The sequence below is a fragment of the Halomonas saccharevitans genome (assembly GCF_032333995.1).
GTDB lineage: Bacteria > Pseudomonadota > Gammaproteobacteria > Pseudomonadales > Halomonadaceae > Halomonas > Halomonas saccharevitans.
Window position 1 is genome coordinate 1 of record NZ_JAVXUR010000002.1, and the last position, 451959, is coordinate 451959.

General features: G+C 68.1%; 418 protein-coding genes, 3 tRNA genes, 2 other RNA genes and 3 pseudogenes (1 of these 426 only partly in view). 232 read left to right on the forward strand and 194 right to left on the reverse strand.

Features of this window, described 5'->3' with window-relative positions; genetic code table 11:
- Window positions 1-315: 315 nt before the first annotated feature.
- Window positions 316-1515: a tyrosine--tRNA ligase gene (gene tyrS / locus RSO68_RS05410; RefSeq protein WP_315585751.1), complete on the reverse strand. Its 1200-nt coding sequence runs from the start codon at window positions 1513-1515 to the stop codon at window positions 316-318.
- A gap of 113 nt (window positions 1516-1628) precedes the next feature.
- On the opposite strand from tyrS, the gene RSO68_RS05415 reads away from it, so the two are divergent.
- On the forward strand, window positions 1629-2759 hold the full coding sequence (locus RSO68_RS05415; protein ID WP_315585752.1) for an anhydro-N-acetylmuramic acid kinase: 1131 nt from the start codon (window positions 1629-1631) through the stop codon (window positions 2757-2759).
- A gap of 27 nt (window positions 2760-2786) precedes the next feature.
- Here the strand turns inward: RSO68_RS05415 and RSO68_RS05420 are convergent, their stop codons facing one another.
- Both RSO68_RS05420 and RSO68_RS05425 read right to left on the reverse strand, forming a co-directional pair.
- Window positions 2787-3929, reverse strand: a complete 1143-nt coding sequence (locus tag RSO68_RS05420; RefSeq protein WP_315585753.1) for a PilT/PilU family type 4a pilus ATPase — start codon at window positions 3927-3929, stop codon at window positions 2787-2789.
- Between the two features lie 25 nt (window positions 3930-3954).
- A complete protein-coding gene (locus RSO68_RS05425) occupies window positions 3955-4986 on the reverse strand; it encodes a type IV pilus twitching motility protein PilT (protein WP_089852345.1) in 1032 nt (343 codons plus the stop codon).
- A 63-nt stretch (window positions 4987-5049) separates the two neighbouring features.
- Between RSO68_RS05425 and RSO68_RS05430 the strand changes: the two genes are divergently transcribed.
- The 7 genes from RSO68_RS05430 to RSO68_RS05460 all read left to right on the forward strand — a co-directional run bounded on the left by RSO68_RS05430 (window position 5050) and on the right by RSO68_RS05460 (window position 9985).
- Window positions 5050-5754 (forward strand): YggS family pyridoxal phosphate-dependent enzyme, encoded by a 705-nt coding sequence (locus RSO68_RS05430; protein ID WP_315585754.1) that lies wholly within the window; start codon window positions 5050-5052, stop codon window positions 5752-5754.
- A gap of 54 nt (window positions 5755-5808) precedes the next feature.
- Window positions 5809-6633 carry a pyrroline-5-carboxylate reductase gene (gene proC / locus RSO68_RS05435; RefSeq protein ID WP_315585755.1) on the forward strand — a complete coding sequence of 275 codons (825 nt, stop codon included), beginning with the start codon at window positions 5809-5811 and terminating at the stop codon, window positions 6631-6633.
- 49 nt (window positions 6634-6682) lie between these two features.
- Complete coding sequence (locus RSO68_RS05440) at window positions 6683-7276, forward strand: YggT family protein (RefSeq protein ID WP_315585756.1); 594 nt, start codon at window positions 6683-6685, stop codon at window positions 7274-7276.
- A gap of 36 nt (window positions 7277-7312) precedes the next feature.
- Window positions 7313-8470, forward strand: coding sequence for a homoserine O-succinyltransferase MetX (metX, locus tag RSO68_RS05445; protein ID WP_315585757.1), 1158 nt, complete (start codon window positions 7313-7315; stop codon window positions 8468-8470).
- A complete protein-coding gene (gene metW, locus RSO68_RS05450) occupies window positions 8470-9066 on the forward strand; it encodes a methionine biosynthesis protein MetW (protein WP_089852352.1) in 597 nt (198 codons plus the stop codon). The genes metX and metW overlap by 1 nt, the downstream gene beginning before the upstream one ends.
- 101 nt (window positions 9067-9167) lie before the next feature.
- Complete coding sequence (locus RSO68_RS05455) at window positions 9168-9620, forward strand: DUF4426 domain-containing protein (RefSeq protein WP_089852055.1); 453 nt, start codon at window positions 9168-9170, stop codon at window positions 9618-9620.
- Window positions 9617-9985, forward strand: a complete 369-nt coding sequence (locus RSO68_RS05460) for a Rieske (2Fe-2S) protein (protein ID WP_315585758.1) — start codon at window positions 9617-9619, stop codon at window positions 9983-9985. The genes RSO68_RS05455 and RSO68_RS05460 overlap by 4 nt, the downstream gene beginning before the upstream one ends.
- Here RSO68_RS05460 and sfsA read toward each other — a convergent pair.
- Window positions 9944-10741, reverse strand: coding sequence for a DNA/RNA nuclease SfsA (gene sfsA / locus RSO68_RS05465; RefSeq protein ID WP_315585759.1), 798 nt, complete (start codon window positions 10739-10741; stop codon window positions 9944-9946). The two genes, RSO68_RS05460 and sfsA, sit on opposite strands and share 42 nt — an antisense overlap.
- Window positions 10741-11901 (reverse strand): aminotransferase class I/II-fold pyridoxal phosphate-dependent enzyme, encoded by a 1161-nt coding sequence (locus tag RSO68_RS05470; RefSeq protein ID WP_315585760.1) that lies wholly within the window; start codon window positions 11899-11901, stop codon window positions 10741-10743. Before RSO68_RS05470 ends, sfsA begins: the two co-directional genes overlap by 1 nt.
- Window positions 11902-12119: 218 nt before the next feature.
- Here RSO68_RS05470 and dksA point away from each other — a divergent pair, with 218 nt between their 5' ends.
- From dksA to RSO68_RS05525, 11 genes are all read left to right on the forward strand, one after another.
- Window positions 12120-12557 carry an RNA polymerase-binding protein DksA gene (gene dksA / locus RSO68_RS05475; protein ID WP_089852064.1) on the forward strand — a complete coding sequence of 146 codons (438 nt, stop codon included), beginning with the start codon at window positions 12120-12122 and terminating at the stop codon, window positions 12555-12557.
- An 88-nt stretch (window positions 12558-12645) separates the two neighbouring features.
- Window positions 12646-13539, forward strand: a complete 894-nt coding sequence (gene gluQRS / locus RSO68_RS05480) for a tRNA glutamyl-Q(34) synthetase GluQRS (protein ID WP_315585761.1) — start codon at window positions 12646-12648, stop codon at window positions 13537-13539.
- 12 nt (window positions 13540-13551) lie between these two features.
- Entirely contained in the window at window positions 13552-13728 is a 177-nt protein-coding gene (locus RSO68_RS05485) for a hypothetical protein (protein WP_166462108.1), read from the forward strand.
- Window positions 13718-16678, forward strand: coding sequence for an ATP-binding protein (locus RSO68_RS05490; protein ID WP_315585762.1), 2961 nt, complete (start codon window positions 13718-13720; stop codon window positions 16676-16678). Before RSO68_RS05485 ends, RSO68_RS05490 begins: the two co-directional genes overlap by 11 nt.
- Complete coding sequence (locus tag RSO68_RS05495; RefSeq protein WP_315585763.1) at window positions 16656-18044, forward strand: sigma-54-dependent transcriptional regulator; 1389 nt, start codon at window positions 16656-16658, stop codon at window positions 18042-18044. The genes RSO68_RS05490 and RSO68_RS05495 overlap by 23 nt, the downstream gene beginning before the upstream one ends.
- 929 nt (window positions 18045-18973) lie before the next feature.
- On the forward strand, window positions 18974-20371 hold the full coding sequence (gene pcnB, locus RSO68_RS05500) for a polynucleotide adenylyltransferase PcnB (protein WP_089852072.1): 1398 nt from the start codon (window positions 18974-18976) through the stop codon (window positions 20369-20371).
- Window position 20372: 1 nt separating this feature from the next.
- The gene (folK, locus tag RSO68_RS05505) at window positions 20373-20882 is read left to right on the forward strand and encodes a 2-amino-4-hydroxy-6-hydroxymethyldihydropteridine diphosphokinase (RefSeq protein WP_315585764.1); all 510 of its coding nucleotides are present in this window, start codon (window positions 20373-20375) and stop codon (window positions 20880-20882) included.
- 113 nt (window positions 20883-20995) lie between these two features.
- On the forward strand, window positions 20996-21787 hold the full coding sequence (panB, locus tag RSO68_RS05510; protein ID WP_315585765.1) for a 3-methyl-2-oxobutanoate hydroxymethyltransferase: 792 nt from the start codon (window positions 20996-20998) through the stop codon (window positions 21785-21787).
- A gap of 25 nt (window positions 21788-21812) precedes the next feature.
- Entirely contained in the window at window positions 21813-22661 is an 849-nt protein-coding gene (gene panC, locus RSO68_RS05515; protein ID WP_315585766.1) for a pantoate--beta-alanine ligase, read from the forward strand.
- Window positions 22662-22696: 35 nt separating this feature from the next.
- On the forward strand, window positions 22697-23077 hold the full coding sequence (panD, locus tag RSO68_RS05520) for an aspartate 1-decarboxylase (RefSeq protein WP_089852080.1): 381 nt from the start codon (window positions 22697-22699) through the stop codon (window positions 23075-23077).
- A gap of 298 nt (window positions 23078-23375) precedes the next feature.
- Window positions 23376-24551: an acetyl-CoA C-acetyltransferase gene (locus tag RSO68_RS05525; RefSeq protein WP_089852082.1), complete on the forward strand. Its 1176-nt coding sequence runs from the start codon at window positions 23376-23378 to the stop codon at window positions 24549-24551.
- Window positions 24552-24795: 244 nt separating this feature from the next.
- Here the strand turns inward: RSO68_RS05525 and pnp are convergent, their stop codons facing one another.
- The 15 genes from pnp to rlmE all read right to left on the reverse strand — a co-directional run bounded on the left by pnp (window position 24796) and on the right by rlmE (window position 40439).
- Window positions 24796-26931, reverse strand: coding sequence for a polyribonucleotide nucleotidyltransferase (gene pnp / locus RSO68_RS05530; RefSeq protein ID WP_175535030.1), 2136 nt, complete (start codon window positions 26929-26931; stop codon window positions 24796-24798).
- Window positions 26932-27299: 368 nt separating this feature from the next.
- Entirely contained in the window at window positions 27300-27569 is a 270-nt protein-coding gene (gene rpsO, locus RSO68_RS05535) for a 30S ribosomal protein S15 (RefSeq protein ID WP_089847536.1), read from the reverse strand.
- Between the two features lie 78 nt (window positions 27570-27647).
- The gene (truB, locus tag RSO68_RS05540; RefSeq protein ID WP_315585767.1) at window positions 27648-28565 is read right to left on the reverse strand and encodes a tRNA pseudouridine(55) synthase TruB; all 918 of its coding nucleotides are present in this window, start codon (window positions 28563-28565) and stop codon (window positions 27648-27650) included.
- Window positions 28565-28993 carry a 30S ribosome-binding factor RbfA gene (rbfA, locus tag RSO68_RS05545; protein WP_089847540.1) on the reverse strand — a complete coding sequence of 143 codons (429 nt, stop codon included), beginning with the start codon at window positions 28991-28993 and terminating at the stop codon, window positions 28565-28567. Before rbfA ends, truB begins: the two co-directional genes overlap by 1 nt.
- An 18-nt stretch (window positions 28994-29011) precedes the next feature.
- On the reverse strand, window positions 29012-31543 hold the full coding sequence (gene infB, locus RSO68_RS05550) for a translation initiation factor IF-2 (protein WP_089847542.1): 2532 nt from the start codon (window positions 31541-31543) through the stop codon (window positions 29012-29014).
- 27 nt (window positions 31544-31570) lie between these two features.
- The gene (nusA, locus tag RSO68_RS05555) at window positions 31571-33064 is read right to left on the reverse strand and encodes a transcription termination factor NusA (protein ID WP_089847544.1); all 1494 of its coding nucleotides are present in this window, start codon (window positions 33062-33064) and stop codon (window positions 31571-31573) included.
- Between the two features lie 43 nt (window positions 33065-33107).
- Window positions 33108-33566 (reverse strand): ribosome maturation factor RimP, encoded by a 459-nt coding sequence (gene rimP, locus RSO68_RS05560; protein ID WP_089847546.1) that lies wholly within the window; start codon window positions 33564-33566, stop codon window positions 33108-33110.
- 218 nt (window positions 33567-33784) lie between these two features.
- Window positions 33785-33861, reverse strand: a tRNA-Met gene (locus tag RSO68_RS05565).
- Window positions 33862-33968: 107 nt separating this feature from the next.
- Window positions 33969-34055, reverse strand: a tRNA-Leu gene (locus RSO68_RS05570).
- 23 nt (window positions 34056-34078) lie between these two features.
- Window positions 34079-34438 carry a preprotein translocase subunit SecG gene (gene secG / locus RSO68_RS05575; RefSeq protein ID WP_315585768.1) on the reverse strand — a complete coding sequence of 120 codons (360 nt, stop codon included), beginning with the start codon at window positions 34436-34438 and terminating at the stop codon, window positions 34079-34081.
- A gap of 4 nt (window positions 34439-34442) precedes the next feature.
- Complete coding sequence (tpiA, locus tag RSO68_RS05580; protein ID WP_315585769.1) at window positions 34443-35192, reverse strand: triose-phosphate isomerase; 750 nt, start codon at window positions 35190-35192, stop codon at window positions 34443-34445.
- Window positions 35193-35301: 109 nt separating this feature from the next.
- The gene (gene glmM, locus RSO68_RS05585) at window positions 35302-36651 is read right to left on the reverse strand and encodes a phosphoglucosamine mutase (protein WP_315585770.1); all 1350 of its coding nucleotides are present in this window, start codon (window positions 36649-36651) and stop codon (window positions 35302-35304) included.
- A complete protein-coding gene (folP, locus tag RSO68_RS05590; protein WP_089847553.1) occupies window positions 36644-37507 on the reverse strand; it encodes a dihydropteroate synthase in 864 nt (287 codons plus the stop codon). The genes glmM and folP overlap by 8 nt, the downstream gene beginning before the upstream one ends.
- A 78-nt stretch (window positions 37508-37585) precedes the next feature.
- Complete coding sequence (ftsH, locus tag RSO68_RS05595) at window positions 37586-39550, reverse strand: ATP-dependent zinc metalloprotease FtsH (RefSeq protein WP_089847555.1); 1965 nt, start codon at window positions 39548-39550, stop codon at window positions 37586-37588.
- Between the two features lie 199 nt (window positions 39551-39749).
- Window positions 39750-40439: a 23S rRNA (uridine(2552)-2'-O)-methyltransferase RlmE gene (gene rlmE, locus RSO68_RS05600; protein ID WP_315585771.1), complete on the reverse strand. Its 690-nt coding sequence runs from the start codon at window positions 40437-40439 to the stop codon at window positions 39750-39752.
- Between the two features lie 191 nt (window positions 40440-40630).
- Between rlmE and RSO68_RS05605 the strand changes: the two genes are divergently transcribed.
- The gene (locus RSO68_RS05605; protein ID WP_089847559.1) at window positions 40631-40957 is read left to right on the forward strand and encodes a YhbY family RNA-binding protein; all 327 of its coding nucleotides are present in this window, start codon (window positions 40631-40633) and stop codon (window positions 40955-40957) included.
- A 159-nt stretch (window positions 40958-41116) separates the two neighbouring features.
- Here the strand turns inward: RSO68_RS05605 and greA are convergent, their stop codons facing one another.
- The 7 genes from greA to RSO68_RS05640 all read right to left on the reverse strand — a co-directional run bounded on the left by greA (window position 41117) and on the right by RSO68_RS05640 (window position 48977).
- Entirely contained in the window at window positions 41117-41593 is a 477-nt protein-coding gene (gene greA, locus RSO68_RS05610) for a transcription elongation factor GreA (protein ID WP_089847561.1), read from the reverse strand.
- A complete protein-coding gene (carB, locus tag RSO68_RS05615) occupies window positions 41590-44835 on the reverse strand; it encodes a carbamoyl-phosphate synthase large subunit (RefSeq protein WP_315585772.1) in 3246 nt (1081 codons plus the stop codon). Before carB ends, greA begins: the two co-directional genes overlap by 4 nt.
- A gap of 54 nt (window positions 44836-44889) precedes the next feature.
- On the reverse strand, window positions 44890-46035 hold the full coding sequence (carA, locus tag RSO68_RS05620; protein WP_315585773.1) for a glutamine-hydrolyzing carbamoyl-phosphate synthase small subunit: 1146 nt from the start codon (window positions 46033-46035) through the stop codon (window positions 44890-44892).
- A gap of 405 nt (window positions 46036-46440) precedes the next feature.
- Window positions 46441-47247 (reverse strand): 4-hydroxy-tetrahydrodipicolinate reductase, encoded by an 807-nt coding sequence (gene dapB / locus RSO68_RS05625; protein WP_089847568.1) that lies wholly within the window; start codon window positions 47245-47247, stop codon window positions 46441-46443.
- A gap of 101 nt (window positions 47248-47348) precedes the next feature.
- Complete coding sequence (locus RSO68_RS05630) at window positions 47349-47726, reverse strand: cupin domain-containing protein (protein ID WP_315585774.1); 378 nt, start codon at window positions 47724-47726, stop codon at window positions 47349-47351.
- Window positions 47727-47796: 70 nt separating this feature from the next.
- Entirely contained in the window at window positions 47797-48702 is a 906-nt protein-coding gene (locus tag RSO68_RS05635; protein ID WP_315585775.1) for a DMT family transporter, read from the reverse strand.
- Window positions 48699-48977: a DUF2218 domain-containing protein gene (locus tag RSO68_RS05640; protein ID WP_315585776.1), complete on the reverse strand. Its 279-nt coding sequence runs from the start codon at window positions 48975-48977 to the stop codon at window positions 48699-48701. The genes RSO68_RS05635 and RSO68_RS05640 overlap by 4 nt, the downstream gene beginning before the upstream one ends.
- A 209-nt stretch (window positions 48978-49186) precedes the next feature.
- Here RSO68_RS05640 and corA point away from each other — a divergent pair, with 209 nt between their 5' ends.
- Window positions 49187-50152 carry a magnesium/cobalt transporter CorA gene (gene corA, locus RSO68_RS05645; RefSeq protein ID WP_315585777.1) on the forward strand — a complete coding sequence of 322 codons (966 nt, stop codon included), beginning with the start codon at window positions 49187-49189 and terminating at the stop codon, window positions 50150-50152.
- 95 nt (window positions 50153-50247) lie between these two features.
- Here corA and dnaJ read toward each other — a convergent pair whose 3' ends face one another.
- From dnaJ to grpE, 3 genes are all read right to left on the reverse strand, one after another.
- Entirely contained in the window at window positions 50248-51396 is a 1149-nt protein-coding gene (gene dnaJ / locus RSO68_RS05650; protein WP_089847578.1) for a molecular chaperone DnaJ, read from the reverse strand.
- A 92-nt stretch (window positions 51397-51488) separates the two neighbouring features.
- On the reverse strand, window positions 51489-53417 hold the full coding sequence (gene dnaK / locus RSO68_RS05655) for a molecular chaperone DnaK (RefSeq protein WP_089847580.1): 1929 nt from the start codon (window positions 53415-53417) through the stop codon (window positions 51489-51491).
- 120 nt (window positions 53418-53537) lie between these two features.
- A complete protein-coding gene (gene grpE / locus RSO68_RS05660) occupies window positions 53538-54161 on the reverse strand; it encodes a nucleotide exchange factor GrpE (RefSeq protein WP_315585778.1) in 624 nt (207 codons plus the stop codon).
- A gap of 305 nt (window positions 54162-54466) precedes the next feature.
- On the opposite strand from grpE, the gene recN reads away from it, so the two are divergent.
- Window positions 54467-56140, forward strand: coding sequence for a DNA repair protein RecN (recN, locus tag RSO68_RS05665; protein ID WP_315585779.1), 1674 nt, complete (start codon window positions 54467-54469; stop codon window positions 56138-56140).
- A gap of 114 nt (window positions 56141-56254) precedes the next feature.
- Here recN and fur read toward each other — a convergent pair whose 3' ends face one another.
- A complete protein-coding gene (fur, locus tag RSO68_RS05670; protein ID WP_089847586.1) occupies window positions 56255-56701 on the reverse strand; it encodes a ferric iron uptake transcriptional regulator in 447 nt (148 codons plus the stop codon).
- Between the two features lie 72 nt (window positions 56702-56773).
- On the opposite strand from fur, the gene RSO68_RS05675 reads away from it, so the two are divergent.
- Window positions 56774-57202 carry an outer membrane protein assembly factor BamE gene (locus RSO68_RS05675; protein ID WP_089847588.1) on the forward strand — a complete coding sequence of 143 codons (429 nt, stop codon included), beginning with the start codon at window positions 56774-56776 and terminating at the stop codon, window positions 57200-57202.
- A gap of 58 nt (window positions 57203-57260) precedes the next feature.
- On the opposite strand, the gene RSO68_RS05680 is transcribed toward RSO68_RS05675, so the two are convergent.
- Together RSO68_RS05680 and RSO68_RS05685 are read right to left on the reverse strand one after the other, a co-directional pair.
- Window positions 57261-57575, reverse strand: a complete 315-nt coding sequence (locus RSO68_RS05680; protein WP_315585780.1) for an RnfH family protein — start codon at window positions 57573-57575, stop codon at window positions 57261-57263.
- Window positions 57565-57999, reverse strand: a complete 435-nt coding sequence (locus RSO68_RS05685; protein ID WP_089847592.1) for a type II toxin-antitoxin system RatA family toxin — start codon at window positions 57997-57999, stop codon at window positions 57565-57567. Before RSO68_RS05685 ends, RSO68_RS05680 begins: the two co-directional genes overlap by 11 nt.
- Before the next feature lie 128 nt (window positions 58000-58127).
- On the opposite strand from RSO68_RS05685, the gene smpB reads away from it, so the two are divergent.
- Window positions 58128-58619 (forward strand): SsrA-binding protein SmpB, encoded by a 492-nt coding sequence (smpB, locus tag RSO68_RS05690; protein WP_089847594.1) that lies wholly within the window; start codon window positions 58128-58130, stop codon window positions 58617-58619.
- Window positions 58620-58660: 41 nt separating this feature from the next.
- Window positions 58661-59041: a transfer-messenger RNA gene (gene ssrA / locus RSO68_RS05695) on the forward strand.
- Between the two features lie 108 nt (window positions 59042-59149).
- On the opposite strand, the gene RSO68_RS05700 is transcribed toward ssrA, so the two are convergent.
- Window positions 59150-60169, reverse strand: coding sequence for a GlxA family transcriptional regulator (locus RSO68_RS05700; protein WP_089847596.1), 1020 nt, complete (start codon window positions 60167-60169; stop codon window positions 59150-59152).
- Window positions 60170-60271: 102 nt separating this feature from the next.
- Here RSO68_RS05700 and tmpA point away from each other — a divergent pair, with 102 nt between their 5' ends.
- From tmpA to RSO68_RS05770, 14 genes are all read left to right on the forward strand, one after another.
- Window positions 60272-61390, forward strand: coding sequence for a 2-trimethylaminoethylphosphonate dioxygenase (gene tmpA, locus RSO68_RS05705; RefSeq protein WP_315585781.1), 1119 nt, complete (start codon window positions 60272-60274; stop codon window positions 61388-61390).
- The gene (locus RSO68_RS05710) at window positions 61387-62010 is read left to right on the forward strand and encodes an HD domain-containing protein (protein ID WP_315585782.1); all 624 of its coding nucleotides are present in this window, start codon (window positions 61387-61389) and stop codon (window positions 62008-62010) included. Before tmpA ends, RSO68_RS05710 begins: the two co-directional genes overlap by 4 nt.
- Complete coding sequence (locus RSO68_RS05715; protein WP_315585783.1) at window positions 62007-63608, forward strand: 5-guanidino-2-oxopentanoate decarboxylase; 1602 nt, start codon at window positions 62007-62009, stop codon at window positions 63606-63608. Before RSO68_RS05710 ends, RSO68_RS05715 begins: the two co-directional genes overlap by 4 nt.
- A 114-nt stretch (window positions 63609-63722) precedes the next feature.
- On the forward strand, window positions 63723-64679 hold the full coding sequence (locus RSO68_RS05720; protein WP_315585784.1) for an ABC transporter substrate-binding protein: 957 nt from the start codon (window positions 63723-63725) through the stop codon (window positions 64677-64679).
- Window positions 64676-65461, forward strand: a complete 786-nt coding sequence (locus RSO68_RS05725; protein WP_089847606.1) for a class II aldolase/adducin family protein — start codon at window positions 64676-64678, stop codon at window positions 65459-65461. The genes RSO68_RS05720 and RSO68_RS05725 overlap by 4 nt, the downstream gene beginning before the upstream one ends.
- Before the next feature lie 7 nt (window positions 65462-65468).
- Window positions 65469-66680, forward strand: a complete 1212-nt coding sequence (locus RSO68_RS05730) for a pyridoxal phosphate-dependent aminotransferase (protein ID WP_315585785.1) — start codon at window positions 65469-65471, stop codon at window positions 66678-66680.
- Window positions 66677-67471 (forward strand): ATP-binding cassette domain-containing protein, encoded by a 795-nt coding sequence (locus RSO68_RS05735; protein ID WP_089847611.1) that lies wholly within the window; start codon window positions 66677-66679, stop codon window positions 67469-67471. Before RSO68_RS05730 ends, RSO68_RS05735 begins: the two co-directional genes overlap by 4 nt.
- Before the next feature lie 33 nt (window positions 67472-67504).
- Window positions 67505-68278 carry a transporter substrate-binding domain-containing protein gene (locus RSO68_RS05740; RefSeq protein ID WP_315585786.1) on the forward strand — a complete coding sequence of 258 codons (774 nt, stop codon included), beginning with the start codon at window positions 67505-67507 and terminating at the stop codon, window positions 68276-68278.
- 75 nt (window positions 68279-68353) lie between these two features.
- Window positions 68354-69061, forward strand: a complete 708-nt coding sequence (locus RSO68_RS05745; RefSeq protein ID WP_315585787.1) for an ABC transporter permease — start codon at window positions 68354-68356, stop codon at window positions 69059-69061.
- Between the two features lies 1 nt (window position 69062).
- Window positions 69063-69788: an ABC transporter permease gene (locus RSO68_RS05750; protein WP_315585788.1), complete on the forward strand. Its 726-nt coding sequence runs from the start codon at window positions 69063-69065 to the stop codon at window positions 69786-69788.
- Between the two features lie 14 nt (window positions 69789-69802).
- Window positions 69803-71263, forward strand: coding sequence for an aldehyde dehydrogenase family protein (locus RSO68_RS05755; RefSeq protein WP_315585789.1), 1461 nt, complete (start codon window positions 69803-69805; stop codon window positions 71261-71263).
- A gap of 272 nt (window positions 71264-71535) precedes the next feature.
- A complete protein-coding gene (locus RSO68_RS05760) occupies window positions 71536-72735 on the forward strand; it encodes a saccharopine dehydrogenase family protein (RefSeq protein ID WP_315585790.1) in 1200 nt (399 codons plus the stop codon).
- A 6-nt stretch (window positions 72736-72741) separates the two neighbouring features.
- Window positions 72742-73896, forward strand: a complete 1155-nt coding sequence (gene nspC / locus RSO68_RS05765) for a carboxynorspermidine decarboxylase (protein WP_315585791.1) — start codon at window positions 72742-72744, stop codon at window positions 73894-73896.
- Window positions 73897-74053: 157 nt separating this feature from the next.
- Window positions 74054-75349 carry an aspartate kinase gene (locus RSO68_RS05770; protein WP_315585792.1) on the forward strand — a complete coding sequence of 432 codons (1296 nt, stop codon included), beginning with the start codon at window positions 74054-74056 and terminating at the stop codon, window positions 75347-75349.
- Window positions 75350-75399: 50 nt separating this feature from the next.
- Here the strand turns inward: RSO68_RS05770 and gap are convergent, their stop codons facing one another.
- A complete protein-coding gene (gene gap / locus RSO68_RS05775; RefSeq protein ID WP_315585793.1) occupies window positions 75400-76407 on the reverse strand; it encodes a type I glyceraldehyde-3-phosphate dehydrogenase in 1008 nt (335 codons plus the stop codon).
- Between the two features lie 393 nt (window positions 76408-76800).
- Here gap and RSO68_RS05780 point away from each other — a divergent pair, with 393 nt between their 5' ends.
- Window positions 76801-77274, forward strand: a complete 474-nt coding sequence (locus RSO68_RS05780) for a methylglyoxal synthase (RefSeq protein WP_315585794.1) — start codon at window positions 76801-76803, stop codon at window positions 77272-77274.
- A gap of 34 nt (window positions 77275-77308) precedes the next feature.
- Here RSO68_RS05780 and RSO68_RS05785 read toward each other — a convergent pair whose 3' ends face one another.
- Window positions 77309-77698, reverse strand: a complete 390-nt coding sequence (locus RSO68_RS05785) for a fluoride efflux transporter FluC (protein ID WP_315585795.1) — start codon at window positions 77696-77698, stop codon at window positions 77309-77311.
- Window positions 77695-78078, reverse strand: coding sequence for a fluoride efflux transporter CrcB (gene crcB / locus RSO68_RS05790; protein WP_089847632.1), 384 nt, complete (start codon window positions 78076-78078; stop codon window positions 77695-77697). The genes RSO68_RS05785 and crcB overlap by 4 nt, the downstream gene beginning before the upstream one ends.
- A gap of 265 nt (window positions 78079-78343) precedes the next feature.
- On the opposite strand from crcB, the gene ybiO reads away from it, so the two are divergent.
- On the forward strand, window positions 78344-80650 hold the full coding sequence (ybiO, locus tag RSO68_RS05795) for a mechanosensitive channel protein (RefSeq protein ID WP_390882390.1): 2307 nt from the start codon (window positions 78344-78346) through the stop codon (window positions 80648-80650).
- 337 nt (window positions 80651-80987) lie between these two features.
- Here the strand turns inward: ybiO and RSO68_RS05800 are convergent, their stop codons facing one another.
- The 4 genes from RSO68_RS05800 to hemC are packed head-to-tail and all read right to left on the reverse strand — an operon-like array spanning window position 80988 to window position 85533.
- Window positions 80988-82241, reverse strand: a complete 1254-nt coding sequence (locus RSO68_RS05800; protein WP_315585797.1) for a heme biosynthesis HemY N-terminal domain-containing protein — start codon at window positions 82239-82241, stop codon at window positions 80988-80990.
- The gene (locus tag RSO68_RS05805; RefSeq protein ID WP_315585798.1) at window positions 82238-83791 is read right to left on the reverse strand and encodes a uroporphyrinogen-III C-methyltransferase; all 1554 of its coding nucleotides are present in this window, start codon (window positions 83789-83791) and stop codon (window positions 82238-82240) included. The genes RSO68_RS05800 and RSO68_RS05805 overlap by 4 nt, the downstream gene beginning before the upstream one ends.
- A 6-nt stretch (window positions 83792-83797) precedes the next feature.
- Window positions 83798-84592 (reverse strand): uroporphyrinogen-III synthase, encoded by a 795-nt coding sequence (locus RSO68_RS05810; RefSeq protein WP_089847642.1) that lies wholly within the window; start codon window positions 84590-84592, stop codon window positions 83798-83800.
- The gene (gene hemC, locus RSO68_RS05815) at window positions 84592-85533 is read right to left on the reverse strand and encodes a hydroxymethylbilane synthase (protein WP_089847644.1); all 942 of its coding nucleotides are present in this window, start codon (window positions 85531-85533) and stop codon (window positions 84592-84594) included. Before hemC ends, RSO68_RS05810 begins: the two co-directional genes overlap by 1 nt.
- Before the next feature lie 233 nt (window positions 85534-85766).
- Here hemC and argH point away from each other — a divergent pair, with 233 nt between their 5' ends.
- The 7 genes and pseudogenes from argH to RSO68_RS05850 all read left to right on the forward strand — a co-directional run bounded on the left by argH (window position 85767) and on the right by RSO68_RS05850 (window position 91889).
- Window positions 85767-87176 carry an argininosuccinate lyase gene (gene argH, locus RSO68_RS05820; RefSeq protein WP_089847645.1) on the forward strand — a complete coding sequence of 470 codons (1410 nt, stop codon included), beginning with the start codon at window positions 85767-85769 and terminating at the stop codon, window positions 87174-87176.
- Window positions 87176-87289 (forward strand): annotated as a pseudogene (gene lptM, locus RSO68_RS15915) (LPS translocon maturation chaperone LptM); the annotation flags it as partial. The gene argH and the pseudogene lptM, both read left to right, overlap by 1 nt.
- Window positions 87290-87374: 85 nt before the next feature.
- Entirely contained in the window at window positions 87375-88655 is a 1281-nt protein-coding gene (gene lysA, locus RSO68_RS05830) for a diaminopimelate decarboxylase (RefSeq protein WP_315585800.1), read from the forward strand.
- Complete coding sequence (gene dapF / locus RSO68_RS05835; RefSeq protein ID WP_089847652.1) at window positions 88655-89503, forward strand: diaminopimelate epimerase; 849 nt, start codon at window positions 88655-88657, stop codon at window positions 89501-89503. The genes lysA and dapF overlap by 1 nt, the downstream gene beginning before the upstream one ends.
- A gap of 30 nt (window positions 89504-89533) precedes the next feature.
- Window positions 89534-90250, forward strand: a complete 717-nt coding sequence (locus tag RSO68_RS05840) for a DUF484 family protein (protein ID WP_089847654.1) — start codon at window positions 89534-89536, stop codon at window positions 90248-90250.
- On the forward strand, window positions 90247-91161 hold the full coding sequence (locus RSO68_RS05845; RefSeq protein ID WP_089847656.1) for a tyrosine recombinase XerC: 915 nt from the start codon (window positions 90247-90249) through the stop codon (window positions 91159-91161). The genes RSO68_RS05840 and RSO68_RS05845 overlap by 4 nt, the downstream gene beginning before the upstream one ends.
- Window positions 91158-91889, forward strand: coding sequence for an HAD family hydrolase (locus tag RSO68_RS05850; RefSeq protein WP_089847657.1), 732 nt, complete (start codon window positions 91158-91160; stop codon window positions 91887-91889). Before RSO68_RS05845 ends, RSO68_RS05850 begins: the two co-directional genes overlap by 4 nt.
- A 46-nt stretch (window positions 91890-91935) precedes the next feature.
- Here the strand turns inward: RSO68_RS05850 and yihA are convergent, their stop codons facing one another.
- Window positions 91936-92574 carry a ribosome biogenesis GTP-binding protein YihA/YsxC gene (yihA, locus tag RSO68_RS05855; RefSeq protein WP_089847658.1) on the reverse strand — a complete coding sequence of 213 codons (639 nt, stop codon included), beginning with the start codon at window positions 92572-92574 and terminating at the stop codon, window positions 91936-91938.
- A 238-nt stretch (window positions 92575-92812) separates the two neighbouring features.
- Between yihA and RSO68_RS05860 the strand changes: the two genes are divergently transcribed.
- From RSO68_RS05860 to RSO68_RS05885, 6 genes are all read left to right on the forward strand, one after another.
- Window positions 92813-93433, forward strand: coding sequence for a c-type cytochrome (locus RSO68_RS05860; protein ID WP_315585801.1), 621 nt, complete (start codon window positions 92813-92815; stop codon window positions 93431-93433).
- A gap of 166 nt (window positions 93434-93599) precedes the next feature.
- Window positions 93600-94232, forward strand: a complete 633-nt coding sequence (locus tag RSO68_RS05865; RefSeq protein ID WP_315585802.1) for a thiol:disulfide interchange protein DsbA/DsbL — start codon at window positions 93600-93602, stop codon at window positions 94230-94232.
- Between the two features lies 1 nt (window position 94233).
- A complete protein-coding gene (locus RSO68_RS05870) occupies window positions 94234-95070 on the forward strand; it encodes an endonuclease/exonuclease/phosphatase family protein (RefSeq protein ID WP_089847661.1) in 837 nt (278 codons plus the stop codon).
- Between the two features lie 115 nt (window positions 95071-95185).
- Window positions 95186-95743 (forward strand): TRAP transporter small permease subunit, encoded by a 558-nt coding sequence (locus tag RSO68_RS05875; RefSeq protein ID WP_315585804.1) that lies wholly within the window; start codon window positions 95186-95188, stop codon window positions 95741-95743.
- Window positions 95743-97146 (forward strand): TRAP transporter large permease, encoded by a 1404-nt coding sequence (locus RSO68_RS05880; protein ID WP_315585805.1) that lies wholly within the window; start codon window positions 95743-95745, stop codon window positions 97144-97146. Before RSO68_RS05875 ends, RSO68_RS05880 begins: the two co-directional genes overlap by 1 nt.
- Before the next feature lie 210 nt (window positions 97147-97356).
- On the forward strand, window positions 97357-98466 hold the full coding sequence (locus RSO68_RS05885; RefSeq protein WP_315585806.1) for a TRAP transporter substrate-binding protein: 1110 nt from the start codon (window positions 97357-97359) through the stop codon (window positions 98464-98466).
- An 84-nt stretch (window positions 98467-98550) separates the two neighbouring features.
- On the opposite strand, the gene RSO68_RS05890 is transcribed toward RSO68_RS05885, so the two are convergent.
- Window positions 98551-98982, reverse strand: a complete 432-nt coding sequence (locus RSO68_RS05890; protein WP_089847669.1) for a YqaA family protein — start codon at window positions 98980-98982, stop codon at window positions 98551-98553.
- A gap of 63 nt (window positions 98983-99045) precedes the next feature.
- Here RSO68_RS05890 and thiD (RSO68_RS05895) point away from each other — a divergent pair, with 63 nt between their 5' ends.
- The 4 genes from thiD (RSO68_RS05895) to dtd all read left to right on the forward strand — a co-directional run bounded on the left by thiD (RSO68_RS05895) (window position 99046) and on the right by dtd (window position 102000).
- Window positions 99046-99858, forward strand: a complete 813-nt coding sequence (thiD, locus tag RSO68_RS05895) for a bifunctional hydroxymethylpyrimidine kinase/phosphomethylpyrimidine kinase (protein ID WP_315585807.1) — start codon at window positions 99046-99048, stop codon at window positions 99856-99858.
- Between the two features lie 83 nt (window positions 99859-99941).
- A complete protein-coding gene (locus tag RSO68_RS05900) occupies window positions 99942-100787 on the forward strand; it encodes a universal stress protein (RefSeq protein ID WP_315585808.1) in 846 nt (281 codons plus the stop codon).
- Window positions 100788-100899: 112 nt separating this feature from the next.
- A complete protein-coding gene (locus RSO68_RS05905; protein ID WP_315585809.1) occupies window positions 100900-101493 on the forward strand; it encodes a chalcone isomerase family protein in 594 nt (197 codons plus the stop codon).
- 69 nt (window positions 101494-101562) lie between these two features.
- On the forward strand, window positions 101563-102000 hold the full coding sequence (dtd, locus tag RSO68_RS05910; RefSeq protein ID WP_315585810.1) for a D-aminoacyl-tRNA deacylase: 438 nt from the start codon (window positions 101563-101565) through the stop codon (window positions 101998-102000).
- Between the two features lie 21 nt (window positions 102001-102021).
- Here the strand turns inward: dtd and RSO68_RS05915 are convergent, their stop codons facing one another.
- Window positions 102022-103968 carry an ATP-binding cassette domain-containing protein gene (locus tag RSO68_RS05915; protein WP_315585811.1) on the reverse strand — a complete coding sequence of 649 codons (1947 nt, stop codon included), beginning with the start codon at window positions 103966-103968 and terminating at the stop codon, window positions 102022-102024.
- Between the two features lie 53 nt (window positions 103969-104021).
- Here RSO68_RS05915 and RSO68_RS05920 point away from each other — a divergent pair, with 53 nt between their 5' ends.
- The 7 genes from RSO68_RS05920 to RSO68_RS05950 all read left to right on the forward strand — a co-directional run bounded on the left by RSO68_RS05920 (window position 104022) and on the right by RSO68_RS05950 (window position 110133).
- Window positions 104022-104549, forward strand: coding sequence for a TIGR02444 family protein (locus RSO68_RS05920; protein WP_089847680.1), 528 nt, complete (start codon window positions 104022-104024; stop codon window positions 104547-104549).
- A 91-nt stretch (window positions 104550-104640) separates the two neighbouring features.
- Window positions 104641-105663, forward strand: coding sequence for a TRAP transporter substrate-binding protein (locus tag RSO68_RS05925; protein ID WP_089847682.1), 1023 nt, complete (start codon window positions 104641-104643; stop codon window positions 105661-105663).
- A 198-nt stretch (window positions 105664-105861) separates the two neighbouring features.
- Window positions 105862-106440, forward strand: a complete 579-nt coding sequence (locus RSO68_RS05930; RefSeq protein WP_089847684.1) for a TRAP transporter small permease — start codon at window positions 105862-105864, stop codon at window positions 106438-106440.
- 35 nt (window positions 106441-106475) lie between these two features.
- Entirely contained in the window at window positions 106476-107759 is a 1284-nt protein-coding gene (locus RSO68_RS05935) for a TRAP transporter large permease (protein WP_089847685.1), read from the forward strand.
- Between the two features lie 33 nt (window positions 107760-107792).
- Entirely contained in the window at window positions 107793-108236 is a 444-nt protein-coding gene (locus RSO68_RS05940) for a universal stress protein (RefSeq protein ID WP_089847687.1), read from the forward strand.
- A 144-nt stretch (window positions 108237-108380) separates the two neighbouring features.
- Window positions 108381-109067, forward strand: a complete 687-nt coding sequence (locus RSO68_RS05945; protein ID WP_089847689.1) for an FKBP-type peptidyl-prolyl cis-trans isomerase — start codon at window positions 108381-108383, stop codon at window positions 109065-109067.
- A complete protein-coding gene (locus tag RSO68_RS05950; RefSeq protein WP_315585812.1) occupies window positions 109060-110133 on the forward strand; it encodes a poly(3-hydroxybutyrate) depolymerase in 1074 nt (357 codons plus the stop codon). The genes RSO68_RS05945 and RSO68_RS05950 overlap by 8 nt, the downstream gene beginning before the upstream one ends.
- A 47-nt stretch (window positions 110134-110180) precedes the next feature.
- Here RSO68_RS05950 and RSO68_RS05955 read toward each other — a convergent pair whose 3' ends face one another.
- Both RSO68_RS05955 and RSO68_RS05960 read right to left on the reverse strand, forming a co-directional pair.
- A complete protein-coding gene (locus RSO68_RS05955; protein WP_089847695.1) occupies window positions 110181-110774 on the reverse strand; it encodes an SCO family protein in 594 nt (197 codons plus the stop codon).
- Window positions 110775-110776: 2 nt separating this feature from the next.
- Window positions 110777-111286 (reverse strand): hypothetical protein, encoded by a 510-nt coding sequence (locus RSO68_RS05960; protein WP_089847771.1) that lies wholly within the window; start codon window positions 111284-111286, stop codon window positions 110777-110779.
- A gap of 108 nt (window positions 111287-111394) precedes the next feature.
- Here RSO68_RS05960 and RSO68_RS05965 point away from each other — a divergent pair, with 108 nt between their 5' ends.
- A complete protein-coding gene (locus RSO68_RS05965; protein WP_315585813.1) occupies window positions 111395-112309 on the forward strand; it encodes an AEC family transporter in 915 nt (304 codons plus the stop codon).
- 349 nt (window positions 112310-112658) lie between these two features.
- Here RSO68_RS05965 and trmB read toward each other — a convergent pair whose 3' ends face one another.
- Window positions 112659-113399, reverse strand: a complete 741-nt coding sequence (gene trmB, locus RSO68_RS05970; RefSeq protein ID WP_089847699.1) for a tRNA (guanosine(46)-N7)-methyltransferase TrmB — start codon at window positions 113397-113399, stop codon at window positions 112659-112661.
- Between the two features lie 133 nt (window positions 113400-113532).
- On the opposite strand from trmB, the gene RSO68_RS05975 reads away from it, so the two are divergent.
- Entirely contained in the window at window positions 113533-113913 is a 381-nt protein-coding gene (locus RSO68_RS05975; RefSeq protein WP_089847701.1) for a DUF423 domain-containing protein, read from the forward strand.
- Here RSO68_RS05975 and RSO68_RS05980 read toward each other — a convergent pair whose 3' ends face one another.
- Together RSO68_RS05980 and RSO68_RS05985 are read right to left on the reverse strand one after the other, a co-directional pair.
- Window positions 113914-114327, reverse strand: coding sequence for a PaaI family thioesterase (locus RSO68_RS05980; protein WP_089847703.1), 414 nt, complete (start codon window positions 114325-114327; stop codon window positions 113914-113916).
- A gap of 184 nt (window positions 114328-114511) precedes the next feature.
- The gene (locus RSO68_RS05985) at window positions 114512-116698 is read right to left on the reverse strand and encodes a malate synthase G (RefSeq protein WP_315585814.1); all 2187 of its coding nucleotides are present in this window, start codon (window positions 116696-116698) and stop codon (window positions 114512-114514) included.
- Between the two features lie 246 nt (window positions 116699-116944).
- Between RSO68_RS05985 and RSO68_RS05990 the strand changes: the two genes are divergently transcribed.
- On the forward strand, window positions 116945-117919 hold the full coding sequence (locus RSO68_RS05990) for an alpha/beta hydrolase (protein WP_089847707.1): 975 nt from the start codon (window positions 116945-116947) through the stop codon (window positions 117917-117919).
- On the forward strand, window positions 117916-118407 hold the full coding sequence (locus RSO68_RS05995) for a hypothetical protein (protein ID WP_089847709.1): 492 nt from the start codon (window positions 117916-117918) through the stop codon (window positions 118405-118407). Before RSO68_RS05990 ends, RSO68_RS05995 begins: the two co-directional genes overlap by 4 nt.
- Window positions 118408-118434: 27 nt before the next feature.
- Here RSO68_RS05995 and RSO68_RS06000 read toward each other — a convergent pair whose 3' ends face one another.
- Together RSO68_RS06000 and RSO68_RS06005 are read right to left on the reverse strand one after the other, a co-directional pair.
- Window positions 118435-119937, reverse strand: a complete 1503-nt coding sequence (locus tag RSO68_RS06000) for a YifB family Mg chelatase-like AAA ATPase (protein WP_315585815.1) — start codon at window positions 119935-119937, stop codon at window positions 118435-118437.
- An 87-nt stretch (window positions 119938-120024) separates the two neighbouring features.
- Window positions 120025-120450, reverse strand: coding sequence for an accessory factor UbiK family protein (locus RSO68_RS06005; protein ID WP_089847713.1), 426 nt, complete (start codon window positions 120448-120450; stop codon window positions 120025-120027).
- A gap of 292 nt (window positions 120451-120742) precedes the next feature.
- Between RSO68_RS06005 and RSO68_RS06010 the strand changes: the two genes are divergently transcribed.
- The 3 genes from RSO68_RS06010 to glnK all read left to right on the forward strand — a co-directional run bounded on the left by RSO68_RS06010 (window position 120743) and on the right by glnK (window position 122861).
- Window positions 120743-121081, forward strand: a complete 339-nt coding sequence (locus RSO68_RS06010; protein WP_089847715.1) for a P-II family nitrogen regulator — start codon at window positions 120743-120745, stop codon at window positions 121079-121081.
- A 38-nt stretch (window positions 121082-121119) separates the two neighbouring features.
- A complete protein-coding gene (locus tag RSO68_RS06015; RefSeq protein WP_315585816.1) occupies window positions 121120-122370 on the forward strand; it encodes an ammonium transporter in 1251 nt (416 codons plus the stop codon).
- Window positions 122371-122522: 152 nt separating this feature from the next.
- Window positions 122523-122861, forward strand: coding sequence for a P-II family nitrogen regulator (gene glnK, locus RSO68_RS06020; protein ID WP_089847718.1), 339 nt, complete (start codon window positions 122523-122525; stop codon window positions 122859-122861).
- A gap of 139 nt (window positions 122862-123000) precedes the next feature.
- On the opposite strand, the gene RSO68_RS06025 is transcribed toward glnK, so the two are convergent.
- Complete coding sequence (locus RSO68_RS06025; protein ID WP_089847720.1) at window positions 123001-123777, reverse strand: ferredoxin--NADP reductase; 777 nt, start codon at window positions 123775-123777, stop codon at window positions 123001-123003.
- A 157-nt stretch (window positions 123778-123934) separates the two neighbouring features.
- Between RSO68_RS06025 and RSO68_RS06030 the strand changes: the two genes are divergently transcribed.
- Window positions 123935-124861 (forward strand): LysR family transcriptional regulator, encoded by a 927-nt coding sequence (locus tag RSO68_RS06030; protein ID WP_315585817.1) that lies wholly within the window; start codon window positions 123935-123937, stop codon window positions 124859-124861.
- A 119-nt stretch (window positions 124862-124980) separates the two neighbouring features.
- Here the strand turns inward: RSO68_RS06030 and RSO68_RS06035 are convergent, their stop codons facing one another.
- Window positions 124981-125409, reverse strand: a complete 429-nt coding sequence (locus RSO68_RS06035) for a host attachment protein (RefSeq protein ID WP_315585818.1) — start codon at window positions 125407-125409, stop codon at window positions 124981-124983.
- A gap of 221 nt (window positions 125410-125630) precedes the next feature.
- On the opposite strand from RSO68_RS06035, the gene RSO68_RS06040 reads away from it, so the two are divergent.
- A complete protein-coding gene (locus RSO68_RS06040) occupies window positions 125631-126137 on the forward strand; it encodes a hypothetical protein (protein ID WP_315585819.1) in 507 nt (168 codons plus the stop codon).
- Window positions 126138-126177: 40 nt separating this feature from the next.
- Here RSO68_RS06040 and RSO68_RS06045 read toward each other — a convergent pair whose 3' ends face one another.
- Together RSO68_RS06045 and hemE are read right to left on the reverse strand one after the other, a co-directional pair.
- On the reverse strand, window positions 126178-126561 hold the full coding sequence (locus tag RSO68_RS06045) for a VanZ family protein (protein ID WP_315585820.1): 384 nt from the start codon (window positions 126559-126561) through the stop codon (window positions 126178-126180).
- A gap of 7 nt (window positions 126562-126568) precedes the next feature.
- Entirely contained in the window at window positions 126569-127645 is a 1077-nt protein-coding gene (gene hemE, locus RSO68_RS06050; protein ID WP_315585821.1) for a uroporphyrinogen decarboxylase, read from the reverse strand.
- Window positions 127646-127800: 155 nt separating this feature from the next.
- Between hemE and ribA the strand changes: the two genes are divergently transcribed.
- Together ribA and trhA are read left to right on the forward strand one after the other, a co-directional pair.
- Window positions 127801-128436: a GTP cyclohydrolase II gene (ribA, locus tag RSO68_RS06055; RefSeq protein ID WP_315585822.1), complete on the forward strand. Its 636-nt coding sequence runs from the start codon at window positions 127801-127803 to the stop codon at window positions 128434-128436.
- A 70-nt stretch (window positions 128437-128506) separates the two neighbouring features.
- A complete protein-coding gene (gene trhA / locus RSO68_RS06060; RefSeq protein ID WP_089847734.1) occupies window positions 128507-129178 on the forward strand; it encodes a PAQR family membrane homeostasis protein TrhA in 672 nt (223 codons plus the stop codon).
- Between the two features lie 27 nt (window positions 129179-129205).
- Here the strand turns inward: trhA and RSO68_RS06065 are convergent, their stop codons facing one another.
- On the reverse strand, window positions 129206-129835 hold the full coding sequence (locus tag RSO68_RS06065; RefSeq protein WP_315585823.1) for a glutathione S-transferase family protein: 630 nt from the start codon (window positions 129833-129835) through the stop codon (window positions 129206-129208).
- A gap of 268 nt (window positions 129836-130103) precedes the next feature.
- Between RSO68_RS06065 and RSO68_RS06070 the strand changes: the two genes are divergently transcribed.
- The gene (locus RSO68_RS06070; protein ID WP_315585824.1) at window positions 130104-130385 is read left to right on the forward strand and encodes a hypothetical protein; all 282 of its coding nucleotides are present in this window, start codon (window positions 130104-130106) and stop codon (window positions 130383-130385) included.
- A 162-nt stretch (window positions 130386-130547) separates the two neighbouring features.
- Here the strand turns inward: RSO68_RS06070 and djlA are convergent, their stop codons facing one another.
- The 4 genes from djlA to RSO68_RS06090 are packed head-to-tail and all read right to left on the reverse strand — an operon-like array spanning window position 130548 to window position 134431.
- Window positions 130548-131309, reverse strand: a complete 762-nt coding sequence (djlA, locus tag RSO68_RS06075) for a co-chaperone DjlA (protein WP_089847741.1) — start codon at window positions 131307-131309, stop codon at window positions 130548-130550.
- A 28-nt stretch (window positions 131310-131337) separates the two neighbouring features.
- The gene (gene dxs, locus RSO68_RS06080) at window positions 131338-133251 is read right to left on the reverse strand and encodes a 1-deoxy-D-xylulose-5-phosphate synthase (protein ID WP_315585825.1); all 1914 of its coding nucleotides are present in this window, start codon (window positions 133249-133251) and stop codon (window positions 131338-131340) included.
- A 15-nt stretch (window positions 133252-133266) separates the two neighbouring features.
- Window positions 133267-134154 carry a farnesyl diphosphate synthase gene (locus RSO68_RS06085; RefSeq protein ID WP_089847745.1) on the reverse strand — a complete coding sequence of 296 codons (888 nt, stop codon included), beginning with the start codon at window positions 134152-134154 and terminating at the stop codon, window positions 133267-133269.
- Window positions 134141-134431 carry an exodeoxyribonuclease VII small subunit gene (locus RSO68_RS06090; RefSeq protein WP_089847747.1) on the reverse strand — a complete coding sequence of 97 codons (291 nt, stop codon included), beginning with the start codon at window positions 134429-134431 and terminating at the stop codon, window positions 134141-134143. The genes RSO68_RS06085 and RSO68_RS06090 overlap by 14 nt, the downstream gene beginning before the upstream one ends.
- A 271-nt stretch (window positions 134432-134702) precedes the next feature.
- On the opposite strand from RSO68_RS06090, the gene serA reads away from it, so the two are divergent.
- The 5 genes from serA (at window position 134703) to RSO68_RS06115 (ending at window position 140844) form a co-directional block, all read left to right on the forward strand.
- On the forward strand, window positions 134703-135953 hold the full coding sequence (serA, locus tag RSO68_RS06095) for a phosphoglycerate dehydrogenase (RefSeq protein WP_089847773.1): 1251 nt from the start codon (window positions 134703-134705) through the stop codon (window positions 135951-135953).
- Between the two features lie 297 nt (window positions 135954-136250).
- Window positions 136251-137606: an 8-oxoguanine deaminase gene (locus tag RSO68_RS06100; protein ID WP_315585826.1), complete on the forward strand. Its 1356-nt coding sequence runs from the start codon at window positions 136251-136253 to the stop codon at window positions 137604-137606.
- A gap of 42 nt (window positions 137607-137648) precedes the next feature.
- Complete coding sequence (locus RSO68_RS06105) at window positions 137649-138989, forward strand: uracil-xanthine permease family protein (RefSeq protein ID WP_089847751.1); 1341 nt, start codon at window positions 137649-137651, stop codon at window positions 138987-138989.
- Window positions 138990-139114: 125 nt separating this feature from the next.
- Window positions 139115-139903, forward strand: a complete 789-nt coding sequence (locus tag RSO68_RS06110; RefSeq protein WP_315585827.1) for an enoyl-CoA hydratase — start codon at window positions 139115-139117, stop codon at window positions 139901-139903.
- A gap of 113 nt (window positions 139904-140016) precedes the next feature.
- Complete coding sequence (locus RSO68_RS06115; RefSeq protein WP_315585828.1) at window positions 140017-140844, forward strand: IclR family transcriptional regulator domain-containing protein; 828 nt, start codon at window positions 140017-140019, stop codon at window positions 140842-140844.
- Between the two features lie 87 nt (window positions 140845-140931).
- Here the strand turns inward: RSO68_RS06115 and RSO68_RS06120 are convergent, their stop codons facing one another.
- Window positions 140932-141804 carry a PhzF family phenazine biosynthesis protein gene (locus tag RSO68_RS06120; RefSeq protein ID WP_315585829.1) on the reverse strand — a complete coding sequence of 291 codons (873 nt, stop codon included), beginning with the start codon at window positions 141802-141804 and terminating at the stop codon, window positions 140932-140934.
- 178 nt (window positions 141805-141982) lie between these two features.
- On the opposite strand from RSO68_RS06120, the gene pyrB reads away from it, so the two are divergent.
- Window positions 141983-143011, forward strand: coding sequence for an aspartate carbamoyltransferase (gene pyrB / locus RSO68_RS06125; protein ID WP_315585830.1), 1029 nt, complete (start codon window positions 141983-141985; stop codon window positions 143009-143011).
- A 102-nt stretch (window positions 143012-143113) separates the two neighbouring features.
- Here pyrB and ruvX read toward each other — a convergent pair whose 3' ends face one another.
- From ruvX to RSO68_RS06165, 8 genes are all read right to left on the reverse strand, one after another.
- Window positions 143114-143557: a Holliday junction resolvase RuvX gene (gene ruvX, locus RSO68_RS06130; protein WP_315585831.1), complete on the reverse strand. Its 444-nt coding sequence runs from the start codon at window positions 143555-143557 to the stop codon at window positions 143114-143116.
- On the reverse strand, window positions 143557-144129 hold the full coding sequence (locus RSO68_RS06135; RefSeq protein ID WP_315585832.1) for a YqgE/AlgH family protein: 573 nt from the start codon (window positions 144127-144129) through the stop codon (window positions 143557-143559). Before RSO68_RS06135 ends, ruvX begins: the two co-directional genes overlap by 1 nt.
- Before the next feature lie 17 nt (window positions 144130-144146).
- Complete coding sequence (locus RSO68_RS06140) at window positions 144147-145064, reverse strand: TonB family protein (RefSeq protein ID WP_315585833.1); 918 nt, start codon at window positions 145062-145064, stop codon at window positions 144147-144149.
- A gap of 18 nt (window positions 145065-145082) precedes the next feature.
- The gene (gene gshB / locus RSO68_RS06145; protein ID WP_315585834.1) at window positions 145083-146048 is read right to left on the reverse strand and encodes a glutathione synthase; all 966 of its coding nucleotides are present in this window, start codon (window positions 146046-146048) and stop codon (window positions 145083-145085) included.
- Window positions 146049-146385: 337 nt separating this feature from the next.
- The gene (locus tag RSO68_RS06150; protein WP_315585835.1) at window positions 146386-147105 is read right to left on the reverse strand and encodes a CvfB family protein; all 720 of its coding nucleotides are present in this window, start codon (window positions 147103-147105) and stop codon (window positions 146386-146388) included.
- A 74-nt stretch (window positions 147106-147179) separates the two neighbouring features.
- Complete coding sequence (locus tag RSO68_RS06155; protein WP_089849343.1) at window positions 147180-147905, reverse strand: 16S rRNA (uracil(1498)-N(3))-methyltransferase; 726 nt, start codon at window positions 147903-147905, stop codon at window positions 147180-147182.
- 34 nt (window positions 147906-147939) lie between these two features.
- Window positions 147940-148464, reverse strand: coding sequence for a protein-export chaperone SecB (gene secB, locus RSO68_RS06160; protein ID WP_089849342.1), 525 nt, complete (start codon window positions 148462-148464; stop codon window positions 147940-147942).
- Window positions 148465-148548: 84 nt separating this feature from the next.
- Complete coding sequence (locus RSO68_RS06165; protein ID WP_089849340.1) at window positions 148549-148971, reverse strand: rhodanese-like domain-containing protein; 423 nt, start codon at window positions 148969-148971, stop codon at window positions 148549-148551.
- A gap of 216 nt (window positions 148972-149187) precedes the next feature.
- On the opposite strand from RSO68_RS06165, the gene gpmI reads away from it, so the two are divergent.
- From gpmI to RSO68_RS06180, 3 genes are all read left to right on the forward strand, one after another.
- The gene (gene gpmI / locus RSO68_RS06170) at window positions 149188-150756 is read left to right on the forward strand and encodes a 2,3-bisphosphoglycerate-independent phosphoglycerate mutase (protein ID WP_315585836.1); all 1569 of its coding nucleotides are present in this window, start codon (window positions 149188-149190) and stop codon (window positions 150754-150756) included.
- A gap of 29 nt (window positions 150757-150785) precedes the next feature.
- A complete protein-coding gene (locus RSO68_RS06175) occupies window positions 150786-151973 on the forward strand; it encodes a murein hydrolase activator EnvC family protein (protein WP_315585837.1) in 1188 nt (395 codons plus the stop codon).
- 84 nt (window positions 151974-152057) lie between these two features.
- Window positions 152058-153365: a S41 family peptidase gene (locus RSO68_RS06180; protein ID WP_089849334.1), complete on the forward strand. Its 1308-nt coding sequence runs from the start codon at window positions 152058-152060 to the stop codon at window positions 153363-153365.
- Here RSO68_RS06180 and RSO68_RS06185 read toward each other — a convergent pair.
- The 4 genes from RSO68_RS06185 to RSO68_RS06200 all read right to left on the reverse strand — a co-directional run bounded on the left by RSO68_RS06185 (window position 153343) and on the right by RSO68_RS06200 (window position 157981).
- On the reverse strand, window positions 153343-154620 hold the full coding sequence (locus tag RSO68_RS06185) for a UbiH/UbiF/VisC/COQ6 family ubiquinone biosynthesis hydroxylase (RefSeq protein WP_315585838.1): 1278 nt from the start codon (window positions 154618-154620) through the stop codon (window positions 153343-153345). The two genes, RSO68_RS06180 and RSO68_RS06185, sit on opposite strands and share 23 nt — an antisense overlap.
- A gap of 100 nt (window positions 154621-154720) precedes the next feature.
- Window positions 154721-155965, reverse strand: coding sequence for a 2-octaprenyl-6-methoxyphenyl hydroxylase (gene ubiH, locus RSO68_RS06190; RefSeq protein WP_315585839.1), 1245 nt, complete (start codon window positions 155963-155965; stop codon window positions 154721-154723).
- Between the two features lie 65 nt (window positions 155966-156030).
- Window positions 156031-157368 carry a Xaa-Pro aminopeptidase gene (pepP, locus tag RSO68_RS06195; protein ID WP_315585840.1) on the reverse strand — a complete coding sequence of 446 codons (1338 nt, stop codon included), beginning with the start codon at window positions 157366-157368 and terminating at the stop codon, window positions 156031-156033.
- A 34-nt stretch (window positions 157369-157402) separates the two neighbouring features.
- Window positions 157403-157981 carry a YecA family protein gene (locus RSO68_RS06200; RefSeq protein ID WP_315585842.1) on the reverse strand — a complete coding sequence of 193 codons (579 nt, stop codon included), beginning with the start codon at window positions 157979-157981 and terminating at the stop codon, window positions 157403-157405.
- 160 nt (window positions 157982-158141) lie between these two features.
- On the opposite strand from RSO68_RS06200, the gene RSO68_RS06205 reads away from it, so the two are divergent.
- The 3 genes from RSO68_RS06205 (at window position 158142) to RSO68_RS06215 (ending at window position 159320) form a co-directional block, all read left to right on the forward strand.
- Window positions 158142-158441 (forward strand): cell division protein ZapA, encoded by a 300-nt coding sequence (locus RSO68_RS06205; protein ID WP_089849326.1) that lies wholly within the window; start codon window positions 158142-158144, stop codon window positions 158439-158441.
- 53 nt (window positions 158442-158494) lie between these two features.
- Window positions 158495-158678, forward strand: a non-coding RNA gene (gene ssrS, locus RSO68_RS06210) — 6S RNA.
- Between the two features lie 9 nt (window positions 158679-158687).
- Window positions 158688-159320, forward strand: a complete 633-nt coding sequence (locus RSO68_RS06215) for a 5-formyltetrahydrofolate cyclo-ligase (protein ID WP_089849324.1) — start codon at window positions 158688-158690, stop codon at window positions 159318-159320.
- Between the two features lie 494 nt (window positions 159321-159814).
- Here the strand turns inward: RSO68_RS06215 and ilvA are convergent, their stop codons facing one another.
- Complete coding sequence (gene ilvA, locus RSO68_RS06220; protein ID WP_089849322.1) at window positions 159815-161329, reverse strand: threonine ammonia-lyase, biosynthetic; 1515 nt, start codon at window positions 161327-161329, stop codon at window positions 159815-159817.
- A gap of 156 nt (window positions 161330-161485) precedes the next feature.
- Here ilvA and rpiA point away from each other — a divergent pair, with 156 nt between their 5' ends.
- Complete coding sequence (rpiA, locus tag RSO68_RS06225; RefSeq protein WP_315585843.1) at window positions 161486-162160, forward strand: ribose-5-phosphate isomerase RpiA; 675 nt, start codon at window positions 161486-161488, stop codon at window positions 162158-162160.
- 38 nt (window positions 162161-162198) lie between these two features.
- Here rpiA and waaA read toward each other — a convergent pair whose 3' ends face one another.
- The 3 genes from waaA to RSO68_RS06240 are packed head-to-tail and all read right to left on the reverse strand — an operon-like array spanning window position 162199 to window position 166017.
- On the reverse strand, window positions 162199-163500 hold the full coding sequence (waaA, locus tag RSO68_RS06230) for a lipid IV(A) 3-deoxy-D-manno-octulosonic acid transferase (RefSeq protein WP_315585844.1): 1302 nt from the start codon (window positions 163498-163500) through the stop codon (window positions 162199-162201).
- Window positions 163500-164930 (reverse strand): bifunctional D-glycero-beta-D-manno-heptose-7-phosphate kinase/D-glycero-beta-D-manno-heptose 1-phosphate adenylyltransferase HldE, encoded by a 1431-nt coding sequence (gene hldE / locus RSO68_RS06235; RefSeq protein ID WP_315585845.1) that lies wholly within the window; start codon window positions 164928-164930, stop codon window positions 163500-163502. The genes waaA and hldE overlap by 1 nt, the downstream gene beginning before the upstream one ends.
- Window positions 164920-166017, reverse strand: a complete 1098-nt coding sequence (locus RSO68_RS06240) for a glycosyltransferase family 9 protein (protein WP_315585846.1) — start codon at window positions 166015-166017, stop codon at window positions 164920-164922. Before RSO68_RS06240 ends, hldE begins: the two co-directional genes overlap by 11 nt.
- On the opposite strand from RSO68_RS06240, the gene RSO68_RS06245 reads away from it, so the two are divergent.
- Entirely contained in the window at window positions 166016-166741 is a 726-nt protein-coding gene (locus RSO68_RS06245) for a 3-deoxy-D-manno-octulosonic acid kinase (protein WP_315585847.1), read from the forward strand. The genes RSO68_RS06240 and RSO68_RS06245 overlap by 2 nt on opposite strands.
- Here RSO68_RS06245 and RSO68_RS06250 read toward each other — a convergent pair.
- Window positions 166723-167862 carry a glycosyltransferase family 4 protein gene (locus tag RSO68_RS06250; RefSeq protein WP_315585848.1) on the reverse strand — a complete coding sequence of 380 codons (1140 nt, stop codon included), beginning with the start codon at window positions 167860-167862 and terminating at the stop codon, window positions 166723-166725. The genes RSO68_RS06245 and RSO68_RS06250 overlap by 19 nt on opposite strands.
- A gap of 44 nt (window positions 167863-167906) precedes the next feature.
- On the opposite strand from RSO68_RS06250, the gene RSO68_RS06255 reads away from it, so the two are divergent.
- The 3 genes from RSO68_RS06255 to RSO68_RS06265 are packed head-to-tail and all read left to right on the forward strand — an operon-like array spanning window position 167907 to window position 171389.
- Window positions 167907-169004 carry a glycosyltransferase family 9 protein gene (locus tag RSO68_RS06255; protein WP_315585849.1) on the forward strand — a complete coding sequence of 366 codons (1098 nt, stop codon included), beginning with the start codon at window positions 167907-167909 and terminating at the stop codon, window positions 169002-169004.
- Entirely contained in the window at window positions 169001-169774 is a 774-nt protein-coding gene (locus RSO68_RS06260; protein WP_089849311.1) for a glycosyltransferase family 2 protein, read from the forward strand. The genes RSO68_RS06255 and RSO68_RS06260 overlap by 4 nt, the downstream gene beginning before the upstream one ends.
- A 1-nt stretch (window position 169775) precedes the next feature.
- A complete protein-coding gene (locus RSO68_RS06265; protein WP_315585850.1) occupies window positions 169776-171389 on the forward strand; it encodes a sulfatase-like hydrolase/transferase in 1614 nt (537 codons plus the stop codon).
- Window positions 171390-171418: 29 nt separating this feature from the next.
- Here RSO68_RS06265 and waaF read toward each other — a convergent pair whose 3' ends face one another.
- Together waaF and rfaD are read right to left on the reverse strand one after the other, a co-directional pair.
- The gene (gene waaF, locus RSO68_RS06270) at window positions 171419-172459 is read right to left on the reverse strand and encodes a lipopolysaccharide heptosyltransferase II (RefSeq protein ID WP_315585851.1); all 1041 of its coding nucleotides are present in this window, start codon (window positions 172457-172459) and stop codon (window positions 171419-171421) included.
- Window positions 172452-173408: an ADP-glyceromanno-heptose 6-epimerase gene (gene rfaD / locus RSO68_RS06275; RefSeq protein WP_089849306.1), complete on the reverse strand. Its 957-nt coding sequence runs from the start codon at window positions 173406-173408 to the stop codon at window positions 172452-172454. The genes waaF and rfaD overlap by 8 nt, the downstream gene beginning before the upstream one ends.
- A 92-nt stretch (window positions 173409-173500) precedes the next feature.
- Here rfaD and glyQ point away from each other — a divergent pair, with 92 nt between their 5' ends.
- From glyQ to gmhB, 3 genes are all read left to right on the forward strand, one after another.
- Complete coding sequence (gene glyQ / locus RSO68_RS06280; protein WP_089849304.1) at window positions 173501-174463, forward strand: glycine--tRNA ligase subunit alpha; 963 nt, start codon at window positions 173501-173503, stop codon at window positions 174461-174463.
- Window positions 174463-176529 carry a glycine--tRNA ligase subunit beta gene (glyS, locus tag RSO68_RS06285; protein WP_315585852.1) on the forward strand — a complete coding sequence of 689 codons (2067 nt, stop codon included), beginning with the start codon at window positions 174463-174465 and terminating at the stop codon, window positions 176527-176529. The genes glyQ and glyS overlap by 1 nt, the downstream gene beginning before the upstream one ends.
- Before the next feature lie 325 nt (window positions 176530-176854).
- On the forward strand, window positions 176855-177424 hold the full coding sequence (gene gmhB, locus RSO68_RS06290; RefSeq protein WP_315585853.1) for a D-glycero-beta-D-manno-heptose 1,7-bisphosphate 7-phosphatase: 570 nt from the start codon (window positions 176855-176857) through the stop codon (window positions 177422-177424).
- 125 nt (window positions 177425-177549) lie between these two features.
- Here gmhB and gyrB read toward each other — a convergent pair whose 3' ends face one another.
- The 4 genes from gyrB to dnaA all read right to left on the reverse strand — a co-directional run bounded on the left by gyrB (window position 177550) and on the right by dnaA (window position 183787).
- Window positions 177550-179970, reverse strand: a complete 2421-nt coding sequence (gene gyrB, locus RSO68_RS06295; RefSeq protein WP_089849299.1) for a DNA topoisomerase (ATP-hydrolyzing) subunit B — start codon at window positions 179968-179970, stop codon at window positions 177550-177552.
- A gap of 11 nt (window positions 179971-179981) precedes the next feature.
- Window positions 179982-181097: a DNA replication/repair protein RecF gene (gene recF / locus RSO68_RS06300; RefSeq protein ID WP_315585854.1), complete on the reverse strand. Its 1116-nt coding sequence runs from the start codon at window positions 181095-181097 to the stop codon at window positions 179982-179984.
- A 55-nt stretch (window positions 181098-181152) separates the two neighbouring features.
- Window positions 181153-182256 (reverse strand): DNA polymerase III subunit beta, encoded by a 1104-nt coding sequence (gene dnaN, locus RSO68_RS06305; protein WP_089849295.1) that lies wholly within the window; start codon window positions 182254-182256, stop codon window positions 181153-181155.
- 61 nt (window positions 182257-182317) lie between these two features.
- A complete protein-coding gene (dnaA, locus tag RSO68_RS06310) occupies window positions 182318-183787 on the reverse strand; it encodes a chromosomal replication initiator protein DnaA (RefSeq protein ID WP_089849293.1) in 1470 nt (489 codons plus the stop codon).
- A 573-nt stretch (window positions 183788-184360) separates the two neighbouring features.
- On the opposite strand from dnaA, the gene rpmH reads away from it, so the two are divergent.
- The 4 genes from rpmH (at window position 184361) to mnmE (ending at window position 188343) form a co-directional block, all read left to right on the forward strand.
- Window positions 184361-184495 (forward strand): 50S ribosomal protein L34, encoded by a 135-nt coding sequence (rpmH, locus tag RSO68_RS06315; protein WP_008959105.1) that lies wholly within the window; start codon window positions 184361-184363, stop codon window positions 184493-184495.
- 13 nt (window positions 184496-184508) lie between these two features.
- A complete protein-coding gene (rnpA, locus tag RSO68_RS06320) occupies window positions 184509-184916 on the forward strand; it encodes a ribonuclease P protein component (RefSeq protein WP_089849291.1) in 408 nt (135 codons plus the stop codon).
- A 207-nt stretch (window positions 184917-185123) separates the two neighbouring features.
- Window positions 185124-186815 carry a membrane protein insertase YidC gene (gene yidC / locus RSO68_RS06325; RefSeq protein WP_089849290.1) on the forward strand — a complete coding sequence of 564 codons (1692 nt, stop codon included), beginning with the start codon at window positions 185124-185126 and terminating at the stop codon, window positions 186813-186815.
- Between the two features lie 157 nt (window positions 186816-186972).
- Window positions 186973-188343 (forward strand): tRNA uridine-5-carboxymethylaminomethyl(34) synthesis GTPase MnmE, encoded by a 1371-nt coding sequence (gene mnmE, locus RSO68_RS06330; RefSeq protein ID WP_315585855.1) that lies wholly within the window; start codon window positions 186973-186975, stop codon window positions 188341-188343.
- A 168-nt stretch (window positions 188344-188511) separates the two neighbouring features.
- On the opposite strand, the gene RSO68_RS06335 is transcribed toward mnmE, so the two are convergent.
- The 4 genes from RSO68_RS06335 to rdgB form a co-directional block, all read right to left on the reverse strand.
- Entirely contained in the window at window positions 188512-189360 is an 849-nt protein-coding gene (locus RSO68_RS06335) for a 23S rRNA (adenine(2030)-N(6))-methyltransferase RlmJ (protein ID WP_315585856.1), read from the reverse strand.
- A gap of 85 nt (window positions 189361-189445) precedes the next feature.
- Complete coding sequence (locus RSO68_RS06340; protein WP_390882392.1) at window positions 189446-190114, reverse strand: OmpA family protein; 669 nt, start codon at window positions 190112-190114, stop codon at window positions 189446-189448.
- A 48-nt stretch (window positions 190115-190162) separates the two neighbouring features.
- Window positions 190163-191356 (reverse strand): radical SAM family heme chaperone HemW, encoded by a 1194-nt coding sequence (gene hemW / locus RSO68_RS06345; RefSeq protein ID WP_089849282.1) that lies wholly within the window; start codon window positions 191354-191356, stop codon window positions 190163-190165.
- Window positions 191353-191964: an RdgB/HAM1 family non-canonical purine NTP pyrophosphatase gene (gene rdgB / locus RSO68_RS06350; RefSeq protein ID WP_089849280.1), complete on the reverse strand. Its 612-nt coding sequence runs from the start codon at window positions 191962-191964 to the stop codon at window positions 191353-191355. The genes hemW and rdgB overlap by 4 nt, the downstream gene beginning before the upstream one ends.
- A gap of 405 nt (window positions 191965-192369) precedes the next feature.
- On the opposite strand from rdgB, the gene RSO68_RS06355 reads away from it, so the two are divergent.
- Complete coding sequence (locus RSO68_RS06355; protein ID WP_089849278.1) at window positions 192370-193071, forward strand: LuxR C-terminal-related transcriptional regulator; 702 nt, start codon at window positions 192370-192372, stop codon at window positions 193069-193071.
- A 67-nt stretch (window positions 193072-193138) separates the two neighbouring features.
- Here the strand turns inward: RSO68_RS06355 and RSO68_RS06360 are convergent, their stop codons facing one another.
- The 5 genes from RSO68_RS06360 to RSO68_RS06380 form a co-directional block, all read right to left on the reverse strand.
- Complete coding sequence (locus RSO68_RS06360) at window positions 193139-194386, reverse strand: AAA family ATPase (protein WP_315585857.1); 1248 nt, start codon at window positions 194384-194386, stop codon at window positions 193139-193141.
- A gap of 27 nt (window positions 194387-194413) precedes the next feature.
- Window positions 194414-195703: a glutamate-1-semialdehyde 2,1-aminomutase gene (hemL, locus tag RSO68_RS06365; protein ID WP_315585858.1), complete on the reverse strand. Its 1290-nt coding sequence runs from the start codon at window positions 195701-195703 to the stop codon at window positions 194414-194416.
- A 175-nt stretch (window positions 195704-195878) separates the two neighbouring features.
- Entirely contained in the window at window positions 195879-196736 is an 858-nt protein-coding gene (thiD, locus tag RSO68_RS06370; protein ID WP_315585859.1) for a bifunctional hydroxymethylpyrimidine kinase/phosphomethylpyrimidine kinase, read from the reverse strand.
- The gene (hemJ, locus tag RSO68_RS06375) at window positions 196736-197167 is read right to left on the reverse strand and encodes a protoporphyrinogen oxidase HemJ (protein WP_089849272.1); all 432 of its coding nucleotides are present in this window, start codon (window positions 197165-197167) and stop codon (window positions 196736-196738) included. Before hemJ ends, thiD (RSO68_RS06370) begins: the two co-directional genes overlap by 1 nt.
- A gap of 17 nt (window positions 197168-197184) precedes the next feature.
- Window positions 197185-198945: a chloride channel protein gene (locus RSO68_RS06380; protein ID WP_315586207.1), complete on the reverse strand. Its 1761-nt coding sequence runs from the start codon at window positions 198943-198945 to the stop codon at window positions 197185-197187.
- 128 nt (window positions 198946-199073) lie between these two features.
- Here RSO68_RS06380 and argC point away from each other — a divergent pair, with 128 nt between their 5' ends.
- From argC to RSO68_RS06505, 25 genes are all read left to right on the forward strand, one after another.
- A complete protein-coding gene (argC, locus tag RSO68_RS06385; protein WP_089849269.1) occupies window positions 199074-200108 on the forward strand; it encodes an N-acetyl-gamma-glutamyl-phosphate reductase in 1035 nt (344 codons plus the stop codon).
- 216 nt (window positions 200109-200324) lie between these two features.
- A complete protein-coding gene (gene erpA / locus RSO68_RS06390; protein ID WP_089849267.1) occupies window positions 200325-200678 on the forward strand; it encodes an iron-sulfur cluster insertion protein ErpA in 354 nt (117 codons plus the stop codon).
- 115 nt (window positions 200679-200793) lie between these two features.
- Window positions 200794-201561: a transporter substrate-binding domain-containing protein gene (locus RSO68_RS06395; protein WP_089849265.1), complete on the forward strand. Its 768-nt coding sequence runs from the start codon at window positions 200794-200796 to the stop codon at window positions 201559-201561.
- 110 nt (window positions 201562-201671) lie between these two features.
- Entirely contained in the window at window positions 201672-202343 is a 672-nt protein-coding gene (locus RSO68_RS06400) for an amino acid ABC transporter permease (RefSeq protein WP_089849263.1), read from the forward strand.
- Between the two features lie 12 nt (window positions 202344-202355).
- Window positions 202356-203129, forward strand: coding sequence for an amino acid ABC transporter ATP-binding protein (locus tag RSO68_RS06405; RefSeq protein ID WP_089849261.1), 774 nt, complete (start codon window positions 202356-202358; stop codon window positions 203127-203129).
- A gap of 575 nt (window positions 203130-203704) precedes the next feature.
- Window positions 203705-205609, forward strand: coding sequence for a tRNA uridine-5-carboxymethylaminomethyl(34) synthesis enzyme MnmG (gene mnmG / locus RSO68_RS06410; RefSeq protein ID WP_315585860.1), 1905 nt, complete (start codon window positions 203705-203707; stop codon window positions 205607-205609).
- Window positions 205606-206268: a 16S rRNA (guanine(527)-N(7))-methyltransferase RsmG gene (rsmG, locus tag RSO68_RS06415; protein WP_315585861.1), complete on the forward strand. Its 663-nt coding sequence runs from the start codon at window positions 205606-205608 to the stop codon at window positions 206266-206268. The genes mnmG and rsmG overlap by 4 nt, the downstream gene beginning before the upstream one ends.
- Window positions 206269-206299: 31 nt before the next feature.
- A complete protein-coding gene (locus RSO68_RS06420; protein ID WP_315585862.1) occupies window positions 206300-207070 on the forward strand; it encodes a ParA family protein in 771 nt (256 codons plus the stop codon).
- Window positions 207071-207111: 41 nt separating this feature from the next.
- Window positions 207112-208026, forward strand: a complete 915-nt coding sequence (locus RSO68_RS06425) for a ParB/RepB/Spo0J family partition protein (RefSeq protein ID WP_315585863.1) — start codon at window positions 207112-207114, stop codon at window positions 208024-208026.
- Between the two features lie 228 nt (window positions 208027-208254).
- On the forward strand, window positions 208255-208641 hold the full coding sequence (locus RSO68_RS06430; protein ID WP_315585864.1) for an ATP synthase subunit I: 387 nt from the start codon (window positions 208255-208257) through the stop codon (window positions 208639-208641).
- A gap of 14 nt (window positions 208642-208655) precedes the next feature.
- Window positions 208656-209483, forward strand: coding sequence for a F0F1 ATP synthase subunit A (atpB, locus tag RSO68_RS06435; RefSeq protein WP_089849250.1), 828 nt, complete (start codon window positions 208656-208658; stop codon window positions 209481-209483).
- 58 nt (window positions 209484-209541) lie between these two features.
- Window positions 209542-209769 carry a F0F1 ATP synthase subunit C gene (atpE, locus tag RSO68_RS06440; RefSeq protein WP_089849248.1) on the forward strand — a complete coding sequence of 76 codons (228 nt, stop codon included), beginning with the start codon at window positions 209542-209544 and terminating at the stop codon, window positions 209767-209769.
- Between the two features lie 75 nt (window positions 209770-209844).
- Window positions 209845-210315: a F0F1 ATP synthase subunit B gene (locus RSO68_RS06445; protein WP_089849246.1), complete on the forward strand. Its 471-nt coding sequence runs from the start codon at window positions 209845-209847 to the stop codon at window positions 210313-210315.
- Between the two features lie 11 nt (window positions 210316-210326).
- Window positions 210327-210866, forward strand: a complete 540-nt coding sequence (locus RSO68_RS06450; RefSeq protein ID WP_089849244.1) for a F0F1 ATP synthase subunit delta — start codon at window positions 210327-210329, stop codon at window positions 210864-210866.
- Window positions 210867-210882: 16 nt separating this feature from the next.
- Window positions 210883-212427, forward strand: a complete 1545-nt coding sequence (gene atpA, locus RSO68_RS06455) for a F0F1 ATP synthase subunit alpha (protein WP_089849242.1) — start codon at window positions 210883-210885, stop codon at window positions 212425-212427.
- Between the two features lie 71 nt (window positions 212428-212498).
- Window positions 212499-213380: a F0F1 ATP synthase subunit gamma gene (atpG, locus tag RSO68_RS06460; RefSeq protein WP_089849240.1), complete on the forward strand. Its 882-nt coding sequence runs from the start codon at window positions 212499-212501 to the stop codon at window positions 213378-213380.
- Between the two features lie 65 nt (window positions 213381-213445).
- Window positions 213446-214822, forward strand: a complete 1377-nt coding sequence (gene atpD / locus RSO68_RS06465) for a F0F1 ATP synthase subunit beta (protein WP_089849238.1) — start codon at window positions 213446-213448, stop codon at window positions 214820-214822.
- A gap of 24 nt (window positions 214823-214846) precedes the next feature.
- The gene (locus RSO68_RS06470; protein WP_089849236.1) at window positions 214847-215275 is read left to right on the forward strand and encodes a F0F1 ATP synthase subunit epsilon; all 429 of its coding nucleotides are present in this window, start codon (window positions 214847-214849) and stop codon (window positions 215273-215275) included.
- Between the two features lie 145 nt (window positions 215276-215420).
- Window positions 215421-216791 (forward strand): magnesium transporter, encoded by a 1371-nt coding sequence (gene mgtE / locus RSO68_RS06475; RefSeq protein ID WP_315585865.1) that lies wholly within the window; start codon window positions 215421-215423, stop codon window positions 216789-216791.
- A gap of 84 nt (window positions 216792-216875) precedes the next feature.
- Entirely contained in the window at window positions 216876-217679 is an 804-nt protein-coding gene (locus RSO68_RS06480) for an undecaprenyl-diphosphate phosphatase (protein WP_315585866.1), read from the forward strand.
- 1 nt (window position 217680) lies between these two features.
- Window positions 217681-218793, forward strand: a complete 1113-nt coding sequence (locus tag RSO68_RS06485; RefSeq protein ID WP_089849230.1) for an FAD:protein FMN transferase — start codon at window positions 217681-217683, stop codon at window positions 218791-218793.
- Window positions 218794-218826: 33 nt separating this feature from the next.
- Entirely contained in the window at window positions 218827-220206 is a 1380-nt protein-coding gene (gene glmU, locus RSO68_RS06490; RefSeq protein ID WP_315586208.1) for a bifunctional UDP-N-acetylglucosamine diphosphorylase/glucosamine-1-phosphate N-acetyltransferase GlmU, read from the forward strand.
- Between the two features lie 11 nt (window positions 220207-220217).
- Entirely contained in the window at window positions 220218-222053 is a 1836-nt protein-coding gene (gene glmS, locus RSO68_RS06495) for a glutamine--fructose-6-phosphate transaminase (isomerizing) (RefSeq protein WP_315585867.1), read from the forward strand.
- 35 nt (window positions 222054-222088) lie between these two features.
- Window positions 222089-222919 (forward strand): DUF72 domain-containing protein, encoded by an 831-nt coding sequence (locus RSO68_RS06500; RefSeq protein ID WP_390882399.1) that lies wholly within the window; start codon window positions 222089-222091, stop codon window positions 222917-222919.
- A gap of 344 nt (window positions 222920-223263) precedes the next feature.
- Window positions 223264-224604: a sodium-dependent transporter gene (locus RSO68_RS06505; RefSeq protein ID WP_089851191.1), complete on the forward strand. Its 1341-nt coding sequence runs from the start codon at window positions 223264-223266 to the stop codon at window positions 224602-224604.
- Window positions 224605-224699: 95 nt separating this feature from the next.
- Here the strand turns inward: RSO68_RS06505 and RSO68_RS06510 are convergent, their stop codons facing one another.
- Complete coding sequence (locus tag RSO68_RS06510) at window positions 224700-224915, reverse strand: PA3496 family putative envelope integrity protein (RefSeq protein ID WP_089851193.1); 216 nt, start codon at window positions 224913-224915, stop codon at window positions 224700-224702.
- A 249-nt stretch (window positions 224916-225164) separates the two neighbouring features.
- Here RSO68_RS06510 and hexR point away from each other — a divergent pair, with 249 nt between their 5' ends.
- The 3 genes from hexR (at window position 225165) to RSO68_RS06525 (ending at window position 229500) form a co-directional block, all read left to right on the forward strand.
- Window positions 225165-226028, forward strand: a complete 864-nt coding sequence (gene hexR, locus RSO68_RS06515; RefSeq protein WP_089851195.1) for a transcriptional regulator HexR — start codon at window positions 225165-225167, stop codon at window positions 226026-226028.
- Between the two features lie 58 nt (window positions 226029-226086).
- Window positions 226087-228285 carry a DNA helicase II gene (gene uvrD, locus RSO68_RS06520; protein WP_089851197.1) on the forward strand — a complete coding sequence of 733 codons (2199 nt, stop codon included), beginning with the start codon at window positions 226087-226089 and terminating at the stop codon, window positions 228283-228285.
- A gap of 126 nt (window positions 228286-228411) precedes the next feature.
- Window positions 228412-229500, forward strand: coding sequence for a TRAP transporter substrate-binding protein (locus RSO68_RS06525; protein ID WP_315585869.1), 1089 nt, complete (start codon window positions 228412-228414; stop codon window positions 229498-229500).
- A gap of 111 nt (window positions 229501-229611) precedes the next feature.
- Here RSO68_RS06525 and RSO68_RS06530 read toward each other — a convergent pair whose 3' ends face one another.
- A complete protein-coding gene (locus RSO68_RS06530) occupies window positions 229612-230019 on the reverse strand; it encodes an acyl-CoA thioesterase (RefSeq protein WP_089851200.1) in 408 nt (135 codons plus the stop codon).
- A 177-nt stretch (window positions 230020-230196) separates the two neighbouring features.
- On the opposite strand from RSO68_RS06530, the gene RSO68_RS06535 reads away from it, so the two are divergent.
- From RSO68_RS06535 to cysZ, 6 genes are all read left to right on the forward strand, one after another.
- The gene (locus RSO68_RS06535; protein WP_315585870.1) at window positions 230197-231198 is read left to right on the forward strand and encodes a phosphate ABC transporter substrate-binding protein; all 1002 of its coding nucleotides are present in this window, start codon (window positions 230197-230199) and stop codon (window positions 231196-231198) included.
- 68 nt (window positions 231199-231266) lie between these two features.
- A complete protein-coding gene (locus tag RSO68_RS06540) occupies window positions 231267-232502 on the forward strand; it encodes an ABC transporter permease subunit (RefSeq protein WP_315585871.1) in 1236 nt (411 codons plus the stop codon).
- A 10-nt stretch (window positions 232503-232512) separates the two neighbouring features.
- A complete protein-coding gene (pstA, locus tag RSO68_RS06545; RefSeq protein WP_315585872.1) occupies window positions 232513-234060 on the forward strand; it encodes a phosphate ABC transporter permease PstA in 1548 nt (515 codons plus the stop codon).
- A gap of 32 nt (window positions 234061-234092) precedes the next feature.
- Window positions 234093-234911 carry a phosphate ABC transporter ATP-binding protein PstB gene (pstB, locus tag RSO68_RS06550; protein WP_315585873.1) on the forward strand — a complete coding sequence of 273 codons (819 nt, stop codon included), beginning with the start codon at window positions 234093-234095 and terminating at the stop codon, window positions 234909-234911.
- A 24-nt stretch (window positions 234912-234935) separates the two neighbouring features.
- On the forward strand, window positions 234936-235664 hold the full coding sequence (phoU, locus tag RSO68_RS06555) for a phosphate signaling complex protein PhoU (protein ID WP_315585874.1): 729 nt from the start codon (window positions 234936-234938) through the stop codon (window positions 235662-235664).
- An 81-nt stretch (window positions 235665-235745) separates the two neighbouring features.
- Complete coding sequence (cysZ, locus tag RSO68_RS06560) at window positions 235746-236486, forward strand: sulfate transporter CysZ (protein ID WP_315585875.1); 741 nt, start codon at window positions 235746-235748, stop codon at window positions 236484-236486.
- Here the strand turns inward: cysZ and phoR are convergent.
- From phoR to RSO68_RS06580, 4 genes are all read right to left on the reverse strand, one after another.
- Window positions 236474-237784, reverse strand: coding sequence for a phosphate regulon sensor histidine kinase PhoR (phoR, locus tag RSO68_RS06565; protein ID WP_315585876.1), 1311 nt, complete (start codon window positions 237782-237784; stop codon window positions 236474-236476). The two genes, cysZ and phoR, sit on opposite strands and share 13 nt — an antisense overlap.
- A 1-nt stretch (window position 237785) precedes the next feature.
- Window positions 237786-238475: a phosphate regulon transcriptional regulator PhoB gene (gene phoB / locus RSO68_RS06570; protein ID WP_315585877.1), complete on the reverse strand. Its 690-nt coding sequence runs from the start codon at window positions 238473-238475 to the stop codon at window positions 237786-237788.
- Between the two features lie 100 nt (window positions 238476-238575).
- Window positions 238576-239472 carry a 4-hydroxybenzoate octaprenyltransferase gene (gene ubiA / locus RSO68_RS06575; RefSeq protein WP_089851217.1) on the reverse strand — a complete coding sequence of 299 codons (897 nt, stop codon included), beginning with the start codon at window positions 239470-239472 and terminating at the stop codon, window positions 238576-238578.
- Window positions 239473-239508: 36 nt separating this feature from the next.
- The gene (locus RSO68_RS06580; RefSeq protein WP_089851249.1) at window positions 239509-239985 is read right to left on the reverse strand and encodes a chorismate--pyruvate lyase family protein; all 477 of its coding nucleotides are present in this window, start codon (window positions 239983-239985) and stop codon (window positions 239509-239511) included.
- A 160-nt stretch (window positions 239986-240145) separates the two neighbouring features.
- Between RSO68_RS06580 and RSO68_RS06585 the strand changes: the two genes are divergently transcribed.
- The 3 genes from RSO68_RS06585 to RSO68_RS06595 all read left to right on the forward strand — a co-directional run bounded on the left by RSO68_RS06585 (window position 240146) and on the right by RSO68_RS06595 (window position 242160).
- Window positions 240146-241306, forward strand: coding sequence for an FAD-dependent oxidoreductase (locus tag RSO68_RS06585; protein WP_315585878.1), 1161 nt, complete (start codon window positions 240146-240148; stop codon window positions 241304-241306).
- Window positions 241307-241464: 158 nt separating this feature from the next.
- On the forward strand, window positions 241465-241740 hold the full coding sequence (locus RSO68_RS06590; RefSeq protein ID WP_089851221.1) for an HU family DNA-binding protein: 276 nt from the start codon (window positions 241465-241467) through the stop codon (window positions 241738-241740).
- 63 nt (window positions 241741-241803) lie between these two features.
- Window positions 241804-242160, forward strand: coding sequence for a hypothetical protein (locus RSO68_RS06595; RefSeq protein WP_315585879.1), 357 nt, complete (start codon window positions 241804-241806; stop codon window positions 242158-242160).
- 148 nt (window positions 242161-242308) lie between these two features.
- Here RSO68_RS06595 and recG read toward each other — a convergent pair whose 3' ends face one another.
- Both recG and RSO68_RS06605 read right to left on the reverse strand, forming a co-directional pair.
- Entirely contained in the window at window positions 242309-244390 is a 2082-nt protein-coding gene (gene recG, locus RSO68_RS06600) for an ATP-dependent DNA helicase RecG (protein ID WP_315585880.1), read from the reverse strand.
- Window positions 244387-245307 carry a hydrogen peroxide-inducible genes activator gene (locus tag RSO68_RS06605; protein ID WP_315585881.1) on the reverse strand — a complete coding sequence of 307 codons (921 nt, stop codon included), beginning with the start codon at window positions 245305-245307 and terminating at the stop codon, window positions 244387-244389. The genes recG and RSO68_RS06605 overlap by 4 nt, the downstream gene beginning before the upstream one ends.
- A gap of 114 nt (window positions 245308-245421) precedes the next feature.
- On the opposite strand from RSO68_RS06605, the gene RSO68_RS06610 reads away from it, so the two are divergent.
- A complete protein-coding gene (locus RSO68_RS06610; RefSeq protein ID WP_390882393.1) occupies window positions 245422-246297 on the forward strand; it encodes an SDR family oxidoreductase in 876 nt (291 codons plus the stop codon).
- A 29-nt stretch (window positions 246298-246326) separates the two neighbouring features.
- On the opposite strand, the gene thpR is transcribed toward RSO68_RS06610, so the two are convergent.
- The 5 genes from thpR to gmk form a co-directional block, all read right to left on the reverse strand.
- Window positions 246327-246842: an RNA 2',3'-cyclic phosphodiesterase gene (thpR, locus tag RSO68_RS06615; RefSeq protein ID WP_315585882.1), complete on the reverse strand. Its 516-nt coding sequence runs from the start codon at window positions 246840-246842 to the stop codon at window positions 246327-246329.
- A 23-nt stretch (window positions 246843-246865) separates the two neighbouring features.
- Window positions 246866-247255 (reverse strand): RidA family protein, encoded by a 390-nt coding sequence (locus RSO68_RS06620; RefSeq protein WP_089851234.1) that lies wholly within the window; start codon window positions 247253-247255, stop codon window positions 246866-246868.
- Window positions 247256-247348: 93 nt separating this feature from the next.
- Entirely contained in the window at window positions 247349-249493 is a 2145-nt protein-coding gene (locus RSO68_RS06625; protein WP_089851236.1) for a RelA/SpoT family protein, read from the reverse strand.
- Between the two features lie 72 nt (window positions 249494-249565).
- A complete protein-coding gene (rpoZ, locus tag RSO68_RS06630; RefSeq protein WP_089851239.1) occupies window positions 249566-249829 on the reverse strand; it encodes a DNA-directed RNA polymerase subunit omega in 264 nt (87 codons plus the stop codon).
- Window positions 249830-249997: 168 nt separating this feature from the next.
- Window positions 249998-250612 carry a guanylate kinase gene (gmk, locus tag RSO68_RS06635; protein ID WP_315585883.1) on the reverse strand — a complete coding sequence of 205 codons (615 nt, stop codon included), beginning with the start codon at window positions 250610-250612 and terminating at the stop codon, window positions 249998-250000.
- 208 nt (window positions 250613-250820) lie between these two features.
- On the opposite strand from gmk, the gene RSO68_RS06640 reads away from it, so the two are divergent.
- Window positions 250821-252008 (forward strand): MFS transporter, encoded by a 1188-nt coding sequence (locus tag RSO68_RS06640; protein ID WP_315585884.1) that lies wholly within the window; start codon window positions 250821-250823, stop codon window positions 252006-252008.
- Between the two features lie 50 nt (window positions 252009-252058).
- Complete coding sequence (locus RSO68_RS06645) at window positions 252059-253282, forward strand: MFS transporter (protein ID WP_315585885.1); 1224 nt, start codon at window positions 252059-252061, stop codon at window positions 253280-253282.
- A gap of 77 nt (window positions 253283-253359) precedes the next feature.
- Here the strand turns inward: RSO68_RS06645 and RSO68_RS06650 are convergent, their stop codons facing one another.
- Window positions 253360-254223: a YicC/YloC family endoribonuclease gene (locus RSO68_RS06650; protein WP_315585886.1), complete on the reverse strand. Its 864-nt coding sequence runs from the start codon at window positions 254221-254223 to the stop codon at window positions 253360-253362.
- Window positions 254224-254364: 141 nt separating this feature from the next.
- On the opposite strand from RSO68_RS06650, the gene rph reads away from it, so the two are divergent.
- The gene (rph, locus tag RSO68_RS06655) at window positions 254365-255102 is read left to right on the forward strand and encodes a ribonuclease PH (protein WP_089848096.1); all 738 of its coding nucleotides are present in this window, start codon (window positions 254365-254367) and stop codon (window positions 255100-255102) included.
- Window positions 255103-255321: 219 nt separating this feature from the next.
- Here rph and RSO68_RS06660 read toward each other — a convergent pair whose 3' ends face one another.
- A complete protein-coding gene (locus RSO68_RS06660; RefSeq protein WP_089848094.1) occupies window positions 255322-256089 on the reverse strand; it encodes an exodeoxyribonuclease III in 768 nt (255 codons plus the stop codon).
- Window positions 256090-256180: 91 nt separating this feature from the next.
- Between RSO68_RS06660 and pyrE the strand changes: the two genes are divergently transcribed.
- The 3 genes and pseudogenes from pyrE (at window position 256181) to rep (ending at window position 259613) form a co-directional block, all read left to right on the forward strand.
- Complete coding sequence (pyrE, locus tag RSO68_RS06665; protein WP_315585887.1) at window positions 256181-256873, forward strand: orotate phosphoribosyltransferase; 693 nt, start codon at window positions 256181-256183, stop codon at window positions 256871-256873.
- A 95-nt stretch (window positions 256874-256968) separates the two neighbouring features.
- A pseudogene (trmL, locus tag RSO68_RS06670) lies at window positions 256969-257442 on the forward strand (tRNA (uridine(34)/cytosine(34)/5-carboxymethylaminomethyluridine(34)-2'-O)-methyltransferase TrmL); the annotation flags it as partial.
- A gap of 104 nt (window positions 257443-257546) precedes the next feature.
- A complete protein-coding gene (gene rep, locus RSO68_RS06675) occupies window positions 257547-259613 on the forward strand; it encodes a DNA helicase Rep (RefSeq protein WP_315585888.1) in 2067 nt (688 codons plus the stop codon).
- A gap of 112 nt (window positions 259614-259725) precedes the next feature.
- On the opposite strand, the gene RSO68_RS06680 is transcribed toward rep, so the two are convergent.
- A complete protein-coding gene (locus RSO68_RS06680) occupies window positions 259726-260469 on the reverse strand; it encodes a c-type cytochrome (RefSeq protein ID WP_315585889.1) in 744 nt (247 codons plus the stop codon).
- Between the two features lie 282 nt (window positions 260470-260751).
- On the opposite strand from RSO68_RS06680, the gene RSO68_RS06685 reads away from it, so the two are divergent.
- Window positions 260752-260828 (forward strand) — tRNA-Arg (locus tag RSO68_RS06685).
- 122 nt (window positions 260829-260950) lie between these two features.
- On the opposite strand, the gene RSO68_RS06690 is transcribed toward RSO68_RS06685, so the two are convergent.
- The 3 genes from RSO68_RS06690 to RSO68_RS06700 are packed head-to-tail and all read right to left on the reverse strand — an operon-like array spanning window position 260951 to window position 263312.
- The gene (locus tag RSO68_RS06690) at window positions 260951-261751 is read right to left on the reverse strand and encodes an EAL domain-containing protein (protein WP_315585890.1); all 801 of its coding nucleotides are present in this window, start codon (window positions 261749-261751) and stop codon (window positions 260951-260953) included.
- 30 nt (window positions 261752-261781) lie between these two features.
- Window positions 261782-262468 (reverse strand): OmpA/MotB family protein, encoded by a 687-nt coding sequence (locus RSO68_RS06695; RefSeq protein ID WP_315585891.1) that lies wholly within the window; start codon window positions 262466-262468, stop codon window positions 261782-261784.
- Window positions 262461-263312: a motility protein A gene (locus RSO68_RS06700; RefSeq protein ID WP_089848084.1), complete on the reverse strand. Its 852-nt coding sequence runs from the start codon at window positions 263310-263312 to the stop codon at window positions 262461-262463. Before RSO68_RS06700 ends, RSO68_RS06695 begins: the two co-directional genes overlap by 8 nt.
- Window positions 263313-263502: 190 nt before the next feature.
- Here RSO68_RS06700 and RSO68_RS06705 point away from each other — a divergent pair, with 190 nt between their 5' ends.
- A complete protein-coding gene (locus RSO68_RS06705; protein WP_315585892.1) occupies window positions 263503-264702 on the forward strand; it encodes an EAL and HDOD domain-containing protein in 1200 nt (399 codons plus the stop codon).
- A gap of 55 nt (window positions 264703-264757) precedes the next feature.
- Here RSO68_RS06705 and RSO68_RS06710 read toward each other — a convergent pair whose 3' ends face one another.
- From RSO68_RS06710 to RSO68_RS06830, 25 genes are all read right to left on the reverse strand, one after another.
- Complete coding sequence (locus RSO68_RS06710) at window positions 264758-265462, reverse strand: RNA polymerase sigma factor FliA (protein ID WP_315585893.1); 705 nt, start codon at window positions 265460-265462, stop codon at window positions 264758-264760.
- Between the two features lie 63 nt (window positions 265463-265525).
- On the reverse strand, window positions 265526-265951 hold the full coding sequence (locus RSO68_RS06715) for a flagellar protein FlhE (RefSeq protein ID WP_315585894.1): 426 nt from the start codon (window positions 265949-265951) through the stop codon (window positions 265526-265528).
- Window positions 265948-266436, reverse strand: coding sequence for a hypothetical protein (locus RSO68_RS06720; protein ID WP_315585895.1), 489 nt, complete (start codon window positions 266434-266436; stop codon window positions 265948-265950). Before RSO68_RS06720 ends, RSO68_RS06715 begins: the two co-directional genes overlap by 4 nt.
- Entirely contained in the window at window positions 266433-268661 is a 2229-nt protein-coding gene (gene flhF, locus RSO68_RS06725) for a flagellar biosynthesis protein FlhF (protein WP_315585896.1), read from the reverse strand. Before flhF ends, RSO68_RS06720 begins: the two co-directional genes overlap by 4 nt.
- A gap of 3 nt (window positions 268662-268664) precedes the next feature.
- Window positions 268665-270737, reverse strand: coding sequence for a flagellar biosynthesis protein FlhA (flhA, locus tag RSO68_RS06730; protein ID WP_390882395.1), 2073 nt, complete (start codon window positions 270735-270737; stop codon window positions 268665-268667).
- Between the two features lie 8 nt (window positions 270738-270745).
- Window positions 270746-271912, reverse strand: a complete 1167-nt coding sequence (flhB, locus tag RSO68_RS06735) for a flagellar biosynthesis protein FlhB (protein ID WP_315585897.1) — start codon at window positions 271910-271912, stop codon at window positions 270746-270748.
- Between the two features lie 135 nt (window positions 271913-272047).
- The gene (gene cheZ / locus RSO68_RS06740; protein ID WP_315585898.1) at window positions 272048-272737 is read right to left on the reverse strand and encodes a protein phosphatase CheZ; all 690 of its coding nucleotides are present in this window, start codon (window positions 272735-272737) and stop codon (window positions 272048-272050) included.
- Window positions 272738-272773: 36 nt separating this feature from the next.
- Window positions 272774-273163, reverse strand: a complete 390-nt coding sequence (cheY, locus tag RSO68_RS06745; protein ID WP_315585899.1) for a chemotaxis response regulator CheY — start codon at window positions 273161-273163, stop codon at window positions 272774-272776.
- A 72-nt stretch (window positions 273164-273235) separates the two neighbouring features.
- Entirely contained in the window at window positions 273236-274942 is a 1707-nt protein-coding gene (locus RSO68_RS06750; RefSeq protein ID WP_315585900.1) for a methyl-accepting chemotaxis protein, read from the reverse strand.
- 61 nt (window positions 274943-275003) lie between these two features.
- On the reverse strand, window positions 275004-276065 hold the full coding sequence (locus tag RSO68_RS06755) for a protein-glutamate methylesterase/protein-glutamine glutaminase (RefSeq protein WP_315585901.1): 1062 nt from the start codon (window positions 276063-276065) through the stop codon (window positions 275004-275006).
- A gap of 93 nt (window positions 276066-276158) precedes the next feature.
- Window positions 276159-277013, reverse strand: a complete 855-nt coding sequence (locus RSO68_RS06760) for a CheR family methyltransferase (RefSeq protein ID WP_315586210.1) — start codon at window positions 277011-277013, stop codon at window positions 276159-276161.
- Between the two features lie 20 nt (window positions 277014-277033).
- On the reverse strand, window positions 277034-279232 hold the full coding sequence (locus tag RSO68_RS06765) for a methyl-accepting chemotaxis protein (RefSeq protein ID WP_315585902.1): 2199 nt from the start codon (window positions 279230-279232) through the stop codon (window positions 277034-277036).
- Between the two features lie 97 nt (window positions 279233-279329).
- The gene (locus RSO68_RS06770; protein WP_315585903.1) at window positions 279330-281063 is read right to left on the reverse strand and encodes a methyl-accepting chemotaxis protein; all 1734 of its coding nucleotides are present in this window, start codon (window positions 281061-281063) and stop codon (window positions 279330-279332) included.
- A gap of 53 nt (window positions 281064-281116) precedes the next feature.
- Window positions 281117-282736, reverse strand: coding sequence for a methyl-accepting chemotaxis protein (locus tag RSO68_RS06775; RefSeq protein WP_315585904.1), 1620 nt, complete (start codon window positions 282734-282736; stop codon window positions 281117-281119).
- Window positions 282737-282797: 61 nt separating this feature from the next.
- Complete coding sequence (gene cheW / locus RSO68_RS06780; RefSeq protein ID WP_089848057.1) at window positions 282798-283295, reverse strand: chemotaxis protein CheW; 498 nt, start codon at window positions 283293-283295, stop codon at window positions 282798-282800.
- Entirely contained in the window at window positions 283292-285466 is a 2175-nt protein-coding gene (gene cheA, locus RSO68_RS06785) for a chemotaxis protein CheA (protein WP_315585905.1), read from the reverse strand. The genes cheW and cheA overlap by 4 nt, the downstream gene beginning before the upstream one ends.
- 34 nt (window positions 285467-285500) lie before the next feature.
- Window positions 285501-286460: a flagellar motor protein MotB gene (gene motB / locus RSO68_RS06790; protein ID WP_315585906.1), complete on the reverse strand. Its 960-nt coding sequence runs from the start codon at window positions 286458-286460 to the stop codon at window positions 285501-285503.
- Complete coding sequence (gene motA / locus RSO68_RS06795) at window positions 286457-287329, reverse strand: flagellar motor stator protein MotA (RefSeq protein ID WP_315585907.1); 873 nt, start codon at window positions 287327-287329, stop codon at window positions 286457-286459. The genes motB and motA overlap by 4 nt, the downstream gene beginning before the upstream one ends.
- Before the next feature lie 147 nt (window positions 287330-287476).
- Window positions 287477-288061 carry a flagellar transcriptional regulator FlhC gene (flhC, locus tag RSO68_RS06800; RefSeq protein WP_315585908.1) on the reverse strand — a complete coding sequence of 195 codons (585 nt, stop codon included), beginning with the start codon at window positions 288059-288061 and terminating at the stop codon, window positions 287477-287479.
- Window positions 288062-288064: 3 nt separating this feature from the next.
- Window positions 288065-288391: a flagellar transcriptional regulator FlhD gene (flhD, locus tag RSO68_RS06805; protein ID WP_315585909.1), complete on the reverse strand. Its 327-nt coding sequence runs from the start codon at window positions 288389-288391 to the stop codon at window positions 288065-288067.
- A 317-nt stretch (window positions 288392-288708) separates the two neighbouring features.
- A complete protein-coding gene (locus RSO68_RS06810; RefSeq protein ID WP_315585910.1) occupies window positions 288709-288996 on the reverse strand; it encodes an EscU/YscU/HrcU family type III secretion system export apparatus switch protein in 288 nt (95 codons plus the stop codon).
- Window positions 288993-290225 (reverse strand): flagellar hook-length control protein FliK, encoded by a 1233-nt coding sequence (fliK, locus tag RSO68_RS06815; RefSeq protein ID WP_315585911.1) that lies wholly within the window; start codon window positions 290223-290225, stop codon window positions 288993-288995. Before fliK ends, RSO68_RS06810 begins: the two co-directional genes overlap by 4 nt.
- Complete coding sequence (locus tag RSO68_RS06820) at window positions 290222-290596, reverse strand: flagellar protein FliT (protein WP_315585912.1); 375 nt, start codon at window positions 290594-290596, stop codon at window positions 290222-290224. The genes fliK and RSO68_RS06820 overlap by 4 nt, the downstream gene beginning before the upstream one ends.
- A gap of 2 nt (window positions 290597-290598) precedes the next feature.
- Window positions 290599-291018: a flagellar export chaperone FliS gene (gene fliS / locus RSO68_RS06825; protein ID WP_315585913.1), complete on the reverse strand. Its 420-nt coding sequence runs from the start codon at window positions 291016-291018 to the stop codon at window positions 290599-290601.
- Between the two features lie 196 nt (window positions 291019-291214).
- Window positions 291215-292900, reverse strand: coding sequence for an HD domain-containing phosphohydrolase (locus tag RSO68_RS06830; protein WP_315585914.1), 1686 nt, complete (start codon window positions 292898-292900; stop codon window positions 291215-291217).
- Window positions 292901-293287: 387 nt separating this feature from the next.
- On the opposite strand from RSO68_RS06830, the gene RSO68_RS06835 reads away from it, so the two are divergent.
- On the forward strand, window positions 293288-294991 hold the full coding sequence (locus RSO68_RS06835; RefSeq protein WP_315585915.1) for a GGDEF domain-containing phosphodiesterase: 1704 nt from the start codon (window positions 293288-293290) through the stop codon (window positions 294989-294991).
- 71 nt (window positions 294992-295062) lie between these two features.
- Here RSO68_RS06835 and RSO68_RS06840 read toward each other — a convergent pair whose 3' ends face one another.
- The 3 genes from RSO68_RS06840 to flgA form a co-directional block, all read right to left on the reverse strand.
- Window positions 295063-295512 (reverse strand): flagella synthesis protein FlgN, encoded by a 450-nt coding sequence (locus RSO68_RS06840; RefSeq protein ID WP_315585916.1) that lies wholly within the window; start codon window positions 295510-295512, stop codon window positions 295063-295065.
- Entirely contained in the window at window positions 295512-295802 is a 291-nt protein-coding gene (gene flgM / locus RSO68_RS06845) for a flagellar biosynthesis anti-sigma factor FlgM (RefSeq protein ID WP_315585917.1), read from the reverse strand. The genes RSO68_RS06840 and flgM overlap by 1 nt, the downstream gene beginning before the upstream one ends.
- Before the next feature lie 116 nt (window positions 295803-295918).
- Entirely contained in the window at window positions 295919-296518 is a 600-nt protein-coding gene (gene flgA / locus RSO68_RS06850) for a flagellar basal body P-ring formation chaperone FlgA (RefSeq protein ID WP_315585918.1), read from the reverse strand.
- Between the two features lie 262 nt (window positions 296519-296780).
- Here flgA and flgB point away from each other — a divergent pair, with 262 nt between their 5' ends.
- The 11 genes from flgB to flgL all read left to right on the forward strand — a co-directional run bounded on the left by flgB (window position 296781) and on the right by flgL (window position 307428).
- A complete protein-coding gene (gene flgB, locus RSO68_RS06855; protein ID WP_315585919.1) occupies window positions 296781-297188 on the forward strand; it encodes a flagellar basal body rod protein FlgB in 408 nt (135 codons plus the stop codon).
- 15 nt (window positions 297189-297203) lie between these two features.
- Window positions 297204-297611, forward strand: coding sequence for a flagellar basal body rod protein FlgC (gene flgC, locus RSO68_RS06860; protein ID WP_315585920.1), 408 nt, complete (start codon window positions 297204-297206; stop codon window positions 297609-297611).
- Window positions 297612-297615: 4 nt separating this feature from the next.
- On the forward strand, window positions 297616-298329 hold the full coding sequence (locus RSO68_RS06865; RefSeq protein ID WP_315585921.1) for a flagellar hook assembly protein FlgD: 714 nt from the start codon (window positions 297616-297618) through the stop codon (window positions 298327-298329).
- A 63-nt stretch (window positions 298330-298392) separates the two neighbouring features.
- The gene (gene flgE, locus RSO68_RS06870) at window positions 298393-299661 is read left to right on the forward strand and encodes a flagellar hook protein FlgE (protein ID WP_315585922.1); all 1269 of its coding nucleotides are present in this window, start codon (window positions 298393-298395) and stop codon (window positions 299659-299661) included.
- 15 nt (window positions 299662-299676) lie between these two features.
- Entirely contained in the window at window positions 299677-300432 is a 756-nt protein-coding gene (locus RSO68_RS06875) for a flagellar basal body rod protein FlgF (protein WP_315585923.1), read from the forward strand.
- Between the two features lie 27 nt (window positions 300433-300459).
- A complete protein-coding gene (gene flgG / locus RSO68_RS06880; RefSeq protein ID WP_315585924.1) occupies window positions 300460-301242 on the forward strand; it encodes a flagellar basal-body rod protein FlgG in 783 nt (260 codons plus the stop codon).
- A gap of 39 nt (window positions 301243-301281) precedes the next feature.
- Window positions 301282-301977 carry a flagellar basal body L-ring protein FlgH gene (locus RSO68_RS06885; protein WP_315585925.1) on the forward strand — a complete coding sequence of 232 codons (696 nt, stop codon included), beginning with the start codon at window positions 301282-301284 and terminating at the stop codon, window positions 301975-301977.
- Window positions 301978-302032: 55 nt separating this feature from the next.
- Complete coding sequence (locus tag RSO68_RS06890; RefSeq protein ID WP_315586211.1) at window positions 302033-303127, forward strand: flagellar basal body P-ring protein FlgI; 1095 nt, start codon at window positions 302033-302035, stop codon at window positions 303125-303127.
- Window positions 303127-304152: a flagellar assembly peptidoglycan hydrolase FlgJ gene (flgJ, locus tag RSO68_RS06895; protein ID WP_315585926.1), complete on the forward strand. Its 1026-nt coding sequence runs from the start codon at window positions 303127-303129 to the stop codon at window positions 304150-304152. Before RSO68_RS06890 ends, flgJ begins: the two co-directional genes overlap by 1 nt.
- A gap of 64 nt (window positions 304153-304216) precedes the next feature.
- The gene (gene flgK / locus RSO68_RS06900; RefSeq protein ID WP_315585927.1) at window positions 304217-306187 is read left to right on the forward strand and encodes a flagellar hook-associated protein FlgK; all 1971 of its coding nucleotides are present in this window, start codon (window positions 304217-304219) and stop codon (window positions 306185-306187) included.
- Between the two features lie 17 nt (window positions 306188-306204).
- Window positions 306205-307428 (forward strand): flagellar hook-associated protein FlgL, encoded by a 1224-nt coding sequence (gene flgL, locus RSO68_RS06905; RefSeq protein WP_315585928.1) that lies wholly within the window; start codon window positions 306205-306207, stop codon window positions 307426-307428.
- A 137-nt stretch (window positions 307429-307565) separates the two neighbouring features.
- Here flgL and fliR read toward each other — a convergent pair whose 3' ends face one another.
- From fliR to fliF, 13 genes are all read right to left on the reverse strand, one after another.
- Window positions 307566-308366 (reverse strand): flagellar biosynthetic protein FliR, encoded by an 801-nt coding sequence (gene fliR / locus RSO68_RS06910; protein WP_315585929.1) that lies wholly within the window; start codon window positions 308364-308366, stop codon window positions 307566-307568.
- A 16-nt stretch (window positions 308367-308382) separates the two neighbouring features.
- Window positions 308383-308652 (reverse strand): flagellar biosynthesis protein FliQ, encoded by a 270-nt coding sequence (fliQ, locus tag RSO68_RS06915; protein WP_315585930.1) that lies wholly within the window; start codon window positions 308650-308652, stop codon window positions 308383-308385.
- 67 nt (window positions 308653-308719) lie between these two features.
- Window positions 308720-309409, reverse strand: coding sequence for a flagellar type III secretion system pore protein FliP (fliP, locus tag RSO68_RS06920; protein ID WP_315586212.1), 690 nt, complete (start codon window positions 309407-309409; stop codon window positions 308720-308722).
- Window positions 309410-309474: 65 nt separating this feature from the next.
- A complete protein-coding gene (gene fliO, locus RSO68_RS06925; protein WP_315585931.1) occupies window positions 309475-309915 on the reverse strand; it encodes a flagellar biosynthetic protein FliO in 441 nt (146 codons plus the stop codon).
- Window positions 309912-310412: a flagellar motor switch protein FliN gene (fliN, locus tag RSO68_RS06930; RefSeq protein ID WP_315585932.1), complete on the reverse strand. Its 501-nt coding sequence runs from the start codon at window positions 310410-310412 to the stop codon at window positions 309912-309914. The genes fliO and fliN overlap by 4 nt, the downstream gene beginning before the upstream one ends.
- The gene (gene fliM / locus RSO68_RS06935; protein WP_315585933.1) at window positions 310405-311448 is read right to left on the reverse strand and encodes a flagellar motor switch protein FliM; all 1044 of its coding nucleotides are present in this window, start codon (window positions 311446-311448) and stop codon (window positions 310405-310407) included. Before fliM ends, fliN begins: the two co-directional genes overlap by 8 nt.
- Before the next feature lie 21 nt (window positions 311449-311469).
- On the reverse strand, window positions 311470-311949 hold the full coding sequence (gene fliL, locus RSO68_RS06940; protein WP_315585934.1) for a flagellar basal body-associated protein FliL: 480 nt from the start codon (window positions 311947-311949) through the stop codon (window positions 311470-311472).
- Window positions 311950-312081: 132 nt separating this feature from the next.
- Complete coding sequence (locus RSO68_RS06945; protein WP_315585935.1) at window positions 312082-313509, reverse strand: flagellar hook-length control protein FliK; 1428 nt, start codon at window positions 313507-313509, stop codon at window positions 312082-312084.
- A gap of 19 nt (window positions 313510-313528) precedes the next feature.
- Entirely contained in the window at window positions 313529-313990 is a 462-nt protein-coding gene (fliJ, locus tag RSO68_RS06950) for a flagellar export protein FliJ (protein WP_315585936.1), read from the reverse strand.
- On the reverse strand, window positions 313987-315378 hold the full coding sequence (fliI, locus tag RSO68_RS06955; RefSeq protein WP_315585937.1) for a flagellar protein export ATPase FliI: 1392 nt from the start codon (window positions 315376-315378) through the stop codon (window positions 313987-313989). The genes fliJ and fliI overlap by 4 nt, the downstream gene beginning before the upstream one ends.
- Entirely contained in the window at window positions 315378-316130 is a 753-nt protein-coding gene (locus RSO68_RS06960; RefSeq protein WP_315585938.1) for a flagellar assembly protein FliH, read from the reverse strand. The genes fliI and RSO68_RS06960 overlap by 1 nt, the downstream gene beginning before the upstream one ends.
- Window positions 316123-317127, reverse strand: coding sequence for a flagellar motor switch protein FliG (gene fliG / locus RSO68_RS06965; protein ID WP_315585939.1), 1005 nt, complete (start codon window positions 317125-317127; stop codon window positions 316123-316125). The genes RSO68_RS06960 and fliG overlap by 8 nt, the downstream gene beginning before the upstream one ends.
- Window positions 317120-318838, reverse strand: coding sequence for a flagellar basal-body MS-ring/collar protein FliF (gene fliF / locus RSO68_RS06970; protein WP_315585940.1), 1719 nt, complete (start codon window positions 318836-318838; stop codon window positions 317120-317122). The genes fliG and fliF overlap by 8 nt, the downstream gene beginning before the upstream one ends.
- 252 nt (window positions 318839-319090) lie before the next feature.
- Here fliF and fliE point away from each other — a divergent pair, with 252 nt between their 5' ends.
- Window positions 319091-319420 carry a flagellar hook-basal body complex protein FliE gene (fliE, locus tag RSO68_RS06975; protein ID WP_315585941.1) on the forward strand — a complete coding sequence of 110 codons (330 nt, stop codon included), beginning with the start codon at window positions 319091-319093 and terminating at the stop codon, window positions 319418-319420.
- Here the strand turns inward: fliE and RSO68_RS06980 are convergent, their stop codons facing one another.
- Complete coding sequence (locus RSO68_RS06980) at window positions 319421-319786, reverse strand: flagellar protein FlaG (RefSeq protein WP_315585942.1); 366 nt, start codon at window positions 319784-319786, stop codon at window positions 319421-319423.
- Between the two features lie 131 nt (window positions 319787-319917).
- A complete protein-coding gene (locus tag RSO68_RS06985) occupies window positions 319918-321891 on the reverse strand; it encodes a methyl-accepting chemotaxis protein (protein ID WP_315585943.1) in 1974 nt (657 codons plus the stop codon).
- A 776-nt stretch (window positions 321892-322667) separates the two neighbouring features.
- On the opposite strand from RSO68_RS06985, the gene RSO68_RS06990 reads away from it, so the two are divergent.
- The 5 genes from RSO68_RS06990 (at window position 322668) to RSO68_RS07010 (ending at window position 332155) form a co-directional block, all read left to right on the forward strand.
- Window positions 322668-323984, forward strand: a complete 1317-nt coding sequence (locus RSO68_RS06990) for a sensor domain-containing diguanylate cyclase (protein ID WP_315585944.1) — start codon at window positions 322668-322670, stop codon at window positions 323982-323984.
- A gap of 147 nt (window positions 323985-324131) precedes the next feature.
- A complete protein-coding gene (locus tag RSO68_RS06995; RefSeq protein ID WP_315585945.1) occupies window positions 324132-325859 on the forward strand; it encodes a putative bifunctional diguanylate cyclase/phosphodiesterase in 1728 nt (575 codons plus the stop codon).
- 214 nt (window positions 325860-326073) lie between these two features.
- Window positions 326074-328551 (forward strand): EAL domain-containing protein, encoded by a 2478-nt coding sequence (locus tag RSO68_RS07000; protein WP_315585946.1) that lies wholly within the window; start codon window positions 326074-326076, stop codon window positions 328549-328551.
- Window positions 328552-328664: 113 nt separating this feature from the next.
- Window positions 328665-330359, forward strand: coding sequence for a methyl-accepting chemotaxis protein (locus RSO68_RS07005; protein WP_315585947.1), 1695 nt, complete (start codon window positions 328665-328667; stop codon window positions 330357-330359).
- Between the two features lie 14 nt (window positions 330360-330373).
- Window positions 330374-332155 carry a bifunctional diguanylate cyclase/phosphodiesterase gene (locus RSO68_RS07010; RefSeq protein WP_315585948.1) on the forward strand — a complete coding sequence of 594 codons (1782 nt, stop codon included), beginning with the start codon at window positions 330374-330376 and terminating at the stop codon, window positions 332153-332155.
- On the opposite strand, the gene RSO68_RS07015 is transcribed toward RSO68_RS07010, so the two are convergent.
- The gene (locus RSO68_RS07015; protein WP_315585949.1) at window positions 332145-334127 is read right to left on the reverse strand and encodes a sensor domain-containing diguanylate cyclase; all 1983 of its coding nucleotides are present in this window, start codon (window positions 334125-334127) and stop codon (window positions 332145-332147) included. The two genes, RSO68_RS07010 and RSO68_RS07015, sit on opposite strands and share 11 nt — an antisense overlap.
- Window positions 334128-334376: 249 nt before the next feature.
- Between RSO68_RS07015 and RSO68_RS07020 the strand changes: the two genes are divergently transcribed.
- A complete protein-coding gene (locus RSO68_RS07020; RefSeq protein WP_315585950.1) occupies window positions 334377-336239 on the forward strand; it encodes a methyl-accepting chemotaxis protein in 1863 nt (620 codons plus the stop codon).
- Window positions 336240-336322: 83 nt separating this feature from the next.
- Here the strand turns inward: RSO68_RS07020 and RSO68_RS07025 are convergent, their stop codons facing one another.
- From RSO68_RS07025 to RSO68_RS07050, 6 genes are all read right to left on the reverse strand, one after another.
- Window positions 336323-337594, reverse strand: coding sequence for a CsgG/HfaB family protein (locus tag RSO68_RS07025; protein ID WP_315585951.1), 1272 nt, complete (start codon window positions 337592-337594; stop codon window positions 336323-336325).
- Entirely contained in the window at window positions 337594-339003 is a 1410-nt protein-coding gene (locus RSO68_RS07030; RefSeq protein WP_315585952.1) for a DUF6844 domain-containing protein, read from the reverse strand. The genes RSO68_RS07025 and RSO68_RS07030 overlap by 1 nt, the downstream gene beginning before the upstream one ends.
- A 9-nt stretch (window positions 339004-339012) precedes the next feature.
- Window positions 339013-339621: a penicillin-binding protein activator LpoB gene (gene lpoB / locus RSO68_RS07035; protein ID WP_315585953.1), complete on the reverse strand. Its 609-nt coding sequence runs from the start codon at window positions 339619-339621 to the stop codon at window positions 339013-339015.
- A gap of 74 nt (window positions 339622-339695) precedes the next feature.
- A complete protein-coding gene (locus tag RSO68_RS07040; protein ID WP_315585954.1) occupies window positions 339696-341228 on the reverse strand; it encodes a COG3014 family protein in 1533 nt (510 codons plus the stop codon).
- Window positions 341229-341430: 202 nt separating this feature from the next.
- Window positions 341431-342519, reverse strand: coding sequence for a methyl-accepting chemotaxis protein (locus RSO68_RS07045; protein ID WP_315585955.1), 1089 nt, complete (start codon window positions 342517-342519; stop codon window positions 341431-341433).
- Window positions 342520-342679: 160 nt separating this feature from the next.
- Window positions 342680-343042 (reverse strand): hypothetical protein, encoded by a 363-nt coding sequence (locus RSO68_RS07050; protein ID WP_315585956.1) that lies wholly within the window; start codon window positions 343040-343042, stop codon window positions 342680-342682.
- A 203-nt stretch (window positions 343043-343245) separates the two neighbouring features.
- Here RSO68_RS07050 and fliD point away from each other — a divergent pair, with 203 nt between their 5' ends.
- The 10 genes from fliD (at window position 343246) to RSO68_RS07100 (ending at window position 354459) form a co-directional block, all read left to right on the forward strand.
- Window positions 343246-344625 carry a flagellar filament capping protein FliD gene (gene fliD / locus RSO68_RS07055; RefSeq protein WP_315585957.1) on the forward strand — a complete coding sequence of 460 codons (1380 nt, stop codon included), beginning with the start codon at window positions 343246-343248 and terminating at the stop codon, window positions 344623-344625.
- A 271-nt stretch (window positions 344626-344896) separates the two neighbouring features.
- Window positions 344897-346615: a flagellin N-terminal helical domain-containing protein gene (locus tag RSO68_RS07060; protein ID WP_315585958.1), complete on the forward strand. Its 1719-nt coding sequence runs from the start codon at window positions 344897-344899 to the stop codon at window positions 346613-346615.
- Between the two features lie 86 nt (window positions 346616-346701).
- Window positions 346702-347082 (forward strand): hypothetical protein, encoded by a 381-nt coding sequence (locus RSO68_RS07065; protein ID WP_315585959.1) that lies wholly within the window; start codon window positions 346702-346704, stop codon window positions 347080-347082.
- A gap of 242 nt (window positions 347083-347324) precedes the next feature.
- Window positions 347325-347609: a hypothetical protein gene (locus RSO68_RS07070; protein WP_315585960.1), complete on the forward strand. Its 285-nt coding sequence runs from the start codon at window positions 347325-347327 to the stop codon at window positions 347607-347609.
- Between the two features lie 53 nt (window positions 347610-347662).
- Window positions 347663-347857: a hypothetical protein gene (locus RSO68_RS07075; protein WP_315585961.1), complete on the forward strand. Its 195-nt coding sequence runs from the start codon at window positions 347663-347665 to the stop codon at window positions 347855-347857.
- A 175-nt stretch (window positions 347858-348032) separates the two neighbouring features.
- Window positions 348033-348998: an ABC transporter substrate-binding protein gene (locus RSO68_RS07080; RefSeq protein ID WP_315585962.1), complete on the forward strand. Its 966-nt coding sequence runs from the start codon at window positions 348033-348035 to the stop codon at window positions 348996-348998.
- Window positions 348995-350911, forward strand: coding sequence for a PhnD/SsuA/transferrin family substrate-binding protein (locus tag RSO68_RS07085; protein WP_315585963.1), 1917 nt, complete (start codon window positions 348995-348997; stop codon window positions 350909-350911). Before RSO68_RS07080 ends, RSO68_RS07085 begins: the two co-directional genes overlap by 4 nt.
- Window positions 350912-351176: 265 nt before the next feature.
- Window positions 351177-351674 carry a DUF3015 family protein gene (locus RSO68_RS07090; protein ID WP_315585964.1) on the forward strand — a complete coding sequence of 166 codons (498 nt, stop codon included), beginning with the start codon at window positions 351177-351179 and terminating at the stop codon, window positions 351672-351674.
- 80 nt (window positions 351675-351754) lie between these two features.
- A complete protein-coding gene (locus tag RSO68_RS07095) occupies window positions 351755-353608 on the forward strand; it encodes an Lnb N-terminal periplasmic domain-containing protein (RefSeq protein WP_315585965.1) in 1854 nt (617 codons plus the stop codon).
- A 197-nt stretch (window positions 353609-353805) separates the two neighbouring features.
- Window positions 353806-354459, forward strand: a complete 654-nt coding sequence (locus tag RSO68_RS07100; RefSeq protein WP_315585966.1) for a transglycosylase SLT domain-containing protein — start codon at window positions 353806-353808, stop codon at window positions 354457-354459.
- On the opposite strand, the gene RSO68_RS07105 is transcribed toward RSO68_RS07100, so the two are convergent.
- Window positions 354390-355916 carry a methyl-accepting chemotaxis protein gene (locus tag RSO68_RS07105; RefSeq protein WP_315585967.1) on the reverse strand — a complete coding sequence of 509 codons (1527 nt, stop codon included), beginning with the start codon at window positions 355914-355916 and terminating at the stop codon, window positions 354390-354392. The two genes, RSO68_RS07100 and RSO68_RS07105, sit on opposite strands and share 70 nt — an antisense overlap.
- 234 nt (window positions 355917-356150) lie before the next feature.
- Here RSO68_RS07105 and RSO68_RS07110 point away from each other — a divergent pair, with 234 nt between their 5' ends.
- The gene (locus tag RSO68_RS07110; RefSeq protein ID WP_315585968.1) at window positions 356151-357158 is read left to right on the forward strand and encodes an OmpA family protein; all 1008 of its coding nucleotides are present in this window, start codon (window positions 356151-356153) and stop codon (window positions 357156-357158) included.
- A gap of 68 nt (window positions 357159-357226) precedes the next feature.
- Here RSO68_RS07110 and RSO68_RS07115 read toward each other — a convergent pair whose 3' ends face one another.
- Window positions 357227-357769, reverse strand: a complete 543-nt coding sequence (locus tag RSO68_RS07115; protein WP_315585969.1) for a FlgO family outer membrane protein — start codon at window positions 357767-357769, stop codon at window positions 357227-357229.
- A gap of 121 nt (window positions 357770-357890) precedes the next feature.
- A complete protein-coding gene (locus RSO68_RS07120; RefSeq protein ID WP_315585970.1) occupies window positions 357891-358679 on the reverse strand; it encodes a putative metalloprotease CJM1_0395 family protein in 789 nt (262 codons plus the stop codon).
- A gap of 87 nt (window positions 358680-358766) precedes the next feature.
- Here RSO68_RS07120 and RSO68_RS07125 point away from each other — a divergent pair, with 87 nt between their 5' ends.
- From RSO68_RS07125 to putA, 3 genes are all read left to right on the forward strand, one after another.
- Window positions 358767-358994, forward strand: coding sequence for a DUF2835 domain-containing protein (locus RSO68_RS07125; RefSeq protein WP_315585971.1), 228 nt, complete (start codon window positions 358767-358769; stop codon window positions 358992-358994).
- 160 nt (window positions 358995-359154) lie between these two features.
- Window positions 359155-363135 (forward strand): EAL domain-containing protein, encoded by a 3981-nt coding sequence (locus tag RSO68_RS07130; RefSeq protein WP_315585972.1) that lies wholly within the window; start codon window positions 359155-359157, stop codon window positions 363133-363135.
- A 178-nt stretch (window positions 363136-363313) separates the two neighbouring features.
- Complete coding sequence (gene putA, locus RSO68_RS07135) at window positions 363314-366994, forward strand: bifunctional proline dehydrogenase/L-glutamate gamma-semialdehyde dehydrogenase PutA (protein WP_315585973.1); 3681 nt, start codon at window positions 363314-363316, stop codon at window positions 366992-366994.
- 119 nt (window positions 366995-367113) lie between these two features.
- Here the strand turns inward: putA and RSO68_RS07140 are convergent, their stop codons facing one another.
- On the reverse strand, window positions 367114-367938 hold the full coding sequence (locus RSO68_RS07140; RefSeq protein WP_315585974.1) for a ribonuclease H family protein: 825 nt from the start codon (window positions 367936-367938) through the stop codon (window positions 367114-367116).
- Window positions 367939-368250: 312 nt separating this feature from the next.
- Between RSO68_RS07140 and RSO68_RS07145 the strand changes: the two genes are divergently transcribed.
- The 6 genes from RSO68_RS07145 to RSO68_RS07170 all read left to right on the forward strand — a co-directional run bounded on the left by RSO68_RS07145 (window position 368251) and on the right by RSO68_RS07170 (window position 374792).
- Window positions 368251-369159 (forward strand): BKACE family enzyme, encoded by a 909-nt coding sequence (locus RSO68_RS07145; RefSeq protein ID WP_089850998.1) that lies wholly within the window; start codon window positions 368251-368253, stop codon window positions 369157-369159.
- Window positions 369156-370112: an L-carnitine dehydrogenase gene (locus RSO68_RS07150; RefSeq protein ID WP_315585975.1), complete on the forward strand. Its 957-nt coding sequence runs from the start codon at window positions 369156-369158 to the stop codon at window positions 370110-370112. The genes RSO68_RS07145 and RSO68_RS07150 overlap by 4 nt, the downstream gene beginning before the upstream one ends.
- Window positions 370112-370573, forward strand: a complete 462-nt coding sequence (locus tag RSO68_RS07155) for a thioesterase family protein (protein WP_089850994.1) — start codon at window positions 370112-370114, stop codon at window positions 370571-370573. Before RSO68_RS07150 ends, RSO68_RS07155 begins: the two co-directional genes overlap by 1 nt.
- Before the next feature lie 192 nt (window positions 370574-370765).
- Entirely contained in the window at window positions 370766-372373 is a 1608-nt protein-coding gene (locus tag RSO68_RS07160) for a BCCT family transporter (RefSeq protein ID WP_315585976.1), read from the forward strand.
- 134 nt (window positions 372374-372507) lie between these two features.
- A complete protein-coding gene (locus tag RSO68_RS07165; protein WP_315585977.1) occupies window positions 372508-373473 on the forward strand; it encodes a GlxA family transcriptional regulator in 966 nt (321 codons plus the stop codon).
- Window positions 373474-373571: 98 nt separating this feature from the next.
- Window positions 373572-374792, forward strand: coding sequence for a TauD/TfdA family dioxygenase (locus RSO68_RS07170; RefSeq protein ID WP_315585978.1), 1221 nt, complete (start codon window positions 373572-373574; stop codon window positions 374790-374792).
- A 103-nt stretch (window positions 374793-374895) separates the two neighbouring features.
- On the opposite strand, the gene RSO68_RS07175 is transcribed toward RSO68_RS07170, so the two are convergent.
- The 4 genes from RSO68_RS07175 to RSO68_RS07190 form a co-directional block, all read right to left on the reverse strand.
- Window positions 374896-375336, reverse strand: coding sequence for a DUF411 domain-containing protein (locus tag RSO68_RS07175; RefSeq protein ID WP_315585979.1), 441 nt, complete (start codon window positions 375334-375336; stop codon window positions 374896-374898).
- Complete coding sequence (locus RSO68_RS07180) at window positions 375333-375485, reverse strand: hypothetical protein (protein ID WP_315585980.1); 153 nt, start codon at window positions 375483-375485, stop codon at window positions 375333-375335. Before RSO68_RS07180 ends, RSO68_RS07175 begins: the two co-directional genes overlap by 4 nt.
- A gap of 75 nt (window positions 375486-375560) precedes the next feature.
- Window positions 375561-375863 carry a hypothetical protein gene (locus RSO68_RS07185; protein WP_315585981.1) on the reverse strand — a complete coding sequence of 101 codons (303 nt, stop codon included), beginning with the start codon at window positions 375861-375863 and terminating at the stop codon, window positions 375561-375563.
- A 102-nt stretch (window positions 375864-375965) separates the two neighbouring features.
- A complete protein-coding gene (locus tag RSO68_RS07190; protein ID WP_315585982.1) occupies window positions 375966-376559 on the reverse strand; it encodes a Spy/CpxP family protein refolding chaperone in 594 nt (197 codons plus the stop codon).
- Between the two features lie 208 nt (window positions 376560-376767).
- Here RSO68_RS07190 and RSO68_RS07195 point away from each other — a divergent pair, with 208 nt between their 5' ends.
- The 3 genes from RSO68_RS07195 (at window position 376768) to mntP (ending at window position 379107) form a co-directional block, all read left to right on the forward strand.
- Window positions 376768-377277: a cupredoxin domain-containing protein gene (locus RSO68_RS07195; RefSeq protein WP_315585984.1), complete on the forward strand. Its 510-nt coding sequence runs from the start codon at window positions 376768-376770 to the stop codon at window positions 377275-377277.
- A 185-nt stretch (window positions 377278-377462) separates the two neighbouring features.
- Window positions 377463-378236, forward strand: coding sequence for a glutaredoxin (locus RSO68_RS07200; protein WP_315585987.1), 774 nt, complete (start codon window positions 377463-377465; stop codon window positions 378234-378236).
- A gap of 295 nt (window positions 378237-378531) precedes the next feature.
- Window positions 378532-379107: a manganese efflux pump MntP gene (gene mntP, locus RSO68_RS07205; RefSeq protein WP_315585989.1), complete on the forward strand. Its 576-nt coding sequence runs from the start codon at window positions 378532-378534 to the stop codon at window positions 379105-379107.
- A 92-nt stretch (window positions 379108-379199) separates the two neighbouring features.
- On the opposite strand, the gene RSO68_RS07210 is transcribed toward mntP, so the two are convergent.
- From RSO68_RS07210 to RSO68_RS07220, 3 genes are all read right to left on the reverse strand, one after another.
- The gene (locus tag RSO68_RS07210; protein WP_315585991.1) at window positions 379200-379763 is read right to left on the reverse strand and encodes an invasion associated locus B family protein; all 564 of its coding nucleotides are present in this window, start codon (window positions 379761-379763) and stop codon (window positions 379200-379202) included.
- Window positions 379764-380016: 253 nt separating this feature from the next.
- Window positions 380017-381684 carry a BCCT family transporter gene (locus tag RSO68_RS07215; RefSeq protein ID WP_315585993.1) on the reverse strand — a complete coding sequence of 556 codons (1668 nt, stop codon included), beginning with the start codon at window positions 381682-381684 and terminating at the stop codon, window positions 380017-380019.
- 50 nt (window positions 381685-381734) lie between these two features.
- Window positions 381735-382157: a universal stress protein gene (locus RSO68_RS07220; RefSeq protein ID WP_315585995.1), complete on the reverse strand. Its 423-nt coding sequence runs from the start codon at window positions 382155-382157 to the stop codon at window positions 381735-381737.
- Between the two features lie 463 nt (window positions 382158-382620).
- Between RSO68_RS07220 and RSO68_RS07225 the strand changes: the two genes are divergently transcribed.
- The 3 genes from RSO68_RS07225 to ahpF all read left to right on the forward strand — a co-directional run bounded on the left by RSO68_RS07225 (window position 382621) and on the right by ahpF (window position 385440).
- Window positions 382621-383013, forward strand: coding sequence for a ribonucleotide reductase subunit alpha (locus tag RSO68_RS07225; protein ID WP_089846369.1), 393 nt, complete (start codon window positions 382621-382623; stop codon window positions 383011-383013).
- 137 nt (window positions 383014-383150) lie between these two features.
- A complete protein-coding gene (ahpC, locus tag RSO68_RS07230; RefSeq protein WP_089846371.1) occupies window positions 383151-383714 on the forward strand; it encodes an alkyl hydroperoxide reductase subunit C in 564 nt (187 codons plus the stop codon).
- 172 nt (window positions 383715-383886) lie between these two features.
- A complete protein-coding gene (ahpF, locus tag RSO68_RS07235; RefSeq protein ID WP_089846375.1) occupies window positions 383887-385440 on the forward strand; it encodes an alkyl hydroperoxide reductase subunit F in 1554 nt (517 codons plus the stop codon).
- A gap of 123 nt (window positions 385441-385563) precedes the next feature.
- Here the strand turns inward: ahpF and RSO68_RS07240 are convergent, their stop codons facing one another.
- The 4 genes from RSO68_RS07240 to RSO68_RS07255 form a co-directional block, all read right to left on the reverse strand.
- Window positions 385564-385929, reverse strand: coding sequence for a DUF6164 family protein (locus RSO68_RS07240; RefSeq protein WP_315586002.1), 366 nt, complete (start codon window positions 385927-385929; stop codon window positions 385564-385566).
- Between the two features lie 12 nt (window positions 385930-385941).
- Entirely contained in the window at window positions 385942-386544 is a 603-nt protein-coding gene (locus tag RSO68_RS07245; RefSeq protein ID WP_315586003.1) for a hypothetical protein, read from the reverse strand.
- 171 nt (window positions 386545-386715) lie between these two features.
- On the reverse strand, window positions 386716-387033 hold the full coding sequence (locus RSO68_RS07250) for a c-type cytochrome (RefSeq protein WP_315586005.1): 318 nt from the start codon (window positions 387031-387033) through the stop codon (window positions 386716-386718).
- Between the two features lie 183 nt (window positions 387034-387216).
- The gene (locus tag RSO68_RS07255) at window positions 387217-387669 is read right to left on the reverse strand and encodes an RrF2 family transcriptional regulator (RefSeq protein WP_315586007.1); all 453 of its coding nucleotides are present in this window, start codon (window positions 387667-387669) and stop codon (window positions 387217-387219) included.
- Window positions 387670-387979: 310 nt separating this feature from the next.
- On the opposite strand from RSO68_RS07255, the gene hemN reads away from it, so the two are divergent.
- On the forward strand, window positions 387980-389365 hold the full coding sequence (hemN, locus tag RSO68_RS07260; protein ID WP_315586009.1) for an oxygen-independent coproporphyrinogen III oxidase: 1386 nt from the start codon (window positions 387980-387982) through the stop codon (window positions 389363-389365).
- 124 nt (window positions 389366-389489) lie between these two features.
- Here the strand turns inward: hemN and gdhA are convergent, their stop codons facing one another.
- A complete protein-coding gene (gdhA, locus tag RSO68_RS07265) occupies window positions 389490-390842 on the reverse strand; it encodes an NADP-specific glutamate dehydrogenase (protein ID WP_315586010.1) in 1353 nt (450 codons plus the stop codon).
- 615 nt (window positions 390843-391457) lie between these two features.
- On the opposite strand from gdhA, the gene ubiT reads away from it, so the two are divergent.
- The 3 genes from ubiT (at window position 391458) to RSO68_RS07280 (ending at window position 395046) form a co-directional block, all read left to right on the forward strand.
- Entirely contained in the window at window positions 391458-391943 is a 486-nt protein-coding gene (gene ubiT / locus RSO68_RS07270) for a ubiquinone anaerobic biosynthesis accessory factor UbiT (RefSeq protein WP_089846401.1), read from the forward strand.
- Window positions 391944-392016: 73 nt separating this feature from the next.
- On the forward strand, window positions 392017-394128 hold the full coding sequence (locus RSO68_RS07275) for an adenosylcobalamin-dependent ribonucleoside-diphosphate reductase (protein ID WP_315586014.1): 2112 nt from the start codon (window positions 392017-392019) through the stop codon (window positions 394126-394128).
- A 174-nt stretch (window positions 394129-394302) separates the two neighbouring features.
- Window positions 394303-395046 carry a ribonucleoside-diphosphate reductase gene (locus tag RSO68_RS07280; RefSeq protein ID WP_089846405.1) on the forward strand — a complete coding sequence of 248 codons (744 nt, stop codon included), beginning with the start codon at window positions 394303-394305 and terminating at the stop codon, window positions 395044-395046.
- A gap of 153 nt (window positions 395047-395199) precedes the next feature.
- On the opposite strand, the gene RSO68_RS07285 is transcribed toward RSO68_RS07280, so the two are convergent.
- The 6 genes and pseudogenes from RSO68_RS07285 to ubiU form a co-directional block, all read right to left on the reverse strand.
- Entirely contained in the window at window positions 395200-395919 is a 720-nt protein-coding gene (locus tag RSO68_RS07285; RefSeq protein WP_315586017.1) for an anaerobic ribonucleoside-triphosphate reductase activating protein, read from the reverse strand.
- Window positions 395920-395998: 79 nt separating this feature from the next.
- Complete coding sequence (gene nrdD / locus RSO68_RS07290; protein ID WP_315586019.1) at window positions 395999-396169, reverse strand: anaerobic ribonucleoside-triphosphate reductase; 171 nt, start codon at window positions 396167-396169, stop codon at window positions 395999-396001.
- 190 nt (window positions 396170-396359) lie between these two features.
- Window positions 396360-398124: pseudogene (locus RSO68_RS07295) on the reverse strand (ribonucleoside triphosphate reductase).
- A gap of 200 nt (window positions 398125-398324) precedes the next feature.
- A complete protein-coding gene (locus RSO68_RS07300; RefSeq protein ID WP_315586020.1) occupies window positions 398325-399065 on the reverse strand; it encodes an anaerobic ribonucleoside-triphosphate reductase activating protein in 741 nt (246 codons plus the stop codon).
- A complete protein-coding gene (locus tag RSO68_RS07305) occupies window positions 399062-399982 on the reverse strand; it encodes a U32 family peptidase (RefSeq protein WP_315586022.1) in 921 nt (306 codons plus the stop codon). The genes RSO68_RS07300 and RSO68_RS07305 overlap by 4 nt, the downstream gene beginning before the upstream one ends.
- A gap of 8 nt (window positions 399983-399990) precedes the next feature.
- Complete coding sequence (gene ubiU / locus RSO68_RS07310; protein WP_315586024.1) at window positions 399991-400986, reverse strand: ubiquinone anaerobic biosynthesis protein UbiU; 996 nt, start codon at window positions 400984-400986, stop codon at window positions 399991-399993.
- A gap of 199 nt (window positions 400987-401185) precedes the next feature.
- Between ubiU and RSO68_RS07315 the strand changes: the two genes are divergently transcribed.
- The gene (locus RSO68_RS07315; protein WP_315586026.1) at window positions 401186-401617 is read left to right on the forward strand and encodes a globin; all 432 of its coding nucleotides are present in this window, start codon (window positions 401186-401188) and stop codon (window positions 401615-401617) included.
- Window positions 401618-401698: 81 nt separating this feature from the next.
- On the opposite strand, the gene RSO68_RS07320 is transcribed toward RSO68_RS07315, so the two are convergent.
- The 3 genes from RSO68_RS07320 to RSO68_RS07330 all read right to left on the reverse strand — a co-directional run bounded on the left by RSO68_RS07320 (window position 401699) and on the right by RSO68_RS07330 (window position 404595).
- Window positions 401699-402868 (reverse strand): globin domain-containing protein, encoded by a 1170-nt coding sequence (locus RSO68_RS07320; RefSeq protein WP_315586028.1) that lies wholly within the window; start codon window positions 402866-402868, stop codon window positions 401699-401701.
- Between the two features lie 136 nt (window positions 402869-403004).
- Complete coding sequence (locus tag RSO68_RS07325; RefSeq protein ID WP_315586030.1) at window positions 403005-404207, reverse strand: cytochrome D1 domain-containing protein; 1203 nt, start codon at window positions 404205-404207, stop codon at window positions 403005-403007.
- Window positions 404208-404259: 52 nt separating this feature from the next.
- Window positions 404260-404595 (reverse strand): c-type cytochrome, encoded by a 336-nt coding sequence (locus RSO68_RS07330; RefSeq protein WP_315586032.1) that lies wholly within the window; start codon window positions 404593-404595, stop codon window positions 404260-404262.
- Window positions 404596-404984: 389 nt separating this feature from the next.
- Between RSO68_RS07330 and RSO68_RS07335 the strand changes: the two genes are divergently transcribed.
- The 20 genes from RSO68_RS07335 (at window position 404985) to RSO68_RS07430 (ending at window position 424319) form a co-directional block, all read left to right on the forward strand.
- Window positions 404985-406715, forward strand: a complete 1731-nt coding sequence (locus RSO68_RS07335) for a cytochrome D1 domain-containing protein (protein WP_315586036.1) — start codon at window positions 404985-404987, stop codon at window positions 406713-406715.
- Window positions 406716-406785: 70 nt separating this feature from the next.
- On the forward strand, window positions 406786-407286 hold the full coding sequence (locus RSO68_RS07340; protein WP_315586038.1) for an Lrp/AsnC family transcriptional regulator: 501 nt from the start codon (window positions 406786-406788) through the stop codon (window positions 407284-407286).
- Window positions 407283-407816, forward strand: a complete 534-nt coding sequence (ahbB, locus tag RSO68_RS07345) for a siroheme decarboxylase subunit beta (protein ID WP_315586040.1) — start codon at window positions 407283-407285, stop codon at window positions 407814-407816. Before RSO68_RS07340 ends, ahbB (RSO68_RS07345) begins: the two co-directional genes overlap by 4 nt.
- Window positions 407813-408271, forward strand: a complete 459-nt coding sequence (locus RSO68_RS07350) for an Lrp/AsnC family transcriptional regulator (RefSeq protein ID WP_315586042.1) — start codon at window positions 407813-407815, stop codon at window positions 408269-408271. Before ahbB (RSO68_RS07345) ends, RSO68_RS07350 begins: the two co-directional genes overlap by 4 nt.
- A complete protein-coding gene (gene ahbB, locus RSO68_RS07355) occupies window positions 408246-408803 on the forward strand; it encodes a siroheme decarboxylase subunit beta (RefSeq protein ID WP_315586044.1) in 558 nt (185 codons plus the stop codon). The genes RSO68_RS07350 and ahbB (RSO68_RS07355) overlap by 26 nt, the downstream gene beginning before the upstream one ends.
- Before the next feature lie 18 nt (window positions 408804-408821).
- On the forward strand, window positions 408822-410039 hold the full coding sequence (gene nirJ / locus RSO68_RS07360) for a heme d1 biosynthesis radical SAM protein NirJ (RefSeq protein ID WP_315586046.1): 1218 nt from the start codon (window positions 408822-408824) through the stop codon (window positions 410037-410039).
- Window positions 410040-410054: 15 nt separating this feature from the next.
- On the forward strand, window positions 410055-410903 hold the full coding sequence (cobA, locus tag RSO68_RS07365; protein WP_315586048.1) for a uroporphyrinogen-III C-methyltransferase: 849 nt from the start codon (window positions 410055-410057) through the stop codon (window positions 410901-410903).
- Window positions 410903-412483, forward strand: a complete 1581-nt coding sequence (locus RSO68_RS07370; protein WP_315586050.1) for a cytochrome D1 domain-containing protein — start codon at window positions 410903-410905, stop codon at window positions 412481-412483. The genes cobA and RSO68_RS07370 overlap by 1 nt, the downstream gene beginning before the upstream one ends.
- Before the next feature lie 96 nt (window positions 412484-412579).
- Window positions 412580-413791 (forward strand): NnrS family protein, encoded by a 1212-nt coding sequence (locus RSO68_RS07375; RefSeq protein WP_315586052.1) that lies wholly within the window; start codon window positions 412580-412582, stop codon window positions 413789-413791.
- A 33-nt stretch (window positions 413792-413824) separates the two neighbouring features.
- Window positions 413825-414211, forward strand: a complete 387-nt coding sequence (locus tag RSO68_RS07380; protein WP_315586055.1) for a SirB2 family protein — start codon at window positions 413825-413827, stop codon at window positions 414209-414211.
- 105 nt (window positions 414212-414316) lie between these two features.
- Entirely contained in the window at window positions 414317-414634 is a 318-nt protein-coding gene (locus RSO68_RS07385; RefSeq protein WP_315586057.1) for a carboxymuconolactone decarboxylase family protein, read from the forward strand.
- Window positions 414635-414761: 127 nt separating this feature from the next.
- Window positions 414762-415790 carry an amino acid ABC transporter substrate-binding protein gene (locus RSO68_RS07390; RefSeq protein ID WP_315586060.1) on the forward strand — a complete coding sequence of 343 codons (1029 nt, stop codon included), beginning with the start codon at window positions 414762-414764 and terminating at the stop codon, window positions 415788-415790.
- Window positions 415791-415876: 86 nt separating this feature from the next.
- Window positions 415877-417055: an amino acid ABC transporter permease gene (locus RSO68_RS07395; protein ID WP_089846444.1), complete on the forward strand. Its 1179-nt coding sequence runs from the start codon at window positions 415877-415879 to the stop codon at window positions 417053-417055.
- Window positions 417056-417089: 34 nt separating this feature from the next.
- Entirely contained in the window at window positions 417090-418172 is a 1083-nt protein-coding gene (locus RSO68_RS07400; RefSeq protein ID WP_089846682.1) for an amino acid ABC transporter permease, read from the forward strand.
- A gap of 58 nt (window positions 418173-418230) precedes the next feature.
- Window positions 418231-418959 carry an amino acid ABC transporter ATP-binding protein gene (locus RSO68_RS07405; protein WP_089846684.1) on the forward strand — a complete coding sequence of 243 codons (729 nt, stop codon included), beginning with the start codon at window positions 418231-418233 and terminating at the stop codon, window positions 418957-418959.
- A 190-nt stretch (window positions 418960-419149) separates the two neighbouring features.
- A complete protein-coding gene (locus RSO68_RS07410) occupies window positions 419150-419602 on the forward strand; it encodes a c-type cytochrome (RefSeq protein ID WP_089846446.1) in 453 nt (150 codons plus the stop codon).
- A 61-nt stretch (window positions 419603-419663) separates the two neighbouring features.
- Window positions 419664-421019: a cbb3-type cytochrome c oxidase subunit I gene (locus RSO68_RS07415; protein WP_089846448.1), complete on the forward strand. Its 1356-nt coding sequence runs from the start codon at window positions 419664-419666 to the stop codon at window positions 421017-421019.
- A gap of 57 nt (window positions 421020-421076) precedes the next feature.
- Window positions 421077-421889, forward strand: a complete 813-nt coding sequence (locus RSO68_RS07420) for a CbbQ/NirQ/NorQ/GpvN family protein (protein ID WP_315586070.1) — start codon at window positions 421077-421079, stop codon at window positions 421887-421889.
- 199 nt (window positions 421890-422088) lie between these two features.
- Window positions 422089-424035, forward strand: coding sequence for a nitric oxide reductase activation protein NorD (locus RSO68_RS07425; RefSeq protein ID WP_315586071.1), 1947 nt, complete (start codon window positions 422089-422091; stop codon window positions 424033-424035).
- A 65-nt stretch (window positions 424036-424100) separates the two neighbouring features.
- Complete coding sequence (locus RSO68_RS07430) at window positions 424101-424319, forward strand: hypothetical protein (RefSeq protein WP_089846454.1); 219 nt, start codon at window positions 424101-424103, stop codon at window positions 424317-424319.
- Between the two features lie 78 nt (window positions 424320-424397).
- On the opposite strand, the gene RSO68_RS07435 is transcribed toward RSO68_RS07430, so the two are convergent.
- The 7 genes from RSO68_RS07435 to RSO68_RS07465 form a co-directional block, all read right to left on the reverse strand.
- A complete protein-coding gene (locus RSO68_RS07435) occupies window positions 424398-424688 on the reverse strand; it encodes a hypothetical protein (RefSeq protein WP_089846455.1) in 291 nt (96 codons plus the stop codon).
- 102 nt (window positions 424689-424790) lie between these two features.
- Window positions 424791-425372 (reverse strand): cytochrome c oxidase subunit 3 family protein, encoded by a 582-nt coding sequence (locus RSO68_RS07440; RefSeq protein WP_315586074.1) that lies wholly within the window; start codon window positions 425370-425372, stop codon window positions 424791-424793.
- Window positions 425369-425833 (reverse strand): DUF4870 family protein, encoded by a 465-nt coding sequence (locus RSO68_RS07445; protein ID WP_315586076.1) that lies wholly within the window; start codon window positions 425831-425833, stop codon window positions 425369-425371. Before RSO68_RS07445 ends, RSO68_RS07440 begins: the two co-directional genes overlap by 4 nt.
- 217 nt (window positions 425834-426050) lie before the next feature.
- The gene (locus RSO68_RS07450) at window positions 426051-427433 is read right to left on the reverse strand and encodes an MFS transporter (protein ID WP_315586078.1); all 1383 of its coding nucleotides are present in this window, start codon (window positions 427431-427433) and stop codon (window positions 426051-426053) included.
- A gap of 163 nt (window positions 427434-427596) precedes the next feature.
- On the reverse strand, window positions 427597-429249 hold the full coding sequence (locus tag RSO68_RS07455) for an MFS transporter (RefSeq protein ID WP_089846461.1): 1653 nt from the start codon (window positions 429247-429249) through the stop codon (window positions 427597-427599).
- 275 nt (window positions 429250-429524) lie between these two features.
- Complete coding sequence (narL, locus tag RSO68_RS07460; protein ID WP_315586081.1) at window positions 429525-430187, reverse strand: two-component system response regulator NarL; 663 nt, start codon at window positions 430185-430187, stop codon at window positions 429525-429527.
- A gap of 16 nt (window positions 430188-430203) precedes the next feature.
- Window positions 430204-432090 (reverse strand): histidine kinase, encoded by a 1887-nt coding sequence (locus RSO68_RS07465; RefSeq protein ID WP_315586083.1) that lies wholly within the window; start codon window positions 432088-432090, stop codon window positions 430204-430206.
- Between the two features lie 150 nt (window positions 432091-432240).
- On the opposite strand from RSO68_RS07465, the gene RSO68_RS07470 reads away from it, so the two are divergent.
- From RSO68_RS07470 to RSO68_RS07535, 14 genes are all read left to right on the forward strand, one after another.
- A complete protein-coding gene (locus RSO68_RS07470; protein WP_315586085.1) occupies window positions 432241-433575 on the forward strand; it encodes an MFS transporter in 1335 nt (444 codons plus the stop codon).
- Between the two features lie 204 nt (window positions 433576-433779).
- The gene (locus RSO68_RS07475; RefSeq protein ID WP_315586087.1) at window positions 433780-437562 is read left to right on the forward strand and encodes a nitrate reductase subunit alpha; all 3783 of its coding nucleotides are present in this window, start codon (window positions 433780-433782) and stop codon (window positions 437560-437562) included.
- Entirely contained in the window at window positions 437559-439133 is a 1575-nt protein-coding gene (narH, locus tag RSO68_RS07480; protein ID WP_315586089.1) for a nitrate reductase subunit beta, read from the forward strand. Before RSO68_RS07475 ends, narH begins: the two co-directional genes overlap by 4 nt.
- Window positions 439126-439911, forward strand: a complete 786-nt coding sequence (narJ, locus tag RSO68_RS07485; RefSeq protein WP_089846473.1) for a nitrate reductase molybdenum cofactor assembly chaperone — start codon at window positions 439126-439128, stop codon at window positions 439909-439911. Before narH ends, narJ begins: the two co-directional genes overlap by 8 nt.
- 12 nt (window positions 439912-439923) lie before the next feature.
- Entirely contained in the window at window positions 439924-440607 is a 684-nt protein-coding gene (narI, locus tag RSO68_RS07490; protein ID WP_089846474.1) for a respiratory nitrate reductase subunit gamma, read from the forward strand.
- A 193-nt stretch (window positions 440608-440800) separates the two neighbouring features.
- Complete coding sequence (locus RSO68_RS07495) at window positions 440801-441622, forward strand: peptidylprolyl isomerase (RefSeq protein WP_315586095.1); 822 nt, start codon at window positions 440801-440803, stop codon at window positions 441620-441622.
- A 115-nt stretch (window positions 441623-441737) separates the two neighbouring features.
- Window positions 441738-442331, forward strand: a complete 594-nt coding sequence (gene moaB, locus RSO68_RS07500) for a molybdenum cofactor biosynthesis protein B (RefSeq protein WP_315586097.1) — start codon at window positions 441738-441740, stop codon at window positions 442329-442331.
- On the forward strand, window positions 442328-443584 hold the full coding sequence (locus RSO68_RS07505) for a molybdopterin molybdotransferase MoeA (protein ID WP_315586099.1): 1257 nt from the start codon (window positions 442328-442330) through the stop codon (window positions 443582-443584). Before moaB ends, RSO68_RS07505 begins: the two co-directional genes overlap by 4 nt.
- Window positions 443550-444287 (forward strand): Crp/Fnr family transcriptional regulator, encoded by a 738-nt coding sequence (locus RSO68_RS07510; protein WP_089846479.1) that lies wholly within the window; start codon window positions 443550-443552, stop codon window positions 444285-444287. The genes RSO68_RS07505 and RSO68_RS07510 overlap by 35 nt, the downstream gene beginning before the upstream one ends.
- Window positions 444288-444315: 28 nt before the next feature.
- Window positions 444316-444699 (forward strand): putative zinc-binding protein, encoded by a 384-nt coding sequence (locus RSO68_RS07515; RefSeq protein WP_089846481.1) that lies wholly within the window; start codon window positions 444316-444318, stop codon window positions 444697-444699.
- A gap of 484 nt (window positions 444700-445183) precedes the next feature.
- A complete protein-coding gene (gene hglS / locus RSO68_RS07520; protein ID WP_315586104.1) occupies window positions 445184-446551 on the forward strand; it encodes a 2-oxoadipate dioxygenase/decarboxylase HglS in 1368 nt (455 codons plus the stop codon).
- Between the two features lie 101 nt (window positions 446552-446652).
- Window positions 446653-447423, forward strand: a complete 771-nt coding sequence (locus RSO68_RS07525) for a sulfite exporter TauE/SafE family protein (RefSeq protein WP_315586106.1) — start codon at window positions 446653-446655, stop codon at window positions 447421-447423.
- Between the two features lie 128 nt (window positions 447424-447551).
- On the forward strand, window positions 447552-450428 hold the full coding sequence (locus tag RSO68_RS07530; RefSeq protein ID WP_315586108.1) for an HD domain-containing phosphohydrolase: 2877 nt from the start codon (window positions 447552-447554) through the stop codon (window positions 450426-450428).
- A gap of 222 nt (window positions 450429-450650) precedes the next feature.
- A protein-coding gene (locus tag RSO68_RS07535) for a serine hydrolase (protein ID WP_315586110.1) crosses the window boundary here: on the forward strand, window positions 450651-451959 show its 5' portion. It continues 98 nt past the right edge of the window; 1309 of the gene's 1407 nt are visible here — the first part of the coding sequence; it begins with the start codon at window positions 450651-450653; its stop codon lies beyond the right edge, outside the window.

The window sequence follows — 451959 nt, forward strand, 5'->3', positions numbered from 1 at the left end:
CATTACCGCCTGCAACGTTTGCCCGTTGCCGGCAGCGGATGCGTACTTTACGGATTTCCCCGGCACCGCGCAAGGCCTCGATGAAGAAAAATGTCAGGCGCGTGTCGCGGCAGTGAAGAGGCGATGACAAGAGGGCCAGAAAACCACGCCCACCTCACGCCGCCTTGCCAAGCACAACGACTAACCACCACTCTTATCCACCGGCACTACCTGCACACCGGCTGTGGATAATTTGCCTTATAGAGACAGGAACGCCCGCGCAAGGCGGGCGTCGTGACCGGGCGAGCCGGTCAGCCACAGATAAAGAGGCATGCCTTAGCCAAGAGTCACGCGGGCATAGCGCTTCTTGCCCGCCTGGATCACGTAGCTCTTGCCGGTCTCGAGCATATGATCACGCTCAACCACCTCGCCATCCACCTTGACCCGACCATTGCCGAGCATGTCCTTGGCCTGGGCGCTGTTGTTGGCCAGCCCCGAGCGGTTGAGCACCGCGGCGATCGGTGCCTGGGCGCTGCCCTCGAAGTCGACCTCGACCTCGGGCAGGTCCTCCGGCAGCTCGCCCTCGGCGAGCTGGTTGCCGGCACTGCGGTGGGCGTTGGCGGCCGCCTCTTCGCCGTGATAGCGGCCGATCAGCTCGCGGGCGAGGACCATCTTGATGTCGCGCGGGTTGGCTCCGGCCTCGACATCGCGCTTGAGCGCCTCGAGTTCCTCGTTGGGCTTGAGCGAGAGCAGCTCGAAGTAGCGCCACATGAGGCTGTCGGGCATGGAGACCAGTTTGTTGAACATCGACCCCGGAGTCTCGTCGACGCCGACATAGTTGCCCAGTGACTTGGACATCTTCTGCACGCCGTCGAGCCCCTCGAGCAGCGGCATGGTCATCACCACCTGGGGCGACTGGCCGAAATGCTTCTGCACCTCGCGCCCCATCAGCAGGTTGAACTTCTGGTCGGTGCCGCCGAGTTCAACGTCGGCCTCCAGGGCCACGGAGTCGTAGCCCTGCACCAGCGGATAGAGGAACTCGTGGAGGGAGATCGGCTGACCCGCGCTGTAGCGCTTGTCGAAGTCGTCGCGTTCTAGCATCCGCGCCACGGTGCTCTGGCCGGCGAGCTCGATCATGTCGGCCGCGCTCATGGCCGAGAACCACTCGGCATTGAAGCGCACCTCGGTCTTGTCGGGATCGAGGATCTTGAACACCTGCTCCTTGTAGGTCTGAGCGTTGGCCTTGACCTCTTCCTCGGTGAGCGGCTTGCGCGTCACGTTCTTGCCGGTGGGATCCCCGATGCGCCCGGTGAAGTCACCGATCAGGAAGATTACCTTGTGACCCAGGTCCTGGAACTGGCGCATCTTGGTCAGCAGAACGCTGTGCCCGAGGTGCAGGTCCGGCGCCGTGGGGTCGAAGCCCGCCTTGATGCGCAGCGTGCGCCCGGAGGTCAGCTTCTTCTCCAGCTCGTCCTCGAGCAGGATCTCGTGGGTGCCGCGCTTGAGCAGCGCCAGCGCGCCAGCTACATCGGTCATTGTCTCCTCTCCACTCAGCAGGCGGCCCGCGACCCGGCGGGCACTCGGTGTTCGAATGGTCGAGGATGGTACCATGTCCGACCACCCACGGTTGAGCCCGCCCGGGAGTCCCTATGAGCCTCTTCATCGGCCTGATGTCAGGCACCAGTCTCGACGGCGTCGATGCCGCTCTCGTCGATGTCACCCCGGGGCAGCCGCCGAGCCTGGTCGCCACCCACGCCGAGACGATGCCAGAGCCGCTGCGCGACCTGCTGTGGCGACTCTGCCATGCCGATCGCGCGGCCTTCGCCGAGCTGGCGGCCGCCGAGGACGCCTTCTGCCGCCTGCAGGCCACCGCCGTCGAGGCGCTGATCGCCGGCAGCGGCGCGACGCGGGAGACCATTGCCGCCATCGGCAGCCACGGCCAGACCATCGAGCACGCCCCCTGGGGGCATGACGACGGCCCGGCCTATACCCTGCAGCTAGACAACCCCAGCCTGCTCGCCGAGCTCACCGGCTGCGCGGTGGTCGGCGACCTGCGCCGCCGCGACCTGGCCGCCGGCGGCCAGGCCGCCCCGCTGGCGCCGGCCTTCCACGAGGCGCTGTTCCGGGCACCCGGCGAGTGGCGCCTGGTGCTCAACCTCGGCGGCTTTGCCAACCTCACGCTGCTGCCGCCGAGCGAGGATCCGCGCCCACCGCTGGGCTTCGATACCGGCCCGGCCAACGCCCTGCTGGACGCCTGGCACGCCCGCCATCGCGGTGGGCGCTTCGACGCCGGCGGCGCCTGGGCGGCCTCGGGCCGCGTCGACGAGGCGCTGCTGACGCGCCTGCTGGCACAGCCCTTCTTTCACCGGCCACCGCCTCGCAGCACCGGCCGCGAGGTGTTCCATCTGGAGTGGCTGCAAAGGCATCTGGAGGAGGGTGAATCACCGGAGGACGTGCAGGCGACACTGGCCGAGCTAACCGCCGCCAGCGTGGCGCTGGGCGTGGAGATGGCCCGGGAGACCCTGTCGGCCCCGCCGCCCGCGCTGCTGATCCCCTGCGGCGGCGGGGCCCACAACCCGGACCTGCTGGCACGCCTGGCGCGCCGTCTGCCCGAGACCCCACTCACCACCGGCGACGACTGGGGCTGGCCCGCCGACTGGCTGGAGGCCGGGGCCTTCGCCTGGCTGGCCGACCGCCGGCTGGCCGGCCAGCCGGGCAACCTGCCCTCGGTGACCGGCGCCGCCGGCGGCCGGGTGCTCGGCGGGCTCTACGCCCCCTGAGCCCCTGCCGGCAGGCGGACCGTACCGCTAGAAGTCATCCTCGCCCCTCAGCGAGAGGTGGCTGGCCGCCTCCTTGGCCCCGACGACCCCGTCGCCGCTCTCGTCGGCGAACTTGATCATCATGCGCAGGTCGTTGGCCGAGTCGGCGTGCACTAGTGCCACCTCCTCGGTGATCTTGTCGGCCTTGAAGAGCTCATAGAGCGCCTGATCGAAGGTCTGCATGCCGAGATCCCGCGAGCGCGCCATGATCTTCTTGATCTCGCCGACTTCACCCTTGCGCACCAGGTCACCGATCAGCGGCGACTTGAGCATGATCTCGATCGCCGGGCAGCGCCCGCCGTCGACCGTGGGCAGCAGCTGCTGGGCGACGATGGCGTGCAGGTTGAGCGAGAGGTCGAGCCACACCTGGGCGTGACGCTCGATGGGGAAGAAGTTGATGATGCGATCCAGCGCCTGGTTGGCGTTGTTGGCGTGCAGCGTGGCCAGGCAGAGGTGGCCGGTCTCGGAGAAGGTCAGGGCGTGCTCCATGGTCTCCCGGGTGCGCACCTCGCCGATCAGGATCACATCCGGCGCCTGGCGCAGGGTGTTCTTCAGGGCCACCTCGAAGGACTCGGTGTCGATGCCCACCTCGCGCTGGTTGATGATCGCCTTGCGGTGCGGGTGCACGTACTCGATGGGATCCTCGACGCTGATGATGTGGCCGCCGACCGTCTCGTTGCGCTGCTGGATCATCGACGCCAGAGTGGTCGACTTGCCAGTCCCGGTGCCGCCAACCACGAACACCAGGCCGCGCTTGATGTTGGCCAGCTCGCCGAGGGTGGCGGGCAGCGAGAGCTCTTCCAGGTGAGGAATGTCGAAGCCGATACGCCGCACGACCATGGCCATCTGGTTGCGCTGCTGGAAGGCACTGACGCGAAAGCGCCCCATGCCCTTGAGGCTCAAGGCGAAGTTGGCCTCGTGCTCGGTCCTGAAGCGCTCCCGCTGCGCCTCGGGCAGCGAGACGCCGACCAGCTCGGTGACCTGGGCCACGCTGAGCCCCTGGTCGCCCAGGGGAATGAGCTGGCCGGCCATCTTCAGCGTGGGCGGCGCGTTCACCGAGATCAGCAGGTCCGACGCCTCCTTCTGCACCATGATATCCAGCAGCTGATGAAGCCACTCTTTCGCCGTCATGTCCCTGCCTCCTTGTTGTGCGTGCTCAGCCCAGCGCGCCCTTGGCCTGGGCCTGGGCCTCCTCGCGCGCCACGGCGTTATCGGTGACCAGCCGCGCCAGCGCGGCATCCATGGTCTGCATGCCGAGATTGCCGCCTGTCTGGATCGCCGAGTAGATCTGCGCCACCTTGTCCTCGCGGATCAGGTTGCGCACCGCCGCCGTGGCCACCAGCACCTCATGGGCCGCCACCCGGCCGCCGCCCTGGCGCTTGAGCAGGGCCTGGGAGACCACTGCCTGCAGCGACTCGGAGAGCATCGAGCGCACCATGGACTTCTCGTCTCCCGGGAAGACGTCGATGATGCGATCGATGGTCTTGGCCGCCGAGGTGGTGTGCAGGGTACCGAACACCAGGTGGCCCGTCTCGGCCGCGGTGAGGGCCAGGCGAATGGTCTCGAGGTCGCGCAGCTCGCCAACCAGGATGATGTCCGGGTCCTCGCGCAGGGCGCTGCGCAGGGCCGGGGCGAAGCCGTGGGTATCGCGGTGCACCTCGCGCTGGTTGATCAGGCAGCGCTTGCTGCGATGGACGAACTCCACCGGGTCCTCGATGGTGAGAATGTGCTCGAAGCGGTTATCGTTGATGTAGTCGATCATCGCCGCCAGCGTAGTGCTCTTGCCCGAGCCGGTGGGGCCGGTCACCAGCACCAGACCGCGGGGCAGCATCGAGAGCTGGCGAAAGACCTGGCCCATGCCCAGATCCTCCATGCTCAGCACCTCGGTGGGGATGGTGCGAAACACCGCCCCGGCGCCGCGGGCCTGGTTGAAGACGTTGACGCGAAAGCGGGAGACGCCCGGCACCTCGAAGGAGAAATCGGTCTCGAAGAATTCCTCGTAGTCGCGGCGCTGGCGGTCGGCCATGATGTCGTAGATCAGCTTGCGGACCTCGCGGTCCTCCATGGCCGGCACGTTGAGCCGGCGAATGTCGCCGTCGACGCGGATCATCGGCGGCAGGCCGGCCGAGAGATGGAGGTCCGAGGCGTTCTGCTTTGCCGAGAATGCCAGCAGTTCGGTAATATCCATGCGTTTCCCCTGCTTCCGGGATAAGGTTCCCTTCTGGATGACCAGTATGACAGACCATACGACATGACGGACCTGGTACTTTGCGAGTCGCTGGCCGCCGCTCGCGCCCGGCTCGACGCGGCGCTCGACGCCGCGGGCCGGCCCGCCGACGCCGCCCGGCTGCTCGCCGTGAGCAAGACCAAACCCGCCGCGCTGATCCGCCAGGCCTGGCACGAAGGGCAGCGTGAATTCGGCGAGAATTACGTCCAGGAGGCCCTGGACAAGCAGGTCGAGCTGGCGGACCTCGCGGGCATCGTCTGGCATTTCATCGGGCCGCTGCAATCCAACAAGACCCGCGACGTGGCCGAGCACTTCGCCTGGGTGCACAGCGTAGACCGGGAAAAGATCGCCCGGCGCCTGAGCGATCAACGCCCCGAGGGCCTGGAGCCGCTGGAGATCTGCCTGCAGGTCAACATCAGCGACGAGGCGAGCAAGTCCGGGGTCTCCCTAGACGCCCTACCGGCACTCGCCGAAGCCGTGCTGTCAATGCCACGCCTGCGACTGCGCGGCCTGATGGCGATCCCCGCTCCGGCCGAGACCGCGGCCGAGCAGCGCCTGCCCTTCGCCCGGCTGCGCCAGGCCCTGGAGGCGCTTGCCGAGCGCTTCCCCGAGGCACCGCTGGATACCCTCTCCATGGGCATGAGCGCCGACCTGGAGGCCGCGGTGGCCGAGGGCGCCACCCTGGTGCGCCTGGGCACCGCCATCTTCGGCGAGCGTCACACGCGCTAATCCCGCCCGCGCCGGCTGCCGGCCGAGGCTTTTCACCACACAAGGACAGATCCCATGGCCAGCACAATCACCTTCATCGGCGCCGGCAACATGGCCGGCGCCATCATCGGCGGGATGATCGAGAGCGGCTTCTCGCCCGACGACGTCATCGCCACCTCACCCAGCGACGACGTCCTCGCTCCGCTGCGCGAGCGGCTGGGCATCCGCACCGAGACCGACAACGCCGCGGCCGTCGCCGAGTCCGACGTGGTGGTGCTGGCGGTCAAGCCGCAGATCATGCGCCAGGTTTGCGAGCAGATGCGCGACGCCGTCCAGGCGCGCCGGCCGCTGATCGTCTCGGTGGCCGCGGGGCTGCCGGCCGAGACACTCGAGGCGTGGCTCGGCGGCGAGCTGCCACTGGTACGCTGCATGCCCAACACTCCCGCCCTGGTCGGCGCCGGGGCCGCAGGCCTCTACGCCAACGCACGGGTCGACGCGGATCAGCGCCGGCTCGCCACCGAGCTGATGGAGGCCGTGGGCCTGGTGGAGTGGGTCGAGGACGAGGCCCTGCTGGACGCGGTCACCGCCGTCTCGGGCAGCGCCCCGGCCTACTTCTTCCTGATGTTCGAGGCCATGGAGGAGGCCGGCGTGACGCTCGGTCTGCCCGCCGACACCGCCCGTCGCCTGGCCATGCAGACGGCGCTGGGGGCGGCGAAGATGGCGCTGGCAAGCGACAAGCCGCCGGCCGAGCTCAAGCGCAATGTGATGTCGCCGGGCGGCACCACCGAGCGCGCCATCGCGCACCTCGAGGATGCCGAGCTGCGCCGCATCATGGGCGAGGCGATGACCGCCTGCGCCGATCGCGCCGCCGAGATGGCCGACGAGCTTGGCCAGCGCTGAGCCCTCACGAGCCAACACGATCACGTTTCAAGGACATGGAGGAGCCCCGATGGGCAGTCAACTGGGAAGTGCCGGCCTGCTGCTGGTGAACACCCTGATCAATATCTACATCTTCCTGCTGATGCTGCGCTTCCTGCTGCAGGCGTCGCGGGCCGACTACTACAACCCCATCAGCCAGTCGGTGGTGAAGGTCACCCAGCCGGCGGTGCGCCCCTTCCAGAGCTTTCTGGGGCCGGTAATGGGCCGCTTCGACCTGGCGACCCTGGCCACGGCCTTCGTGATCAAGGCGGTCAGTATTTTCCTGATCCTGCAGATCGCCGGCTTCGGCATGGCGCCGATTGCCGGCGTGGCGATCGGTGCGGTGGCCGCCGTCGCCAACGCCCTGCTCAAGATCTACTTCTTCGCGATGATCGTGATGATCATCTTGAGCTGGGTGGCGCCCCAGGCCAGCCATCCCGGCGCCCTGCTGGTGATGCAGCTGGTGGAGCCGATCATGGCGCCGGTACGCAAGGTCATCCCGCCGCTGGGCATGATCGACCTGTCGCCCATCGTGGTGTTCATCGCCATCAGCTTGATCGATGGTATCGTGGTGGGCTCGCTGACCCGCGCCGCCGGCATCGCCGGGGCCCTGGTCGGCCTCTGAGACTGGCCCATAACAACGACTGGACACGACAGACCGATGCCCGAGTTTCCCCGCGATTCGGTCGGCCTGGTGACGCCCGAGACGGCGCACTTCGCCGAACCCCTGGCCCTGGCCTGCGGCAGGACGCTGCCGGCCTATGACCTGGTCTACGAGACCTACGGCACCCTCAATGCCGAGCGCTCCAACGCCATCCTGATCTGCCACGCCCTCTCCGGGCACCACCACGCCGCCGGCTTCCACTCGGCCGACGAGCGCAAGCCGGGCTGGTGGGACGCGCACATCGGCCCCGGCAAGTCGATCGACACCGATCGCTTCTTCGTGATCTCGGTGAACAACCTCGGCGGCTGCCATGGCAGCACCGGCCCTACCAGCGAGAACCCGGAGACGGGACGCCAGTGGGGACCGGACTTCCCAATCATCACCGTGGTCGACTGGGTGCACAGCCAGGCGCAGCTCGCCGATCGGCTGGGCATCGAGCGCTTCGCCGCGGTGATCGGCGGCAGCCTGGGCGGCATGCAGGTGCTGCAGTGGACGCTCTCCTATCCCGAGCGCATCGCGCATGCCGTGGTCATCGCGGCGACGCCGAAGCTGTCGGCCCAGAACATCGCCTTCAACGAGGTGGCGCGCCAGGCGATCCGCTCCGACCCCGACTTCTTCGAGGGCTGGTACGCGGACCACGACACGGCACCGCGGCGCGGCCTCAAGCTCGCCCGCATGGTGGGCCACATCACCTACCTGTCCGAAGACGCCATGGGCAGCAAGTTCGGCCGCGATCTGCGCAGCACCGACCTGAATTTCGGCTTCGACGTGGAGTTCCAGGTGGAGTCCTACCTGCGCTATCAGGGCGACACCTTCTCCACCTCCTTCGACGCCAACACCTACCTGCTGATGACCAAGGCGCTGGACTACTTCGATCCGGCGGCGGCCCACGACGGCGAACTGGCCCGAGCCCTGGCCCCGGCGGCCTGCCCCTTCCTGGTGGTCAGCTTCACCACCGACTGGCGCTTCCCGCCGTCGCGCTCCAAGGAGCTGGTCAACGCCCTGATCCGCGCCGACAAGTCGGTCAGCTACGTCAACATCGACTCGTCCCACGGCCACGACGCCTTCCTGATGCCCGAGCCCCGCTATCAGGCGGTGTTCGCCGCCTTCATGGATCGCGCGGCCCGGGACTTGGGCCTGGAGGAGCACTCATGATGCGCGCCGATCTCAAGCTGATTCACGCCTGGATCCCCGAAGGCGCCCGGGTGCTCGACCTGGGCTGCGGCGAGGGCACCCTGCTGGCGGCGCTGGCCCGCGACAAGGACGTCACCGGCTACGGCCTGGAGATCGACCCGGACGGCATCACCGCCTGCCTCGCCAAGGGCGTCAACGTCATCGAGCAGAACCTCGACGAGGGGCTCGCCAACTTCGACGACAACGCCTGCGACCTGGTGGTGATGACCCAGGCGCTGCAGGCGCTGCGCCGCCCCGACCTGATGCTCGACGAGATGCTGCGTGTCGCCGGGGAGTGCATCATCACCTTCCCCAACTTCGCCTACTGGCGCCACCGCGCCTACCTCGGCTTCAAGGGCTACATGCCGGTCTCGCGTTCGCTGCCCCACGCCTGGTACGACACGCCCAACATCCACCTGTCGACCTTCAACGACTTTGAACGCCTGTGCCGCGACAAGGGTCTGAGCATTGTCGACCGAGCGGTGGGTATTGGCGATCACGAGGGCCACTGGACCTCGCGCTGGTGGCCCAACCTGTTCGGCGAGATCGCCATCTTCCGGGTCGCCCGCCGGCCGTAAGCCCACGCGTCCCGAGACCGCTGCCCCACTGCCCAGAGCTTAGAACCAGAGCTTAGAACCAGAGCCTAGAAAGAGCCGAGAGCCCCAAGGGAGAACCGACGATGATGCGACACAGCCTGACGGCCCTGATGCTGGGCCTGATCCTGCTGGCGGCCCTGCCCGCCCAGGCCCAGCAGTTCGAACAGGTGGGGGACTACCAGATCCACTACAGCGCCGTGAACACCAGCTTCCTGCCGGAGGCGGTGGCCCGGGAGCACGGCATCCAGCGCAGCCAGGCCATGGCGCTGCTGAATGTCAGCGTGATGGAGCGCCTCGAGGACGGTTCGACCCGCCCCGTCATCGCCTCGGTCGAGGGTCGCAGCGGCACGCTCGACGGCAGCGAGGGCCGTCCGCTGGCCTTTCGCAGCCTGCGCATCAACGACACGCCCTCCCAGGTCGCGGTGTTTCGCATCCGCGAAGACGAGCCGATGCGCTTCGACCTGCGCGTGCGCTACGACCGCAATGCCGAGCCCGCCGAGGTGAGCTTCATCCAGCGCTTCTACATCGATCGATGAGCGCCTCGACCCAAGACGCAGCCGAGCCGGCCACGACCGCACCGCCCATCGCCCACGTCGCCGACCTCGCGGAGAGCGGCTCGCTCGGTGTGCGACTGCCCGACGGGCGCGATGCGCTGCTGGTACGGGTGCATGGCCTGGTCAGCGCCTTCGAGAACCGCTGCCCCCACCAGGACGTGCCCCTCGAGGCCGAACCGAACCGCTTCCTGGAGGCCGGCGGGGAGCTGATCCAGTGCGCCATGCACGGCGCGCTCTTCCTGCCCGAGGGCGGCGAGTGCGTGTTCGGCCCCTGCCAAGGCGAGCATCTGTGCCAGATTCCCGTCTCAGTCGACGACGACGGACGCATCCACCTGGCGGGTGAGTGAAACCGCAAGCCCCTTCCCCAGGCACACCGCCACCGGCACGCCGTCCTCGCGGACGAACTCGCAGCGCCGTGCCAGCACCTCCACGCCGCGCGCCGCCACCTCGCCAAGCGTCGAGGCATAGGCGGGGTCCAGGTGCGCCGCCGGCGCCACGTCCTCGATGCCCTCGTGAGCCACGCAGAACAGCAGCACCGCCCGGTGCCCCGCCTCGGCCAGCGCCGCCAGCGCCTCCAGGTGGCGGCGCCCCCGCGCGCTGACCGCGTCGGGGAAGTAGCCGTGGCCGTCGCTCTCCCTCAGCGTCACCTGCTTGACCTCGACGAAGGCCGTGCCGCGGTGCGCATCCTCGAGGCAGAAGTCGAGCCGGGTGCGTTCATGGCCGCTGCCCGCCGTCACTCCCTCACCCCACGCCGCCAGGCGCACCTCACGGCGGATTTCCGCGTAGCCCGCAAGCTCCTCTACGCTTCCTGCGTGCAGCGCCTCCTCGACGATGCGGTTGGCGCGCCCGGTGTGCACCGAGGCCGCCGCCACGCTGCCGTCGGATTGCGGCAGCTCGATCAGTTCCCAGGTCCAGGCCAGCTTGCGGGCCGGGTTGTCGCTGGCGGCGAGCCACACCCGGCAGCCCGGCACGTTCACCGCCCGCATCGAGCCGGTATTGGGACAGTGCGCCACCACCTCGCGGCCGTCATCGAGGCGCACGTCGGCCAGGAAGCGCTTGTAGCGACGCAGCAGGGTGCCGGGCACCAGAGTCGGATAGATCATCAGCGACGCGCCAGGAAGCGCTCGAGGCGGCTCACCGCCTCCTCGAGGCGCGCCTCGCCGGTGGTGAAGGCGATGCGCACGTGATGCTCGCCCCCCGCCAGGGCGAAGTCGGTGCCCGGGGTGATGGCGACGTTCTCCTCCTCGAGCAACGCCCGGCAGAACGCCTCGCTGTCGTCGCTGACGCGGGAGACGTCGAGCCACAGGTAGAAGGCCCCCTGGGGCGGCAGCGACGGCGCCAGCCCCAGCCGCGAGAGCCCCGCCAGCAGGGCATCGCGGCGCCGGCCGAGCTCGAGCCGCCGCGCCTCGAGGATCTCGCGGCATTCGGGCGTGAAGGCGGCCAGGGCGGCGTGCTGGGCCGGGGTGGAGGCGGCCAGGAAGACGTTCTGGGCCAGCCGAATGAGCGGCTCCACCGCCGCCTCGGGGGCCAGCAGCCAGCCCAGGCGCCAGCCGGTCATGCCGAAGTACTTCGAGAAGCTGTTGACCACGAAGGCATCCGGGGTGGTCGCGGCCACCGAGAGCGGCGGCAGGTCATAGCAGAGCCCCTGGTAGATCTCGTCGACCAGCAGCTCGCCGCCGCGCGCCTTCACGGTGTCGGCCACCGCCGCGAGCCGGCCCGCGTCGAGCATGTGGCCGGTCGGGTTGGAGGGCGTGGCCAGCATGGCGAGCCGAGTGTCAGCCTGCCAGTGGCGCGCCACCAGCTCGGCATCGAGCTGCCAGCCGCTCTCCGGCCCCACCGGCACGGCATCGACCTCGGCGCCGGCCAGGGCCATGAAGTGACGGTTGCAGGGGTAGTTGGGGTCGGCCATCAGCACCCGGTCGCCGCGGCCCGCCAGCAGCTGGCTGGCCAGCAGCAGCGCCCCGGAGGCCCCCGGCGTGATCAGGATGCGCGCCGGGTCGACCGCGGCGCCGAAGTGCTCGGCGTAGTGCCCGGCGATCGCCTCGCGCAGCGCCGGCAGGCCGGCCGCCGGCGTATAGCGGGTCTGGCCGGCATCCAGGGCGTCGCGGCCAGCCGTCACGACCGGCGCGGGGGTGGCGAAGTCGGGCTCGCCGATCTCCAGGTGGATGACGTCGTGACCGGCGGCCTCCCGGGCCTGGGCGATCTCCAGCAGGCTCATCACGCGAAAGGGGGCGATACGCGCCACCCGGGCATTCCAGCTCATCCATGGCTCCTCTGGTCGCGCCGGAGAGCGAAGGGCATCTTGCCGACGATCGGTGGTCAAAACTGACATGTTACGACTTTTGGCGCGATGCAGCAGTCCCGACGCCGCCGGAGGTTGCAACGCCGGTCTTTTTCCGATAAACAAGCATCCCTTTGGCGTGAAATACCCTGCCCGCAGCAGGTATTGATCAGCAGTCACTCAAGACACGAGGCGGACCCATGCCAGTAGCAGAAAAGAAGATGGATGCTCCCAAGAAATTCACCCCGTACGAGCCGGCGGCGGGTGAAGAGTACATGAACGAGAAGCAGCTGGAGCACTTCCGCAAGATCCTGCTGGGCTGGAAACAGGAGCTCATGGAAGAGGTCGACCGCACCGTTCGCCACCTGCAGGAAGAGGCGAACAACTACGCCGACCCGGCCGACCGAGCCACCCAGGAAGAGGGCTTCAACCTGGAGCTGCGCACGCGGGATCGCGAGCGCAAGCTGCTCAAGAAGATCAACGAGACCCTCGACAACATCGATGATGACGATTACGGCTTCTGCGAGGCCTGCGGCGTCGAGATCGGCATCCGCCGCCTCGAGGCGCGACCCACCGCCACCCTGTGCGTGGACTGCAAGACCCTGGCCGAGCTCAAGGAAAAGCAGCTGGGCGGCTGACGGCGATGCCGATGCCTCGGAACTCCCCCCGCGACGGGCACCTGAGGGTGCCCGTTTGCGTGTCGGCCCTTCACGCGGGAGTCGTGCGATGAGCGGCTATCGCGGCCGCTTCGCGCCTACCCCCTCGGGCCCGCTGCACTTCGGCTCCCTGGTGGCGGCCCTGGCGAGCTTCCTCGATGCCCGCCGCGCAGGCGGCGAGTGGCGGCTGCGCCTCGAGGACATCGACCCGCCGCGCTGCCCGCCCGGCGCCGCCGACACCATCCTGCGCCAGCTCGAGGCCTTCGGCCTTCACTGGGACGGCCCGGTGAGCTGGCAACACGAGCGCGACGACGCCTACGCCGCCGCGCTCGAGCGCCTCAAGGCCGCGGGCCTCGCCTACCCCTGCAGCTGCTCGCGCAAGCAGTGGCGCGATTACCCCGTCTATCCCGGCTGGTGCCGCCACGGCGTGTGCGACCCCGCCAAGCCGATGGCCTGGCGACTGCGCAGCGATCTGGGGCCGCGCCCGGTAGTCTGGCCGGATCGCCTGTTCGGCGAACAGCGCTTCGATCCGGCCGAGCTCGGCGACGTGGTGCTGAAGCGCAAGGACGGCCTCTGGGCCTATCAGCTCGCGGTGGTGGTGGATGATGCCGACCAGGGCATCAGCGACGTGGTGCGCGGTGTCGACCTGCTCGACAACACCCCCTGGCAGCGCCAGCTGCAGCAGGCGCTGGGCTATCCTGAGCCGCGCTACCTGCATCTGCCGCTGATCCTCGGTGACGACGGCCAGAAGCTCTCCAAGCAGAACCTGGCACCGCCCCTGCCGGAGGTCGATGACGCGGTGCGACCGCTGCTGCATGCGGCCCTGGCGGCGCTGGATCAGGCGCCCCCGCGGGAGCTTTCCACGGCCCCGGTGGCCGAGCAGCTCCAGTGGGGCATCAGGCACTGGGACGTCGCCCGGCTTCGCGCCGCGCCCCATCGCCAGACCGACGCCACCATCCCCTGAGAGGAGCCCGACGTGTACGTCTATCGCATCATGCTCTTCCTGGTCTTCGGCGGGTATCTACTCTCGCCGCTGCTGATGAGCGGCTGGGCGAGTCCCGAGATCGCCTGGTATCGCCCCTTCGTGGTGTGGGGCGTGCTGATCGCCCTGACCCTGTGGCTGGAACAGAAGAGAAAGCTCGATGAACGCTAGTCTCGGCGCCGTCCTGGCACTGGGCAGCGGCTACCTGCTGCTGCTGTTTCTCTGCGCCCTGGCGGTGGAGCGCGGCTGGATTCCCACGCGTATCGCCCGCCACCCGGTGGTCTACACCCTGGCGCTCGGCACCTATGCCAGCGCCTGGGCGATCTACGGCAGCCTGGAGCTGGCCGGCCGCGCCGGCTACGGCTACCTGGCCTACTACCTGGGGGTGGCCGGCGCCTTCCTGCTCGCCCCGGTGCTGCTGGTACCGATCCAGCGCATGACCCGCACCTACCAGCTCGCCTCGCTGGCCGACCTCTTCGCCTTCCGCTTCCGCTCGCGCTGGGTCGGCACCCTGATCACCCTGGTCAGCCTGCTCGCCGTGCTGCCACTGCTGGCCCTCCAGGTGCAGACCCTGGGCGACTCCATCCATCTGCTGACCGGCACCGCCTCGCCGTCGCTGCTGGCGCTTGCGTTCTGTGCGCTGATCGCGCTGTTCGCGATCCTCTTCGGCGCCCGACACACTCGGCTCCACGCCCGCCACGACACCCTGCTGGCGGCCATCGCCCTGGAATCGCTGGTCAAGCTGGTCGCCATGCTGGCGCTGGGCGGCTTCGCGCTGTTCGTGGTCTTCAACGGCCCCGGGGACCTGCAGGCCTGGCTCGACGGCCCGGGCCGCCTGGCCCAGGCGCGGGTGGAGCATCTGGACCCGGCCCAGTGGCGCACCCTGCTGCTGCTGTTCTTCGCCGCGGCCTTCCTGATGCCGCACATGTTCCACATCACCTTCGCCGAGACGCTCTCGCGGCGCACCCTACTGCAGGCCGCCTGGGCGCTGCCGCTGTTCCTGCTGCTGATGGCGCTGCCGGTGCCGCTGATCCTGTGGGCCGCCCAGCGCCTGGGCACCGATGCCGCGGGGCTCGGCAGCGCCTACCTGGCCTACGGGCTCTCGGAATCGCTGTGGTTGCAGGGCGTGGTCTTCATCGCCGGCCTCGCGGCCACCAGCGGCACCATGATCATCATCTCGCTGGCGCTGTCGGGGATGATCCTCAACCACCTGGTGCTAGTCGCCCATCCCCCGGTGGACCAGCCGGACCTCTACCACTGGCTGCGCTGGCTGCGGCGCGCGCTGATCGGCGCGGTGATCTTCGCCGGCTGGCTCTTCTATCGCCTGGTGGGGGTGAACCACGACCTCACCACCCTGGGGCTTGCCGCCTTCATCGGCATGGCCCAGTGCCTGCCGGGCATGCTGGCGCTGCTCTACTGGCCCGGCGCCAACCGCAAGGGCATGGTCAGCGGACTGACGGCCGGCGTGCTGGTGTGGCTCGCCGGCAGCTGGGTGCCGCTGCTCACCGACTTGCCGGCCCAGGTGCTGCTGCCGCCGGGCCTCGAGGCCCTGGCCGGCCAGCCGAACTGGTACGTGGTGACGATCGTCTCGCTGGCGGCCAACATCCTCACCTTCATCCTGGTCTCGCTGCTCACGCCCACCTCCGACGGCGAACGCGCCGCGGCGGAGGCCTGCTCGGTGGACGCGGTGATCCGCCCCAAGCGCCTGCCGCTGGTCGCCGGCAACGGCGAGGAGTTCAAGTATCACCTGGCCCGCGCCCTCGGCGAGGAGGTCGCCGGCCGCGAGGTCGACCGGGCGCTGATTGACCTGGGCCTGTCGCCGCTGGACGGGCGCCCCTATGCGCTGCGCCGCCTGCGCGATCGCATCCAGGCCAACCTCTCCGGGCTGATGGGCCCGTCGGTGGCCCAGGACATGGTTGACCGCCACCTGCCCTATCGCCGCGGCGGCCAGGAGCCCACCGATGACATCCACTTCGTCGAGAGCCGCCTGGAGGCCTACCGCACCCGGCTGACGGGCCTCGCCCGCGAACTCGACGGCCTGCGCCGCTATCATCGCCGCATCCTCACTCGCCTGCCGGTAGGCCTGTGCGCCTTCGGCGTCGACGACGAGCTGTTGATGTGGAATGACGCCCTCGCCGAGCTGACCGGCATCGACGGCGCCAGCGTGGTCGGCTCCCGTCGGGACAGCCTGCCGGCCCCCTGGAACGACCTGCTGGGACGCATGTTCCTCGAGCATCACGATCACCTCTACAAGCAGCCGGTGACGCTGGAGGGCACGCTCCGCCACCTGAGCCTGCACAAGGCCGAGCTCACCGCCGACGAGGATATCCGCGGCGGCACCGTGGTGCTGGTCGAGGATCACAGCGAGATGAAGTGGCTAGAGGACGAACTGGTGCACGCCGCGCGGCTCGCCTCGATCGGCCAGCTGGCGGCCGGGGTGGCACACGAGATCGGCAACCCCGTCACCGGCATCTCCTCGCTGGCGCAGAACCTGCGCTACGATACCGACGACCCGGAGGTGCTGGAGACCGCGACCCAGATCCAGCAGCTCACCGACCGCATCTCGCGCATCGTCGAGTCGCTGGTCGGCTTCGCCCACGGCGGTCGCCACGTGGCGGGGCAGACCTTCGCCGCGGTCTCGCTGGCCGAGGTGACCGATGAGGCCCTGCACTTGATCCACCTGGCCCGCTCGGGGGAGGATATCCACTACCGTAATCGCTGCCCCGAGGGCCTCCAGGTCGAGGGCGATGCCCAGCGGCTGCTGCAGGTGCTGGTCAACCTGATCGGCAACGCCCGGGATGCCAGCGTCCCCGGCGGCGAGGTGATCGTCGACGCCGGCCGCCAGGGCGAGTGGCTGCACGTCACCGTCACCGACCAGGGCCACGGCATCGCCGAGCACGTGCGCGATCACCTGTTCGAGCCCTTCACCACGACCAAGCCGCCCGGCGAGGGCACCGGGCTTGGCCTGCCGCTGGTCTACAGCATCATCGCCGAGCACGGCGGCCATATCGATATCGACTCCCCGCCCCCCGGGCAGGCCCAGGGCACCCGCATTAACCTGTGGCTGCCCCTCAACACAGAGCATGGTGACCCCACCGATGAGCCGGATCCTGATCGTTGAAGACGAAGCCATCATCCGCAGCGCCCTGAGGCGGCTGCTGGAACGGCACGACCACCGGGTCAGCGAGGCGGGGTCGGTGGCCGAGGCCCTGGCTCTCGAGCCCCAGGGATTCGACCTGGTGATCAGCGATCTGCGCCTGCCCGGCGAGCCCGGCACCGAGCTGATCGCCCGCGCCGCCCCCGTGCCGGTGCTGATCATGACCAGCTACGCGAGCATGCGCTCGGCAGTGGAGGCCTTGAAGCAGGGCGCCGTGGACTATGTCGCCAAGCCCTTCGATCACGACGAGCTGCTCGAGACCGTGGCCCGGGTCCTGCACCAGCAGGCCACCCAGCAGGGCGAGCCACCCGACATCACCGAGCCCAACGGCCAGCGTCAGACCATGATCGGCAACTGCCCCGCCATGCAGGTGGTCTACACCCGCATCCGCAAGGCGGCGCCCGCCGATGTCACGGTGCTGGTGCAGGGCGAATCGGGCACCGGCAAGGAGCTGGTGGCTCGGGCCCTGCACCAGCAGAGCCGGCGCGCCGGCGCACCGCTTATCTGCGTCAACTGTGCGGCCATTCCCGAGACGCTGATCGAGTCCGAGCTGTTCGGCCACGAGAAGGGCGCCTTCACCGGCGCCAGCGCCGCACGTACCGGGCTAGTCGAGGCCGCCGATGGCGGCACCCTGTTCCTCGACGAGATCGGCGAACTGCCCCTCGATGCCCAGGCGCGCCTGCTGCGCGTGCTGCAGGAGGGCGAGATCCGCAAGATCGGCTCGGTGGAGACCCGCCACGTGAACGTGCGCCTGATCGCCGCCACCCACCGCGACCTGCAGAGCCTGTCGAAGACCGGCGAGTTTCGCCTCGACCTCTACTATCGCCTCAACGTGATGCAGATCGACCTGCCCTCCCTGCGCGAGCGCGAGGATGACATCCTGCAGATCGCCGATGTCCTCCTGGAGAAGGCCTGTCGCCGCCACGAGCGGGAAGGCCTGCGGCTCTCCCGGGCCGCCCGCCGAACCATCCGCGACTACCCCTGGCCCGGCAACGTGCGCGAGCTGGAGAACGCCCTGGAGCGCGGCGTCATCCTCGCCGAGGGCCACCTGATCCATCCCGACGACCTGGGACTGGCCACTGCGCCCCGGCCTCTCGTGGCACCGGCAGGCCAGGTGCCGGCCTCGTCCGGCCCCGCGGAACCGGAGCCCGGTGAAGAGGACGACCTCTCCCTGGAGGACTATTTCCAGCACTTCGTGCTGGAGCACCAGGACCAGATGAGCGAGACCGAGCTCGCCCAGAAACTCGGCATCAGCCGCAAGTGCCTGTGGGAGCGGCGCCAGCGCCTGGGCATCCCGCGCAAGAAGAGCCCGCGCCGCAACACGGGATGACGCCGCCCGACCCTACGCACCCTGACCCTACGACCCCTGACCATACGACCATAGTGTAAGCGCCCGCGGCCGACGCCGCGGGCACCGTTTTTCCTCCTTCCCGACCACGTTCTGCACCATTTGTTACCTTCCCACACAGCCACTGCCCCAAGGCGGGGCCAGATGGGTAACACTCGGCCGCCGTGTCGCAACATGGCTCCAGCGACCCATACACACGCCCATGTTTTATAACGTTTTTCTCGACAGTGGCACGCCACCTGCTACTACTAGGGCAAGAAAAACAAATCCGGACGTCACCCCGTGCCAACAACAACAACAACAAGGCATCCAGGCGTGACAGGGCCCGTCCCGACAACAACAACAAGACACTCGGGCCCCTACGACTTCGGCGCTTGCCGACAACAAGAACAGCAGCGGCACGGCGCGAGGCCTTCGAGACTCAACAACAACAAGCTGCTCGAAGCACCGGAGCCATCAGGACGCGACGCACCCAAGTACGGCCAACAACAATGACAACGGCCAGCGAGGTGCACTCCCGGCAACAATGCCAACAATCCGGGAGGAGGCATACTTTCATGCCGTCGTGGTTGGACTATTGTTTTGAATACGAGACGGTCGCCGTCAGGAGCATCAACAACCATAACAACACCGCTTGCCTGAACACTCCTTGGTGACTGTGGTGCGTATTCAGGGCGATGCGCCATCACGAAGAAAAATCAGCTGCACGGACGCAGCATCCTGCTTTTCAGGGGAGGCCACCGGCCTCCCCTTTCTATGTCTGACCCATGCCTGCCACCCCCTGTCCGGCAACGCCTGGACGCCCCTCATGACCTGGCGATCGCCGGCTCATCGCCGCCCCGCGCTTTGCAAGGTGTCAGTGGTCGGCTACACTCAACGCTTTTCCGCGTCCCGCGAGTCGATATCGCCGCATGATCAAAGGTTTTACCCGCTTTCTGCAGAGCCCGGGCCAGCACTTCAAGTCGCTGTTCGGCCCTCAGGATGCGCCGGCCGGCAGCACCGGTCCTCGCATCATTCCCCGTCAGGAACACCCGGTCTCGCGTCAGCACTTCAGTGACGCCGCCATCAAGGTGCTCTACCGCCTGCACAATGCCGGTTTCCAGGCCTTCCTGGTCGGCGGGTGCATCCGCGACTCGCTGCTCGGCCATATGCCCAAGGATTTCGACGTCGCCACCGATGCGACGCCGGAACAGATCCGCGAGCTGTTTCGCAACTCGCGAATCATCGGCCGGCGCTTTCGCATCGTGCACGTGCGCTTCGGCCGCGAGGTGATCGAGGTCACCACCTTCCGCGGCAAGCCCAACGACGATCATGCCGATCATATCTCCCAGCAGTCGGATGATGGCCTGCTGCTGCGCGACAACGTCTGGGGCAACCTCGAGGAGGATGCCCTGCGTCGCGACTTCACGGTCAACGCCCTCTACTACAACATCGCCGACTTCTCGATCCACGACTTCGCCGATGGCGTCAAGGACATCGAGGCCCGCACCCTGCGGCTGATCGGCGACCCGGCGACGCGCTATCGCGAGGACCCGGTGAGGATGCTGCGCGCGGTGCGCTTCGCCGCGAAGCTCGACTTCCACCTCGATCCGGCCACCGAAGCGCCCATCGCCGAGGCCGCACCGCTGCTGCTGCAGATTCCGCCGGCCCGGCTGTTCGACGAGATCCTCAAGCTGTTCATGGCCGGCCACGGGGTCGTCACCTTCCAGCTGCTGCGCCGCTACGGTCTGTTCGCCATGCTCTTCCCCGAGGCCGACGAGGCCATGGAGGAGCAGCCCTGGGCCGAGCGCCTGGTCGAGCAGGCGCTTTCGAGCACCGATCGCCGCATCCGCGAGGAGCGCCCGGTAACGCCGGCCTTCCTGTTCGCCGCCCTGCTCTGGGCGCCCGTCCAGCAGCGTCAGGCGATCCTCGAGGCCGAGGGCATGCCGGCGATCCCCGCGCTCCAGACGGCCTCCCAGCAGGTGGTGTCGCGCCAGCTCCAGCACATCTCGATTCCCAAGCGCTTCAGCCTGCCGATGCGCGACATCTGGGATCTGCAGCAGCGGCTGCCGCTGCGCCGCGGCAAGCGCGTCTTCCAGACCCGCGAGCATCCGCGCTTCCGGGCCGCCTACGACTTCCTGCTGCTGCGCGAGGAGGCCGGCGAGCTCGACCCGGGCCTCGGCGACTGGTGGACCGCTTTCCAGCATGCCGACGAGCACGAGCAGCGCCGCCTGCTGAGCAAGGTCGGCGCCGACCCGGCCGGCAGCGGAGCGCCGCGCAAGCGCCGCCGGCGCCGCCGCAAGCCGCGGGGCCCCGCGAGCGACGCATGACATGAGTGGCGAGCCTAATACCGGGCATCACGCCTGGATCGGCCTGGGCAGCAATCTCGATGGCCCGCGCGAGCATGTCGCGCGCGCCCTCGATGAACTCGAGCGTCTGCCGCTGACGCGCCGCGTCGCCGCCTCGAGGCTCTACGCCAGCCGTCCGGTGGGGCCTGCCGACCAGCCCGACTACGTCAACGCCGTGGCGCATCTGGTGACGCGGCTCTCGCCGCTTGCCCTGCTCGATCAGCTGCAGGCCCTCGAACAGCGCCATGGCCGGGTGCGCGGTCGCCGCTGGGGACCCCGCACCCTGGACCTGGACCTACTTCTATATGATGACCGCCGGCTAACGCTGCCGCGCCTCACCCTGCCCCATCCGGAGATGGCCCGGCGCGCCTTCGTGCTGGTGCCACTGGTCGAGCTGGCCCCGAGCCTCGCGCTCGACGGCACGCCGCTGACCCGCCTCGCGGCCGAGCTCGAATCCCAGGACCTGGCGCCGGTGTTACCGACCGGCGGATGATGGCCCCACACTGTTACCTATCGACACCCCGGCATGATTCGGGTAACAATCGCGGGTTACACCGAGGACGGTCCGCCAGAGGCCTCCCCCCGACCAGACGATGAGAGCACGCCATGAAAACCGTCACCCTGAGCACGCTGTCGGCCCTCAAGCGCGCCGGTGAGCCCTTCAGCTGCCTGACTGCCTACGACGCCTCCTTCGCACGGGCGGCCGGCGAGGCCGGCATCGAGGTGCTGCTGGTGGGCGATTCGCTGGGCATGGTCCTGCAGGGGCATGCCAGCACCCTGCCGGTGACCCTCGACGAGGTCTGCTACCACACCCGCTGCGTGGCGCGCGGCAAGGGCAAGAGCCTGCTGATGGTCGACCTGCCCTTCATGAGCAACTCCAGCACCGAGCGCCTGCTCCAGGATGCCGGCGCCCTGATGCGCGCCGGCGCCGAGCTGGTCAAGGTCGAGGGCGAGGCCTGGATGGCCGAGGGCATTCGCGAGCTGACGCGCCGCGGCGTGCCGGTCTGCGCCCACCTCGGCCTGACCCCCCAGTCGGTCTACCAGCTGGGCGGCTACAAGGTGCAGGGCCGCGAGTCCGAGCAGGCGACGCGGATCCTCGAGGATGCCCGCACCCTGGTCGAGGCAGGCGCCTCGGTGATCCTGCTGGAGTGCGTGCCGGCGAGCCTGGGTCGGGCAGTGAGCGAAGCGCTGGAGGTGCCGGTGATCGGCATCGGCGCCGGCCCCGATACCGACGGCCAGATTCTCGTGATGCACGATGTGCTGGGCGTGACCCACGGCCGCACGCCGCGCTTCGTCAAGAACTTCATGGTGGATGCCGACGACATCCAGGGCGCCTTCCGTCACTACCACGAGGACGTCAAGGCCCGCCGCTTCCCCGCCGAAGCGCACTGCTTCTAAGTCTTTATTCCGGGAGCCCGAGACGATGCGCACCCTGCACGAGATTGCCCCCCTGCGCGAGACGCTCGACGAGGCCCGTCGCCGCGGCCAGCGCATCGCCCTGGTACCGACCATGGGCAACCTCCACGAGGGCCACCTGGCGCTGGTGGCGGAAGCCCGCCGCCGGGGCGACCTGGTGGTGGCGACCATCTTCGTCAATCCGCTGCAGTTCGGCCCCGGCGAGGATCTCGACGCCTACCCGCGCACCCTCGCCGAGGACCAGGCGAAGCTCCAGGCGGCCGGCTGCGACCTGCTGTTCGCCCCCGAGACCACCACCCTCTACCCCCGCGGGCTCAACGCCCAGACCCGGGTCTGCGTCCCCGAGGTCAGCGAGGGCCTGTGCGGCGGTGACCGCCCCGGCCACTTCGACGGGGTCGCCACCGTGGTCACCATGCTCTTCCAGCTGGCGCAGCCCGACGTGGCCTGCTTCGGCGAGAAGGACTACCAGCAGCTGGCGGTGATCCGCCGCCTGGTGGCCGATCTGCACCTGCCGGTGGAGATCATCGGCGTGCCGATCGTGCGCGCCGAGGACGGCCTCGCGCTCTCCTCGCGCAACGGCTACCTGGATGGCGCACAGCGCAGCGTCGCCCCGACCCTCTATGCGACCCTGGGCGCACTGCGCGAGGCGCTGGAGAACGGCGCCGCCCCGCACGAGACCCTGAACGATGGCCTCGCCAGGCTGAAGGACGCCGGCTTCGCGCCGGACTACCTGGAGCTGCGCGCCGCCGACCTGGGCCCGGTCGAGGCGACGACGCGCGAGGCCGTGCTGCTCGCCGCGGCCCGCCTGGGCCCGACCCGACTGATCGATAACCTGAGCCTGACCCTGCCGCGCTGACCGCGCGGCATCGCGACCAGAGGAACCCTTGTCCCATGCAGACCATCATGCTCAAGGCCAAGCTGCACATGGCCCGCGTCACCCATGCCGTGCTCAACTACGAAGGCTCCTGCGCCATCGACGGTGAGCTGCTGGACATGTCCGGCATCCGCGAGAACGAACAGATCCAGATCTACAACGTCGAGAACGGCCAGCGCTTCACCACCTACGCCATTCGCGCCGAGGAAGGCTCGCGGATCATCTCGGTGAACGGCGCAGCCGCCCACCTCGCCAGCGAAGGGCAGCGCGTGATCATCTGCAGCTACGCCCACTACAGCGAGACGGAGCTCGACGCCCACCAGCCAGCGCTGGTCTATCTCAAGGAAGGCAACGTCATCAGCCATACCAGCAACGCCATTCCCGTACAGCTGGCCTGACGCCCCGCGGGCACCCCATCCCCGGGGTGCCCCGCTTCCTCCCCGTGCCTTCCGCCCGAGCTTTTCCCCAGGCCCTCCACGCCGAGCTCTTCCCGTGCCGCCCTCCGCGTAACGCTCTCGCCCTCCGATCTCCTCGCGATGCAGGCGCCGCGACGCCCCCTACGGCCATGGAAGCATTGCCGCGACGCACAAGACTCCCCTATGCTGAGAGACCCGGCTCTGTCTGAGACGTCATCTCGTGCAGGGTGTCCCCCAGACACGGCCGCCAGTCCGCTACCTATCTTCAGGAGTATCCCGCATGCAAGACGTGGTGATCGTTGCCGCACGCCGTACCGCCGTCGGCACCTTCGGCGGCTCCCTGGCCGGCATTTCCGCCAGCGACCTGGGCGCGCATGTCATCAAGGACATCCTGGCCTCCACCGGCGTCGCCGGCGACCAGGTGGATGAGGTCCTGCTCGGTCAAGTGTTGACCGCTGGCGTCGGCCAGAACCCCGCCCGCCAGGCGAGCATCAAGGCCGGCCTTCCGGACGCGGTGCCCGCCATGACCATCAACAAGGTCTGCGGCTCCGGCCTCAAGGCCCTGCACCTGGCGACCCAGGCGATCCGCTGCGGCGATGCCGAGCTGATCATCGCCGGCGGCCAGGAGAACATGTCCGCCTCGCCGCACGTGCTGCCCAATTCGCGTACCGGCCAGCGCATGGGCGACTGGAAGGCCGTCGACAGCATGGTCCACGACGGCCTTTGGGACGCCTTCAACAACTACCACATGGGCATCACGGCCGAGAACCTGGCCGACAAGTACGGCATCACCCGCGAGGCGATGGACGAGTTCGCCGCCGCTTCCCAGCAGAAGGCAGCCGCGGCCATCCGCGAGGGCAAGTTCAAGGGCCAGATCGTCCCGGTCGAGATCCCCCAGCGCAAGGGCGACCCGGTGGTCTTCGACACCGACGAGGGCCCGCGCGACGTGACCGCCGAGAAGCTTTCCGGCATGCGCCCAGCCTTCAAGAAGGACGGCAGCGTCACCGCCGGCAACGCCTCCTCCATCAATGATGGCGCCGCCGTGGTCATGCTCTGCTCCGCCGAGAAGGCCAAGGCGCTGGGCCTCGAGCCGCTGGCGCGCATTGCCGCCTACTCCAACGCCGGCGTCGATCCGTCCATCATGGGCATCGGCCCGGCCCCGGCGACCCGCCGCTGCCTGGAGAAGGCCGGCTGGAGCATCGATGACCTGGATCTGGTCGAGGCCAACGAGGCCTTCGCCGCCCAGGCGCTCTCGGTCAACAAGGAGCTCGGCTGGGATACCGACAAGGTCAACGTCAACGGCGGCGCCATCGCCATCGGCCACCCCATCGGCGCCTCCGGCTGCCGCATCCTGGTGACCCTGGTGCACGAGATGATCGCCCGGGATGCCAAGAAGGGCCTGGCGACGCTATGCATTGGCGGCGGACAGGGCGTAGCGCTGGCGATCGAGCGCTGAGGAAACCCTGATTCATTGCTGCGCTCCGGCTCTTTGTGAAAAGCCCTGACCGCCGGCGGTGCTCGGAATCCTCATGTAGCGAGCTACACTCCGGTTCCTGCGCTCCGGCGGCGATCAGCCTCTCATCGCTCGCGACATGAATCAGCGCCTCCTCTAAGCCAGAACTAAAAGAACCGCCCCTGCAGCCAGGCTGCGGGGGCGGTTTCGTTACCGCGTCGGCGATCGGCTCGACGAGGGCGGTCGCTTACAGCTCGGGCTCGGCGGCCGCTTCGGCCTCGAAGGCGGCCTTCTCTTCCGGGGTGATCTCCTTGATGGTGAGCTTCACCCGGTTGCGGTTGTCGATGTCGAGCACCTTGACGATGGGCTCGTCGCCCTCGTTGAGGAAGTCGCGCACGTCGTTGACCCGCTCCGGCACGATCTGGGAGATGTGCACCAGCCCGTCGGTGCCCGGCATGATGTTGACGAAGGCGCCGAAGTCGGCGATGCGCACCACCTTGCCGCGGTAGAGCTTGCCGATCTCGGGCTCGGCGGTGATCGCGAGCACCGTGTCGATGGCCGCCTTGGCCGCCGTCTTATCCTCGGCGTAGATGCGCACGGTGCCGTCGTCGTCCAGGTCGATGGAGGCGCCGGTATCCTCGCAGATCTTGCGGATGGTGGCGCCGCCCTTGCCGATGACGTCGCGGATCTTCTCCGGGTCGATCTTGAGGGTCGCCATGGAGGGCGCGTTCTCGGAGACCTCGGTGCGGCTCTGGGCGATCACGGTGTTCATCTGCTCGAGGATCTGCTGGCGAGCCTCGTGGGCCTGCTGCAGCGCCTGCTCCATGATCTCTTCGTTGATGCCCTCGATCTTGATGTCCATCTGCAGGGCGGTGACGCCCTCGGAGGAACCGGCCACCTTGAAGTCCATGTCGCCCAGGTGATCCTCGTCGCCGAGGATGTCGGTGAGCACGGCGAAGCCGTCGTCATCCTTGACCAAGCCCATGGCGATGCCGGCCACCGGCGCCTTCATCGGCACGCCGGCATCCATCAGCGCGAGCGACGAGCCGCACACGGAGGCCATGGAGCTCGAGCCGTTGGACTCGGTAATCTCGGAGACCACGCGGATGGTGTAGGGGAAGTCCGCCTCGTTGGGCAGCATGGCCTGGACGCCGCGGCGCGCCAGACGGCCGTGGCCGATCTCGCGACGCTTGGGCCCGCCCATGAAGCCCGCCTCACCCACGCTGTAGGGAGGGAAGTTGTAGTGCAGCAGGAAGCGGTCCTTGCGCTCGCCCTCCAGCGACTCGATCAGCTGGGAGTCGCGCAGGGTGCCCAGCGTCGCCACCACGATGGCCTGAGTCTCGCCGCGAGTGAAGATTGCCGAGCCGTGGGTCTTGGGCAGGCCACCGACCTCGATGGAGAGCGGACGCACGGTCTTGTGATCGCGGCCGTCGATGCGCGGCTCGCCCTTGACCACCCGCGAGCGCACCACGCGCTTCTCGAGGCCGGCGAAGGCGCCCTTCACCTCGTCGGCGGCGAACTGGCCGTCTTCCTCACCGGCGAACTGCTCGACCGCCTGATCCTTGAGGGCGGACAGGGCGTCCTGGCGGGCCATCTTGTCGGTGACGCGGTAAGCCTCGCCGACCTTCGCCTCGAAGGCCTCGGCCATGGCGCCCTTGAGGGCAACGTTCTCGGCGGGGGCCTGCCACTCCCACTTCGCCTTGCCGGCCTCGGCGGTCAGCTCGTTGATGGCGGTGATCGCCACCTGCATCTCCTGGTGCGCATAGAGCACCGCGCCCAGCATCTCGTCCTCAAGCAGCTCCTTGGCCTCGGACTCGACCATCAGCACCGCCTTCTCGGTACCGGCGACCACCATGTTGAGCTCGGAGTCGCCCAGCTCTTCCACGGTCGGGTTGAGGAAGTAGCCGTTGTCCTCGGTGAAGCCCACCCGCGCGGCGCCGATCGGGCCCTTGAAGGGCACGCCGGAGATCGCCAGCGCCGCGGAGGTGCCGAGCATCGCCGCGATATCCGGATCGTGGTTGCGGTCGGTGGAGAGCACCGAGCAGACCACCTGCACCTCGTTCATGAAGCCCTTGGGGAAGAGCGGGCGGATCGGGCGGTCGATCAGCCGCGAGGTGAGGGTCTCCTTCTCGGTAGGACGCCCCTCGCGCTTGAAGAAGCCACCGGGAATCTTGCCGACGGCGTAGGTCTTCTCCTGATAGTGGACGGAGAGCGGGAAGAAGGGCTGGGCCGGGTTGGCCTCCTTCTTGGCCACCACGGTGCACAGCACCACGGTGTCGTCCATGGTGACCATCACGGCACCGGTGGCCTGGCGGGCGATGCGCCCGGTTTCCAGGGTGACGGTGCTGCGACCGTACTGAAATGTCTTCTTGACCGGATTCACGGCGACTTCCTTCAACGTTACTTTTCTGTGTTTGGGTCGTTTTGACTCGCCAACCATTTTAGGGCGTGACGCCCGCCGGGACCACCAGGCGGCGACATTTCCGCGCCCCCATTGGCGGGGCTGACCCGGCGACAGGCCTCCGGGGAGGCGCTGTGAATACGTCCCTGTACGCTACCTCGGCCCTGCGGCGCTCTCGCGTCCCGCTCCGCTTGCAGGTCCGGTGCTGGCCATCCATGGACAGCCCGTTCGGAGCAGTGCTCCTCACCCCTGGTACTCGGACCTCCCCGGCGCCCGCCGATATCGCCGCCGCCAACGCAAAACGGGCAGCCCGAAGGCTGCCCGTTTCGTTACCGCGTGGGGTGCGACGCTTAGCGACGCAGGCCCAGACGCTGGATCAGCGACTGATAGCGCTCGAAGTCCTTGCGCTTCAGGTAGTCCAGCAGCTTGCGGCGCTGGTTGACCATGCGGATCAGGCCACGACGAGAGTGGTGATCCTGCTTGTTGGTCTTGAAGTGATCCTGCAGGCCATCGATGTTGGCGCTCAGCAGGGCCACCTGAACTTCGGGGGAACCGGTGTCGTTGTCGCCACGACCGTACTCGCTGACGATTGTGGACTTCTGCTCGGCTGTCAGTGCCATCTGTCTCTCCAGTAAGCAATATGCTTGGGGTTGAATGTGTGAGACCACGCATATTTGCAGTCTCGGGCGTTTCTCCCTTCACTCGGCTGCGGTGCTCAGCAGCCGTTTCGGCGCCACCTCCTGTGGCCCCGTCACCGTACCGAGGCCCAGGAAGGCCTCGCCACGATAGAGTCTTGCCGTCTCGCCCTCGGCGAGCCCGCGGGCCTCGACCCGGGCCGACTGGCCGTGGGTCAGGCGTCCCGCCGCCTCGCCGTCAACGTCGAGGCGCGGCAGATGATCGATCAGTGCGTCGACCGGCAGAAGCACGGCCTCGCGCTCGGCCTGATCGGCCAGGGCCTCGAGCGCGGCAAAGTCCTGCATGCCGTCGCTCGTGAAGGGGCCGGTCGCCAGCCGCCGCAGCGCACTGATGTGGGCCCCGCATCCCAGGGCGCGGCCGATGTCCTCGGCCAGCGTGCGGACGTAGGTGCCCTTGCTGACGCGGACCTCCAGCTCGAAGGCCTCGGCCTCGCAGGCAAGAAGCCGGGCATCATACACCGTCACACGGCGGGCTGCACGCTCGATCGACTTGCCCTCGCGGGCGAGTTCGTAGAGCTTGCGGCCCTGGTGTTTGAGGGCCGAATACATCGGCGGAATCTGATCGATCTCGCCGCGAAAGCGCGCCAGCACGCCCTCTATATCGGCCTCGGTGAGCCGCGGCACCGCGTGACGCTCGATCACCTCACCCTCGGCATCGCCGCTGTCGGTGACCACCCCGAGCTCCACCCGAGTACGGTAGACCTTATCGGCCTCCAGCAGATGCGCGGAGAACTTGGTCGCCTCGCCGAAGCAGACCGGCAGCAGGCCGGTGGCCATGGGATCGAGCGTTCCGGTGTGGCCGGCCTTCTGGGCCTGAAACAGGCGCCGCGCCCGCTGCAGGGCGTGATTGCTGGATGCCCCCGCGGGCTTGTCCAGCAGCAGCACACCGTTCACCGGCAGTCCGCGACGTCGCCGTGCCATCAGTGGCGCTCGTCGCTTTCTGTCGGCCCCTGACCCGAGGCACCATCCTCCGGTGCCTCGTCATGCTGATCGCGATCGCTGGCCACGGCCTCGTCGATCAGCGACGACAGCCGCTGACCGCGTACCACGCTCTCATCGTAGTGAAAGCGCAGCTCCGGCACGTGGCGCAACTTGATGCGTCGGGCGATCTGGCTGCGCAGGAAACCGGCGGCGCGCTTGAGCACCGCCAGGTTTTCCTTGATGCGCTCGGGCTCCTGCTCACCCAGCAGGGTCACGTGGACATCGGCATAGCCGAGGTCGCGACTGACCTCGACGCCGCTGACGGTGACCATGCCCAGGCGCGGGTCCTTGACCTCGCGCTGGATGAGCACCGCCAGCTCCTTCTGGAGCTGGTCGGCGACCCGGTCGGTACGCTTGAATTCCCGCATGGTCGCCTCCTGGGGCCCTTAGAGCGTCCGCTCAACCTTGACCTGATCGAAGACCTCGATCTTGTCGCCGACCTGGACGTCGTTGTAGTTCTTCACGCCGATGCCGCACTCCATGCCGTTGCGCACTTCCTGGACGTCGTCCTTGAAGCGGCGCAGCGACTCGAGCTCGCCCTCGTAGATCACCACGTTGTCGCGCAGCACGCGGATCTTCTTGTTGCGATGCACGCTGCCCTCGACGACCATGCAGCCGGCCACGGCGCCGATCTTCGGTGCGCGGAAGACGTCACGGACCTCGGCCACGCCGACGATCTCTTCCTTCCACTCCGGTGCCAGCATGCCGCTCATGGCCTGCTTGACCTCGTCGATCAGCTGGTAGATCACGCTGTAATAGCGCAGATCCAGGCCTTCACGCTCGATGATCTCGCGGGCTGCAGCGTCGGCACGCACGTTGAAGCCGACCACGATGGCGTCACTGGCGAGCGCCAAGTTGGCGTCGGTGCCGGTGATGCCGCCCACGGCGGAGGAGACCACGGCCACCTCGACCTCGCCCGTGGAGAGCTCTTCCAGGGCGCCCTTGATCGCCTCCAGCGAGCCTTGCACGTCGGCCTTGAGCACGATGTTGAGCTTGGCGGCGACATCCTGGCCCATCTGGCTGAACATGTTCTCCAGCTTGGCCTTCTGCTGGCGAGCCAGACGCACCTCGCGGTACTTGCCCTGACGGAAGTTGGCGACCTCGCGGGCCTTCTTCTCGTCGGCCAGCACCATGAAGTCGTCACCGGCTTCGGGGGTGCCGCCCAGGCCCTGGATCTCCACCGGGGTGGAGGGACCAGCCTCGTCGACCTGCTTGCCAAGCTCGTTGGTCAGCGCACGCACGCGGCCGTAGTGCAGGCCGGCGAGCACGATGTCGCCCTTCTTCAGGGTGCCGTTCTGGACCAGCACGGTGGCTACCGGGCCACGTCCCTTGTCCAGGCGCGACTCGACCACCACGCCCTTGCCGGGTGCTTCGGGCACGGCCTTGAGCTCGAGCACCTCGGAGACCAGCTGGATCGACTCCAGCAGCGTCTCGATGCCCTCCCCGGTGTGCGCGGAGACGTGCACGAACTGAGTGTCGCCGCCCCACGCCTCGGAGATGACGCCGTGCTGGGACAGCTCGTTCTTGACCCGGTCCGGATCGGCGCCCGCCTTGTCGATCTTGTTGACCGCGACCACCATCGGAACCTCGGCGGCCTTCGAGTGCTCGATGGCCTCGATGGTCTGGGGCATGACGCCGTCATCGGCGGCCACCACCAGCACCACCACGTCGGTGGCCTTGGCACCGCGAGCACGCATGGCGGTGAACGCCGCGTGGCCCGGAGTATCCAGGAAGGTCACGCCGCCGTGATCGTCTTCCACATGGTAGGCGCCGATGTGCTGGGTGATGCCGCCAGCCTCACCGGTGGCCACCTTGGCCTTGCGGATGTAGTCGAGCAGCGAGGTCTTGCCGTGGTCGACGTGACCCATGACCGTGACCACCGGCGAGCGGGTGATCTCCTCGCCCTCGTAGGAGATGCCCTCGAGGACCTCGGTCTCCAGCGCATCGTCCTTGACCAGCTTGGGCGTGTGCCCCATCTCCTCGACCACGATGGCCGCGGTGTCCTGATCGATGGTCTGGTTGATGGTCACCGCCGCACCCATGGTGAACATGGCCTTGATGACCTCGTTCGCCTTGATCGACATCTTGTCGGCCAGGTCGGCGACGCTGATCGACTCGGGGATGGAGACCTCGCGGACGATCGGCTGAGTCGGCTTCTGGAAGCCGTGCTTGCCGCCGCTCTGGCCGGCGCCACCGCGGCGACCGCCGCGACGCTCGGCGCGCTTGGCCTTCTTGCCGCCCCGGCGACGCTCCTCGCGATCACCACGGTCGTCTTCACGATCGTCACGGCCCTTCTTGCCAGCCTTGCCGCTGGCTTTCTTGACCGCGGCACGACGCGGCTCGGCACGCCCCTCCTTGGGGGGAGCGGGCGGCTCGTCGGAGGACGGCTGCGTTTCCAGCTCCGGCACCGGGATCGCCGGCTCGCTGGCAGCCTTCTCAGCCTTCTCGGCCTCGAGCTTGGCGGCGGCCTCGCGCGCAGACTCCTCGGCGGCACGCACCTTGGCTTCCTCGGCCTCGCGAGCATCCTTGGCGGCCTGGGCCTGCTGGGAATCGGCCATGTCGCCGACCAGCTGGCGCGGGCCGGCATCGACCTCGGGCTGGCTCTTGTCGGTCTCTTCCTCGGCGCGCTTGACGTAGGTGCGCTTCTTGCGAACCTGCACCTCGATGCTCTTGCCGCGCTCGCCGGTATTGATGCGGCTGCGCGTCTTGCGCGTCAGGGTGATGCGATTCTTCGCTGGCCCGGCGCCGCTGCCGCCGTGACTCTTGGTGAGATAGTCGAGCAGCTGACGCTTGTCCTCTTCGGACACGGCGTCACTCTCGGCCTTCTGGCCAAGCCCTGCTTCTTTCATCTGCTCCAGCAGGCGAGGCACGTCGCGCCCCACCTTCGCTGCAAAATCCTTAACGGTCATTTCTGACATTACGACCCTCCTCAGCCCGTGACCCGTTTACTGTTCGTTCTCGAACCATGGCGCACGGGCAGTCATGATCAGTGCCGCGGCGCGCTCCTCGTCGATACCCTCGATGTCGGTCAGATCATCGACGGACTGCTCGGCCAGGTCCTCCATGGTGACAATGCCCCGACTGGCCAGAATGAAGGCCAGATGACGCTCCATGCCGTCCATCTCCAGCAGGTCGTCGGCCGGCTGGGCGCCGTCGAGTTCCTCCTCGGAGGCGATGGCGAGGTTCAGCAGTTCATCCTTGGCGCGAGCGCGCAGCTCTTCGATGAGATCCTCGTCGAACTCCTCGATCTCCAGCATCTCCTCGACCGGCACGTAGGCGACCTCCTCCAGGGAGGTGAAACCTTCGTCCACCAGCAGGCGCGCCACGTCCTCGTCGATGCTCAGATGCTGAATGAAATGCTCGACGAGGCTATCCACTTCCTGGTCGCGCTTGGCCTCGGCCTCTTCCTCGGTCATGACGTTGAGACGCCAGCCGGTGAGTTCGGAGGCCAGGCGCACGTTCTGGCCACTGCGGCCGATGGCCTGGGCCAGGTTGTCCTCGGCGACGGCGACGTCCATGGCGTGGGACTCCTCGTCGACGAGGATCGAGGCGACATCGGCCGGCGCCATGGCGTTGATCACCAGCTGGGCGGGATTGTCGTCCCACAGCACGATGTCCACGCGTTCGTTCTGCAGCTCCGAGGAGACGGCCTGCACGCGCGAGCCGCGCATGCCGACACAGGCGCCGACCGGATCGATGCGACGATCGTTGGTCTTGACCGCGATCTTGGCCCGGGAGCCCGGGTCGCGTGCCGCGCCCTTGATCTCGATGAGCTGCTCGGCGATCTCCGGCACCTCGATGCTGAACAGCTCGATGATCAGCTCCGGGCAGGTGCGCGAGAGAATCAGCTGGGCGCCGCGGGCCTCGGCATCGACCTTGACCAGCAGCGCGCGGACCCGCTCGTTCATGCGGTAGCGCTCGCCCGGAATCATCTCGCTGCGCGGCAGGAACGCCTCGGCGTTCTCGCCCAGATCGATGATCAGGCCATCGCGGGTGGTCTTCTTGACGATGCCGGCGACCAGCTCGCCCTCACGCTCGGCATACTGGCGCACCACTTCGGCGCGCTCAGCCTCGCGGACCTTCTGCACGATGACCTGCTTGGCGGTCTGCGCGGCGATACGGCCGAAGGCGGCGTTCTCGATGCGCTCCTCGACCACGTCACCCAGCCCCAGGGGCGGGTCGCGACGCTCGGCGAAGGTGAGTTTGATCTGGGCATCGGGCCCGTCGAAGTCATCGTCCTCGACCACCTCCCAGCGGCGGAAGGTCTCGTAATCGCCCGTGTAGCGATCGATGTGCACGCGCACGCTGGCTTCCTCGTCTTCGAAGCGCTTGCGCGATGCACTGGCTAGGGCCGCCTCGACGGCCTCGAAGATCACCTCGCGGGAGACCCCCTTCTCGTTGGAGATCGTGTCGACGACCGCCAGAATTTCTTTACTCATGCCTTAGCCTCGCCAGTGAACCTGTCCTTATACACCGAGCTCATCACGTGAACTGCGGGACGACCCGCGCCTGATCGATGCCCTCGATGGGAAAGCAATACTCCTCGCCGTCGACCTGCAGCAGCACCTCGTCGTTCTCGACCCCGGCTAGCAGCCCCTTGAACTTGCGCCGGCCGTCGAAGGGCGCGCGCAGCTTCACGGTGACCACATGGCCCGCGTACTGGGCGAACTGCTCGAGGGTGAAGAGCGGCCGATCCATGCCCGGCGAGGAGACTTCCAGTCGATACTCGCCCGGCACCGGGTCCTCGACATCGAACACCGCGCTGACCTGGCGACTGACGTCGGCGCAGTCGTCCACGCTTATCCCGTTCTCATGGTCGATGTAGATCACCAGGCGGGAATGTTTGCCCTGAGACAGATGATCGATGCCCCAGAGTTCGAACCCCATGGCCGAGACCACCGGTTCGATCAGCGCATGCAGCGCAGCGTCCTTGATTGCCACGGAAGAAAGCTCCTACAGCCGTTGCATCAGGCACCTGGCCGGGAGTTGAGAGAAGAGTCAGGTGGCTGATTGGCGTTGCCCGAGCAGCGCCGCCGGCGTTTCCGGCTGACATGCTGCTAACAAAAAGCCCCTTCACAGGAAGGGGCTTTTACAAGAAACCTGTATACCACTTCGGCACTCTGGCACGCTCCTGTTGCTGCGCATGCCTGCCAAGAAGATGGTAGCGGGGACCGGATTTGAACCGATGACCTTCGGGTTATGAGCCCGACGAGCTACCAGACTGCTCCACCCCGCATCAATCTAGGCCGGTGATTGTAAGCCCACATGACTCGATGGTCAAGTGGCAACACCGCTTTCTGCCAATCCTGCTTCGAAGGTGCGAACTGCTCGCTTGCTTCGATTTGGTGCCGAAGGCGGGACTTGAACCCGCACGACCGTAAGGTCACTACCCCCTCAAGATAGCGTGTCTACCAATTCCACCACTTCGGCATCGGGGGAGGCTGGATGACGACTCAGTCGCCGCTTTCCTCCAGCACTGGCGCAGTATTATCCACATCACGGCTGCCGCCGTCAAGGGTCGGCACGGCATTCTGTTGCTCGATCAGCTCGGCATCGGGAATGCCAGCCTCGGGCGCATCGCCGGCCTGAGAGGCGAAGTACGCCAGGGTCAGCGAGGTGGCGAAGAAGGCCGCGGCCAACAAACCGGTGAACTTCGCCAGGAAGTTACCGCTGCCCCGCGAGCCGAACACGGTCTGGGAGGCACCGCCACCGAAGGCGGCACCGGCTTCGGCGCCCTTGCCCTGCTGCAGCAGGATCAGGACGACCAGGGCGATGGCGATCGCCACGTGGGTCATGAGAATGGCAACTTGCATGGATTCAACCTGCTGACTGACAAATGGCTAGGAAATCGTCGACCTTGAGGGAGGCACCCCCCACCAGGCCGCCGTCGATGTCGGGTTGGGCGAGCAACTCGGCGGCATTATCCGCCTTCATGCTGCCGCCGTACAGCAGACGCATGCCGGCGGCGAGCGTCTTGTCATGGCGCGCCAGGCGCTCGCGCAGGGCAGCGTGAACCGCCTGCGCCTGCTCGGGCGTGGCGGTGCGGCCGGTGCCGATCGCCCAGACCGGCTCGTAGGCCACGATCAGGCGCGAGTGCTCGGCCGGGTCGAGGGCCTCGAACACCGCCTCGAGCTGGCCCAGCACCACCGCCTCGGTGCACCCGGTCTCACGCTCCTCGAGGGTCTCGCCGACGCAGAGCACCGGGGTGAGCCCCTCGTGAAGCGCCGCTTTGACGCGCGCCAGCACCGCCGCGTCGTCCTCGCCGAACAGGGCACGGCGCTCGGAGTGGCCGACCAGCACCAGGCGGGCGCCGCACTCGCGCAGCATGGCACCGCTGACCTCGCCGGTGAAGGCGCCGGAGGGCCGATCGCTGAGCGTCTGCGCGCCCACCGTCACGGCGGTCTCGCCAAGCGCCTGAGACGCGGCCCCCAGGAAGGGGAAGGGCACCATCAGCGCCACCTCGACGTTCACGGGCAGGGAGCCCCCGGCGAAGGCCCGGCCGAACTCCTCGACCAGGGACAGGGAGCCGTTCATCTTCCAGTTCCCGGCGATCAGCGGCATGCGCATGGAGCTTACTCTTTCAAGGTGGTGCGAAATGGTATATGAGGGGCCCAATCAAGACAACCAGAGTCAAGACAACCAGAGTCAGGACAACCGGGGCCGTCGCCCCCGACGCTCAGCAGAGCAGCGCCTCGACGTCATCGGCCAGGCGCCGCGCCAGGCCGTCGACGTCCAGGTGGGCCCGACCCTCGACCATCACGCGAATCAGCGGCTCGGTGCCCGAGGCGCGCAGCAGCACGCGCCCCTGATCGCCGAGCTCCTCCTCCAGGGCGCTCACCGCCTGCTTAAGCGCCGACTGATCGAGCAGCGCCTTGGCGTCACTGCCCGGCGTCAGGCGCACGTTGACCAGCGCCTGCGGCGCCTTCTCGAGCCCGGCGAGCAGGCGCTCCAGCGATTCGCCCGTGCGAACCATGATCGCCAGCACCTGGAGCGCCGAGACGATACCGTCGCCGGTGGTCTGCACATGGCCGCAGACGATGTGCCCCGAAGACTCGCCGCCCAGCTGCCAGCCGTTGGCCGCCAGGCGCTCCATGACGTAGCGGTCGCCGACCTTGGCGCGCTCGAAGGGGATCTCGAGCGCTTCCATGGCCGTAGCCAGGCCGAAGTTGGACATCAGAGTGCCCACCACGCCGCCGCCCAGATCACCCCGGGCATGCCGATCGCAGGCGATCAGGTAGAGGATGTCGTCGCCGTCGATCTCGCGGCCGTCGGCATCCACCAGCAGCACTCGGTCGCCGTCGCCGTCGAAGGCCACGCCGAGGTCGGCGCCCTGCTCGACCACCGCGGCGCTCAGGGCGTCGGGATGGGTCGAACCCACCGCCTGGTTGATGTTGAGGCCGTCGGGCGAGGCGCCGATCAGGCTGACCTCGGCCCCCATTTCGCGGAACACGCTGGGCGCGATGTGGTAGGTGGCACCGTGGGCGCAGTCGATCACCATCTTCAGCCCGTGCAGGCTGACCCGGTCGGGAATGGTCGATTTGCAGAACTCGATGTAGCGGCCGGGGGCATCATCGACCCGCATCGCCTTGCCCAGCTGAGACGGCCCCACGGTGGTCAACGGCTCCTCGAGCATCGCCTCGATGTCAGCCTCGACCGCATCGGCCAGCTTGGTCCCGGCGGCGGAGAAGAACTTGATGCCGTTGTCCTGGAAGGGATTGTGCGAGGCCGAGATGACGATGCCCGCGTCGGCGCGGAAGGTGCGCGTCAGATAGGCGATGGCCGGCGTCGGCATCGGCCCCAGCAGCATCACATCGACGCCGGCGGCGGAGAGCCCGGACTCCAGCGCCGACTCGAACATGTAGCCGGAGATCCGCGTGTCCTTGCCGATCATCACCCGGGCCCGCCCGGTCTCACGCGTCAGCACGCGACCGGTGGCCCAGCCCAGCTTGAGCATGAAATCGGCGGTGATGGGAGGCTCTCCCACGGTGCCACGAATGCCGTCGGTGCCGAAATAGCGTCTAGTCATGCGTACCGCCTTCCTCGAGTACGGCCCAGGTCATGTTCACCGCGTCCACGTGGGGCCCCACGTCGTGAACGCGCAGGATGCGTGCGCCGCGCTCCACCGCCATGGCGGTGAGCGCCAGGCCGCCGGAGAGACGCTCCTCTACCGGCCGCCCGAGCACCTTGCCGATCATGCTCTTGCGCGACATGCCGACGAGAAGGGGCAACCCCAGGGGCGCCAGCTGATCCATGTGCTTGAGCAGGCGCAGGTTGTGCTCCACGGTCTTGGCGAAGCCGAAACCGGGATCGAGCAACAGGCGCTCGCGACGCAGCCCGGCGGCCTCGCAGGCGGCCACCCGCTGCGCCAGGAAATCGGCCACGGCCTCTTCCACCGGCACATCGTAATGCGGCTCCTGCTGCATGTCGCCGGGCTCGCCGAGCATGTGCATGAGGCACACCGGCAGGCCGCTGGCGATCGCCGCCGACAGCGCGCCCTCGCGGCGCAGGTTGCGCACGTCGTTGATCATGCCGGCCCCGGCCTCGGCCGTCGCCTGCATCACCTCGGGGGTGCTGGTATCCACCGAGACCAGCGCATCGAACTCGCGCACCAGCGCCTCGACCACCGGCACCACTCGGTCCAGCTCCTGCTGGGGCGATACCGGCTCGGCCCCGGGGCGCGTGGACTCGCCGCCCACGTCGATGATCGCGGCGCCCTCGGCGAGCATCTGCTCGGCATGACGCAGGGCGTCGTCCGGCACCGCGTGGCGCCCGCCGTCGGAGAAGGAGTCGGGAGTGACGTTGAGGATCCCCATGACGCGGGGAAAGGAGAGGTCGAGGCGGTGCCGGCCGCACTGCAGGTGGGTCGCTGTGCTGGTATCCATCGTCTTCCTGTTGATCGAACGGCGTGATCGAACGGCAAAGGCGCCCCGCAGGGCGCCTGAGAGTACTGCCGGTGCGGCTCAGCTGCCGGCCGGGCCACCCAGCGGGTCGGAGGGTCGACGCGAGGGCGTGTCGTCGTCTTCGGCGTCGTCGCTCGCCGCCGGGCCGGTCTCGGCATGCGGCTCGCCGCCGGTGGGGGCACCGCCGCTCGGATCATCCCAGCCCTCGGGCGGACGCGGGTCGCGACCGGCCATGATGTCCTTGAGCTGAGTGGAGTCGATGGTCTCGTACTTCATCAGCGCATCGGCCATGGCGTCCAGCTTCTCGCGATTCTCGCTGAGGATCTGCTGAGCCTGCTCGTAGCAGCCGTCGATGATCTTGCGCACCTCCTTGTCGAGCTTGGAGGTCGTCTCGCCGGACTTGAGCTTGCCGCCCTGGCCGGGGCCGCCGAGGAACTGATGGGACTCGTCCTCGTCGTACATGATCGGCCCCATCTCCTCGGAGAGGCCCCATTTGGCGACCATGTTGTGCGCAAGCTCGGTGGCCCGCTTGATGTCGTTGGAGGCACCGGTGGTGACACCGTTCGGTCCCAGCGTCATCTCCTCGGCGATGCGGCCGCCGAACAGCGAGCAGATCTGGCTGATGATCTGCTGGCGCGACAAGCTGTAGCGATCCTCCTCGGGGAGGAACATCGTCACGCCCAGCGCCCGGCCGCGGGGGATGATGGTGACCTTGTAGACCGGGTCGTGCTCCGGCATCACCAGGCCGATAATGGCGTGGCCCGACTCGTGATAGGCGGTGTTGAGCTTCTCCTTGTCGGTCATGACCATGGACTTGCGCTCGGCGCCCATCATGATCTTGTCCTTGGCGAGCTCGAGCTCCTCCATGCCCACCAGGCGCTTGTTGCGACGCGCGGCGAACAGGGCGGACTCGTTAACCAGGTTGGCCAGATCGGCGCCGGAGAAGCCGGGCGTGCCGCGGGCGATCAGCGACGGCTTGACGTCGTCGGCCAGCGGCACCTTGCGCAAGTGCACGTTGAGGATGTGCTCACGGCCGCGGATGTCCGGCAGCGGCACCACCACCTGACGGTCGAAGCGGCCCGGGCGCAGCAGCGCCGGATCGAGCACGTCGGGACGGTTGGTGGCGGCGATGACGATGACGCCCTCGTTGGCCTCGAAGCCGTCCATCTCGACCAGCAGCTGGTTCAGCGTCTGCTCGCGCTCGTCGTTGCCACCGCCCATGCCGGCGCCGCGCGAGCGACCCACCGCATCGATCTCGTCGATGAAGATGATGCAGGGCGACTGCTTCTTGGCCTGCTCGAACATGTCACGCACGCGGGAGGCACCCACACCGACGAACATCTCGACGAAGTCGGAACCGGAGATCGAGAAGAACGGCACCTTGGCCTCGCCGGCGATGGACTTGGCGAGCAGCGTCTTGCCGGTACCGGGCGGGCCGACCATCAGCACGCCGCGCGGGATGGTACCGCCCAGGCGCTGGAACTTGGTCGGATCACGCAGGAAGTCGACTAGCTCCTCGACCTCTTCCTTGGCCTCGTCGCAGCCGGCGACGTCGGCAAAGGTGGTCTTGATCTGGTCCTGGGAGAGCAGCTTGGCCTTGGACTTGCCGAAGCTCATGGGCCCACCCTTGCCGGCCCCGCCGCCCTGCATCTGGCGCATGAAGAACATGAAGATGGCCAGGATGAGCAGGATCGGGAAGCTGGCGATCAGCAGGCGCATCCACAGGCTCTGCTGCTCGGGCTCCTTGCCCACCACGGTAACGTCATTGGCCAACAGATCGTCCATCAGCTTGGGATCCTCCGCCGCCGGGCGGATGGTCCGGAACTGCGAGCCATCGGTGCGCTCACCGGCGATGGTGTAGCCATCGATGGTCACGCTCTTGACCTGCTGGTTCTGCACCTGCTGGACGAACTGGGAATAGTTCATCGCCTGCGGTGAGCTGTCGACGCTGAAATTGTTGAACACCGTCAGCAGCACTGCCGCGATGACCAACCACAGAATCAGGTTCTTCGCCATGTCGTTCAAGGGACTACCCTCATTGCAAGAATCTGTCGGCCGAAAATGCCTGGTCCTTCGACACTACATGAGCGGCACATGTTCAGCCAGCCTACGGCCGGAGCGGGAATATCCGTCACTGTGACACAGTCCCGTCATCCTGTCCGACAATCGGCCCATTAGTCGCTGCCTATCGGGGCAGTGCCCCGTATTGCGACCGAGGCACGCCTCAGCCGCGAAATCCTTCCGCCAGCAGGTAAACCTCACGCGAGCGGGCCCGTGAGGCCTCCGGCTTGCGCGTCACCACGCGCTTGAAGCTGCCGCGCAGCTCCTTCAGGAACTCGTCGAACCCCTCGCCTTGGAAGACCTTGGCCAGGAAGGTGCCGCCGGGTGACAGCGTCTGGCGCGCCAGCTCCAGTGCCAGCTCCACCAGATACATCGCCTGGGGCTGGTCGATGGCGGCCATCCCACTCATATTGGGGGCCATGTCCGACATCACAAGGTCTACTGGACGATCGCCGAGGGTTTCGAGTATCGCCTCGAGCACGTGCTCTTCGGTGAAATCGCCCTGCACGATGTCGACATCGGCCAGGGCATCCATCTCGAGGATGTCCGAGGCGATCACCACACCGCTCGACCCGACCTTCTCGGCGGCCACCTGGCTCCACCCGCCCGGGGCGGCACCCAGATCGATCACGGTCATGCCGGGGCGTAACAGACGATCCTTCTCGTCCAGCGCCAGCAGCTTGTAGCTGGCCCGGCTGCGATAGCCGTCCTGCCAGCTCTGCTTCACGAACCGGTCGTCGAAGTGCTCCTTCATCCAGTCCTTGCTGGTCTTACTGGTCTTGCTGGCGGAGGCCTTGCTGGCCGGCTTCTTGCCGGCAGCGCCCTTGGCGCGGGAAGCATGGGGACGTGCCACGGCATCACCTGTGAATGGCCATGAATGACAGGTAGTCGAGCGAAATCCGGGAAGACCCGAGGGAGGTGCGACGGGGTGCTGACCTGCGGACCCGGTCGATGGAGAAGCAGGCAACGGGTAACGAGCTTTCGCCGCGGGACGATTCGCCGTACCATGTGCGCTGCGCGCCAACCGGGAAGAAGCAAGATACCATGAGCTTGTCACAGGCACAAAAGAAAGCATTTCGCAGCATCGGCCACCATCTCGACCCCGTGGTCACGGTCTCCGAGAACGGCGCCTCCGAAGGGGTGCTCGCCGAACTCGACCGCGCTCTGCGCGACCACGAGCTGGTCAAGGTCAAGCTCGCCCTGCCCGACCGCGACGACCGCGCGGCCATGCTCGACGAGCTGGTCACGGCGAGTGGCGCCGAGCCGGTGCAGAAGATCGGCAAGATGGCCCTGCTCTATCGCCACAACCCCAAGGTCAATCCGAAGCTCTCCAACATCACGCGCTTCGAGGAACACCACGGGCGGCGCTGAGGCGCCCGGCGGTCTATGATCGCCAGAGGCCACGACGCAAGACCGTAAAAAAGAAACCCCGCCGACTCCGGTCCGCGGGGTTTCTTCTTGTCTGACGGGCATGGCGCTCGCTGATGCTGCCCCACCAACCCCGCCGGCGAGCGGCGGGGCGGCAAGCGCCTACAGGTGCTCGACGCTGGCGATCTCGTACTCGACCTCGCCGCCGGGCGTCTTCACCACCACCACTTCGCCCTCTTCCTTGCCGATCAGGGCACGGGCGATGGGCGAGGTGACCGAGATGCGACGCGCCTTGATGTCGGCCTCGTCCTCGCCGACGATGCGATAGGTCACCTCCTCGTCGTTGTCGAGGTTGATCAACCCCACGGTGACGCCGAAGATCACCTTGCCGGTCTGGGGCAGCTTGGCGACGTCGATCACCTGGGCGTTGGAGAGCTTGCCCTCGATCTCCTGGATACGCCCCTCGATGAAGCCCTGCTGCTCACGAGCCGCATGGTACTCGGCGTTCTCCTTCAGGTCGCCGTGCTCACGAGCCTCGGCGATGGCGGCGATCACCCTAGGGCGCGCCTCGCCTTTCAGCTCCTCGAGCTCCTTGCGAAGCCGCTGCTCACCGGCGACGGTCATCGGGACCTTGTTCATTGCGTAGCTCCTGCATGCAGTTCCTGTAGCCGCCGCACGGTGATGGCGTTGCCATACTCGAGCGCCATGCACACGGCGTTGGCTCCTGCCAGGGTGGTGGCGTAGGGAACCTTGCGAGCGAGTGCGGTGCGGCGGATCACCGAGGAGTCATTGATGGCCTGGCGGCCCTCGGTGGTATTGACGATATAGGCGACCTCGTCGTTCTTGAGCAGATCGACGATGTGGGGACGGCCTTCATAGACCTTGTTGACGATCTGAACCGACAGCTCGGTGCCCTCGAGGGCCTTCGCCGTGCCGCGGGTCGCGCAGAGTGTGAACCCCAAGGTTACCAGAGAACGGGCCACCTCGATAATGCCTGCCTTGTCCGGGTCGCGCACCGAGAGGAACGCCTTGCGCTTACCCTCGAGCCGCGGGATCGCCTCGCCGGCACCCAGCTGCGCCTTGTAGAAGGCCTCGGCGAAGGTGTCGCCCGAGCCCATCACCTCGCCGGTGGACTTCATCTCCGGCGAGAGGATCGGATCGACCCCCGGGAACTTGTTGAACGGGAAGACCGCCTCCTTGACGCTGTAGAAGTGCGGCACGATTTCGGCCTCGAAGCCCTGCTCGGCCAGGGTCTGGCCGGCCATGCAGCGCGCGGCGACCTGGGCCAGGGAGGTGCCGATGCACTTGGAGACGAAGGGCACGGTGCGCGAGGCGCGCGGGTTGACCTCGATGACGTAGATCTCATCGTCCTGCCAGGCCAGCTGGACGTTCATCAGGCCCTTGACGCCGAGCTCCACGGCCATCTGCTTGACCTGCTCGCGCATCGCGTCCTGCACCTCGGCGGGCAGCGAATAGGGCGGCAGCGCACAGGCGGAGTCGCCGGAGTGCACGCCGGCCTGCTCGATATGCTGCATGATGCCGCCGATCACCACTTGGCTGCCGTCGCTGACCGCGTCGATGTCGATCTCGATGGCGGCATTGAGGAAGTGATCGAGCAGTACCGGCGAGTCGTTGGAGACCTTCACCGCGTGGGTCATGTAGTTCTCGAGCTCGGAGGCGTCGTAGACGATCTCCATGGCGCGGCCGCCGAGCACGTAGCTGGGGCGCACCACCAGCGGGTAGCCGATCGCCTCGGCCTTGGCGAAGGCCTCGTCGAAGCTGCGCGCGGTGGCGTTGGGCGGCTGCTTGAGGCCCAGCTTGTCGATCATCTGCTGGAAGCGCTCGCGATCCTCGGCGCGGTCGATGGCGTCCGGGGTGGTGCCGATGATCGGCACACCGGCGGCCTCGAGCTCGCGGGCGAGCTTGAGCGGGGTCTGGCCGCCGAACTGCACGATCACGCCGACCGGCTGCTCCTTGTCGGCGATCTCCAGCACGTCCTCCAGGGTCACCGGCTCGAAGTAGAGGCGATCCGAGGTGTCGTAGTCGGTGGAGACGGTTTCCGGGTTGCAGTTGACCATGATGGTCTCATAGCCGTCGTCGTGCATGGCGAAGGCGGCATGGACGCAGCAGTAGTCGAACTCGATGCCCTGGCCGATGCGGTTGGGTCCGCCGCCGAGCACCATGATCTTCTTCTTGTCGCTGACCTCGGCCTCGCACTCTTCCTCGTAGGTGGAATACATGTAGGCGGTGTCGGAGGCGAACTCGGCGGCACAGGTGTCGACGCGCTTGTAGACCGGGCGGATGCCGGCCCGCTGACGCGTACGCCGGAACTCCTTCTCGGCGACGCCCAGCAGGCGCGCCAGGCGGGCGTCACTGAAGCCCTTGCGCTTGAGCCGGTAGAGCTCGCGCGGGGTGAACTCGGAGAGCGGGCGCGTGGCCACCTCGGCCTCGATCCGGATCAGCTCCTCGATCTGCACCAGGAACCAGCGATCGATGTTGGTCAGGGCGAAGACCTCCTCGAGGCTCATCCCGGCGCGCATGGCGTCGGCGACGAAGAAGATGCGCTCGGCGCCGGCGGCCTGCAGCTCACCCTTGATGTGCGCCATGGCCTCGGCGGCGAACGCGCCGGGCTTCTGCTCGGGAAACACGGGATCGAGGCCGTCGTTGCCGGTCTCCATGCCGCGCAGCGCCTTGTGCAGCGACTCCTGGAAGGTCCGGCCGATGGCCATCACCTCGCCCACCGACTTCATCTGGGTGGTCAGGCGATCGTTGGCCTGAGGGAACTTCTCGAAGGTGAAGCGCGGGATCTTGGTGACCACGTAGTCGATGGCCGGCTCGAAGGACGCCGGGGTGCGGCCGCCGGTGATGTCGTTCTGCAGCTCGTCCAGGGTGTAGCCCACGGCCAGCTTGGCGGCGATCTTGGCGATCGGGAATCCGGTCGCCTTGGAGGCCAGCGCCGAGGAGCGCGACACCCGCGGGTTCATCTCGATGACCACCATGCGCCCGGTCTGCGGATCCATACCGAACTGGACGTTGGAGCCGCCGGTCTCGACGCCGATCTCACGCAGCACCGCCAGCGAGGCGTCGCGCATGATCTGGTATTCCTTGTCGGTCAGCGTCTGGGCCGGGGCCACGGTGATGGAATCGCCGGTGTGCACGCCCATGGGGTCGAAGTTCTCGATGGCGCAGACGATGATGCAGTTGTCGTGCTTGTCGCGCACGACCTCCATCTCGTACTCCTTCCAGCCGAGCAGCGACTCGTCGATCAAGAGCTCATGGTTATTCGAGAGCTCGAAGCCGCGCTGGCAGATCTCGTCGAACTCCTCCTTGTTGTAGGCCACGCCGCCGCCGGAGCCGCCCATGGTGTAGGAGGGGCGGATGATGGTCGGGAAGCCCAGCTCGGCCTGGATCTCCCAGGCCTCCTGCATGCTGTGCGCCACCTTGGCCTTGGGGCACTCCAGGCCGATGTTCTTCATCGCCTTATCGAAGAGGTCGCGATCCTCAGCCTTGTTGATGGCATCGGCGTTGGCGCCGATCATCTCCACGCCGTACTTGGCGAGCACGCCGTGCTTGTCGAGCTCCAGGGCGCAGTTCAGCGCGGTCTGCCCGCCCATGGTGGGCAGGATGACGTCCGGGCGCTCGGCCTCGATGATCTTCTCCACCGTCTGCCAGGTGATCGGCTCGATGTAGGTGGCATCGGCCATCGCCGGGTCGGTCATGATGGTGGCCGGGTTGGAGTTGACCAGGATGACCCGGTAGCCCTCCTCGCGCAGCGCCTTGCAGGCCTGGGCGCCGGAGTAGTCGAATTCGCAGGCCTGGCCGATGACGATGGGGCCAGCACCAATGATCAGGATGCTCTTGATGTCGGTACGCTTGGGCATGACGGTTTCCGCGGCTAATCGATGAATGACGGTCTGATGTAGGGCGATTCGCGCCTAGCGGCGTTCCTTCATCATGGTGACGAAACGGTCGAACAGCGGCGCCACGTCGCGCGGGCCCGGGCTCGCCTCGGGGTGACCCTGGAAGCTGAAGGCCGGACGGTCGGTGCGCTCGATGCCCTGCAGGGTGCCGTCGAACAGCGAGCGATGAGTGGCGCGCAGGGTAGCCGGCAGGCTCGCCTCGTCGGCGGCGAAGCCGTGGTTCTGGCTGGTGATCATCACCTTGCCGGTGTCGAGATCCTGTACCGGGTGGTTGGCGCCGTGGTGGCCATGACCCATCTTCACCGTCTTGGCGCCGCTGGCCAGCGCCAGCAGCTGGTGGCCCAGGCAGATGCCGAACAGCGGGATCTCGGTCTCGAGGAACGCCTCGATGGCCGTGATGGCGTAGTCGCAGGGCTCGGGGTCGCCGGGGCCGTTGGAGAGGAAGATGCCGTCCGGGGCCATCGCCAGCACCTCGTCGGCCGGGGTCTGGGCCGGCACCACGGTCAGCCGGCAGCCGCGCGAGGCCAGCATGCGCAGGATGTTGCGCTTGGCGCCGAAGTCATAGGCGACCACGTGATAGGGGCGCTCGATGGCGCTCGCATCGGCGTAGCCCTGGCCCAGGGCCCACTCACCCTCGTGCCAGTCATGGGCGGTCTGGCAGGAGACCACCTTGGCGAGATCCATGCCCTTGAGGCCCGGGAAGGCGCGGGCCGCGGCCAGGGCGCGCTCGACGGCGTCCTCACCCTCGGCCTCGCTGCCCGCCAGGATGGCGCCGTTCTGGGCGCCCTTGTCGCGCAGGATGCGGGTCAGGCGACGGGTGTCGATGTCGGCGATGCCGAGCACGTTCTCGCCCTTGAGGTAGTCGGAGAGCGACTGCTCGCTACGAAAGCTGCTGGCCAGCAGCGGCAGGTCGCGAATCACCAGGCCCGCCGCGGCGGTGCCGCCGGACTCGACGTCCTCGGCATTGACGCCGGTGTTGCCGATATGGGGATAGGTGAGAGTGACGATCTGTCGGGTATAGGAGGGGTCGGTCAGGATTTCCTGGTAGCCGGTCATGGCCGTATTGAACACCACCTCACCGCTGGTTTGTCCATCGGCGCCGATGGCCGTGCCGTGGAATACACTTCCGTCTTCCAGGGCCAGTATCGCGGGTCTGTTCAATGCTAGATCCTCCCAAGTGTTAAGAGACAGCTCGTCAAGCCGTGCCATTCGCCGGGCCGCAAAAAAGCGGGACGAACCCGATGGCTAGACCGGTTTCATCCCGCTTGTTGTCATTCGCTCGGAATGCCTGGGCCGAAGCAACAAGCGCTGTGAAGGGGCTTTCGCCCGTGCGCCCGGCCAAAATTTTCGGGATATTACAGGAAACGACGCCTCGCGACTACCCCCTGGAGGGACGACAGTCCCCGGCGAGCCACGGCACATGCCGCGAGAGGCGCCGGGGGCAGGTCGTAGAGGGGGTCCGAAGCCCAGGGATGGCGGAGGTAGCGTACAGGGACGTATTCACAGCGCCCCCTCGAAGAGCTGCCGCCGGAACAGCCTCGTGCCCTGTGCCAAGGACCGGCCTTCTTATTCCAGGCCCAGCACGTCCTGCATCGCGTAGCGGCCATTGCCCTGGCCGGCCACCCAGCGTGCCGCACGCACCGCGCCCTTGGCGAAGGTCATGCGGCTCGACGCCTTGTGGGTGATCTCGATGCGCTCGCCCTCGGTGGCGAACATCACCGTGTGCTCGCCGACGATGTCGCCGGCGCGCACGGTGGCGAAACCGATCTCCTTGTCGGTACGCGGGCCGCACTGGCCGACCCGCTCGAACACGCCGTACTCCTTGAGCGGACGCTCCAGGGCGTCGGCCATCACCTCGCCCATCTTGAGCGCGGTGCCAGAGGGGGCGTCGACCTTGTGACGATGGTGGGACTCGATCACCTCGATATCGTAGCCCTCGTCGCCCAGCGCCTTGGCCGCGGTCTCCAAGAGCTTGAGGGTCAGGTTGACCCCCACGCTCATGTTCGGCGCGAAGACCATCGGCACGCGATCGCCATAGCCATCGAGCTCGGCGAGCTCGGCGTCATCGAGGCCGGTGGTGCCAATGACCATGCGCTTGCCGTGCTCGGCACAGAAGGCCAGGTTGGCCAGGGTCACCTGCGGGGCGGTGAAGTCGATCAGCACGTCGAAGTCGTCGACGATGGCGCCGAGGCTGTCCGCCGCCGTCACGCCCAGCTTGCCGATGCCGGCCAGCTCGCCGATATCGGCGCCGACCAGCGAGCTGCCCGGCTCGACGACCCCGCCGGCCAGGGTGGCCTCGGCGTCCTGCTGCACGGCGTTGACCAGAGTGCGGCCCATGCGGCCGGCGACGCCGACGATGGCGATACGGGTCATGCGGACTCCTGCGAATGCGATGATGGAAAGCGCCGGCAGTATAACAGAGCGGGCCCGGCATGGCCGGGCCCGCGAACACGCGCAGCGATCAGAAGAGACGACTACTCGGCATCCGCCTCGCGCTTCGTGACATGCTCGGTGCCCGGCGCATGTTCGGGCGGGCTGTAGGTGGTGTAAAGCTTGAGCATGCCGCTACCGATATTCTTGAAATTGTGGAAGACGCCGGAGGGCACGATGCTCACGTCGCCGGCCTGCACGGCTACCTTGACCTCGCCAATCGTGGCCTCACCCTCTCCTTCGACGAAATAGAGCAGCTGGTCGTGGCCCTCGTGGACCTCACCGCCGATCTCCCCGCCCTGGGGGATGGCCATCAGCACCAGCTGACTCTGCTCGCCGGTCCATATCACCTGGCGAAACTCGTCGTTGTCCTTGGCCATCTGCACGATGGGCAGGGTCGTGCGCTGCGTTTCCTGCGTCATGGTCGCTCCTCGCATCAGTATATTCATCCAGACTAGGAAGTCAGTCGAACGCCGGCAAGGGGCCGCGACCTCATGACGCCGCGTCGTCGCGACGCAGCAGCAACGCCATCGCCACCACCACCAGCAGGCTGCCCGGCAGCCAGACCCAGTCGATCCGCCCCGGGTCGCGGACGAACAGCAGCAGCATCGAGACGAAGGGCACCAGGTAGCTGTAGGCGGTGACCGCCCCCGGCGTCAGCACCGCGGTGGCGCGCTGCAGCAGCCAGAAGGTCAGGGCGCTGGAGAAGAGGCCCAGATAGATCAGCAGCAGCAGGTCACGGCCGGTCATGGTCGCCAGGCGCGTCACCGGCTCGACGGCGAGGCCCGCCAGCCCGACCAGGACGGCGCCGAGCCCCAAGCTCCAGAAAGTGCGCACCGCGGCCGAGGCCGGCAGGCGCCCGGTCGACATCCCCCACTTGCTGAGCACCGGATAGAGCGCCGTGGCCAGGCAGCCGAGGAAGAACACGGCCTCGCCGATGCCGAACCGCAGACGCCCGCCCTGCCCCAGGGACTCGGCGATGGCCAGCCCCAGCGCCCCCGCCGCGCCGAGCGCCAGGATCAATGGCAACCGCCAGCTCATCCGCTCGACCCCGACGCCCGCCCCAAGCAGGAAGGCCAGCAGCGGCACCGTGACGAACAGGGTGGACATGGAGAGCGCCGTGGCATGATGTGCCGCCCAGAACATGGCGCCGAAGAAGCCGGCCAGACAGAGCCCCATCAGCGCGTAGAGCGGCAGGGTTCGCCCATCGGGCAGGAAGTCCGGCGAGCACCGGGCCAGCCACCACAGGCCCGCACAGGCGATGAGAAAGCGCAGTGCGGTCAGCGATAGCGGTGGCAGCTCGCTCATCACCCCCACCGCGGGGAACGAGAGCCCCACCAGCACCGCCCACAGCAGCATGCCGAGGTGGGCGGCACGAACCGAGAGTGACTCGTTCAATTTTCCCAGACGATATCCAGGGTCACCCCCGCGAGCCCCTCGAGGGCGGCATTCACCCTGCCCTCCAGCTGATCCAGGCTCTCGTCATCCAGCGTCTCGACGGCCACGCTCAGGTGCTGCGGCCGGGCCTCGAGCAGGCAGCTGCCTTCGTCGAAGCTCACCCGCGCCTGGGTCGCTTCCCTATCGATCGGCTGGGCGTCGGCCCACTCCTGGCAAAGCCGCTCGATCAGCCCCTTGGCATCCTCGGCGGGAATATCGGCACGTGAAATCGGCATGGGTGACCCCGTGTTCCTTGGACATGAGCCTCCAGCCTATGACGACAGCCACCGCCAACGCCACCCCGCGGCGACGCGGCCTGTCGTCGGGCCCTTTAGCCCGAGGCCGCAGCCCGTCTCGTCGCCACACCCATCGACCGCCCCTACAAACGACACCCGGGCACTATGCTGTGGCACACGGCACCACCATGAAGCGGGAGGGCTCGACAATGATCATCAACTGCGTGGCCTACGAGAAGGGACACCGCCTGCGCGACATCTCCACTGATGAGATCGGCGACACCCTGGGGCACCCGGAGCGTTTCGTGTGGGTCGCCCTGCACGATCCCGACGCGGCGGAGATGGCCCGCTTCCAGGAGATCTTCGGCCTCCACGAGCTGGCCGTGGAAGACGCCCTGAACGGGGGCCAGCGCCCCAAGCTCGAGGAGTACGGCGAGGCGCTGTTCGTGACCATGCACATGGTCACCCTGCATGGCGACGAGATGGAGACCGGCCAGGTGGCGGTGTTCGCCGGCCCCGGCTACGTGCTCTCGGTGCGCCAGCACCCGAGCCGCGGCTTCGCCGAGGTGCGCCGGCGCTGCGAGCGGGAGCCGAAGCTGTTAAAGCACGGCCCGGCGTTCGTGATCTACGCCCTGATGGACGCCATCGTCGATCGCTACTTCCCGGTGGTCGAGGCGCTGCAGGCCGAGCTCGAGAGCATCGAGGAGCAGATCTTCGTGCAGGGCACGGCGCGCCAGGGCCTGGAGCGGCTCTACCAGCTCAAGCGCCAGACCATGCGGCTCAAGCACGCCGCCATGCCCCTGAGCGAGGCCGCCGGCTACCTGTCGGGCATCCGGGTGCCGGGCCTGTGCCGCAAGACCCGGGAGTACTTCCGCGACGTCTACGACCACCTGAGCCGTATCGAGGCGGCGGTGGACACCGTTCGCGAGATGACCATCACCGCCATCCAGGTGAACCTCTCGATGGTGGCCATCGACGAGGGCGAGGTGCACAAGCGGCTCGCGGCCTGGGCCGCCATCTTCGCGGTGGCCACCATTCTCGCCGGCATCTGGGGCATGAACTTCACCCACATGCCGGAGCTCGACTGGCGCCTGGGCTACCCCCTGGCCCTGCTGGTGATGGGTGGCGCCTGCGGCGTGCTCTACCGACGCTTCCGGCGGGCGGGGTGGCTATAGCGAGCCACGCCGCAGGCCGCAGCCCAGCAACGGACACGAGAAGGCCCCGCCTCCTATCGGAGTGCGGGGCCCTGTCGGTTCCTGCGGGACTAGCCTTACGGCTTCATGTCCTCGAAGAACTTCTTCACGCCGTCGAAGAAGCTCGACTTCTTCGGCGAGTGATGGCTCTTACTGCCCTCCAGGCTGTCCTGGAAGGCGCGCAGCAGGTCCTTCTGCTCCTCGCTGAGCTTGACCGGAGTCTCCACTACGACCTTGCACAGCAGATCGCCGGGGGGACCGCCGCGCACCGGCTTGACGCCCTTGCCGCGCAGACGGAACAACTTGCCGGTCTGGGTCTCGGGCGGGATCTTCAGCTTGACCCGAGCCTCCAGGGTGGGCACCTCGAGCTCGCCGCCCAGCGCCGCGTCGACGAAGTTGATCGGCACCTCGCACTGCAGGTGACGGCCGTCGCGCTGGAAGATGTGGTGCGGCTTGATCGCCACCTGCACATAGAGGTCCCCGGGTGGTCCGCCATTGACGCCGGCCTCGCCCTCGCCGTTCAGGCGAATGCGGTCGCCGGTATCCACGCCGGCCGGGATCTTCACCGAGAGGGTGCGAGTCTCGCGCACCCGGCCCTCGCCATGGCACTTGTGGCACGGCACCTTGATGTGCTCGCCGCCGCCGTGACAGGTCGGGCAGGTCTGCTGCACGGCGAAGAAGCCCTGCTGCATGCGCACCTGACCCATGCCGTTACAGGTCGGGCAGGTCTCCTTGCTGGAGCCCGGCTCGGCACCGCCACCGTCGCAGCGCTCGCACTCGACATGGCGCGGCACGCGGATGTCCACGCTGGTGCCGGCCACGGCGTCCTCGAGGTCGAGCTCGAGATTGTAGCGAAGGTCGCTGCCGCGCTGCGGGGCGTTGGGGTGGCGACGACCGCCGCCCCCGCCGAAGATGTCGCCGAACACATCGCCGAAGATGTCGCTGAAGCCGCCGGCACCGGCCCCGGCGCCACCGAAGCCGCCACCGCCGCCGGCCTGGCCGTCGACGCCGGCATGGCCGAACTGGTCGTAGGCCGAACGCTTCTCGCCGTCGCTCAGGACCTCGTAGGCCTCGGAGACCTCGCGGAACTTCTCGGCTGCCGAGTCATCATCCGGATTGCGGTCCGGGTGGAATTTCTGGGCGAGGCGTCGGTAGGCCTTCTTGATGTCCTTCTGGTCGGCACCGCGCTCGACGCCCAGTACTTCGTAATAATCACGCTTGGACATGAGTCTGTCCGCCTCCGTAGGGACTCTGCGGAAACACCAACGCGGGAGTCAGGCCCCCGCGCTGGCATCATCCGTCAAACAGATGTCGTGGTTTACTGCTTTTTCTGGTCGTCGTTGACTTCTTCGTACTCGGCGTCGACCACGTCATCTTCCTGCTTGGCGGCGCCCTCATCGGCCTCGCCGGCCTGCTGCGCGGCCTCACCCTGCTCGGCGTACATCTTCTGCGCCAGGGTGCCGGAGGCCTCGGTCAGTTTGTCGAGCTTGGCCTGGATGTCCTCCTGGTCGTCGCCCTTGATCGCCTCTTCCAGCTCGGAAGCGGCGGTCTCGATGGCCTGCTTCTCTTCATCGCTGGCCTTGTCGCCGGCCTCTTCGAGGGTCTTGCGGGCGGCGTGGATCATGCCGTCGGCCTGGTTGCGCAGCTGGACCAGCTCCTCGAACTTCTTGTCCTCGTCGGCGTGCGCCTCGGCATCCTGGACCATCTGCTCGACTTCTTCCTCGGACAGGCCGCTGGAGGCCTTGATCACGATGGACTGTTCCTTGCCGGTGGCCTTGTCCTTGGCGGACACGTTCAGGATGCCGTTGGCGTCCAGGTCGAAGGCGACCTCGATCTGCGGCACGCCGCGCGGCGCCGGCGGAATGTCGGCCAGGTCGAAGCGACCGAGCGACTTGTTGCCGCCAGACTGCTTGCGCTCACCCTGCAGCACGTGAATGGTCACGGCCGTCTGGTTGTCATCCGCGGTCGAGAAGGTCTGCGTCTTCTTGGTCGGGATGGTGGTGTTCTTCTCGATCAGCGGCGTCATCACGCCACCCAGGGTCTCGATGCCCAGCGTCAGCGGGGTGACGTCGAGCAGCAGCACGTCCTTGACGTCACCGCCCAGCACGCCGCCCTGGATCGCCGCGCCCACGGCCACGGCCTCGTCCGGGTTGACGTCCTTGCGGGCGTCCTTGCCGAAGAACTCGGCCACGGACTTCTGCACCATGGGCATGCGGGTCTGACCGCCGACCAGGATGACGTCGTCGATCTCGCCGTTGGACAGGCCGGCATCCTTGAGCGCGGTCTTGCACGGCTCGAGGGAGCGCTTGACCAGCTCCTCCACCAGCGACTCCAGCTTGGCCCGGGTCACCTTCACGTTGAGGTGCTTGGGACCGGTGTTGTCGGCGGTGATGTAGGGCAGGTTGACGTCGGTCTGCTGAGCGCTGGACAGCTCGATCTTGGCCTTCTCGGCGGCTTCCTTGAGGCGCTGCATGGCCAGGTTGTCGCCGGACAGGTCGATGCCGCTGTCGGCCTTGAACTGATCGACCAGGTAGTTGATCAGCTTCATGTCGAAGTCTTCGCCGCCCAGGAAGGTGTCGCCGTTGGTGGCCAGCACCTCGAACTGAGTCTCGCCGTCGACGTCGGCCACTTCGATGATGGAGATATCGAAGGTGCCGCCACCCAGGTCATAGACCGCGATGGTCTTGTCGCCGCGAGACTTGTCCATGCCGTAGGCCAGCGCGGCCGCGGTCGGCTCGTTGATGATGCGCTTGACCTCGAGGCCGGCGATACGACCCGCGTCCTTGGTGGCCTGACGCTGGGAGTCGTTGAAGTAGGCCGGCACGGTGATCACCGCCTCGGTCACTTCTTCGCCCAGGTAGTCCTCGGCGGTCTTCTTCATCTTCTTGAGGACTTCGGCGCTGACCTGCGGCGGCGCCAGCTTCTTGTCCTTGACCTGCACCCAGGCATCGCCGTTGTCGGCTTCGGTGATGGTGTAGGGAACCATCTTGACGTCTTTCTGGACGACATCGTCCTTGAAGCGACGGCCGATCAGGCGCTTGATGGCGTACAGGGTGTTCTCGGGGTTGGTGACCGCCTGGCGCTTGGCCGCCTGGCCCACCAGCGTCTCACCGTCCTCGGTGTAGGCGATGATGGACGGCGTAGTCCGTGCGCCTTCGGCGTTCTCGATCACCTTGGCCTGGTCACCGTCGAGCACGGCGACGCAAGAGTTGGTGGTCCCCAGGTCAATACCGATGATGCGTCCCATAGGAAATCCTCAAACTGGCAGTTGAATTCGTGATCTGCGGCTTTCGCCGCGGGGTTGCCGTCTATCTGGGGGCCCTCGAAACCTTTTCAAGACCCGAGGGCCGCTTTTCTATGGTCGGTGTCAGCCGGCGGCCTGGCTGACGACCACCATGGCCGGACGGACCAGGCGCCCGTTGAGCAGGTAGCCCTTCTGCACCACCTCCATCACGGAGTTGGGCTCCATCTCAGGATTGGGCACCATGGCCATGGCCTCGTGGTACTGCGGGTCGAAGGGCTCACCATGGGGCTCCACCACCTCGACACCGAACTTGGTCATCACGTCGTGCTGCATCTTGAGCGTCATGGAGACGCCCTCGATGTGCGCCTCGCTGGCCTCGTCGCCCATGGACTCGAGCGCCTTCTCGAGGCTGTCGATCACCGGCAGCAGCTCCTTGACGAACTTCTCCAGCGCGAACTTGCGGGCCTTCTCGGCCTCCTGCTCGGCGCGACGCCGCACGTTCTGTGCCTCGGCGGCCGCCCGCATGGCCTGATCCTTGGCCTCGGCGACGCTCTGTTCGAGCTCCTCGACGCGCGCCGCCAGCACCTCGGCCTCTGGATCGCCGGCGGCCTCGGCCTCGGTGGCGGCCTGATCGGCGCCCTCGATGGCCTCCTCCAGCTCACCCTCCACGGTCTCGGCCTGGGGCGCGGCTTCCCGCTCCTCGCGAGCGAGTTCGTCGTCCAGCGGGGTCTGAGAGTCTTTAGCCATGTGGGGTCTCCTGAATGGCAATCAGCGGCCAGGGCCGCTGGCAAGGCATGAATGATGGCTTGAATAACGGTCTGCGAGGTATATGGGGCTGGCCGCGGTGAACTCAAGGCGTCGTCGCGAGACGAATTTGCGGGTGCATTGTGGGGGCCGCTTGACTACTGTATAAACGAACAATACTTGTATGGATGCACAGTATTTGAAGGACAGTACTTGAGGGACAGCACTCGAAGGACGGTACTCGAAAGACCGTCTTGAAAGACCGTACTTCCAGAACGGTATCCCCAGACAGGCCCCCGGGAGGCACCATGCTGACAGAGCTTGCCATTCGCGACTTCGCCATCGTCGACCACCTCGAGCTGGACCTGGCCGGCGGCATGACCGCCATCACCGGCGAGACGGGGGCCGGCAAGTCCATCCTGCTCGGCGCCCTGGGGCTCTGCCTGGGCGAGCGCGCCGACAGCGCCAGCGTGCGTCATGGAAGCGAACGCGCCGACCTGAGCGCGCGCTTCGATCTCAGGGCCCTGCCCGAGGCACGCGCCTGGCTCGAGTCCCGCGAGCTGCCCGTCGACGACTGCCTGCTGCGCCGCGTGGTAACGCGCGGCGGTCGCTCCAAGGCCTGGATCAACGGCCAGCCGGCCACGGTGGCCGACCTGCGCGGCCTGGGCGAGCACCTCATCGAGATCCACGGCCAGCACGCCCACCAGGCGCTGCTGCACGAGGAGACTCACCTGCGCCTGCTCGACGACTTCGCCGGCCATCGCGAGCGGGTGGCCGGGATGCAGCTGGCCTTCCGCGAGTGGCAGGCGGGCCGCCGGCGGCTCGCGCGCCTGGCCGAGGACGGCGACGAGATCCGCGCCCGCCGCCAGCTGCTGCGCTATCAGGTGGAGGAACTGGATGCGCTGGCCCTGGCCGAGGGCGAGCTCAAGGGGCTCGAGGAGGAACAGGAGGAGCTGGCCCACGCCGAGGAGCGGCTGCGCGAGGCGCAGTTCGCCGCCGAATGCTGCGACGGCGACGAGGCCGGGGCCCTGTCACTGCTCAACCAGGCGATTCAGCATCTCTCGGAGCTGCCGGGCAGCGACCGCGGCAGCCTCGCCGACACCCTCACCATGCTCGGCGAGGCGCGCATCCAGGTCGAGGAGGCCGGCCGCGAGCTCGGCCACTTCGCCGCCGGCGTCGAGCTGGACCCGGAGCGGCTGGCCTGGGTGGAGGAGCGCCTCGGCGAGGTGCACCGCATCGCCCGCAAGCACCACGTGCTGCCCGAAGAGCTGGTCGACCTGCACCGGCGCCTGGCCGAGGAGCTCGAGGGCCTGGAGGGCGGCGACGGCGACCTCGAGACGCTGGCCGCCGAGGTCGAGGCGCTGAAGGCGCGCTGGCACGAGCAGGCCTCGGCGATCTCCAAGGCGCGCCGCCAGGCCGCCCGCCGCTTCGGCCGGGCCGTGCAGGAGCAGCTGGCCTTCCTGGCCATGGGCAAGGCGACGTTCGAAGTCGAGTTCGCCCCCCGTGAGACCCCGGCCCTCGAGGGGCTGGAAGGCGCCCGCATGCTGATCAGCGCCAATCCCGGCCAGCCGGCGCGCCCGCTGGCCAAGGTGGCCTCGGGGGGCGAGCTGTCGCGCATCAGCCTGGCGATCCAGGTGGTGGCGGCGCAGCACTCGACCATCGCCAGCCTGGTCTTCGACGAGGTGGACGTGGGGGTCTCCGGAGCCACCGCCGAGATCGTCGGCCAGCTGCTGCGCCGGCTGGGTGAGAACGGCCAGGTGATGACCGTGACCCACCTGCCTCAGGTGGCCGCCCAGGCGCATCACCACCTGCACATCGAGAAGCAGGCCGAGAAGGCCTCCACCCTGACCCGCATGGCCCTGCTCGACGAGGCCGGCCGGGTCGGCGAGCTGGCGCGCATGCTGGGCGGCGTGAACCTCTCCGACCGCACCCTGGCCCACGCCCGGGAGATGCTCGACGCCAGCCAGCGCGCCCACCACTGACCCCGCCGAGCAAGGCGCGAACCAAGGCCCCAACGCAGCGCGGCCCCGATCCGAGGATCGGGGCCGCGCTGTGCTGCCGTTCGGGGGGGGTGCCCCGTCGCCACGATGGCGACACTACTTCTTCTGGATGCCTTCCTGGCGAGTCGCCCGGGAGCCGCGGGGCCGCACGTAGAGCACCAGGGCGTGATCGACGAGCTCGTAGCCGTGCTCCTCGGCGATCTCCTGCTGGCGCCGCTCGATGGTCTCATCGAAGAACTCGATGATCTCACCGCTCTCCAGGCACACCATATGGTCGTGGTGCTCCTCTTGAGAGAGCTCGAACACGGCATGTCCGCCATCGAAGTTGTGGCGAATCACAAGGCCGGCGGTCTCGAACTGGGTCAGCACGCGATAGACGGTGGCCAGGCCCACGTCCTCGCCCGCGTCCAATAGGGTCTTGTACACATCCTCGGCGCTCAGGTGATGCTTCTCGGAGGCGCTCTCGAGGATCTGCAGGATCTTGACGCGCGGCAGGGTCACTTTGAGACCGGCCTTGCGCAATTCATGGTTCTGGTCGGCCATGGTCGCTCTTCGCAGTATCGGGTAGGGTCGGTTATGATCGACCGAATCCACGATAGTGAAGAACAGGCGCAAATGCAAAAGCTGACAAGAATCGTCACCCTTTCCCTCGCCCTGCTGATGATCAGCGGCTGCAGCTACTTCGGGGTCTACAAGCGCGACCTCCCCCAGGGCAACCTGGTGACCGAGGGCATGGCCGAACAGCTGCGGCCGGGCATGAGCCGCCGGCAGGTCGTCGACCTGATGGGCAGCCCGCTGCTCGAGGCGCCCTTCGATGCCCGCCAGTGGGACTATGTCTATCGCCTCGACGAAGCCTACGGCGGCGTCGAGCAGCGGCGCATTACCCTGACCTTTAATGGCGGGCGCGTCGTAGAGATCGAGCGCGAAGGCGACTTCTCGACGGCGCCACCGCTCGGTGACGAGCGCGGCATCGGGCCGGACCGCGAGGCCGCCGCGGACGACCAGGAAGCACCGCTCGACAACCTCACGCCGGATCGCCCCTGAGTTCATCGCACGATCATGCCGCCCCTGACACCCCGCCCCGGCACCCACCGGGCGGGCGTCAGCGCGTCTTGCGCGCGGCGCGCTCGGCGCGCACCGCCTTGGGATCGATCTTGAGCGGCCGGTAGACCTCGACGCGATCCCCCGCCTTCAGGCGCTGGGCGTCGGGATCGCGCAGCAGTTTGCCGAAGAGACCCAGGTCGGCATCGAGGAAGGTCGCCGGCGGAAGCTCCGGAAACCTCGCTTCCAGCCCGGCCATCGCGACCGCCTGACGAGCCGTGGTGCCCTCGCTCACGGAAAGCGGCACGATGCACTGCCGCTCGGGCAGGGCGAAGGCCACCTCGATCTCGATCGCGCCCGGCGCCTTAGCGCCCATAGAGGCTGTCCGCGCGGCGGGTGAAGGAGTCCACCAGCTGCCCGGCGACCTGCTGGAAGAGCTTGCCGAAGGCCATCCCCAACAGGCGATTGGCGAACTCGAACTCCAGCTCGAGGCTGATCTTGCAGGCCCCCTCCCCCATCGGTATGAACAGCCAGCGGCCACGCAGGCGCTTGAAGGGGCCACTGACCAGCGACATTTCGATGCGCTCGGGTTCGATCAGGTCGTTGCGGGTGGTGAAGCTCTGCTCGATGCCGGCACGACCCAGGGTCATCTCGCCGATCAGGTGCGCGTCGTCACGCTCCAGCAGGCGGGCGTTCCGGCACCCCGGGAGGAATTCCGGGTAGCGCTCGAAGTCGTTGACCAGGTCGAACATGTCCTGGGGGGTGTGCCGCACCATGGCGGACCGATTGACCGTTGGCATTGAGCTCTCCGCTGACTTCACAGTGCCCAGGGCGTATCATGAGCGGTTATTTCAGGCCTTGAATGGTACCACGCTTCCCCCCACATCGAAGGGCAAGCGCCACCGGCAGATACAGGACACGAGGTTTCATGGCCAACAAGAAAGGCAAGAGCAAGGGTCCGGGCGGCAACGTCATCGCCCAGAACAAGAAGGCACGCTTCGAATACCATATCGACGAGAGCTTCGAGGCGGGCGTGGTGCTGGCCGGCTGGGAGGTGAAGAGTCTGCGCGCCGGCAAGGCGCAGCTCACCGACACCTACATCCTGATCAAGAACGGCGAGGCGTGGCTGCTCGGCACCCACATCACGCCGCTCAATACCGCCAGCACCCACGAGATCGCAGACCCCACGCGGACCCGCAAGCTGCTGCTGCATCGCAAGGAGATCGCCAAGATCTTCTCGCGCACCCAGGAGAAGGGCCACACCTGCGTGCCGCTCAAGCTCTACTGGAAGGACAACCTGGTGAAGTGCGAGCTGGCACTGGTGACCGGCAAGAAGCTGCACGACAAGCGCGCCACCGAGAAAGACCGCGACTGGCAGCGCCAGAAAGGGCGCATCATGCGCGAACAAACCAAGGCCTGAGGTGTCACAAGCCCTAGCATCCTGTTAGGATGCCCAAGTACGGGGGCGACACGGTTTCGACGCCGGTGACAATCCCTGAGGTGCATGCCGAGAGCGTGATGTATCTCGTAAATCCAACATCACGACTAAATAGTCGCAAACGACGACAACTACGCTCAGGGCGCGCTGGCAGCTTAAACGCCGCTAGCTTCTAGCCCGGCCCGAAGGCAATGTGCCCATTCATTGCTGACGGGATATGAGCCAAGACTGATGGGATCGCGATAGGTGGTGTCCTCTCGCCTGTCGTTAAACCTGACGAGGAATCGCGTTGCTGGATCCTGATCGTCGGAGCCAGTAGCGTTAAATCAAATGACGAAACTAAGCATGTAGAGCCAATGGGTGCGTGCCGGCGGACGCGGGTTCAATTCCCGCCGCCTCCACCAAACAGTCGACGAATCAAGCGCCTACGGGCGCTTTTTTCGTTTCTGACCGCCCATCACGAGCGCCTCAACGCCCGACGCATCGCTCACCGCTAGGCGACCCATCCTCCGTCACGCGCCCTGCTCGACGCTGCTGCCGCGCTCGGCGGTGACGCTGGGCGCTTCCTCGAAGCGGCTTCGATAGGCCCGGGTGAAGTGCGCTGGCTGGGTGAAGCCGGTCGCCAGGGCCGCCTCAGTGACCAGGCAGCGGCTATCGGCCAGCAACTGGCGCGCCCGGTCCAGGCGCATGCCCAGGTAGCACTGACGTGGCGTCTCGCCGAAGTGGCGCTGGAAGAGCCGCGTCAGCTGGCGCTGAGACTGCCCCGCCAGCCGACACACCTCGGGGATCGGCAGCGCCTGGACCAGGTTGGCCTCCATGACCGCCAGCGCACGCACCACGCTGCGCGGCAGATCCCAGTAGCGGTGCCGCGGGGCGCCGCCCTCGCCGCGCCCCCGCTCGTGCACCAGCTGTCGACCCACGGCGTCGGCCAGGGCGGGCCCGTAGGCGCGCTCGATCCACTCCAGCATCATGTCAATGCTCGCCGCCCCGCCGGACCCGGTCATCCGCGTGGCATCGAACTCATAGCGCACCGGGCTGATCTCCAGCTCCGGAAACTCGAGGCGGAAGGCCGGCACGCTCTCCCAATGCAGCGCCACCCGGCACCCCTCCAGCACCCCCGCCCGGGCCAGGATGAAGGGCGCAGTGTCCAGCCCGCCCAGCCAGCCGCCGTGGGCGGCGATGCGCCGCAGCACGGCCCGATCCTGGAAACGCACCGTCGCCTCTGCCTCGTAGGAGGAGACGACCATCAGGCGCGCGCTGTCCTCCAGCGACTCCAGCGGGCCGTCCACGTCGATACGCACTCCGTTGCTGGCCACCACCGCCTCGCCGTCCGCCGACAGCAGCCGCCAGGCGAAGAGATCGCGGCCGAAACGGTTGGCCACGCGCAGCGGCTCCAGCAGGCAGAACAGGGTCAGCATGGAGAAGCGCGGCACCAGCCACACATCGAGGGTGTATTCGGCCTGCTCCGGAGTGAGCAGGGGCGGGGAATCGGGGCGCGGATAGGGCCAGGCGCCGTCGGGAGCATCAATCATGGCCAATAGAGTCAAGCCTGAGGCTAATTTAATCAAGTCATGGTCGTCGCAGGCGGTTAAGGTTGAGCGCGACCCCGAAGCACAGTCCGTGGAGACGCCGCCATGACACATGTCACACCCCTGGCCAATAACCGACGCCTGGTCATCGACCACCACGGCCGGACCCGCGAATTCGCCGCCCTCTGGCTGCGTGAGCGCTGCCCCGATGCCGAGACCCTGGACCCGCGCACCGGACAGCGACTGATCGAGGCGGCCGAGCTGCCGCTCACCCTCGCCGTGGAGTCGGCCGAGGTCCGCGACGGCGCACTGCGCCTACGCTTCAGCGACGGGCATCACGGCGTCTTCGATCTCGACGCGCTGTTGAACGACGCGCCGAGCGACCCGCCCCAGCGACTCTGGGATGCGGCCAGCGCGCCGCGCCCCGAGGCCGACTTCGCCGCCGCCGTGGAGGACGACGCGGCCCTGCTCGGCATGCTCGAGGCGCTGCATCGCGACGGCTTCGTGCTGGTCTCCGGCGTGCCCACCGAGGAGCACGGCATGCAGCCGCTGATCGATCGCATCGGCCCGCTGCGGCGCACCAACTGGGGCGGCATCGCCGACGTCAAGTCGGTGGCCGACGCCTACGACCTGACCATGACCCAGCGCGGCCTGGAGCCGCATACGGACAACCCCTATCGGGACCCCATCCCCGGCTACATCTGGCTGCACTGCCTGACCAATGCCGCCGACGGCGGCGACAGCACCCTGGCCGACGGCTTCATGGCCGCCCGCCTGCTGCGCGAGCGCGACCCGGTGGCCTACGACTGCCTGACCCGCGTCACCCCGGGCTTTCGCTACCGCGACGACACCACCCACCTAGAGGGCGAGGGGCCGCTGATCGAGCTGGACAGCCAGGGCGAGCCGGTCCGGGTGCGCTACTCCAACCGCACCGAGCGCGTGCCGGCCCTGCCCCCCGAAGAGCTGGAGGCCTACTACGCCGCGCGCACGGCGTTCTATCGCCTGATCACCGGCGAGGAGCTGACTCTGCACCTCAAGCTCGACCCGGGCCAGATGCTGATCATGGACAACTACCGCCTGCTGCACGGCCGCAGCGCCTTCCAGCTGGCCGGCGGCGTACGCCACCTGCGCCAGGGCTACGTCGACCGCGACAGCACCGCCAGCCGCCGCCGGATACTGCGCCACCAGGCCACCCCCGCCCCGACCGCTGGAGAACCCGCATGAACCAGGCCACCTTCCGCCACTTCGGCGAGGCACGCCGCGACGACTGGGCGCTGATCGACGCCCGCTTTCGCGACTACGTCGCCGATGCCCCGCGCCGGGTGCTGGCACACCTGCACAACCTGGCCGGCGACACCCACGGCTATCCGGTGGATCGCTACCAGCACAGCCTGCAGACCGCGACCCGGGCGCTGCGCGACGGCGCCGACGAGGAGATGGTCGTCTGCGCGCTCCTCCACGACATCGGCGACGACCTGGCCCCGGCCAATCACGCCGAGATCGCCGCGGCGATCCTCGAGCCCTTCGTCGATCCGCTCAACGCCTGGATGATTCGCCACCACGAGCTCTTCCAGGGCTACCACTACCGCAACTTCTTCGGCCAGAACCCCCACGCCCGGGAACAGTTCCGCGACCACCCCGCCTACGCGCGCACCGTGCGCTTCTGCGACGACTGGGACCAGGCGAGCTTCGACCCCGACTACGACACCCTGCCCCTCGAGCACTTCGTGCCCATGGTGGAGCGGGTGCTGGGCCGCCCGGTACGCGGCGGCCTGCCTGATCTTGTCAAAGAGCCGGTGGATGAGCCGGTGAAAGCGTCGGCGAACGGGGAGGCGACCCCATGAGCCAGACCTGTGCCCGCCAGCTGCTGCGCCTGCTGGAAGCCTACGGCGTGGATACCGCCTTCGGCATCCCCGGGGTGCACACCATCGAGCTCTACCGCGAGCTGAGCGAGAGCCGCCTGCGCCACGTGACCCCGCGCCACGAGCAGGGCGCCGGCTTCATGGCCGACGGCTACGCCCGCGCCAGCGGCCGACCGGCGGCCTGCTTCATCATTTCCGGCCCCGGCATGACCAACATCGCCACCGCCATGGGCCAGGCGCTGGCCGACTCGGTGCCGATGCTGGTGATCTCCAGCGTCAACCGCCGCCCGACCCTGGGCCGCGGCCAGGGGCGCCTGCACGAGCTGCCGAGCCAGCAGCAGACCCTGGCCGGCGTCAGCGTCTTCAGCCACACCCTGCACGACCCCGAGGCGCTGCCTGAGATTCTGGCCCGGGCCTTCGCGATCTTCCGCGGCGCGCGGCCGGGCCCAGTGCACATCGAGATCCCCATCGACCTGTTCGATGCCGAGGTCCCCGCGCTCACGCCGCGCCCCATCGAGGTGTTCCCCCCGGCACCGGCCCCGGCGGCCATCACTCGGGCCGTCGACTGGCTGGCGGGCGCCGAGCGTCCGCTGCTGCTGCTCGGCGGCGGCTGCGTCAGCGCCCCCGAGGCCGCCATCTCGCTTGCCGAGCGCCTCCAGGCCCCGGTGCTGACCACCATCAATGCCAAGGGCGTGCTGGGCCAGGATCATCCGCTGGATCTGGGCGCCACCGCCAGCCTGCCCGCCGCGCGTCGGCTGGCGGCCGAGGCCGACGTGGTGCTCGCCATCGGCACCGAGCTCGGCGAGACCGACTACGACCTGGTGTTCGATGAGGGCTTCCGGCTGGACGGCCGGCTGATCCGCGTCGACATCGATCCCCAGCAGCTGGGCCGCAACCAGGCGACCGACCTGGCGCTGGTCGCCGACGCCGGCGAGACCATGACGGCGCTCGTCGCGCGGCTGCCCGAGGGCACCGAGCGCGACGGCCGGACCCGCAGCGCCGCCGTGCGCCGCGCGCTCGCCCTCGCCGAGGATCCGGAGCTCGCGCCCTACGTGCCGCTCTTCGCCACCCTGCGCGAGGCGCTACCCGAGGCCGTGGTGGTCGGCGACTCCACCGGCCCGGTCTACGCCGGCAACTTCCTGGCCGCCATGCCGGCCCCGCGGCGCTGGTTCAACGCCGCCACCGGCTACGGCACCCTCGGCTACGGGCTGCCCGCCGCCCTGGGCGCCGCCCTGGCCCAGCCGGAGCTGCCGGTGGTCGCGCTGGTCGGCGACGGCGGCCTGCAGTTCGTGCTCGGCGAGCTGGGCACCGCCCGCGATCTGGGTCGGCCGCTGGCGGTCGTGGTCTGGAACAACGACGGCTACGACGAGATTCGCCGCTACATGTCGGCAAGCGACGTGCAGCACGTGGGCGTCGACCTGGCCGCGCCGGCCTTCAGGGATCTGGCCTCGGCCTACGCCTGCCGCTACGCCGCCGTGGGCGACCCGGCCGGGCTGCACGCCGCCCTCGCGCGCCTCGACGGCGCCGACTCGCCGCTGATCATCGAGGTGGATGCCGCCGCCTGGGCCGCATCGGCATGACCTTTGCTCTAAAGCCCCAGGCTCGACAGCCCCTTGATAACGGGCCGGCAGTGCCGTGACTCACGACCGTCGGCCCCCGCGAAAACGGCCCACACGATAAGGAGACGTCTGCATATGGATACCAAGACGCGAAGCACCCTGACCCTCATCAACGGCCTTACCCTGATCACCGGCCTGGCACTGACGACACCGGCGCTCGCCGCCGACCGCGACGATCGCCTGCGCCTGGTCGTGCCGCCCTGGCCGGGCGTGACCGTGAAGAGCGAGATCCTCGCCCAGCTGATCACGCCGCTGGGCTACACCGCCGAGCAGCAGCAGCTCAGCTCGACAGTCGGCTACAGCACCCTGCAGAGCGGCGACAGCGATGCCTTCCTGGCCGGCTGGCTACCCGCCCAGCAGGAGAGCTACGACGCCGCCATGGCGGCCGGCGCCATCGTCGACCTGGGCAACAACGTCACCGGCGCCCGCATGGGCTTCGCCGTGCCGAGCTACGTGGTGGAGGCCGGCATCACCAGCGCCGAGCAGCTCGCTGACCCCGAGATCGCCGAGCGCTTCGACCGCACCGTCTACAGCATCGAGAGCGGCTCCACCGTGACCGACATGCTCGACGCCGCCATCGAGACCGACACCTACGGCCTCGGCGACTGGGACGGCATGGCCTCCTCGACGCCGGGCATGCTCGCCGAGGTCAAGGCCGCCGTGGCGGAGGAGCAGTGGATCGTCTTCTACGGCTGGACCCCGCACTGGATGGTGCCGGAGTACGACACCCGCATCCTCGACGACCCGGCCGGCGTCTACGGCCCGGATAACGGCCGCAGCGACGTCAAGACCATCGTCGCCAAGCCCTACGCCGAGGCCAACCCCAACCTGGCCCGCCTGCTCGACCAGTTCGAGCTCACCGCCGCCCAGCAGAGCGACTTCATTCGCGCCTACAGCCTGGAGGAGCGCGACGTCGAGGCGGTGGCCCGGGAGTGGCTGGCCGCGCACCCCGAGCGCCTCGCCGCTTTCCTCGAGGGCGTCGAGACCCGCGACGGCGGCGACGCCCTGGCCGCCGTGGAGGCGAGCCTGTGAGTACGCCCCGCGAGACCGAGGCCGGCGTGCGGCGCGACCTGGCGGCCGCCTATCGGCTGATCGCCCTGGACGGCATGGACGACGGCATCTCGACCCACATCTCGGCGCGGCTTCCCGATGAGGCGCCGAGCGGCGAGGGCCAGAAAGAAGAACGAGAGCGCTTCCTGCTCAACCCCTTCGGCCTGCGCTTCGAGGAGATCCGCGCCGATGACCTGGTCACGGTGGCCGCCGACGGCACGGTGCTCGACGACCCCACCGGGCTCGGCATCAACCCGGCCGGCTTCACCATCCACAGCGCCATCCACGCCGCCCGCCCCGAGGTGGCCTGCGTGCTGCACACCCACACCGTGGCCGGGGTCGCCCTCTCCTGCCTCGCCGAGGGACTGCTGCCGCTCAACCAGTGGGCGCTGCAGTTCCACGACCGCCTGGCCTACCACGACTACGAGGGCATCGCGCTGGACCTCGACGAGCGCCAGCGCCTGACCGATGACCTGGGGCCCCACATGGCCATGGTGCTGCGCCAGCACGGCCTGCTGACCTGCGGGCGCAGCGTCGGCGAGGCCTTCCTGCGCATGCGCGACCTGGAGCGCAGCTGCCAGACTCAGCTCGCCGCCCAGGCCACCCGCCGCGAGCTTCTCGCCGTCTCGCCGGCGATGGCCGAACACGTGGCCCGCCAGTATGAGGCCTGGGCCGAGAGCCCGGCGGGCACCGCCCTGGCCTGGCAGGCCGAGCGGCGCCGGCTGGCGCCGCACTCCGACTCCCCCGACACCGACCGAGGCTGAGCTTTCGATGCGCTATTCCCAACTGACTAACCGGATCGCCGGCGAGGGTGCCGCGGCCTGGGACATCCACTACCGAGCCCTGGCCCGCCAGGCCGCCGGCGAGGACATCACCGTGCTCTCGGTGGGCGACCCCGACTTCACCACCCCGGCGCCGATCATCGACAGCGCCGTCGCGAGCCTGCGCGGCGGCGCCACCCACTACGCCGACGTGCAGGGCAAGCTTTCGCTGCGCCAGGCCATCGCCGACGGCTATCGCCGCCAGGGCCTCGAGGTGGGGCCGGAGCACGTCATCGTCATGGCCGGCGCCCAGTGCGGCCTCTACGCCGCCGCCCAGTGCCTGCTCGATCCGGGCGACGAGGTGCTGGTCCCGGAGCCCAGCTACGTCACCTACGAGGCGGTGCTGCGCGCCACCGGCGCCGAACTGGTACAGGTCCCGCTGCGCGGCGAGGCGGACTTCCGCCTCGACCCGGCGGCCCTCGAGGCGGCCATCACCCCGCGCACCCGGGCGCTGCTGCTCAATAGCCCCCACAACCCCACCGGCCAGCTGATCGACGCCGAGACCTGGGAGGCCGTCGCCGCGCTGTGCCGCCGCCACGACCTCTGGCTGATCGCCGACGAGGTCTACGCCGAGCTGATCTACGAGGGCGAGCACGTCTGCCCCGCCACCCTGCCGGGCATGGCCGAGCGCAGCGTGATCATCAACAGCCTCTCCAAGTCCCACGCCATGACCGGCTGGCGGCTGGGCTGGGTGATGGGCCCGGAGCCGCTGATCGGCCACCTGAGCCACCTGGCGCTGTGCATGCTCTACGGCTGCCCGGACTTCATCCAGGACGCGGCCTGCACCGCCCTGACCGCGCCCCCCGCCGAACTCGACGAGATGCGCGAGGCGTATCGCGGGCGTCGCGACGCCGTCTGCGAGGCGCTGGCCGAGAGCGCCGCGGTCAGCGCGATCCGTCCGCCGGCGGGGATGTTCCTGATGGTCGACATCCGCGCCACGGGCCTCTCCTCCCAGGCCTTCGCCGACCGCCTGCTCGACGAGGAGGGCATCTCGGTGCTCTCCGGCGAGGCCTTCGGCCCCTCGGCGGCCGGCTTCGTGCGCCTCAGCCTGACCGTCGGCGCCGAGCGGCTCGCCGCCGCCAGCCGCCGCCTGGCCGCCTTCGCCGAACGCGCCCTGGCATCCCTGTCACCGACCCCGGCCTCGGAGGCCGATTGCCTATGACGTCATCGTTCGAACCCTCTTCCCGTCCCCAGGCCGCCGCCCCCGCGGTGGCGGCCCACCACCTGATCAAGCACTTCGGCGACCTGGAGGTGCTCAAGGGCGTCTCCCTCGAGGTCGACGAGGGCACCGTCACCTCCATCATCGGCTCCAGCGGCTCCGGCAAGAGCACCCTGCTGCGCTGCATGAACCTGCTGGAACGGCCCGACCGGGGCGAACTGGCGATTGCGGATGAGGCGATTCGCTTCACCCGCAATCCCCAGGGCGACATCGTCGGCCTGGACCGGCGCCAGCTGCAGCGGCTGCGCGCCAAGGTGACCATGGTCTTCCAGCAGTTCAACCTCTGGCCCCACCTCAGCGTGCTGGGCAACGTCATCGAGGCCCCGATGCGGGTCAAGGGGCTCTCCCGGCGCCGGGCCACCGCCATCGGCGAGCACTACCTCGAGCGGGTCGGCATGGCCGATCGCCGCGACGCCTATCCCGCATTCCTCTCCGGCGGCCAGCAGCAGCGGGTGGCCATCGCCCGTGCCCTGGCCATGGAGCCCCGCCTGCTGCTCTTCGACGAGCCCACCTCGGCGCTGGACCCGGAACGGGTCAACGAGGTGCTCGGGGTGATCCGCGACCTCGCCGACGAAGGCCGCACCATGCTGCTGGTCACCCACGAGATGCACTTCGCCCGGGAGGTCTCCGACCAGCTGGTCTACCTCGACCAGGGTCGCATCGCCGCCTCGGGGAGCCCGCAGGACGTCTTCGATGATCCCCGCTGCCGCCGCTTCGTCGCGCCGGCCGCCTGAACGCTCCACACACCACAACGACAGGAGAAGATCATGACATTCCCCCTCAAGAGCGCCATCGCCGCCGCCACGCTGAGCCTCGCCGTGACCGCCCAGGCCAGTGAGCCCATCAAGGTGGGCATCTCCGGCGAGCCCTACCCGCCCTTCACCTTCAAGGCCGCCAGCGGTGACTGGACCGGCTTCGAGGTGGATCTCGCCCTCGCCCTCTGCGACGCCATGGGCCGCAACTGCGAGATCACGCCCACCGGCTGGAGCGGCATCATCGCCTCGCTCAACGCCGAGCGCATCGACATGATCATGAACTCCATGTCGATCACCGCGAAGCGCCAGCGGGTCATCGACTTCACGCGTCCCTACTACTTCACGCCCGGCGCCTACGTGGCCGCCGACGAGCGTGAAATGAACAGCCCAGAGGACCTCGACGGCCTGGTGATGGGCGTCCAGGCCGCCACCACCAACGCCACCTACGCCCGCCGCGCACTGCGCGACAGCGGCGTGGACATCCGCCTCTACAACCAGGCCGAACAGGTCAACAACGACCTGCTCTCCGGGCGCCTGGACGTGATCCTGGCCGACGAGATCGCCATGCTGCAGTTCCTCGATCGCGACGAGGCCGAGGGCTTCGAGATCAAGGCCACCGCGCCGCGCCACGCGGCCTACGGCGAGGGGGTCGGCATCGGCCTGCGCCAGGCGGACGACGAGCTCGAGGCCTCGCTCAACGACGCCATCGCCACGGTGATCGAGGACGGCACCTGCGCCAGCCTCTCCGAGCAGTACCTGGGCACCGACGTCTGCGTCTACGACTGAGCCTCGCGCCAGTCGCCGCCCCGACGCCGGCCGGCGTCGGGGCGTCTCGTCACGTGACCAAGGACACCATCGACCATGACTTCCATGACACCGGAGGGGCTAGGCGACTGGGCCGGCCCCATCCTCGCCGGGGCCCTGACCACGGTGCAGATCGCCGTGCTGGCCTACGCCATCGGCCTGCTGCTGGGGCTGCTGGGCGCCGGCGCCAAGCTGAGCCCCTGGGCGCCGCTGCGCGCCCTGGCCGGCGCCTACTCGACGCTGATCCGCGCCGTGCCGGAGCTCTTGCTGATCATCCTGCTCTACTATGCTGGCGCCCAGGCGCTGGACGCCCTGCTGGCGAAGCTCGGCATGGCCGGCGCGGTGAAGATCACCGGCTTCGCCACCGCCGTCGGGGTGCTGGCCTTCGTCCAGGGCGCCTACATGACCGAGGTCTTCCGCGGCGCCATCCTGGCCATCCCCCGCGGCCAGCTGGAGGCCGCCGACGCCTACGGCTTCTCGCGCTGGACCCGCTTTCACCGCATCGTGCTGCCGGCCATGCTGCCCAATGCGCTGCCGGGCATGTCCAACCTGTGGCTGATCCTGATCAAGGACACCGCGCTGATCAGCGTGATCGGCTTCAACGAGCTGTTCTTCACCATCCAGCAGGCCGCCGCCAGCAGCCGCGCCTACTTCCTGTTCTACGCCGCCGCCGGGGTCATCTACCTGCTGATGACCCTCTCCTCCACGGCGCTGTTCGCCCGCCTCGAGCGCCTGGTACGCCGCGGCCAACCCACGGAGGCCTGAGATGGACTTTTCCTGGCTGAGCGATCCCTTCTATCAGGAGTATCTGTGGGAGGGCTTCGTCAACACCCTGTGGCTGCTGGTGGTCTCGGCCGCCGGCGGCCTGTTCCTCGCCGTGGGCGTGGCCCTGGCCCGCCTGCGCGGCCCCCGGCCGCTGGCCTGGCTGGCCCTGGCCTTCACCACGGTGATCCGCGGCACCCCGCTGCTGGTGCAGCTGTTTTTCTTCTACTACGGCGTGGGCCGTCTGCTGGAAGGCGTACCGGGCATCCGCGAAAGCGTCTTCTGGCCGCTGCTGCGCGATCCCTTCTTCTTCGGCGCCCTGACCTTCATGCTCAGCGTCGGCGCCTACTCCGGCGAGGTGATCCGCGGCGCCATGCAGAGCGTGCCCCGGGGCGAGCTGGAGGCCGGCCGCGCCTTCGGGCTCTCCGGCGCCCAGGTGCTCGCCCGGCTGTGGCTGCCGCGGGCCATCCAGCTCTGCCTGCCGACCCTGACCGGCGAGATGATCCTGCTGCTCAAGTCGGTACCGCTGGTCTCCACCATCGCGCTGATGGACCTGCTGCAGGCAGCCAACATCATTCGCGACGAGACCTTCCTGATCTACGAGCCGCTGCTGCTGATCGCCGGCATTTACCTTGCCACCACCATCGTGCTGACCCTCGGGCTGCGCGTGGTGGAGCTGAACTTCCCCGGCATGCGGCCGACCCGGCGCCGCTGGCTGCCGATTCGCTGAGCACGAGAGGCCCTATGAACTCCCTGACCGAGCACTCCCTGACCGAGCAGTTCATCGACAATGCCTGGGTGCCGAGCCGGGCCGAGGCCCGCCACCCGGTGGTGGACCCCTACCATGAGACGGTGATCGCCGAGGTCACCGCCGGCGACCCGGCGGACGTGGAGACGGCCGTGGCCGCCGCGCGCCGCGCCCTGCCCGGCTGGCGCGCCACCCCGGAGCGTCGGCGAGGCGAGCATCTCGACGCCATCGCCGCCGGGCTCGAGGCGCGCCGCGAGTCGCTGGCCGCGCTCTCGAGCCGCAATAACGGCAAGCCACTGCCCGAGGCGCACCAGGACCTCAGTGATGCCATCGACTGCTACCGCTACTACGCCGACCAGGCCCGCGCCCTGGGCGAGCGCCAGGGCCAGGCCGACGCGAGCGGCCTTCCGGGCCTCTCGGCCCGGCGCTACTGGGATCCCGTCGGCGTGGTGGGCCTGATCACCCCCTGGAACTTCCCGCTGGTCAGTAGCGCCTGGAAGCTCGCCCCGGCGCTGGCCGCCGGTTGCACGGTGGTGTTCAAGCCCTCCGAGGTCACCCCCCTGCCGGAACGGGCGCTGGCCGAGCTCGTGCTCGAGGCGGGCATGCCGGCCGGAGTGGTCAACCTGCTGCACGGTGACGGCCAGGGCATCGGCGCGCCGCTGAGCCGGCATCCGGGCATCGACAAGCTCTCCTTCACCGGCAGCAACGCGGTGGGCGAGGCGGTGATGCAGGCCGCCGCCCACGGGGTGCGCCCGGTCTCCCTGGAGCTCGGCGGCAAGTCGCCGATCGTGGTCACCGAGGATGCCGATCTCGCCCAGGCGCGGGACCTGGTGATGGCCGGCATCTGCTACAACGCCGGTCAGATGTGCTCCGCCACCAGCCGCCTGCTGGTTCACGAGCGACTGGCGGACGCCCTGTTCGACGCCATCGACGAGGCCATGGGCGCGCTGCGCCTGGGCGATCCGCTGGCGACCGAGACCGACATGGGCCCGCTGGCCAACGCCGTGCAGCGCGACCGGGTGCAGGGCTTTCTCATCCAGGCCGAGCGGGAGGCGCTTGCCAGCGCCACCCCCGCCCTCGCGCCGCCCGAGCACGGCTGCTTCGTGGCGCCGCGCCTCTATCGCGACGTGCCGACCGACAGCCGACTGTGGCGCGAGGAGATCTTCGGGCCGCTGCTCTGCGCGCGGCGGGTGGCCAATGATGAGGAGGCCATCGCCCTGGCCAACGACAGCGACTTCGGCCTGGCGGCCACCGTGGTGGCCGGCTCCCCGGCCCGGGCCGAGGCGATCGCCCGGCGCCTGGAGGCGGGCAACGTCTGGTGCAACTGCGACCAGGTCGCGCCGCCCCACGCCAGCTGGGGCGGCATGAAGCGCAGCGGCATCGGCCGCGAGCTCGGCCCGGCGGGGCTCGACGCCTACCTGGAGGCCAAGCGCATCACTCTCCCGACGGCGGACTGAGGCGCGCGCCAGGGTCCCGAGGCTGCCATGGCCGTGGCGACGCCCCCGGCACGTCGCCACGCTCACGACCTAGCCTTTGGTATGAGGCGGACCGCGAAAAGCACTTGCCCCCGACTCGCTTCGACGCCATCATCGCGCACTCGCGCCGACCTCCCGGGGATCGGCGCGAAAGGTCGACCGGGGTGGCATCGGGTCCGGGCTCGCAGACGCGGTCCATCGTCCGATAAGACCCTATTATCGTTGAACATTTCTCGATCTGGATTCGAAACCCCATGAGCAAAGTCCTGATTGTCGGCGCCGGCGGCGTCGGTGGCGTCGTTACCCACAAGTGCGCCCAGCATCCCGAGGTCTTCTCCGAGATCTGCCTGGCCAGCCGCAACCAAGACAAGTGCCGCGCCATCGCGGCGCAGCTGGACCGTCCCATCCAGACGGCCCAGGTCGATGCCGATGACGTCGAGGCGCTGGTCGCGCTGATCGAGTCCGTCCAGCCGGCGCTGCTGATCCACGTGGCCCTGCCCTACCAGGACCTGACCATCATGGAGGCCTGCCTGCGCACCGGCGTGCCCTACCTCGACACCGCCAACTACGAGCACCCGGACGAGGCGAAGTTCGAGTACAAGGAGCAGTGGGCCTTCCAGGAACGCTTCGCCAAGGCCGGCAACATGGCCACCCTGGGCTGCGGCTTCGACCCGGGCATGACCAACATCTACTGCGCCTGGGGCCAGAAGAACCTCTTCGACGAGATCCACAACATCGATATCCTCGATGCCAACGGCGGCGACCACGGCTACCCGTTCGCCACCAACTTCAATCCCGAGATCAACATCCGCGAGATCACCGCCAACGGCCGCTACTGGGAAGAGGGCGAGTGGAAGGAGACCGCGCCGCTGGCCGAGAAGCGCACCTTCGACTTCGACGGCATCGGCGAGAAGGACCTCTACCTGCTCTATCACGAGGAGCTCGAGTCCCTCTGCCAGAACATCACGGGCCTGAAGCGCATCCGTTTCTGGATGACCTTCTCCGAGCAGTACCTCACCCACCTCAAGGTGCTCGAGAACGTCGGCATGACCAGCATCGAGCCGATCGAGTTCGAGGGGCGCCAGGTCACGCCGCTGCAGTTCCTCAAGGCGGTACTGCCGGACCCGGCCTCGCTCGGGCCGCGCACCAAGGGCAAGACCAACATCGGTGTGATCCTCGACGGCATCAAGGACGGCAAGCGTCGCAAGGTGCACATCTACAACATCTGCGACCACGAGGCCTGCTACCGCGAGGTGCAGTCCCAGGCGGTCTCCTTCACCACCGGCGTGCCGGCGGTGACCGGCGCCATGCTGATGCTCGAGGGCCTGTGGAAGGGCGACGGCGTGTTCAACGTCGAGCAGCTCGACCCGGACCCCTTCATGGATCGCGTCGGCGACATGGGGCTGCCGTGGCAGATGGTCGAGCTCGATCCCGACGCCGACCCGCTGGCCTGATCGACGATGGTGGATACGCCCGACTTCGACGTGATGGCCTGCCCCTCGCCGGCCTACGTGGTGGACGACGCCCTGCTGCGCAAGAACCTGGAGCTGCTCGAGCGGGTCCAGGCAGAGAGCGGGGCGCGCATCCTGCTGGCGCTCAAGGGCTTCGCCCTGTGGGATGCCTTCCCGCTGGTCAGCCAGTACCTGGTCGGCACCACGGCGAGCGGACAGGACGAGGCGCGCCTCGGCGCGGAGACCTTCGGCGGTGAGGTGCACGCCTACTCGCCGGCCTTCAGCGAGGCGGAGATGGCGGTGGTGCTGCGCTACGCGGACCACCTCAGCTTCAACTCCCCGGCCCAGTGGCAGCGCCACCGCGCGGCCGTGGCCGAGGCGCCGCGCACGGTCTCCTGCGGGCTGCGGGTGAACCCGGAGTACTCCGAGGGCAAGGTCGCGCTCTACGACCCCTGCGCGACGGGCTCGCGGCTCGGCATCCGGGCGGCGGAGCTCGAGGGCGTGGAACTCGCGGGCCTCGACGGCCTGCACTTCCACACCCTCTGCGAGCAGGACAGCGACGCCCTAGAGCGCACCCTGGCGGCCTTCGAGGAGGCCTTCGGCCGCTATCTCGCCGATCGCAAGTGGGTCAACTTCGGCGGCGGCCACCACATCACTCGTCCCGACTACGACGTCGAGCGGCTGGTGCGGGTGATCCGCGACTTCAAGGCGCGCCATCCGCACCTCGAGGTCTACCTGGAGCCCGGCGAGGCGATCGCGCTCAACACCGGCTACCTGGTCTGCACGGTGCTCGATATCGTCGAGAACGACGGCGCCATCGCCATCCTCGACACCTCGGCCACGGCGCACATGCCCGACGTGCTGGAGATGCCCTACCGGCCGGAGATCATCGGCGCGGGCGAGCCCGGCGAGAAGGCCCACACCTATCGCCTGGGCGGGCTGACCTGCCTGGCCGGCGACGTGGTGGGCGAGTACAGCTTCGATGCGCCGCTCTCGATCGGCGATCGCCTGGTGTTCACCGACATGGCCCACTACACCATGGTCAAGACCACCACCTTCAATGGCATGCGCCTGCCGTCGATCTGCCGCATCGACGAGGCGAGCCGCGAGGTGCGCACGGTGAAGACCTTCGGCTACGAGGACTACCGGCAGCGGCTGAGCTGACGCCGTCAGATTCCTCGAGGCAGACACTACGGGCACCTTCGGGTGCCCGTCGTCGTTTGGTCCGCCCCATCGATGGCGGTCGCCCGCGGCGCACCCTTTCCTCGCATCTCCGTTTCGCGCATGGTAGCGACACCATGCCACCGCGGAAGGAGTCACCATGACCCAGGTCTTCAAGTTCGGCGGCGCCTCGATCCAGGACGCCGAGGCCATCCGCCACCTGGGCGAGCTGCTCGCCCGCTTCCCCGAGCGTCCGCTGGTCGTGGTGGTCTCGGCCATGGGCAAGACCACCAACGCCCTGGAGGCGTTGCTCGCGGCGGCCAGGGGCAGCGACGACGCCGACTACCGCGAGCGCCTCGCGGCCCTGCGCCGCGACCACCTCGCCACGGTCGAGGCGCTGTTCGGGGAAGAGGCCGAGCCGGTGGCGCGCCGCGTCGAGGCGCTCATCGATGAACTCGACCGGCGCCACCGCGCCCATGCGCACCGAGAGCGGCCCTTCCACTACGACCAGACGGTGTGCTTCGGCGAGCTGCTCTCCACCACCATCGTCGCCGCCTGGCTCGAGGAAGCGGGCCTGGCCAGCGAATGGCGCGATGCCCGGGAGCTGATCGTCACCGACGGTGATCACCAGGCGGCCAACGTCGACTGGGCGGCCACCGCCGAGCGGGTGCGCGGCCTGGACCTCGACGACGGCAGGCTCCGCGTCACCCAGGGCTTCATCGGCGCCACCCCCGAGGGCACGGCGACGACCCTGGGGCGCGAGGGCTCGGACTACTCCGCGGCGATCCTCGCCCACTGCCTGGACGCCGAGGCCGTCACCATCTGGAAGGACGTGCCGGGGCTCTTCAACGCCGACCCGCGACGCGTCGACAACGCGGTGCAGCTCGAACGGATCTCCTACGACGAGGCGATCGCGCTGGCCTGGCACGGCGCCACGGTGATCCATCCCAAGACCTTGGCACCGCTTCAGCAGCGGGCTATCCCACTGACCGTGCGCTCCTTCCAGGATCTCGAGGCGCCGGGCAGCACCATCGCCGAGGATGCCCGCCGCGACGGCGAGGTGCCCGCCGTCATGTTCTGCGAGGATCAGACGCTGCTGGAGATCCGCCCGCGGGACTTCGCCTTCATGGACGAGGCTCGCCAGCACGACATCCTCGGCCGGCTGGTGGCGGCCGGGCTGCATGCCGGCCTGATCGATGCCGGGGCCATGCGCCTCTCGCTGTGCCTGGATAGCCATCCCGCCCGCCTGGAACCCTTCGTCCAGTCGCTGAGTGTCGACTATGCGGTGACGCGCCGGGACGACCTGACCCTGGTCAACGTGCGCCATCCCGATGACGCCCTGCTCCGCGCCCTCGGCGAGGGGCGCGAGTGCCTGGCCGAGCGGCGCAACGCCGATACCGCCCAGCGGCTCTACCCCGCCGGCCAGTGCCCGGCGACCTGGCATCTTCCCGACTGAGGTGCGCCCGGGGCACGCTCCCGGAGTGACCTGGGAACGGCCGCGACGCGCTAGCGCGCTGCGGCCGCCTGCATGGCCAGGGCGGTGTCCAGCATGCGATTGGAGAACCCCCACTCGTTGTCGTACCAGGCCATCACCTTGACCAGCCGACCGTTCACCCGGGTGTGGTTGGCGTCGAAGGTCGAGGAGTGGGCGTCGTGGTTGAAGTCGATGGAGACCAGCGGCTGGGCGTTGACCGCCAGCACCGGGGAGGCCTCGGCGGCCCGGGCGACGATCGCGTTGATCTCCTCCCGGCTGGTGTCGCGCCCGGCGGTGAAGGTCAGGTCCACCAGCGAGACGTTGATCACCGGCACGCGCACCGCCAGGCCATCGAACTTGCCGGCAAGCGCCGGCAGCACCAGCCCCACCGCCGCCGCGGCGCCGGTCTTGGTCGGGATCATCGAGTGCGTCGCGCTGCGGGCCCGGAAGGGGTCCTGGTGGTAGACGTCGGAGAGGTGCTGGTCGTTGGTATAGGCATGCACCGTGGTCATCAGGCCATTCTCGATGCCCACCGCCTCATGGAGCGCCTGGGCGACCGGCGCCAGGCAGTTGGTGGTGCAGGAGGCGTTGGAGACGACCTCGTGCTCGGCGGTGAGCACGTCCTCGTTGACGCCAAAGACCACGGTGGCGTCGGCATCCGGACTGGGCGCGGAGATCAGCACGCGCCTGGCGCCGGCCTCGAGGTGCTGGGCGGCGTCCGCCCGTTGAGTGAAGAGCCCCGTGCACTCCATTACCAGATCGACCCCCAGGGCCTGCCAGGGCAGCGCGGCGGGGTCCCGCTCGGAGAGGATGGCAATCCGCTGGCCGTCCACGCTCATGCTCTCCTCGTCGTGGTCGACGGCGAAGGAAAAGTGGCCATGCACGGTATCGTGGCGCAGCAGGTGGGCGTTCATGGCCGGGTCGCCGAGATCGTTGATGGCGACGACCTGCACGCGGTCGCGATAGCCGTTCTCGAACAGGGCCCGGAGCACGTTGCGGCCGATGCGGCCGAAGCCGTTGATGGCGATCTTGAGCGTCATAAGATGATTCTCCTCGGTCCGGTGCGTTCGGTGATCTCGACCCTCTGGGGTTAGAGCGCCCCGGGGCGTGAACGTTGTGTCTGGCGAGGCCGTCGCGCTCTTCCCGGCGCGTCGAGCCACGCATCGCGTGCCCTAAATGTGGACCAGCTCTCCCGGGGGCTCAAGGATTTTTAAGTAATTTTACAACATTGACCGCAACACCCGACGCGGTGCTTCACTGCCATTCGGATCGCCGCCCCACGAAGCCGTTACGACCCATTACCGCCTGAAAACCAGCATGCAAGGAACAGCGACGCACCCCCTGGCATGCCTGCAGACACGGCATCAAGTAGTAAACTTACCTTGAAAGCGTTATCGTCATCGTTGGAACGCCCCCTTCCGAGGAGCATCGAGATGTCACATCGACCGCCGCGTAACGTAACGCGCACCCTGCCGGCCAAGAAGCGCATCGCGCTGGTAGCTCACGACGGCAAGAAGGATGAACTGCTGGAGTGGGTGGGCCGCTGGCAGGCGACCCTGGCCGGGCACCAGCTGGTCGGCACCGGCACCACGGCAGAGCGCATCTCGCGCCAGCTGGGCCTCGCGGTGGAGGGCCTGATGAGCGGCCCGCTGGGTGGCGACCAGCAGATCGGCGCGCGCATCGCCGAGCAGCGCCTCGACCTGCTGATCTTCTTCTGGGACCCCTTCGCGCCGCAGCCCCACGACCCCGACGTCAAGGCGCTGCTGCGCCTGGCGGCGCTGTGGAACGTCCCGGTGGCCTGCAACGCGGCCAGCGCCGACTTCATGGTCAGCTCGCCCTGGCTCGACCGGGACTACGAGATGAACATCCCCGATGCCGGCGCCTGGGTGTCGTCGCGCACCGACTGAGCCGCCCGGCGCGGCGACGCCCGATCGTGTGCCGTCAGGCCCGCGCCGCCGCCCGCTGGCCGATGAGATGTCCCAGCCAGGCCGCCACCAGCCACAGCGGCACGCTCGCCAGCACATAGCCCAGCGACAGCCAGGGGCGACCGACCTGAAGCAGCCGTAGCGTCTCGAGGCCGAACAGGGAGAAGGTGGTGAAGCCGCCGCAGAAGCCGGCGACCAGGAAGGGCTGCCAGCGCGCTACCCGGCCGTGGACCCGGTGGGCGGCGAAGGCGGTGAAGGCGGCGATCAGCCACGAGCCCAGACCGTTCACCAGCAGCGTGGCCCAGGGGAAGGCCGGCCCGGCCAGCGCGACCCCGACGAGATAGCGCAGCATCGCCCCCAAGGCGCTACCGAGCCCCACGGCGCCGTAGGCGCGCCAGGCGATCAAGAGAGCCCGCCCGACAGCCAGGCCCCCGCCAGCAGCGCGGCGAACCCCGCCACCAGGGTCGTGAGGACGTTGACCAAGGCGGCGGCGCGGCGGCCCTGACGGGCGAGGGTCAGGGTCTGCAGGCTGAACGAGGAGACGGTGGTGTAGCCCCCCAGCAGGCCGATGGCCGCAAGCGACCACGCCGGTCCCGAAGCCGTCGGCTCCAACAGGCCGGCAAGCAGCCCCATCAGCAGGGCGCCGCTGAGGTTGACCGCGAGGGTGCCCCACGGCAGGCCGGCGCCCAGGCGACGCGCCACGACGTCCCCCAGCGCCAGGCGTGCCATGCCTCCCAGGCCCCCGCCGGCCGCCACGGCCAGCAGTGTCAACGAATCGATGCTCATCCCTTCCCCACGACGCCCAAGCAAAAAAAAGCCACCCTAGAGGGTGGCTAAGAGTATCGCATGCTTGCCTTGCAGGGGGCAGCGACCTCAGGCCGCTGCTATAGGGCAATGTTGGCAGATAGCGGGCACGATGTACAATAATTGTACATAAAAATATCCCCACAGCCTCCGGGTCGTGATCACGGCGCCAAACCCGTACCATGCCGATGATGCACCGCTTCCCTGACATCCCATCGCCAACGCCCCGAGAGACGGAGATCACTGCGTGAATCCTATGCGAGCCCTGACAGCCCTGTGCGGCTGGCTGCTGCTGGCCCTGGTGGCCTTCGCCGGCCCGGCCCAGGCACAGCAAGCCGATACCGGCGGCGAGCCGCCGGCCTACTCCACCCTGGCCGACCTGCTCGAGAACGCCGAGAGCCGCCAACAGCTGATCGACCAGCTGCGCGGCCTGGCCGCCGCCGAAGCCCCACGGGCCGAAGCGGCCGTGGCGGCCTCCGAGCCCTCCCTGCCGCGCCAGCTGGCCCAGGCCACCAGCCGTATCGCCGGCGAGATCGGCACCCAGCTGGCCAGTGTGATGGACGCGGTCGGCGGCCTGGTCGCGGGCAGCGCCGAGGCGACCGCCAGCTTCGACATGGAGGCCTTCAGCGAGGCGGCGATCAACCTGGGCCTGGTGATACTCGCCACCCTCGCGCTGTTCCTGATCATTCGCCGGCTGGCCAAGCCGGTCTTCACGCGCATCAGCCAGTGGTCGCTCACCGACCAGGGACTCAACCCGGTGCTGCGCCTGGTGCTCTGCGTCGCGCTGGCCGCGCTGATCGACGTGCTGGTGGTGGCGCTCGCCTACGTCGGCGGCAACCTGGTCGCCACCTTCGCCGTCGGCGAGGCCGGCGAGCTCTCCACCCGGGCCTCGCTGTTCCTCAACGCCTTCCTGGTGATCGAGCTGCTCAAGGCGGGGGTGCGGATGCTGTTCTCGTCACGCTACGAGGGGCTTCGCCTGCTGCCGATCGCCGCCGACGAGGCCTCCTACTGGAACCGCTGGATCGCCCGGCTCATCGGCCTGGTCGGCTATGGCCTGATGGTGGTGGTGCCGCTGATCAGCGCCTACCTGGCCCCCACCTTAGGCCAGAGCATGGGCACACTAATCATGATCGCCGCCTTCGTCTATGCGGTGGCGGTGGTGCTGCGCAACCGCAAGCGACTGCGTGACGCCCTCAACCGCAAGGCACGGCAGACGACCATGGCCGCCAGCCGGGTCTCTCTGCAGCTGTTCGCCCGCACCTGGCACCTGTTCGCCCTGGCCTACTTCGTGATGGTGCTGGTACTCACCCTGACCCGCCCCGCGGACGCCCTGCCCTTCGTGCTCTTCGCCACCCTCAAGACGCTGGCGACCGTGGTGGTGGGCATGCTGGCATCGACCTTCCTGACCCAGACCATCGGCCGCCAGATCCGGGTCTCCGACGACCTGCGGCGCAAGCTGCCGCTGCTCGAGCCACGCCTCAACAGCTACGTGCCCAACGCCCTGCGCGCCGTCCGCGTGCTGATCCTGATCACGGTGACCATGGTGGTGCTGAGCGCCTGGGGCGCCTTCGATCTCACCGGCTGGTACGCCTCCGAGGCCGGCCGCGACCTCGTCGGCAAGACGGTCAGCGTGTTCGTGATCCTGGCGGTGGCGGCGGCAGCCTGGCTGGGGCTCGCCAGCCTGATCGAGCACAAGCTCAACCCCGAGACCGGCGGCGGCGTGCCCTCGGCCCGGGCCCAGACCCTGCTGGCGCTGTTCCGCAACGCCCTGGCCATCGCCCTGGTCACCATGACGGCGATGATCGTGCTCTCCGAGATCGGCATCAACATCGGCCCGCTGATCGCCGGTGCCGGCGTGCTGGGCCTGGCCATCGGCTTCGGCGCCCAGAAGCTGGTCCAGGACATCATCACCGGCATCTTCATCCAGGTCGAGAACGCCATGAACACCGGCGACGTGGTCACGGTGGGCGGCATCACCGGCACGGCCGAGAAGCTGAGCATCCGCTCGGTGGGCATCCGGGACCTGTCCGGCACCTACCACATCGTGCCCTTCTCCAGCGTCGACACCGTCTCCAACTACATGCGCGAGTTCGGCAACCACGTCGGCGAATACGGCATCGCCTACCGCGAGAGCATCGACGAGGCCATCGAGCAGCTCAAGCTGGCCTTCGAGGACCTCAAGGCCAGCGACGAGCACGGCCAAAAGCTGCTAGAGCCGCTCACCGTGGCCGGCGTGGTGGCACTGGCCGACAGCTCGGTGAATATCCGGGTGGTCATCAAGACCACGCCCGGCGACCAGTGGGCCGTGGGGCGCGCCTACAACCGCCTGGTCAAGCTGCGCTTCGACGAGGCCGGCATCGAGATCCCCTTCCCGCACACCACGCTGTACTTCGGCGAGGACAAGCAGGGCGGCTCACCGGCGGCCAACCTGCGGCTGCTGGACGCCGCGTCGCGTGGCCGACCCTCCGATGCCGCCCACGGCGACGATACCCGCCACGGCGTCCAGGAGATCGCCGATGCCGACCATCGCCAGCCCAACGACAGCGAGGTCTAGGCGCCCACCGCCAGGCGCCCGCGGGGGCCTGCCTTCCCGACAGCGGGGTCGCCTTCGGCGGCCCCGCTGTCGTTTTATCGGGCGGCTGGGCGTCGCGCCGGGCGCGGCAGAGCCCCAAGGCGACACGATCGATCACCGGCGCGTCGCAGAGCAGGGCGCAGCCTCGACGGCTGCGGCAGGCGGTAGCCTTCTTCTTCCCTTACGGCACTCCCAAGCCATCCGGATCGCGCACAGCAAGAGGGGCTGCCGAATGGCAGCCCCTCTTGCTGTGCGCTTCACTTCATGGCGAACCGGATCATGGTGACTCGGGCGAGCCTGGCTCAGGTTCGGGCGTGGCTCAGGACGCCGCCTTGGCCGTCTTCGCCGCCGAGTCGGGTGTCTCGGTAGGCTGCGGCAGCGAGGGCAGCGACTTGTCGAGCAGCTCGACACTCTGGCGGTAGAAGAGCTGGCTCTTCTGATGCTCGCCCAGGTTGGCGTAGAGCCGGGCCAGCTCCGCGCATGCCACGCCGCTGGGCCGCTGGCGCTGGCTCGCTTCGAAGTACTCCTGAGCCTTGCCCCAGTAGGCGTTGCTCAGCGCCAGGCGTCCCAGGGTGAGCAGCAGGTCCGGGTCGTTGGGCCGCTCCTGCAACCACTTCTCGGCCACCACCAGCTGTCGGCGGGCATCCACGTCGAGCAGGCCGTAGCGCAGCACCAGGCGACTGTCCCAGTGCTCCTTGAGGGAGTGGCGCAGCAGCCGCTCGGCGATGCCCTCCTGGTCGCCCCGCACCAGCGCCTCGGCGTAGAGCACGATGAGGTCGTTGTTGGTACGCAGGTAATCGGGCATGTCGGCCCAGAGGTTGCGCACCCGTTCGATGTCGCCGGGGTTGCGTGCCTCCTGGCCGATCAGCTCGCGGTAGGCGCGCAGCTCAAGCTGCTCGCGTTCCTCGCGGGAGATCAGCTGCTGAGTCCCCAGCCGCGGCATCAGGCGGCGCAGGCCGTCCCAGTCGCTGACGCTGAGATAGGCCTGCTTGAGCTGCTTGAGGACCTGGGGATGGTTCGGCAGGTGGCGGTCCAGGCGGGTCAGGATCGCCAGCGCCTCCTCGTACTGCTGGCGATCCAGCATCAGCTGGGCCTGCATCATGCCCACCGCGGTGTCGGCGCCCTCGGTGCTCAGGTGCGCCCGCTTGAGCAGGGTATCGGCCTGCTCGTAGCGCCCCTGATAGTGGGCGGCCAGGGCCGCGGAGAGGTAGTTGACCAGCGGCGTGCTGGAGTCATCGGCGGCCTTGACCAGGGCCTTCTCGGCGCGCTTCCAGCGCCCCTCGGCGAGCGCCACCAGGCCGCGCACGGTGCGCTTCATGGCGGTGCGGTTGCGGGCCCGGCTGTTCCACACCTTGAAGCGGCTGACCGGCCGGGTCAGGCGCATCAACAGGCGCAGCCCGAAGTGCAGCACGATGAACACCGCCAGCAGGATGACCAGGCCGAACCAGAAGGAGGTCTGGTAGGAGGTGTCGCCCACCCGCACCAGCCAGTAGCCCGGCACCGACATCATCAGCTGGCCGAACAGCGCCCCGAGCGCAAGGCCCAGGACCACGATCAGAATCAGCTTTCTCATGCGTCATCTCCCTGGCCGCCCTCGGCCTGGTCGGCGGAGCGGCTCTCGAAGCGATGCTCGATGAAGCTCGCCAGCGCCTGCTGGGAGCCGCTGATATCGGGCAGCTCGGGGCGGATGCTGCGCTGCTTGAGCTCCTCGAGGCGCGCGATCACCGACTGGACGCCGGAGGCGTCGGTATCGTAGTAGCCGCGGACCAGCGTCAGGGCCTTGTCGAGGCTGGCCTCATAGAGCGCCTGCTCCTCCTTGAGCAGCGCCAGCTGGGACTGCTCGAGCACCAGGCGCACGCTCTGGCGCAGGTAGGACTCCTGCTCCGGGGCGATCAGCGCCTCCAGCGCCTCGTCGTGCTTGCGCACGGTGACCAGGTCCTTGAGCTCGTTGCCGAAGCGCGACAGCTGCTGCTGCCAATCGCCGGTGGGCGTCTCCTCGATGGCGGCATCGGCGGTCATCTCCTCGATGTCCTGAGCCAGAGGCTGGCCGGCGATCAACTCCTGCTGGGCGTTGAGCGCCAGGTAGAGGCCGGTGCGATCGACCGTCGGCACGGCCTCCAGGGCGGCGAGCTCGGAGGCGATCTCGCGACGCACCGGGACCAGGGCGGGATTGTCGGCCTCACGCAGGCGCGCGTCGGCGGTGCGCAGCAGGGCCGCGGCGCCCTCGACATCGCGCTCCAGCAGCAGGCGCTGATTGGCCAGGCGCAGCAGGTAGGCGGCCTCGGCATGCAGCCAGTCGCGCTCGTCGGCGTCCTGCTCACGGGACAGCTCGTCGAGTACCTTATCGAGGGTCTCATCGACGCTGCTGCGATAGTCGGCGAACTCGCCGCGCAGGCTGGAGAGTGTCGACTCGAGGGCCGCGTCACGCTCGCTTTCGGCGCTTTCCAGCTGGCCCTCCAGCTCGCCCAGGGCGGACTCGCTGGCGACGTCGGCGGGCAGCGCGGCGAGACGCTGCTGCTGCGCCTCGAGCTTCTGCCAGGCCTGCCAGCCGAAGAAGCCCACGCCGATGGCCAGCAGGATCACAAGCACCAGCGCCACGGCGCCGGACTTGCCGCCGCCCTGTCCGCCGTCGCGCCTGGCGGTGGCGGCGCCACCGGCCGGGGGCTTGCCAGCGTCGGAGGCCTTCGCCTTGTCCCCGGGCGCGCCCTGGGCCTTGGCCTTGCCGGCGCTGGCGCCTCCCGAGGCCGGCTTGTCGGTCGAGGCGTTCTGCGTCTTGGACGCGTTGGCGCCGGTGGCCGGCGTGTCGGCGGAGGCGCTCGGCGACTTCGTCTCGGTCGCACCGCCCTGACCACTCGGCTGGTCGGTGCCGGCACTCGGCGTGCTGGACGACGCGGCCGCGTCATCCGAGCTCGGCGCGGCGGCGCCCGGCGCTGCCGCCTCCTGCTTCGCCTGACCGGCCGGCGCCGATGATCCACCCTTGCCTCGGCGGCGCGAGCGACGGGAGGCGGTACCGCCACCCTTGTCGGCTTCGCCGCTCCCCTGGCCGCCCGAGGGCGTCGATGCGCCCTGAGCCGCATCCGAAGGCGTCTGCTGTTCGTCCTGATCGTTTGGTTGCTTGCTCATCTGTCGCTAGCCCTTTTCGAGATCATCATGATCGACATCGGCCTCCTCAGGGGCGCTGCTCCCGGCGACCGTGACCGCCAGGGCGGCAGGGGTGGCACCCGAGGCCACCACGGGGACGCGAAATCCCAGCCTGCCGGCCAGTGTAGCCAACCGCGCGCTGGAAACGATTAGCGGTTGGTTCAAGGCGGCATCCGTACACCATCCTGCCAGATGTTCGAGAATTTCTCCGCTGCTGACCACCAGCGCACGATAATTGCCCTCGGCCAGCCGCGCCTGCAGGGGCGGCGCGGGGTCGAGGAGGCGACGCCGATAGACCGCCAAGCGCGTCACCCGGGCGCCCCGCGCGGCCAGGGTATCGGCGAGCAAGGTGCGCCCGCCTTCACCGGCCACCAGAAGCACGCGCTGCTCGTCGAGGGCCCGCAGAGATGCGAGGCGCAGCAGCGCCTCGCTGGTGTCCTCGCCGCTCTCCGGCGGCGGCACGTGCACGCGCACGCCCAGGTGGTGGTGAAGAGCGGCGGCGGTCGACGCTCCCACCGCATAGTAGTCGATGCCGACCGGCAGCTGCGGCCAGTAGCGATCCAGGGCGTTCGCCAAACACTCGGCGGCGAACGGGCTGACCACCACCACCTTGTCGAACTGGTCGACGTCCAGCCAGGTGCTGCGCGCCGCCGGCGTCTCCGCCAGCGGTTCGAGGCGCATGACATCCAGGCGCTCCACGGGCAGGCCGCGGGCCTCGATGGCCTCGGCCAGCGGGCCCGCGCGCTCGCCCGGGCGGGAGATCAACACCGGACGGCTCGCCATCAGCCGGCGCCGTAGACCTCGGCGAGGATATCGCCGGCGCCCTGGTCGAGCAGCTCTTCGGCCACACGGATGCCCAGCGCCTCCGGCTCATGGATCGAGCCGCGGCCCTCGGCGCGCAGCACCCGGGTGCCCTCCGGATTACCCACCAGGGCACGCAGCCAGAGGGTCTGACCGTCGTTCTCGAACACGGCATGGCCGCCGATCGGCACCTGACAGCCGCCCTCGAGGCGGGTGTTCATGGCGCGCTCGGCGCGCACCCGGGTGGCGGTGGTCGCGTCGTCCAGCGGGGTCAGCAGCGCCAAAAGCTCGGGGTCGTGCAGGCGGCACTCGATGCCCAACGCCCCCTGGCCACAGGCCGGCAGGCAGACTTCGGGCGGCAGCTCCATGGCGATGCGCGCCTCGAGGCCCAGCCGCTTGAGGCCGGAGGTGGCCAGCAGGATGGCGTCGTACTCGCCGGCATCGAGCTTGCCCAGGCGCGTCTGGACGTTGCCGCGGAGGTTGAGGACCTCGAGGTCCGGACGCGCCTCGCGCATCTGCAGGCCGCGACGCAGGCTGGAGGTGCCGATGCGCGCGCCCTGGGGCATCTCGTCGAGCGAGGCGTAGTGGTTGGAGACGAAGGCGTCGGTGGGCTCGGCGCCCTCGAGGATCACCGAGAGCCCCAGGCTCTCGGGGAAGTGCATGGGCACGTCCTTCATGGAGTGCACGGCGATGTCGGCGCGGCCGTCGAGCATCGCCTCCTCCAGCTCCTTCACGAACAGCCCCTTGCCGCCGACCTTGGCCAGCGGGGTGTCGAGGATCTTGTCGCCGCGGGTCGACATGGGCACCAGCTCGACCTGCAGGCCGGGGTGGGCGGCCATCAGACGGTCGCGGACATGCTCGGCCTGCCACATGGCCAGTTGACTCTTGCGGGTGGCGATACGCAGGGTATTGATGGCTTGCACGTGGTTCTCCCGTACCGGTTGGCCTGCCGATGGCGCACGATGCGCTGGCGCCCGGTGATGATGTGGATACGCCTCATCATAAAGCACCGCGCGAAACAGGAAAAATCGCGTCGCGCCGAGCGTGTGCCGCCCCTCGCCAGCCTCGTGGACTCTGGTACACTTTCTGCCATGTCAAGGCAGCGCCGCCCAGACGGCGCCCACCACCCCTATCGTCAAGCAGGATGCCCAGCCCGATGAGCCCGAGTCCTTCCACCCCCGGCACCAATCAGTCCTGGGGCGGCCGCTTCAGCGAGCCCACCGACGCCTTCGTCGAACGCTTCACCGCCTCGGTCGGCTTCGACCAGCGCCTCGCCCTCCACGACATCCAGGGCTCCGTCGCCCACGCCACCATGCTGGCAAGGGTCGGCGTGCTGACCATTGATGAGCGCGACGCCATCACCCAGGGCCTCGACGAGATCCGCGGCGAGATCGAGCGCGGCGAGTTCGAGTGGTCGGTGGCCCTGGAAGACGTGCACATGAACATCGAGGCGCGGCTCACCGACAAGATCGGCATCACCGGCAAGAAGCTGCACACCGGCCGTTCGCGCAACGACCAGGTGGCCACCGACATCCGCCTCTTCCTGCGCGCCGAGATCGACGTCGTCGCCGCCGAACTGGCGCGCCTGCGTGAGGGGCTGATCGAGCTTGCCGACCGCGAGGCCGACACCATCATGCCCGGCTTCACCCACCTGCAGACCGCCCAGCCGGTGACCTTCGGCCACCATCTGCTGGCCTGGCAGGAGATGCTGGCGCGCGACCACGAGCGCCTGCTCGACTGTCGCAAGCGGGTCAACGTGCTGCCGCTGGGCGCCGCGGCGCTGGCCGGCACCACCTACCCCATCGACCGCCACGTCACCGCCGAGCTGCTGGGCTTCGAGCGGCCCGCCGAGAACAGCCTCGACGCGGTCAGCGATCGGGACTTCGCCATCGAGTTCACCGCCTTCGCCAGCATCCTGCTGATGCACCTGTCGCGAATGAGCGAGGAGCTGGTGCTGTGGACCAGCGCCCAGTTCGACTTCATCGACCTGCCCGACCGCTTCTGCACCGGCTCCTCGATCATGCCGCAGAAGAAGAATCCCGACGTGCCGGAGCTGGTGCGCGGCAAGACCGGGCGGGTCTATGGCCACCTGATGGGCCTGCTGACGCTGATGAAGTCCCAGCCGCTGGCCTACAACAAGGACAACCAGGAGGACAAGGAGCCGCTGTTCGACACCCTGGACACCGTCAAGGGCTGCCTGCGCGCCTTCGCCGACATGGCCCCGGCCATCGAGTCGAAGAAGCCCAGCATGGCCGAGGCCGCCCGCCGCGGCTTCTCCACCGCCACCGACCTGGCCGACTACCTGGTGCGCAAGGGCGTGGCCTTCCGCGACGCCCACGAGATCGTCGGCCAGTCAGTGGCCTTCGGCCTCAAGGAGGGCAAGGACCTCTCCGAGATGAGCCTCGAAGAGCTGCGCCAGTTCTCCGACACCATCGAGGCGGACGTCTTCGAGGTGCTGACCCTCGAGGGCTCGGTGGCGGCCCGCAACCACATCGGCGGCACCGCCCCGGACCAGGTGCGGGCCGCGGCGCAACGCGCCCGCGATGCCCTGGCGAGCCTGGCCTGATGCGCCGGCTCCTCTCCGCCCTGGCCCTGGCCTTGGCCCTGCCCCTCGCACTGGCCGGCTGCGGCCAGAAGGGCCCGCTCTACCTGCCCGGCGACGAGGCGGCCGCCGAGCGCTACGACCCTGCCGCCGAGCAGGCGACGTCGGACGACGCCGCCGCCCAGCAGGACGATGACACCGCCCGCTACGACGAGAGCTAGCATGGATCACTTCGACTACCGCGACGGCGTCCTCTACGGCGAGGATGTGCCGCTCACCCGCATCGCCGACGAGTTCGGCACGCCCTGCTACGTCTACTCCCGGGCGACCCTCGCCCGCCACTACCGCGCCTACGCCGAGGCCCTGGGCGGCCATCCGCACCTGATCTGCTACGCGGTCAAGGCCAATTCCAACCTCGCCGTGCTGGGCCTGCTGGCGACGATGGGCGCCGGCTTCGACATCGTATCAATAGGCGAGCTCGAGCGCGTGCTCGCCGCCGGTGGCGATCCGGCCCGGGTGGTCTTCTCGGGCGTCGCCAAGCAGGAGGCCGAGATGACCCGCGCCCTGGAGGCGGGCATCAAGTGCTTCAACGTGGAGTCGCGTCCCGAGCTCGAGCGCTTAAACGCGGTAGCGGGCCGGCTCGGCATGCAAGCGCCGGTCTCGCTACGGGTCAATCCGGACGTCGATGCCGGCACCCACCCCTACATCTCCACCGGGCTCAAGGACAACAAGTTCGGCATTCCGGTGGACGAGGCGCTGGCCGCCTATGAGCTGGCGGCCACGCTGCCCCACCTCGAGGTGGTCGGCCTGGACTGCCACATCGGCTCCCAGCTCACCGAGCTTTCGCCCTTCCTCGACGCCCTCGACCGCCTGCTGGTGCTGCTCGAGCGCCTGCGCGAGCGCGGCATCGAGATCGAGCACCTGGACCTCGGTGGCGGGCTGGGCGTGCCCTATCAGCACGAGCACCCCCCCGCGCCCTTCGACTACGCCACCGCCCTGCTCGAGCGCCTCTCGGCGTGGCCGGGCAGCGAGCGCCTGACCCTGCTCTTCGAGCCGGGCCGCTCCATCGCCGCCAACGCCGGCGTGCTGCTGACCCGGGTCGAGTTCCTGAAGCCCGGCGAGACCAAGAACTTCGCCATCGTCGACGCGGCCATGAACGACCTGATCCGCCCGGCGCTCTACCAGGCATGGCAGGCGATCCTGCCGGTGGATACCCGCCACCCACGCGACGCCGCCACCTATGACGTGGTCGGCCCGGTCTGCGAGACCGGCGACTTCCTGGGCAAGGATCGCGAACTCGCTATCGCCTCGGGCGACCTGCTGGCGGTGCGCTCCGCGGGGGCCTACGGCTTCGTGATGGCCTCGAACTACAACAGCCGCCCGCGCCCCGCCGAGGTGATGGTCGACGGCGATCGGACCCACCTGGTGCGTCGCCGCGAGCGCCTCGAGGAACTCTGGGCCGGCGAGGCGCTGCTGCCCGACAACGCACAAGAGGCCCGCTGATGCTCCTGCACTTCACCAAGATGCACGGGCTGGGCAACGACTTCATGGTGGTCGATCTGGTCACCCAGCGGGCGCGCTTCACCGAGGAGGAGATCCGCCGCCTGGCCGACCGGCGCTTCGGCATCGGCTTCGACCAGCTGCTGGTGGTCGAGCCGCCCCGTGATCCGGACAGCGACTTCCGCTACCGCATCTACAACGCCGACGGCAGCGAGGTCGAGAACTGCGGCAACGGGGCGCGCTGCTTCGCGCGCTTCGTGCGCGACCAGCGCCTGACCCACAAGCACGAGATCCACGTCGAGACCGCCGGCGGCCCGCTGACCCTGGTGGTCGAGGACGATGGCCGGGTGCGCGTCGACATGGGCGAGCCGCGCTTCGCCCCCGAGGCCCTGCCCTTCACCACGGAATCCTTCGACGCCGCCGAGGGCCGGGTCCTTCACACCCTCGAGGTGAACGGCGAGCGCCATGAGATCGGCGTGGTCTCCATGGGCAATCCCCACGCCGTGCTGCGGATCGAGGACGTCGACACCGCCCCCGTCGAGCGGCTGGGCCCGGCCATCGAGTCGCACCCGCGCTTCCCCAAGCGTGTCAACGCCGGCTTCATGCAGGTGGTGTCACCTCACGAAATCCGCTTGAGAGTCTATGAGCGCGGCAGCGGCGAGACACTGGCCTGCGGCACCGGCGCCTGCGCGGCCGTGGCCAGCGGCATCCGCCAGGGGCTGCTCGAGAGCCCTGTCACCGTGCACCTGCCCGGTGGCGAGCTTCGCATCGAGTGGGGCGGCGACGCCGCCCCGCTGATCATGACCGGACCGGCCGAGCGCGTCTTCGACGGCCGCGTCGTGCTGAACTGAGTCGCCCCCGCCACCCAAGGAGAAGTGCCCATGACCCGTGCCGCCCCCGACCCGCGCCAGACCCTCGATCCCGATCGAGTGGCCGAGTGGCTGGCCCGTCACCCGGACTTCTTCGTCGGGCGCGAGGGGCTGCTGCAGCAGCTCAAGGTGCCCCACCCCGAGACCCGCGGCGCCACCTCACTGCTCGAACGGCTGGTGCATGACCTGCGCGCCCGCGCAGAGCAGGCCGAATGGCGCCTGGAGCAGCTGCTGGAGTCGGCCCGCTTCAACGAGGGCCAGTATCGACGCACTCGCGAGCTGATCCTCGCGCTGCTCGAGGCCGAGGACAACGACGCCCTGGGCCAGGCGCTGGCCACCCAGCTCGCCGAGAACTTCCACACCCCGGCGGTGGCGCTGTGGTGCCCGGCCAGCCTCACCGATGCCGAGCCCCACCCGCCCCAGGCGCCCCGACAGGTGCTCGACGATCACGCCGGCCAGCGCCTGGCGGCGCTTCTCGACGGCCGGCCCAGCCGCTGCACGCGACTGACCCCCACCGATTGGAAGCGCCTGCTGCCCCACGTGCCGGCGCCCGCCAAGGCCGGCTCCTGCGCGGTGGCGCGGCTGACCCTGGGCGAGCCGCTGGGCTATCTGGTGCTGGCGAGCCCCGACCCGGATCACTTCCGCGCCAGCATGGACACCCTGTTCACCGACTACGTGGGGGAGGTGGTGGCGCGCCTGCTGGTGCGCATGGCGCCCGCCTCGTCGTGAGCACCGCGATACTCGAGCCCGCGGTCGAGGCCTTCCTCGCCGGGCTGGCGCGCACCGCGAGCCCCGCCACGGCCGACGCCTACCGGCGCGACCTCGCGGCCCTGACGACCTTTCTCGCCGCCGAGGCCATCGACGACTGGGCCGGACTCGATGCCGCCCTGCTGCGCCGCTTCCTCGGCGGCGAGCGGCTGCGCGGCCTGGCACCGCGTAGCCTGGCTCGCCGCCGCGCCGCGATCTCGCGCTTCGCCGCTCATCTGGTGGAGACGGGAGAGCTGGCGCACAACCCGGTCTCACTGGTGAAGGCCCCGCGCCAGCCCAGCCACCTGCCGCGTCCGCTGGACGTGGATCAATTGTCGCGCTTTCTCGACACGCCCCACGACGACTCGCCGCTGGCGCGCCGCGATCAGGCGATGCTGGAACTCTTCTACTCCAGCGGCCTGCGCCTGGCCGAGCTGGCGGCGCTGGATCTCGGGGATCTTCAGCCGCAGCGGGTCAGGGTACTCGGCAAGGGCGGCAAGCCTCGTCAGGTGCCGGTGGGCCGGCGAGCCCGCCAGGCCCTGGACGCCTGGCTCACCGTGCGCGGCCAGCTGGCCGCGCACGACGCCCAGGCGCTGTTCGTGGGGGTGCGCGGGGGACGGCTGGGGCATCGCGGCATCCAGCGGCGCCTCGCCGAGCTGGCCAAGGTGCGGGGGCTCGCCGAGCATCTCCATCCGCACCGGCTGCGCCACTCCTTCGCCAGCCACCTGCTGGAGTCGAGCCAGGACCTGCGCGCGGTGCAGGAGCTGCTGGGCCATGCGGATCTCGCCACCACCCAGGTCTATACCCGGCTCGACTGGCAGCACCTGGCGGCGAGCTACGACGCCGCCCATCCGCGGGCGCGACGCCGCGGCGACGACAGCGGAGAGCCCTGATGAGCCTCGAGGCGATCACCTTCGACCTGGACGACACCCTGTGGGACAACCGCGGGGTGATGGCGCGCACCGAGACCGGCCACTATGCCTGGCTCGACGAGGCCCTGACGGACTGGCTGTCGCGCCGCGGCGAGTCCCGCGGGCGATTCGCCGAGCGCTATCCCCTGGCGGCCTATCAGGCGGCGCGCGGCCGGCTGGCCGAGCGCTTCCCGCCGCGGCGGGGCGACTTCAGCTGGCTGCGCGAGCGCGCCCTGGTGGAACTGCTGGAGGCCTTTGGGCTGCCACGCAGCGCCGCCTGGCTGTGGGCATCCGCCGCCATGGGACGCTTTCATGCGCTGCGCCTGGACGTCGCGCCCCACCCCGAGGTGGAGCCGCTGCTCGAAGAGCTTGGCGATCGCTACCGGCTGGGGGCCATCACCAACGGCAACCTGGCGCTGCACCGCCTGGCACTGTGTCGCCACTTCCGGGTGGCCATCGCCGCCGGCGAGATCCAGGCTCCCAAGCCGGACGCGCGACCCTTCCTGGCCGCCCTGGCGCGGCTCGAGACCGCGCCTTCGCGGGCGCTGCACGTGGGGGATTCCTGGCGAGAAGATGTGCTGCCGGCGCTGCGTTTAGGGATGCGGGCGGTGTGGATCGCCCCGGACCCGCCGCCAGGCGCGCTGCCGGCGGGCGTGCATCGGCTGGCGCACGTGCGCGAGCTGCCGGCCCTGCTGACCGACCTGACCTAGTCGCTGCCATCACGGACGCCAGGGCAGAGCTCGAGGGAAGCGCTCGTCAGTCGGCGGCGGGCACCGGCGCATCGAGCAGCCACTGGTCGAGGCGCGCATGCACCTCCTCGATGCCCTGCTTCTTGAGGGCGGAGAACAGCTGGATGCTCACCAGGTCTTCCCACTCGTGCAGCCGCGAACGCACCTGCTGCAGGGCGCCCTTCGCTGCGCCGCTCTTCAGCTTGTCGGCCTTGGTCAGCAGGATATGCACCGGCATGTCGGCCTCGTCGGCCCAGCCGAGCAGGGTCTGGTCGAACTCCGAGAGCGGATGGCGCACGTCCATCACCAGCACCAGGCCGCGTAGCGAGCCGCGCCGACGCAGGTAGTCGGAGAGGTGGCGCTGCCACTCCAGCTTGACCTGCTCCGGCACCTTGGCATAGCCGTAGCCCGGCAGGTCGACCAGCCGGCGATCGCTGTCCTCGCCGAGCCCGAAGAAGTTGATCAGCTGGGTGCGTCCCGGCGTCTTGGAGGTGCGGGCCAGCGCCTTCTGCCGGGTCAGGGCATTGATGGCGCTGGACTTGCCGGCATTGGAGCGGCCGGCGAAGGCCACCTCGGCACCGCTGTCGGGCGGGCACTTGGCCAGGGTCGGAGCGCTAGTGATGAAACAAGCGGCCTGATAATTGAGGCGAGAGTTGAGTCGCGACATGCGGGAGAATCCTGACGTTGATCAAGGGCGCCACGGCTTGCATTCCCGCGGCTCGGGTGTTCCGTTATAATGCAGTGTCTTTGTCTGCGACCCGGGGCGCGTCAGTATACCACCGTGCTTCGGCCGCCAGCGACCGACCACCGCGTCGGCGACGACCGGCCACAGGGCACCCGGATCCAACCCGGGCGGCACCCGGGGTACGTACCGGCCAACAACGTAACGGGATAGTGGAACTGCGATGAGAAAGCTACTGGCAAGCCTGGCAATCACCATGGGCGCGGTCGGCGTGGCCCATGCGGACCTTCAAGCGGACGCCGATGCGGCGGCCGGTCGAGACAAGGCGCAGGCCTGCGCCGCCTGTCATGGCCAGCAGGGCATCAGCCCTTCCGGCGCCTTCCCCAACCTGGCCGGACAGCAGGCCTCCTACCTGGCCAAGCAGATCATGGACATCCGCGACGGCAACCGCATGGTGGCCCAGATGGCCGGCCAGGTGGACAACTACTCCGACCAGGACGCCTGGGACGTGGCCAAGTACTTCGCCGAGATGGACCCGGCCCTGGGCCAGGCCGAGGATGACGAGGTGCTGATCGAGCGCGGCCGCGAGCTCTACCGTGCCGGCAACATGGCCAAGGGCATCCCGGCCTGCTCGGCCTGCCACAGCCCGACCGGCGAGGGCATCGGCTCGGCGGTCTACCCGGCGCTCTCCGGCCAGAAGCATGATTACCTGGTCTCCACCCTGCAGGACTTCGCCGCCGGCGAGCGCGCGAACGACCCCGCCGCCATCATGCGCAGCATCGCCGCCAAGATGAGCGATAGGGACATGGACGCCGTGTCCAACTACGTGCGCGGCCTGCACTGAGCCCCGGCCCGGCGAGCCGGGCACCGGTACTTCGAGGGCGGCCTGGGGCCGCCCTCGGCGTCTGCGGGGAACCCGGACGCCGACGGGGCATCAAAGCCAGCGGCGTGTCGCCCACAGGCACCCAAATCCTGTTTCATTCAAGGTGTTGCACTCAAGGAGAGCCCCCATGCTGAAGACCCTGATGGTTGCCCTGGCCGGCCTTGGCCTGTCATCCCTGGTATCCGCCGCCCCCCTCGTCGAGGGCGAGCACTACACCGTGCTCGAGAACCCGGTGGAGACGCGGGTCGAGGACGGTCAGGTCGCGGTGACCGAGGCCTTCTGGTACGGCTGCCCGCACTGCTACGACCTGGAAGACCCGCTCAACGCCTGGGTCGCCGAGCAGCCCGAGGACGTGGCCTTCCAGCGCATGCCGGCCACCATGGGTGGCACCTGGAACACCCACGCCTTCGCCTACTATGCCGCCGAGCAGCTGGGGATCCTCGACGAGCTCCACGAGGATTTCTTCCACGCCATCCACGAGGAGGGCCGCCGCCTGGCCTCGGAAGACGACATCGCCGCCTTCTTCAGCGACTACGGCGTCAGCGAGCAAGAGGCCCGCGAGGCGCTGGCCTCCTTCGGCGTGAAGAGCCAGGTGAACCAGGCCCACGCCCGCATGCGCCAGATGCAGCTGATGGGCGTGCCGGCGCTGATCATCGACGGCCGCTACCTGGTCTCGCCGAGCACCGCCGGCAGCCTCGGCAACATGCCGCAGATCGCCGGCGCGCTGGTCGACAAGGTCCGCGAGGAGCGTGCTGACTGAGATGCCCCAGCTGGCCGAGGCAAGGACACGGCTGCTCGACGGCGGCCACCTGAAGCTGCTCACCTTCAACCTGCAGGTGGGCATACAGACCTCGGCCTACCACCACTACCTGACGCGCAGCTGGCAGCACTTCCTGCCGCACCCCAAACGGCTGCAGCGTCTGAACATGATCGGCGAGGTGCTCGGCCGCTTCGACATCGTCGGCCTCCAGGAGGCCGACGGCGGAAGCTTCCGCTCGAGCCACATCAACCAGGTGGAATACCTCGCCACGCACGCCGGCTTTCCCCACCATTTCCAGCAGCTCAACCGCAACCTGGGTCGCATCGCCCAGCACAGCAACGGGCTGCTCTCGCGACTGACGCCGTCGCGGATCGAGGAGCACCGCCTGCCCGGCACCCTGCCCGGCCGCGGGGCCATCCACGTCCGCTACGGCGAGGGGCCCGACGCCCTGCATCTGTTCGTCGCCCACCTGGCGCTGAGCCATCGCGGCCGGGTGCGCCAGCTCGACTACCTCAGCGAGATCATCCGCCCGCTGCGCCACGTGGTGGTGATGGGCGATCTCAACTGCACCCCGGACCAGCTGCACGGCCACGAGCGCTTCCGCGCCTCGCTGCCGTTGCATCCGGTGCGCCCGCCGCTCAGCTACCCCTCCTGGCAGCCGCGCCGCGCCCTGGACCACATCCTGCTCTCCGACTCGCTACAGGCGGACGAGGTGCGGGTGCTCGAGCACCTCTTCTCGGATCACCTGCCGATCGCCGTGGACGTGCGGCTGCCCGATGCCTGCCTGACCAGCTGCCTGGCCGCCGGCCGGCAGACGAGCGAGCGCAGACGACACTGACGCTCCTCGGGTCGGTAACGTATAGTCAGCGTTGGTCGCCGCGACGGTAAGCACGCCTCCCGTGTGCGACCATCCGGCCTTTTCCTACGCTCAGTCCGACACAGCGAGACCCCCCATGGCCCAATCCCGCGAGCTGCCGGGCTTCATCGCCTGGCTCGACCGCGCCTCGGAGCGGCTCGGCAACAGCCTCTCCTGGCTAATCCTTTTGATGATGCTCATCCAGTTCCTGATCGTGGTGCTGCGCTACGCCTTCAGCGTCAACAGCATCCCCATGCAGGAGTCGGTGATGTACATGCACGCCGCGGTGTTCATGCTGGCCGCCGCCTACACCCTCAAGCACGACGGCCATGTGCGGGTGGACATCTTCTATAGGGGGATGACGCCGAAGCGCAAGGCGCTGGTCGACCTCGCCGGCACCCTCTTTTTGCTGCTGCCGGTAATGGGCTTCGTGATCCTGTCGAGCCTCGGTTACGTCGGCAAGTCCTGGGCGATCCTCGAGGGCTCGCCCGACTCCGGCGGCATCCCCGGGGTCTTCCTGCTCAAGACGCTGATCCCGCTGTTTGCCGGCCTGATGATCCTCCAGGCCCTGGTCGAGGCGGTGAAGAACGTCTACGTGATGACCGGACGCCTTCCCGCTACCCATGACGACGAGCCCCACGAGGAGCACCTGTGATGCTGGAATTCATGCCGCTGATCCTCTTCATCGTCATCTGCCTGGTGCTGATGGCCGGCTACCCGGTCGCGCTGTCGCTCGCCGGCACCGCGCTGGCCTTCGCCGGGCTGGGCCTCGGGCTCGAGTCGCTGGGCATCGATGCCCACTTTGATGCCGGCTACCTGGGCGCCTTCCCCAACCGCCTCTACGGCATCATGACCAACCAGACGCTGCTGGCGGTACCGCTGTTCGTGCTGATGGGCGTGCTGCTGGAGAAGTCCAAGGTCGCCGAGACCCTGCTCGAGGCCATGGCCCTGCTGTTCGGCTCGCTGCGTGGGGGTCTGGGCATCTCGGTGACCCTGGTCGGCATGCTGCTGGCGGCCTCTACCGGCATCGTCGGCGCCACCGTGGTCACCATGGGCCTGATGTCGCTGCCGACCATGCTCAAGCGCGGCTACAGCGTGCCGCTGGCCACCGGCACCATCTGCGCCACCGGCACCCTGGGGCAGATCATCCCGCCCTCCATCGCCCTGGTGCTGCTGGGCGACGTGCTCTCCTCGGCCTATCAGCAGGCCCAGCTCTCCATGGGCATTTTCAGCCCCAAGACGGTCTCGGTGGGTGATCTGTTCATGGGCGCCCTGATCCCCGGCCTGGTGCTGGTGGTGTTCTATATCGCCTATGTTGCCGTGATCGCCTGGTGGAAGCCCAGCGCCGCGCCGGCCGTCGATCGCCGTGAGCTGATGGAGGAGCTCGGCCACGAGGGCGGCCTCGGCCTGCTGCTGCTCAAGGGCCTGGTACCGCCCATCGTACTGATCGTGATCGTGCTGGGCTCGATCCTCGGCGGCTTCGCCACCCCCACCGAGGCCTCGGCCGTGGGCGCCTTCGGCGCGCTGATGCTGGCCCTGGCCTACCGCCGCCTGGATCTCGCCACCCTCAAGGAGGTACTGCGCTCCACCACCCACGTCACCACCATGGTATTCATGATCCTGATCGGCGCGGCGCTGTTCTCGCTGGTGTTCCGCGCCTACGGCGGCGAGGAGCTGGTGACCGAGGTCTTCGAGGGCATGCCCGGCGGCGTGGTCGGGGCGACGCTGATCGTGATGCTGGTGATCTTCCTGCTCGGCTTCATCCTCGACTTCATCGAGATCACCTTCGTGGTGGTGCCGATCGTCGGGCCGATCCTGCTGGCCATGGGCCTCGATCCCATCTGGCTCGGCATCATGATCGCCATCAACCTGCAGACCTCCTTCCTCACGCCGCCCTTCGGCTTCGCGCTCTTCTACCTGCGCGGCGTGGCGCCGGACTCGGTGCCCACCTCGGCGATCTACAAGGGCGTCATGCCGTTCATCGTGCTGCAGCTGGCCATGCTGCTGGCCCTGGCCTTCTTCCCCGGGCTCGCCACCTGGCTGCCGGACCAGTTCTAGCAGCACGTTCGCCCGGGCCGGGCCCGGGCGCGGTGCCGCCTGACACCGAGCGTGGACTGAGAGTTAGCAGCCAAGGCCACCCGATTCGCTATAGTGCCAGCGTCCTGACACGGCGCCCGCGCCGTTCACGGCGGGCACGCCCCGACACCCTATCGCCAACCGCCCCCTGGGGCGTCTCGACACCAAGTCCCACAACACGAGAGGCACCGTATGAAACTCAGATCACTCGCCATGGCCGTGGCCATGAGCGCCGGCGCATCCGGCCTGCTGCTGGTCTCCAGCATCGACAATACCGCCCAGGCCCAGGAGACCTTCGAGTGGAAGATGGTCACCTCCTGGCCGAAGAACTTCCCCGGCGTGGGCCAGGGGCCCGAGCGTCTCGCCAAGCTGGTCGATGAGATGTCCGACGGCCGCCTGACCATCGAGGTGTTCGGGGCCGGCCAGCTGGTGCCGGGCTTTGAGGTCTTCGACGCCGTCTCCGGCGGCACCGCCGAGCTGGGTCACTCCGCCTCCTACTACTGGAAGGGCAAGGCACCGGCGGCGCAGTTCTTCGCCGCCGTGCCCTTCGGCATGAACGCCCAGGAGATGAACGCCTGGCTGCATCACGGCGGCGGCCTGGAGCTGTGGAACGAGCTGTATGACGACTTCGGCGTCGACGTCATGGCGGCCGGCGCCTCGGGCGTGCAGATGGGCGGCTGGTACAACAAGGAGATCACCTCCGTCGACGATCTGGACGGCCTGAAGATGCGCATGCCGGGCCTCGGCGGCGAGGTGATGAACCGCATGGGCGTGGCCATCGTCAACATGCCGGGCGGCGAGATCTTCACCTCCCTGCAGTCCGGCGCCATCGACGCCACCGAGTGGATCGGCCCCTACAACGACCTGGCCTTCGGCCTGCACCAGGCCGCCGAGTACTACTACTACCCCGGCTGGCACGAGCCGACCGTGATGTTCGAGGCGATCGTCAACGAGGAGGCCATGGCCGCGCTGCCCGCCGACCTGCAGGCGATCCTGCGCACCGCGGTGCGTGACGTGAACGCCGACGTGCTCGACGAGTACACCGCGCGCAACAACGACGCCCTCGAGACCCTGGTCAACGAGCACGAGGTGGAGCTGCGTCGCCTGCCGGACGACGTGCTGGCAAAGGCCCAGGAGCACTCCGCCGACGTGGTCGCCGAGCTCGCCGAGTCCAGCGAGATGGCGCAGAAGATCTACGACTCCTACGAGGCCTTCCAGGAGAAGGTCGTGAACTATCACGCCATCTCCGAGCAGGCCTACTACAACGCCCGCAACCCGGAGGGCGACACCACCAGCGAGTGATCGCGCCGGTGCCACGCCACTAACGTGGCGTGCAATACCAAGGGGCCGCCTGCGGGCGGCCCCTCGTCGTTGTCGGCCGCGCACTCAAGCGCATAGCGGGGCCAGCCAGGCCTCGGCGAGCCACAGCACCAGGGCGTAGCGGGCGCCCTTGGCCACGGCGATCAGCAGGATCGCCCGCCACCAGGGCAGGCGCAGGATACCCGCCAGCACGGTGAGCGGGTCGCCGATGAGCGGCGCCCAGGCCGCCAGCAGGCTCCACTCGCCGAAGCGCAGGTACCAGCGCTCGGCGCGCTCGAGCCCTCCCCGCGAGACCGGAAACCAGCGGCGATCCTGGAAGTGGCGCGCATAGCGCCCCAGGCCCACGTTGACGAGGCTGCCGAGGGTATTGCCGACGCTCGCCACGCCCCACAGCCACCATCCCGGCTCGCCCTGGCACCAGAGTCGCGCCAGCCACACCTCGGAGCCACCGGGCAGCAGGGTGGCGCTGGCCAGCGCCACCAGAAACAGCATCAGCATGGCACCGGGCCCCCTCCCTGCAGTAGGCTATCGGTCCCCTTCGAAAGCAATGACAAGACGCTGATGGCCACCCCCCGTTCGATCCCCAATACCCTGACCATCGCCGGCTCCGACCCCGGCGGCGGCGCCGGCATCCAGGCCGATCTCAAGACCTTCTCGGCCCTGGGCAGCTATGGTACCAGCGTGATCACCGCCCTGACCGCGCAGAACACCCGCGGCGTCACCGGGGTGCATCCGGTGCCGGCCGCGTTCATCGCCGCCCAGCTCGACACCCTGCTCGACGACATCGCCATCGACGCGGTGAAGGTCGGCATGGTGGCCAGCCGAGAGGTGGCCGAGACGATCCGCGACAGCCTCACCGCCCGGCGGCCGCGCTGGGTGGTGCTCGACCCGGTGATGGTGGCCAAGAGCGGCGATACCCTGGTCGACGACGCCGGCATCGCCGCGGTGCGCGACTGCCTGGTGCCGCTGGCCGACCTGATCACCCCGAACCTGCCGGAGGCGGCGGTGCTGCTCGATTGCCCGGTGCCCACCGACCGCGCCGGCATGCAGGCGATGGCGCCCACGCTGCGCGAGCTGAGCGCCGGCGCGGTGCTGCTCAAGGGCGGCCACCTGCGCGGCGAGGCCTGCCCGGACCTGCTGATCACCGCCGATACCCTCGAGTGGCTGGAAGGGCCGCGTATCGACACCGGCAACCTGCACGGCACCGGCTGCACGCTCTCCTCGGCAATCACCGCGCGCCTGGCCCTGGGCGATGCCTTGCCCGAGGCGGTGGCTGCCGCCAAGGCCTGGCTGTCCCGCGCGCTCGAGCAGAGCCATCGCCTCGCCGTGGGCCAGGGGCACGGCCCGGTGCATCACTTCCACGCCTGGTGGTAGGCGGGCGGCCTTGCGCCCTCCCCCGGTGCCACCCATGCTGAGAGCGGTGCCATCGAGATCTTCCTGTCCGGGAGGGAGTCATCATGAGCCAGACCCTGCTGTTCGCCAGCGATCTCTCCGCCGAGAACCGCGCCGCCTTCGCTCGTGCCGTGCGCCTGGCGGTGGAGAGCGGCGCCCGCCTCGACATCATCCATGTGCTCGACCCCTATCTGCCGCGCCGCGTCCTCCACGACCTGGAGGCCGCCGTGGTGGCGGACATCCGCGCGACCCTCACCGACCTGCGTGAGGACTATGCGCTACCCGAGCCGTCGAGCCTGATCCAGACCATGGCCGGCGCCCCCTATGCCGAGATCATCCGCGAGGCCCACGAGCGCCAGGCCGACCTGATCATCCTGGGCGCCCATCGCAAGCGCGGGCAGCCCGACCTGGTGGCCGGCACCACCCTGGCCCGAGTGCTTCGCAGCGCCCCCTGCCCGGTGCTCTCGGTCAGCCACCTGGCGACCCAGGCGTGGCACGACATCCTGGTGCCGGTGGACTTCTCGCTGACCTCGCGGCACACCCTGCGCGAGACGCTCAAGCGCTTCCCCGAGGCACGACTGACCCTGCTGCATGCCTGGGACATTCCCGGCGAACGCGAGCTGGGCTCGAACGGCGACTACGCCCGCTGGCGCGACCGCGAGGTGGAGCGGCTGCGCACCCAGCTGGAGCGCGAGACCGAACAGCTGATGGGCGAGCTCGACGACGTGCCGGAGCTCGAGCTGGTGCTCGAACAGGGCGATCCCCTGGAGGTGTTGATGACGCGCCTGCGGCGCCAGCCGCCGGACCTGCTCGCGCTGGGCAGCCGCGGGCAGCTGGGCCGCCAGAGCCAGATCACCGAGCGTCTGCTCTCGGAGCCCCACTGCGACATCATGCTCTGTCGCGCCTGGTAGCGGGTCGTCCATCTGGAGGGCCGTCCCTCTCATGGGTCAAGCGCATCTACACAGAACCTGCACGCGATTATAGTGTCTGTACAAGCCACACCCCGAAGCGTGAGGTTCGTCCATGTTCCTGTCCTGCACCCGCGGCCGCCTACTGCTCACCGCCCTGGTGATCGCGCTGCCCGCTGCGGCCGCCTCGGCCGAGAGTAGGCCCGCCGAAAAGGAGCCCGTCGAGGTCGAGGGCGCCCGCTTTGCCGCCACGCTGGAAGTCGACGAGCGCCGCTATGAGCGCATCGGCCACGGCCTCTTTCGCTACATGATCTGGGATGCCTACGCCGGCGCCTACTACCAGGCCGCCGGCTACCCTCGCCCGGCCCCGCAGTCCGAAGTGCCGCGCCGCCTGGAGCTGGAATACTTCCACGCCATCGAGGCCGGGGACTTCGCCGAGGTGACCCGTGAGCGCATCCAGAAGGCCCTGCCCGGCAGCGAATTCGCCCGCCTCGAGTCGAGCCTCTCCGCCTTCAACGACCGCTATCGCGACGTCAGTCCCGGCGACCGCTACGCCCTGGGCTGGGACGGCGAGGCCCTGACCCTTGCCCTGAACGGCGAGCCACTCTATTCAGGCGGCGACCAGGCGCTTGCCAGCGCGCTGTTCGGCATCTGGCTGGGCGACGATCCGCTGGGGGACGATTTCCGGGACGACCTGCTGGGACGCTGAGGGCGGCCATCCAGCCAGCCGCCGTGCTAGGCTTGACCGCCCGAGACATCAGCCAGGAGAGCTCGCCCGATGAAGGCCCTGATTCAGCGCGTGCGACGCGCCAGCGTAGAGGTGGACGAGCGTGAGGTGGGCGCCATCGGCCCGGGGCTGCTGGCCCTGGTGGGCGTCGAGAAGGGCGATGACGAGGCCTCGGCCGACAGGCTGCTGCACAAGCTGCTGCACTACCGGGTCTTCGCCGACGCGGCCGGCAAGATGAACCTCAATCTGCAGCAGGCCGAGGGAGGACTGCTGCTGGTCTCCCAGTTCACCCTGGCCGCCGATACCCGCAAGGGGCTCAGGCCGAGCTTCTCCAGTGCCGCCCCGCCCGCCGAGGGCGAGCGCCTCTTTCACTACCTGCTCGACCGGGCCAGGGCGGCCTGGCCGACGGTGGAAAGCGGCGAATTCGCCGCCGACATGCAGGTCTCGCTGATCAACGACGGACCGGTCACCTTCCTGCTGGAGGGCTGAACGCGCCCGTGAGCGCCGGCATCAGGCGCCGTTGAGCTCCGCCTCTGCGGCCTCCAGCGCCTCCTCGGCGTCGATCCAGGCCTGCTCCAGCTCCTCGAGTCGCGACTTGAGCTCGCCCTGGCGCCCCAGCCGCTCGGTGAGTTCGTCCTTTCTCGTCGGATCGGTATAGAGCGCGGCCTCACCGAGGCCCTCCTCGACGCCAACGAGCTCGGCCTGGACCTTCTCCATGGCCTTCTCGGCCCGATCACGATCGCGCTTGAGCGGACGCAGTTTCTCGCGCAGCTCCGCGGCCGCGCGACGCGACGCCTTGCGATCCTCCCGGGGGGCACCCCCCTCGACCTGACGCTCGGCCTTGTCGGCCCGGGCCTCCCGGCGCTCCCCTTCCAGGCGGCTCTTGAGCCAGGCGCGGTAGTCCTCCAGGTCACCGTCGAAGGGCGCAACGCCGTGGTCGGCCACGCGCCAGAACTCGTCGACGGTGGCGCGCAGCAGGTGGCGATCGTGGGAGACGATGATCACCGTGCCCTCGAAGCTCGCCAACGCCTCGGTGAGCGCCTCGCGCATCTCCAGGTCCAGGTGGTTGGTGGGCTCGTCGAGCAGAAGCAGGTTGGGCTTCTGCCAGGCCACCAGGGAGAGCGCCAGGCGCGCCTTCTCGCCGCCGGAGAAGCGCCCCACCTCGGCGAAGACGTCATCGCCTTGGAACCCGAAGCCACCCAGGAACTTGCGGATGTCCAGATCCGCCGCGGTGGGCGACAGGCGCTGCACGTGCTGGAACGGCGTGGAGGCAAGATCCAGCCCCTCCAGCTGGTGCTGGGCGAAGTAGCCAATCGCCAGGTGCTCGCCAGGCACCCGGCGCCCGGCCAGCAGCGGCAGGTCGCCGGTCAGCGACTTGATCAGCGTCGACTTGCCGGCCCCGTTGGGGCCCAGCAGGCCGATGCGCTGGCCCGGCAGCAGGGTCACCTTGACGTCGTCGAGCTGCACCGTCTCGCGGCCGTCGGCGTGACGGTAGCCCAGGCGCGCCTCGTCGAGCACCAGCAGCGGGTGGGAGGAGCGATCGGCCGAGGGAATGGTGAAGTGGAAGGGCGAGTCGGCGTGGGCCACGGCGATATCGCCCATGCGCTCGAGCATCTTCAAGCGGCTCTGGGCGGCGCGCGCCTTGCTCGCCTTGGCGCGAAAGCGCGTCACGAAGCGCTCGATCTCCTCGCGGCGAGCCTGCTGCTTGGCGGCCTCGGCCTGCTGCAGGGCCAGCTTCTCGGCGCGGGTCCGCTCGAAGGTGGAGTAGTTGCCGCGATAGATCACCAGCGACTGGCGATCGAAGTGCACGATGTGGTCGCACACCGCGTCGAGGAAGTCGCGATCGTGGGAGATCAGCAGCAGGGTACCGGGATAGCGGGTGAGCCACTGCTCGAGCCACAGGAGCGCATCCAGGTCCAGGTGGTTGGTGGGCTCGTCGAGCAGCAGCAGGTCGGAGGGCTTGAACAGCGTGCGCGCCAGGTTGACGCGCATGCGCCAGCCGCCGGAGAAGGCCGACAGCGGCCGATCCAGATCGGCCTGGTAGAAGCCCAGTCCCACCAGCAGCTGGGCGGCGCGGGCCGGGGCGCTGTAGCCGTCCAGCGCCTCGATGGCGCCGTGCAGTTCGGCCTCGCGGTGGGCGTCTTCGCGCTGACGCGCCTGCTCGAGGGCCGTCTCGGTGCGGCGCAGCTCGCGGTCGCCATCGAGCACGTAGCCGACGATGGAGCGGTCAAGGGCCTCCACCTCCTGGTCCATGTGGGCGATGCGCTGGCCGCCGCTCATCTCCAGCTCGCCCTTGTCCGGGGCGAGCTCGCCGAGCAGCAGCTTGAACAGGCTGGACTTGCCCGCGCCGTTGGGCCCGACGATCCCCGCCTTGTGGCCGGCGTGCAGGGTCAGGTCGGCCCCCTCCAGCAGGGGCTGGGTGCCGCGTTGCAGGGAAACTTGGCGCAGTGCGATCATGCAGGCTCCACTCGGCAGTCGGTGAGGCCGCCGCCCAGAGGCGACAGCGTGTCATGACCCACGATTCTACCCAATTGCCCGACGCTCTGCGGGCCCGTCTGCGCCGCGACCCGCTCTGGGAGTTCGCGCTGGCCCTCTACGGGCGCGACGGTGTCGAGGCCGCCTGCCTGTCGCTGCAGGACGAGGCCGGCGTCGATGTCTGCGAGATGCTCTGGCACTGCTGGCTTTACCACCACGGCCTGACTTGCGACGCCCCGCCCGATGACACGCGTCGTTGGCAACGCGACGTCACGGCGCCGCTGCGCCGCCTGCGCCGGGCCCTCAAGGCCGAGGCCCAGGACGACGCCGGCGTCGCCGAGCTGCGCCGCACGCTCCAAAAGGCCGAGCTCCAGGCCGAGCGCGAGGCCCTCTCGCACCTGCAACGCCAGGCCCTGAGCGGACGCGGCATTGCGCCGCTGCCTACGCCGCCTCCCGCTCCACTGGAGGTCCTCGCCAACCGTCTTCGGCTCCGCAAAGCCCGTGATCTTACTAAACTTAAGATGCTAATAAGCCAGCTTGACCCCTCAAAGGGGCCACGCTAGCCTGAAATCAGTTGAGTGAATGCCGAATTCACCAGACGCCTGCCGATGGGCCATCCCCGTCGCGGGTCAAACCTGTAGAGGGATCACAAGAATGAAGTCACAGAAACTGTTGACGAGCGCCGGTATTGGCGCACTGATGGTTGGCATGTCCACCGCTGCCATGGCTGATAACTGGCGCTACGCCCACGAGGAGTACGAAGGCGACGTGCAGGACGTCTTCGCGGTCGCCTTCAAGGACTACATCGAGGCGAACTCCGATCACTCGCTGCAGATCTACCGCTTCGGCGAGCTCGGCGAGTCCGACGACATCATGGAGCAGACCCAGAACGGTATCCTGCAGTTCGTCAACCAGTCTCCCGGCTTCACCGGCGCGCTGATCCCCGAGGCACAGATCTTCTTCATCCCCTATCTGATGCCCACCGACATGAATCAGGTGCTCGAGTTCTTCGACGAGAGCAAGGCCATCAACGAGATGTTCCCGGAGCTCTACGCCGAGCAGGGCCTCGAGCTGCTGCAGATGTATCCGGAAGGCGAGATGGTGGTCACCGCCGATGAGCCGATCACCTCGCCGGCGGACTTCGAGAACAAGAAGATCCGCACCATGACCAACCCGCTGCTGGCCGAGACCTACAGCGCCTTCGGCGCGACGCCCACGCCGCTGCCCTGGGGCGAAGTCTACGGCGGCCTGCAGACCGGCATCATCGACGGCCAGGAAAACCCGATCTTCTGGATCGAGTCCGGCGGCCTCTACGAGGTCTCGCCGCACCTGACCTTCACCAGCCACGGCTGGTTCACCACCGCGATGATGGCCAACCAGGACTTCTTCGAGGGCCTCTCCGACGAGGACAAGGAGCTGGTGCGCGCCGCCTCCGACGCGGCCTACGACCACACCATCGAACACATTCAGGGACTGGCCGAGAGCTCCCTGGAGAAGATCCAGGCGTCCTCTGACGAGGTCACCGTGACGCGTCTCGACGACGCGCAGATCCAGGCCTTCAAGGAGCGTGCTCCCCAGGTCGAGGAAGAGTTCGTCGACATGACCGGCGAGAGCGGCAAGGAACTGCTCGAGCAGTTCAAGGCCGACCTCGAGGCAGTGAAAGACGACGCGGAGTAACCTCTATCGACGTCGCCTCGACAGGGGGGTGGCCCGCCCGGGCCACCCCCCTGCTGTTTCTGGGCAGGGAATTTCCAGGCATGCGCGAGCGTGCACCCAGCGTTGATGTCTCGGGTCTCGGTGGCCGGTCGCGGCGCGTATGCTGGACTTCTAGGAATCCCTGATTCCCCGCATCGCATGCTGAAAGGGAGCGCGGACATGACCGAAGAAGAGTCCGAAAAGCATTACCGCTCGGGATTGCCGGGCTTTCTGGGCACCATCGACACCTTCATCAGTAAACTCGAGGCGGTCATTCTGGCGCTCGGCGTGCTGCTGATGGCCTTCAACACGATCGCCAACGTTATCGCCCGCTTCGTGTTCGGCGACAGCATCTACTTCTCCGGCGAGATCAATCGCATCCTGATCATCATGATCACCTTCGCCGGCATCGGCTATGCCGCTCGGCACGGCCGCCATATCCGCATGTCGGCCATCTACGATGCGCTTCCCGTGGGCGGGCGCAAGGCGCTGATGATCTTCATCGCGCTGGGCACCTCGCTGGTGATGTTCTTCCTGCTTTACTACTCGATCATCTACATCCTGGACCTCCACGACAAAGGCAGGATCCTGCCGGCACTGGGCTTCCCGATCTGGATCATCTACGTCTGGGCACCGCTCGGCTTTTTGATCACCGGCATCCAGTACCTGCTCACCGCGATCAAGAACCTGACGTCGCGGGACGTCTATCTGTCGACCGGCGTGCTCGACGGTTACAAGGATACGGAAACGGAAGTCTGACCTGACGGTGGGCAGAAAGCCCGGGGGAACGCAAGATGACGACAATAATGGTTACCACCATGATCGCCCTGCTGCTGCTGGGCTTTCCCATGATGATCCCGCTAATCACTGCGGCGGTCATCGGTTTCTTCATGATGTTCAATGGCCTGGGCCAGATGGACACGCTGATCCAGCAGATGATGGCGGGCATCCGCCCGGCCTCGCTGATCGCGGTGCCGATGTTCATCCTCGCCGCGGACATCATGACGCGAGGCCAGTCGGCCGAGCGTCTGATCAACATGGTGATGTCCTTCATCGGCCACGTGAAGGGCGGGCTGGCGGTCAGCACCGCCGCCTCCTGTACCCTGTTCGGCGCGGTGTCGGGCTCCACCCAGGCCACCGTGGTGGCCGTCGGCTCGCCCCTGCGCCCCAAGATGCTAAAGGCGGGCTACTCCGACTCCTTCACCCTCGCGCTGATCATCAATGCCAGCGACATCGCCTTTTTGATCCCGCCGAGCATCGGCATGATCATCTACGGAGTCATCTCGGGGACCTCCATCGCCGAGCTGTTCATCGCCGGCATCGGCCCGGGGCTGCTGATCCTGCTGATGTTCTCCATCTACTGCGTGATCTACGCCACCCTGCGCAAGGTTCCCACCGAGCCGAAGTCGAGCTGGGGCGAGCGCTTCACCGCGGTGCGCCTGGCGCTGTGGCCGCTGGGCTTCCCGGTGATCATCGTCGGCGGCATCTACGGCGGCATCTTCAGCCCAACCGAGGCGGCGGCGGCCTGCGTGCTCTATGCCATCTTCCTGGAATTCCTGATCTTCCGCTCCCTGAAGATTCCGGACATCTACGCGATCGCCAAGTCCACCGGCCTGATCACCGCCGTGGTGTTCATCCTGGTCGCGGTGGGTAACGGCTTCTCCTGGATCATCTCCTTCGCCCAGATCCCCCAGGAGCTCCTGGCGGCGGCAGGCATTCACGAGGCCGGTCCCACCGGCGTGCTGATCGCCATCTGCATCGCCTTCTTCGTGGCCTGCATGTTCGTCGATCCCATTGTGGTGATCCTGGTGCTGACGCCGATCTTTGCCCCGGCCGTCGCGGCCACCGGCCTGGATCCGGTGCTGGTCGGTATCCTGATCACCCTGCAGGTGGCGATCGGCTCGGCGACCCCGCCCTTCGGCTGCGACATTTTCACCGCGATTGCCATCTTCAAGCGGCCCTACCTGGACGTGATCAAGGGCACCCCGCCCTTTATCATGATCCTGGTGCTGGCGGCGACTCTGCTGATCCTGTTTCCGCAGATCGCCCTCTTCCTTCGCGACCTGGCCTTCCGGTAAGCCTCGCGACTCGGCCTTAGGAGAACGACGATCATGTTCAATCGCATACTGGTCCCGGTGGACGGGTCCAAGGGTGCCATGAAGGCGCTGGAGAAGGGCGCAGGCCTGCAGATGCTCACCGGTGCCGAGCTCTACATCCTCTGCGTCTTCAAGCACCACAGCCTGCTCGAGGCCTCGCTCTCCATGGTGCGTCCCGACAAGCTGGACCTCCCCGACGACGTGCTCAAGGAATACGCCACTGAGATCGCGGTGCACGCCAAGGCGCAGGCCGAGGAACTCGGGGTGCCGCCGGAGCGGATGCGCGCCTTCGTCAAGGGGGGGCGGCCGTCGCGCACCATCGTGCGCTTCGCCCGCAAGCGCGAATGTGACCTGATCGTGATCGGCTCCCAGGGCACCAACGGCGACAAGAGCCTGCTGCTGGGCAGCGTCGCCCAGCGAGTGGCCGGCTCCGCCCACTGCCCTACCCTGATCATCTAACCCCGACGCGAGGCGTCAGCGAACCGGTTTGCCGGCACCCTCCACGGGTGCGGAACCGGTTCGGCACTGTTAGAGTCCCAGCATTCCGATCTTGCGTATTCTATCCATCCAAGGCGCCACGGCGCCGGACCACAAGGTTGCTTCATGAAGACACTGCTGACCACCGCCTCCCTCGCCGCCCTGCTGACTGCCGCGCCGCTGGCCCTGGCCGCGCCGGAATCCGAGGACGAGAAGCTGAGCTACAGCCTCGGCGTGACCCTGGGTCAGAGCATCCAGCAGGACGTGGCGGATCTCGACATCGACGCCTTCACTCAGGCCATTCGCGACGTCTTCGGCGGCGAGGAGCTGGAGATGAGCGATCAGCAGATGGCCGAAGCCCTGACCGCCTTCCAGCAGCAGGCCATGGCCTCCCGCGAAGCCGAAGCCGAGCAGAAGGCCGCCGCCAACCGCGCCGAAGGCGAGGCCTACCTGGCCGAGAACGCCGAGCAGGACGGCGTGACGGTCACCGACTCCGGCCTGCAGTATCGCGAGCTGGAAAGCGGCGACGGCGCCACGCCCGTGGCCGGCGATACCGTTCAGGTCCACTACGAGGGCACGCTGATCGACGGCACCGTCTTCGACAGCTCCTACCAGCGCGGAGAGCCGGTCAGCTTCCAGGTGGGCCAGGTCATCGAGGGCTGGCAGGAGGCCCTGCAGCTGATGAGCGTGGGCGATACCTGGGAAGTGGTGATTCCCTCCGAGCTCGCCTACGGCGCTCAGGGCCAGGGCCCCATCGGTCCTCACGAGACCCTGATCTTCAAGGTCGAGCTGCTCGACGTCACCGGTGAGTGATCCGGCCGCGATGCGTCCCGTCCGCTGCCTGTCGGCCGTCGGTCTCTGTCTGACGCTGGGCATGGCCGCTCCCGCGGTCGCCCAGTCAACGCCGGAGTCGCTGCCCCGCCTCGGGCTCGCCGCACACGACGCCAGCGTGATCGGCGTCTCCTCGGGGGGCTACATGGCCACCCAGCTGGCGGTGGCCTGGCCGGAGCGTTTCAGCGGGCTCGGCGTGCTCGCCGCCGGCCCTTGGGCCTGCGCCCGCGGCTCCCTGAGCCTGGCTCTGGGCCAGTGCATGGGCACCCACAAGGGCCCGCCCGACCTGGAACTCCTGGCGGATCGTTACCGCGACTATCGCGAGCGCGATCTGGTCGGTGAGGCCGAGGCGCTCGCCGAGCTGCGGGTCTTCATCTGGCAGGGCGCCGAAGACGACACCGTGGCCCCGGCGCTCGGCCAGGCACTCGCCGAGCAGTTCCGTGGCTGGCTGGCCGCGCCCGAGGAGCAGCTGAGCCGCGTGGAGAGCGAGCAGGCCGGCCACGGCTGGCCGGTGGCGGCAGATACTCAGGCGCCCGTGCAGGAGCTCGCGGACTGCCGCGAGGGAGGGGCCACGCACCTGCTGACCTGCGACCGGGACATCGCCGGCGAGGCGCTAGGCTGGCTGCATGGCGAGCTCACCCCGCCCGAGGCGCAGGAGGCCTCCGGCCGGCTGCTCGCCTTCGATCAGGCAGACTTCGATGCCCGGGGGCTCGCTGACACCGGCTACCTCTACGTGCCGGAACGCTGCGAGGCGGGGGGCTGCACGCTCACCGTGGCGCTGCACGGCTGCGCAATGGGTGCCGAGCAGATCGGCGAGACCTTCGTGCGCCACAGCGGCCTGAACGACTGGGCCGCCGCCAACGAGCGGGTGGTGCTCTACCCCCAGGCGGAGACCAGCCTGCCCAACCCCCAGGGGTGCTGGGACTGGTGGGGCTTCGCCGAGAGCGCCTGGCAGCTCGACCCGCTGCACGACACCCGCGAGGGCACACAGACCAGCGCCCTGATGGCCATGATCGCGCGCCTGCAGGCGGCGCCCGAGACGCCCTGAGCCGGCGCCGCCGGGCGGCGCTCCCGCAGCGGTTGGATCGGAGGGCGTCAGCCCTCCGCCAGGGCCTGCTCCAGGGCCGCCTGGAGCGGGCCCGAGGTGGGAGAGTGCAGCACGCGACGCCGGATCTCTCCGTCACGGTCGACCAGAAACAGCGAAGCGCTGTGGTCGATGGTGTAGGCCATGGCGGAGTCCGGAGTCTCCACCCGGCGCCAGACCACTCCGTAGCGCTCGGCCAGCGGCGCCAGCTCCTCCGGGCTGGCGGTGGCGCCGATGAACGCCTCGCCGAAGAACGCCAGGTACTCCTCAAGCCGCGCCAGGGTATCCCGCTCCGGATCCAGCGAGATCATCAACGGCACCACCCGGCGGCGCTGCGCGGGGTCCAGCCGCTCCATCGCCTGACGCACCACGGCGAGCCCCATCGGGCAGACGTCGGGGCACCAGGTGTAGCCGAAGAAGACCACCGCCAGCTGATCCTCCTCGAGCTGGCGCAGCGAGAAGTCGCCCTCGGTCGACGCCAGCTCGATCGGACCGCCCTCGGGCTCGCCGTCGGCCGGCGACGACTGTTGGGTGAAAGCCACGCCGACCGCCACCAGCATCGCCAGTACCGCGGAAAGCCCCAGCCAGATGCCACGTCGCCTCATCGTCATCGCCTCTCTACCTCGAAGTCGAACCAGCTTCCCAGACGCCCCCGGGGCGTGTCCACGACCACCTTCGCCCGCCAGGGCATGACCGCTTCGGTGCAGATCGAGACCTGCCCCGCGCCGCGGAATACCCCGCCGCCCTCGGCCTCGAGGGGGAAGCGATGCAGCCCCATGTCCATCTCGCGGCCGACGAAGTCGACCCGCACGGCCTCGGCCGGCGTGCCGGAGACGCGCACCTCCAGCGGCAGGCGCTCGAGGGGCCGGATTGCCCCCTGGGAGACCACCGCCAGGCTCAGCTCGGCGCCGCCGCCCAGGCGCGCGGTACACGGCGCCGCGGAGGGATCGCAGGCGGCCCGCGCCGGAGGCATCCAGCGCACCTCGGCCTCGTCGCGCAGGCTATAGCTGGTCAGGTACCAGAGGGCCACGGCGAGGGTCAGCAGGGTGACTGTGATCAGCAGGTGCAGCAGCGGCAGGCGCGCCGCGCCGCTCGACGACGGGATACGCGGGGGCATGGCGAAGCGCGAGGCCTCCATCGGTGGCAGGATGCGGGTAAGCTTACCAGTATTTACCGGCGGCGAAGTGCGCGAGGATGTCGCAGGGAACGTTCACGAGGGGGTGTCATGGAAGGCGTAGGCAGTGCACTGGGACCGCTGTTCCTGCTGATCCTGCTGGGCGCGGGGCTCGGCCGCTGGCGCCAGCCGGGCGGGGATTTCTGGCCGCAGATGGAGCGGCTGATCTACTTCCTCCTGTTTCCCGCCATGCTGGTGTCGACCCTGGCCGGCGCGGATGTCGGCCAGGTGCCGGTGGCGCGGCTCGCCCTGGCGCTGCTCGGCGCCCTGGGGCTGTTCGGTCTGCTGCTGTGGGGGCTGCGCCAGCGGCTCGGCCTCGAGCCCGCCGCCTTCACCTCGACCCTCCAGGGCGCGCTGCGCTTCAACACCTACGTCGGCGTGGCCGGCGCGGCGGCCCTGCACGGCACGGCCGGGACCACGGTGGCGGCGGTCGCCGTGGCGCTGCTGGTGCCGATGGTCAACGTGCTCTGCGTGGTCAGCTTCATCGCCGCGGGCACCCTCGGCACGGCGAGCCTGGGGCGCAGCCTGGGAGCGCTGGCGCGCAACCCGCTGATCCTCGCCTGCCTGGCCGGCATCGGCCTGAACGCAAGCGGCGTCGGCCTGCCCGGCTGGAGCGCGCCCACCGTGGAGCTGCTCGGTCGCGCCGCCCTGCCGCTGGGTCTGGTGGCCGTGGGCGTGGCGCTGCGACCCGCCGCGCTGCTGCGGCTCGACCGCGGCGTCTGGGCCGCCAACCTGATCAAGCTGGTGCTGATGCCGGCGACGGTGCTAGCCCTGGCCCTGCTGCTCGGCCTGGACCCGGTGAGCCGGGACGTGGCGCTGCTCTTCGCCGCCCTGCCCACCGCCACCTCGGCCTACATCCTGGCCCGTCAGCTGGGCGGCGACGCCGAGCTGATGGCGGCGCTGATCACTGGCCAGACGCTGCTGGCCATGGCGACCCTGCCGCTGTGGCTGAAACTGGTCGGCTGAAGCCGGTCGGCCGAGATGGATCGGGCAAGCCGGGGCTTTCGATCTCTTAACGAAAACATTTCTTGTTTGCATTGACGACGCAAACGAGAATGATTACTCTGCAAGGGTGGCGTTGATGAGGCGCCACGACCGGACAGGGCCCCTGCCAGTGCCCTGTCAGGATTTCTCCCTCTCATTGTTTGTCACGGTTCTTGTCGCCGCCCCCACGGGCGGCGTTTTTTTGTGCGCCTCTTACGCGTCGGCCCTTTGCCACCTGCTTCCTTGCCAGCCGCCCTGTTACCACCGGCCCCATGCAAGACGCCCCCGGGATCGAAGGATCGCCGGGGGCGTCTGCTGGCCGTGTGATCACTCAGTCGTCGCGTCGGAAGATCAGGTCCCAGACGCCGTGGCCGAGCCTCTCGCCGCGCGCCTCGAACTTGGTCAGCGGGCGAAATTCGGGGCGCGGCACGTAGGGGGCCGTCTCGGGATCGGCGGTATTGGCAAAGCCCGGCGCCTCCTGCATCACCTCGGCCATCCACTCGGCGTAGGCCTGCCAGTCGGTGGCCATGTGCAGGGTGCCGCCGAGCGTGAGGCGGCTGCGCACCAACTCGACGAAGGCGTACTGCACGATGCGCCGCTTATGGTGCTTCTTCTTGGGCCAGGGATCGGGGAAGAACAGCTGCAGGGTGTCGAGGCTCGCCTCGGGCAGGCACTGTTCGAGGACGGCCAGGGCGTCCTCACGATAGACTCGCAGGTTGGTCAGGCCGCGCTTGTCGGCCTCGTCGAGCAGCTTGCCGACGCCCGGCGCGTGCACCTCGATGCCGATGAAGTCGGTATCCGGATGGCGCTCGGCCTGCTCGACCAGCGAGGCGCCCATGCCGAAGCCGATCTCCAGCACCCGCGGCGCCCGGCGGCCGAACAGCGCATCGAGGTCCTGGCGGCCCTCGGCCAGGGTCAGCCCCAGGCGCGGCCAGACCTCCTCGAGCCCGCGGGTCTGAGCCTGGGTCATGCGCCCGGCGCGCAGCACGTAGCTCTTGATGCCGCGGCGATGCAGCGGGGCCTCGGGCCCTTCGGGGCCGGTCGTCTTGTCGTCGTGTCGCGGGTCGCTCATGGGCTGGGGAGAACTCGTTGGCAACGGTGATTCGGGGCCAACATTGTAGCGGCTAACGCGCCGCCGGGGTACGGTGGGCGGCCAAACGCCACCCTAGACAGTACGCGGAGACGCACTCATGCAGGACAGAGCCATGCAGGACAGAGGCTGGTGGTTCGGGGCGGCCCTCTCCGGGGCCCTGGTGGTCATGGCCGGCGCCTTCGGCGCCCACGCCCTGGAGGGAGCGCTTGCGCCGCGCCTGGCGGCCGCCTTCGAGACCGGCGTGCGCTACCAGGCCTGGCATACCCTGGCGCTGCTCGCCGTGCTGGCCTGGCGCGCCACGACGCCGCTGGTCGGCCAGCGCCTGGCGCTCGGCCTGTGGGCGGGGGGCATGCTGCTCTTCTCGGGCTCGCTCTACGCCCTGGCGCTGACCGGCATGGGTCGATGGGGCATGATCACCCCGTTCGGAGGAGTGCTGCTGATCGCCGGCTGGCTGGCCCTGGCGGCGGCGGTAGTGCGTGCCCGCCCCGGCTGATCAGTCGCCGTCCGGCAGCGCATAGGTGGCCGTGACCAGTGCCACCGGCTGCTCGTCACCCGCCGAGAAGAGCTGCACCTCACCCACCGCCAGGCGACGCCCCAGCTTGAGTAGCCGAGCGTTGGCGATGACGTCGCGATCGCCCCGGGGGCGGCGCAGGAAGCGGCAGTGCAGGTCGCTGGTCACGGCCATCGGCTCGGGGCCGATCTGGGCGAGGATCGCCACATAGAGGCAGACGTCGGCCAGCCCCATCAGGGTAGGGCCGGAGACGCTGGCGCCGGGGCGCAGGTGCTCGTCCTCGATGGCGAGGCTCATGGTGGCGCGCATCTCGCCGACCCCCTCGATGGTGCCGGTGCGCTGGGGAAAGACCTCGTCGAGGAAGTCCTCGATGGCGGCGGCGGTCATCACGGTCATGGCGCATCTCCCGTCGATAGGGGGGTGAGGGTGGGCCTTCACGATAGCGAAACCGGCCCCGCCCCGACAGTCGCCGAACGTCGCGCGCCAAGCCTGGCCGGCAAACACGAAAACGCCCCCGCGGCGGCAGCCGTGGGGGCGTTGCGGGTTCAGGAGGCGGGCGGGCCCGCGGCCTGGAACGGCCTTACTTGGCCTTGTGCACCGCGCGCCAGTGGTGCAGGAGCGGCTCGGTGTAGCCGGACGGCTGCTCGCAGCCCTTGAAGACCAGGTCGCTGGCGGCCTGGAAGGCGGTGGAGGCGGCAAAGTCGTCGCTCATCGCCGTGTACTCCGGATCGCCGGCGTTCTGCTGATCGACCACCTTGGCCATGCGTTCCAGGGTCTCCTGGACGCGGGCGGACTCGACCACCCCGTGACGCAGCCAGTTGGCGATGTGCTGGCTGGAGATCCGCAGGGTGGCGCGATCCTCCATCAGGCCCACGTCGTGGATGTCCGGCACCTTGGAGCAGCCCACGCCGTGCTCGACCCAGCGCACCACGTAGCCGAGGATGCCCTGGCAGTTATTGTCCAGCTCCTGCTGGATCTCCTTGTCGCTCCACTCGGGCGTCTCGGCGACCGGAATGGTGAGCAGCTCGTCCAGCAGCTTTTCATGAAGGGCGGGCTCGCCCTGACCTTCCATCTCGCGCTGCAGGGCCGCCACGTCCACCTGGTGGTAGTGCAGGGCGTGCAGGGTCGCGGCGGTGGGAGACGGCACCCAGGCGGTGTTGGCGCCGGCCTTGGGGTGGCCAATTTTCTGCTCGAGCATGTCCGCCATCAGGTCCGGCATGGCCCACATGCCCTTGCCGATCTGGGCGCGACCGCGCAGGCCGCAGGCCAGACCGACCTGAACGTTGTTCTGCTCGTAGGCCTGGATCCAGGCGGCGCCCTTCATGTCGCCCTTGCGGATCATCGGGCCGGCTTCCATGGCGGTGTGCATCTCGTCACCGGTGCGGTCGAGGAAGCCGGTGTTGATGAACACCACCCGCGACGGCGCCTCATTGATGCACGCCTTGAGGTTGGCCGAGGTGCGACGCTCCTCGTCCATGATGCCCATCTTCAGGGTATCGCGGGCCATGCCGAGGATGTCCTCGATGCGGCCGAACAGGGTATTGGCGAAGGCGACTTCCTTCGGCCCGTGCATCTTCGGCTTGACGATGTACATGGAGCCGGTGCGCGAGTTGCGCGGCTCGCCCTCGCCCTTCTTCAGGTCGTGCAGGGCGATCAGCGAGGTGACGATGCCGTCGAGGATGCCCTCGGGCAGCTCGTTGCCCTCGGCGTCGAGCACAGCCGGGGTGGTCATCAGGTGGCCGACGTTGCGCACGAACATCAGCGAGCGACCCGGCAGGGTCACGCTGCCGCCGTCGGTGCCCTGCCAGGTGCGATCGCCCTTGAGGCGGCGGGTGATGGTCTTGCCGCCCTTCTGGACCTGCTCCTCCAGGTCGCCCTTCATCAGCCCCAGCCAGCTTGCGTAGACGCCGACCTTGTCCTCGGCGTCTACCGCGGCCACGGAGTCCTCGCAATCCATGATGGTGCTCAGCGCGGCCTCGACGATCACGTCCTTGACGCCGGCCGGATCGGTCTTGCCGATGGCGTCACTGGGATCGATCTGGATCTCCAGGTGCAGGCCGTGATTGACCAGCAGCAGCGCGGAGGGCGAGGCGGCTTCGCCGTCGAAGCCCAGCAGCTGCTCGGGCGCTTTCAGGACGGTCTCGCCACCGCCCTCGAGGGAGACGACGAGCTTACCGTCGCGCAGGGCATAGCCCACTGCGTCGCTATGGGAACCGCTGGCCAACGGCGCGGCGCGGTCGAGCACGCCCCGGGCGTAGGCGATGACCTTCTCGGCGCGTTTCGGGTTGAAGCTCGCGCCCTTCTCGGCGCCGTCGTCCTCGGGGATGGCATCGGTGCCGTAGAGGGCGTCATAGAGGCTGCCCCAGCGCGCGTTGGCGGCGTTGAGGGCATAGCGGCCGTTGTTGACCGGCACCACCAGCTGCGGACCGGCCTGGGTGGTGATCTCGTCATCGACGTTGGCGGTGGTCACTCCGACCTTGGCCGGTGCCTCGACGAGATAGCCGATCTCCTCGAGGAAGGCGCGGTAGGCGGCCATGTCGCGCACCGGGCCGGGGTTCTCACGGTGCCAGGTGTCGAGCTTATCCTGCAGGCGGTCGCGCTCGGCGAGCAGCTCACGGTTCTGTGGGGCCAGGTCATGGAAGAGCGCGTCGACCCCGCTCCAGAAGGCCTCGGGGTCGACGCCGCTACCCGGCAGGGCCTGTTCGTTGATGAAGCGGTCCAGCTCGGCGGCCACCTGGAGGCGGTGGCGAGCAATGCGTTGGGTCATGGGTCGTACTCCTCGTGCTTGGCTGCTCGGTGCCCCCTGGCACCGACCGGCCGGACAGGGAAAGATGACTGCGTAGCATCGATTTTGTGGAAATTGCTTCCACATGTAAAGCCGTTGCCGGCATGACGGGGCGTAAGCTAGACCAAATGATGAGGTCGCAAACCCCACCCCGCAGGCCCGCTAACAGGCTTCGCTGGTCGCGCCCTCGGCTTGGCGCTAGCATGAACGAGCATTGCGGAGAAACCGATGAGCGACTTCACCCCCCTGCAGGCCCTGGGGCCCCTCGCCCCCGCCGACCTCTCCGGTCAGGCGCTCGAGCACTACCTGGGCCACTACGGCCTGGCGCCCCTGCTCGCCGAGCGGGTAGGGCTCTACGTGGGCTATCTGCAGGCCGGCGATTTTCGCCTCTGGACCCAGGTCTGGAGCCCCGAGACGCCCCTCGGTACCGCCTTCGTCGTGCACGGCTACTTCGATCACCTCGGTCTCTACCGCCACCTGCTGGAATGTCTGCTCGCGCGGGGCTGGCGGGTGGTGCTCTGGGACCTGCCGGGTCACGGCCTCTCCAGCGGCCGGCGCGCCTCCATCGACGACTTTGAAGACTATGGCCGCTGCCTGCACCATCTGCAGCAGCATCTGCACGGCGAGGGACTGGCGCCGCGTCCCTGGCTCGGCGTCGGGCAAAGCACCGGGGCGGCGATTCTCGCCACCGATGCCCTGACCCGCGGCGACGACGGCCACTGGTCGGGACTCGCGCTGCTGGCCCCGCTGGTGCGTCCCTGGGGGTGGAACCAGTCTAGCTGGCTGCACCGCCTGGTGGGCCCCTTCGTGGAGTCGATCCCGCGCAAGTTTCGCGCGAATTCCACCGATGCCGAGTTCGCCGACTTCCTTCGCGAGGGCGATCCCCTGCAGGCCGATCGCCTGGCGATGGACTGGGTCGGCGCCATGCGCCGCTGGATGCCGCGGCTGCTGGCGCTGCCGCCGAGCCCGGTGCCGACGCTGATCCTGCAGGGCGAGCAGGACCTGACCGTGGACTGGGAATGGAACCTCGAGGTGCTTAACCGCAAGTTCCCCAACGCCGAGATCCATCGCCACCCCGAGGCCCGTCATCACCTGGTCAACGAGGCCGAGCCGATTCGCCGCGAGCTCTTCACGGTGCTCGACCGCTTCGTCGCGACGCTGGCCGCGACCGACGAACCGAGCAGAGGGAAGCGCTCGCCATGATCAGCCGCCTGCCATTGCTGCCGTTCCTGGCCTGCCTGCTGCTGCTCGTCGGCTGCGCCGGCGCCCCGGAGCGGCCGACCAGCGTGCGCCAGGCGCTGTTCGGCCTGAGCGAGCGCGCCGCGGAGAAGGTCACTGAAACCCCGCCCCTGCCGCGCCCGGCGGTCGACGAGGTCCTGCTGCTGACCATGCCGGAGGTCGATACCCGGCTGGGGCTCGCCGACACGCGCCTGCTCGAGAGCCTGACCCGGGCCCTGCTGGCGGTCGACGACGGCCCCCAGGTCCTGGAGTGGCGGGCGGCCATGGCCCAGGGGGGCCACGACAACCAGTGGCGCCTGGAGAGCCGCCTGAGCGCCGACGGCCCACGCCTGACGCTCTCGGACCGCGAGCTGCTGCCCTACCGCCTGAGCCTGACGCTTCGCCGCCTGGGACGCGACGCGCCCGCCTGGCGCACCGAGATCAGCGGCGCGCTGGATGCCACGGCCCTCTGACCGCGAGCGCCTTCATGCGTTGACCGATCACCCCTTGAGCAGCCGATCGAGCTGTCGATAGCCGATGGCCTCGATCAGCTGGTCACGCCTGGGTCGCGCCTCCCCGGCCAGATCGGCCAGGGTCAGGGCCACCCGCAACACCCGGTGATAGGCCCGCGCCGATAGCCTGAGCCGCTCCAGCACGCCGGCGAGCCAGGCCCGATCCGCGGCCTCGAGGCCGCAGGCCTCCTCCAGGGCGCGTCCGGACAGCCGGGCATTGAGTCCGCCACGGGTGGCCTGCTTCGCCCGCGCCGCCAGCACCCGCTCGCGAACCACCGCCGAGGGCTCGCCCGGCTCGCGCGAGGTCAGTTGCTCCGGCGCCAGCGCCGGCACCTCCACCTGGAGGTCGATGCGATCGAGCAGCGGGCCGGAGAGCCGCGACTGGTAGCGCTGGATCTGCGCCGCCGTGCAGTGGCAGGGCCGACGCGGGTCACCCAGGTGCCCGCAGGGACAGGGATTCATCGCCGCGACCAGCTGGAAGCCGGCGGGGAAGCGTCGCTCGTGGTTGGCGCGGGCGATATGGATCTGCCCCGACTCCATGGGCTCGCGCATCACCTCCAGCACGTGACGGGAGAACTCCGGCAGCTCATCCAGGAACAGCACGCCCCGATGGGCCAGGGAGATCTCGCCGGGGCGCGGCTTCGAGCCACCGCCCACCAGGGCCACGGCGCTCGCCGTATGGTGCGGGGAACGGAAGGGCCGAACGCCCCACTGGGCGACGTGGGACAGCCCGCTGACCGAGCGGATCGCCGCCACCTCCAGCGCCTCCTGCTCGGTGAGCGGCGGCAGGATGCCCGGCAGGCGGCTGGCCAGCATGGTCTTGCCGGTGCCGGGCGGACCGGCGAACAGCAGGTTGTGGCCGCCGGCCGCCGCCACTTCCAGGGCGCGGCGCGCCTGGTGCTGGCCGCGCACATCAACGAGATCCGGGCCCGGCTCCGACGCCGGGGCGGGGCCAGGCGCACGGTGGGGAAGCAGCGGCGTCTGGCCGAGCAGGTGGGCCACCACCTCGAGCAGGTGGTCGGCGGGCAGCACCTCCAGGTCGCCGGCCAGGGCCGCCTCATCGGCGTTGGCCCGGGGTACGATCAGCCGGCGGCGCGCCTGGCGCGTGGCCATGGCCATCGGCAGCACCCCGCTGAGCGGTCGCAGCCGGCCGTCCAGGGCCAGCTCGCCGGCGCACTCGACTCCGTCGAGTGCCTCGGGGGGCACCTGGCCCGAGGCCACCAGCAGCCCCAGGGCGATGGGCAGATCGAAGCGGCCGCCCTCCTTGGGCAGGTCGGCGGGGGCGAGGTTGAGGGTAATGCGCCGCAGGGGGAAGTCGAAACCGGCATTGACCAGGGCGCTGCGGACGCGCTCGCGGCTCTCCTTCACCGCGGCCTCCGGCAACCCCACCAGGGTGATGCCGGGCAGTCCATTGGCCAGATGCACCTCGACCAGCACCTCGGGCGCCTCGAGTCCGAGGCCGGCCCGGGTGTGGATAATTGCCAGCGTCATGCGCGATCCCTCGCTGCCTGTCTGCCCTCAGGCTAGACCAGGCCGGCGAGGGGCGCCCGGCGAGGGGTGCTCGGCGCCGGGCGAGGATCAGCGGTTGGACTCGCCAGCGCCGGCGTCTTCCTCCGGGTTTGAATCTGGGGCGCTCGACTCGGTGCGCGAATCGGAACCTGCCTCAGGGCCGGGTTCGGGCTTCGACTCGCTCGTGGCGGCAGCACTCGGCTCCTCCGGCAGCGCCTCGGTCGAGGCGCTCGCCGTTTCCCGCGAGGCGTCGGCGTCCAGAGCCTCTTCCAGCGCCGCCACCTGCTGTTCCAGCGACTCGACGCGCGACCGGGTACGCTGCATCACATCCATCAGGATGTCGAAGTCCTCCCGCGACACCAGCTCCAGGCGATCGAAGGCGCCCTTGACCACCTGCTGGATGCCCTTCTGCACCTCTTCCGGGGCCTGGGACGCCCCCTGCAGCCGGTCGCCGATCTGCTGGGCCAGGCGGCTGATGCGATCGTGGCTCACCATGGTGTCTCTCCTGAATCGTGGGTGGATGCCTGTCCAAAGGATACGCAAGCCACCGGCAGGGCGCATCATTCGCCGCTGCCTACTTCTGGTGCACATGCGCCACGGCGAGGCACCAGAAGAGTGCGCGCCCTCCGCCCGCCTCGCGCGCCCCGTCGAATGGCGAGCCGACATGGCCCCTCCAGCCAACTGATTTCACGAAACTATCGTGGGAAGTGGCACGGTTTGCGCAAAGTCATGACAACCACTTCTCGGGGGGCACCACGCCGCCCACCTTCAGCAGGGGAGATCCGTCATGAAGCTGATCACCGCCATCATCAAGCCCTTCAAGCTCGACGACGTCCGCGAGGCGCTCGCCGATAACGGCGTGCAGGGCATCACCGTCACCGAGGTCAAGGGCTTCGGCCGCCAGAAGGGCCACACCGAGCTCTATCGCGGTGCAGAGTACGTCGTCGACTTCCTGCCCAAGGTCAAGGTCGAGGTCGCCGTTGACGACGGGCGCCTCGAGACCGTGCTGGACGCCATCTGCAGCGCGGCCAACAGCGGCAAGATCGGCGACGGCAAGGTCTTCGTCACGCCGCTGGAGGACGTGATCCGCATCCGCACCGGCGAGCGCGGTGCCGATGCCGTCTAACTGCCACTCCCTTTCCTTCCCGACGTGGAGAGACACCCATGAGTGAACTTCCCGAACTGAGCTACGCGCTCGATACCTTCTACTTCCTGATCTGCGGCGTGCTGGTGATGTGGATGGCCGCCGGCTTCTCGATGCTCGAGGCGGGCCTGGTGCGCTCCAAGAACACCGCCGAGATCCTCACCAAGAACATCGCCCTGTTCGCGATCGCCTGCACCATGTACCTGCTGGTCGGCTACTACCTGATGTACTCCAGCGATGCCGGCGGCTTCCTGCCGAGCCTGGGCGCGCTGATCGGCAGCGAGAACGGGGTCGAGGCGGTGCTCGCCGGTGGCGATGACGCCCCCTACTACTCCATGCGCTCGGACTTCTTCTTCCAGGTGGTGTTCGTGGCAACCGCCATGTCCATCGTCTCCGGTGCCGTGGCCGAGCGCATGAAGCTGTGGGCCTTCCTGGCCTTCGCCGTGGTCATGACCGGCTTCATCTACCCGGTGTCCGGCTACTGGACCTGGGGCGGCGGCTGGCTGTCCGAGGTCGGCTATTCCGACTACGCCGGCTCGGGCATCGTGCACCTCGCCGGTGCGGCGGCGGCGCTCGCCGGGGTCATCGTGCTCGGCCCGCGCAAGGGCAAGTACGGCAAGAACGGCAGCATCTACGCCATCCCCGGCGCCAACCTGCCGCTGGCCACCCTGGGTACCTTCATCCTGTGGATGGGCTGGTTCGGCTTCAACGGCGGCTCCGAGCTGAAGATGTCCGACGTCTCCTCCGCCAACAACGTGGCCCAGGTGTTCGTGAACACCAACGCGGCCGCCGCCGGCGGCGTGATCGCCGCGCTGATCCTGGCCAAGCTGTGGTTCCGCAAGGCCGACCTGACCATGTCGCTGAACGGCGCCCTGGCGGGCCTGGTGGCCATTACCGCCGACCCGCTCTCGCCCAGCGCCCTGGGCGCCGCCCTGATCGGCGCCGTGGGTGGTCTGCTGGTGGTCCTCGCCATCGTGACCCTGGACAAGCTGAAGCTGGATGACCCGGTGGGTGCCATCTCCGTGCACGGCGTGGTGGGTATCTGGGGCGTGCTGGCCGTACCGCTGACCAACAGCGGAGCCAGCTTCGGTCCGCAGATCATCGGCATCCTCGGCATCTTCGTCTGGGTGTTCGTGGCCAGCCTGATCGTCTGGCTGATCCTCAAGGCCGTGATGGGCATCCGGGTCACCGAGGAGGAAGAGTACGAAGGGGTCGACCTGACCGAATGCGGCCTGGAAGCCTACCCCGAGTTCGGCGCCTCCAAGTCGTGAGACTCACCCCCGTGTGAGCCCACGCGCACATCCTGGCCCCCTTCGGGGGGCTTTTTCATTCCTCTCGCCCCGGGTGTATGCTCTGGCACAATGAGTACGGTAAGGGTGGCGGCGTTCGCCACCGACCCACGGACACGACGAGGATCAAGACCATGAAACTGGTGACCGCCATCATCAAGCCGTTCAAGCTCGACGACGTACGGGAGTCGCTCTCCGAGATCGGCGTCCAGGGCATCACCGTTACCGAGGTCAAGGGCTTCGGCCGCCAGAAGGGGCACACCGAGCTCTACCGCGGCGCCGAATACGTCGTCGACTTCCTGCCCAAGGTGAAGCTCGAAGTGGCCGTGGATGACGACATGGCCGAGAAGGTGATCGATGCCATTACCCAGGTAGCCAACACCGGCAAGATCGGCGACGGCAAGATCTTCGTCACCGCCCTGGAACAGGTGCTGCGCATCCGCACCGGCGAGACCGGCAAGGACGCGGTCTGAAAGCTCGAAGCTCGAAGCTCGAAGCTCGAAGCTCGAAGCTCGAAGGCAACATGAATGAAACCGCCCCCATGGCCTGTGCCTGGGGGCGGTTTTTCTTCCAGCTTCAAGCTTATGGCTTACAGCTCCGGGCGAAGCCCGGTTATTTCTCGACGAAGGCGCGCTCGATCACGTAGTCGCCGGGCTCGCCCATGCGCGGCGAGATGGTGAAGCCGAGCTCGTCGAGCAGGGCGCTGGTATCGTCGAGCATCGCCGGGCTGCCGCAGATCATGGCGCGATCCTGCTTCGGGTCGATGGCCGGCAGCCCCATGTCGTCGGTGAGCTTGCCGCTGCGGATATGGTCGGTCAGCCGCCCCATGGTGTGGAACTCTTCGCGGGTCACCGTGGGGTAGTAGACCAGCTTCTCGCTGATCTCCTCGCCGAGGTACTCGTGGGCCGGCAGGTCCTTCTGAATGAAGTCGGCGTAGGCCAGCTCGTTGACGTTACGCACGCCGTGCACCAGCACCACCTTCTCGAAGCGCTCGTAGACCTCCGGGTCCTGGATCAGGCTCATGAAGGGCGCGAGGCCCGTGCCGGTGGAGAGCAGGTAGAGGTTGCGCCCCGGCAGCAGGTCGTCGGTGACCAGGGTGCCGGTGGGCTTGCGGCTGACCATGATCTGATCGCCCACCTCGAGGTGCTGCAGCCGCGAGGTCAGCGGGCCGTCCTGCACCTTGATGCTGAAGAACTCCAGGTGGTCCTCGTAGTTGGGGCTGGCGATGGAGTAGGCCCGCATCAGCGGCTTGCCGTTCACCTCGAGGCCGATCATCACGAACTGGCCGTTCTTGAAGCGCAGGCTGCGCTCCCGGGTGGTGCGGAAACTGAACAGGGTGTCGTTCCAGTGGTGCACACTGAGAACGTCCTCAAGCGCAAACTTGCTCATGCCGACTCCTTTATATTCCAAAAAAGAATAAATTAGCCCAGTAGATCGATACAGCAATTCTAAGAGCCGGGAGTTTATCTGTTAAATGGATTGTATGGATAACACTTATCTATACTCTGGATATCAACTCTAGAGATCACATCCGCCAAGGAGCGTCATGCGCTACACCCTGCGCCAGCTGGAGGTCTTCGTCGCCGTCGCCCAGCACGAGAGCGTCTCCCGGGCGGCCCGCGCCCTGTCGCTCTCGCAGTCGGCGACCAGCACCGCCCTGGCCGAGCTGGAACGCCAGTTCGACTGCCGGCTGCTCGATCGCCTCGGCAAGCGCCTCAAGCTCAACGCGCTGGGCTTCCAGCTGCTGCCCAAGGCGGTGGCCCTGCTCGATCGCGCCGAGGAGGTCGAGGAGCTGCTGCGTGGCCAGCAGGGCATCGGCATCCTCGACGTGGGCGCCACCCTGACCATCGGCAACTACCTGGCGACGCTGCTGATCAGCGACTTCATGCAGCGCCACCCGGGCAGCCGGGTGCGCCTCTCGGTGCGCAACACCCGCACCATCATCGAGAGCGTGCGCCAGCACGAGCTCGACCTGGGGCTGATCGAGGGGCAGTGCGAGGAGGAGGATGTGATCACCCAGCCCTGGGTGGAGGACGAGCTGGCGGTGTTCTGCTCGCCGCGCCATCCGCTGGCCGGCGGCGGCCCGGTGGAGCTCGACCGGCTGCTGCGCGAGGCCTGGATCATGCGCGAACAGGGCTCCGGCACCCGGCTGACCCTGGAGCAGGCCGCCCGACACCGCCGCGGGCGTTTCAACATCCTGCTCGAGCTGGAGCACACCGAGGGCATCAAGCGGGCGGTGGAGTCGGGACTCGGCATCGGCTGCGTCTCCAAGCTCGCGCTGCGCGACGCCTTCCGTCGCGGCAGCCTGGTGCCCATCACCACCCCGGAGCTCGACCTGAGCCGCCAGTTCACCTTCATCTGGCACCGCCACAAGTACCTGGCCACCGGCATGCGCGAGTTCCTGAAGCTGTGCCGCCAGATGACCGAGGGCATTCGCCGCAGTGATCAGATCGACCTGCCCCAGGTGCCCTGACGCCGTCCCGACTCAAGACCCGCTGCAGGGCCTGGAGCCCGCCCTGATACAACGCGGCTTACACAAGAACGCAAGACGGCCCGGCCAAAAGGCCGGGCCGTCCGATGCACGAAAAGAGGCTAGCGGAGGTCGCGAACTGCCTCCTGGATATCGGCGGGGCTGGCCTTGGTCAGATCCTTGGCCAGCGAGTGAATCACCAGCTTGGCAGTGGGGCCGTCGAGCTTGTCGCGCAGCTGGCCGAGAAAGCGCGGCGGGGCGACCAGGATCAGCTTCTCCATGCTGTTGTCGACGCGAGCGCGATAGAGGCGCTCGGCGACCTCGCGGGCAAACATCTCCTCGTGATGCTGGGTCGCCACGCTCTCGCCGCCGGCACTGCGAGCCGTGGTCGAGGTCGACTCGTGGACATCACCCCCGCGATCCGTGACCAGGTCGCCCTCGTGCAGGCGCCCCTCGGCGTGCACCAGGCTATCCAGCTCACTGACCGTGAGTCCGTCGCGGGTAAACAGGCGCGCCCGCGCCGCATCCGCCACCACGATATAGGTCGTCATAGTCGCTCCTCGAAGCCGGTGAGTGGACGAAGGCACGTCCTTCGGGACACCCGCCTTCGCCTCTGATTCAACCTTGGCAAGCTCGCCCCACTTGGTCAACAGGGCCCGACACCATGCCGGGACTGCAGGAGGACGGGAACTGGGGTAGCATCACGCCTCGCCCGACACGGAGGTCGGCGCGCCTCATCGCCGCGATGTGCATTCCCCCGGGAGGATCCCCCATGCGACAGTTCCTGTTTCCCCGCCGGCCGCTGGCCCGCACCACCGTGCTGACCTGCCACCTGATGCTGCAGCTCGGCCTGCTGGCCGGCGCCGCCCTGTGGCTGGCGCCCCGCACGCCATGGCTCACGCCGTCTCTCGAGCTGGCCGGGGCCTGGCCGCCCCTGGCACTGGGCGGCGGCCTCTGGCTGCTCGCCGCCGTGGCCCTGCGCCTGGTGGCCGAGCTCGCCCTGCTGCCCCACCACCTGAGCGCGCAGCGTCCCGGCTTCGCCCCGGCTGCCGTGGTGACCCGCTCCTTTGAGCGGCGCCCGGCGGTGCACGACGACGCTCAGTCCTGGGCCCGCGGGTCGCGGCGTCCCTCCGACGAGGAGGAGAGCGTGGTGGGCAGCCCACGGGTGGTGCGCCCCGCCGACCGCCGGGCGCCGGGCCGCGTCGCCGACGAGCCCACCCTGGACCTGAACAACCCGGGCGAGGCAGAACCGGCGGCGGCCAACGAGCCGCGGCTCTAGGCTCCAGTTCGAGCTCGAATTCGGATACGACGCTGCGCGGTCACCCCTGAGCGGCGCGGCGCCCTCGCAGCTGTCGCAGGACCTTGAGCCCGGCCACCGCGCAGGCCGCCCCCAGGGTATTGGCGAGGATGTCGTGCCAATCGCCGCCGAGGCGACCCGGCACGGGGATCTGGGCGAACTCGATGGCCGCGCCGAACAGCACGCTGATCAGCAGGGCCCGCGGCAAGCGCACCCCGGCGAGCCCGATCAGGCCCGCCAGGCCGGCATAGCCGATGAAGTGGCTGGCCTTGTCCCACGGCAGTGACCCGGGCAGATCAGTCGCCGGCGTCAGGCTGCCCCAGGCGATCACCAGGGCCGCCAGCACGGCCAGCGCCGCCCAGAGGCGGCGCCGTGTCGTCTCGCCTTTCATCACTTCCGGCGCCACCGCCGCCTCACTCCTGGGCGATCTGGCGGTGGTAGGCCGGGCTCAGGTCGTGCAGCGCATCCATGAAGGCCGTGACGTTGTCCGGGTTGGTGAACTGGTTGATGCCGTGACCCAGGTTGAAGATGTGACCGGGGCCGTGGCCGTAGCTGTCCAGGGTTCGCGCCACCTCGGCACGAATCGCCGAGGGACGGGCGAAGAGCACGTTGGGATCGAGGTTGCCCTGCAGGGCGACGCGATGGCCGACCCGCGCCCGAGCGGAGGAGAGCTCGGTGGTCCAGTCCAGGCCCACGGCATCGGAGCCCGCCGCCGCGATGTCCTCGAGCCACTGCCCGCCATTCTTGGTGAACAGGATCACCGGCACCCGGCGGCCTTCGTGCTCACGGATCAGGCCGGCCACGATCTGCTCCATGTAGCGCAGCGAGAACTCCAGGTAGGCCGGCGTCGTCAGCGCCCCGCCCCAGGTATCGAAGATCTGCACCACCTGGGCGCCGGCACGGATCTGGGCGTTGAGGTAGTCGGTGACCGCATGGGCCAGCATGTCGAGCAGCCGATGCATGGCATCCGGGGAGTCGTAGAGCATCGTCTTGACGTGACGGAAGTCCTTGCTGGAGGCGCCCTCCACCATGTAGGTGGCCAGCGTCCAGGGGCTGCCGGAGAAGCCTATCAGTGGCACTCGGCCGTTGAGCTCACGGCGGATGGTCGAGACGGCCCGCATCACGTAGTCCAGGTCGCGCTCGGCATCGGGCACCGACAGGGCATCCACTTCGGCGGCGGTGCGCACCGGCTTGCGGAATTTCGGCCCCTCGCCGGTCTCGAAGTAGAGACCCAGCCCCATGGCATCGGGGATGGTGAGGATGTCCGAGAAGAGGATGGCCGCATCCAGCGGATAGCGCTCCAGCGGCTGCAGGGTAACCTCGCAGGCCAGTTCCTGATTGCGGCAGAGATCCATGAAGCTGCCGGCATGAGCCCGCACCTCACGATACTCCGGCAGGTAGCGGCCGGCCTGACGCATCATCCAGACCGGGGTGCGGTCAACGGGCTGACGCGCCAGGGCGCGCAGAAAGCGATCGTTCTTGAGTTCCATGCGGGCGCTCGTCCACGGGAAATGTGGGCGCCATTGTACCCCATCGTAGGCGCCGGGGATGAGCCCCGTGATGCACACGGTGAGCCCGCCCGGCCTTCCTGATAGAATGATCGCTCACTCGTCGGCAACGCCGTGGTCTTCCTCCGAGGTACATCGTGACGATTCGATTCATCGCCGCCTCGCGGCTGCCCACCCCCTGGGCCACCTTCACCATGCACGGCTTCGAGGACGAAGCCACCGGCAAGGATCATATCGCCCTGACCCTGGGCGACGTGGCCGACGGCGAACCGGTGCTGGGCCGGGTCCACTCGGAGTGCCTGACCGGCGATGCGCTCTTCTCCATGCGCTGCGACTGCGGCTTTCAGCTGCAGGAAGCCCTCAAGCGCATCGCCGAGGAGGGCCGTGGGGTGCTGTTCTACCTGCGTCAGGAGGGGCGCGGCATCGGTCTGCTCAACAAGATCCGCGCCTACCGGCTGCAGGATGCGGGCGCCGACACCGTTGAGGCCAACGAGCAGCTGGGCTTCGCCGCCGATCTGCGCCGCTACGACCTGTGCGTGCCGATGCTCGACCACCTGGAGATCACGGCGCTGCGGCTGATGACCAACAATCCCCGCAAGGTCGACGCCCTGACCCAGGCCGGTGTGGTGGTGAGGGAACGCGTGCCGCTGACCACCGGTCTAAACCCCCACAACGAACAGTACCTGACCACCAAGGCGGGCAAGCTGGGGCACATGATGGCGCTGGGCGACTTCACCCAGGCCAGCGATGTGGATATCGAACGCAAGCCCTGAGCCTTCAAGGCGCGCCGTCCGGCATCGGGCCGACCGACATCGGGACAGTGGTCTGAAAGGAGGCGACTCGATGACGCATTCCCCCGCGAGTGGCGAAACGCCCTACAGCGTCTTCGAAGAATTGCTGCACAGCATCAGCCACGGCATCGGGGCTGCATTGAGCCTCGCCGGCCTCGCGGTGCTGCTGATACTCGCTAGCCTGGGCGCCCATGTCGACCCCTGGAAGATCGTCGGCATCAGCCTCTACGGCGTCAGCCTGGTGCTGCTCTACACCGCCTCCACCCTCTATCACGGCGTTCGCCATCCGCGCCTGAAGCGCCTCTTCCAGTCCCTGGATCACTGCGCGATCTACCTGCTGATCGCCGGCACCTACACCCCCTTCCTGTTGGTCAACCTGCGTGGCCCGACGGGCTGGACGCTGCTCGCCACGGTCTGGTCGCTGGCGCTGGCGGGGATCGCCTGCAAGCTTGCCTGGCCGCATCGCTTCGAGGCGCTGCGGGTGGCGATCTACCTGGTGATGGGCTGGCTGATCGTGCTGGCCGGCGACAGCCTGGCGGCCAGCCTCTCCGGCACCGGCCTCGCCCTGCTGGTCGCCGGCGGCATCACCTACACCCTGGGCGTGATCTTCTACGCCGTCAGCGCCATCCCCTTCAACCATGCGATCTGGCACCTGTTCGTCATGGGCGGCAGCGCCTGCCACTACTTCGCGGTCTACACCGCGGTGCTACCCTTCGCGGCCTGAGCCGGCGCGGGCCCACCCGATTCGACGTCAGCTCGGCTCGGCGGCGACGCGCTCCCGCTCCACCGCCCGAGCCAGCGCCGGCCGCGCCGAGACGCGCTCGCGATAGGCCGCAAGCGTCGGCGGCAGGCGCATCTTGAACTGCACGGCCCAGGTCAGGGTGTGGGCCAGCAGCAGATCCGCCAGAGTGAAGCCCTCTCCCACCAGCCAACCCTCACCGTCGAAGCGACGCGCCAGGGCGGCGAGAGCCCGCTGGAACTCCCAGGCGGCGGTAGGCAGCACCGCCGGCACCCGCTGCTCGCCCGGCAGCGCGAACTTGTGCTTGGCCTGGATCCAGAGCGGCTGCTCCAGCTCGCTGATGATGAAGAAGAGCCACTGGTCCACCCGGGCGCGCTCCTCGATGGCCGCCGGCAACAGCGCGCCCGGCTCGCCGTAGCGCTCCGCCAGGTAGCGACAGATCGCCGCCGACTCGAACAGCGTCAGCTCACCATCCTCCAGCACCGGCACCTTGCCGTCGGGATGGCGCGCCAGGAAGGCTTCCGACTGGCCTTCGCCGCTCCCCAGGTCAACGTGGTGAGAGACATACTCCAGGCCCAGCTCTTCCAGGGTCCAGGCGACCCGCAGCGAGCGGGAGTTGGGAAAACCGTAGAGGGTGATCATCGGGCGGCTCCTTGGCGATGTCTCGGTACCCCCACGCTAGCGCACCCCCGGCGGCGTGGCGAACCGCACGGCCCCGTTCGCCCAGCGAAGCGCATTACCGTTGCCCTTCACCGTTGCCGCTCAGCGATAGACCCTCGCCGATCACCCTTAACCGATAGCCCTTAACCGATAGCCCCGCTCAATCTCACCCATCGAATTCAATAACTATTCTAATGTTTAGCTGGCTATTAATATGCTCGTCATACACCAACACGACGAGGCACTCGCCATGAAGACCACACTGATGACCGCCACCCTGATGCTTGCCGCCCTGCCGCTGGCCGCCCAGGCCGACCCGGCCACCGACAAGGCCCTGCAGCTGAACCAGGAGCCGCTGTCGAGCGTCGAGCGCTCCGCCTCCGCGGGCGCGCCGGTCGACCTCGAGCGCCTCGATGGTGCCAGCGACGCCATGGCCCAGGCGCGCCTGCGCCTGCGCTCGCAGCAGGCCGCCATGACCGACTTCGCCGCCAACGGCGACGCCTACCGCCTGGCCCGCGAAGCCACCAGCTGAGGTGCCGGCCGTTACCCGAACCACACCCAGCACGCAAAAAGCCCCCGACATCGGGGGCTTTTTGCGTGGGCGGAGCTGTCGTAAACCGGGCCGTCTTGAATCGGACCGTTGTGAACCGGCTCATCGTGGACAGGCCCTTCGTTAAAAGGGCTAAGCGCGGGATCAGGCCGCCGCGCGGGCCTTGCGGATGCGCTCGTAGGCGTTGCCGATCTCGCTGGTACGCTCCTTGGCCATCTCGCGCATGCTCTCGGGCAGCCCCTTGGCGGCGAGCTTGTCGGGGTGGTTCTCGCTCATCAGCCGACGATAGGCCTTCTTGATCTCGGCGTCGCTGGCCTCGGCCTCGACCCCCAGCACCCGATAGGCATCCTCCAGGGAGAGGCTGTGCTCGCCGGTACCCTGGGGGCCTCCTCGCAGCATGGCCTCGATCTGGGCGATCTCGGCCTCAGAGCAACCCAGGCCTCTCGCCACGCGCAGCAGCATCTCATGCTCGGCGGGGTGCAGCTCACCGTCGGCGGTGATCGCCGCGAGCTGGACCTGCAGGAACACCTGCAGCAGGGCGTGCTGGCGCCCCACCACCTGGCGCACCCTGGCAAGCTCCGCCTCCAGGTCGAAGTCCGGCGCCTTGCCGCGGTTGAAGGCGGTCCGCGCCCGGGCGCGCTGCGCCTCGTTGAGGCGCAGGCGATCCCACAGCTGCCGGGAGGCCTCCAGCTCGTCCTCGGTGACGCGGCCATCGGCCTTGCACATGCAGCCCATCACCGCGAAGGTCGAGTCGAGAAACTGCGCCTGGGCGCCGGCCAGCCGACCCAGCACGCTCTTGCGCAGCCGCCGCACCAGCCAATAGCCGAGGCCGGCACCGATCAGCAGCCCCAGAGGGCCGCCGATCCAGAAGCCCAGCAGCGCACCGAGCAGAGTCAGAAAAAGCATCGTCGCCTCGCAGGTATAAGGGGAAGAATCAGCCGCGCCAGGCGCGGATCGACGCCTCGATGCCGTCGGCGTCCAGGCCGCACTCGGCGAGCAGCTCGGCGGGCTTGCCGTGCTCGACGAAGGCATCGGGCAGGCCGAGGTTGAGCACCTCGACCCGGGCGCCCTCGGCCATCAGCAGCTCGTTGACGGCGCTGCCGGCGCCCCCGGCGACCACGTTCTCCTCCAGGGTCACCAGCAGATCATGATCGTCGGCGGCCGCCATGACGGCGTCGCGATCCAGCGGCTTGATCGAGCGCATGTTGAGGTGCGTGGCGTCGAGACGCTCGGCCACCTCCGCCGCCGGGCCGTTGAGGCTGCCGAAGGCCAGCAGCGCCACTCGCGCCTCACCGCGCCGCCGCCACTCGGCCCGGCCGATCTCCAGGGGCTCGAGGTGATCGGGAGTCGCCACACCCGGGCCGGTGCCGCGGGGATAGCGCACCGCCGCCGGGCCGGGGTGTTGGTAGGCGGCGCTGAGCATGGCCCGGCACTCGGCCTCGTCGGCCGGCGCCAGCACCACGAGCCCGGGGATGCAGCGCAGGTAGGAGAGATCCAGGCTGCCGTGGTGGGTCGGCCCGTCCTCGCCGACCAGGCCGGCACGGTCGATGGCGAAGGTGACGTCGAGCTCCTGCACCGCCACGTCGTGGATCAGCTGGTCGTAGCCGCGCTGCAGGAAGGTGGAGTAGATCGCCACCACCGGCTTCATCGCCTCGCAGGCCATGCCCGCGGCCAGCGTCACCGCGTGCTGCTCGGCGATGGCCACGTCGAAATAGCGCTCGGGGTACTCCTTCGAGAAGCGCACCAGGTCGGAGCCCTCGCGCATCGCCGGGGTGATGCCGATCAGCCGCTCGTCCGCCGCCGCCATGTCGCAGAGCCAGTCGCCGAAGACGCTGCAGTACTTCTTGGGCTTGGGCCCAGATGGGGGAGCCGGCGTGAGCGGCGGCGGGGTCTCGCCCTTGCCCGGCTCGCTCTTCTCGAGCTTGGTGATGGCATGATAGCCGATGGGGTCGGCCTCGGCGGGCAGGAAGCCCTTGCCCTTGCGCGTCTTGACGTGGAGGAACTGCGGCCCCTCCAGGTCGCGCATGTTGCGCAGGGTATCCACCAGCAGCGGCAGGTCGTGGCCGTCGATGGGCCCGATGTAGTTGAAGCCCAGCTCCTCGAAGAGCGTGGCGGGGCTGATCATGCCCTTCATGTGCTCCTCGGTGCGCCGCGCCAGCTCCAGGGCGCCGGGCAGGTGAGAGAGCACCTTCTTGCCGCCCTCGCGCATGCTGGTGTAGGGCTTGCTGGTGAGGATGCGCGCCAGATAGCTGGCCATGCCGCCGACGTTCTCGGAGATCGACATCTCGTTGTCGTTGAGCACCACCAGCAGGTTGGCGTCGACGTGGCCGGCGTGGGCCAGGGCCTCGAAGGCCATGCCCGCGGTCAGGGCGCCATCGCCGATCACCGCGCAGACCCGGCGCGACTCGCCGCGGGTGCGAGCGGCCAGCGCCATGCCCAGCGCCGCCGAGATCGAGGTGCTGGAGTGGCCGACGCCGAAGGTGTCGAACTCCGACTCGGCTCTTCGCGGAAAGGCGGCCAGGCCGCCGTACTCGCGAATGCCGGTCATCGCCTCGCGGCGGCCGGTGAGGATCTTGTGGGGGTAGGCCTGGTGGCCCACGTCCCACACCAGGCGGTCGTGGGGCGTCTCCAGGGCCTGGTGCAGGGCCACGGTGAGCTCCACCACGCCGAGGCCCGCGCCGAAGTGACCGCCGGAGACGCCCACGCTGTAGAGCAGATAGGCACGCAATTCGTCGGCCACCTGCGCCAGCTGGCCGGCGTTCATGGCGCGCAGTGCGGCCGGCGCCTCTAGGGTGTCGAGCAGCGGCGTGGCCGGACGCTCGACGGGAATATCATCGAACAGCTTCATGTGGGGCCTGTGGTGTCAGTGGTCACGCTCGATCATGTAGCGGGCCAGGTCGGCCAGGGGCGCGGCGTCCTCGCCCAGCGGCGCCAGGGCCGCTACGCCCGTCTCGACCAGGTCGAGGGCCCGGCGGCGAGCACCTTCGAGCCCCAGCAGGCTCGGGTAGGTCGGCTTGGCGCGGGCGGCATCGGCCCCGGAAGTCTTGCCGAGGGTGGCGGTGTCGCCGGTCACGTCCAGCACGTCGTCGTGGATCTGGAAGGCCAGGCCGATGGCGTCGGCATAGGCGTCCAGGGCGGCCAGCCGCGGGTCCGTCTCGTCGACCGCGACCAGCCCGCCGAGGCGCACCGCCACGCGAATCAGGGCGCCGGTCTTGTGGCCGTGCATGGCCGCCAGCGCGGCCACTTGGGGATGCCCGCCCACCGCGGCCAGATCCAGCGCCTGGCCGGCCACCATGCCGTCGCGACCGGCGGCCCGCGCCAGACCGGCGATCAGGGCGCCGACCCGCGGATGCTCGCTTGCCGCCAGCACCTCGAAGGCCAGCGCCTGGAGGGCGTCGCCGGCCAGTATTGCAGTGGCCTCGTCGTAGGCGCGATGCACCGTGGGCTGGCCGCGGCGAAGGTCGTCGTCATCCATCGCCGGCAGATCGTCGTGCACCAGCGAGTAGGCGTGGATCAGCTCCAGCGCCATGGCCGGGGCATCCAGGTCGTCCTCGACGGCGCCCAGGGCGCGGCCGGCCGTGTAGACCAGCACCGGCCGCAGGCGCTTGCCGCCCACCAGCAGGGCGTGGCGCATCGCCGCCTCCAGGCGCGGCGAGGGCGCTGCCCGCTCGGTGAACAGCGATTCGAGGCGGGCATCGACCCGGGCACGGTCCGCGGCCAGCCTGGCCACCAGTGCGTCAGCGCTCACCATCGTCCTCCGCTGGCGGGGCCGCGAAGGGCGCGAGGTCGACGCCGCCCGCCTCGCCCTCGGTAAGGGTGCGCACCCGCAGTTCGGCCTCGTCGAGACGCCGCTGGGCATCGCGGGTCAGGCTCACGCCCTGCTCGAAGGCCGCGAGCGACCCCTCCAGCGACAGCTCGCCGGACTCCAGCCGCTCGACGAGCTGTTCGAGCCGCTCGACGGTGGCGGCGAAGTCGGCCGGCGTCTCGTCGCCGGCCTCGTCCCTGCCTTGACTATGGTGTTCCGCCATCGCCTCTACTCGCCGGTGGATGATCCTAGGTCCGACAGTATACACGCACTCCCGGGGGGGTCGTCTGCCCCGGCCAACGGGGTTCCAACATGCAGGGGGCTCATTCAGGACCTCAGCATTTTCATCCCGGCTCATGCCGGCTGTGGTACGATATCGGCCCTGTTTCGAGCCTGTCTTGCCCCGGGCGAAGTGCGGCCGGCCGGTTCCAGGCTCATCAGCATCTTCATGACACATGCATGCGGCGCACGCCGACGAAGGGGTTGAATCGACCATGGCCAAAACGTCCCTGGACAAGAGCAAGATCAAGATCCTGCTGCTCGAGGGCGTCCACCAGAGTGCGGTGGACAATCTTCTCAATGCCGGTTACACCAACATCGAACACCTGCCGACCTCGCTGGACGAAGCCACGCTGATCGAGAAGATCCGCGACGTCCACTTCATCGGCCTTCGCTCGCGGACCCAGCTCAACGAGCGCGTCTTCGAGGCCGCCGATAAGCTGGTGGCGGTGGGCTGTTTCTGCATCGGCACCAACCAGGTCGACCTCGACGCCGCCCTGGCTCGCGGCATCCCGGTGTTCAACGCCCCCTTCTCCAACACCCGCTCGGTAGCCGAGCTGGTGCTGGCCGAGGCGATCATGCTGCTACGCGGCATCCCCGAGAAGAGTTACCGCGCCCACCAGGGCGGCTGGCTGAAGTCGGCCAAGAGCTCCCACGAGGCACGCGGCAAGACCCTGGGAATCATCGGCTATGGCAGCATCGGCTCGCAGCTCTCGGTGCTTTCCGAGTCGCTGGGCTTCGACGTCATCTACTATGATGTGGTGACCAAGCTGGCCATGGGCAACGCCCGCCAGGTGGGGAGCCTCGAGGAGCTGCTGGCGCGCGCCGACGTGGTCAGCCTGCACGTGCCGGACCTCGCCTCCACCCGCTGGATGATCGGCGAGGCCGAGATCGCCCTGATGAAGCCGGGCAGCATCCTGATCAACGCCTCCCGAGGCAGCGTGGTGGTGATCGAGGCGCTGGCCGCGGCGCTCGAGGCCGACCGCCTCGCCGGAGCGGCCGTCGACGTCTTCCCGGTAGAGCCCAAGGGCAACGAGGAGGAGTTCGTCAGCCCGCTGCGCGGCCTGGCCAATGTCATCCTCACCCCGCACATCGGCGGCTCCACCCTCGAGGCCCAGGAGAACATCGGCATCGAGGTCTCCGAGAAGCTGGTGACCTACTCCGACAACGGCACCACCGTCAGCTCGGTCAACTTCCCCGAGGTCGCCCTGCCGGCCCACCCCGGCAAGCACCGCCTGCTGCACATCCACGACAACGTGCCCGGGGTGCTCTCCGAGATCAACCGCGTGCTCTCCGAGAACGGCATCAACATCCTCGGCCAGTACCTGCAGACCAACGAGCGCATCGGCTACGTGGTCATCGACGTCGACCAGGACTACGGCGCCCGGGCCCTGGACGCCCTGAGCCAGGTGAGCCACACCAAGCGCGTGCGTGTGCTCTACTCAGAGTCCAGCTTCGAGGGCTGAGCCCCACATCGAGGCCAGGACCGCGCCATCGCCGCCGCGTCATCGACGCGGCGGTTTTTTTGGCGACAACCTTGAGCGACGACGCGCGCCTCGGATCCCGGCAGGCAGCGTTGAGCGTCCGCCTTGACACGCGCGCACCCCCTTCTCATCTTGTACACAACGCTTGAGCCAATGACGGCACGGCATCGTACACATCACCACAAAGGCACCTGAACCAAGGCTCCAGTTCCTGACGAGACTTGGGTAACCCTTTGTCCACGACAGGGACCGCCGCCGGCGGATCCCCGGGAGGACAACATGGCCCCAACCTCACAGACCCTCTGGATCCGCCATCCCCGTGCCTGCAGCGATCCCCGAGCCGCCGACGGCGTGGTGATCCGCGACGACCGCATCGTCGAGGCAGTCCGGGCGGGTGCCACGCCCGAGACGCCGATCGACGCGACCTTCGACGCCTCGAATCACGTGCTGCTGCCGGGCCTGGTCAACACCCATCACCACTTCTATCAGACCCTGACCCGCGCCTACTCGCCGGCGTTGAACAAGGCGCTCTTCCCCTGGCTGACCACCCTGTACGACGTCTGGGCGAACCTCACCGAGGACCAGCTGGAAGTCGCCAGCGAGCTGGCCATGGTCGAGCTCTTGATGAGCGGCTGCACCACCGTGGCCGATCACCACTACGTCTTCTCCGGCGCGCTGGCCCAGGCCATCGACGTCCAGGTGGAGACCGCCCGGCGGCTCGGCGTGCGCGCCGCCCTGACCCGCGGTTCGATGAGCGTGGGCCGCGACGACGGCGGCCTGCCGCCCCAGTCGGTGGTGCAGGACGAGCGCACCATCCTCGATGAGAGCGCGCGGCTGATCGACGCCCATCACCAGCGCGGCGACGGCGCCATGACAACCATCGCCCTGGCGCCCTGCTCGCCGTTCTCGGTGAGCCGCGAGCTGATGCAGGAGAGCGCCCGCCTGGCCGAGGTACGGGACGTGCGCCTGCACACCCACCTGGCCGAGACCGCCGACGAGACCGCCTACTGCGAGCGGCTGTTCGGCATGCGCCCGCTGGACTACCTGGCGGCCACCGGCTGGCTCTCCGATCGGACCTGGCTGGCCCACGGCATCCACTTCAACGATGACGAGGTGGCCCGCCTCGGCGAGGCCGGCACCGGCATCGCCCACTGTCCGTCGTCGAACATGCTGCTGGGCTCGGGCCTGTGCCGCACCCTGGAGCTGGAGGCCGCCGGCTGCCCGGTGGGCCTCGCCGTGGACGGCTCCGCCTCCAACGATCACTCCAACCTCGCCGAGGAGATGCGCCAGGCGCTGCTGCTCGGTCGGCTGCGCTACGCACCGAGTCGCGTGACCCACGACGACGTGATCCGCTGGGCCACCCGCGGCTCCGCCGCCTGCCTCGGCCGCGACGATATCGGCGGCCTCGCCCCCGGCCAGCAGGCCGACCTGGCACTGTTTCGCCTCGACGAGCCGCGCTTCTCCGGTGCCGAGAACCCCATCGCCGCCCTGCTGCTGTGCGGTGCCCACCGGGCCGACCGGGTCATGGTCGCCGGGCAGTGGCGGGTCACCAACGGCCGGCCGATGGGCGTCGATCTCGACGCCCTGCTGGCCCGACACGACGAGGCCGCCCGCGCGCTGCGAAGCGCCCGCTAGGCCATCCCACGGGTTTCCAACAACGACAACAGGAGACGCCTCATGGCGACACCCGATAGCGCCACCGAGACCCATAAGGTTCGCAGTACCCGCGACGTCGACGCCATGCCGCCGCTCGGCCGGGCCATCCCGCTGGGGCTGCAGCACGTGCTGGCGATGTTCGTCGGCAACGTCACCGTGCCCATCATCATCGCCGGCGCCGCCGACCTGCCGGCGGACCAGACGGCCTTCATGATCCAGGCCGCGATGTTCGTGGCCGGGATCGCCACCCTGGTGCAGTCGCTGGGGCTCGGGCCGATCGGGGCGCGCCTGCCCATCGTCATGGGCACCAGCTTCGGCTTCGTGCCGGTACTGATCCCCATCGCCGTGGGCATGGGCCTGCCGGCCGCGCTGGGCGCGGCGCTGTGCGGCGGCATCGCCATGGCCCTGGTGGGGCTCTTCCTGCCCTGGGTGCGTTTCCTCTTCCCTCCGGTGGTCACCGGCACCTTCGTGATCATGCTCGGCACCCTGCTGATGCCGGTGGGCTTCGCCTACGCCGGCGGCGGCTTCGGCGCCGAGGACTTCGGCGCCCTGCACAACGTGCTGCTGGCCGCCCTGGTGCTGGTGGTCACCCTCGGCCTGCACCAGTTCGGCCGCGGCATCTGGTCCGAGACCGCGCCCCTGGCGGGCCTGATCGTGGGCTACGTGACCGCCATGGCCTTCGGCCTGGTGGACTTCGGCCAGATCGCCTCCGCCGGCTGGCTCTCGCTGCCCACGCCGCTGGCCATCGGTCTGGAGTTCCACCTGGCCGCGATCATTCCGGTGGTGCTGCTGGCGGTCGTGACCTGCGCCGAGTCGATCGGCGACATCGTCGGCACCACCGCCGGCGGCATGGATCGCGAGCCGACCCCCCGGGAGCTCTCCGGCGGCGTGATGGCCGACGGCCTGGCCAGCGTCTTCGCCGCCATCTTCAACGCCTTCCCGCAGATCAGCTTCAGCCAGAATGTCGGCATGGTGGCCCTGACCGGGGTGGTCAGCCGCTTCGTGGTGGCCATCGGCGGCGGTTTCCTGGTGCTCGCCGGCCTGCTGCCGAAGCTGGGCGGGCTGATCTCGAGCATTCCCAACGCCGTGCTGGGCGGGGCGGTGCTGATCATGTTCGGGATGATCGCCAGCGCCGGCATCAAGATGCTGTCCCACATCGACTTCAACAAGCGCAACATGGTGATCATCGGCGTCTCGCTGTCCGCGGCCATCGGCCTGCCGGCCCAGGAGGGCCTCTACGCCGGCCTCTCCGAGAACGTCCAGGCGATCATCGAGTCCGGCCTGATCCCGGGCGCCATCGCCGCCATCGTCCTCAATCTGGTGCTGCCCAGGCACGAGCAGCCCTTCCGCGACGACGTCTGAGGCGTCGCTTGCCAACGACCGCCCCGCCCGGGGCGGTCATCGCCGAGGGCACCTTTGGTCGTAGGCCGCACCCGAGCAACCCGCCGAGCGTTAGGCTAGGGGCTTTGCCCCCGAGGAGTGCGACGATGCGAGACGAGGACGATGCCCAGGTGCTGCGCCACGATGCCGACGGCGTGACCACCCTTACCCTGAACCGGCCGAAGCGCTTCAACGCCCTCTCCGAGGAGATGCTCGAGGCGCTGGCCGAGGCCATCGGCGCCCTGGCCGACGACGCCGAGGTGCGCTGCGTGGTCATCGTCGCCCGGGGGCGCGCCTTCTGTGCCGGTCACGATCTCAAGCAGATGCGCGCCTCCCCCGACGAGGCCTATTACCAACGACTCTTCGCCCGCTGCAGCGCGCTGATGCAGGCGATCGTCGCCCTGCCGGTACCGGTGATCGCCCGGGTACAGGGCATCGCCACCGCGGCGGGCTGCCAGCTGGTGGCCAGCTGCGACCTGGCCGTCGCCGCCCGTTCGGCACGCTTCGCCGTCTCGGGCATCAATGCCGGGCTGTTCTGCTCCACCCCGGCGGTGGCCCTCTCGCGTAACATCGGCCGCAAACGGGCCATGGAGATGCTCTTCACCGGGGAGTTCATCGATGCCGACCAGGCCCGCGACTGGGGGCTGATCAACCGGGTGGCCGACGATGAGGCCCTCGACGAGGCGCTCGGCGAGCTCACCGCCAGCATCTGCGCCAAGAGCGCCGTGGCGGTGCGTACCGGCAAGGCGATGTTCCATCGTCAGCTCGCCCTGCCGCTGGACGAGGCATACGCCTATTCCGGCGAGGTGATGGCCCGCAACATGATGGCCGAGGATGCCGGCGAAGGGATCGACGCCTTCATCGAGAAGCGTCCGCCCCGCTGGCGACACCGCTGAGACCACGGCGCCATCGACGGCGACGAGAGAGGTTGGAAACCATTTCCGAAGCGCGACATCGCCCCGCCGACTCGGTATCCTAGGCCGTTAAAGCACGTAACAGGAGACATCGGGTGAGCGAAGGCAAGCGCAGGACGGCGGGACGTCCCGCCGGTTCAGGCAAGAGCACCAGCGGCCACAGCCAGTCGTTGGTGCGCGGGCTCAACCTGCTCGAGCGCCTGGCGGCAAGCCCCGGCGGCCTGGCCCTGTCGGAGCTGGCCGAGGAGGCGGATTTCGCCCCCTCCACCACCCACCGGCTGCTGCAGGCGCTGCAGAGTCAGGGGTTCGTCACCCAGGACAGCGAGCTCGGCGTCTGGAAGATCGACGTCAAGACCTTCCGCATCGGCAATAGCTTCCTCGAGGCCCGCGACTTCCTCGGCACCAGCCGCCCCTTCCTGCGCCGCCTCACGGCGCTGACCGGCGAGACCGCCAACCTCGGCGTTCGCGACGACGGCACGGCGGTATTCCTCGCCCAGAGCGAATCGCCGCAGATGATGCGCATGATCACCCGGCTCGGCTCCCGGGCGCCGCTGCACGCCTCCGGCGTGGGCAAGGCCCTGATGGCCTGGCTGCCCGAGGATGAGCTCGAGCGCATCCTCGACGAGCGGGGCCTGGCGCGGGTCACCGAGAACACCCTGCACACGCCCGAATCGCTGCGCGAGGGCATGGCCGAGATTCGTCGCCAGGGCTTCGCCTGCGACCGCGAGGAGCACGCCATCGGCCTGCACTGCGTGGCCGCCTGCATCCACGACGAGCACGGCATCCCGCTGGCCGCCATCTCCGTCTCCGGGCCGGTGGCGCGGATTCCCGAGGAAAGGCTGCTCGAACTCGGCCAGCTGGTTCGCGAGACCGCTGCCGAGATCACCGCGCGCCTGGGCGGCCGGGTACCGGAAGCCTGGTAGCCGCCTCGCGCCTCGATACCGCGCCCGGCCTCGGCCGGGCGTGTGCGTTCAGGGGCCTGGAAGAGGCCGACTCACATCGCGCCAGGCTCAGCCACCCGGATAGAGCACGCCCTCACCGACGATCACCGCACGGCCACCGACCTCGATCCTGACCCGGCCCTGATCATCGGGCCGGGGGCGAACCAGGATCTCGCTGGGTCGCCCCATGTCCGCCCCCTGATGAATCCGCCAGCGGCGCGCAGTCGAGGCCTGGCGAGCATGGAGATGGCCGGCCAGCGCCGCGGCCGCGCTGCCCGTAGCCGGATCCTCATACAGCCCGCCGGGTCCGGCCGTGAACATGCGCGCCGAGATCTCCCCCTCTTGCTCGACGTACGCATAGACCTGCTCGACCCCGCTCGGCGAGACGTGTTGCGCCCAGGGCGAGTCGGCCGGGGCCGCCCGTGACAGGGCCTCGCGGGACACCAGTGGCACCAGGTGGTACGGCAGGCCACAGGAGGCCAGCACCGGGTCGGCGATGATCTCCCGGGCCTCGAGACCGAAGAGCGTCGCGGCATCGCTTCTCCCCAACGAGCTTGCCGCCAGTTCGGCCGGCGTCGCGGTGGTGAAATACACCAGGTCGTCCTTGAAGCGGACCCTGAGGGCGCCCGCCGGCGCCTCCAGCATCAGCGGCCGCGCCCGATCGACGCGCTCCCGAGCGGCCAGCCAGTGGGCCGTACCCACCACGGGGTGGCCGGCAAACGGCAGCTCGCGGTGTGGGGTGAAGATGCGCACGGGAAAGCGCCGATCATCGCGCTGTCGCTCCACGAATATCGTCTCGGAGAGGTTCAGCTCGCGGGCGATGGCCTGCATCGTCGCCGCTTCCAGACCCTCCGCGTCGGGAAAGACGGCCAAGGGGTTGCCGGTCAGGGGCGTCGCGGTGAAGACATCCAGCAGGGCGTAGCGCAGCGGCGAGGGTGACATGAGAGAGCTGTCCATCAGAGCAAAGTGAAATGTGGGAGATCCTCAGCCTAGACGACCGCTGCATGCGCCGCACCTCCATCACCAGAAGGTAATGAGCACCTCGCCGACGCGACGGCCAAGGCTGAAGCCTTGCCCACACGGCGTTACACTAGCGCCCGTTCCCCCTGCCGAGGCCGCCGTGATGTCCCACCTGCTCTCCATCGACTCCCTGTCCCGCGACGAGATCGATCACCTGATGCGCGTCGCCGCGCGCCTGGAACCCGTCGCCCAGCGGCGCAAGGCCACCCGGGTGCTGGAGGGCGCGGTGCTCGGCAACCTCTTCTTCGAGGCCAGCACCCGCACCCGCGTCAGCTTCCACACCGCCTTCTCGCGGCTCGGCGGCAGCGTCTGCGACACCACCGGCTTCACCTTCTCCTCCATGGCCAAGGGCGAGTCGCTCTACGACACCAGCCGGGTGATGAGCGGCTACTGCGACGCCATCGTGATGCGCCATCCGGAGCAGGGCTCGGTGGCGGAGTTCGCCGCCGCCACCCACGTGCCGGTGATCAACGCCGGCGACGGCCCCGGCGAGCACCCGAGCCAGGCGCTGCTGGACTTCTACACCATCGACAAGGAGTTCACCCAGCAGGGCAAGGCGCTCAAGGATGCCCATGTGCTGATGACCGGCGATCTCAAGTACGGGCGCACCGTGCACTCGCTGATCCGGCTGCTGGCGCGCTACGCGCCGATGCGCATCACCCTGGTGGCGCCGCCCGGGCTCGAGATGCCCCACCACCTGATCGAGCGCGTCAGCCGCCAGGGGCTCACCGTGGAGGTCCGCGAGAGCCTGGCCGGCGACTTCTCCGATGTCGACGTGGTCTACACCACGCGCATCCAGAAGGAGCGCTTCACCGCCGAGATGATGGAAGGCTTCAATCTCTCCCGCGACTTCACCGTCGACCGCGCCTTCCTCGACAGCCGCTGCAACGCCTCCACCATCGTCATGCATCCGCTGCCCCGGGACAGCCGGCCCGAGGCCAATGACCTGGACGTCGACCTGAACGGCGACCCGCGCCTGGCGATCTTCCGCCAGACCGACAACGGCATCCCGGTGCGCATGGCGATCTTCGCCACCCTGCTCCAGGTCGAGGAGCACATCGAGCGCGACCTGCGCGACGTGCCCTGGTTCGTGCCCCCGACCCTGGGCGTGGATGACACCCGCTTCTAGACGGGCGTCCGGCGACTCCCCGCGCCTCCCTTTCCCCGCCCACAACGACCGACGCCCGGGCCATGGCCCGGGCGTCGTGGTCTCGGCAGCGCGCGAGGGCGCTCAGCGCGGCGGCAGCCCCTCGGCGCGGGCGAACCAGCCTTCGAGGATCAGCACCGCGGCGATGCCGTCGACGCTTTCCTTCCGGTAGTTGCCGCCGTGGCCGACCTCTCGGGCGATCGCCTTGGCCTCGCGGGTGGAGCCGCGCTCGTCGACCATCTCGCAGGGCACGCCGAAACGGCCGTAGAGGCGCTTGCCGAACTTGCGCGCCCGGGTGCTCATGACCGACTCGCTGTCGTCCATGTTGAGCGGCAGCCCCACCACGAAGAGGTCCGGGCGCCACTCGTCCACCAGGCGGGCCACCTCGGCCCAGTCGGGGATGCCGTCCCGGGCCGGCAGCGGAGGAAGCTCCCGGGCGCTGCCCAGCAGCTCGTTGCCCACCGCCACGCCGATGCGCCGGGTGCCGAAATCGAAGGCCAGGATCAGGCGCGCGCCGGCCTCAGCCATCAGGAGTGCCCCGCCTCGCGGGTCATCAGGTTCAGGTCAATGCCGAGGATGCCCGCGGCGGCGCCCAGGCGCTGCTCCGGCGGCACCGAGAAGAGGATCTCGGCCTGGCCCTCGACGGTCAGCCAGGCGTTCTCCTTGAGCTCGTCCTCCAGCTGGCCGGCCTCCCAGCCGGCGCAGCCCAGGCAGACCAGGAACTGCTCGGGGCCACGGCCGTCGGCCAGCGCCTGGAGGATATCCATGGAGGTGGTCAGGGCGATGTCCTCGGCGACCTGGATGCTGGAGTCCCAGGCGTCGCTGTCGCCGCGATGCAGGATGAAGCCGCGATCCTTGTGGGTCGGGCCGCCATAGTAGACCGGCGCCTGGCGATGGGGGCTCTCGTCGCCGCCCAGCTCCAGCTGCTCGAACAGGGCGTCGAGGGTCAGCTCCAGGGGCCGATTGACGATCACGCCCATGGTGCCGTTCTCGTCATGGTCGCAGAGATAGCTGAGGCTGCCGGCGAAATTGGGGTCTTCCAGGTGCGGCATCGCCAGCAGGAAGTGGTGTTTCAAGCCGAAGTGTTGCACGGATTGCATGAGACTCCCCGGCGGATTTATTGCACGCCGTAATGATTGCCTTGGCCGAATCGCCAGACCCGCGTAATGGACAGGCTGTCCAGGTGGCCCATGCCCCGGTCGAAGGGCCGGTAGGGGGCGGCACCGTGCACCGTGTCCAGGGCCGCCTGGTCGAGTTCGGCGTGTCCCGAGGATTGTATCACCTCTGCCTGGCGAACCTGACCGTCGCGACCGATCACCACCCGGATGCGCAGCTGGCCGGCCAGCTCGCGCGGCGCCGGATGCACGCGGTTGCCGTAGTCCTCGACCCGGCGGGTCCAGTCGTCGATGTAGCGCGCCTCGGCGGCCTGCTGGGCGGCCGGACGCCCCTCGCCCGGCTGCTCGCCGGCGTACTCCGGCGAGAGGCCCTGGTCGCGGATGCTGGCGGTGGCCTGGGCGAGCAGGTCGCGCCCCGAGGCCGAGGGGGCCGCGGCGGCGGGCGACGCCGAGCGCTCGGCGGACTGGGGGGCGCTCTCGCGCGGTTCGGGGGTCGATGGCGCCTCGCGGAAGGCCTCGGCGGCCGGCGCCTCGCTGGCGCGCTCGGGCGCGGAGGCCTCGGCCTGCTGGGGCGCGGCCGGCGTGGCCGGGTCCACCTCGGGCTCGGCGGCCTGCCGTTCGGGCAGCGCCTCCATGGGCGCGGCGCGCGCCTCGGCCGGCGCCTGGTCCCGGGGCGAGCCGGCGGCGCGCTGGTCGGCCTCGGCGATCGCCTCGGCCTCCACCGGCGCCTCGGCCGGGCGGCTCACCAGCACCACGTCGACGCTGGTCCGCTCCACGGGCGGTGCCGGGGCGAACTGGCGGCTCGCCACCACCCCGATCACCACCAGATGCAGCAGCAGCGCCAGCGACCAGGCCAGCCAGTGCCGGTGCGGACGGGTCACCGGCGCGTACTGGATCGGATCGCTGAGGATGCTGGACATGGTCGCCGGCCCTCCGGGTCAGCCCCGCTCGTCGAGGCGCCGCTCGATGGCATCCATCAGCAGGCCGGCGATGTCGGTGCCGCGCTGGTCGTCGATCTCGCGCACGCAGGTGGGGCTCGTGACGTTGATCTCGGTGATGTAGTCGCCGATCACGTCGAGGCCGACGAACATCAGTCCCTTCTCGCGGATCACCGGTTGCACCTGCTCGATCAGCCAGTGGTCGCGGGCGGTGAGCTCGCGGCTGACCCCGGTGCCGCCGGCGGCGAGGTTGCCACGGGTCTCGCCGGCCATCGGCACCCGAGCGAGGCCGTAGGGCACCGGCTCGCCGTCCACCAGCAGGATGCGGGTGTCGCCGTCCTTGATCTCGGGGATGTAGCGCTGGGCCATGATCTGGCGCCGGCCGCGCTCGCTCAGCATCTCGATGATGGCGCCAATATTGCGGCCGTCGGGGCGCACGTGGAAGATCCCGCTGCCGCCCATGCCGTCCAGCGGCTTGAAAATCACGTCGCCGTGCTCGGCATGGAAGGCGCGCAGCACGGCCTCGTCGCAGGAGACCACGGTCGGCGTGCAGCACTGGGGGAACTGCTGGGCGAAAAGCTTCTCGTTGCACTCCAGCAGCGCCTGGGTGGGGTTGACCACCAGCACGCCCTCGCGCTCGGCGAAGCCCAGCAGGTAGACGGCGTTGAGGAAGTGGCCGTCGACCGGCGGATCCTTGCGCATCAGGATGACGTCGAGCTCGGCCAGGGGCCCCACCTCGGGCTCGCCCAGGTCGAACCAGTGGGAGGGGTCGCGGTGCACCCGGAGATCGCGCATCCGACCGAAGGCGCGCCCCTCGCGCAGGAACAGATCCTCCTGCTCGAGGTAGGAAAGCGAGGCACCGCGATCCTGGGCGGCCCACAGCATGGCCAGGCTGGTGTCCTTCTTGTAGGAGAGGTCGGCGATGGGGTCCATCACCACGCCGATCTTCAGCGCGCGTTCGCTCATGGCGTCGTGTTTCCAGTCGGGGTTTGAATGCGCTCAGTATGCCGCAGCGGTATCGCGTCCACCAAGCTGGAGAGTGCTGCGGCGTGCGCGGTGCGTACAGTGCCGCTCGGGGCTGATCCGGCGACAGGCCTGAGAGGGGGCGCTGTGAACCCCTCCCTGGGCGCTACCGACGCCATCCATGGCGTAGGACCCCCTCTTCGACCTGTCCCCGGCGCCCCTCGTTAGGTCCACCTGCGATGGCCCTGACTGGCGGTGCGGCGCTCCTCACCCCCCGGTCCTCGGACCTCCCCTTCAGCCTGTCCCCGGCGCCTCTCGCTATCCGCGCAGGACCACTGGGCTACTCCTTGCTCGGCGCCAGCCGGATGCCGCCCGGTTCCAGGAGGATGCGCCGCTGCTTGTAGAGCCGGCCGATGGCCTGCTTGAAGGCGTTCTTGCTCACCCCCAGGCGCGCCTTGATCTCCCCGGCGTCGCTCTTGTCGCCCAGCGGCAGGTAGCCGCCGCTCTCGCGCAGCGCCTTGAGCACCTGCTCGCCGACCACGTCGAGGCGCGCCGACCCCGGCGGCAGCAGCGACAGGTCCAGGCGGCCATCGTCGCGCAGGCGCTTCACGTAGCCGGCGAGCCGCTGGCCGCGGCGCAGCGGCCGGTTCACGTCGTCGCGATAGAGCAGGCCCCAGCAGCGCTGATCGACCACCACCTTGTAGCCCAGGTCGGTCTGATCGGCGATCACCAGCGCCACCTCATCACCCGACGCCAGGCCCTCGGCCTCGTCGGCCAGGAAGCGGTCGAGTCGCTGGGAGGCGACCGGTCGGCCCTGCTGGTCCTCGTAGATCATCACCAGCACCCGCCGGCCCACGCTGGGGCGGAAGCGCTGCTCGCCGAAGGGCAGCAGCAGGTCGCGGGGGTGGCCCCAGTCGAGGAAGGCGCCGGTCTCGTTGACGGTCACCACCTCGAGGTAGACCACCTCGCCGACGGCGGCCCGAGGCGCGCGATGGCGGCGCGGGGCGGCGGCATGCGGGGCGGAGGAACGCGGCGAACGGCGGTCTCGGGAATCGGGCATGGCGGGCATCCGGTAGAGAGTGGGGAGCGGGAAAGCGTGGGGGAGCCAGGGAGGAGGATAGCCGAGCGCGGGGCTCAGAGATCGCCGAAGCGGGCCTGCAGCAGCGATAGCGCCACCACCGGCGCGGTCTCGGTGCGCAGCACGCGCGGGCCAAGGGAGAGCGGGGCGAAGCCTTCGGCCCGGGCGGCCTCGACCTCGGCCTCGGCGAGCCCGCCCTCCGGGCCAATCAGCACCGCGGCGCTGGCGGGCGCCTCGGCCACATCCAACGCCCCGGGGGTGCCGGGATGCAGCACCAGGCGCAGCGCCTCGTCGCGGGCGGCGAGCCACTCGGCCAGGCCCATCGGGGCATGCACCGGCGGCAGGGTCGCGCGGCCGCACTGCTCGCAGGCGCTGGCGGCCACGGCCTGCCAGTGAGCGAGCTTCTTCGCCGCCCGCTCGGCCTTGAGCCGCACGTCGCCGTGCTCGGTGTAGAGCGGAGTGATGGCCGCCACCCCGAGCTCGACCGCCTTCTGGATGGCGTAGTCCATGCGATCCCCCTTGGAGATCGCCTGGCCGAGGTGCACCGCCAGCGGCGACTCGCCGCGCCCCGGCTCGACGGCCTCGAGGCGCGCCACCACCCGCTTGCGGGAGGCCTCGACGAGTACCGCCCGGGCCTCCAGGCCGGCGCCGTCGAAGAGGCGCAACACGGCCCCCTCGCCCAGGCGCAGCACCCGGGCCACGTGGCGAGCGGGCCCCTCTGGCAGAACGACGTCGCCGCCGACGTGGAAGTCGGCGGCGACGTGGATGCGCGGCGCCTTCACGGGCGGTTCTCGCTCATCAGGATCGGCATCGGCTTTACTGGGTCGCCTGCTCGCCAGCGGCCTGGGCCTGCTCGGCCTCGCGCTTCTTCTTCTGGGCATAGATCGCCTCGAAGTTGACCGGCGCCAGCATCAGCGGCGGGAAGCCACCGCGGTTGACCAGGCTGTCGATGCACTCGCGGGCATAGGGGAACAGCACGTTGGGGCAGAAGGCACCCAGGGTATGGTCGAGCTGCTGGCCCTCGAGGCCGCCGATGCGGAACAGGCCGGCCTGCTCGATCTCGGCCAGGAAGGAGGTGGTGCCCTCCTCGCTGTGGGTGACCTGGGCGGTGACCTTGATCACCACCTCATAGAGGTCTTCACCGACCTGCTGATGGGTGGTGTTCAGGTCCAGGCCGACCTTGGGCTTGAACGGCTGCTGGAAGATCGCCGGCGAGTTGGGCGCCTCGAAGGAGAGGTCCTTGACGTAGATGCGCTGCAGGGCGAACTGCAGCTGCGGCTTGTCCTGCTGGCCCGACGCCTGACCATCGGCGCCGGCGTTCTGGTTGTTCTCTTCCGCCATGGGAAAGGTCCTTTGTCCGGTGAAACTATCGGGTAAACGGGTCCGGGAAATACGGGGGCGTCGCCTGCTTCTCGACGGCCAGGCCTATTTCTTGACGACCGGCAGGCCATCCGCCTGCCACTGGGCCATGCCGCCCTTGAGCTTGAGCACGCGCTCGAAGCCTGCCTTGGTGAGCTTGGCCTGGGCGACGCCGGCGCTTTGGCCGTGCTTGCAGGCCACGATGATCGGCTTGCCCTTGAACTTCTCGAGCTCGCGCAGGCGCTCGTCGAGCTTGCTCTGCGGGATGTTTCGCGCCCCGGCGATGTGGCCCGCCTTGAAGTCGTTGGCCTCGCGGAGGTCGACCACCACGGCGTCCTCGCGATTGACCAGCTGGGTGGCCTCGCTGGAGGTCACGCCGCCGGCGCTGCTGTTGCGGGCCTCGTAGGCGAGCCAGGCGATCAACACCACCAGGAAGGCCCCCACCAGCAGGGGATGATTCTGCACGAATTCGAACAGCTGATCGATCATGGGTTCGGCTAACTCTTTATCGGGTACACGGTGAACGGGGCCGGCCAGTCGCGGCGGCGCCCAGTATACACAAAGCCGCGGCGCGCCGCGGCCCGGGCGCCGGCCAAAATGACGTCCGACGGTGCCGTGCGATATGATGCCGCAAGCAGATGCAAGTCGCGACCCTGGCCGCCCGCAGGCCGGCCGGGCGCGACCACGACCACGAGGCCCTCCCCCATGACCGCACCCCGTACCCCGCGTCCGGTAGCCCTGATCATCCTCGACGGCTACGGCCACAACGAGTCGCCCACCGACAACGCCGTGCTCGCCGCACGCACTCCGGTGATGGATCGCCTGTGGCAGGAACAGCCGCACAGTCTGATCCATACCGATGGCCGCTACGTGGGCCTGCCGGACGGCCAGATGGGCAACTCCGAGGTCGGCCACATGAACCTGGGGGCCGGGCGCATCGTCTATCAGGACTTCACCCGCATCACCAAGGCCGTCGAAGAGGGCACGCTTGCCACCGTCGAGGCGCTGACCGCGCCGATCGACGCCGCCGTGGCCGCGGGCCAGGCCGTGCACCTGCTGGGCCTGCTCTCGCCGGGCGGCGTGCACAGCCATGAGGATCATATCCTGGCCATGGCCGAGCTGGCCGCCCGCCGCGGCGCCCGGCGCATCTACGTGCATGCCTTCCTCGACGGCCGCGACACGGCGCCGAAGAGCGCTCTGGCCTCGCTTGAGCGCACCAACGCGCGTCTCGCCGAGCTGGTGGGCGCCGAGCACGGTTTCGTGGCCTCGATCATAGGCCGCTACTTCGCCATGGATCGCGACAACCGCTGGGATCGCGTCGAGCAGGCCTACCGCCTGATCACCGAAGGGGCGGGCGAGTTCGAGGCGAAGAGCGCCGAGCAGGGCCTCGAGCAGGCCTATGCGCGCGGCGAGACCGACGAGTTCGTCACCGCCACCAGCATCCGCCCCGCCGGCGCCGCGGTGACCCTGGCCGACGGCGATGCGGGCATCTTCATGAACTTCCGCGCCGACCGTGCCCGGGAGCTGACCCGCGCCTTCGTCGAGGACGGCTTCGAGGGCTTCACGCGCCGGGTACGCCCCCGGCTTGCCGCCGACGGCCTGGTGATGCTGACCCAGTACGCCGCCGACATCCCGGCCCCGGCCGCCTTCCCGCCAGCGGCGCTCGTCAACACCCTGGGCGAGGTGATGGAGAAGCGCGGCCTCTCCCAGCTGCGCATCGCCGAGACCGAGAAATACGCCCACGTCACCTTCTTCTTCTCGGGCGGTCGCGAGCAGGAGTACCAGGGCGAAACCCGCGTGCTGGTGCCCTCCCCCCAGGACGTGAAGACCTACGACGAGAAGCCCGAGATGAGCGCCGTGGAGGTCACCGACCGCCTGGTGGAGGCGATCGAGGGCGGCCAGCACGACCTGATCGTCTGCAACTACGCCAACGGCGACATGGTCGGCCACACCGGCCAGTTCGACGCCGCGGTGAAGGCCATCGAGGCCGTGGACGCCTGCGTCGGCCGAGTGGTGGAGGCGATCCAGCGCGTCAGCGGCGCCTGCCTGATCACCGCCGATCATGGCAACGCCGAGCAGATGGTTCACCCCGAGACCGGCGCCCCCCAGACCGCCCACACTACCTTCGACGTGCCGCTGATCTACGTCGGGCCGCGTACGGTGCGCCTGCTCGACGACGGTCGGCTGTGCGACATCGCCCCGACCCTGCTGACCCTGATGGACCAGCCGGTGCCCGAGGAGATGACCGGACGCGTGCTGATCGAGGCCGAGTGAGCCGGGGCCCGGAACGCCAGGGAAGGGCAATGCGGCGCGCCCTGCAGAGAGGGCCGAGAGGCCTGAGCGGCCTGGCCTTGGGGCTGGGCCTTGGCCTGACGCTCGGCTTGATGCCAAACCCGGCCTCGTCGCTTGCCGCCGCCCCCTCCGAGCGCGAGGCCCAGGCGCGCCTCGACGCCCTGGGCGAGGAGATCCTGGCCGCCTCCGGGGAGCTTTCCACCACCCGGGAGGCCCGCGACGAGGCGAGCGAGGCGCTGCGCGAGGTGGAGACGGCGCTCGCCGAGACCCATCGCCGCCTCGACGCGCTGCAGGCCGAGCGGCGAGCCCTGAACGACGAGATCGCCGATCTGGAGGCCCGGCGCGAGCGCCTGGCCGACGAGCGGCGCGAGCAGCTCGAATCCCTCGAGGTCCAGCTCGAGGCCTTCTATCGCCTGGGCCTCACGCCCCAGCTCAAGCTGCTGCTCAACCAGGACGATCCGGCCCGGCTCGACCGCCTGCAGCACTACCTCAACCGCCTGGCCCGGGCCCGTCATGAGCGCCTCGACGCACTCGAGCGCCTGGAGCGCGAGCTTGCCGACACGCGCCAGGCCCTGGCCGAGCGCGGCGAGCGGCTGGAGGCCGTGACGGCACGCCTCAATGAGCGCAGCGCAGCGCTGGCCGAGCAGAGCGCCGAGCGCACCGCGCTGGTGGCGACACTGGACGAGCGCTTCGCCAGCGAGCAATCCCGGCTGGCGACCCTCGCCCAGGACCGCGCCCATGCCGAGCGCACCCTGCGCGAGGTGCAGGAGCGGCTGGCCCGCCTCGAGCGCCCGCCCCCCTCCACCGCCATCGACGAGACCCGCGGCGCGCTGCCCTGGCCGGTGCAGGGCGCCATCGCCTCGACCTTTCGCCACGGCGAGGGAGTGCACCTCAACGGCCTGGTGATCCGCGCCGCCGAGGGCACCCCGGTCACCGCCGTGCACCCCGGCCGGGTGGTGTTCGCCGACTGGATGCGCGGCTTCGGCAACCTGCTGATCGTCGATCACGGCGACCGGGTGATGACCCTGCACGCCCACCTGCAGCACTTCTCCGCCGGCGTGGGCAGCGCGGTCTCCCGTGGCGACGCCCTTGGCGCCGTGGGCGCCAGCGGCGGCCAGGGCCAGCCGGGGCTCTACTTCGAGGTGCGCCGTAACGGCCAGCCCATCGACCCGCGGGGCTGGATCGCCAGCCGCCCCTGAGCGTCGCCGCACGCCCCGGCTATTCCATCGACGCCGGGGCGCGAGCTATGCTGGGCCGCCCGCCACGCAACCGCGAGAGTCTGCATGCCCCTACGTCCCGCCGCCCTGCCTACCGTGACGCGCCACCTGGTGTCGGTGCTGCTGCCGATCGCCCTGCTGGCCATCGCTCCGCTGCCCGCCGCCGCCCAGGAAGCGCCACGGGCGGGCGATGACCTGCCGGTGGCCGAGATCCAGGCCTTCGCCGAGGTGTTCGAGCGCATCAAGCGCGCCTACGTGGAAGAGGTCGAGGACGAGGACCTGTTGCGCAACGCCATGCGCGGCATGCTCAGCGAGCTCGATCCCCACTCCGCCTACCTGGACAGCGAGGAGTTCGAGAGCCTGCGCGAATCCACCCAGGGCGAGTTCGGCGGCGTGGGCATCGAGGTCGGCATGGAGGAGGGTCAGCTGACGGTGATCACGCCGATCGACGACACCCCGGCCTCCCGGGCCGGCCTGCGCTCCCGAGACCGGATCCTGCGCATCGACGACACCCCCACCGATCGGCTCTCGCTGCAGGAGGCGGTCAATCTGATGCGCGGCGAACCGGGCACCCAACTGCGGCTGACCATCCTCCACCAAGATGCCAACGCGCCGCTGGAGGTCACCCTGACCCGCGAGGTCATCCGCACCCGGAGCGTGAAGCACGAGCTACTGGAGGACGGCTACGGCTACCTGCGCGTCAGCCAGTTCCAGAGCCGCACCGGAGCGCAGGTCGACGAGGCCCTGGAAAGCCTGGAACAGGACGGGCCCCTCGACGGCCTGGTGCTCGACCTGCGCAACAACCCCGGCGGGGTGCTGCAGGCCGCGGTTGACGTAGCCGACGCCTTCCTCGACAGCGGGCTGATCGTCTACACCGAGGGGCGCCTGGCCGACAGCGCGATGCGCTTCTCCGCGGGCCGCGAGACCGCGGCCCCCGAGGTGCCGCTGGTGGTGCTGATCAACGGCGGCAGCGCCTCGGCGGCGGAGATCGTCGCCGGCGCCCTGCAGGATCAGCGCCGCGGCGTGGTGATGGGCACCCAGAGCTTCGGCAAGGGCTCGGTGCAGCAGATCATGTCGCTGGGCAACGACGAGGGGCTCAAGCTGACCACGGCGCTCTACTTCACCCCCGACGGCCGCTCGATCCAGGCTCAGGGCATCGAGCCCGACGTGGAGGTGATCCGCGGCCGCCTGGAGGTCGCCGAGAGCAGTCGCCTGGATGTGCGCGAGGCGGATCTCGAGGGTCATCTGGACGCCCCCGATGAGCAGCGGGCCCGCCGCGAGGTGAGCCAGCGGCTGCGCGAGGACTACCAGCTCGGCGAAGCCCTGAACCTGCTCAAGGCCCTCAACGTGCTCAGCCAGCGTCGCGACGGCTGAACGGGCGACAGGCGGCGGGCAGCCGGCCGCGGTGGCCGGTGGCCTGCTGCATCAGCAGCCGCTTGAGCGGCCCGAGCCGGTCCACCCCGGAAAGCCCCAGATTGCGCGCCAGGGTCAGCGCCGGATGGCGCGCCCCGAACAGCAACCGAAAGCCATCCATCAGCGCCAGCATGGTGGCGTTGTCCCCGCGACGCCGACGGGCATAGCGGGACAGCACGTGCTCGTCGCCGGGTGACAGCCCCCGCCGGCGCCCCTCGACCACCTCCTCGGCCAGCACCGCGGCATCCATCAGCCCCAGATTCACCCCCTGGCCCGCCAGGGGGTGAATGCTGTGCGCCGCATCGCCTACCAGGGCGAAACCCGGGCGCACGTAGTGCTCGGCGTGGCGCTGGATGAGCGGCACCGCGAGTGCCCGGTCGACCACCGTCACCTCCTCGAGGCGATGTTCGATGGCCGCGCCCAGCGCCTGGCCCAACGCCTGGGCGGACAGGGCCGTCAGGCGCTCGGCCTCCTCCAGCGTCGTCGACCAGACGATCGAGCAGTGGCGAGCGTCGCCCTCGACGCAGAGCGGCAGGAAGGCCAACGGTCCCGTCGACAGGAAGACCTGGCGCGCCACGCCACCGTGATCGCGTGCCGTGCGCACCGTGGTGACCACCGCCACCTGGCCGGTGTCGCGCTCGCGGGTCTCGATGCCGGCCCGCTCACGCAGCGGCGAACGGGCGCCGTCCGCGGCCACGATCAGCGGCGCCTGGAGCCGCTCGCCGCCCTCCAGCACCACCGTGCGCCGCTCGCCCGCGCTCTCGGTATCGAGCTCGGCCACCCGGGCGTCGAAGCGCACGGTCACCGAAGGCAACTCGGCCAGGCACGCTTCCAGGGCCGCCAGGGTCACGTCGTTCTCGACGATGTGCCCGAGCAGCGGCACCCCGGCCTGCTCCGCGGAGAAGTTCACCTCCCCGCTGCCCTCGCCGTCCCACACCTGCATGAAGCGATAGGGGCTGACCCGGCGCGCGGCCATCGCCGGCCAGGCGCCCAGCCCCTCCAGCAGCTGCCGGGAGACCGGGGTCAGGGCGCTGACCCGCATGGCGGGTGCCCCCCTGCCCGCGGCCTCCTGATCAAGGGGCGCCTCGCGGGCATCCAGCAGGGCCACCGAGAGCCCCGCTCGGCCCAGCAGGCAGGCCAGGGTCGCGCCCACCATGCCGCCGCCGACGATGATCGCCTCGAACGCCTGCGGCGCGGCTTGCGGTTCTGCGCTCATGATGCCTGCTCCTCGTGATGGCCCGGATGGCCATTCGGTCTGTTCATCGTGTGCGTACCCGTCCCTATCCTGACAGCGTCTAACCTTGCCGACCCTGGCGTTATCGTTCCAGCCCCATGGCCCGCCGCGCCAGGGTGCGGCGCAGCGGCCCCACCAGGTTCAGCCCGACGAGCCCCGCCGCCCGGGCATGGGAGAGCACCGGATGGTCGAGGCCGAACAGCCGGATCAGGCCGTCGCTGAAGCGGATGACCTCCTGGCGGTCGCCGTCGCGGCGCGCCTCGAAGTCCTGCAGCACCGCCGCGCTCCCCGGCGCCTCGCCCCGCTCGCCGCCGGCCTCGATGGCCGCCACCAGGTCCATCACCCCGCGCAGCGCCAGGTTGAACCCCTGGCCGGCCACCGGATGCAGCGAATGGGCCGCGTTGCCGAGCACCGCCAACCCCGGGCGCACCGTCTCCCGCGCCGTGACCAGCGAGAGTGGGTAGGCGTAACGGCGGCCGACCCGGCGAAAATGCCCGGCGCGATCGCCGAAGGCGCGCTGCAGCTCGGCCAGGAAGTCGCCATCACCGAGCGCTAGCCGCCGGGCCTCCTCACCGCGCGGGTGGGTCCAGACCAGCTCCATGGCCTGATCCGGGAGCGGCAGCAGGGCGATGGGGCCCTCGGTCGTGAAGCGTTCATAGGCGATACCGTCATGGGGGCGGCTGACCTCGACGCTTGAGATCAGCGCCACCTGGTCGTAGGGCCGCTCGCGGCTCTCGATACCGAGGCGCTCCTTGAGCCCCGAGCGCCCGCCGTCGGCGAGCACCGTCAGGCCCGCCTCCAGCGTGCTGCCGTCCGAGAGCGTGAGCCGATGCCCCTCGGCGACGGGCGCGATCGCCTCCACGCTCGCCGGGCAGTGCCAGTCCACCGGCAGCTCGCCCAGCCGGCCGTGCAGGGCGCGTCCCATCCAGGCGTTGGGCACCACGTGCCCCAGCGCCGCGACGCCGAGCTCCGCGGCGCGCAGCCGAGTGGCGCCCAGCCGACCCCGCTCGCTGACGTGGATGGTGCGGATCGGTGCCGCCTGCTCGACCATCGCCTCCCATACGCCCAGGCGCTCGAAGTGCCGGGCCGAACCGCTGGCGATGGCGCTGGCCCGGGCGTCGAAGCTCGGCTGCCAGGGCTCGGCCAGCTGGCGATCCAGCGGCGCCGGCTCGATCACCGCCACCCTGAGCCCCGTCCGCTCGACCAGGGCGGCCAAAGCGCAGCCCAGGCTGGCCCCCACCAGGCCGCCGCCGACGATGGCGATATCGACCCACTCTTCCTTTCTTTTCTCCACACCTTCTAACCGCGCTTCCCGCGTCGACGCCATGGTCACCGCCTCTTTATTTCATAACGTACATTACATAAAGGCATCTGCATCCTCACAAAAACTGATCACTCGCCGACCATCAGCGCCTCGATATCGGCCACCCGCTTGGGTACCGCCGAGGTCAGCACCTCGCCGCCCTCGGCGGTGACCGCCACATCGTCCTCGATGCGAATGCCGATCCCCCGAAAGGCCTCGGGCAGGTCGTCGTCGGCGGGCACGTAGAGCCCGGGCTCCACGGTGAGCACCATGCCGGGACACAGAGCCCGCGGCTCGCCCTCGCGGCGATAGGCGCCGACGTCGTGCACGTCGAGGCCCAGCCAGTGGGAGGTAGAATGCAGATAGAAGCGCCGGTAGCTGCCGTCGTCGATGCGCGCCTGGACGTCACCCGCCAGGAGCCCCAACTCGATGAGGCCGGAGGTGAGGTCGTGGACCACGCCCGCGTGGATCGACGCCAGGGTAGTACCGGGGCGCACCGCCACGATGGCGCGCTCCTGGGCCGCCAGCACCACCTCGTAGAGGGCCCGCTGGGCCGGCGTGAAACGGCCGTTGACCGGGAAGGTGCGGGTGATATCGCCGGCATAGAGATCGAACTCGGCGCCGGCATCGATCAGCACCAGCTCCCCGTCCACCAGGGGAGCGTGATTCTCGATGTAGTGCAGCACACAGGCATTGGGGCCGCCACCGACGATGCTGGCGTAGGCCGGCCCGCTGCCTCCCTGCCAGCGAAACTCGTGCTCGAGCTCCGCTTGAAGCTGATACTCCGAGAGCCCCGGGCGGCAGGCCCTCATGGCGCGCGCGTGGGCTCGGGCGGAGACCTCCCCGGCGTGGCGCATCAGCGCGAGCTCCGTGGCGCTCTTGATCAGGCGCTGCTCGTGGATCAGCCCGCTGATGTCGGCGAAGGCGCTCGGGGCCTGCTCCCCACGGCGGGCGAGTGCCGTCAGCTCGCCGCGCACCTCCTCGGCGAGCGCCAGGGCGCCGGCATCGTCCAGCGGCAGGTAGAGCACCTCGCGGCCCTCCAGCAGCGTGGCCAGGCGCTCGTCGCGTTCGGCATTCTCGAAGGCCTGGTCGAGGCCGTGGCCCTGCACCGCGCCCTCGGCACCCAGGCGCCTGCCGATCCAGGTCTCAAGCGCCGGGTCGCGATCCTGGCAGAACAGCACGCTCTCGCCGCCCTCGAGGCCGGGCAGCAGCAACAGCAGCGCCTCAGGCTCGGGGAAGCCGGTCAGGTAATGGAAGTCGCTGTCCTGGCGGAAGGCAAATTCACTGTCGCGCGAGCGGGTGACCAGCGCGGCACCGGGCAGCAGCACGGCGCTGCCGGCGGGCAGCTGCGCCATCAGGGTGCGTCGACGGGCGCGGTATTCGTCGGGGGTGATCGGCGCGGGCCGGGGCAGGGTCTCAGGGGGCATCGCGGCTCCTGGGTGGCGGGATGGGGCCAAGGGTTCAGTGGTGGGTCGGCTCGTCGGCCTGCTCGACCTGGGGCTTGCCGGGATGCTGCTCGGTGTAGAGCAGCATGGCGGCCATGCGCGCATGCTCGGTGAGGGCGAAGAGGTCGTTCTCGTTCTCGGCGCTGTCCTCGATGTCGGTCTCGATGGCGGTCAGGCCGGCCAGGTCCTCCAGGGCCTCGCGAAGGGCCGGCGACCAGTCGCGACGCGGGGCGTCGCCGGCATCGGCCACCACCTCGAGGAAGCCCAGGGTCCACTCCTGCAGGCCCTGAGCCCGCTCGGCCAGCGAGAACAGCTCATCGGGCAGCAGCGGTTCGAGGTTGAGCTCGGCCGCCGACAGGGCCTCGAGGGTCTGGCGGCGCCAGCCCAGCAGGCGCTCGGCGCTGGCTTCGTCACGGGGCTGCTCGACGCCCAGGCTCAGGCAGACCTCCTCCAGCCAGGCCTCGGGGGTAATGTCGTGCAGGGCGAGGGAGGCGCTGAGGCGACCGTCGAGGAAGGCCGGCGACTGCATGCTGCCGTGCAGCAGGAAGGTGTCGGCGATGGTCGAAAAGTCCTGGCGTTCATTGATCAGTGACATGGCAAGTTCCGCTGGTGGAGCCGGCGGGCGCGTTGACCGCCCGCGAACGGCTCTCTTATAGTGACTGGGTTTCGCTTCAGGCCTTGATGTTAACGCATCGACCCTGCATGACGCGCACCCGCTGCGCCCCCTCTGCCACTGGCCCTTGCCGGAGCCTGCCATGACCGAGCCGACACGGCCGACCACCGAGATCACCCTCCTGGAGCGCTCCTACTCCATCGCCTGCCCGCCGGAGGAGCAGGACAAGCTCGAGCGGGCCGCCCGCTACCTCGACCGCGCCATGCAGGGCATCCATGCCCAGGGCCGGGTGGTCGACCGCGAGAGGATCGCCATCATGGCGGCCCTCAACATCGCCCACGAGCTGCTCGAGACCCTCGACGACCAGCGCGCCGGCGAAGAAAACCTCAACGCGCTCACCGCCCGCCTCGAGAAGGCGCTGGATGCCGTCCCCACCCGCTGAGCCGACACGCAATCGCCCCTTTGGCCCGGCCCCGGCCTCTGGTAGGATGAAGAGGTTCCCTGGGGTGTTGGCCAGTCGTTATAGTCCCTCGAGCCTATGCGCAGTACCCAGGGGGCCAATGCTAGCCGAACCCGTGTGCACGTCCGTGCGTCGGAAAGCCTGACGGTTCGGCTGCGGCCACCCACCTTGAACCACTGGGTTCAAGGGCCAGAACGACAGCGGCACTCTGGGGAACTCCGATCCGACATGACCGCCATGCAGGATATCGCCGCACCCACCCCCACCGACGATGATCGTCGCCGGCTGAGACGCGAACTGCGTCGTCGCCGACGCGAGCTGTCGCCTCGAGAGCGCCGCGAGGCCTCCGAACGACTCTGCAGGCGACTGCGCCGCCTCCCCGAGCTCCAGCGCGCCCGACGCGTGGCCCTCTATCTGCCCAACGACGGCGAGATCGATCCGACCCCCCTGATCGACTGGCTCGAGCGCCGAGGCAGCCGCGTGTACCTGCCGGTGCTGAAGCCGCTGTGTGACAACCAGCTGTGGTTCGTGCACTACCATGCCGGCACGCCCATGGTGGCCAACCGCTACGGCATCCCCGAACCCGAGACCCGCCACGGGGCGCACCGCGCCCGGCGCACGCCGACCTGGGCGCTGGACCTGATCCTGCTGCCCCTGGTGGGCTTCGACGAGCAGGGCCAGCGCATCGGCATGGGCGGCGGCTTCTACGACCGCACCCTGGCCTTCACCCGCCGACCGGGGCCTCGCCCACGCCTGATCGGCCTGGCCCATGACTGTCAGCGAGTCTCAGCCCTGCCGGCGGCCCCCTGGGACGTGCCGCTGGACGCCATCGCCAGCGACGCCCGCCTGATTCGCCCCTGAGGCCTCTCTGATACCGCCATCAGGGCCGCTTGTCACAACCCGCCAGGAACCAGAAACGACGACGGCCGATGCGAATGCATCGGCCGTCGTCGGCAGGCGGGGTCGGGCAGGGCGGTCACCGCCATCCCGCGGGGGCTCAGCCTCCCGCCAGCGCCTGGGCATAGCCGGTGGCCACGATCCCGATGCCGAAGACCAGCACCAGAGTCATGACCAGATCGGGCTTGCGCTTCATTGTGGTTAACTCCATGGGAGACGGGACCACGCGGGTCCTGAGTAAAAATGATGACAGCGCGGTGACTATAGAGCCTCGTGCTTACGCATGACAACCGGCAATCTCGGTACGTTACATATCTAAACACTCGCGTGATCGAGACTGCAGAGTGAGTCAGCGCTCACTCTACGATCTTGCCCTGCCACCTTCTTCGAAACCCTTCCTCGCAACCCTTTCTCGAGGACCTATTGCTAAACCGTCTCACAACACCGCGACGCTACCCTCAGGCCATGAAGAGGCGGTAGGCCGGGTTGTCGCTCTCCTTCCAGTAGCGATAACCGATCTCGTCGAAGTAGCCCTCGACGTGGCGGCGGTCGCCGTTGGGCACCTGCATGCCGACCAGCACCCGGCCGTAGGCCGCGCCGTGGTTGCGGTAGTGGAACAGCGAGATGTTCCAGTCCTGGGGCAAATGGGTGAGGAAGTTCATCAGCGCGCCGGGACGCTCCGGGAACTCGAAGCGATAGACCTCTTCCTCGAAGTGCTCCTTGGGGCGGCCGCCGCCCAGATGGCGGATGTGCAGTTTGGCCAGCTCGTTGTCGGTCAGATCCTCTACCGGGTAGCCGGCGTCGCGGAGCCGATCGATGACCGCCTGGCGGTCCTCGCCGCCGGGCTTCACCTGCACGCCGACGAAGATGTGGGCCTGATCGGGCTCCGCGTAGCGATAGTTGAACTCGGTGACCATGCGCTTGCCGATGGTGCGGCAGAACTTCTTGAAGCTGCCCGGCTTCTCGGGGATGGTCACGGCGAGGATCGCCTCGCGCTGTTCGCCGAGCTCGGTGCGCTCGGCGATGTGCTGCAGACGGTCGAAGTTGGTGTTGGCTCCGGAGTTGATGCAGACGAGGGTCTCGTGCTCGGCGCCGGTCTGCTGGATATACTTCTTCAACCCGGCCAGCGACAGCGCCCCGGAGGTCTCGGAGACCGCCCGAGTGTCCTCGAAGATGTCCTTCACCGCGGCACACATCTCGTCGGTGTTAACGGTGATGACATCGTCCACCAGGTCACGCATCACGGCGAAGGGCGCCTCGCCGATCTGCGCCACGGCGACGCCCTCGGCGAACACCCCGACCTGATCAAGCACCACGCGCTCGCCCGCCGCCAGCGCCGCCTTGAGGCAGGCGCTGTCTTCGGACTCCACGCCGATCACCTTGATCTCGGGGCGCAGGTACTTGATGTAGGCCGCCATGCCGGCGATCAGGCCGCCGCCGCCGACCGGAACGAAGATGGCATCGATGGGCCCACCGTGCTGGCGCAGTATCTCCACGGCGATGGTGCCCTGCCCGGCGATGACGTCGAGGTCGTCGAAGGGCGGAATGTAGGTGTAGCCGTGCTCGGCGATCAGCTCCTGGGCATGCGCCGCCGCCTCGGCGAAGGCATCGCCCTTGAGCACCACCTTGGCACCCCGCGCCCGCACTGCGGCGACCTTGATCTCCGGGGTAATGCGCGGCATGACGATCACCGCCTTGACGCCCATCAGCTTCGCTGCCATGGCCAGGCCCTGGGCATGGTTGCCCGCCGAGGCGGCGATCACACCCTTGGCCTTCTGCGCCTCGTCGAGCTGGGCCATCTTGTTGTAGGCGCCGCGGATCTTGAAGGAGTAGACCGGCTGCAGGTCCTCGCGCTTGATCAGGATCTGGTTGTTGAAACGACGGGAAAGGAAGGGGGCCGGTGAGATGGGGGTTTCCCGGGCGGCCTCGTAGACCCGGGCCTGGAGAATCTTCTTGACGGTAGCTTCGAGCATCCTGATATCCCAGAAGTGACGCGAGGGGCACCGTGAGCGGCGCCGCGAGGAACCCTTATTGGTAGCATTCCGGCGACCGCGGCGTCCAGCATCCATCGGCGCCATGGCCTATAATGGCGCCGCATTCGCCCCCCCCCATCAGACAGCGAGCCCGACATGACCCAGGACGAACTCAAGGACGCCGTGGCCGCCGCCGCCATCGACGAGATCCGCCCGCACCTCGGCCGTGATAGCGTCATCGGCGTCGGCACCGGCTCCACCGCGAACCGCTTCATCGACCGGCTGGCCAGCCTGCGCGACGACCTGCGCGGTGCCGTGGCGAGCTCCGAAGCCAGCGCCGAGCGCCTGCGCGGCCACGGCATCGAGTGCTTCGAGCTCAACGAGGTGGGCACCGTGCCGGTCTACGTCGATGGTGCCGACGAAGTAAATGCTCACCTTCACATGATCAAGGGCGGCGGCGCGGCCCTGACCCGCGAGAAGATCGTCGCCGCCTGCGCCGAGCGCTTCATCTGCATCGCCGACGGCTCGAAGAAGGTCGCGACCCTGGGCGACTTCCCGCTGCCGGTCGAGGTGATTCCGATGGCGCGCTCCTACGTGGCCCGCGAGCTGGTCAAGCTGGGCGCCGACCCGGTCTATCGCCAGGGCGTGATCACCGACAACGGCAACCAGATCCTCGACTGCTACGAGTTCATGATCGAGGACCCGGTGGCCATGGAGGCGCGGATCGACGCCATCGTCGGGGTGGTCACCAACGGACTCTTCGCCGCCCGGGGCGCGGACCTGCTACTGCTCGGCGGCGAACAGGGCGTGGAGCGACTGACGCCCGCCTGACGTTCGAGCGGGCAGGGAGAACGGGGCGGAGTGAACGCCTACTCCGCCGGTAGAAGCCTTCCCAGGCCGATCAGGGTGCGATCGAGGGCGCCGCGATTGGCCGTCACCACGCCGCGGCCGGCCGCGGCCAGGCGCCGGCGCTCGGGCGTGTCGGTGAAGAGTCGCCCCAGGGCGTCGCTCAGCGCCTCGCCATCGGCCACCTCAACCAGCGCCTCGGCCTCGCGCATCACCTCGGCCACGTCGAGGAAGTTGGCGAGCTCGGGGCCGGTGAGCACCGGCACACCCAGCGCCGCCGGCTCCAGCAGGTTGTGGCCGCCGATGGGCACCAGGCTACCACCCACGAAGGCGAGATCCGCCGCGCCGTAGAGCGCCAGCAGCTCGCCCATGGTGTCGCCGAGATAGACGGCCGTGTCGTCGCCGGGCCACTCGTCGCGGGAGCGGCGCGCCACCGAGAGGCCCTCCCGGGCGCACAGCTCGGCCACGGCCTCGAAGCGCCGGGGGTGGCGCGGCACCAGCACCAGCAGCGCCCCGGGAAGGCGCGCCCGCAGCCGCGCGTGGGCCGCCAGCAGCGCCTCGTCCTCTCCCGGATGGGTGGAGCCCGCCACCCAGACGGGCCGGTCGCCCAGCTTTCCGCGCAGCCGCGCACTCGCCTCGCGGCTCGCATCATCGACGGCGATGTCGAACTTCAGGCTCCCCACCACCTCGCTGCGCTCGGCGGGCATGCCCAGCACGCGGAAACGCTCGGCATCCGCCGCGGACTTGGCCGCCAGCCAGCTCACATGGCCGAGGGCGTCGTGCATCAGCGGCCCCAGCCGGCGATAGCCCTGGAAGGCGCGGGGCGAGAGCCGACCGTTGACCACCGCCACCGGCACCGCGGCCCGGTCGCAGGCAGCCAGCAGGTTAGGCCACAGCTCAGTCTCGAAGAAGATCGCCAGTGCCGGGCATAGACGGTCGACGAAGCGGCGCGCGGCGCCGGGGAAGTCCAGCGGCACGAAGTAATGGCTCACTTCGCCGGAAGCCCTTCCCCCACCCGACGCCTCCGACAGCGCCAGCACCCGCTGGGCCCCGGTGGCGGTCATGGTGGTGATCACCAGGCGATGCTCTGGCCAGCGCTCGGCGAGGGCCGCGATCAGCGGGCGGGCGGCCTGCACCTCCCCTACCGAGGCGCAGTGCAGCCAGATCACCCGCTCGCCCTCGCCGGAAGGGAGAATAAGCCCCAGCCGCTCGCGGCGGGGGCGGCCGGGGAGCTGCTCGCGCCAGACGCGCTTCCAGGCCAGCGGGGCGAGCAGATACAGGGCCGCCGAGTAGGCGCGGCGGGCCCAGGCGGGAGAACGTCCCATCAGGTCTCGCGATCGAGGATAGTGGAGATCATCGCGGTGGTGGAGACGCCGTCCTCGAAGCCCAGCACCCGCACCTCGCCGCCGGCCTCGCGCACGGCGGCGCCGCCGGCGATCTCCTCGGGCCGGTAGTCGCCGCCCTTGACCAGCACGTCCGGCAGCACCGTCTCGATCAGCCGCTGGGGGGTGTTCTCGCCGAAGGGCACCACCCAGTCGACGGCGCCGAGACCGGCCAGAACCTGCATGCGCCGCGCCAGGGGATTGATCGGGCGCTTGGGCCCCTTGAGGCGTCCGATAGAGGCGTCGTCATTGACCGCCACCACCAGGCGGTCGCCGAGCCGGCGCGCCTGCTCCAGGTAGGCGACGTGGCCGGCATGCAGGATGTCGAAGCAGCCGTTGGTCATCACCACCCGTTCGCCGCGGGCCTGGGCGGCGCGCACCGCCTCGACCAGGGGCGACTCCTCGATGACGCCGAACTCGGCCAGCTTGTCGCCGTGCAGGGCGGTGTAGAGCTCGGCGATGGAGAGGGTCGCGGTGCCGGGTTTGGCCACCACCAGGCCGGCGGCCAGGTTGGCCAGGGTCATCGCCTCGGCGAAGCCGTGCCCGGCGGCGAGCGCCAGGCCCAGCACGCCGATCACGGTGTCGCCGGCGCCGGTGACGTCGTAGACCTCGCGGGCCCGGGTCGGCAGGTGCAGCGGCTCATGCCCCTCGCGGATCAGCGTCATGCCCTTCTCGCTGCGGGTGATCAGCAGCGCCTCGAGCTCGAGCTCGGCGCGCAGGGTCTCCCCCTTGGCGGCGAGCTCGGCGTCGTCGCGGCAATGCCCCATGACCGCCTCGAACTCGCCGAGGTTGGGGGTGATCACGCTGGCTCCGCGGTAACGGTCAAAGTCGCTGCCTTTGGGGTCGACCAGCACCCGCTTGCCGGCGCCCCGGACCATCCGGATCAGTTCCTCGACGCGATTCAGGGTGCCCTTGCCGTAGTCGGAGAGGATCACCAGGTCGCAGCCGGGCAGGGCCGCCTCGACCTGCGTCAGCAGCCCCGAGGTATCCACCTCGCCGAGCCCCTCCTCGAAGTCCAGGCGAATCAGCTGCTGGTTGCGGCTCATCACGCGCAGCTTGGTGATGGTGGGAATGCCAGGGCTTCGCGCGAAGCGAGTGCTCACTCCGACATCCTCAAGCCGGGCCACCAGCCGGTCGGCGTTGTCGTCGTCGCCCACCAGGCCGGCCAGGGCGGCGTGGGCCCCGAGGGAGGCGATATTGAGGGCCACGTTAGCGGCGCCGCCGGGACGGTCCTCGGACTCGTCGACCTTGACCACCGGCACCGGGGCCTCCGGCGAGATACGCGAGGTGCCGCCATGCCAGTAGCGGTCGAGCATCACGTCGCCCACCACCAGCAGGCGGGAATGCTCCAGGGCGGTCAGGTCAAGCTTCATCGGGGGACTCCGTCTCGATGGGGGACTCGGGGTGGGTCAGCAGTGCCTCGAGGCGGTCAATCACGTCCTCGGCACGAATCAGCGACATGGCGTCGGGGTGGCGGACCCGCTGACCCCAGGGCAGCGTCTCGGGATCCTTGTGCAGGTAGCTGCGCACGGCGTCCGGGTAGCGATTCACCACGAACGCCCGCCAGCAGTAGGGGCCCGCCCGATCGGGGTTGGTGGTGGCGTAGAGCCCGACCACCGGGGCGCCCAGGGCGTTGGCCATGTGCACCGGCCCGGAATCCGGGGCGATCACCGCCTGGGCGCCCTGGATCAGCGCCAGCAGGCCCTTGAGCGAGGTCTCACCGATAACATCGGTCACCACCTCGTCGGGGCAGAGGGCCTGGATGCGCTCACCGAGCTCGCGCTCCTGGGTGCTGCCGCCACCGGTCAGCACCGTCTTCAGGCCGCGCTGGCGCCAGGCGTGCTCGATCACCGCCGCATAGCCCTCGGCGGACCAGTTGCGGAAGTTGCGCAGCCGGGGGTTGGCGCAGGGGCTGATCAACAGATAAGGCGACTCCCCCGTGATGCCGCGCGCCTCCTCGACGGCGGCCTCGGGCACCGGCAGGTCCCAGGCGAGCGAGAGATCCTCGACGCCCAGCAGGCGGGCGAAGTCGAGGTAGGACTCAAGCACGTGGGCGCGGGAATGGGGTGCCAGCTGACGCTGGGTGAACCAGTGCTGCGCATCCTTGGCGCGCGCCTTGTCATAGCCTATCCGCAGGTCGGCCTTGAGCCCCAGGGAGAGGACGCTGGCACGCAGCGCCTGCTGCATGTGCAGCAGCACATCGAAGCGCGTATCGGAGAGCTGCCGCCACAGGGCCCGCATGCCGGCCAGGCCCGTCGCCTTGTCGTAGACGACGAACTCGACCCCGGAGAGGCCCGCCAGTAGACTGTGCTCGCCCTTGCCGACGATCCAGGTGATCCGCGCCTTGGGCCACTGACGCTGCAGGGTACGGACTGTCGGCACCAGGTTACAGACATCGCCCAGGGCGGAGAGTCGCAGCACACAGATGTGCTGGGGTCGATCGGGCAGAGGATGCTTCATGCGGTTGGCAACGTATCGAGCGGGAAAGACTTGCATTCTATATGATGCGGACAGTTTATGTGACGCCGACCGGGCGCCACAAACCGCGCCGCAGCTCATGCTCAAGGGCTTCGACCCCGCCTGGTGGCGCGACGCCGGCCGCGTCACCGGCGAGGCGTCGGGGCGCGGCGCCAGCCTCTTCCTGAACGTCGGCGAGAGCGTCGAGTGGGTGCTGCGCCCCTATCGCCGCGGCGGCCTGATCGCCCGGGTGAGCGACGCCCGCTACCTCTGGACCGGCCTGGAGCGGACCCGCGCCTTTCGCGAGCTGCGCCTCACCGCCCTGCTGCACGAACGCGGCCTGCCGGTGCCTCGTCCGGTGGCGGCGCTGGTGACCCGCCACGGCCTCACCTACGAGGCGGCCCTGATCACCGTGCGGCTTCCCGGCGCCCGCACGCTGGCCGACCTGATCACCCGGCAGCAGGCCGATTCGGACCTGCTCGAGCGGGTCGGCGCCACCGTTCGCCGCTTCCACGACGCCGGCCTCGACCACGTCGACCTCAACGCCCGCAACCTGCTGATCGACCTCGAGGGGCGAGTCTGGCTGATCGACCTGGACCGCTGCCGGCTGCGGCGTCGCGGCCGCTGGCAGGCGGCCAATCTGACGCGCCTGCAGCGCTCCTTCGAGAAGTTCGGCGCCCCCGAGGCCATGGCGGCCGTGCGCCGCGGCTACGCCGCCTCGGCGTAAGCGGCCAGAAGCCCGGCGACGTGGGTCTCGAGGGTAAAGTCGCGCGCCACGCGCGAGCGGGCCACCTCCCCCAGCGCCTCCCTCAGGGCCGCATCGTCCGCCAGCTCGGCCAGGGCTTGGCCCCAGGCGGCAGGATCCTCGGGCGCGGCGAGTCGCCCCGTGGCGGGATCAATCAGCTCGGGAAGGGCGCCGCTGTCGCTGCCGACCACCGCCTTGCCGGCCGCCATGGCCTCGATCACCGTCAGCCCGAAGGCCTCGTTACGCGACGGCACGCAGACGATGTCCATCGCCTCGAGGAGCCGCGGCAGGTCGCGGCGAAAGCCGACGAAGGTGATGCGCTCCTCCAGGCCGAGGGCGCGGACCCGGTCGCGCAGCTCGGCCACGAAGGCCTCGTTACTGCCCTCGGCGGCGGTGAGCCCGCCGACAAGCAGGCCCTGCCAGGCCAGTGCCGGACGATACTCGGCCAGCCAGGCCAGCGCCTCAATCCACACCCGCTGCCCCTTGCCCGGGGTCACACGCCCCGCCAGGCCGATCGCCACGGTGTCCCGCGCCAGGCCGAGTTCCTCGCGCAGCGCGGCCCGCTCGACGTTTGAGAGACGCGGCGCATAGGGCGCCGGGTCGATGCCCAGATAGAGGCGCTGGATGCGCTCGGCGGGCAGGGGGAAGGCCGCCAGGTTGCGCCGGCGAGTCGTCTCGCTGATGGAGAACACCCGGGTGACGCGGCCGTAGGCCCAGCGGTGATAGGGATCCTTCTTGGGGCGGGTGACGCCCATGTGGTCGGTGAAGAAGAGCCGCAGGGAGGGACGCAGGCTCACCAGCAGAGCCCCCAGGCGCAGGTCGCTGGATTTGTGGCAGTGCAGCACGCCGATCTCGTGGGCCTTCAGGTAGGCCAGCAGCCGGCCGAGCCCCAGCAGCGCGCGGCCTCGCGAGGGCACCGTCAGCGGCGTGACACCGGCCTCGGTGAGGCTCTCGGCCACCCGGGAGCCGGCCAGGGCCAGGCCGTGGGCTTCCCACCCCTGTCGCCTCAGCTCGGGTATAATGCGCGACGGATACATTTCCAGTCCGCCCCAGCCGTTCGAGAGGCAGATATGCAGGACCTTGCGGGACGACTTGCAGGACAAGGCGCTCTCCTTTCTTGCGGTTGCGGGGCCCGGGAGCCCGGATGATGACACTTTCTCCTGCCAGGGACGGCGGCCGCCCTCGCCTGCTGGTCGTGCGCAATGACAAGCTCGGCGACTTCATGCTGGCCTGGCCGGCGCTGGCCTGCCTCAAGGCGGCCGACCCGGCCCCCCACGTCAGCGTGCTGGTACCGGCCTACACCGCGCCGCTGGCCCGGCAGTGCCCGTGGATCGACGAGGTGCTGCTCGACCCCGGCGCAGAAGCCGGCCGCGAGGCGCAACGTGAGCTGCTGAGCACCCTGCGCGAGGGCCGCTTCGATGCGCTGCTGACGCTCTTCTCCACTCCGCGCATCGGCTGGCTGGGCTGGCGAGCCGGCATCCCGTTGCGCCTGGCCCCGGCCACAAAGTGGGCGCAGCTATTCTACAACCGCCGGGTCACCCAGCGCAGGTCGCGCTCCGAGAAACCCGAGTACGTCTACAACATGGAGCTGGCCGAGGCCCTGCTCGACGCGCTGGGCCTCGCCGTGCCGCCGCGCCCCGGGCCGCCCTACTGGCCGCTGCCGGCCGGCACCCGCGACGCCGAGCGGGCGCGCATCGTCGATGAACTCGGCCTGAGCGCCGCGGCTCCCTGGGTCTTCCTGCACCCCGGCAGCGGCGGCTCGGCGGTCAACCTCACCCTCGATCAGTACGCGACCCTGGTGCGCGGCGTCGAGGCACGCCTCGACGCCGCCGGCGCCGTGCCGCCACGCTGGGTGCTGACCGCGGGACCGGGCGAGGAGGCCGCGGCCGACCGGCTTCGCGACGGGCTCGCCGATGCCTCGATCACCGCACACCGGCTACCGGCCCGCCGCGGCATCGACGACTTCGCCCTGAGCCTCTCGGCCGCCGACCTGTTCATCGCCGGCTCGACCGGCCCGCTGCACATCGCCGGTGCCTTGGACCTGCCGACGGCGGGTTTCTATCCCTCGCGCCGTTCGGCCACCCCGCTGCGCTGGCAGACCTGCAACGCGCAGGCCCATCGCCTGGCCTTCTGCCCTCCGCAGGGCGCGGGCGAACGCGACATGTCGAGCATCGACCTCGACGCCGCGGCGCACCGAATCGCCGAGCGCCTGCTGCCCCTCACGACCCGCGAGACGACCCCATGACGCCCATCACCGGAATCATCATCACCCTCGACGAGGCACAGAACATCACCGACTGCATCGCCTCGCTGCGGCCGGTCTGCGACGAGATCATCGTCGTCGACTCGGGCAGCCGGGATGATACCGTGGCCATCGCCGAGTCGCTGGGCGCCAGCGTCATCCACCAGCCCTATCTCGGTGACGGGCCCCAGAAGGCCTTCGCCGTGCCCCGGGCGCGGCACGACTGGATCCTCGCCCTGGATGCCGATGAACGCCTCGACGACGATGCGGTCGCGGCGATCCGGTCACTGCCGCTGGACGACCCGAGCAAGGCGTACCGCTTCAACCGCCGCAACTTTGCCGGGCATCACTGGATCAAGGCGGCAGGCTTCTATCCCGACCCGGTCACGCGGCTCTACAACCGCACCACCTCGGGCTACCTGCCGAAGAAGGCGCACTCCTCGGTGCAGGCCCCCGCCGTCGTGGACACGCACAGCCATATCCGCCACTTCACCTATCGCGACCTGTCACACTGGATCACCCGCATCGATCAGCTCTCGAGCCGCGATGCCTGGGCGATGAAGGAGCGGGGCAAGGGCCCCTCGCGCTGGCGCCCCACCCTGCATGCCGCCAGCGCCATGCTGCGCAAGCTGATCCTCAAGGGCGGGCTCTTCCAGGGCGCGGACGGCATGACGGTGGCGATCACCACGGCGTTTCATGCCTACATGAAGTATGCCAAGTTGAACGAGCTTCATGAGAACGAACGGGCCGCGACGCCTTCCGATCATGCTTAGGATGCCACGCCGCCTTCGTCATCCGCGCTGGTGGGCTCTGCTGGTGCTGGGCCTGTGGCTGGGCTACGCCCTGGCCATGCTGACCCGGCTACCCACCTGGGCTTTCCCCCTCGTCACCGGGGCCTGGCTGCTGCTGGCGCTCTGGCGGCGCTGGGGGGCCCCCGCGAATCCCCGGCCGGCGACCCGGGTATGGCCCTGGTCGCTGTTCCCCCTGTCCCTGTGGGGGTTCTATGTCTACCTGGCCGCCAGCTTCGGCGAGGTCGATCTCGGGGCGGTGTTCTTCCATCTCCAGGCCGGCATCTCGGAGCATGGGGGCAGCGGGCGGATCCTCTCCGCCCTTCTCCACACCCTGGGCATGCTGCTGCTGCTCGCCGCCTTCACCTGGCTGGTGCGGGTCGATCGCCGCTGGCGCACGACGGAGCGCCTGCTGGCCGTGATGCTGCTGGCCGCCAACCCCATGCTCTACGGCCTCGGCCAGCGAGGCGCCGCCATCGTCACCGACGACGGCGCCTGGCTCGATCGGCAGTACGTGGAACCGGTGATCCTCGACGCGCCCCGCTCGCCGCCCAACCTGGTGCTGCTCTACCTGGAGAGCCTGGAGCGCACCTACGCCGATCCGGAGCGCTTCGGCGATGCCTACGCGCCCCTAAAGGCCCTGGGGGAGCGAGCCCTGGTCGTCGAGGGCGTGCGCCAGCTCGACAACACCGGCTGGACCATGGCCGGCATGATCGCCAGCCAGTGCGGCACGCCGCTGATGCCGGCGGGCCTGCTCCACGACAGCCAGTTCGAGCCGCTCGGCCGAGTCGTGCCGGGGATCGACTGCCTGGGGGACCTGCTCGCCGAGCGCGGCTATGCGCTCTCCTACCTGGGCGGGGCCAGTACCCGCTTCGCCGGCAAGGGGGTCTTCTACCGCGATCACGGCTTCGCGCGGGTGATGGGGCGCGAGGAGCTGGAGCCGCGACTTGCGGATCCCGACTACGTCAACAGCTGGGGCCTCTTTGATGACACCCTCTATGACCTCACGGTCGAGGAGATCCGCCGCCTGGAGCGCCAGGGCGAGCCCTGGGGGCTGGTCAACCTAAACCTCGCCGCCCACGCCCCCAACGGCTATCCGGCCCGCGCCTGCCGCGATCGCCAGGGCGAGTTCGACGGCGCCGACATCCTGTATTCGGTGGAGTGCTCGACCTGGCTGGCGCGCCGCCTGGTGGAGCGGCTCGAGGCCGAGGGGCTGCTGGAGAACACCCTGGTGGTGGTCGCCAGCGACCACCTGACCATGCGCGTTTCGGCCTGGGAGCAGCTGGTCGCGGGACAGCGGGAGAACACCCTCATGCTGCTGGGCGAGGGGGTCGAACCGCGCCGGCTCAGGGTCGAGGCATCGACCATGGACGTCCTGCCGACGGTACTCGAAGCCATGGGGTTCGTCATCGACTGGCACCGAGCGGGACTCGGCGTCTCGCTGCTCTCCGACCAGCCGACGCTGATCGAGGAGCACGGGCTGGAGACCCTGAACGCCCGCCTGCGGGAGGAGACGGCCCTCCAGGAGCGACTGTGGGAAGGCCTGGCACCCTCGCAGCGCACCCCGCCGCCCGACGCCGTCATCGCGCCCCGGGGCTGATCCGACGCACCCACGACGCTGAGGTTGCCCTAGGGCGTCGCCGCCAGCACCGCCTGCAGTACGCGCTCGGGAGTGAGCTGCTTCAAGCAGTTCGTATGCCCCAGCGGACAGGTACGCTGGAAGCAGGGCGAGCAGTCCAGGGCCAGGGAGTGGATCTCGGCGTTCTCGGTCAGCGGCGGCGTGTAGGCCGGTGACGAGGAGCCGTAGAGCGCCTGGACTCGGGTTCCCACCGCCGCGGCCACGTGCATCAGCCCGGAGTCGTTGGTCACCACCTGCCGGCAGTCCCCGAGCAGGTCGACGGCATCCGCCAGCCGGGTCCTGCCGCAGAGATTGTGAGTATGGGGCAGGCCGTCGGCGATCACCTCGCCGGCGTCCACATCCTTGGGTCCGCCCAGCACCCGCACCTCGAACCCCTCCACCACCAGGGCCCGGGCCAGCTCGCGGAAGTGCGCGAGGGGCCACTGCTTGGCGGGGCCGTACTCGGCACCCGGCATCATGCCGATGGCCGGGCGCGACGAAAGCCCCAGGGCGAGGCGCTGCTCGACCAGGTTGTCGATATCCAGGCGCAGCGAGGGTCGCGGAATGGCGAAGTCGCCGGCTGCGGCCTCCTCGCGGGGCAGCCCCAGCGCCACGAAGCGCTTGACGGTCTGATCCAGCGTCGCCTTGTCGAGGGGGCGGCGATCGTTGAGCAGCCCGAAACGCTGCTCGCCGGTGAAGCCGGACCGCCGGGGGATGCGCGCCAGGAAAGGCACCAGCGCCGATTTCCAGGAGCGCGGCAGCACGATCGCCCGATCGAAACGCCCCTTGAGAGAGGCGGCCAGCTGCCGACGGCTCACCAGGCCGAACTCACCGTGGCCTACCCCGAGCCCCGCGACCTCGTCGACCTCGTCCATGCGCTCGAGGATCGGCCGCGACCAACCGGGTGCCACCACGCCGATGCGACAGCCCGGGTGGCGCGCCTTGAGGGTCTTGAACAGGCTCTGGGCCATGACCATGTCGCCGACCCAGGAGGGACCCACGACCAGGATGCGCTCCCCTTCACCGCCGGGCGGCCCTGCGGCCTCAGCCATTCAGCCACTCCAGATAAGCACTCACGCCCTCGGCCACGGTGCGAAACTCGCGATCGTAGCCCGCTTCGCGCAGCCGCGAGATGTCGGCACGCGTGTAGCTCTGGTAGCGCCCCTTGAGCTCGTCGGGAAAGTCGATGTACTCGATCTCGCCCTTGCCGTAATGCTCGATGACCGCCTCGCCGATCGCCTTGAAGGGTTCGGCGCGGCCGGTGCCCAGATTGAAGATGCCGGAGGCCTCGGGGTGATCGAGGAACCACAGGTTCACGTCCACCACGTCGCCCACGTAGACGAAGTCGCGGCTCTGCATGCCGGCCTCATAGCCATCCCAGGCGCCGAACAGCTTGAGGTCATGGCCATCACGGATTTGGGTATGGTGATGGTAGGCGACGCTGGCCATCTTGCCCTTGTGCTGCTCGCGGGGCCCGTAGACGTTGAAGTAGCGAAAGCCCACCACCTGGCTCTCGAACTCATCGTGACGGGCCCGCACGTACTGGTCGAACAGCAGCTTGGAGTAGCCGTAGACGTTGAGCGGCTTCTCGTGCTCGGGCGCTTCATAGAACACCTCGCTGCCGCCGTAGGTGGCAGCCGAGGAGGCGTAGATGAAGGGGATGCCCTCGCGCTGACAGAAGTGCAGCAGCACCTTGGAATACTCGAAGTTGTTCTCGAGCATGAAGCGGCCGTCCCACTCGGTGGTGTCCGAGCAGGCGCCTTCGTGGAAGATCGCCTCGATGGGCGGCAGATGCGACTCCTCGCCGTTCATCGCCGCCTTCACCCGGGCCAGGAAATCGTCCTTGTCCAGGTAGTCGCCCAGCGTGCAGTCGGCCAGGTTGACGAACTTGGTGCCGTCACTGAGGTCATCGACCACCAGGACGTCGTCGCGGCCACGGGCGTTGAGCGCCTTGACCAGATTCGAGCCAATAAAGCCGGCTCCGCCTGTTACTACAATCATGGGAATCCTCTTCTCCGGGCCTGCGCCTATAACCGATCTGCCAGTAATTGTATACTTGACGGCTCGTGAATTCATGGCCAACGGTGCTTCCAATGACACAGTCGACGCCAGACGTGACAACCTTCCAGGGCCTGATCCTCGCCCTGCAGCAGTACTGGGCCGAACAGGGCTGCGTGATCCTCCAGCCCCTGGACATGGAGGTCGGTGCCGGCACCTTCCATACCGCCACCTTCCTGCGCTCCATCGGGCCCGAGACCTGGAACGCGGCCTACGTGCAGCCCTCCCGCCGCCCCACCGATGGCCGCTATGGCGAGAACCCCAACCGCCTGCAGCACTACTACCAGTTCCAGGTGGTGATGAAGCCCTCTCCCGCCGAGCTCCAGGAGCTCTACCTGGGATCGCTCAAGCGCCTGGGACTCGATCCGCTGGTCCATGATATCCGCTTCGTCGAGGACAACTGGGAGTCGCCGACCCTGGGCGCCTGGGGCCTCGGGTGGGAGATCTGGCTCAACGGCATGGAGGTGACCCAGTTCACCTACTTCCAGCAGGCCGGCGGCCTGGAGTGCTACCCGGTCACCGGCGAGCTGACCTATGGCCTCGAGCGTATCGCCATGTACCTGCAGGACGTCGACAGCGTCTACGACCTGGTGTGGACGGTGGCCCCGGACGGCACCAAGGTGACCTACGGCGACGTCTACCTGCAGAACGAGCGCGAGCAGTCGGCCTACAACTTCGAGCATGCCGACGTCGACTTCCTGTTCGCCTCCTTCGACCACCAGGAGCGCGAGTGCACCAAGCTGCTGGAAGCCCGGCTGCCGCTGCCCGCCTACGAGCAGGTGCTGAAGGCCTCTCACACCTTCAACCTGCTGGATGCCCGCCACGCCATCTCGGTCACCGAGCGCCAGCGCTACATCCTGCGCGTGCGCACCATGGCCCGAGGCGTGGCCCAGGCCTACTACGATTCACGCAAGGCCGCCGGCTTCCCGCTGGCCTCCGAGGCCCTGCGTCATGAACTGCTGGCCGACGAGCCGCTTGCCGAACAGGGAGATGTCTGATGGCTGCCAATACCCTACTGGTTGAACTGGGCGTCGAGGAACTGCCGCCGAGCGCCATCGATGAGCTCTCCGACGCGCTGGCCGAGGGCATCCGCCGCGGCCTGGCCGATGCCGACATCGACGCCGGCGAAGTGCTGGCCTACGCGAGCCCGCGACGCCTGGCCGTGCAGATCCAGGAGCTCGCCGACAAGCAGCCCGACCGCGAGGTCGAGCGCCGAGGTCCGGCCCTGGCCGCCGCCTTCAAGGAGGGCCAGCCGACCAAGGCCGCCGAGGGCTTCGCCCGCTCCTGCGGCGTCACCGTGGATCAGCTGATCCACCTGGAGACCGACAAGGGCACCTGGCTCGGTTACCGGGAGCACCAGCCGGGAGAGGCCACGACTGCCCTGCTGCCCGCCATCGTCGAGAAGGCCATCGGTGCCCTGCCGGTGCCCAAGAACATGCGCTGGGGCGCCTCGCGAATCGAATTCTCCCGCCCCGTGCACTGGCTGGTGATGCTCTACGGCAACCAGGTGGTCGAGGCCACTGCCCTGGGTCTGACGGCCGGTCGCACCACCCGCGGCCATCGCTTCCATGCTCCCGCGCCCATCGAACTCACCCATGCCGACGACTACCTCGCCGCCCTCGAGGGCGCCTGGGTGCTGGCCGATCGCGAGCTGCGCCGTGAGCGCATCCGCGAGCAGGTGCTGGCCGAGGCGGAGGTCCAGGAGGCCACGGCGGTGATCGACGAGGACCTGCTGGTCGAGGTCAGCGGCCTGGTGGAATGGCCCGTCGCCTTGACCGGCAGCTTCGACGAGCGCTTCCTCGAGGTCCCGCCCGAGTGCCTGATCTCATCGATGAAGGCCAACCAGAAGTACTTCCACCTGCTGGATGAGGCGTGCCGGCTCAAGCCGCTTTTCATCACCGTCTCGAACATCGACAGCACCGATCCCGACCAGGTGATCCAGGGCAACGAGCGGGTGATCCGTCCGCGCCTGGCCGATGCCGCCTTCTTCTATGACACCGATCGCAAGCAGACGCTGGCCGAGCGCGCCCCGGCGCTGGCCAGCGTGGTGTTCCAGAAGCAGCTGGGCAGCCTGGCCGACAAGGCACACCGCAACGCGGCCGTGGCCGCCTTCATCGCCGGCCACATCGACGGCGACGTGCACGATGCCCGGCGCGCCGCCGAGCTCGCCAAGTGCGACCTGGTCACCGAGATGGTGCTCGAGTTTCCCGAGCTGCAGGGCACCATGGGCCGCTACTACGCGCTCAACGACGGCGAGCCCGAGGAGGTGGCCCTGGCGCTGGAGGAACAGTACCTGCCGCGCTTCGCCACCGATGCCATCCCCCAGGGCCGCACCGGCCTGGCCCTGGCGCTGGCCGATCGCCTCGACACCCTGACCGGTATCTTCGGCATCGGCCAGCGCCCCAGCGGCACCAAAGATCCGTTTGCCCTGCGCCGCGCCGCCATCGGCGTGATCAACATCCTGGTCAAGGGCGAGCTCAGCCTCGACCTGCGCGAGCTGCTCGAGCTGTCGGCCGCCCAGCACCAGGAGCTGCCCTACGCCGAGGGACTCGTCGACGAGGTCCTCACCTACATGCTCGATCGCTTCCGCGCCTGGGCCGGCGACGAGGGCATTGCCACCGAGGTCTACCTGGCCGTGCGAGCTCGCCCGGTTACCGAGCCCCTCGACTTCGCCCGCCGCCTGCGCGCCGTGCAAGGCTTCGCGCGTCGCGAGGAGGCCGCCGCCCTGGCCGCCGCCAACAAGCGCGTCTCCAACATCCTTGCCAAGCAGCAGCACGATGGCGACCTCAGCGTCGATGCCGACCAGCTGCAGGAAGCCGCCGAGAAGACGCTCTTCGAGGCGCTGGAGGCCTGTCGGAGCGAGGTCATGCCACGGTTCGCGGAGGCGCGCTACAGCCAGGCCCTGGATGCCCTGGCCACTCTGCGTGAGCCGGTGGACCGGTTCTTCGACCAGGTGATGGTCATGGCCGAAGATCCCGCCGTGCGTCGCAACCGCCTGGCGCTGCTGGCCGGGCTGCAGGCGCTGTTCCTAGAAGTGGCCGATATCGCCCTGCTTCAGCAGTAGCGATAGCCCCACTCCAGAACCCAAGGGCCGGCGAGATTCTCGCCGGCCCTTTTTCGTGCAATGTTTCACGTGAAACAGGCCGGCCTTGCCGGAGCTGGAAGCTGGAAGCTGGAAGCTGGAAGCTGGAAGCTGGAAGCTGGAAGCTGGAAGCTGGAAGCTGGAAGCTGGAAGGCAGCATCTTGCTTCCAGAGCCTGAGCCAAGGATTTTCTTACAACTTAAAGCTTACGGCTTATAGCTCCCGGCGAAGCCGGGCAGGCTTGGCACACGATGTTCCACGTGAAACACTCCCGCCATCTCTTGGCTGCTACCGAACGGATCCGACACATGTCCCATTCCTCGAAGCTCGTGATCCTGGATCGCGATGGCGTCATCAACCGCGACTCCGATGCGTACGTGAAGTCCCTGGACGAGTGGGTCCCCTACCCCACCGCCATCGAGGCCATCGCCAGGCTTAGCCGGGCCGGATGGACCGTGGCGGTCGCCACCAACCAGTCCGGCATTGCCCGGGGCTACTACAGCAAAAGCGTGCTGGAAAGCATGCATCAACGGCTACGCGAGCTGGTCCGCCAGGCCGGCGGGGAGATTGCCCACATCGCCTACTGCCCACACGGTCCGGACGATGGCTGCGACTGCCGCAAGCCGCTGCCGGGACTGCTCGAAGAGATTCGCCAGGCGCTCGGCCTGGAGACCCTGGCCGATAGCTGGATGGTCGGCGATAGCCTGCGCGACCTGCAGGCGGGCGAGCCGATGGGCTGCCGGCCGGTGCTGGTCAGGACCGGCAAGGGGCGTCGCACGGAGGCGAAGGGAGAGGGCCTGTCGCAGGCGATGATCTTCGACGACCTGGCCGCCTACGTGGATTGGCTGCTGGCTACAGAAGCGGATAGCGCCGACTGACGCGAAGCGCTACCAGGCATCCCAGAACGCGACGAGGCCGGCTATTAAGCCGGCCTCGTCGTCAATGCCACCCGTCCGCGGGTGGCGAGAACCGCGATGTTCCACGTGGAACATCGCATGGACGGTCAGATGTCCAGGTTAGCCACCAGGGCATTGCGCTCGATGAAGTCGCGCCGCGGCTCCACCTCGTCGCCCATCAAGGTGTTGAACATCATGTCGGCGGCCACCGCGTCCTCGATGGAGACCCGCAGCATACGACGGGTGTTGGGATCCATGGTGGTTTCCCACAGCTGCTCCGGGTTCATCTCGCCCAGCCCCTTGTAGCGCTGGATGGAGAGGCCTCGCTGCGCCTCGGCCATCAGCCAGGCCAGGGCATCGTAGAAGTTCGTCACGGGACGCTTGCGCTCGCCGCGCGCTACGTAACTGCCCTCTTCCAGCAGGCCGTCCAGGGTCTCGCCCAGCGTCGCCATGGCACGGTAGTCGGCGCTGGTGAAGAACTCGACGCCCCAGACGTAGTCGGTGGTGACGCCATGCGCGGTCAGCGTGACCGCCGGCAGGAAGAAGCCGCGCTCGCCGTCCTCTTCGAGGCGGAAGGTATAGCGCGGCCCGCCCTCATAGGAGACCAGGGCGTCCATCTCCGTCTGCAGGTAGTCGATCCAGTTCTGCATGGTGCCGCGGTCACGCAGGCTCTGCTCACCATCCAGATGGGCGGCATGCACGATCTTGCGCAACACGACGTCGGGATAGACCCGCGACAGGCGATCGATGCGCTTCATCACGTCGCGATACTGGTTGACCAGCTCCTCGAGGTGGGCGCCGGCGATACCGGGGGCGTCGGCATTGACGTGCAGCCGCGCCCCGTCCAGGGCGGTCGTCGTCAGGTAGTCGACCATCGCCTGCTCATCCTTCAGGTAAAGCTCCTGCTTGCCGCGCTTGATCTTGTAGAGCGGCGGCTGGGCGATGAAGACATTGCCCCGCTCGATAAGCGCCGACATCTGACGGAAGAAGAAGGTCAGCAGCAGCGTGCGGATGTGCGAGCCATCCACATCGGCGTCGGTCATGATGATGATCGAGTGGTAGCGCAGCTTGTCGGGATTGAACTCCTCGCGCCCGATGCCGCAGCCCAGGGCCGTGATCAGCGTGCCGACTTCGGCCGATGAGAGCATCTTGTCGAAGCGCGCCTTCTCCACGTTGAGGATCTTGCCCTTGAGCGGCAGGATCGCCTGAGTGCGGCGATCGCGCCCCTGCTTGGCACTGCCGCCGGCCGAGTCACCCTCGACCAGGAACAGCTCGGAGAGGCTGGGATCCTTCTCCTGGCAGTCGGCGAGCTTGCCCGGCAGGCCGGCGATATCCAGTGCGCCCTTGCGGCGCGTCATGTCGCGCGCCTTGCGTGCCGCCTCACGGGCGCGGGCCGCGTCCAGCATCTTGTTGACGATGGCCTTGGCTTCGTTGGGCTTCTCGATCAGATAGTCCGAGAACAGGCGACCCATCTCCTGCTCCACCGCGGTCTTGACCTCCGAGGAGACCAGCTTGTCCTTGGTCTGGGCCGAGAACTTGGGGTCCGGCACCTTGACCGAGATGATCGCGGTGAGTCCCTCACGGGCATCGTCGCCGGAGGTGTTGACCTTGGCCTTCTTGAGTAGGCCCTCGGCCTCGATGTAGTGGTTCAGCGAGCGCGTGAGCGCGGCACGGAAGCCGGCCAGGTGGGTGCCACCATCGCGCTGCGGGATATTGTTGGTGTAGCAGAAGATGTTTTCCGAGAAGGTATCATTCCACTGCATCGCCACCTCGACGCCGACCCCATCCTCGCGCTCGGCGTTGAAGTGGAACACCGGATTGAGCACCGTCTTGTTGGTGTTCAGGTGGTTGACGAAGGCCTTGAGGCCACCCTCGTAGTGGAACAGTTCTTCCTTGCCGCTGCGCTCATCGATCAGGCGGATCGCCACGCCGGAGTTGAGAAAGGAGAGCTCTCTCAGTCGCTTGGCGAGGATATCGTAGTGGAATTCGATGTTATGGAAGGTTTCGGAAGAGGGCCGGAAGTGCACGCGGGTGCCACTCTGCTCGGTCTTTCCGACCACCGCCAGCGGGGAATCGGGCACGCCGTGGTGGTAAAGCTGCTCAAATACCTGGCCGGCGCGCCAGATGGTCAGCTTGAGCTCCTCGGACAGGGCGTTGACCACCGAGACCCCGACGCCGTGCAGGCCGCCCGACACCTTGTAGGAGTTGTCATCGAACTTGCCGCCGGCGTGCAGCACGGTCATGATCACCTCGGCCGCCGAGACCCCCTCTCCCTCGTGGATATCGGTGGGCACGCCGCGTCCGTTGTCGGTCACGGTGATCGACTCATCGGGGTGAATGATCACCCGGATCTCGCTGCAGTGCCCGGCCAGCGCTTCATCGATGGAGTTGTCCACCAGCTCGAACACCATGTGGTGCAGGCCCGTGCCGTCGTCAGTATCGCCGATGTACATGCCCGGCCGCTTGCGTACGGCATCCAGGCCCTTGAGGACCTTGATGCTCGATGAGTCGTAAGCCTGTTCGCTCATTGACTACTCCGTCATGAAGTCTGTCTGTCCATTGGCAGCAGCTGCCCCTGGCCTGATTCGGAATGTTCCACGTGGAACATCGTCAACTGGGTGTCCGCCTGCCACAGGCCCGCCAGGGCTTCGGGGTCGACGCTGGTGATGAATACCTGGCACTGCATGCGCTCCAGCCACCGGCAGAAGACGCGCCGATGGTCGCTGTCCAGCTCGGCAGGCAGGTCGTCGATCAGGTAGATGCAGGTCCGCCCGGTAAGCTGCTCGAGCAGACGCCCCTGAGCCAGCTTCAGGGCGCTCACTACCAGCTTCTGCTGGCCGCGGGAGAGCACCTCCACCGCCGGCCGCTTGCCGAGCCGTATGCCCAGTTCGGCGCGCTGTGGCCCCTGCTGGGTGAAGCCCATCTGGTGGTCGGTGTGACGCGCCTGGCGGAGAATGTCGCTCAGCTCACGCTTGCGGTCCCAGCCCCGCGCGTAGCGCACGGCCAGGCCGGGCAGCGTGATGAGCTCCTGCAGAGTGTCCTTGAACACCGGCAAGAACCTGTCGATCCATTCACGGCGCATGCCGTCCAGCAGCCCGCTCCAGTGCACCAATTCCTGTTCCCAGGCATCCAGTGAAGCATCCGATATTCTACCATGCCTGAGAAGGGCATTCCGATGTTTCAGCGCGCGCCGGAAGCGTCGCCAGGCGTCGAGAAAATCGTGTTCCACGTGAAACACTCCCCAGTCCAGGAACTCGCGGCGGCCGGCCGGCGGGCCTTCCAGCAGGCGAAAGGCATCGGGGTTGATCAGCTGCAGCGGGAGGGTTTCCACCAGCCGCGAGACGCGATCGAGACGCTCACCGGAGAGACGCATCTCGAGCTCCGCCGCGTCACGCTGGCGGCGCACGCCGATGGACACGGCCGGGTCGCCGGCCAGCCTCGCGTGCAGCGTCATCGCATTGGCCTCGTGGGCGATGGCCTGGCGCAGCTGGCGCGCCCGGAAGGAGCGACCCATGCCGAGGACGTGAATGCCCTCCAGCAGGCTGGTCTTGCCGCTGCCGTTGGCTCCGGTGAGGAGGTTGATGCGTGGACCCGGGGCGACGTCGATGGCCTGCAGGTTGCGCAGGCCCTGGAAGGTAAGGCGTTCGAGAGGCATTAGACAGGTTCGACAGCGTCGGTGGCGCCCTCGTCAGGCACCGCCGGACGGCGTCTTAGAGGCGCATGGGCATGACGACGTACATGGCGTCGCCGCCACCGGGTTCTTCCATCAGCGCGCTGCTGTTAGGGTCGGCCAGGGTCATCTGCACACGATCCTCGTCCAGCACGCTGAGCACGTCGACGAGATAGCCGACGTTGAAGCCGATCTCCATGGCCGGACCGTTGTACTCGATGGCCACGTTCTCCTCGGCCTCCTCCTGCTCTGGGTTGTTGGCCATGACCCGCAGGTTGCCCTCCTCGAGATGCAGGCGCACGCCGCGGTATTTCTCGTTGGAGAGGATGGCCGTACGCGACAACACCTGACGCAACTCGGCACGATCGGCGATGAAGACCTTGTCGCCACCGCGTGGCACGACCCTCTCGTAGTCGGGGAACTTGCCGTCCACCAGCTTGGAGGTGAAGGTAAAGTCGCCGGTATGGGCCCGCACGTGGGTGGCGCCGAGGGTCAGGCTGACCGGCTCCTCGCCGTCGTCGAGCAGGCGCACCAGCTCCATGATGCCCTTTCGCGGCACGATCAGCTTCTGGGAGGGCTCCACCTGGATGTCGGCGGAGCGCGAGCAGACGGCCAGGCGGTGGCCGTCGGTCGCCACGGTGCGCACCAGGTTGGGGCCCATCTCGAGCAGCATGCCGTTGAGGTAATAGCGCACGTCCTGCTGGGCCATGGCGAAGGAAGTGGCATCGATCAGGTGCTTGAGCGTGCCCCGCGGCAGGCTCAACTCCACGTTGCCCTGGTCGTCCTCGATGTTCGGGAACTCTGCCACCGGCAGGGTCGAGAGCGTGAAGCGCGAGCGGCCGCTGCGCAGCACGGCCCGGCCCTCTTCGAGGCTCAGCTGGATCTCCGACTGATCGGGCAGCGACTTGCAGATATCCATCAGCTTGCGGGCCGGTACGGTGGCGGACCCCGACTCCTCCACGAGGCTGGCCGCGGTGCGCCCGATCAGTTCGACCTCAAGGTCGGTGCCGGTCAGCGATACCTGATCCTGATCGACCTGAATCAGCACGTTGGAGAGTACCGGCAGGGTCTGGCGGCGCTCCACCACGCCGGCAACCAGCGTCAGCGGGCGCAGGAGCGCTTCTCGGGAGATGGAAAATTTCATGTCGACTCCACTACTTGTCCTGGAGGGATTGAGGCCGGCGTCCCGACCGCTGGTGTTCCGTTCAGCTGGTCAACAGCCTCAGCAGATTCTTGTAGTCCTCGCGGATGTCCGCGCTCTCCTCCTGCAGCGACTTCACCTTGCGGCAGGCATGCAGCACCGTAGTGTGATCGCGGCCGCCGAAGGCGTCGCCGATCTCGGGCAGGCTATGGTTGGTCAGCTCCTTGGCCAGCGCCATGGCCACCTGGCGGGGACGGGCCACCGAACGCGAGCGGCGCTTGGAGAGCAGGTCGGAGAGCTTGATCTTGTAGTACTCGGCCACGGTGCGCTGGATGTTATCCACCCCGACCTGCTTATCCTGCAGGGCCAGCAGGTCCTTGAGCGACTCGCGGATGAAGTCCTGGGTGATCGTCTTGCCCATGAAGTGAGAGTCGGCGATCACCTTCTTCAGCGCCCCCTCCAGCTCGCGAACGTTGGAGCGGATCTTCTGGGCGATGAAGAAGGCGGCGTCGTGGGGCAGGTCGACCTTGGCCTGATCGGCCTTCTTCATCAGGATGGCCACGCGTGTCTCCAGCTCCGGCGGTTCGATGGCCACCGTCAGCCCCCAGCCGAAGCGAGACTTCAAACGCTCCTCTACCCCACTGATTTCCTTGGGATATCGGTCGGACGTCAGGATCATCTGCTGGCCGCCCTCGAGCAGCGCATTGAAGGTGTGGAAGAACTCCTCCTGGGAGCGCTCCTTGCCGGCGAAGAACTGGATATCATCGATCAGCAGGGCATCGACGCTCCGGTAGAAACGCTTGAAGTCATTGATCGCATTGAGCTGCAGCGCCTTCACCATGTCGGCCACGAAGCGTTCCGAGTGGAGATAGACGACGCGGGCATTCTCGCGCCGTGTCGCCAGGGCATTGCCGACGGCATGCATCAGGTGCGTCTTACCCAGGCCGACGCCGCCGTAGAGGAACAGCGGGTTGTACGCCCCGCCGGGGTTCTCGGAGACCTGGCGGGAGGCGGCACGAGCCAGCTGGTTGGACTTGCCCTCGACGAAGGTTTCGAAGGTGAAGTTGGGATTGAGGCCGCTGTTGTGCTTGAGGCTGCCCTCGACCTGCACCTGTCGCTCACCGCCTCGCCGCTGGCCGGCCCCCTCCTCGCGCATCTGATCGATCTCGCGCTCGTCACCCACATCTCCCCGAGGGAGCACCTGCACGGCGGGCGCCGCCGGTGCTCGGGGCGCGGCCGAGACCGGGTTGCCCAGCTCACGGGGCTGCGGGTTCGGCGCCGCGCTGCGCCGGCTGCCCACGGTCAGCACCACCTTGGGCGGCTTGGCCGGCGAGAGCTCGCGCATCAGCTCGCTGATCCGCTTGGCATACTTGTCGCTGACCCAGTCGCGCACGAAGCGATTCGGCGCCAGCAGACGCAACTGATTGGACTCCCCTTCCTCCGCCTGCAGCGGGCGGATCCAGGTATTGAACTGCTGCGAATTCAGTTCATCCTGCAGGGTATCCAGACATTGTTGCCAGAGAGCCAGTGACACGCGAACTCACCTTTGCGTAGAAAACGACCGCCTATTGTATCGTTCAGGCCCTGGGTTATCCACATGACCGGCCTAACGCCTCGTCCTGTGGAAAACCTGGCCGCCGTGTCCGCTGTTTTTCGACAAGACACGACAAGCAGACAAACGCGACGACACCTCAGACGCCGCAAGCCTTCGAGCCGGACCCGATAAGACGACACCACGCAGGCACCGTTACCTCGCTCCCCACCCCATCCCCACTTTTTCCACAGCAAGGACACCCTCTCAATACGCTGATATATATATATTAAATCATCTTATTCACATTACCCGTCCCCAGGAGTGACCACAGGGCCCGGCACGTTACGACATACCGCGAGGGCAACCGAATGGTGGATAGCGGTCGAACGACCACGCCGGAGGCCGCGCCAGCAGGGCGCTCGAGCGACCGCGAAACGCAGGTAAGAATTGCACCGCAGGGCTGGAATCACTACAATTTCCGGTCTTGAGTCGAATACCCCCGGATCCGCCTGCGGCTTCCGGATCTCTACGAGTGATCAAATCATTCAGAAAACCACGTGGGAATAACGAGTTATGAAACGTACTTTTCAACCCAGCGTCCTCAAGCGCAAGCGCGCACATGGCTTCCGTGCCCGCATGGCCACCAAGAACGGTCGTGCCGTGCTGGCTCGCCGTCGCGCCAAGGGCCGCAAGCGCCTGAGCGCCTGATCGCGGCCCTCGCGTGTCAGATCAGGGCTATCCCCGGCAGCTGAGACTGCTGACTGCCGGGGACTATCGTCGTGTCTTCGAAACGGCAGCCTTCAAGGTCCATGGCAAAGGGCTGATGGCTCTGGCCTCGCCCAACGCGCTCGGCCACCCGCGACTCGGCCTGATCTTCAGCAAGAAGAACGTGCGCCGGGCCGTCGATCGCAACCGGCTCAAGCGCATCGTGCGCGACTCCATCCGGCTCCGGCAACAGCGCCTTCCCGCCGTGGATATCGTGGTACTGGCCAGGCGAGGCGTCCACGAGCTGGACAACGCCACCGTGCATCGCCAGCTCCACGGCATGTGGCGGCGCCTGGAGCGTGAGGCGAACAAGTCCGCCCGCGAGCCAGAGCTAGAACGGGGCGAAGACACGCAGCGCACATGATGACCGACCCCCCTGAGCGCCAGCGCATCCCGGAGCCTGCATGAGCATGACCACCTCGCTCTTTGCCGCGCCCCTCCACGCCGACGCGTCAGATGCCGCCGGACAGCGTGCGTTTCCTAGCCTGCCTCCGGCAGGCTTTCGTGTATCTCGGGTGTGCGACCTGCGTTGCGCCATCGGAATGTTCACTACCCATCGGGCAGACCCCTCATGGACGTAAAACGACTACTCCTGCTGATTCCCCTGGCGGTACTCGCCTACCTGTTGATGGTCCAGTGGAATCAGGACTACGGCCAGGTTCCCCCTGAGCCGCAAGCCCCCGCCATGACTAGCAACGCAGCGGACAGCAACCGCGCGTCGACCGACGGCGGCGATGATCTCTCGGTCCCCACCAGCGCCTCGTCGTCGAGCGACATGGCCGGTGGCATTCCCGGTGAAGCCGAGGCGCCGACGGGCAGCCGCGACCTGGTGGCCGTGGTCACCGACGTGCTGGACGTGCGCATCGATCCCCAGGGCGGTGACATCGTCTATGCGGCGCTGCCCCAGCACCGCTTCAGCCTCGATTCCGAGCGCCCCTATGTGCTGCTCTCCGACAGCGAGACGCGCAGCTACGTGGCGCGCTCAGGGCTGCAGCTCGAGGGCCATGAGGGCCGGATCACCTTCACCCCCGAGGCGACCGAGTACCGGCTGGGCGAGAACGACGACCGCCTCGAGGTCGACATGACCGCCGAGGTCAACGGCGTCGAGGTGATCAAGCGCCTCACCTTCGAGCGTGACAGCTACGCGGTCGACGTGAACTACTTCCTGGCCAACAACACCGAGGAGCCGGTCACCGCCCGCTTCATCGGCCAGCTGGTCCGCGACAACAGCAGCGATCCGTCCAGCGGCCCGAAGATGGGCATGCGCTCCTATCTCGGTGCCGCCTACTCCACGCCGGAGGATCGCTACCTCAAGGTCGACTTCGAGGAGATTCAGGAAGGCGCCTTCAACAACCGCGACGTCGAGGGCGGCTGGGTCGCTATCATCCAGCACTACTTCACCTCCGCCTGGGTCCCGGCTCAGAACCAGCAGAACCTCTACTACGCCACCACCGATGCGCGCGACCGCAACGTGGCAGCCTTCGCCGGCCCGACCAGCACTGTGGCCGGCAACGGGGAAGCGACGCTGGCCGCGACCCTCTACATGGGGCCCAAGGTGCAGGATCGCCTCGAGGCCGTGGCGCCCAACCTGGAGCTGACGGTGGACTTCGGCTGGCTGTGGTTCATCGCCAACCCGCTGTTCTGGCTGCTCGACCACATCCATGACCTGATCGGCAACTGGGGCTGGTCCATCGTCCTGCTGACCATGCTGGTGAAGGCGGCCCTGTGGCCCCTCTCCGCCAAGGCCTACAAGTCCATGGCTCGCATGCGCAAGCTGGGCCCGGAAATGCAGCGCCTCAAGGAGCAGTTCGGCGACGACCGCCAGAAGATGTCCCAGGAGATGATGAAGTTCTACCAGAAGGAGAAGATCAATCCTCTGGGGGGCTGTCTGCCGATCCTGGTACAAATGCCGGTGTTCATCGCCCTGTACTGGATGCTGCTGGAATCCGTCGAGCTGCGCCATGCGCCCTTCATGTTCTGGATCCAGGATCTGTCGGTGAAGGATCCGTACTTCATCCTGCCGATCCTGATGGGCGCCTCGATGTTCGTGCAGCAGATGCTCAACCCGACGCCTCCGGACCCCATGCAGGCGAAGATCATGAAGATGCTGCCGATCGTCTTCACCTTCTTCTTCCTGTGGTTCCCGGCGGGCCTGGTCATCTACTGGGTGGTCAACAACTGCATCTCGATCATTCAGCAGTACACCATCACCCGCAAGATCGAGGCCGATCCGAGCATCGGCAAGGGCATGAAGACCAAGTAGCCGAGGTTTCATCCCGCGTCTCCAGACCCCCGCCTCGGCGGGGGTCTGGCGTTTGAGGGGACCCGGTTTTTGAAGGGCTGGCCTTTGAGAGCCCCGCCCCGGACAATGCCCTCTCCAAGGCCCCTCGATCACTCCTCTTCTACCACAGGAACCGTCCATGGCCGCCAGCCTCTACGATCAGGACACCGTCGCCGCCCTGGCCACGCCGCCGGGACGCGGCGGCGTAGGGATCATCCGCGTCTCTGGCCCCGCCTGCACGACGATCGCCCAGGCGATGCTGGGCCACTGCCCCGCCCCGCGCCAGGCACACTACGGCCCTTTCCGGGGCGCCCGCGAGGTGATTGACGAGGGCATCGCACTCTACTTCTCCGGCCCCCACTCCTTCACCGGCGAGGATGTGCTGGAGCTGCAGGGGCATGGGGGGCCGGTAATCATGGATCTGCTGCTCGAGCGCTGCGTGCAGCTCGGCGCCCGACTGGCCCGGCCCGGCGAGTTCTCCGAGCGGGCCTTCCTCAACGACAAGCTGGACCTGGCCCAGGCCGAGGCCATCGCCGACCTGATCGAGGCGAGCTCCCGAGGGGCCGCCGAGAACGCCCTGCGCTCCCTGCAGGGCGAGTTCTCGCACCGCGTCGAGGCGCTGGTCGAGCGGCTGGTCGAGCTGCGCATCTACGTGGAGGCGGCCATCGACTTTCCCGAGGAGGAGATCGACTTCCTCGCCGACGGACACGTGGCCGGCAAGCTCGCGGCCATCCAGGCGGAGCTGGCCGAGGTGCGGGCCGCCGCCGGCCAGGGGGCGCTGATGCGGGAGGGCATGAGCGTGGTGATCGCCGGACGCCCCAACGCCGGCAAGTCGAGCCTGCTCAATGCGCTGACGGAGCAGGAGACGGCCATCGTCACCGACATCGAGGGCACCACCCGAGACGTGCTGCGCGAGCACATCCACCTGGACGGCATGCCGCTGCACGTGATCGATACCGCCGGCCTGCGCGACACCCCGGACGCCGTCGAGAAGATCGGCGTGGCGCGCGCCTGGGAGGAGATCGAGAAGGCCGACCGGGTCCTGCTGATGGTCGATGCCGCCACCACCGAGGCCGTGGATCCCATGGCCATCTGGCCGGAGTTCGTCGCGCGCCTGGCCGATCCCTCACGGCTGACCCTGGTGCGCAACAAGATCGATGCCAGCCACGAATCCCCGGGACTCGATATCGACAGCGAGCGGCCGGTGATCCGACTGTCGGCGAAGAGCGGCGCCGGGATCATTAGCCTCAAGGAGCACCTCAAGGCGGTGATGGGCTTCGCGGCCACCACCGAGGGCCGCTTCTCGGCGCGTCGGCGCCACCTGGACGCCCTGGACCGGGCCGAAGCGGCGCTCTGCAACGGCGAGGCGCAGCTGGCCGGTCATGGCGCCGGCGAGCTGCTGGCCGAGGACCTGCGCGATGCTCAGCAGGCGCTGGGCGAGATCACCGGGGAGTTCAGCGCAGATGACCTTCTCGGCGAGATCTTCGGCAGCTTCTGTATCGGCAAGTAGCGGGAGATCAGCAAGCCGTCGGCGCTGACGCGCCGGCTCACCCGCGGGCTGCTGGGCGAGATCTTCCGCAGCCTCTGCATCGGCAAGTAACAGGATATCGGCGCCTACTCGCCCTGAATGGCTAGGCGAGAGCGTCAGCCGCGTCGGCATCGGAAAATCGCCGGGCCCCTACTCGCCCACCCACCAGTCGCCGCGATGGCGGCTGGTCTCGCCAAGCAGCGGCAGGATCTTCGCCATCGCGGCCTCCATACGTTCATCGAGCCCCCAGGGCGCATTGATCACCAGCATGCCGCTGCCAATCATGCCGCGTTCGCCCTGCTGCGGCTCACGAAGGCGCAGTTCGCTGCGCCAGACCTTGCGCACCCCGCCGTCGCGCAGCCCTTCCAGCAGCTCGCGATGACGGCCCGCCGGCAGCAGCGGATACCACACCAGCACCACCGCATGGCGCGCCTTGCGCATGGCCTGGCAGACCGCCTCGGCCACCTCGGCGTATTCCGCCTTTCGCTCGTAGCTGGGGTCGACCAGCACGCAGAGTCGCGGCGAGGGCACCGGCAGGCGCTTCACCAGTCCCTGGAGCCCATCACCGTGGACGCGCTGCACGTTATCCGGCAGCGCCTGTTGGGCCAGCTGGCCGTGCTCGCCGGGATGGAGCTCGAAGAGCATCAGCCGGTCCTGCTCGCGCAGGCGCTGGGACAGCCACCAGGGTGAGCCGGGATAGTGATCGAGTCCGCCCGCGCGCGACTGCATGCGGCCCAGGGCGGTGAGCCAGTCGCCGAGCAGCAGGTCATCGCCGAGGCGCTCACGGGCCTGCCATAGCCTGGCGACACCCTCACGATACTCCTGAAGCTTCGCCGTCTCCTCGGCCGCCAGGGGATAGAGGCCACGACCGGCATGAGTATCCATGTACGTAATAGATGACCTCTTACGTAACAAGTGATCGATGACGGCAAAGAGCGTCAGATGCTTGTGAACGTCGGCGAAATTGCCGGCATGGTAGGCATGCTGATAGGAGAGCATGGCAGGGATCCGTGGGTTAGAGACAGAAGGGCCCGCCACTTCAGCAGTGGCGGGCCCGAGGGTGCATGGTGCCAGGCTTCGCTGATTACTGCTGGAAGCGCTCCTGGATCGGCGTCAGGGTGATCTCCACCCGGCGGTTCTGGGCGCGCCCCTGCTCGGAGTCGTTGCTGGCGACGGGCTGGTTCTCGCCATAGCCGGTCGTGTACAGGCGGTTGCGGGTCACGCCGGACTGGGCCAGGTAGTTGCCCACCGCGCTGGCTCGACGCTCGGAGAGCCGCTGGTTATAGCCGGCATCGCCGGTGCTGTCGGTATGGCCGGCGATGTTGACCCGTGTGTCCGGGTACTGCTGGAGCACCCTGGCCACGTCATTGAGGGCATTACGCGCATTGGGGGTCAGGTCGCTGGAGTCGAAGGCGAAGGTCACCTCACTCGGCATGTTGAGCACGATGTCGTCGCCGCGACGATCGACCCCGATGCCGGTGCCCTGGGTGCTCTGCCGCAGCTGCTCTTCCTGCTTGTCCATGTAGGCACCGATACCGCCACCGGCGGCCGCACCCACGGCGGCACCGATCAGGGCCCGGTCGCGCCGACTGGTGCTGCCGTCGCCGCTGAGGGCACCGGCCGCCGCGCCGATGGCCGCGCCGATGGCAGCACCGGTGCCGGTCTGGCTGCGCTGGGTCTGACCGCTATAGGGATCGGTGGTGGTGCAGCCCACCAGCAGCGCCGAAGCGGCCAGGGGGGCCATCCATCGCATTACTCTTCTCATCGTGTCCTCTCCTCCTTGGTAATCAGGGGTCATCCTTCACTGGCCGACATCGTCCATCATGGCCAGCAGTTCGTTCAAGAATAATAGACCCTGGGCCGAGGCCCCAACCCTGTCGGCATCTTCCACGAGAAGTCCTTTTTCCCGCGCCGCCGAGAGCCTGGCGAGCAGAACCGAGTCGCTGCGCCCCGTGTGGGCCTGCCAGGTCGAGAGCGGCACGCCCTCCACCAGGCGCAGGGCATTCATGGCGAACTCGAGGGGCAGTTCCCGCTCGTCGATGAGGTCACGGCCGGCCACGAAGCCGCGGGGGTCATTGGCGCGGCGCAGGTAGTCCTCGGGCCGCCGGGACTTCCAACGACGCTCTATCTCAAGCCCCGCGGGGCCCGGCATGCTGAGCTTGCCGTGGGCGCCGGCCCCGATGCCCAGGTAGTCGCCGAATTGCCAGTAGTGCAGGTTATGACGCGACGCCCGGCCGGGACGCGCATAGGCGGATATCTCATAGCGCGCGAGGCCGGCGGACTCGAGGCGCTCGTGCCCGGCATCCTGGATGTCCCACAGCACCTCCTCCTCCGGCAAGACCGGCGGGAAGGAGTGAAATTCGGTATTGGGCTCCAGGGTCAGCTGGTACCAGGAGAGATGCTCCGGCTCGAGCGCCAGGGCCCGCTCCAGATCCGCCAGCGCCAGCGCCGGAGTCTGGCCGGGCAGCCCGTGCATCAGGTCGAGGTTGAGGTTGCCGAAGCCGGCCCGGCGCGCCTCGTCGAAGGCCGCCACGGCATCGTCGCCGCCATGGATGCGACCGAGTGCCGACAGCTGAGCATCCTGGAAGCTTTGCACTCCCAGCGATAGCCGGTTGATGCCCGCTGCCCGGTAGCCGGCGAAACGCCCCCGCTCCAGGGTGCCGGGATTGGCCTCCAGGGTAATCTCGATGTCCCGAGCAAGCGGCAGGCGATCCGCCACGGCCTGCAGCAGCCGCTCGTAGAAGCCGGCCGACATCAGGCTCGGGGTGCCGCCGCCGATGAAGATGCTGACCAGCTCGCGCCCCGCGGCGAGCGGCAGGTCGGCCTCGAGATCGGCGATCAACGCCTCCAGGTAGGCCGCCTCGGGGAGCTCGGCTCCCCGCCCGACACCGTGGGAGTTGAAGTCGCAGTAGGGGCACTTGCGCACGCACCAGGGCACATGCAAATAGAGCGACAGCGGTGGCAGGCCGGTCGTAATCGAGCGCGACTCACTCATGAGCGCGCCGGCTCCGGCGCCATGGCGGCCACCAGTGCCTGGAGGGCCCGCCCTCGATGGCTGAGGCGGTTCTTCTGCTCGGCATCGAGTTCGGCGGCGCTGGCCTGCTGGTCGGGTAGCCAGAACAGCGGATCGTAGCCGAAGCCGCCCTCGCCGCGGGGCGCCTGAAGGATCTCGCCCTCCCAGCTACGCTGCACGATCAACGGCACGGGATCCTCGGCGTGACGCAGCAGCACCAGTACGCACCAGTAGCGCGCGCGGCGGCGACCCTCCGGCACTTCGGCAAGGGCCTCGAGCAGCCTGGCATTGTTGCGGGTATCGCTCTTGGGCTCGCCGGCATAGCGAGCCGAATAGATACCGGGCGCCCCCGCCAGGGCATCCACCTCCAGGCCCGAGTCATCGGCCAACGCCGGCAGCCCGCTGAGACGGCTGGCTTCCCGGGCCTTGAGCAGAGCGTTCTCGACGAAGGTCAGGCCGGTCTCCTCGACGTCGGCCACCCCGTAATCGGCCTGGGCGTGCACCTCGAGGCCCAGCGGTGCGAGCAACTGGTGAAACTCGCGCAGCTTGCCGGCGTTACCGCTGGCCAGGACCAGCAGGGCTGGACTCATGATCGATTCTCCATGACGTCAGGTAAGCCCCCATTCTACGAGCCCGCCTCGCCCCAGGGAAACGCACGCATCATGCGCCGAATGCATGAAATGCCAAGTGACGACTTTTCTCATTATTACGAATGAGCTATTCGCTTGGAAACGACGAGCGAGGGGATGAATTTCCTTGAAGGTCGCCCCGAGCGCTGGGGTTATCGAACCCTCAAAAGAGTAAAAATACGCTTATTATCAAGAACAAGCTCGACTGGCTGCAAAGACGTGAAAAAAAGGCATATAAATATAGCTAAAAGTTAGTAACTAAAACTTACATTCTGACCAAGACTTACTCCCAGTATGACAGGGCATACCACCTTTATCTGATGGCCTCACCAGAAACGTCATCGCACTTGCGCAGGGGTCGGGATCATGGAGCAAGAGCAACGCCTGGTGTTGCTGGTCACCGCCAACAACCCTCAATCGCAACTCTTCATCGACTACCTGCACCAGCAGCTCGACTGTCAGGTCTCGGTCGTCGCCCCCACCGCGGAGTGGAAGGGCATGGAGGCCTCACCGACGGTAGTGCTGCTCGATGCGGATCATATCGATGAGGCCACCATGCAGCAGTGGCACGTCAGGGCCGCCGAGGCCGATGACATGTCACTGGCCGCCTTCAACCTGCGTGACGAGGAACATGCCGTCGAGATCCTCTCGGCCATGAACCTGCAAGGCGTCTTCTATCGTAGCGATGCGCTGGAGATGATCTGCAAGGGGCTGACCATCCTCCTGGAAGGCAACCTGTGGATGTCTCGCTCGCTGATGACCCGGATGATCCAGTTCTTCCGTCGCCAGCAGCTCAACTCCTATCGGCCGGTCTGCGGCCTGACGCACCGAGAGCTTGAGATCATCGCCATGCTCGGCACGGGCGCCTCGAACATCGAGATCGCCGATCAGCTCTTCGTCAGCGAGCACACCGTCAAGTCACACCTCTACAACATCTTTCGCAAGATCAAGGTGCACAATCGCCTGCAGGCGGTGAACTGGGCGCGCCAGAACCTCGGCGCCCCGCCGCCACTGGTGGGACGACGCCAGCGGGACAACCCGGCATCGATCATCCCGCCCCCCTCCTGAGCAACCCGGACGGGGTCTCCGGTGCTCGGCCAAGGCCAGGGGGGAGCACAGGTCTTGCCCCACTCCTTCACGTCAGGCGTACATGCTCCTGGATGAGCCCGGCCAGGGTCTCGGCGGCATTGTCGGCGGTGGTGTCCAGGCGCAGCAGGTGCAGGCGCTCCTCGTCGCCGATCGCCTCGAAGCCGGCCTGCTGAGCCTCCAGTATCGCCAGGCTCTCCTGAGGCGCGACGCCCTGGCGCCCGGCCCGCTTCTCGATGCGACGACGCAGGGTCGCCTCATCGGCCTCGAAGCTGACCAGCAGCACCGGCAGGCCTCGGGCCTCGGCCTCCTGGCGCAGCAGATCGCGCTGGTCACGCTTCAGGAAGGTGCCGTCGACACAGGCCGGGAAACCGGCCTCTAGCAGCATGCCGGCGCACTCGGCCATGCGGTGATAAGTCTGTGCGGTGGCCTCTCGACTAAAGATATCCACAGCCGGTGGCGTTAACAGATCCTGTGGATCGAGGCCGTGGACGCGACGCCGTTCCACGTCGGAGCAGACCCGTACGGCGCCTAACCGTGAGACCAGAGTGCGCGTGAAGCGACTCTTGCCGCTGCCGGAGACGCCGATGCCGATCACCAGCGGCGGGAAGCGGAACTCGGCATAGGACTCGGCCAGAGTCAGATACTCGTGGCAGGCCCGCATGGTCTCGGCCAGCAGCGCCGGACGCTCGGCGTCCTCGCCCGCCGCGCGCCGACGCTCCAGGGCTCGACGCGCACCGGCGAGGGCCTCGACGACGCGAAACACCGAGAGCAGCCGGGCCATGCCGTAGTCGCCGGACAGGCGCAAGTAGCGATCCAGCGCCTGGCGCGCCAGGGCGGTCTCGCCGCGCGCCTCCAGCCCCACCAGCAGCGCGGCCAGGTCGTTACCGGGATCGAGGATCCCATCGGCGCCGGGTCCCAGCAGGTCGCGGCCGATGGCGTTGGCGAGCAGCACTCGGCCCTCATCGCACAGCCGACTCTCGGGATGCTCGACCGCCCAGCTGGCCGCCAGCAATCGATCCCGGCGCTCGAGGAAGACCGAGGCCAGGCGCTGCACGTCCTTATCGAGCCACTCGCGAAGCGAGGCGAGGCGATGGCGATCCTCCTCGCCGATCAGCAGCGGCTCGAGGGCCGTCACCTCGCCCTCGATGCGCTGCTGGAAGGCGACCAGGCCAGCATCGTCAGCAAGGGCCCCCACGCTTTTGCGACGGTGGAAGGCCACCAGTCGATCGATCAGTGCCTCCAGCGGCAGGGCGTCATCGCACGCCACCTCGTGTTGCGCATCTTTCTGGCCCATCTCGGGTCTCCCGATCGGTAAAGGGAATCAGCGACGCTGCATCGTCGCAAACGCGCGCTCAGCCGCATCCAGGGTCAGCTGGATGTCCTCCGGGGCATGGGCGCTGGACATGAAACCGGCCTCGAAGGCCGAGGGTGCCAGGTAGACTCCCTCGTCGAGCATCGCGGTGAAGAAGCGACGGAAGGCGTCTCCGTCGCAGGCGGTGGCCTGAGCGAAGTTGTCGACTCGACTCTGACCGGTGAAGAAGAGACCGAACATGCCACCGGCGCGCTGGGTGATCATGTCGATGCCCGCCGCCGCGGCGCGCTCCTCGAGACCATGACAGAGCGTTTCGACCCGCTGTGCCAGGGCATCGTGGAAGCCAGGCGCCTGCAGCTTGTTCAGCAGGGCGATGCCCGCCGACATGGCCAGCGGATTGCCAGAGAGGGTGCCCGCCTGATAGACCGGCCCCAGCGGCGAAATGACCTCCATGACCTCGCGACGCCCACCGAAGGCCCCCACCGGCATGCCGCCGCCGACGATCTTGCCCAGGCAGGTCAGGTCGGGCTTCACGTCGTAGTGCGCCTGGGCCCCGCCCATGGCGACCCGGAAACCGGTCATCACCTCATCGAAAATCAGCAGGCTGCCGAACCGGTCGCAGACCTGGCGCAGGGTCTCCAGGAATCCCGGCTGGGGCGGAATGCAGTTCATGTTGCCGGCCACCGGCTCAACGATGATGCAGGCCACCTCGCTGCCGATCTCCTCGAAGCACTGCTCCACGGCCTCGGGGTCATTGAAGGAGAGCGTCACGGTATGTTCGGCCAGGGAGGCCGGCACCCCAGGGGAGCTGGGCTCGCCGTGGGTGAGGGCGCCGGAACCCGCCTTGACCAGCAGCGAGTCGGTATGGCCGTGGTAGTTGCCCTCGAACTTGACGATCTTGTCGCGCCCGGTGAAGCCGCGCGCCAGGCGTACCGCCGACATGGTGGCCTCGGTGCCGGAGTTGACCATGCGCACCATCTCGATGGAGGGGATCATCTCGCAGATCAGGTCGGCCATGGTGGTTTCGACGGCCGTGGGGGTACCGAAGGAGAGGCCCGCATCGAGGCGCTCGCGCACCGCGCCCAGCACCTCGGGGTCGGCGTGTCCGGTGATCATCGGCCCCCAGGAGCCGACATAGTCGACGTAGCGCTTGCCTTCCACATCGAACAGATAGGCGCCCTTGGCACGTTCCATGAATACCGGGGGACGATCCATGCCCTTGAAGGCGCGCACCGGCGAGTTGACCCCGCCGGGGATGTGCCGGCAGGCCTGTTCGAAGAGCTTTGCGGATGTGGTCATGTCAACCTCTTGCCCTGTTGCGGCCTGCCCGTCGGCAGGCTGTGGATAGTTCTCTGGATAACCCTGTAGCGGGCGGGAAAAGCCGGTGAATGTCGCCAAACGAAGCGCGGCCGGCACGGCCCGAGTTTGTCCCTATTCTCATCTGCCGGCAGGGCGATGACCAGCCCATCCCGGCTCAGCGTCCGCCCGTTGCCCCGGGGGCCAGGCAGGCGGGCAGCGCCGGCAGCTCCCAGAGGCGACGCGGCAGGCGCTGATCCTGGCCGGGCTGCCAGCCGTGGGCCAGCGCCTGCCAGGTGAAGGCCTGGGCCTGTTCGCAGGCGGCAACCAGCGACTCGCCCACGGCCATACGCGCCGCCAGGGCGCTCGCCAGGGTGCAGCCGGAGCCGTGATAGACACCGGCCAGGCGCGGCCAGGTCCACTGGCGGCTGGTATCCGTGGCGTGCAGGGTGTGCTCCACGCGATCGGCCGGCACTCGCCCCTCGGGGTCGTCGGTACCGGTGACCAGCAGCGCCTGGCAGCCCAGCGACATCAGTTCCACCGCCCGCTCGATATCATCGCCGCTGTCGGGGTCGGCCAGCCGAGCCAGCTCGCCCCGGTTGGGCGTCAGGATATCCACAAGCGGCAGCAGATGATGGCGAACGGTATCGATCAGCTCGATTGTGGACAACTTGCTGCCGCCACCGGCGCTGAGCACCGGGTCCATTACCACCGGCACGCCCGGACGCCGCCGCACGATGTCCACCACGGCATCCAGCACGGCCACGTCGGGGATCACGCCGATCTTGATGGCGGCGATCTCGAAGTCGTCGAGGGCCGCCGCCATGGCGCGCAGATCATCGGCGCCGACGGGGCGCACCGCGCTGACATCGCGACAGTTCTGCACCGTCAGCGCCGTGGGCAGGGTCAGGGCCCAGCCGCCGCAGGCGGCGACCGCCTCGCTGTCGGCGATCAGGCCGGCGCCGCCGGTGGGGTCGTGACCCGCCAGCACCAGCACGGTCGGCAGGTGGGGCATCAGTTCCGTGTTATCGGCCATCAGAAGGGCTTCATCACGGCCAGGAAGATGATCAACAGCAGGGCGATCACCGGCAGTTCGTTGAACCAGCGGAAGAAGACGTGGCCGCGCGTGCAGCGCGCCGCGGCGAACTGCTTCAAGTAGATCAGGCAGACATGGTGATAGGCCACCAGTAGCACCACCAGCGCGAGCTTGGCATGGAGCCAGCCCTGGGAAAGCCAGGCGGGATTGAGCGCCAGCATGGCGCCGCCGAAGAGCAGCACGGCGATCATCGACGGCGTCATGATGCCGCGATAGAGCTTGCGCTCCATGACGAGGAAGTGGTCGATCGCCTGCTGCTCGCCGCGGTCACGCGCCTGGGCGTGGTAGACGTAGAGGCGCGGGAGATAAAAGAGGGCAGCGAACCAGGTCACCATGGCCACCAGGTGCAGGGCCTTCATCCACAGGTACATGACGACTCCTCAGCCGTTTATGAATCGGAAAAACGATAGTGTCGCTCGATGGCGTCACGGGTGATGATACCGGAAATCCGCTTGTTCTTCGGCCGATGGCCGTGCTCCACGTAGAGGGCATCGACCGCCTTGTCGTTGAGCCGGTCGAAGGCCTCGGTGAGGGTTGCCTGCAGATGGATCGGCGCCATTTCCAGACGCTGGCCAGGGATCTCGACCAGATCCAGCAGCGCGCCGGCGGCGGCGTTGTCCTCCTGATGCTCGAGCAGCCAGCGCGCCAGGTCGGCGGCCTTGAGCGCCAGCAGCGGCTTGTCGGCGGAAGAACGCTCGATCAGCACCCAGACGGGATTGGCCTCGAGCAGGGCCCGGGCCTGGTCGCGGGTCACCATCCGCGGGCTGCGCACCAGGCTGCGCTCCATGACCGCCGGCACCGACACCCGGGATAGCGCCTGCATCAGCGGCTGCTGCAGCGGGTGCATGCCGTGTCGGGTGACGCTGATGAAGAAGCCGTCGCAGCGACACAGCTGGCGGGAGGTCAGTCCCGCCACCACCACCGCCAGCATCCCCGGCAGAATGATGTTGGGGTTGCTGGTCAGCTCGAGCAGCGCCATGAGCGCGGCCAGCGGGGCCTGCAGCACCGCCCCCATCATGGCGGCCATACCGAGCATGCCGTAGATCTCGGGGCCGGCGGCCAGGCTCGGCATCAGCTGGGCGCCGAGCAGGCCAAGCAGCGTACCGGCCGCGGCCCCGACCACCAGCACCGGCCCGATGATGCTGACGGGGATACCGCAGGCCACGGCACCGGCGGTGAGCAGCAGCTTGCCGACGGCCACCGCCAGCAGCACGTCCAGCGGCAGACTACCCGAGAGGGTCAGGGCCAGGGTGTCGTAGCCCATGCCCTGCACCTGGGGATACCACCAGGCCACGCCGCCCACCACGAACCCGACCAGCGCGCAGCGCACGCCCCAGGGCAGGCGCTCAAGGCGGCGACCGGAGCGCGCCACCCGCACGAAGAGCCCCGCCAGCAGCCCGATGATCAGCGCGCAGACCACCAGCCACGGCAGATTGACCAGCGAGCCCAGCGCCACGTCGGAGGACTGGAAGGCGCGCTCGGTGCCGAAGACCAGCTGCGCCACCACCGCGCCCATGGTCGAGGCCAGGATCACCGGCATGAAACCGACGATGGTGTACTCCATCATCACCACTTCCATGGCGAAGATGACCCCGGCGATGGGAGTATGGAAGGATGCCGAGATGCCCGCCGCGGTGCCGCAGGCGACCAGCACCCGCAGGCTGTTGTGGGGCAGCTTGAGCCGCTGGCCGAGGCCGCTGACGGCCGCGGCCCCCAGGTGGATGGCCGGCCCCTCGCGCCCGGCAGAGAGCCCGCCGAGCACCGAGATCAGCCCGACCCACCACTGGGTGATCCAGTTGCGCAGCGGGAAGCGACCCTGGTGGTAGGTCAGGCGCTCGATCACGTGGGCTACGCCGATCTTGCGGTTAGCCACCGGCTGACGCCACAGCCACAGGCCGATCAGGGTCACCGCCAGCAGCGGCAGCAGGGCGCGCCCCCAGGGCGGGAGCTGCTCGAAGGCTTCGGGATTGCCGTCGGGCATGAAGGCCATCGCGCCGAGGGTAAGCAGCAGCCGGAACGCCACCATCAGCCCCCCGGTGATCAGCCCCGAGACCACGCCCAGCACGCATAGCTGGGGCAGGGCATCCACATTGGCGAGCTGGCGACGGAAGCCATCCAGGCTGAAGTCGGGTAGCGAGAAGCGCGGCACGGCGACGTTCCTGTTCGGCCTCGGCATCGAGGATCCCCCGTCTGGGTGGACCCTGCCCTCTTGTGTATCATATCCAGACGCGGAGGTCTCAGCGCTTCCTATCCCAGCCCCGTTCCCAGGAGTCCATCGTGATCAAGGTCGGAATCGTCGGCGGCACCGGATACACCGGCGTCGAACTGCTCAGGCTGCTGGCTCGTCATCCGAACGTGGAGGTGGATGCCATCACCTCTCGCTCCGAAGCGGGCATGGCCGTCAGCGAGCTGTACCCCAACCTGCGTGGCCACTACGACGAGCTGGTCTTCAGCCTGCCCGATGCCGAGCGGCTGGGACGCTGCGATGCCGTCTTCTTCGCCACCCCCCACGGCGTGGCTCACGCCCTGGCGGGCGAGCTGCTCGAGCGCGGCACCCGGGTCATCGACCTGTCGGCCGACTTCCGGCTGCGCGATGCCGACGAGTGGGCGCACTGGTACGGTCAGGCCCACGGGGCGCCTGCGCTGCTCGGCGAGGCCATCTATGGCCTGCCGGAGGTGCGTCGCGAGCGCATCCGCGAGGCCCGGCTGATCGCGGTGCCCGGCTGCTATCCCACCGCCGTGCAGCTCGGCCTGCTGCCGCTGCTGGAGGCAGGCCTGATCGATGTCGAACACGTGATCGCCGACTGCAAGTCCGGCGTCACCGGGGCCGGGCGCGGCGCCAAGGTGCCCTCGCTGCTGGCCGAGGCCAGCGAGTCCATGAAGGCCTATGGCGCCTCGGGTCACCGCCACCTGCCGGAGATCCGCCAGGGGCTCGGCGATGCCGCCGGCGGCCCGGTGGGCCTGACCTTCGTGCCGCACCTGACGCCGATGATCCGCGGCATCCACGCCACCCTCTACGGGCGCCTTACCGGCGAACCGGGCGATCTTCAGGCGCTCTTCGAGCGCCGCTTCGCCGACGAGCCCTTCGTCGACGTGATGCCCGCCGGCAGCCATCCCGAGACGCGCAGCGTCAAGGGCGCCAACGTCTGCCGGCTGGCGGTGCACCGCCCCGGCGACGGCGACACCGTGGTGGTGCTCGCGGTGATCGATAACCTGGTCAAGGGCGCCTCGGGCCAGGCCGTGCACAACCTGAACTTGATGTTCGACCTCGACGAGACCGCCGGCCTCGACGCCCCGGCGATCATGCCCTGACAATCATCCCTCATGGACGAGAACGGGGACACGTCGTAACCAGGGTCTTTTTCCAGGGAAGGAAAAAGTAGCGTACAGGGAAGTATTCACAGCGCCCTGGTGGAGACGTGTCGCCGGAATACCTCGCCTTGGCCCCTGTAAAAGTTGACCCTTTTGCTGGGGAATGGGGATAATCGACAGCTGTCACGTCATTCATCGATCCAGGGGAGGTCACCCATGAGCGGTGCCGAATCCTTCGTTCCCACCCCCTTGATGCTCTCCGACGGTGCCCGGTCTCGACTCGCGGCGCTGATCGAGGAACAGGGCAACCCCCGGCTCAAGCTTCGCGTCTACGTCACCGGCGGCGGCTGTTCAGGCTTCCAGTACGGCTTCGACTTCGCCGATGAGACCGCCGAGGATGACACCCTCGTCGAGTTCGGCGCCGTGTCGCTGGTGGTCGACCCGCTCTCCTACCAGTACCTGGTCGGCTCCACCGTCGACTACGAGGAGGGCCTCGCCGGCGCTCGCTTCCTCGTCCAGAACCCCAACGCCACCACCACCTGCGGGTGCGGCGCCTCCTTCATGGTCTGAACGACAACGTTGGCTCAGCGGCCAAAGGCCGCCTTGCCCGTCACTTGACGCTTCTCCGGGAACTCGCCATCGTTGAAGGCGCGAATGAATAAGAAATCCTTCCACGGGGAATGCCATGAAACCGCAACTGAAGAGAGCCACACTGGCCGCCAGCATCGCCATCGGACTGGGTGGTGCCACGCTGGCCAACGCCGACGAACACATGCTCGAGGTCGTCACCGACCCAAGCTTCGTGCCCTTCGAGATGATGGATCAGGAATCCGGCGAGATGGTCGGCTTCGACATGGACATCATCAGCGAACTGGCCGAGCGGGCCGGCTTCGAGTACAACCTGCGCACGATGGACTTCAACGGCATCATTCCCGCCGTGCAGACCGGCAACGTCGACATCGCCATCGCCGGCATCACCATCACCGATGAGCGCGCCGAGATCGTCGACTTCTCCGATCCCTACTACGACAGCGGCCTGCGCATCCTGGTCGGTGCCAACGACGACAGCGTCTCGGAACTCGACGACCTGAACGGCAAGAAGATCGGTACCAAGGTCGGCTCCACCAGCTACGACTTCCTCCAGGAAAACCTCGGCGACGGCGCCGACATCACCCCCTACCCGGGCAGCAGCGACATGTACATGGCCCTGCTCGGCGGCAGCGTCGATGCGGTCTTCTACGATGCGCCCAACGTCGGCTACTTCTCCCAGACCAAGGGTGAGGGGCGCGTGAAGGTCGTGGGTGACCTCTACGAGGGCCAGCAGTACGGCATCGTCTTCGTCGAGGGCAGCGAATGGGTCGAGCCCGTCAACGAGGCTCTGGCCGAGATGAAGGAAGACGGCACCTACGACGAGATCCACGCCAAGTGGTTCGGTAGCGTCAGCGACGAGTAACGCCCGGCGACTTCCGCCTGCGGGGTCGGGTCATGTGGCCCGGCCCCGCTGCGTTACGCCTCCGTTACCTTCCCCTGTCGTCATCCCACGCGTCTTGACGGAGAAACCTTGTGGACGTCACCTTCCAATTCGACTGGCAGGCGGCCTTTGCCTCCATTCCCTTCCTGCTCGAGGGTATCCCCTATACCCTGCTGATTTCTTTCGGCGGCCTGGCCATCGGCTTTCTGATCGGCATCCTGTTCGGCCTGCTGCGCATCAGCCGCCTCGCCTGGCTGAAGATCCCGGCCGTGGCCTATATCGAGATCTTCCGCGGCACCCCGGTGCTGGTGCAGGTGCTGTTCATCTTTTACGGCCTGCCACAGCTGCTCGGAAGTCCGATCAACGCCCTGGTGGCCGGTATCGCCGCCATTGCCGTCAACTCCGGCGCCTATATCTCGGAGATCGTGCGCGGCGGCGTGCAGTCCATCGAGCGCGGCCAGCGCGAGGCCGGCCTGTCACTGGGCCTGTCACGCCGCCAGACCTTCCGCTACATCATCTGGCCCCAGGCCTTTCGGCGCATGATCCCGTCGCTCGGTAACCAGGGCATCATCAGCATCAAGGACACCTCGCTGTTCTCGGTGATCGGGGTCGGCGAGCTGGTCCGCCAGGGCCAGGTCTACATCGCCACCACCTTCAATGCCCTCGAGGTCTACCTGATGGTCGCCCTGCTCTACCTGGCGATCACCCTGACCCTCTCGCTCGTGCTCCGCCAGCTCGAGCGCAGAGGCCTGGTCGGACAATAAGGAACGCGCGACATGACACACCAGAAGTCCACGTCCGGCAGCGATCCCATCGTGCGCATGGACAAGGTCAACAAGCATTTCGGCAGCCTTCACGTGCTGAAGGATATCGACCTGTCGGTCTCCCCCGGCGAGGTGGTGGTGATCATCGGCGCCAGCGGCTCGGGCAAGTCGACGCTGATCCGTTGCATCAACGGCCTCGAGGAGTTCCAGCAGGGCTACCTGGAGGTCGATGGCAGCCCGCTGGTGCCCCATGGCAAGGCCACCCAGGCGCTGCAGAAGATCCGCACCGAAGTCGGCATGGTCTTTCAGCAGTTCAACCTCTTCCCCCATCTGAGCGTGATGGACAACGTGACCCTGGCGCCGATGAAGGTGCGCGGCTGGAGCCGCGAGGATGCCACCGAGACCGCCGAGCGCCTGCTCGAGCGGGTCGGCATCAGCGACCAGGCCGCCAAGCATCCCGGCCAGCTCTCCGGCGGCCAGCAGCAGCGCGTGGCCCTGGCCCGTGCGCTGGCCATGGAGCCGCGCCTGATGCTGTTCGATGAGCCCACCTCGGCGCTCGATCCAGAGATGATCGGCGAGGTCCTGGACGCCATGCGCGAGCTCGCTCGGGAAGGCATGACCATGCTGATCGTGACCCACGAGATGGGCTTCGCCCGCGAGGTCGCCGACCGGGTGATTTTCATTCACAAGGGCGAGATTACCGAGGAGGGGCCACCCGAAGAGGTCTTCGATTCGCCGCAGAACGAGCGCACTCAGAGCTTCCTCTCGCGCGTCCTCAAGCACTGATCTCGCCTACTCCGCTCACCTCGTGAGCCACTCTTAGGCACTTTGAAAGCTCTTCTGAAGCCCTTCAGACAAGGCCCTGTCGTTATCGACAGGGCCTTTTTTGCCTGTGGATAGAAAAAATTTGATACCCGCCTCTGCCCGTCTGCAGGCCCCGTCATACGCGGGTATGGCGACCTCACAGGCAACTGTTCACAGTCGCGGTAACAAGCCCGGTAGAGAGCGGTGGACAAGGCGTGATCGTTTTCGCGTGTGGACAAGGCGCCATTTCATCCACAGTCTCCGGACACCTCGTCCGCAGGCAGTCACGGCTTTCTCCCGCGAGGGGTCAACAATGCAAACTGTTGATAAAAAAAGGCTTTATTATCTTATCCACCAAAAATGTCCACACCAGTAGTTACAACAACAACAGAACTTCTCTTTTATATTCTGTTTTATTGTATATGGAGAGTGACGACGGCCACGGTGAGGGAATTCGGGTGTGGAAAACCCTGACGATTACCCACAGGGGGTTTATACTGCCCCGCTGATTTCCACCCCTGACTGCCACATCGGCGCACCGCGCCAAGAGGTGACCCTTGGAGTATCCCGACCGCTTTGACGTCATCGTCATCGGCGGCGGCCATGCCGGAACCGAAGCCGCCCTGGCCTCGGCCCGCATGGGCTGCCGGACCTTGCTGCTGACCCATAACATCGAGACCCTCGGCCAGATGTCCTGCAATCCCGCCATCGGCGGGATCGGCAAGAGCCATCTGGTCAAGGAGATCGATGCCCTGGGCGGTGCCATGGGCCTGGCAACCGACCTCGGGGGCATCCAGTTCCGGGTGCTCAACGCCCGCAAGGGGCCAGCCGTGCGAGCCACACGGGCCCAGGCCGATCGGGTCCGCTACAAGGCTGCGATCCGCACCATGCTGGAGAACCAGGCCAACCTGACCCTCTTCCAGCAGGCCGCGGGCGACCTGATCGTCGACGGCGATACGGTGCGCGGCGTGGTCACCGAGACCGGCATTCGTTTCCTCGCCGAGACGGTGGTGCTGTGCACGGGGACCTTCCTCGGCGGGGTGATCCACATCGGGCTCGATACCAGCCGCGGCGGACGCGCCGGGGATCCCGCCTCCAACGGCCTGGCCGACCGGCTGCGGGCGTTGCCGTTCCGGGTCGATCGCCTGAAGACCGGCACGCCGCCGCGTCTCGATGCCAAGAGCGTCGATCTCGCCTCGCTCGAGGAACAGCCCGGCGACACGCCGACGCCGGTGATGTCCTACCTGGGCAACCGCGAGATGCACCCCCGTCAGGTGAGCTGCCACATCGCCCACACCAACGAGCGCACCCACGAGATCATCCATGCCAATCTCGATCGCTCGCCGATGTACTCGGGGGTGATCGAGGGCGTCGGGCCGCGTTACTGCCCGTCGATCGAAGACAAGGTCCACCGCTTCGCGGACAAGGCCAGCCACCAGGTGTTCGTCGAGCCCGAGGGCCTCGATACCCACGAGCTCTATCCCAACGGAATCTCCACCTCGCTGCCCTTCGACGTGCAGCTTGAGGTCGTGCGCTCGATCAAGGGCTTCGAGAACGCCCATATCACGCGCCCGGGCTATGCCATCGAGTACGATTTCTTCGATCCGCGGGACCTCAAGCACTCGCTGGAAACCAAATTCATCCACAACCTGTTCTTCGCCGGCCAGATCAACGGCACCACCGGCTACGAGGAGGCGGGCGCCCAGGGGCTGCTCGCCGGACTCAACGCGGCCCGCCGGGCCCGCGGACAGGACGCCTGGTCGCCGCGTCGCGACGAGGCCTACCTCGGCGTGCTGGTCGACGACCTGATCACCCTGGGGACGAAAGAGCCTTACCGGATGTTCACCTCCCGGGCCGAGTACCGCCTGCTGCTGCGCGAGGACAACGCCGACATGCGACTCACCGAGCTTGGCCGCGAGCTCGGCCTGGTCGACGACGCACGCTGGTCGGCCTTCGCCACCAAGCGCGACGCCGTAGAGCGTGAGAGCGCCCGCCTCAAGGCCAGCTGGGTGCAGCCGGGTAGCGCCGCCGCAGCAAGGGTCGAGGCCAAGACCGGCGCGCCGCTGCCGCGCGAGTACCGCCTGATGGACCTGCTCAAGCGTCCCGAGCTCGCCTACGCCGATCTCGCCGACCTGCCCGGCATCGAGGGGGCGCCCGTCGAGGACGAGGCGGTGGCCGACCAGGTACAGATCCAGGCCAAGTATCAGGGCTACATCGATCGCCAGCAGAACGAGATCGATAAGCTCAAGCGCCATGAGGCGACCCCGCTACCGACCGACCTCGACTACCAGCGTGTCGAGGGGCTCTCCAACGAGATCCGCCAGAAGCTCGAGGCGGCACGCCCCGAGACCCTGGCCCATGCCTCGCGCATCTCCGGCGTCACGCCGGCCGCAGTATCGATTCTGCTGATTCACCTCAAGAAACGGCGGCTGCTTGACGACAGCCGGGCGGTCAACGCATGACGGGCGTCGACGCGACCGTCGAGGCGCGCCTCGACCAGGGCCTGGCCGCGCTGGACATCCCCGTGGACGCCGAGCAGCGCGGTCGCCTGCTGGCGCTGGTGGGGCTGTTGCACAAGTGGAATCGCGCCTATAACCTCACCGCGGTACGCGCGCCGGAGGAGATGGTCAGCCGCCACCTGCTCGACAGCGCCGCGGTGCTGCCCTTCGTCGAGGGGCCGACGCTGCTCGACGTGGGCTCGGGCCCGGGGCTGCCCGGGCTGGTCCTGGCGATTCTCCGGCCGTCTCTTGCGGTCACGCTGCTCGACAGCAACGGCAAGAAGGTGCGCTTCCAGCGCCAGGCCGTGATGGAACTCGGCCTAACCAACGTCACCCCGGTGCAGGCGAGGGTCGAGGCCTTCACGCCGATCGCCAATGGCTACGCGCAGGTGATTTCGCGAGCCTTTTCGAGCCTTGGCGATTTCGTCGCGTTGACCTTGCCCCTGGTGGCCCCCGACGGCGAGTGGCTGGCCATGAAGGGCCCTGCCGTGGATGATGAGCTGGCCGGTCTTCCCGAGGGAGTTGACGTGGCGGCCCGTCATGACCTCGCGGTCCCCCTCGCGTCCGGCAGCCGACCGCTGGTGGTTCTGCGCCACCGGGCGTCCGTCGAGGCCCGCCCCTGAGGCGTCTGTTTCCCCAGCAAGGGAGTTGCACGTGACCAAGATCATTGCCCTGACCAACCAGAAGGGCGGCGTGGGCAAGACCACGACCGCCGTCAACCTTGCCGCCAGCCTGGCGGCGCTGGATCGCCGCGTGCTGCTGGTCGACCTGGACCCCCAGGGGCATGCCACCATGGGCAGCGGCGCCAACAAGCACGAGCTGGACGGCAGCGTGCTCGACGTGGTGCTGGGCGACAAGAAACCCACCGAGGTGATCCTCGACTGTCCGGAGGCCGGCTACGCTCTGCTGCCCGGCAACGGCGACCTGACCGCCGCCGAGGTGGAGCTGCTCGCCGCCGGCGAGGGCCGGGAGCGCAATCTGGTCACCGCCCTGGAGGAGGTGGCCGGCGAGTACGACGTGGTGCTGATCGACTGCCCGCCATCGCTGAACATGCTCACCGTGAACGCGCTGACCGCGGCCGACGGCGTGCTGATTCCGCTGCAGTGCGAGTTCTATGCCCTGGAGGGACTCTCGGCCCTGCTCGATACCGTTGAGCAGATCAAGGACAGCGTGAACCCGCAGCTCGAGATCTTCGGTATTCTGCGTACCATGTTCGACGCTCGGAACAGCCTGACCCGGGACGTCAGCCATCAGCTGCGCGACTACTTCGGCGATGCGCTGCTCAAGACCACCATTCCGCGTAACATCCGGGTCGCCGAGGCGCCCAGCCACGGGCTGCCGGTCACCAAGTACGCGCGATTATCGCGAGGCAGCCAGGCCCATCGGGTGCTGGCCAAGGAACTGATCCGACGCCTGTCGCTGTAGGCCGGCCGTCGAACTCCGCTGGTAGTGATGAGGGAATGTCGATGACGCGTAAACGCGCCCTGGGACGTGGCCTGGATGCCCTGATCGGTGCCAACGCCCGCCGTCGTGAAAGCCTGGACCTGCCCGAGGTCGAAATCGAGCAGGGCGTTGAATCGGCGGTGCCGCGCACACCTGCGCCCGAGGAGCGCCTCGAGCGTCTGCCGCTGGGGCAGCTCTCCCGCGGCAAGTACCAGCCGCGGCGCGATATCCAGCCCGAGGCCCTCGAGGAGCTGGCCGACTCGATTCGCGCCCAGGGCGTGATGCAGCCGATCGTGGTGCGCCCCGTGGGGGAGGCTCGCTACGAGATCATCGCCGGCGAGCGCCGCTGGCGGGCCGCCCAGCTCGCCGAGCTCGACGTGATTCCCGCGGTGATCCGCGAGGTGAGCGACGAGGTGGCGCTGGCGCTGGCGCTGATCGAGAACATCCAGCGCGAAGACCTCAATCCCGTCGAGGAGGCGATGGCGCTGAAGCGCCTGCTCGAGGAGTTCTCGCTGACCCAGCAGCAGACCGCCGACGCCGTGGGCCGCTCCCGCGCCCAGGTGGCCAACCTTCTACGGCTGCTGACGCTGGACCCCGAGGTGCAGACCCTGCTCGAGCGCGGCGATCTGGACATGGGCCACGCCCGGGCGCTGCTGGCGCTGACGGGGGCCAAGCAGCGCAAGACCGCCCACGAGGTGGTCAACAAGGACCTTACCGTTCGCGCGACCGAGGCGCTGGTCAAGCGGCTGGCCAATGGCGAGCCGGCGAAGCCCGCCCCCGAGGCGCCGTCCGCGGACGTGGCCGGCCTCGAGACGCGTCTCGCCGAAGTGCTGGGGGCGCCGGTGAAGATTCAGCACGGACGCGGCGGCAAGGGGCGCGTGACGATCCGCTATGCGAGCCTCGACGAGCTCGACGGGATCCTCGAGCACATCCGCTAGCGGACCGTCGGCAAGGTCACGATAAAATTAGCCGACTAAGCATACTGGGCGCATTTATCGACTTTTAGTCGTAGAGCAATGAGATATCGCGTCCAATGGCGACGTCCTCGGTTGAAGCTTAAGTGGGGCTTCCCTATAATCGCGCCGGACCTTTCGTTGACCTTCGCGCGACGAGAAGCAGCGAAGCACAGGGGTCACCGGCCATCGGCAGCGCGAACGGAGACCCCCATGGCAGCCAGGATCAGGCGCCCCAGCCTGCGACCACTATGGGTCGCACAGCTCGCCGCCATGGCGATCATGGTCGGGCTCTCGGCCGGGTTCGAGGGCCCCGCCGATGCCGCCTCGGCCCTGGTGGGAAGCGCCGTGGCGCTGCTGCCGAACATCTATTTCGCCTGGCGCGTGTTTCGCCACCGCGGCGGTCGCCAGGCGCGCCGAGCGGTCCACGGGCTCTACCGAGCGGCGGCCGGAAAGTTTGGTTTGACAGTGGCACTCTTCGCACTGGTATTCGTCACAGTGCCCCTCTCAAATCATGCTTTATTCTTTGGCGCTTATGTGGTGACCCTGTTCGCGTATTGGCTGGCCTCCTGGCAGATGACGCGACAGACACCCAACTGAAATCGAGGCAGCTCATGGCAGGCAACAACTCGACTCCTACGGAGTATATTCAGCACCACCTGCAGAACCTGACCTATGGTTACCATCCGGAGAATGGCTGGTCGCTGGCCCACTCTGCCGGCGAGGCTCAGGAGATGGGTTTCTGGGCCATCCATCTGGATTCCATGGGCTGGTCGCTGGCGATGGGCGCGCTGTTCATCTGGCTGTTCCGCATGGTCGGCAAGGCCGCGACCACCGGCGTTCCCGGTAAGCTACAGTGCGCCATCGAGATGGTCTTCGAGTTCGTCGAAGGCACCGTGCGTGGTGCCTTCCTGCACGGCAAGAACCCGGTAATCGCCCCGCTGGCGCTGACGCTGTTCGTCTGGATCTTCCTGATGAACCTGCTGAAGCTGGTGCCGGTGGATCTGGCCCCGCAGCTGTTCGCCAAGTTCGGCGTCGAGTACATGAAGCTGGTGCCGACCACCGATCCTAACGTCACCCTCGGCATGGCGCTGGGCGTGTTCTGCCTGATCATCTACTACAGCATCAAGGTCAAGGGCGCCGGCGGCTTCGTCAAGGAGCTCTCGTTCACCCCGTTCAATCACTGGTCGCTGATCCCCTTCAACCTGGTCATGGAGCTCATTGGCCTGCTCGTGAAGCCGCTCAGCCTGGGCCTGCGTCTGTTCGGCAACATGTTTGCCGGCGAGGTCATCTTCCTGCTGATCGCGCTCCTGCCGTTCTGGGTCTCCTGGACGCTGAACGTGCCCTGGGCCATCTTCCACATCCTGGTCATCACCCTGCAGGCGTTCATCTTCACCGTCCTGACGGTGGTGTATCTGAGCGCGGCACATGAGCATCACTGAATCACGTAACACCCGCTAAACCCTTGAACCTAAACGTAAACTCGATAGGAGCACCACCATGGAACTCGTCTACATTGCTGCCTCCCTCATGATCGGCCTGGGCGCACTGGGTACCGGCATCGGCTTCGCCCTGCTGGGCGGCAAGCTGCTCGAAACCACCGCTCGCCAGCCGGAGCTGGGTGACCAGCTGCAGACCAAGACCTTCCTGATGGCAGGCCTGCTGGACGCCGTGCCGATGATCGGCGTCGGCATCGCGATGTACCTGATCTTCGTCGTTGCCGGTTAACGTTTGGCACACCGGGCGCTCCGCGCTCGGTTTGCTTGTTTCCGGACGCCACGAATCTGTCAGAGGTACGTCCCTGTGAATATCAACATGACGCTAATCGGACAGATGATCGCCTTCGCGATCTTCGTCGGATTTTGCATTAAGTTTGTGTGGCCGCCGATCAGCAACGCGCTCCATGAGCGTCAGAAGAAGATCGCCGACGGCCTGGACGCGGCTAGCCGCGCCTCGCGTGACCTGGAGCTGGCCGAAGAACAGGCCGGCGAGACACTGCGCGAGAGCAAGGAGCAGGCCGCCGAGATTCTGGAGCAGGCCCACAAGCGGTCCAGCCAGATGATCGAGGAGGCGCGCGACCAGGCGCGCCAGGAAGGCGAGCGGATGATCGCTCAGGCCAAGTCCGAGATCGACCAGGAAGTGAATCGCGCGAAGGAAGACCTGCGGGTGCAGGTGTCGCGTCTCGCCATCGTGGGTGCGGAGCGGATCCTGGAATCCTCTATCGACGAGAAGAAGCACGGCAAGCTCGTCGACGAACTCGCCAACGAGCTTTGAGGAGGTGACCCATGGCGGAAACGTCTACCGTCGCACGACCCTACGCCAAGGCGGCCTTCGAGTACGCCGTTGAGCAGCAGGCACTGGATGACTGGGCCGCGATGCTCGAGACCGCGGCGCGTGTCGTCACCGATGACGACATGCAGCGCCTCGTGCTCGGCAACCCGCAGCTGTCGAGCACCCAGAAGGCCGATGTGGTCGTCGACGTCTGTGGCGACGCCGTGAGCGACGCCGTCCGCAACTTCCTGCGCCTGGTCGGCCAGAAGGGTCGCCTGGCGGCGCTTCCGGCCATCGTCGAGCAGTTCACCATGCTCAAGGCCCAGCAGGAGAAGCGCATGGACGTGAACATCGTCTCTGCCTTCCCGCTGGACGATGCTCAGCAGGACAAGCTCGCGAGTGCACTGGCCAAGCGTCTGAACCGCGAAATCTCCATTACCACTCAGGTGGATTCCACCCTCCTGGGAGGCGTCATCCTGCGTGCCGGCGATACCGTCATCGACGGTTCGGTACGCGGTCGACTGAATCGCCTCCACGAGGCCCTTTCCGCCTGAGTCTGAGGGACATGGCATGCAGCAACTGAATCCTTCCGAGATCAGCGACATCATCAAGCAGCGTATCGAAAAGCTGGATGTCGCATCTGAAGCCCGTAATCAGGGCACCATCGTCAGCGTGTCTGACGGTATCGTGCAGATCCACGGCCTGGCCGACGCGATGTTCGGCGAGATGATCGAATTCCCCGGCGGCATCTTCGGCATGACGCTGAACCTCGAGCGCGACAACGTCGGCGCCGTGGTGCTGGGCGACTACCTGCAGCTCGAAGAAGGCATGACCGCCCAGTGCACCGGGCGCATCCTCGAGGTGCCGGTAGGTCCCGAGCTCGCCGGCCGCGTGGTCGACGCCCTGGGCAACCCCATCGACGGCAAGGGTGATCTCAACACCAAGCTGACCGACGCGGTGGAAAAGGTCGCCCCCGGCGTCATCACCCGTCAGTCCGTCGACGAGCCGATCCAGACCGGTTTCAAGTCCATCGATGCCATGGTGCCGATCGGCCGTGGCCAGCGTGAGCTGATCATCGGCGACCGCCAGATCGGCAAGTCGGCCATCGCCATCGATGCGATCATCAACCAGAAAGGCAAGGGCGTCACCTGCGTCTACGTGGCCATCGGCCAGAAGCAGTCGACCATTGCCAACGTGGTGCGCAAGCTCGAAGAGCACGGTGCCATGGAACACACCATCGTGGTCGCCGCCGGCGCCGCCGATCCGGCCCCGATGCAGTTCCTCGCCGCCTACTCCGGCTGCACCATGGGCGAGTACTTCCGCGACCGCGGCGAAGACTCGCTGATCGTCTACGACGATCTCTCCAAGCAGGCCGTGGCCTATCGTCAGGTCTCCCTGCTGCTGCGTCGTCCGCCGGGCCGCGAGGCCTTCCCGGGTGACGTCTTCTACCTCCACTCCCGCCTGCTCGAGCGTGCCGCTCGCGTGAACGCCGATTACGTCGAGAAGTTCACCAACGGCGAAGTGAAGGGCAAGACCGGCTCGCTGACGGCCCTGCCGATCATCGAGACCCAGGGCGGCGACGTCTCCGCGTTCGTTCCGACCAACGTGATCTCGATCACCGACGGTCAGATCTTCCTCGAGACCGACCTGTTCAACTCGGGCATCCGTCCGGCCATCAACGCCGGCCTCTCGGTGTCTCGTGTCGGCGGCTCGGCCCAGACCAAGATCATCAAGAAGCTCGGCGGCAGCGTGCGTCTGGCCCTGGCCCAGTACCGCGAGCTGGCGGCCTTCGCCCAGTTCGCCTCCGACCTGGACGAGGCCACGCGCAAGCAGCTGGAGCACGGTCAGCGCGTCACCGAGCTGATGAAGCAGCACCAGTATGCGCCGATGTCCGTGGCCGAGATGGCCGTCTCCCTGTATGCCGCCAACGAGGGGCATCTGGAGAACGTCGAGGTCAACAAGGTGCTGGACTTCGAGCGCGCGCTGCAGGACTACATGAAGTCCGAGCACGCCGATCTGCTCGAGACGATCAACCAGACCGGCGACTACAGCGACGAGATCAAGTCGGGCCTCAAGGCCGGTCTCGAGAAGTTCAAGGCCACTCAGAGCTGGTAATGCCGACGGCCCGCTCCTCCGGGGCGGGCCCTGGAGCTTTCTGAGGGCCACGAACGATAAGGTAGATCGCTATGGCAGCTGCAAAAGAGATTCGCACCCAGATCGGGAGCATCAAGAACACGCAGAAGATCACCAGCGCCATGGAAATGGTGGCTGCGTCGAAGATGCGCAAGGCACAGGACCGGATGAAGGCCAGCCAGCCCTATGCCAAGCAGATCCGCAACGTCGTGGGCCACGTCGCCGATGCCAACCCGGAGTACAAGCATCCGTGGATGGAAGAGCGCGAGGTCAAGCGGGTCGGCTACATCGTGGTCTCCTCCGACCGTGGACTGTGCGGGGGCCTCAACGTCAACCTGTTCAAGTCCGTGGTGAAGGATGCCAAGGCCCAGCGTGAGCAGGGCGCGGAGCTCGACTTCTGTGCCCTGGGCAGCAAGGCCACCGGCTTCTTCCGCAAGTTCGGCGGCAGTCTCGTCGCGGCCAAGAATGGTCTCGGTGAGGCGCCCGATCCGGAGGACCTGATCGGCAGCGTGAAGGTCATGCTGGATGCGTACGACGAGGGCAAGCTGGACCGCCTCTACGTGGTGTTCAACGAGTTCGTCAACACTATGACCCAGAAGCCGGTGGTTCGTCAGCTGTTGCCCCTGTCGGCCGAGATGGGGACGGACACGTCCACCGAGGAAAACAAGCGTCCCGGTAGCTGGGACTACCTGTATGAGCCGGATGCCAAGGCGCTGCTGGATAGCCTGCTCGTGCGTTTCGTCGAGGCGCAGGTCTATCAGGCGGTGGTCGAGAACGTGGCGTGCGAGCAGGCCGCTCGGATGATCGCCATGAAGAGCGCCACCGACAACGCCGGCAATCTGATCGACGACCTGGAGCTGGTGTACAACAAGGCCCGTCAGGCGGCCATTACCCAGGAAATCTCCGAGATCGTCGGTGGCGCCGCCGCCGTTTAGCGTCGGGGAGGGCGGTGCCCTCCCGGCATGCAGGTTTCATTTGCAGGTATTTGAGAGGAACCAAGATGAGCGGACGTATCGTACAAATCATCGGCGCGGTGATTGACGTAGAGTTTCCGCGGGACGATGTGCCCAAGGTCTACGACGCGCTGAATGTCTCGGACACCGGGACCGTTCTCGAGACCCAGCAGCAGCTGGGTGACGGCGTGGTGCGCACCATCGCCATGGGCACCACCGAGGGCCTCAAGCGCGGCCTGAACGTGGTCGGCACCGGTGCCCCGATCTCCGTGCCGGTCGGCAAGGAGACCCTGGGCCGCATCATGAACGTGCTGGGCGAGCCCATCGATGAGGCCGGCGACATCGGCGAAGAAGAGCGCATGCCGATTCACCGCAAGGCGCCGGGCTACGCCGACCAGGCGGCCTCCAGCGAGCTGCTGGAGACCGGCATCAAGGTCATCGACCTGGTGTGCCCGTTCGCCAAGGGCGGCAAGGTCGGCCTGTTCGGCGGCGCCGGCGTCGGCAAGACCGTCAACATGATGGAGCTGATCCGCAACATCGCCACCGAGCACAGCGGCTACTCCGTGTTTGCCGGCGTGGGCGAGCGGACTCGTGAGGGTAACGACTTCTATCACGAGATGACCGAATCCAACGTCATCGACAAGGTGTCGCTGGTCTACGGTCAGATGAACGAGCCGCCCGGCAACCGCCTGCGCGTGGCTCTGACCGGCCTGACCATCGCCGAGAAGTTCCGCGATGAAGGTCGCGACGTGCTGCTGTTCGTCGACAACATCTACCGCTACACCCTGGCCGGTACCGAGGTCTCCGCACTGCTGGGCCGCATGCCGTCCGCGGTGGGCTACCAGCCGACTCTGGCCGAGGAGATGGGTGTCCTGCAGGAGCGCATCACCTCCACCAAGGATGGCTCTATCACCTCCGTGCAGGCCGTCTACGTGCCCGCGGATGACCTGACCGACCCGTCCCCGGCGACTACCTTCTCGCACCTGGATGCGACCGTGGTACTGGCGCGCTCGATCGCCGAGCTGGGTATCTACCCGGCCATCGATCCGCTGGACTCCACCTCGCGCCAGCTCGACCCGCTGGTCGTCGGCGACGAGCACTACGGCATCGCTCGCGGCGTGCAGGGCGTGCTGCAGCGGTACAAGGAGCTCAAGGACATCATCGCCATCCTGGGCATGGACGAGCTGTCCGACGAGGACAAGCTGGCCGTCTCCCGGGCGCGTAAGATCCAGCGCTTCCTGTCGCAGCCGTTCTTCGTGGCCGAGGTCTTCACCGGGGCGCCCGGCAAGTACGTGTCCCTGAAGGACACTATCCGCGGCTTCCAGGGTATCCTCAACGGCGAGTATGACGAGCTGCCCGAGCAGGCCTTCTACATGGTTGGCACCATCGACGAGGCCGTCGAGAAAGCCAACCAGATGAAGTAATCCCTCCACCTGGGAGACGTCATCATGACGAAAAGCTTCAAGTGCGAGATCGTCAGCGCCGAGGCGTCGATCTACTCCGGGTCCGCCGAGCAGGTCGTGGCGGCCGGTACCATGGGGGATCTCGGGATCCTGGCCGGGCACACGCCGCTGCTCACCGAGCTGGCGCCGGGTCCGGTACGGATCGTCCATGGCGGAGGTGAGGAAGATCACTTCTACGTCTCGGGCGGTTTCCTCGAGGTTCAACCCGACGTGGTCACGGTGCTGGCGGATACCGCCGTGCGTGCCGACGACCTCGACGAGGCGGCCGCCGAGGAGGCCCGTCAGCACGCGCTGAAGGAGATGGGCAACAAGTCTGCGGAGCTTGACTACAGTCACGCCGCCGCGGAACTGTCCGAGGCCATGGCGCAGCTGCGTACCATTCAGCAGGTGCGTCGCAAGTCCGGCCGCGGCTAACGCTCGGCTCGTGTCTCGACCTCGACGCCCTCCGGACCCTGTCCGGGGGGCGTCGTCGTTTCTGGGCACGTGAGGCGCCGCCTCGAGGCACCACCCTTCTCTTCCCGCCGGCCCAGGGGCCGGCTTCGCCGTCGGGAGGCCCGCCATGTCATTGAGCGAACCCCTGCAGACGCACAAGGCGACGCTGCTCGCCGCCCTCGAGGGCGGCGACGCGCGCCTTCAGGGTCTGCTGCCGGAGCTGCGCTCCGCCGATATCGCCGAGATCCTCGAGACCCTGGTCGAGGACGATCAGGACATGCCGCGAGCCCTGGCGCTCTTCGCGCGGCTGCCGCTGGAGCGCCGCGCCAGCGTGCTTGGCTATCTCGCAGGCGACGAGCAGCTGGCGATCACCGAGGCGCTGGATGACGAGGACCTGCTGGCGATCCTCGAAGAGATGGGCGCCGACGAGCGCGCGGATCTCTTCAAGACGCTGGGTGACGATCGTCGCGAGGCTCTGCTGCGGCGCATGGCCCGGCAGGAGCGTGAGGCGCTCAAGCGCCTGGCGAGCTACGCCGAGGGCACCGCCGGTGCCCTGATGACCTCGGATTACGTGGCGATCCCCACCGGCCTGACGGTGTCCCGGGCGATGATGCGGGTGCGCCAGACCGCCCCGGATGCCGAGACGGTCTACCAGCTCTATGTCGTCGATCCCGACGGTCGGCTGGCCGGTACCCTGTCGCTGCGCCAGCTGATAGTGGCCCGCCCCGGTGCGCGGGTCGACGACCTGATGATTCATGAAGTTATCCACACCCGGGTGGACGCGACCCAGGAGGACGTGGCGCGTATCGTCGCCCGCTACGACCTGCTGGCGCTGCCGGTGGTCGATGCCGAGAGCCGCCTGATCGGCATCGTCACCCACGACGATGCCCTGGACGTGGTCGAGTCCGAGGCCACCGAAGATATCCACAAGGGGATGTCGATCGGTGCCCTGGAAGGGGGCGTGCGCCGGGTGCCGCTGTGGAGCCTGTATCGCAAGCGGGTGCTCTGGTTGGTGCTGCTGGTGTTCGGCAACCTCTTCTCCGGGGCGGGCATCGCCTACTTCGAGGAGACCATCGCCGCCCAGGTGGCGCTGGTGTTCTTCCTGCCGCTGCTGATCGGCAGCGGCGGCAATGCCGGCGCCCAGGCGTCCACCCTGATGGTGCGCGGCATGGCCACCGGTGATGTAGGCGTTAAGGACTGGGGCAAGCTGCTCGGTCGTGAGCTGCTGGTGGCGGGGGCTCTGGGGCTGACCATGGCGCTGGCGGTGGCACCCATTGGCATGATCCGTGCCGGCGAGGCGGTGGCGCTGGTGGTGGCGGTGAGCATGATCGCCATCGTGCTGTTCGGCAGTCTGCTCGGCATGTGCCTGCCCTTCGTTCTCGATCGCCTCGGCTGGGACCCGGCCACCGCCTCGGCGCCGCTGGTCACGACCCTGATCGATGCCTCGGGGGTGGTGATCTACTTCGGCTTGGCTTCCGCCATGCTGTCGGCGTCCTGAGCCGCTGGCGGCGGACAGGCGGGCCGCACGGGTGTATCCTCTGGGGCCGCCCGAGCCGCCTTATTCCACCACACGGACCGTTCCATGGACTGGCTACAGATCTTCGTCCTCTCCATCGTTCAGGGATTGACCGAGTTCCTGCCGATCTCCAGCTCCGCCCACCTGATCCTGGTACCGGTCTTCACCAACTGGGACGACCAGGGCCTGGTCTTCGATGTCGCCCTGCACATCGGTAGCCTCAGCGCGGTGGTGCTCTACTTTCGCCACGAACTGGTCGGCATGACCACCAGCTGGTGTCGCAGCGTGGCGGGACGCGGCACCGACGACGAGGCGCGCCTGGCCTGGTGGGTGATCCTGGCCACCATCCCGGTGGGGCTGGCGGGGCTGGCCTTCGAGGACACCGTCCAGGGGGTCATGCGCTCGCCGCTGGTCATCGCCGGGGGGCTGATCGGCTTCGGGCTGCTGCTGGCCTACGCCGACTGGCGCCATCGCGGCACCCGCAACGAGTATCGCCTGAGCTGGCGGGATGCCCTGTGGATCGGCTTCGCCCAGGCGCTGGCGCTGATTCCGGGCACCTCGCGCTCCGGCATTACCATGACCGCCGGCCTGCTGCTGGGCCTGAGCCGTGAGGGGGCGGCGCGCTTCTCCTTCCTGCTCTCGATCCCGGTCATCGTGCTCGCCGGGGGGCTGGAGATCCTCCATCTCGCCGATGCCACCGTGCCGGTGGACTGGGGCGCCCTGATCATGGGGGCGCTGCTCTCCGGCGTCAGTGCCTACCTGTGCATCCACTTCTTCCTGGTCTTCATCAAGCGGATCGGCATGCAGCCCTTCGTGGTCTATCGCCTCGTGCTGGGTGTCGCGCTGCTCTGGCTCTTCGGAGGCGCCTGACATGACGATACTGCGTTCGCTCCTGGTTTCCCTGCTGCTCGGCCTGCTGCTCTCGGGCTGTTCCGAGCGTGATCGCCCGCTGGAGTCCCCGGTGACCCTCGAGGGGGAGATCTTCGGCACCTTCTATCAGGTGAGCATCGCCGACCCCCTGACTCAGGGCGAGGCCAACGAGCTCGAGGCGGGACTGCTCGCCGAACTCGAGGCGGTGGACGCCGCCATGTCCACCTGGCGCGACGATTCGGAGCTGATGGCCTTCAATCGCGCCCCCCTGGGCAAGTGGCAGCCGCTCTCCGATCCGCTGATCGAGGTGCTGGCCATCGGCCAGTCAGTGGCCAGGGCGAGCGGCGGGGCCTTCGACATGACCATCGGTGATCTGGTCAACCTGTGGAGCTTCGGCCCCGAGGCGCGACCCCAAGAGGTGCCGGGTGACGCGGCGCTGGCCGAGCGGCTGGCCGAGATCGGGCCCGACAGCCTGGAGGTCGACGCCGAGGCCCGCCAGGCGCGACGTCTGCGCGACGTCTTCGTCGATCTTTCCGGCGTGGCCAAGGGGCATGCCACCGACCGGGTCGCCGCCTATCTCGCCCGCCAGGGGCTCGACCACTACCTGGTTAACCTGGGCGGCGAGCTCAAGGTGAGCGGCCATCGGGACGCCGAGTCCGAGCCCTGGCGGATCGGCATCGAGGTGCCTCGTGACGGCCGCCCCGAGGCCCGCCACGTGCTCGCTCTGGAACGCATCGCGGTGGCCACCTCCGGCGACTACCGCAACTACTTCGAGGAGGACGGCCAGCGCTACTCCCATACCCTGGACCCCCGCACCGGCCGGCCCATCGAGCATCGCCTGGCCTCGGCGACGGTCGTGCACCCCTCCGATGCCTGGGCCGATGCCTGGGCCACCGCGCTGATGGTGCTGGGCGAAGAGGCGGGCATGGCGCTGGCGCGCGAGCGGGGGCTCGCCGTGCTGATGCTGGTGCGCCAGGGCGAGGGCTGGACGAGCCTGGCGAGCCCGGCCTTCGCCGAGCGCTTCGGCCGCGCGGCGATCGACGCGCTGGGCGTGACGGTGGTCGAGGGCCCTTCGGCCGACATGGCGGCAGAACCCTCAGGCCCCCTAGAATAGAAGCCAAGCAATGAACGCGGACAAGGAGTCATGATGACGCTCGACGTGGTGATACTGGCAGCCGGGCAGGGGACCCGGATGCGCTCGACCCTGCCCAAGGTACTGCATCGCCTGGCCGGCAAGCCGATGGTGCGACACGTGATCGATACCGCCGAGGGGCTCGCCGCCGAGCGCACCCACGTGGTGGTTGGCCACGGTGCCGAGCACGTGCGCGAGGCCCTGGCCGAGGCGCCGACCGAGGGGCGCCTGCGCTTTGCTCTGCAGGCCGAGCAGAAGGGCACCGGCCATGCCGTGGCCCAGGCCCTGGACGGCCTCGGCGAGGGCAAGGTGCTGGTGCTCTACGGCGACGTGCCGCTGATCCGCCGCGAGACGCTGGTCGAGCTGCTGGCGCGGGTCGACGAGCAGCACCTGGGCCTGCTCACCGTTACCCTGGACGACCCGACCGGCTACGGGCGCATTCTGCGCAACGCGGAGGAAGAGGTAGTGGCCATCGTTGAGCACAAGGACGCCTCCGAGGCCGAGCGTGCCGTGCGCGAGTGCAACACCGGCATCATGGCCATGACCGCGACTCAGCTGCGTCGCTGGCTGCCGAGCCTCTCCGCCGACAACGCCCAGGGCGAGTACTACCTCACCGACGTCATCGCCATGGCCGCCGCCGAGGGCGTGCGGATCGCCACCGTCCAGCCGGCGCGCGCCCAGGAGGTCGAGGGCGTCAATAATCGCGCCCAGATGGCCCGCCTGGAGCGTGCCCTCCAGCACGACATCGCCGAGCGGCTGATGGAGCAGGGCGTGGCGCTCGCCGACCCGGCGCGGCTCGACGTCCGCGGTCGCCTGACCTGCGGCCACGATGTCGAAATCGACGTGGGCTGCGTCTTCGAGGGCGACGTCGAGCTCGGCGAGGGGGTACGCATCGGCCCTAACTGCGTGATCCGCGACAGCCATGTCGGCGCCGAGTCGGTGATCGAGGCCCACAGCGTCCTCGAGGGCGCCGTGGTGGCCGGCCACAACCGCGTCGGGCCCTTCGCCCGGCTGCGGCCCGGCTCGCGCCTGGCGGTCGGCGCCAGGGTCGGCAACTTCGTCGAGACCAAGAATGCCGAGGTGGGCGAGGGCAGCAAGATCAACCACCTGAGCTATGTCGGCGACGCCCGGCTGGGGCGCGACGTCAACGTCGGCGCCGGCACCATCACCTGCAACTACGACGGCGCCAACAAGCACCATACCGAGGTCGCCGACGGGGCCTTCATCGGTTCCAACACCGCCCTGGTGGCGCCGGTGATCGTCGGCCGCGGTGCCACCGTGGGGGCCGGATCGACCATCGCCAAGGACGTGCCCGACCATGCCCTGGCGGTCACGCGCGGCCGCCAGATCAGCAAGCCCGATTGGCCGCGGCCGACCAAGCGCCAGGAATCCTGAGGAGAGATCACATGTGTGGAATCGTCGGCGCCGTTGCCGAGCGAAACGTCCAGGGCATCCTGCTGGAGGGCTTGAAGCGCCTGGAGTACCGCGGCTATGACTCGGCCGGGATGACGGTGCGCTCGCCCGAGGGGCGCCTGCAGCGCCAGCGGGCGCTGGGCAAGGTGGCCGCCCTTGAGGAGCGCTTGGTGCCCGAGCCGCTGCCGGGGCGCAGCGGCATCGCCCATACCCGCTGGGCGACCCACGGTCGCCCCAGCGAGGCCAACGCCCACCCCCATCAGTCGGGTGAGCGCCTGGCGGTGGTGCACAACGGCATCATCGAGAACCACGAGGCTCTGCGCCGCGAGCTCGAGGCCGAGGGCTACGCCTTCACCTCCGAGACCGACACCGAGGTGATCGCCCACCTGCTGGAGCGCGAGAGCCGCCGCGAGGGCGACCTGCTCGGCGCGGTGCGCGGGGTGCTGGCGCGCCTCGATGGGGCCTATGCCCTGGGCGTGATCCATGCCGACGAGCCCGACGTGATCATCGGCGCCCGCAAGGGCAGCCCGCTGGTGGTCGGCGTGGGCATCGACGAGGCCTTCCTCGCCTCCGATCCGCTGGCGCTGTTGCAGGTCACCGACCGCTTCCTCTACCTGCAGGAGGGCGACGCGGTGCGCCTCTCTCGGGGCGGCGTGATCGAGGTGGTCGATGCCGAGGGCCGGGCGGTCGAGCGCGAGGTGCAGGTCTTCGAGCACGGCGACGGCGCGGCCAGCAAGGGCGATTACCGCCACTTCATGCTCAAGGAGATCCACGAGCAGCCGACGGTGATCGCCGCGGCCCTGGAAGGGCGCCTGGGCGAGCGCTCGGCGCTGGTGGAGAGCTTCGGTCCCAAGGCCGAAGCGCTGTTCGGGCGAGTCAAGCAGATCCATATCGTGGCCTGCGGCACCAGCTACCATGCCGGCATGGTGGCCCGCTACTGGCTGGAGCGCTACACCGGGCTGCCGGTGCAGGTGGAGGTCGCCTCGGAGTACCGCTATCGCCAGGTGGTGGTGCCCGAGGACACCCTGTTCGTGACGCTCTCCCAGTCCGGCGAGACCGCCGACACCCTGGCGGCGTTGCGCTTCGCCAAGGATCGCGGCTACCTGGGCAGCCTGGCGATCTGCAACGTGCCGGGCAGTTCCCTGGTGCGCGAGTCGGACCTGACCCTGATGACCCGGGCCGGGCCCGAGATCGGTGTGGCCTCCACCAAGGCCTTCACCACCCAGCTCACCGCCCTGATGCTGCTGACCCTGGCACTGGGCCGAGTGCGGGGCCTCGAGGCCTCCGAACAGGCGAGCCTGGTCGAGGCGCTGCGCGGCCTGCCTGGACTGGTGGCGCGGGTGCTGGCGCTGGACCCGGCCATCGAGGCGCTGGCCACGGCCTTCGCCGAGAAGCATCACGCCCTCTTCCTGGGGCGTGGGGCCCATTTCCCCATTGCCCTGGAGGGGGCGCTGAAGCTCAAGGAAATCTCCTACATCCACGCCGAGGCCTATCCGGCGGGCGAGCTCAAGCACGGTCCCCTGGCGCTGGTCGACAGCGAGATGCCGGTCATCTCGGTGGCGCCCAACGATGACCTGCTCGACAAGCTCAAGTCCAACCTCCAGGAGGTGCGGGCTCGGGGCGGCGAGCTGTTCGTCTTCGCCGACGCGAAGGTGGGGCTGATCGAGGAGGAGGGCGTGCAGGTGCTGCACCTGCCCGGCGTGCATGAGGCGCTGGCGCCGATCCTCTACACCGTGCCGCTGCAGCTACTCAGCTATCACGTGGCGGTGCTCAAGGGCACCGACGTGGATCAGCCGCGTAACCTCGCCAAGTCCGTCACCGTGGAGTGAGCGTGCCACCGCCGCGCCTGTACCTGGGCCTGCCCATGTGGGCCAACCCCGACTGGCGCGGCGGCCTCTATCCGCCCCACGGCGGAAGCGATGACTGGCTCGGTGACTATGCCCGGGTATTTTCCACCGTGGAGGGCAACACCACCTTCTACAGCGGGGCGCCGCGGGCCTCGACGGTGGCCGCCTGGGCGCGCCAGGCGCCGCCGTCGTTCCGTTTCTGCTTCAAGCTGCCGGCGAGCCTGACCCACGAGAAGCGCCTGGAGGGCATCGAGGCCGACCTCGATGGCTTCTTCGCGGCGCTCGCGCCCCTGCACGATCGGCTCGGGCCGACCATGGTGCAGCTGCCCCGGGACGTCGGCCCCGAAGCGCTGCCCCGGCTCGAGGCGCTGCTGAAACGCTGGCCGGCGGGGCTGCCCTGCGCCGTCGAGGTCCGCCACCGGGAATTCTTCCACAAGGGGGAGGCCGAGACGGCCCTCAACCGATTGTTGATAACTCACGGTGTCGATCGGGTGATGCTCGACGTTCGAGCGCTCTTCGCCACGCCTCCCGAGGCGCATGCCGGCCTGGCTCGTGCTCAGGCCGAGAAGCCGCGACTCCCGTTACACGTGCTTTCCACGGGAGACTTCCCGCTGGTGCGCTTCATCGGCCACCTCGACGACGCCATCAACGAGCACACGTTTACCCCCTGGATCGAGCGCCTCTGCCTGTGGATAAAACAGGGGAAAACCCCTTTCCTGCTTGTGCACACGCCGGATAACCGCCAGGCGCCTGAGCTCGCGCGACGCCTGCATGCGCGGATCGCCGAACGTGTGGCGCTCCCTTCCCTGGAGGCCTTCGCCGGAGAGGCCCAGGCCTCGCTGTTTTGACCTGTCCTGCCCAGCGACGAAAGGCGCCGGCGGTTTTGCCCGGGTGACTAGTCAACAAGCGTATGATCGGATACTTTTACGGGTCGATCGTCACTTGCCATCGGATCTTGTGGGGTTTCATACGTATCCCGTGTGATTCCTCGCCGTGATCCATCAGGAGGTGTCCGCGATGCGCCTCGCAGAGGCCTCGCGGAAGTTGTACCGGCAGCGATCCTGTCTGGCATCCGTAATGCCCTTGAAAGCGCCACTTCGTGATCCGGAGTGGCGTGGACGTGGCGACTACAACCACAACGCCGTCATTGCATCCGATCGATCGATGACGACACGTACCATCAGGGTGATTTATGTCTACCAAGCAACACGCACACTGGTCTTCTCGACTGACCTTCATTCTCGCGGCCACCGGCTCCGCGGTCGGCCTGGGGAATATCTGGAAGTTTCCCTACATGGTGGGCGACAGCGGCGGTGGCGCCTTCGTGCTCATCTATCTGCTCTGTATCGGCCTGGTCGGGCTGCCGATCCTGGTGGCCGAATGGCTGGTGGGTCGCCGGGGGCAGAACAATCCGGCCAACGCCATGGCCGACCTGGCCAAAGCGTCCGGAGCCTCTCGCGGCTGGATGATCGTCGGCATCAGCGGCATCCTCGGTGCCTTTTTGATCCTCTCCTTCTATAGCGTGATCGGCGGCTGGTCGCTCTACTACACCCTGAGCTCGGTGACCGGGGCCTTCAGCGGTCAGGACGCCGACGGCATCAGCGCGCTGTTCAGCGGCATGCTGGCGAGCCCCGGCCTGCTGCTGGTGGGTCACTCGGTGTTCATGCTGCTGGTGATCGGTATCGTCGCCCGCGGCGTGACCAAGGGCCTCGAGGGCGCCGTGCGCAGCCTGATGCCGGCGCTGGGCGTGCTGCTGGTGGTGCTGGTGGGTTACGGCATGACCACCGGCCACTTCGGTCAGACCCTGAACTTCATGTTCAACCCGGACTTCTCAAAGGTGGACGGCGGCGTGATCCTGGCGGCCATGGGTCAGGCCTTCTTCACGCTGTCGCTGGGCATGGGCATCATGATGGCCTATGGCTCCTACCTGAACGAGGAGATCAACCTGCTCAAGACCGCGCGGACCGTGATCATCCTCGATACCGTGGTGGCGCTGGTCTCCGGCCTGGCGATCTTCCCCATCGTCTTCGCCAACGGCCTGGATCTCAGCTCAGGCCCGGGCCTGATCTTCGTCACCCTGCCGCTGGCCTTCGGCAACATGGGCGGCGGCGTCATCCTCAGCCTGATGTTCTTCCTGCTGCTCACCTTCGCGGCCCTGACTTCGGCGATCTCGCTGCTCGAGCCGGCGGTGGAGTTCGTCGAGGAGCGCACTCCGCTGTCGCGCATCGCCTCCACCCTGGTAGCCGGGGCGGCGACCTGGGCACTGGGCATTGCGGCACTGCTGGCGTTCAACGTCTGGGGGGATGTGCTGATCTTCGGCCTGAACATCTTCGATCTGCTCGACACGGTGACCAGCAAGTTCCTGCTGCCGCTGACCGGTCTGATGGCGATCGTCTTCGTCGCCTGGGTGCTGGACAAGGAACAGGTTCGCGAGGAGCTGGGACTGGACGTCTATGACTTCAGCGCCTGGAATATCCTGGTGAAGTACGTCGCGCCGCTGTGCGTGATCGCGGTGTTCGTCTCCAGCCTCTGAGCATGGCTCGCCGGCTTTCGCCGGCGCGTCGCGTCTCCAACGAGCCCCGCCCCGCGGGGCTCGTTGCGTGAGGGGAGAGGCACCGCGCTTGGCGGTCAGTGCATCTCGTCTTCCGCCGACGCCTCGTCGGGGAGCGGGGCGATCTCCTGGGACAGGCGCTTGAATTCGTTATGCAGCTCGATGCCGCGGCGGGCGCGCAGGTTACGTTGGGCGGCGGAGCGCGATCGCTGCTCGTGCTCGACGACCTCCATGCCCATGAAGATGTCGAGGAGTTCACTCTTGAGGGAGGATAACCGTTCGACATTACGCATGATCGACTCTCCTAAAAGATTCGCGACACTGCATAGTCTTACTATATCTCACTTGACAAAATGGTGACGGCTCATGAGCAAAATGCACAACGCGCCGTCAACGCTTCGCGTCGCGCCTCTCGCCGAGCCTTCGTGCCCGACGGGGTGCGCATCGCCCCTCGGCTTGGGGCATACTGTGATCATGAATCTGCCCATCTTCTTGCCGCCTCGCCCTCGCCGTGAGGCGGCTCGCCAGCAAGGAGTCCCCGCGTGAGTCGTGCCCTGTTCGATGAGATGAGACGTCGCATGGAGCACTTTCGCCGCTCCGAGCAGAAGGTCGCGCGCTTCGTGCTGCGCAACCCAGAGGAAGTGATCCACATGCGCATCGTCGACCTGGCCACCGAGGCCAAGGTCAGCGAGCCCACCGTGGTGCGCTTCTGTCGCGCCCTGGGCTGCAACGGCTTCCAGGATTTCAAGCTGCAGCTGGCGCAGATGCTGGCCTCCGGCAGCCAGTTCGCCCAGTTCTCGATGAACGACAGCGACTCGGTGGTGGAGTTTTCCCACAGCATCTTCGACTCTACCGTGGGCACCCTGCTGTCGGTGCGCGACCGGCTCGACAATGAGGCGCTGAGCCAGGCCATCAACGCCCTGGCCATGGCCAACCGGGTGGAGTTCTACGGCTTCGGCGCCTCGGGGGCCGTGGCCGCCGATGCCCAGCACAAGTTCTTCCGCCTGCAGATCTCCACCGCCGCCTACACCGACCCGCACATGCAGAACATGTCGGCGGTGACCCTCAAGGAGGGCGATGTGGTGGTGGCCATCTCCCAGACCGGCCGCACCCGGGCGCTGGTGGCCAGCGTGCGCCTGGCGCGCGAGGCCGGCGCGACGGTGATCGGGCTCTGCCCCAGCGGCTCGCCGCTCGCCGAGGAGGTCACCCTGCCGCTCTACATCGACGTCCACGAGGACACCGAGATCTATACCCCCATGAGTTCGCGCATCGCCCACCTGGTGCTGGTCGATGTGCTGGCGGTGGGCGTGGCCAAGACGCGGGGCCCCAAGCTCGCCGAGCAGCTTCGCGAGGTGAAGAAGAGCCTCAATCCATTGCGCTTCCCCGAGCAGGATGGCAAGTCCTGAGTCGACCCCCGATATGCTAAGCTGGCTCTCCATTTTTTGACCCGGCTTTCCCTGCGCTATGGACGACGTCACGGCGATTCTCGACCACATGAACCCGGCCCAGCGCGAGGCCGTCAGTGCTCCCCAGGGCAACATGCTGGTGCTGGCCGGGGCCGGCTCCGGCAAGACCCGGGTGCTGGTTCACCGCATCGCCTGGCTGATGCAGGCCGAGGGGCTCTCGCCCTATGCGCTGCTCGCCGTGACCTTCACCAACAAGGCGGCGCGCGAGATGCGCACCCGCCTGGAGGCGCTGCTCGGCATCTCGCTGCGCAACGTCTGGGTCGGCACCTTCCACTCCATTGCCCACCGCCTGCTGCGGACCCACTGGCAGGACGCACGCCTGCCCCAGCACTTCCAGATCATCGACAGCGATGATCAGCTGCGGCTGGTCAAGCGGCTGCTCAAGGACCACCGCGTCGACGACGAGCGCTTCCCGCCCCGCCAGGTGCAGTCGTTCATCTCCGGCTGCAAGGAGGAGGGGCTGCGTCCCCATCAGGTCGATGCCCACGGCGATGCCTACATGGCGCAGATGGTCGAGCTCTATGAGCGCTACCAGCTCACCTGCGAGCGCGGCGGCCTGGTCGACTTCGGCGAGCTGCTGCTGCGGAGCCTGGAGCTGTTGCGCGACAATCCCGCGCTGCTGGCCCATTACCGTGAGCGCTTCGGCCACGTGCTGGTCGACGAGTTCCAGGACACCAACACCCTGCAGTACGCCTGGCTCAAGCTGCTGAGCGGCATGTCGACCCCGATGACCGTGGTCGGCGATGACGACCAGTCGATCTACGGCTGGCGCGGGGCGCGCATCGAGAACATCCGCCGCTTCGAGCAGGAGTTCCCCGGCACCAAGACCGTGCGCCTGGAGCAGAACTACCGCTCCACCAGCGCCATCCTCGACGCCGCCAACGCCCTGATCAGCCACAACAGCGAGCGCATGGGCAAGGAGCTGTGGACGGCCGGCGACCGCGGCGAGCCGATCTCGGTATACGCGGGTTTCAACGACCTGGACGAGGCGCGCTTCATCGTCGATACCCTCCGCGAGAAGGTCGACGAGGGCGTCAATCGCCGTGAGATGGCGATCCTCTACCGCTCCAACGCCCAGTCGCGTGTACTGGAGGAGACGCTGATCCGCCAAGGGGTGCCCTACCGCATCTACGGCGGCCAGCGTTTCTACGAGCGGCTCGAGATCAAGAACGCCCTGGCCTACCTGCGCCTGCTGCTCAACCGCGACGACGACGCCTCGCTCGAGCGGGTGATCAACGTGCCGGCCCGGGGCATCGGCACGCGTACCGTGGAGGTGCTGCGCACCCGGGCGCGGCAGACCGAGGTCTCGCTGTGGCAGGCGCTGCACGATGCCCTGCTCGACGCCTCGCTCAAGGGCCGTGCCGCCACGGCCGTGCGCGCCTTCAGTGAGCTGATCGAGCGGCTCGACAACGACACCGCCGGCCTGGCGCTCCATGAGATCATCGATCACGTCATCACGACCTCCGGGCTGATCGAGCACCACCGCAGCGAGAAGGGCGAGAAGGGCCAGGCGCGGGTCGAGAACCTCGAGGAGCTGGTCACCGCCGCCAAGGCCTTCACCCAGGGCGAGAGCTTTGAGCCGCCCGAGGCCGGCGAGGGTGGTGCGGCGCTGGAGGCCTTCCTCTCCGAGGCGGCGCTCAACGCCGGTGACCACGAGGCCGACGAGTTCGAGGACTGCGTGCAGCTGATGACGCTGCACTCGGCCAAGGGCCTGGAGTTCCCGGTGGTGTTCATCGCCGGGGTCGAGGAGGGGCTCTTCCCCCACAAGATGTCCATGGAGGAGCCAGGACGCCTGGAGGAGGAGCGTCGGCTCTGCTACGTGGGCCTGACCCGCGCCATGCGCAAGCTCTACCTGACCCACGCGGAGCTGCGTCGGCTGCACGGCAAGGAGACCTTCCAGCGGCCGTCGCGCTTCCTGCGCGAGCTGCCCGAGGAGTATCTGGAGGAGGTGCGCCTGCGCGGCCAGATCTCGCGGCCGGTCACCGCCTCGCGCCCCGGGCCGCGCCAGGAGAGCGTCGACGGCGGCGCCGACCTGCCGTCCCTGTCGCTGGGCCAGCGGGTCAGCCATCCGGTCTTCGGCGAAGGGGTGATCCTCAATGCCGAGGGGGAGGGCGAGCGCGCCCGGGTACAGGTCAGCTTCGAGGGCGAGGGCGACAAGTGGCTGGTATTGGGCTTCGCCAAGCTGACGCCGCTGTGATGCGTCCCGGACCGCTGTGCGCGGTGCTTGCCGGCTAATTCAGCCGTGACGCATACTCTTGGGCGGACACGTCTTTAGCCCGCAGCCACTGCGGGAAGAATAATCACACCTGGAGTCATGCTCGCCATGCAACGCCGTCAGTTTCTCAAGACCGTGGGCGTCGGTGCCGCCGCCGGCGCCACCGCCCCCTTTATCTCCACGGCCAGCGCCCAGGAGATCATCACCTGGGACATGGTGACCTCCTGGCCGAAGAACTTCCCGGCGCTGGGGACCGGGGCCAACGACTTCGCCGAGCGCATCGAGCGGATGTCCGGGGGCCGCATGAAGATTCGCGTGCACGGCGCCGGCGAACTGGTCCCGGCCCTGGAGGTATTCGACGCGGTGGGGCAGGGCACCGCCGAACTGGGTCACTCCGCCTCCTACTACTGGCGTGGCAAGACCCTGGCCGCCCAGTTCTTCACCGCCGTGCCCTTCGGCATGACCACCACCGAGACCAATGCCTGGCTCTACCACGGCGGCGGTCAGGAACTCTGGGACGAGGAGTACGCCAAGCACAACCTCAAGCCCTTTCCGGTGGGCAACACCGGCACCCAGATGGCCGGCTGGTTCAAGAAGGAGATCAATACGCTTGCCGACATGCAGGGCCTCAAGCTGCGGCTGCCGGGGCTGGCCGGTGAGGCGATGAACCGCATCGGCGTGACCACCGTGAACACCCCCGGGTCCGAGATATTCACCTCCCTGCAGACCGGCGTGCTGGACGCGGCCGACTGGGTCGGTCCCTACAACGACCTGGCCTTCGGCCTGCACCAGGTGGCTCAGTACTACTACACCTCGGCCTGGAACGAGCCCAGCGCCGTGCTCGAGGGGATGGTCAACCTGGATGCCTGGAACGCCCTGCCCGATGACCTGAAGGCCGTGGTCAGCGAGGCGGCCATGGCCTCCAACCTGGCGATGAGCAGCGAGTTCGCGGTGCGCAACGCCGAGGCCCTCGAGACCCTGGTCGACGAGCACGGCGTCGAGCTGCGTACCTTCCCCGAGGAGGTGCTGGTGGCGCTCCACGACGCCGCTCGGCAGGTTCTCGAGGAGCAGGTGGAGAAGGACGAGGCGTCGCGCCGGGTCTACGACTCCTACACCGCCTTCCAACGGAAGGTGCGTCGCTTCACCGACGTGGGCGAGTTTGCCTACCTGAAGACCCGCGAGAAGGTCGGCGCCTGACGCTGCGCTCGAGCGGTCGCAGCACCCAGGCCAGGCGCACGGCCGGAGGCGCCCAGCTGGCGCCTCCGGCCTGCACCGAGGGACGACGAGGGCCGATCCGCGAGAGGCGACTCAGGCTTCTTGGCGCACGCCGCGGATACGCCCGTTCTCGTCCAGGGCGACCATCACGAAGCGCGCCTCGGTGACCTTGTGCAGCTCCTGGGGATCGCGCTCGTGGGGCGCGCGAATCCACACCTCCACGTCGATCTTGATCGAGCTGTGGCCGATCTCGCTGACCCGGGTGAAGATGTTCACCATGGAGCCCACCCGTACCGGGCAGAGGAAGTCCATGGCCTCGATGGCCACGTTGGCCGTGCGGCCCAGGGCCTCGCGGCCGGCGGCCACCTCGGCGGCCTCGTCCATGCGGGCGACCAGCCAGCCGCCGGGAATGTCGCCGTGCAGATTGGTATCCTGGCGGCTGGCCAGCAGCTTGAGGGTCAGCTGGCCCTGCGGGGCGGGGGTATCGTCGATGTCTGTCATGGCGGGCGTTTCGACTCGCATTGTTGTTGTGGGGGCATCGATGGGGTGGCGGTGTTCATCGGTGCACCATGGTATACGCCGAGGACCCGGCTTCACCACCGTGGCGGCGCGACATCCTGCCGCCGGCCGCGATCTCCCTGCAGCCTTACCTTCACCTTCGCGCTTCGAGGAGCCGTCATGCCCGTCGTCCTGTCCCGCCGTCTGATCCCCTGGCTGCTGCTGATCGCGTGCTGCGTGACTATGGTTCAGGTTCAGGCCCAGACGCCGGATCGGGCCGAGACGCAGCCTCGGTTCGGGACGCGCGGCCAGGTCGAGGAGATCGCCGGGACCCTGGGCACGATGGGCTCCGATACCATGGCGGGACTGATGTTGCGCTGGGGGGAGGCGCTGGCGCGCCGCCATCCCGGCATTCGCCTGCAGCTGCAGGCCAGCGGCTCGGCCAGCGCGCCACCGGCGCTGGTGGCCGGGACCACCCGGCTGGGGCCGATGTCTCGCCCCATGAGCGACGTCGAGCACCGCGCCTTCGTCGCGCGCCACGGTTATCCGCCGCGGGAGCTCACGGTGGCCCGCGACGCCCTGGTGGTGGTGGTGCACCGTCACAATCCCCTCGCGGGCCTGGGGCGCCGCGAGCTGGATGCCGTCTTCTCCGACACGCAGCGCTGCGGAGCGCCGGGGGCGATCCGCGACTGGCAGGCGCTGGGGCTCGATTGGCCCGAGGGGCGCATCCGCCTCCACGGCCGCAACGCGGCCTCCGGCACCCAGGCGCTATTTCGGCGGGTGGCGCTCTGCGACGGCTTCTTCCGTCCGGCGGTCAACGAGCACCCCGGCTCGGCCGCGGTGGTGGCGGCGGTGGCCGAGGATCCGCGAGCCATCGGCTATGCCGGCCTCAATCACCTGACACCGGGCGTCCGGGCCATGGCTTATCGCGATGATGACGGAACGCTTCGCGCCCCCGATCCCGAGGCGGTGCGTCGCGGTGACTATGCCCTGTCGCGCGATCTCTACCTCTACCTCAACCTGCCGCCCGGCGAGGCGCTGCCGGCCCCTGAACGCGCCTTCATCGACCTGGTGCTCTCGCCAGAAGGCCAGGCCATCGTCGAGGAACTCGGCTTCGTCGCCCTGCCCGAGGCGCAGCGACGGCGCCAGCGCCGCGCGCTGGCGCTAGAGGTTGGCGGTTGACGCTGTCATCCCCTTGTCATCACCGTGTCGTACTCTTTCGTTAGCCCTCGTCTTCTTCAGGTCCGGTCATGCTCGACTCCCCCCCGCCGACTGCCGTGCGACGCCGCCTGCGTCAGGGGCGTGATCGCCTAGCCACCGCGCTGATCACCGCCGGTGGCATCGGCGTGATCGCCGCGCTGCTGGCCATCGGGATCTTCCTGGCGGTGGAGGTGGTGCCGCTGTTCTGGCCGACGGGGGATTCGAGTGCGATCCGTCCCGAGGCGCTCTGGGGTGTCGGAGAGGGTGCCGGCGAGGCCGCCGATGAGGCCATCCGCCATCGCTGGGCGCCCACGGCCAGCCTGACGCCGGGCGAGACGCCGCGGATCAGCCTCGCGCCGCTGGCCTGGGGGACCCTGGAGGCGGCCGCCTGGGCGCTCGCGATCGCCGTGCCCCTGGCGCTGGGGGCGGCGGCCCACTCGTCGCTCTTCATGTCCCGGCGGCTGCGCAGCCGCCTGAAGCCCACGCTGGAGCTGATGGAAGCGCTGCCGGGCGTGGTCGTCGGCTTCGTCGCCGGCCTGGTGCTGGCGCCCTGGGTCGAGCGTCATCTGGCCGAGGTCGTCGCCTGCCTGGTGCTGCTGGTGCCGGGGCTGCTGCTGGCCGGCGGGCTGCGCTCGCGGCTCCCCGCGCCCTGGCGCGAGGCCCTGCCGCTGGGCTGGGCCGGCCTGTGGCTGGTGCCCTGGCTGGCGCTGGTGCTGGCTGCGTCCGTGTGGCTCGCTCCCTGGCTCGAGGCCGTCGCGTTCGACGGTGACCTGCGCCGCTTCCTGGAGCTGCGCCTGGGGCTCGATATCGCCGTGCGCAATGCCCTGATCGTCGGCGCGGCGATGGGCTTCGCCGTGATGCCCAGCGTCTACGCGTTGGCCGAGGACGCCCTCTCGGGAGTGCCGGCGAGCTTGGCGGAGGGCGCCCAGGCGCTGGGGGCGACTCGCTGGCAGACTCTCTGGAGGGTGGTGCTGCCCGCGGCCTCGCCGGGCATTTTCTCGGCGGTGATGATCGGCGCCGGGCGGGCCGTCGGCGAGACCATGATCGTGCTGATGGCCAGCGGCAATGCGGCCCTGATGACCCTGAACCCGCTGGACGGCCTGCGCTCCCTGGCGGCGACCATCGCCATCGAGCTGCCGGAGGCCGGCCCCGGGGGCATGCACTATCAGCTGCTGCTGTTGGCGGCCCTGGCACTTTTCGTCTTCACCTTCCTGGTCAATACCCTGGCCGAGCTGGTGCGCACGCGCCTGCGCCGCCGCTATCAGCGGTTGGGAGGCGGTTCATGAGGGCCGGATCATGAGGGAAGCGTCATCTCGCCGACTGCGCCTGCCCCGCGGTGAAGGCGCCGGCGCCTGGCTCTGTGCGGGCAGCGTGGCGCTCTCGCTGCTGGCGCTGCTGGCGCTGCTGGCGCTCTTGACCGTGCGCGGCCTGGGACACTTCTGGCCGTCGCCCGTCGAGCTGGTGGTGCTCGAGGATGGCCGGCAGCTCGCCGGCGAACGGATCCGCGAGGTGCCGCTTGCACGGGGCGACGGCGTCGAGCGGCTCTATCGCACCGGCAACCGCGACCTGGATGGCGATCGCTGGGCCTGGGTGAGGGTTGCGGCCATCGAGGCGGTGAGCCATCCCGCGGATCTGGTGGTGCTGGAGCGCCGCCGCTGGGGCCAGGCGATCGGCCGGCTGGCGGCGTTTCAGGCCGCCAGTGGCCAGCGGATCGAGGGGGAGGCCGCCTGGGCGGCGCTGGAGGCGCGCCTCGACGAGCTGACCGCGCTGCGCGACGCCCGCGACCGCCTGCGCGAAGAGGTGATCCTGCCCCTCGCCGCGCGACGCGGGGACGAGGGCTTGGCGGACGGCGAGCTCACAGCGGCCCATGGCCGCCTGCGCGAGCTGCAGGCGGCCATGGCGGGAGGGCGCCTGATCCTGGAGTCCGCCGACGGCGATTCGCTGTCGGTCCCGCTTGAGCAGGTGCTCGGCGCGCGTCGCCCCAACGCCATGTCGACGCTCGACAGGCTCGCCGCCTGGGGCGAGGGCGTCTGGCGCTTCCTCTCCGAGGGGCCGCGGGCGGCCAACACCGCCGGCGGCGTCTGGCCGGCGATCTTCGGCACCGTGCTGATGGTCATGCTGATGTCGATCCTGGTGACGCCTTTCGGCGTGCTGGCGGCGATCTACCTCAACGAGGTGGCCCACCAGGGGCGGCTGACCCGGCTGGTGCGCATCGCCGTGCGCAACCTCGCCGGCGTGCCCTCCATCGTCTACGGCGTCTTCGGCCTCGGGGTCTTCGTCTACGGGATCGGCGGTCGCCTGGACCGCTGGTTCTTCGAGGCGTCCCTGCCCTCGCCGACCTTCGGTACCGGCGGGCTGCTGTGGGCCTCCCTGACCCTGGCGCTGCTGACCCTGCCGGTGGTGATCGTGGCCACCGAGGAGGGGCTGGCGCGGATTCCCGACCAGCAGCGCGAGGGCGCCCTGGCACTGGGCGCGACCCGGCTGGAAATGCTCTCCCGGGTGGTGCTGCCGATGGCCGCCCCGGCCATGCTCACCGGGGTGATCCTGGCCGTGGCCCGTGCCGCCGGCGAGGTCGCGCCGCTGATGCTGGTGGGCGTCGCCAAGCTGGCGCCCCAGGTGCCGGTGGACGGCGACTTTCCCTTCCTGCATCTTGAAAGGAAGTTCATGCACCTGGGCTATCACATCTTCGACGCCGCCTTCCACGGTGGCGATGTCCAGGCCGCGATGCCGCTGGTCTATGCCACGGCGCTGCTGCTGGTGCTGGTGATCCTGGTGCTTAACCTGACCGCAATATTTCTGCGTCATCATCTCAGTACGCGTCACGGGGCGCTCACGCGTCGATGAGCCCTCAAGCGCGGCGCCACCCGGGAGTCTCGATGCCACTCGTGAAGGAACAGCGCTCGTCGCCCGACTCGGCGGCGATCATCGACTTTCCCCCCGAGGCCAGCAGCCTGGCCATCCGGGGGATGAGTCTCGCCTATGGCGACAAGCAGGCGCTCAACGACCTCACGCTGAGGGTGCCGCGGCATCGTGTCACCGCCTTCATCGGACCCTCGGGCTGCGGCAAGTCGACCCTGCTGCGGGTGCTCAATCGTCTCCACGACCTCAACGACGAGGTGGTGCGCGAGGGGGAGGTACTGCTCGAGGGGGAGGACATCCACGCCCCCGGGGTGTCGGTGGCGGAGCTGCGGCGGCGGGTGGGCATGGTGTTCCAGTCGCCCAACCCCTTCCCGATGTCGATCCACGACAACGTGGCCTTCGGGCTGCGCCTGCAGGGCGGCCTGAGCAAGCGCAAGCGCGACGACATCATCGAGTGGGCGCTGCGCTCGGCGGCGCTGTGGGACGAGGTGAAGGATCGGCTGCGCGCCTCGGCCTGGTCGCTCTCTGGCGGCCAGCAGCAGCGCCTGGTGATCGCCCGCACCCTGGCGGTAGGCCCCGAGGTGCTGCTGCTCGACGAGCCGGCCTCGGCGCTCGACCCGATCTCGACGCTGAAGATCGAGGAGCTGATCCGCAACCTGAAGTCGCACCTGACCCTGGTGCTGGTCACCCACAACATGCAGCAGGCGGCGCGGGTCTCTGACTACACCGCCTTCCTGCAGCACGGGGAGCTGGTCGAGTACGCGCCCACCGATACCCTGTTCACCAATCCGCGCCTGGCGCGCACCGAGAACTACATCACCGGGCGCATGGCCTGACGGCCGGCCCCAAGGAGAGATCCCATGGACATTACCAGCGATATCCACAGCCAGCATATCTCGCGGCAGTTCAACCAGGAGCTCGACGAGCTCAAGACGCACCTGATGGCCATGGGCGGCCTGGTCGAGAAGCAGGTCCAGGACGCCGTGGGCGCCCTGCTCGACCGCGACTCGGAACTTGGCCAGCGGGTGGTCGACAACGATCGCGCCGTCAACGACATGCAGATCAAGATCGACGAGGAGTGCACCCAGGTGCTGGCGCGGCGCCAGCCCACCGCCTCGGACCTGCGCCTGGTGCTGGCGGTGATCCGTGCCGCCTCCGACCTGGAGCGCATCGGCGACGAGGCGAGCAAGATCGCGCGCAACGCCATCGACCTGATCGAGTCCGACAGCGGCAACCGCGGCTTCGTCGAGGTGCGCATGATCAGCGAGCACGTGCGCCGCATGGTGCGCGATGCCCTGACCTCCTTCGCGCGCCTCGACACCGAGCTGGCGCTGAAGCTGGTCCACGAGGACGACGAGGTCGATAACGAGTACGGCAGCGCCATGCGCTCGCTGATGACCTTCATGATGGAGGACGCCCGCTCGATCTCGCCGGTGCTCAGCGTGATGTGGATCCTGCGCGCCCTGGAGCGCATCGGCGACCACGCCAACAATCTGGCCGAGTACGTCGTCTACCTGGTCAAGGGGCTCGACATCCGCCATACCGACCCCGAGGATCTCGACAAGGACATCTTCGAGCGCGACTCTTGACCTCGTCCCTGGCTTGACCCTCAATGCGCAGGCCGCCGCCCCTCGGGTGGCGGCCTTCACGTGCTGATGAGGACTGTCCGGATGCTCAATGCCCTGACCGCGCTGACCCGCGGCACCCGCCTGGTCTACTCTCGCGGCCTGCGCCGCTACGTGTTCCTGCCGATACTCGTCAACCTGCTGGTCTACGGCGCCATGCTCGGCTATGTGGTGGGCAACTTCGGTGGCTGGCTCGACGGCTGGATGGCCATGGTGCCCGAGTGGCTCTCCTGGCTATCGTGGCTGATCTGGCCGCTGTTCGTGGTGAGCCTTGTGCTGATCGTCTTCTTCACCTTCACCCTGGTGACCCACTTGATCGCCGCGCCCTTCTACGGCTTCCTGGCGGCGCGGGTGGAGGTCGAGGTGACCGGGCGGCCGCCGCTGGATGACCGGGGGCTTACGAAGACCGCCGTGGACGCCATGGGTCGCGAGCTGGTCAAGCTGGCCTACATCCTGCCGCGCATGGCGCTGCTCTTCGTGCTGAGCTGGATCCCGGTGCTCAATCTGATCGCGCCGCTGCTGTGGGCGGCCTTCACGGCCTGGATCATGGCGATCACCTACCTCGACTACCCGATGGACAACAACAGGGTCAGCTTCCGCGACATGCGCCAGCGCCTGGGCGCGCGCCGCTGGCCGACCCTGACCTACGGCGGCTGGGTGACCCTGATTACCTGGCTGCCCCTGGCCAACCTCTTCCTGCTGCCCGGCGCCGTGGCCGCCGCGGTGCTGATGTGGGATCGCCACTATCGCGGCCTGGAAACCGCCATCCCGCCTCAGGCGCGCTGAGTCTGCGGCGTCTCCTGCAGTCGACCGGCGGGGAAGACGCAGCGGAAGGTGGCGCCGCGGCCGGGGCGGGAGTCGATCTCCAGGCGGGCGTCGTGGCGCAGCAGCACGTGCTTGACGATGGCGAGCCCCAGGCCGGTGCCGCCGGTGGCGGTGCTTCTGCCCTTGTCGACGCGATAAAAGCGCTCGGTGAGGCGCGGCAGGTGTACCGGATCGATGCCCTCGCCATCGTCCTGCACCTCCAGGCAGGCGCCGTCTCCCTGGGTCCGCCAGCGCAGCACGATGTGACACCCGTCGCCTGAGTAGCGCACGGCGTTGAAGGCCAGGTTGGAGAGCGCGCTGCGAACCTCCTTCTCGCTGCCGATCAGGGTCTGGGACGTCTCGCTCTCCACCGAGATGACGTGGCGTCCGCCGGAGAGCGCCTCGGCATCACGACGCACCGCCTCGAGCAGCGTCGCCATGTCGAGCGGGCCATCGTGGCGGCCGCCCCGATCGATCTCCAGGCGCGACAGCAGCAGCAGGTCATCGACCAGGTTCTGCATGCGCTCGGTCTGGGCCTGCATGGACGCCAGGCCGCGGCCCAGGCGGGACGGCAGCGCCTCGGCCATGTCGGTGTAGGTCTCCAGGTAGCCGGCAAGCACCGTCAAGGGCGTTCTCAGCTCATGGGAGACATTGGCCACGAAGTCGCGGCGCATCTGCTCCAGGCGGTGCAGGCGGGTGATGTCGCGGGCCATCACCAGGCGCTCGTCGTCGCCGTAGAGGGTGATCTGGAACTGCAGGATGGTCGCCTCGTCGATGGGCGAGGCCAGGGTCAGCGGCTCACGGTAGTCGCGGCCGTGGAAGTAGTCGACGAAGCGCGGGTCGCGCAGCAGGTTGGTGATGTGCTGGCCGCGGTCCTGCTGGGGCTGGAAGCCGAGCATCTGTTCGGCGGCGCTGTTCCACCACTCCAGGTCGCCGTGACGGTCGAGCATCACCACGCTGTCGCGCATCGCCTCCGACGACTCCTGGATGCGCTGCAGGGTCGCGCGCAGGCGCTGCTGGGTGATTCGCTGGCTCTTCTGGTAGCGATAGAGGCGGTCAAACAGCTCGCCCCACAGGCCGCTGGCGGCGGGCGGCTCCTCCTGGGGGCGATGGGTCAGCCACTGGTGGAGGGCGTGAAGCTGGCGCAGGTGGAAGGCCAGGCAGAGCGCGAGGCCGGCGGCGATGCCGGTCGGGATGGCGGCGAAGGGCCAGCCGAGCAGGGCGCCGGCGGCGACCAGGGCCGCCAGGCGCCAGCATTCGTGTCTCCAGAGGCGACCCACGTCAGCCCTTGGCGGAGAACCGGTAGCCGGTGCCACGCACGGTCTGGATCAGCTGGTGGTAGGGCTCGCCCAGCGCCTTGCGCAGGCGGCGGATGTGCACGTCCACGGTCCGCTCCTCGACATAGACGTTGCCGCCCCAGACCTGATCGAGCAGCTGGCCGCGGGTGTAGGCGCGCTCCTGATGCGTCATGAAGAACTGCAGCAGTCGGTACTCGGTGGGGCCCATCTCAAGCGACTGGCCGTCGACGCTGACTCGATGGCTGACCGGATCGAGGAGCAGGCCGTCGATCTCCACCGCGTCCTCGACGCCCTGGGGGGTGGCGCGGCGCAGCACCGCCTTGAGGCGTGCCACCAGTTCCCGCGGCGAGAAGGGCTTGGTGATGTAGTCGTCGGCCCCGGCCTCGAGACCCTGGATCTTGTTATCCTCCTCACCCTTGGCGGTGAGCATGATGATCGGCAGGTCGGCGGTGGCCTCCTCACGCTTGAGGCGGCGGGCCAGCTCGATGCCGCTGGTGCCGGGCATCATCCAGTCGAGCAGCACCAGGTCGGGCTGGTGGTCGACCACCATGGCGTGGGCCGCCTGGGCACTGTCCGCCTCGAGGACGCGATAGTCGGCCATCTCCAGCGCCACCGCGATCATCTCGCGGATCGGCGCCTCATCGTCGACGATCAGTACGGTCTTGGCGCTCATCCCGAAGCCTCATGGTCAATGTCAGGTCGATGACGATGACAACACGTCATGATGACAATAGCGTGACAGGTACGGCCTGTCGCCGGCTCAGCCGCCCTGCTTATCCGCCAGGTCCCGCCGGCCACAGCGAGAGCGCGATGCCGGCGAAGGCCACCAGGCCCGACCAGTGGTTGTTGAGAAAGGCCTGGAAGCAGCGGTCGCGATCGCGTTCGCGGATCAGCCGCTGCTGGTGCACGAAGGTCGCCGCCATGGCGGCGAGTCCCAGCCAGAAGAAGCCCCCTAGTGCGAGCAGGGCCCCGGCCCAGGCCAGCAGCGCCAGGGTCAGGCCCTGCAGCAGGCCGATCATCAGCCGGTCGGCGCGGCCGAAGAGCACCGCGGTGGACTTGATGCCGATCTTCAGATCGTCGTCGCGGTCGACCATGGCGTACTCGGTGTCGTAGGCCACCGTCCAGGCCACGTTGGCGGCGAACAGCAGCCAGGCGACCGGCGGCACCGTGCCGAGAACCGCCCCGAAGGCCATGGGGATCGCCCAGGAGAAGGCCGCGCCGAGAAAGGCCTGGGGCAGGTGGGTGTAGCGCTTCATGAAGGGGTAGATGGCGGCCAGGGCCACACCCACCACCGAGAGCATCACCGTGAAGAGGTTGGTGAAGCAGACCAGCACGAAGGCCGACATCACCAGGATCGCGAAGAGCCCCTGGGCCTCTCCCTCGGCGATGCGGCCGGTGGCCAGGGGGCGGTTCTTGGTGCGCTTGACGTGGCCGTCGAGGTGGCGGTCGGCGTAGTCGTTGACCACGCAGCCGGCGGCGCGCATCAGGTAGACCCCGACGATGAAGATCAGCAGCACCCGGCGTCCGGGGAGCCCCTCGGCGGCGATCCACAGTGCCCAGAGGGTGGGCCACATCAGCAGCCAGGTGCCGATGGGGCGGTCCAGCCGGGTCAGGTGCAGAAAGTCGGGCAGTCGCGCCAGGCCCCTGGGGCGCATCAGGGATCGATCCATCTGGGTCTCTCGCTTATATAGGCGTGCCGGCAGAGCCTAGCGTGAAGGGAGCCCGAGGTCATCCATCATGCTGTCAAGGAAATACTCCTGGACCAGCACGGCGAAGCGCCGGTGGCGAAATACCGAGCGGCGCGCCCAGGGGCCGCGGGCGGCGGGAAAGGACGCCGGATGGTCGGCGACCTCCAGGGGACCGCGGACCAGGTCGGGCTGTCGGAACAGCCAGCTGCCCAGTGAGCGCTCGCCCAGGCCCTCGAGGCGCTGGCCGTGCAGCCCGTCCAGGGGCACCACCGAGCGGGCCATGACCCAGGGACGCTCGTCCAGGCACAGCGCCACCTCGCGCAGCCAGGCCAGACGCGTGTGGGGCAGCCCCAGGGCCAGGGCCTCGTCGCGATGGGGGCGGCCGAGGCGCTGGTCCAGCAGGCGCACCCGGAAGTCGCGCTGGCCCCCGGCGGCGACCAGCCGGGCGGTGAGCGAGTCGCGGGAGGCGACCCAGCGCCACCAGTCGGGGCTCATGGCGGGGCGTGCCGCCGCCAGGGGACGCCAGCGTGGATCGCTTCCCGGGCCGTTGCTCACCGTGTCTCTCCGCGTCGATTTCGAGGGCGGCTAGTGTACCATGTCGAGTCGACACGCTTTCCCGCGACGGGCCGCCCCGGCCCCCGACTCGAGGAGTTCCATGACCGCCCCCCTGACCATCATCGGCTCCGGCATGGCGGGTCTCGGACTGCTGCGTCAGCTGCACCAGCTCGACCCCGCGCGACCGATGACCCTGATCACCGCCGACAGCGGCGACGACTACTCCAAGCCGTTGCTCTCCACCGGCTTCGCCAAGCGCCTCCCGCCGTCGCGCCTGGCGGCGCGCTCGGCTCTCGAGGTGGCCGACGAGCTCGGCGCCGTGGTGCGCACCCATACCCGGGTCGAGGCGATCGACGCCACGGCCCGGACGCTGACGATCGGCGCCGAGACCCTGTCCTGGAGCGAGCTGGTGCTGGCCACCGGCGCGGCGCCGGCGTGGCCCTTCACGCTGCCCGAGGCCGTCGACGAGCGCGTCTTCAGCGTCAACGACCTGGACGACTACCGCGCCTTCCATGTGGCCCTGGCGGCGCTCGGCCGGCCGGCTAGGGTGGCGGTCATCGGTATCGGCCTGGTGGGATGCGAGTTCGCCAACGACCTCGCCGCGGGCGGACACGCGGTGGAGCTGGTGGCGCCGGAACCGGCCCCCTTGCCGCGGCTGATCCCCGAGACGCTGGGCCACGCCCTGGGCGAGGCCTTCCGCGAGGCCGGAATGGCCCTTCACACCGGGCGCACCCTGGTCCGGCTCGAGGCCGAGGGCGATGGGGTCGCAGTGGAGCTCGACGACGGCGCGTCACTCTCGGCCGACCTGGTGCTGGTGGCCACCGGACTCAGGCCGCGCACCGCGCTCGCCGAGTCGGCCGGGCTCGCGGTCAGCCAGAGCGGCATCCACACCGACCGCCGGCTGGCGACCTCGGCGCCCGGCATCCACGCCCTGGGCGACGTGGCCTGCGTCGACGGGGTCAATGCCATGTACGTCCAGCCGCTGCTGGCCAGCGCCAAGGCCCTGGCGCGGACCCTGACCGGCACGCCCACCTCGGTGGCCTACGGCCCCTGGCCGGTGCTGGTCAAGACGCCGCTGCTGCCGGTGGTGGCGCTGCCCCCCGCCCGCGCGCCGGCGCGCTGGCGCCTCGAGGGAGAGGGCCGCGACCTGACGGCGCTGGCCGAGGACGAGGCGGGACGGCTGATCGGCTTTGCGTTGACAGGGCGCTGCGTGCGTCGGAAAGTCGAACTGGCGCGAGCCGCGCCGCCGTTGCTAGGCTAGGCTCGTCAACCACCGGGCCTCGCGCGGTCATCGAGTCGCGGCGCCATCGTCATGAGCACGATGGAGGGCGGGCGCGTGATGCGCTGACGGGTCGTATGAAATAATCATCCAGTCGGCGACGAACGCCGGCATTTCGATGCCAATATCAGGAGGGCTGTATGCGCAAGCCAGAACTCGCCGCGGCGATTGCCGAGCGTGCTGATCTATCCAAGGACAAGGCCAGCCAGGTGCTCAACGTCATTCTCGACGAGATCACCGGGAGCGTCTCTCAGGGACAGGATGTCTCGCTGATCGGCTTCGGCACCTTTACCGTGCGCGAGCGTGCCGCGCGCACCGGCAAGAACCCCCAGACCGGCAAGCCGCTGACCATCCCGGCCAGCAAGACCGTCGCCTTCAAGCCAGGCAAGGGCCTCAAGGACGCCGTCGGTAAATAAGGCGCTGCGGCCCGCAAAAACGCGGGCCGCGTGATTCCCCCTCCCTCCGGATCCGGAGCCGATATGAAGCTGCAATTGATGCTGTGGCTGCTCGGGCTGATGCTCAAGCGCGCCCTGCGCCGCAAGCCGCGGTTTCGCGAGCTGCTCGGCGAGATGCACGGCCTTGATTGGGGCATCGCCACCGAGGATCTGTCCATCGCCCGGCACTACTGCATGTCACCCGGCGGCATTCGCGCGGGCCGGGGCCTACCGGTGGATCTCGATCTCGAGCTGCGCTTCGCGGACGAAGCCACGGCGCTCAGGGTCCTCAAGAAGCCGACCCAGCAGGCCTTCCTCGACGGCATGATGGGGGGCACCGTGCGCCTGGTCGGCGACTCCGGCGACCTCAAGAAGCTGCAGCGCCTGCTCAAGCACCTCTAAGCGCTCAGCCACAGGCGTCGAGCTACAAAGGCACCCCTTCTAGCTTGCTCCGACGATATATCCTGCTTGACCGCTTGACCGCTTGACCGCTTGACCGCTTGACCGCTTGACCGCTTGACCGCTTGACCGCTTGACCGCTTGACCGCCGTCACACCTGTCCGTAACGACCCGCCTGCTCGCCGAGCCAGCGACGAATCAGCGGCTGGCTGGCCTCGGGGTGGCTCGCCAGCAGGGCCTCGGCCAGGGGGGCGATGCGCTCCAGCAGGTCGGCGTCGCGCTCCAGGTCGGCAACCTTCATGTGCGCGAGCCCCGTCTGGCGGGTACCGAGCACCTCGCCGGGCCCGCGGATCTCCAGGTCCTTCTCGGCGATGCGAAAACCGTCGGTGGTCTCGCGCATCACGGAAAGCCGCTCCCGGGAGTGGGCCGATAGCGGCGGATGGTAGAGGAGCACGCAGAAGCTCTCCACGGCCCCGCGCCCGACCCGGCCGCGTAGCTGGTGCAGCTGCGAGAGCCCCAGCCGCTCGGGGTTCTCGATGATCATCAGGCTGGCGTTGGGCACGTCGACCCCTACCTCGATCACCGTGGTGGCGACCAGAAGGTCCAGCTCGCCTGCCTTGAAGGCCGCCATCACCGCGGCCTTGTCGGCGGGCTTCATGCGACCGTGGACCAGGCCGATGGAGAGCTCCGGCAGGGTCTCGGTGAGCTCGTCCCGGGTCGCCTCGGCGGCCTGGCATTGCAGCGCCTCGGACTCCTCGATCAGCGTGCAGACCCAGTAGGCCTGGCGCCCCTCGGCGCAGGCGTGGCGGATGCGCGCCATCACCTCGGGGCGGCGCTCGTCGGGCATCACCACCGTCTTCACCGGGGTGCGACCGGGGGGCAGCTCGTCGATCACCGAGACGTCCAGGTCGGCGTAGGCGCTCATCGCCAGGGTGCGCGGGATCGGCGTGGCGGTCATCACCAGCTGGTGGGGCGTGAGGCCGCCGGCCTCGCCTTTCTCACGTAGGGCCAGGCGCTGATGGACGCCGAATCGGTGCTGCTCGTCGATGATGGCGAGCCCCAGGCGCTGGAAGTGCACGTCACCCTGGAAGAGCGCGTGGGTGCCCACCACCATGCGCGCCCGGCCATCGCTGATCGCTGCCTTGGCGTCCAGGCGTGCCTTGCCCTTGAGCTTGCCCGAGAGCCAGGCCACCTCGATGCCCAGCGGCTCGAACCAAGCACTGAAGGTGCGATAGTGCTGCTCGGCCAGTATCTCGGTGGGGGCCATCATCGCCGCCTGGCAGTCGGCGGCGATGGCCGAGAGCGCCGCCATGGCGGCGACCACCGTCTTGCCGGAGCCCACGTCGCCCTGCACCAGCCGCAGCATCGGCACCTGGCGCGCCAGGTCGGCGGCGAGCTCGTCGAGCACCCGGCGCTGGGCGCCGGTCAGCGAGAAGGGCAGCTGGGTCAGGAAACGCGCCTGCAGGCTACGCCCGCCGTGAAGGGCCGGGGCACCGTCCTCCTGGATGCGCTGGCGCACCTCCTGCAGGCTGAGCCGATGGGCGAGCAGCTCCTCCAGGGCCAGGCGTCGACGCGCCGGATGATGGCCGCCGGCCAGCTGTTCCGGGTCGGCCTCCGGCGGCGGGCGGTGCAGGGTATCCAGGCAGTGGTGCAGCCCGGGCAGGCCGAAGCGCCGGCGCAGTGGCTCGGGGATGCCGTCCGGCAGGGCCTCGGGGTCGGCGTCCAGGCGCGCCAGGGCCTGATCGATCAGCGCCCGCAGCCGGGTCTGGTGTAGCCCCTCGGTAGCTGGATAGATGGGCGTCAGATGATCCTCTACCGGAGCGTCGCCGCCGCTCAGCAGGCGATACTCCGGATGGTAGAGCTCGAGCCCGGTGGCGCCGGCGCGGGCCTCGCCGAAGGCGCGCACCCGGGCGCCGGCCTGGAACTGCTGCTGCTGGGCGGGGGAGAAGTGGAAGAAGCGCAGGCTGAGGATGCCGGAGCCGTCGAGCAGGCGCACCAGCAGGCTGCGCCGCCGCCCGTGTACCACCTCGCCGGCCACTACCTCGCCCTCCACCACCGCCTCGTGCCCGGCACTCAGGGTGGCGATGGGGGTGATCCGGGTGCGGTCCTGATAGCGCAGCGGCAGGTGGAACAGCAGGTCGGCGACGCGCTCGATGCCCAGCCGGGCGAGCTTCCCGGCCAGCGCCTCGCCGACCCCCTTGAGGTCCGTGACGGGGGCATCGAGCTCGCTCATGCCGGGTCGAGCTCGGCCTGCCGGCAGTGCGCGATGGCGTCGGTGACGGCATCGATGGCCCGCGGCCGCGGAAAGCTGGCGCGCCAGGCGATGGCCACGGTGCGCGAGGGTGCCGGGGCGCTGAAGGGCCGGCTCACCAGCATGCCGCGCTCGTAGTGTCCGGTGCCGATGGCCGAGCGCGGCAGCACGGTGATGCCGAGCTTCGAGGCCACCATGTGGCGGATGGTCTCCAGCGACCCTCCCTCGGCGGTGAGGGTGTTGGAAGGGCTCGCGAGCTGGTGGCTGATGGCCGGACAGGCCTCGAGGATCTGGTCGCGGAAGCAGTGTCCCTCGCCGAGCAGCAGCAGGCGCTCCTCCAGCAGGTCCTCCTTGTCGATGCTCTCGCGCTCGGCCCAGCGGTGGTCGGCCGGCAGCAACACCTCGAAGGCCTCCTCGTAGAGCGGCTTGGTGACCACGTCGGTCTCGGTGAAGGGCAGCGCGATGATGATGGCGTCCAGCTCACCGCTTCTGAGCTTGCGGCGCAGGTTGCCGGTGAAGCCCTCCTCGATGTAGAGCGGCATCTGGGGGGCCTGTTTGGAGAGCTCCGGGATCAGGTAGGGGAAGAGGTAGGGGCCGATGGTATAGATAGCGCCGATGCGCAGCGGGCTCGCCAGCTGGTCGCGGCCGGCGGTGGCCAGCTCCTTGATCACGCTGCTCTGCTCCAGCACGCGCTGGGCCTGCTCGACGATCCGCTCCCCCATGGGGGTGACCTGCACGGTGGATTTCGAGCGCTCGAACAGCGCCACGCCGAGCTCCTCCTCGAGCTTCTTGACGGCCACCGACAGGGTCGGCTGGGAGACGAAGCAGCGCTCCGCGGCGCGTCCAAAGTGGCGCTCCTGAGCCAGTGTCACGATATAGCGGAGTTCTGTTAGAGTCATGTGGTGCCGGCAGGCATCCTCTTCTAAAGCGGGTGACGGTCGAAGGCGATCATGCCCGATAGGATGGGACACAATAATGCCAATAGGGACTTTTTATCAGGGGGTGGGGCAAAGGTGAAGAAGACGACGACACTGATTCTCGGTTGCGGCGACATCGGCAAGGCGCTGGGGCACGAGCTGCTCGAGGCCGGACACCGCGTGGTCGGGGCGCGCCGCCATCCCCAGGCGCTTGAGGGCAGCGGCCTCGAGGCCGTGGCGGTCGACCTCGCCGACCCGGCCACCCTTCCGAGGCTGCCCGACGCCGACACCCTGGTCTACGTGGTCAGCGCCGATCGCTTCGAGGAGGAAGCCTATCGCGCCGCCTATCCCGACGGCCTGAAGGCCGTGCTCCAGGAGTTCGCCGGCCGTGACCGGCCGCCGCAGCGCGTGTTCTTCGTCTCCTCGACCAGCGTCTATGCACAGCGCGACGGCGAGCTGGTCGACGAGGAAAGCCCCGCCGCGCCGTCCGGCTTCTCGGGCACCCTGATGTGTGAGGCCGAGCGGGCGCTGATCGACCACGACCTGCCCGGCACCGTGGTGCGCTTCTCGGGGATCTACGGTCCCGGTCGCGACCGCCTGATTCGCCAGGTCGGCGAGGGGCGCATCGCGCCGGCGAGTCCCGTGATGTACTCCAACCGCATCCACCGCGACGACTGCGCCGGAGCGCTTGCGCACCTGATCGGCCTGTCGCTCGCCGGCACCCCGCTCGAGCCGCTCTATCTCGGCAGCGACTGCGAACCGGCACCGCTCAACGAGGTGATGGCCTGGATCGCCAGGCAGCTCAAGGTCGAGGCCACCGAGAATATCCAGTCCCCCCTGCGCCGCCGCGCCAGCAAGCGCTGCGACAACGCGCGCCTGCTCGAGAGCGGCTATCGCTTCCGCTATCCGAGCTTTCGCGAGGGCTATGCCCAGGTGCTGAAGGCGGGAGGCTTCCTGTCCGAGAAGGCATGACGGGCCGGCGGCCCGATCAGGACGCCATTTCAGGAGAGCGGCGAGCGGGCGAGGGTCTGGTAGCGGGCGCCGTCCTGATCGGTGAAGGAGCGCAGCAGCGCGACCCGCCGGTAGGGCCAGGCGAGATCCGGCGGCGACAGCCCCGCGGTCTCCAGTCGACGGGCCCGACGCAGCAGCGTCACGTGAGGGATGAAGCGCGACGGTCGGCCCGTGAAGCCCTGCGGCTCGAGGTCCCGCCACAGAGACGCCTGGAGATTCACCAGCGCCCTGTCGGGCATCTGGCTTCCCACCCAGAGGATGCCCGGGCGGCGAAAGGCGCCCCAGGCGTCCAGGCGCCACTTCCCTTCGGGCACGTCCAGTCCTTCTACCCAGGTCGAGAGCTCCTCGGCCCTTTCCTCGCTGACCTCGCCGAGGAAGGCCAGGGTCAGGTGCAGGCTGTCATCGGGCACGCGCCGCCCTCCACAGCGGGCATGGGCCCGCTCGGCGAGTTCGCCGAGCCGCCGGCGCAGGGCCGGCGGCGGCATCAGGGCCAGGAAGAGGCGCATGCCGGAGGATCAGGCGATAGGGATCAGTCGCCGATGACCAGCACGGCCTCCGCCTCGACCAGCGCGCCCTTCGGCAGCGCCTTCACGCCCACCGCGGCACGCGCCGGGAAGGGCGCCTTGAAGAACTCCTCCATCACCTGATTGACCACCGCGAACTGACCCAGGTCGACCAGGTAGAGGTTGACCTTGACCACGTCCTGCAGGGTGCCGGCGGCCTCCTCGCAGACGGCCTTGAGGTTGGCGAAGACCTGGCGCGCCTGGGCCTCGAAGTCGTCGGAGACGATCTCCATGCTGGTCGGGTCCAGGGGGATCTGGCCGGAGATGTAGACGGTGTTGCCGGCCTTGATGGCCTGGGAGTAGGGGCCGATGGCGGCGGGTGCCTGGTCGGTGTTGATCACGGCCTTGTTGCTCATGATGGTGCTCCTCGTGACGTTGTTGGTGTTCTGCGTGTCGATAACATCAACGCCCCACCCGCCGCCGACGGCGACGGGTGGGGCGTCGTTGGATCAGTTGCCGAGTCGGGTGATGCGTCCCACGTGAGACAGGTTGCGCAGGCGCTTGATGATGCGCGCCAGGTGCACGCGGTTGCGGACCGACAGGATCAGGTTGACGATCGACAGCCGCGCGTCGCGCTCCTCGATGTCGATGCTCTCGATGTTGGCGCCGGCGTCGGTGATCAGGGCGGCGAGCTCTGCCACCAGGCCGCGGCGGCTCTCCATCTCCAGGCGCAGGGCCGCGGGGAAGTCCTCGTCGATGTCGGCGGACCACTCCAGGGCGAACAGCTTGTCGGGATCATCGCGCAGGTCGCCCAGGTTGCGGCACTCGGCGCGGTGCACGACGATGCCCTTGCCCACCGAGAGATGCCCGAGCACCGGGTCGCCGGGCAGCGGTCGGCAGCAGCGCGCGAACTTGATCACCATGCCCTCCGCTCCGCTGATCTGGATCGGCTGATGGGGAAGCGGCGTCTGCCCTGCGGGCGCGCCCGACTCGCCGGGTTCGTCCTGCAGCAGGCCGACCAGCCGGCGGGCCACCACGTGGGCGACGCGGGTGCCGAGCCCGATGGACTCCAGCAGCGGCGCCTCGTGCTTCAGCGCGTGCTCCTCGAGCAGGCGGTCGAGCACGCCCTCGGGCAGCTCCTCCAGGCTGGTCTCGAATCGGGCCAGGGCCTTGTTGAGCAGGCGGCGGCCTAGCTGGACCGCCTCGGTCTGCTGCTGGTGCTTGAGGGCGTGGCGGATCGCCGAGCGCGCCTTGGCGGTGATCACGAAATTGAGCCAGGCCAGGTTGGGCCGCGCGCCGGGGGCGGTGATGATCTCCAGGGTCTGGCCGCTCTCGAGTCGGGTGGATAGCGGGGCCAGGTGGCGGTCGATGCGACAGGCGATGCAGCTGTTACCGATGGCGGTGTGCACGCTGTAGGCGAAGTCGATCACCGTGGCGCCCTGGGGCAGCTCCATGATGTCGCCCTTGGGCGTGAACACATAGATGTCGTCGGGGAAGAGGTCGTTCTTGACGTGCTCGATGAACTCCAGCGAGTCCCCGGCGTGGCGCTGCATCTCCAGCAGGCCCTTGACCCAGGCGCGTGCCCGGGCATGGCTGCCCTGGGCGATGGGGTGGTCGGTCTGGCCGGCCTTGTAGAGCCAGTGGGCGGCGACGCCGTTGTTGGCCAGGGCCTCCATCTCGCGAGTACGGATCTGCACCTCGATGGGCATGCCGCCACGCCCGAACAGGGTGGTGTGCAGGCTCTGGTAGCCGTTGGCCTTGGGGATGGCGATGTAGTCCTTGAAGCGCCCCGGCACCGGCTTGTAGAGATTGTGGACCACGCCGAGGATGCGATAGCAGCTGTCGACGTCCTCGGTGATGATGCGAAACCCGAAGACGTCCATGATCTCGGCGAAGGACTTGCGCTGATCGCGCATCTTGCGATAGATCGACAGCAGGTGCTTCTGGCGGCCGATCACCGTGCCGGTCAGGCCCTCGTCGTCGAGGCTCTGCTGCAGGTTGCTCTGGAGCTGGCGGATCGTCGAGCGGCGATGGCCCCGGGCGCTGGAGACGGCGCGCTTGATGCGCTCGGCACGCATCGGGTAGAGGGCCTGGAAGGAGAGGTCCTCGAGCTCGATGCGGATGGTGTTGATGCCCAGCCGGCTGGCGATGCGGGCGTAGATCTCCAGCGTCTCGCGGGCGATGCGGCGCTTCTTCTCGGGACGCAGGGCGCCCAGGGTGCGCATGTTGTGCAGCCGGTCGGCGAGCTTGACGATAATTACCCGGATGTCGCGCGACATCGCCAGCACCATCTTCTGGAAGTTCTCGGCCTGGGCGACCGCCTTGTCCTCGAAGGTGATCTGGGTCAGCTTGGAGACGCCGTCGACCAGCTCGGCCACTGGGTCGCCGAACTGTCGGGCCAGGGCCTTCTTGGCGACGCCGGTGTCCTCGATCACGTCGTGGAGCATGGCGGCCATCAGGCTCTGATGGTCCATGTGCATGTTGGCGAGGATGTTGGCGACCGCCAGGGGGTGGGTCACATAGGGCTCGCCGGAGCGACGGCGCTGGCCGTCGTGGGCCTGCTCGGCATAGTAGAAGGCACGCCTGACCTGCTGGATCTCGTCCTTGGGAAGATAGCCGCCGAGTCGATCGGCCAGGTCATCGATGGTGAACATGCGGCGCGCCCTGAATGCTGCGTGATGGCTCTGCGGACAGAGGGGAAGCGCTCCTGCGTCGGAGCGGCAGGATCACTCCTCGGGGTGGCTGCCCGGCTCGAACTCGGGGCGCACGCGCACCGGTGCCGCCTCGACGGGCTCGTCAAGCACGCTGGAGTCGACCTTGCCGGCGGCGATCTCGCGCAGCGCCATCACGGTGGGCTTGTCGTTTTCCCAGGGCAGCAGGGCGTCACGAGAGCCCCGCGCCAGCTGGCGGGCACGGTGAGTGGAGATCATCACCAGCTTGAAGCGATTTTCGACGTTTTCGAGACAGTCTTCGACGGTGACACGTGCCATGGATGCCTTCCTGCAATGTAAGAATAAGGTACCGACGGGCAATGCCCGGGCGGCGTAGAAACGCCCCGGGACATCCACCGACAGGTAGACCGGATAGATTACTCGACGCCCGGTTGCCCTGACAAGCGCCTCGGTCAGGGCCCGGAGGCGCCGCGACGAAGCGGGGACTCAGTCCAGCAGGGCCGCCAGCAGCGGGGCGTGATGCTCGCTGACCCGCTCGAGGGTCAGGCGTCGCGCGATCACCAGCGACTGCAGTTCGCGCAGGGCCGTGGTGAAGTCGTCGTTGATCACCAGGTAGTCGTACTCGTCGTGGTGGGTCATCTCGTCCACCGCGTCGCGCATGCGCCGGGCGATGATGGCGTGTTCATCGGTACCGCGGCCGGCGAGGCGGCGCTCCAGCTCCTCCCGGGAGGGCGGCAGGATGAACACCGAGACCGCGTCGGGCAGCTGCGCTCGTACCTGGCGGGCGCCCTGCCAGTCAATCTCCAGGATCACGTCCTGGCCGGCGGCGAGCATCGCCTGCACGGCGCTGCGCGAGGTGCCGTAGTAGTTGTCGAACACCCGGGCGTACTCGAAGAAGTCGCCCTGCTCGACCATCGCCTCGAAGCTCGGCACCTCCACGAAGTGGTAGTTGACGCCGTCGACCTCGCCCTCGCGGCGCTCGCGGGTGGTGTGCGAGACCGAGACCTGGATGCCATCGAGGCTTTCGATCAGTTCGCGCACCAGGCTGGTCTTGCCGGCGCCGGAGGGAGCGGAAACGATGAAGAGCGTACCTTGGGCCATGAGCGGGGGTCTCTGACGGTGGAACGACGCCTTGGAGGCGACTGAAAGGGCGCAGTATCGCACACAATGACGCCGCGTCTGTAGCCGCTGCGGCGCGATGGACTGGATCGGTTCGATCGGTAGCGCAGGCCGCGCCGTCCTCTGGAATAATGGCGCCCCTTCGCGCGCCGCCCTATGGCGGCGCCATCACTTTCTCAGGGAGCGCGGCATGCCCACGGACGCTTTTCGTCCCCGATCGACCCCTCGCCTGGCCGAGCTGGCCCTGGCGCTGGGGGGCTTTGCCATCGGCACCACTGAATTCGTGATCATGGGCCTGATGCAGCGCATCGCCGACGACTATGGCATCGCGGTTCAGGAGGTGGGCCTCGCCATTAGCGCCTACGCCCTGGGAGTGGTGGTCGGTGCACCGCTGATCTCGGCGGTCGGCGCGCGGATTCCCCGCCGTCGGCTGCTGATCGGCCTGATGGTGCTATTCGCGGCCAGCAACCTGCTGACCCTGCTGGCGCCCTCCTTCCAGGGCTTCGTCGCCCTGCGCTTCATCGCCGGGCTGCCCCACGGCGTCTACCTGGGCGTGGCGGCCCTGGTGGCCGCCAACGTCGCCGAGCCCCACGAGCGGGGCCGTGCCGTCGGACGAGTGCTGGCGGGCCTGACCCTGGCGATACTGGCCGGGGCGCCGCTGGCCACCTGGATCGGAGGCCTCGCGGGCTGGAAGGCGGCCTTCGTGCTGGTGGGCGCCCTGGGGCTTTGCACCGCGCTGCTGGTGCGGCTGTGGGTGCCGGTGCAGCCGCCGAATGATGGCGCCTCCCTGCGCTCGGAGCTCTCGGCGATCACCCGGCCGCGGGTGCTCTACACCCTGGCCGTGGCCTGTGTGGGCTTCGCCGGCATGTTCAGCGTGTTCAGCTATGCGATGCCGACCCTGACTCATCAGGCCGGCATGCCCGAGGCGCTGGGGCCGCTGGTGTTGGCGACCTTCGGGGTGGGCGCGGTCATCGGGAATTACGCGGGTGGACGGTTGGCCGACATCCACCAGAGCCGTGCCATCGGCGGCGCCCTGGTCTGGGCGGCTTTCTGCCAGCTGGGCTTCTTCCTGGCCGCCGATCAGATCTGGAGCGGCATGCTGTTCGTGGGCCTGGTGGGCACCTGTGGCGCCCTGGTGCCGCCGCTGCAGACCCGGCTGATGGATGTCGCCGGCGATGCCCAGACCATGGCCGCGACCCTCAACCACGCCGCCTTCAACATCGCCAATGGCCTCGGCGCCTGGCTGGGTGGCCTGGCGGTGACGGTGGGGCTGGGCTGGTCGGCCACGGGTCTCGTGGGCATGGCCATGGCGCTGGCCGGCCTTTCGATCTTCCTGATCGCCCTGGCGCGAGAGCGTACGACGCAGGTGCCTGCCTGATCCTGAGCCAGCCTGATGCGGCGCCGATCTTATGAGGACAAGGAGAGACCATGACGACGGCTGACGAACGCCGCACGCCGGAATCGGCGCTGCCCTTCTTCGGGGTGGCGCTGGCGTTTCTGATCACCATGCTGGGCACCACTTTGCCCACGCCGCTGTATCCGGTCTATCAGACGCGCTTCGATTTCTCTGCGCTGACCATCACGGTGATCTTCGCCGTCTATGCGCTTGGGGTGATGGGCGCCCTGGTGGCGACCGGGCGCTGGTCGGATCAGCTCGGCCGTCGTCCGATGCTGGGGGCCGGACTGGCGGCAGCGGCGGCGAGCGATGTGATCTTCCTCGCGAGCGACGGCCTGCATAGCCTGCTGGTCGCCCGCTTCATCTCGGGGGTGTCCGCCGGCATCTTCACGGCGACCGCCACGGTGGCGGTGATGGAGCTGGCGCCTCGGGCCTGGCCGCGACGGGCGGCCTTCCTGGCCACCGCGGTCAACATGGGCGGCCTGGGGCTGGGGCCTATCCTTGCCGGCCTGCTGGTCGAATACCTTCCCTGGCCGCTGCGCCTGGCCTATGGGGTGCATCTGGCACTGGCCGCGCTGGCGGTACTGGTGATTCTCAAGGTGCCCGAAACCGTGAACCGCCCGGCGCGGCCGAGGCTAAGCCTGCAGCGGCTGCAGGTGCCGGACGAGGTCCGCGGGCTCTTCTTTCCGGCGGCGATCGCCGGGTTCGCCGGCTTCGCCCTGCTGGGTTTCTTCACCGCCACGGCGCCCGCCTTCATGATCGGCGTACTCGGGCATGACAGCCTGGCGCTGTCGGGGCTGGTGGCCGGGTCGGTGTTCTTCGCCTCGACCCTCGGCCAGCTCCTGCAGGAGCGTTTCCCGGCGCCCTGGCGGCTACCGCTCGGCTGTGCCGGGGTGATCCTCGGCGCCTCGCTGGTCGGCGTCGGCATCGGCCTTGGCTCGCTGGCCGTCTTCCTGCTCGGGGCGCTCGTCGCGGGCACCGGCCAGGGCATGGCCTTTCGTGCCGGCCTAGGCGCCGTCGTGCAGGCCAGTCCCGCCGACCAGCGCGGCGGCGTCGCCGCGACCTTCTTCATCGTCGCCTACATCGCCCTGTCGATCCCGGTGGTGGGCATCGGGCTGGCGGCCCGCGCCTTCGGCCTGGCGACCGCCGGCATGGGATTCGCCGCTGGCGTGGCACTGCTGGCGGCCATCTCGCTTGCGAGCCTGCTGTGGATCAGGCGTCGCACGCCGAAGGCCGACAGGAAGCGTCCGGCCTGAACGCACCACGCCGGGCGAAGGGCCCGGCGTGGTGCGTAAGTAAAGTGTCGTGGCGTCGCGAGGCGCCTGACGCGGCGTTATTCGATGTTTTGGATCTGCTCACGCATCTGCTCGATCAGCACCTTGAGTTCCACGGCACAGCGAGTTGTCTCGGCGACCACCGACTTCGACGACAGGGTGTTGGCCTCACGATTGAGTTCCTGCATCAGGAAGTCCAGGCGGCGCCCCACCGGGCCGGGCTGGCCGAGCTGGCGCTCCACCTCGGCGACGTGGGTGGCGAGGCGGTCGAGCTCCTCGTCGACGTCGGCCTTCTGGGCGAGCAGCAGCAGTTCGGCCTCGAGTCGCTGGGGGTCGAGCTCGGCGCGGATGGACGCGAGCCGCTCAAGCAGCTGCGCGCGCTGGCGCTCGAGAATACGCGGCATCAGCCGGCGCGCCTCGGCCACCTGCTCGTTGACCGCGGTGAGGCGCTCGCGGATCAGCGCGGCGAGCTTCTCGCCCTCCCGAGCGCGGCCGGCGATCAGGTCGTCCAGGGCGGCCTGGAACAGCGTCAGGGCCTCGCGCTTGACGGCCTCCAGGTCCGGGGCGCGCCGCTCGAGCACGCCCGGGTGATCGAGCAGGCGCAGGGCATCGGGCATGGCGGCATCGGGCACGCGCTGGCGCACCTCCGCCAGGGTGATGGCCAGGGCGTCGAGGCGGGCCCGGTCGACGCTCGGCTCGGCCTCGTCGCCGGAGGGCTCGAAGCGCAGGGTGCACTCGACCTTGCCCCGAGCCAGGCGCGTGCGCAGCGCTTCGCGGAAGGCCGGCTCCAGGTCGCGCAGCGCCTCGGGCAGGCGAAAGTGCGGCTCCAGGTAGCGCTGGTTGACCGAGCGCAGCTCGAGCTGCAGGCGGCCGGACTCGCCGTCGTGCTCCTGACGTGAAAAGGCGGTCATGCTCTGAACCATGGGGCCTCCCGATAGAACGCGTGGTGTGCAGGGCCCGCAGTGTACCCGATTCCGCGGCCAGACCGTGTCGCCCAGAGCGTGTAGAATGGCCGCCATTCCACGGGTGTCTTCCCGTCATCTTCCCGATTCAAGAGAGCTGCCATGACCTCGGAGATCCGGCGTCCCAGCGGACGCGCCGCCGACCAATCCCGCGACATCCGCCTCACCCGCGACTACACGCGCCACGCCGAGGGCTCTGTACTGGTGGAGTTCGGCGACACCAAGGTGCTGTGCAACGCCAGCGTCGAGGCCGGCGTGCCGCGCTGGCTGCGCGGCAAGAAGCAGGGTTGGGTGACCGCCGAATACGGCATGCTGCCCCGCGCCACCCACTCCCGCAGCGGCCGCGAGGCGACCCGCGGCAAGCAGGGCGGCCGGACCCTGGAGATCCAGCGGCTGATCGGCCGCTCGCTGCGCGCGGCTGTGAACCTCAAGAAGCTCGGCGAGTACACCATTACCGTCGACTGCGACGTCATCCAGGCCGATGGCGGCACCCGCACCGCGGCCATCACCGGCGGCTGCGTGGCGCTGATCGACGCCATCCGCTACCTGCAGCGCGAGAAGCTGATCAAGGCCGATCCCTTCCACCAGCTGGTCGGCTCGATCTCGGTGGGGCTCTACAAGGGCGTTCCGGTGGTCGACCTGGACTACCCCGAGGACTCCAGCGCCGGTACCGATATGAACGTGGTGATGGCCGAGGGCGGCGAGCTGATCGAGGTGCAGGGCACCGCCGAGGCCGGCACCTTCAGCCGCGCCGAGCTCAACGCCATGCTCGACCTGGCCGAGAAGGCCGGCGCCGAACTGTTCGCCCACCAGCGCGAGGCGCTGGGCATTCGCGGCTGAGTGGCATATTCGCTGTAGAAATGTGCCGACGACAGGCTGAAGGAGGTCCTGCGCCAGGGATGGCGCCGGTAGCGCCCAGGGACGGGTTCACAGCGCCTCCGGAAGGCCTGTCAGGCGGCTGAGCCCTTGGTCAGGTCTCTCCCACAAACGCAGCGCGCCGGCCCGAGGGCCGGCGCGTTGCGTTCCGGGCGGGCCGGAACGGCGACGAAGGGAGCGGGCTCAGAGCGTCAGGTCGTACTCGACGATCAGCGGCGCGAACTCCGAGAAGGTCGCGTCGTAGTCGATCCAGGCGTCCACCACGTGGCGGCGGAAGTTCGGCCCGACGATCTGGTAGTCGATGCGCCAGCCCTCCTGGCGGGAGCGCGGCACCTCCTGGTCGAGCTTCGGCCACCAGGTATACTCGCCGGCGTCGCGATTGATCTCGCGGAAGGTGTCGATGAAGCCGGTGGGGCCGAAGACCTGATCCATCCAGGCACGCTCCTCGGGCTTGAAGCCGGGCGTGGTCTGGTTGTCGGCCCAGTTCTCCAGGTCGATGGTCTTGTGGGCGATGTGCCAGGAGCCGCAGATGATGTACTCGCGGCGCTTGCGGGCCATCTTCGACAGGTACTCCTGATACTGGGCCATGAAGGCCTGCTTGGCGGCGTAGTCGCTACCGTCGGGCATCAGGAAGCTGGCGATGCTGAAGCGGTCGTAGTCCGCCTGCAGGAAGCGCGCCTCGTGGTCGCACTGGGGGAAACCCAGGCCGTACATGATGGCCTTGGGGATCTGGCGGCAGTAGAGGCCGACCCCCGAGAAGCCGTCCTGCTCCGCGTCGAGGAAATAGCCCTCGTAGCCTTCCGGATAGAGGATGCTATCGTCCAGCTCGAAGCTCTTGGCCTTGAGGTTCTGCACGCAGACGACGTCGGCATCCTGGTTGGCCAGCCAGTCGAGGAAGCCCCGTCCGACCGCTTCGCGGATGCCGTTGACATTGATGGTGGCGATTTTCATACGTGGTCCCTTTTGCGTCGCGCGTGTATGATACCCGACGTTTCGACGTTTGGGTAAATGGCGTCAGTCGATAAACGTGATAGGAGGCTCCGTGGCGGACCCGCGCACTACATCGTCCCTGCAACCCTACCAGCAGGCATTCATCGAGTTCGCCATCGAACAGGGTGTGTTGCGCTTCGGCGAATTCACCCTCAAGTCCGGCCGCGTCAGCCCCTATTTCTTCAATGCCGGCCTGTTTCGCACCGGCCGCGCCCTGGCCGAGCTGGGCCGCTTCTACGCCCAGGCCATCGCCGACAGCGAGCTTGAGATCGACGTGCTCTTCGGGCCCGCCTACAAGGGGATCCCGCTGGCCGCCACCACCGCCGTGGCGCTGGCCGACCACCATGACCGCGACCTGCCCTACGCCTTCAACCGCAAGGAGGCCAAGGCCCACGGCGAGGGCGGCAACATCGTCGGCGCTTCGCTTTCCGGGCGCATCCTGATCATCGACGACGTGATCACCGCCGGCACCGCGATCCGCGAGGTGATGGGCCTGATCGACGACGCGGGCGCCAAGGCGGCGGGCGTGGTGATCGCCCTGGATCGCCAGGAGCGCGGCCGCGACGAGGACGACCCGCGCAGCGCCATCCAGGAGGTCGAGGCCACCTATGGCATGCCGGTGGTCAGCATCGTTACCCTGGACCTGGTGCTCGAGTACCTCGAACAGCATGCCGGTGAGGCGCTCAAGGGCCACGCCGAGGCGATTCGCGCCTACCGCGACCGCTACGGCGTGTCCGGCGACTGAGGCCCGGCGGCGCGATGTCCGCGCCAGGCGATCCCTTCCTCGGGCCCCGCACGGGGCCCGAGCGCGTTGTACGCCCTTACTATCAGGAGCCGTTGATGCTTGACGTGGTGCTCTACCAGCCCGAGATCCCGCCCAATACCGGCAACCTGATCCGGCTCTGCGCCAACACCGGCTTCCGGCTGCACCTGATCGAGCCGCTGGGCTTTACGCTCGACGACAAGCGCCTGCGCCGCGCCGGGCTCGACTATCACGAGTGGGCGCGGGTGCGCGTGCATGCCGACTGGGCCGCCTTCCTCGCCGCCGTGGCGCCCGGGCGAGTCTTCGCCGTCTCTACCCGGGGGCGCACCGGCTATCACGAGCCTGGCTATCGCGAGGGCGACGCCCTGGTGTTCGGCCCCGAGACCCGCGGCCTGCCCCAGACGCTGCTCGATGCCTTGCCCGAGGCCCAGCGCCTGCGTATTCCGATGCTGCCCGACAGCCGCAGCCTGAACCTCTCCAACGCCTGCGCGGTGGTGGTCTTCGAGGCGTGGCGCCAGCTCGAGTTCGTGGGGGCCGGCCTTCCGGGCGCCGGGCTTCCGGGGGCCGGCCATCCGGGGTCGGCCCCTTACGAGGCCGGCACCTTCGAGGCCGATCATCCGGCCATCGACCCCCACGCGCCTGCGAGGAATGCCTGATGTCCACGTCCATCAAAACCCGGGTCGCCGGCCTCAATCCCCGCCAGCAGGAGGCCGTGCGCTACATCGACGGCCCCTGCCTGGTGCTGGCCGGGGCGGGCTCGGGCAAGACCAGCGTGATCACCACCAAGATCGCCTACCTGGTGCAGGAGTGCGGCATGAGCGCCCGGCGCATCGCCGCCGTGACCTTCACCAACAAGGCCGCCCGGGAGATGAAGGAGCGCGTGGGCAGCATGCTCAAGGGCAAGGAGGGGCACGGCCTGACCGTCTCCACCTTCCACACCCTGGGGCTCAACATCATCCGCAGCGAGCTCAAGGCGCTCGGTTACCGGCCGGGCTTCTCGCTGTTCGATCCGGAGGATGCCAAGGCGCTGCTGCGCGACCTGATGAACAAGGATACCCAGGTCGACGCCGACCAGATCAACGCCGTGCAGCAGCAGATCTCCCAGTGGAAGAACGACCTGCTGCTGCCGGGCCAGGCGCTTTCCCACGCCGAGGACGACGACGAGCAGTACGCCGCCCGGGTCTATGAGGCCTATGTGCGCCACCTCAAGGCCTACAACGCCGTGGACTTCGACGACCTGATCCTGCTGCCGGTGGTGCTCTTGCGCGACGATCCCGAAGCGCTGGCTCGTTGGCGGCGCAAGATCCACTACATGCTGGTGGACGAGTATCAGGACACCAATATCAGCCAGTACCTGCTGGTGCGGCTGCTGATGGGCGAGCGCTCGACCTTCACCGTGGTCGGCGATGACGACCAGTCGATCTACGCCTGGCGTGGCGCGCGTCCCGAGAACCTGGTCACCCTGGGCGAGGACTTCCCGCGCCTGAAGGTGATCAAGCTCGAGCAGAACTACCGCTCCACCGGCACCATCCTGCGCGCCGCCAACACCCTGATCAGTAACAACCCTCACGTCTACGACAAGACCCTGTGGTCGGAGATGGGCGAGGGCGCGGCGATCCGCGTGGTGGTCAATCGCCACGAGGAGGCCGAGGCCGAGCGGGTGGCCAGCGAGATCCTCACCCGGCGCATCAAGGAGTCCGCCGAGTGGCGCGACTTCGCGGTGCTCTACCGCGGCAACTTCCAGGCCCGGCTGCTGGAGCTCAAGCTGCAGCACTACCAGATTCCCTACAAGCTCTCCGGCGGCACCTCCTTCTTCTCGCGCAACGAGATCAAGGATGCCATGGCCTACCTGCGCCTGCTGATCAACCCGGCCGATGACAACGCCTTCCTGCGCATCGTCAACGTGCCGCGCCGCGAGATCGGCCCGAGCACCCTCGAGAAGCTCGCCAACTACGCCAACGACCAGGCCAGCGGGCGCTCGATCTCGCTGTTCGCCGCCTGCCACGAGCTGGGCCTCGCCCAGCAGCTGCCGGAGCGGGCGATGGACCGCCTCGCGCGCTTCACCCACTTCATCGACGGGGTGCGCCGACGCATGGATCAGGGCGACGCCATCGAGGCCATCCGCAGCATGCTGCACGAGATGGACTACGAGGCCTGGCTCTATCAGAACGCCAGCGCTCCGACCATCGCCGAGCGGCGCATGGCCAACGTCTGGATCCTGATCGATCAGCTCGAGAAGTCCATGAACCGCGATCCCGAGGACACGGCCAGCGAGGAGACCGAGACCGACGACGTGGAGGCGGCGATCTCGCGGCTGGTGCTGCGCGACATCCTCGAGCAGCAGGCCGAGGAGGACGACTCCGACCGGGTGCAGCTGTTGACCATGCACGCCTCCAAGGGGTTGGAGTTTCCGCATGTCTACCTGATGGGCCTGGAGGAGGATCTGCTGCCCCACCGCAACGCCGTGGAGGCGGGCACCGTGGAGGAGGAGCGTCGCCTGGCCTACGTGGGCATCACCCGGGCCCGGCGCACCCTGACCATGACGCTGGCGCGTCAGCGCAAGACCTATGGCGAGATGATGGACTGCACGCCCAGCCGCTTCCTCGACGAACTGCCGGAGGGCGATCTCGAGTGGGAGGGGCGCGCCGACCGGGAGGATCCGGAGAAGAAGCAGGCGCGGGGCAAGGACGCCCTGGCGGGGATCCGCTCGCTGCTGGGCTGAGACCGGGCTGATGAAACCGGTTTGAAAGGCGGGGGCCGGCCACCGACGGCCGGTCCTCCAACGCAAGCGGGGCGCCCAAGGGCGCCCCGCTTGCGTTTCCGTGACCGGAGGTTTACTGCACGGCGCCGACCATATGGTCGACCGCCGCCTGCACTTCGGCATCGGAGAGCGACATGTTGCCGCCCTTGGCGGGCATGGCGTTGAAGCCGTTGATGGCGTGGCTGTAGAGGGTCTCGGTGCCCTTCTCGAGGCGCGCCGCCCAGGCCTCGGCGTCGCCCTTCACCGGCGCGCCGGCCGCGCCGGTGGCGTGGCAAGCCATGCAGGCGGTGTTGTAGATCGCCTCACCGTCGATGCCGGCCGTGGCGGCCTCGGCGCTGGTCTCGCTTGCGCCCTCGGCACTGGCTTCACCCTCGGTGCTGGCCTCGCCACTTGCCGAGGCGGACTCGCCGCCGCTCTCCTGAGCGGGCACGTCCATGACCGGCTCGACCAGGTGGGCCACTGCGGCCTGGACTTCCTCGTCGGAGAGGCTCGGGTTGCCGCCCTTGGCGGGCATGGCGTTGAAGCCGTTGACGGCGTGGCTCACCAGGGTCTCGAAGCCCTTGCCGGTGCGCTCGCTCCAGGCGGCCTCGTCGCCGCGGATCGGGGCGCCGGCGGCGCCGGTCTCGTGACAGGCCATGCAGACGTTGTTGTAGATGCCGGCCCCGTCGATGGCGCCGCCTGCGGAGGCACTGCTGTCGCCGCCGCTGGCGGCGGCCATGGCGGTGCCGCAGTCCTCGCCCTGCAGGCAGAGCTCACCCACCGGCTTCAGGCGTTCCGCGATGGCATCGTGCGCCGCGTCGTCCTGTGCAACGGCCATGCCTGTGCTCAGGCCAAGGGCGGCCAGGCACCCCATGATCAGCTTGCTGGATTTCACTCTCACCACCTCTCGACGGTCCTGTCATCGGAATCACGCTCGGCATCACGTCAGACGGTGGACGCCACGGCGCGCATATATAGTGGGCGACAGTATACCGGCATCGCCAACGCCTGGAAAATCCCCCCGGATCAAACCATGCTCGGGGCCGGAAGGGAGGGCGGCTGGACAGCGCTCCGGTGGGCGGGTAGGATAGCGCCCGCCTGGCACCCATCGCCAGGCCGTGCGCCCGTAGCTCAGTTGGATAGAGTATCGGCCTCCGAAGCCGAGGGTCGCAGGTTCGAATCCTGCCGGGCGCGCCACGAATTCGAGGGCCTACGACACCGTCGTAGGCCCTTTTCGTTGTCGTGGGGCTTTTTGTCGCGGAATAGCCTTTCTTGTCGCGGGATAGCCTTTTGTCGTCGACGTCCTGACGGGCATGGCCTCAGGCCCCGAGGGAGCGCCCGCCCTCGCTCTCCTCGCGCAGCGCGATCAGCGTCGGCTTGAGATCCTCGCCCAGCGACTCGACGGCGGGCCGGGCGAAGTAATAGCCCTGCTGGTGTGTGATGCCCAGGCGCGCCAGCCACAGGGCCTCGTTCCGCGTCTCGACTCCTTCGGCGATCAGCAGCAGGCCCAGGGCGTCGCCCAGCCCCTTCACCGCGCGGATCAGCGCCTGTCGCCGGGTGTCCTGATCGCAGCCCATCACCAGCTCGCGATCGATCTTCAGGCGGTCGGGTTTCAGGTCGGTGAGCAGGTCCAGGTTGGCATAGCCGTTGCCGAAGTCGTCGAGCGCCGTGGTGAAACCCATGGAGCGGTAGCTTTCGATGATTCGATGCAGGTGGCGCCGGTCGCTGACCCGTTCCGTCTCGGTGAACTCGAAGACCAGCCGGTCGGTCGGCCACCCCACGCGCTGGCACACCTCGAGGGTGGCCTGGATGCACGCCTCGGGCTCGTAGACCGCATTGGGCAGGAAGTTGATCGACAGTTTCTGGTGCAGCCCGAGTCGGCTGGCAAGCTCGATGGCGCGCACGCGGCAGGCCTGGTCGAAGCGGTAGAGCAGGTCGCCGTTCACCTGGGAGAGCACGCTCCAGGCTGACTCCCCGCCGGGGCCCCGCACCAGCGCCTCGAAGGTGGTGACGCACGCCTCACGGATATCGACGATCGGCTGGAACGCCATGGTGAAGTCGAAGGGCAGCTCTCCCTCGCAGCGTCCACAGTGCCCCTCTACTCTTGCGCAGTGGCTCATATGTTGTCCTTGGTGTCTGGTGCCGGGGCGTCAGGAATCTCGGGTGAGCAGCAGCTCGACCCGGCGGTTGGCGGCGCGCCCGGCGCGGGTATCGTTGCTTTCCAGCGCCTGGGTATCGGCGTAGCCGATGGCCCGCAGGCGCGCTTCCGAAAGGCCGCTCTTGACGAGGTGGCGCAGTACCGAGATCGCGCGGTCGGTGGAGAGCTCCCAGTTGGAGGGGAAGCGACGCGTGGCGATGGGCACGTTGTCGGTATGCCCCTCGACCGAGATGCGACCGTCGAATGTCTGAAGTGTCTCCACCATGCCCTGCAGGACCCGGCGCCCGCCCTCGGTCAGGCGCGCCTGGCCGCTGGCGAACAGCAGGTTGTTGTCGATGCGTAGCGTGATGCCGCCCTTGCCCTCGGCGACGCTGACGCCCTCCATCTCGAGTCCCTTGAAGCGCGGCTGCAGGCCGTCGTGGCGGGGTTTCAGGCCGGCGGCCTGGGGCGCCATGCCGCCGGCGACCGCCAGCGAAGCCGAGTACGCCGCGGGTGACACGGCCTGGCCGCCGTACTGGCTGCCGCTCTCGGCCAGGCCGTTGCCCGCCATCGAAAGCAGCAGCACGAACAGCGTGATCAGCAGGGTCAGGACGTCCAGATAGCTCATCAGCCAGCTTTCGCCGTCGCTTTCTCCCTGGCCGGCAGGGCTGAGCGCCTCGCTGATGTCCTGGTTATGCATGCTGGCCCTTCTCGCCCCGGTCCTTCCCGCCTTGCTCCTGCTCAGCGCTATTGCGAAGTTCGGCAGGGGACTGCGGGTCGCGGATCTCATCGTGGTAGTTGGCGACGAAGGAGTTGAGGGTCTCCTCGATGAAGGAGGGCAGGCGTCGCTTGGTGATCAGCGAGATACCCTCGAGCACCATGTTCATGGCGATTAGCCGCTCTTCGGTGCGCCGCTCGAGCTTCACGGCGATCGGCTTGAACACCAGGTTGGCCAGCAGGATGCCGTAGAAGGTGGTGAGCAGCGCCACCGCCATGCGCGGACCGATCACGTGCAGGTCCCCCGCCTCCATGACCTCCAGCATGTTCACCAGACCGACCAGGGTGCCGATCATGCCGAAGGCCGGCGCGTAGGTTGCCATGGTGCGAAAGATCTGGGCCTCGGCATGTTCCCGCGCCTTGAGCCGGGAGATCCGCCAGCGCAGCAGATCGAAGATCTCCTCCTCCTTGGTGTTGGCGATCACCAGCTGGATGCCGGTGCGCAGGAAGGGGTTGCGGGTGTGCTCCAGGGCCTTTTCCACCGAGCGCACGTCCCCCTTGAGCCACAGCCGGGAGAGGTCGACCAGCTCCTTGATGTCGTCGCGGATATAGGTGTTCTCGCGCCGGAAGACGATGGCCACCAGGCGCACGACCCGCAGCACCTCCTTGAGGGGGTAGCTGATGAAGGTGGCCGCCAGCGTGCCGGCCACGACGATGGCGAGCCCCGGCAGGTTGATGAAACTTTGCGGGGACTCGGCGGTGAAGAACAGGACGCTGGCGAGGAGCACGCAGCTGGCCAGTATGCCGATCAGTGTCGATGGGTTCATTCTCGGCTCCGGACCGTAAAGGGTGGGGGAAATAGAGAGATTATCGGACGCCGCGCAGGATACTTTAATCTTGCCGCATCGCAGCACGCACAGTCCTTCGGCGGGGTGATATTCTTCGCATCATAAAATCTAATGTTGGTGGTTCTCCACCATCTGTTTGCCAGGCATCAGTCGCAGGGAGTGAAAGCGCATGACAGGCCAGGGCGTGACGGAGCGTTTCACCATCGCACTGCATCCGATTCACGATGCCGACTACCGCCATGTGGCTGATCGGCTCGTCTATCAGCTCCATGATGAGGATGACGAGGACCCGGTCGGCCACGTGGCGAGGGCGCTGAGTGCGGTGCTCTATGAGCTGGATGAGCATCGACGGCTGGACTCGCGAGCGCTTCACATCGAGCTGCCCGGCGAGTGGCTGATGCGCCCGGAGCTCTTGCCGACGCCGCCGGAGCAGATGATCATCGGCCTGCCGGCGAGTCTCGAGATCACCCCGGCGGTGATCGATCGCCTCGCGCGGATCGCCGAGCGGAACTACCGCATCGCCGTGCCCGACCCCGTGGGCCATCCCATGGAGGCCGAACTGCTGGCCATCGCCGACATCGTCGAGATCGATGCCTCCGTCCCGCTCGATCTCAAGCGCCTGCACGCCCTCAAGGCGCGGGGGCATCGGCTGCTGGCGGAGCACATCCAGGATCATGAACGGCTCGAGCAGTGCCTCGAGGCCGGCTGTGACCTCATCAATGGACGCTATCTTTCTCAGCCGCAGTATCAGGCCTCTCGGCCGCGGGGTCGGCACGGCAATCGTGCCGCCCAGATGCGGCTGATCAACGAGCTCTATCGCGAGGACGCCGACCTGCTGCGCCTCCACGACCTGCTGCTGCAGATGCCCCATCTGCACGTCGCCATCCTGCATCGCGCCAACTCGAGCCATTTCGGCCAGCGCCAGCCGTCGTCGGATCTCAGGCGGGCGATGCAGGTGATCGGACTCAACGAGCTGCGCCGACTGGTGATGACGATGTCGCTGGCCGGCAACCTGCCGTCATCGCGAATCACGGTGCGCCTGGCGCTGATCCGAGGCTTCATGTGCCAGAACCTGGCCGAGCCCTTCCGCAACATCGATCCCGAGGACGCCTTCACCACGGGCCTGTTCTCGATGATGGGGGCCCTGCTCGAGGAGGATCAGGCGACGCTGCTGGCCCGGGTGCCGCTTTCCGACGTCGTTAAGCGCGCCCTCGCGCGCCACGAGGGGCCCATCGGCGCCGTCCTGGCGATCTGTGAGGAGCACGAGCGCGAGCCCCGCGAGCATCCCCCCGAACATCCGGCCGAACGGCTGCAGGCCTGCTATCTCGATGCCCTGGAGAAGACCGCGGCGCTGATGGGGCGACTCTAGGACCCCTGGCGATCGTCTCCGGCCCCTCGCCTCCTGCCTCTCAAGGAGTGTGCCCTCAGCCGGTCTCGGCGAGTCGACCCCGCAGGCGACTGACCGCCTGACTGTGCAGCTGGCAGACCCGGGATTCCGACACGCCGAGCACCGCGCCGATCTCCTTCAGGTTGAGCTCTTCCTGGTAGTAGAGGGCCATGAGCAGTTTCTCGCGCTCGGGCAGCTCCTCAATGGCCTCGACCAGCCGCTGGCGCTTCTCCTGATCCAGCAGTTGCGAGAAGGGGCCTTCCAGGGCGCGGCTCTCGAGCCGCGACTCGCCGCCCTCGGCCATCAGCTCCTCGAAGGGCAGCAGCTGGCCGCTGTTGGTGTCGTTGAGCAGGCGTCGGTAGTCGGCCAGGGGCATCTCGAGCATCGCCGCGATCTCCGTCTCCTCGGGCGCGCGCCCCAGCTCCTGCTCCAGCCGCCGCACGGCGGCGTCCACGGCTCGGGCGCTGCGCCTCACACTGCGCGGCAGCCAGTCCCGGCTGCGCAGCTCGTCAAGCATGGCGCCGCGGATCCGCTGATTGGCAAAGGTCGCGAAGCTGGCGCCCTGTCCCGCATTGAAGCGGCCCATGGCCTCCAGCAGTCCCACGGTGCCGGCCTGGATCAGGTCGTCCAGTTCGATGCTGGCGGGCAGCCGAACCTGCAGGGCGAGTGCCTGGCGGCGCACCATCGGCAGGTACTCCGTCAGCAGTGCGCTCTGATCGATCTTCCCTTGTGCGGTATACATCCTCGTGCCTCACAGCTGGCCGGCAGCCACCCGCGCTTCGGGGTGGCGTTGCCGGATTCGGTTTTACCGATGGTTCACGATCACCTGCAGCCCGCCGACCCTGATCGGATCCTCTCCCCGGGGCAGCGAGAAGTGAAACGCCAGCGGCGCATCGGCCGGCAGCCCGGCCAGCGCGCGGGTGGTGCCGCGCATGGCGGGCAGCGCCACACAGCCGGCCGGGTGGCAGAGCCGGGCGTTCAGGGCGCGGCCCGGCGGCAACCGATAGCGCCAGGTGATGCTGGTGATGGCCTCGCCCTCGGCTGGCATGCCGCCCGGCCGCAGGGCGGCGGACACCGTATCGCGCCCGAGCACGCTGACGCGCAGCGCGGGGGCCTCGGCGACCCAGCTGCCGGCGGCCTGAAGCTCGGTGCTGGCAACTGCCAGCAGCAGCGCCAGGGCCGGCCAGCATCGACGGTCGGGGCGCGGGGCGAATCGTCTCGAGGGCCTCATGACGCCATCACCAGCAGATCGATACCCAGGTAGCGCCAGGCCGCCTGTTGCAGGTTGTTCAAAAGCCCCCGGCGGGGCAGATCGGGGGCGTGCACGGCGAGCAGCCGGCGTGGCCCCTGTCGCTCATGGAGTTGTCTGAGTACCGCGAACGCCTGGCGAAAGGCGTCCGGATCGCTGCCCACCCACAGCGCCCAGCGTGACTGCTGGGTCAGCAACAGCGGCAGGTGCGGGCTGCTGATCGCCAGGGGCACCACCCGCCACTGCGCCGGGTCGTTTACCCAGCGCTGCCCCTCGGCCGCCCAGTGCTCGAGCAGCGTCATGACCCGGCCGGCCTGGTCGGGCGAACTGCCCGGTAACCCGACTACCACCAGCGTCCTCGGCGGCGCCCCGGCGGTGCTGGCACGAGGCTGAGCGCGAGGCGAGTCGGGGCCTTGCTGTGTGCCGGCCCACTGGCGAAGGCCCGCCGCCTGGTCGCACGCGGTCACTCGATGTTCTCCACGCTGGCGGCGCCCAGCTGGCGCATGGCGTCTCGCGCACTGAACAGCGTCAGCAGCGCCTCGAGCAGCGCGGTGTCGCGGCGGCGACGGCGGCCGCCCACCAGGCCCAGCAGCTCCGCGCGCAGATCCTGGCCGGCCTCGTCATCGATGTGCTCGAGGTGGCTGGCCTGGGTCGCGATGCCGGCGGCCAGCAGCAGGCGCAGCTCGGGGCGTGTCCGGGCGGGCAGCAGCTCCACCAGGCGCTCCTCGGCGCGCCGCGTCTGCTGGGTGACTCCTTCCGCCTGGAGATAGCGCAGCAGCAAGGGCACGGCATCCTCGGGGTGGCGGCAGGTCGTCAGCCAGAAGCGTCGTCCCAGCGCGTCGCCGCTCTCGGGATCGCTCAGCTCGGCGAACCAGGCCTCAAGGGGCGTCTCGGAACCCTGTTCCCTGCGCGGGTTCGGGGCGGCCGTGACGCTGAGCCGTGACAGCGCGACGCGGCACGGCTGGCCGCGCAGGCGCGCGTCGACCGTCGTCGCGGGGGTCGCCAGCGCGGCTAGCTCGGAGAGGGCGCGACGCTCGCCGCCGTGGCGAACCCGCTGGCCGGCGCGGACCTGGCTCGACCATATGCCCTCGCCCTCGGTCAGCCACCGCCAGGTCTCGGCATCCGGCAGGCCGGGCAGCAGGTGCACCCTGACACCCTGCTCCGCCTCGGCCCGGATCAACCGGTTGAGCGGGCCGGCGCTCTGTCGGTGCTGCAGGTCCGGCAGTGCCAGCCAGTGGCCGTGGGCGTCCAGGCCGAGGTCGGGCATCGCCCAGTTGCGGCCCTTTAGCGGGCGCCGCGGGGCCCAGAGCGTGGCCACGCGCGCCTGTTGTTCGGCCGCTCGTTCGAGCAGGGCGTCCAGGCGCGGGGCCTGCAGCTCCTCGGGCAGCGCGGTAAGATCCCAGGCCGCCTCGAGGTCGGTGACCCCGGCCAGCCCGCGACGCAACCCGCTCAGGGCGGAAGAGAGCCGCCGCCCCTGTCCCAGCAGGTCGCTGGTCGTCGCCCGGGGGCGGGGTGTCGCCGGCGCCTCATCCAGCGGCAGGGGCGAGCGGGTGGCGAGCGCCTGAATGGCCAGCGCCCGGGGATCGGCCAGGGCGAGATCCTCGGGAACGCGCTGGCCGTGGGAGACGAAAGCCAGGCGCAGCCCATGGCGCAGGACCGTCTCGATGGCGGGCGCCAGGCGGCCGGCCTCGTCCTGCTTGGTCAGCAGGCAGTCGTTCAGTTCCGCCCCGGCGGCGCGGGCGGCCTGGCCATAGCGGCTGGCCACCTCCTCCAGGGTCTCCGGCTGGCTGGCGGCGTTGAGCAGCAGTACCATCCGCACCCGAACGCGCCCGCCCTGCAGCTGGGCGATCTGCTCGATGATGCGGTGATCGCGTTGGCTCATGCCCACGGTGTCGATGATCACCCAGCGCCGTCCCCGGAGCAGCGGCGCCAGGCTGTCGATCGGCTGGTCGGGGGCCAGGGCATGCATCGGAATGCCGAGGATCTCGGCATAGATGCGCAGCTGTTCGTGGGCGCCGATGCGGAAGCTGTCGGTCGTGATCAGGGCGACCCGGTCGGCGCCGTGGCGCTGCACGAAGCGCGCCGCCAGCTTGGCCGTGGTGGTGGTCTTGCCCACCCCGGTGGGGCCGACCAGCGAGACGATGCCGGGCGGCGCAAAGAAGCCCTCCTCCTCCTCGAGGACTGCGAGTCGCGACGCCAGCCGGCGCTGCAGCCAGGCCAGCGGGCGCTCGTCGTCGCCCTCGGCAGCGTCGAGCTCGGCCGGCAGGGCGGCCAGCAGCTCGTCGGTCAGGGCCTCGCCGAAGCCGGCTTCGCGCAGCAGGCGCTTCAAGCGCGTGCGGCCGTCGCGGGCCGGCGCGTGGCGCGTCTGCTCCCGGGCCAGCAGGGTGCGCATGTCCTGCATCTCACGCAGCAGCTGCTCGCTCATGGCGTGCAGAGCCTGTCCATCGACCGCCGCCTCGCCGGTCGGCAGGGCGGGCGCGGCGGCAGGCGAAGGCGGGGGAGTCGACGGGGCCGCCAGTGAGGGCGCCGGCGCGGCGGTCATGCCCTCCACGGCGTCGTCGGCCATGGCGAGGATCTCGACGCCCTGCTCGGTGTGCCGGTTGGCCAGTATCAAGGCATCGTCGCCGAGCGACTCGCGCACCTGGCGCATCGCCTCTCGGCTGGTCTGGCCCACGAATCGAATCACGCTCATCTATCAGCGACCTCCCACTACGGTGGTGACGCGCAAGGTGCGGTCGTCGGGAATCTCGGCCTGGGACATCACCGCCAGATGGCGCAGGCGGCGGCGCAGGAAGCGCGCGAGCATCGCCCGCAGGTTGTGCTGCACCACCATCACCGGCGGCTCGCCGCTGGCCTCGTGGCGCTCGAGCGCCTGTTCGGTCTGGGTCATCAGCGTATCGGCCAGGCCGGGCTCCAGGGCGCCGTTGCCGTTCATCGCCTGGGTCAGGATCTGCTCGAGCTGGCTGTCCAGGCCGATGACCTTGAGCTCGTCGCGGCCGGCGAACCACTGCTGGGTGATGCCGCGACCCAGGGCGACGCGCACCAGCGCGGTGAGCTCGTGGGGATCCTGCTGCTGCGGGGCGTGCTCGGCCAGGGCGTCGAGGATGGTGCGCATGTCGCGGATCGAGACCTCCTCCTCGAGCAGGTTCTGCAGCAGGCGCTGCAGCACCGTGAGGGAGATGGCCTTGGGCACGATGTCGTCCACCAGTCCTGGCTGCTCTTCCTTGAGCTTGTCGAGCAGCTTCTGCACCTCGGCGCGGCCGAGCATCTCGGCCGAGTGGCGGTGGAGCAGGTGGTTGAGGTGGGTGGCCACCACGGTGCTGGCGTCCACCACGGTGTAGCCGTAGACCTGGGCATGCTCGCGCTGGCTGCCGTCGACCCAGATGGCCGGCAGGCCGAAGGCGGGATCCTGGGTCGCCACGCCCTTGAGCTCGCCGGTCACCTGGCCCGGATCGATGGCCAGCCACTGCCCGGGGAAGGCCTCGGCGCGGCCGATCTCCGCGCCCTTCAGGGTCAGCAGGTAGGCGTTGGCGCCGAGCTCCAGGTTGTCGCGGATGTGCACCACCGGCGGCAGGAAGCCGACCTCCTGGGCAAACTTCTTGCGTACGCTCTTGATGCGACCGAGCAGCTCGCCCTGCTGGCGGGCATCCACCAGCGGGATCAGCCGATGGCCCACCTCGAGGCCCAGGGTGTCGACCAGCTGCACGTCTTCCCAGCTGGCCTCCGGGGCCTCGGGCGAGGGGGGCGCCTCGGTGGCGATCTCCTTCTCGACCAGGCGGCGCTCCTTCTGGCGCATCAGCCACCAGGCCAGCCCGCCCAGCAGCGCCGTGAAGATCAGGAACACCAGGTTGGGCATGCCCGGCACCAGCCCCAGCAGGCCCATCACCGCGGCCGCCAGGATCAACACCTGGGGATTGACGAACAGCTGGCTGATCATCTGCTGCCCGACGTCCTGGTCGGTGGTGACCCGGGAGACGGTGACGCCGGCGGCGGTGGAGATCACCAGGGCGGGAATCTGGGCGACCAGGCCATCGCCGATGGTCATCAGGGTGTAGGTGCGCGCCGCGTCGGCGAAGCCCATGTCGTGCTGGAGCATGCCGATCAGCAGGCCGCCGATCACGTTGACCACCATGATCACCAGGCCGGCCATGGCGTCGCCGCGTACGAACTTGCTGGCGCCGTCCATGGAGCCGTAGAAGTCCGCCTCCTGGGAGACGTCGCTGCGCCGCTGTCGCGCCTCGTCCTCGCCGATCAGCCCGGCGTTGAGGTCGGCATCGATGGCCATCTGCTTGCCCGGCATGGCGTCGAGCATGAAGCGGGCGCCGACCTCGGCGATGCGCCCGGCACCCTTGGTGATGACCATGAAGTTGATGATCACCAGTATCAGGAATACCACCAGGCCCACGGCGAAGTTGCCGCCGACCAGGAACTCGCCGAAGGCCTCGATCACCTTGCCTGCCGAGTCGCCGCCCTGGTGGCCCTCCATCAGGATGATGCGGGTCGAGGCGACGTTGAGCGACAGTCTCAGCAGGGTGGTGAACAGCAGCACGGCCGGGAAGGCGGCGAAATCCAGAGGCTTCTGGGTGAACATGCTCACCAGCAGCACCATGATCGCCAGGGCGATGTTGAACGTGAACAGCAGGTCCAGGATGAAGGGCGGCAGCGGCAGGATCATCATGGACAGGATCATGAGGATCAGCAGCGGGCCGGCCAGCAGCTTCATGGGCACGTGGGCCATCCAGTCGCGCTGGCCCAGGTATTGGTTCATCAAGGCCTTCATGGACGTGCCTCGTCAGTATCGGCGTCGCGTGCCGGGATCTCGAGAGAGGCCGGCACCGGAAGATTCTCGGGGGAGGGTGGCGCTTCGCCGCCCTCCTTGGCTGCGCGTTTCAGGCCGAAGGCCCAGGCCAGGACCTCGGCCACGGCGGTGAACAGGTCGGCCGGAATCTCGGCGTCGAGATCCACGTGGTGATACAGCGCCCTGGCCAGCGGAGGCGCCTCCAGCCGAGGCACGCCGTGCTCCTCGCCGACCTCGCGGATACGAGCGGCGACCTCGTCGGCGCCCTTGGCGATGACCCGCGGCGCCGACATTCCGGTCTCCTCATACTGCAGTGCCACGGCGTAGTGCGAGGGGTTGGTGATGATCACGTCGGCTTCCGGCACCTTGCTCATCATGCGGCCGCGCGCCATTGCCTGCTGCTGCTGGCGAATGCGCCCCTTCACCTGAGGGTCGCCCTCGGACTCCTTGTGCTCGCGCTTCACCTCGTCCTTGCTCATGCGCAGCTTCTTGGCGTGGCTCCACAGCTGGTAGGGCACGTCGATCAGGATCACCACCAGCAGGGTCAGCACCATCAGGCCGCAGGCCTCGGCGGCCATCCCCATCGCCTTGGCCAGCGCCTGCTGGATCGGCTGATCCATCAGCGCCATGAAGTCGCCGCGGTTCAGGTAGAGAAACGTCACGGCCACGCTGCCCACCAGCAGCGACTTGGCGATCGCCTTGGCCAGCTCCACCAGCGCCTGGACGCCGAACAGGCGCTTCAGGCCCTTGAGGGGGTTGAGCTTCGATAGCTGCGGCTTGAGCGACTTGGCCGAGATCAGCCAGCCCCCGAGCAGCGCCGGGGCGACCAGGGCCACCACCGTCAGCAGCAGAAACAGCGGCATCAGGGCGTAGAGCGTACGCTCGCCGAGGTCCAGCGCGGTGGTGAGCATCGGCGTGGTGTGAAGCGCCTGGCGCCGCTCGAACAGGAAGGCCTGCTCCATGACCACGCCCAGCTGGTCGTAGAGCAGGCCGCCCATCGACCAGAGTCCGATCACGCCGGCCAGCAGCAGCATGAAGGTGGCCAGCTCCCGGGAACGGGCGACCTGGCCCTCCTCACGCGACTTTTCCAGTCGTCGTGGAGTGGCCTCTTCGGTCTTTTCCTGGTCGCTGTCTTGGTCGGCCATGGCCATTCACCGGGCAGTCGGGCGGACCCTGGCCATTGTGTCGCTGAGCGGGAAGGGGTGATGCGTCAAAAAGGGCCGGTAATCGCGGTCTTATCCGCGACTCTCGGCCTGATCAGGAGCGGGGTGGGAAGGGGGTTAGAAGCCGAGCTCGTCCAGCAGGTCGTCGACCTGGTCCTGGCCGGTGACGATGCCCTCGGCCTCGGGCTTGACCTGGGGGCCGTTCAACAGCCCCTCCTCGCGCCGCCGGTCGTCGCTTTGCCACTGGTTCGTGGCGCGCTTCTGGAGGTCTTCGCGGGCCTTGCCCTGGGGGACGGCGTCGATCAGCACCTGCACCAGCTGATGCTCGATCTCGCGGATCACGTCCATCATCTTCTTGATCACCTGGCCGGTCAGGTCCTGGAAGTCCTGGGCCATCATGATCTCGAGCAGTTCCTGGTTGGTCGCCCGGGTCCGCTGGGGCACGTCGCCCAGATATTGCCGGGTGTCCTGGACCAGCTCGCGCGCTTCGTCGAGTTCCTTGGGTTCGGCAAACCACTCTGCCCAGCGTGCGTCCAGTGACTCGGCCCGATCGCTGAGGTCGTCCTGCAGCGGCTGGGCCCGGTCGATGGCGTTGAGCGCTCGCTCGGCCGCCTGCTCGGTCATGGTCGCCACGTAGCTGAGTCGATCACGGGCATCGGGGATCGCCTCGGCGGCCCGTTCGATCTCCTTGTCGAGTCCCAGCTCGCGCATGCTCTCCCGCAGCATGCGCGTCAACTGTCCGATCCGCTGAACCAGTTCGTCGCTGGCCTCCTGCGGGGGATCCTGGGACGGCATCTCGTTGCTCATCATCCTCGCTCCTTGGTGCCGGACCTGCCGGCCGCCTTACATGCCCAGTTTTTCGAAGATCTTGTTGAGTTTTTCTTCCAGGGTGGCCGAGGTGAAGGGCTTGACGACATAGCCGTTGGCGCCTGCCTGGGCCGCCGCGATGATGTTCTCCTTCTTGGCCTCGGCGGTGACCATCAGCACCGGCAGATCCTTGAGGCCGTCGTCGGCACGGATCTGCTTGAGCATGTCCAGGCCGTCGAGGTTGGGCATGTTCCAGTCCGAGACCACGAACTCGAAGCCACCCGCCTTGAGCTTGTTCAGGGCGTCCTGGCCGTCCTCGGCCTCCTCCACGTTGGTGAAGCCGAGCTCCTTCAGCAGGCTGCGCACGATGCGGCGCATGGTCGGGAAATCATCCACCACTAGGATGCTCATGTTCTTGTCTGCCATCGGATATCCTCTTTCAGTCGTGGCATATACGGGGCCGGCACGTCGATGCCGGCCGCTGTTAAATCAGACGAATCAGAATTCTTCCCACTCTTCCTCGACAGCCGCCTGGCGCGCGGGCCGTGTGGGGGAAGACGGTGCTGCGGGGGCGGCGTGCGACACATCGCGCTTTGGTGCCGCCTCGGGCCTTGGCACCTCGCCGCCGGGCGCGGTGCTCTGCTGGCCCTCCGTCAGCTTGAAGACCGCCACCGCCTGCTCGAGGCGATCGGCCTGCTCTTCCAGCGAGGCGGCGGCCGCGGAGGCCTCCTGGACCAGCGAGGCGTTCTGCTGGGTGACCTGGTCCATCTGGCCCACGGCCTGGCTGACCTGCTCGATGCCGTCGCTCTGCTCCTGGGAGGCCGCCGAGATCTCGTCCATGATGTCGGTCACCCGGCGCACCGAGTTGACCACGTCCTGCATGGTCGTGCCGGCCTGCTCGACCAGCGCCGAACCCTCCTGCACCTGGGTCACGGAGCCGTCGATCAGTCCCTTGATCTCCTTGGCGGCGTCGGCGCTGCGGCTTGCCAGGTTGCGCACCTCCTCAGCCACCACGGCGAAGCCACGTCCGTGCTCGCCGGCCCGGGCCGCCTCCACCGAGGCGTTGAGCGCCAGGATGTTGGTCTGGAAGGCGATGGAGTCGATCACTCCGGTGATGTCGGCGACCTTCTGGGAGCTGCCCGCGATGCCGTGCATCGTCTTCACCACCTGCTCGACCACCTCGCCGCCGCGCTCGGCGGTCTGGGTCGCCTCCTGGGCGAGACTGTTGGCCTGGCGGGCGTTGTCGGCGTTCTGCCGGACGGTGGCGGTGATCTCCTCCATGCTCGAGGCGGTCTCCTCCAGGGAGGCGGCCTGCTGCTCAGTGCGCGAGGAGAGATCGGCATTGCCGCTGGCGATCTCGCGGCTGCCGACGTGGATGGAGTCCGTGCCGTCGCGCACGTCGGTGACGATGCGGGTCAGGCTCTGCTGCATGTCGCGCATGGCGGTGAAGAGCTGGCCGATCTCGTTGCGGCTCAACACCCGGATCTCGCCGGAGAGGTCGGCCCGGGCGATCCGCTCGAGGGTCTCCACGGCGACCCGCAGCGGGGTGATGACGATGTTGCGCAGGCCCACGTAGATCATGCCGACCAGCAGCGCGACGAGCGCCAGGACGCCCAGCTGGACGCGCTGGAGCAGGGTTTCGGTGTCCTTGTATTCGTCGAGCAGCGTGTCACCCCGCGCATCGGCGTAGCGAACGAACTCGGTGAGGGCCGCATCCTGGACCTCGGCCGGCACCGACATCTGCTCGCGCAGCGCGTTGAACTCGTCGATCTCCCCCTCGCCGAGGGCCTCGTACTTCTGACGGGCGAGGGTGAGCATCTCGCCGAAGGTGGCCTCTACCCGGTCGCCGAGCTCGCTCTCCTGGTCGGTGCGCGGCACGCTGGCGAAGGCCTCGAAACGCGCCTCGGCGCGGGCCAACTGATCTGCCCCCGCGGCCCGGTGCTCCTCGGCCTTCGCCTGCTGGCCCAGCACGAAGAGGTTGGCCGCCGACTCCAGGTCGGCCCGGGCACCGCTCAGCAGGGCATCCGCGCGGTTGATCGCGTTGAGCTGGGCCACGTTGATCCGGTCGAGGGTTTCCAGGGTGTCGTTGGCCGCACGGCTAGTCAGCTGCCCCACGGTGGCCACCGCGGCGATGAACGCCACGAAGCAGGCCAGGACGGCCACCATGGCCGTGTGAATGCTGATGTTACGCAAGAGACGTGTCATGCCTACGTTCCTTCTGAGTTGGCACCGGGCGTCTGTCCGATGACGTTGTGCGTCCTGGCGCTTATACCCGCTGGGCGCGGCCCGAAGCCGCCGCCAGGGAGAGCAGGCGAGGGGCGACCTCCTCCAGCGGAAGCACCTCGGCCGCCGCGCCCAGGGCGACGGCTTCGCGGGGCATGCCGTAGACCACGCAGCTCGCCTCGTCCTGGGCGACGGTGGCCGAGCCCGCCTGGCGCATCTCCAGCAGGCCCGCGGCCCCGTCCTTGCCCATGCCGGTGAGCAGCACGCCGATGGCGTTGCGCCCTGCCTGGGTGGCGGCAGAGTGGAACAGCACGTCTACCGAGGGGCGGTGGCGGTTGACCGGCGGACCATCGTCGAGGCGGGCGACGTAGTTGGCGCCGCTGCGCGCGAGCTTGAGGTGGGCGTCGCCGGGGGCGATATAGGCGTGGCCCGGCAGGATGCGCTCGCCGTCGACGGCCTCCTTGACGCTGATCTGGCACAGGCGGTCGAGGCGCTCGGCGAACGAGCGGGTGAAGCCGCCCGGCATGTGCTGGGTGATCAGGATCGCCGGGCTGTTGGCCGGCAGCGGCTCGAGCACCTGGCGAATCGCCTCGGTGCCCCCGGTGGAGGCGCCGATGATGATCAGCTTCTCGCTGGAGACGATGGGCGCCTTGAGCGGCTGAGGGCCGGGCGCGCTGGGGCGGCGAGCCTGACGGGGACGCGAGCGCGCCGCGGCACGCAGCTTCTCGGCGATCTCCGTGGCGTACTCCAGCATGCCGTGGCGGATGCCGAGCGACGGCTTGGCCACGAAATCCACGGCGCCCAGCTCCAGGGCGCGCAGCGTCACCTCGGAGCCCGACTGGGTCAGCGAGGAGACCATCAGCACCGGCATGGGACGTAGGCGCATCAGGCGCTCGAGGAAATCGAGGCCGTCCATGCGCGGCATCTCCACGTCCAGGGTCAGCACGTCGGGGTTGTGGCGCTTGATCAGATCGCGCGCCACCAGGGGGTCGGGGGCCACGGCCACGACCTCCATGTCCGGCTGCTGGTTGATGATGTCCGTCAGCAGGTCGCGTATCAGCGCCGAATCATCGACACACAGCACCTTGATGGGGTTGGCGCTCAAGGGGTTGTCTCCTGTTGTCTTGGCGGTCCGTGAACAGGCCGCCGAGGCTAACCGTGCAACGTCTATCGGCTCGCGGGGGCAAGACTTTAACGCTCAGCGCCCGGGCGTGCGGACGTAGACGGTCTGGCCGCGCAGCCGGAAGGCATCGGTGATGTAGGAAAAGCTCTCGGAGTGGCCGGCAAACAGCAGGCCGTCGGGCTTGAGCAGCGGAGCGAAGCGCTCGAGGATTCGCTTCTGCGTGGTCTTGTCGAAATAGATCATGGTGTTACGACAGAAGATCGCATCGAAGGGGCCGCTCACCGGCCACTGGGGCGCGAGCAGGTTGAGCGGCTGGAAGTCGATCATCGCCGCGACCTCCGGGCGGATCCGCGCGAAGCCCCTGTGCGCCCCCTTGCCGCGCTGAAAGAAGCGCTTGGTTCTCGACTCGTCGAGCTTGCACACCTGCTCTAGCGGGTAGATGCCGGCCCGTGCCCGGGCCAGGGCTTCGGTGTCGATGTCGGTCGCCACCACCTCGGCCTGAGTGGCGCGCGATCCCAGCGTCTCCATCAGGGTCATGGCGATCGAGTAGGGCTCCTCGCCGGTCGAGGACGCGGCGCACCAGATGCGCACCTTGTCCCGACGCGAGCCCACGTGATCGGCGAGCAGGGGGAAGTGGTGCGCCTCGCGGAAGAAGGCCGTGAGGTTGGTGGTCAGGGCGTTGGTGAAGGCCTCCCACTCGCGCGCCTCGGGCTGGCGCTCCAGGCGCGCCAGGTAGTCGGCGAAGCGAGTCAGGCCGTGGTGGCGCATCCGCTTCGCCAGGCGACTGTAGACCATCTCGCGCTTGTGCTCGGCGAGCACGATGCCCGCCCGCTGATAGATCAGCTGGCGGATCCTGGAGAAATCGGCGTCGGTCAGCTCTAGATCGCGCTCGAGCCGACTGCCTCCCCAGCCGCTCTCCTCCGCCGGCATGTCGACGTTTCGGGGCTCGTTCAAAATTCCTCCCACTCCTCGACGGCCTCGGGCTGGCGCGGCGAATGCCGGTGCGCGGCCTCGCGGCCAGAGGATGATGACGGGGATGCGACCTCACGACCAGAGGGCGAGGATGTGGTGGAGGGCTCGGTATGCGTACGGCGCTCCGCCAGGGAGGGTGCTCGCTCCATGCCCGCGCCGCGCAGTCGGAAGGCGGAAATGGCATTGCCGAGCAGGCCAGCCTGCTGTTCGAGTTCGCTGGCGGCGCGCGCCGAGGCCTGGACCCGTTCGGCGTTCTGCTGGGTCACCTGATCCATCTCCACCACGGCCTGGTTGATCTGGCCGATGCCGTTGCTCTGCTCCTCGGAGGCGGCGGTGATCTCGCTCATGATGTCGTTGACCCGGGTGGAAGCCTCCATGACGGCACTGAGGGAGGTCTCCGCCCGGCGCACCAGCTCGGCACCGTCGTCGATCTGGCGGGCCGAGCCGTCGATCAGCTCGCGGATCTCGCTGGCGGCGTCGGCGCTGCGACCGGCCAGCTTGCGCACCTCGCCGGCGACCACCGCGAAGCCGCGGCCCTGCTCGCCGGCGCGTGCCGCCTCCACCGAGGCGTTGAGCGCCAGGATGTTGGTCTGGAAGGCGATGGAGTCGATGACGTTGATGATCTCGGTCATCTTGCGCGAGCCCGCGGTGATCTGACCCATGGTATCCACGACCTGATGCATCAGTTCGCCGGTTTCCTGGGTGCGCTCGGCGTTCTCGGAGGCCAGGCCGCTGGCCTGACGGGCGTTGTCCGAGTTGTGCTGCACGGTGGTGGTCATCTCCTCCATGCTCGAGGCGGTCTGCTGCAGCGAGGCGGCCTGCTGTTCGGTGCGCGCGGAGAGATCCTCGTTGCCCGAGGCGATGTCCCGCGCGGCCGGCGTCACCACGCGGATGCCGCCGTTGACGTCGCCGACGATGCTGCCGAGGCTCTTGCGCATGATGTCCAGCGCCTCCATCAGGCGACCCAGCTCGTCGCGGCGGCGGGGCGGCACGTCGGCGGCGAGGTTGCCCGAGGCGATCTGCAGGGTGAAGGCCTGGGCGTCGCGCAGCGGACGCAGCATGGCGCGCAGGGTCAGCGCGCCGATCACGATCAGTGCCAGCAGGCCGAGGGCCAGCATGCCGGCCTGGGCCATCAGCATCTGCCGCTGGCCCTCTCGGGCTTCAGTGGCCAGCAGGGCCGCGTCGGTCTGCTTGCTCTCGATGAGTGCGTTGACCTCGTTGGAGAGCTCCTCCCCCATCGCCTGCATCTCCTCGATATGCGGAGGCAGGCTGGTGAACATCTCGAACTTCTCCTCGGTCTGGAACAGCGCGATGGCGCGTCCCAGGCCCTCCTCGAGATAGCGCGTCAGGTCTTCGTCGAAGACGTCGGCCTGTCCGCCCTGGTTGACCTCACGGGCCCGGTAGTCGTCCCACAGCGCGGCCAGCGACGCCTGGGTCTCCTGCAGTGCCGCGGCGTGCTGCTCCTTGTTCTCGATCAGCTCGAAACGTTTGCCGCGCGCGAGCGTCTGGTGGGCGCGGGTCGCGAGCTGGTCGATCTGCTGCAGCCGCGCCACGTCCTGCAGGCCGTCGCGATCCAGCGCCTGCAGCCGCTCGCCGGAGACCTGCAGCCCGAAGAGCCCCATGGCGCCGCTCGCCGAGAGCAGCAGGCCGGCCACCACCACCATGGTCACCACGCGGGCCCGCAGGCTGCGCAGGTTGAGACGCGCCAGGCGGCCGGCCAGGCCGCGGCGACGCAGCTGACCGCGATCCAGGGTGAAACGGCGGCCCTTGCCCTCGCGGATCAGCGCATAGGCTTTTTCGGCTTTCTCGATCGCTTCGCGGGCAGGCTTGACCCGGACCGAGGCGTAGCCGACGACTTCGCCGTTCTCGACGACAGGCGAGACGCTCGCCTCCACCCAGTAGTGGTCGCCGCTCTTGTGCCGATTCTTGACCAGGCCCTTCCAGTGCTCGCCGGCTGCCAGCGTATCCCAGAGGTTCTGGTAGGCCGCCTCCGGCATGTCCGGGTGGCGCACCAGGTTATGGGGCGCGCCGACCAGCTCCTCGTGGCTGAAGCCGCTGACTTCGATGAAGGCCGGATTGGCATAGGTGATGCGGCCCTTGAGGTCCGTGCGCGAGATCAGGAAGTGCTCATCGTGGAGCGGACGTTCCCGTTGGGTGACGGGCTGGTTATTTCGCATGCGACATCCCCTGCTGAGGCAATTGGCTAGGCCTGTTGATTGTTATCGCGTGCCGCCGTGGTACCGGGCGGCCTTGAGACTCGAAACGTCGTGCCGGCTAGAACGACTCCCACTCGTCGTTACGCGCGGCCTGCTCGTCGTGCCCCTGGCTCGCGGCGCGGCGCTGCGGTGCCTGGGCTTGCATCAGCGATGGCATCCAGCGGGCCAGATCGCTGGTCGCGTCGGCCTCTCGCGAATCCTCGTTATCGCTGTGGGCGGCCTGCTGGTCGATCTGGAAATGTGTGACGGCGACCCTGAGCTGACTCGCCTCGGCTTCCAGCTGGTTGGCCGCGCTGGCGGCCTGCTGGACGAGTTCGGCATTCTGCTGGGTGACCTGGTCCATCTGGGTGACGGCCTCGTTGACCTGGGAGATGCCGTTGCTCTGCTCGCTGGAGGCGGCGGCGATCTCGTCCATGATGTCGCTGACTCGCTGCACTGCCTGGACGACTTCCTCCATGGTCTGGCCGGCCTGATCGACGCTGGCGGTGCCGTCATCGACCTGCTGCACCGAGGCCTTGATCAGGCCACGGATCTCGCTGGAGGCATCGGCGCTGCGGCTGGCCAGGCTGCGAACCTCCTGGGCGACCACGGCGAAGCCGCGGCCGTGCTCGCCGGCACGCGCCGCCTCCACCGAGGCGTTGAGCGCCAGGATATTGGTCTGGAAGGCGATGGCGTCGATGGTGCCGATGATCTCTGCCACCTGGTGGGAGCCCTTGCTGATCCGGTGCATGGTCTCGATCACCTCGCCGACCACCTCGCCACCCTGTCTCGCGGTGCGGGTGGCCTCGGCAGCCAGCTGGCTGGCCTGCTGGGCGTTCTCGGCATTCTGCCCCACGGTGGAGGAGAGCTCTTCCATGCTGGAGGCGGTCTCCTCCAGGGAGGCCGCCTGCTGCTCGGTGCGCGAGGAGAGGTCGTTGTTGCCGCTGGCGATGCTCTGGGAGCCCTGGTAGATGGTCTCGCCGCTGCGGCGCACCTTGCCCACCGTCTCGGCGAGGCCCTGCTGCATCTGCGCCAGTGAGGCGTAGAGGCGGCCGATCTCGTTGTCGCCCCGCCGCGGGATCGTCTGGGCGAGGTCGCCTTTCTCCATGCGCTCGAAGTAGCCGACCAGCCGCCCCAGCGGGCGGGTGACGTTGACGGTCACGCCCCACAGCACCCCGACGATGGTCAGGGCGGCGACCACCAGGGCGGCAATCATCAGGAGCTCGAGGAGACCGACCTGGTCGAAGAAACCGCTATACAGGGCGCGACCGTTCTGCTCGGCGGCGACGAAGAAGGTCACGGCGTCGTCGTAGAAGCGCTGGGTAAGCGTTTCTACGTCGTCGTGCAGGTTGGAGAAGGCCTCTGCGCTGCCTTCGGTCAACGCCTGCTGCTGGGGTAGCAGCCCTTCGTTCATCAGCGCCGTGAAGCTCTGCTCGACGGCAGCGATCCTCGGTCGTTGCTCCGCCTGGCGCGGCAGGGCCAGGAATTCCTGGAAGATCGCCTCGATCTCATCGAGTTCTTCGCTCAGCGCCTCGGCCTCGGCCTTCACCGCCTCTCGCTCATCCGGCCAGACCGCCTGGCCAAGGCGCGCGTGGAGATTGCGCATGTCCATCTGCGCAAACAGCATCTGCGTGTTGGCGCGGTTCAGCGCAGAGACCTGATCCACGTTGACCCGGTTGAGGGTCTGCAGCGAGTCTTCGCTGTAGCGCACGGTATAGAGGCCGAGGCCACTCAGGACCAGGATCAGCGCGGCGAAGACCGCAAGCACCAGGCTCCAGCTGACCCTGACGGTCATGTTGTCGAGAAGCTTCACACGATTCTCCTGTTGTCGGGCGACCGTGGCCGCCCCGGTGATCGACGGGCCGATCAGGCCTCGGCCGGCTCGCGAGTATCGCGCGTGCGCTCGGCGGGCAGGGCGTTTGGCGTGCCCTCCTCGCCGCGTGCGAGGTCGACACGGAAATGCGCCACCCGCTCGCGCAGGTGCTGCGCCTTGGCCGTCAGGCGCCGTGCGGTGTCGGTGCTGCCCTCTACCAGGCCGGCGTTCTGCTGGGTCATGCGATCCATCTGGGAGACGGCCACGCCGACCTGCTCGATGCCCTGGCTCTGCTCCCGGGTGGCGGTGGAGATCTCGTCCATCAGGCCGCTGAGCTGGCTGACGTCATGCGCCATGCCGGCGATCAGCTCGTCGGTCTCCTTGACCCGACGGGTGCCCTCGACGACCTTGGCGTCGGAGCGTTCGATCAGTGTCTTGATCTCGCGGGTCGCCGTGGCCGAACGGCTGGCCAGGCTGCGCACTTCCTCGGCCACCACGGCGAAGCCGCGGCCGTGCTCGCCGGCGCGCGCCGCCTCCACCGAGGCATTGAGCGCCAGGATGTTGGTCTGGAAGGCGATGGCGTCGATGGTGTCGACGATGGTGTTCATCTGGGTGGCGCTGTCGTTGATCTCGGTGATCGCGCCTACCACGTCCTCCATCGCCGTGCGGCCGCGGGCGGCGTTCGCGGAGGTGTCGCCGGCCAGGGTGCTTGCCCGCTCGGTGTGCTCGGCGTTGTGCTGCACCGTGGTAGTCAGCTCCTCCATGCTGGAGGCGGTCTCGGCCAGGGCCGCGGCCTGCTGCTCGGTGCGCGTGGCCAGCTCGTCGTTGCCGGCGCCGAGCGCTACCACCTCGGTGTTGACGGCGTCGCTGTCGCGATGGATGTCGCCGATGGTGGTGGCCAGGGCACGGCGCATGCGCTCGATGTCGTAGAGCAGGCTGCCGGTGTCGCCGTCGCGCAGCCGCACCTCGCGAGTGAGGTCGCCGTCGGCGATGGTGCTCACCGCCTCGGCGGCATAGCGCGGATCGCCGCCCAGGGCGCGCGTCACACCGCGGATCACCATCACCATCAGCAGGCTCACCGGAACCCCGATGACCAGCAGGGCCAGCAGCGTACTGGTCAGCGAGGAAACGAAGGCGGCGTTGATGTCGTCGATGTAGACGCCGGTGCCGACGATCCAGCCCCAGGGGTCGAAGCGCTCATGGTAGGAGGATTTCGGGGCGGGTTCGCCCCCCTCCTCATGAGGCCAGAGGTAGTCGACGTAGCCGTCGTCCTGGGCGACGTCCTCGGCGAACTCACGGAACAGATAGCGGTCCTCGACGTTCTGGAAGTCGCCCACCTCGGTGCCCACCGGCAGGCGCGGGTGGCTGAGCAGGGCGAAGTCGTCGTTGAAGATGTAGAAGTAGCCGCGACCCTCGTCGTAGCGCATGTCCTTGATCAGCGACGCGGCCTGCGTCTTGGCCGTCTCGCGGTCGATGTCGCCGGCAGCGACCCGCTCGGCCTGGCCCTCGAGGGTCGACATCGCCAGGTCGATATAGACCTCGAGCGCTGCGCGGCGCTCCTCGAGCATGGTCTGGCGGGTCTCCCAGGCGCTCCAGCCCACCATCAGCAGCATGGCCAGCCAGATGAGTCCGAGTGATCCCCACAGCTTTTGTGTTGTTGTCAGTTGCCGCATTGTGCCGTTCCCTCGCGGGTCGTTAGGTCATCGAGTCATGAGTGGGTGAGCCGGACGAGCCTCACTCGCCGACGGATTCGACCAGGGCCATCTCCTCGCTGGTCAGCAGCTTGTCGATGTCGACCAGCACCAGCATGCGATCCTCGAGACTGCCCAGGCCGCTCAGGAAGTCGGAGGAGAGGGTCACGCCGAACTCCGGGGCCGGCTTGATCTGCTCGGGGGTAAGGGTCATGACGTCCGAGACGCCATCCACCACGATGCCCACCACCCGCTCGCCGACGTTGACCACGATCACCACGGTCTGGCCGCCGTACTCGACGGTGTCGAGGTGGAACTTGATGCGCAGATCGACGATCGGCACGATGATGCCGCGCAGGTTGGTCACGCCCTTGATGAACTCAGGGGCATTGGCGATGCGCGTGACGTTCTCGTAGCCGCGGATCTCCTGCACCTTGAGGATGTCGATGGCGTACTCTTCCTCGCCCAGCGAGAACACCAGGAATTCGCGGTTGTGGGCCTCGGACGCGGCGTGGTCGGCGTTGCGTGTCAGGCTAGTCATGATGGTTCTCCCTCCTTGCGGAACAGCATTGAGTGATCGGTAGTGGCGCGCTGCGTGCGTCGCGCCTCCTTCTTGGCCCGGTTCAGGCGATGCAGGTCGGCGATATCCAGGATCAGCGCCACGCTGCCGTCGCCCAGGATGGTCGCCGCCGAGACGCCCGGCACCTTGCGATAGTTGGTCTCGAGGTTTTTCACGACCACCTGCTGCTGGCCGATCAGGTCGTCCACCAGCAGGGCATAGCGGCGCCCCTCGCCCTGAACGATCACCGCGATGGTCTCGTTGAGCTCGGTCTTGGCGCCCTCCACGTCCAGCGCCGAATGTACGGCCACCACGGGCAGGTACTCGTCGCGGACCTTGAGCACCACGTCGTCGCCGGCCATGGCGTAGAGGTCATCGCGGGAGGGCTGCAGGGACTCGAGCACGGTGGAGAGCGGCAGGATGAAGACCTCCTTGCCGACCTTGATCGACATGCCGTCGAGGATCGCCAGGGTCAGCGGCAGCACGATGCGCGTGGTGGTGCCCTGGCCCTTGCGGGACATGATCTCGACGTGGCCGCCCATGCCCTGGATGTTGCGCTTGACCACGTCCATGCCTACACCGCGCCCGGAGACGTCGCTGACCTCCTTGGCGGTGGAGAAGCCGGGGGCGAAGATCAGCTGCCACACCTCGTCGTCGCTCATGGTGTCGGAGACCGACAGGCCACTTTCGCGGGCCTTGGCGAGCAGCCTGTCGCGATCCAGGCCGGCGCCGTCGTCGATCACCTCGATGAGGATGTTGCCGCCCTGGTGCTGGGCCGAGAGGGTCAGGCGCCCGGTGCGCGGCTTGCCGGCCGCCTCGCGGGTGTCCGGGTCCTCGATGCCGTGATCCAGGCTGTTGCGCACCAGGTGGGTGAGCGGGTCGATGATGCGCTCGGTAAGGCTCTTGTCGAGTTCGGTGGATTCGCCCTCGGCGACCAGCTCGACGTCCTTGTCGAGCTTGCCGGCCAGGTCGCGCACCAGGCGGGGGTAGCGGCTGAACACGTAGTCCATGGGCACCATGCGCACCGACATGACCGCCTCCTGGAGGTCCCGGGCATTGCGCTGCAGCAGGCTCATGCCGTTGAGCAGGCCGCCGTGGGTGATGCCGTCGAGCTCGCTGACGGTCTGGTCGAGCATCGACTGGGTGATGATCAGCTCGCCTACCAGGTTGATGATCTGGTCGACCTTATCCACCGAGACCCGGATCGAGCTGGACTCGCCGCCGGCCTTGGCCTTCTTCGCCTTGGGCTTGCCGCCCGCCTGCTTGCTCTCTTCTTTCTTGCTCTCTTCCTGCTTGTTCTCTTTCTGGTTGGCCTCCGCCTTCGTGGCGTCGGCGGCGCCCGTCGCGTCGCTTGCTGATGAGGCGGCGACGGCCTCGGCGGCTTGCGGCGGCGTCGATGAGGCGCTCGGAGTGGCCGGCGCCGCCGCGGCGGGCTGGATCTGCAGCTGCTCGGGCTCGACGATGAAGCACATCACCGCCTCGATGTCCTCGCCGCCGATGGCGGTCAGCAGCGTGACCTCGTAACGGGCCTCGTCGCCGCGCTGATCCTGCACCGTGCCGAGCTGGCCCAACTCCTCCACCAGCAGATCGCGATCCTTCTCGCCGACGTTCAGCAGCGCCACGGTCAGTGCCTGTTCGCCGCCCGCGGGCTCGGTGGCCTGGCTGTCCGCGGGCGTGCTGTCCGGCGCCGGCGCCGGCTCGACCGGGGCCGCGGGGGCTGCGTCGGCGACCCCCGGCGTACCGCTGGGCGCCTCGAGCTCCTGGCCGATCTCCTCGCGGGCCAGCTGCTGCAGGGTCTGGCAGATCCGGGTGAAGGCCTCCTGATCGGGCGCTTCCTCGTTGCGATAGGCGTCCAGCTGGTCGTGCAGCATGTCCTTGGTTTCCAGAAAGGTATCGACGATGTCCCGGCGCAGCGTCAGTTCTCCGCGGCGGGTGTGATCAAGCAGGTTCTCGAAGAGGTGCGTGGTCTTTTGCAGCACGTCGAAGCCGAAGGTGCCGGCGCCCCCCTTGATCGAATGCGCAGCCCGGAAGATCGCGTTGAGCTGCTCGGCATCCGGCGCCTCGAGGTCGATCTCGAGCAGGTGGCGCTCCATGTCGGCGAGCAGCTCCTCGGCCTCCTCGAAGAAGGTTTCATAGAAATCGGTGATATCCATGCGCGTGTCCCCACCCAGGAATGGTTGTCGCCCCTCAGGGCCGTGGTTGTTCGTTACCGAGCGCCTCTTGCAGGCTGCGGTTGAATCGCTCCAGAGGCGCCTCGTCGCCGCCGCTGCCGCTTGGCTGACGGCCGATCGTCGACGGTGTGCCGGCCCCGTTGAGCACGCCCGGCGAACGGATGCGCTCGGCGACTTCCCGGAACAGCACCAGCAGCTCGATGCGTCGATTCACGGGGTCGCTGGCGTCGGTGCCGGGCATCACGACCCGGTCGGCGAATCCCGAGACCCGCAGCAGCTTGGCCGGATTCAGCCCCCCGGCCACCAATTCGCGACGCGAGGCGTTGGCGCGGTCGCTCGAGAGCTCCCAGTTGCTGTAGCCGCGGTAGCCGTTGAGATAGGCCAGGCTATCGGTGTGGCCGCTGATGCTGAGATCGTTGGGTAGCTCGTTGAGCAGAGGCGCCATGGTGCGCAGCAGATTTCGCATATAGGACGCGACCCGGGCACTGCCCAGCTCGAACATCGGGCGCTGCTCGGTGTCGAGCAGCTGGATGCGCAGGCCCTCGGGGGTCATGTCGAAGCGCAGCTGTTTCTGCAGCTGGCGCAGGTCCGGGTCCGCGTCGATGGCGCTCTCGATGCGCTGTTGCAGGTCGCGAAAGGCGCGGCGCTGTTGATCGCTGGGACGTGTCTGGGTACGCAGGTCGATGCGCGCGCGCTCGCCGTCCGAATGCACCGGGTCGGGGCCGCCGCCGGGGATCACGTTGGCGCTTTGTGCCGCGCCGTCACCGCCGGTGATGGCGGTCAACAGGGGGGTGCGAAAGTATTCGGAGACGGCCTCGCGCTGCTGCTGGTCGGATTGCGAGAGAATCCACATGACCAGGAAAAGCGCCATCAGGGCGGTCATGAAGTCCGCCAGGGCGATCTTCCAGCTGCCGCCGTGGTGTCGGTGGACGACCTTCTTGCGGCGGATGATGATGGGTCTGCGATTCGGGGTCATGCGCCGCCTTCACCTGCCTTGGCGTTGCGGACGTACTCTTCCAGTTCGCTGAAGCCGGGACGCTCCTCGGTATGCAGCGCCTTGCGTCCGAACTCCACGGCGAGCTGGGGGGCATAGCCGTGCAGGCTGGCCAGCAGGGTGACCCGCATGCACTGGAGGATCTTCTCCACCTCTTTCGTCTGCCGCTCGACCCGGCTCGCCAGGGGGTTGATGAAGCCGTAGCCGGCCAGGATGCCGAGAAAGGTGCCGACCAGGGCGTGGGCGATCATCCGTCCCATCTCATCCGGCGCCGCATCGGCCACGCTCAGTGCCTTCACCACCCCCATCACCGCGGCCACGATGCCGAAGGCCGGCATGGCATCTCCTACCTTGGCGATGGCGTCGGCCGGGATATGCGCCTCCTGTTCGAAGGCTTCGATCTCATGGAGCATCAGCTCGTCGAGCTCCATGGGGTCCATGCTGCCGCTCACCATCAGGCGCATATAGTCGGTGAGGAAGGCCATGATCAGCGGGTCGGCGAGCACGCGCGGGTGCTCGTTGAACAGGGCACTTTCCTTGGGATTATCGATGTCGCGCTCGATGCCGAGCATGCCGTCGCGGCGAATCTTCGCGAGCATCTTGTACTGCAGCGCCAGCAGATCCATGTAGAGCGACTTGTCGTACTGGTTGGAGCGGCGCAGCCGACCGAAGATGCGAAAGGTCGCCTTGATGGCCTTGCCGTTGTTGGCGGCGATGAAGGCGCCGATGCCGGCGCCGCCGATCATGAGAAACTCCGTCGGCTGGAAGAGCGGCCCCAGGTGGCCGCCCGCCAGGACGAAGCCCCCGAACACGGATGAGAGTACGACTAGGTATCCAATGGGTATCAGCACGGCCGGTATCCCTAGCGTGGCGATGAATGATGATCTCTGTCGGATATCGGCGGTCTCGGGCGAGACTTGAGGGAGGCGACGAAACTTGTCGTCGAAAAGCACCGGGGTATCGCGGGCCTACGCTATGGGGTCTGAGGGCGGGGAGGGTCAGGCCCGGCGATGGCCGAGGGCGGCCGATGAGGCGCTGGTAGCGTTCTGTTCCGCCAGGCTCTGCTGGCGCTTGCGAGTCTTGCCGGCGCGCGAGGGAGGCTGGCAGATACCGCAGACATAGTCGTGAGTCGGGCTGTGGGCGTGCGCCACGAAGTGGCCGGCACAGCGGGTGCATTCCGAGAGCTGCAGCAGGTCGCTCTCGAAGAAACGCACCAGGGTCCAGGCGCGGGTCAGGCCCAGCACGGTCTCGGCGCCATCGATCTCTACCTGTTCGGCATAGAGCCGATAGGCTTTGATGAAGGCCTCCATTCGTTCGCAGTCCTGATCCTCCTGCAGGCGCAGGAAGATGTTATAAAACAGCGAGGAGTGGATGTTCGGCATCCAGGTGATGAACCAGTCCGTGGAGAAGGGCAGCATACCCTTGGGCGGCGACATGCCGCGTATTTCCTTGAACAGGCGGATCAGTCTGGCGCGACTCAGATCGGTCTCGGTCTCCAACACCTGCAGGCGTGCGCCGAGTTCGATCAGGTCGATCGCCAGTTGGACCTGATGCATTTCCGCGAGAAGACTCTTGCTGGTCATCCCTTATTGCTCCGTGGCGGTCGAGGCCGCCGATCGAGATGCCATCAACAGCGAGGCGTGAAACTGGGTCAGGCCCTGCTCACGAGGATTGTGCGTCAGCTGGCGCAGCTGTTCGGCGCTGTCATGACCGAAGTGACACAGCAACTGATTGACGCGCGATAGTCGGGTCAGCTGGCGCGCATTGAGCTCCTGCAGGAGGTCGGCCATCTCGTCATCGATCTTGAGGCGAAACTTGGCCGTGACGCGATCTTCGTTGATCAGGCGCTGAGCGAGCAGGAGGTAGGCGAGATTCATCTCGTGAATCTCGTCGATGAGGCTGTTGATCTGCATGACTCCCTGTCGACTCCCAACCGTTATGGTATGGACGTATCGGTCCTGGGCGGTGAGATGACCGTTGTTTCAGCGTCTATCTTGACGTCGCCGGCCAGCACATCCGGACGACCGTATTGTCAGCGGTTGGGAAGCAGATGCAATCGTACGCGATGGTGACCACTCGCTGGCCGATCGGAGTTATTGGCAGTGCCTAATAAAAAAGATGAGAAAAATCATGCTTCTCTGACTGTATGTCAGGCATTAAATAAAAATTAGGTTTTTACAAATGTTTACACAGCCTATCGCTATGATACCCATAGCGGTGGCCTATCACGCTAGGTGAGGGGCTTCGTTTCCTCTGGGGCCAGCTCGTATACCCAGACCAGCAATTCCGCGATCACCTCGTAGAGCCGTGGCGGGATTGCCTCATCCAGATTCAGCTGCATCAGCAGGCCGACCAGCTCCGGCGCATCGTGAACGTGAACGCCCTGTCGTCTCGCTTCCGCAATGATACGCTCGGCCAGCTCGCCATAGCCTTGCGCTACGACACGTGGGGCGTCATTTGCGTCCTGGTAGGCCAGGGCCACCGCCTGACGACGGCCATCGGAATCCTTGCCACTCATGGTGTTGGTCCCTCATCGAGTCGACCGAGGTCGATCTGGATCGTCTCGAAGCCGTGCCCGGCCAGTCGGGATCGCAGATGGTCGAGACCGCTCTCGAGCCGCTGCCTGGTCGACTCCTGCGCCAGGCGCAGATCGATCTCCACGCGGTCGGCCTCCATCCACAGCGAGGCTTTCAGGCGGCCCAGGCCGGTAATTTCCAGGTCGATTTCCGACCGCCAGCCGCGCTGTTCGCCGTCTCTGCGCTGCGATTCGCTCTCCTCGCTCCCCTGGCGCTCCTGGTGTCCCGGTGGCAGCGGAACCATCAGCGCCATGAACAGCCCGCTCCAGACGTCGCCCTCCCAGCGCAGGGTCGGCGTCACCAGCATTTCGAGCTGGTGGCGCACGATACCCTGCAGGCTCTCTTGCACCGGCGCGTTAGCAGGGGGACGCGGGAGCGCTTCGGTCAGCGACTCACGCGCGGCGGCGGTGCCGCCCTGCTCGATGCCGGCGACCGAGGGCGTCGGGGTGGCAGGTGCCGCCGCGGGGAGCGGGCTCATGGTGCTGGTCGGGTGCTGCGAGGAGGCCGAGGCGGGCGGAGCGCCGGCCGGCAGGACGAGCGGCGCGGAGCCTGCCCCGCGGGGCAGGGGGGCGCCCGGAAGAAAGGGCAGGTCGCGAGGGCCGGCCGGCCCGCTCGGGGCGGCGTCGCCCTGCCGGGTGCCTGAGAGGGTAAACTGCAGGGCGCGCCACATCTGGGGCTCCCGCTCGAGCTGCTGACGAGGCATCTCCCCCTTGAACCAGCGGGCCAGGTGCGACTCGTAGAAGAGTCCGCTATGGCGGATGCTGTCTTCCAGGCGGACGGCGACATTGGCCGGATCAGGCGCCTGCCCCGGCATCATCAGTGGCGTCGGCGGCCGCACGGAAGAGGGTGGGGCGGGGAAACGCATCAGCAGGTCGGCAATGGTGAGAGCCGAACGGCTGAAGTGGGTCTGGGTCGAGGCGGGCGATTGGCCCGCGTCCGAGAGCGGCCGGGTAGCGCTCTCCGACGTGGCTCCCTGGGTGCGACCCAGGCCCGGCAGCGGGGCGGATGGGTTCCGTGCATCGAGCCGCGAGTCGCTGTGCAGGGCCTTGGGCGCCTCGGCAGGTGAGGTCGGCTTGACCGGTTGGTTCAGGTCCTGTGGGGGCTGGGTGTCGACACGCTTACCCAGCACTTGGTGCAACAGGGTATCCAGCAGCGGGGTGATGCCGCTCACGGCGCGCGGCTGCCGTGGCCCGGCTCGCTGATATCATAGGCGTGTCGCAGCTTGCGCTGTCGCTGTGCGGCGCCGATCAGCTCGCCCAGCTCGTCGCGTCGCTCGATCAGGCGGGCGCGGATCTCGAGATCGTTCTCCAGGATCTCCTCGAGCAGTGTCGCCTTGCGGGCGCGATGCTCGGCATCCAGCCGGTGTCCGGCCTCGAGAGTCGTCAGCTGCTCCACCTGCACGAGATAGCTGCTCTCCTGATCGACCAGGGCCGTCCAGTCGGCGTCGCGGGCCGCACTCAGCATTCGACGGGTGCGCGAGCGCAGCGCTTCGTAGTGCTCGACCAGGGCCTGCTGGCTGTTGGGCTCTGCGTCGTGTTCCATCATCACTCCCCCGATGCCCGGCCGCCGATCTCCCGCCAGGCGGAGGCGATGTCGTTCAGCAGTGCCTCCGCCTGGTTCAGGCTCTCGACATCGTTATGCCGATTGGCCGACAGCAGCAGACGGACCACGTAGTCGTAGAGGGAGGCGAGGCGTTCGGCGATCTCGCCGCCACGTTCGGCGTCCAGGGCGGCCATCAGGCCGTTATTGACGATATCCATCGCCTTGGAGATCGCCTTGCCTTTCTCGGCGACGTTGCCATCCTCGAGATGGATGCGGGCGGTGCGGATGGATGCCTGGGCGCCGTCGAACAGCATCACGATCAGCTGATGGGGGCTCGCGGACATCGCGGCGCTTTCGACGCCGACCTTGGCGTAGGCACTGGCTCCGCGCCCATAGGCGGCGGCTCCTCGCATGGCGCTCATGGGTTGCATGCTCCTGTCATTATGGCCTCGATCGATGGCCGGGGTTGGGAGCATCACGCCGTGTTCCATGCTGAAACGGCCTGCATGATGCTTCCCCTTCACTGCGGATAGTCTGACAAGCCGCACGCCCCGTGTTGCCGTGAACAGCGCCTGCCAGCCGTGTCATTTCTGATTATCGGCTCGCTGGGCCACGACTTTAGCGCGAAACGGGCAGCTCCTCCTGAATACTGCCGAGCCGTTGGACGGCGATGCCGCGATGCACCTCGCCGAGCTCCGGCCCGGGAGGTTCGACAGCGTCGGTCAGCTGCACCCGGTCGGGATGTCCCTGGGCATCGAGGGACTGGACCCAGGCCAGCTGGCCGCTGTCGAAGCGGATCAAGGAGCCGATCGGATAGAGGCCGAAGCGCTGGATATAGCGCTTCACCCAGCGTGGGTCGAACTGTTCTGAGTGATTCAGCAGGTGACGATAGATGGCCGCGGTCCGCCAGGCGGGCCGATCCGGCCGTTCGCGGCGCATGGCGTCGACGGCGTCCACCACCGCTGCGGCGCGTGCCAGCTCGTGCAGGCGATCGGCGGTCAAGCCGCGGGGGTAGCCGCTGCCGTCCAGGCGCTCATTGACGTTGTGCGCCACCGATTCGATGATGTTGGCGGAGAGCCAGTGGCAGCGCCCCATGCGGTGCATCAGGGCCTCCACGTGGTCGTGCATATGGCGCCGCTGCTCCTCGTCGGGGTGGCACACCTGCCACAGGTCGGCCGGCCATTGGGCCTTGCCCAGGTCGTGCACCATGGCGCTGGCCACCATGGCCTTGCTCAGCTCGCGGGGGATGGGCGGCTGACCGGCCAGGTCCAGCAGGAAGACGCTTACGGCGAGGCTGTGGCGAACCAGCCGGGGCTCGTGCAGAAGGCAGCGGGTGGCGAAGAGCAGGCCGTCACGATCCTCGTCGTGGAGCCGCATCAGGCGATCGGCATGGCGCGAGAGCTGTATCGAATCGACCTCACCGCCCTGCTGCAGTTCGAGGAGCTGGGCGTCCAGGTAGCCGGCGACGCGTGCCAGCCGCTTGGCCATGGGAGTGGCGTACTCCTGGGTATTGCGCCGGCCCACCGTGGGCGGCGACGAGGCCTGGGTCTGGAAGAGCAGCGACGGCAGGCGCGACGCCTCGCTGCCCTCGGCATAGCGCGCGGACTCGCGTTCGATTTCGCGCACGAAGAACCAGAGCTGACGCTCCTGCCCGCTGCTGGGGTTGGCGAAGCGGAAGCCGGCCATGATCACCTGGCGTTCGGTATCCACGACGTGATGGCGCGGCGAGGCGCGTACCGAGAAGCGGGTGTCGTTGGGAAAGCACAGTTCCACCTCCAGCGGCTGGCTGGTGTCGGCCAGGACGGCGCCTGCTGAGAGGTCCAGCTCCAGCTGGCAGCCTTCCAGCGAGAGATCCTTCAGGTCTCCCTGGACCGAGCCGCCCTGTCCGTCACGCAGGATCGCCCCGACCTCCATGCCGAGTCGCAGCCGGGCGCGAAAGGAAGTTCGGCGCTGCAGCACCTCGAGGTGGTAGGGGAAGGAGCAGGTGCCGATCAGGCGTCCCTCCGCCTCGTGGCACGCCTGCATGGTCAGCATCGGGGTGCGCAGCATCTTGCCCTGGGCCTGGCCCAGCAGGCGAAATGCCTGGCCGCGCTTCAGCTCGCCGGCGATCTCGCGAATGGCACTGATGTCCAGCGTCAGCAGGCCTGCATCGGGCTGTTGCTCCGCGACCAGCACCGGAAGCGGCTTGCTGCCCGGGGCGTCCATCTGCAGCGATGCGCCACCGGGCTCGATCAGCGCCTCCAGCAGCGTCTCGATCTCCGCGGGACTCTCCACACGGGTGTAGCCATCCTCTTGCTGAACCATCCTGTCCTCTTGGCCGTCGATTTTTCCTGTTCTTGCTATCGGCCGAACGGCGGTCGTCTTGAGATGGATGTTGCCAGGTGCCTCAAGTCCGGGGTGCGACGGCCGATAGCCTGAGTCCCCAGCTAGGTCTTTCATGTCTATTTTGAAGTGGCGGCGCGATATGATGCCGGCCTCAGTTGGGTTCGGGGCGCTGTCGGCAGGGCACGGAGCCCCGGCCTCCGGCCGAGAGATTGCCTTGTTCATGGTTTCGGCGGCAGATCAGCACTATCCATCGCCCAGCTATCCATCGCCCAGCTGTCCATCGGGGCCCATCACTATCGGGAGTTGCCCATGTCCAACGACGATGGCGGATCACCGCCGCAATCGCCCGCCGGGAAGAGGGCAGCGGTGGGCGTCACGTCTATGCAGCAGCCGGCCCTCCTGTTTCGACTGCTCAGCGAACACGTGCCGTTGGCCCTGGCCATGCTCGACGTTCAGGACCAGGTGCTGTGGGCCAGCACGGGGCTGCTGGAGTTGCTCGATACGAGTGAGGGTGACCTCGTCGGCCAGCGCCTGACCGACATCGTGCGCCTGGTCTCCTGGTCACCGGCGCACCACGAAGATGCGGTATCCGCCGCTGGCCATCGCTGGCGGAGCGTCTGGTTGGCAAGCGAGCGGCTCGATGCGTCGAGGATGGTGCTGATGGCCGAAACGATCCCGGAGGGCGCTCCGGCGGGCGTTGCCAAGCTGCTGGCCTTCGTGGACCTTCAGGGCAGTCAGGCCGATGAGGTGCCGCCCTTCTCGGATCCGCATACCGGCCTGGCCAGTCAATGGGTCTTCGAGGATCGCTTGCGCCATGCCATGAGGCGCGCAGATCGTCATGATCAGCAGTTGGCCGTGATGCTGGTCCGGTTGAACCGTGCCAACGAGCTGCGTCGCTCCTGTGGCGAGCCGATCATGCAGACCCTGTTGGCCCAGATTAGCCGTCGGCTGACGGGTATCCTGCGCGGCGAGGACAGCGTCGCCTATCTGGGCGGCGATCGCTGGGCGGTGCTGATTGAGCATCCGGTCTCTCCGGAGAGTCTGCAGGCTGCCGCGCTGCGCTGTCTCGAGGCCATGGAGGCCCCCTTCACTCTCGGGCGCCCGCCGCTGCTGCTGACGCTGTCCATCGGTATCGCCCTCTACCCGGACGACGGAGCCTCCTCCGAGCAGCTGATGGATCGTGCCGGCCAGGCATTGGATCAGGCCCACCCGGCCGGACATGCCTTCTTCGATCGGCGCCTGAAGAAAGTGCTGTCGCAGCGAATGGCGCTGAGGCATCGCCTTCAGGAGGCCCTGCTCAGTCCCGATCGCCACTTCGCCGTGGCTTATCAGCCCCAGTTCGACCTGGCGACTGGCGGCTGCGTCGGTGTCGAGGCCCTGGTGCGGTGGCGAGATCCCCGGCGGGGATTGGTGTCGCCCGATGAGTTCCTGCCGATGGTGGCCGAGATGGGGCAGATGGTCAGGCTCGACCGCTGGGTCATCGAGCAGGTGGTCACTCAGCACCAGCGTTGGCAGGCAGTCGGTGCGCCGCTGTCGGGCCTGACGATAGCGGTCAATCTCGATGCCAGCCTGCTCGAGCAGAGCGTCTTCGATGGGCGCCCCCTGGATCGCTTTCTGCGGCAGCGCTGCAGTGAGCTCGACTGGCTGGTGCTGGAGATGGACGGAAGGGCACTCTCCCGTGAGGCCGACACGCACAGTTTGTTGCTTCGCCGCCTCTCCCGCATGGGCGTAAGGCTGGTGGTCGATAACCTGGGCAGTGCCCCCGTGGATCTCATCCGCCTGGCGATGCTGCCGATCTCTCAGGGGAAGATCGGGCGTGAACTGGTGCATGGCCTGATGGATAGCAGTCCATTCGCGCGTCAGGCGATCAGCGCGCTGTCCCAGTGTCTGAAGGCGCTGCAGCTGGGCTGCATCATGGTGGGAGTGGAGACGGAAGACGAACTGGCAGCGGCTCGCCGCAAGGGAATCGATCAGGTGCAGGGGAATCTGCTTGGCGCGCCGATGACGGCCGAGGCATTGGTCGAGCGGCTGGGGGGCGGCTTCGACCCGAGGGAACGTCTGGAACCTTGACGTCGCGATAGAGAAACGGCGGCTGAGAGGGCTGGCGTTGAGAGGTGCGGCTTGCCGTCGAGGGGTGGTCGTCAGGCCGAGGTGTTCAGCCGGCGCTGTCCGGTGGTCGTGCGCCCATCGGGAGCGTAAACGGACTTTTCGGCGATGCGATGGATGTAGTCCAGCATCTGCTGGTTATGCGTCATGCGCAGGCCGATCATGCGGCCATTGCGCTCGTTCAGGCGTGCGACGCCTGCCGCCATGTCGAGAGTGGTCTGCCACTGATCGAGGCAGCCTGCCTCTTCGGCCGCTCGGCGTGCGCCGCTGGCGTCATCGGAGTAGCCCAGTTTGCGTTGCACCCTAGCCCGGTTCATCTCGGTCTCTTCGAGGCGTTGCAGCAGCCGTGCCTTCTCCTGCGCGATCTCCTCGAGCCGTGCGCCGTCGATCGTGCCGTTCAGCAGCTGCTCCTGCTCGTGATTGAGGTGGCGTGTCAGCGTCTCGAGCCGAGACTGCTGTTCTTCGAGAAGGCGGTGCAAGCTCATCAGCCGCGCTCCTCGCCGTTCAGCAGGTCCTGGACGCTGGCGATCAGGCCGTCGGCGATGCGCTCGGCCCGCACGTCCAGTTTGCCCTCGCGAATGGCCTCGCGAAGCTCTTCTACGCGCGCGGTGTCGATGTCCTGACTGGCGTCCGTGGCGCCCTGGCTCAGGTGGGTCGTGGCCGACGGGCCGGCGTCCTGTCGAGGCGTGCGGTCGGCGCCCTCGGCCTTGCGGCTCTCGTCGCGCGTCTCCGCCTGGCCGGGACGCGGCAGGGGATGGAGGTTGTCGATTTTCACGGTGATGGCCTCGTGACCGATGTGTTGATGAAGGGTATCGGCCGTCGATCCGCTAACTTTAGCGCGGCGTGTCGCCTTGCAGCGCTGGTGCGGCGACGAGTGTGCGGTCAAGCCGTTTAAAAGTCCACGCTCGTGCGCCCCTCCCCCACGACCCTTGCCTCGAGGATCTCGCGATCGGCCAGGCGTACACGTATTCGTTCGTTTCGACCGCCCGGCTCCAGCGCCTCGGCGCTTCTCGTCACGCGAAAGCCTGACCCGCGCGCCTCGATCACCACCTGCTGTCCCCGCCTGACCAGCGGGCGAGCGCGCAGGTGGTGACGCTGCAGCGTTACACCGGCCGCCAGATGGCGGGTGGCCTGCTGGCCGGTCGCCCGGTCGGGATCGAGCAAGGCCTGGCGGGGCAAGCGATCCAGGCGGCCAGTGACCTCGGTCAGGTCCTCCGGGCGGATGATATCGCCGGCACGCACGTCCCGCGCCAGTTCCACATAGTGCCCGGTGATGTGGACCTCGGCCTGCAGGTAGCGAGTCCGGTTGTCGTTGCCGCAGCGTATGCCTACCGAGACGCGCCCGACCGGTCTGTCGGCGGCGCGGGGCAGCGAGATATCGGGTCGCGGGCAGGCGGGTAGGGCGGCCCGTGGTGGATGCACCTCGATGCTGATTTCGTCGCCCGCCCCCGAGGCGCGCTCGAGAAGGAAGTCGTGCACCTTCGCCAGCATGGCGTCCTCGTCGGCGTGGCTCGGTCCTGCCGGCAGCAGAATTGTCGCCAGCAGGCAGGCGGCATGTCTCGTAAGGCGAGGCGATGGGCGGTGGCGGAGCATGTCGAGGCCATGACGGGAGCGAATGTCACGATTCTAGCGGTCGTTCTCCCGACGGAATACGTGAATTGGCTATCCGAATGCCGGCTGTTCGAGCCTTTGTCATGACAGGAGCTTGGCTATTCTCCACCGTCGACTCATACCTTTTGCGGGGAGCGCCGAGATGATCGATCGGCTCGAAGCCTCTTTGAATTTCCACCAGCAGGCCCTGGGGCTGCGCCAGGAGCGCCAGAAGGTGCTGGCCAGCAACATCGCCAACGCGGATACGCCGGGCTACAAGGCCCGCGACATGGACTTCGCCAGCGAGCTCAACAAGGCCGTGCAGCAGGGCGGGAGCGACGGCCTGGCGCTGTCGCGGACCTCCTCGCGCCACCTCGAGAGCCAGGGGGCGATGTCGAGCTCTCGCGATCTGCTCTATCGGGTGCCTGCCCAGCCGAGCCTCGACGGCAACACCGTCGACATGGACCGCGAGCGCACCCAGTTCGCCGACAACTCCGTGCGCTACCAGGCGGCGCTGACGATGCTCAACAGCCGTATCCAGGGCCTCAAGAAGGCCATGCAGCCCGAATAATCCAGGAGTGACCGTATGTCGATGTTCTCCATCTTCGATATCTCCGGCTCGGCCATGAGTGCCCAGTCACAGCGCATGAACGTCACCGCCAGCAACCTGGCCAACGCGGACAGCGTCGCCGGGCCCGACGGCGAGGCCTACCGGGCCAAGCAGGTGATGTTCGAGACGCGCGCCCAGTCGCGCGACGGCATCGGCGGTGTCGGCGTGCGCGAAGTGGTGGAGGACCCCTCGCCCATGCGCCAGGAGTATCGCCCCGGCCATCCCCTGGCCGACGACGCAGGCTATGTGACCATGCCCAACGTCGACCCTGTGGGCGAGATGGTCAACATGATCTCCGCCTCGCGCTCCTACCAGGCCAACGTCGAGGTGATGAACACCAACAAGCAGCTGATGCTCAAGACACTGACCCTGGGCGAGGGATAAGCAGATGGCGACTTCCATCGATAGCGGCGTGATCAACGCCATGAACGGCGGCGCGGCGGGTGGCGCGAGCCTGAGTGCCAAGCAGTCGGACGAGCTGCGCAACAACTTCATGACCATGCTGGTGACGCAGCTGCAGAACCAGGACCCGCTCAGTCCGATGAAAAACGAGGACATGACCGCCCAGCTGGCGCAGATCAACACCGTCAGCGGCATCGAGAAGCTCAACGAGTCGATGGCGGCGATCACCGGACAGATCGACGCCGGCCAGACCCTCCAGGCCACCGGGCTGATCGGCAAGGGCGTGCTGGTGCCCGGCGATCGCGTGCTGCTGAGCCAGGGCGAGGCCGCCGAGGGCGAACAGGCCGAGGTGACCACCACCCCCTTCGGCATCGAGCTGAACCAGCCCGCCGATAGCGTCATCGTCACCATCACCAACCAGTCCGGCCAGGTGGTGAATCGCTACGACATGGGCTCGGCGAAGGCCGGGGTGGAGTCCTTCAGCTGGGACGGCCAGACCAGCGACGGCCAGACCGCCGCCGACGGTGCTTATCGCGTCAGCGTCGAGGCGACTCGCGGGGACGAGGCGGTGCCGGTCGAGACCCTCAACTACGCCGTGGTCGGCAGCGTCACGCCGCCGACCGACGGCGGGCAGGTGCAGCTCGATCTGGGGGCCGTCTACGGCCGGGTCGGGCTCTCGGATATCAAGCAGATCCTTTGATGGCGGGCCGCTCGATCACGAGCCGTTTTCCGTTCGATACTCAGCTAACGCAGGGACAGTGACATGGGTTTCTCACAAGCGCTCAGCGGCCTGAACGCCGCCTCCTCCAGCCTCGACGTGCTGGGCAACAACATCGCCAACTCTCAGACCGTGGGCTATAAGAGCTCCAGCGCGCAGTTCGCCGACGTCTTCGCCGGATCCACCGGCCTCGGGACCAAGGTCTCCCAGGTGCTTCAGGACTTCGGCGCGGGCAATATCGAGAACACCGGTCGCGGGCTGGACCTCGCCATCAGCGGCCAGGGCTTCTATCGCTTTCAGCAAGAGGGCGAGGTGGTTTATTCGCGCAATGGTCAGCTGAGTATGACCGCCGACGGCTTCCTGCAGAATGCCCAGGGTGCGCGGCTCATGGGCTACGGCCTCAACGCGGCCGGTAACGTGCAGGTCGGCGGCCAGCCCGAGGTGCTGCAGGTGCCGGCGGACGACATGGCGGCCAGCGCCACCACCGACGTGTCCACCACCTTCAACCTGGACGCTCGTAAGATCGTTGGCGACGACCTTAGCCAGGCCACCGTGTCTACCGATATGAGCAACCCGGGTGGCACCGAGCAGACCATCGACTACCACTACTCGAACAACTTCTCGGTTTACGACTCGCTGGGCAACCCGCAAAACGTCACTGTCTATTATAATAAAACCGGGGCCGATAACACCTGGAGCGCCAAGGTGGCCATGGACGGCCACTACAACTCTGCCAACGACTTCACCTTATCGTTTGACAACAATGGTGAGCTCGACACCATCAATGGCAATCCGGCGACCCCGGACAACATGCCGACCATCAACGTAACCAACGACGCCACGACGCCGCTCGGTACCGGGCCGGCGGCAATGGCCTTCGGTCTCGATATCGCCGGTTCCACCCAGTTTGGCAACGCCTCCGCGACCAATGCACTGACCCAGAACGGTTACACTTCCGGTGCCCTGGTCGGCATCACCATCGAGGACGATGGCACCGTGATGAAAAACTACACCAACGAGCAGTCTCGCCCGGCGGGTCAGATCGTGCTAGCCAACTTCCGCAATCCCGAGGGGCTCAAGGCGGTAGGCGACAACGCCTGGGAATCTACCGAGGTTTCCGGTCAGGAGCTGGTGGGGGTCGGCGGCACCGGCGTGCTGGGCAGCATCCAGTCAGGCGCCATCGAGACCTCCAACGTGGACCTGGCCAAGCAGCTGGTGGACATGATCGTCACCCAGCGCGCCTACCAGGCCAACTCCCAGACCATCAAGACCCAGGACGAAGTCCTGCAGGCCTCGATCAACCTGAGTCGTTAAGGCGGGAGTTGAGCCATGGATCGCATCCTCTACACCGCCATGAGCGGCGCCCGGCAGAGCATGGAGCAGCAGTCGGTGGTCAGCCACAACCTCTCCAACGTGGATACCGTCGGCTTTCGCGCCCAGCTGCACGCCATGCGCGCCGTGCCGGTCCAAGGCGACGGCGCCCTGCCCACGCGAGTCTCGGTGGCCGCCTCGACGCCGGGGGCGGACTTCGCGCCCGGCCCCATGAATCGCACCGGCCGGGCGCTGGACGTGGCCATGGAGGGCGATGCCTGGCTCGCCGTCCAGGCGGCGGACGGCACCGAGGCCTACACGCGCCGCGGCGATCTCCAAGTGGACAGTGACGGCCTGGTGACCAGCGTCGGCCGCCCGGTGATCGGTGAGGGCGGCCCCATCCAGGTGCCCCTGGGCGCCCAGCTTTCGGTTGGCAGCGACGGCACCCTGAGCGCCATCGCCCAGGGCCAGGGCTCCGACGCCCTGGTCGCCGTGGGCCGCCTCAAGCTGGTCACGCCGGGTGAGGCGGGCGTGAGCCGTGGCGACGACGGGCTCTTCCGAGCCCCACCCGAGGGCGAGGACGCCCCGGCGGCCTTGCCCGCCGATGATCAGGCCCGGCTGGTCAGCGGTGCCCTGGAGGGCAGCAACGTCGGCGCCGTGGACGCCATGGTGTCGATGATCGACGTGGCGCGGCGCTACGAGATGCAGACCAAGGTCATCAGCACCGCCGACGAGAACGCCCAGCGCGCCAACAGCCTGCTCTCCCTGAGCTGAGATGCCCCGAACATGAGGAATGCCTAGATGATCAAGTCACTGTGGACGGCAAAGACCGGTCTGGAGTCCCAGCAGGTCAAGCTGGACGTGATCTCCAACAACCTGGCCAACGTCAACACCAACGGCTTCAAGCAGTCGCGGGCGGTGTTCGAGGACCTGCTCTACCAGAACCTGCGCCAGCCCGGTGCCCAGAACGACGTGCAGAACCGTCTGCCGTCGGGCATGCAGGTCGGCACCGGCGTGCGCCCGGTGGCCACCGAGCGCCTGCACACCCAGGGCGGGCTTGAGAACACCGGCAACTCCCGCGATCTCGCCATCAACGGCAACGGCTTCTTCCAGGTGATGATGCCCGACGGCACCACCGGCTATACCCGCGACGGCAGCTTCCAGCTGGATGCCAACGGCCAGATGGTCACCGCCAACGGCTATCCACTGGAGCCGGCGATCATCATCCCCGAGAACGCGCTGTCGGTGAGCATCGGCGAGGACGGCATCGTGTCGGTGAAACAGCCGGGCAGCACCCAATCCAACGAGGTGGGTCAGATCACCGTCTCCACCTTCGTCAATCCCACCGGGCTCGAGAGCATCGGCGGTAACCTCTACACCGAGACGACCGCCTCCGGGCCCCGCAACGAGGGCATCCCCGGCCTGAACGGCGCGGGTCGCCTCTCCCAAGGCTATGTCGAGACCTCCAACGTCAACGTGGTGGAAGAGATGGTCAGCATGATCCAGACCCAGCGGGCCTACGAGATCAACAGCAAGGCCGTGAAAACCAGCGACGAGATGCTGGCGCGCCTCGCCCAGCTGTAACGACGATGGGGGAGCGTGGGTGAGAGAGGGAGAGTGGTCATGAATGCCGGAATTCTCGACAGCGGGTGGCGCCTGCGCGGGCTCTGTATCCTGGTGCTGTTGCTGCTGGGCGGCTGTGCCCAGGTGCCGCACGCCTCGGTGGTCGGCGAGCAGGAACAGATCATGATCCCGGATCGGCCGGCCCCGCGGGCCAACGGCTCCATCTATCAGGCGCATCGTGGCTACCAGCCGCTGTTCGAGGATCGCCGGCCGCGCATGGTGGGCGACATCCTGACCATCGTGCTGGACGAGGAGGTCAGTGCCAGCAAGAACGCCCGCTCCAATGCCGATCGCAACGGCTCTTCCAGCCTGGGCTTCGACCAGCAGGCCGACGCCATCGAGCAGCTGGCCGAGCTCGGCTTCGACATCTCCGCCTCCGGAGATAGCGATTTCGAGGGCGGCGGGGGCTCCGAGGCCAACAACTCTTTCACCGGCACCATCACCGTCTCGGTGGTCGAGGTGATGAACAACGGCAACCTGCGGGTGAGAGGCGAGAAGCAGATCGCCATCAACCAGGGCACCGAGTTCATCCGCTTCGCCGGGGTGGTCAACCCGCGCACCATCACCGGTCAGAACACTGTGCCCTCGACCTCGGTGGCCGATGCGCGCATCGAGTACGTCGGAAACGGTTACATCAACGAGGCGCAGCACATGGGCTGGCTGCAGCGCTTCTTCCTCAATATCTCGCCCTTCTGATGGTGATCGCATGAACTTCGGCACCGCTCGCACGATGTCCCGCCGCGCGTCGCTGATGGGCCGTTTGCTGGCGCTGGCCCTGTGCTGCCTGGTCGCGCTGCCGGCCCAGGCCGAACGCCTGCGCGAGCTGGCCGGCTTCGCCGGGGTGCGCGACAACGCCCTGGTGGGCTACGGCCTGGTGGTCGGCCTGGACGGCACCGGCGACCAGACCATGCAGGCGCCCTTCACCGGCCAGAGCCTGACCAACATGCTCTCGCAGCTGGGCATCACCGTTCCCCCGGGGACCAACATGCAGCTGCGCAACGTGGCGGCGGTGATGGTCACCGCCGACCTGCCACCCTTCGCCCGTCCCGGGCAGCGTTTCGACGTGGTGGTCTCCTCGGTCGGCAACGCCGACAGCCTGCGCGGCGGCACCCTGTTGATGACGCCACTCAAGGGCGCCGACGGCGACACCTATGCCATCGCCCAGGGCAACCTGCTGGTCGGCGGTGCCGGGGCCTCCGCCGGCGGCGCCAGCGTGCAGATCAACCAGCAGGCCGGCGGGCGCATCAGTGGCGGAGCGACCGTGGAGCGTGAGGTGCCGCTGGCGCTGGGGGCCGACGGCGGCCTGCTCGAGCTGGAGCTCGACAGCACCGACTTCGGCACCGCCCAGCGAGTGGTCAGCGCCATCAATCGAGAGTTCGGACGCACCGTGGCCGCCGCCCGCAACGGCCGGGTGATCGCCCTGGATGGCCCCCTGGACGCCAATGCCCGGGTCAACTTCATGGCGCGCATCGAGAACATCGAGGTCACGCCCACCCAGGCGCCGGCGCGGGTGGTGCTGAACTCGCGTACCGGCTCCATCGTGCTCAATGGTGCAGTCACCCTGCGCCAGGCCGCGGTCGCCCACGGCAACCTCTCCATCGTCATTGACACCGATGTGGGCGTCAGCCAGCCCAATCCCTTCGGGGGCGGCGAGACCGTGGTGGTGCAGGACACCGAGATCAGCATCGAGCAGCAGCCTGGCACCCTCAAGGTCGTGGAGGGCGCCGATCTGATGGAGGTGGTGGATGCCCTTAACTCGCTGGGCGCCACGCCCAATGACCTGATGTCGATCCTCGAGGCCCTCAAGGCGGCCGGATCGCTGCGCGCCGAGCTGGAGATCATCTGATGAGCCTGAACGCTCCCGACACCATGAGCGGGCAGTTCGCCCTCGACGTCCAGGGCCTCGAGCGGATCAAGCACAGCGCCCGCCAGACCCCGGGCGAGGGCCTGGATGCCGCGGCCAAGCAGTTCGAGGCGCTCTTCGTACAGATGATGATGAAGAGCATGCGCGACGCCGTGCCCTCCTCGGGGCTGCTCGATAACCGCCAGACGGAGTACTTCCAGGAGCTGCTCGACAAGCAGTGGTCCCAGGGCATGGCCGAGCGCGGCGTGGGCCTGGCCGAGCGGTTGACGGCGCAGCTCGACGGCCGCGTCGGCGGCGCGCCGCCGGCCCGTGACGGCGAGATCGAGGCGCTGATCGCTGGGATTCCCCGTGGCACGCCGCGTCCCCTCGAGAACGCCCTGCGCCCGGAAGACGAGGCCGACACGGATGCCTCGTCGATGCCGCGCTCCTTTATCGACGCGCTGCAGACGACTGCCACCTCGGAGGCCGCCTCTCGGCCCCGCGATGAGCGGCCCGCCCACGTGCATGACTTTCTCGAGCGCCTGGAGGCACCCGCTCAGGCGGCCAGTCGTGCCTCCGGCGTGCCGGCCGAGCTGATCCTGGCCCAGGCGGCGCTGGAGACCGGCTGGGGCCGACACGAGATCGCCACCGCCGGCGGCGGCAACAGCCACAACCTCTTCGGCATCAAGGCCGGCAGCGCCTGGCAGGGCGAGACCACCGAGATCCTCACCCACGAGGTGATCGACGGCCAGCGCCAGCCTGTACGCGATCGCTTCCGGGTCTATGGCTCCTTCGAGGAGGCCTTCACCGACTATGCCCGGCTGATCGGCGATAATCCGCGCTATGCCGGCGTGGTCTCTGCGGGCAGCGCCGACCAGGCCGCCCGCGCCCTGCAGCAGGGCGGCTACGCCACCGACCCGGCCTACGCCGACAAGCTGATCGCCGTGATGGACACCCTGGGCCCGCTGGCCGGCGACACGGCCCTGGCGAGCCGCGGCCCCGTTTCGCCCTATGGCACTCCGTACTGATTCAGCGCTCAAGAGTGCCGCTGCCCTGCCGATATGACGGCTATCGGCCTAAGGAAATCACGCCATGAGTATCTTCTCCACAGGACTGAGTGGCCTCAACGCGGCCCAGAACGCCTTGGCGACCACCAGCAACAACATCAGCAACGTCTTCACGCCGGGCTATAACCGCGAGGTGGCGATTCTCGGCCAGACCTCCACCGGCGGCGGGGGCGTACAGGTCAACGACATCCAGCGCCAGTTCAACGACTATGTGGCCTCGCAGCTCAACGCCGCCACCAGCAAATCCAGCGCCCTTGCGACCTATTCCAATCAGGTCGGCCAGATCGACAGCCTGCTCGCGGATCGCGAGGCCGGCCTGGCGCCACTGATGCAGAACTTCTTCTCCTCCCTGGAGGATCTGGCCAGCGCGCCCTCGGACCCGGCGGCCCGTCAGGGCGTACTCGGGTCGGCCGATACCCTGAGCGCGCAGTTTCGCTCCTTCGATGGCTACCTGCAGGACATGCAGGAGGGCATCAACGGCCAGATCGCCGACGAGGTCACCCAGATCAACAACACCACCGAGCAGCTTGCCGGTCTCAACCGCGAGATCGCCCTGGCCCGGGCGCGCAGTGGCGAGGCGCCCAACGGCTTGCTCAACCAGCGTGACCAGCTGGTCAACGAGCTCAGCGAGCGCATGGATGTTCGCCTCAATATCCAGGACGGCAAGACCTACAACGTCAGCCTGCCCAATGGCCAGCCGCTGGTCGCCGGCACCCAGCAGTTCAAGCTCGAGGCGATGGACTCCCCCGCCGACCCCCAGCGCACCGTGCTGGGCTATCGCGATTCCGGCGGCAGCCTGGTGGCCCTGGATGAGGATATCGTCACTGGCGGCACCCTGGGCGGGCTGATGGACTTCCGCGCCGAGACTCTCGACAAGACCCAGAACCAGATTGGCCAGATGGCCGTCTCGCTGGCCGTGGCGTTCAACCAGCAGCACGCCAACGGCGTCGACCTCGACGGCGAGCAGGGCGGTGCCTTCTTCGACATCGGCCAGCCCCGGTCCTTCTCGGCGGAGGGCAACGACGGCAGTGCCAAGGTAGCGGATACGGCCTTCGATACCGCCAACATCGATCAGCTCAAGGCAACCGATTACACCGTTCGGGCAAAGACCGATTCTCCCTCTGCTGCATCCGATTTCGAGATAGTTCGCAAGGATACCGGCGCCGTGCTGGATAGCTCAGATCCTGAGAGCGTCAACTTCGATGGTAATGAGCTGAGCTTCGGCGGCGTAACGCTGACTTTCGATGATACTGCCAATATGGCGCAGAACGATCGCTTCGAGGTTCAACCGGTGCGGCGCGCGGCCGGTAACCTGGAGAGCGCCATCTCCGATCTGGACAAGATCGCGGCGGGTGCACTGTTCACGACCGGCGGTGACATGTCAGTCGAGAAGGTCCAGGCCCAGGAGGGGGCGTTTCAGGATGGCGCCAGTTACGATCTCGAGCTGGACGAGAATGGCGCGCTGACCTTTACCGACGCCATTCCCGGTCAGGTGGAGGTCAATGGGGAGGTTCGCAACGTCGACGGCAGCGGCGAGGTTCAGGATGCAGCGGGTACTGCGGCTGCCAGCCTGAAGGCGGGGGACGTGGTGACGGTCGATGGCGTGAGCTTCACGATCGGCGAATTGCCGACGGCTGGTAAGACTTCGAGCCTGACTCTCGAGGAAGGTACGGCGGGAAGCGGCGACAACCGCAACGCCCTGGCCCTGCAGGACCTGCAGGATAAGAACGTCGTGAGCGGCTCTGCCAGCTTGAGTGGCGCCTACGGCGCCATGGTCAGCGACGTCGGCAACCGCACCAACATCGTGCAGGTCAACCTGGACGCCCAGCAGGGGCTGACCGATCAGCTCAAGGCCGTGCAGCAGTCCGAATCCGGCGTGAACCTGGACGAGGAGGCGGCCAACCTGATCCGCTACCAGCAGTTCTATCAGGCGAATGCCAAGGTCATCGACACGGGAAAAACGGTCATCGACACCATCCTCGGTCTGCGCAACTGATTTTTGGAGAGTCCTAGATGCGTATCAGCAGCGTCACCATGTTCGAGCAGAGCGTCTCGTCCATGAATCGCCAGCAGAGCGATTTCCTCAAGGTCAGCCAGCAGATCGCCAGCGGCCGCCGGGTGGTCAACCCTTCTGATGACCCCCAGGCCGCGTCTCGCGCCGTGGGTGTCGATCAGGCCCGGGCGGTCACCCAGCAGCATGCGGATTCCCGGGTCAGCGCGCGCAACGCCCTCGCCCAGACCGAGAGCGTGCTCAACAGCGTCAGCGATGCCGTCACCAGCGCTAAGACGCTGATGATCCAGGCCTCCAGCGACACCCTGAGCGATGCCGACCGCCAGTCGGTGGCCTCCGAGCTGCGCGGCGTCTACGAGACGCTGATCGGCCAGGCCAACGCCACCGACGGCAACGGCCGCCACCTGTTCGGGGGCTATAACGACAGCACCGAGCCCTTCGTCAAGAAGGAAGGCGGGGTCGAGTACGTGGGCGATAGCAACAATCGCGAGCAGCGCATCGACGCCTCGCGGCTGATGAAGGTCAGCGATAACGGACAGGCCATCTTCCAGAGCGTGCCTAGCGGCGCCGGCCACGTGGCCACCGCGGGTGACGGCAATAACGGGAATGTGACCTTCAAGGGCCCGCAGATCGTCGACCAGGAGGAGGTGGAGCCTAACGAGCCCTACACCATCAGTTTTGGCGGTGATGCTGCTTCGGGGTATACCTACACGGTTAAGGACAGCAGCGGCACAGTTGCCGGCCCCGAGGGCTACGAGCCCGACAGTGAAGAGCCGGTGCGCATCGAGTTCGACGGTCTCGCCCTGGAGCTCGAGGGCGAGCCAGTCGATGGCGATACCATCGCGGTCAAGCCCGCCGACCAGGGCAATACCGATCTCTTTACGACCCTCGAGAATGCCCTTGGCGTGCTCGAGAATCCGACCGAGAACGCCGCCGATAAGGCCGCCCTGCGCAACACGCTTAGCACCTCGATGCGCGAGCTCGACAACAGCCTGGATAACGTCCTGACCACCCGCGCCTCGGTCGGTGCGCGCCTCAACGAGCTTGACGTGGTCGACTCCGTCGGCGGCAACCGCATGATCAACTACGAACAGACGTTGTCGGACCTGGTCGATCTCGACTACGCCGAGGCGATCGGCGAGTACAGCCTGCGCCAGGTGGGCCTGCAGGCCTCCCAGAAGGCCTTCGCCGACATGAAGGGCATGTCGCTCTTCCAGTTCCTCTAGGCCAGTTTCGCCAGATAGGCGTGGAGAGAAGGCGCGCTGCCAAATCGCTCTGATGACAGCCCGGCGCAGCGTGTCCCGATATCCTTGGCCATCCCGCCTCCTCCGCCCCGCTGCCGGTCCCGGCCGGGGCGTTCTTGTCAGCCGGCGATCGGCAGCGGCGCCATGGTCTCCAGCAGGTTCTGCAGGAACGCCAGCCCCTGGCTGAACAGCCGTTCCAGGAAACTCGCCAGGTCGGTCATCAGCACCATCAGCAGGATCAGGCCGACCGTCAGCGAGGTCGGAAAGCCGATATTGAAGACCGTGAGCTGGGGCGCCGAGCGGTTGAGGATGCCCAGCGAGAGGTTGATGATCAGCAGGGCAGCCACCAGCGGCAGGGCCAGCAGCAGGCCGGCGGTGTAGATGGTGCCGCCGTAGCGGGCCAGCATGATGAAGGCCTCCGGGTTGAAGCGGCCGATGCCGATCGGCAGCGTCTCGAAGCTCGCTACCAGGATCTGCAGCACCATCAGATGGCCGTTGAAGGCCAGGAACATCAGCAGCGTGACCATATAGAGGATGCGCGACAGCACCACCATGTTGGTGCCGCTGGAGGGGTCGAAGAAGGTGGCGAAGGCCAGGCCCATCTGCAGGCCGATGAAGTCCCCCGACGCCTGCACCACGACGAGCATGACCCTGACCGTGAGCCCGATGGCGGCGCCGATCAACAGCTGCTCGACGAGGATGCCGAAGCCTGCCCAGGAGAATAGCGGTATCTCGGGCATCGGCGGCAGCACCGGGGCGATCACCACCGCCACGGCGCCGGCCAGGCCCAGCTTGGCCTGACGCGGGATGCTGGAGTGGCCCCATAGCGGGGCGCTGAGCATCAGCGCCGTGATGCGCGCGAAGGGCCACAGGAAGGCGACCAGCCAGCCGTGCAGCTGTGCGAAGGTGACTTCCACCATCAGCGTTGGTTCCGCGTCACGAGATCATCGCGGGGATGTTGCCGAACAGCTCGCGGGTGAAATTCATGATCAGGGTCAGCAGCCAGGGGCCGGCCAGCACCAGCACCGCGAACACGGCGAGGATCTTGGGGATGAACGACAGGGTCATCTCGTTGATCTGGGTGGCGGCCTGGAACAGGCTGACCAGCAGGCCGGTGGCCAGGGCGGTGAGCAGCAGCGGACCTGCCAACAGCAGCGTGACGCGCATTCCCTGATAGGCGATGTTCATCACCTCTTCCGGTGTCATCGTGGTCTCCTCATCAGTGCGTTCGTGCCGCCTGGCATCAAGGAACCTGAAATCCCGGCACATGGATTCACAGATAGAAGCTCTCGGCCAGCGAGCCGATGATCAGCTGCCAGCCGTCCACCAGCACGAACAGCATCAGCTTGAACGGCAGCGAGATGGTGATCGGGGGCACCATCATCATGCCCAGCGACATCAGCACGCTCGCCACCACCAGGTCGATGATCAGGAAGGGGATGAAGATGGTGAAGCCGATCTGGAAGGCGGTCTTCAGCTCGCTGGTGACGAAGGAGGGCACCAGGATGCGCATCGGCACGTCCTCGGGCCCCTGCAGCTCGCCGATATCGGCCAGGCCGGCGAACATCGCCAGGTCGGGCTCGCGGGTCTGGGCCAGCATGAACTCCCGGAAGGGGCCCTGGGCGCGGGCGAGAAACTCATCGAAGCTGATAGCGTCGTTGGAAAGCGGCACCCAGGCTAATTCGTGCACCTGGTCGAGCACCGGTGCCATGATGAACAAGGTGAGAAACAGCGCCAGTCCCAGCAGCACCTGATTGGGGGGCGTGGCCTGGGTGCCCATGGCGGTGCGCAGCAGGCTCAGCACGATGATGATGCGCGTGAAGCAGGTCATCATCAGCAGCACCGCCGGCAGGAAGGCCAGCGAGCTGAGCAGCAGCAGGGTCTGCAGCGACAGCGACCACTGCTGCCCCCCTTCCTCCATCGGCCGGCTGACGATGCCGGGGATCTCCTGGGCCAGCGCCATCGCGGGCGAGGCCAGCAGCACCGCTAGGGCCAGCGTCAGCAGTATTCGCTTCGAGACGGTGTGGCTCACGCCTTGCCTCCTCGGTCGATGCCGGCGTTGTGCCGGATCGCCTTGGCCAGGCGCGTGGCGAAGGCGTCGCCCGGTTCGAAACTCGGCCCTTTCGAGGGAGTAGATTCCTGAGAGGTGGCCGGGGCCGACAGGTCATGCAGCTTGTTGACCTGGCCGCCGCCGACGCCGAGCACCAGCCAGGTGTCCTCCACCTCGACGATCACCACGCGCTCCTTGGTGCCCACCGCCGTGCTGCCGACGACCCGCAGATGGCGGCCGTGGCGCTGATGGGGAAGGCCCCAGCGGCGCAGTACGGCGGCGGCCACCAGGATGATGACCAGGATCAGCCCCAGCGCGGCGGCGGTCTTGCCAAGCGTGGCCATGCCGATCAGAGATTCGCCGCCGCTGACGGCGGCGTCGAGGCCGGCGGATGACGTGTCGGTCGCGCCCTCGCTCATCGGTTGAGCTTCTGGACTCGCTCGGAGGGGGTGATGATCTCGGTGATGCGGATGCCGTACTTGTCCTCGACGACCACGACCTCGCCCTGGGCGATCAGGTAGCCATTGATCAGGATGTCCATGGGCTCGCCGGCCAGGCCATCCAGCTCGATCACCGAGCCCTGCGCGAGCTCGAGCAGCTGCTTGATGGTCAGCTTGGTGCGGCCGAGCTCCACGGTGAGCTTGACCGGGATGTCCATGATCATCTCGAGATCGCGGCCCGCGGCCGTGCCCTGGCTCGCCTCGAGGGGCTGGAAGACGCTGCTGCCGGCGGATTGGGCGGAGGACGGGGCGGCGGGTGCCTCGGCCTGCGGTTCCGGCTCCGCGGCTGCCTGCTCGGCCATCGCCTCCGCCCAGGGATCGTCCTCGGCGGCGGGCGCCTCGTCCTGCTGCTCCGACATGGCGGCGGCCCAGTCGTCGTCGCTGATGTTCTGATCGGGGGTGTTGGGATCAGTCATGGGAAGATTCCTTGGGTTGCGGCCTGGAGCCTTTCACGAAGGCATCGGCCGGCGCATGGTCGGCGGCATGGTCGAAGATGCGCAGCACGCGCAGGGCGTGCTGCTCATTCTGGCTGCCGTATTCACACTCCATCACCGGCACGCCGTCGACGCTTGCCGTCACCGTCTCGGGAAGCTCCATGGGCAGCACATCGCCGGCCTTGAGGGCCATGACGTGGTCGATGCGACTCGGGATGTCGGTGAAGTTGGCGACCAGCTCGATCTCGGAGTGACGGATCTCGCCGGCCATGCGCCGGGTCCAGGTGCCGTCCTGGTCCTTGCTGCCATCGCTCAGGGGGTTGGTCAGCAGGTCGCGCAGCGGCTCGATCATGGCGTAGGGCATGCAGATCTGGAAGTTGCTGGCCAGATTGCCCACCTCGAGGTTGAAGCTGGTGTTGACCACGATCTCGTTGGGCGAGTTGGTGATGTTGGCGAACTTCGACTGCATCTCGGAGCGCAGGAAGCTGATCTCGAGGGGGTAGACGGACTTCCAGGACTCGCTGTAGGCGTCGATGGCGAGATTCAGCAGGCGCTGGATGATGCGCTGCTCGGTATTGGTGAACTCGCGTCCTTCGGACTTGGTCACGAAGCGCCCGTCGCCGCCGAACAGGTTGTCTACCACCATGAACACCAGGCTCGGGGGGAACACGATCAGGGCCGAGCCACGCAGCGGCTTCATGGCGATCATGTTGATGTTGGTCGGCACCGGCACGTTGCGTGAAAACTCGCTGTAGCTCTGGTAGCGGACCGAGTCCACGGTGATATCCGCGCTGCGGCGAATCAGGTTGAACAGCCCCATGCGGAAGTGTCGCGCGAAGCGCTCGTTGATGATGTCCAGCGCGTGCAGGCGCTCGCGGATGATGCGGTGCTGAGAGGCCGGGTCGTAGGGACGCACGCGGGCCGTTCCGCCGCTGTTGGCTTCCGGCTCGTCATCACCGCTGACGCCCTTGAGCAGGGCATCGATCTCATCCTGGGACAGCAGATCGTCTTGGGACATGGCGTGTTGGCTACCCCCAGCCTATTGCACGATGAACTCGGTGAAGAGCACGTCATCGATGGCCGGTTCCGGCTGATTGTCCGACATGGGCGCCTCGAGGGCGGCGATGACCTGCTCGGCCAGGCGCTGCTTGCCGCCCGGCGAGGTCAGCTCCGCGGCCTGCTTGCCGGAGAACAGCATCAGCAGGCGGCTGCGCACCTGGGGCATGTGCTGCTCGAGCACCGCCTGGCTCTGCTCGTTGCCGAGCTTCAGCGACAGACCGGTATAGAGCAGGCGGGGCCCGTACTGATCGTCGGCCAGATTGACGGTAAAGGGCTCGATCGGCAGGAAGATCGGCGCCTGGGGTTCGGGCTCCGCCTGGACGTTGAGCGCCGACTGCGCCTCGTTCTCGGGCTGGCTGAGCACCATGTAGAGCGCCACCGCCGCCGCCGAGCTAGAGAGGATCAGCAGCACCGTCATCATCCACAGGAGCTTGCGCGAGCCGCCACTGGATTTCGCCATTCTCATTCCTAGGTTGCAGTAAGTTGCCGACACTGACGCCGCAGTATGCGGGCCGTGAAGGGGTGATGATGATCCGAACAGGCCCGCGGATGGCGCCTATCTTGTGCGTTTGGCGCCCGGTCCGGGCGCCGCTCAGGCGTAGAGGTCGACGCGCCCGTCCAGGGCGCGCTCGCGGCTCCCGCGCTCTTCGAGGGTGACGGTCGTCCCCTCCTCGGCGTCATCGCTTCCCCCCGAGGCCAGCATCCCACCAGGCTGGCCGGAGGCGCCGTCGCCTTCGGTGCCACCCTGGCGCTGCTCGCCCACCGAGGTCTCGCCCAGGCTGATGCCCTGCTCGGCGAGCGCCTCGCGCAGCTGCGGGATGGCCTGTTCCAGCGCCTGGCGCACCTGGGCATGGGCGGAGACGAACTGCGCCTGGGCGCCGTGATCGCCCATCTTCAGCGAGACCGACAGCGGTCCGAGCTCTGCCGGGTGGAGCTTGAGCTCGACGCGCTGCTCGCCGCCCTGCTGACTCAGACGCACCATCTGCTGCCCCAGCTGCTGCGACCAGGCGGGGCTCGCCAACGGTGCCGTCAGGCTGGCCTGGGCCATGGCGGACGCGCCGGCCGTCGCGCCGGCCATGCCGCCTCCCGTTGCGCCGTTCATGGCGCCGGTCATCGCGTTCGCCGCGCCCTGGCCGATCAGCTCGCTACCCCCCGGGGCCCGCGAACTCTCGCCGCGCTGGGCCAGCAGGGCGTCGCTGACGGCCGAGAAACGAAGCGCCTCGTCGGCCGACGCCGTGGTCTGCGCGTTGCCGGCGGCAAGCTCGGCCGGGCGCTCGGCGTTGGCAGAGAGCGCCGCCGCGTTCGACTGAGGCGGGCCGGCAAGCGCGCGGCGGTCGGCGGCGATCGCCTCGAGCAGCGGGTTGGTGCGTACTTCCTGACCGGGCCCGCGAGTCGCCGGGCCGGCGAGGCTGGCCGTGCCCGGCGCGCTGGCGCTGGCCTGATTCACGACGGCGGCCAGGGGCAGCAGTGCGGAGGCGTCGTCCGCCTCGGGGCGGCCGGCCTGTTCGATCAGCGCGAGGCGCTCCTGCAGCGCGTCCCAGACGCCGCTGCCTTCGCCTGCCGTCTCGCCGACGCCTGGTCGCGGGGCTCCCTGTTCGAGAGATTGAAGGGCGACCTCGATATCGTCGGCCGAGAGGCGCGTCCAGGCCTCTCGTCCGGCCTTGCCGTCGAGCAGCGGCGCCAGCAGGGAAGAGGTGCCGGCGTTCTTGCCCTTTTCCCCGGTCTCGCCGGTGGCTCCCGTTGCGCCTGAGGCCTTGGCCAGCAGGGCCTTGAGCGCCTCGTTCCTGGCGGCGGCATCGGCGGACGCCTCGCCCTGGCCGTGTGTCGCGGCCAGCGGCGTGAGCGAGGAGCTGGTCGCCTGTGGCGCTGGGGCGGCGGTCTTGCCGGCGCCCTCTCCATGGGCCTGGCTCGCGCCGGCCAGGTGGCGGGCGAACTCGCCCCCCGGGGCCTTGGCGTCCCCGGCGGCGGCGTGTTTCCCGGCGGCATTCCCGGGGGCGTTGATGAGCAGCTGGATATCCATCGACAGTCTCCTTGTCGGCTCAGTGCTCGAAGTGGGACGAGCGCTGGCGGACCAGTCGGTTGTTGACCAGGTCATCACTGACGTGCTGTTCCCGGCGTTGTTCATCGCGGCGCCTGACGGCCTCTCGGCGTTCGGCCAGGGTGTCGTAGGACGACAGGCGCTGCTGCTGTTGTTGCCAGTGCTGGCGGGTGCGCTCGACTTTCTGCTGCTGAGCGGCCAGGGCCTGGCGAGCGCGCATCAGGGCATCGTCCAGGGAGGCGAGGAACTGCTGGTAGTTGCGCATGGTGGCCGGGTCGATGCCGTCGCGCATCGCCGCGTTCAGCTTGTCGGCGTACTCCTGGCGATAGCGGTGCAGCGAATCCAGCTGCTGACGGACCTGGCTCGAGGTGCGCTGTTCGCCGGCCAGGGTCTGCCCGGCCTGGTCCCGGGCCTCCCGGGCGAGCTCGACGAGGGTGTCGAGCGAGCTGTGATCGCGGCTCATGACGGTCCTCCGAGGACGCCGGCCAGGGCCTGGCGGGCGTTGTCCATGCTGCTGTTCTCCTCGATGCGCTGCTGCAGGAAGCCCTCGAGCTGGGGATAGCGCCGTACCGCCTCGTCGAGCTGCGGGTCGTTGCCCGGGTGATAGGCGCCGACGCTGATCAGGTCGCGGTTGCGCTGGTAGCGCGAGAAGAGCCCCTTGAACTGCTGGGCCTGGCGCTGCTGCTGCGCATCGACGACGGCGGTCATCACGCGGCTGATGGAGGCCTCGATATCGATCGCCGGATAGTGGCCCGCCTCCGCCAGGGTCCGCGACAGCACGATGTGGCCGTCGAGAATGGCGCGGGCCGAGTCGGCGATGGGGTCCTGCTGGTCGTCGCCCTCGGTGAGCACGGTATAGAAGGCGGTGATCGAGCCGCCGCCGCGCTCGGCGTTGCCGGCGCGCTCGACCAGGTTCGGCAGCTTGGCGAACACCGAGGGCGGGTAGCCCTTGGTCGCCGGCGGCTCGCCGACGGCCAGGGCGATCTCGCGTTGAGCCATGGCGTAGCGGGTCAGGGAGTCCATGATCAGCAGCACGTTGCGCCCCTGGTCGCGAAAGCCCTCGGCCAGGCGCGTGGCGTAGGAGGCCCCCTGCAGGCGCTGCAGCGGCGAGGTGTCGGCGGGCGCCGCCACGACCACGGAGCGGTGCAGGCCCTCCTCGCCGAGGATGTTGTCGATGAAGTCCTGGACCTCTCGGCCCCGCTCGCCGATCAGGCCGACCACGATCACGTCGGCGCGGGTGTAGCGCGCCATCATGCCGAGCAGCACCGATTTGCCGACCCCGGAGCCGGCGAAGAGCCCCATGCGCTGGCCGCGGCCGACGCTCAGCAGGGCGTTGATGGCGCGGATGCCGACGTCGATCTGCTCCTCGATGGGGGCGCGCGCCAGGGGGTTCAGCGGCGGCGTGGAGAGTGGGGCGCGGGGCGCCTCATCGAGCGGTGCCAGGCCGTCCAGAGGGGTGCCGTTGCCGTCGACCACGCGACCCAGCAGCGACTCGCCTAGGGGAAAGCGTCGCGCGCTGTCGTTCGCGCCTTCGGTCAGCGCAAAGACTCGGGCGCCGGGCATCAAGCCGGTGATCTCGGCCAGCGGCATCAGATAGAGCCGATCGCCGGAGAAGCCCACCACCTCAGCCTCGGCGAAGCGCTCCTGTCCGCTGTGCCCGGCCGGGAGCTCGATACGACAGGCGTTGCCAAGTGCTACCTGCAGGCCGACCACCTCGATCACCAGGCCCGTGGCCCGCACCACCCGGCCGCTGGTGCGGCAGGGCGGCAGCGGTTCCACACGGCCGCGCACGCCACGCAGGGCGCGCTGCCAGTGAGCCTGGTGTGAATTGGCAGACAGCGACTCGGCCACTACTGATCATCCTCCGATGTTTGAGCGGCGGGCCGCCGGTGGCGGACCTGCGCCTTCACGGCCTGCCAGCGGCTCTCCCAGGTGGCATCGAGCTCGCCGTTGGCGCTGGTGACTCGACAGCCGCCGCGGCTCAGCTGGTCGTCCGGCTGCAGCGTCCAGCCGGCGGCCGAGAGCTCGTCGCCCAGGTGCGTTTTCACCAGCTTGTGATCGAGCGGATGCAGCCAGAGTCGCTGCTGGCCGACCAGTGGCGGCTCGGTGTGCAGCAGCGCACGCACCAGTTCCAGCACCTGGCGGGGTCTTGCCTTGAGGGCCTCGCCGGCGAGCTGGTGCCCGGTGGCCAGCGCCAGGTCGACCAGATCCTCGGCGATGGTCTCGTCGAGGGATTCGAGTGCCTCGCCGAAGGCGCCGGCGAGCTCGGTGAGGGGCGTGAGCGTCTCGTCGAGCCGCGCGTCCATCTCGACTTTTGCCTGCCGGCGTCCCTCCTCGAGGCCCTGAGCCAGCCCTTCGGCATGGCCCTGTTCGCGGCCGGCCGCGAGGCCCTCCTCATGGGCCTCGCGACGGACCTTCTCGCGCAGCGCCTCGAGTTCTGCCTGGCGGCGCTCGGCGTCGCGCCGCGCGGCGGACTGCTGCGCCTCCTGGTGGCGCTCGGGTTCGCCCGGCGCCCGGCGCGGCGGGGCCTGCAGCTCGCCCATCTGCCAGCGGCGCCAGGGAGAGTGGCCGTTGTCCCTGTCCGATGCGCCGGGCTCAGACATAGGTGTCGTCTCCGCCGCTCAGCACGATCTCGCCGCCGTCGGCGAGGCGTCGCACCACCTGCAGGATGGTCTTCTGCTCGGTCTCCACCTGGGAGACACGGATCGGGCCGCGGGCCTCCATGTCCTCGCGCATGAGGTCGGCGGCACGCTGGGACATGTTGCGCATGAACTTGTCCATGAGCGTCTCCGGCGCTCCCTTGAGGGCCACCACCAGCGAGTTGGTGTCGATCTCCTTGAGGATCATCTGGATGCTGCGGTCGTCCAGATCGATGAGGTTCTCGAACAGGAACATCTCGTCGATGATCTTCTGCGCCAGGTCCTCGCTGTGGGAGCGCACCGTCTCGATAGCGGCCTCTTCCTGGTTGGAGTTCATCAGGTTGAGGATCTCCGCCGCGGTGCGGGCACCACCCATCTTGCTGCGCTTGAGGTTCTGGCCGTCGAGCATGTTGGTCAGCACCTCGGTGAGCTCCTGCAGGGCGGCGGGCTGCACGCCGCTGAAGGTCGCGATGCGCAGCACCACGTCGTTGCGCAGCTTGTCGTCGAACAGCGCCATCACGTCCGCCGCCTGGTGGCGATCCAGGTGGATCAGCACGGTGGCGATGATCTGTGGATGCTCGTCGCGGATCAGCTCCGCCACCATCGAGGCTTCCATCAGGTTCAGGGCATCGATGCCGGAACCCGAGCCGCTGGTTTCCAGCACGTCCTCGATCAGGCTGGAAGCGCGGTCGCTGCCCAGTGCCTTGGTCAGCACCGAGCGGATGTGCTCGCTGGAGTTGAGATTGAGCGCGATGAACTCCTCGGTCTCGTCGCTGAAGGCCTTGAGTACCTGGCGCATCTCGTCGTGGGAGATCTGGTCCAGGTGGGCCATCTCCGTGCTGATCTGCTGGATCTCGGCGGGAGCGAGGTACTTGAACACCTCGGCCGCGCTGTCCTCGTCCAGGGCCAGCAGCAGGATCGCGCTGCGACGCGCGTTGCTCATCTCTTGTGGCTTACTCATGCTTGTTCATCCAGCTGCGAACGATCATCGCCACCATGCGCGGGTCTTCCTCGGCCATCTCGCGCAGGTCCTTGAGGTTGTCCTCGTAGCCCGAGGCCTTGCGCGCGCGTCGCGGCTTGTCATAGGTGGTCTCGTCTTCCCGGCCGTCGACAGTTGCGCTCTGCTCGTCTTCCTCGCCGACCCTAGCCTGGAAGGAGGGAGCGGGCTGGGTGGCCGGCTGCGGTGCCTGGGTCGCGCGCTTGATCAGCGGGCGCAGGATCAGCAGGTAGATCAGCAGGATCGCCAGGCCCACCAGCAGGTAGCGTCCCAGATTGAGGGCCAGCTGCTGGACATCGGGCTGCTGCCACCACTCGAGGGGCTCGATCTCCGGCTCGGTCTGCGTGAAGGGGCTGTTGACCACGGCGATCTCATCGCCGCGCGCCTGGGAGAAGCCCATGGCCTGACGCACCAGGCGTTCGATCTGATCGATCTCGACCTCGCTGAGCGGGGTCGGCTGCATCACGCCCTGCTCATTCGGGGTCGGGCGATAGTTGACCACGACGGCGGCCGACAGCCTTTCCACCTGGCCACGACGGTGCTGGACATGGGAGATGCGCCGATCGACTTCGTAGTTGATCACGTCGTCGCGATTGAGGTTGCGCGTCGCCTGGGGAGTGTCCTCGCCGGCTTGCTCGGCTTCGCCGCCCTCTTCCTCTTCGGGAGGGTTCTCCACCGGAGACGCCGCGGCGCCGGGCGGCGTGTTGCTCAAGGCGCCGGGGATGCCGCCGGCCAGGTCGTCGCTGCCGCTGTAGTTGACGCTGCTCTGGCGACTGCGCACGGCGGCCTCGTTGGGCGGCTGGTTGGGCGCGTAGCGCTCCGAGGTCTCTTCCCGGCGGGAGAAGTCCACCTGGGCGGTGACCTGCGCCTTGACGTTCTCGTTGCCCAGGATCGGCGCCAGGATGGATTCGATGCGCTGCTGGTAGGAGCGTTCGACCTCGGCGATGTACTCGAGCTGGGTGCCGTCCATCCCCAGGCCGTTGCTCTGGGGGGCGGTCAGCAGGCGGCCATCCTGATCGACCACGGTCACCGCCTCGGCGGCCAGCTCCGGCACGCTGCTCGAGACCATGTGCACGATGGAGTTGATCTGCCCCTCGCCGAGCACGCGCCCGGGATGCAGGGTCAGTACTACCGAGGCCTTGGCCGGCTCGCGGTCGCGCACGAACACCGAATCCTTGGCCAACGCCAGGTGCACGCGGGCGCCCTTGACCGGCCCCAGCGACTCCATGGAGCGCGACAGCTCGCCCTCCAGCCCGCGCTGGTAGTTGATCTGTTCGGCGAACTGGCTGATGCCGAAGGCCTGGTTCTCCATCAGCTCGAAGCCGACGTTGCCGCCCTTGGGCAGCCCCTGTTCGGCCAGCTGCAGGCGCAGGGTATGCACCCGGTTGGCGGGCACCAGCAGCGCCTGGCCGCCCTGGCTGAAGCGGTAGGGCACGCCGCGGGTATCCAGCTCGTTGATGATGCTGCCGCCGTCCGCCTGGCTGAGGTTGCTGTAGAGCACGCGGTAGTCGGGGCTTTGGGCCCACATCAGCAGCGCGACGATGATCGCGATCGAGGCGGCCCCCGCGATCAGCAGGAAGACCAGGGGGTTGCCGCGCAGCTGCTCCTTCAGGCGCGCGAACCCTGCCGCACCCTGGCCGGCCTGTGGGTTGGTGGCGGAGGCGCCACTGCTCATGCGGGCCTCCCGGCGCGGCGGGAGGCGTTAGCGAAGTTCGTCAAGGCAGAAGACATCGAGTGCTGTCCGTCCATCGCGGTTGACCGCCCTCGGAATGGGCGGAATTCTGATGGCGGCCATTATCCGCCCCCGCTGTCACCCTAAAGGCCAGAAAAGCCCCGTTTTTATGAGGCAATTGGCCGCTTGGCCGCGGAGCTCGGGCTGGTAGCCTGCCTGTCCTATTCCCGTGTCCTACAGGTCAAGGTGGTTGTGATGAGCGCGCCCGCGATCGAGTCGATCCTCTCCCAGATGCAGTCGTTGTCCAGCCAGGCGGCGTCTCAGCCCTCCAGCGGCCAGCGGGTCGATACCCAGGTAGGCGGTGGCGGCTTCTCCGGCGAGCTGCAGTCGGCCATCCACCGTATCAATGAGCTGAAGCTCGAGGCCGGCGCCCAGGCCGAGGCCTTCCAGGCCGGCACGCCGGGCGTGGAGCTCAATGATGTGATGGTCGACATGCAGAAGGCGAGCGTGGCCACCGAGATGGGCATCCAGGTGCGCAATCGCCTGGTCACGGCCTACAAGGACGTCATGAACATGCAGGTGTGATCACGCCTCCAGGCGGATCAGCCGCCCCTGGAGTTCGTCCAGGCGCTCGGCGATACGCAGTACCTCCTCCGACGGGACCTGGCGGATCAGCTCGCCGTTCTCGCGATCGACAACGCGGGTCACCAGGCGCGACGTCGCCTCGCTCAGCTCGAACTCCACGCCATATGGGCGCATCACCTCGTTGATGCGCTGGAGGGGTGCGACCAGCTCGTCCCGACCGAGCGGCGTTGCTCCACCCGCCCCACCTCGAGCCACCGCCTCGTCCGCAGGGGGCAAATTGCCCAGCAGGCCCTCCAGCCGTTGGCGGGCCGTGAGCGGGGAGGAGGCCTGGGACGTTGCGGTGATCTCGGAGGAGTAGAGCGACATGAGCAGTGACCTTTTCTTGTTCGATCTTATCGGGAGTGTCGGCGTCATGGCGCGATGTCCTTCCATCACGCCACGATCCTTTATCGGCCATGACGTGTGATGGCTTTAGCATCGGCATTCTGGAGAGCTTCTCAAGCCGTTTCTGTGTTTTGCGTTGCGATTCCCTGGTTGGCCGTCCACACCGGGTTCGGTGTGTCACTGACAGTGAAACGATTCACCAGGCGCGCCATGTCGCCGGCCTGTTCGTCCAGAGAGCGACTGGCGGAGGCGACCTGCTCTACCAGAGCGGCATTCTGCTGGGTGACTTCTTCAAGCTGTGTGATGGCCTGATTGATCTGCTCGATGCCTGCTGATTGCTCACTGGTGGCGGCGGACATGTCGCGGACCAGCCCAGCGACCTGTTGGATGCGGCGGGTAATGGCTTCCAAGGTTTCGCTGGTGCTGTGGACCAGTGTCTCTCCCTCGTTGATGCGAGCCACATTGTTGGCGATCAGCTTGCGGATCTGCTCTGCCTCTCCGGCACTGCGACTGGCGAGCTTGCGCACCTCAGCCGCCACCACGGCGAAACCACGGCCATGCTCACCGGCACGGGCCGCCTCGACTGAGGCATTGAGGGCCAACAGGTTGGTCTGGAAGGCAATGTTGTCGATGGCTTCGACAATACTGGTCACTTCCTGATTGGCTGAATGGATCTGTTGCATGGCCTGTCGGGCCCGGTTTGCCACATCGCTGGCATTGCCTGCCTGGCTGGTTACCTCATCGGTCATCGACTCCGCCTGGCGGGCGTTTTCGGCCGTATGGCGTACCGTGGCGGTGATCTGCTCCATGCTTGAAGCGGTCTCGACCAGCGACGCGGATTGCTCTTCGGTACGCTGAGCAAGATCCTGATTGCCTTGGGAGATCTCCCCGCTGGAAAGTTCGACTGACAGGGCGCTGCGCTGGATGTTGCCCACCAGGACCTCGGTTTCCTCTGAGGCGGAATTGAAAGCGGCATAAAGCTGAGACAGCTCATCGCTTCCCGGAACGGCCAGACGGCGGGCCAGATCGCCGCCGCGGCTTGCAATGCTATCCAGGGCGGCACGCAGCGAGTGCACGATGCTCCTCACGATCAGCGCCGAGATCAGAATGGCGAGGCCAGCGGCGACCAGTGAGATGATCAGGTAGCTGATCAGGTCCTGGCGTGCTTCCCGGCGCAGGCTGGCCGCCTGTGCCAGCACGCCCTGCGCCAGAGTGTCTTCCAGGCCCTTGAGCCGATCGATCTTGAGGGTCTGGCGGTCAAACCATTGCTGTGGATCGACGTCATAGCCGCCGGCAACGCCCAGGTCCAATGCAACCTGGCGCAACGGGGCGGCGCGCTTGACCGCCTCATCATTCAGAATGTCCGTGAGCTGCTGTTCGGTTTCGTCATTGGCCAAGGTACGGAAGCTTTCCAGGTAGGCTGTCTCCTGTCCGAGCATCGATAACAGGCGCTGGTGGGTTTCGGTACGCATGAGGTTCGTGCTGAAAGCATTGGCGAGCAGGGCTCGCTCGATACCCGCTAGGTCCTTGGCCTTTAGCAGGGTGAAGTAGGCGCCCAGGCGTCGTGAGATATCGGCATCGGCGGTGAGGTGTGTCAAGCGGCCGATCATCGCCATCAGGGCGTCATTGAGGCTGGTATAGTGTGCCACGGCCTCCTCGACACTCACGTTAAGCCGCTGAACCTGCTGGCGGATGGTCGAGGTGGCGGAGAGTCGCTGTGTGATATCGACTGCCTGACTGGCGAGTGAATCGCTCAGTACAGCCAGGTCGAGGCTGTCGAGGGTCTGGCGATAAGCATTCATGGCCTGATCACTGGCGTTATGCTGGGAGAGCAACCGGTTGCCGAAGGCCTTGCCTTGACTGCCGATGAAGCCGGACGACATTCCCCGTTCGCGTTGCAGCTCATGGAGCAGGTTGCCGGCCTGTCGGGACAGGTCGGTGAGAGACTCTAGCTCGACCATGTTGGTGGCCAGTCGCTGGCGCTCGAGAATGCCGCTGCCGGCGAACCAGGCCAGGGCCAACAGCGGGAGCAGCAATGTGATCAGGAACTTCCTGCCCATGGGGATGCGGTGCAGTAGGTGGTTCATGAAAGACACTCCAGTGTTTGGCGGCAGCGGCCACCGATCAATCGTGTTGTTTGAGCTTGCGGGGGCCAGACTGTCTTGTAGCGGTGCACCGCGAAGCTGCAAGCTTCGATAGTGGCTATCGGCCCTGGAGGGAGGGAATTGAGCCGTTATGCACCTTCGCGGGGTGATGCTCTGACCTGGATCAAGAGTGCGAGTGTTGGTGGTATCGCTGATGATCGTGATGATTGTGTTGTCCGCGTGCCGAGCGATGGCGCCCAGCTGTCCGACGCAGCGGTGGCGCCTTATTCATCGATGAGCTCCCTGATGTTCCCTTGCGTGTCTTTTTCGCTGTCTTGGAGGCATCGGTGGAGGTTTCTTGCATCGCGTTGCCGCTATCAGCAGGGTCTGCCGAGACTTTAGAGGGGCAGGAAATATGCTGGGCGAGCGAGGCCCATAGGGTCTTGTTGGTCCTTGTCCCGTCCGGCAGCTTGTGCGGTGCCAGGGGCACCGGAAGATGGGATCGCTTTGTTCAGGATAAATTGATATATATCAATGAAAGTGCAATGCGGGGTTTCCGGTCATACCAGGTTCAACGGCTTGCACTACCCTCGTTTGCATCCATAACAACGGGCGCTCGCGCGGGCGCATACCAGCATTGGACATCGTGGGGCCATCGATATGGCCCAGGCTATATTCGGCGTCTCGAGCCGAGCATACGTCATGCCCCATGGCCATAGGGGCCCAAGCGGCCGGGGTGGCGTATCAGAGCGTGTCCACAGGGAAAAGGAAGTCGTTCAATGACCGAAGCTCGGGTCGGCACCATGGCGGAGGTGGAAGGCATCCTGGGGAATGCCTGGCATGACATCGCCTCGCTGCGAAAGCACTTCAGCCAGCTCTATATCGCCGTTGAACAGAGCCCGGCGGCCACAGCCATCACCGATCCCAAGGGACGCATCAGCTTCGTCAATCAGCGCTTCCTGGATGTGACGGGATACTCGCGTGAGGAGCTGATTGGCCAGACACCGGCGATGATCCAGTCCGGCGAGACGCCCAGCGAGGTCTATCGTGACCTCTGGCATACGCTGCGAGCCGGTCGCGTGTGGCAGGGCGAGCTGCTCAACCGGCGCAAGAACGGTGAGCTCTACTGGGAGGCCGAGGTGATCACGCCGGTGCGCAACGATGAGGGCGACGTCGTCAATTTCGTGGCGGTCAAGGAGGATATCACCGAGCGCAAGCGCCAGGAGAACGAGCTGAAACTGATGGCGACCGCTTTCGAGACCGGACAGGCGACGTTGATCACCGACGCCGATATGCGCATCGAACGCGCCAACCAGGCGTTCACCAACATCACCGGTTATCGGGAGCATGAGGTGCTGGGTAAGACGCCCCGCATCTTCAAGTCCGGGCGCCATTCGCCCGATTTCTATGCCAAGCTCTGGGACGCCCTGCTCGAGACCGGCCACTGGCAGGGAGAGATCTGGAACCGCAACAAGTACGGTGATATCTATCCGCTCTGGCAATCCATTACGGCGGTAAGCGACGATGCCGGCCGGATCCGCAACTTCGTGTCCGTGTTCCACAACATTGCCGAGCGCAAGCGCATGGAGGACGAGCTCGAGCGGCAGGCGACCCTCGACCACCTCACCGGGGCCTACAATCGACGCGCCTTCGATACGGCCCTTCGTCAGGCCATTTTCCAGGCCGAGCTCAGCGATGAGACCTTCTCGCTGCTGATCTTCGACATCGATCACTTCAAGTACGTCAACGACCAGCACGGCCATGATACGGGCGATGCCATCCTCAAGCAGTTGGCCGATCGCGTGTCCGGCAATCTCAGGAGTACCGACGTTCTCTCGCGATGGGGGGGCGAGGAGTTCACCATCCTGTTGCCCGATACTCGGCTGCGGGGAAGCCGCGTCTTCGCCGAGCGATTGCGCGGCCAGATTGCCGAGTCGCGCCTGCACGGCCTGCGTATCACCATCAGCATGGGCATCACCGAGTACCGGCCGGGCGATGATATGGACAGCATGCTGGTACGCGCCGATGAGGCGCTCTACCGGGCCAAGTCGATGGGCCGCAACTGTGTGGTGGCCGATGAGATGGCACGAGACTAGCGGCCGGGGCGGAGATGGTGAGACGGCACTCAGGATCGGAGCAAGGAGGCGGGCGAGAGGATGAACAGCGAGAGTCAGTCACACTCTGGGCATGCACACCAGCAAGGGAGCCACTGCACCTGTGGGCAGCAGCGTCTCGACACGCCCGTGGATGAACTTGCCGCCGGTGTCTTTAACGATGTCGCGGAGGCGATCATCATCACCGATCCCGACCATGGCATCCTCGATGCCAATCCGGCCTTTACCGAGCTGACGGGGTTGACGCGCGAGGCGGTACTCGGTCAGTCGCCCGAGGGGCTTTTCCTCCCGGGTTCGCTCGCGCCCGGGGGCGAGAGCCTGTGGCAGGCGCTGCACTTTAACGATCACTGCAAGGCCGAGATCACCTACCGCCATCGTGACGGCCATGACTGCCCGGCGGTCATGTCCAACAGCCGCGTCCGTGATGCGCGGGGTAACACCTCGCACCATGTCATGGTGCTCTCCGACCTGGCCGCCCTGGCGTCATCTGGCCGGCGGGCCGGCCGTCAGGTCTACTTCGATGCTCTGACCGGCCTGCCGAACCTGCAGCTGCTGACGCAGCTGATCCAGGAGTCCCTGCGGCATGCCCATCGCCAGGGCGGAAGCCTGGCGATCTGCGCGCTGGATATCGATCGCTTCAAGCGGATCAACGACCAGCACGGCCAGGAGGTCGGCGACCTGTTGATCACCTCGCTGGCGCAGCGCATCAGCTACCAGCTGCATGGCGACGACATCCTGGCCCGGGTCGGCGGCGACGAGTTCGTGCTGCTGCTGCATCAGGGCGCCGACGACGACACCCTGAAGCAGTTGCTGGCCTCTATCCGTCAGCCGCTATTTCTCAAGGGGCGGTGCCTGCAGGTCACGGCCAGCCTGGGCGTCACCTTCTATCCTCAGGACGACGAGGACGGCGACGTGCTGCTGCGCCATGCCACCCAGGCGATGCACCGGGCCAAGCAACAGGGTCGCGATACCTACCATGTCTTCGATACCGGCTTCGATCGCGAGATTCAGGCGCGGGAAGCCCACCGGCAGCGTTTCGCCGTCGCCCTGGCGCAGGGTGAACTGACGCTGCACTACCAGCCCCAGGTGGACATGTTCGGCGGCGAGATCATCGGTACCGAGGCCCTGGTGCGCTGGCAACATCCGGAACAGGGCATGCTCGCCCCCGGACACTTCCTGCCGGTCATCGAGGGCACGGCGCTCGAGATCGAGCTCGGCGAGTGGGTGATCGAGGCCGCGTTGCGACAGTTGCTGGCCTGGCGAGAGCAGGGCATAGAGCTCGCGGTGCACGTCAATATCAGCCCCGCCCACCTGCTTAGCGGCCGGTTTGTCGAGCGGTTGGAGTGGCTGTTGAACCGCTACCCCGAGGTCCCGTCGAAGCTGCTCAAGCTCGAGGTGCTGGAGAGCGCCGCCATGCACGATATTCAATCCGCCATGGCGACCATGCGTCGGTGTCAGGCGTTGGGGATCGACTTTGCCATCGACGATTTCGGCACCGGCTACTCTTCGCTGACCCACCTGCGCCAGCTGCCGGTGGATCTGATCAAGATCGACCAGAGCTTCGTGCGCGACATGCTCACTGACCCCGATGACATGGCCATCGTCGAGAGCGTCATCTACATGGCCAATCGCTTCCGGCGACCGATGCTCGCCGAAGGCGTCGAGACCCTGGCGCATGCTCGTGCTCTGCTGGCGCTGGGCTGTGCCCGCGTGCAGGGCTACGGCATCGCTCGGCCTATGCCGGCCGAGCGCTTCCCCGGCTGGTTGCAGGAGTGGCCGGGCCGCCACGAATGGTCGGCTCTGGCCATGCACCTGACCGGGCCCTCGGGCCCACAGCCGTCGCTCGAGGCGAAATGATCCTCGGGCACCGTTGTCGCGGTTTTCCGGGCATCGGCATCGTTGATTCTTTGATCTGCATCAAGACACGGGCGCAGCTTGCGCTTTTGTATGGTGACCAAGGCGTTTAAATTGCATTACTTTTTATTGATGTTTACAGGGCGTACGTTCGGCATATTGCCCCCTGGAGCGAAAGCGAGACCCCATGACGCAAGAGCTCCCCGTAGAGCGCATTATGAATACCGGCCTTCTGACCTGCCCGCCGGAGACGCCGCTGTGTGAGGCCGCGGCCCGCATGGCCGAGCGGCGTGTCAGCGCGATGCTGGTGGTGCGGGATGAGCAGGCGATCGGTATCTGGACAGAACACGACAGCCTGTCCGTTGACTTCACCCGTCCCGAGGCCTTGAGACTGCCCATCGAGCGGGTGATGAGCCATCCCGTTGCCACGATCCATCAGGCGACGCCGGTCGGAGAGGCCGCCGTGCGTTTCCGTACCGAGCAGCGCCGCCATCTGCTGGTGGTCGACGATGCCGGCAGCCCCAAGGGCATCATCTCCCAGACCGACATGGCCCTGAACCAGGGCCTGGAGCCCTACCTGCGTTTGCGCGAGGTCGGCGGTGCGATGCGCCTTCAGCCTCTGCTGCTGCAGGGCGAGCTGTCGTTGAACGATGCCGCGAGGCGCATGCGCCGAGAGGGCTGCAACGCCGCCGTGGTGATCTGTAGCGGCGAGGAGCTCGGCATTCTCACCGAGCGCGACCTGGTGAAATTCGTGGCGCGCCACCCGGGCGCCACCGCCATCGGCGAACTCGCCAGCCGGCCGCTGCTGACGATAGGCCTCGATGAGGCGCTGATCCATGCTCGGGACATGTTGATCGATCAGCGGGTGCGCCACCTGGGTGTGATCGACGGGGAGGGTAACGTCGTCGGCCTGCTGGGGTTTCAGGACCTGCTGGCCGGCGCCGAGCATCTCTATCTGGAGGATCTGCGCGAGGCGCTGGAGCAGCGCGATCAGGCCCTGGGCCAGTCGCGCCGTAACCTGCAGCTGGCCGAGCGGGTCATCGACTCTTCCCTGGAAGGCATCATCATCACCGATGCCCAGACGCGCATCGAGTTCGTCAATCCGGCCTTCACGCACCTGACCGGCTACAGCCTCGAGGAAGCGGCGGGACGCACGCCCGCGCTGCTCTCCTCGGGGCGCCACGGTGCCGACTTCTATCAGGGCATGTGGCAGGCCCTGCAGGAGCACGGCTACTGGCGCGGCGAGATCTGGAACCGACGCAAGAGCGGTCAGCTCTACCTGGAGCTGTTGACCATTACCGCCATTCGCAACGATCAGGGCGAGGTCAGCAATTACGCAGCACTGTTCAGCGACATCACCCACGTTCGCGAGAACGAGGAGCAGGTGCGCCGCCTGGCCTACTACGACCCCCTGACACGGCTGCCCAACCGGCGCCTGCTGGAGGACCGCCTGGAACTGGCGATCCGCCATGCCCGGCGCCAGCAGCAGCGCCTGGCCGTGATCTTCCTCGACCTGGATCACTTCAAGCAGGTCAATGATGCCCTGGGCCACGCGGTGGGTGACGAGCTGCTGCTCAAGGTCTCCCAGCGGCTGCGCGCCCAGCTACGCGAGGACGATACCCTGGCCCGCCAGGGCGGTGACGAATTCATCGTGCTGCTCAACGAGATTCGCGAGGTCGAGGAGGTCACGCGCGTGGCGCGCCGGCTCGTCGAATCGGTGAGTTCGCCCTTCGAGGTGGGTGGTCAGGTGTTCCGGGTCGGCTGCAGCCTGGGCATCAGCCTCTTCCCGGACGACGGTGCAGAGGTCGAGATGCTGGTGCGCCAGGCCGATGCCGCCATGTACCGCGCCAAGCAGGAAGGCCGCAATACCTACCGGCTGTTTCGCGCCGACATGCACCGCCAGGATCGCGGGCGGCTGGAGCTGGAGACCGCGCTGCGTAATACCGCCGAGACCGGCGAGGGGCTGGGCGTGCACTATCAGCCGCTCTTCGATCGCGATAGTGGCGAAGTGCACGGCGCCGAGGCGCTGCTGCGCTGGCATCATCCGACCCTCGGCCATGTCTCTCCCGGCGACTTCATTCCCCTGGCCGAACGCTCGGGGCTGATCCTGCCACTCGGCGAGCGGCTGATGCATCTGGTGGCCGCCCAGCAGCGTGACTGGCTGGACGCCGGTCTCGCGCCCCCCCGCGTCGCCGTCAACCTGTCGGCGCGCCAGTTCTGGCAGAGCGACCTGGTCGCCCAGGTGCGCGAACTCTACGCCGCCTATGACCTGCCGGCGGGGCAGATCGGCTTCGAGCTCACCGAGAGCATCCTGCTTGACAAGCAGCAGGAGGCGATACACACCCTGCAGGCGCTGCGCGATCTCGGCTGTCGCATCGCCATCGACGACTTCGGCACCGGCTACTCCTCGCTGAGCTACCTGCAGGACCTGCCGGTGACCACCCTCAAGATCGACCGCAGCTTCATCCAGAAGCTCGGCGAGAGCCGCGGCAGCTCGGCCATCGTCGCCGCGGTGACGGGCCTGGCCAAGGAGCTCGGCCTGCGGGTCGTGGCCGAGGGCGTGGAGACCGATGAGCAGCTGCAGGCGCTCTCCCGCTATCACGTCAACCTGATCCAGGGGTTTCTCACCGGCCGTCCGGCGGATGCCGCGACCTTCGCCGAGCGCTACCTCGTCCGCGACGGCGCCCCGGCCTGAGCGCCCGCGCCGTCGAGGGCACAGGCCTGTCGCCATCGGAATGTCATAAATCGCTGATATAACGCGAATCAGGCCGCTTGCCGGCCGCCCGATTCCCAGCGACAGGACCCCCGATGCGACTTCTCGATCGACTGACCATCCGGCTCAGCTGGAGCCTGGTGCTGATCGCCTTCGGCGCGATCATCCTCGGCACCGGCGCGCTCGGCCTCTACGCCAATCATCACGGCCGCACCGCCTTCGTCGACCTCCGCGAGCGCCAGGGGCAGCAGTCCAGGGCCCTCCACCAGGCCTATACCGCCACCCTGAGGGCCCAGGTTGCCATGGAGCGCGCCGCTCACCTGCTGAGGGCGCCCTCCTTCGATCGTCCGGGGCCTGTCATCGACCAGGCACGTGCCGACATGGACGCGGCCAAGGCGGCCTTCGAACGCTTCCAGGCACTGCCAACGACAGAGGCGGCCACAACGGCGGCCGGCGAGGAAGCCGTCGAAGCGCTGGCTTCGCGCTTCCACTCCCTACTCGGCACGGGGCTTTCGCTGCAGCTGATGCTGCTGGAGGAAGAGGATCTCAAGGGCTACGACGCCGGCAAGTCCCGGGTGGCCCAGATGAGCCAGGCCTTCATGGACGGCGCCGATGCCTTCTTCGCCGCCTCGGTCGCACGCGGTGACGCCCAGGCCGCGCGCTTCACCGCCATGGCAAGCTGGCTCAACCTGGCCCTGGCCGCCGCCCTGGCGGGCGCGCTGGCGCTGGTGCTGGTGGTGGTCTGGGGCGTGCGGGCCAACGTTATCCGCCCGCTGTCACGCATCACCGGGCACTTCCGGCGCATCGCCGACGGCGACCTCTCGACACCGGTGGAGGCGCGAGGCAGCAACGAGATCGGCCAGCTATACGCCGAGCTCGACGGCATGCGCCGGGCCCTGGCACAGACCGTCGAGCGCATCCGCGACGGCGGCGGCGCGGTGCTGGAGACGGCAGGGCGCCTGAATGAGGGCAACCAGGAGCTCTCGGCGCGCACCCAGCAGCAGGCGGCGTCGCTGGAGCAGACCGCCGCCAGCCTGGACGAGATGACCGCCTCGGTCGCCGATACCGCGGGTCACGTCCGCGAGGCCAACGAGCTGGCCGAGCTCGCCACCGATCGGGCCCACCGGGGCAGCGAGGGGATGAGCGCCTTCATCGAGACCATGGGCGAGATCCGCGAGCGCTCGACCCGCATCGGCGAGATCGTCGGCCTGATCGACGACATCGCCTTCCAGACGAACCTGCTGGCGCTCAACGCCTCGGTGGAGGCCGCTCGGGCCGGCGAGCACGGCCGCGGCTTCGCGGTGGTGGCAAGCGAGGTGCGCCAGCTCGCCTCGCGCAGTGCCCAGTCGGCCAGCGAGATTCGCGCGCTCACCGAGGCCTCCCGGGCCAGCGTCGCGCGGGGCGACGGGCTGTCGCGCCGGGCCGGCGAGGAGATGGAGGCCATCGTCACCGCCATACACGGCCTCGGCGAGCGCATCGGCGGGATCGCCCACGCCGCCACCGAGCAGCACCGCGGGCTCGACCAGATCAATCAGGCGCTGCACCAGATGGGCACCGTCACCCAGCGTAATGGCGAAAGAGTGGCCGACGCCCAGCGCACCGCGCTGGCCCTGGAGGACGAGGCCGAGCAGATGCGGGCCTTCACCGCGCGCTTCTGCCTGCCGGTGCTGGCGGCTTCGGACGATGACGAGACCACCCCGGACGCCGGGTCGACGTCCGAGCATACCCAGCCGGCGAGCGATGCGCGTGAGGCGCGCGCCGCCCGGGCCCCGACGGCGCAGCCGGCCTGATGGGAGAGAACACGATGCACGCTATCGCCGCCCCGGGCAGCGCCGCCGATGCGATGATCGATCGCGAGGCCCGGGAGCTCGACCGCATCCTGCGCGAGGGCGCCATTACGCCGCTCTTCCAGCCGATCGTCGATGCCGGCTGCCAGGGCATCTTCGGCTACGAGGCGCTGTCGCGCGGGCCATCCGATTCGCCGCTGCACTCGCCGGTAACGCTGTTCGACACGGCCCGGCTGACGGGCCGCCTGGTGGAGCTCGACCTGCTGTGTCGGCGCCTGGCCATCGAGGCCTTTGCTGCCCTGGACCTGCCGGGGCGCCTGTTCCTCAACGTCATGCCGACCTCGTTGCTCGAGGAGGACTTCCGCGAGGGGCTGACCCGCGCCTTCCTCGCCGGCGTCGGGCTGTCGCCGGAGCGGGTGGTGATCGAGCTCACCGAGCATCTGCCGATCCACGACTACGCACTGATGCGCCAGGCCGTGGATCACTATCGGCGCATGGGCTTCCAGGTGGCGCTGGACGACCTGGGGGCCGGCTACTCCAGCCTGCGCCACTGGGCCGAGCTGCGCCCCGATTTCGTCAAGGTGGATCGCCACTTCGTCCAGGAGGTCGACCGCGACCCCGGCAAGGCGCAGTTCCTGCACTCGCTGCTCGAGGTGTCGCGCAGCCTGGGCTGCCGGGTCATCGCCGAAGGCATCGAGACCCCCGGCGAGCAGCGCTGCCTGCGGGGCATGAACTGCGCGCTGATGCAGGGCTACCACTTCGCGCGGCCTTCCCGCGAGCCGCCGCGCCGGCTCGAGCAGCCCGCGCCGACGCCCGCGGCGGTGTCGGGCTCCTTCGGCGCCAGCGCCGCGATGCTCTGCCGCCACCTGGCGCCGGTGGCCCAGGGCACGCCGGTGCCCGAGGTGGTGGCGCGCTTTCGCGACGACCCCGAGCTGCGCTGCCTGGTCGTGCTGGACGCCGAACAGCGACCGGTGGGGCTGGTGCGCCAGCACGCCTTCCTGTCGCTGTTCACCAATCCCTTCAGCCACTCCCTGCACGCAAGGCGGCCCATCGACGCGGTGATGGATCGGCGCATGCGCCTTGCCGAGGAGTCGATGCCGCTGGAGGCGCTCAGCCGCCACATCACCGGCTCGACCTCGGGAAGCCAGGACGACTTCGTCATCGTCGATGCCGACGGGCGCTACCGCGGCCTGGGCCAGGTCATCGACCTGCTGCGCGAGATCACCGCCCTGCAGGTGCGCAGCGCCCGCCAGGCCAACCCGCTCACCGGGCTGCCCGGCAACGAGGCGATCAACGACACCCTGGCGGCGCGGCTGGCCGACGACGCGCCCTTTGTCGCGGTCTATGCCGACCTGGATCGCTTCAAGGCCTATAACGACGCCTACGGCTATGCCCAGGGGGATCAGGTGATCCTGGCGGTGGGGCGCCTGTTGCAGGAGGCGGTCGGCGAGGCGGGGTTCGTCGGCCACGTGGGCGGCGACGACTTCATGCTGGTGCTCGACCCCGACGGCGCTCGGATGAGCTGCGAGGCGATCCTTGCGCGCTTCGCGCGCTTCATCCCGACCTTCTATGACCAGGCGCATCGCCGGGCCGGTGGACTCTCCGGGCGCGATCGCGACCACTGCGAGGTGACGGTGCCGCTGATGACGCTCTCGATGGCCGCCTACCCGGTGGCGAGCGGCTCGCGACTGACCGCGATGGAAATCGCCAACGTCCTCGCCGAGCTCAAGGGGCAGGCCAAGCGTCAGGCCGGCAATAGCCTGTTCATCGATCGGCGCGGGGACGGGATCATGCGCTGATCACGGCGTTGCGTCCCTGCGCCTTGGCGCGGTAGCTCGCGGCATCGGCGCGTCGCACGGCGTTCTCCACGGCCTGGTCGCCGCGCTGGAAGGTGCTCACGCCGATGCTGACGGTGACCCGCCAGGTCTTGCCGCGATGCTCGAGGCCGTTGGCCTCGATCCGGGCCCGCAGCGCCTCGGCGATGCGCATGGCTCGGGGCCACTCGCAGCCCGGCAGCAGCATGGCGAACTCGTCGCCGCCCTGGCGGGCGGCGTGGTCGCTGCTGCGCGTCACGGCCCCCATCGCGTCGGCCACCTGACGCAGCATGCTGTCGCCCAGGGCATGGCCGCCCTCGTCGTTGATGGGCTTGAAGTGATCCAGGTCGAACAGCAGCAGCGCCGAGGGAGTGTCGGCCTTCTCCCAGGCGGCGAAGGCCTCCTCCAGGCGGCGCTCGAAGCCGCGGCGATTGAGCAGGCCGGTCAGCGGGTCGTGCTCCGCCTCCCAGCGGCGCAGCGCGTCTTCATGCTGACGCTGGGTGATGTCGCGCACGGCGCCCACCAGGCCGATGAATTCGCCCTCCACGTGGATGGCATTGGTATGCACGTCGAGCCACAGCGTCTCGCCGTGCTCGTCGATGTAGCGGAACTGGCGCACGACGTCCTGGTGCTCGAGGAGGCTGGCCCGCCAGGCCTCTATCATCGGTGTGCGATCCGCTTCATGGATGCGCTGCGCCCAGGCCGTGAGGCGGATCGGCGGGGTGATGTTAAGCAGCTCCTTGAGCGTCTCGTTGACGAAGGTCAGCCGGCCGCGGGTGTCGGTCACGAACATGCCCTGGGGCGAGGCGTCGAGGATGCCCCTCAGGAAGGCCTCGCGCTGCTGAAGGTCACCGAGGCTCTGCAGCCGCTGCTGTTCCAGCTCGTTGAAGATATCGACGACGCGGCGCAGCTCCGTCATCCGGGTGGGAATCACCAGCTCGCGTCGGCGACCGAGGCTCAGCTCCTTGATCTGCTGCGCCAGGCGCGTCAGCGGTCGCAGGGTCAGCCAGATCAGCGCGCCCATCAGCGGCAGCAGCAGGCCAAGGGCCCACCAGGCCCGCTGCGTGATGCGCTTCATCACGCTGGCCAGGGGCGCATAGGCCTGCTCCATGGGCAGATAGATACCCACCACCCAGTCGGCGGGCCAGATCTGACGATAGGCCTTAAGCGTCTCGCCGTCCTGGCCGGTCTCCTCGAGGGTCTCGCCCTCCCAGCCCAACAGGGCGAGGTCGAGCCCGGGGTCGTTCAGCGCATCAACCGAGTCCGGTCGGTCATCGCGCTGCCCGGGGTGATAGAGCAGCCGGCCCGAGGCCGTGGTCACCACCACGTGGCCGGCATCGCCGAGCCGCAGGCGCTTGAAGTCCTCGAACAGCTCGCTGCGCTCGATCTCCACCAGCCCACCGAGGAAACCGGCGTAGCGGCCCTGGGCGTCCCGACGGGGCACCAGCATCATCACCATCGGCTTGCCGGAGACGATGCCGATGAAGGGGTCGCTGACGTGGGGCCGCTGCACGTGGCGCATGAAGCGGGCGTAGGCGCGATGACTGATGTCGAGGCCGTTGCGCCCCGCCAGTCCCGGCCAGTTATCGACGACGGTGTTCTCGGCATCGACCAGCACCAGGCCCTCGAAGAGGGTGAGTAGCGCCTCGTGGTTGCCCTCGGCCAGGGTGCCGGCGGCGGCACGCGGCAGCCGGTCGGCCAGGCGCTCCAGCGCCTCCAGGCGCTGCTCGATCTTCTGCGTGATGGCATTGCGCACCAGCTCCGCCTCGTAGCGCAGGTGCACGCGGTTGGACTCCTCGACCAGCAGGGTGCCGGACTGCCAGCCGAAGGCCAGCAGCATCACGCACAGCAGGCCCCACACCGCCGCGACGCCCAGCAGCAGGCGTCCGCGCAGGGAAAGCAGGTGTCGCCGCAGGGCGGCTGTCAGGGGCTCGAGGATCGTCAGGCTGGCTACCACTCAGGTCTGTTGTCGTCTTCGTCATGGAGACGACGCCGTTCGGGCATATAGAAGCATGTTGCCAGCCCGAGGCGCGGGCTCCAATCCCCCCAGCTTCTATTTATTAGGCATCTCTTTTGTTTTTTGCGGCGACGTCGGTTTTTTTGATCTCGCTCAAGTCTTGGCGATACAGGCCGATAGGTCGGGTCGCCGACACCTGGCACCCGGGGGTCGGCCAATAAAAAAACTCCCCTACCCATGAGAGTGTCCATGCTGAGTTCCCTGAGACTGCGAATCCTCGTCGCCACCCTGGTGGTGATTGCCGTGGCGCTGATCGCCAACGGCGCGGCGAGCTACTCCACCGTCAAATCCCATAACGATCGACAGATCGCCCAGCAGCTCGATGCCGTGGCCGATGGCAACGCTCTGGCCATCGAGGAGTGGATCGGCGCCCGCACCAGCATGGTCGAAGCGGCCCGTAAGCCAGTCACCGGCGAGGCCTCGGTACAGGCGCTGATCCAGCTGGCCGAGTCCGGCGGCTTCCTGTCGGCCTACTTCGGCCGGCCCGATGGCACCCTGGTCTCCTCCGACGGCTGGGTCCCGCCCGACGACTACGATCCGCGCCAGCGTGGCTGGTATCTCGCCGCCACCGAGCGCGATGAGACCATCGTCTCGATGCCCTATGTCGATGCCAACACCGGCGGCATGGTGGTCACCGTCGCCACCCCGGTGACGCAAAACGGTCGGCTGGTGGGGGTGATCGGCGGCGACGTGATGATCGATGCCGTCATCGACATCGTCGACCAGATCGCGCCCACGCCCTCGAGCCTGGCCTTCCTGGCGACCGCCGATGGCACCCTGGTGGCCCACCCCGACCCCGACATGAGCCTCGCGCCGGTGAGCGAGCTGTCGCCGATGCTCTCCGCCGAGAGCCTGAAGGCGCTGCAAGGGGCCGAGACGCCGCCGCGAGCCGCCCTGGACGGCGCCGACAAGCTGCTGCGCGGCAACGGTATCGAGGGCACAGACTGGCAGCTGGTGGTGGCCCTTGACGAACACGAGGCCACCGCCGGGCTGCGCGGGGTGATGAGCGCCTCCGCGATCACCCTGGTCGTGGTCGGCCTGCTGGCGGCGCTGCTGCTGGGTGCCCTGCTGAAGATGGTCTTCCGCCGGCTGCTGGCGGCGCGCGATGCCATGGAGAGCGTGGCCAGCGGCAGCGGCGACCTGACCCGGCGCCTGCCCGAGGAGGGCAACGACGAGGTGGCGCAGATCGCCAACGCCTTCAACCGTTTCGTCTCGCGCATGGAGACGGTGATGCTGACCATTCGCGACAGCAGCGAATCGGTGCACGTGGCCGCCACCGAGATCGCCCAGGGCGGGCAGGATCTGTCGCGGCGCACCGAGAACGCGGCCTCCAGCCTGCAGCAGACCTCCGCCTCCATGGAGGAGATCACCAGCACCGTGGAGCACACCGCCGAGTCCTCCCGCCAGGCCAACGGCCTGGCCGAGTCGGCCGCCGGTACGGCCAAGCGCGGCGGCGAGGCCGTCGAGCAGGTGGTGACCACCATGCAGGGCATCACCGACTCTTCCCGGGAGATCAGCGAGATCGTCGGCGTGATGGACGGCATCGCCTTCCAGACCAACCTGCTGGCGCTCAACGCCTCGGTAGAGGCCGCCCGGGCCGGCGAGCAGGGCCGCGGCTTCGCGGTGGTCGCCGGCGAGGTGCGCCAGCTGGCCAGCCGCTCGGCCGACGCCGCCAAGCAGATCAAGGCGCTGATCGATACCTCCGCGGAGCGCACCGAGCAGGGCGCCAGCCAGGTGCGCCAGGCCGGCGAGACCATGGAGGAGCTGGTGGCGAGCGTCACCCGGGTCGCCGACGTGCTGGGCGAGATCACCGCCGCCACCGGCGAGCAGAGCGATGGCATCGGCCAGGTCAACGTGGCGGTCAGCGAGCTCGATCGCATGACCCAGCAGAACGCCGCCCTGGTGGAGGAATCCACCACCGCCGCCGAGCAGCTCAAGGAGCAGGCCAACCGTCTCGCCCAGACGGTAGGGGGCTTCACGCTGAGCCAGCGCTACGCGGCGGGGCTGAGCGGCTCGGCCTCTCAACCCAGTCGCGAGACCGAGCGGGCCTGAGGCTTGAAGCCGGCCTAAAGCAGGTCAGCCTGAAACACAAAGCCCGCGGCGGTGCGCCGCGGGCTTTGTCGTTCACCGGGCCGTCAGCACGGATCCATGGGCAGGCAGACCCGTTCCCGGGTGCCGCGCAGGGCGGCGCGCTCGGCCTCTCGAGTGGCCTGGCCGGTGGCATCGAGACGGCGCAGCACCTGGCCGTCGCCGTCGACCTCGCCCTTCACGACGCGGGCGTAGGCGACGCGGTCCGCCACCCGGGTGATCTCCACCTCGGCCGACCAGGACTCTCGCGGTCCCAGGCTCTCGCCGTGATAGGGATCCGAGTAGGCCTTGCCGATGTCGTAGACCGCCCAGCGTTGTCCCGGCTTGACGATGACGCCGCCCTGATTGAGCACCAGTCGCTCCCCCTGGCTCTCCACCACCCGCAGCGGGTAGATGACGTTCAGCGCCTGGAAGGCAAGCTCGCTGCCCAGGGCATCGAAGACCCGCTGGGAGAAGCCGCGGCTGCCCGGTGCGTCGATGCCGAGGCTCGCCAGGTCGGTGCTCAGGGTGTGGCTCCACATCACCTGGCCGGTGGCCGGCACCACCACGCGGGCCTCGAGCGTGGCGACACCCTCACCCTGGTGAGAGCGCTCGCCGGTGAGCGAGCTTTCGACCTCGCGCAGGTCCATGTCCAGCTCGGTCAGGCGGGCGACCACCAGGTAATCGGCGCCGAGTTCGCGACCCAGCATGGCCTGCTGGGCCAGGCCGGCGCGACCGGAGGCCACGAAGCCCTGCTCGGCCTCGATGGCCTGGCGCATGTCCCGCTCCAGCACCGAGAAGCGCCGCGAGGCGACGAAGGCCTGGACGATGGCCTGAGTCAGCCGCCGCGAGGCGTCCCCGGCGCCGAGTGATTCCCCGGCCAGGCGCAGGCGCGGCGTGTCGATCGCCACCGGATAGACCGCCAGGCGCCGTCGGTTGCTCTGGGCGCCGCTGCCGGGCACCCGATAGACCGGCACCCGCACCTCGAGCCTCGCGCGCTGACCGCCGCCGGCGGCCGGCGTGACGCCGAGCACCCGATAGCCGCTGATCAGCCCCTGGCTCTGGACTCGGGTGCGGCTCTCGTTGCCGGTTCGCAGGGTGGTCGAGGAGGCACCGCCGTCGCTGCCGTGCCGGGCCAGGCGCTCCATGGAACTGCGCAGCTCGCGGCTGGCCTCGACCCGGGCGCCGTGCACCTGGCGCACGGCATCGCCCAGGGCGTTGAAGATAGCGTTCTCGCGGTCGATGCCGGTCGCCTCGGCCTGCACGGTGCGCGTCTCCACGCCGGCCAGGGCCGGCGTGGTCAGCCACAGGCATAGCAGGGCCGTCAGCAGGATGCGCATCACCATTCCCCGAAGGCCCCCGTGGTGCGCGAGCTGGCCTGCGTGCTGCGGCTCGCCGGTGCCGCGGCGCCGGTCTCGTCGTCGCCCTCGGGCGTCAGCCCCTGGGCGCGAGCCGAGGTGCCGGGCGACCAGTATTTCACGTAGCCTAGGTAGGGATGGCCGGTGGCGGGGTCGGTGGCGTTCCACTGGCCTACGGTCTGCACGCCCTGTAGGTGGGCGTTGGCCTCGGACTCCAGGATGCTGTTGACCATCCTGCCCACGTCTTCCCGGTTCTCGACCTCGGCGCGGCCGTTGCCCCAGGTGTGGCGTACCTGTTCGCGCAGCTTGCGCCGGGAGCTCTCCTTCTGACCCTGGACCGTCATGCTGGCGAACTGGGCCAGCCAGCCGTCGGCCATCAGCTGCGCGCTGGTGCGCGACGCCTCCATCTCCGTGCTGATCGAGAACTCGTCCATGCCGCGTACCAGCCCCGGGGCGTCCATGCCGAAGGAGAGCAGGCCGTAGCGCCCCTCACCGTCGACGAGGGGCTGCACGCCGAAGTAGCCGAGCATCGGCGTGCCCTCCTCGAGCTGGGGCGCCAGGCGCGCCTGAATGGCTTCCACGGGGATCGCCTGGCCCGGGGCCACATCGCCGGTGCGCAGCTGGCGGCCGAACTCGCTGAAGCGATCCGACTTGACCACGACCACGCTGACCCGGCCGTTGTTGACCGGCCCGTCGCCGCCGACTTCCTCGATCACGCCGAAGATGCCCACGCCCGAGAGCCGGCCCATGGCGCGCCAGGTGGTCTGGGTCACGAACTCGTCGTAGATCAGCTGCTGGCGATCGGCCACGTTGAGCTGGGGCAGCTGGCTGGCGTCGCCGCCCAGCTCCTCGATCACCGCGTTGAGGGTCTGCACCGAGGCCTCGGCCAGGCGGCTCGACAGCGCCTCGCCCAGGGCGGCGAGGCTGGTGGTGTCCTCGATATCCTCGGGCAGGTCGTCTTTCATGAAGCGGTCGGCCATGGTCTTGCCGATGTTGACCGAATCCTGGGAAACGAGCTCGCCCATGGCCTGCAGGAAGGCCTCCTCGGTGGCGATCAGCCGTGCCTGACTGAAGTCGATGCTGGTGGGGTCGGCGGCGATGTCCTGGGAGGCGACCACCAGGATGCCGCCTGCCGGATTGCCGGAGGACTCGCCCTGCACCCAGCCGCGCGACCGCAGGAACGCCTGGATCTTCTCGTCGCTCTGGGAGACTTCGTCGACCGCGTAGAACGGCGAGGGTGGAGTGGTGGCGGCGTCCTGCTGGGCGGCATCGGCCTGGTCGGCGAGGTTCTGGTTCTGGCTCTGGGCCGGCGCCTGCGTCTGAGCGAGCAGCGGGGCGCAGAGCGGCAGGCTCAGCAGCAGAGCGGCGGCGAGAGATTTCATCGGGAACATGGGGCCTCCTTACCAGCTGACCGAGGCGTTGGAGCCCCGCTTGATGACCTGGCTCTCGCCTTCCCACAGCGCCAGGCCGGTGGTCAGGTCGGTGAGCGAGAGCTGCAGGTAGTACTCCACCTGCTGCTCGCGTCCCACCTTGCGGTTGCGCTGCAGGATCTTGCCGGAGAGGCTGAGATCCGGCGCCTGGAGGGTGCCCTTGCGCTCCACGCCGCGCTGATCGAACTCCTCGGAGTTGCGCAGTTCGCGCACCCGCATCGACATCTGATCCTCGGCGCCGTCGGCGCCCACCGCGGTGGTGGTCACCACCCGGCCGGAGCGCAGCAGGTCGACGCGGATCTTCTTGACCAGCTGGTCGGTGTCCAGGCGCTGCATGGTGTCGTTGACGATGCGGCTGACCACCAGCACGTAGCGGCCGCCGTTGGGGTTGTCCACGGCGCCGCTTTCGAGCATGGAGTCCACCGACTCGGTGGCGGCGCGTTCGAAGTCGCGATAGTCCAGGCCCATGCTGACGGCGCCCTGGTCATTGGCCGGGTCGACGTAGCGGGTGGCGGTGGCGCAGCCGGTGAGCGTCAGGCTCAGGCCGACCAGCAGGAGGAGGGTGAAAAGGCGTGACATGTCATGTTCCTTGATGGAGTGGTGAGACGACGCCCCGGCGGCGGGCCGAGGGCGCGGGTATCGAGGGGCGCCGATCAGGAGGCGTCGGCCACTAGAGCATCGGCGTCGGCCTGGCCGTCCAGGCTGAGGTGTCGGCCCGGCTGGCGGCCCTGCAGGTCGATCAGCGAGACCTCGGCGGGGCTCTGGTCGCTGGGCCGCTTGACGTAGACCAGGGTGTAGCGCCAATCGGGCAGGGTGAGCTCGCCGAGCGGGCCGGTATCGCCCTCGAGCGTGAGTCGGCCGCTTGCGGGGCGCGCCAGGCGGGCGACCTCCCAGTGGTCGGGCAAGGCCTGCCAGCTGCGCACGTCGGCGCGGGTGGTGGCTGCGGCGACCAGCGCCGAGCCCAGCTGGCCGGCGACGCCCAGCTCCTCGGCGGCGGCGTTCTGCATCAGCGCCTTGAGGGCGGCGGAAGCCACGGCGCGGCCCAGCACGGCGGGGAAGCGCGCCTGCATCTCGGTGTGCACCACCTTGCCCATCGGCGAGAAGGGGGACAGGGCCTGCGCCTCGCCGTCGCCACGCACGCGCAGGGTGTCGCGCACCGCGGGGCGCTCGGCGTAGCGGGGCAGGGCGATGCCGGTGTAGGCGGGGGTCGTGGTGTTGCCGTGGAACAGCACCAGCGGCACGTCGAAGCGCTGCTCCTCGGCGACCGGGCCCAGGCCGTTCTCGTAGACCACCCAGACCCGCTCGCCCAGGGCCCCGCGGGAACGCCGACCCTCGGCCAGCGACTCGGCAAGCGCCGCGTCGGCGGCCAGCACCGGGTTGTTGGGCGTCATCTCGGCGACGCGTGACAGCGAGGTGGCGGCGCGGTCCAGGTCGCCGCTCTGGCCGCTGGCCAGGAAGTGCAGGCCGTGCAGGTAGGTGGCCGAGGGCACGATGAACTCCGGATAGACGCTCCACCCGGAGGGCTCCCCGTACTGGCTGGCCACGGTCTCCTGCAGGGCGTCGCTGGCCAGGCTCTGTCGGATTGTGCGCTGCTTGGCACCGGCGTCCTCACCCGCCCCCTCATCCGCTCCTTCGGCGGTCTCTTTGGCAAGGTTCTCGCGCTGGGCGGCGATCTCCTCGGCGAAGCTCTCCACCGCGCGGCGGGTGCGGTCGTCGGCGCGGTGGAACTCGATGCGGGCGTACTCGGCGTTGCCCTGCTGGAGGAAGGCCAGCCCCTTGTAGGTGTTGACCAGCACGGTCTCGGCGAGCATCGGGGTGTAGTCGCGCTCGGCATCGTTGACCAGCACCGCCAGGCCATTCTCTAGCAGGCCGGCGGCCAGGCCGGTGGTCTCGTCGAGCTTCATGCCGGTCTCGGCCTGGTCATAGAGCGCGATGGCGGTGGCCGGGTCGCCGGCCAGGCGGTGGGCCTCGGCCTGGTGCAGCAGCTCCAGCAGGCGCTTGTCCTCGTCCTTGGTCTTGCCGGTGAGCCCGAGCCCGGGCTCCATGGCGGCAGCGGCGGCGTGATAGTCGCCCTGGACCCAGGCGGCGTTGAAGTCGTCCATCTGGCTGCGCTGCTGGTAGGACGAGCAGCCGCTCAGCGCGACGGCCAGCGCCGTCGCCGCCAGTGACATGGCAGTTCGGTTCATGCGGTTCCCTTGCGTGGCGTTGTGTCGTTATGGGCCGCTACGGGAGCGGCGGGAGGCCAGGAAGGGCATCGGGCGAGCGGTAACGGGGTGCCGGATCGATCTCCGGAGGGAGCAGCGGCCGTTCCCTGGCGCGTCGCACGAGGCACTTCCTGTGCCTTCATCACTAAGGGTCGGCAGCTGGCGGGGTTTCTTTAGGAAAAAGTTAACTAAAGCTGTCTGTCGTTGGCGTCGCAGTGGCTCGCTCTCGCTCCACGTCTGCCACCAGGGCATCCAGGAGCCGCACCACCGACTGGCTCTGGGCCTCCATGGCGCGCAGCGCTTCGAGCATGCCCTCGTGGTCCTGCTGGCCGGCGCGGGCCAGGGCCTCGGCGCCGCTCTCGTGCAGCGCGCGGTGCGGCGCCTCGATGGCCTGGAAGCTCTTCAGGTGGGCGTAGTGGCGGCGCCCCGCCCCCTCGTGGAACCAGCGGCCCAGCCGGCACTCGGTATCGCGGTTGACCGGCGTGGTGAAGTCGCGGTCGAGGAGCTGGCGATAGACGTCGCTCTTCCACACGGCGTGGTCGAGCTTGACCGAGTTGATGAAGGCCACGGTGGTGCTGTGATCGATCACCGCGTTCATGTGCCCCGATACCTCGGACATCTGGCGCACGACCGCGGTGATCTGGGCGGAGGAGGCCGAGATATCGTCGGCGCTCTGGCGGCTCTGATCGATGGCCTCGTGCACGCTGGTGGTCTGCTCCACCACCTTTCGCACCAGGCGCTCGATCTCGCCGCTGGCGCTGTGGGTCTGGCCGGCCAGCTGGCGCACCTCGCCGGCCACCACCGCGAAGCCGCGCCCGGCATCGCCGGCCCGGGCTGCCTCGATGGTGGCGTTGACGGCCAGCAGGTTGGTGCGCTCGGAGATCTGACGGATGGTAGTGAGCAGGGTGCCGATGGCGGTGGCGGTCTGCTGCAGGATGGTGGCGCTGTCGGCGTTGTCGCTGGCCTGGCTCAGCATCAGGCGGGCGCGCTGGTCGAGCGAGGCGACCGCCTGCTGGGCCTCGTCGAACACGTGCTGCAGCGCCGCAAGCCCGCTCTGCTCCTGCTGCAGGGCGCTGGCGCTCTCCACCAGCCCCTCGCGCACCGTGCGCAGCATGGCGGTGCCCTCCTGCTGCACCGCGTCGATCCCCCGGCTGCTTTCGCATTCGGCGAGGCGAGCGCGCAGTGTAGCCAGCTCTTCCTCATGCTGGCGTTGCTGAGCGGCCAGTGCTTCTTCAAGCCTCCTGGCGCAGCGTGTTCTGGTCAGTCCGAACATCGTCTCTCCCTTGTCCTGATAATTGCAGACGAAAAATTAGACGGCATGGCCTGGGTGGCCGCCAGGGCGGGCGGCGCGGAATGCGGCAAAGCCTGATCTGGGTCAGGGGCTGTGCGCCTTGCTGACCGCGACTCGCCCGCCGCACCGTGATCGGCAACTGTCAAGTAGCGAGCGCCTGGGCGCGGCGGTAGAGGGTACGCGCACTCTCGATGGCGACGGCCTCGTGGGCGTCCAGCGTCAGCACCGACCCCTGGCGCGAAGCGCCATCCCGGGCGGCCTCCTCCAGCTGGCGCGAGTAGCGGCGCATCAGGTGCTCGAGATTCATGCGGATCATCGAGATCTCGAGCTCGAACTCGATCGTCAGCTCCTCGAGCCGGGCCTTCTCGGTCGCGTCGGCGCAGCGCGCGATGCGGCCCCGAAGCGTGCTGTCCACAAGGCGTTCGGTGGTCTTCAGCTTGGGGATAAGATCGTAGACGATGTCGCGGGCGTAGAGGGTGGCGGCATGTGGGCTTGGTTCAGGCAAGGCTCTATGGCTCCAGGCAGTCGTTGGATATCCAAGTCCACTTATCGCCTGCGACGCGGCAAGCTTGAGAGTCTATAAGGAAAGTCGCGGGGACCTGCTCGCTGCATGCGGATCGGCACAACGCCTTTTTTGTTAAAGTTTGCCTCGCCACGGTCGATATCCTGTGGCAGACATCCTATGGGCGCTCACGGAGGGGCTTTCGCATGGCCAGCATCTCATCTCTCGGCATCGGTTCCGGCCTGGATCTCAACGGCCTGCTCGACCAGCTGCGCGATGCCGAGCGGGAAAAGCTCGAGCCCATCGTCGCCCAGAGCGAACAGCAGCAGGCGCGCATCTCGGCCCTGGGCAAGCTGCAGTCGGCCATGACCCAGTTCGACGACAGCGTGGAAACCCTGAAGGACGCCTCGCTCTATGAAAGCCTCTCGGCCAGCGGTGGGGGAGATACGCTCTCCGCCAGCGTGGACGCCGCGGCCCAGCCGGGCAGCTACAGCGTCGAGGTAAGCAACCTGGCCAAGGCTGGCACCCTGGCCACCCAGCGCGTGGACGCCCCGGATGAGGCCATCGTTGATGCTGGCGGCAAGCTGAACTTGAATTTCAAAGGCGGCGACGTGCCGGCGGTCGAGGTCGATATCGCTGCCGACAGTACCCTCGAAGACATTCGCGACGCCATCAATGCCAAGGAGGGCGCTGGCGTGAGCGCCTCCATCGTCAACGATGGCGAAGGTTACCGCCTGGCGCTGAACTCCACGGAAACCGGTGTGGATGCCGCCATCGACTCCACCAACTTTTCGACCCTGGTCGCGGGGAATTTGGCGGCGAATCCCGATAATCAGATCACCCAGCCGGGCGAAGATGCCGCCCTCAAGATCAACGGCATCGATATCACCAGCACCACCAACGAGGTGACCGAGGCGATTCAGGGTGTCACGCTGAACCTGAAGGAAACGACGGCAGCGGACAGCCCGATCACCCTGAAGGTAGAGCAGGACACTCTCAAGGTGCGCGAAGCGGTCTCCGGCTTCGTGAAGTCGTACAACGCGCTCAAGGACACCATGGGTACCCTCACCAGCTACAACAGCGAGACCGGCCAGGCCGGCGAGCTGAACGGCGACCGCACTGTGCGCACCGTGGAATCGCGCCTGCGCAGCGTGCTCTCCGGCGGCGTGCCCGGCGGCGAGCTCAACACGCTCAGCGAGGTGGGCATCACCCTGCAGCGTGACGGCACCCTGGAGCTCGACGAGGACGCGCTGGGCGAGCAGGTCAGCGGCAACATGGCCGCGCTCGGCGAGTTCTTCGCCGGCAGCGAGGGCAGCACCGGCATGGCCGGACGGGTGGACGAGGCCCTGGGGAGAATGCTCGACGAGGAGAGTGGCCTGGTGGCCCGCTCCATCGAAGGGGCCGAGGGGCGCCTGGAGCGCCTCGGCGAGCGCTACACCCGCATGGAAACCAGCGTGGAGCGCACCGTCGAGCGCTATCGTGCCCAGTTCGGCCAGCTGGATGCCATGATCGCCAACATGAACCAGACCAGCAGCTACCTGACCCAGCAGTTCGATGCCCTGGACGCCCAGCTCGGCCGCGACTGATCCTCTTCCGGCCTTCTGATCCTCTTGAACCGGCTCATCCAGCGCCTCGACCTTTGCGGTCGAGGCGCTGTCGTGATGGCTAGCCTGCACCGGCGCGCAGCATGTCAAGCAAGCCGTGCCAAAAAAATCCGATCGAAGCCTAAAGTTCGCCCGCGGGCAGTCGTTATAGAGAGTAACGGCCAACGGCGCCGTTGTGGCAGGCCCGCTGGGCCTCGGTAACTCGCAGCGGGCCCGCCAATGGAGCCCTCAACTATCGGGAAGGAATCACACCATGTCCGTGATCAATACCAACATCACCTCGATGATCGGTCAGCAGAACCTGAACGAGTCGAAGAACGCCCTGACCACCAGCATGGAGCGCCTCTCCTCCGGCCTGCGCATCAACAGCGCCAAGGATGATGCGGCCGGTCAGGCCATCGCCAACCGCATGAGCGCCCAGATCACCGGTCTGTCCACTGCCCAGCGTAACGCCAACGACGGCATCTCCGTGGCGCAGACCGCCGAGGGCGCCCTGAACCAGGTCAACGACAACCTGCAGCGCGTGCGTGAGCTGGCGGTTCAGGCCGAGAACGGTACTAACTCCGAGAAGGATTTGACCTCCATTCAGGACGAGATCAACCAGCGCTTGGGAGAAATCGATCGCATTTCCAGCCAGACCGACTTCAACGGTGTGAAGGTGCTGCAGCAGGATGGCGGCCTGAACATTCAGGTCGGGGCCAACGACGGTGAGACGATTTCCGTCAACCTTCAGGAAATAAACGCTGAAACACTTGGCTTGTCCACGTTTAATGTTGACGGACAAGCAGACATCCCGAACGAAGCAGCTACCAAAGATGACTTGGATAAATTAGTTGCTGATTCAGGTAATTGGGCACTGGCAGGCAGCACTTATACTCATACTCAAGAAAACACAGCTGTTGACGCGGAAGCTGCCATCGATAGGCTGTCGAATGGTGATACCGTTGCAGTAACAGATGACGGCGGTGACACTGTTACTTATACCTTTAACGCTGAAGAAGGCAACTTCTCCTACAGTGAAGATACCGAAGCAGCCACTGGCGATGCGGCTGGCTTGACTGGTCTAGTTAGCGATATTAATACCCAAATTGGCGCTAGCCCGCAGTCTGATATTACCTTTAAAGGTACGGGTGGTACTCAAACAGGTATTGAAATTGATGCATCAGGAAATCTTTTTGCTGATAATGGTGATGCTCTATACATTGAAGGTGGTGAGCTAACTTCAGCGCCAGTAGGTGGGTCACCAACACAAGCCGATCGTGATGGTTTGGTAGACCTACTTGCGACAACTGCTGGCGCTGAATTGACCGCTAATGACGTCACTTATACAACCACTACGGCACATGATAGTGGCGGTGGTACCGCTGGTGTAGTGAGTGTCACGGGGCTAACAGAAAGCACTGACAACTTGGTCGACGCAATTGAAAACAACGGTGCTTCTGGCACCACTTCAGTAACATATGGTGCAGCCTCTGGTAGTGCTATTACGGGTAGTGTGACTCTCCAAAACGATGGCGAGTCAACAAATGAATACGTGAACCCTGATGGTAATATCACCACTGACGCCACCTCTGATGTGACTTATGAAGTTCAAGACGGCGATGTAATCCAGACTAATGGTATGGATGCAGGCTCTGTTGCTTACATGGCGCCTGACGGTTCCGTCACTACCGATGAAACCACAGCGGGTGATAGAACTGAAAATCCGTTGGCGGCTCTGGATTCTGCACTGAATCAAGTGGATAGCCTGCGCTCCGAGCTGGGTGCTGTGCAGAACCGCTTTGAGTCCGCCATCACCAACCTGAGCACCAACGAGACCAATCTCTCTGCGGCCCGCTCGCGCATCGAAGATGCCGACTACGCCACAGAAGTGGCCAACATGACCAAGAACCAGATTCTGCAGCAGGCTGGTACTTCGGTTCTGGCACAGGCCAACCAGCTGCCGCAGAGCGTTCTGTCTCTGCTGGGCTAAGGCAAGGCTTGGCCGCAAGGCTGAAGTGGTAAGTAACGACGGGGCCGAAAGGCCCCGTTTATGCTATTAGCTATTCAGGTGACAACATGACGGAATATGCTTTGGTCAGTAGCAAGGAAGAGCTGAAGCAGGCCTTAAAATCTGAGACAAGAAACATAATCATTACCAACCAGTCCTTGGCCGCTAATGTTGTCCGTATAAAAACAGCATCAAAGGTGGCTTTGGTCGCAGTGGTGGGCGGTGCCGGTGTTGCGGCAGTGAGTTTCTGGAACCCTGTAGGGTGGACCGCCGGAGCAGTGGGAATTGCAGCAGGTGGAGCGACGTTAACTCCAGCGGTTTTGGCCCTAAGCCTGAGTGCCAGTCTGATTTTCCTGATTTATAACGGTTACTCCATCAAAGGAAAGGGGAAGTATACGGCACCCGATGGTTCGGTGTTTGAAGGGGAAGTTATTTTGGAGAAAAAATGACCGGCACTGACCATTAGCAAGTCATCGATAAACCAAAAACCGCCATCGAAGATGCTTAGCATGCTCGACGCATCGAGGGAGCCAGTATAGACCCTGAGATGCTTGAGGTTTAAGAAAAGCTGTGACTCAGTAACGGAAGCATACGTTGACGATGGTGGACGCTTGATCCACATGAAGCGACTAATAGCCGACCTTCCCGGAAAGTCGTTTTTTGTCAAGCTGAATAGAGAAGTAGCTAGCATATGCAAAACGATAAAATTCACGAAAGCGAGTCTCATTCACAGGAAGATGAGCTCGGCACTTTCGCGACATCCAGCCCCTTTACCTTGGCCAATGCTTTTCGTTCGGCCGCAGTGCTGAGTGTGGTGGCAGGGGTCTATCTCTTCTTTCAGGCCCTTCAAGCGGCTTCGATTGTTGGTAGTGCGGCCTATGAAGTTGCTGGCTTGCGTCTTGGCACCACCGTGGTCGTCACGCTCTGTCTCCTGCTTGGCGAGAAGCTATGTCGCTTTCTGGACGGCTGTGAGTAGTGCCAACTCGACATAAAATTCCGACAGAACTCGATGGGTAGCTTGAGGCAAATATGACATCAGACGAATGCCAGCAAGTAATCGATGAACTTCAAGCGGTCATCGACGATACCCACCAGACCCTCGAAGGCTTTGAGGCGACCGGCATGGCATCTGAGATGCCCGAGGATTATGAAAAGCTGCTGGCCATTCTCGGTCGCGCCGTCAGGGACCAGAAGGCCCATACGCTGCGCATGCTCGAGCAGTGAGCCTGCGAGCAGCATCCCACCGACACTGTTTCTAATTGAGCAAAAGTCGAGCTAAAGCGCCCGTATGGGTAATATATGCCTGTGATGTCTGAGTGTTTGTCGGATAGAGGGCCGTGTTCAGCGGATACCCTTGACCGGGACGCTCGGTACCCCGGCACACTACGGATGACCCTCCATGCATCGACGCGACCTCCTGATCGCCTTGGCCGCTATGACCGCGGCCCCGCTAGGCCTGTCGGGGTGCACGCCCGCCGAGCCGCTGGCCGTCGGCATTCACCCCTGGCCTGGCTACGAGCCGCTCTACCTGGCGCGAGCCTTCGGCTGGCTGCCGGATGGTTTTCGGCTGCGCGAGGGTGATAACGCCGGGGATTCCCTGGCCGGGCTGCGCCGCGGCGAGCTCGACGGCGCCGCGCTGACGCTGGATGAGGTGCTGGTGGCGCGCTCGGAGGGCATCCCGCTGACGGTGGTCGCGGTGTGTGACGACTCGGTAGGGGCCGACATGGTACTGGCCCGGCCGGGCATCACCGCGTTAAGGGAGCTTGCCGGCCGGCGCATCGCCGTGGAGCAGACGGCGGTGGGCAATCTGGTTCTGTCACAGTTCCTCGCGGCCGCCGGCTTGGCTCGCGACGACCTGGAGGTGATCGACATGGCGCCCAACGAGCAGCTGGCCGCCTGGCAGGCAGGTGAGATCGGGGCGGCCATCACCTATGAGCCCACCGCCAGCCGACTGCTGCGCGAGGGAGCGGTGCGCCTCTTCGACAGCAGCCAGTTCCCCGTCGTCATCCTCGATGTGCTGGCGGTGCGGCGTGATCGCCTGAGCTGGCGGGGCGGCGCGGTGAGCGCGCTGGTGGCCGGCCACTTTCGCGGGCTCGATCACCTGCGGGTCAATCCCCAGGATGCCATGCGCCGCATCGGCGCCTGGCGCGGGCTCGGCTTCGAAGAGGTGCGCGCCTCCTACGCCGGGCTGGAGCTGCCGGGGCGCGCCGGCAACCGCGACTACTTCGGCCCGCAGGGCGACCTGGCCAGGGCGGCGCGGTTGCTCAACGAGGTCATGGTGGCCAACGGGCAGCTGGCGCGTCCGGATGCCCTGGAGGCCCTGACGATGGAGCGTTTCCTGCCCGACGTGGGTGATGTCGCATGAGCCTCTCTCGCCGCCTGCTGCTTTGTGCGCTGACGCTGCTGCCCGGCCCGCTCCTGGCGGAGACCACCCTGACGCTTGGGGTGTTTGCCTATCGGCCCGACGCGGTGATGGAGGCGCGCTATCGCCCGCTGGCCGAGTACCTCGGCGAGCGGTTGCCGAACCATCGCGTTGAACTCGAGGTGATGACGCTTGACGAGATCGAGGAGGCGATCTCGCACCGGCGCCTGGACCTGCTGATGACCAACCCCAGTCACTATCTCGAGATTCGTAGCCGTAACAGCCTGACCGGAGCCCTGGCCACCCTCATCAATGTGCAGCATGGCCAGCCCGTCAGCAGCCTGGGCGGCACCATGATCACGGCGGCGGGAAACGACGCGATACAGCGCCTGGACGATCTCGAGGGCCGGCGCGTCGCCATGCCGGGCCGGCGCTTCCTGGGCGGCTACCAGACCCATGCCTTCGAGCTTATGGATGCGGGCATCAATCCGCGTCGCGACATCACGCCGATGATCACCGGCAGTCACGACGCCGTGGTGGAGGCGGTGCTGGCGGGCGAGGCGGAGGTCGGTTTCGTGCGCACCGGCATCCTCGAGCGCTTGATCGCCGAGGGGCGCCTGGCACCGGGGCGGCTGGCGGTGATTCACCCACAGCGGCTGGCGAGCTTTCCGTTCGCCGTCTCGACGCGCCTCTATCCCGAATGGCCCTTCGTCGTCATGCCCCAGGTGGCGCCTGCGACGGTGCGCCGGGTCGCCGTGGCGCTGTTCACCCTCGAGCCCGAGCATCGCGCCGCCCAGGCGGCGCAAATCGCCGGCTTCGCCCCGCCCCAGGACTACCTGCCCGTGGAGAACCTGGCTCGCCGCCTGCGCCTGCCGCCCTTCGATGCCGTGCCCGACTTCACCTGGCGCGACATCTGGCAGCGCTATGCGGGAGTCCTGCTCGGCTTCGCCGCCGCCGGCCTTGTGGTGGCGGTGCTGCTGGTGATGCTGGCCCGTCGCAACCGGCTGCTGCGCCAGCAGCGGGAGCGCCTGAGCCTGCTCGCCGGCGTCTTCACCCACTCCCACGAGGGCGTGATGATCACCGCGCCCGACGGGGAGCTGCTGGAGGTCAACGATGCCTTCAGCCAGATCACCGGCTATGCCCGCGACGAGGCGGTGGGGTGCAATGCGAGCCTATTGGGCGCCGGCCGGCACGCCGCGTCGTTTTACGCGGACTTCTGGCAGCAGCTGAAGCTCACCGGCCACTGGGACGGCGAGGTATGGAATCGGCGCAAGAACGGCGAGGTCTATCCCCAGCGGCTCACCATCAGCGCCGTCGCCGATAGCGCGGGTGAGGTGCAGCGCTACGTGGGCCTGCTCTCCGATATCACCCGCCTCAAGGAGCACCAGCGCGCGCTGACCCACGCCGCCCAGCACGATGCCCTCACCGGCCTGCCCAATCGCGCCCTGCTTGCCGATCGGCTGCGCATGGCCATGGCTCAGGCCGATCGCAGTAGCCAGCGCCTGGCCGTGGTGTTCATCGACCTGGACGGCTTCAAGGCGATCAACGATACCCACGGCCATGAGATGGGCGATCGCCTGCTGCAGGCCCTGGCCGAGCGAATGCAGGGCGAGCTGCGGGCCGGCGATACCCTGGCTCGCCTGGGCGGTGATGAGTTCGTCGCCGTGCTGCTGGATCTGGCGAGCGACGAGGAGGGCGAGCGGGTGCTCGAGCGATTACTGGCGGCCATTGCGGCGCCCGTGGAGCCGGCCGGGCGCCGCCTGCAGGTTTCCGCGAGCCTGGGCGTGGCCTACTACGACGCGGCCGAAGGCGGCGACGAGGATCGGCTGCTGCGCCACGCCGATCAGGCCATGTACCGCGCCAAGGAGGCCGGCAAGCAGTGCTATCGGGTGCACGAAGCGCCCTGCCAGGTGTAAAGGCCTCGCCCTACGACCATCGTCGACCGATGCGGGGCCGTTTACGCGTTGTTACCTATATCAGCAAGTGTAGAATTAGCGCCAGTTCAAAAGGAGCTTGAACCCGCCGCCCGGCCCGGATAGCTCGGATCAATAGCCCGGATCGATAGACCGGTCCATCGTCGGCGGGCCCTCCAGCGTGACACGAGAGAATATCGAGAGCCGCCGACCCCTCGATAGGCAAGAAAAACAAGGTCGGCAATCTGGAAACAAGGGAACTGAACACATGAAATTTTCTACCGTCTCTGCGGCTGCGCTGGCCGGCGGCCTGATGATCTTGGGCGCGACCACGGCCTCTGCCGCCAGCCAGGACAACATCAATCCCTGGAAAGAGTGCGGCATCGGTGCGGCGATCTTCGATGAAAACGGCGTCGCCGCCGCTATCTCCAACATCATCTGGGATCTCGGCACCACAGCCGTGACCTCCGCGACCCTCTCTCCCGAGACCTGCAGCGGCAAGCAGGTCGAGGTCGCCCAGTTCGTCGATCAGACCTATGACCAGCTGGCCATGGAGACCGCCATGGGCGAGGGTGAGCACCTGACCGCCGCCCTCGGCCTGATGAACTGCAGCGCCGAGGCGAGCCCTAGCGTGGTCAGCCAGCTGCGCACCGACCTGCACGAGGCCAGCGCCGTCGCCGGCTATGCCGATCAGGCGCATGCCGACAAGGCCTTCCAGTACTACGACAGCCTGAACCGCGCGGCCGCCGACTGCGCCGCCAGCTAAGTGGCGCACAGGGCCGGGGATCTCCCCGGCCCTGCTGATCTTCCCACGAGCCTTTTCCCATTCCTGCAAGGACACTCCTCATGCGACGCCTGCTGGTGACGCTGTCGGCCCTGCTGTGCCTGTCGTCAGGCGCCGGCCAGGCCGGCGATCTTGCGCTGTCCGAACACCCGCAATGGCGATCGCTGCTGCACTTCGACCGCGACGGTTTCTTCAGCGAGCCGCGCAGCGCGGTGCTGGACGACGCCTTCTTCCTGGCCGAGAACGGGCAGCATGATCCCGCCGCCGAGCTGGCAGCGACCCTGGAGGCGCTGCGGGCACCTCCCGTGCCGCAACAGGCGCATGCGCGCTGCCGCTTTCCGGCCCGCGCCCTGTGGCTTTTCCGTATGACCGGCGAGACCTGGCCCGCGGCCAACTGCCCCGAGTGGGGTGAATGGCAGCAGGAACACGCCGGGGCCGAGGTGGGACTGGTATTCGCCTCCGGCTATCTGGGCAATCCCGCCTCCTTCTTCGGACACCTGATGCTGCACCTGGACAAGCCCGGCCGGGAGCAGCGCGTCACGCCGTCACGGCTGCTGGATACCAGCCTGAACTTCGGCGCCGACGTGCCGGAGGAGGACGGCCTGGTGCCCTACATGGCCAAGGGGCTGTTCGGCGGCTACGAGGCTCGATACTCCCGCGCCCCGTTCTACCGCAACAGCGCGCTCTACTCCGAGCGCGAGATGCGTGATCTCTGGCATTACCGCCTCGCGTTGCCCGCGGCCGAGCGCGAACTGCTGGTAGCGCACCTGTTCGAGGTGATCGGCCAGGACTACGACTACCTCTTCCTGACCCAGAACTGCGCGTCGCGCATCGCCCGCACCCTGGAGTTGGTAGTGGACGCCGACCTGACGCCGGGAAGTGCTCCCTGGGTGACGCCGGAGACCCTGGTGCGCGCCATCGGCGAGGCCAAGGTGGCGGGACGGCCGCTGCTCGAGGAGGTCCGCCACGTGCCCTCGCGTCGCCTGCAAACCGAATGGCGTTATCACGTGCTTGCCAAGCCCGAGCAGGCCGCCGCCCGGGCGGTGTGGCCGGGCGTCGATGATCTTGATCTTGAGGCCGATGCGTTTCGCCGCCTGGCGCCCCGTCGACGCGCCGCGGTGCTGGAAACCCTGCTGGGGCACGCGGCGTTTCTCAAGCAGACCGGCGATGAGCCGGGCCTGGCTGAGCGCGAGCGCCGGCTGTTGCAGGCTCGCCTGGCGCTGCCGGCGGGGGGCGAGCCCTTGTCGCCCCAAGATCCGGTGCCGCTGCACGAGGCCACGCCGCCCGCGCAGGTGCGCCTGGAGGGCGTCGACAACGAGGTGCTGGGCAGGGCGGCGCGCCTGATCCTGCGTCCCCTGCAGTATGACCTGCTCGACGGCAGCGCCCGTATGCCCGATGCCGCCCTCGAGATCGGCCGCACCGAGATCGAGCTCGGCGACGACGGCCCGCGGCTGCGCAGCCTCGAGCTTTTTCACGTCACCAATCTGCATGCGCGCAGCGTGCCCTTGCCGGCCCTGCCCAGCATGGCCTGGCATGCCTCCGCCGGCATCGGGCGCGCCCGCCTGGACTGCGACGACTGTCTCGATGGCCATGCCACCCTACTGGCCGGCAAGTCTTTCCGGCTGGGTCGCCACCTGCCCTTCGCCCTGCTGGGCGGGCAGCTGCGCAGCGAGCGCCATCAGGCCGGTCCCCTAGCGCCGATGGCTCGGTTGGGGCTGCTCAGCGAGTGGACGGCCCGGCAGCGGACTCTGTTACAGGTCACTTACGCCGACGGCTTGAAGGGTGAGGCGGGCCGGCGCACGCGCTGGCGGCTCCAGCACCGGCTGGCGCTGGGCAAGGCGCTGGACTTGCGCGCCGGGGTGGAGGCCGACGATACGGCTCACGAGGTGAGCCTGGGGGTGTCGTGGTATTTCTGACGTGTCTCACCTCAAACATGTGAACGGATGTTCGTGGGATAATATCTCTTGCGCTCACCCTGCGTGCCGCCTCAAGTATGGGGCGTGCGGGCCGATAGGCCGGTCCCAGACGGCGGTGGGACGAGGCCCCGCGCGCCATTCATGGCGCGGGGCTCGTGCCTCCGCTGCGAGAGACGTAACAGGAGATATGTCAGGTCATGAGAGCCAAGACGTTGTGGATCACGGGCCTGCGGCCCCTGGCGGGGCTGGCGCTGCTGCTGTCGCTCACCGGCTGCGCCATGCTGGCGCCGGCGCCGCCCGAGCGTCAGTCGAATATCTGCGAGATCTTCCGCGAGCAGCCCGACTGGTACGACTACGCTCGGGCATCACAGGAGAAATGGGGCACGCCGATCGCTACGCAGATGGCCTTCATCCAGCGCGAATCCAGCTTTCGCAGCCATGTAAAGCCGCCGCGCACGAAGCTGCTCGGCTTCATCCCCTGGACCCGGCCGTCATCGGCCTACGGTTATGCCCAGGCGCAGGACCCGGTGTGGGGCGAGTACGAGGCGGACGCCGGGCGACTGTTCGCGCGGCGCACCCACATGAAGCACGCCACCGACTTCATCGGCTGGTACAACGCCCGCACCCGTCGGATGACGGGCGTGTCATTGCACAACCCTCGCCATCTCTACCTGGCCTACCACGAGGGGCAGGGCGGCTATCGCCGCGGCTCCTGGCGCGGCAAGCCCGCCGTCCGGCGCGCGGCTGGGCAGGTCGAGCGCACCGCCGCGCGCTATCGCAGTCAGCTGGCCGCCTGCGAGGAGGAGTTCCGCTGCGACGGGCTGCTGGAGGTCTGGCCCTTCTGCCGTTGAGGCTCGGCTGACGGAGTGCCGAGGCGGAACGAGCCCACCGCGTTCATCAGCTCACCGGCCGCCTCGCTCAGCTTCTCGGCCGTGGCGTGGGCCTCGTCCAGCGCTCGGGACGAGTGCTGGAGGGAGCCCTGCATCTCGAGCACGCTGCTCTCCAGCTCCTCGATGCCCTGATGCTGCTGCTGGCTGGCGCCGTCGATCTCGCGCAGCCGCTGGGCGACCTGGTCGAAGGCGCCCAGTACCTGGGTCATGGCCTCGCCGGCGATACGGGTGCGACTGACGCCGGCCTGCACGCTGTCGTCATTCTGGCGAATGCGTGAGCGGATCTGCTCGGCCGTCTCCCGGGTGCGCTGGGCCAGCTGACGTACCTCGCCGGCGACCACCGCGAAGCCCCGACCCTGCTCGCCGGCGCGGGCGGCTTCTACCGAGGCATTGAGGGCCAGCAGGTTGGTCTGGAAGGTGATCTCGTCGATGTCGCCCAGCAGCTCGGCGATGCCGGCGGCGTTGGTGGAGAGCTCCTGCATGGAGTGCTGCAGGGCGAGCACCTCCTGCTGACCGCCGCGTGCATGCTCGGCGGCCTCGCCGGCGAGCTCGCGGACCCGGCTGGCCTCGCTGGCGCCCTCGCGGGTGGTGGCGCTGAGCTCGGTAGCGCTGGTTGATACGCGCTCGACCTGGGCGGCGTTGCGCTCGGCCTGACCGCGCAGTCCGGCCTGGCCGGCGAACAGCGTATCGCTCAGGTCGCTGACCTCGTGGCCCGTGGCCTGGGCCTTCAGCAGGGTGGAGGCCACCCGCTGCTGCATGCTGGCGACGGCGGCCAGTGTCTCGCGGCGGCGTTCCTCGTCGCTGAACGGGATGTCCAGCCGCCCCTGGCCGGCCTGCTCGGCGAAGCGGGCGACGCGCAGGCCATCCTGCACCATGCGGTCGAGCATGCGGGCGACATAGCCCAGCACCACGGCCTGTACCACCACGGCGCCGGCATGCTGCAGCAGGCAGACGACCAGGGCCGCCGCATCGTGATGCGCCATGCCGGCATACAGGTTCACCACGCCGAGGTATTGCAGCCAGGTGAAGAGAATATGGTGCACGGCAATGACGACGGCGCCGCAGACGATGACCCGCCAGTCGCTGTAGGGGATCAGCGCCGATAGCATGATGAAGATGCTGAAGTGAGCCTCGATCTGGCCGTCACTCTGCTCGATGAGCAGCGCCGAGAGCCCCATGAACAGCGCCGCCATCAAGAAGCCGCCGGCGCCCTGGGGCAGCCGCCACTGCAGCAGCGCCACCAGCGGGAAGGCGATAGCGCCAAACGTCAGGGCCAGCGGCAGGGTGCCGTTGTAGAGGCCCACGGCCAGGCAGAGCGCCAGATGCAGGCCGGCGAGCAGCCACATCAGCCGGTCGATGCGCTGGCGGTGATCGTCTCCGGCCTGGCGCGTAGGGGGAGAGGTCCGAGAGTAAGGCATGGTGTTGGCTCCTTGTGCGTGTTCGCGGGGCGCTCATCGAGTGCTCGAAATGACGTGTCTTTTTTATCGGCCGACTGGCGGCAGTCTTTATGTGCATCAATTCAACGTAAAGGTCTTGTACAAGAGAGGCGGCTCTTGTCTTGCCTCCGCCGCGAACGGTTGTGTCCGGGGCGGCCTGGGCCTAAGGTTGGCGGCTTTGTGCCATCCGCCACAGGAGCGCCCGGAGGGGACCCCATGATCGACGAGCACCGCGGGCCAGGCCGCCATGACTCCCTGATGCGTCCCCTGCCGGCAGACGACGACGCCAGCGGCTGGATGGTCAGCTATGTCGACATCATGACCCTGCTGGTGGCCCTGCTGGTGCTGATCATCACCCTGGGCGAGCTGGGTGCCGGAGCCGCCACCCCGGAGGCCGTTGATATCGCCCCGCCGACCGTCTCCGAGGCGATGCCGACCCTTGGCGTGCCGCTTCCCGAATCGCTGCGACGAGTCGTGGACGAGCGAGCGACCCGGGCCGCCGCGCCCGGGGGCATGTCGGCACGCGCCATCAGCGCCGCCCTGGGGGTGGCCGGCCTGCCGGACGTACGTCCCGCACCGCCGCCGCTGCTGGCGCTGCCGGGCACCGTCGAGGCTCAAAACGAGGCTCAGGACGAGGCGCAAGGCGGCATCGACGCCGAGGGGCCGCAGTGGCTGGTATCGGCCGGCGTCGATCTCACCAGGCCGCTGGCCGACTATCTGGTGGTGCTCGCCGACCGTCCCCCCGCTGGGGTCGAGGCGGTCGACGAGGCCGCCATCGCAGGCGCCCGTTTCGTGGCCGAAGCGCTGATGGAGGCTCCGTACCTGGCGGATCTGGACGGCATGGAGGTGTCGCGGATTCCCGAGGGCGTGCGGCTGCGAGTAGAGGATCGCCTGCTCTTCCCGACCGCCGAGGCGGAGCTGACCGACGAAGGGCGCGCCCTGGTGGCTAAGCGGCTCTATGAGATGGTGCGGCGCCACCCGGGCGAAGTGGCGGTGGAGGGGCACTCCGACAGCCGCGCGATCAGCACCGAGCGCTTCCCCTCCAACTGGGCGCTCTCCAGCGCTCGCGCCATCGCCATCGTCGAGGCGCTGGTAGCGGCTGGGGTCGACCCGGCACGGCTTCGCGCCGTGGGCCTGGCCGATACGCGGCCCCTGGCCAGCAACGACACCGCCGAGGGGCGCGCGCGTAACCGCCGAGTGGAGGTGGTGATCCAGGCGCGCTGATCGGGGCTCGGTGGGGGCTAAGCGTGGGCTTTACGAGCGGGCTTAACGCCTGGGCTTAACGTACGGGCTTATCGAGAGCGCAGCAGCTGGCGCAGGTCGCCGTCGAGTGGCAGCGAGAGGCCGCGGCTCGCCAGCACCCGGTCGGTGCGCAGCTCCACCACGCGCAGCGCCAGGAAGAGACGTTCGTGTCCGAGGGCGTAGGTGCCGAGCAGCAGCGTCCTGGCGCCCACGCTGGCCCCCTGGCGCCTCACTCGGTGGGTCAGCAGGCCGTCGTGGACCTCCATCACCAGCAGCTGTCCGCCGTCGAGCAGCACCTCGCGCACCGGCACGCCGGCCCGTGCCAGCTCCGCGGCCGAGAGCTCCGCGGCGATGCGATCGAACGCCGTCGAGGCGCCGGCGCCTTCCACGTCGATGAACGAGGCGGCGATCATCGGCCCCTGCTCGGTGAGCTCGGGGAACGCCTCGGCCATCTCGTGCATGGCGATCCCGAGGGCCTCGTCGAGACCCGGAGCGGGCGGCGCATTGTAGAGGGCGCGCTCATGATGGGCACAGCCGGTCAGGCTCAGCAGCAGGATAAGCAGCAGGCAGGCCCGGCGCAGGGGGTTGAGCATGATGGTGGCGTCTCCCGAGAGAATATCGCTCCCTTCTTCGGCGGTTCGCTCGGAAACTTGAAGGCGAGTGATGGAAAGGCCATGGCGAATGCCAAGCCTCGCGAGCCGTCCTTCGGTGGCGTCAGGCGAGGCCCAGCAGCTGTTCCCGGCCCCTGGAAGCGGCGCCTCGGGCGATGATGTCGTACTGGCTCAGTTGGGCGGCGGGCGCGTCACGAGGCGCCACCCTATCCGCGTCAGCGTCAACAGCGCCTGAGGCGTCCTGGCCCTCGGTCTGCTGCGAGGATGCATCGGGCCCGCGGGCACCTCGGCGGGCACCGTCCATCTCGCTCTGCTGCTGGGTCAGCTCCAGCTGGGCGGTGAGCAGGTACTGGCGGGCCTTGGCCGCGACCTGATGATCCTTGGACGAGGGGTCGGCGGGAGCGAGGGCGGCGCTCACCACCTGCTGCATCTTGTCGATGGTGGCGCGAGGGTCACCCGGGACCGGGCCATAATCGATGGGCACTTGACCCGCCACCGCGTAGCGCTGCCCGTCCGGGCCGCGCTCGAAATCGTAGCTCGGTGCGCCGGCGTGGGCACCGCCCGCCGCCTGATGAGCCAGCTCGTGCTGGCGCACCTCGCGATCGGTCTGCTTCATCTGCTCCAGCTGACGAAGCTCGGTCTCGGTCAGCGTCTCGCCGTCCGGACGGCTGGCCTGCTCGCCGGGCGTGACGCGGGTGCGACTGTCCGCCGTGGTGTCCCGGGCGTCGCTGTGCGGCTGAGTCGCGTCGGGGCGTGCCGCCTGGGGCGCTTCGCTGCGGGGACCGTGCTCATGGGCGTGCCGAGAGGCGCCAGCCTGTATCTGGGGAGAGGCGCCAGCCAGCACCTGCGGGGAGGGCAATGGGGCGGGGCCGATAACGGTGGAGGCGAACATGATGAACTCCCGAAAGCGCGCCGGCGGCGAAGACAAGTAATGATAAAGTATTAGCGAATAACCTGTTAGCGACAAGCCGGCGGCCCCATGCCCAGTATCGACGTGGTGATTGAGCTCTCCCATGACGCCTGCCTGGCGCACTACACCGGGCAAGTGGCCCAGGTACAGACCCGCAGCCTGGATGGGCGCCGGGTGGTGTTTCCCGCCGAAGCGCTGCGGCGCGTGGTGACTCGTGACGGCGTGCACGGCCGCTTTCGGCTGACCTTCACCGAGGCAGGGCGCTTCTGTGCCATACAGCGGCTTGGGGCGCCTTGAGCCTCTGCGCTGCTGAAGGGGGCGTCTTCGCCCAATGAATGAGGCAGGAAACTGGTACGCCGGCGAAAATCCCCTCATCCTCTGAGTCATCAGGATGAGGCAGCGATAGATGGCGTTGTGCTAGGCCCAACGCTGCCCACGTGCAGGGAGCACCGTCGTCATGCCCTTCAAGACTCGCGATATCGCCCAGGATAGCTGGCTGCTGATGGTCTCGGCGGCCTTCATGCTGATGGGGCTGGTCGGGCTGATGCGGTGGTGGTACTCCCCCGCGCCGGCCCTGCTGTTGCCGGATGCCGCCCTGGCCATCCTGCTCGGCGGTGGCGGCCTGCTGGCCGTGGTACAGCAGTGGCGGCGAGTGCGCCTGGTGGCCGGCATCGCGCTGCTGGCCCTGATGCTCTATACCCTTGCGTCCAACGTCATGTTCGGCGGCAACCAGGCAGGCGTCTCCTGGTTGACCGGCGGCGCGCGCGTCACCTCCTGGTCGGCTGCCATGATGGCGATGGTGGCTCTCTGCGTCGCAGGGGGGCTCGAGCGGCCGGGGCTGCGGCGGCTCTGGCGGATGGTCGGGCTGCTGCTGCTGGGCTTCGGGCTGCTGGTGTTGGGCGTGAGGGGTATTGTCCCGGCGACTGACTTGGGCTTGCGGGAGATCACCGCGTCTCCCTGGCTGGTGGCGCCGTTCGCGCTGCTGTTCGGCACGGCCATGCTGGCGGCCAGCGCCCGCAGGGAAGCGGCGCCCCTCGAGCTGGGACGCGCGGCGATCACGGCGGGCCTCGCCGGGATCCTGGTCAGCAGCCTGGCATGGTACCTGCTCAGTGCGCAGCAGCAGCAGCGCATGTATCAGCAGGCGGAGTATCTGCTCGACAACGTCCGCCTCAATGCCGATCAGCTGCTGCACTCCTACATGCAGCAGATGCAGCGCATGGCCGAGCGCCTGGACGCCTCCGCTGAGGGAGGGGTCGCGGCATCGACCCTCGATGCGGCTCACTATCTACGCGATATCCCCACCCTGGAGGTCATCGGCCTGCTGGGGCCGCGCCACGACTGGCGCTGGCAGCAGTCGCGCAGCGACGAAGTGCGGGGCTGGCTGGCGCGTTGGACGCGTACCGAGCGGGTCGCCGACTGGTTGAGCCTGCCCTTTCCCGAACCCCGCATGATGGTGCCCGATGAGGCGGAGCCGGGGCTGGCGATCTTGGCGATCGCCCTGCCGCGTCGTGACCAGCAGCTGGTGGCGGTGATGGACACGGCCACCCTCCTGAATCGCGAGCTGCGCGTCCATCTGGTCGACTTCCAGCTGAACCTCGCCCGCGACGGCGAGATGCTCACCGCCCTGGCCGGAACAGGGAAGGTCGCGGTCGACGTGGCAGGCACGCCTGCCCTGGCGGCCCGCCACATCGGGCTGCCGGGGGGAACGATGCTCAGTCCCTCGGTACACCTCGTCGGCGGGTCGAATGCGCTGCAGGCAGGCGCGGTGCCGTCTGCGGTAGCGTTTGGCGGGCTGACGCTGAGCTATCTGCTGGTCTTTAGCCTGGGCATGGTACGCCTGGCGGTGGGGCGATCTCGGGAGCTGATGGCGGCGCGGGAGCAGCTCGAACAGCAGCAGGCCATCCAGGCGATGATCGTCGAGGAGGCGCCGCTCGACCAGACGCTCGAGGCCATCTGCCGGATGCTCGAGGCTCAGCTGCAGGGCGGGATCTGCTCGATCATGCAGGCCGACGTTGAAGGGCAAAGGTTGCATCTGGTCGCGGGCCAGCGTCTGTCGGCGAGCTATCGACAGGCGATCGCCTCGGTGCCCATCGGCGCGGACGTGGGCGCCTGCGGCAGCTCCGCCCACCGTCGTGAGCTGGTGGTCTGCAAGGACCTCGCCCGCGATCCCCGCTGGAAAGGCTTTTATGACCTGGCGGATAGCGAGGGGCTCAGGGCCTGTTGGTCCTACCCTGTGATCGCTCGGGACGGCCGGCTGCTGGGCACCTTCGCCACCTACTACCGACGCCCGGCGGCGCCGGGAAGTCACGAGCTCGAGCGCATCGTTCAGGCCGTGGACCTGGTGGCCCTGGCCATGGAGCGCGCCCAAGATCGCCGCTCGCTCTGGGAGAGCGAGCAGCGCTACCGGTCGCTGTTCACTTACAACCCCGATGCGGTGTTCTCCATGGACCTGAAGGGCCACTTCGTCTCCGCCAACGATCACTGTGCCGCCCTGACCGGCTATGCCGTCGAGGCGCTGCTCGGCAGCCATTTTTCCGAATTCCTGCAGGCGGACGATCTGGCGGCGGTGCAGCAGAAGGTCGAGCTCACGGCAGCCGGAGAGCCCTGCCGCTATGAGCTCAAGGTGCCTCATCGCGACGGCACGCTGCATTGGCTGGATCTCACCACGTTGCCGGTGGTGGTCGATGGGCGCATCACGGGCATCTACGGCATCGCCAAGGACGTCACTCGGCGGCGGGAGTACGAGATCCGACTGAGGATCCTGGAGCGCGGCGTGGAAGCCAGCGTCAACGGCGTGCTGATTGCCGATGCGAGCCTGCCGGGCCTGCCGATCATCTATGCCAACGACGCCTTCCAGCGCATGACGGGCTATGCGCGGGCGGAGATCATCGGCCGCAACGCGCGCTTCCTGCAGGGCAGCGAGACCGACGCGCTGGCCGTGCAGAAGATTCGCCGCGAGCTGGCGCAACATCGCGAGGTGCACGTCACCCTGTGCAACTACCGCAAGGACGGCACGCCGTTCTGGAACGATCTCTATATCTCCCCGGTGCGCGACGATCACGGGCGCGTCACCCACTATGTGGGGATCCAGCACGATATCTCCGAGCAGAAGGCCTACGAGGCGCATCTGGCCTATCACGCCGGCCACGATGCCCTGACGGGGCTGGCCAATCGCACGCTGCTCGAGGACCGGCTGGTGCACGACGCCGAGCTGGCCAGGCGTCAAGGCATGCGCCTGGCGGTGCTCTTCCTCGACCTCGACGAGTTCAAGCCGATCAACGACAGCCTCGGGCACGCCGTCGGCGACGAGCTGCTGCGCGGGGTCTCGCAGCGCCTGTCGGCGGCCATGCGGCCGGGCGATACCCTGGCGCGCCTGGGCGGCGACGAGTTCGTGGTGCTCCTGCCGGACCTGCACGACCCGACGCAGGCGGACACGGTGGCCGAGCGCCTGCTGTCGATCGTGGCACGGCCCTATCGGGTCGGCGAGCATGAGCTCTCGCTGTCGTGCAGCATCGGCATCGCCGTCAGTACCGCCGAGATGGAACAGCCCCTCGAACTCATCCAGCAGGCCGACATGGCCATGTACCGGGCCAAGCAGCAGGGGCGCAATGCCTGCCAGTGGTTCAGCCCCGAGATCATCCACCGGATGGGCGATCGCGTGGCGCTGCGTAACGAGCTTCAGGAAGCGATCGAGGCGCGAGACTTCGAGCTCCACTATCAGCCGCTGATCGATCGCGAGGGACGAGTGGCGGGCGTGGAGGCGCTGTTGCGCTGGCCCCATCCTGTGCGCGGCTTCGTATCGCCCGCTGATTTCATTCCCCTGGCCGAGGAGACCGGGCAGATCATTCCGATCAGCGAGTGGGTGCTGGCCAGGGCCTGTCGGGATCTGAGCCAGCTCGACCGTGCGGGGCATGGCAGCCTCAACGTCGCGGTCAACCTCTCGCCGCTGCAGTTCCATCGCGCGAGCTTTCTGGGCAACCTGCGCGAGACCCTGGCGGTGACCGGGCTGCCGGCGCCCCAGCTGTCGCTGGAGCTGACCGAGGGGGTGCTGATGGACGATACCGAAGGCGCCATCGCGACCCTGCATGCCCTCAGAGAAATGGGCGTGGGCGTCGCCATCGACGACTTCGGCACTGGCTTCTCCAGCCTCAGCTACCTCAAGAACCTGCCCATCGATCGAGTCAAGATCGATCGCAGCTTCGTCAGCGGAGTCGCCCATAGCGCCGAGGACGCGGCGATCATCCAGGGCATCATCTCCATGGCCCATCACCTCGGGCTCAAGGTGGTCGCCGAGGGCATCGAGCAGGAGCAGCAGCATCACCTGCTGTCGGCCCACGGCTGCGACCTCTTCCAGGGTTATCACTTCGCCCGGCCCATGCCGCTCGAGTCGCTCATCGACTTTCTCGCCGAGCATCGTCCGCTCTCGATCGATGACTAGCGGGGCCCGCGTCGGCGCCGCGTCATCCCCAACGTTAACTCAGTGTCGGAACGCGCCTCTCGGCGGCTTATGCAAGGTCGGTCATGACGCCTATGCTTAGGGGATGGCTTTCTACAATGGCGACGGTCGCCTTGCCGGGTCACCGGCCGCGATTCCCGTCGCCGCGGCAGGAGAATCGATGGTGAACGAAGCAATCAGAGGTCTAGACGGCCATGGCCGTGGCAACGTGAGCGAGCTGCGCGAGCGGATCCGCGCCCACTACGCGGCCGACGAGGCCGAGGTGCTCAGGGCACTGTTCGAGCGTATCGCCCTGTCGGACGAGGAGCGCCGGCGGGTGGCCGAGGCCGGCGCCAACTACGTGGCGCGGGTGCGCAAGGAAACCTCGCCGAGCATGATGGAGTCGTTCCTGGCCGAATACGGGCTCTCCACCGCCGAGGGCGTCGGCCTGATGTGCCTGGCCGAGGCGCTGCTGCGCGTGCCCGACGCCGAGACCATCGACGACCTGATCCACGACAAGATCGAGCCCTCCGACTGGGGCGCGCACCTCGGCAAGTCTTCCTCGTCGATGGTCAACGCCTCGACCTGGGCGCTGATGCTCACCGGCAAGGTGCTCGACGACGATCCCAAGGGCCCGGTGCGCGCGCTGCGCGGCCTGGTGCGCCGCATGGGCGAGCCGGTGGTGCGCACCGCGGTGGGCCAGTCGATGAAGATCCTCGGCCGCCAGTTCGTGCTCGGCCAGACCATCGAGGAGGGCATGAAGAACGCCCGCGAGCTCGAGAAGCAGGGCTACACCTACTCCTACGACATGCTGGGCGAGGCGGCGCGCACCGACGAGGATGCGCAGCGCTATCACGACGCCTACGCCAAGGCGATCAGCGCCATCGCCAAGCAGGCCAAGGGCGACGTGCGCGGCAGCCCCGGCATCTCGGTGAAGCTCTCGGCGCTGCATCCGCGCTATGAAACCACCCACCGCGACACCGTGATGAGCGATCTCGTGCCGCGCGCGCGGGAGCTCGTCAAGCAGGCGGCCAAGGCCAACATCGGCTTCAACATCGATGCCGAGGAGCAGGACCGCCTGGACCTGTCGCTGGACGTGATCGAGGAGCTGCTCTGTGACCCGAGCCTCGCCGGCTGGGACGGCTTCGGGGTGGTGGTGCAGGCCTACGGGCGCCGCGCCGCGCCGATGATCGAGGCCCTGCATGAGATGGCCGAGCGCTTCGACCGCAAGATCATGGTGCGCCTGGTCAAGGGCGCTTACTGGGACACCGAGATCAAGCTGGCCCAGGAGATGGGCGTCGAGACCTTCCCGGTCTTCACCCGCAAGGTCAACACCGACGTCAGCTACATGGCCTGCGCGCAGATGCTGCTCGATCGGCGCGACCGCATCTACCCGCAGTTCGCGACCCACAACGCCCATACCTGCGCCGCCATCATCGCCATGGGGGGCGACGACAAGGACAGCTACGAGTTCCAGCGCCTGCACGGCATGGGCGAGTCGCTGCACCATATCGTCAAGCAGTCGGAGGGCACGCACTGCCGCATCTATGCCCCGGTCGGTGCGCACCGCGACCTGCTGGCCTACCTGGTGCGCCGCCTGCTGGAGAACGGCGCGAACTCCTCCTTCGTCAACCAGGTGGTGGACGACACCATCCCGCCGAGCGAGGTCGCGAAGGACCCGGTGGCCGAGATGCAGCGCCTGGGTGACACCATCGCCAGCCCGTCGATCCGCCAGCCCGGCGAGCTGTTCGCCCCGGAGCGCAAGAACTCCCGGGGCTACCGGATCAACGAGCCGGCCTCGATCCGGCCGCTGCTGGCGGCGCGGGAGACCTTCGCCGACAGCACCTGGACGGCCGGGCCGATGCTCGCCGGCGGCCCGGCACCCCAGGGCGAGGCGCGCGATGCCCTGTCGCCCGCCGATACGTCGCGGGTGGTCGGCCAGGTGCATGAGGCGACCAAGGAGGAGGTGACCGCCGCGCTGGACGCTGCCGAGGAGGGCTTCAAGGAGTGGTCGGCACGCCCGGTCGCCGAGCGCGCCGAGGTGCTGCGCCGCACCGCCGATCTCTACGAGGAGCACATCGCCGAGCTGACCGTGATCGCCACCCGCGAGGCCGGCAAGATGATGTTCGACGGCATCGCCGAGGTCCGCGAGGCGGTGGACTTCCTGCGCTACTACGCCAACGAGAGCGAGCGTCTCGAGGCCGAGGAGCCCGGCAGCGCCCGGGGCGTCTTCGTCTGCATCAGCCCGTGGAACTTCCCGCTGGCGATCTTCACCGGCCAGATCGCGGCCGCGCTGGGGGCCGGCAACGCCGTGCTCGCCAAGCCCGCCGAACAGACGCCGCTGATCGCCGCCCGTGCCGTCGAGCTGATGCGCGAGGCCGGCCTGCCCGAGGCCGCGCTGCAGCTGCTGCCCGGCGACGGTCCGACGGTGGGCGGGCCCTTGACCAGCGACCCGCGCATCGCCGGCGTCTGCTTCACCGGCTCCACCGAGGTGGCGCAGATCATCCACAAGGCGCTGGCGCAGAACGCCGGTCCGGAGGCGGTGCTGATCGCCGAGACCGGCGGGCTCAACGCCATGATCGTGGACTCCAGCGCGCTGACCGAGCAGGCGGTGCGCGACATCCTGATCTCCTCCTTCCAGTCGGCCGGCCAGCGCTGCTCGGCGCTGCGCATGCTCTACGTCCAGGAGGAGGCGCGCGAGCGGCTCTTGACCATGCTCGACGGCGCCATGGACGCGCTGGTGATCGGCGACCCCTGGAACACCGACACCGACGTCTCGCCGGTGATCGACGCCGAGGCCCAGGCCGATATCACCGCCTACGTGGCGGCGGCCCGCAAGGCCGGCAAGCTGCTGAAAACGCTGCCCGCACCGGAGGAAGGCACCTTCGTCACACCGGCGGTGGTCGAGGTCGGCGGCATCAATGACCTCGAGCGCGAGATCTTCGGGCCGGTGCTGCACGTGGCCACCTTCAAGGCGCGGGAGATCGACGAGGTGGTCGATGCGATCAACGAGCGGGGCTATGGCCTGACCTTCGGCCTGCATACCCGCATCGATGATCGCGTGCAGCAGATCGTCGAACGGATCCACGTCGGCAACGTCTACGTCAACCGCAACCAGATCGGCGCCATCGTCGGCTCCCAGCCCTTCGGCGGCGAGGGGCTCTCGGGCACCGGACCCAAGGCCGGCGGGCCGCTCTACGTCACCCGCTTTCGCCGCACCGCCGAGGCCGAGCGCCTGGATGCGCCGACGGGCGAGGCCATGTCGCTCGGCGATCTGCAGTCGGCCCTCGACGGGCTCGATCCGCGCCACTGGGCGGCGCGGCCCGATCGGGTCGAGGTGCTGCGCCGGGCGCTCTCCGGCAAGCGCGGCGTGATCCGCAAGGCGCTGGCCGAGGCCGCGTCCCTGGACATGACGCCGCAGACGCTGCCGGGGCCGACCGGGGAGAGCAACCGGCTGGCGATGTACCCCAAGGGGCCGGTGCTCTGCCTCGGCCCGACGCTGGATATCGCCGTCGCCCAGGCGGTGCAGGCCCTTGGCGCCGGCTGTCCGGCATTGGTCGTCGCCCCGGGGGCGGCCGAGGCCGTGCAGCCGTTGCAGAGTGCCGGGGCGCCGGTCGCCGGGCTCGACGGTCGCGTCGCGGCCGATACGCTGACCGCGCTCGAGGGCATCGTGGCGGTGGCCGCTGCCGGCAGCAGCGACTGGACCCGCGAGCTGCGCCTGGCGCTGGCCGAGCGCGAGGGGGCCATCGTGCCGCTGGAGACCCAGACCATCGCGCCGGAGCGCTACGCACTGGAGCGCCACCTCTGCATCGACACCACCGCCGCCGGCGGCAACGCCAGCCTGCTGGCCACCGCCGAGTAGGCGCGCCACCCGACGGCTAAACCGACAGGAAAGACGGATAACACCGCGAGAGAAGCACAAGGGCCTGCGACGTCGTCGCAGGCCCTTTTTTAGATGTTTCGCGGCTCCTCGTGACGCCGTCAGCCCCGCTTGAGCTTGAGCACCTCGGCCACGGCGTGGCTGCCCTGGTAGCGAGTGAATTCGCGCTCTTGCTGGTCGGCGCCGTACATCGCCATCCGGTCCGCCAGCTCGTTGCCCTCCACCCCGGCGTGGCCCTTGACGTGGGCGATGGCGACCTTCGCCTTGAGGCGCTCAAAGAGGGCGTGGGTCGGCTGGATGATCTCCGGGTTCTTGATCGCCTGGCCGTCGGCCTTCTTCCAGCCGCGCTTCTTCCAGCCGCCGGCCCACTTGGTGATGGCGTTGATGGTGTAGGTGGAGTCGCAGTGGATGCGCACCGAGGCGCCCCGGGCGATCTCCTGCTCGGCGACCCGAAGCGCCTGGTGGAAGGCATTGAGCTCGGCGGTGTTGTTGGTGCCCTGGGGGTTGTGCAGCCCATACCATAGCTCGGCCAGTGACCCCTGGCGGTAGACGGCCATGCCCGAGCCGGCATCGCCGGGGTTGGGCTCGCAGGCGCCATCGCAGTAGATCTCGATATCGAAGCGTTGGCCCGGCTCGTCGCGTGCCGGCGCCGCCTGGCGCGGGCGCGTGGCGCCGTTCGCGGTCCCCTGGGTCTTAGCCCGAGCCCCGGCCCCGGTCTCGCCCGAGGCCTTGGGCCGTTTGGCGGGCGCGGCGCTGCCCGGCCCCTTGGCGAAGGCGGCCTCGGCCTCCTCCCGGGAGGGGAAGGACTTGTAGCGGGCCTTGGGGTAGCCCTTCACCTGGCGACTGCACTCGTCCCAGGTGCTGAAGATGCCGGTCTGTCGCCCGACCCAGACGACGTAGGACTTGGGGCCTTTCCGTGCTGCCATGCGGCGCTCCGTGATGAGGTGGCTCGGTGTCAGTAATGGCTGAGTCTGGCCGCACGCGGTCCAGAAGGACCGCCGTTCGCACTCGCTCGGCATCGACGCTCGGCACGCGGCGATGGCGCCGTCGCGACGCCGCCAATTCTACGGGAGCGGCGCGCCAGCTGCCGAGCCCGCTGCCATCGCCACGTCCCTGGCGGTGATTTTTAGGTACAAATGTCGCTTTGTGTATATTTATAGTCGCCTTGAGTCGAATCAAGGGGGCGAGATACCCCCACACTGTCGCCATTCCCATCCTAGAACCCCAGGAGGTCGATCATGAACCGCAACGTCATTCTGACCTGTGCCGTCACCGGCGCCGGCGACACCGCCGGCAAGAACCCCAATGTGCCGGTCACGCCGAAGCAGATCGCCGACAACTGCATCGAGGCCGCCCGCGCCGGCGCCAGCGTCGCCCACATCCACGTGCGCGACCCCGAGACCGGTGGCATCAGCCACTCCACCGAGCACTTCCGCGAGGTGATGGAGCGCGTTCGCGAGGCCGACGTCGACATCGTCATGAACATCACCGCCGGCGGCGGCGGTGACTGGGTGCCGGACGTCGAGGATCCGACCCGCGGCGGCCCGGGCACCGACATCCAGACCCCGGCCGAGCGCCATGCCCCGGTGGGCGAGCTGCTGCCCGAGCTCTGCACCCTGGACTGCGGCAGCCTCAACTTCAGCGACATGGTCTACGTCAACACCGCCGACTGGCTGCGCGAGCACGCCCGCCTGGTGCAGGCCGCCGGCGTCAAGCCCGAGCTCGAGTGCTTCGACCTGGGCCACGTCTGGTTCGCCCGTCAGCTGCAGAAAGAAGGCCTGCTCGACGGCGACCCGCTGTTCCAGCTCTGCCTGGGCATTCCCTGGGGCGCCGAAGCCGACACCGAGACCATGCTGGCAATGCGCAACAAGCTGCCGGAGAACGCCAACTGGGCCGCCTTCGGCATCGGCCGTCACCAGATGCCGATGGTCGCCCAGGCGATGCTGCTCGGCGGCCACGCCCGGGTTGGCCTGGAGGACAATCTCTACCTCGAGAAGGGCGTGCTGGCAACCAACGGCGGCCTGGTCGAGAAGTCCGGCACCATCATCGAGAACCTCGGCGGTCGCATCATGACCCCGGCCGAGACCCGCGCGCACCTCAAGCTGCGCGATCCGAACACCGGTAAGATCATGGGAGGTGAAGCATGAGCCAGCAGCTGACCGTCATCGGCACCGGCGTCATTGGTAACGGCTGGATCGCCCGGGCCCTGGCCCGCGGCTGGGACGTGGTCGCCTTCGATCCGGCCGAGGGCGCAGAGGCGCGCACCCGCGCCTTCGTCGACAACGCCTGGGGCTCGCTCGAGAAGCAGGGCCTGGCCGAGGGGGCGAGCCCCGAGCGGCTGCGCTTCGTCGCGAGCCTCGAGGCCGCCGTGGACGGCGCCGACCTGATCCAGGAGAACGTGCCCGAGCGCCTCGAGCTCAAGTGCGAGATCCTCGCTGCGCTTGACGCCGCGGCCGCGCCTGAGACGATCATCGGCTCCTCCACCTCGGGCTTCAAGCCCACCGATCTGCAGCGGGATTGCGCGAAGGTGCCCGGCCGGGTGATCGTCGCCCATCCCTTCAATCCGGTCTACCTGCTGCCGCTGGTCGAACTGGTGGGCGGCGAAGCGACCACCAGCGCGACTACTGACACCGCCCAGGCGCTCTACCAGGGGCTGGCGATGCGCCCGCTGGTGGTCAAGCGCGAGATCGAGGGTCACATCGCCGACCGCCTGATGGAGGCACTGTGGCGCGAGGCGCTGCACCTGGTCAACGACGGCGTCGCCACCACCGAGGAGATCGACGCTGCCGTGGTCTACGGCTGCGGCCTGCGCTGGTCGCTGATGGGCACCTTCCTGACCTTCCACTTGGCCGGCGGCGAGCAGGGCATGCGCCACATGCTCGAGCAGTTCGGCCCGGCGCTGAAGCTGCCCTGGACCAAGCTCGAGGCCCCGGAGCTCACCGATGAGCTGATCGACAAGGTGGTCGAGGGCTGCGAGTACCAGGCCGCCGGTCGCCCGGTCGCCGAGCTCGATCGCCGCCGCGACGACTTCCTGGTCGAGTTGCTCGGCCTGGTGCAGAAGTACTGGCCCGAGGCCGAAGGCCTGGAAGGGCGCATCTGATGGCCCTGATGGAGATCCGTGTCGCCTCCGAGTGGGTCGACTACAACGGCCACATGAACGACGCCGAGTACGCGCGGGTGTTCTCGCTGGGCGTGGAGGCGCTGATGGACGCCATCGGCCTCGATGAGGCCGGTCGGGCGCGCTATGGCTACACCCTCTTCACCCTGGAGACGCACCTCTGCTACCGGCGCGAGGTCCACGAGGGCCAGCCGCTGTCGGTCGAGGTGACGGTGCTGGCGCGCGATGCCAAGCGCCTGCACGTCTTCTTCACGATGCACGACAGCGAGGGCACGCTGCTCGCCACTAGCGAGCAGATGCTGATGGGCATCGACAGCGACGCCGGGCGCCCGGCGCCGTTCCCGGAGGCCGTGGCCGGCGTCATCGAGACGCTGCCCGCCGCCGCCGAGGGTGACTGGCCGGAACTCGCCGGCCGTCGCATCGGGCTGCCCGCCAAACGCTGAGCGTCTTCTGCCGTTACGCCAAGTACATGGACGCCAAGAATAAGAATCAGGTACCGCCCGGCCGAGGCCGGGCGGTTGACGGGATCGCCGGCCCGAGGCCCGGCTCAAGAGGATGACGTTATCGCTACTTCAACTCCCCCCAATCCGCCGACACGCCGTGCCAGCCATGAGGTCGAGACGTCGACCGACTACATGGTCACCGAGATTTCACAGGACGGCTTCTTCAGTGGCATGCACAAGGGCATGACCATCACCGCCGCGCTGCTGGTGCTGGGCTTCGTGCTCTTCACCGGCGTGATGCCAGACCTCGCCGGTGGCCTGTTCGGCACTACGCGTACCTGGATCGAGACCACCTTCAGCGGCTACTACCTGATCACCGTGATGCTGCTGCTGGTGGTCTGCGCTTACATCGTGCTCAGCCGCCATGGCAGTGTGCGCCTGGGACCCGATGACAGCCGGCCCGACTTCAGCAACTTCGCCTGGTTCTCGATGCTGTTCTCCGCCGGCATCGGCATCGGCATCCTGTTCTTCGGCGTCGCCGAACCGACCTTCTACTTCGACAACACCGGCGCCTTCGGCTACCCCAACAACCCCCATGCCGACATGGCCGGCGCGGCCGCCATGAACTACGAGCGGGCCATCGATGCGCTGCGCGTCTCGGTATTCCACTGGGGGCTGCACGGCTGGGCGATCTACGTGATCGTCGGCATGTCGCTGGCCTACTTCGCCTACCGCAAGGGCCTGCCCCTGGCGCTGCGCTCGGCGCTCTATCCGTTCATCGGCGAGCGCATCTTCGGCCCCATCGGCCACGCCGTGGATATCCTCGGCGTGCTCGGCTGCGTGTTCGGCGTGGCCACCTCGCTGGGACTCGGCGTCAGCCAGATGGCCGTGGGCCTGGAGCGCCTGATCGGCACCGACCCGGGGCTCAATTCCCAGCTGGTGCTGATCGCCGTGATCTCGACAGTGTCGGTCATCTCGGCGGTCTCCGGGGTCAAGCGCGGCATCAAGATCATCTCGGAGATGAACATCTGGGTCTCGGTGGCCGTGGTCGCGACCTTCCTGATCGGCGGCCCGACCCTGTGGCTGATCGGCGCCTTCGGCGATACCGTGCTCGACTACGCCCTCAACTTCATCCCCATGGGGCTGTGGTTCGCCGACGATCCCGGCACGACCGAGTGGCAGCAGGGCTGGACCATCTTCTACTGGGGCTGGTGGCTGGCCTGGGCGCCGTTCGTCGGCATCTTCATCGCGCGTATCTCGCGCGGCCGTACGCTGCGTGAATTCGTGCTCGGCGTGCTGCTGGTGCCGACGATGATCATCTTCGTCTGGCTGATCATCTTCGGTGGCAACGCCCTGCACCAGGAGCTCACCGCCGCCGGCGGCCCGGGCAGCGGCGGCATCATCGAACTGGTCAACGCCTGGAACCTGCCGGCCGCGCTGTTCGAAAGCGCCGACGGCATCGCCGGCACCGGGGCCTTCGGCTGGTTGCTCTCGGCGCTGATGGTGTTCCTGCTGATGAGCTGGTTCGTCACCTCGTCGGACTCCGGCACCCTGGTGCTGACCACCATCCTGTCGCTGGGCAACGAGGAGCCGCCGCAGCGCTTCCGCGTGTTCTGGGGCGTGGTGATCGGCCTGGTGGCCGCGACACTGCTGATGGCCGGCGGCCTCAAGGCGCTGCAGACCGCGCTGATCGCCGCGGCCCTGCCGCTGAGCGTGGTGATCCTGGTGATGACCGCCGGCGTGCTGGTCTCGCTGTTCCGCGAGTCGCGCCGCCGCGTCGGGGCGTCGCAGCGCCAGTGACCTGACGCCGCGTCCTTGCGCGGGTCGATGAAGGCGGCCGAGATACCCCCGGGTATCTCGGCCGCTTCCGTTGCACCGTCCCTGCCGCCTACAATCGGCGCTCGATGTCGGCCCACTCCTCGCCCAGGTGCTCCATGCGACTGAAGCCCCCCGCGTCCCTCCCGGAGCGTCTCGGTTTCCTGCTGCTGCCGCGCTTCGCCATGGTGGCCTTCTTCTCGGCCATCGAGCCGCTGCGCATCGCCAACCGCATCAGCGGGCAGACCCTCTTCCAGTGGGACCTGATCAGCCGCGACGGCGGGCCGGTCGAGGCCTCCAACGGCATGACGCTGGCAGTTGACGTTAGCCTTGCGAACGCGCCGATGGCGCCGAGCCTGGCGGTCTGCGCGAGCTTCGCCCCGGACGCCGCCGTCGACGAGACGCTGCTCGACTGGCTGCGCGAGCGGGCCGCCCAGGGCGTCACCCTGGGCGGCATGGACACCGGCTGCTTCGTGCTGGCTGCCGCCGGCCTGCTCGCCGACCAGACGGTGACCCTGCACTGGGAGAGCCTGCCGGAGTTTCGCGAGCGCTTCCCCGGGATCGAGGCGGTGGAGTCGGTCTTCGAGGTCTCGCCCTGCGGCTTCTCCTGCGCCGGCGGCAGCGCGGCCATCGACATGAGCCTCGACCTGATCCGCCGGCGCCATGGCGATGACCTGGCCGACCGGGTTCGCGAGCAGCTCGTCCACCACCAGGGGCGCCGGCCGGCGAGCCGCCAGCGCGGCCTGCCGGGCCAGGGCCTCGATCCGCTGCTCCATCGCGCCATCGTGCTGATGGAGGATCATCTGGAGGCGCCGCTTGGCATCCGCGCCCTCGCCGACGAGCTGGGGCTCGGCTGGCGCCGCCTGGAGCGCCTCTTCGAGCGGGCGCTCGGCTGTTCGCCCCAGCGCTTCTACGTGGAGCGCCGCCTGGCCCACGCCCATCGGCTGCTGCGCGAGACCCGCCACCCGATCACCCAGATCGCCCTGGCCAGCGGCTTCGCCTCCGCCTCGAGCTTCACCCGTGCCTTCCGCCGCCACCACGGGGTGACGCCGAGCCAGCTGCGCCGCGGCCCCGATCCGGGCTGACTGTCGAATCCTGCACAGTGGGTGTCGAATCGGGTCGCATCGCGCCCCGCCTCGGCTGTCATCCTGTGGCCATGCTCAACGCCAACGGGAGTCACGACATGACCACGCTACCCCTTACCCCCGACTACGACGCCTGGCCCATCGAGGCCGATCTCGAGCGCGTCGTCTTCACGCCGCGCCTGGTGACGGTGACCTGGAGCGACGGCCGGGTCAGCCGCTATCACAGCATCTGGCTGCGCGAGAACGCCGCCGACGACACCACCGTCAACCCGGCGACCCGGGAGCGCATCCTGGATCTCTCCACGCTGCCCGCCTGGCCGGAGGTCGAGGGCGCCGAGATCGACGAGGCCGGCGCGCTCTGTGTGGACTTCGCCGTGGAGGATCGCCGGCTGCGCTTCCACCCCGGCTGGCTGCGCGCCCACGACTACGACAACCTCCAGGATCCCGAGGCGCCGCTGGTGCCGGTGACCCACTGGCAGGGCGGCCCCGAGGCCGGCCCGGACACCCTCTCCGCCGCCGGGTTGCTCGACACGGCGCCCGACAGCGAGGCCGAGGAGGCGATCCTCGCCCCGGCGCTCGAGAGTGTGCTCGCCAAGGGCCTGGTGCGCCTGCGCGACCTGCCTACCGAGCCGGGCTCCCTGGAGGCCATCGCCCATCGCATCGGGCCGATCCGCGACACCAACTTCGGCGGGCTGTTCGACGTCCGGGCCAAGCCGGACCCGGACTCCAACGCCTACACCTCCATCGCCTTGCCGCCGCACACCGACCTGCCGACCCGCGAGTACCACCCCGGCCTGCAGATGCTGCACTGCCTGGAGAACAGCGTCGAAGGCGGCCAGGCGGTGATGCTCGACGGCTTCGCCGTGGCCGAGGCGCTGCGCGAGCGCCATCCCGACGCCTGGGAGACCCTGACCCGGGTGCGCTGGTGCTACGCCAATACCGCCAAGACCAGCGACTACGTCTGGTTCGAGCCGATGATCCGCCTGGACGCCCGGGGTGAGCTGCTCGAGGTGCGCATCGCCGACTTCCTGCGCGGCCCGCTGCAGACCGCCTTCGAGGACGTCGAGCCGGCCTATGAGGCGCTGATGACCCTGCAGCGCCTGCTGGGCGATCCGGCCTTCGCGATCCGCTTCACCTACCACCCCGGTGATCTGGTGATCTTCGACAATCGCCGCCTGCTGCACGCCCGGGACGCCTTCGAGGGCAGCACCGGCCGCCGCTGGCTGCAGGGCTGCTACATGGAGCGCGACGAGATCCGCTCGCGCTATCGCATGATCCAGCGCGCCCGGCGACGCCGGTGGGTCACCGCCGAGGCCTGAGGCCCCTGGTGAACGCGAAAGTGAGATCGCCCCGGCACTGCCGGGGCGATCTCGTTGGGTGGCTGCTATGTGTTGCTGCTAAGCGTCGCGTTGAGGGCACACCTCATAGCGTCATGAAGGGCGCGTCCTGTCGGTCGGTGAACTGGTAGACCTCATAGGGCGAGCGCTGGGGGCCAGGCATGCCGGGGGTGCCGATCGGCATGCCCGAGAGGCCGATGCCGTCGATCGCCGGGCGCTCCTCGAACAGCCGCTCCACGGCCGCCGTCGGCACGTGGCCCTCGATCACATAGTCGCCCATGGTCACGGTGTGGCAGGAGCCGAGCCCATAGGGCACGCCGGTGGCCTGCTTGACCCGGCCGAGCTCACGGTCGTCGACGACCGTGACCTCGACGCCCAGCGCCTCGAGGTGCCGGGCATAGCCGTCGCAGCAGGCGCACTGCGGGTTCTTGTAGAGGGTGGCCTGGGTCGGCAGGGCGGCCTGGGCGGTGCCGGCGCCCAGCAGCAGGGCGGTGGAGAGCAGCAGCGGCGGAGCGAAGCGGGTCATGAGCGATCCTCCCGGGAAGCGCGTGACGTGAACAGGGTCTTGGCGAGGGCCGCGATGCCGAGGCCCAGCAGCAGCAGGACGGCGAGCGGCATCAGCCAGCCCATCCAGCCCATGGAGCCCATCAGGGCGAAGCAGTCGGTGGTCATCATGGTGTGACTCCTGACGAGAGTGCGGAACGTTCCGGTGGCGGGCGGGATGCCGGCACCGAGCAGGCGAAGGGGCCGTCAGGGTCTGGGAGGGGGGCGAGCCGGCAGGGGAATGAAGTCGACCAGCGCCGGGTCGGCGTTGCCGGCCAGGGTGTCGGCCGCGCCGGCGGCGATGAGGGGCATGGCGGCCATGGCCGCGCAGGCGCCGCAATCGTCGTCGACGCCATCGACCATCTCCGCCAGCGTCGTCGCGCAGTCGACGCTGCAGGCGTCCATCGCCGCGTGACCCGAGAGGCTCGCCACCGACAGCAGCACCGCGAGCAGCAGCGCCAGCAGGCGTTGGCCTCGGGGGTGATGCGAGTGTCGAGCCGGTACGGTCATGGGTTACCTCGTCGTGGCAGCCCCATTGTGGGCCCAAGGGGCGATCGGCCATCTTGATCCAGCGCAAGCTTGGATCGCATCACCCGGCAGCGCCTAGCGGCATCAGGGCTGGCGCTGCCGGCCGGAGGCGCGCTGCTTGAGTTGTTCGCGCTGCTCGTCGGTCAGCAGGTCCTGCATCTGATTGTGCAGGCGCACCCGGTCCGCCATCATCGCTCCCTGCAGCTCGGCCATCTGGTCATGGAGGGACTTCACCTCGTCGGGGTCCGGCGCCTCGGCATGCATCTCTTCCATCAGCGCCATGCGCAGGTCCATCATCTGCCCCATGCGGTCGAACTGGGCGGGACGGTGCTGCTGCATCAGCTCACGCATCTCGCGACGCTGATCTGGCTCGAGCTCGAGTACCTGCATCATGCCGTAGCCCATCATGCCTGGGCCCATGCCGCCCTGCTGGCCGTAGCCCATCATGCCGGGCCCCATGCCACCCTGATGGCCGTAGCCCATCATGCCGGGGCCCATGCCGCCCTGTTGGCCGTAGCCCATCATGCCGGGCCCCATGCCACCCTGATGGCCGTAGCCCATCATGCCGCCGGCGCCATGTTGACCTTGATGCGTACCGTGAGCGGAAGCGGCGCCGCTGGCGGCAATGCCGAGGCCGGCCGCCAGGGCGATGGCGATGACGTGCTGGTATCTGACCATGATCGTTCTCCTCGTCGTGCGTAGGGTAGGAGCGACATCTCCCCCGAAGGGAAGACGCTGGCAACTTTCGTTATGAGCTTACAACCCTTGGGTCGCCCAGAGGTCAAGCGCCCCGAGGGGTGCGTGATGCCGACGCCCGGTTTCAGTCTCGTTTCAGGTTGCTAGGGTATAAAGGGCACTCCCCGATACGACGCGAGAGGTACCCGCGATGCGCAAGACGCTACTGGTCCTGACCCTGGGGCTTTTCACCGGCACCGCCTTCGCCGCCGGCGAGCACGGTGGTTCCCATGCGCCGGCCGGCGACGCCGAGATCGACCGCACCATCCGCCTCGAGGCGGGCGACATGTGGTTCGATGCCGAATCGCTGAACGTGGCACCTGGCCACACGATCCGCTTCGAGATCACCAACACCGGTAATCTAGCCCACGAGTTCGTGATCGGCGACGCCGAGGCCCAGGCGGCTCACCGGGAGATGATGCGGCAGATGAGCGGCGGCCATGACGATCAAGGTCATGGCGGTGGCGGACATGGCGATGGCGGCCACCACATGGCCGAGGGGCAGCACGGCGGCCAGATGCCGGCCGTGACCCTGGCCCCGGGAGAGCGCGCCACGCTCGTCTGGACCGTTCCGGCGCATGTGGATCGCCTCGAATACGCCTGCAACCTTCCCGGGCATTATGAAGCGGGCATGTCGGGCCACATCGATCTGCAGGAGTGATCCGGCTCCGGCGAGCCTCGCCTTGACCCTTGGGTAACACAAGGGTCCTAGGCTGTCGGTAACGTGAGGGGCGTCGCCGCGGCCATCGGCAAGAGAAGTGTGGCGGGCAATGGCCCGACGGCGCCATGGCCTTAAGCGTCCGGTCGCCCCGATCCGCTCCCGTTACCGCAAGGAGGTCGATGATCATGAGCAGCACTACCTCGGCAGCGTCTTCGCAGCACGAGTCCGCTCGCCTCTACCGTATGAAGACGGACGAGCATCTGTGCCCGTTCGGCCTGAAGACCCTGGATCTGCTCGAGCGCAAGGGCTACCGGGTGGACGATCACCCCCTCGATTCGCGCGAGGCGATCGAGGCGTTCAAGGAAGAGGCCGGCGTCGACACCACGCCCCAGGTCTATATCGGCGATCGGCGCGTGGGGGGCTACGAGGAGCTGCGCGAGTATCTGGGCATGAGCGTGCCCGGCGAGAAGGAGATCAGCTATCAGCCGGTCATCGCCATCTTCGCGACCGCCCTGCTGATCGGCCTGGCGGTTAGCTGGACGGCCGGCGGCACCCTCGTCTCCGGGCGCATGCTGGAGTATGCGATCGCCGCCGCCATGACCCTGCTGGGGCTCCAGAAACTGCAGGACATCGAAAGCTTCAGCACCATGTTCCTCAACTACGACCTGCTCGCCCAGCGCCACGTCCGCTACGGCTACGTCTACCCCTTCGCCGAGACCCTGGCCGGTGTCCTGATGCTGGCCGGCGCCTGGACCTGGCTGGCCGCTCCTGTGGCGTTGTTCATCGGCACGGTGGGCGCCGTCTCGGTCTTCAAGGCCGTCTATATCGACAAGCGCGAGCTGAAGTGTGCCTGTGTCGGCGGCAACAGCAACGTCCCCCTGGGCTTCGTGTCCCTGACCGAGAACCTGGTGATGATCTTCATGGGGCTGTGGATGCCCTTGAAAGCGCTCCTGCTCTGATGCCTGGGCGTCACTGGCGACAGATCCCTGGTTCCCGGTGCCTCCCAGGCAGCTGCACAGGGGCACGAAGACTTGCTAAACTCCCCGCCCGAGGACGGCGGGACATCCCGCCGATCCTCCCTACCCTCGCTGGGGAGTAGCCGGCTCACGGTCATCGTGAGCATGCCTGTCAACACAGTCGGCCAGATGCCGTGGCAGGTATACCTCCGGGTTGGCGAGACCATCGATGGTGCGGTGCCCCAGGCCGGGCGCGCCGTGCCGTCGTGGTGATCGCCCGGCCGGGATGTGATTCAGGATGACGCTGCTCTCCACGACCTTGCTGGCTTTCTCCATGTCCACCGATGCCTTCGCCGCCGCCATCGGCAAGGGCGCGGTGCTGCGACAGCCCCGCTTCCGCGAGGCCCTGCGCACGGGGCTGATCTTCGGCGTGATCGAGGGCCTGACGCCGCTGGTCGGCTGGGTGCTGGGCTACGGAGCGTCGCGCCATATCGAGGCCTGGGATCACTGGGTGGTCTTCGCCCTGCTGCTGCTGCTGGGGGGGCGCATGATCCTCGCCGGCCTCTCTTCACCCGAGCCGGAGGCGCAGGCGGCTGACCAGCCGCGCCGTCATGGTGGCTGGCTGCTGGTCGCCACGGCCGTGACCACTAGCATCGATGCGCTGACCGTGGGAATCGGCCTGGCCTTCATGGAGGTCAATATCCTGGTCACCGCCCTGGCCATCGGCCTGGCCACCACCCTGATGGCGACCCTGGGCGTGCTGCTGGGGCGCCGCCTCGGGGCGCTGATCGGCAAGCGTGCGGAGCTGCTCGGAGGGGTCGTGCTGATCGGTATCGGTACCGCCATCCTGCAGGACCACATGGGCTTCTGGTAGGCCTGGCCAGGCGGCGCAAGGCGCCGACCCTGCTCAAAATGAAACGCCCCGGCTGAGTGCCGGGGCGTTTGCGTATCGGGATCGTCCTTCGCTCAGGGCGCGATGCGCGCGCTGGCGTCGGTGAAGCCCATCAGCGAGATGTCCAGGTCCATGCGGTTGCCGCGCGGGCCGACCAGGCTCAGGGTCGCGTTGCTGCCGCCGCGCAGATCGCTGAGCAGCGCTGGCGGCACCGGCAGGTCGGCGCGGCAGCCCTGCTGCAGGCAGACCTGATAGGGGAACTGAGCCGGCTCGCCGCCGCCCACGCTGAGCTGCAGGCCCGCGGCGAGGCGCACCCCCAGCGGCAGCAGGAAGGTCATCGCCGGCCGACCCTCGAGCTCCGGCGGATAGCCCAGGATCACCCGCATCAGCGGATCGTTGCTGTTCGGGTTGGTGACCAGCTGGCTCATGGTGCAGGGGCCCTGGCTTCCCTCGGCCGGGCAGAGCACCTGCCAGTCACGGAACTGCTCGGTCTGGACATTGGCCCCGGTGGCACCCGGCGTCGCCTGCTGGGCGAAGGCCGTGGGCGCGATGGCCAGCAGCGACAGCAGCAGGGTCGTGCACAGGCGTCTGGTCAGACGGTTCGACATCGGTGTTTCCTCCTCGGCCTTCTGGGCCATGAACGCTCGTTGGGTCGCGGCGTTCGGGTCTTGCCCGCTGCGGGGAGGGGGCCTCCATCGCGGCGAGAATCCCGAAGCGAGAGCACAACCATGCCTGTTCGGCCCGGCGAGGTCGAGCCCGTACGCCGCACAGGCTCGATGAACGGACCAGGCATCGGCCCGGCCCGCTCATCGCGTGATGGCCCCGCACGGGGGCCATGGGGTTCGACGTGGAGAAGCGGCCATTCCCCGGCAGGGCCGGGGAAGACCAGGGTCAGCCTCGCGGCTCGGAGAGCAGTCCCTTGATGATGGCGTAGCAGGCCGCCACCAGCACCAGCGTGAACGGCAGGCCGGTGGTGATCACCGCGGTCTGCAGTGCGGCCAGACCGCCACCCAGCAGCAGGGCGATGGCGATCACGCCCTCGATGATGGCCCAGAACATGCGCTGCGGCTTGGGCGCATCGACCTTGCCGCCGGCGGTGATGGAGTCGATCACCAGCGAGCCGGAGTCCGAGGAGGTGATGAAGAACACCATCACCAGCACGATCCCCACGAACGACGTGATCGAGGTCAGCGGCAGCTGGCCCAGCATCGTGAACAGCTGCAGCTCGAGGGCCGCGTCCTTGACGCCCTGGAAGTTGTCGGTGATCACCTGGTCGATGGCGGTGCCGCCGAAGGCGGTCATCCACAGCACCGAGACCAGCGACGGCACCAGCAGCACGGCGATCAGGAATTCACGCACGCTGCGGCCACGGCTGACGCGGGCGATGAACATGCCGACGAACGGTGACCAGGAGATCCACCACGCCCAGTAGAAGGCGGTCCAGCCCTGGCTGAAGTTGGCATCTTCACGCCCGAAGGGCATCGACAGCGCCGGCAGGTGGACCAGGTAGGCCCCCAGGTTCTCGAAGAAGCCGCTGGCGATGGCCAGTGTCGGACCGACGGCAATCACGAACGCCAGCAGCAGGAAGGCCAGCACCATGTTGAGCTGGGAAAGGCGCTGCACGCCCTTGTCGACGCCAGCCAGGACCGAGAGCAGTGCCACCGCGCTGATCCCTACGATCAGCAAGACCATGGTGACATCGTTGTCGGGAATGCCGAACAGGTAGGCAAGGCCGGCAGACGCCTGCGAGGCCCCCAGGCCGAGCGAGGTCGCCAGACCGAACAGGGTCGCGAACACCGCCAGGATGTCGATCACATGGCCCGGCCAGCCCCAGATCCGCTCACCCAGGATCGGGTAGAAGACCGAGCGCATGGTCAGCGGCAGGCCCTTGTTGAAGGAGAACAGCGCCAGGGCCAGCGCCACCACCGCATAGATGCCCCAGGGGTGCAGGCCCCAGTGGAAGATGGTGGCCGCCATGGCCAGCGAGACCGCCCCATCGGTGTCACCGGCAGCGGCGGCCAGCGGTGCCCAGTCGGTCCGGGCGCCGTTCTCCATGCTGGTACCGCCCAGCGCGGTGCCGAAGTGGGTCAAGGGCTCCGAGACGCCATAGAACATCAGGCCGATGCCCATGCCGGCGGCGAACAGCATCGCGAACCAGCCCGTGTAGCTGAAGTCCGGCGTGGCGTGGGCTCCGCCGATTCGGATCTTGCCCAGGGGCGTGAAGATCAGCCCCACGGCGAGCAGCACGAAGATATTGGCTGCCAGCAGGAAGAACCAGGACATGTTGCCGGTCAGGAAGGCGAAGACCGCATCGAAGATCGGTTCTACCTGATCCTGCAGGGCCAGGGTGATGAACACGAAGAACAGGATCGTCAGGGCGGATATCGAGAACACCTTGCCGTGCAGGTCGACATCGAGGCCGAACCGGCTGGCGGTCACGTTGTCCTGGCCGATCACGTAGTCGGTATCGATCAGGTTCGCCGGGCCTTCCGGCTTGGGCACGCCGTCAGAGACAGGGGCATCCTTGCCTCTGGGCGTATTGGGGGAGTCATTTTCCACGGGGAAATCTCCGATGGGTTAACGAAAGGAGTGTTGCCTGGTGCAGGCGGTCAGTCGCGATGCCGCACCAGGAACACGGATACGTCGGTATGCGTGGCGACCTTGCCACCGTTGGATGGCACGACGACGTCCAGCCGCTTGGGCAGGTGCGTGCTCATGATGACCAGGTCGGCACCCGTGTCATGGATGGCCTGAATGATGGCGTCATCCATGTCGGCGATGGGGTCGGGAGCGGTGACGACCCTGGAGCTGACCTCTTGGCCATGCAGCTTGCCCTGTGCCTTGGCGAAGTCCGCGAGCTTGTGCGCATACTCTTCCGGGGTCCTGGCCAGGGCGCCGGGAGTGTTCGCGGTCACGCTGACGTAGCAGGTCTCGGCCTGGTACCGCTTGGCGAGATCGGCCGCGAGGTCGATGGAGGACTGCAAGAGAGCCGCGTGTGCCAAATCCACGGGAACCATGATTTTCTTGAACATGTTCGTGACTCCTTGAGGTTGTCTCGAGAACGGTGTTGGTGAAGGTACCTCCACGTCACGATCTTCCGGTCCAAAAAAGCTGCACAATTTTGAGGATGTGCCAAGGCAAACACCACTCCAGGCCTCAACGATGGGTCTACGCTGAAGGGCGGCTCGATCGAGGGATGAGCCGAGGGGGCGACATGGCCGACGTCTGCGGCCGGCGCCCCGATAATATGTACGCGCGACGCCGTATCGCGTCCTGTCGGTGGCGTAACGGCGCGTGTTGGTCGCCTGCCTCAACCTGCCGCAGGCGGTGGCGACTCTCTCCTCGGGTGGAAACCTGATCTGGATCGCGCGGGTCGCCATTCTCACTTCACGAAGCGGGGGGCGGCCCGTTACGCTGTTCGTAGCTTTCAGCCCTATACCCCACAGTCTTATGTTTTTCAGTCGTATATCCGCCCTGTCATCTTGAGGAGAGCCCGTGGCCATTTCCCGTTTTGCCGACCTGCTGGACGAGGCGCGCGCTCAGCCTGAGCCCCAGCGCCTGCTGTTCGTCTTCACCCGCGCCGAACTGCCCGACCACCCCAGCGAGGAGCAGCGGCGCCGCTTCGAGCAGGGCGAGGGCGGTGTGCTGACCCCGGTGGTCTGCGTCGACAAGGCCCCCGAGGCGCTGACCGACATGGCGGCGCTGGTCGCGGAGTCCCGCGAGACCGGCGCCGAGTGGGACATCGTCTTCGTGGCCGCCTTGGCCGGCCAGGACGCCGAGGCACAGGCCGAGCAGCACCTCAACCGCATGGTGGAATCGCTGAAGATGGGCAATGTGGCGTCGTTCCTGGCCTTCGATCGCCAGGGCGAGGCGCTGAGCCTCGGCTGAACCTCCTCACCATGGGTCATAGGGTTGAATTATCAGATCCATGGCACCATTCAATTTACGCTATCAAAAGATACGGGCTAACATGCGTCCCGTATTGCCGCCAATCACTCTACGAAAGTCGAAAGGAGCACCACCGAATGTCCCTGCTGAACACCGAAGTCAAGCCGTTCAACGCCACCGCCTACCACAATGGCGAGTTCGTCGACGTGTCCGACGAGAACCTCAAGGGCCAGTGGAGCGTCTTCTTCTTCTATCCGGCCGACTTCACCTTCGTCTGCCCGACCGAGCTGGGTGACCTGGCCGACAACTACGCAGAGTTCAAGAAGCTGGGCGTCGAGATCTACAGCGTCTCCACTGACACCCACTTCACCCACAAGGCGTGGCACGACAGCTCCGAGACCATCAACAAGCTGACCTACCCGATGATCGCCGACCCGACTCACGCCATCTCGCGCAACTTCGAGGTGCTGATCGAGGACGCCGGCATCGCCGAGCGCGGCACCTTCGTGGTCGACCCGGACGGCAAGATCCAGATCATCGAGCTGAACGCCGGCAACATCGGCCGTAACGCCGAAGAGCTGCTGCGCAAAGTCAAGGCCGCCCAGTACGTGCGCGCCAACCCGAACGAAGTCTGCCCGGCCAAGTGGGAAGAAGGCGAAGAGACCCTCTCCCCCTCTCTGGACCTGGTCGGCAAGATCTAAACGATCTGCCCCTGCCGGCGAGGCCCCTCTCGGCCTCGCCTGTCCCCACCCGGGCATCCCCTGCCCGGGTCTCTATTCAGGAAGCTTGAGCGAACCGAGGCGCCCCGCGCGGGAAGCCACGGGATCCTCATGCCTCCGTCTTGAACCCCGAACATGAAGGAATGCCGCTGTCATGTTGGACGACAATCTGAAAAGCCAGCTCAACGCCTATCTGCAGAAGGTCACTCAGCCGTTCGAGATCGTCGCGTCCCTCGATGACGGCGACAAGTCCAAGGAACTGCACGGTCTGCTGACCGACATCGTCGGTCTCACTGACAAGATCACTCTGAAGCTCGACGGTCAGGACCCCCGCACGCCCTCCTTCGCCCTGAACCGTCCCGGCGAGGAGAGCGGCGTGGTCTTCGCCGGCATCCCCATGGGCCACGAGTTCACCTCGCTGGTGCTGGCGCTGCTGCAGATCGGCGGCCATCCGCCCAAGGCCTCCGACGAGGTGATCGAGCAGATCAAGAGCCTCGACGGCGAGATGCGCTTCGAAACCTACTTCTCGCTCTCCTGCCAGAACTGCCCGGACGTGGTCCAGGCGCTGAACCTGATGGCGATCCTCAACCCGAACGTGCACCACGTGGCCATCGACGGCGCACTGTTCCAGGACGAGGTGAAGCAGCGCGAGATCATGTCGGTGCCGAGCGTCTACCTCAACGGCGAGCCCTTCGATCAGGGCCGCATGAGCCTGGAGCAGATACTGGCCAAGGTGGACACCGGCGCCGCCAAGCGCGAGGCCGCCAAGCTCAACGACAAGGCCACCTTCGACACCCTGATGATCGGCGGTGGCCCCGCCGGCGCCGCGGCAGCCGTCTACGCCGCGCGCAAGGGCATCCGTACCGGCGTTGCCGCGGAGCGCTTCGGCGGCCAGGTGCTCGACACCATGGGCATCGAGAACCTCATCTCCGTGCCCCGCACCGAGGGCCCCAAGCTGGCCGCGGCGCTGGAGGAGCACGTCAAGGAGTACGAGGTCGACATCATGAATCTGCAGCGGGCCGTCCAGCTGGTGCCTGGACAGCCGGGCGAGGAGCACGAGGTGGCGTTCGAGTCGGGCGCCCGCCTGCGCGCCAAGACCCTGGTGCTGGCCACCGGCGCCCGCTGGCGTGAGATGGGCGTGCCCGGCGAGGCCGAGTACCGCAACAAGGGCGTAGCCTACTGCCCCCACTGTGACGGCCCGCTGTTCAAGGGCAAGCGCGTGGCGGTGATCGGCGGCGGCAACTCCGGCGTCGAGGCGGCCATCGACCTGGCCGGCATCGTCGGTCACGTCACCCTGATCGAGTTCATGGACGAGATGCGCGCCGACGCGGTGCTGCAGAAGAAGCTCAGGAGCCTGCCCAACGTCGAGATCATCCTCGGCGCCCGTACCACCGAGGTGAACGGCGACGGCAAGCGCGTCGACGGCCTGACCTATGAGGAGCGCGCCACCGGCGAGCTGCGCCGGGTCGAGCTGGAGGGCATCTTCGTGCAGATCGGCCTGGTGCCCAACACCGAGTGGCTGCAGGAGTCGCCCATCGAGCTCTCCGAGCGCGGCGAGATCGTCGTCGATGCCCGCGGCATGACCTCGATCCCCGGCATCTTCGCCGCTGGCGACGTGACCACCGTGCCCTACAAGCAGATCGTCATCGCCATGGGCGAGGGCTCCAAGGCCGCCCTCGGCGCCTTCGATCACCTGATCCGCAGCTGATCGCGGCCGGGCGCCAGTCGCCCGGGTCCGTCACGACGCCCCCGCCGGACCTGCCGGCGGGGGCGTTTTCGTTGTTCGGTCCAAGGATCGGCGAGTGGCCGGTGGTGGCGGAATGGCCCGCGCTCAGCCGTGCAGCCAGAGAAAGGGCAGCAGCGAAACGGCGAGCACGCCAGCGACCAGCAGGGCCAGCAGCAGCGTGCGGATCGGCCGATGCTTGAGGCGCCGCCACAGGGTCGGCGCCTCGCCGCGGGCGGCGAGGCTCGCCTGCTCATCGCGCATGCGCTCGCCGAGCTCCCGCTGATAGGCGTCGATCAGCGCGCGAGCCTGCTCCCGCTGGGTCTCGTCGCGCAGCCAGATGGCCGCCACGCCCAGCCCCCAGAAGCCGGCGCGGGTCTCGTAGGTCGCGATGGCATGCTCGTCGAGCAGCCGACGCACCTCCTCGGCCTCCTCGTCGGGCACGTTGCCCAGGTGAAACAGCAGCGTGGCCATCGTGGCCCTCCGTCAGTCGTTGCCTTCGTCGCCGCCCGGGGCGGGCGCCTGTGCGCAGAGGCGCTGCATGCGCGCGATCGCCTCGCCGGCCCCGGCCAGGCTGAAGGCCATGAACCAGGGATCGTCCTCGCCGCGCATCAGGCGCAGGCGCAGCAGCTCGCCCGCGGCCATCTCGTCGAGCAGCAGGTCCAGTTCGGGCAGCGCGATGCGCACGTAGAAGCCGCGGTCGCCGCGCTCGGTGACGAAGGCGGCACGGCCGCTGTGGATGGTCTCGTGATCGACGCGCAGGTCGGCGGGCACGCGGTTCACCGTGGCGCTCTCGGGCTGGTAGGCGTCGAGCGCCACGCGAAGCTCCAGCCAGGGCAGGTCGCAGGCCCCGGCGCTGGCGTTGACGCTGAAGATCGAATCGCTGTAGCTGTGCTGGTCGATGGCACGGAAGTGGCGCGCCTCGCCGAGCGACAGGGCCAGGGAGTGCCAGCCGCCATGGGCCTGGACGTCGCTGGTGTTGTAGTTCGTGGCCGCGGCGGGGCCGGCCAGCAGCAGGCCTGCCGACAGGAGTAGCGTCGCGAGTAGCGGCAGCAGCAGGGACGGGGCGATACGGGAACGGCGTGGCATGACGAAGCTTCCTCGGACCGGGACGCGCCCGAGGCTAGCATGGCGCGAAGGGGCTGTCCCGCCGTCGGCACTCAGGGGGGCGGCATCCACGATTTGACCCGCCCCCGGCGGAGGCGCTGCCGGAAGCTGGGAAGCGATTGTCGAGCATGCCGCCCCGCGATCGGCCGGGGATCAGGGCTCGAGGCTGGAGTAGTAGGCGGCGATGTCGGCGATGTCCTGATCCGACAGGGCCTGTGCCTGGGGGGTCATCATCGCGGACATGCCGCCCGCGCGATCGCCGGCCCGGTAGGCCTTGAGGGAGCTCACCAGGTACTCGGCGTTCTGGCCGGCCAGGTTCGGGTAGATCGGCGCGGTGGCCTGGCCGTCGGCGCCGTGACAGGCGGCGCAGACGGCGACCTTGCCCTCACCGGCGGCGGGATCGCCGGCGGCCTGGGCGCCCACGGCGAACAGGGAGCTGCCTAGCAGGGCCAGAGCGAGAAGGGATTTCATAATGTACCTCCAGGATGCATCTTTGGGTGCTTGAAAAAACCCGGACCGGGCAGACGCCGCGCCAGGCGAGGAGCATGATGCCAGCTGCCATGCTGAACGAGCTTGACGTGCATCATCCCCAGCCTAGACCGGGAGCTGCGCCAGGTAAAAAGCGCCCGCCAACGCAGGCGGACACGCGCCGGCTCAGCCCTCGGGCGGAGCGTTGTCGAGCTGCAGCAGCCGCACCAGCTGGGGGCCTTGGGGGCCAAGCAGATCGGCCAGGGTGTAGCGGTCGAGCACGGCGAGAAAGGCGGCGAGCGCCTCCGCCAGGATCGGCTTGAGCCGACAGGCGGGGGTGATCACGCACGCGTTATTGTCACCGAAGCACTCGACGAGCTCGAGGTCGCGCTCGGTGGCGCGGACCAGCTCGCCCAGCGGAATGCTCTCCGGGCGGCGTTTTAGCACCAGGCCGCCGTTCTTGCCGCGGATGGCGGTGAGATAGCCCTGGTGGTTAAGATCCTGCACCACCTTCATCAGGTGGTTGCGGGAGATCTCGAAGCGTTCGGCGATCTCGTTGATGGTCGAGCGCTCCTCGCCCTTCACGGCCAGAAAGAGCAGTACACGCAGCGAATAGTCGGTGAATCGGGTCAGATGCATGAACATTCCGGCGCATCGGGCGCCTTGCAGGACGGGGTGGGTAGATAAGCGCCCTACTATAGCATCCTGCTGGCAGGGAGGCGGCTTGGCCATGTCGGGGCATGAACTCGCTATAACCTATATTCTATATGAATCTTAAGTCTTCCGGTCAAGGTGCCGATCCCCCGCCGTGGCGGCGCTTTTCTCCACGACTTGATCTGGGTCAGCTACCCCTTCGAGGGTACCGACGCGCGCGGTCGCGGCTGGCATAATTCGCCCAACGGTGACGGCCGCGGCCGCCGCCCTCCGGTTAAAGAGGCTCGATTCGATCATGCAAGATACCCTGCCGTTCATCCGCCCCCTGGTCGAGAAGTACGATCGCCCCGGCCCGCGCTACACCTCCTATCCCACGGCGCCGCAGTTCCAGGCGGCCTTCGCCGAGGATGATTACCGGGCCGCCGCCGAGCGCAGCAACGCGGCCGCGTCGCCCAAGCCGCTGTCGGCCTACGTGCACATCCCCTTCTGCGAGAGCCTCTGCTACTACTGCGCCTGCAACAAGATCATCACCCACAATCGCGAGCGGGCGGCGGAGTACCTGGCCTGGCTCAAGCGCGAGATCGAGCTGCAAGGGGCGCTGTTCGACGAGTCGCGGCGCATGACCCAGCTGCACCTGGGCGGCGGCACCCCGACCTACCTCGACAACGACCAGCTCGGCGAGCTGATGGCGGCGCTGGACGCGGCCTTCCACTTCGCTGCCCCCGAGGAGAGGGAGTTCTCCCTCGAGGTGGACCCGCGCACCGTGACCCCCGCGCAGATCCATGAGCTTTACGCCCTGGGCTTCAATCGCCTGAGCTTCGGCGTGCAGGACTTCGACACCCGGGTGCAGGAGGCGGTCAACCGCCTGCAGAGCGAGGAGCAGGTGCTGGAGCTGGTGGCGGCGGCCCGTGAGGCGGGCTTCCAGTCGGTGAGCGTCGACCTGATCTACGGCCTGCCGCTGCAGACCGTGGTGAGTTTCGACGAGACGCTTGCCAAGATCATTGCCCTGCGCCCGGATCGCATCGCCACCTATAGCTATGCCCACCTGCCGGAGCTATTCAAGGCGCAGCGGCTGATCCGCCCCGAGGACATGCCGCCGCCGGAGCGCAAGATCGAGCTGCTGGAGCTGATCATCCGCCGCCTCACCGCGGCGGGCTATGTCTACATCGGCATGGATCACTTCGCCCTGCCCGAGGACGAGCTCTCGCGGGCCCGCGAGAACGGCACCCTGCAGCGCAACTTCCAGGGCTACTCGACCCATGCCGACTGCGACCTGATCGGCCTGGGCAACACCGCCATCGGCAAGGTCGGCGACAGCTACAGCCAGAACGTCAAGGAGACCGCCCAGTACCAGGCGCGCCTGGAGGCGGGGCGGCTGCCGGTGATGCGCGGCTACCGCCTCAACGCCGACGACGTGCTGCGCCGGGATGTGATCAATGCCCTGATGTGCCACGGCCGCATCGACTTCGCCGAGATCGAGGCGGCCCATGGCATCGACTTTCGCGACACCTTCGCCGAGGCCCTCGAGGAGCTCGAGGAGATGGTCGACGACGGCCTGCTGGCCATCTCCGATACCGCCATCGAGGTGCTGCCCGCCGGGCGGCTGATGATGCGCAACGCCGCCATGGCCTTCGACGCCTACCTGAGCCACAGCACCGGGCGCTATTCGCGCACCGTTTGACCCCGGCGGCCATTCTGCTCGGTGCGGTTTTATCCTGCCCAACGTAGTGCGGCGCCCCGAGGGGCGCCGCACTTCTTATTGCTTCAGTCTGGCCTCTTCTGGCCTCTGTCCAGGCTTCTCGGGATCAGCAGACGCCCTGCTCGATCATGGCGTCGGCGACCTTGCGGAAGCCGGCGATGTTGGCGCCCAGCACCAGGTTGGTGGGGTCGTCGAACTCGGCGGCGGTCTCGGCACACTGCTGGTGGATGTTGGCCATGATCGCCTTGAGCTTGGCGTCGACCTTCTCCAGCGGCCACTGCTCCATGCTGCTGTTCTGCGCCATCTCCAGCTGGCTGGTCGCCACGCCGCCGGCATTGGCCGCCTTGCCCGGGCCGTAGGCGATCTTCGCCGCCAGGAAGCGATCCACGGCCGCGGCGGTGGAGGGCATGTTGGCGCCCTCGCTGATGCAGGTCACGCCGTTGCCCAGCAGCGTCTCGGCGTCGGCCTCGGTCAGCTCGTTCTGGGTGGCGCAGGGGAAGGCGACGTCGCCCTGGAGTCGCCACACCGCATGGCCGTCGGCCGGGTAGTCGCCCGCGGGGATGTAGCGGGCCTCGGGGTGCTGCGCCAGGTAGGCCTCGAGCGTGGTGCGCTGGACCTCCTTGAGCTCGCACAGCAGCGCCAGGTCGATGCCGTTCGGGTCATGGAGGGTGCCGCGGGAGTCGGAGCAGCTGACGGGAATCGCGCCGAGCTCGTGCAGCTTCTCGATGGTGTAGATGGCCACGTTGCCGGCGCCGGAGACCAGGCAGGTCTTGCCGGCGAGGGTTTCGCCGCGCGCCTCGAGCATGTTCTCGGCGAAGTAGACGGCGCCGTAGCCGGTGGCCTCCTTGCGCCCGATGGAGCCGCCCCAGTTGAGGCTCTTGCCGGTTAGCACGCCCTCGTAGCGGCCGGTCAGGCGCTTGTACTGGCCGTAGAGGAAGCCGATCTCGCGCGCCCCCACGCCGATGTCGCCGGCCGGCACGTCGGTGGTCGGGCCGATGTGGCGGTAGAGCTCGCTCATGAAGGCCTGGCAGAAGCGCATGATCTCGCCGTCCGAGCGCCCCTTGGGATCGAAGTCCGAGCCGCCCTTGCCGCCGCCGATGGGCAGGCCGGTGAGGGCGTTCTTGAAGATCTGCTCGAAGCCCAGGAACTTGATGGTTCCCGAGGTCACGCTGGGGTGGAAGCGCAGCCCGCCCTTGTAGGGACCGAGGGCCGAGTTGAACTGGACGCGGTAGCCCTTGTTGACCCGCACCTTGCCGGCGTCGTCGGTCCAGCAGATGCGGAACATGATCTGCCGCTCGGGCTCGACGATGCGCTCGATGATGTTGTGATCGAGGTAGTGGGGGCTGCGCTCGAACAGCGGACGCAGGCACTCGAGCACCTCCTCGGCGGCCTGGTAGAACTCGGTCTGAGCAGGGCTGCTCTTGCGAAGCGCCTCGAGGGTGTCGTGAACGTAGGGCATGGTGCACTTCCTGTTCGGTGGAAAAAGGTTCCACGCACTATAAGGCAATGCACCATTATGCAGCAAGCGCATGGGTCATGCGGGTATTGGACATAGTATTGACGCGAAATGCCTTTAAAAGCGCAAAAAACTATGCACCAAGATAAAGCATTAGGATAATTTAATAGATGGTGAGTCAACGTAATGGCGGTCCGATCCGGCCGGTATGCGTGAATCGTCCCGGAAGGGGGAGAGGCTGGTGAGTGAGCGAGAATGCCTCGGGGGGGCGCGGAGGGTGAGGGCAGGAGGGTGAGGCCGCGCAGGCGCGGCCATCTCCTCGGCACCGGCCCGCCGTCACCTCGCGTTAGCCTCGATTCCGCTCCGCGGTGGCCCATTCGGGACGCGCCGTAAAGGCGCCGAGGGGTCGCGTACGGCCCCGCGGCGACATCGCCTGCGTTGAGGCAATTTCTATACATCTTGTGCTTGAGTCTTTCCGTTAGTCTATATATGGTACGCAGCCCTCGGGAAACGCGCTGCTGGCGACGGCTTGACGCACGTCAGTGCAGGCGGTTTAGATGCCCCCTAGGATGAGCGCTCCGGCGGCCCAGCCGCACCGACGTCATCAGGAGAATCCTCATGTCTCTGCCCCATCCGCCGTTGTCGCTTCCGCGCCCACCCGCCCCGAGCCGCCTGATCCGCGCCCTGGATCCCCGGGTGCCGCTGGGCGTCAAGCGCCGGCTGGTGGAGCCGCTGCTCAACCGCACCTTCGCCGAGCCGCTCGCGGAGGGCGAGTTCGATGCCTTGGAAGGGCGCCGGATCAGCCTGACCATCGAAGATCTCGGCGTGACGCTGACCCTGGGCCTCGCGGATCAGCGCCTGGTGCTCTGCCGTGAGCCCGGCGAGGCGACCATCCGCGGCGGCTGGCGCGAGTTTTTATGCCTGGCCACCCGGCGCGAGGATCCCGATAGCCTGTTCTTCCAGCGCCGCCTCTTGATCGAGGGCGACACCGAGCTTGGCCTGACGGTCAAGAACCTGCTCGACGGGCGCGAGGAGGGCTTCGCCCAGGGTCGCCTCGGCGAGTGGCTGCTGCGCCTGGAGCGCCTCACGACGCGCGATCGCTGATCTCGCCGCCCGCGCCGGCCCGTATTTCTCTATCGATACCGATTCATCACGACACCGCTCTGGAGACCCCGACATGAGCACATCCGCCAAGGCCCTCAAGACCTCCAACGAGGTGCCCCTGCAGGTGCCTTCCCGCGATATCTGGGACGCCAAGTATCGCCTCAAGGACCGCCACGGCCACGCCGTGGACCAGGACGTCCATGCCACCTGGGAGCGTGTCGCCAAGGCCCTGGCGGCGGTCGAGGGCGATCAGGCCGAGGCGTGGCTGCCGAAGTTTCGCTGGGCGCTGGAGAACGGCGCCATCCCGGCCGGGCGGATCATGTCCAATGCCGGCGCCGAGGCCTACAAGCCGGCGGTGAGCCTGATCAACTGCACCGTCTCGCGCACCATCCGCGACTCCATGCACGACATCCTCGACTCGGTGGTGGATGCCGGCATGACGCTCAAGGCGGGCTGCGGCATCGGCTACGAGTTCTCGACCCTGCGCCACAAGAACGCCTTCGTGTTCGGCGCCGGTGCCGGCACCAACGGCCCGCTGGCGTTCATGGATATCTACGACAAGATGTGCTTCACGGTGGCCTCAGCGGGGGGGCGCCGTGGCGCCCAGATGGGCACCTTCGACGTCGGCCATCCCGACGTGAAGAGCTTCATCGAGGCCAAGCGCGAGGCGGGCCGGCTGCGCCAGTTCAACCTCTCCCTGCTGATCACCGACGAGTTCATGGAGGCGGTGAAGAACGACGCCGACTGGCCGCTGGCCTTCCCGCTCCACCCCGGCGAGAAGGACGACGTCGAGGAGAGCGAGCTGATTTACCGCGACTGGCCGGTGATCGAGGAGGGCTACACGGTCGATGACGAGGGGCGCGTGGCCTGTCGCATCGTCGAGGTGATCCGTGCCCGCGAGCTGTGGGACACCATCATGGCCTCGACCTACGACTTCGCCGAGCCGGGCTTCATCCTGATCGATCAGGTCAATCGCATGAACAACAACTGGTTCTGCGAGGAGATCCGGGCGACCAACCCCTGCGGCGAGCAGCCGCTGCCGCCCGAGGGCGCCTGCCTGCTCGGCTCGGTGAACCTGACCCGCTTCGTCATCGATCCCTTCGGCAAGAAGCCGCGCTTCGACTGGGAGCGCTACCGCCAGGTGGTGGCGATCTTCACCCGCATGCTCGACAACGTGGTGGAGATCAGCGGCCTGCCGCTGGAGGGCCAGCGCCGCGAGATCGAAGCCAAGCGTCGCCACGGCATGGGCTTTCTGGGGCTTGGCTCGACGATGACCATGCTCAAGATCCCCTACGGCTCGCCGGAGTCGCTGGCCTTCACCGAGGAGGTGAGCCGCAACCTGGCCCTCGAGGGTTGGAAGCAGGCGCTGGAACTCGCCCGCGAGAAGGGCGCGGCGCCGGCGCTCAGCGAGGACTACGCGATCACCCCGCGGATGATGCGCGAGCGTCCCGAGCTCAAGCAGGACGGCTACGAGGTCGGCGACAAGGTGCCGGGGCGCATCCTCCACGCCCGCTACAGCCGCTACATGCAGAAAATCGCCGAAGTGGAGCCGGAGCTGGTCGCTCAGCTCGCCGAGCACGGCGCGCGCTTCACCCATCACAGCTCGATCGCCCCCACGGGCACCATCTCGCTGTCGCTTGGCAATAATGCCTCCAACGGCATCGAGCCGTCGTTCTCGCACCGCTACTTCCGCAACGTCATCCAGGCGGGCAAGAAGACCAAGGAGCAGGTCGAGGTGGTCTCCTTCGAGCTGGCGGCCTATCGCCACTTCATCGCCGCCGAGGCGGTGGAGAGCGACCTGCCCGACTACTTCATCACCGCCGACGCGGTGAGCCCCAAGCAGCACGTGGCGGTACAGGCGGCGGCTCAGGTGTGGGTCGACTCGGCGATCTCCAAGACGGTCAACGTGCCCACCGAGTTCGCCTTCGAGGAGTTCAAGGACCTCTACCTCGACGCCTATGCCAGCCAGCTCAAGGGCTGCACCACCTTCCGCTTCAACCCCGAGGCCTTCCAGGGCGTGCTGGTGCGCGAGGACGACCTCAAGAACACTACCTACGTCTTCGAGCTGGAGAACGGCGAGACCGTCGAGCTCGCCGGCGACGAGAAGGTCATCTACGACGGCGAGGAGCACAACGCGGCGAACCTCTATGACGCGCTGAAGGAAGGCACCTATGGAAAGTGGTAAGCCACGACCTACTGCGCTCGCCAAGGCGGCGTTGCAGTCTTACTCGGAATGCTCATTTACGGCTCGTAAACTCCGCTTCCTCGAAAGCCTGCGCCTTGCCTCGCCTTCGCTCGTAACGGCCGTGGGTGGCCGTTACTCGAGCGTCACAGCACACTTTTCCGGAGGAGCCTCCTGATGGCCGTCGAGATCAATTCCAAGATCGTGTCCTACAGCGTCAAGAAGGCGGTGGAAGAGCCGCCGCTGGCCGAAGAGAACCCGCTCACGGTGCGCATCCCGTCGCGCCCTGAGGGCACCCTGGAGGCCGTGTCGGAGAAGATCTCCTACGTCGGCGCCGAGGGGCGCAAGAAGGTCTACCTGCTGGTGTCGTTCATGCCGGTGGAGGGCGTGGTCAACGGCAAGCGGGTGGTGATCGAGCGCCCGGTGGAGTTCTTCTTCCCCTCTGGCCAGCTCTCCAGCGAGCACCAGTGGATCACCGCCACCATGCGCAGCCTGTCGCTGGCCGCCCGGGGCGGCTACGTCACCCAGGCGGTGGCCGACCTGCGCAAGGTGGCCTGGGACAAGGGCCTGGTGCGCTGCGGCATGAACCGCTGGGGCAAGCCGGTGTTCCACGACTCCGAGGTCGCGGCCATCGCTTGGTCGATCCAGCAGATCCTCTACCGTCGCGGCTTCCTCGATCAGGACGGCCACCAGGTGCCGGTGGAGGAGCTGGTCGCCCGCTACGCCCAGCGCCTGGCGAGCGGCCAGCCCTGGCATCCGCCCACCCCGGAGGAGGTCGAGCAGGCCGAGCGCAAGGCGCAGGACCAGAGCGGCGGCGGTCCCGCCGTGGTCGGCCACTGCCCCGAGTGCAACGGCGAGCTGATCATGATGGACGGCTGCCCTACCTGCTACTCCGGCTGCGGCTGGTCCAAGTGTGGATAAGCGGGCCCGCTAGAGGGCCTGTGGATAACGCAGACCGGCCGGGCTGATCGTCCACCCTGGCCAGCAGACGCCCCGGAACGCAGTGCGCTCCGGGGCGTCTTGCGTTGGTATCTGCTCGGAGAGTCGTTCCCTTGCGGCGGACCCGCTGCGGGATCAGGCGCGCAGTGCCAGGGTCTCGAAGCGTGGCGCCAGCCGGGCGACCAGGCCCTCGAGATCGGCCCGGGAGGGCCCGCCGGGTACCGGCGCGGCGTAGCGCGGGTCCAGGCACTGGTCGTGGCGGGCGAGCTGCAGCGCATAGTGGCGCACGCCACGCGCGGCCAGCGTCAGGGCCAGGCGCTCGATGTCGGCCAGGGTGAAGTCGCGCCCGTGCAGCGTGGTGCGACACTCGAAGTCGACGCCGCCCTCGAGCATCACGTCGAGGCTCTGGGCCAGCCGCGGGGCGATGCCGGGGTGCCCGACGATCGTTTCGACCCGGGATGCCTCGCCCTTCACGTCCAGCCCCACCCAGTCCAGTCTGGGTAGCAGGGTCTGCAGCCGTTGCGGGTAGACGCCGGCGGTATGCAGCCCCACGGCGAAGCCCAGCGCCCTGACCTCGCGCACCGCCGCGGGCAGGTCGCGGTGCATGACGGGCTCGCCGCCGCTGAACACCATCCCCTCCAGCAGCCCACGGCGCCGCTCGAGGAAGTCACGCACACTGGCCCACTCCGCGGTCTCGCCGCGTCGCGGGGTGAGCATCTGGGGGTTGTGGCAGTAGCCGCAGGCGAGCGGGCAGCCCTGCAGGAAGATCACGCCGGCCAGGCGCTCGGGAAAGTCCAGGGTGGTCAGCCGGGTCAGCCCGGCGACCGGCAGGCGAATCTCGCGGGGTGCGTCCATGGCGGGGCTCCGGTGTGACGAGGGGCAGGGTGGCGAGGAAGATGTGAACACCGCCGGGGCGTTCCCCGGCGGCTCGGGATCAGCGGGCGGCGGCGCGCTCGGCGAAGGGGGTGCGCTCGCGGTGCTCGCTGCGCTTGCCGAGGTTGAATTGGCTGACCGGGCGGTGATAGCCCATCACCCTGGTCCACACCTCGCAGGGCTGGCGGCGGTCGGTGGGCAGGGCATCGCGCTGGGTCTGGATCGTGCTCATAAAAATCTCCTAACTTTGCTCTGGGCTCCTTTCACACTCCAGCAGAGAGCTGGGCTTTGCCGGCGTTAAGCCTCAGCGAGGGCGCTGTGGACCCATCCTTGGGCGCTACCTTTGCCATCCATGGCAAAGGACCCTCGCCTCGCTTTGCCCCCGGCGCCCAGCATCACTGGAAGTCTGGCAATGAAAGCCCTCAGTGGGTCTCGGCGCCGGCCACGGCGGCCTGCGCCTGTTGCTCTGCCAGCAGGGCGTCATCGCACTTCGGGCAGAATTCATGCTCGCCGGCCAGGTAGCCATGGACTGGGCAGATCGAGAAGGTCGGGGTGATGGTCAGGTAGGGCAGCCGGAAGCGCGATAGGGCGGTGCGCACCAGCTGCCGGCAGGCGCGCACCGAGGAGAGCCGCTCGCGCATGTAGAGATGCAGCACGGTGCCGCCGGTATAGCGGGTCTGCAGCGGGTCCTGGTGGAGCAGCGCCTCGAAGGGGTCGTCGGTATGGCCCACCGGCAACTGGCTGGAGTTGGTGTAGTAGGGCGCCTCCGGCGTGCCGGCCTGGAGGATCGACGGGTAGCGCTTCAGGTCCTCCCGGGCGAAGCGATGGGTGGTGCCCTCGGCCGGCGTGGCCTCGAGGTTGTAGAGGTGCCCGGTCTGCGCCTGGAAGTCGCGCATCCGCTCGCGGACGTGGTCGAGCAGCTCGAGCGCCAGCGCCTGGCCCTCGGGGTCGGCGATGTCGTGGGTGTCCTCGCTGAAGTTGCGCACCATCTCGTTGAGCCCGTTCACTCCCAGGGTGGAGAAGTGGTTGCGCAGGGTGCCCAGGTAGCGCTGGCTGTAGGGGTAGAGCCCGGCGTCCATCCACTGCTGGATGCACTCGCGCTTGAGCTCCAGGCTGTCGCGGCCCAGCGCCAGCAGGCGGTCGAGCTCCTCGAGCAGCCCGGGCCGGTCGCCGGCGAAGCGGTGACCGAGCCGCGCGCAGTTGATCGTGACCACCCCCAGCGAGCCGGTCTGCTCGGCGCTGCCGAACAGGCCGTTGCCGCGCTTGAGCAGCTCGCTGACGTCGAGCTGCAGCCGGCAGCACATGGAGCGCACCATGTGCGGCTCCAGGTCGGAGTTGAGGAAGTTCTGGAAGTAGGGCAGCCCGTAGCGCGCGGTGAGCGCGAAGAGCCGCTCGGCATTGTCGCTCTCCCAGTCGAAGTCGTGGGTGATGTTGTAGGTGGGGATGGGGAAGGTGAAGACGCGTCCCTGGCGGTCGCCCTGTGCCATCACCTCCAGGTAGGCGCGGTTGAGCAGGTCCATCTCGGCCTGCAGCTCGCCGTAGGTGAAGGGCTGCTCCTCGCCGCCGATGATCGGCACTTGATCGCGCAGGTCCGCCGGGCAGGTCCAGTCGAAGGTCAGGTTGGTGAAGGGCGTCTGGCTGCCCCAGCGGGAGGGCACGTTGAGGTTGTAGATGAACTCCTGGATCGCCTGGCGAACCGCCGGATAGCCCAGGCCGTCCCGGCGCACGTAGGGCGCCAGGTAGGTATCGAAGGAGCTGAAGGCCTGGGCGCCGGCCCATTCGTTCTGCAGGGTGCCGAGGAAGTTGACCATCTGCCCCCAGGGCGCTTGAGAGGTGGCGCGGCGGGGCGCTCTCGGCCCGACCCGGCACGCCGTTGAAGCCCTCGATGAGCAGGGTGCGCAGCGACCAGCCGGCGCAGTAGCCGGTGAGCATGTCCAGATCGTGGATATGCAGGTCGCCCACGCGATGGGCTCGTCCGACCGCTTCGGGATAGATCTCGTCGAGCCAGTAGTTGGCGATCAGCTTGCCGGAGACGTTGAGGATCAGGCCGCCCAGGGAGTAGCCCTGATTGGCGTTGGCATGGACGCGCCAGTCGGCGCGTTGCAGGTATTCGTCGACGGTGCTGGCGACATCGACACGCGCCCTGTCGCGACGGGGAGGGGGTGTGGTCTTGTCTATATGTGCCATTGAAATAGATCCTGAGCACTACATATGGTATGTGAAGGCTAATCGCTCGGGCCGGCGAGAGACATGATCCAGGTCAGCAAAAGCCGCGCTCGGGGCGCGTGGCGGGCAAGAGTAGGAGCAGGGGGAGACGCCGTCGGACGCGGCGCCCTATCGAGGGTCGGGCAGCCGCTCAGGACGAGAGGCTCAGGAATATCGGGGCGTCACGAACGCAGGTCGAGCCGCGCGAAGTGGGGGGCGAGCCGGCGCACCAGCGCCGCCAGGGCCTCCCGGGGCGGGGCGCCGGCCACCGGGAGGCAGTAGTCGGGGTCGCGGCAGCGTTCGAGGCGCGCCAGCTGCAGGGCGTAGTGGCGCACGCCGCAGTCGGCCAGGGTCATCGTCAGGCGCTCCAGGTCGTCCAGGGCGAAGTCCCGCCAGTGCACCGTGGTGCGACACTCGAAGGGCGTCGCGCCCTCCAGCAGCAGCGAGAGGCTGCGGGCCAGCGGCTGCCAGATGCCGCGACGCCCGCAGATCCGGTCGAGGTCGCGCCCGCGGCCCTTGACGTCCAGGGCCACCCAGTCGAGTTGCGGCAGCAGCTCGGCCAGGCGCTCCGGGTAGGGGCCGGCGGTGTGCAGCCCCACGGCCAGCCCCAGCGCGCGGGCCTGCTCCACGGCGCGCGGCAGATCGGCATGCAGGGTGGGCTCGCCGCCGCTGAACACCACGGCGTCGAGCCACTCGGCCCGGGCCGTCAGGAAGGCGTGCATCGCCGGCCATTCGGCGGGATCGCCGCGGCGGGGCGTGGCCATCTCGCTGACCTCGCAGTAGCCGCACTGCAGCGGGCAGCCCTGGAGATGGATCACCGCGGCGCGCCGACCGGGGAAGTCCGTCGTGCTCAGCGCGGTCAGGCTCGCCACCGGCAGGCGGATGTCGCCGGCGCCGTGCCGACCCCGGCCCTGCTCGTTCACGGCGCGCTCACGCCGCGGGTGTTGTCCATGCCGGGGCGGCCGTACCAGTAGCCGTCGCAGACCTCGGCCTCCACCAGCGCCAGCGGGTCGGGGGCGGGCAGCGCGCCGCGCCGGGCCGCATCGAAGGCCGCGACCACCTCGGCCATGCCCTCGGCGCGTGGGCTCAGCCGGGCGCTTGCCACGCCCATCTCGGCCATGGTCGGCAGCTCATGGCGCAGGTCCTGGCAGGCGCCGGAAAGAGTCTGGATGCCGTTCAGCGTGAACACCTCCCGCGACGCCTCTTGAGTGCGCAGGGCGAGGCCCTCGGGATACTGCTGGCAGACGAACTGGCAGCGATCCTTGGGCTTCTGGTGGCGCCGCGCGGTGAAGCAGCGCGACGACCAGGCCAGCGGCAGGTGGCCGTAGGCGAAGACCTCGCAGGGCGCCTCGAGCCCCTGCTCGCGGCAGTCGGCCAGCAGCCGGGTCAGATCGTCCCGGGACATTTCCACTGGCGCCTGCCAGCTCTGCATGCCGGCCCGCGCCAGCACGGCGAGCGAGGCCGGGTTGTAGAGGTTCAGCGCGGCCCCGGCGACGAAGGGCAGTCCGGCGGCGGCGAGGCGCTGCACCGCGCTCTGGTCGTTGGCCTCGACCGTGAACTCGCCGTTGTCGCAGAGCTTGCGCAGGTCGCGCAGGTCGGCCTCGGACTCGATCAGGGTCTGGCTCGCCAGCACCACCCGCTTGCCGCTCTGGGCCAGCTCGCGGCCGATCCCCAGCCAGTCGTCGAGCTTCATGTCGCGGCGCCGCGAACAAACGGACTCGCCCAGGGTGACGGTCTCGACGGGCCAGTCGGCGGCCGCGCGGTAGAAGTCGGCGTAGTCCTCGCGGGTCCAGTAGAAGAGCACCGGGCCCAGGCTCAGTTCCAGGGTCGTGGCGGTCATGCAGCCTCCTATTTCCAGCGCCGCTCGTAGGCGCCCAGGGTGGTGGTGGCGCCCTCGGAGAGCTCGCCGAGGCCGGCCATCCAGGCGGGATCCGCGCGGAAGTGCCCGGGCGCGCGCTCGACCCGGTCCAGGGCCTGGCGCCAGATGCCGGCGACCTTCGAGACGTAGGCGGGGCTGCGCTGGCGGCCCTCGATCTTCACCGCGCTGATGCCCAGCTCCTTGAGCTCCGGCAGCAGCTCCAGAGTGTTGAGGCTGGTGGGCTCCTCGATGGCGTGATAGGTCTCGCCGCCCACCGCGAAGCGCCCCTTGCAGAGGGTCGGGTAGCCGGCCCGCTCGCCCTCGGCGTAGCGGTCGATCAGCACGCCGTTCAGGCGCGACTCCAGGCCCTGGGGCGTCTCCTCCCAGCGCACGTGGGCCGCCGGCGAGCAGACGCCGCGGGTGTTGGGCGACTCGCCGGTGAGGTACGAGGAGAGATAGCAGCGCCCCTCGGCCATGATGCACAGGCTGCCGAAGGCGAACACCTCGAGCTCCACCGGGCTCTGCTTCGCCAGGTCGCGGACCTGGGTGATCGAGAGCACCCGGGGCAGCACGGCGCGCTTGATGCCGAACTGCTCGTGATAGAAGCGCAGCGCCTCATGGCTGGTCGCCGAGCCCTGCACCGAGAGGTGGCGGTCGAGGCCGGGATGGCGCCGGGCGGCGTAGTCGAGCAGCCCCATGTCGGCCATGATCAGGGCGTCGACGCCGAGCTCGGCGGCCTGGTCCACGGCGCGGGTCCACATCGCCCAGCCGTCCGGCTGCGGGTAGGTGTTGATGGCGCAGAACACCCGCTTGCCGCGGGCGTGGGCGTAGTCGATACCCTCTCCGGCGCGCTTGTCGGTGAAGTTGAGCCCGGCGAACTGGCGCGCGTTGGTGGTGTTCTGGAAGCCGAAGTAGACGGCATCGGCGCCCTCGTTCACGGCGCGCTTCAGGGCGGGCAGGTTGCCGGCGGGGCAGACGAGCTCCATGGCACGACTCCTCTCGATGAAAACCCGGCCATGCTAGTCGACCCTCCCGGCGCCGCCCTTGACGGGCGTCATGCCGGGCGGGCATTCGCGGTCGGCGTGATCCAGGTCATGCCCTGACCACCGAACGATCCCCCGGCCATGGCGTGCGCGCGCGCCTGACCTAGGCTGTGATCAGGCCCTTACACCATGCGGGGTGGCCATGGATATCGAACGCCTCTTCGATGAGAGCTACGTGCGGGTGCTCGACCGCGAGGTCGAGGGGCGGGCGTTCTTCGTGGCCTTCTACGAGCGCTTCCTCGCCGCCTCGCCCCAGGTCGCCGAGAAGTTTCGTCACACCAATATGGCGCGCCAGCAGGCGATGCTCAAGAAGGCCTTCTATCACCTGCTGGCGTTCTACGCCTCGAGCCACGCCGACTACTACCTGCAGCAGGTGGCGATCAGCCACGACCGGGCGCATCGGGATATCCCCCCGGCGCTCTACGCCCTCTGGCTCGAGAGCCTGATCGACACGGTGCGCGCCTTCGACGTGGCCTTCGATGACGACGTCGAGCTGGCCTGGCGGCTGGTGATGACGCCGGGCATCGTCTTCATGACGTTCCATTACGACCGCGGCACCGGTCGCGATGTCTGACGCCGTCTCGACGTCCCGAGACCAGAACGCCCCGGCATGACCGGGGCGTTCTGGTGGTGGGGCTGGGCGTTTGGGCGACCGTCAGGCGACGTCGAGGGGGCGCGAGGGGCCGAAGTGCTCGTAGTGGCGGCGCTCGTCGGGCACGCCGAGCGAGGCCAGCGCCCGGTCCACGGCGGTCATGAAGCCCTGGGGGCCGACGAAGTAGCAGCGGGCGCCTTCCGGCAGCAGGCGGGCCAGCAGCTCGCGGTCGATGCGCCCGATATGATCGGCGTCGGCGCCGCGCTCGTGGACGCTCACGGCGCGCAGCCGCTGCGGATGCTCGGCGGCCAGCGCCGCTATCTCGTCACGGAAGGCGTGGTGCTCGGCGTCCAGGGCGGCGTGCAGGTAGATCACCCGGCGCCCCGCGGCCAGGGCGTGGCGCGCCATGGGCAGCAGCGGGGTCTGGCCGACGCCGCCGGAGGCCAGCAGCAGCGGCTCGTCACCGCCCTTCAGGGTCAGCTCGCCGGCGGGCGGCAGCAGCTCCAGGGTGTCGCCGATGCTCATCGCGTCATGGAAGTGCCGGCTCGCCCGGCCCTCGGGCTCGCGCTTGATCGAGACCCGATAGGCGCGGCCGTTGGGCACGTCCGAGAGGCTGTAGTGGCGATAGACCGGCTCGCCGTCGAGGGTCAGCCGCACGCCGATGAACTGGCCCGGCGCGTGATCGGCCACCGGGCCGCCGTCCTCGGGCTCCAGCACGAAGGAGCGGATCACCGCGCTCTCGCGGCGGATGTCGGCGATGCGAAAGCGCCGCGTGCCGCGCCAGCCGCCGGGGCACTTTGCGAACTCGTGGTAGCGATGGTCCTCCAGCTCGATCAGCAGGCCGGCGAGCTCCTCGTAGAGGGCGCTCCAGGCCGCGGCGATCTCCGGCGTCACCGCCTCGCCGAGCACCTCGCCGATGGCGGCCATCAGGCACTCGCCGACGATGGGGTACTGGTCGGGCTGGATGCCGAGGGCGACGTGCTTGCCGACGATGGTGCCCATCGCGCCCCGCGCCTGCTGGGGATCCTGGCGCAGCTGCACGTAGGCGAGCACCGCGCCGGCCAGCGCCCGGGGCTGGTCGCCGTCGCGCTGGTGAGTCTCGTTGAACAGCGGCTTCACCTCGGGATAGCGCGAGAACATCAGCGGGTAGAAGCATTGGGTGATGGCGTCGAGGTGTTCGGCCACCACGGGGGCGGTGGCGGCGATCAGGCGTTCCTGGTCTGGCGTCAGCATGGCAGGGCTCCGGTCAGGGGGTGTCTTTTAAGATGCAAATAAAATACATCTTTAAGATCGCCGCCGATACCCCGCTGGGCTGACGCGAAATGTCGCAGGGCGAGCGGCGCCGCCCGCTGCTCGTCCTGGCGCGCGCTTATAACCCGATACGGTGGGCCCGGTCGGTGAAGAAGATGCCGCTAGGCGATTCGCTATCAAGCGTCGCCAGCACCTCGAAGGTGCGGGTGTCGTAGACGGTGATCCGGTCGCTGTCGCGGGCCGAGACCCAGGCGTGTTCGCCCTTGGGAGTGAACTCCATGTGCAGCACCGCCTCGCCCGGGGAGAGGGTGCGGATAACCTCTCGCGTCTCGGTATCGATTACCTGCACCACGTCGTTGTCGGGGTGGGCGAAGTTGACCCACACCTGGCGCTCGTCGGGGCGGCTCATCACGAAGATCGGCTGGCCGTGGACGGGGATGCGCTCCTCAAGCGACCAGTCGTCGGTGTCGGCGAGGAGCACCTCGTGGCGCCCCACCGCCGGCAGCCAGGCCTCGTCGCCGGCCATCGCCCAGCCCTCCAGGTGCGGCATCTTGTAGACCGGCAGGCGCGCCTCGCCGCGGCCGTAGTCGGGCAGGATACGCGTGACGCCCTCCTCGACGTGCCACAGGTCCAGCAGCGCCAGGCCGTCTTCGCCGAACAGCCCGGCGATGTAGTAGCGCCCGTTGGCGCCGATCAGGGCGTCGTAGGGCGCCTCGCCGATATCGGGGAAGCGCGTCACCTTGGGCGCCTCGCCGTTCATGTCGATCATGGCGATCTCGCCCGCCTCGAACAGGCTGTAGACGAAGCGGTTGCCCGGCGCGTCCACCAGCCCCACCACCTTGGAGCGCACGGTCTCGCCCTGGGCGTTGCGATAGGTGGCCGGAATCTCGGCCACCGGTTCGAGGGTCTCGCTGTCGAAGAGCCGCACCCCGCCCGGCTCGTAGTTGGCCACCGCCACCAGCGAGCCGTCCTGGGAGATGGCGCCGCCGATGCTGTTGCCGGACTGCATCACCCGATGGGTGATCTCGCCGCTGAGCAGGTCGACCCGGCTGAGCCCGCCGTCGCGGCCGAAGACGAAGGCGTAGCGGGCGTCGCGGGAGAACTTCACCGAGGCGTGGGACAGGTCCCCGAGCCCCTCGACGCGCCCGAGAATCCGCCGCGCGCTGGTGTCCACCACCGCCAGGCTGCCGGTGGCGCGCTCCACCACCACCCCGAGATCCCCGGTGCCGCGCGGCTCGAGCGGCGGGGTGGCCTGGCAGCCGGCCAGCAGGGCGGCCAGGCCGAGAGCGATCAGGGGCGTGCGCAGTCCAGAGAGCATCATGGCGATTCCTTGTCGTGTCGAGGGCCGAGTCGAGAGCCGGGGCGGCGAACGTTCACTCATCCAGGGGGGTGTCGTGCTGCAGGTGATCGGCGAGCCAGCGGGCCTCCTGCTCGCTGAGCAGTCCCGCCCAGCCGGGCATGGCGGTGCCGGGCACGCCGTGGAGGATCAGCGCGGCCAGGCCGTCGCGATCATAGGCGTTCATGCGCGATTGCGGCAGGGGCGGTCCCAGCCCTCCGCGCAGGGTCATGCCGTGACAGGAGCCGCAGTCCTGATAGAGCAGCGTCTCGAGCTCGGCCTGTCGCGCTGGTGAGAGTGCGCTATCGGCGAGCGCCGCGGCCGGCAGCCAGCAGAGGGCCAGCAGCAGAAGACGGGGGGCGGGCAGGGGCATGGCATCTCCTCGGGCAGGGCTCCTCGTTCAGGGCACCTTTCTGTCGACAGGACACCCTCCAGCGGGGCCCTCGCCAGTCTCGCGGCTCTCGGGGCGTCGCGCCATGACGACGGTCAAGGCGCGCCTCATCGTCTACATCAAGCACGACGCGCGACGGCTCGCAACGCCTCTTTGGAGGTAGGGGCCGATGGCCGTTGACGCAGGTCAATAACGGCGGGGAAAGCGAGGCGGGAATCGTTAAAGATGCATGAATTATACGCGTTAATGGACCACGCTCAGGGCCAGGAGGGTCATCGACCATGCGTTCGCGTCGGCTGGCCGTCCGTCGAATAACGACAGCGCCATGGCCTGACGACAGCGCATCCAAGGATCATGACAGAGGTGGAACGATGATGAAGAAAGACTGGTATCTAAAGCCCCTGGCGGTAGCGGTGACCACCGTCGCCCTGGGTATCACGACGGCCCAGGCTCAGGATGGCCACAAGGATGTCGACGAGGCCAAGAGCGCCTATCAGGGCACCGAGTCCGCCGTGGATCCGGGTTCCGCCAAATCGGTGCGGACCCCAGGGGCGCCGGACCTGACCGAGGCCGAGTTCGAGCAGGCCAAGGAAATCTACTTCCAGCGGTGTGCCGGCTGCCACGGTGTGCTGCGCAAGGGAGCCACCGGCAAGCCGCTGACCACCGACATCACCCAGGAGCGCGGCCTCGATTACCTCAAGGCCTTCATCACCTACGGCTCACCGGCCGGGATGCCCAACTGGGGCACCTCGGGCGATCTCTCCGATGATGAGGTCGAGCTGATGGCCAAGTACATCATGCACGAGCCGCCGGTGCCGCCGGAGTTCGGCATGCCCGAGATGATGGATACCTGGGAGGTCCTGGTCGCCCCCGAGGACCGCCCCACCGAACAGATGAACGATCTCAACCTCGATAATCTGTTCTCGGTCACCCTGCGTGACGCCGGCCAGATCGCGCTGATCGACGGCGGCTCCAAAGAGATCGTCAAGATTCTCGAGACCGGCTATGCGGTGCACATCTCGCGGATGTCCGCCTCCGGGCGCTACATCTTCGTCATCGGTCGTGATGCCAAGGTGGACATGGTCGATCTGTGGATGGAGGAGCCGAGCATCGTGGCCACCATCAAGATCGGCATGGAGGCACGCTCCGTCGAAACCTCCAAGTACAAGGGATATGAAGATCAATATGCGATTGCCGGTGCCTACTGGCCGCCGCAGTACGTGATCATGGACGGTCAGACCCTGGAGCCGAATAGGATCGTCAGCACCCGCGGCATGACCGTCGATACCCAGGAGTACCATCCGGAGCCTCGCGTGGCGGCTATCGTGGGGTCGCACCAGCACCCCGAGTTCATCGTCAACGTCAAGGAAACCGGCAAGGTCCAGCTCGTCAACTATGAGGACCTGGAGGCGCTCTCTACCGTCGAGATCGAGACCTCGCGCTTCCTGCACGACGGTGGCTGGGACGCCTCCGGCCGCTACTTCCTTACCGCGGCCAACGAGTCCAACCAGATCGTGGTCATCGACGCGCTCGAGCGTGAGCTCGAAGAGATCGTCGATGTGGGCAAGATTCCCCATCCGGGTCGCGGCGCCAACTTCGTCGATGCCGAGCATGGGCCGGTATGGGCCACCAGCCACCTGGGCGACAACACCATCTCGCTGATCGGCACCGACCCGGAAGGGCACCCCGACAACGCCTGGAAGGTGGTGCGCACCCTGGAAGGCCAGGGCGGCGGTTCGCTGTTCATCAAGACCCATCCGGAGTCTGACAACCTCTACGTCGATACCGCCCTCAACCCGGGCGAAGGGCCCAGCCAGAGCGTGGCGGTCTTCGACATCAACGACCTCGAGGCCGGCTATGAGGTACTGCCGATCGCCGAGTGGGCCGACGTGGGCGAGGGCGTCAAGCGGGTCGTGCAGCCTGAGTACAACCAGGCCGGTGACGAGGTGTGGTTCTCCGTCTGGAATACCATGGAAGAGACGTCCGCGCTGGTGATCGTGGATGACGAGACCCGCGAGCTGAAGCACGTGATCAAGGACGAGCGTCTGGTCACCCCGACCGGCAAGTTCAACGTGATCAACACCCAGAAAGACATCTACTGAGCCGAGCGGGACACGGCGGCGGGCCCTTCGGGGTCCGCCCGCCTTCCCCCGCCTTGAGTGAGCTGTGCCGATGCATTGCCGACCCCAACCTTGCCACGTTCAAGATCTCGATGCGCTGGACCGTCGCCTGATCGACAGCTATCAGCGCGGCCTGCCGGTCTGCCCCCGGCCCTTCGCGCGGATCGCCGAGCGCCTGGGCGCCGCCGAGGACGAGGTGATCGCGCGCCTGGAACGCCTGCAGGCGCGGGGCGTACTGAGCCGCGTGGGGCCGGTCTTCGACCATGCCCGAGCCGGCGCCAGCCTGCTCGCCGCCGTGGCCGTGCCCGAGGCCGAGCGCGATGCCTTCGCAGAGCTCATCAACGCCGCCCCCGGCGTCAACCACAACTACGCAAGGGAGCACGACTACAACCTCTGGTTCGTGATGACCGCCCCCGACGCATCCGCGCTCGACGCGCGCCTCGACACCCTCGAGGCGCGCCTGGGCGTGCCGATCCTGCGCCTGCCGATGCTCGAGAGCTTCCATATCGACCTGGCGTTTCCCATTCCCTGGGCTGAACTGGAGCGCACATGAGATCCGTGACCCCGCTGTCCCTCGAGGCCGCCCCCTCGCTCGACGAGCCGGCGGCCCATCGTCGCCTGCGCGCGCTGCTCGAGCGAGGCCTGCCGCTCACGTCGCGCCCCTGGCAGACCCTGGCCGAGCAGGCCGGGCTCGCCGAGGAGGAGGCGATGGCCTGCGCGCATCGCTGGCAGGCCGAGGGGCTGATCAAGCGCCTTGGCCTGGTGGTGCGCCATCGCCGGCTCGGCCTCGAGGCCAACGCCATGGTGGTGTGGGACGTGCCGGACGAGCGGGTCGCCCTGGTGGGCCGGCGCCTGGCCCGCGAAACCGCCGTGACGCTCTGCTATCGGCGTCCGCGACGGCTGCCCGACTGGCCCTACAACCTCTTCTGCATGATCCACGGTGCTCGCCGCGAGCGGGTGCTCGAGGAGCTCGCGGCGATCGTCGCGCGGCTCGGCCTCGATGACATTGCCCATCGAGCGTTGTTCAGCACCCACGCCTACCGCCAGTGCGGCGCCCGCTATGCCCGTGAGGAGGATGCATGAGCCTGGACGAGCTGGACGGCGTGGATCGCCGCCTGATCAATCGCCTGCAGGAGGGCCTGCCGCTGGTGGCGCGCCCCTATGCGGCCGTCGCCGAGGCGCTGGGCGTCACCGAGGGCGACCTGCTCTATCGGCTGGAGCGCCTGCGCGAGAGCGGCATGCTCAGCCGCTTCGGCCCCATGTACCACGCCGAGCGCCTGGGCGGCGGCCTGACCCTGGCGGCTCTCGCGGTGCCGGAGCCGGACTTCGAGCGCGTCGTCGAGGCGGTCAACGCCTTTCCGGAGGTCGCCCACAACTACCGTCGCGAGCACGCGCTCAACATGTGGTTCGTGCTGGCCACCGAGACCCCGGCGCGCATTGGTGAAGTGATCGCGGCCATCGAGGCGGCCACCGGCCTGCCGGTCTTCAACATGCCCAAGGAGGAGGAGTTCCATGTCCGTCTCCATCTGCCGGTCTAGCCAGGGCTCGGTCCGCGATGCCCTGAGTCCCGACGAACGGGGCCTCGACGAACGTGACCGCGCCATCGTGCTGGCCACCCAGGCCGGGCTGCCGCTGGTCCCCGATCCCTGGGGCGCGGTGGGTCGCGAGCTGGGCCTCACTGGCGAGGAGGTGCTCGCGCGCATGCGGGCGATGCACGAGCGCGGGGTGATCCGGCGCATCGCCGCGGTGCCCAACCACTATCGCCTGGGTTACGTCGCCAACGGCATGACCGTCTGGGACGTCGATGACGCCGAGGTCGAGCGGCTGGGCCGCGAGGTGGCCGCCATCGAGGGGGTCAGCCACTGCTACCGTCGCCCGCGCCACCTGCCTCACTGGCCCTACAACCTCTTCGCCATGCTCCACGGGCGCAGCCGCGAGGAGGTCGAGCGCCAGGCTGAGGCGCTGCGGGCCCGCCTCGGCGAGGACTGCCGGGACCACCGCATCCTCTACAGCTCGCGCATCCTCAAGAAGACCGGGCTGCGCCTGGCGCGACGCGCCCCGCAAGCCTAACGAAGGCAGGAGAACGCCATGTTTCGCGTCACCCGCTATATCCAGAGCCTGATGGAACCGGCGCCTCCGGGGCATGCTCCGCGAGGAGGTGCCCGCAAGCCGCCCGGGCCGGTGGTGATCTGGAACCTGATTCGCCGCTGCAACCTGACCTGCAAGCACTGCTATACCACCTCGGCGGACATCGACTTCGCCGGCGAGCTCTCGACCGCCGAGGCGCACGCCGTGCTCGACGACCTCACGGCCTTCAAGGTGCCGGCGCTGATCCTCTCCGGGGGCGAGCCGCTGATGCGCCCCGACATCTTCGAGCTGTCGCGCCGGGCGCGCGAGCTCGGCCTCTATACCGGGCTCTCCACCAACGGCACCCTGATCACCGAGGCCAACACCGACGCCATCGCCGACGTCGGCTACGACTACGTGGGCATCAGCATCGATGGCCTGGAGGCCACCCACGACGCCATCCGCCAGCGTAAGGGGGCCTTTCGCGAGTCGATGCACGCGGTGAAGCTGTGCAAGGCGCGCGGCATCAAGGTGGGGCTGCGCTTCACCCTGACCCGCGAGAACGTCGAGCAGCTCGACGACATCCTGGCGCTGATCGACGAGCACGACGTCGACAAGTTCTACCTCTCGCACCTCAACTATGGCGGGCGCGGCCGGCGCCACAGCAAGCAGGACGCCTGGTACCGCATGACCCGCGACGCCATGACCCGGCTGTTCGATCATTGCCGCAGTGAGCTCGAACGCGGCGTCCGGCGCGAGTACGTCACCGGCAACAACGACGCCGACGGCCCCTTCCTGCTGATGTGGGCCCGCGAGCACTTCCCCGAGCGGGCCGAGGCCCTGGAGCGGCAGCTGATCGACTGGGGCGGCAACGCCTCGGGCGAGCACATTGCCAACATCGACAATCTGGGCAACGTGCACCCCGACACCTTCTGGTGGGACCACACCCTGGGCAACGTCCGCGAGACGCCCTTCTCGGCGATCTGGCGCGACACCCAGGACCCGCTGATGGTCGGCTTTCGCCAGCGGCCGCGGCCGCTCAAGGGGCGCTGCGGCGAGTGCCGGTTCCTGCCGATCTGCAACGGCAACACCCGGGTGCGGGCCTGGAAGGTCACCGGCGACCCCTGGGAGGAGGATCCCGGCTGCTACCTGACCAACCGCGAGATCGGGGTCACCGAGGCGGAAGAACGGCGCATCGGCGCGCCCTTTGCTCCCATCCAGGCCATCGAAATCCAGTAAGGCGAGGACACCTCCATGCCGTCACGTCGTGTTTCCTATGATCTCGCCGAGGCGCCCATGGCGCCCGGCGAGGTGGCCATCGTCGGCGCCGGCCCGGGCGACCCCGGGCTTCTGACCCTGCGCGCCCTGTCGCTGCTCGAACAGGCCGATTGCCTGGTCTTCGATCGCCTGGTCTCCAAGGAGGTGCTGGCCCTGGCGAGCCCTCGGGCCCGGCGCTTCTATGTCGGCAAGGCGTCGCGCTGCCACGCCCTGACCCAGGACGAGACCAACGCGCTGCTGGTGCGTCTGGCCGAGGAGGGCCGGCGGGTGGTGCGGCTCAAGGGCGGCGACCCCTACATCTTCGGGCGCGGCGGCGAGGAAGCCGAGGTGCTGATCGAGCACGGCATCGACTTCCGGGTGGTGCCGGGCATCACCTCCGCCCAGGGCTGCGCGGCCTACGGCGGCTTTCCGCTGACCCACCGCGACCACGCCCAGAGCGTCACCTTCGTCACCGGCCACTGCAAGGCCGACGGCGAGCTGGCCCTGGACTGGAGCGCCCTGGCGGTGCCCCACCACACGGCGGTGTTCTACATGGGCCTGGCCAATGCCGGGCTGATCAGCCGCCAGCTGCAGGACCACGGCCTGCCGGCGAGCCACCCCGTGGCCCTGGTGGAGCGCGGCACCACCCCCGAACAGCGCCGGGTGATCACCTGCTTGGGCGAACTGGTCGAGACCATCGCCCGCGAGAAGCTCCAGCCGCCGACGCTGATCGTGGTGGGCGAGGTGGTGCGCCTGGCCACGACCCTCGCCCAGCCCACCCCGGCCGAGGCCATCTTCATCGAGGGCGAGACGCTCGAACTGGTGCCCCAGCGGGTGGCGCTCTGATGCGATCGCTCTCGTTCCCCCGCGGCCTCGCGACCCTGGCCGGTGCCGCACTGCTGACGATCATCGCACCGGCGCTGGCCGAGGGCCCCGAGTCGCTCTACCGGGCCCAGTGCGCGTCCTGCCACGGCGAGGATCGCCTGGGCGGCATCGGCCCGGCGCTGCTGCCGAGCAACCTCTCGCGGCTCACGCCCGAGGCCGCCGAGACGGTGATCCGCGACGGCCGGGCGGCCAGTCAGATGCCCGGCTTCGGCGAGCGGCTGGACGACGCGGCGATCGCCTCGCTGGCCGAGTGGCTCTACCGCGAGCCCGAGGTGGCGCCCACCTGGGGACGCGATGAGATCCTCGCCAGCCAGGCGGTCCCGCATCCGGACGGCTCACTGCCCGACGCGCCGCGCTTCGACGCCGACCCGCTCAATCTCTTCGTGGTGGTGGAGACCGGCGACCATCACGCCAGCGTGCTCGACGGCGATACCTTCGAGCGGATCCACCGCTTCCCGACCCGCTACGCCCTGCACGGCGGGCCCAAGTACACCCCGGACGGGCGCTACGTCTTCTTCGGCTCCCGGGACGGCTGGATCACCAAGGTCGACCTCTATAACCTCGAGGTGGTGGCCGAGGTGCGCGCCGGCATCAATATGCGCAACATCGCCGTCTCCGCCGACGGCCGCTACGTGATGGCCGCCAACTACCTGCCCCACAGCCTGGTGCTCTTCGATGCCCACGACCTCGACCTGATGAAGGTCTACCCGGTGGTCGGCGAGCAGGGCGAGAGCTCGCGGGTCAGCGCCGTCTATGCCGCGCCGCCGCGGGGCAGCTTCATCGCCGCGCTCAAGGACATCGAGGAGGTGTGGGAGATCCCCTGGCCGCTGCCCACCGAGCCGGTGGTCGCTACCGGCCACATGGCCACCCCGCTCGAACCGAGGCGCCGCCACGACACGCAAAGCTTCCGGGTGCGCCGCCTCCCGGTGCCGGACTACCTGGACGACTTCTTCTTCGACCCGGCCTATCGCCACGTGATCGGTGCCTCCCGAGGTGGAGAGAGTGACGGCCAGGGCGGCATGGTGATCGATCTGGACAGCGGCGAGAAGGTCGCCGACCTGCCGCTGGAGGGCATGCCGCACCTGGGGTCCGGCATCACCTGGGAGCACGAGGGGCGCCGCGTCATGGCCACGCCCCACCTGACCCGGGCGGCGGTGTCGATCATCGACATGAACGACTGGACGGTGATCAAGACCCTCGAGACCGATGGCCCCGGCTTCTTCATGCGCAGCCACGCCAACTCCCCCTACGCCTGGGTGGACGTCTTCTTCGGCCCGAACCGCGACCGGGTGCACGTGATCGACAAGGCGAGCCTCGAGATCGTCGAGACCCTGATCCCCGAGCCCGGCAAGACCGCCGCCCACGTGGAGTTCGACCGTGACGGCGAGAAGCTGCTGCTGAGCCTGTGGGAGGAGGACGGCGCGGTGATCGTCTATGACGCCGTCACCCTCGAGGAGGAGCAGCGCATCCCGATGAGCCGGCCCTCGGGCAAGTACAACGTCTGGAACAAGACGCGCTACGAAGAGGGCACCAGTCACTGAGGCGCTATAAGAAGCATTCTTGATACCTGTCAAGGAAGGGGGCGGGGGGCTGGGCCACAATGGCCATCACCAAGCGTTTTAGTCGGGTATAGCGCCATGCAATCGACCTCCTCCTCCGTTAGCTCCTCCTCGCTGTCGCGCCTGCCGGTGGCGAGGCTGGCTTTTCGCCCCTTCTTCCTGCTGGCCGCGCTTTACGGCGTGGTGGCGATGGTCGTGTGGCTGGCCTTCTGGCACGGCGACATCCTGCTGCGACCCGTCGGCGGGCTGATGTTCTGGCACCAGCACGAGATGCTGTTCGGCTTCGCGACCGCGGTGGTGGCGGGCTTTCTGCTCACCGCAGTGCAGAACTGGACCGGGCTGCCAAGCCTCAAAGGCGGACCGCTGCTGGCGCTGGTCGCGCTTTGGCTGGCCGGGCGGGCCCTGATGGCCTTTCCGCCGGAGACGGCGGACTGGCTGCCGATGCTGGTCGACCTGGCGTTCCTGCCGGTGGTGGCCGGCGTCATGGCCCGACTAGTGATTGCCGCGAAGCGCTGGCGCAACCTGATCTTCCTGCCGGCGCTGGGGCTGTTGACCCTGGCCAACCTGGCCATGCACCTGGGGGTGCTCAATGGCGATGCCGAGCTGATCCGCCAGGCCGCCTACCTGGCGGTGCTGCTGATTACCCTGCTGATGGTGGTGGTCGGCGGCCGGGTGATCGCCATGTTCACCGCCAACCGCCTGGGTCTCACCCGCCGGCCGGCGATCCCGGCGCTGGAGTATGCAAGCCTGGGTAGCGTGCTGGCCGTGGTCCTGGCACAGGGGCTCGCCGTGCTCGGCGTGGCGCTGCCGGGCGCGCTCTTCGCCACCCTCCTGGGGCTGGCGGCGTTCGCCAACGCCGTGCGCCTGGCGCGCTGGGGCGGCCAGCACAGCGGGCGAGAGCCGCTGCTTTGGGGCCTCCACGGCAGCTACGCCTTCATTCCCGTGGGCCTCGCGATGTGGGCGCTGGCGGCGCTGGGCCTGTTCCGCGCGGAGCTGGCCGTGCATGCGCTGACCATCGGCGGCATGGGCACCATGATGCTTTCGATGATGTCGCGGGTGGCGCTTGGCCACACCGCGCGCCCCATCCGCACCCTGCCGGGCATCGGCGTGGCGCTCGGCCTGATGCTCGCCGCCGCCGTGCTGCGCTCGCCGGTGCTGGCGCTCGTCCCCGAGATCACCCACTGGACCTACAACCTGGGCATCATCTTCTGGTGCCTGGCCTACGCGATCTTCCTGTTCCACTATGCGGGGCCGCTGCTGTCGGCCCGGGCCGACGGCAAGGATGGATAAGACTCACCGCCCCTGACACCGATGCCGAGCACCATGGAACACTACTCCCTGATCAAGCACCTGCACGTCACCGCCGCCGTCCTGAGCCTCGCCTTCTTCCTGCTGCGGGCCTGGTGGTCGGTGTGCGAGGCGCCGCTGCTGCAGCGGCGCTGGGTGAAGGTGGTGCCTCACCTCATCGATACCGCCCTGCTGGGGCTCGGCGTGACGCTAATGGTGCTGCTCTCCGCCTGGCCCCAACAGCAGCCCTGGCTCGCCGCCAAGCTGATCGCCCTGCTTGGCTACATCGGCCTGGGCACGCTGGCGATCAAGCGCGGCCGCACCCCCGCGGTGCGCGGCGTCGCGGCGCTGGCGGCGCTGGCCACCTTCGCCTACATGCTGGGGGCGGCCGTGACCCACAGCACGCTCTCCTGGCTGGCCTGAGGCCAGGAGCGCCTGCGCTGCGATGTATGTGCTGAGGCCCCATGTGCTGAGCCCTATATGCAGTCCTATACTGACTCCGCCACTCGTCTGCAGAAGGATAATCTCATGTCGAAACAGGAACTCCCCGCTGGTGCCGGTCAGGTGGCCGAGCAGTATCCAGAGGTCTGGTCGGCCTATGCCGAGCTCGGCCGGGCCTGTGCCGAGTCCGGCCCGCTGGACGCGCGCACGCGTCGCCTGATCAAGCTGGCGCTGGCCGTGGGGGCGCGCTCCGAGGGGGCGGTGCACTCCCACGTGCGTCGCGGCCTGGAGGAGAGCGAGTCCGCCGAGGCCCTGAAGCAGGTGGCCATGCTGGCCATCCCCACCCTGGGCCTGCCCGGCGGCGTCGCGGCCCTGACCTGGATCGAGGACATTACCGAATCCTGATTGCCCGCGGCCCTCGGGCCACTGGGACAAGCGTTTAAACGTGAGTTGGTCACGCCGCTTCGGGGTCTGCTAGGTTCGAGACTGCTGCATCAGCAGTATTCGATCTACCAGACCCCGGAGTCTTTTCATGCGCAACAATAACAAGACACTGCTCTCCCTCTCCGCCGCTGCCCTCTGCGTCGGCATGGTCTCCTCCGCCTCGGCGGCCACCCTGGACGAGGTGAAGGAGCGTGGCGAGCTGCGCTGCGGCGTCAACGTGGGCCTCTCGGGCTTCTCCTCGCCCGACGAGGACGGCACCTGGCAGGGGCTCGATGTGGAGACCTGCCGCGGCATCGCCGCCGCGATCTTCGGCGATCCCGAGGCGGTCTCCTTCACGCCGCTGACCGCCAAGGAGCGCTTCACCGCCCTGCAGTCCGGCGAGATCGACGTCCTCTCGCGCAACACCACCTGGACCGCGACCCGCGACAACTCGCTGGGGCTTAACTTCACCGCCACCACCTTCTACGACGGCCAGGGCTTCATGGTGGCCAAGGACCTGGGGCTCGAGGGGCCCAAGCAGTTCGACGGCGCCTCGATCTGCATTCAGTCCGGCACCACCCACGAGCTCAACCTGGCCGACTACTTCCCCTCCCGCGGCATCGACATCCAGACCGTCACCTTCGACACCCCCGACCAGACCGCCCAGGGCTTCGCCAGCGGCCGCTGCGACATCCTGACCTCGGACACCTCGCAGCTCAGCGCCCTGCGACTGCAGCTGCCCGAGCCCGGCAGCGTCGAGATCCTCGAGACGCTGATCTCCAAGGAACCGCTCGGCCCCGTGGTGCGCCAGGGCGACGATCAGTGGCTGGACATCGTCAAGTGGTCGATCTTCGCCATGGTCAACGCCGAGGAGCTCGGCGTGAACAGCGATAACGTCGACGAGATGAAGGCCACCCCGCCCAACCCACAGGTGGCGCGCCTGCTGGGCGTGGATGGCGACTATGGCGAGCAGATGGGGCTGGAAAACGACTGGGCCTATCAGCTGATCAGCCACGTCGGCAACTACCACGAGGTCTTCGCCAGCACCGTGGGTGAGGATTCGCCCATGCAGATCAGCCGTGGCGTGAACGCGCTGTGGAACGAGGGCGGCATCCTCTACGCACCGCCGGTCCGCTGATCGCTCGGACACCGAACGTTCCCTGAACGGGCATCACGCATGGCGACATGCGTGATGCCGTGTCGTTGACGTCCACGAGGCTCGATATGCTGCGTTCTTCTTCACGGGAGCGGGGGCCGCTGTGGCGCGACCCCACCTTCCGCGCCCTGCTGGTGCAGGGCATCCTGCTGCTGGCGCTGGGGGCCTTCATCGCCATGGTGGTGTCGAACACCCTGGCCAACCTCGAGGCCCGGGGGATCACCACCGGTTTCGACTTCCTCCAGGACCGCGCCGGCTTCTCGATCCCCCAGACCCTGATCGACTACTCCGGCGACAGCACCTATGCCCGCACCTTCGTGGTGGGGCTGCTCAACACCCTGCTGGTCTCCGCCCTGGGCATCGTCACGGCGACCCTGATCGGCTTCGCCGTGGGCATCGCCCGGCTGTCACCCAACTGGCTGCTGGCCCGGCTGGCCACCGCCTACGTCGAGATCTTCCGCAACATTCCGCTGCTGGTGCAGATCCTGTTCTGGTACTTCGCCGTGCTGCAGGCCCTGCCGAGCCCCCGCAACAGCCACTCGCTGTTCGAGGCGATCTTTCTCAACGTGCGCGGCGTGGTGCTGCCCGGCCCCCAGCCGCTTGACGGCTTCGCCGCCACCCCCTGGGCGCTGCTGGCCGCGGTGATCGCCACCGCCGGGCTGGTGCGCTACGCCCGGCGTCGTCAGGCGCAAACCGGGCAGGCCCTGCCGATCTTCAAGCTCGGCGCGCTGATTCTGATCGGCCTGCCGGCGCTCACCTTCGTCGCCACGGGCATGCCGCTCGAGTGGTCCATCCCGTCGCTTGCCGGCTTCAACTTCCAGGGCGGCGTGACGATCCTGCCCGAGCTGATGGCGCTGTGGCTGGCGCTCTCGATCTACACCGCCTCCTTCATCGCCGAGATCGTGCGCTCGGGGATCCAGTCGGTGCCCCAGGGCCAGGTGGAGGCGGCCAAGGCGCTGAGCCTGCCGGGCGGCATCATCCTGCGCAAGGTGGTGATTCCCCAGGCGATGCGGGTGATCGTGCCGCAGCTGACCAGCCAGCACCTCAACCTGATCAAGAACTCGTCGCTCGCCACGGCGATCGGCTACCCGGATCTGGTGGCGGTGTTCTCCGGCACGGCGCTGAACCAGACCGGCCAGGCCATCGAGATCGTCGCCATGACCATGGGCGTCTACCTGCTGATCAACCTGGTGGTGTCCGCGCTGATGAACCTCTACAACGCGCGCACGCTGCTCAAGGAGCGCTGAGATGGCAGATACCATTACCACCACCGAGCCCGAGATGGTCGCCGAGCGGCGTCCCCCCGACCTGCGTCGCGGACTGCTCGGCTGGCTGCATGCCAACCTCTTCAATACCCCGCTCAACGGGGTGGTGACCCTGATCACCGTGACGCTGCTTTCCATGCTGCTGTGGCCCGCGCTGCAGTGGGCGGTGTTCCAGGCCGACTGGCTCGGCGACTCCCGCGAGGCGTGCAGCGGCGAGGGGGCCTGCTGGGTCTTCATCAGCGCGCGTTTCGAGTCGATCGTCTACGGCTTCTATCCCGAGGCCGAGCGCTGGCGGGTGGATCTGGTCTTCGTCCTGCTGGCGGTGCTGATCGCCTGGCTGGTCATCCCGCGCCTGCCCGCCAAGCGCTGGGTGGGGGTGTTCGCCCTGGTGGGTTTCCCCGTGCTGGCCTTCTTCCTGCTGGTGGGCGGCAGTTTCGGGCTCACCCACGTGCCGACCCGCGAATGGGGCGGGGTGATGCTGACCCTGACCATCGCCACCGTGGGCATCGTCGGCTCGCTGCCCATCGGCGTGGTGCTGGCGCTGGGGCGGCGCTCGAAGATGCCGCTGGTGCGGGGCTTCTGCGTGGTGTTCATCGAGTTCTGGCGCGGCGTGCCGCTGATCACGGTGCTGTTCATGGCCTCGGTGATGCTGCCGCTCTTCGTGCCCACCCAGGTGGAGTTCGACAAACTGCTGCGGGCGCTGGTGGGCATCATGTTCTTCTGGAGCGCCTACATGGCCGAGGTGGTGCGCGGCGGTCTGCAGGCCATCCCCAGCGGCCAGGAAGAAGCGGCCAAGGCGATGGGCATGGGCTACTGGCAGCGCATGGGGCTGATCGTGCTGCCCCAGTCGCTCAAGCTGGTCATCCCCGGCATCGTCAACACCTTCATTGCGCTGTTCAAGGACACCTCGCTGGTGCTGATCATCGGGCTCTTCGACCTGCTGGCGATCATCCGCGCGGGACTCACCGACAGCAACTGGCTGGGCTTCGCCACCGAGGGCTACGTCTTCGCGGCCCTGGTGTTCTGGGTGTTCTGCTTTGGCATGTCGCGCTACAGCCAGTACATCGAACGGCGCCTGCATACCGGCCATCGGAACTGACCATCATCAACGGGACCTTCTCATGAATCAGGCAAATGCTGCCCGGGCCGACGCACCCATGGTCGAGATCACCGGGCTCAACAAGTGGTATGGCGACTTCCACGTGCTGCGCGACATCGACCTGACGGTCGCCCAGGGTGAGCGCATCGTCATCTGTGGCCCCTCGGGGTCGGGCAAGTCGACGCTGATCCGCTGCATCAACCACCTCGAGGAGCACCAGGAGGGTCGCATCGTGGTCAATGGCCTGCCCATGACCCGCGACGTGAAGCGCATCGAGCAGATCCGCCGCAACGTCGGCATGGTGTTCCAGCACTTCAACCTCTTCCCCCACCTGAGCGTGCTGGACAACTGCTGCATCTCCCAGACCTGGGTGCAGAAGAAGCCGCGTGCCGAGGCCGAGCGCACGGCGATGGAGATCCTCGAGCGGGTGCAGATCGCCGACCAGGCTCGCAAGTATCCGGGTCAGCTCTCCGGGGGCCAGCAGCAGCGCGTGGCCATCGCCCGGGCACTGTGCATGCAGCCGGAGGTGATGCTCTTCGACGAGCCGACCTCGGCGCTCGATCCCGAGATGATCAAGGAGGTGCTCGACGTGATGGTCGAGCTGGCCCAGGACGGCATGACCATGCTCTGCGTGACCCATGAGATGGGCTTCGCCAAGACCGTGGCCGACCGGGTGATCTTCATGGATCAGGGCCAGATCATCGAACAGGCGCCCCCCGAGACCTTCTTCAACCATCCGCGCTCCGAGCGCACCAAGCTCTTCCTCGGCCAGATCCTCGGCCACTGAGCCCCTCCCGGGCGGCGGCCTCGCGGTCGTCGTCCGCCTTCCTCTTGCCGAAAATTGATCGACGTCAAGGCTCCATGCCGTGCCCTGCTGCTAGGCTTAACATGTATTTCCTATACATCTTAATAAGGGCGCAGGGCCGCTTGCCGTGAGAGGCGACGGCACTGCCACACGAGCAAGGGGGGTATGGTCCATGGCCGACGGTCTCACCAAGTCGGCGGCCCGCAACATCTTCTACGGCGGGTCGCTGTTCTTCTTTCTGCTGTTTGCCGCACTGACGGCCCACAGCCACTGGTACATGGTCACCACGTCCACCGACAGCGAGGGGCTCACCGAGTCCGTCAAGCACGGCAAGGAAGTGTGGGAAAAGAACATGTGCATCAACTGCCACAGCATCATGGGCGAGGGCGCCTACTTCGCGCCGGAGCTGGGCAACGTCTGGGAGCGCTACGGCGGTCACGAGAACCCCGACGCGGCCCGCGCGGGCCTCGCCGCCTGGATCCGCGCGCAGCCGCTGGGGGGCGAGGGACGCCGCCAGATGCCCGCCTACGACTTCAGCGAGGAGGAGATGCAGTCGCTGATCGACTTCCTGGAGTGGACCGACGGCATCGACGACCAGGACTGGCCGCCGCACCCCGCCGGCTGAGCCGCCGGACCGCCGGGACGCCGGACCGCGGATCGCGGATCAATCGAGGAGAACGATACCGATGAAATACGAAACCCAGAAGGTGGCGCTGCCCTTCTTCATGGTGGCCATGGCGCTCTTCGCGCTGCAGGTGGTCTTCGGGCTGCTGGCCGCCACCGTCTATGCCTGGCCCAACTTCATGGCCGAGGTCATGCCCTTCAATATCATGCGCGTCAGCCATACCAACCTGCTGATCGTCTGGCTGCTGATCGGCTTCATGGGCGCCACCTACTATCTGATGCCGGAAGAGGCCGAGCGCGAGACCCACAGCCCCACCATCGCCTATATCCAGCTGGCGATCTTCGCCTTCGCCGGCGCCGCGGCGCTGGTCGGCTACCAGTTCGGGATCCACGAAGGGCGCGAGTTTCTCGAGCAGCCGTTCTGGATCAAGGTACTGATCACCATCTCGTTCCTGATGTTCCTGTTCAATACCAGCATGACCCTCGCCAAGGGGCGGCGAACCGCCATCAACCTGGTGCTGATGCTGGGCCTGTGGCTGGCTGCAGTGTTCTGGCTGTTCGCCTTCTACAACCCCTCCAACCTCGCCGTGGACAAGCTCTACTGGTGGTGGGTGGTGCACCTCTGGGTCGAGGGCGTGTGGGAGCTGATCATGGCGGCGCTGCTGGGTTACCTGCTGATCAAGATGACCGGCGTCGACCGCGAGGTGATCGAGAAGTGGCTCTATATCATCGTCGGCCTGTCGCTGTTCTCCGGGCTGCTGGGCACCGGCCACCACTATTACTGGATCGGCGCGCCGAGCTACTGGCAGCCCATCGGCAGCATCTTCTCCACTCTGGAGGTGATCCCCTTCTTCGCCATGGTGGTGTTCGCCTTCACCATGTTCTGGAAGGGCAGCCGCAACCATCCCAACAAGGCCGCCATGCTGTGGGCCCTGGGTTGCCCGACCGTGGCCTTCTTCGGCGCCGGCGTGTGGGGCTTCATGCACACCCTGCACTGGGTCAACTATTACAGCCACGGCACCCAGGTCACCGCCGCCCACGGCCACCTGGCCTTCTACGGGGCGTACGTGATGTTGATGCTTGGCATCATCACCTTCGCCATGCCGCAGCTGCGCCGCGTGCAGCCCTATAACCAGGTGCTGAACATGTGGGGCTTCTGGATCATGACCGGCGCCATGTGCTTCATGACCTTCACGCTGACCTTCGCGGGTGTCGTCCAGACCCACCTGCAGCGCGTGCTGGGGATGAACTACATGGAGGTGCAGGACCAGCTCGGTCTCTTCTACCTGATGCGCCTGGGCGCCGGCGTGGCGGTGGCCATCGGCGCGGTGATGCTGATCTATGCCTTCTTCGGCCCGGCTCGCGAGCAGGTGCCGGCCGGCGGCACCCAGCTGACCGCGGGTCCCGATCGCGCCTGACCCACCGAGGGCCCCGGTCGGGGCCCTCGTTCGTTCACCCAGACGGGAGTGATCCCCATGCCGCTTTCCTCCGTGGCCGCCAACGCCGACGAGCAGGCGATTCCCTACTACCAGAGCGTCGGCAACGAGTGCGCCCTGTTCGACCAGGCCTTCCAGCAGCGCCTGCCCATGCTGCTCAAGGGGCCGACCGGCTGCGGCAAGACCCGCTTTGTCAGCCACATGGCGGCCAAGCTCGGCAAGCCGCTCTACACCGTCTCCTGCCACGACGACCTGACCGCCGCCGACCTCACCGGACGCTATCTGCTGCAGGGCGGCGAGACCCGCTGGGTCGACGGCCCGCTGACTCGCGCGGTGCGCGAGGGCGGCATCTGCTACCTCGACGAGGTGGTGGAGGCGCGCAAGGATGTCACCGTGGTGCTCCACCCGCTGACCGACGACCGCCGCCTGCTGCCGCTGGAGCGCACCGGCGAGCTGCTTGAGGCGCCGGACGACTTCATGCTGGTGGTCTCCTACAACCCGGGCTATCAGCACATCCTCAAGTCGCTCAAGCCGAGTACCCGGCAGCGCTTCGTGGCGATGTCCTTCGATTTCCCGCCGCCGGCGGTGGAGCGCGACATCGTCGCCCGGGAGAGCGGTCTCGAGCCCGATCGCTGCGCGGCGCTGGTCAACCTGGCGGCGAGCCTGCGCGCGATGAAGGGCCAGGACCTGGAGGAGGGCGTCTCCACCCGGCTGCTGGTCTACTGCGCGACCCTGATCGGCGCCGGCATGCCGATCCTGGAGGCCGCCCGTGCCACCCTGGTGGAGCCGCTCTCGGATGACGCGGACGTCCAGGAGGGGCTGATGGAAGCCATCCAGGCCACGTTCGGATAACGGTTTTTCTCGAGGTCTTGTTGATGGAGCTGGGCTGCTCCGGCGACAAGCCTTCGCGAGGGCGCTGTGAACCCCTCCCTGGGCGCTACTTTTGCCATCCATGGCAAAAGACCCTCGCTTCGTCTTATCCCCGGACGCCCATGACCCGCGGTGAAACGGGCGCGTAAAACCCAGGCCATGTTTCCTCAGGAGACGTCATATGCTGGATTTTCTGGAAGTCGAGGAGACCGTCGGCCGCTTCTGGCACCGCTGGGCGTCCGGGGCGGCGAGCTACCCCGACCACCCCGAGGCGGCGGTGACCCTCGAGAGCCTGCGCCCCATGCTCGGCGTCTTCTTCCGCGCCGGCGGCGGCGAGGCGGGGGTCGAGGTGGCCGCCATTGCCCGGCGCGCCTCGGCGCACCGGCTGAGCCTGCGCCAGCGCCTGGGCCTCGATGAGGAGGATCTCGACCAGGCCCGTCGCGACGAGGAGCACCTGCTGCTGCCGCCGCGCCTGGCGCTGTTTCCCGAGGCGACCCTCAACCGCGACCTCTACCTGTGGCTCACCGCCTTCCTGGCCGAGGCCCGGCCGGTAACGCTGGCCGCGGACCCGCTGCAGGCCGATCTCGCGCGCCTGCGCGAGGCACGACGCACCGCGCGGGCGGCGCTGGCGCGCTTTCCGGGACTGACGGATCGCTACGTGCGCCTGAGCGGCGAACTGCTCGCCATCCGCCCGCGGCGCAAGGGCCTGCCGCCCATGGAGGCCGCCCTGGAGGCCGCCCTGCGCGCGGAGCTGGGCGCACCCGACCCCGAGGAGGCCTGGGCCAGCGCCATGCAGCGGGCCATCCGCGAGCCGGGCCGTCCCCTGGGCGACTTCCGTGCGCCGCGCGGCTATCGGCCGCTGCTGCCGGTGCCGCTGTGGGGCCAGGCCATCACCCTGGGCACCCGCGACGATGCCCGCGAGGCCTCGCTGGACGACGACGAGACGCCGACCAGCGCCGCCGCCTCCCCCGAGGACGACCAGGGCAAGCGCAAGGCCGACCGCCGCGAGCAGGACCAGGCCGACCGCGACGACCCGCTGATGCTCAACAACATGGAGAAGATGCTCTCCTGGGCCGAGATGGTGAACCTCAATCGCCTCGTCGACGACGATGAGGAAGAGGAAGCCAAGAAGGCCGCCGATCAGATCGACGAGATCGTGCTCACGCCTAACCGCAAGCGGGCGGCCTCGACGCTCAAGCTCGACCTCGACCTGGCCCCGGACGAGGCCAGCGGCGGCCGACTGAGAGGGCGCCACACCTATCCCGAGTGGAACCACCGCCGCCAGGCCTACCTGCCCGATCACTGCGTGGTACTCAGCGGCGTGCAGGAGGAGGAGGGCGAGGACTGGACGCCGGACGAGACCACTCGCCGGCGCATCCGTCGGGTGCGCCGCGAGTTCGAGGCCCTGCGCCCGCGGCGCGAGCTGCTGCGCGGCCAGCTGGACGGCTTTGATCTCGACATGGACGCGGTGATCCGCGCCCGCTGCGACCTGGCCGCTACCGGTGAGTCCAGCGATCGGCTCTACATCGATAGCCGCACCCAGGCCCGCGACCTGGCGGTGTCGGTCCTGGTCGACGTGTCGCTCTCCACCGAGGCCTGGCTGCAGGATCGTCGGGTGCTGGACGTGGCCAAGGAGGCGCTGCTAGTGCTGGGTCACGGCCTGGCCGGGTGTGGAGACGACTATTCGATTCACAGCTTCACCTCCCAGCGCCGCCACAAGGTCTGGGTGAATACCCTGAAGGACTTCGACGAGCCCATGGGGGAGCGGGTCTCGCGGCGCATCTCGGCGCTCAAGCCGGGCAACTATACCCGCATGGGACCGGCCATTCGCCATCTCACCAAGCAACTGAGCGAGCGGCCCAACCGCCATCGGCTGCTGCTGCTGCTCACCGACGGCAAGCCCAACGACAACGACTACTACGAGGGGCGCTACGGCATCGAGGACACCCGCAAGGCGGTGCTCGAGGCGCGGCGTCAGGAGGTGAAAGTGTTCGGCGTGACCATCGACCGCGAGGCGGGGCAGTATATTCCCCACCTGTTCGGCCGCGGCGGCTACGCCATCGTGCAGCGCCCGGAGCACCTCTCCCTGGCGTTGCCGGGTATCTATCGCCAGATCATCGCCACCTGAACTTCACCATCAGAACGTCATCACCAGAGCCTCGTCCGGCGAGGCCCAACGCAAGGAGGAGTGCCATGTCTCCCCGTTCTCGATTCGTGCTGGCCGCGGCGACCTGGTGCCTGGCCGCCGTGGCGCTGGTGCTGCCGCTGGTGTGGCTGCTCAACAACCGCGACTGGGGCATCGGCCTGATGCTGCTGACTCCGTTCCTGGTCTACGGCCTGATGCGCCTGGGCCGCGCCCTGGAGGGGTGGGCAAGGGCGACGCCGCCACCCGAGCACTCGCAGCGTCGCTAGCCACCCCCCACGATCTGGAACCACACGACGTCGAAGGGCCTGCGGATGCAGGCCCTTCGGCATTGCGGGCAGTGAGTATCAGGTAAAGCGCGCCGCCAGGTAGCCGCCGGCGATCAGCGCCAGCGTCAGCAGCACCAGGCCCACGAAGGTGCCCTTCCAGGCCGGCGTGGCGGCGCGCAGGTTGAGATAGACCATCAGGAGCCGCTGCGCCTTGAAGCCGGTGGCGGCGATCACCAGGCCCGCCGACCACAGCGGCAGCGCCTGCCAGCTGTGCTGGTCCAGGCGCGCCGAGACCATCGAGAGCAGCGTCAGGGCCATCAGCGTGGCCCAGGTGGTGAGCAGGCGGCGGGTGCCGGGAAGCGTAGTCATGATCACCTCGGGAGAGAGCCTTCAGCTTGATGGAGAGCCTTCAGCTTGATAAAGAGCCCTCAGCTCGCTGAAGAGCCCTCAGCGCAATAGGGAGCCATCAGCTCAACGTAATAGGTAGAGCAGCGGGTAGAGCAGGATCCAGATCAGGTCGACCATGTGCCAGAAGGCCGCGGCGGTCTCCACGTTCTCGGTGGAGGTGCGCCAGGTCACCAGCGCCAGCAGCGCCAGGCCGAACAGCACGTGGGCGAAGTGGAAGGCGGTGAGCCCGTAGTAGAAACCGAAGAAGGCGTTGGTCTCCGGGGTGATGCCGGCGGCGAACTTGCCGCCATACTCGATTCCCTTGATGACCCCGAACAGCACGCCCAGCGCCATGGAGACCCCCAGCCATTGGCGGGCCCGGCGGATGCGGTCGGCGCTCACCGCCTCCACGGCCAGAGCCACGCAGAGCCCGCTGGTCAGCAGCACCAGGGTGTTGAGCCCGCCGACCAGCGGGTCGAGCTGGCGCTGGGAGGCGTCGAACAGCGCCGTCGCGCCGACACGCTCCGCGGCATAGAGCGCGAAGAAGGCGCTGAAGACCAGCATCTCGCTCAAGATCAGCACCCACATCAGCGGGTTGCCGGGCAGCGCCGAGAGCGGACCCCAGCCGGGGTTGGGCAGCTCGCGTGTCAGGGTGCGCTCGCTCATTCGTCCGCCAGGGTGACCCGGGCGCCACCGAAGGCCAGGCTCGTCGGGTCGCGCACCGGCTCATTGGAGGTCAGCCGGCTGATGCCCACGCCGCAGCGCGCCACCATCCAGATCAGGCAGGCGGTGAAGTAGACGTAGCCCAGCGCCCAGGGCGCCACCGCGGGGGCGCCGACCAGCCCCAGCAGCTGCCAGGCGGCGACGAAGAGCCCCCCGCCCAGCATGCCCAGCCAGAAGGTGCGGATCTGGAACTGCAGGTGACTCTGCACCCAGGGCGCGGCGTGGCGCCGCTTGAGGTGGGCGATCAGCACGCCGATGGGCGCGGTGACCACGGCCAGCACGCTGCCCAGGAACAGCATGTAGACGACGATGGCGGCGCCGCGACCGCGGGCGGCCTTCTCCGAGTCGAGGTCGCCGTCGTGGGCCGGGGAGTGAAACTGAGTGTGGGACTGGGTTAGGGACATCGGGGAACACCTCGCATCCGGCACTCGGCCGGAGTCCGTATAGAGGGCCGGCCTATTGATGTATTTCACATGCCACTATAGCGCGGGGTGCGCCTGCCTTCCTTGGCCTGGATCAAGTCCATGCCCGTAAACGCGAATGCCGCCCGTGGGCGGCATTCCTGAGTCGGCATTCCTGAAGTGAAGTGAGTGGAGTGAGTGGAGTGAATGACGGAGCGGATCAGGCCTCGGCCTGCCGACCCGGGCGTGACGGCGCGGCGTCGTCAGCGGCTGCTTTTCCTGCGGCATAGCGGGCCGACGGCTCCTGAAGCTCCGGCAGGTAGCGATAGCGTTCCTCGCCAAGCTCCGGCACCCGGGCGCGCTCCATGCGCCGGATCGCGCCGTGCATCCAGATCAGCGACACGGCCACCAGCACGAAGAGCACCATGTAGGAGCTGGTCCAGACCCCGGTGAGGTCGAGCACGACGCCGAACAGGATGGGCAGGAAGAAGCCGCCCAGGCCGCCGATCATGCCGACCAGGCCGCCCACCGAGCCGACGTTCTCCGGATAGTAGACCGGGATGTGCTTGTAGACCGCGGCCTTGCCCAGCGACATGAAGAAGCCCAGCAGCACGGTCAGCACCACCACGCCCCACAGCGGCATGGCGAGCGAGAAGGCGATCTGGCCCTCCTTGCCCTCCACCACGTAGTGGGTCTCGGGATAGGCGAGCAGGAACAGGCAGACCAGCGAGGCGATGAAGGTCAGGTACATGATCGAGCGCGCGCCGTAGCGGTCGGACATCCAGCCGCCGAGCGCCCGGAAGACGCTGGCCGGCAGGGTGTAGAGGGCGGCCAGCGAGCCGGCCACGGCGATGCTGACGTCGTAGGCCCCCACGTAGTAGCGCGGCAGGTAGGAGGCCAGGGCGACGAAGGCGCCGAAGACGAAGAAGTAGTAGAGGGCGAAGCGCCACACCTGCAGGTGCTTGAGCGGGGCCAGCTGTTCCCGGGCGGAGGTGGCCTTGCCGCCCTGGCCGCGCCGGGAGAGCGTCAGCGGATCTTCCTTGGAGAACACCCAGAAGCCCACGGCCACCACGGTCAGCACGATGGCGTAGATCACCGCGGTCTGCTCCCAGCCCAGCGCCAGCAGCAGGAAGGGCGCGGCGAAGTTGGTCACCGCCGCCCCGGCGTTGCCGGCGCCGAATATGCCCAGCGCCGTGCCCTGGCGCTCCTTCTCGAACCAGTAGGAGGTGTAGGCGATGCCGACGATGAACGAGCCGCCGGCGAGGCCCACGCCGAGCGCCGCGACCAGGAACATCGCGTAGGACTCGACATAGGAGAGCAGAAAGACGCAGGCCGCGGTGACCAGCATCAGCAGGCTGAAGACGCGCCGGCCGCCGAACTGCTCGGTCCAGATGCCGAGGAAGATGCGGCTGATCGAGCCGGTCAGGATCGGGGTGGCCACCAGGATGCCGAACTGGGTCTCGTTGAGGCCCAGATCCTGCTTGATCTTGATGCCGATGATGGAAAAGATCGTCCACACCGCGAAGCAGGTGGTGAACGCCAGGGTGCTGAGTGACAGCGCCCGGATCTGTTGGGGCCGGGTCACCCCTTCGAGGTGTTTCATGTCTTGCCTCCTTCGGCGTGCATGAATGGTCGCTTTCCAGACTGGCAGGCGGAGGGCGGGGGATATTGACGTGCATCAAGTCCGCCGCCCCGCTACCCCTTGATATTCCAGGCCTATCCCTTTGGGAGTAGGGCGCCTGGCGGCGCCCCATCCTCTTGCGGGTTCAGGGGTTCTTCACGTAGGCGCCCGGGCGCAGGTAGAACCACCAGTTGACGACCAGGCAGAGGGCGTAGAAGACCGCGAAGCCGTACATCGCCATCTCCGGGGTGCCGGCCTTGATCTGCTCGCCCATCACCCGCGGGGCGATGAAGGCGCCGTAGGCGGCCACGGCAGAAGTCCAGCCGAGCACCGGGCCTTTCTGCTGCAGGTCGAAGATGAAGCCGATGCTGCGGAAGGTGGAGCCGTTGCCGATGCCGCTGGCGGCGAACAGCACGATGAACAGTCCAAGGAACATCCAGAAGTACTGGTTGGGGTCGGTGGCGTTGTAGGCCAGCATCATCACGTAGCCCACCGCCGCGGAGGCCAGGACCATTACTACGGAGATGGCCTGGGTGACGATGGCGCCGCCTACCTTGTCGGAGATCCAGCCGCCCACCGGACGGATCAGGGCGCCGACGAAGGGCCCCATCCAGGCCCAGGTCAGGGCGCTGGGGGCGTCGGGATTGGCCACGCGGGTGATGGTGCCGTCGGCGGCTACCTCCATCATGTTGCCGAAGATGACGCTGATGGAGAGCGGCAGCGCTGCGGAGAAGCCGATGAAGGAGCCGAAGGTGGCGATGTAGAGCACCGTCATCGCCCAGGTGTGCTTGTTGGAGAAGATCGCGAACTGCTTCTGGATGTTCGGCTTGATGTCACCGGGAATCAGGCGCAGCAGGCCCAGGGTCAGGGCGATTGTCAGCGGCAGGGCGAGCCACATGTTGAGCCAGCCCAGGGCGACCACGCCGATCACCGAGGTAATCAGGCCCACGCCGTAGAGGCCCAGGATCTTGCCGAAGGCCTGCACGGGAGAGCCGGGGTTGGGGGTGATGGCGCGGATGTTGTTCATGCCGAACCAGCCGGCGAAGGCCAGCGGGATCAGAAAGACCAGCCAGATGAAGCCGGCGTTCTGGATCCAGGTGTCGGTGCCCGCCTCGATGCGCCCGATCAGGGTGCCGCTGGCCTTCTGGAGTTCCATGGCATCACCACCCAGCGCGCCGAAGAGGCCGACGGTCATCACCAGCGGGATCAGGATCTGCATGGTGGTAACGCCGAAGTTGCCGAGGCCGGCGTTCATGCCCAGGGCATAGCCCTGCTGCTTCTTGGGGAAGAAGCTCGAGATGTTGCTCATCGAGTTGGCGAAGTTGCCGCCGCCGATGCCCGAGAGCAGCGCCAGGGCCTGGAAGACCCAGAAGGGCGTGCCCGGGTTCATCAAGGCGATGCCGGTGCCGAGTGCCGGAATCATCAGCAGAGCGGTGGTCAGGAAGATGGTGTTGCGCCCGCCGGCGATGCGGATCATGAACGACGCCGGGATGCGCAGGGTGGCGCCGGCGAGACCGGCAATGGCGGTCAGGGTGAACAGCTGATCCACCGTGAACGGGAAGCCGAGGTTGCGCATCTGGGTGGTGATCATGCCCCACATCAGCCAGACGGCGAAGCCCATCAGCAGGCTCGGGATGGAGATCCAGAGGTTGCGGCTGGCAATCTTCTTGCCCTGCGTCTTCCAGAACTCCTCGTTCTCGACGTCCCAGTGTTCGATGTCGGCGTTGCGCCGCCCGCTGGGCGGAAGCGGCTGTCGCTGGCCCTCCCAGCGGGTGGAGTCGGCACTCTCTCTGGTCATGGTGGTTCCCCCTCGCGGTCTCTCGGTGGCGCCCCTCGCGCGATGGCGGTTGACCGACATCAAGCCAGGGGCTTTGCCACGCAAGATACGCCCGGGGAACCGGCGGCGAAACGGCCTAAAAAGGCCGCCAAAACAGCGAGATACCCCTTGAGGGGTAGAGGGGTTGGCGAGGGCTTGCCTGCTATATCAGGGGCTTAGGCTCACCCCCGGGGCGGTGGCGGACCGGGGACGGGCGGCGTGAATCTTTGGAGGTATCCACACAGAGCCCCGCCTGGCTACTTGTCCACACCCTCCTGCACGGCCCACACCGCGGCCTCCACCCGGGAGCGCAGGTTGAGCTTCTTGAGCAGGTGCTTGACGTGGACCTTCACCGTGCCCTCGGTGATGTCGAGCTGGCGGGCGATCAGCTTGTTGGAGAGGCCCGCGGCCAGCTCGCGCAGGATCTCCCGCTCGCGCTGGGTCAGGCTGTGGATATCCGGGGTGGCCGGCTGGCTGCGCTGACTGCGCAGCGCCTCGGCCAGCAGGGCGGTGAGGCTCTCGCTGATCACCATGCGGCCCAGCGCCGCCTGGCGCAGCTGGCGGATCATGTCGTCCGGGTCCATGTCCTTGAGCAGGTAACCATCGGCGCCGGCGCGCAGGGCGGCGACCACGTCCTCCTCGTGGTCGGAGACGGTGAACATCACGATGCGTCCGGCGAAGCCCTCCTGGCGCAGCCGCTTGAGGGTCTCGATGCCGTCCATCCCCGGCATGTTGAGGTCCAGCAGCACCAGGTCCGGGTCCAGCTCGCCGGCCAGCCGGACGCCTTCTTCCGGCTCACCGGTCTCGCCGGCGAGCGACAGGTCGTCCTCCAGCTCGAGCAGCTGGGTCACCCCGCGGCGCAGCAGCGGGTGATCGTCGATGATCAGGAGGGTGGCGGGGTCGTGGGCGTTTCGGGTCATCCGGCAGGGTCCCTGTTCACTGGTTGAAGGCTTTCGGCGGCTCGGCGGGCTGCTGGGCGATCAGACGGGCCGTCTGCGGGGTGAAGGCGATGGCCACGAGGGTACCGCCGGCGTCGCGGTTGCGCACCCGGAAGTCGCCGCCCAGGGTGTCGGCCCGGTCGCGCATGATCACCAGGCCATAGTGCATGGGCGGTGAGTCCTGCGTCTCGAGGCCGATGCCATCGTCCTCGATCATCACCTCGAGGCGGGCTTCGGCGAAGCGCACCGTGACCGCCGCCCAGTGAGCCCGGGCATGCTTGTGCACGTTGGCCAGCGCCTCGCGCACCACCTGCAGCACGTGGATCTCCTCGTTGGGGTTGAGCAGATGCGGCGGCACGTCGACGTAGAGCTCCACCGTGAAGCCCAGGCGCTCGCTGAACTCCAGGGTGGTCTGGCGCAGGGCGCTCGAGAGCCCCGGGCCGTCGAGGCGCAGCCGGAAGGTGGTGAGCAGTTCGCGCAGCTGGCGATAGGCGCTGTCGAGCCCGGTGCGCAGCTCGTCGAACACCGGCCCCTGGGTCTCCCGCGGCATCTCCTTGGCCTGCATGCGCTCCAGGCGCGCCACCTGCATCTTCAGGTAGGAGAGCGACTGGGCCAGGGAGTCGTGGAGTTCGCGGGCGATGATGGTGCGCTCGTTCATCAGCGTCACCTGCTGCTCCTCCTCGATGCGCCGCTGCAGGTAGACCGCCGTGGCCAGCTGGTCGGAGAGGGTGAAGAGCAGCCGGCGGGTGCTGGCGCTGAGCGGCTGTGCGGTGGGGTACCAGACCTCCAGGGTGCCGAGCAGGGTCTCGCCGATGCTCACCGGCAGCATCAGGCACTCCGATCCTTCTTCCTCGGAGAGCTCCAGGGGCTGGGGGTCGATCAGACAGGCGTGGCAGTCGTGGTTGCGGCAGTAGGTCGGTCGGCTGGGCGAGTGGGTGGCCAGTATCGACACCTCGCGCTGGTCGAAGGGGTCGTGCAGCGCGAGGCCGATGGGGCCGATGCCGAGCAGGTCCTCGAGGCGGCGCAGCATGGGGGCGGCGCTGGCGCAGAGGTCGTTGCCCCCGCCGTAGAGCTCACGGCTGCCGTCGTGGAGGATCTGCATGGCCTCGTTGCTGCGCGCCAGCTCCTGCTTCTTGCGCGACACCCGCGCCTCGAGCTCCGCGTAGCTCTCGCCGAGCTCCGCGGCCATGGTGTTCAGGGTGTTGCCGAGCAGCGCCAGCTCGTCGCTGCCCGAGAGCCGGGTACGGTGGCCGAAGTTGCGTCGTCCGGCCTCCCGGGCCAGTACCACCAGCTGGTGCAGCGGGCCCACCAGGTTGTGGCGGATGTCGTAGAGGGCGATCGCCACCACCACCGCGGTCAGCAACAGGAAGAGGATCTGCAGGGCGCTTAGCAGGCGGATCTTGGCCTCGCTGTTCTGCTCGAGCCGGGTGACCATCTGGTCGATGTCGCCCACCAGGACGTCGAGGGCCTGGCGCAGGGCCTCGACCTCAAGCCCGCCGCCGGCGATGGCGCGGATCACCTGGGGCGCCAGCGCTTCTTCCCAGCGCGTCTGCAGCAGCCGGTACTGCTCGCGCAGGGGGTGGTCCTCGGCCTCGGGCAGCGCCGCGGTCAGCCGGGGGCTGACCAGCCGTTCGTGGAAGCGCTCGCTCAGCGCCTGGATCCGTTCGCGATGCCACGGCGCAGGCTCGCTTTGGTAGCGCTGCAGGGCCGCGACGATCTGGTAGGTGTTCATGCGCAGTGAGCCGGCCACATTGATGGCGGCGGCGTCGCCGCGGCTGCCGTTGGCCACCATCATGGTCACCACGATGCTGATCAGCGCCATGGCGCTGATCGCCAGCAGCGAGGCGCTGATGCGGGCCACCAGGGAGCGCTGCAGCAGCTTCATCGGGGTCTCCAGCCGGACGAACGAGAGGGCGTATGACACTATACCCTAATAGGTAGGCGCCGCTCCCTCAAAGGCGTACCCCGACTGCCTCTTTGACGTCCTCCCCCCGGCTCCCGAGACTTTCAGGTACTCCTTCTCGAGCGTCGGCCCATGTCCTGCGATCCCCCGTCATCCTCGCGCGCCACTCGCGCCTCGCCGCGCGACGCGGTCGAGGCACCGCCGGGCTACCGCGCGCTGGTGGTGGTGGCGCTCTCGCCGCTGGCCTTCGCCCTGGTCTTCGCCTGCTGGACGCTGTTTGCCGTGCTCGGCGTGGAGCTTCGCCGCGACCTGGCCCTGGGCGGCGTCGCCTTCGCCGTGCTGCTTTCCACGCCGATGCTCGCCGGCGCCCTGGCGAGCCTGCCCATGGCGAGGCTGGCCCGACGCCACGGAGGGCGCCGCGTCATGCTTGGCTGCCTGCTGCTGATCTGCCCCTTCCTGTGGTGGATCGGCCACGCCCAGCACTATGCGGAGTTCCTGCTGGCGGGCCTTGGCCTGGGGCTCGGGGCCGGCTCGCTGGCCGCCGGCCTGGTCTACGTGGCGGAGCTGGGGCCGGCCCGCCATGCCGGCCTGGCGCTCGGGCTCTACGCGGCCGGCATGGTCGGGGCGGGGCTCGGCTACCTGCTGCTGCCGCTGATCAGCCAGGCCTACGGCTGGCGCACGGCGCCGCTGCTCTACCTGCTGCCGGTGGGGCTGGTCGCCGGGTTGCTGTGGCTTTTCGCCGAAGACCGCGATCCTCTCCCGCCCGTGAACGACCCCATGGACGACGAGGAGGCGCCCCCGCCCCGTCCCTCGTGGCGGGCGCACACCGCGCGTCTCGCCCGGCGCCTCGCCGACTGGTCGCCGTGGCGCCTGGCCCTCCCCTACGCTTTCTTCTTCGGTGCCTTCCTGGCCCTGGCGCTGTGGCTGCCCGGCCATCTGGCGGCGCGCTTCGAGCTTTCGTTGCAGGGCGCGGCGCTGCGCGCGATCCCCTTCACCCTGGCCGTCGGGGCGGGCCAGGTGCTCGGTGGCTGGCTGGCCGACCATCGTGACTTTCGCAGTCTGCGCTGGTGGATCTGCGCCTTCGTGCTGATCTGCCTCTTCCTGCTCTCCTATCCGCCCTTCGAGCTGCGCATCGAGGGCACCCAGGGCCCGCTGAGCTGGCACTACGCGGCGCCGCTGTGGGGCTTTCTCGGCCTGCTGGTGCCCATGGGCGTGGCCATGGGAGTCGGGCAGGGCAGCCTGATGCGCCTGATTCACCGCGACCATGCCGGCGACATGGCCCTGGTGGGCGGGCTTTCGCTGACATTGGGCGGGCTCTTCGCCGCCCTGCTGCCGCCGGTCTTCGTGCTGGGCAGCGAGTGGCTGGGGCTCTCCACCGCCGGCTTCATGTTCCTCTACGCCGCCCTGGTCGTCTGCATGCTGGTGATGCTGGCCGACCATGCGCGACACCGCCCTCGGCCGGAGTGACACCACCGGCCTAACCCCTCCTTCGGTGCCGCCTATCCCCTTGGGGGTAGGGGCCATGTATATGGAGGTAACCGGGCAGTAATCGGCGTGGTGATCACCCAGAATCGGCTTCAACGACCCTGGCCGCGAGCGATGCAAGGCGGCGGTGCAGGACGGGTGACCCAGTGCGGTCACGCATCTTTTCGAGGAGCCTGGAGAGCGACCATGAGTCACTTCATCGATCGGCTGAACTTCTTCCGCAAGGCCCGCGAGCCCTTCGCCAACGAGCATGGCGAACTCCGTCAGGAGTCTCGCGAGTGGGAGGACGGCTACCGTCAGCGCTGGCAGCACGACAAGGTCGTGCGCTCCACCCACGGGGTGAACTGCACCGGGTCGTGCAGCTGGAAGATCTACGTCAAGAACGGCCTGGTCACCTGGGAGACCCAGCAGACCGACTATCCGCGTACCCGGCCCGACCTGCCCAACCACGAGCCACGGGGCTGCCCGCGCGGTGCCAGCTACTCCTGGTACATGTACAGCGCCAACCGTCTCAAGTACCCGCTGATCAGGAAACCGCTGCTCAAGCTGTGGCGCGAGGCCCTCGAGGCGAAGGGGGATCCGGTCGATGCCTGGGCCTCCATCGTCGAGGACCCTGACAAGTCCAAGCAGTACAAGCGTGCCCGCGGCATGGGGGGCTTCGTGCGCGGCAACTGGGACGAACTCAACGAGCTGGTCGCAGCTTCCAACGTCTACACCGCCAAGCAGTACGGCCCCGACCGCATCATCGGCTTCTCGCCGATTCCCGCCATGTCGATGGTCAGCTATGCCGCAGGCAGTCGCTACCTGTCGCTGATCGGCGGCGTCTGCATGAGCTTCTACGACTTCTATTGCGACCTGCCGCCGGCATCGCCGATGACCTGGGGCGAGCAGACCGACGTGCCCGAGTCCGCCGACTGGTACAACTCCGGCTATATCATCGCCTGGGGCTCCAACGTGCCGCAGACCCGCACCCCGGATGCTCACTTCTTTACCGAGGTGCGTTACAAGGGCACCAAGACCGTCTCGATCACTCCGGACTACGCCGAGGTCTCCAAGCTTACCGACGAGTGGCTCTCCGCCAAGCAGGGCACCGATGCCGCGCTGGCGATGGCTATGGGCCACGTCATCCTCAAGGAGTTCCACCTCGACAAGCCCAGCGCCTATTTCACCGACTACGTGCGCCGCTTCTCCGACATGCCGTTCCTGGTCGAGCTCGAGCCCCGCGAAGACGGCAGCTACGCGCCGGGGCGTCAGCTGCGTGCCAGCGATTTCGATGCCAGTCTGGGTCAGGAGAACAACCCGGAGTGGAAGACCGTCGCCTGGGACGAGACCCGCGACCAGCTGGTGGTACCGCGCGGCTCCATCGGCTTCCGCTGGGGCGAGACCGGTGACGAGGTCGGCAAGTGGAACCTCGAGCCCCTCGACGCCGAAGGCACCGAGATCAAGCCGCTGCTGAGCCTCGCCGAGCACCACGACAGCGTGGCCAGGGTCGCCTTCCCCTACTTCGGCGGCATCGAGCACGAGCACTTCGATCATGTGAAAGGCGAAGGCGCGGGGGCGGCGGATGACCTGCTGTTCCACAACCTGCCCGTCAAGAAAATGAAGAAGGCCGACGGCAGCGAGATGCTGGCGGTCACCGTGTTCGACCTGATGTGCGCCAACTACGGCATCGACCGCGGCTTCAGTGGCGATAGCGAAGATGACGGTGCCACGTCCTACGATCAGGTCCGCCCCTACACCCCGGCCTGGCAGGAGAAGATCACCGGTGTGCCGGCGGATCAGTGTGCGCGCATCGCCCGTGAGTTCGCCGACAACGCCGACAAGACCCAAGGGCGCAGCATGATCATCGTCGGTGCCGGCATGAACCACTGGTACCACATGGACATGAACTACCGCGGCCTGATCAACATGCTGGTCATGTGCGGCTGCATCGGTCAGAGCGGTGGTGGCTGGGCCCACTACGTGGGTCAGGAGAAGCTGCGCCCGCAGACCGGCTGGACCCCCTTGGCCTTTGGTCTCGACTGGCAGCGTCCGCCGCGCCACATGAACTCCACCTCCTTCTTCTACAACCACTCCTCCCAGTGGCGCTACGAGAAGCTCGAGATCAAGGAGATCCTCTCGCCGCTGGCCAAGGCCGAGGACTATCCGGGTAGCCTGATCGACTTCAACGTGCGCTCCGAGCGCATGGGCTGGCTGCCCTCCGCGCCGCAGCTTTCCACCAACCCGCTGCGACTGGCGAAGAAGGCCGAGCAAGCCGGGATGTCGACCAAGGATTACGCCGTCCAGCAGCTCAAGAGTGGCGAGCTCTCCTTCGCCGCCGAGGACCCGGACGCCCCCCAGAACTTCCCGCGTAACCTGTTCATCTGGCGCTCCAACCTGCTGGGCAGCTCCGGCAAGGGCCATGAGTACATGCTCAAGTACCTGCTCGGCACCCGCCACGGTATCCAGGGCAAGGACCTGGGTGAGGAAGGCGGCACCATACCCGAAGAGGTCAAGTGGCATGACGAGGCGCCCGAGGGCAAGCTCGACCTGCTGGTGACCCTGGACTTCCGCATGTCCACCACCTGCCTCTACTCGGACATCGTGTTTCCCACGGCGACCTGGTACGAGAAGAACGATCTCAACACGTCCGACATGCACCCCTTCATCCACCCGCTGACCGCGGCGACCGACCCGGCGTGGGAGTCACGCAGCGACTGGGACATCTACAAGGGCATTGCCAAGGCCTTCTCGAAGGCCTGCGTGGGGCACCTGGGCGAGGAGACCGACCTGGTCACCCTGCCGCACCAGCACGACTCCCCGGCGGAGCTTTCCCAGGTCGAGGTCAAGGACTGGAAGAAGGGCGAGTGCGAGCCGATCCCGGGCAAGACCATGCCGGCACTGATCGAGGTCAAGCGTAACTACCCCGAGACCTATGAGCGTTTCACCTCCGTGGGCCCGCTGCTCCAGAGCATCGGCAACGGTGGCAAGGGCATCAACTGGAACACCGAGTCCGAGGTCGAGCTGCTCGGCAAGCTCAACCACCGCAAGCTGGACGGGCCGCACAAGGGGCGTCCGCAGATCGAGAGTGCCGTGGACGCCGCCGAGATGATCCTGACCCTGGCGCCGGAGACCAACGGCCAGGTGGCGGTGAAGGCCTGGGACGCGCTTTCCAAGATCACTGGGCGGGATCACACCCACCTGGCGCATCCCAAGGAAGAGGAGAAGATCCGTTTCCGCGACATCGTTGCCCAGCCGCGCAAGATCATCTCCAGCCCGACCTGGTCCGGCCTCGAGGACGAGCACGTCTCCTACAACGCCGGCTATACCAACGTCCACGAGCTGATTCCCTGGCGCACCGTCAGCGGCCGCCAGCAGTTCTACCAGGATCACCCCTGGATGCGCGCCTTCGGCGAGAGCCTGCTGGCCTATCGGCCCCCCATCAATACCAAGGCGGCGCAGGGCTTCACGCTTCCGGCCGACAATGGCTACAAGACCAAGGCGCTGAACTTCATCACGCCGCACCAGAAGTGGGGGATCCACTCCACCTACAGTGAAAACCTGCTGATGCTGACATTGTCACGCGGCGGCCCGATTGCCTGGCTGTCGGAAGACGATGCGCAGTCGATCGGCATTGAAGACAACGACTGGATCGAGCTCTACAACGCCAACGGTGCGATCACCGCCCGTGCCGTGGTCAGCCAGCGGGTCAAGAACGGCATGGTGATGATGTACCACGCCCAGGAGCGGATCACCAATATCCCCGGCTCCGAGGTCAGCGGCACGCGTGGCGGGTTCCATAACTCGGTCACCCGCATCTGCCCCAAGCCGACTCACATGATCGGCGGCTACGCGCAGCTCTCCTACAGCTTCAACTACTACGGCACCGTCGGCTCCAACCGCGACGAGTTCGTCCTGATTCGCAAGATGAAGAACATCGACTGGCTGGATGGCGAAGGCAATGACACCGTGCAGGAGGCCGTCAAATGAAGATTCGTTCGCAAGTAGGCATGGTCCTCAACCTCGACAAGTGCATCGGCTGTCACACCTGCTCGGTGACCTGCAAGAACGTCTGGACCAGTCGTGAAGGCATCGAGTACGCCTGGTTCAACAACGTCGAGACCAAGCCCGGTATCGGTTATCCCAAGGAATGGGAGAACCAGCAGAAGTGGAAGGGCGGCTGGTTGCGCCGTAAGGATGGCAAGATCGAGCCGCGCATCGGCGGCAAGTGGCGAGTGCTGGCGAACATCTTCGCCAACCCCGATCTGCCGGAGATCGACGACTACTACGAGCCGTTCACCTTCGACTACCAGCACCTGCACACCGCCAAGCAGGGCGAGCATCAGCCCACCGCGCGGCCGCGTTCGCTGATCTCCGGCGAGCGCATGAACAAGGTCGAGTGGGGCCCGAACTGGGAGGAGATTCTCGGCACCGAGTTCGCCAAGCGGCGCAAGGACTCGAACTTCGAGAAGATCCAGGCCGATATTTACGGCCAGTTCGAGAACACCTTCATGATGTACCTGCCGCGGCTGTGCGAGCACTGCCTCAACCCGACCTGCGTGGCGTCGTGCCCGAGTGGCGCGATCTACAAGCGCGAGGAGGATGGCATCGTCCTGATCGATCAGGACAAGTGCCGCGGCTGGCGGATGTGCATCTCCGGCTGTCCCTACAAGAAGATCTACTACAACTGGAAGACCGGTAAGTCGGAGAAGTGCATCTTCTGCTATCCGCGCATCGAGGCCGGACAGCCTACGGTCTGCTCCGAGACCTGCGTGGGGCGCATCCGCTACCTCGGCGTGCTGCTCTATGACGCCGATCGCATCGAGGAGGTGGCGAGCTCGCCGGACGAGCGTGACCTCTATCACCGCCAGTGTGAGATCTTCCTGGATCCTAACGACCCCGAGGTGATCGCCCAGGCCAAAGCGGACGGCATCACCGACAACGTGATCGCCGCCGCCCAGGCCTCGCCGGTCTACAAGCTGGCCATGGACTGGGGACTGGCACTGCCGCTGCACCCGGAATATCGCACCCTGCCGATGGTCTGGTACGTGCCGCCGCTGTCGCCGATCCAGTCGGCCGCCGAGGCCGGCAACGTCGAGTTCGACGGCGTGATGCCCAAGATCGAGTCGCTGCGCATTCCGGTCAAGTACCTGGCCAACATGCTGACCGCCGGCGAGGAAGAGCCCGTGGTACTGGCCCTCAAGCGTCTGATGGCCATGCGCCTCTACATGCGAGGCAAGCACGTCGAGGGCAAGGCCGAGACCGAGGTGCTGAAGAGCGTGGGCCTCAGCGAGGCCCAGGTGGAGGACATGTACCGGTATCTGGCCATCGCCAACTATGAGGATCGCTTCGTGATCCCGACGAGCCATCGCGAAATGGCCACCGAGGCCTTCCCGGAGCGTGGCGGCTGTGGTTTCAGCTTCGGTGACGGCTGTCACGGCGAGAGCAAGCCGAGTCTGTTCAATGGTCGTTCACAGACCACCACCCTTGTACAGCCGGTGGAGACCTTCGACCCCCAGGCACAGGGCAAGCGACAGAGCGAGGAGGTGCGTCATGGCTGAGGCAGCCATCCAATATCCCGTGGCGGAGCCTGACATGCTGAGCCTGCGTGTGCTGGCTCGACTGCTCGACTATCCCTCCGCGGAGCTCCAGGCCGCCGCGCCGGAGCTGATCGAGATCATCAACGACGAGCGCCGGCTTCCGGCGGCGCTTCGCGCTCGCCTGATGGACTGGTGTCAGCGCCTGCTGGAGGCTGACCTGCTGGAACTGCAGTCCGAGTACGTGGCGCTGTTCGACAAGGGGCGGGCGACGTCGCTGCTGCTCTTCGAGCACGTTCACGGCGAGTCCCGTGATCGCGGCCAGGCGATGGTCGACCTGATGGCCGAGTACCGCGCCGCGGGCTTCGAGCTCGATGCGCGTGAGCTGCCCGACTACCTGCCGATGTTCCTGGAGTACCTCTCGACCCGCCCGGAAGCCGATATCGGTCGCTGGCTGGGCGAGATCCGCCACATTCTGGCGTTGCTCAGTGCGCGTCTCGAGGAGCGTGAGGCCGACCATGCCCTGGTGCCGCTGGCGCTGCTGGCGCTGATCGGCGCCGAGGAAGACGTCGCTGCCCACCGCGACAGCGTCAAGGAGGAGGCGCCCGACGACACCCCCGAGGCGCTGGACGAGGTCTGGGAAGAGGAAGCGGTGCGCTTCAGCGCCGCCTCCGATGAGGACTGCGCGCTGCAGTCCGCCGAAGGTCGCCGACTCGCCGAGCGCAAGAAGGCCGTGCCCAGCGACCCCGTCAAAATCATGCCCGGCAGCGGCCCGGCCGACCGCGGCCCGACCGATCGCTAAAGGAGAACCGTCATGTTTGGCGAATACCTGCAACACCTCATCTATGGCTACTACCCCTACCTGGCCGGCACGGTGTTCCTGGTCGGCAGCCTGTTGCGCTACGACCACGGCCAGTACACCTGGAAGACCGGCTCCAGCCAGATGCTCACCTCGAAGAACATGCGTCTGGCCAGCAATCTCTTCCATGTCGGCATCATCGTGATCTTTTTCGGCCATCTGGTGGGCATGCTGACCCCGCACTGGGTCTACGCACCCTTCCTGCACGCCGGCACCAAGCAGCTGATCGCCATCATCGTCGGCGGGGCGGCAGGCATTGCCTGCCTCGTGGGCGGGGCCATGCTGCTGCATCGCCGGATCACCAATCCGCGGGTTCGCGCCTCTTCCAGCCCGATGGACACCGTGATTCTCGGCTTGATCGTGTTCCAGGCCTTCCTGGGTCTGGTTACCGTCATCTTCTCGCTGGGTCACCTGGACGGCGCGATGATGCTGACCCTCTCCAGCTGGGCACAGTCGATCATCTTCTTCAGCGGCGGGGCGGCCGACTACATGGCCGAAGTCTCCTGGATCTACAAGGTCCATATCTTCCTGGGCATGACCATCATCCTGCTGTTCCCGTTCTCACGCCTGGTGCATGTGTGGAGCGTGCCCTTCGGCTACGTGACTCGCCGCTACCAGCTGGTGCGCAAGCGGGGCTGAATGCCAATTCAGCACCCATCCCCACAGGCGGTGAGATGAGCGCCGGGGACAAGGCGAAGCGAGGGTCTTTTGCCATGGATGGCAAAAGTAGCGCCCAGGGAAGGGTTCACAGCGCCCTCGCGAAGGCCTGTCGACGGCAACGCTCATCGCATGCCGGACTGAGTGAGTAAGACGCCCTACAGGGGGAAACGACATGCAGAAGATTGATATCGAGATGATTCCCGGGGGCGCCAGCCCCCCGCCCATTCGGGTCGGCGAGGCCACCATCGCCGAGGCCGCCATCGCCGAGGAGATGCAGTACCACCCGGCCGACAGCGCCGGCACCGCCCAGCTCCAGGCGGCCCGCGCCCTGGTGGTGCGCGAGCTGCTGCGCCAGCGGGCGAATGCCCTGGGCCTGGCCGAGGCCACCTCCGAGGCGATCGATGAGGCCGACGACGCCATCGCCGCGCTGCTGGAACAGGAGCTGGATGTGCCCGAGCCCGACGAGGCCGACTGCCGGCGCTTCCACGCCGCCCACGCCGAGCGCTTCAGCGAGCCGACGCGCCTCAAGGTGCGCCACGTGCTGCTGGCCGCGGCCCCGGACGACGCCCCGGCGCGCGACGCCGGCTATCGCCAGGGCGAGACGCTGATCCGCGAGCTCGAGGCGGCGCCCGAGCGCTTCACCGAGCTCGCCCAGCGCCACTCCGCCTGCCCCTCGAAGGAGGCAGGCGGCGAGCTTGGCTGGCTCGCGCCCGGCCAGACCGTCGCCGAGCTCGACCGGGCACTGCAGCACCTGCCCGTGGGGCTCCACGAGCGGCCGCTGGCCTCGCGCTACGGCTGGCACCTGGTCAGCATCGACGAGCGTCAGGAGGGTCGCGAGCTGCCCTTCGAACAGGTGGCCGAGCGGGTCCGCCACAGCCTGCGCGAGCAGGCCACGCGCCGCGCCCTGCGCCACTACCTGCTGGCGCTCGAGGCCGAGATCGGCGTCGAGGGTCTCTCCCTCGATGACGACGGCGGCAACGCCCTGATGCAGTGACGCCGGCCGCGCGAGAGCCCGTCAGCCGAGGCGTGGCGGGATCTCGCGCTTTCTTGATACGCGTCATTCCCCTCGTTTCGGCGCCGCCGCACCATGCATGGCAAGGAGGATCCCCATGTCCCATGTTTCTGCCAATACGCCCTTCGTGCCCCTGGGCATCGCCGTGCTCACCGTCTCCGATACCCGCGGCCTCGCGGAAGACGGCAGCGGCGACCTGCTCGCCGAGCGCCTGACCGCCGCCGGCCATCGCCTGGCGGAGCGCCAGATCGTGCCCGACGACGTCTACCGCCTGCGCGCCGTGGTCTCGGCCTGGGTGGTGCGCGACGACATCCAGGCCATCCTGGTCAACGGCGGCACCGGCTTCACGCCGCGCGACACCACCCCCGAAGCCCTGGTGCCGCTGTTTGACAAGGCCATCGACGGCTACGGCGAACTGTTTCGCCAGCGTTCGCTGGCCACCATCGGTACCTCGACCATCCAGTCCCGCGCCGTGGCCGGGCTGATTGACCTCACCCTGGTGTTCGCCATGCCCGGCTCGCCGAAGGCCTGCGCCACCGCCTGGGACGACATCCTGATCGAGCAGCTCGATGCCCGTACCCGGCCCTGCAACTTCGTCGCCATGGTCCGCCCCCAGGTCGCGCCCTGCGCCTCTCGCCAGGCGACCTCTGACCAGTACGCGGCGAACGCGGCGTCGGGAGCAACGGCATGAACTGCGGCTGCGCGGACGTCGTCACCCCCGGCCTGCTCGACCTGTTCGAGGCCCGGGCGCGGATGATCAAGGCCGCCCGACCGATCGCCGGCCTCGAGCGAGTGGCGCTGGAGGCGGCTGCGGGCCGGGTGCTGGCCGAGCCGGCGCGCTCGACTCTCGACATGCCTGGCGTCGACAACAGCGCCATGGACGGCTATGCCCTGCGCCTCGACGAGCTGGCCGACTCGCCCTCGGGCCTGCCGGTGCGGCTGCGCGTCCCGGCCGGCGCCGGCGTGACGCGTCTGCCCGAGGGGGGCTGCGCCCGCATCTTCACCGGTGCCCCGGTGCCGCTGGGGGCCGATGCCGTGGTGCCCCAGGAGCGGGTCAGCCTGGACGCCGCGGGTCGAGTGCACGTCGCGGGCGAGCTAGCCGTGGGCGCCAACATCCGCCGCCGCGGCGAGGAGAGCCGCGCCGGCGCCACGCTGCTGGAGGCGGGCAAGCGGCTCAACGCCGCCGCCATCGCCCTCCTGGCGGGCCAGGGCATCGCCAGCGTCACGGTACAGCGGCGCCTGCGGGTGGCGCTGGTCACCACCGGCGACGAGCTGATCGCCCCCGGCCAGGCCTGGCGACCGGGCGCCGTCTACGATAGCAGCGGCCCGATGCTGCGCGCCCTGCTGGCCGACCAGGGCTGCGAGGTGCTCGACCTGGGCCCGGTGCTCGATACCCCCGAGGCGCTGGCCGCCGTACTTGCCGAGGCCCGCGACAACGCCGACCTGGTGCTCTGCACCGGCGGCGTCTCGGTGGGCGAGGAGGATCACGTGCGCCCCGTGCTGGAGCGGCTCGGCGGGCTCGACTTCCACGGCGTGGCCATGAAGCCCGGCAAGCCCCTGGCGCTGGGCTGGCTCGGCGCCTCTATGGATAGCGGGACGCCACTGATCGGCCTGCCCGGCAATCCGGTGGCCTCGCTGGTCGGCTGGCAGCTGCTGGCGTTACCCTTCGTGCAGGGTCGCCAGGGGCGCGCGCCCGCGCCGCTCGAGCGCTTCCCGGTCGCCGCCGGCTTCACGCGCCGCGCGCCTCGCGGCCGCCGCGAGCTTCTGCGGGTGGTTCTGGACTGGAGCGCCGGCGCCCCCGTGGCGCGGCTGGCCGGTGGCCAGGGTTCGCACATGCTCGGCGCCGCCAGCCAGTCCCACGGCTACCTGATCATCGATGCCGATACTCCCGTGGAGGAGGGCCATGCCTATGGATACTGTCCCGGAGCCCAGTTCCTCGTCTGACCTGCTGCTGCGGCCGCGCCACCTCCGCGAGCTGGTGCGCGGCGTGCCGTGGCTCGGCGGCCTCGACGACGAGGCCCTCGAGGTCCTGATGAAGGATGCCGGGGTGCGCACCCTGGGAAGCCGTGAGTGGCTGTTTCGCCAGGACGCCCCGGCCAGGCGAGTCTACATCGTGATCAATGGGCTGGTGCGCCTGGTGCGCAGCGCCCGTGATGGCCGGCTGGCGACCATCCGCTGCGTCGAGCGCGGCGGCACCCTGGGCGAGCTGAGCATGGTCTCGGGGCCGGGGATCTATCTCTACTGCGCCGAGGCGTTGCGGCGTACCCAGGTGCTGTCGATCCCCGCCGCGCGCTGCCGCGAGATCCTGGATCGCCATCCCGAGTGCCGGGCAGAGTTCATGAGTCGACTGGCCCTGGAGCTTACCGATCGTCTCGAGGACATGGCCCTGCTCACACAGGCCGACGCCATGTCGCGGCTGGTCAGCTATATCCTCCGTCAGCTGCCCGTTGGGCACCACAGGGGGCAGCAGGTGGTGCGTCTGACCATTCCCAAGCGCTGGCTGGCCGCGCAGCTCGCGATGACCCCGGAGACCCTCTCGCGCCTGCTGGCCAGGCTGCGCGAGGAGGGCGTGATTACCATCGATCGCCAGCGCCTGGTGGTGCTCGACGAGCACGCGCTGCGCGACTTCATGCTGGACGACGACTGACCCTTACCCCGACATCCAGGGAGGCTGCATGTCCCGAACCGCCAACAAGCCCCGCGCCCTGATCTATGCCTGCTCGGGTTGCTCCGACGTGGCCCAGCTCGCCAACGAGGTCGCCCTGCGGCTGGATCATGGGCAAGAGGCGGAGATGTCCTGCATCGCCGGCGTCGGCGGCGGCGTTCCGGGCCTGGTGCGCACCGCCCGCTCGGGCCGACCCATCGTGGCCATCGACGGCTGCCAGATGCACTGTGCCGAGCACTGCCTGGCTAACGCCGACGTGGCACCCACCGAGCACGTGCGGCTCTATGAGCAGGGCCTGAAGAAGCGCAAGGGCAGGCGCTACGACGAGGCGACCATCGCCGCGGTCACCGAGCGGGTGGGCGAGCTTATCGCCCGGCTGCCGGTGAACGCCTAGCCGGCGTGGTCTCGGTGGATGAGTCGTATCACGTGTGCCCGATGCTGGAGCGCCTCGGCGGCATCGATTTCCACGGCGAGGTCATGAAGCCCGGCAAGTCCTTCGTGCTGGGTCGGCTCGGCGTCTTGCTGGAGGCTAGCACCCCGCGTGTCGGCCTGCCCTTCGAAGCAGGGGCGCCAGGGGCACGCCTACGGCGACTGTCCCGGCGCCCAGTTTCGCGACTGACCTGCCGCGGCGGCGCCGGTTCTGCAGGCCGGTGCGCAGGGTGTCGTGGCTCGCCGGGCGCGTGGCCGTAGCGGTGAAGAGATGAAAGAAGGGGTCGCCTTTTCGGTAGGCCGTTCCTGGTGACTCTGCTTAGATGGTCCTGGCCAACGCCCTTCAAAGCCTGTCGGGCCCAACGCTCCTCGGCCGCCTTGATCGTTCGACGCCGACAGTCCCCTCATCAGGGTGCCGCCACCTCAGGCCCCACCGCCAAGGACTTCGCATGAACCCTACTGCAACGGCTCACGTCACCGCGGACGAGATCCGCGACCGCTTCTCCCGCGCCATGTCGGCCATGTACCAGGCTGAGGTGCCTCAGTACGAGACCCTGCTCGAGCTGGTGGCCGACGTGAACCAGGAGGTCCTCGAGCGTGATGCGGCCCTGGCCGAGCGGCTCGCGGCCCACGACGAGCTGAATCGCCTCGGCGTCGAGCGCCACGGCGCCATCCGCGTGGGCACCGCCGACGAGCTCGCTATGCTGCGCCGCCTGTTTGCGGTGATGGGCATGCATCCGGTGGGCTACTACGACCTCTCCGAAGCCGGTGTGCCGGTGCACTCCACGGCCTTCCGCCCCGTCGACGACGCCGCCCTGGCGCGCAACCCCTTCCGCATCTTCACTTCGCTGCTGCGCCTGGAGCTGATCGAGAGCGAGGCGCTGCGCGAACGCGCCGCGGCGATCCTGGCCGAGCGCGATATCTTCACCGCCGACGCCCGCGAGCTGATCGCCCTCCACGAGTCCCAGGGCGGCCTCAGCGATGAACAGGCCGATCGCTTCGTCGCCGAGGCGCTGGAGACCTTCCGCTGGCACCGCGATGCGACCGTGGACCTGGATACCTATGAGGCCCTGCATGCCGAGCACCGCCTGATCGCCGACGTGGTCTGTTTTCGCGGCCCGCATATCAACCACCTGACGCCGCGCACCCTGGACATCGACGAGGTCCAGCGGCGCATGCCGGCGGCCGGTATGAACCCCAAGGACGTGATCGAGGGACCGCCGCGCCGCGACTGCCCGATCCTGCTGCGCCAGACCAGCTTCAAGGCGCTGGAGGAGGTGACCCGGTTCAAGGGCGAGCGCCAGGGTACCCACACTGCCCGTTTCGGCGAGATCGAGCAGCGCGGCGTAGCCCTAACGGCCGAGGGTCGCGCGCTCTATGATCAGTTGCTCAGTGCGTCTCGCCAGCAGACCCAGGGGCTCGATAATGCGGCCCACCAGCGGGTGCTGTCCGAGGTCTTCGCCGACTTCCCCGATGACGAGGCCGAGCTGCGCCGCCAGGGGCTGGCCTTCTTCGAGTACCGGCTCAGTGAGGCCGGGCGCGCCGCTGGCCGGGTCGAGGAGCGCGACCCGGAGGCGCTGATCGAGCAGGGCCTGGCGACGGCACGACCGATCACCTACGAGGACTTCCTTCCGGTCAGCGCGGCGGGCATCTTCCAGTCCAACCTGGGCGGCGGCGAGAACGCGGCCTATGCCGGCAATGCCAACCGCGAGGCCTTCGAGGCGGCACTCGGCGCGGCCGTCACCGATGAGCTGGCGCTCTACGCCGAGCGCGAGCGGGCCTCCCGAGCGGCGGTCCTCGAGGCCCTCGCGGGCTGATCCCCCCCTCGGGCGGACGACGCGACACGGCCGGTCAATCGACCGGCCGTGTCGCATCTCGGGTATCCTTGGGCCCTCGCTATACCGTACAGGGTCGTCCCATGCCGCTGCTCGAGAGCCTCTCGCCGCTCGCCGCCTCCCTCAACCTGCTGCTTATCTTGCTCTCCATGCTGACGTCGGCCTTCACCGCGGCGGTGGGCGCCGGGGGCGGGGTGCTGATGATCATGGCGCTGGCCCAGGTGATGCCCGTGGCGGCGCTGATTCCGGTGCACGGCATGGTGCAGCTGGGCTCCAACGTCGGCCGCACGGTGATGACCTGGCGCCATATTGACCGTGTGACGCTGGCTGCCTTCCTGCCCGGGGTGGCGCTCGGCGCCCTGGCCGCTGCCTGGCTGTTGATCCGCCTGCCGGCGGGGGTGCTGGAGCTGTGCATCGCCGCCTTCGTGCTCTTTACCCTGTGGGGGCCGGGGCTTTCCGGGCGCGCCCTGGGCCGCGTCGGCACCCTGATCGTCGGCGCGGTGACGACCTTGCTCTCCAGCCTGGTCGGCGCCAGCGGCCCGGTGGTGGCGGCCTTCATCAAGCAGCGCCAGACGGGACGGCTGGCCAAGGTGGCGACCTTCTCCGCCTGTATGGTGGCCCAGCATCTGACCAAGGCCTTCGTGTTCGGCATGGCGGGCTTCGTCTTTCACGACTGGCTGGCGCTGATGCTGGCGATGGTGGCGGCGGGCTTCCTCGGCACCTGGCTGGGGCTGCGCCTGCTGCACCGCCTCTCCGAGCGGCGCTTCGACGCGCTGTTCCGGTGGGCGCTGACGCTGCTCGCCCTGCGCCTGGCCTGGCTCGGCGCTCAGAACCTGGGGCTGGGTCTGGACTGAGGACGTGACGGCGGCGTCGTTGAAAGCCGGCGCCGCGCCGAGCGGGTGGTTTCTGCGCGCTTGGCATATGCTGAGTTAGGTGGCCGGTGCTGGCCGGCCGCGCCTCAGGCTGCCACCGGGACCCTGCCATGTCGCGTCGCCCTCTTTCCCTCCAGGCGCTGACGGTCCTGGCGATCGTTGCCCTGATGCTGATGATGGCATCAGTGCTGCTATGGCACGGCGCCCGCGGCGCGGATCGCATCCTGGTCAGCGCCATGCAGGACACCAGCCACCAGCTCGCCGCGACGACCGAAGAGCGCTCACAGCGCCTGATCGGGCCGGCTCGGGTGGTGTTGCTGCCCCTTTCCCACGCCAATCTGGGGATACAACAACGCCTTGCTGATCGCCTGACGGTGCTGCCCATGCTGGCGGCGGCTTTGGAGGCCAGTCGGGTGGCCAGTGCCGTCTACATCGGCTACGACAACGGCGACTTCCTGTCGCTGCGTCCCGTGGCCCGCCTGGCGCCGAACTTGCTGCCTGCCATGAACGGGGTCGAGGACGCACATTACCTGGTTCAGGCGATCTTTCATGATCCCGGAAGCGACGTGCGTGTCGGTGAATGGCGTCTCTATGACGCCGAACTGGCGCTGCTCGACCGGCGCGTCATGCCGGACTACGACTACGATCCCCGTACTCGTCCCTGGTACCGCGAGGCGATGGCGTCGGATGGAGAGCACGTGACCGACCCCTATGTGTTCTTCACCACTCGCGAGGTTGGCGTCACCCTGACGCATCGCAGCCAGAACGAACGGGCGGTGCTGGGCATCGATGCCTCCCTGGCAGACCTTGGCAACGAGATGGCGGGCTTCAAGCTCACCCCGGGGACACGGCTGGCGGTGGTCTCGAATCAGGGGCGCACGCTGGCGCATCCGGATATCGACAGCCTGTTAATCAACACCGCATCGGGACCTCGGCTGGGGACCCTGGAGGAGTTGGGCGACCCGATACTGGCTCGGCTGGAGGCGTTCGAGGGGAGCGACGAATCGACACGTTTCCAAGGACCTCACGAGGCCTGGTTCGGCATGCGCCTGCCGTTTAAGAGCATGGACGATGTGCAGGCCCATCTGCTGATGGCGGTGCCTGAAAACGAACTGCTGGCCGGTACGCGCCGCCTGCTCTGGCAGCGAGCGGTGGTCGCCGTCGGGCTGGTGCTGGCCCTGCTTCCCCTCGGCATCTGGGTGGGTCATCGCCTCGGCCGCCCCCTGCGCTCGCTCGCCGACCAGGTGCGCGCCCTGGCCGAGTTCGATTTCGCCGGCTATCGCGGTGTCGACTCGCCGATTCGCGAGGTCCAGCAGCTGAGCCAGGCGGTCGAGGGCATGGTCGGCAACATCACCGACTTCCAGCGGATGACCCGCACGCTCAGCAGTGACCCGCACCTTGAGACGATGCTCGCCGGCATCCTCGACGACCTGCTGCGTGTCACCACCAGCCAGCATGGCGCCATCTATCTGGTCGATGAGACCGATGCGGACGCCTTCGCCCGCGCGGCCGAGGCCGGCAGCGGCGGGGGCGTGGCCCCGCCGCTGCCCGAACGCCTGAAGCTCGAGGCGCAGGGGCTGGCGGCGCTGCGCGACGAGTTCGAGGATCGCGGGTATCTGGCCCAGCCGCTGTGCAATCGTAGCGGACAGCGCCAGGGTCTGCTGCTGCTGGCTCTGCGCGGGGCCGCCGAAGCGTCAGATGATCAGCCGTGGCGGCGCTTCGTCGAGGAGATCTCCGGGGTGGCCGCCGTGGCCATCGAGATGCGCCGGCTGCTGGAGGGAGAAAAGCGGCTGCTGGATGCCATCGTCGAGCTGATCGCCGGGGCCACCGATGCCAAGTCGCCGCATACCGGCGGCCACTGTTCGCGGGTGCCGCAGCTCGCGGAGATGCTGTTGCAGGGCGTAGAGCGCGATCGCACCGGTCCCTTCGCCGCCGAGGCGGTGGACGAGGATCGGCGCGCGGCCTTCCACCTGGCCGCCTGGCTCCACGACTGCGGCAAGCTGACCACCCCGGACGAGGTCATGGAGAAGGCGACCAAGCTCGAGACGCGTTACAACCGCCTGCATGAGGTCCGCATGCGCTTCGAGGTGCTGTGGCGAGACGCCGACGTCGCCTACTGGCAGGGGTGTGCCGAGGGCGGCGACCCGAATCGTCTCGACGAGGCGCGGGAGCAGCGTCTGGCCGAGCTCCAGGCCGCCTTTCGCCTGGTCGCCAATATCAATCTGGGCGGCGAGCATCTCGATGAGGGTCAGGCACAGCGGCTCGAGGAGATCGCGACGTGGCGCTGGTGGCGCCACTTCGACGACCGTCTAGGCGTCTCGCAGGAAGAGGCCCGTCGCCTGGCGCGGGAGCCCGAGTTAGAGCTGCCAGTGGCGGAGCCGCTGCTGGCGGACCGCCCTCGGCATCTCATCGACTGGGCGGTCAAGACGCCGCCAGTGGCGCCGGAAGATCCCGACAATCGCTGGCGTTTCGATATGCGCCCGCCGGCGGTGGCCGGTCATCAGGGGGAGCTCTATAACCTGCGGGTGGCGCGCGGCACCCTCAACGACGTGGAGCGCTTCCGCATCCAGGAGCACATCGTCCAGACCATCATCATGCTCGAGTCACTGCCCTGGCCCGCTCATCTGCGCCGGGTGCCGGCCATCGCCGGCAACCATCACGAGCGGATGGACGGCCAGGGCTATCCGCGACGCCTGGTGCTGGCAGGGGCGAGCCTCGAGGAGCGCATCATGGCGGTGGCCGACGTCTTCGAGGCGTTGACCGCCGCCGACCGGCCCTACAAGCCGGGCATGTCGCTATCGCAGGCGCTGTCGATTCTGGCGAGCATGGCCCGGGAGGGGCACCTGGACCCCGAGGTCTTCCTGCTGCTGCTCGACAGCGGCGTGTGGCGTGATTACGCCGAGCGCTTCCTGAAACCCGAGCAGATCGTGCCGGTGGATATCGCGGCCCTCAAGGCCGAGGCCGGTCTGGTCGCCCCGGCCACCTGACCGGACCGAGACGACTTCCCTGGTATCGCCTGGATCGTCGCCACGTCGCGCGCGTCGTCGCGATCCGGGAAACCCGCAAAACGCTCGCGAATCCTCGCTGTTCGTCGATCCAGGGGAGTCGGTCGAAAAATCGGAGAAAAGTCTGACCTCCGCCCTGTACAGGGCGCGGCGGCTAGCCATAATGTGGGAACGCTACTGGGAAAACACTCGAGGGAACGCATCATGGTGCCTATCACAACAACTATCCGGCGCCGTAGAGGGGGCGCCTGTTCGCTGCTGGCCTGCCTGCTGCTGGCCTTCCTGTTGCTGAACGCTGGCCTGGCCCAGGCCGGCAACCCCCGCTATGCCGGTATCGTCATCGATGCCGACAGCCAGGAGATCCTCTACGCGGAGAACGCCGACCGGCTCCGCTATCCCGCCTCGCTGACCAAGATGATGACGCTCTACCTGACGTTCGAGGCCCTCGAGGATGGCAGCCTGAGCCTGAGCCAGCCGCTGCCGGTCTCCGCCTATGCGGCCTCCAAGCCGGCCTCCAAGCTCTACGTGAAGGCCGGCTCCACCATCCCGGTGGATACGGCCATCGATGCCCTGGTGATCAAGTCGGCCAACGACGTGGCCGTGGTGGTGGCCGAGGCGCTGGGCGGCAGCGATTCGCGTTTCGCGCAGATGATGACCGATAAGGCCCGCGAACTCGGCATGCAGGACACCGTCTTTCGCAATCCCAACGGCCTGCCCGATGCCGGCCAGGTCACCACCGCCCGCGACATGGCGGTGCTCTCTCGCCACCTGATGCGTGATTTCCCCCAGTATTACCCGCGCTTCTCGCGGACGCGCTTCACCTGGCGGGGCAAGACCATCACCGGCCACAACCGCCTGTTGAAGAGCTACCCCGGCGCCGATGGCCTCAAGACCGGCTTTATCCGTGCCTCCGGCTTCAACGTCGCCACCTCGGCGGTGCGCGGCGACCGCCGCCTGCTGACCGTGGTGATGGGCGGCTTCAGCGCCGCCTCGCGGGATGCGCATACCGCCGACCTGCTCGATCGCGGCTTCATGCGCGCCTCGCTGGCCGATGGCCGCGGCTGGCTGGCCAGCGCGGACATCACCGGCGGTCGCCTCATGCCCGGCGAGCCCCAGGCACCGGGGCAGCCGATCGGCCGCGAGGTGCGTCTGGCGAGCCTCGACTCGGCGCCGCGCACGGCCGCCCCGGCGCGCGGCGAGATCGCCGCCCCCGTCACGGCGTCGGCACCGATCTCCGCCGCGCCGCGAATCACTCGGGTGGAACGCCCCGCCTCGGCCGAGACGGTGGCCCCGGCGCAGGGATCGGCCGAGGATCCCATTCGCGAGCTGATCGTCGATCGCGCTGCTCCGCCGCGTCCCCTCGGGCAGGGTCGCTGGGGCGTGCAGGTCGGCGCCTTCAGCGATGCCGGCCATGCCCGCAGCCTGGCCGCCCGAGCCGCCGATCGCCTGGCCAGTGAGCTCGCCAACGCCCGAGTCGCCGTGGGCAGCGTCGAGTCCGCCGGCGTCTACCGCG

Bases quoted from the DNA above. Each gene is read 5' to 3' on its own strand.
- tyrS (WP_315585751.1), bottom strand. From the start codon at position 1,515: ATGACCGATGTAGCTGGCGCGCTGGCGCTGCTCAAGCGCGGCACCCAC.
- RSO68_RS05415 (WP_315585752.1), top strand. From the start codon at position 1,629: ATGAGCCTCTTCATCGGCCTGATGTCAGGCACCAGTCTCGACGGCGTC.
- RSO68_RS05420 (WP_315585753.1), bottom strand. From the start codon at position 3,929: ATGACGGCGAAAGAGTGGCTTCATCAGCTGCTGGATATCATGGTGCAG.
- RSO68_RS05425 (WP_089852345.1), bottom strand. From the start codon at position 4,986: ATGGATATTACCGAACTGCTGGCATTCTCGGCAAAGCAGAACGCCTCG.
- RSO68_RS05430 (WP_315585754.1), top strand. From the start codon at position 5,050: ATGACGGACCTGGTACTTTGCGAGTCGCTGGCCGCCGCTCGCGCCCGG.
- proC (WP_315585755.1), top strand. From the start codon at position 5,809: ATGGCCAGCACAATCACCTTCATCGGCGCCGGCAACATGGCCGGCGCC.
- RSO68_RS05440 (WP_315585756.1), top strand. From the start codon at position 6,683: ATGGGCAGTCAACTGGGAAGTGCCGGCCTGCTGCTGGTGAACACCCTG.
- metX (WP_315585757.1), top strand. From the start codon at position 7,313: ATGCCCGAGTTTCCCCGCGATTCGGTCGGCCTGGTGACGCCCGAGACG.
- metW (WP_089852352.1), top strand. From the start codon at position 8,470: ATGCGCGCCGATCTCAAGCTGATTCACGCCTGGATCCCCGAAGGCGCC.
- RSO68_RS05455 (WP_089852055.1), top strand. From the start codon at position 9,168: ATGATGCGACACAGCCTGACGGCCCTGATGCTGGGCCTGATCCTGCTG.
- RSO68_RS05460 (WP_315585758.1), top strand. From the start codon at position 9,617: ATGAGCGCCTCGACCCAAGACGCAGCCGAGCCGGCCACGACCGCACCG.
- sfsA (WP_315585759.1), bottom strand. From the start codon at position 10,741: ATGATCTATCCGACTCTGGTGCCCGGCACCCTGCTGCGTCGCTACAAG.
- RSO68_RS05470 (WP_315585760.1), bottom strand. From the start codon at position 11,901: ATGAGCTGGAATGCCCGGGTGGCGCGTATCGCCCCCTTTCGCGTGATG.
- dksA (WP_089852064.1), top strand. From the start codon at position 12,120: ATGCCAGTAGCAGAAAAGAAGATGGATGCTCCCAAGAAATTCACCCCG.
- gluQRS (WP_315585761.1), top strand. From the start codon at position 12,646: ATGAGCGGCTATCGCGGCCGCTTCGCGCCTACCCCCTCGGGCCCGCTG.
- RSO68_RS05490 (WP_315585762.1), top strand. From the start codon at position 13,718: ATGAACGCTAGTCTCGGCGCCGTCCTGGCACTGGGCAGCGGCTACCTG.
- RSO68_RS05495 (WP_315585763.1), top strand. From the start codon at position 16,656: ATGAGCCGGATCCTGATCGTTGAAGACGAAGCCATCATCCGCAGCGCC.
- pcnB (WP_089852072.1), top strand. From the start codon at position 18,974: ATGATCAAAGGTTTTACCCGCTTTCTGCAGAGCCCGGGCCAGCACTTC.
- folK (WP_315585764.1), top strand. From the start codon at position 20,373: ATGAGTGGCGAGCCTAATACCGGGCATCACGCCTGGATCGGCCTGGGC.
- panB (WP_315585765.1), top strand. From the start codon at position 20,996: ATGAAAACCGTCACCCTGAGCACGCTGTCGGCCCTCAAGCGCGCCGGT.
- panC (WP_315585766.1), top strand. From the start codon at position 21,813: ATGCGCACCCTGCACGAGATTGCCCCCCTGCGCGAGACGCTCGACGAG.
- panD (WP_089852080.1), top strand. From the start codon at position 22,697: ATGCAGACCATCATGCTCAAGGCCAAGCTGCACATGGCCCGCGTCACC.
- RSO68_RS05525 (WP_089852082.1), top strand. From the start codon at position 23,376: ATGCAAGACGTGGTGATCGTTGCCGCACGCCGTACCGCCGTCGGCACC.
- rpsO (WP_089847536.1), bottom strand. From the start codon at position 27,569: ATGGCACTGACAGCCGAGCAGAAGTCCACAATCGTCAGCGAGTACGGT.
- truB (WP_315585767.1), bottom strand. From the start codon at position 28,565: ATGGCACGGCGACGTCGCGGACTGCCGGTGAACGGTGTGCTGCTGCTG.
- rbfA (WP_089847540.1), bottom strand. From the start codon at position 28,993: ATGCGGGAATTCAAGCGTACCGACCGGGTCGCCGACCAGCTCCAGAAG.
- infB (WP_089847542.1), bottom strand. From the start codon at position 31,543: ATGTCAGAAATGACCGTTAAGGATTTTGCAGCGAAGGTGGGGCGCGAC.
- nusA (WP_089847544.1), bottom strand. From the start codon at position 33,064: ATGAGTAAAGAAATTCTGGCGGTCGTCGACACGATCTCCAACGAGAAG.
- secG (WP_315585768.1), bottom strand. From the start codon at position 34,438: ATGCAAGTTGCCATTCTCATGACCCACGTGGCGATCGCCATCGCCCTG.
- tpiA (WP_315585769.1), bottom strand. From the start codon at position 35,192: ATGCGCATGCCGCTGATCGCCGGGAACTGGAAGATGAACGGCTCCCTG.
- glmM (WP_315585770.1), bottom strand. From the start codon at position 36,651: ATGACTAGACGCTATTTCGGCACCGACGGCATTCGTGGCACCGTGGGA.
- folP (WP_089847553.1), bottom strand. From the start codon at position 37,507: ATGGATACCAGCACAGCGACCCACCTGCAGTGCGGCCGGCACCGCCTC.
- RSO68_RS05605 (WP_089847559.1), top strand. From the start codon at position 40,631: ATGAGCTTGTCACAGGCACAAAAGAAAGCATTTCGCAGCATCGGCCAC.
- greA (WP_089847561.1), bottom strand. From the start codon at position 41,593: ATGAACAAGGTCCCGATGACCGTCGCCGGTGAGCAGCGGCTTCGCAAG.
- carB (WP_315585772.1), bottom strand. From the start codon at position 44,835: ATGCCCAAGCGTACCGACATCAAGAGCATCCTGATCATTGGTGCTGGC.
- dapB (WP_089847568.1), bottom strand. From the start codon at position 47,247: ATGACCCGTATCGCCATCGTCGGCGTCGCCGGCCGCATGGGCCGCACT.
- RSO68_RS05630 (WP_315585774.1), bottom strand. From the start codon at position 47,726: ATGACGCAGGAAACGCAGCGCACGACCCTGCCCATCGTGCAGATGGCC.
- RSO68_RS05640 (WP_315585776.1), bottom strand. From the start codon at position 48,977: ATGCCGATTTCACGTGCCGATATTCCCGCCGAGGATGCCAAGGGGCTG.
- corA (WP_315585777.1), top strand. From the start codon at position 49,187: ATGATCATCAACTGCGTGGCCTACGAGAAGGGACACCGCCTGCGCGAC.
- dnaJ (WP_089847578.1), bottom strand. From the start codon at position 51,396: ATGTCCAAGCGTGATTATTACGAAGTACTGGGCGTCGAGCGCGGTGCC.
- dnaK (WP_089847580.1), bottom strand. From the start codon at position 53,417: ATGGGACGCATCATCGGTATTGACCTGGGGACCACCAACTCTTGCGTC.
- grpE (WP_315585778.1), bottom strand. From the start codon at position 54,161: ATGGCTAAAGACTCTCAGACCCCGCTGGACGACGAACTCGCTCGCGAG.
- recN (WP_315585779.1), top strand. From the start codon at position 54,467: ATGCTGACAGAGCTTGCCATTCGCGACTTCGCCATCGTCGACCACCTC.
- fur (WP_089847586.1), bottom strand. From the start codon at position 56,701: ATGGCCGACCAGAACCATGAATTGCGCAAGGCCGGTCTCAAAGTGACC.
- RSO68_RS05675 (WP_089847588.1), top strand. From the start codon at position 56,774: ATGCAAAAGCTGACAAGAATCGTCACCCTTTCCCTCGCCCTGCTGATG.
- RSO68_RS05680 (WP_315585780.1), bottom strand. From the start codon at position 57,575: ATGGGCGCTAAGGCGCCGGGCGCGATCGAGATCGAGGTGGCCTTCGCC.
- RSO68_RS05685 (WP_089847592.1), bottom strand. From the start codon at position 57,999: ATGCCAACGGTCAATCGGTCCGCCATGGTGCGGCACACCCCCCAGGAC.
- smpB (WP_089847594.1), top strand. From the start codon at position 58,128: ATGGCCAACAAGAAAGGCAAGAGCAAGGGTCCGGGCGGCAACGTCATC.
- RSO68_RS05700 (WP_089847596.1), bottom strand. From the start codon at position 60,169: ATGATTGATGCTCCCGACGGCGCCTGGCCCTATCCGCGCCCCGATTCC.
- tmpA (WP_315585781.1), top strand. From the start codon at position 60,272: ATGACACATGTCACACCCCTGGCCAATAACCGACGCCTGGTCATCGAC.
- RSO68_RS05710 (WP_315585782.1), top strand. From the start codon at position 61,387: ATGAACCAGGCCACCTTCCGCCACTTCGGCGAGGCACGCCGCGACGAC.
- RSO68_RS05715 (WP_315585783.1), top strand. From the start codon at position 62,007: ATGAGCCAGACCTGTGCCCGCCAGCTGCTGCGCCTGCTGGAAGCCTAC.
- RSO68_RS05720 (WP_315585784.1), top strand. From the start codon at position 63,723: ATGGATACCAAGACGCGAAGCACCCTGACCCTCATCAACGGCCTTACC.
- RSO68_RS05730 (WP_315585785.1), top strand. From the start codon at position 65,469: ATGCGCTATTCCCAACTGACTAACCGGATCGCCGGCGAGGGTGCCGCG.
- RSO68_RS05735 (WP_089847611.1), top strand. From the start codon at position 66,677: ATGACGTCATCGTTCGAACCCTCTTCCCGTCCCCAGGCCGCCGCCCCC.
- RSO68_RS05740 (WP_315585786.1), top strand. From the start codon at position 67,505: ATGACATTCCCCCTCAAGAGCGCCATCGCCGCCGCCACGCTGAGCCTC.
- RSO68_RS05745 (WP_315585787.1), top strand. From the start codon at position 68,354: ATGACTTCCATGACACCGGAGGGGCTAGGCGACTGGGCCGGCCCCATC.
- RSO68_RS05750 (WP_315585788.1), top strand. From the start codon at position 69,063: ATGGACTTTTCCTGGCTGAGCGATCCCTTCTATCAGGAGTATCTGTGG.
- RSO68_RS05755 (WP_315585789.1), top strand. From the start codon at position 69,803: ATGAACTCCCTGACCGAGCACTCCCTGACCGAGCAGTTCATCGACAAT.
- RSO68_RS05760 (WP_315585790.1), top strand. From the start codon at position 71,536: ATGAGCAAAGTCCTGATTGTCGGCGCCGGCGGCGTCGGTGGCGTCGTT.
- nspC (WP_315585791.1), top strand. From the start codon at position 72,742: ATGGTGGATACGCCCGACTTCGACGTGATGGCCTGCCCCTCGCCGGCC.
- RSO68_RS05770 (WP_315585792.1), top strand. From the start codon at position 74,054: ATGACCCAGGTCTTCAAGTTCGGCGGCGCCTCGATCCAGGACGCCGAG.
- gap (WP_315585793.1), bottom strand. From the start codon at position 76,407: ATGACGCTCAAGATCGCCATCAACGGCTTCGGCCGCATCGGCCGCAAC.
- RSO68_RS05780 (WP_315585794.1), top strand. From the start codon at position 76,801: ATGTCACATCGACCGCCGCGTAACGTAACGCGCACCCTGCCGGCCAAG.
- crcB (WP_089847632.1), bottom strand. From the start codon at position 78,078: ATGAGCATCGATTCGTTGACACTGCTGGCCGTGGCGGCCGGCGGGGGC.
- RSO68_RS05800 (WP_315585797.1), bottom strand. From the start codon at position 82,241: ATGAGAAAGCTGATTCTGATCGTGGTCCTGGGCCTTGCGCTCGGGGCG.
- RSO68_RS05805 (WP_315585798.1), bottom strand. From the start codon at position 83,791: ATGAGCAAGCAACCAAACGATCAGGACGAACAGCAGACGCCTTCGGAT.
- RSO68_RS05810 (WP_089847642.1), bottom strand. From the start codon at position 84,592: ATGGCGAGCCGTCCGGTGTTGATCTCCCGCCCGGGCGAGCGCGCGGGC.
- argH (WP_089847645.1), top strand. From the start codon at position 85,767: ATGAGCCCGAGTCCTTCCACCCCCGGCACCAATCAGTCCTGGGGCGGC.
- lysA (WP_315585800.1), top strand. From the start codon at position 87,375: ATGGATCACTTCGACTACCGCGACGGCGTCCTCTACGGCGAGGATGTG.
- dapF (WP_089847652.1), top strand. From the start codon at position 88,655: ATGCTCCTGCACTTCACCAAGATGCACGGGCTGGGCAACGACTTCATG.
- RSO68_RS05840 (WP_089847654.1), top strand. From the start codon at position 89,534: ATGACCCGTGCCGCCCCCGACCCGCGCCAGACCCTCGATCCCGATCGA.
- yihA (WP_089847658.1), bottom strand. From the start codon at position 92,574: ATGTCGCGACTCAACTCTCGCCTCAATTATCAGGCCGCTTGTTTCATC.
- RSO68_RS05860 (WP_315585801.1), top strand. From the start codon at position 92,813: ATGAGAAAGCTACTGGCAAGCCTGGCAATCACCATGGGCGCGGTCGGC.
- RSO68_RS05865 (WP_315585802.1), top strand. From the start codon at position 93,600: ATGCTGAAGACCCTGATGGTTGCCCTGGCCGGCCTTGGCCTGTCATCC.
- RSO68_RS05870 (WP_089847661.1), top strand. From the start codon at position 94,234: ATGCCCCAGCTGGCCGAGGCAAGGACACGGCTGCTCGACGGCGGCCAC.
- RSO68_RS05875 (WP_315585804.1), top strand. From the start codon at position 95,186: ATGGCCCAATCCCGCGAGCTGCCGGGCTTCATCGCCTGGCTCGACCGC.
- RSO68_RS05880 (WP_315585805.1), top strand. From the start codon at position 95,743: ATGCTGGAATTCATGCCGCTGATCCTCTTCATCGTCATCTGCCTGGTG.
- RSO68_RS05885 (WP_315585806.1), top strand. From the start codon at position 97,357: ATGAAACTCAGATCACTCGCCATGGCCGTGGCCATGAGCGCCGGCGCA.
- RSO68_RS05890 (WP_089847669.1), bottom strand. From the start codon at position 98,982: ATGCTGATGCTGTTTCTGGTGGCGCTGGCCAGCGCCACCCTGCTGCCC.
- thiD (WP_315585807.1), top strand. From the start codon at position 99,046: ATGGCCACCCCCCGTTCGATCCCCAATACCCTGACCATCGCCGGCTCC.
- RSO68_RS05900 (WP_315585808.1), top strand. From the start codon at position 99,942: ATGAGCCAGACCCTGCTGTTCGCCAGCGATCTCTCCGCCGAGAACCGC.
- RSO68_RS05905 (WP_315585809.1), top strand. From the start codon at position 100,900: ATGTTCCTGTCCTGCACCCGCGGCCGCCTACTGCTCACCGCCCTGGTG.
- dtd (WP_315585810.1), top strand. From the start codon at position 101,563: ATGAAGGCCCTGATTCAGCGCGTGCGACGCGCCAGCGTAGAGGTGGAC.
- RSO68_RS05915 (WP_315585811.1), bottom strand. From the start codon at position 103,968: ATGATCGCACTGCGCCAAGTTTCCCTGCAACGCGGCACCCAGCCCCTG.
- RSO68_RS05920 (WP_089847680.1), top strand. From the start codon at position 104,022: ATGACCCACGATTCTACCCAATTGCCCGACGCTCTGCGGGCCCGTCTG.
- RSO68_RS05925 (WP_089847682.1), top strand. From the start codon at position 104,641: ATGAAGTCACAGAAACTGTTGACGAGCGCCGGTATTGGCGCACTGATG.
- RSO68_RS05930 (WP_089847684.1), top strand. From the start codon at position 105,862: ATGACCGAAGAAGAGTCCGAAAAGCATTACCGCTCGGGATTGCCGGGC.
- RSO68_RS05935 (WP_089847685.1), top strand. From the start codon at position 106,476: ATGACGACAATAATGGTTACCACCATGATCGCCCTGCTGCTGCTGGGC.
- RSO68_RS05940 (WP_089847687.1), top strand. From the start codon at position 107,793: ATGTTCAATCGCATACTGGTCCCGGTGGACGGGTCCAAGGGTGCCATG.
- RSO68_RS05945 (WP_089847689.1), top strand. From the start codon at position 108,381: ATGAAGACACTGCTGACCACCGCCTCCCTCGCCGCCCTGCTGACTGCC.
- RSO68_RS05955 (WP_089847695.1), bottom strand. From the start codon at position 110,774: ATGAGGCGACGTGGCATCTGGCTGGGGCTTTCCGCGGTACTGGCGATG.
- RSO68_RS05960 (WP_089847771.1), bottom strand. From the start codon at position 111,286: ATGCCCCCGCGTATCCCGTCGTCGAGCGGCGCGGCGCGCCTGCCGCTG.
- RSO68_RS05965 (WP_315585813.1), top strand. From the start codon at position 111,395: ATGGAAGGCGTAGGCAGTGCACTGGGACCGCTGTTCCTGCTGATCCTG.
- trmB (WP_089847699.1), bottom strand. From the start codon at position 113,399: ATGAGCGACCCGCGACACGACGACAAGACGACCGGCCCCGAAGGGCCC.
- RSO68_RS05975 (WP_089847701.1), top strand. From the start codon at position 113,533: ATGCAGGACAGAGGCTGGTGGTTCGGGGCGGCCCTCTCCGGGGCCCTG.
- RSO68_RS05980 (WP_089847703.1), bottom strand. From the start codon at position 114,327: ATGACCGTGATGACCGCCGCCGCCATCGAGGACTTCCTCGACGAGGTC.
- RSO68_RS05985 (WP_315585814.1), bottom strand. From the start codon at position 116,698: ATGACCCAACGCATTGCTCGCCACCGCCTCCAGGTGGCCGCCGAGCTG.
- RSO68_RS05990 (WP_089847707.1), top strand. From the start codon at position 116,945: ATGAGCGACTTCACCCCCCTGCAGGCCCTGGGGCCCCTCGCCCCCGCC.
- RSO68_RS05995 (WP_089847709.1), top strand. From the start codon at position 117,916: ATGATCAGCCGCCTGCCATTGCTGCCGTTCCTGGCCTGCCTGCTGCTG.
- RSO68_RS06000 (WP_315585815.1), bottom strand. From the start codon at position 119,937: ATGACGCTGGCAATTATCCACACCCGGGCCGGCCTCGGACTCGAGGCG.
- RSO68_RS06005 (WP_089847713.1), bottom strand. From the start codon at position 120,450: ATGGTGAGCCACGATCGCATCAGCCGCCTGGCCCAGCAGATCGGCGAC.
- RSO68_RS06010 (WP_089847715.1), top strand. From the start codon at position 120,743: ATGAAGCTGATCACCGCCATCATCAAGCCCTTCAAGCTCGACGACGTC.
- RSO68_RS06015 (WP_315585816.1), top strand. From the start codon at position 121,120: ATGAGTGAACTTCCCGAACTGAGCTACGCGCTCGATACCTTCTACTTC.
- glnK (WP_089847718.1), top strand. From the start codon at position 122,523: ATGAAACTGGTGACCGCCATCATCAAGCCGTTCAAGCTCGACGACGTA.
- RSO68_RS06025 (WP_089847720.1), bottom strand. From the start codon at position 123,777: ATGAGCAAGTTTGCGCTTGAGGACGTTCTCAGTGTGCACCACTGGAAC.
- RSO68_RS06030 (WP_315585817.1), top strand. From the start codon at position 123,935: ATGCGCTACACCCTGCGCCAGCTGGAGGTCTTCGTCGCCGTCGCCCAG.
- RSO68_RS06035 (WP_315585818.1), bottom strand. From the start codon at position 125,409: ATGACGACCTATATCGTGGTGGCGGATGCGGCGCGGGCGCGCCTGTTT.
- RSO68_RS06040 (WP_315585819.1), top strand. From the start codon at position 125,631: ATGCGACAGTTCCTGTTTCCCCGCCGGCCGCTGGCCCGCACCACCGTG.
- hemE (WP_315585821.1), bottom strand. From the start codon at position 127,645: ATGGAACTCAAGAACGATCGCTTTCTGCGCGCCCTGGCGCGTCAGCCC.
- trhA (WP_089847734.1), top strand. From the start codon at position 128,507: ATGACGCATTCCCCCGCGAGTGGCGAAACGCCCTACAGCGTCTTCGAA.
- RSO68_RS06065 (WP_315585823.1), bottom strand. From the start codon at position 129,835: ATGATCACCCTCTACGGTTTTCCCAACTCCCGCTCGCTGCGGGTCGCC.
- RSO68_RS06070 (WP_315585824.1), top strand. From the start codon at position 130,104: ATGAAGACCACACTGATGACCGCCACCCTGATGCTTGCCGCCCTGCCG.
- djlA (WP_089847741.1), bottom strand. From the start codon at position 131,309: ATGCTTTTTCTGACTCTGCTCGGTGCGCTGCTGGGCTTCTGGATCGGC.
- dxs (WP_315585825.1), bottom strand. From the start codon at position 133,251: ATGAAGCTGTTCGATGATATTCCCGTCGAGCGTCCGGCCACGCCGCTG.
- RSO68_RS06085 (WP_089847745.1), bottom strand. From the start codon at position 134,154: ATGGTGAGCGCTGACGCACTGGTGGCCAGGCTGGCCGCGGACCGTGCC.
- RSO68_RS06090 (WP_089847747.1), bottom strand. From the start codon at position 134,431: ATGGCGGAACACCATAGTCAAGGCAGGGACGAGGCCGGCGACGAGACG.
- serA (WP_089847773.1), top strand. From the start codon at position 134,703: ATGGCCAAAACGTCCCTGGACAAGAGCAAGATCAAGATCCTGCTGCTC.
- RSO68_RS06100 (WP_315585826.1), top strand. From the start codon at position 136,251: ATGGCCCCAACCTCACAGACCCTCTGGATCCGCCATCCCCGTGCCTGC.
- RSO68_RS06105 (WP_089847751.1), top strand. From the start codon at position 137,649: ATGGCGACACCCGATAGCGCCACCGAGACCCATAAGGTTCGCAGTACC.
- RSO68_RS06110 (WP_315585827.1), top strand. From the start codon at position 139,115: ATGCGAGACGAGGACGATGCCCAGGTGCTGCGCCACGATGCCGACGGC.
- RSO68_RS06120 (WP_315585829.1), bottom strand. From the start codon at position 141,804: ATGTCACCCTCGCCGCTGCGCTACGCCCTGCTGGATGTCTTCACCGCG.
- ruvX (WP_315585831.1), bottom strand. From the start codon at position 143,557: ATGGCTGAGGCCGGCGCGCGCCTGATCCTGGCCTTCGATTTCGGCACC.
- RSO68_RS06135 (WP_315585832.1), bottom strand. From the start codon at position 144,129: ATGCAATCCGTGCAACACTTCGGCTTGAAACACCACTTCCTGCTGGCG.
- RSO68_RS06140 (WP_315585833.1), bottom strand. From the start codon at position 145,064: ATGTCCAGCATCCTCAGCGATCCGATCCAGTACGCGCCGGTGACCCGT.
- gshB (WP_315585834.1), bottom strand. From the start codon at position 146,048: ATGAGCGAACGCGCGCTGAAGATCGGCGTGGTGATGGACCCCATCGCC.
- RSO68_RS06150 (WP_315585835.1), bottom strand. From the start codon at position 147,105: ATGCCCGATTCCCGAGACCGCCGTTCGCCGCGTTCCTCCGCCCCGCAT.
- secB (WP_089849342.1), bottom strand. From the start codon at position 148,464: ATGGCGGAAGAGAACAACCAGAACGCCGGCGCCGATGGTCAGGCGTCG.
- RSO68_RS06165 (WP_089849340.1), bottom strand. From the start codon at position 148,971: ATGATCGATCAGCTGTTCGAATTCGTGCAGAATCATCCCCTGCTGGTG.
- gpmI (WP_315585836.1), top strand. From the start codon at position 149,188: ATGACCGCACCCCGTACCCCGCGTCCGGTAGCCCTGATCATCCTCGAC.
- RSO68_RS06175 (WP_315585837.1), top strand. From the start codon at position 150,786: ATGCGGCGCGCCCTGCAGAGAGGGCCGAGAGGCCTGAGCGGCCTGGCC.
- RSO68_RS06180 (WP_089849334.1), top strand. From the start codon at position 152,058: ATGCCCCTACGTCCCGCCGCCCTGCCTACCGTGACGCGCCACCTGGTG.
- RSO68_RS06185 (WP_315585838.1), bottom strand. From the start codon at position 154,620: ATGAGCGCAGAACCGCAAGCCGCGCCGCAGGCGTTCGAGGCGATCATC.
- ubiH (WP_315585839.1), bottom strand. From the start codon at position 155,965: ATGGCGTCGACGCGGGAAGCGCGGTTAGAAGGTGTGGAGAAAAGAAAG.
- pepP (WP_315585840.1), bottom strand. From the start codon at position 157,368: ATGCCCCCTGAGACCCTGCCCCGGCCCGCGCCGATCACCCCCGACGAA.
- RSO68_RS06200 (WP_315585842.1), bottom strand. From the start codon at position 157,981: ATGTCACTGATCAATGAACGCCAGGACTTTTCGACCATCGCCGACACC.
- RSO68_RS06205 (WP_089849326.1), top strand. From the start codon at position 158,142: ATGACCGAGCCGACACGGCCGACCACCGAGATCACCCTCCTGGAGCGC.
- RSO68_RS06215 (WP_089849324.1), top strand. From the start codon at position 158,688: ATGACCGCCATGCAGGATATCGCCGCACCCACCCCCACCGACGATGAT.
- ilvA (WP_089849322.1), bottom strand. From the start codon at position 161,329: ATGCTCGAAGCTACCGTCAAGAAGATTCTCCAGGCCCGGGTCTACGAG.
- rpiA (WP_315585843.1), top strand. From the start codon at position 161,486: ATGACCCAGGACGAACTCAAGGACGCCGTGGCCGCCGCCGCCATCGAC.
- waaA (WP_315585844.1), bottom strand. From the start codon at position 163,500: ATGGGACGTTCTCCCGCCTGGGCCCGCCGCGCCTACTCGGCGGCCCTG.
- hldE (WP_315585845.1), bottom strand. From the start codon at position 164,930: ATGAAGCTTGACCTGACCGCCCTGGAGCATTCCCGCCTGCTGGTGGTG.
- RSO68_RS06245 (WP_315585847.1), top strand. From the start codon at position 166,016: ATGCGGTTGGCAACGTATCGAGCGGGAAAGACTTGCATTCTATATGAT.
- RSO68_RS06240 (WP_315585846.1), bottom strand. From the start codon at position 166,017: ATGAAGCATCCTCTGCCCGATCGACCCCAGCACATCTGTGTGCTGCGA.
- RSO68_RS06255 (WP_315585849.1), top strand. From the start codon at position 167,907: ATGACACTTTCTCCTGCCAGGGACGGCGGCCGCCCTCGCCTGCTGGTC.
- RSO68_RS06260 (WP_089849311.1), top strand. From the start codon at position 169,001: ATGACGCCCATCACCGGAATCATCATCACCCTCGACGAGGCACAGAAC.
- RSO68_RS06265 (WP_315585850.1), top strand. From the start codon at position 169,776: ATGCCACGCCGCCTTCGTCATCCGCGCTGGTGGGCTCTGCTGGTGCTG.
- waaF (WP_315585851.1), bottom strand. From the start codon at position 172,459: ATGGCTGAGGCCGCAGGGCCGCCCGGCGGTGAAGGGGAGCGCATCCTG.
- rfaD (WP_089849306.1), bottom strand. From the start codon at position 173,408: ATGATTGTAGTAACAGGCGGAGCCGGCTTTATTGGCTCGAATCTGGTC.
- glyQ (WP_089849304.1), top strand. From the start codon at position 173,501: ATGACACAGTCGACGCCAGACGTGACAACCTTCCAGGGCCTGATCCTC.
- glyS (WP_315585852.1), top strand. From the start codon at position 174,463: ATGGCTGCCAATACCCTACTGGTTGAACTGGGCGTCGAGGAACTGCCG.
- gmhB (WP_315585853.1), top strand. From the start codon at position 176,855: ATGTCCCATTCCTCGAAGCTCGTGATCCTGGATCGCGATGGCGTCATC.
- gyrB (WP_089849299.1), bottom strand. From the start codon at position 179,970: ATGAGCGAACAGGCTTACGACTCATCGAGCATCAAGGTCCTCAAGGGC.
- recF (WP_315585854.1), bottom strand. From the start codon at position 181,097: ATGCCTCTCGAACGCCTTACCTTCCAGGGCCTGCGCAACCTGCAGGCC.
- dnaN (WP_089849295.1), bottom strand. From the start codon at position 182,256: ATGAAATTTTCCATCTCCCGAGAAGCGCTCCTGCGCCCGCTGACGCTG.
- rpmH (WP_008959105.1), top strand. From the start codon at position 184,361: ATGAAACGTACTTTTCAACCCAGCGTCCTCAAGCGCAAGCGCGCACAT.
- yidC (WP_089849290.1), top strand. From the start codon at position 185,124: ATGGACGTAAAACGACTACTCCTGCTGATTCCCCTGGCGGTACTCGCC.
- mnmE (WP_315585855.1), top strand. From the start codon at position 186,973: ATGGCCGCCAGCCTCTACGATCAGGACACCGTCGCCGCCCTGGCCACG.
- RSO68_RS06335 (WP_315585856.1), bottom strand. From the start codon at position 189,360: ATGCTCTCCTATCAGCATGCCTACCATGCCGGCAATTTCGCCGACGTT.
- RSO68_RS06340 (WP_390882392.1), bottom strand. From the start codon at position 190,114: ATGCGATGGATGGCCCCCCTGGCCGCTTCGGCGCTGCTGGTGGGCTGC.
- hemW (WP_089849282.1), bottom strand. From the start codon at position 191,356: ATGAGTGAGTCGCGCTCGATTACGACCGGCCTGCCACCGCTGTCGCTC.
- rdgB (WP_089849280.1), bottom strand. From the start codon at position 191,964: ATGAGTCCAGCCCTGCTGGTCCTGGCCAGCGGTAACGCCGGCAAGCTG.
- RSO68_RS06355 (WP_089849278.1), top strand. From the start codon at position 192,370: ATGGAGCAAGAGCAACGCCTGGTGTTGCTGGTCACCGCCAACAACCCT.
- RSO68_RS06360 (WP_315585857.1), bottom strand. From the start codon at position 194,386: ATGGGCCAGAAAGATGCGCAACACGAGGTGGCGTGCGATGACGCCCTG.
- hemL (WP_315585858.1), bottom strand. From the start codon at position 195,703: ATGACCACATCCGCAAAGCTCTTCGAACAGGCCTGCCGGCACATCCCC.
- thiD (WP_315585859.1), bottom strand. From the start codon at position 196,736: ATGGCCGATAACACGGAACTGATGCCCCACCTGCCGACCGTGCTGGTG.
- hemJ (WP_089849272.1), bottom strand. From the start codon at position 197,167: ATGTACCTGTGGATGAAGGCCCTGCACCTGGTGGCCATGGTGACCTGG.
- erpA (WP_089849267.1), top strand. From the start codon at position 200,325: ATGAGCGGTGCCGAATCCTTCGTTCCCACCCCCTTGATGCTCTCCGAC.
- RSO68_RS06395 (WP_089849265.1), top strand. From the start codon at position 200,794: ATGAAACCGCAACTGAAGAGAGCCACACTGGCCGCCAGCATCGCCATC.
- RSO68_RS06405 (WP_089849261.1), top strand. From the start codon at position 202,356: ATGACACACCAGAAGTCCACGTCCGGCAGCGATCCCATCGTGCGCATG.
- rsmG (WP_315585861.1), top strand. From the start codon at position 205,606: ATGACGGGCGTCGACGCGACCGTCGAGGCGCGCCTCGACCAGGGCCTG.
- RSO68_RS06425 (WP_315585863.1), top strand. From the start codon at position 207,112: ATGACGCGTAAACGCGCCCTGGGACGTGGCCTGGATGCCCTGATCGGT.
- RSO68_RS06430 (WP_315585864.1), top strand. From the start codon at position 208,255: ATGGCAGCCAGGATCAGGCGCCCCAGCCTGCGACCACTATGGGTCGCA.
- atpB (WP_089849250.1), top strand. From the start codon at position 208,656: ATGGCAGGCAACAACTCGACTCCTACGGAGTATATTCAGCACCACCTG.
- atpE (WP_089849248.1), top strand. From the start codon at position 209,542: ATGGAACTCGTCTACATTGCTGCCTCCCTCATGATCGGCCTGGGCGCA.
- RSO68_RS06450 (WP_089849244.1), top strand. From the start codon at position 210,327: ATGGCGGAAACGTCTACCGTCGCACGACCCTACGCCAAGGCGGCCTTC.
- atpA (WP_089849242.1), top strand. From the start codon at position 210,883: ATGCAGCAACTGAATCCTTCCGAGATCAGCGACATCATCAAGCAGCGT.
- atpG (WP_089849240.1), top strand. From the start codon at position 212,499: ATGGCAGCTGCAAAAGAGATTCGCACCCAGATCGGGAGCATCAAGAAC.
- atpD (WP_089849238.1), top strand. From the start codon at position 213,446: ATGAGCGGACGTATCGTACAAATCATCGGCGCGGTGATTGACGTAGAG.
- RSO68_RS06470 (WP_089849236.1), top strand. From the start codon at position 214,847: ATGACGAAAAGCTTCAAGTGCGAGATCGTCAGCGCCGAGGCGTCGATC.
- mgtE (WP_315585865.1), top strand. From the start codon at position 215,421: ATGTCATTGAGCGAACCCCTGCAGACGCACAAGGCGACGCTGCTCGCC.
- RSO68_RS06480 (WP_315585866.1), top strand. From the start codon at position 216,876: ATGGACTGGCTACAGATCTTCGTCCTCTCCATCGTTCAGGGATTGACC.
- RSO68_RS06485 (WP_089849230.1), top strand. From the start codon at position 217,681: ATGACGATACTGCGTTCGCTCCTGGTTTCCCTGCTGCTCGGCCTGCTG.
- glmU (WP_315586208.1), top strand. From the start codon at position 218,827: ATGACGCTCGACGTGGTGATACTGGCAGCCGGGCAGGGGACCCGGATG.
- glmS (WP_315585867.1), top strand. From the start codon at position 220,218: ATGTGTGGAATCGTCGGCGCCGTTGCCGAGCGAAACGTCCAGGGCATC.
- RSO68_RS06500 (WP_390882399.1), top strand. From the start codon at position 222,089: ATGTGGGCCAACCCCGACTGGCGCGGCGGCCTCTATCCGCCCCACGGC.
- RSO68_RS06505 (WP_089851191.1), top strand. From the start codon at position 223,264: ATGTCTACCAAGCAACACGCACACTGGTCTTCTCGACTGACCTTCATT.
- RSO68_RS06510 (WP_089851193.1), bottom strand. From the start codon at position 224,915: ATGCGTAATGTCGAACGGTTATCCTCCCTCAAGAGTGAACTCCTCGAC.
- uvrD (WP_089851197.1), top strand. From the start codon at position 226,087: ATGGACGACGTCACGGCGATTCTCGACCACATGAACCCGGCCCAGCGC.
- RSO68_RS06525 (WP_315585869.1), top strand. From the start codon at position 228,412: ATGCAACGCCGTCAGTTTCTCAAGACCGTGGGCGTCGGTGCCGCCGCC.
- RSO68_RS06530 (WP_089851200.1), bottom strand. From the start codon at position 230,019: ATGACAGACATCGACGATACCCCCGCCCCGCAGGGCCAGCTGACCCTC.
- RSO68_RS06535 (WP_315585870.1), top strand. From the start codon at position 230,197: ATGCCCGTCGTCCTGTCCCGCCGTCTGATCCCCTGGCTGCTGCTGATC.
- RSO68_RS06540 (WP_315585871.1), top strand. From the start codon at position 231,267: ATGCTCGACTCCCCCCCGCCGACTGCCGTGCGACGCCGCCTGCGTCAG.
- pstA (WP_315585872.1), top strand. From the start codon at position 232,513: ATGAGGGAAGCGTCATCTCGCCGACTGCGCCTGCCCCGCGGTGAAGGC.
- pstB (WP_315585873.1), top strand. From the start codon at position 234,093: ATGCCACTCGTGAAGGAACAGCGCTCGTCGCCCGACTCGGCGGCGATC.
- phoU (WP_315585874.1), top strand. From the start codon at position 234,936: ATGGACATTACCAGCGATATCCACAGCCAGCATATCTCGCGGCAGTTC.
- cysZ (WP_315585875.1), top strand. From the start codon at position 235,746: ATGCTCAATGCCCTGACCGCGCTGACCCGCGGCACCCGCCTGGTCTAC.
- phoB (WP_315585877.1), bottom strand. From the start codon at position 238,475: ATGAGCGCCAAGACCGTACTGATCGTCGACGATGAGGCGCCGATCCGC.
- ubiA (WP_089851217.1), bottom strand. From the start codon at position 239,472: ATGGATCGATCCCTGATGCGCCCCAGGGGCCTGGCGCGACTGCCCGAC.
- RSO68_RS06580 (WP_089851249.1), bottom strand. From the start codon at position 239,985: ATGAGCCCCGACTGGTGGCGCTGGGTCGCCTCCCGCGACTCGCTCACC.
- RSO68_RS06585 (WP_315585878.1), top strand. From the start codon at position 240,146: ATGACCGCCCCCCTGACCATCATCGGCTCCGGCATGGCGGGTCTCGGA.
- RSO68_RS06590 (WP_089851221.1), top strand. From the start codon at position 241,465: ATGCGCAAGCCAGAACTCGCCGCGGCGATTGCCGAGCGTGCTGATCTA.
- RSO68_RS06595 (WP_315585879.1), top strand. From the start codon at position 241,804: ATGAAGCTGCAATTGATGCTGTGGCTGCTCGGGCTGATGCTCAAGCGC.
- recG (WP_315585880.1), bottom strand. From the start codon at position 244,390: ATGAGCGAGCTCGATGCCCCCGTCACGGACCTCAAGGGGGTCGGCGAG.
- RSO68_RS06605 (WP_315585881.1), bottom strand. From the start codon at position 245,307: ATGACTCTAACAGAACTCCGCTATATCGTGACACTGGCTCAGGAGCGC.
- thpR (WP_315585882.1), bottom strand. From the start codon at position 246,842: ATGCGCCTCTTCCTGGCCCTGATGCCGCCGCCGGCCCTGCGCCGGCGG.
- RSO68_RS06620 (WP_089851234.1), bottom strand. From the start codon at position 247,255: ATGAGCAACAAGGCCGTGATCAACACCGACCAGGCACCCGCCGCCATC.
- RSO68_RS06625 (WP_089851236.1), bottom strand. From the start codon at position 249,493: ATGTTCACCATCGATGACCTGGCCGATCGACTCGGCGGCTATCTTCCC.
- rpoZ (WP_089851239.1), bottom strand. From the start codon at position 249,829: ATGGCACGTGTCACCGTCGAAGACTGTCTCGAAAACGTCGAAAATCGC.
- gmk (WP_315585883.1), bottom strand. From the start codon at position 250,612: ATGGCCCAAGGTACGCTCTTCATCGTTTCCGCTCCCTCCGGCGCCGGC.
- RSO68_RS06640 (WP_315585884.1), top strand. From the start codon at position 250,821: ATGCCCACGGACGCTTTTCGTCCCCGATCGACCCCTCGCCTGGCCGAG.
- RSO68_RS06645 (WP_315585885.1), top strand. From the start codon at position 252,059: ATGACGACGGCTGACGAACGCCGCACGCCGGAATCGGCGCTGCCCTTC.
- RSO68_RS06650 (WP_315585886.1), bottom strand. From the start codon at position 254,223: ATGGTTCAGAGCATGACCGCCTTTTCACGTCAGGAGCACGACGGCGAG.
- rph (WP_089848096.1), top strand. From the start codon at position 254,365: ATGACCTCGGAGATCCGGCGTCCCAGCGGACGCGCCGCCGACCAATCC.
- RSO68_RS06660 (WP_089848094.1), bottom strand. From the start codon at position 256,089: ATGAAAATCGCCACCATCAATGTCAACGGCATCCGCGAAGCGGTCGGA.
- rep (WP_315585888.1), top strand. From the start codon at position 257,547: ATGTCCACGTCCATCAAAACCCGGGTCGCCGGCCTCAATCCCCGCCAG.
- RSO68_RS06680 (WP_315585889.1), bottom strand. From the start codon at position 260,469: ATGGCCGTTGCACAGGACGACGCGGCGCACGATGCCATCGCGGAACGC.
- RSO68_RS06690 (WP_315585890.1), bottom strand. From the start codon at position 261,751: ATGAGCCACTGCGCAAGAGTAGAGGGGCACTGTGGACGCTGCGAGGGA.
- RSO68_RS06695 (WP_315585891.1), bottom strand. From the start codon at position 262,468: ATGCATAACCAGGACATCAGCGAGGCGCTCAGCCCTGCCGGCCAGGGA.
- RSO68_RS06700 (WP_089848084.1), bottom strand. From the start codon at position 263,312: ATGAACCCATCGACACTGATCGGCATACTGGCCAGCTGCGTGCTCCTC.
- RSO68_RS06705 (WP_315585892.1), top strand. From the start codon at position 263,503: ATGACAGGCCAGGGCGTGACGGAGCGTTTCACCATCGCACTGCATCCG.
- RSO68_RS06710 (WP_315585893.1), bottom strand. From the start codon at position 265,462: ATGTATACCGCACAAGGGAAGATCGATCAGAGCGCACTGCTGACGGAG.
- RSO68_RS06715 (WP_315585894.1), bottom strand. From the start codon at position 265,951: ATGAGGCCCTCGAGACGATTCGCCCCGCGCCCCGACCGTCGATGCTGG.
- flhF (WP_315585896.1), bottom strand. From the start codon at position 268,661: ATGAGCGTGATTCGATTCGTGGGCCAGACCAGCCGAGAGGCGATGCGC.
- flhA (WP_390882395.1), bottom strand. From the start codon at position 270,737: ATGAACCAATACCTGGGCCAGCGCGACTGGATGGCCCACGTGCCCATG.
- flhB (WP_315585897.1), bottom strand. From the start codon at position 271,912: ATGGCCGACCAAGACAGCGACCAGGAAAAGACCGAAGAGGCCACTCCA.
- cheZ (WP_315585898.1), bottom strand. From the start codon at position 272,737: ATGAGCAACGAGATGCCGTCCCAGGATCCCCCGCAGGAGGCCAGCGAC.
- cheY (WP_315585899.1), bottom strand. From the start codon at position 273,163: ATGGCAGACAAGAACATGAGCATCCTAGTGGTGGATGATTTCCCGACC.
- RSO68_RS06750 (WP_315585900.1), bottom strand. From the start codon at position 274,942: ATGACACGTCTCTTGCGTAACATCAGCATTCACACGGCCATGGTGGCC.
- RSO68_RS06760 (WP_315586210.1), bottom strand. From the start codon at position 277,013: ATGCCGGCGGAGGAGAGCGGCTGGGGAGGCAGTCGGCTCGAGCGCGAT.
- RSO68_RS06765 (WP_315585902.1), bottom strand. From the start codon at position 279,232: ATGCGAAATAACCAGCCCGTCACCCAACGGGAACGTCCGCTCCACGAT.
- RSO68_RS06775 (WP_315585904.1), bottom strand. From the start codon at position 282,736: ATGCGGCAACTGACAACAACACAAAAGCTGTGGGGATCACTCGGACTC.
- cheW (WP_089848057.1), bottom strand. From the start codon at position 283,295: ATGACTAGCCTGACACGCAACGCCGACCACGCCGCGTCCGAGGCCCAC.
- cheA (WP_315585905.1), bottom strand. From the start codon at position 285,466: ATGGATATCACCGATTTCTATGAAACCTTCTTCGAGGAGGCCGAGGAG.
- motB (WP_315585906.1), bottom strand. From the start codon at position 286,460: ATGACCCCGAATCGCAGACCCATCATCATCCGCCGCAAGAAGGTCGTC.
- flhC (WP_315585908.1), bottom strand. From the start codon at position 288,061: ATGACCAGCAAGAGTCTTCTCGCGGAAATGCATCAGGTCCAACTGGCG.
- flhD (WP_315585909.1), bottom strand. From the start codon at position 288,391: ATGCAGATCAACAGCCTCATCGACGAGATTCACGAGATGAATCTCGCC.
- RSO68_RS06810 (WP_315585910.1), bottom strand. From the start codon at position 288,996: ATGAGTGGCAAGGATTCCGATGGCCGTCGTCAGGCGGTGGCCCTGGCC.
- RSO68_RS06820 (WP_315585912.1), bottom strand. From the start codon at position 290,596: ATGGAACACGACGCAGAGCCCAACAGCCAGCAGGCCCTGGTCGAGCAC.
- fliS (WP_315585913.1), bottom strand. From the start codon at position 291,018: ATGAGCGCCATGCGAGGAGCCGCCGCCTATGGGCGCGGAGCCAGTGCC.
- RSO68_RS06830 (WP_315585914.1), bottom strand. From the start codon at position 292,900: ATGGTTCAGCAAGAGGATGGCTACACCCGTGTGGAGAGTCCCGCGGAG.
- RSO68_RS06840 (WP_315585916.1), bottom strand. From the start codon at position 295,512: ATGAGCTTGCACCGCCTTCTCGAAGAACAGCAGTCTCGGCTCGAGACG.
- flgA (WP_315585918.1), bottom strand. From the start codon at position 296,518: ATGCTGGCGAAGGTGCACGACTTCCTTCTCGAGCGCGCCTCGGGGGCG.
- flgB (WP_315585919.1), top strand. From the start codon at position 296,781: ATGATCGATCGGCTCGAAGCCTCTTTGAATTTCCACCAGCAGGCCCTG.
- flgC (WP_315585920.1), top strand. From the start codon at position 297,204: ATGTCGATGTTCTCCATCTTCGATATCTCCGGCTCGGCCATGAGTGCC.
- RSO68_RS06865 (WP_315585921.1), top strand. From the start codon at position 297,616: ATGGCGACTTCCATCGATAGCGGCGTGATCAACGCCATGAACGGCGGC.
- flgE (WP_315585922.1), top strand. From the start codon at position 298,393: ATGGGTTTCTCACAAGCGCTCAGCGGCCTGAACGCCGCCTCCTCCAGC.
- RSO68_RS06875 (WP_315585923.1), top strand. From the start codon at position 299,677: ATGGATCGCATCCTCTACACCGCCATGAGCGGCGCCCGGCAGAGCATG.
- flgG (WP_315585924.1), top strand. From the start codon at position 300,460: ATGATCAAGTCACTGTGGACGGCAAAGACCGGTCTGGAGTCCCAGCAG.
- RSO68_RS06885 (WP_315585925.1), top strand. From the start codon at position 301,282: ATGAATGCCGGAATTCTCGACAGCGGGTGGCGCCTGCGCGGGCTCTGT.
- RSO68_RS06890 (WP_315586211.1), top strand. From the start codon at position 302,033: ATGGGCCGTTTGCTGGCGCTGGCCCTGTGCTGCCTGGTCGCGCTGCCG.
- flgJ (WP_315585926.1), top strand. From the start codon at position 303,127: ATGAGCCTGAACGCTCCCGACACCATGAGCGGGCAGTTCGCCCTCGAC.
- flgK (WP_315585927.1), top strand. From the start codon at position 304,217: ATGAGTATCTTCTCCACAGGACTGAGTGGCCTCAACGCGGCCCAGAAC.
- flgL (WP_315585928.1), top strand. From the start codon at position 306,205: ATGCGTATCAGCAGCGTCACCATGTTCGAGCAGAGCGTCTCGTCCATG.
- fliR (WP_315585929.1), bottom strand. From the start codon at position 308,366: ATGGTGGAAGTCACCTTCGCACAGCTGCACGGCTGGCTGGTCGCCTTC.
- fliQ (WP_315585930.1), bottom strand. From the start codon at position 308,652: ATGACACCGGAAGAGGTGATGAACATCGCCTATCAGGGAATGCGCGTC.
- fliP (WP_315586212.1), bottom strand. From the start codon at position 309,409: ATGGCGCTGGCCCAGGAGATCCCCGGCATCGTCAGCCGGCCGATGGAG.
- fliO (WP_315585931.1), bottom strand. From the start codon at position 309,915: ATGAGCGAGGGCGCGACCGACACGTCATCCGCCGGCCTCGACGCCGCC.
- fliN (WP_315585932.1), bottom strand. From the start codon at position 310,412: ATGACTGATCCCAACACCCCCGATCAGAACATCAGCGACGACGACTGG.
- fliM (WP_315585933.1), bottom strand. From the start codon at position 311,448: ATGTCCCAAGACGATCTGCTGTCCCAGGATGAGATCGATGCCCTGCTC.
- fliL (WP_315585934.1), bottom strand. From the start codon at position 311,949: ATGGCGAAATCCAGTGGCGGCTCGCGCAAGCTCCTGTGGATGATGACG.
- RSO68_RS06945 (WP_315585935.1), bottom strand. From the start codon at position 313,509: ATGGATATCCAGCTGCTCATCAACGCCCCCGGGAATGCCGCCGGGAAA.
- fliJ (WP_315585936.1), bottom strand. From the start codon at position 313,990: ATGAGCCGCGATCACAGCTCGCTCGACACCCTCGTCGAGCTCGCCCGG.
- RSO68_RS06960 (WP_315585938.1), bottom strand. From the start codon at position 316,130: ATGTCTGAGCCCGGCGCATCGGACAGGGACAACGGCCACTCTCCCTGG.
- fliG (WP_315585939.1), bottom strand. From the start codon at position 317,127: ATGAGTAAGCCACAAGAGATGAGCAACGCGCGTCGCAGCGCGATCCTG.
- fliF (WP_315585940.1), bottom strand. From the start codon at position 318,838: ATGAGCAGTGGCGCCTCCGCCACCAACCCACAGGCCGGCCAGGGTGCG.
- fliE (WP_315585941.1), top strand. From the start codon at position 319,091: ATGAGCGCGCCCGCGATCGAGTCGATCCTCTCCCAGATGCAGTCGTTG.
- RSO68_RS06980 (WP_315585942.1), bottom strand. From the start codon at position 319,786: ATGTCGCTCTACTCCTCCGAGATCACCGCAACGTCCCAGGCCTCCTCC.
- RSO68_RS06985 (WP_315585943.1), bottom strand. From the start codon at position 321,891: ATGAACCACCTACTGCACCGCATCCCCATGGGCAGGAAGTTCCTGATC.
- RSO68_RS06990 (WP_315585944.1), top strand. From the start codon at position 322,668: ATGACCGAAGCTCGGGTCGGCACCATGGCGGAGGTGGAAGGCATCCTG.
- RSO68_RS07000 (WP_315585946.1), top strand. From the start codon at position 326,074: ATGAATACCGGCCTTCTGACCTGCCCGCCGGAGACGCCGCTGTGTGAG.
- RSO68_RS07005 (WP_315585947.1), top strand. From the start codon at position 328,665: ATGCGACTTCTCGATCGACTGACCATCCGGCTCAGCTGGAGCCTGGTG.
- RSO68_RS07010 (WP_315585948.1), top strand. From the start codon at position 330,374: ATGCACGCTATCGCCGCCCCGGGCAGCGCCGCCGATGCGATGATCGAT.
- RSO68_RS07020 (WP_315585950.1), top strand. From the start codon at position 334,377: ATGCTGAGTTCCCTGAGACTGCGAATCCTCGTCGCCACCCTGGTGGTG.
- RSO68_RS07025 (WP_315585951.1), bottom strand. From the start codon at position 337,594: ATGCGCATCCTGCTGACGGCCCTGCTATGCCTGTGGCTGACCACGCCG.
- RSO68_RS07030 (WP_315585952.1), bottom strand. From the start codon at position 339,003: ATGTTCCCGATGAAATCTCTCGCCGCCGCTCTGCTGCTGAGCCTGCCG.
- lpoB (WP_315585953.1), bottom strand. From the start codon at position 339,621: ATGTCACGCCTTTTCACCCTCCTCCTGCTGGTCGGCCTGAGCCTGACG.
- RSO68_RS07040 (WP_315585954.1), bottom strand. From the start codon at position 341,228: ATGAACCGAACTGCCATGTCACTGGCGGCGACGGCGCTGGCCGTCGCG.
- RSO68_RS07045 (WP_315585955.1), bottom strand. From the start codon at position 342,519: ATGTTCGGACTGACCAGAACACGCTGCGCCAGGAGGCTTGAAGAAGCA.
- fliD (WP_315585957.1), top strand. From the start codon at position 343,246: ATGGCCAGCATCTCATCTCTCGGCATCGGTTCCGGCCTGGATCTCAAC.
- RSO68_RS07060 (WP_315585958.1), top strand. From the start codon at position 344,897: ATGTCCGTGATCAATACCAACATCACCTCGATGATCGGTCAGCAGAAC.
- RSO68_RS07065 (WP_315585959.1), top strand. From the start codon at position 346,702: ATGACGGAATATGCTTTGGTCAGTAGCAAGGAAGAGCTGAAGCAGGCC.
- RSO68_RS07070 (WP_315585960.1), top strand. From the start codon at position 347,325: ATGCAAAACGATAAAATTCACGAAAGCGAGTCTCATTCACAGGAAGAT.
- RSO68_RS07075 (WP_315585961.1), top strand. From the start codon at position 347,663: ATGACATCAGACGAATGCCAGCAAGTAATCGATGAACTTCAAGCGGTC.
- RSO68_RS07080 (WP_315585962.1), top strand. From the start codon at position 348,033: ATGCATCGACGCGACCTCCTGATCGCCTTGGCCGCTATGACCGCGGCC.
- RSO68_RS07085 (WP_315585963.1), top strand. From the start codon at position 348,995: ATGAGCCTCTCTCGCCGCCTGCTGCTTTGTGCGCTGACGCTGCTGCCC.
- RSO68_RS07090 (WP_315585964.1), top strand. From the start codon at position 351,177: ATGAAATTTTCTACCGTCTCTGCGGCTGCGCTGGCCGGCGGCCTGATG.
- RSO68_RS07095 (WP_315585965.1), top strand. From the start codon at position 351,755: ATGCGACGCCTGCTGGTGACGCTGTCGGCCCTGCTGTGCCTGTCGTCA.
- RSO68_RS07100 (WP_315585966.1), top strand. From the start codon at position 353,806: ATGAGAGCCAAGACGTTGTGGATCACGGGCCTGCGGCCCCTGGCGGGG.
- RSO68_RS07105 (WP_315585967.1), bottom strand. From the start codon at position 355,916: ATGCCTTACTCTCGGACCTCTCCCCCTACGCGCCAGGCCGGAGACGAT.
- RSO68_RS07110 (WP_315585968.1), top strand. From the start codon at position 356,151: ATGATCGACGAGCACCGCGGGCCAGGCCGCCATGACTCCCTGATGCGT.
- RSO68_RS07115 (WP_315585969.1), bottom strand. From the start codon at position 357,769: ATGCTCAACCCCCTGCGCCGGGCCTGCCTGCTGCTTATCCTGCTGCTG.
- RSO68_RS07120 (WP_315585970.1), bottom strand. From the start codon at position 358,679: ATGTTCGCCTCCACCGTTATCGGCCCCGCCCCATTGCCCTCCCCGCAG.
- RSO68_RS07125 (WP_315585971.1), top strand. From the start codon at position 358,767: ATGCCCAGTATCGACGTGGTGATTGAGCTCTCCCATGACGCCTGCCTG.
- RSO68_RS07130 (WP_315585972.1), top strand. From the start codon at position 359,155: ATGCCCTTCAAGACTCGCGATATCGCCCAGGATAGCTGGCTGCTGATG.
- putA (WP_315585973.1), top strand. From the start codon at position 363,314: ATGGTGAACGAAGCAATCAGAGGTCTAGACGGCCATGGCCGTGGCAAC.
- RSO68_RS07140 (WP_315585974.1), bottom strand. From the start codon at position 367,938: ATGGCAGCACGGAAAGGCCCCAAGTCCTACGTCGTCTGGGTCGGGCGA.
- RSO68_RS07145 (WP_089850998.1), top strand. From the start codon at position 368,251: ATGAACCGCAACGTCATTCTGACCTGTGCCGTCACCGGCGCCGGCGAC.
- RSO68_RS07150 (WP_315585975.1), top strand. From the start codon at position 369,156: ATGAGCCAGCAGCTGACCGTCATCGGCACCGGCGTCATTGGTAACGGC.
- RSO68_RS07155 (WP_089850994.1), top strand. From the start codon at position 370,112: ATGGCCCTGATGGAGATCCGTGTCGCCTCCGAGTGGGTCGACTACAAC.
- RSO68_RS07160 (WP_315585976.1), top strand. From the start codon at position 370,766: ATGGTCACCGAGATTTCACAGGACGGCTTCTTCAGTGGCATGCACAAG.
- RSO68_RS07165 (WP_315585977.1), top strand. From the start codon at position 372,508: ATGCGACTGAAGCCCCCCGCGTCCCTCCCGGAGCGTCTCGGTTTCCTG.
- RSO68_RS07170 (WP_315585978.1), top strand. From the start codon at position 373,572: ATGACCACGCTACCCCTTACCCCCGACTACGACGCCTGGCCCATCGAG.
- RSO68_RS07175 (WP_315585979.1), bottom strand. From the start codon at position 375,336: ATGACCCGCTTCGCTCCGCCGCTGCTGCTCTCCACCGCCCTGCTGCTG.
- RSO68_RS07180 (WP_315585980.1), bottom strand. From the start codon at position 375,485: ATGATGACCACCGACTGCTTCGCCCTGATGGGCTCCATGGGCTGGATG.
- RSO68_RS07185 (WP_315585981.1), bottom strand. From the start codon at position 375,863: ATGACCGTACCGGCTCGACACTCGCATCACCCCCGAGGCCAACGCCTG.
- RSO68_RS07190 (WP_315585982.1), bottom strand. From the start codon at position 376,559: ATGGTCAGATACCAGCACGTCATCGCCATCGCCCTGGCGGCCGGCCTC.
- RSO68_RS07195 (WP_315585984.1), top strand. From the start codon at position 376,768: ATGCGCAAGACGCTACTGGTCCTGACCCTGGGGCTTTTCACCGGCACC.
- RSO68_RS07200 (WP_315585987.1), top strand. From the start codon at position 377,463: ATGAGCAGCACTACCTCGGCAGCGTCTTCGCAGCACGAGTCCGCTCGC.
- mntP (WP_315585989.1), top strand. From the start codon at position 378,532: ATGACGCTGCTCTCCACGACCTTGCTGGCTTTCTCCATGTCCACCGAT.
- RSO68_RS07210 (WP_315585991.1), bottom strand. From the start codon at position 379,763: ATGGCCCAGAAGGCCGAGGAGGAAACACCGATGTCGAACCGTCTGACC.
- RSO68_RS07220 (WP_315585995.1), bottom strand. From the start codon at position 382,157: ATGTTCAAGAAAATCATGGTTCCCGTGGATTTGGCACACGCGGCTCTC.
- ahpC (WP_089846371.1), top strand. From the start codon at position 383,151: ATGTCCCTGCTGAACACCGAAGTCAAGCCGTTCAACGCCACCGCCTAC.
- ahpF (WP_089846375.1), top strand. From the start codon at position 383,887: ATGTTGGACGACAATCTGAAAAGCCAGCTCAACGCCTATCTGCAGAAG.
- RSO68_RS07240 (WP_315586002.1), bottom strand. From the start codon at position 385,929: ATGGCCACGCTGCTGTTTCACCTGGGCAACGTGCCCGACGAGGAGGCC.
- RSO68_RS07245 (WP_315586003.1), bottom strand. From the start codon at position 386,544: ATGCCACGCCGTTCCCGTATCGCCCCGTCCCTGCTGCTGCCGCTACTC.
- RSO68_RS07250 (WP_315586005.1), bottom strand. From the start codon at position 387,033: ATGAAATCCCTTCTCGCTCTGGCCCTGCTAGGCAGCTCCCTGTTCGCC.
- RSO68_RS07255 (WP_315586007.1), bottom strand. From the start codon at position 387,669: ATGCATCTGACCCGATTCACCGACTATTCGCTGCGTGTACTGCTCTTT.
- hemN (WP_315586009.1), top strand. From the start codon at position 387,980: ATGCAAGATACCCTGCCGTTCATCCGCCCCCTGGTCGAGAAGTACGAT.
- gdhA (WP_315586010.1), bottom strand. From the start codon at position 390,842: ATGCCCTACGTTCACGACACCCTCGAGGCGCTTCGCAAGAGCAGCCCT.
- ubiT (WP_089846401.1), top strand. From the start codon at position 391,458: ATGTCTCTGCCCCATCCGCCGTTGTCGCTTCCGCGCCCACCCGCCCCG.
- RSO68_RS07275 (WP_315586014.1), top strand. From the start codon at position 392,017: ATGAGCACATCCGCCAAGGCCCTCAAGACCTCCAACGAGGTGCCCCTG.
- RSO68_RS07280 (WP_089846405.1), top strand. From the start codon at position 394,303: ATGGCCGTCGAGATCAATTCCAAGATCGTGTCCTACAGCGTCAAGAAG.
- RSO68_RS07285 (WP_315586017.1), bottom strand. From the start codon at position 395,919: ATGGACGCACCCCGCGAGATTCGCCTGCCGGTCGCCGGGCTGACCCGG.
- nrdD (WP_315586019.1), bottom strand. From the start codon at position 396,169: ATGAGCACGATCCAGACCCAGCGCGATGCCCTGCCCACCGACCGCCGC.
- RSO68_RS07305 (WP_315586022.1), bottom strand. From the start codon at position 399,982: ATGACCGCCACGACCCTGGAACTGAGCCTGGGCCCGGTGCTCTTCTAC.
- ubiU (WP_315586024.1), bottom strand. From the start codon at position 400,986: ATGGAGCTCGTCTGCCCCGCCGGCAACCTGCCCGCCCTGAAGCGCGCC.
- RSO68_RS07315 (WP_315586026.1), top strand. From the start codon at position 401,186: ATGGATATCGAACGCCTCTTCGATGAGAGCTACGTGCGGGTGCTCGAC.
- RSO68_RS07320 (WP_315586028.1), bottom strand. From the start codon at position 402,868: ATGCTGACGCCAGACCAGGAACGCCTGATCGCCGCCACCGCCCCCGTG.
- RSO68_RS07325 (WP_315586030.1), bottom strand. From the start codon at position 404,207: ATGATGCTCTCTGGACTGCGCACGCCCCTGATCGCTCTCGGCCTGGCC.
- RSO68_RS07330 (WP_315586032.1), bottom strand. From the start codon at position 404,595: ATGCCCCTGCCCGCCCCCCGTCTTCTGCTGCTGGCCCTCTGCTGGCTG.
- RSO68_RS07335 (WP_315586036.1), top strand. From the start codon at position 404,985: ATGATGAAGAAAGACTGGTATCTAAAGCCCCTGGCGGTAGCGGTGACC.
- RSO68_RS07340 (WP_315586038.1), top strand. From the start codon at position 406,786: ATGCATTGCCGACCCCAACCTTGCCACGTTCAAGATCTCGATGCGCTG.
- ahbB (WP_315586040.1), top strand. From the start codon at position 407,283: ATGAGATCCGTGACCCCGCTGTCCCTCGAGGCCGCCCCCTCGCTCGAC.
- RSO68_RS07350 (WP_315586042.1), top strand. From the start codon at position 407,813: ATGAGCCTGGACGAGCTGGACGGCGTGGATCGCCGCCTGATCAATCGC.
- ahbB (WP_315586044.1), top strand. From the start codon at position 408,246: ATGTCCGTCTCCATCTGCCGGTCTAGCCAGGGCTCGGTCCGCGATGCC.
- nirJ (WP_315586046.1), top strand. From the start codon at position 408,822: ATGTTTCGCGTCACCCGCTATATCCAGAGCCTGATGGAACCGGCGCCT.
- cobA (WP_315586048.1), top strand. From the start codon at position 410,055: ATGCCGTCACGTCGTGTTTCCTATGATCTCGCCGAGGCGCCCATGGCG.
- RSO68_RS07370 (WP_315586050.1), top strand. From the start codon at position 410,903: ATGCGATCGCTCTCGTTCCCCCGCGGCCTCGCGACCCTGGCCGGTGCC.
- RSO68_RS07375 (WP_315586052.1), top strand. From the start codon at position 412,580: ATGCAATCGACCTCCTCCTCCGTTAGCTCCTCCTCGCTGTCGCGCCTG.
- RSO68_RS07380 (WP_315586055.1), top strand. From the start codon at position 413,825: ATGGAACACTACTCCCTGATCAAGCACCTGCACGTCACCGCCGCCGTC.
- RSO68_RS07385 (WP_315586057.1), top strand. From the start codon at position 414,317: ATGTCGAAACAGGAACTCCCCGCTGGTGCCGGTCAGGTGGCCGAGCAG.
- RSO68_RS07390 (WP_315586060.1), top strand. From the start codon at position 414,762: ATGCGCAACAATAACAAGACACTGCTCTCCCTCTCCGCCGCTGCCCTC.
- RSO68_RS07395 (WP_089846444.1), top strand. From the start codon at position 415,877: ATGCTGCGTTCTTCTTCACGGGAGCGGGGGCCGCTGTGGCGCGACCCC.
- RSO68_RS07400 (WP_089846682.1), top strand. From the start codon at position 417,090: ATGGTCGCCGAGCGGCGTCCCCCCGACCTGCGTCGCGGACTGCTCGGC.
- RSO68_RS07405 (WP_089846684.1), top strand. From the start codon at position 418,231: ATGGTCGAGATCACCGGGCTCAACAAGTGGTATGGCGACTTCCACGTG.
- RSO68_RS07410 (WP_089846446.1), top strand. From the start codon at position 419,150: ATGGCCGACGGTCTCACCAAGTCGGCGGCCCGCAACATCTTCTACGGC.
- RSO68_RS07415 (WP_089846448.1), top strand. From the start codon at position 419,664: ATGAAATACGAAACCCAGAAGGTGGCGCTGCCCTTCTTCATGGTGGCC.
- RSO68_RS07420 (WP_315586070.1), top strand. From the start codon at position 421,077: ATGCCGCTTTCCTCCGTGGCCGCCAACGCCGACGAGCAGGCGATTCCC.
- RSO68_RS07425 (WP_315586071.1), top strand. From the start codon at position 422,089: ATGCTGGATTTTCTGGAAGTCGAGGAGACCGTCGGCCGCTTCTGGCAC.
- RSO68_RS07430 (WP_089846454.1), top strand. From the start codon at position 424,101: ATGTCTCCCCGTTCTCGATTCGTGCTGGCCGCGGCGACCTGGTGCCTG.
- RSO68_RS07435 (WP_089846455.1), bottom strand. From the start codon at position 424,688: ATGACTACGCTTCCCGGCACCCGCCGCCTGCTCACCACCTGGGCCACG.
- RSO68_RS07440 (WP_315586074.1), bottom strand. From the start codon at position 425,372: ATGAGCGAGCGCACCCTGACACGCGAGCTGCCCAACCCCGGCTGGGGT.
- RSO68_RS07445 (WP_315586076.1), bottom strand. From the start codon at position 425,833: ATGTCCCTAACCCAGTCCCACACTCAGTTTCACTCCCCGGCCCACGAC.
- RSO68_RS07450 (WP_315586078.1), bottom strand. From the start codon at position 427,433: ATGAAACACCTCGAAGGGGTGACCCGGCCCCAACAGATCCGGGCGCTG.
- RSO68_RS07455 (WP_089846461.1), bottom strand. From the start codon at position 429,249: ATGACCAGAGAGAGTGCCGACTCCACCCGCTGGGAGGGCCAGCGACAG.
- narL (WP_315586081.1), bottom strand. From the start codon at position 430,187: ATGACCCGAAACGCCCACGACCCCGCCACCCTCCTGATCATCGACGAT.
- RSO68_RS07465 (WP_315586083.1), bottom strand. From the start codon at position 432,090: ATGAAGCTGCTGCAGCGCTCCCTGGTGGCCCGCATCAGCGCCTCGCTG.
- RSO68_RS07470 (WP_315586085.1), top strand. From the start codon at position 432,241: ATGTCCTGCGATCCCCCGTCATCCTCGCGCGCCACTCGCGCCTCGCCG.
- RSO68_RS07475 (WP_315586087.1), top strand. From the start codon at position 433,780: ATGAGTCACTTCATCGATCGGCTGAACTTCTTCCGCAAGGCCCGCGAG.
- narH (WP_315586089.1), top strand. From the start codon at position 437,559: ATGAAGATTCGTTCGCAAGTAGGCATGGTCCTCAACCTCGACAAGTGC.
- narJ (WP_089846473.1), top strand. From the start codon at position 439,126: ATGGCTGAGGCAGCCATCCAATATCCCGTGGCGGAGCCTGACATGCTG.
- narI (WP_089846474.1), top strand. From the start codon at position 439,924: ATGTTTGGCGAATACCTGCAACACCTCATCTATGGCTACTACCCCTAC.
- RSO68_RS07495 (WP_315586095.1), top strand. From the start codon at position 440,801: ATGCAGAAGATTGATATCGAGATGATTCCCGGGGGCGCCAGCCCCCCG.
- moaB (WP_315586097.1), top strand. From the start codon at position 441,738: ATGTCCCATGTTTCTGCCAATACGCCCTTCGTGCCCCTGGGCATCGCC.
- RSO68_RS07505 (WP_315586099.1), top strand. From the start codon at position 442,328: ATGAACTGCGGCTGCGCGGACGTCGTCACCCCCGGCCTGCTCGACCTG.
- RSO68_RS07510 (WP_089846479.1), top strand. From the start codon at position 443,550: ATGGATACTGTCCCGGAGCCCAGTTCCTCGTCTGACCTGCTGCTGCGG.
- RSO68_RS07515 (WP_089846481.1), top strand. From the start codon at position 444,316: ATGTCCCGAACCGCCAACAAGCCCCGCGCCCTGATCTATGCCTGCTCG.
- hglS (WP_315586104.1), top strand. From the start codon at position 445,184: ATGAACCCTACTGCAACGGCTCACGTCACCGCGGACGAGATCCGCGAC.
- RSO68_RS07525 (WP_315586106.1), top strand. From the start codon at position 446,653: ATGCCGCTGCTCGAGAGCCTCTCGCCGCTCGCCGCCTCCCTCAACCTG.
- RSO68_RS07530 (WP_315586108.1), top strand. From the start codon at position 447,552: ATGTCGCGTCGCCCTCTTTCCCTCCAGGCGCTGACGGTCCTGGCGATC.